Raw genomic sequence first — 447556 nt, forward strand, 5'->3', positions numbered from 1 at the left:
GCCCGATAGGCCATTTCCATCATCCGTTCCGACACCGGACGGCGAATGACAGCCTCCACCCCGTAGAACAAGAGGTGACCGCCGTCGAGGGGGGGAATCGGCAAAAGGTTCAGAATTCCGATGCCAACGGATAGCAGTGCAACCAGCTGCACGAGCCATTCGAATCCCAGTTTCGCAGCCCTGCCCGCCATGTCGGCGATCTTCACCGGACCGCCCAGCTGACATTTGTCTTCGCGCCCGACAACAAAGCGCTGCAGGAACTGGCCGGTGCGCTGGATGACGTGACCGGTTTCCTCGACCGCTGCCGCGACAGCTCCAACAGGCGTGTAGGTGATGAGCCGTGGCTGGCCGAGTTCCTTGTTGTTGACGACACCGATTACAGCGACCTTGACCTTGTTGCCGAGCGCGTCTTCCTGTTCCATCAGCCGCGGTGCCGCGGTCACAGTGACCTCCCGGCCGTCGCGCAGCATGACGAAAGTGATTGCGTCGTCCGCACGGCCCGAGACCAGGCGTTGGACGTCGCCAAAGGTTTCGACCTTGTTGCCGTCGACGCTGACGAATCGGTCGCCGGGAAGGATGCCGGCCTTCGCCGCCGGGCTGTCGGCGGTCACCTCGGCCACCATGGGCTCGGCGACATAGCGGCCATAGGCGGTGAACAGCACGGAAAAGACAACGATCGTCAGCAGGAAATTGAACAGCGGTCCGGCCACCACCGTTGCCGCGCGCTTCCAGATCGGCTGCGTGTGGAAGGCGACCTTGCGCTCTTCCGCGGTCAGCGTTTCAATTTCTTCCGACGTCGGCTGGCTCGATGTGGCGTTCATGTCGCCGACGAATTTGACATAGCCGCCAAGCGGTATCGCACACAGTTTCCAGCGCGTGCCGTGGCTGTCGTTGAAGCCGAAGAGTTCCGGGCCGAAGCCGATCGAGAAGGCCCTGACGCCGATGCCGCACCAGCGCCCGACAAGGTAATGGCCCATTTCGTGGACGAACACGACCACGGTCAGCACGAAGAGGAATGGCACCAGCGTGCCGAGGACAAAGCCTTGTGTGCTGAAAAGCGCGTGAAGAATCTCGTTCAAGACAAACCCTCAAATTCTTCCACGGCGCAGACTGCGCCGTGACTGTGACACCAATCCGGGCGAATCCAAGGCGCATCGCGCAAAGGACCTGAAATGACACCACTCAAACGGGAAACAGACCCTGCGCCGGATGATCGGCGTTCGCCGAAATCCAGCCGATGACGTATAGGGCGAATGCGGCTGCGACAAGCCCATCGACACGATCCATGACGCCGCCATGGCCCGGGATGAGCGCGCCTGAGTCCTTGCGGCCATGGCGGCGCTTGACCCAGGATTCAAACAGGTCGCCTGCCTGCGAGACAATCGACAGCACGAGCGCCACCAGGCCGAGCAATGCCAGATTGCCGACACCGGCAGCTACGGCGAGGACCAGCCCGGCGACGACGCCGCCGAGCGCACCGCCGAGCGCGCCGCTGCGCGTCTTGCCGGGCGAGATAGAGGGCGCCAGTTTCGGCCCCCCAACGGCACGGCCAACGAAATAGGCAAGGATATCGGTGGCCCAGACGACCGCAAACAGGAACAGGATGGCAATGAGGCCCGAACGATCGCCATCGCGCAGCAAGGCGAGCGACAGGCCTGAAACCGCGGCATAGGCGAGGCCGCTCGCATCCCATTGTCCGGTCTTGCGAAGCGAGGCGGCTATCGCCGTTGCGGCAACAATGGCCGCCACAAGCGGTAGCAGCCAGGAGGCGGCCAGGCCGCCGATCAAGGCGCCAACGAAGACGACCAGCAATGCTTCCGGCAGGAAGCCCAGGCCCGTGACCCCGGTCGGGCGCGACATGCGGGTCCATTCATAGAAGATCGCCGCCGATATCACGGCGCACAGCAGCCGGAACGGCAGACCGCCGATCCAGGTCAAACCGAGAGTGATGATGGCGAGCACGATCGCCGAAACGACACGCAGCTGGAGATTGCTCATCCCGCGGCCGGTCGCGAAGCGACGTCCTGGCCTCCAAGTCCGCCGAAACGGCGTTCGCGGCCAGCAAACTCACGCAAGGCCTCGGCAAGGTGCTCGCGGCTGAAGTCGGGCCAGTAGCAAGGCAGGAAGACGAGCTCGCTATAGGCGGCCTGCCACAGGAGGAAATTCGACAGCCGAAGCTCGCCGCTGGTGCGAATGACCAGTTCCGGGTCGGGAATGCCTTGCGTATCAAGCGCAACGGCAAAGCTTTCGGCAGATATCGCCTCGGCGTCGAGTTCGCCACGCGCCACGGCCAAAGCGAGCTTTTGCGCCGTGCGAACGATCTCGTCGCGTCCGCCATAGTTGAAGGCGATCACCAGCGTCAGCGATTCGTTTGCGGCCGTCAGCGTTTCGGCCTCGTCGAGCAGTCCCCTGATATCGGGCTGCAGCCCTGCCCGGTCGCCGATGATTCTAACCCGCACACCGCTCTGGTGCAGTTCGGCAAGGTCACGGCGGATGAACATTTTCAGAAGGCCCATCAGGTCGCTGACCTCGGATTTCGGCCGCGACCAGTTCTCCGACGAGAAAGCGTAGACGGTCAGGTAGGAGATGCCGAGCCCGGGTGCTGCGCGCACCGTCTTGCGCAGCGCCTCGACGCCGGCACGATGGCCCGCAAGACGAGGCAAGCCGCGCGCCTTGGCCCAGCGTCCGTTTCCGTCCATGATGATCGCGACATGCGCGGGCGTTGCCATGTTCTCGCTTTCGGGTCAGCCGGAGGCCAAGACCCTAAACCTGCATGATTTCAGCTTCCTTATCGGAAAGCAGGTGGTCGATGGTGCTGATCGTCTCGTCGGTAAGTTTCTGAACCTGGTCCGAGCGCTTGCGCTGATCGTCCTCGCTGATGTCGCCGTCCTTCTCCGCCTTCTTCAGGAAGTCCATGCCGTCGCGGCGCACATGGCGCGCGGCGACCCGGGCGTTCTCGGCGTAGGTGTGCGAGATCTTGACCAGTTCCTTGCGTCGCTGTTCGTTGAGTTCGGGAAGCGGAATCCTGAGGTTGGTGCCGTCCACGATCGGGTTGAAACCCAGATTGGATTCGCGGATCGCGCGGTCGACCGCGCCGACCATCGACTTGTCCCATACCGATACCGAGATCATGCGCGGCTCCGGCACCGAGACGTTGGCGACCTGGTTGATCGGCATGGTGGTGCCATAGGCCTGCACCTGGATCGCATCGAGCAGATTGCTGGAGGCGCGACCGGTCCGCAGCGAAGCCAGATCATGCTTGAACGCGGCGATGGCCCCATCCATGCGCCGCTTGAGATCGTCGTACTCACCACTCATCTTTATCTCCTCGACCCGTCTAATGCGGGCTCACTGCTTCGGGGCCGTCTTCGAATCGGACCTTCGAAAACCGGTTTCCCTTCGGGCCAGGCCGCCGATCAATCGTCCGCGACGACCGTGCAGCGGCCGCCGCCCCTCAGAATATCGCCGAAACCACCTTTTTCGTGGATCGAATAGACGATTATCGGAATGTTGTTTTCGCGCGCAAGTGCAATCGCTGCAGTATCCATGATGGAAAGGCCGCGATTTATGACTTCGCCATGGCTGATGCGCTCGAAACGCGTCGCATTCGGGTCCTTCTTCGGGTCCGCCGAGTAGACGCCGTCGACCTGAGTACCCTTGAACAGTGCGTCGGCGCCAATTTCAGCCGCGCGGAGGGCGGCGGCCGAATCAGTGGTGAAGAACGGATTGCCGGTGCCGCCGGCGAAGATCACCACCTTGCCCTGGTTCATGTAGGCAGTCGCCTGGCGCTGCGAAAAGCTCTCGCAAAGTTCGGGCATGGCGATCGCCGAAAGCACCACGGCGTCGACGCCGATCTTGTTCAACGACGTGCGCAGCGCCAGCGAGTTGATCACCGTGGCAAGCATGCCCATGTGGTCGCCGGTGACACGGTCGCCGCCCTTGGAGGCAACCGCCACGCCGCGAAAGATGTTGCCGCCGCCGATGACGACGCCGACCTCGATGCCCAATGCACGCGCCTCGGCGATGTCGCCGGCGATGCGATCCACCACTGAAACGTCGATGCCGAAATGCTGCTCGCCCATCAATGCTTCGCCCGACGCTTTCAACAAGACACGTCGGTAGAGGGGCTTCACCGTCATCTGGGCCTCTTCATTTGCATGTGGCGCGCTCCGGTGGCTACCCTCGCGCAGGCGCCGCCTCGAAACAATGGCGTTCCGATACACGAAGGGCGCCGCGATGTCACGCGGCGCCCAAACGGCAAATTCGCCGGTTTCCTGTCCCATCAATCAATTGGTGGACACGCTGGCCGACTCTCCTTCGATAAGCACCGGTGACACGTAGTTGGAGGGCTTGTCGCCGGTTGTCGCGCCGCCGGTGACGCGCGCCTGTATCTGCGCGCCGAAATAGGAATAGGGAAACGGCGCTGGAGTTCTGCTGACCCTCTCCAGCCGGTCGCGATGCGCTTTCGGAATCTCGAAATCCAGCGCGCCAAGATTGTCCTGCATTTGGCTGAGCGTCGTCGCACCGAGAATGACGGTCGCGATCCCCGGCTGCGTCGCTACCCAGTTGAGCGCGACCTGAGGCATGCTGCGGCCGATCTCGGATGCGACCTTCTCGAGTTCGGCCACGATAGCCCAGTTGCGTTGCGTGAACTTTTGGAACCCCGGATGCGTCGAGTTGCGAAATCCGTCGAGCCGGCCCGCGGTTCCGGCCTGAGCCGGCCGATACTTACCGCTCAGCAGTCCGCTGGCCAGCGGGCTCCACACCATGATGCCGGCGCCATGGCGCGTGCCGAATGGCACGAACTCATTCTCGATCGCGCGTTCGGCCAATGAATATTCGAGCTGTAGCGCCGAAACCGGCTCATATCCGCGCAATTCGGCGATCGCCTGTGCGCGGCCCGCATACCAGGCGGGCACATCCGAAAGACCGACATGGCGCACCTTGCCCATCCGAACCAGGTCGTCCAGCGTGCGCATGACCTCCTCGGCCGGGGTCAGCCTGTCCCAGACATGCATGAGATAGAGATCGATATAGTCGGTCCCCAACCGTTTCAGCGAAGCATCGACGGCCCGCATGATGTTCTTGCGGCCATTGCCGCCGGCATTCGGATTGCCGGGCTGCATGTTCATGGTGAACTTGCTGGCGATCACCGCCATGTCGCGCAAGCCGCGCTCGGCGATGAATTCGCCAAGCCAGGCTTCGGCCGTGCCGTCTGTGTAGAGATCCGCCGTGTCGAAGAAATTGCCGCCCGCCTCGACATAGGCGTCGAACATCGCCCGCGCCGTTTCCCTGTCGGCTCCCCAGCCCCATTCCGTGCCGAAAGTCATCGTGCCCAGCGCCAGCCGCTGACCCTGAGGCCGCTGTTGCCAAGAGTGTAGTAGGTCATGGTCATAATCGTCTTCCAATGCTTGGTGATAGATGCCCGAGCGTCACTGGCCCGGAGTGGTCTTGACCCAGGGATTGCCGCGCTCGTGTGTCATGCGGAACGCAAAGCCATCGACCTTCCAGCCATCCGCATAACGCGTCAGGTGATGCTCATAGGTGCCCCAGACCTCCCAAAGCGGGTCGCCATTGCCTTCCATCCGGTTCCAGGCATAGCCGTTCGACAGGACAGTCGCCGTGTCCCCTTCGAGAACGACCTGGTGATTGGTGCGCAGATGCAGGCTTGTCTTGCTGCCCTTGAGGTTGGCCGCCCAGGCGCCAATCAGGTCGTCGGAAGCGATGTTGGCCGCCGGCTGTCCGGAAAGGCTGCTGAAATCGGCAGTGGCCCGATCCGCGAAATAGCTGCGTGCAAGCTTCCAGTCCTGGGCGTCGACGGCCCGGTCGATTGCATCGGCAATGCGAATGACCGCGCGTTCGTCTGCGAGCGCCCGCCAGTCTGATGGCTCCGCCCCGCCGGCGTCCATCGGCGCCAACGCCATGCCTGCCGCGAAAGTTACGCGCTTCAACGCATTCATGTTCTTTCTCCTCGATGCCATCAGCCCATCGCCGACGTGCGGCCGGCAATGTGGACCGCTCGGCCGACATCGATAAGATTGCATTGTTCGCATGGACCATGCGATATCATGCATGAATGGACCGGGACCTGCTCACCCACTTGCCTGTGATCGTCGCCGTGGCCCGACGCGGCGGCTTTGCGCTTGCCGCCGCCGAACTCGGCATGAGCCCTTCGGCAGTCAGCCATGCGGTGCGCATTGTCGAAGAGCGGATCGGCCAGCCTTTGTTCGCACGGACGACGCGCAGCGTTTCGCTCACCGAGGCCGGCAAGGCGCTGGTGGAAACGGCGGCTCCGGCCCTCCAGGATATTGCCGAGCGGATGGACCGTATCCGCAGCGTCAAAGGCAGGCCGTCTGGCCTGCTCAGGATCAACGCCTCCAACATCGCCATACCATTGGCGGTGACGCCGGTGGTCGCCGCGATGGCCGAGCGCTATCCGGAGGTTACCGTCGAGGTCTTCGCTGACCAGGGTCTGGTTGATATCGTCGGCGAAGGCTTCGATGCCGGCATCCGGCTTGGCGAGATGATCGCCCAGGACATGGTCGCGGTCCGGCTGACGCCGCCGTTCTCCGTCGTCATCGTGGCCTCGCCCGCTTATGTCGGACGGCACGGCCGTCCCAGCAGCGTTGCCGATTTGGCGAACCACAATTGTATTGGCTACCGGCTCGTCCGCTCCGGTGCGCTCTATCGCTGGGATCTGATCGAGGATGGCAAGGACATCGCCATGGAGACGCGGGGCAGCGTTGTCGTGACGGATTCGCTCGCAGCAATCGATCTTGCGCTTGCAGGCGTCGGGCTTGCCTATGTCTTCGAGCCGCTGGCGCGCGCCGATCTTGCCGCGGGCCGCCTGGTCCAGGTGCTGCCGCAGACGGCGATCGAGGAACCGGGGCTATTCCTCTATTTCCCGCGCCGGGCGTCAATGGCGCCGAAGCTCAGGGCCTTTATCGACACCGCACAAGAAATCGGCCGGGCATCCTTGCGGACACCCGGCCGAGTTGCCTGAGCTGAGAAGCCCCTTCAGGGGCTATTTGTAAGGATTATTTCTTCACCGCAGCCGCGACTTCCGCCGCGAAATCGGTCTCTTCCTTTTCAATGCCTTCGCCGAGCGCAAAGCGCAGATAGGCGGAAATCTTGGCCGGAGCGCCGATTTCCTTCTCGGCATCCTTCAGTGCCTGCTCGACAGTGATGTCGGGATTGAGCACGAAGGCCTGCTTCAGGAGCACGACTTCCTCATAGAACTTGCGTAGGCGGCCTTCGACCATCTTTTCGATGATCGCTTCCGGCTTGCCGGACTGGCGCGCCTGATCGGCGAAGATCGCCTTCTCGCGCTCGACCGCAGCCGGATCGATCTGCTCGGCCGTCAGCGCCAGCGGGTTGGTGGCGGCGACATGCATGGCAACCTGGCGGCCAAAGGCATTGGCGGCATGCTCATTGCCCGTGGTCTCGATCGCGACCAGAACGCCGAGCTTGCCAAGACCATCGGCAACTGCGTTGTGGACGTAGGTGGCGACAGCACCGTGCGGGACGGTGAGCTTGGCCGAGCGGCGGAAGCCCATGTTTTCGCCGATGGTGCCGACAGCGTCCTTGATGGTGTCGGCAACCGACTTGTCGGAACCTGGATACTTTGCGGCGGCCACAGCTTCCGTCGTGCCGTAGGCCAGCGCAACCTTGGCAACATTGGCGACGATTTCCTGAAACGCGGCGTTGCGGGCAACGAAGTCGGTCTCGGAATTGACCTCGACGACGGCAGCCTCGCGCACGCCGTTGTCGACGCCGATCAGGCCCTCAGCCGCGGTGCGGCCAGCCTTCTTGTCAGCCTTGGAGATACCCTTCTTGCGCAGCCAGTCGACGGCCTCTTCCATGTTGCCGTTGGTCTCGGTCAACGCCGCCTTGCAATCCATCATGCCCGCGCCGGTCAAGTCGCGGAGTTCTTTGACCTGTGCAGCCGAAATGCTCATTGTCGCCTCTTTGTTTTAAATGCACCGACGCACCATCGGTATTCGATGGTGCGTCTGTTTAGCGTGCCAGAATATGAGAAAGATGAAGGCCGCAACCGGCCTTCGATTATCAAGCTTCCGGAGCGTCTGCAGCCGGGGCCGGAGCCGGGTCGAGCGCCGGTTCGACGGGAGCTTCGATCGAAGCGCCGATGTCGACGCCGAGCGCGCCCTGCTGACGGGCAATGCCGTCGATCGCAGCCTTGGCGATCAGATCGCAATAGAGCTGGATGGCGCGGGCCGCGTCGTCATTGCCGGGGATCGGGAAGTCGATCTTGTCCGGATCGCAGTTCGAATCGATGATGGCGACGACCGGAATGCCGAGGCGCTTGGCCTCGAGGATGGCGATCGCTTCCTTGTTGGTGTCGATCACGAACATCAGGTCGGGCGTCGAGCCCATGTCCTTGATGCCGCCCAGCGCCTTGTCGAGCTTCTCGCGCTCGCGGTCGAGGTTCAGGCGTTCCTTCTTGGTCAACCCTTGCGCCTCGCCGGCCAGCATCTCGTCGAGCTTGCGCAGGCGCTGGATCGAATTCGAGATCGTCTTCCAGTTGGTCAGCATGCCACCGAGCCAACGCGAGTTGACATAGTACTGGGCCGAACGCTGTGCCGCATCGGCGACGATGTCGGACGCCTGGCGCTTGGTGCCGACGAACAGCACGCGGCCGCCCTTGGCGACAGTGTCGGAAACCTGCTTCAGCGCCTGGTGCAGCAAAGGCACCGTCTGCGAGAGGTCGATGATGTGGATGTTGTTGCGGGCGCCATAGATGTAGGGCGCCATTTTCGGGTTCCAGCGATGGGTCTGGTGGCCGAAGTGAATGCCAGCTTCCAAAAGCTGGCGCATGCTGAAATCAGGCAGTGCCATTCAAAGTTCCTTTCCGGTTAGCCTCCACGGACACAGGCATTTTTGGACTTTGTCCTCGAACGCCACCGGAGGTTTCAGCCGGATTTCTCCCGGGCAGACACCAAAGTCCGTGTGTGGAATGAGCGCGCATATAGAGGGGATGCGCGATAAACGCAAGTGCCGCGGGACCTGTGTGCGGCGTGCGACGATCCGCGCGCTGCCGTCAGCGCTTTATCTTGCCGTTCGGCACCCGCACCCGCCGGAAGACCGCGACGATCTCCTCGCGGCTGCATTCGATGGCGCCGAGCCGCACCGCACGGTCACGCTCGAAGCCGGTTATGTCATAATGCGGCGCCGATGTCTTGGGCGGCCCCTGGTAGGATGAGCGCTTGACGCCAAGATGCGCGGCAAAGCGATGCAACTCGTCGGTGTCGTCGGCCAACAGATGGCACCAGCGATGGCCGGCCCAGTTCCAGATCGCTGCGTCGACATAGGCTGCCATAAAGCTTGCTGTCTGCCTTCCATCCGTCACGACAGTCGGCCACATGGCCCGGCTGATGTCAGTGACGATAGAATGGATTCGGATAGAAAATGAAGCCGCCATTGACTGCAAGCTCGGCGACGATGTTGGTGACTGTATCCTGCATGCGACGGTGCAGATCGGCAACCGCATCGTCGATCGAGCCCGTATGCTCATGCAAGCCCAGTGCCTCCGGCACCCGGATGTGGGCGCAACGCGGCCCGGCCGGCTGCGGAACGAACCGGTTCATCGTGTCGCGCAGCCCGCCCCGACAATAGTCGTTGCGGATCCGCTTCAGATGTTCGGCGATCTCCTCCTGGCTAATGCGCGGATTGGCGCAGGCCCAGGGTCCGACGCGTTGCAGCCTCTGAACCCTATCGACGAGCGCGCGGACCTGCCTTTGCCGTTCGGCATCGCCAGTGTTTTCGCGCTGCCAGCGACGCGCCCGCCGCAGAAGCTCGGTGATGTCGGCGACATCAATGTCGGCTGAGATGCTTTTGCCGAGCTGGCGGTTGAGCTCGGTGACCAAAACCCTCTGACGCTGGGCATAGGAAGCGCCTTGGTCGAACGGCATGCCGCTGGCAGCTTCATCGCGGGCCAGCAGTGTCGAATAGACATGGTGAATGCGCTGCGGCAGCGTGTCGGTCGCCTGGCGTTCTATTTTGAGGTTTTTCTCGACATAGGCGCATTCCCTCGCCAGTGCCGCTTCGACGTTGCCGGTGAAGGCAAGCTTCCAGACGACGGGCGCGATCCAGACCTTGAAATTGGGATCCGTGGCCCGACCGCGCTTGAGGGCTTCCCGTCCCATCTCGACGGCACCCGGCAGCAAAGGCGCAACGACATTGGCATGCCAGCCGACGCCGCCTTCGGGATGCAGCAGCACGCCATGGCCTTTCAGGGCCCAGGCGATCGAGTGTTCCTTCGCTGCCCCGCTGTTGCCGGGTATCTGGGCGATCAGATTGTTGGCAAGCCAGAACTTCTGCATCAGCCGGCCAAGGCCGTTGACGACACCATTGGTCGCCCATGAGGCCGTGAGCGGGCTGACCTGCGACACGATTTCCTTGTCGATCATCCAGTCGGTGAAGAACTCGGGATGATTGGGCGTGATGAAGGTCGCCTTCCCTGCCCCGCAACTGGCCTTCAGCCGCTCAAGATCGGCGTCGGGAAAGTCGATATGGCGGACATTTGAGACGCCGCGCAGACCGGCCAGGCGATTGAACGGCAACAGATCCCGAAACCGGGGAATGCCGCGCAGCATGACGATCCGGTTGACGGATGTCATGGCCCTGATCAGTGCCGGGTTGGGCCGCGGCGCGACGAACGTATCGATCCTGCTCAAGCTGATCCCCCTCGCGCCTGGACGCTGGGAAGCAGGTTGGGAGACGATTGCGGCACGTTCAAGTCGTTCGTTACGACCACGCCGTGCCGTGGCAAACGGGCACTATTTGGCGGGACAAGGTTTTGTCTGGTCGAACAGCGACAGGTTGACCAGCTTGCCGGTCATCGAGAAGTCGCCATAGTCCATGACGAGATCGCGGGTGATGCCGTTCTCATGCAGCTTGAAGCTGATACGGTATTCCGGAACCTCTTCGCCGGTCTTGTTGGTGTCGTCGAAATAGGCGATGTCGACCGGCCAGTATTTGTCGGTGGCGAGCTTTGCCAGTGCCGAAGCTTCCGGGTCGGCCTTGTCGGCATCGGTTTTCTTGCCGACAACGACGGTGGTGGTCATCACCTTGTTGGCGTCTTCGGAACCGTCGAACAGGTTGGTTTCGTAAAAATTCTCGCCTTTTTCGGCCTTGCCGATCAATTCGACCAAATGCTGGGTCGGGAATTGGGTTGTCGCGAGCTCGACGCTGTTCTTTTCAGGCTTGTCGATGTCGACCTTCAGGCCCTTGGTTTCTTTCGTGGCGATGCCCTTGACCTCCTTGTCGAGATTCTGGTCGACGAAGGACTTTGTCACGAACGAAAAGGTCTTGCCCTCGGCATCCTCGAAAGTGGTCGTCTGCTGGTCGGTCAACCTAGTGTTGTCGGCGGTGACGATCTGGGTGACGAAACGGAATTTCACCGTATAGCCTTCACAGGCCGAGCCATTGAACTCATAGACCATGCGGCCGGATATGCCCGTGATGCCGGACTGATCGGAAGCCTTTTTCAGGGTAAGATCGTAAACGGCGCGGTGGGCTTGCAGCGCCGGCGCCGCGAAGACAGGACCTATCGAGAATATCCCCGACAACAGGACGGCATGGAATGCGAGGCGCGTTGCGCGCATGAGGTACTCCGATCGTCGCGACTGATGGCAGGCCGCAGGGAAAGATGGTCCAGCTTAAAAAAAGTCGTGGCGGAAGCGAGGCAAAAATAGCAATTTCGGCCCGGCCGGCGCGGCGTCACCAAGCAATAGGGAAATACCATGAGTGAAACAATCGAAAAGCGGCTAAGCGATCTGGGCGTGACGCTTCCCGTCGCCGCCGCGCCCGCCGCCAACTACGTGCCCTATTGCAGGACCGGCAATTTGCTGTTCACTGCCGGGCAATTGCCGCTCAAGGACGGCAAGCTGCAGGCGAGCGGGCTGCTCGGCCGCGACGTCGACACGGCAGGCGGCAAGGACGCGGCAAAATACTGCGCGATCAACATCCTGGCGCAGGCCAAGGCAGCACTCGGCGACCTCGAGAAGATCAGCCGTCTGGTGAAGATCACCGTTTTCGTCGCCTCGTCACCCGAGTTCGTCGAGCAGCATCTGGTTGCCAACGGCGCCTCCGATTTCCTGGTCGCCGCCCTTGGCGAGCGCGGCAAGCATGCACGCTCCGCCGTCGGCACGGCCTGCCTGCCGCTTAATGCCGCAGTGGAAATCGAAGCCATCTTCGAAGTCGCATGAGCCAGGGTACAGATATGACCGACCTATCCTGGCTGACCGCCCGGCCCGTTGCCCACCGCGGCTTCCACGACATGAACAAGACGCGCTGGGAAAACACGCTGTCGGCCTTCGCCGCAGCCGCCGAACGCGGCTACGCCATCGAATGCGACGTGCACCTGTCGTCCGACCGCGTTCCCGTCATCATCCATGACGGCGATCTCAAGCGCCTGACCGGCCAGGATGGTTTCGTCTGGCAGCGTACCGCAGCTGAACTCGCGGCGCTCAGGGTCGGTGGCACGGCGGACCATGTGCCGACGCTGCAGGAAGCGCTCGACCTGGTCGATGGCCGCGTGCCACTGGTCGTCGAGCTGAAAGGCACGCCCGGCTATGACGAAGGCCTGGTGGCAAGCGTCGGCAAGATGCTCAAGCGCTACAAGGGCAAGGCGGCGATCATGTCGTTCGACCATTGGCTGGTCCGCGATTTTCCGAAGGACGCGCCGGGTATCCCAGGGGGTCTCACCGCCTACGGCAAGGACGTCGGGTTGATCGAGGCGCATTTCGCCATGCTGGCGCATGAGATCGCCTTCACCTCCTACGCCGCCGGCGACCTGCCAAACCCATTTGTCAGCTTCGTGCGTGAAAGGCTGAAAATGCCTGTTATCACCTGGACGGTGCATGACCAGCCGGCGGTCGACCTGACCTTCAGATATGCCGATCAGATGACGTTCGAAGGGTTCGAACCCGATCTGGTCAAAGTCGCCTGAGTGTCTGAAACGTGACTTGCACCAGGCCGGACGGAGCTTAAATAAGCCTCATGGATCAGGGCGACGAGGGTGACGGACAAACGGCCAATGCGGACTATTCGATCCGCGTCGCCGCCGGCATCGGCGCCTTCACCTGTGATGAATGGAATGGCTTTGCGGGAACTGCGCGCGGCGATTTAGAAACCAGCTACAATCCTTTGGTTTCATTCGCTTTCCTGAGCGCCCTTGAGGATTCCGGATGCGCCGTGCGCCGCACTGGTTGGCAGGGCCACCATCTCAGGCTGGAGGATGGGCGGGGCAGATTGCTGGGCGCGGTGCCCTGTTATCTCAAATCGCACAGCCAGGGCGAATATGTGTTCGACCATGGCTGGTCGGATGCGTTCGAACGCGCCGGTGGCCGCTACTATCCCAAACTGCAAAGTGCCGTGCCGTTCTCCCCGGTCACCGGCCCTCGCCTGCTGGTCACCAGGGGCGAGGACAGTGCCAAGGTGAAGGCCGGTCTCGCGGCGGGCCTGAAGGCGGTGACCCAAAAGCTCGGTGTCTCTTCCGCACATGTCACCTTCGCGCAAGAGAGCGATGTGGAGGTGCTGGAAGCAGCCGGTTTCCTGCACCGCACCGACCAGCAATTCCATTTCTTCAACGAAGGCTTTTCAACCTATGACGACTTCCTCGCCACCCTTGCCTCGCGCAAGCGAAAGGCGATGAAAAAGGAAAGGCGCGAAGCGCTTGCCCCAGGCATCTCAATCGACCGGCTGACCGGCAAGGACCTCACGGAGAAAGCCTGGGACGATTTCTTCGCCTTCTACATGGACACCGGCAGTCGCAAATGGGGCCGGCCCTATCTCAATCGTCAATTCTTCTCGATGATCGGCGAGCGCATGGCCGACGACATCCTCCTGGTGATGGCTAGGCGCAACGGGCGCTATATCGCCGGCGCGATCAATTTCATCGGTTCGGATGCACTTTATGGCCGCAACTGGGGCTGCATCGAGGACCATCCCTTCCTGCATTTCGAGGTCTGCTATCACCAGGCGATCGACTTCGCCATCGAGCGCAAGCTCAAGGTGGTCGAGGCGGGAGCGCAGGGCGAGCACAAGCTGGCGCGCGGCTACCGGCCGGTGACCATGCATTCCGCGCACTACATTGCGCACCCAGGCCTGCGCAACGCCGTCGCCGACTATCTTCGGCGCGAACGGCAGGAGGTGGAGCGGATGAGCGAATATCTGGAAGAGCATACCCCGTTCCGCAAGGATCTCGAGGAGTAGCCCCGGTTGGCCGGCTGGGGGGGCGACGATTATCTTGCCGAATTTCGACGCCTTCGCTACACGAAGGCACAATCCGGAGCGTTCGCCATGACCGAGGCCGCCTACGATACCGACAACATTTTCGCCAAGATCCTGCGCGGCGAAATTCCCTCGCACCGTGTCTACGAGGATGACGCGGTCATCGCCTTCATGGATGTGATGCCGCAGGGGCTCGGCCATACGCTGGTGGTGCCGAAAGCGCCGTCGCGCAACCTTCTCGATGCCGATCCGTCAATTTTCGGCCATCTCTTGAGCGCCGTTCAGAAAGTGGCGCTGGCGGTGAAAAAGGCCTTCGGCGCCGATGGCGTCACCGTCATGCAGTTCAATGAGCCGGCCTCGGGGCAGACCGTCTATCATCTGCATGTGCATGTCATTCCGCGCTTCGACGGCATCCCGCTGAAGCCGCACACGGGCGAGATGGAGAAGCCGGAGATTCTGGTCGGGAACGCCGAAAAGATACGGACTGCACTCAAAAATTGAGAGCGGGAGGTCCGCCAATGATGTGGTGGACCTGGTCGAGAATATCGGACTAACAAGCGCCGTTCAGTCCAGAAGCCGATTCTAATGCCCGGCCGTGCCCAGTGCCGACTCAACCGTTTGCAACTCTAATCGTCTGATTAGGAAATATCGAACCATCTCACGGTAAAATGCTAACGCGTGGCGAGCTGTGGGGCTTCAAAACCATGGAACATTCGGTTGCGGCATCGGCCCCACTGGCGGGGGCAATTGTCGAGCGTGCTTTTCTTGGCATCTTGGCGGATGCCTTTTGGCGACACCGGCTGCTGCACGCTATGGCTGCCGCTGCGCTGCTTCTGGCAAGCGCAGTCGGGTGGCACACTGGAAACATGCCGGATTTCGGCGTTCTGGAGGAATACGCTGAGTATCTTTTCATCGCCTTCTGGATTTGCGGCTCAGCCTTTGCACTTGGGACGCTTTTCCATCTTGCGCTGGTCCAGCGGGATACCGAACCGCTGCACACCTTCCTCAAGTCACTGGGTAGATTCTTTGGCGACGCCGAACGCATTGCCAACAGCCTGAATGGCCTGGGTGCGGGTCTTGCCTTCATATCCGCGATCGGTGTGTTGAAGGGAGCCATTGCAATCCTCTCTCCGTTTGCATGGGACAAGGCATTGGCTCAGGCCGACCGCATCCTGCATTTCGGTCGAGCCCCGCACGAATGGTTGTGGTTTATCGTCCAGTCGCCGCTTGCATTGAAGATCATCAACATCGCTTACAATTTCTGGTTCGTCGTGCTCATTACCGCGGCTTTCACCGTGTGCATCACACACAAGGATACGAAGCTGCGTCACCAGTTCCTGATGAGCTTCATGACGGTGTGGACCCTGGGTGGCTTCTTCCTCGCGATGGGCCTGTCGTCGGCTGGCCCTTGCTTTTACGAGCGATTGGGGTTCGGCAACGACTTTCACGCCCTCATGCAAGCACTCGCCACCGCCGATCGCATCTATCCAATCTGGGCGCTCAACACGCAGGATATGCTGTGGGGTGGCTACACCGGCGCAACTACCGGCAGCGTCGGTATATCCGCCTTCCCGTCCCTGCACGTTGCGATGGCGGTGCTGTTCGCTCTCTATGCAACGCGGCGGTCTCGGCTGACCGGTGTTGTGATGTGGTTATTCGCGGGCGTCATTATGGTCGGATCCGTCGTGCTTGGCTGGCACTATGCCGTGGATGGCTATGCGGGCGCATCCCTGATGGTCGCGATCTGGAAGGCGTGCGGATATTTGCTGACCCGTTTCGAGTCGGACAGCGCGGCCGCTGAAATCGAGAGCTCCACCATGCAATCGCCGGCCCTTTGCGGGATGTAAATTCGCCGATCTGGACGAACTCGCCTGCGGCGGCATGCCGGTCAAAACGACTCAAGGGCGGCGCTGGATGGGTTGGACAATTTCCGAAACGCTGTTGGATACGGTCCTTGCCGAAGCTGCTCTGCGAGCGTGTCCGCGCATTGCCCAGGGCTCAGGAGCGACGTGTCGACTTCCAGATCGTACACGCCGGGCCGGTGCACCTCTTCCTGCCACAGGCGCGCCACCGGGCCGCAATCCCATCTCGGGTCGATAGCGCGGCGGCATGGCCTGATCGCAAACGTCGACACCGAGATTGATCCAGACGCCATCGAAGCACTCCTGAACAGCCTTGGCGATGCTTGTTTTTCGATCGCGGCGCACCGTTCAGGATGATGATCTGGCCGATTATGCCTACCCTCGCTCCAATAAAAAAGCCCCGTCTCCGGGGCTTTCTTGACCTTCGTAAGGTTCAGTTCTTTCGGGGCAGTTGTGGCACCAGGCTGCGCTTGCCGCCGTCCTTGCCCTTGGCTTCGGGCTTCTGCGCCACCAGCTTCTTGGCCGCCGGCTTTTTCACCACGGCCTTTCTGGACTTCGGCGTTTCTTCCGGCTCTTCCTTCTTCGGCTTCACCGGCGCCTCGTCGGCCAGCGATTCGAGCTTCAGGCCGGTCTCGCCGGTTTCCTTCTTCTCGACGGTGACGCGCACCGTGCCGCCCTTCTTGAGCTTGCCGAACAGCACCTCGTCGGCCAATGGCTTCTTGATGTGCTCCTGGATCACACGACCGAGCGGCCGCGCCCCCATGCGCTCATCATAGCCCTTGTCGGCGAGCCAGGCGATCGCGTCCGCCGACAGGTCGAAGGTGACGCCACGCTCGGAAAGCTGGGCCTCGAGCTGCATGACGAACTTCTGCACCACCTGATGGATAACCGGCACCGGCAGCGAGCCGAACGGGATGATCGCATCGAGACGGTTACGGAACTCCGGCGTGAACAGCCGGTTGATCGCCTCGACATCGTCGCCTTCGCGCTTGGTCGAGCCGAAGCCGATCGCTGCGCGCTGCGCATCCGACGCACCCGCATTGGTGGTCATGATCAGGATCACATTGCGGAAGTCGATCTGCTTGCCGTTGTGGTCGGTCAGCTTGCCATGATCCATAACCTGCAACAGGATGTTGAACAGGTCCGGATGCGCCTTCTCGACCTCGTCCAGCAACAGCACGCAATGCGGATGCTGGTCGACGCCGTCCGTCAGAAGACCGCCCTGGTCGAAGCCGACATAGCCCGGAGGAGCACCGATCAGCCGCGACACGGTGTGGCGTTCCATATATTCCGACATGTCGAAGCGGATCAGCTCCACGCCGAGCGACGCGGCCAACTGCTTTGCCACTTCGGTCTTGCCGACGCCGGTCGGGCCGGAGAACAGATAGGAGCCGATCGGCTTCTCCGGTTCGCGCAGGCCGGCACGCGCCAGCTTGATCGCCGAGGTCAGTGCGGTGATCGCAGTGTCCTGGCCATAGACGACTCGCTTCAGCTCGATATCGAGGCCCTGCAGCACCTTCTCGTCGTCGGCCGAAACCGTCTTCGGCGGGATGCGGGCCATGGTGGCGATCGTCGCCTCGATCTCCTTGATGCCGATAGTCTTCTTGCGCTTGGCTTCCGGCACCAGCATCTGCGAGGCGCCGGTCTCGTCGATCACGTCGATCGCCTTGTCCGGCAGCTTGCGGTCGTTGATGTAGCGTGCCGACAGTTCCACCGAGGCCTTGATCGCCTCGTTGGTGAACTTCACCTTGTGGAACTCCTCATAATAGGGCTTGAGGCCCTTCATGATCTCGATCGCGTCCTCGATGGTCGGCTCGTTGACGTCGATCTTCTGGAAGCGCCGCACCAAGGCACGGTCCTTCTCGAAGAACTGGCGGAATTCCTTGTAAGTGGTCGAGCCGATGCAGCGGATCGCACCCGACGACAGCGCCGGCTTCAACAGGTTGGACGCATCCATGGCGCCGCCTGAAGTCGCCCCTGCCCCGATCACCGTGTGGATCTCGTCGATGAACAGCACGGCGCCAGGATAATCCTCGAGCTCCTTGACGACCTGCTTCAGCCGTTCCTCGAAATCACCGCGATAGCGCGTGCCGGCGAGCAGCGTGCCCATGTCGAGCGCGAAGATGGTGGCATTGTGCAGCACTTCGGGAACGTCGCCCTCGACGATGCGCTTGGCCAGGCCCTCGGCGATCGCCGTCTTGCCGACGCCGGGGTCACCGACGTAGAGCGGGTTGTTCTTGGAGCGGCGGCACAGCACCTGGATGGTGCGGTTGATCTCGGACTCGCGGCCGATCAGCGGGTCGATCTTGCCGGCCTTGGCCTTGTTGTTGAGGTTGACGCAATAAGCCGTCAGCGCGTCCTGCTGCTGCTTCTTCTTGCCGCCTTCCTCTTGCGGCTCGGCGCCGTTCTGGCCGCCCTGCTCGTCGTCGGCGCCGCGCGGCGAGCGTGTCTCCGACGCGCCCGGACGCTTGGCAATGCCGTGCGAGATGTAGTTGACCGCATCGTAGCGGGTCATCTGCTGTTCCTGCAGGAAATAAGCGGCATGGCTCTCGCGCTCGGCGAAGATGGCGACGAGCACGTTGGCGCCCGAAACCTCCTCGCGGCCAGAAGACTGCACATGGATCACCGCACGCTGGATGACGCGCTGGAAACCGGCCGTCGGCTTGGAGTCCTCGTCGTAGCCGGTGACGAGGTTGTCCAGCTCGGTGTCGATATAGGTGAGAACCGTATGCTTGAGCTCATCGAGATCGACATTGCAGGCGCGCATGACGGCGGCCGCCTCGGTGTCGTCGATGAGCGCGAGCAGCAGATGTTCTAGGGTTGCATATTCATGGTGCCGCTCATTGGCGAGCGTCAGCGCCTGGTGAAGCGCCTTTTCCAGGCCTTGGGAGAAAGCCGGCATGTTACCTCACTTCTTCTCCATCACGCATTGCAGCGGATGCTGATTCTGTCGGGCGAAATCCATGACCTGGGACACTTTGGTCTCGGCCACCTCGAATGTATAGACCCCGCACTCGCCCACTCCATGATTGTGAACATGAAGCATGATGCGTGTGGCGGCTTCGCGATCCTTCTGGAAAAAACGCTCCAGCACGTGAACCACGAACTCCATCGGAGTGTAGTCGTCGTTGAGGATGAGGACCCGATAAAGGCTGGGCTTCTTGGTCTTGGTTCTGGTGCGCGTGATGACGGCCGTCCCACGGCCGGCCCCATTGCCGTTACCGTCGCCGTCTTGCATTCGCACCACGCGTCTCGTGGCAGTCAAACCGATCGTCACGTATTCCTGCCTCTTTCGATTCCCCATGCGAGTTCGACATGTAGGTGTTCGATGTACGATTTTAAGCCCTTCTGGTTAGCTGACAATATGGCTAGGTCACCAAACTTGGACGATTTTCGCAATCGTGAAGGGGCGCGAGGCTCTGGAACGGAAATTGACACGAAAAAGCCCGGCCACGTTTCCACGGCCGGGCTTTTTCTCGGGTCAAAAGGCTGAACCTGGGTCACGTCAGGCGAAATCAGTTCGCCCGGGCGAAATTACTTCGCCTTGGCAACGATCGATTCGAATGGCTTGTAGGCTTCCTTGGCGAGTTCGGCATAGAGATCGCCAATCTTGGTGGCCTCGGCGACGAAAGCCTCATAGGACTGCTTGGCATAGTCCGACTGGATCTCGATGGCCTTTTCCAGCGACTTGGCTGAAAACAGCTTCTCCACAGTGGCGCTGCCGGTTTCAAAACTCTTCTTGGTGTATTCACCAGCCTCGGTGGCAATCGCCTGTGCGCCCTTGGAGAGCGACGCGAAGCTCTTCAATCCGGTGTCGGCGAACTCTTTGCCGTATTTGCTGAAGTCCTCATAGGTCTGGGTCATTTCACGATTCCCTTGACGGTTGAGGCGTCCTTCTTCGGGGGCGCCCTTGTGCAATGCAAGATAATATATTGTGCGCCGCACAAAAGTCAAGATTTCGCGGGCTCGCGGACCCGCCTGCGCAGCCAATGGCTAAAAATCGAATAAAGAGAGCTTCAAGCACGAAGAAAATGGTGAACGCGGCGGTTACCATAAACGGATTGGTAACGCTGCGCCGGTAGCTTGGCCGGAAGCGAGGCAGGACCCTTTGCCGCCTCCAACGCAACGAAGAAATCCAAGGGAAGTACCAGTGCGTAAGGCGTTGTTGGGCATCGTTTCCAAATCCACCTCCCCTCTCAAAACGATGATGATCATCGCCTTGGCGATGACATTCGTTTTTGGAGACGTTGCCTCGTCGCTGGCGGCCAAGCAGGCGGCCATCGTCGTGGATGCCAAGACTGGCAAGGTGCTTTACTCCGCAGATGCCAACGGCAGGCGCTATCCAGCTTCGCTGACCAAGATGATGACGCTGTACCTGACCTTCGAAGCGATGGCGAAGGGCAAGATCAGCAGGAATACGCCAGTGGTGTTTTCCGCCAAGGCCTCCGCCGAGGCGCCGACGAAACTTGGCGTGAAGCCGGGCGGTTCGGTCACGGTCGAGACCGCGATCCTGTCGATCGTCACCAAGTCGGCGAATGACTCGGCCACCGCGCTCGGCGAAATGCTCGGCGGCAATGAAACCACTTTTGCCCGCATGATGACCGCCAAGGCGCGTGCGCTGGGCATGAACGGCACCGTGTTCCGCAACGCCAATGGCCTGCCAGACCCTGGCCAGTTCACCACCGCGCGCGATATGGCGACGCTCGGCATCGCGCTGCGCGAGCATTTTCCGCAATATTACGGCTATTTCTCGCAGCGCTCCTTCCTCTACGGGCGTCAGCGCATCAACGGTCACAATCGCCTGCTCGGACGCATCAAGGGTGTCGACGGCATCAAGACGGGCTACACCCGCGCCTCCGGCTTCAACCTCGTCTCGTCGGTTTCCGACGGCAATCGCCGCATCGTCGGCGTGGTCATGGGCGGCAGTTCCGGCCGCAGCCGCGACAATCAGATGGCCAGCTTGATCAACACCTATCTGCCGAGGGCATCGACTCGCGGCGGTGGCGATCTGGTGGCCAAGGCCGGCGGCAACAACCCGGTCACCGCCCTCGCCCAGGTTCTCCTGCCCAAGCATGACGCTCCGACGCCCGATGACAAGCCTGTTGTGGCGCAGGACGACGCCACCGTCGCCGAGGACGCCACGGTCGCGGAAGACGATACCCCGCAGGCCGAAGAAGCAGCCCCCGTCGTCAAGACCAGAAAGGTCAAGACCGTCATCGTTTCAGCCCCCCAGGTCGCGACGGCCCAGGTCGTCGCTGCCTATGCCGAGCCAACGCCAGCGGCCGTCGACCCGGTCAACACGGCGTCGGTGCCGTCGGGCTGGGCCATTCAGGTCGCCTCGTCGCCAAAGCAGTCCGAGGCACAGGCCTTCCTCGACAAGACCACCAAGCAGGCGCCCAAGGTGCTGGCCGACGCCTCCGGCTTCACCGTCGCCTTCGACAAGGACGGCGTCACCTACTATCGCGCCCGCTTCGGCGGCTTCGGTTCGAAGACCGCCGCCTGGAAGGCCTGCACCGCTTTGAAGAAGAAGAACATCGAGTGCTACGCCGTCCAGCAGTAGGACGGCGTGGAAATCATCTCCCGGAAAAATTCTGCGTCGAAGGAGACTAGTTGTGATTGGAGAGCAAGACGTCCTTGGCTTCGTTAATCCGCGCCGCCAGGAAAGACGTGCCGCCGACATCGGGGTGCAGGCGCTGCATCAGGCGGCGGTGCGCCTTGCGGACATCCGCCGCGGCGGCCCCCGCTTCAAGACCAAGGACCTTGTAGGCCTCCTCCTTAGTCATGGCGCCCGGACCTGGCGCAACACCCAGCCCTTCGCCACCGTTCGTCTCAGTGTTTTTGCGCCAGACGGGAAATCTGCCGTCAAGATACGTCTCTAGCAACTGCCGGCTCTCCGGATCACCGGAGAGTTCGCGATAGAGGTGCTGCAATTCCACCAGCCCCATCGCGCCAAGCATCTTGCCTTCGTGGCGGCCAGCCAGGACCAGTCCTTCGAGGCCGCCGGTATCGTGATCGAGCTCCATTTCCAATGCCGCTGTGCGCACCGTCGAGCGTTTGCCCGGTGCAAGCACCGCCGGCTGGCGTTTCATTCGCATGGAACCATACCAGGCAATTGCCGCGGTGAGGATCATGCCGCCGACGCCTTCACGGCCGACCACCAGCACGGCGACGCCGACAACCGCCAGAAGAGCTGGCCCGAGCGTTCGCAGCGTGCCCGCCAGTTTCGCTGGCTCGGCACGCAGAAAGATCGTCACCGCGCCGAGCAGCAGCAAAAGCAACGCTACAAAAGCGATGATTGCGCCCATTATTTTCCGCCGCCCCGCAGATGCTCGATCATCAGCCGGTCTTCCGGCCTGCCTCTGGCTTCGAGCGCCTTCAACCCGCCGGTCGCGAACACGGCGACAGCCGAAAGCAGTCCGGCCAGGGTCGCGGCAGCCCGCCGATCAAACCGGAACCAGGCCCCCTTGGACAGCCGCGCAACCTCTTTGAACGCCTTTTCCGCGCTGGAATCATGGCCTTCCTGAAAGACGAAGACAGGAACGCCATGAAGGCCGAGGCTGCCGGCCTTTTCGGCCAGATCGCCGATATCCTCTTCCATCGCATCGCCGATATAGACCAGCGCATTGACCTTAGCGGTTGCCGTCTGTTTCAACGCATGCGCCAGCACCTTGCCGATCTGGGTATGACCGCTGCGGCACTCGATCCGCGTCATCAGCTGCTTCAAGGCATTGGTGTCGCTCACGAAAGCGGACGAACGGCACTCGCCAAGACCGCGAAAATAAACCAGTTGCACGCTGAGGGTTCCTGCCTTGCCGACGGCGTCGAACATCTGGCCCTGCAGCGTGCAGGCCAGATCCCATGTCGGCTGGCGGCTCATCGTCGCGTCGAGAGCAAGGATCAGCCTGCCCGAACCGGTCGCCGATGCGGCAAGTGTCCTCGCCTGGCGAATGAAGGCGTCGATCTCGCCGGCGTTGGATTGAGGCTTGATCGGCGCAGGATTGGTCCTCGCTGGCACAGGTTGCTTCTTATCGCTCATAAAAAACAAGATGTGGCGTTGCCAGATCGCTTGCAAGCCCCACATCGGGTGGCACAAAGGGCCAGACGGTGATGCCACCTCGGGTCAGAGCAGGCCGAGATCGGCAAGCTCGCGCCTGAGTTTCGGCGGCATCTCGATCAGTCCGGCCTTGCCCTTGCCCAGATCGAGCGGCGCGTCGGCCGGCTTCAGATAGCGCCAGCCCTGAAACGCCCGGCGCGGCTGCCAGTCGGTTCGAACAACCTTCGGGTCGAGAATCAGGTGGCAGCGGCCGATGCCTTCACTATCGGTGAACGGCCGGATCTCGGTGATCAGTTGGCGGCACTGCACATTTCCTTTGATCACCCAATAGAGCGAACCGCCATCGGTGACCTCGGCGCCGCGCGTCGGCATCATGCGCGTGGTGTGATATTGCTCGACCGGCTCACCGGCGCGCCGCCGCTCGCCGAGGCGAAAGGCGATCCACTCCTCGAGATCTTCGACACTGTCGCAGCCGACACAGAGTTTTATGAGATTGAGAGACATCGCTTAAGGTTAGTCCCGCATGCGGACGCGTCAACGACCGGATCGACTTCTCCACAGTGGCAGTTTAGGCCAGCCTTCAGCATTCCACGACATTGACGGCGAGCCCACCCAGGCTGGTTTCCTTGTACTTCTCGTTCATGTCGAGGCCGGTCTGGCGCATGGTCTCGATCGCTGCATCGAGAGGTACGAAATGGGTGCCGTCGCCCTTGATGGCCAGTGACGCTGCCGTCACCGCCTTGACCGCGCCCAGCGCATTGCGCTCGATGCACGGCACCTGCACCAGCCCGCCAACCGGATCGCAGGTCATGCCGAGATGGTGTTCGAGCGCGATCTCGGCGGCATTCTCGACCTGCTCGGGCGTACCGCCCATGACGGCGCACAGGCCGGCCGCCGCCATTGCCGATGCCGACCCGACCTCGCCCTGACAGCCGACTTCGGCGCCGGAGATCGAAGCATTGGTCTTGATGATGCCGCCGACGGCAGCAGCCGTCAGCAGGAAATCACGAATGCTCGGCTGGTCCGCCTCGGGATGGAAATGCAGCCAGTAGCGCAGCACCGCCGGCAGCGTGCCGGCCGCACCGTTGGTCGGCGCTGTGACGACCCGGCCGCCAGCGGCGTTTTCCTCGTTCACCGCCATGGCGTAGATCGACAGCCAGTCATTGGCGAGCAAGGGATTGGGCTTGTTCTGCTGCCATTGCTCCTGCAGCTTGTCATGCAGCATGCGGGCACGGCGGCGCACCTTCAACCCGCCCGGCATGATGCCGTCCTGCGACAGGCCACGGTCGATGCAGCCTTTCATGGCGCTCCAGATGCCGTCGAGGCCGGCGTCGAGCGCCTCGCGCGTCATCTGCGTCTCCTCGTTGACGCGTTTCATGTCGGCGATGGAAAGGCCGCTTTTGCCGGCCATGGCCAGCATCTCGACCGCATTCTTGAACGGATAAGGCACTTTCTTGCCTTCCGTCGTCACCGATCCCTTGGCCTTCATCCGCTGCAGTTCCTCTTCGGAAACCACGAAGCCGCCGCCGATCGAATAATAGATGCGCTTGAGCAGCAGGCGGCCGCCGGAATCATAGGCGTAGAACGCCATGCCGTTGGCGTGGCCGGTGAACGGCGTCTTGCGGTCCAGCACCAGATCGGTGGCCGGATCGAAGCGATAGGTGGGATGGCCGGGCGGCGAAATACGCTTTTCGGCGGCGATGCGACTGGCAATGCCATCAGCCTGGTCGGGATCGACCGTCTGCGGCGTCAGACCGGCAAGGCCGAGCATGACGGCGCGGTCACTGCCGTGGCCGATGCCGGTATAGGCGAGTGACCCGTGCAGGCTGGCACCAAGGCGGTCGACCTTCACACCCGCCGGGCGCGGCCAGTCATTTCCCGCGACCTCGTCGAGAAACCGCGCCGCGGCGGTCATCGGTCCCATCGTGTGCGAACTCGAGGGTCCTATGCCGATCTTGAACAGGTCGAAAACCGAAAGGAACACGCGGCGTTGTCTCCTGGAGTCAGGTCGAGGACTACATATAGGAATTCTCACGATGTTTCCGCTCTTTTGGAAATCGCGGCGCTGCACCCGCCGACGTTGTTTGCTCCGGCAGCGACATTGGCACAATCGCTGAATGCGGACATCGAAGCGATCGCCCTGAATGTGATAAATTCAGGCCATGGGCGATTCCCTCGATCTTTCGACAGCCGATCTCGCGGCGCTGGCCTTCTTCCTCGTCGCGTGGCTGCTGCACACGTTTGCCTCCGACGGCAAGCTTGTCAGCCGGGTGTCGCTGACGACGGCGATGAATGCACAGCGGCAAGCCTGGATGCGGACCATGGCCGAGCGCGAGATCCGCATCGTCGACACCGCCATCATGAGCGGGCTGCAGCAAGGCACCGCCTTCTTCGCCTCCAGCTCGCTGATCGCGATCGGCGGCTGCTTTGCCCTGCTCGGCGCGTCCGACCGGGTTCTTGAAGTGCTCAGCGACCTGCCTCTGGGTGGCGCGCCGTCGCGCGCGGCCTTCCAGATAAAGGTGTTTGGGCTGGTGCTGATCCTGGCGTTTTCGTTCTTCAAATTCGGCTGGGCGTACCGGCTGTTCAATTATTGCACGATCCTGATCGGCGCCGTACCGATCCCGCATGGCGAAGCCTCGCGCAATCCGGTCACCGAAACGGCGGTGTGGCGTGCGGCGCAAATGAACATGCTGGCCGGAAAGCACTTCAACTCCGGCCTGCGCGGCGTGTTCTTCTCGATCGGTTATCTCGGCTGGTTCGTCGACCCCATGGTGTTCGTGTTGTCGACGCTGTTGCTGCTGGCGGTGCTGGTGCGGCGCCAGTTCTTCTCGGCGGCCAGGCAGGCGGTGATCGGTCAGCCACCCGGAAAAGGCTGATCGATCCGGCCTGACAGCCAGTAGGCAAAAAGCCCGATCCATTCCCGGATGGCCATGGTGGTGGCCTGCAGCGAATCGGCTGGATTGTCGCGGAACAGGCCGACGCCTTCCCGTCCCGAGGTGCGATAGTCGACCGGCCATGGAACGGTTGCAAAGCCGGCCTTGTCGAACAGCGCCTTGGCGCGCGGCATATGGAAGGCCGAGGTCACCAGCAGCCAGGTCTCGCCGGGCTTCGGCGTTACCAACTCCTTGGTGAAGACCGCGTTCTCATAGGTGTTGCGGGACTTGTTCTCCAGGATCATACGGTCGGCGGCCACGCCAAGCGCGGTGAGCAGGCGCGGCGCGGTTGCGGCATCGCCCTCGCCATCGAGAAACAACGCGCCGGTGCCGCCGGAGACGACCACCTTGGCGGTGGGAAAGCGCCGGGCGAGAATCGCGGTCTCGACCATCCGATCGCCGCTGCTGTTCAGCTCATAGCCGCCGCGCGCCAGATTGATGGCGCCCTCGAAGCCGCCGCCGAGCACGACGATGCCGTCGACCTTTTCCGGCAGCGGCGGGCGTTGAAAGCGCTCTTCCAACGGATTGAGCATCATGGCGCCGAGCGACGTCCATGCTGACAGTGCAAGGATCAAAAATGCCAGCACGCTGCCGGCGGCCGCTAACCGTCGGCGCCCGGTCGTGACCGCGAGCAGTCCCGCCAACAGCAGGAAGATCGCCAGGTTGAGCGGCTGGATGAAGAACCAGAAGATCTTGGAAAGGTAGAAGAACATTGGCTGCCTATCGTCGGCTCGAATTCTCACGACCGATGAAGTGCTCGACGGCACTTGTCACAGCCTCGGCCTCGGGGCGGCTCAACTCCCTGCCGAAAACAAGGACGCCGTTGGTGTTGGTGAACCTGATGACTTCCGACAGCCCCGCTTCATCCGTTGGATAGGTATGGTCGAGGATTTCGGCCTCAAGGTGCCCTTTCAAAGGCAATGAGGAACGATTTCGCACAAAACCCCTGACGTCGCGCACGGCTGCCACGTCGGTTAGCCGCAGGGTTTCCTTGCGAACACCAGCCACATGAAATCCTTGCCGAGGAAGTAGGTGAAGAGGGCAATGATCGCAGTGAACGACAGCAGTCCGAGAGTGCCGCTGGCGACGTTTGCGGGCGACGTGTCGGTCAATCCCATGTAGCCGGTGTAGGCAACGATCGCGGCCCCAACCAGGACGAAGCCCATCCTGAAATCCGAGATGCGCGGTGGGTTGGTTATCAGCAGTTCGTCTTCCGTCTCGACGATGGAAATGCGAGACGGGGGCGGCATGCTACCACCATTTCTCCGGCTGGAATGTGCCGGCGGCTTGCTCGATGACGGCGGCGGTCTGGAACAGGGTTTCCTCGTCAAACGGCCGGCCGATCAACTGAAGCCCGAGCGGCAAACCCTTGGCGTCGAGCCCGGCGGGCACAGCGATGCCCGGCAGGCCGGCCATGTTCACCGTGACGGTGAAGATGTCGTTCAGGTACATCTTGACCGGATCGGCAGCCATGTCCTCGTCGGCGATGCCGAAGGCGGCGGATGGCGTTGCCGGGGTCAGGATGACATCGACGCCGGCGGCGAAGACAGTCTCGAAATCCCGCTTGATCAGATTGCGCACCTTCTGCGCCTGCAGATAATAGGCGTCGTAATAGCCGGCCGACAGCACATAGGTGCCGATCATGATACGGCGCTTGACCTCACGGCCGAAACCGGCGGCACGGGTCTTCTCATACATGTCGACGATATCCTTGCCCGGCACGCGCAAGCCGTAGCGGACGCCATCGTAGCGGGCGAGGTTGGACGAAGCCTCGGCGGGCGCCACGATGTAATAGGCAGGCAACGCATATTTGGTGTGCGGCAGGGAAATATCGACGATCTCGGCGCCGGCGTCCTTCAGCCAGGCAATGCCCTTCTGCCACAGCGCTTCGATCTCTTCGGGCATGCCGTCGACGCGGTACTCCCTGGGAATGCCGACCTTCATGCCCTTGATCGGCTTGCCGATCGCGGCCTCATAGTCCGGTACCGGCATGTCGACCGACGTCGTGTCCTTCGGATCGACGGAGGCCATCGACTTCAGCAGGATCGCGGCATCGCGCACGTCACGAGCGATCGGGCCGGCCTGGTCGAGCGACGAGGCGAAGGCGACGATGCCCCAGCGCGAGCAGCGGCCATAGGTCGGCTTGATGCCGACCGTGCCGGTGAAGGCGGCCGGCTGGCGGATCGAGCCGCCAGTATCCGTCGCGGTCGCGCCGGCACACAGGAAGGCCGACACTGCGGTTGCCGAACCGCCGGAAGAACCGCCCGGCACCAGCTGCGCATTGTCCAGGCTGCGCGCGGTCCTGGTGCCGCCGGCCGAGACGAAGCCGCCATCACCCTGATGCGTCGTCGGCATCACCACCGTGTCTAGGCGCGAGCGCCGCCACGGATTGATGACCGGGCCATAGTAGGACGTCTCGTTGGACGAGCCCATGGCGAACTCGTCCATGTTGAGTTTACCGAGCATGACGGCGCCGTCGGCCCACAGATTTGACGTAACGGTCGATTCGTAGCGCGGCTTGAACCCGTCCAGCACATGACTGCAGGCCTGCGTATGGACGCCTTCGGTGCCGAACAGGTCCTTGATTCCGAGCGGGATGCCTTCCAGCGCACCGCCCTCGCCCTTGACCAGCCTTGCGTCGGACGCCTTGGCCATGTCGCGCGCCTTGTCGCCTGTCACCGCGACATAGGCATTGAGCGCGGGATTGGCGCGATCGATGGCCGAGAGATAGGCCTCGGTGATCTCGGTCGCGGTGATTTCCTTGCCGTGCAGCTTGGCGCGGGCCTGTGAAATCGTCAGCTGGGTCAGGTCGCTCATCAAAGGCTCTTTTCGTAAAACACCGACCACTCGGAATCGGGATAATCCAGCACCGGGCCGCAACGCGAAAACCCGGCGCGTTCGTAGACGGTCCACGCCGCGGGGTGACGGTCGCCCGTCTCCAGCACCAGGCGCTTCAGCCCCTCGTTGCGCGCCAGCGCCTCGACATGCTCGACGATTTTCGCGCCGATCTTCTGCCCGCGATGCGAGGGCCGCGTGTACATGCGCTTGACCTCGCCGACAGCGCCGTCATGGCGTTTCAGCGCACCGCAGCCAATGGCCATGCCGTTGTCGCGGGCGATGAAGACAGTCGTGTCCTCACCAGCCATCTGCTCGACCGTCAGATGGTAGCAATGCTCCGGCGGCGTCAGTTCGAGCAAGGTCTGGTTGAGTTCCTCGACCAGGCCGCGCACGTCGTCCTGCAGTGGCGTTTCAATGGCGATGTCGATTGCCATCGGCCGGTTTACTCCACGACCTTCGGCACGAGGAAGAAATTCTCTTCGGTCGCCGGCGCGTTGGCGACGATGTCAGCTGCCTTGCCGCCGTCAGTAACAACGTCCTGACGCTTCTTCATGTCCATCGGCGTCACCGAGGTCATCGGTTCGATGCCGGAAACATCGACCTCATTCAGCTGTTCGACGAAGCCCAGAATGGCGTTCAGCTCGCCGGTCATCCGTTCGGCATCTTCCTCGCTCACTGCAATGCGGGCGAGATGCGCGACGCGCTTCACTGTCTGAAGATCTACGGACATGTTTTTGCCTCGGGGAAAACCAGTTCGGGCTATAGCGGCGCCGCGCGCGCTGCGCAACATGCATCGTGCGAGAGACCAGGCTGCGGCGGCGGCCTAGTCTTCGGCCATCGATCCACGCACAGGATGATGTCTACGGCAGGGCAACGCCCTCGCACAGATAGTAGCTGCCGCTGTTGCCGCTTGCTTCGCTTTCGTCGTTGACGGGCCGGACCGACACGAGATCGATCTGCTTGTCGTTCATTTGCGTCACCGAGAGGACATCCGGGAAGACGTAGCCCGGTTCCTGGCAGATGGCCGTCACCGCCCAGCTCGGCGAAGCGGTCGCCTTGCTGACCTGCAGAAACTCGCAATTGTATTCCACGCTCTGCAGGCCGTGCGCCGAAAGCACGATGTTGCCGGCGTCGATCAGCGTTTGCAGCGTGTCCTTTTTGGCCTGCGTGCAAAGCTCTTCGGACTGAAGGTAGACGCCTTCGATGAAATCATCCGCGGCCAGCGCGGGCGACGCCGCGACAAACATGGAAACGCAAAGAGATCGCCCCAACACCATGGATTTATTCCACTTTAGCTGTTTCTAGATCGTAATCGTCTCACCGATTTTCGGCAACGCCAGCCTTACACCGGATCCTTCCAGGCCGGCCTCGAACTTATCGGCGGTCGGGTCGATCATCGGAAACGTGCCGAAGTGGCAGGGAACCACGGTGTCGAATTTGAAGAAGCGCCGGCAGGCAAGTGCCGCCACCGCGCCGCCCATGGTGAAGCGGTCGCCGATCGGCACCAGGCCTATCTTCGGCTCATGCAACTCGTTGATCAGCGCCATGTCGGAGAAGATGTCGGTGTCGCCCATGTGATAGAGCGTTTTGTCTTCCGCGAAATGCAGGACGAGGCCGCCCGGATTGCCGAGATAGGTGTTCTGGCCGCCCTCGCCCGGGAACGAGGATGAGTGCAGCGCCTGGACAAAAGTGGTGGTGAAGCTGCCGCAATCGACGGTGCCGCCGATGTTGCCGGGATTGATCTTCTTGTCGCTGACGCCCTTGCCGACCAGATACATGCAGATCTCGAAATTGGCGACGAGCTGGGCGCCGCTTTTGCCGAGCACCTCCACCGCGCCGCTGATGTGGTCGCTGTGGCCATGCGTCAGCAGCACATGCGTGACACCCTCAGCCGGGCCCTCCCAGCCACCCGTCCATGACGGATTGCCTATCAGATAGGGGTCGATGAGGATCTTGACATCAGCGGTATCGATCCGAAAGGCCGAGTGGCCGTACCAGGTCAGTTTCATGAATGCATTCCTCGATTTTTGACTTGCCAAAGGATAGAACGCCAGTGGCCCCGAGATCAAAGGGTTACTTGTCCGCCACGCGTTTGACAAAACACCTGGTGGTGAAAGGCGAAGGACGGCCGGTGGGCATTATCACGATCGAAGAATTGCCGGCGCGGTTAGCCGACGGTAAGACGCTGGCGGGGCTTGACCTCGGCGACAAGACGATCGGCGTCGCGGTCTCGGACCAGAGGTTTTCCTTCGCCCATCCGCGTCCGGTCATCATGCGAAGGAAATTTTCGCTCGATGCGGCGGTGCTGCTCGCCTTGCTGCAGAAGGAGAATGCCGGCGCCGTGGTGATTGGGCTGCCGATCAACATGGACGGCTCGGAAGGTCCGCGTGCGCAGAAATCGCGCGCCTTCGTCCGTAACATGGCACAAATGAGCGACCTGCCCTTCGTGCTCTGGGACGAAAGGCTATCGACGGTCGCGGCCGAAAGGACGCTGATCGAGATGGATTTCTCGCGCCGCAAGCGCGCCGGTAAGATCGATTCGGCGGCAGCCGCGTTTATTCTGCAGGGAGTTTTGGACCGGCTTCAGTCGCTCCACGCATCCGCTCGAACGGAACCGGACCCGCCCAGCGCTGTCTGACCCAGCCGGCGATTTCGCGGCGACGGCGGAATGCCCAAAGCGCCATCAGCAGCAACCCGTCGAAGACGCACGTCTTCGCCACCATGCCGGGGATGATCGCCGGATCGATGCCGAGCATCTGACCGTAGAGCTGGAAGAAGAAGTCGTGCATCTGTCGGCTGAGCATCGCGTAGCCGAAATTGATGTCATTGGCCGACAGATAGAACCAGCCCCAGAAAATCGCCATCGGCGCCGCCCAGAATCCGAAGATGTAGCGCATCAGCGGCCTCCCCTGGGATTGGAGCCGGTTTTGGACACCGTTCGGCCTGATATGAGTGAAAGCAGCGAATTGTGGGCTGCGGCTTTCGCCATGCCGTGCGCGACGGCATGGATCTCGCCTTCGCCCGAAGCCGCTGCCGCAACCACGGACCGCCGTTCGGCAAGCATGGCGACATAGGATGCCAGAAGTGCTGCCAGCTGCACGGCAACGGCCATGAACAGCCCGTTTATGCCTTGCGCAGCACCCCCGATGACGATCAGCGACAACACGCCGGACGCGCAGATGAAGGCGATGCGGGCAACGCTGTCGGCGTCCGGGCTGGTCGCGTCGTTGACCAGGGCTTCGACAAAGGCCCAGAAAAACAGAACCGCGACGACCAGCAATGCGGTGGCAAGCGGCGCCACGACAACGAAATTGTCGAGGTTGACGAAGCGGGTACCCTCGATTGTGGCACCGATCACGCCGAGCGCCGCCGCCACACCACGGTTTCCGTCGATGCAGATGAGCGCAAGCAGGGCGAAAACAATCGTCCAGTGCAAGGTCAGAAAAGAGGTCAGTACCTGTCGCATCGGTGTTCCTGCTTCGCAAAGCAGGAGACGGCCAATCTGAACCATTGCCTGCTTGCGCCGGGACAGTGGGCCTTGCCGCTCGCCATCGCAACGGAAACCATTTGTTAAGGTTAACGGAAATTAGCCATATGCGAGAGGATACGGACCAACCCCTCAAACCAACGCCTCAAAACTGTGGATGGCGCCGGTTTTTGCGATGCTCGCGGCTCAGTTCACTGGCGGATAGAGCGTGTCGATGATCATGCGTGCATCGTGGCGCGAATCGATCATGCCATAGGTGTTGCGCCATTGGCCGGCCAATCGCGTCTCGACGAAAGCGTCGGCGATCCGCCCTGCCCCCAGACGGCGCAATTCCGCCGCCGCAGCCGACAGAGCCAGCTGCTCGGTGAGCAGCCGAGCCGAACCTTCGTCGGTTGAAGCGACCTGCATCGCCGCCTTCAGCACGCCGATCGTGCCGCGTCCGCCGGCGCCGAGATCGCGGTCGATGCCGGCCAGCACATCCTCGAACAGGCCGGGCGCACGGCCAAGCACGCGCAGCACGTCGAGCGCCATGACATTGCCCGAGCCCTCCCAGATCGCGTTGACCGGGGCCTCGCGATAATAGCGGGCGAGCGGCGCCTCCTCGACATAGCCATTGCCGCCGAGGCACTCCATCGCCTCATAGAGCAAAGGCGGCGCGATCTTGCAGACCCAGTATTTGACGACCGGCGTCATGGCGCGGGCAAACGCCGCTTCACCGCGGTCGCTGGCCGCCTCGTCGAAGGACCGCGCCAGCCGGAACGACAGTGCGGTGGCGGCGGCGACATCGAGTGCCATGTCGGCCAGCACGCGCTGCATCAACGGCTGCTCGATCAGGGTCGAACCGAACACCTGACGATGGCGGGCATGATGAACGGCCTCGGCGAGGCCCGCGCGCATGATCGCCGACGAGGCGATGGCACAATCGAGCCGGGTGAGCGTCACCATGTCCATGATCGTCTTCACACCGGCACCGGGTTCGCCGACCATCTCGCCGATGGCATTGACGAATTCGACTTCGGAGGATGCGTTGGAACGGTTGCCGAGCTTGTCCTTCAGCCGCTGGAAGCGGAAGCCGTTGCCCGAGCCGTCACCGAGAACGCGCGGTACGAGGAAGCACGACAGCCCCTCCGGCGCCTGCGCCAGCACCAGGAAGGCATCCGACATCGGCGCCGACATGAACCATTTGTGCCCGGTCAGACGATAAAAACCGCTGCCGGCGCGTTCCGCCCTCGTCACATTGGCGCGCACATCGGTGCCGCCCTGTTTCTCGGTCATGCCCATGCCGAGCGTCAGCCCGGTTTTCTCGACCGGCGGCTTTTGGCTCTGGTCATATTTGCGCGTCGTCACGCGCGGCGCCCATTCACGAAACAGTTTCGGGCTGGCCATCAAGGCCGCTAGCGAAGCGTTGGTCATGGTGATGGGGCACAGATGCCCGGTCTCGAGCTCCGCCGTCAGATAAAACCGGGCGGCACGGACCTGATGGCGGCGGCCGATCTCGGTGTCGCCGTTTTCCCACACCGAGGAATGCAGCCCATTGGCCACGGAGCGACGCATCAAGGCGTGATAGGCGGGATGGAACTCGACCACGTCGATGCGCCGTCCTTGGCGATCATGCGTCCTCAGCTTCGGCGTCTCGACATTGGCGAGGCGCGCCAGTTCCTGCGCCTCCTGCGTCAGCACGAAACGGCCGAGACCGTCGAGTTCCCGGCGCACCGGATCGGAAAAACGCTCCGCGAGCTGGATCAGCAACGGATCGCCCCGCCAGGCGTTGCCGCCCGTCAGCGGCGGCGGCTGGTTCGTCACGTCGTCGGTCACGCCCAATCCTTCTATCGTCAGAAAGCCACGAATCCGAGGCTGTCGGCTAGATATAGCCAAGCCATGCAGCGCGCGCGATGAAAATACCGGCCGATACAATCGGCCATCTACACGAAAAAAATGAGGAGAACGGCTCCAATGCAAAGCTGGCGCTTGCAGCCGCAAAGTCTCCACCCTATAGCAGCCCCTTGAGATGACCGACGCTTCGTCCCCCTATCCTCATCGCCATCTTCTGGGCATCCGCGACCTTTCCCCTGCCGACATCGAGCTGTTGCTCGACAGGGCGGACCGGGCGGTCGCGATCTCGCGGCAGTCCGAGAAGAAAACCTCGACGCTGCGCGGCCGCACACAGATCAACCTGTTCTATGAAGCCTCGACGCGCACGCAGTCGTCGTTCGAACTGGCCGGAAAGCGGCTTGGCGCCGATGTCATGAACATGTCGGTGGCAAGCTCTTCGGTGAAGAAGGGCGAAACGCTCATCGACACGGCGATGACGCTGAATGCCATGCGGCCCGACATATTGATCATCCGCCACCAGTCGGCCGGTGCGGCCGCGCTTCTCGCGCAGAAGGTCGGCTGCTCCGTCGTCAATGCCGGCGACGGCGCGCATGAGCACCCGACACAGGCGCTGCTCGACGCGCTGACCATCCGCCGCGCCAAAGGCCCGCTGTCGAAGCTGATCGTGGCGATCTGCGGCGACATCCTGCATTCGCGCGTGGCGCGCTCCAACATCATGCTGCTCAACGCGCTCGGCGCGCAGGTGCGCGTCGTTGCGCCGTCGACGCTGCTGCCCACTGGCATCGAGAAGATGGGCGTCATCGTCACCCGTTCGATGGCCGAAGGCCTCAAGGACGCCGATGTGGTGATGATGCTGCGCCTGCAGCGCGAGCGCATGGAAGGCGCCTTCGTGCCTTCGGTGCGCGAGTATTTCCGCTATTTCGGCCTCGATGCGGAAAAACTGAAGGCGGCCAAAGACGACGCGTTGGTGATGCACCCCGGACCGATGAACCGTGGCGTCGAGATCGCTTCGGAAATCGCCGACGGCCCGCAAAGCGTCATCCAGGAACAGGTCGAAATGGGCGTTGCTGTGCGCATGGCGGTCATGGAAGCGCTGCTCGATCCCCGTCGCAATCAAGAGGGCCGCGGCGCATGAGCATAACGGTCTTTGAGCGCGCCCGCATCGTCGACCCCTCGCGCGGCATCGACGAAGTCGGCGCCGTCATCGTCGATGGCCGCAAGATCGTTGCCGCCGGCAAGGTAGCGCTCAACCAGGGCGCGCCCGAGGGCGCCACCATAATCGACTGCGCCGGCAAGGCGATCATTCCAGGCCTGGTCGATGGCCGCGTCTTCATCGGCGAACCGGGCGGCGAGCATCGCGAAACCATTGCGTCGGCGAGTGTCGCGGCGGCGGCTGGCGGCGTCACCTCCATCGTCATGATGCCCGATACCGACCCGGTGATCGACAATGTGGCGCTGGTCGAGTTCGTGCTGCGCACCGCGAAAGACACGGCTATCGTCAACGTCTTTCCGGCTGCGGCGATCACCAAGGGCCTCGACGGGCGCGAGATGACCGAGTTCGGCCTGCTGCGCGAAGCCGGCGCGGTCGCCTTCACCGATGGCCGCCACACCATATCGAGTGCGCTGGTGATGCGCCGCGCGCTGACCTATGCGCGCGACTTCGGCGCCACCATCGTGCATGAGACGCAGGATGCGGACCTCGGTTCATCCGGCGTGATGAATGAAGGCCTCTACGCCAGCTGGCTCGGCCTTTCCGGCATTCCGCGCGAGGCCGAATCCATCCCGCTGGAACGCGACCTTGCGCTGGCGCGGCTGACGCGCGGTTCGTACCATGCGGCGAAGATCTCGACGGCGATGGCGGCAAACGCCGTGACGCGTGCCAAGGCCGACGGGGCGACGGTGACGTCGGGCGTGGCGATCCACAATCTGTCGCTCAATGAAAACGATGTCGGCGAATACCGCACCTTCTTTCGCCTGACGCCGCCATTGCGTGCCGAGGAAGACCGGCTGGCGATGATCGAGGCGGTCAGGGACGGTACGATCGACATCATCGTCTCCTCGCACGATCCGCAGGATGTCGACACCAAGCGCCTGCCCTTCGCCGATGCGGCGGCCGGCGCCATCGGGTTGGAGACGCTGCTGGGCGCGGCCTTGCGGCTCTACCACAATGGCGACGTGCCGTTGCTGAGGCTGATCGAGACCCTGTCCACGGCCCCGGCAAAACTGTTCGGACTGCCCGGTGGCACGCTGAAGCCCGGCGCTGTCGCCGATCTTGCGCTTGTCGACCTCGACGAACCCTGGATCGTCAGCGAAAGCGGCATTCGTTCGCGCTCAAAAAACACCTGTTTCGAAGGTGCGCGCCTGCAAGGCAAGGTCTTGCAAACGCTGGTTGCGGGCCGCACAGTGTTCTCCGTCTGAGCCGGACAACCCGCGCACCGCGCCTGATCCGGCCAAACTGGGGGAAATGCGGGGGAAACAATGACTTACAGCCTCATCCCAGCGCTTGTGTTCGGCTATCTCCTGGGCTCGATTCCGTTCGGGCTTCTGCTCACCCGCGCGGCCGGCCTTGGCGATGTGCGCCAGATCGGCTCGGGCAACATCGGCGCCACCAATGTTCTGCGCACCGGCAACAAGGGCCTAGCCGCGGCGACGCTGTTGCTCGACGTGCTGAAGGGCACGGCCGCCGTGCTGATTGCTGGCTATTTCGCGCCTGACCTGGCGATCTGGGCCGGTCTCGGCGCCTTTCTCGGTCATCTCTTCCCGGTATGGCTGGGCTTCAAGGGCGGCAAGGGCGTCGCCACCTATCTCGGCGTGCTGATCGGCCTTGCCTGGCAGGTAGCGCTGATCTTCGCCGTCGTCTGGCTGGTGATGGCATTCCTCTTCCGTTATTCCTCGCTTGCGGCGCTGACGGCGGCGGTCATCGTGCCGATCGCCCTCTATGTCCTGAGCACGCCGCAGATTGCCGGATTGTTCGTGGTGATGAGCGTCATCGTTTTCATCAAGCACCGGGAAAACATTTCTCGCCTGCTTGCCGGCACCGAGGGCAAGATCGGAGCCAAGGGATGAGCGAGCCGACCGCCGGGCCGCGCCTCAGCGACCGGCAGCGGCTGAGCTGGCTACGACTGATCCGCACCCAGAATGTCGGCCCTGCCTCCTTTCGCGACCTGATCAACCGCTTCGGCTCAGCCGAAGCGGCGCTTGAAATACTGCCGGAACTGATGATTTCGGGCGGCGCCATCCGCATCGCCCGCATCCCGTCCGTCGCCGAGGCCGAGGCCGAACTGGAAACAGCTGGAAAGGCCGGCGCCCGCTTTGTCGGCATCGGTGAAGCAGACTACCCACCCCTCTTGCGCAACATGGATCATCCGCCGCCCCTGCTGGCGGTAAAGGGCAACGCAGCTGTTTTCCGGCTGCCGGGTGTCGCCATAGTCGGGGCACGCAACGCGTCGCTGGCCGGCATTAAGATGGCGCGCATGCTGGCAGCCGACCTCGGCCGCGACGGCTACGCAATCGTCTCCGGCCTGGCGCGCGGCATCGACACAGCGGCGCATCAGGGCAGTCTTGCGACCGGCACGATCGGCGTGCTGGCCGGCGGCCTCGACCAGCCTTATCCGCCTGAAAATGCAGGCCTGTGCGAAGAGATTGCCGAGCGTGGCGCCATCATTTCGGAGATGCCCTTCGGCTGGCAGCCGCGCGCTCAGGATTTTCCGCGCCGCAACCGCCTTGTCGCGGGTGCGGTCCTTGGGCTGGTGGTGGTCGAGGCAGCGCAACGCTCTGGGTCCCTGATCAGCGCCAGGCTTGCCGGCGAAATGGGCCGACTGGTCTTCGCTGTACCGGGCTCACCGCTCGATCCACGCGCCGCCGGCGCCAATGGCCTGCTCAAGGATGGCGCCACCCTGGTCACCGAGGCATCGGATATTTCCAGGGCAATCGCGCCGCTGACCGGCATGCGAGCGCCCGACGTGCCGCCGTTCGAAGAGCCGCCCGACTTCTTGGCCGCACCACCGCCCGGCGAAAGCGACCGCGCCCGCGTCATCGAGGCACTCGGCCCGACGCCCGTCTCGGTCGACGAGATCATCCGCCACACTGGCCTGCACCCGGCCCAAGTGTTCATGGTGCTGCTGGAACTCGACCTCGCCGGCCGGCTAGAACGCCACGCCGGAGGACATGTTTCGCTGGTTTGACCCACAAACGGCTGCCGCGAATTTGGCGTCGGTTGCGGGCGTACAGTGAGATCGTGGAAGGTTAGGAAGCCGAAGCGATGGATGGCGCAGCCATTGCCCCAGCAAGGTATTCCTTTGCTGTAGCTCGCAAGCGATCGGCGTGGTCATAGATTTCGTCCAGCGAGTCGATCTTGACCTTCTCTTCCTTCTCTCCATCGAAAAGCCCGAGATATTTGACAGTCCGGTTGAACCATAGTCGGGCAAGTGGCTTGCGGTTGTTGTTATCAACGAGGATACCGCAATAGCTCTTCTGGTCGCGCATAATTACCCTTGCTGGCTTTAGAAGATCGCGGACAATAGCCCGGACGACCATGAAACCCTCGCGTTCGTCCTCCGTAGTCACAACCTCCTCTTCGGTCTCAACTCCATCCGCGCCAATCTCGGAAATCTCAGTTTCAGCCAACGCAGTGGATAAACGCGACTGAACAGATTCCCGAACAATCTCGCGAAAGGCTGCTTTGACCATCGGTGTGAACTGCTCCTTCACCTGACCGGTGAACCGGCCTTGGTAAAGTCCAACCGTCACCATCCGAACAAACTCCTCGGGCGGATTTTCCATCACGTTGCCAATCTCTTTTTTGATTGCCGAAGTGTATTTTAGGCGATGAGCGGACTGCAAGATTCCGTCTACGTTGAAATCAGCTTTTGCGAATTTCTTCAGTTCGGACGTCAGTTGACCCTGTAGGTCCGAAAGGTCAAATGTCAGGAACGGGCGATCATCGAGCTTATTCGGTGCAACCAGATCTGTATGGAAATGGAAGGCACGGCCGTTGGTAAGTATGGCAAATTTGGCGTTGGTGACGGAAAAATACCTGTAAAGCTGTGCAAGGTGAATCCGATCAAGAACTGTAGTGATTGGTTTGCATTCGACAAGAATCCTGATTTCTCCATCAATTTTGATCGCGTAATCTACCTTTTCTCCCTTCTTACCCACCGCGTCGGCACAGTACTCAGGTATTACTTCATCAGGATTGAAAACGTCATAATCTAGAGCCGCCAAGAATGGCAGAACTATCGCTGTCTTCAAGGCCTCTTCGGTAAGCATTGCGCTGGAATGCGTCTTGATTCTGTCAGCAAGTACGCGAAGTTTCTCTTCGACGCTCATAGTCCCCTCCCTCAAAATTTGAGATAGGATCGTGCAAAATATGTTTTTGCGCAAGTCGATCTGCACTTCAGAACTTATGATGCACCAAGATCTGTCAACGCAGTCGACCTCAACCGTCTGCCAGAAAGATAACGCCAGCCTCTCAGGCACAGAGAACCTCCGCTCCGAAATTCGGCAATTCTGGTGAAGTAGACGTGAGTAAGAAACCAGGAGCTCTACCGCGCTTCCTAGCTCGACAGGCCGATCGCGTCACAGGCAGCATGTAAGCGCCTCACCACAAAAATTCGCACCAACCAGATTTACAACTGACATGTTAGTAAGATATCACTGCCTTCGAACTTCTTTTCGGAGACCCCCGGTGACATCACGTTTTGGCCTTTCGGCCGCCCTCGCCACGCCTTTCGATGCCTCCGGGCAGATCGCCACCGCCCTCATGGTCGCCCAGGCCAAGCGTTGCCTGGCGGAGGGGTGCACCAGTGTTACGCTTTTTGGCACCACCGGCGAAGGCGCATCGGTTGGCACCGGGGAGCGGCGGTCGGTGACCGAAGCCATGCTGGCCGCCGGCATCCTGCCGCATCAGCTTGTTGCCGGCGTGCTGGTCGATGCGGCCGAAGACGCCGCTGAGCAGGCCCGGCATGCCTTGCAGCGCGGTGCCCGCAACATTCTGCTGGCGCCGCCGAGCTACTTCAAGAATGTCGGCGACGATGGTCTTTTCGGCTGGTTTTCCACTGTCTTTGCCGTGCTCGGTCCCCTCGCCCGTGGCGTTCTGCTCTACAACATTCCGTCGGTCACCATGGTGCAGCTCTCGCTTGACCTGATCGGCCGATTGCGTACGGCTTTTCCGGATGTCGTTGCCGGGGTCAAGGATTCCGGCGGGGATTGGGATTACAGCGAGGCGCTGCTCGGCGCCCATGGCGATCTGGTGATCTTGATCGGTGACGAGCGGCATCTGGCACGAGCCGTGCGAATTGGCGCTCAAGGCGCAATCTCCGGCATGGCCAATTTCGTTACCAGCGAAATCCGGGCCATGGCCGAGGACGGGCGCGACGACACACGCGTCGAGCGTTTCGTGCTCGAATTGCTCAAATATCCGGTCACGCCGGCGGTGAAGGTCATGGTGGCGCGCAAGACCAGCGACGACCGCTGGCTGGCGGTCCGTCCGCCGCTGGAGCCGATCGGTTCGCAGGGGAGACAACAGCTGGCTGACGCCTATGATGGGCTGTTTGCCAGGGAATCAGCCTGACCAGCAAAGAGATACGCGCTGAAATGGAAGACGGCAGCGAGCCGACCACGCTTAGGGAAAAAGCCTATGCCAGCTTCACGCGGCATTTGCTGGCCCGCGATCTGCTGCCGGGCCAGTTCGTATCGCAGCGCGAACTGGTTGCCTTCACCGGGCTGCCGCTCGGCGCCATTCGCGAAATCGTGCCGCGTCTCGAGGCCGAAGGGCTTCTGACGACGATCCCGCAGCGCGGCATGCAGATCGCCCATATCGACATCAGCCTGATCCGCGAGGCTTTTCAGTTCCGCCTGTTCATGGAACGCGAAGCGGTGGCGCTGTTCACCGCCAGCGCTTCCGATGACGAACTTGCCCGCCTGCGGCGCGAACACGAGGAGATGCTGGCTCAAGCCCTTTCGCAGGCGCCGACGCCGGAAATGGAAGCCAGGGCGCAGAGCATCGACTGGGCGATGCACGACACTTTCATCGATGCGCTGGGCAACGAGATCATCGCCAAGGCCTATCTGGTCAACTCGGTGAAGATCCGGCTGATCCATCAGGAGCGCTTCCGCATCGACGGGCGCGTCGTGCCGGTCATGCGTGAGCACCTTGCGGTCATCGAAGCCATGGAAAGCCGCGACCCGCAGAAGGCGGTCGAGGCGATCAGCCTGCACATCGACAAGGCGCGCCGGCTGGCGCTGCAAATCTGAGGAAGCATGAGCCGCGTCGCGGTCGCGACGCATTCGACAACGACAGCAACCGGGAGGAAGAAATGTCGTCCAATCTGTTCAACCCAACCAGGAGGCAACTCCTCCAGGGAACCGCGGCACTTGCCGCCGCCGGCCTTGTGGGTGTTCGCCCAGGCTTTGCCGCGGCCGTCGACTGGAAGCGCTTTGCCGGCACGACGCTCGACGTCAATCTGGTGAAAAGCCCGCGCAGCGACACCCTGATAAAATATCTCGTCGAGTTCGAGGAGTTGACCGGGATCAAGGTCAATGCCGAGGCAACGCCTGAGCAGCAGCAGCGCCAGAAGACGGTGATCGAATTGAGCTCCGGCAAGCCGAGCTTCGACGTCGTGCATCTGAGCTACCATGTGCAGAAGCGGCAGTTCGAAAAAGGCGGCTGGCTTGCCGACATATCAGGCTATCTCGCCGACCCCACCCTTACCGATCCGGGTCTGGTCGAAAACGATTTCGCCGACGCCGGCATGCTGTTCGCCAAGGACGGTCAGGGCGTGCTGCGCTCGCTGCCCTTCTCGGTCGACTACTGGATCGTTTACTGGAACAAGGAGTTGTTCGAGGCCAAGGGCCTCAAATATCCCGAAACCTTCGAGCAGCTGGTGGCCGCGGCCGAGGCGCTGACCGACCCGTCGACCAATACTTATGGTTTCGTCGCCCGCGGCATCAAGAACGCCAACACGCCGGTGTGGACATCGCTCATGCTCGGCTACGACATGACGCCACTCGACGCTCAGGGCAAGCTGCGCACGACGTCGCCCGAGGCGATCGAGGCCGCCGGGCTCTACCAGCGGCTGATGACCAAATCCGCGCCTCCAGGCGTCACTGGCTTCAACTGGGCCGAAGCGCAGTCCGCCTTCCTGCAAGGCAAGATCGGCATGTGGTTCGATGGCGTCGGCTTTGCCCCGCCGATGGAAAATCCGGAAAAATCGCGGGTGGTCGGCAAGGTCGGCTATGGCGTCATGCCCAAGGGTCCCAAGGCGCACGCGGCTGGCACCTTCGGCGACGGTATCGGCGTGACGGCCACCAGCGAGAAGAAGGAGGCCGCCTATCTGTTCTGCCAGTGGGCAGTGTCGCCGGTCATGGGCGCGCGCCTGCTGCAGGCAGGCGCCGGCGTACCGTTCCGCAAATCGGTGCTCGAAGATCCAAAGGTGCGCGAAGGCGTCACCATGCCGGCAAGCTGGCTCGATGCGGTGGTCGGCTCCGGCAATGTGAGCCGGCTGTCGCTGCCGGTCATCATCCCGGTCACAGAGTTCCGCGACATCTACGGCGTGGCGCTGACCAATTTGATCGCCGGCGCTGATCCCGCCGAGGAGTTGAAGAAGGCTACCGACCAATTCCAGCCGGTCCTCGACAGGAGCGAGCAAGGCTGATGTCCGCCACCACCCCAGAACGCACCGGGGTGACGACGCAAGCCATCGAAGGGAGCCAGACGATCCGGCTGGCTCCCAACTACTGGCCTTTCGTCGTTCCGGCGCTCGTCGTCGTCGGCGCCGTGATCGTCTTTCCCTGGGCCTTCACGCTGTGGATGAGCGTCAACCGCTGGACGCTCGGCCAGTCGCGAAGCTTTGCCGGGATGGAGAATTATCTGCGGCTGGCGTACGACCAACGCTTCTGGGAATCGCTTCTCCATACGTTGAGCTACACCTTCCTTTCGGTTGCCGCGCCGATGTTGCTCGGCACCATCGCCGCCCTGATCTTCGACGCCAGGTTTCCGCTGCGTGGCCTGCTGCGCGGCGTCTTCGTGATGCCTATGATGGCAACGCCCGTCGCCGTGGCGCTGGTCTGGACGATGATGTTCCACCCCCAGCTCGGCGTCCTCAACTATCTTCTGTCGCTGGTCGGCATTCCGGCGCAGGAATGGATCTTCAACGCCAACACGGTCATCCCGTCGCTGGTTGCGGTCGAGACCTGGCAGTGGACACCGCTGGTGATGCTGATCGTGCTCGGCGGCCTGGCGTCCGTGCCGCGCGAGCCGTTCGAAAGCGCCGAAATCGACGGCGCCAATGCCTGGCAGCAATTCCGCTATCTCACCTTGCCGATGATCGCGCCGTTCCTGATGATCGCGGTGATCATCCGCACCATCGACGCACTGAAGAGTTTCGACATCATCTACGCGATGACCCAGGGCGGGCCGGGCACGGCCTCGGAGACCATCAACATCTATCTCTACAACACCGCCTTCTCCTACTACGACATCGGCTATGGCTCGGCCATGGCCGTGGTGTTCTTCATCGTCATCGTCGCCCTGTCCTTCATCCTCCTGATGTTGCGCCAGCGCTCGCAGTGGATCGGCGTGGAGGGCAAATAGATGAGTTCACGACTGCTCAACCGGATCGGGCTGTTCTTCGCGGCCCTGGTCTTCGTCTCGCCGGCGATCCTGTTCTTCCTCTGGATGATCTCGCTGTCGCTGAAATTCGAGATCGACAACGGCGCCTATCCGCCGATCCTGATCCCCGAACATCTCGCCTGGTCGAACTATGCAAAAGTGTTTGAGGAGAACAATTTCCTGCTCTATCTCTGGAATTCGGTTCTGGTGACCGGCACGGCGACGCTTTTGGCACTGCTGATCGGCGTGCCGGCCGGCTATGGCATCGCGCGGCTCAAGGCCGAGCGATCGGCGGTGGTCATCATGATCGCCCGCATGACGCCGGGGCTTTCCTATCTCATCCCGCTGTTCCTGCTGTTCCAATGGGTCGGCATTCTCGGCACGCTGTGGCCGCAGATCATCATCCATCTGGTGGTGACCGTGCCGATCGTCGTCTGGGTGATGATCGGCTATTTCGAGACCACCCCGATGGAACTGGAAGAGGCCGCCAACATCGACGGCGCCAGTTCCTGGCAGGTGTTCCGGCTGGTCGCCTTGCCCATCGCCAAGCCGGGCATAGTGGTCGCTTTTATCCTGTCCGTCATCTTCTCATGGAACAATTTCGTCTTCGGCGTGGTGCTCGCCAGCCGTGAGACGCGCACGCTGCCGGTCGCCGTCTACAACATGCTCTCCTACGAGCAAGTGAGCTGGGGGCCGCTCGCCGCCGCGGCCCTGGTGGTGACACTGCCGGTACTGGTCCTGACCATGTTCGCACAAAGGCAGATCGTCGCCGGACTGACCGCGGGCGCCGTCAAGGGCGGCTGAAGGCACGCTACGGCATCGCACTCTTTTTCGAGGAAAACCCAATGGCATCGGTCACAATCAACAACGTGCAAAAGGCTTTCGGAACGGCCAGGATTATCCACGATGTCAGCGTCGATATCGCTGACGGCGAGTTCGTCATCCTGGTCGGCCCGTCGGGCTGCGGGAAGTCGACGCTGCTGCGCATGATTGCCGGACTTGAAACGATCTCGGGCGGCAGGATCGCCATTGGCGATCGCACCGTCAACAATCTGCGGGCGCGCGACCGGAACATCGCCATGGTGTTCCAGAACTACGCGCTCTATCCGCACATGACGGTGGCCGACAATATGGGCTTTGCCCTCAAGATCAAGAAAGCCGATCCGGCCGACACCGCAAGCCGCGTCGGCAGGGCCGCCAGCATCCTGGGCCTCGACAAGCTGCTCGACCGCTATCCGCGCCAGCTCTCCGGCGGCCAGCGCCAGCGCGTCGCCATGGGCCGCGCCATCGTGCGCGACCCGCAAGTCTTCCTGTTCGACGAGCCGCTCAGCAATCTCGACGCCAAATTGCGCGTCCAGATGCGCGGCGAGATCAAGGCGTTGCACCAGCGGCTGGGCACCACCACCATCTACGTCACGCATGATCAGATCGAGGCCATGACCATGGCCGACAAGATCGTCGTGCTGCATGACGGCCTTGTCGAGCAGATCGGTGCGCCGCTCGACCTCTATGACCGTCCGGCCAATCTGTTCGTTGCCGGCTTCATTGGCTCGCCGGCCATGAACTTCATTGCCGGCCGCGTCGAGGAAGGCGTTTTCCGCAGCGCCAGTGGGCTGACCCTACCGTTGCCGGAAGGCATCAACCTGGCAAAAATTCCCGCGGGTGAACTCATCTACGGCATCCGTCCCGAACATATCCGAGCAACGATTTCCCAGGGTATTGCCGGCACGATCGTGCTTCTGGAAGCCACGGGTTCGGAAATCTTCGCCAGGGTCGACTGCGCCGGCGAGGAAATCTCCTGCCTATTCCGGGAGCGGCTTGCGCTAAAGCAAGGCGCGCAGATGCGCATCGAGATCGACCGCGCCTGTGCTCATCTGTTCGACGCCAAGACCGGTCGGCGATTCTAGCGCAAAGGTCTGATATCCCCGCGCAAAGGTCTCAAGCCACGGTTCGCTCTTGCCACTCGCGTCGCTTGGCAGCAATCTCGGATCAAAGAGCCGCTCATCGGGTGGATGTGGGCGTTGTTGGATGCTGCCATGACACGCGACCAGATGCTCGCCCACCTTCGATCCGCCGGCGCGGTCGCGCGCGAGGCGGCGGCGCATGGGCATCATCCCTTTGGTTGCGTGCTGGTCGGGCCGGATGACCGCGTGCTGATGCGGCAGGGCAATCTCGACACGGTGCGCCATGCCGAGACGGAGCTCGCCCGGCGCGCCGCGGCTGCCTACGAGCCGGAGTTCCTGTGGCAATGCACGCTGGTCTCAACCTTCGAGCCGTGCGCGATGTGCGCCGGCACGATGTATTGGGCCAATATCGGGCGGCTGGTTTACGGGGTAGAGGAGACCGAGCTCCTGGCGCTCACCGGGGATCACGCGGAGAATCCTACGATGAGCCTCTCTTCGCGCACCGTCCTCGGCTCCGGCCAGAAAAAGATCGAGGTCTTTGGCCCCTTCCCCGAAATCGCCGACGAGATGCTCGCACCGCACCGCGATTTCTGGAAGCGCTGACGGCTTCGTCCCGGTTGGTAAGGTCGATCAATGGCAGCAGTGACTGTCGGATCGCGGTGGGAGTCGCCGCCGCCGTTCAACAAAATCAAAGACTTGTAGAATCAACGATCCGAAGTGGGACGATCTTGTCATGCGTTGCCCGTGGCGAGATCCTTGAGAAGGGCGTGCAGGCCGTGAAAACTCGCACAGTCGCTGCTTTTTTCAAAGACTTAAAGATCCTAAGTTGCTGATATTTAACGCTAAAACAATGGTGAGCGCGATGGGATTCGAACCCATGACCTACTGATTAAAAGTCAGTTGCTCTACCGGCTGAGCTACGCGCTCCCGCGGGCGAAAGGCGGCCCTCGAAATTGCGCGGAACATAGGGAGAGTGCCTCGACCGGTCAACCGGAAAAAGAGGTCTCGCAAACACGGGCGGCTTCGCCCTGTCGCGGCACTTGTCCCACGCGCTGTCGGGGGAGAACGGCCAAGGAACGCTGCCATTTATGCCTGACAGTGGCATCCAGTCTGGGGAACAATTGTATGCGCCGCTCGTTTTTCGGGCACAGGGACGTCCGCCAAACCATCGAGGAGAAGACCAATGAACAGAATCACAACGAGCCTGCTGGCGACCGCTCTCTCCGCCACATTCGTTGCGGCGGAGGCGGTGTCGGTTAATGCCCAACCGAACTATGTGCCGCAGTCCCAGGTCGCGGTGCCGGATGTACAGACAGTCCAGTACCGGGAGTGGCGCAAGGACCGCTACAATCGCAATTTTTCGCGTGACCGCAGTTTTTCGCGTGACCGCAATTTTTCCCGCAATCGCGGCGCGTATTGGAACGGCCATCGGGGCTATCGTGAATATCGCCCCGGCTACCGTCGTCACGGCGATTATTGGTTCCCGCTTGCGGCCTTCGCTACCGGCGCGCTGATTACCGGGGCAATCATCAACAACGAAAACAACCGCGTCTACGGGGGCAACGCCCACGTGCAGTGGTGCTACGACCACTATCGCAGCTACCGTGCTTCGGACAACACGTTCCAGCCGAATTACGGCCCTCGCAAGGAGTGCCGTTCGCCTTACTGATCCGAAGTGTGAGTACCGAGTAAAAATGGCCTGCGCCGGCAACAGCGCGGGCCATTTTTCGACGTGCCCAGGCGCGAGAGTGCTGGTCAGTTCGCCCAGCTGATACTTTTGAAAATCAAATAGAGCGCTCCACCCTCACCACGCGGTGAGCGATACGCACCGAGAGCATGGCAAATTCGAACCATTGTTCCCGTCAATTCCCAACCCAGCGCTTCCAGGTCATTGCCGGCGTTGGGCACATAGGCCTGGGCCAACTCATCTATGCTGTTCTTCTCGCCGAAGGAGCGAACCAGCTTGGCGTCGCTGAGAAGCTCGCTGGGCAAATTCGAATTTGCCCAAGCCCACAGCCAATTGCTGGCCTTGGCGCTCGTGGAGCCTGCAATCTGGATCTCAGTGACGATCTTGACGCCTCCTTCATCCGAGAACAGAAGCTTTCCGGCCGTGAGGTCATAGTCATAGCGTGACCAACTGCCGAGGCGAAAATCTCTATGCAAGCGGTCATTCTTGGCATGCAGTTGCTCAACGGCCGTCGCGCCAAGCAGGATACCAGTCTGGCTTCATTCTCCCCTCACCCTGATGGCTGCTCACTACACGCTCAGCGTCCGGCGCACAGCATCGCGCCAACCAGCAAGTTTGGCTGCGCGCGCGGAGCCATCCATGGCCGGCTGGAACCTCCGCTCCAGCGCCCAGCTCTTCGCGAATTTCTTGGCATCCGGCCACACGCCTGCCTTCGACCCGGCGAGCCACGCGGCACCCAGCGCCGTCGTCTCCAGGATGGTCGGACGGTCGACCGGCGCGTCGAGGATGTCGGCCAGCCTCTGCATGGTCCAGTCCGACGCAACCATGCCGCCGTCGACCCGCAGCACGGTCTTGGCCGAAGCTCCCTTCCAGTCCTTACGCATGGCGTCGAGCAGGTCGCGCGTCTGGTAGGCGACGGATTCGAGTGCGGCGCGGGCGAATTCCGCCGGCCCGGAATTGCGCGTCAGCCCGAAAATGGCGCCGCGTGCCTCGGCGTCCCAATGCGGCGCGCCGAGCCCGACGAAGGCCGGCACCAGGTAGACGTTTTGCGTTGGATCAGCCTCGGCAGCCAGCTTGCCGCTTTGCTCGGCCTTGCCGATCACCTTGATGCCGTCGCGCAGCCATTGGACCGCGGCGCCGGCAATGAAGATCGAGCCCTCCAGCGCATAAGTGGTCTTGCCGTTCAGCCTGTAGGCAATAGTGGTCAAGAGCCGGTTCTTCGAACGCACAAGGTCGCTGCCGGTGTTGAGCAGCGCAAAGCAGCCCGTGCCGTAGGTGGATTTCATCATGCCCGGCTCGAAACAGGCCTGGCCGATGGTCGCCGCGTGCTGGTCGCCGGCAACGCCAAGGATTCTTATCTCGGCGCCGAAGAGATTTTTCTCCGTGATTCCATAGTCATCGGCGCAGTCTTTTACCTCGGGTAGCATTTTTGCCGGGATGTTCAGTATCGACAGCAGTTCGTTGTCCCAGGCATTTTTCTCGATGTTGTAGACCAGCGTGCGCGAGGCGTTGGTTGCGTCCGTGGCGTGGACCTTGCCGCCGGTCAGCCGCCAGATCAGAAAGCTGTCGATGGTGCCGGCGAGCAACTCGCCCTTCTCGGCACGACGCCGCGCCCCTTTTACCTTGTCCAGCATCCAGGCGATCTTGGTACCGGAAAAATACGGATCAAGCAGCAGGCCGGTTTTTTTGGTGAACTTTTTCTCCAGTCCCTGCTTCTTCAGTTTCTGGCATAGCGGCGTGGTGCGCCGGTCCTGCCAGACAATGGCATTGTGGATCGGCTTGCCGGTCGCCTTGTCCCAGATGACGACGGTTTCGCGCTGATTGGTGATGCCGAGCGCGGCCACTTCGGATGCAGCCCGGCCGGCATTCTTCAGCGCCGCCTTCACGGTCGTCACCACGCTCGCCCAGATGTCTTCGGGATCGTGCTCGACCCAGCCGGAGGCCGGATAGTGCTGGGTGAATTCCTTCTGCCCGCTGCCGGCAACCTTCATATCGCCGTCGAACAGGATCGCCCGGGTCGAAGTCGTGCCCTGGTCGATGGCAAGGATGTATCCGGTCATTCTGCTTCCCCGCTTAATGCATGTCGCCCAAAGGTGACCTCGGTTTTGGGAGAACGACATGCACAAAAACAAAGACCTAAAGCGCGTTGCATGAATCCGTCTCAACGCGACGCGCTTTAGTCTTTTACACAAACAGGGGAGACGGCAAGATGCCGCCTCCCCTATTCTCATGATGCTGGCGCGAGCGCCGACACCAAGGCTACTTCTGCCAGCTCTTCACCAGTTCGTCGTAGTTGATGGTGATCGGCTTTTCCTTCTCGTTCTCGATCTTCAACTGAGGAGCGAGATTGCCCTTCTTGACCGCGTCGGCGTTCCAGTAGGCGAGGTCATGCTCTTCGGCCATCTTTGGGCCGATATCGCCCTGGACGCCCGACTTCTCGATGCGGCTCATGACCTTTTCCTGTTCGCCGCAGAGCGAGTCCATCGCTTCCTGCGCGGTCTTGGCGCCCGACGACGCATCGCCGATCGCCTGCCACCAGAGCTGTGCCAGCTTCGGATAGTCAGGCACGTTGGTGCCGGTCGGCGACCACTGAACGCGGGCCGGCGAACGGTAGAACTCGATCAGGCCACCGAGCTTCGGAGCCCGCTCGGTGAAGCTCTTGTCGTGGATCGTGCTCTCGCGGATGAAGGTCAAGCCGACATGGCTCTTCTTCACGTCGACTGTCTTCGAGGTGACGAACTGCGCGTAGAGCCAGGCGGCCTTGGCGCGGTCGGTCGGGGTCGACTTCATCAGCGTCCAGGAGCCGACGTCCTGATAGCCGAGCTTCATGCCGTCCTTCCAGTAGACGCCATGCGGCGACGGCGCCATGCGCCACTTCGGCGTACCGTCGTCGTTCAGCACCGCCTTGGCGCCGGCATCGACCATCGAAGCGGTGAAGGCGGTGTACCAAAAGATCTGCTGGGCAACCGCGCCCTGCGCCGGAACCGGGCCGGATTCGGAGAAGGTCATGCCCTGGGCTTCCGCCGGAGCGTAGGCCTTCAGCCAGTCGAGGTATTTCTGGATCGAGTAGACGGCGGCCGGGCCATTGGTGTCGCCGCCGCGCGCCGTGCAGGAGCCGACCGGACGCGAATTCTCGTCGACCTTAATGCCCCACTCATCGACCGGCAGACCGTTCGGCAGGCCCTTGTCGCCATTGCCGGCCATCGACAGCCAGGCGTCGGTGAACCGCCAGCCGAGCGACGGGTCCTTCTTGCCGTAGTCCATGTGGCCATAGACCTTCTTGCCGTCGATCTCGCGGCCGGTGAAGAACTCGGCGATGTCCTCATAGGCAGACCAGTTGACGGGAACGCCAAGGTCGTAGCCGTACTTGGCCTTGAAGTCCGCCTTGTTCTTCTCGTCGTTGAACCAGTCGTAACGGAACCAGTAGAGGTTCGCGAACTGCTGGTCGGGAAGCTGATAGAGCTTCTTGTCCGGAGCGGTCGTGAACGAGGTGCCGATAAAATCCTTCAGGTCGAGGTTCGGGTTGGTGACATCCTTGCCCTCGCCCGCCATCCAGTCGGTCAAATTGCGCACCTGCTGGTAGCGCCAGTGGGTGCCGATCAGGTCGGAATCGTTGACCCAGCCGTCATAAAGGTTCTGGCCCGTCTGCATCTGGGTCTGGATCTTCTCGACGACGTCGCCTTCCTGGATGACGTCATGCGTGATCTTGATGCCGGTGATGGCGGTAAAGGCCGGCGCCAGCACCTGCGATTCATACTGGTGCGTGGCGATGGTTTCCGAAACGACCTTGATGTCCATGCCGGCGAAAGGCTTCGCGGCATCGATGAACCACTGCATTTCGGCTTCCTGGCCAGCGCGGTCGAGCGTCGAGAGCGGGCCGATTTCCTTGTCCAGGAAAGCCTTTGCCTCGTCCATCCCGGCATAGGCATTGCCCACGCCCAGCAACAGGACAAGGGCCGTCGTTGATGTTAAAAATTGCCTTCGCATGTGTTTCCTCCACAGTTTTAAGGTTCAAGTGCGATCTGGAGCGGCCGCCGGCACGCGGTCGCTCCAACAGTTTCCCCCTCTATACGTAGCGGAACACGCCAATGGCGTAGACCACGGAGAGAGCGAGAGCCCACCACAGGTTGGATCCGACAAGACCCAACCAAGCGAGATGGATAAAGGCGCTGCCAAGCAGCGACAGGAAAAGACGGTCGCCGCGCGTTGTCTCGAAGCGCAGCACGCCGACGCGCGGATTGCCGCCCGGCGAGGCGCATTCCCACGCCGCCATGCCGCACAGCAGCAGAAGGATGGTCCCGAAAAAGGCCGCCGTCGGCCACGTCCACGCCATCCAGGTGAGGTCGAAATTCATCGTCAAACCCTCCCCAGGGCGAAGCCCTTGGCGATATAATTGCGCACAAACCAGATGACGAGCGCGCCGGGGATCAACGTCAGCACACCGGCGGCGGCGAGCAGGCCCCAGTCCATGCCAGCGGCCGAAACCGTGCGGGTCATGGTGGCGGCGATCGGCTTGGCGTCGGTGGTGGTCAGCGTACGGGCGATAAGCAGTTCCACCCACGAGAACATGAAGCAGAAGAAGCAGGCCACGCCGATGCCGCTGGCGATCAGGGGCATGAAGATTCTGACGAAGAAGCGCGGGAACGAATAGCCGTCGATATAGGCGGTTTCGTCGATTTCCTTCGGCACACCCGACATGAAGCCTTCGAGGATCCACACCGCCAGCGGCACGTTGAACAGGCAGTGCGCCAGCGCCACCGCAATGTGCGTGTCGATCAGGCCGAAGGCCGAATAGAGCTGGAAGAACGGCAGCGCGAACACCGCCGGCGGCGCCATGCGGTTGGTCAGCAGCCAGAAGAACAGGTGCTTGTCGCCGAGGAAGCGGTAGCGCGAGAAGGCGTAGGCTGCCGGCAGCGCGGCAGCCACCGAAATCACCATATTCATCACCACATAGGTGATCGAGTTGATGTAGCCCGAGTACCAGGAGGCGTCGGTGAAGATGGTGACGTAGTTGGCGAGCGTCGGCTGGTGCGGATAGAGCGTCAGCGAGGAGACGATCTCGGCATTGGTCTTGAAGCTCATGTTGATGAGCCAGTAGATCGGCAGCAAAAGCACGACGATGTAGATCGTCGGCACGATCCACCACCAGCGCGATTCCTCGCCGCGTTTGCGCATCAGCCGGGCGACCTGATCCTGCGACAGTGTGCTCGCCAGTTTGCCCGCTGCTGTGGTCTCGCTCACTCTATCGGCTCTTTCGTTGGCGCCGGTCATCTCAGCGCTCCGCGTCGTAGTTGGTCATCACGGTGTAGAAGACCCATGACAGCAGAAGGACGATGAGGAAGTAGACCAGCGACATGGCTGCGGCCGGACCGAGGTCGAACTGGCCGAGCGCGGTCTTGACGAGGTCGATCGACAGGAATGTCGTCGAGTTGCCGGGACCGCCGCCGGTCACCACGAAGGGTTCGGTATATATCATGAATGAGTCCATGAAGCGAAGCAGCACGGCGATCAGCAGCACCCTGTTCATCTTCGGCAGCTGGATGTAGCGGAACACCGCCCAGCGCGAGGCGCCATCGATCTTGGCCGCCTGATAGAAGGCATCCGGAATGGAGACCAGGCCGGCATAGCAGAGCAGCACGACGAGGCTGGTCCAGTGCCAGACATCCATGATGATGACGGTGACCCAGGCATCGAACGGGTCCTGCACATAGTTGTAGTCGATGCCGAGCGCGTTGACGTAGTAGCCGAGCAGGCCGATGTCGTTGCGGCCGAAGACCTGCCAGATGGTGCCGACGACGTTCCACGGAATCAGCAGCGGCAGCGCCATCAGGACCAGGCAGACCGGCACGCCCCAGCCCTTTTTCGGCATGTTGAGCGCAATGAAGATGCCGAGCGGCACTTCGATCGCCAGGATGATGAAGGAGAAGATCAGGTTGCGGACCATCGCTTCCCAGAAGCGGCTGGAAGACAGCAGTTCCTCGAACCACTCGGTGCCGGCCCAGAAGAAGACGTTGTTGCCGAACGTGTCCTGCACCGAATAGTTGACGACGGTCATCAGCGGGATGACCGCCGAGAACGCCACCAGCACCAGCACCGGCAGCACCAGGAACCAGGCCTTGTTGTTCCAGGTCTTTTCCATCTATGCCCCCATCTCGACGCGCCAGGAATCGGCATAGATGTTGATGCCGGCCGGCTCGAACCGCACCTTCGGATCGGCCGGCACGGTCTCGTCCTCGCCGATGACGGCCGCAATCTCGCGGCCTTCGAGCTTGGCGCGGACCACCTTGTGGCGGCCGAGATCCTCGACCTTGCTCACCTGCACGGCCATGCCGTCGCGGCCAAGCCGGACATATTCGGGACGGATGCCGAGTTCGATGGCGCCGCTGCCCGCTTTTGGCGCGCCCGGCAGTTCGATGCGCTGCGAGCCGAGCGTCGCCGTCTTGCCGTCGATGGCCACCGGCATGACGTTCATGCCGGGCGAGCCGATGAAATAACCGACAAAGGTATGGCGTGGCCGTTCGAACAGTTCGGCCGGCGTGCCGATCTGGACGATGCCGCCGTCATACATGACCACGACCTGGTCGGCGAAGGTCAGCGCCTCGGTCTGGTCGTGGGTCACATAGACCATGGTGTAGCCGAAGCGGCGGTGCAGCTGCTTCAGCTGCGAGCGCAGCACCCATTTCATATGCGGGTCGATGACGGTCAGCGGCTCGTCGAACAGGATGGCGTTGACGTCGGAGCGCACCAGCCCGCGGCCGAGCGAGATCTTCTGCTTCTGGTCGGCGGTCAGGCCCCTCGCCTTCTTCTTCGCCCAGGACGCCAGGTCGATCATCTCCAGCGTCTCGCGCACCTTGCGGTCGACATCGGCTTCCGGCACGCCGCGATTGCGCAGCGGGAAGGCCAGATTGTCGTAGACGGTCATGGTGTCGTAGATGACCGGGAACTGGAACACCTGCGCGATATTGCGCTCCTGCGTCGACAAATTGGTCACGTCCTTGCCGTTGAACAGCAACTGACCGTGCGACGGGTGCAGCAATCCCGAAATGATGTTGAGCAGCGTGGTCTTGCCGCAGCCCGATGGCCCGAGCAGCGCATAGGCGCCGCCGTCCTCGAAGGTGTGGTGCACTTCCCTGAGCGCGAAATCGGCATCCTTCCGAGGGTTCGGCAGATAGGAATGCCTGACATGGTTGACGTCTATGCGTGCCATATCTTTCCCCTCAAGCCGCCAGCTTCGGCGCGGCCACGGCACGGCCGTGCTCGTCGAAGACCATGATGTGGCGCGGATCGATGAACACCTCGATCTCGGCGTCGGGTTCGAAGTCGCGGATGCCGTGGCTCAGCATCACCCAGCGTGCATCCGCGAAATCGAGATGGATGAAGCTTTCCGAGCCGGTGATTTCGGTGATCGTCACCTTGGCGCGCACCGGCACAGCGGTGGCATTGGGCCGATCGAGCGACAGGTGATGCGGCTGAAAACCGACCGTGTACATGGCATCGGCAATGCCGGCGAGATCGGCGGGCACCGGCAGTTTGACCCCACCTTCGAGCAGGAAATCCCCACCTTTCTTGGCCAGCACGATGGTGTTGAGCGGCGGGTCGGCGAAAGTCTTGGCCGTCACCAGATCGACCGGTTTGCGGAACACGTCGATGGTCGGTCCGAACTGGGTGATGCGCCCTTCGGAAAGCGTCGCCGTGTTGCCGCCGAGCAGCAGCGCTTCGTGCGGCTCGGTCGTGGCGTAGACGAAGATGGTGCCGGCGGCGGCGAAGATCCTGGGCAATTCGGCGCGCAGTTCCTCGCGCAATTTGTAGTCGAGATTGGCGAGCGGTTCGTCGAGCAGCACCAGGCTGGCGTTCTTGACGATGGCGCGCGCCAGTGCGGTGCGCTGCTGCTGGCCACCGGACAGGCTCAGCGGCGTGCGGTCGAGATAGGGCGTCAGCTTGAGAAGTGCTGCGGCATGGCGCACTTCCTTGTCGATCTTCGCCTGATCGGTTCCCGCCACCCTGAGCGGCGAGGCGATGTTCTCGTAGACGGTCATCGCCGGATAGTTGATGAACTGCTGGTAGACCATGGCGATCTTGCGCTTCTGCACCGGCACGCCGGTGACATTCTGGCCGTCGAACCAGATCGAACCGGAGGTTGGCACGTCGAGGCCGGCCATCAGCCGCATCAGGCTGGTCTTGCCCGAAAGCGTCGGTCCGAGCAGGACATTGAGCGAGCCGTGCTGGAGCGTCAGCGACACATCGCTTATATGCGCGACAGCACCGACCGTCTTGGTGACGTTTCTCAGTTCCAGCATGACGCCTCCTCCCAGGCCTTCCGCATCAGCTCAAACCCCTCTTCATTCGGCAGCCGCGACATGGCGCCGGCTTATGCCGTGCATGAATTCATCGAGAGCCGCCACCTGCTCGCGGCTGAGATGCAGACCGCGCTTGGTACGGCGCCACAATACATCTTCCGATGTGACGGCCCATTCGTTTTGAACGAGATAGCGCACCTCGGCCTCGTAGAGATCGGCGCCGAAGTTGCGGCCGAGATCGACGTTCGATTTGGCCAGCCCCAGCAGCATCCTTGCGCGGGTGCCATAGAGCCGGGTCAGCCGGCGAGCCAGGCGCGCGTCGAGGAACGGATAGGCAGTCTTCAGTTTCGCCACTTCGGCATCGAAACCGGTGGCCGGGAAATCGCCGCCCGGCAACGGCGCGTTTGCCGTCCACGGCTTGCCGCGTTTACCCAGAAAACCCTCGATCTTTTCCAGCATCGATTCCGACAGCCGGCGATAGGTGGTGATCTTGCCGCCGAAGGCGTTGACGATCGGGGCGGCACCCTCGCCGCCATCGGCCTTGAGCACATAGTCGCGCGTCGCTTCCTGCGCCTTGGAGGCTCCGTCATCATAGAGCGGACGGACGGCCGAATAGGTCCAGACGATGTCCGAACGCTTGACGGCTTCAGCGAAATATTCGCTTGCCGCGGCGCAGAGGTAGTCGATCTCGGTGTCGCTGATCCTCACGTCATGCGGATCGCCGGGGTAATCCTGGTCCGTGGTGCCGATCAGGGTGAACTCTTCTTCGTAGGGAATGGCGAAGATGATGCGACCATCCCTGTTCTGGAAGAAATAGGCGCGCGGATCGTCGAACTTCCTGGCGATGACGATGTGGCTGCCCTGCACGAGGCGGACATTGTGCACATCGTTGAGGCCGACGACGCCGGAAAGCACATGATCGACCCAGGGGCCGGCGGCATTGACCAGCAGGCGCGCCTTGATCTCCTCGGTCTCGCCGGTCTGCAGATCCTCGACCTGGACCGTCCACAGACTGTTTTCGCGGCGCGCGCCGACCACTTTCGTACGGGTGCGGACCGTTGCGCCGCGGTCGGCCGCATCACGTGCATTCAGCGCCACCAGCCGCGCATCATTGACCCAGCCATCCGAATACTCGAAGGCCTTCTTGAATAGCGGCTTCAAAGGCTTGCCGGCCGGATCCCTGGCCATGTCCAGCGTCCGGGTCGCCGGCAGCAATTTGCGCCCGCCAATGTGGTCGTAGAGGAAGAGACCGAGCCTGATCAGCCAGGCCGGGCGCAGGCCCTTGGCATAGGGCAGCACGAAGCGCATCGGCCAGATGATGTGCGGCGCGTTCTTCCACAGAACCTCGCGCTCCATCAGCGCTTCGCGCACCAGGCGGAATTCGTAGAATTCGAGGTAGCGCAGGCCGCCATGAATCAATTTGGTCGAGCCCGAGGAGGTCCCGCTGGCGAGGTCGTTCATCTCGGCGAGAAAGACGGAAAAGCCACGCCCGACGGCGTCGCGGGCGATACCGCAGCCATTGATGCCGCCGCCTATGACGAAAATGTCACGGATCGGAGATGCGTCCACAAATTCCTCCAGCGATTTCGCATTGCACCATTTTTGGGCTTTTACGAAACCGTGTCGGAATTATTTCGAAATGATAACGAATGTCAAACGAAATATCACGGGCGCGTGATATCAGCTGAAAACCGCCTAGGCGAGCGACGTCTCGATCAGCTGAACCTCGGCCTCCTGGCAGATCTTGCGCACCGAGGGGATGTCGCAGCGGTCGGTGATGAAGGTGTTGACCTGCGACAGATGGCCGATGCGCACCGGTGCGGTTCGCTCGAATTTGGTCTGGTCGGAAACTAGGATGACATGCCTTGCATTGGCGATGATCGCCTGCGCCACCTTGACCTCGCGAAAATCGAAGTCGAGCAAGGCGCCGTCATGGTCGATGGCGGATGCGCCGATCACCGCGTAATCGACCTTGAACTGCCTGATGAAATCGACCGCCGCCTCGCCGACCACACCGCCATCGGAACCGCGCACGACACCACCGGCGATCACCACTTCGATCGACGGATATATCCGCATCCTATTGGCAACATTGATGTTATTGGTGATGACCATGAGACCGTTGTGATCGAGCAACGCCTTGCTGACCGACTCGGTCGTGGTGCCGATGTTGATGAACAGCGAGGCGTTGTCGGGGATCAGCCTGGCTGCCGCACGGCCGATCGCCTCCTTCTCGTCGGCGGCAATCTTGCGTCTCGCCTCATACTCCATGTTCTCGATGCCGGAGGGGTACAGCGCGCCGCCATGGATGCGCGAGAGCAGCCGCTGATCGCACAAATCGTTGAGGTCCTTGCGTATGGTCTGCGGCGTCACATTGAAGTGGTTGGCCAGATCATCGACCAGCACGCGGCCGTGATCCTTGGCCATCTGGATAATCTCGGCATGGCGCGGCGACAGATACATGGGCAACCTCCCGTTTTCGTTTTTCTTGTCTATAGTCGAAAACGAAACCGATGAAAAGGCATAAGCCGGCTAACGAAATCAGCGACCCAGGCCACGTGCGATTTCAGTAATCACCACAAAAGCCGTTTCGACATCGGCGGCGGTCGCCTCGAACTGTCCGACCTGGAACCGGATTGCGATCAGTCCATCAACCTTCGTCTGCGTCAGGTAGATGCGGCCATCGTCGTTGATCGCATTGACAAGGCGCAGATTGTGCTCGTCCCCGTCGGTTGCGGTCTTGTGCCGGAACGAGAACAACGACAGCATCGGTTCGCTGACGATCTCGAAATCCGGCTCCCTTGCCAGCCGCGCCGCCAGCCCTTCGCTCCACGCGACATGATTGCGGATCATCGCGCGCAGGCGTTCCAGGCCATGGGCGCGCAGCAGGAACCATAATTTCAACGCGCGAAATCGCCTCCCGAGCGGTACCGACCATTCGGAATAGTTGATGATGCCGTCATGACCGTGCGTCTTCAGATAATCCGGCTTGATGGCCAGCGTCCTGACATGGCTTTCAGGGTCGCGCAGGAACTGGATCGAGCAGTCGAACTGAGCGCCCAGCCATTTGTGCGGATTGAAAACGATCGAATCGGCGCCTTCGACGCCTGTCCAGAAATGCCGATATTCCGGACAGATCATCGCCGATCCCGCCCAGGCGGCATCGACATGGAGATAAAGCCCATGCCGCCGTGCCACCTCGGCAACCGCAGCAATGTCGTCGGTGCCGCCAGTGCTGGTGCCGCCGACGCAAGCGATGATGCCCGCCGGCAGCATGCCGGCTTCCCGGTCGGCGACGATTGCCGCCTCGAGCGCGGCCGTGTCCATGGCGCGAAAGCGGCCGCTGACGGGAATGCGCACGAGATTGTCCTCGCCGATGCCGGACACCCAGATCGCCCGGTCGATCGACGTGTGCACCTGGTCGGAGGAGTAGATGCGCAGCCGCGCCTGCCCTGCCAGGCCCTGTTTGTTGCCTTGCCAGTCGAGTGCCCGTTCGCGCATGGTCAGCACCGCGGCCAACGTCGCCGATGAGGCTGAATCCTGGATTACGCCCGAGAAACCTTCCGGCAGACCGAGCGCCTGGCGCATCCAGTCGACGGTGCGCGTTTCGAGTTCGGTCGCCGCCGGCGACGTCTGCCACAGCATGCATTGCGCGGCCATCGCCGAAACAAGATATTCCGCCACCACCGAAACCGGCGCCGCATTGGCCGGGAAATAGGCGAAGAAGCGCGGATGCTGCCAATGCGTCATTCCCGGCAGGATCTTCTCTTCGAAATCGGCGAAGATCCGGTCCATCGGTTCGGCGTCTTCGGGCGGCGAAACCTCGATGCTTCTGGAAACGGCGCCGGGTTCTACCAGTGGCCGCACGGGGCGGTCGCGCAGATTGTTGCGATAGTCAGCGCCCCAGTCGGCGGCGCGCCGCGACCATTGCCGGAAATCATCATTGTTCATCCTGTCCTCCCGACATGATCCATCGCTACCATCCGTCGCGGTTGGTCTCTTATTAATTAACGCGTGAAATATATGCAACCAGCAAGAGATGCCGCACGCCTCAGCCAGGGAAATCCGGCAGGCTGGCAAAAGCCGTCTTCAGCGCATTCGACCAGCCATCGGAGATCGTGCGGTAATACTGGTCGTCCTGGCCGATCCGCTTCTTCAATCCGACCTTGAAAGCGTCCTTCTCCAGGAAGAGCAGGTCGAGCGGCAAGCCGACGGACAGGTTCGACTTCAACGTCGAATCGAACGACACCAAAAGCAGCTTCACCGTCTCGGCGAGGCTCATCGTCTTTTCGTAGGCGCGGATGATGATCGGCTTGCCGTATTTGGTCTCGCCTATCTGGAAGAACGGCGTGTCATCGGTCGATTCGATGAAATTGCCTTCGGGATAGATCATGAACAGGCGCGGCTCGCTGCCCTTGATCTGACCGCCGAGGATGAAGGACGCATTGAAATAGGAATCCGCCTTCTCGCCAGCGGGTGACGAATTGGCGATGACCTCCTTGACCGTGTCGCCGACAATGCGGACCGTTTGGTACATCGACGGCGTTTCGAGCAGTGTGGAATGTCTTTCGGAGATTGCCTTGGTGCGCTCGTCAAGCAGGCTGACCACGGCCTGCGTCGTCGCCAGATTGCCCGCCGACATCAAAACGATGACGCGTTCGCCCGGCTCTTCCCAGACATGCATCTTGCGAAAGGTGGAGATGGAATCCATGCCTGCATTGGTGCGCGTGTCGGACATGAACACGAGCCCGCGATCGATCTTCAGGCCAACGCAATAGGTCATGGAATCTCTTCTAGAGCAATTCCAGGAAAAGTGTGAAGCGGTTTTCCGTCCGGAATTGCGTTAAAACAAAGGGATAGAGCGGTTCGGGGTTCCTTGAAACGATGAATCGCTCGGCAGCAATCTTGCGAGGATTACTGCTCCACCGTGACGGTGACCGCAAGCTGTTCTTCCGCCTGTCCCAGCCGAATTCCCGACACCGGCGTGGCGTCGCGGTAATCGCGGCCCGTCGCCACCTTTACATAACGCTCGTCGGGCGAGATGCCATTGGCGGCATCGAAGGCAACCCAGCCGAGACCCGAAACATGCGCTTCGGCCCAGGCATGGCTGGCCGCCTGCTCGACCGTCGCATCCAGCATCAGATAGCCGCTGACATAGCGGGCCGGAAAGCCCATGGCACGGGCGGCGGCGGCAAAGATATGGGTATGATCCTGGCAGACCCCGGTCTTGAGCGCCAAGGCTTCCTCCGCCGGCGTCGTCGCATTGGTCGTGCCGGGCGTGTAGGCGACGCGCTCTCCGATGACAGCCATCAGCCGGTGCAGCCGTTCGATGTCGCTGCCCTTGCCAACCGATGCGGCGAGTTCGCGGATACCGCTGCCGATCACCGTCAATGGTGTCTCATGGCTGTACAGCCAGAGCGGCGTGAAGCCCTGGTGTGGCCCCGAGACGCCCGCGGTGTCGCGCGTCACCACTTCGCCCGACGCCTCGACCGTGATGAAGTCGCGCTCGCCCTCGACGCTCAACAGCCTTGTGTCGTTGCCGAAATGGTCGACAAAGCGGACCTCTTCGCGCGCGCCTTCGATCGCCAGAGCCCAGGACAGAACGGTCTGCGTCGACCCGCTGACCGGAAGCAGCCGCAGCCGCTGCAACAGATAATGCACCGGCGTATCGTAACGGTACTCAGTTCGGTGGGTAATCTTCAGCCGCATGCTTCTATTCCGTTTGTGAGCGCGATCTCCGGACAAACGGTTTCCGTTTGTCTAAGAAAACCGGCTCCACCTTTCGGGACCATGCTCAATTGAACCGATAATCTTGTGCGATTTCGTCGCCCAGCTTGGTGTTGTCGCGAATGAAATTGGCCAGGAATTCATGCAGCCCGGTATCGAAGATATCCTTGATCGACCCGGCTCTCAGCATTGTCTGCGTCTTCTCGGCCGTTGCGTGGCAGGCATGGCGCTCGCCGTAATCGTCGCCGAGGAATTTCAGATGCTCCGACAGGAAGCGATAGCAGAACATCAGCGAACGCGGCATGCGGACATTGAGGATCAGATAGTCGGCAATGTTGGTCGGCTTGTAATCAGCATCGTAGACCCAGCGATAGGAGCGATGCGCCGAGACCGAACGCAGGATCGATTCCCACTGATAATTGTCGAGCGTCGAGCCAACCCAGGAGATCGACGGCAGCAGCACATAATATTTCACGTCGAGGATGCGCGCCGTGTTGTCGGCGCGCTCGACGTAAGTGCCGAGTTGCGAGAAGTCGAAGATCTCGTTGCGCAGCATGGTGCCGTAGAACGAGCCGCGGATCAGCGCCGTCTCGCGCTTGATGGCGTCGAGCACGCTTGGCAGGTCGCGCTCGTCGATCGGCTTGGCCAGCATCCGCTTCAGCGCCATCCAGGCTTCGTTGATGCTTTCCCAGGTCTCGCGCGTCAGCGCGGTGCGCACCATGCGGGCATTGTTGCGGGCTGTCTCGATGGACGACATCGTGCTCGATGGGTTCGACGTGTCGCGCAACAGGAAGTCGGCGACATTGGCGGCGGTATAGTCGGAATATTTCTGGCTGAAGGTGACGTCGGAACCAGCGCTGAGCAGCACCGAATTCCACTCTTCCGAGGCGCTTTGGGTGCGGGTCAGCGCCATGCGCAGGCCGGCATCGACCAAGCGCGCCATGTTTTCCGCCCGCTCGATATAGCGGTTCATCCAATAGAGCCCGTTTGCGGTGCGGCCTAAAAGCATGAAGTGGCCCTTCGGGCTAGTGAGTAGCGAATAGTGAGCAGTGAATATTAAGCAATTGAATCTCAATGAAATATGGCATTTCCTGTCCCTCTATTTCCGCTACTGACTACTGACTATTCCCTACTGACTATTCCCTATTCACTCGTCTCAATCATCCAACACCCAAGTATCTTTCGTCCCGCCGCCCTGCGACGAGTTCACAACCAGCGAACCTTCCTTCAACGCGACGCGTGTGAGGCCCCCAGGCACGATCTGGATGCGGTCGGAGACCAGCACATAGGGCCTGAGATCGACGTGGCGCGGCGCCAGCCCTTTTTCCGTCAGGATCGGGCATGTCGACAGCGCCAGCGTCGGCTGGGCAATATAATTCGATGGCTTGGCCGCCAACTTCTTGGCGAAGGTCTCGCATTCCTTCTTGGTTGCCGCAGGCCCGACCAGCATGCCGTAGCCGCCGGAACCGTGCACTTCCTTGATCACCAGCTCGTCGATGTGTTCGAGCACGTATTTCAGGCTGTCGGGCTCCGAGCAGCGCCAGGTCGGAATGTTGCCCAGGATTGCCTTGCGACCGGTGTAGAACTCGATGATCTCGGGCATGTAGGAATAGATCGCCTTGTCGTCGGCTATGCCGGTGCCCGGCGCATTGGCGATGGTGATGTTGCCGGCGCGATAGACATCCATGATGCCGGGTATGCCGAGAGCGGAATCCGGACGGAACGTCAGCGGGTCGAGGAAAGAATCATCGACGCGGCGGTAGAGCACATCGATCTGCTTGTAGCCTTCCGTCGTGCGCATGGCGACATGGCCGTCGACCACGCGCAGGTCCTGGCCTTCGACCAACTGCACGCCCATCTGGTCGGCAAGGAAGGCGTGTTCGAAATAGGCGGAATTGAAGCTGCCGGGCGTCAGCACCGCAATGGTCGGCGCACCTTTGGTGCTTTGCGGCCGCACCGCCGCCAGCGACTGGCGCAGAAGCTGCGGGTAGTTTTCCACCGGCCGCACCTTGATCTTCTGGAACAGCTCGGGGAACAGCTGCATCATCGTCTCGCGGTTCTCCAGCATGTAGGAGACGCCGGACGGCGTGCGCGCATTGTCCTCCAGCACGTAGAACTCGTCCTCCGAGATGCGGACGATGTCGACGCCGATGATGTGGGTATAGACGCCGGCCGGCGGCCTGACCCCGATCATCTCCGGCAGGAATGCCTCATTCCTGGCGATCAATTCCCTGGGGACGCGCCCTGCCCGCAGGATTTCCTGGCGATGATAGATGTCGTCGAGGAAGGCGTTCAGCGCCTGCACGCGCTGCTCGATGCCCTGCGTGAGGCGCCGCCATTCATTGCCTGAAATGATGCGGGGAACGATGTCGAACGGGATCAGCCGCTCGGAGGCTTCTTGCTCACCATAGACGGCGAAGGTGATGCCGGTCTTGCGGAAGACGCGCTCAGCGTCCTGCATCTTCTCGGTCAGCCTGGCTGGATCCTGCTCCTTCAGCCAGCGATCATACGCCGAATACGGTCTTCTCAATCCGGAGACTTCCGGAAGCATTTCATCGAACGCTGCCAATCGCATACTCCCCTGTGACGCCATTTCACTGGCGTCGCCGGAGAAAATCAAGCGCAATCGGTGATTTGGGAGATACGGGCGATCAGTATGTTGCGCCTGCCTAAAATTGAGGCAGCTGAAATATGACCTTGATCAGCCTTTGCCTCGTGCCCGGGCAAATGCGTTTACCGGCTAGAAAGCACGGAACGTGACGACGGTGAACGTGTCCTTGATGCCGGGGAGAATCTGCACCTTTTCGTTGACGAAATGGCCGACGTCTTCCTCGTCGTCGACATAGAATTTGGCGAGCAGATCGTAGTTGCCGGCGGTGGAGTAGATTTCCGAGGCGATCTCGGCATCGGCAAGCGCGCTGGCAACCTCATAGGATTTGCCGAGCTCGCATTTGATCTGCACGAAAAACGCCTTCATGGCTTCGTCCCGCTAAACGTCCAAGTCCAGCGGCCCTTCTGGCAGACTGGAGGCGGGCTTTCAAGCGCTGGAATCCGTACTCTGCCGGCCCAGGCCTGGGCTGCGACCTGCCGCAGCTCTCCGCCAGCATGCAACCTGCCGCCGAGCGCCAGCGATTATTCGCGATCGCTGAAACCGCGATGCGCTGCCAAGCGTATGTTATGATGCGTCTTCGGACAGCACCATTTCAAGGGAAGATGTTTCGCGGGACAACGGAGACAGGCCATGCGCCGCGCCTTTTTCGCATTCGCAGTCGTTCCATTCCTCTGCGTGTCGTCGGCATTGGCCGGCGATGCCGAGATCAAGGCAGGCCAGTCCGTCATCGACGGTCAGCTAAAGGCCCTCATCGCCAATGATGGCGCCACCGCCTACAGCTTCGCCGCCCCGAATGTGAAGCGGATCTTCCCGACCGTCGATGCCTTCATGAACATGGTGACCAACGGCTATCCGCCGGTGCGCAAGCCGCAGACTTATTCCTTCGGCAAGGTCGAGGAGACCGGTCCGGGTTCGATCGTCCAGCAGGTGCTGATCGTCGGCCCCGATGGCAAGGATTACGAGGCGGTCTATACGCTGCAGCAGCAGCCCGACGGCACGTTCCAGATCACCGGCTGCAGCCTGCGCGCCTCGAATTCGCTCAGCACTTGAGGCCTTACAGCAACGGGATATCGCCCCTCGCCCAGCCCTCGGTGATCTCGGCGCCGCGCGCCTCGAAGGTGCCAGCCTCGATCGCAGCGCGGATGTCCTGCATCAGTTTCTGGTAGTAGGACAGGTTGTTCCACGTCAAAAGCATGGCGCCGAGCGCTTCTTGCGAGCGCACCAGATGATGCAGATAGGCGCGTGAGTAGTCACGGGCGGCCGGGCAGTCGCTTTCCTCGTCGAGTGGGCGCGGATCGTCAGCATGGCGGGCGTTGCGCAGATTGACCTTGCCGCGCCTTGTATAAGCAAGGCCGTGGCGGCCGGCCCGTGTCGGCATCACGCAGTCGAACATGTCGATGCCGCGCGCCACCGACTTCAGGATATCGTCAGGCGTGCCGACGCCCATCAGATAGCGCGGCTTGTTATCAGGCAGCTCCGGACAGGTGATGTCGAGCATCTCGAGCATCACCGCTTGCGGTTCGCCGACGGCCAGGCCGCCGACCGCATAGCCCTTCAACTCCATCGCGCTCAGCGCCTGCGCCGATCGCACCCGCAGCGCTGCGTTGTCGCCGCCTTGCACGATGCCGAACATCGCCTTGCCCGGCTGGTCGCCGAACGCCGTCTTGCAGCGCTCGGCCCAGCGCAGCGACAGCTCCATGGCGCGCTCGATCTCCTTCATTTCGGCCGGCAGCGCCGTGCATTCGTCGAGCTGCATCTGGATATCGGAATCGAGCAGCCCCTGAATCTCGATGGACCGCTCCGGCGACATCTCGTAGGCGGCGCCATCGATATGCGAGCGGAAGGTGACGCCCTTTTCGGTCAGCTTTCTCAGCTTCGACAGCGACATTACCTGGAAACCGCCACTGTCGGTCAGGATCGGATGCGGCCAGCGGGCGAATTCATGCAAGCCGCCGAGCCGCGCCACACGCTCGGCGCCTGGCCGCAGCATCAGATGGTAGGTGTTGCCAAGGATGATGTCGGCGCCGACGCCGCGCACCTGGTCCATATACATCGTCTTGACGGTACCGCCGGTGCCGACCGGCATGAAGGCCGGCGTGCGGATTTCGCCGCGCGGCATGTCGATCACGCCGCGCCGCGCCTTGCCGTCGATTGCCAGAACCTTGAAGCTGAACTGCTTAGCCATTGAATTCCTTGTCGTGGACCGGGGCGTCCGGCGCCTGCTTGTCGAGCGACTGGCGGTAGTGGATGCAGCCGCGCATGAATTTTGGCCAGGGCGGCACGGCGATCGATGGTTCGGTTTTTTCCGGCAGCAGGTCCCACAGATCGGGGTGATGCCAGCACAATTCATGGCCGGTGGAATCGCGGTGCTGGCGAATGCCGGCGCGCAGTTTTTTCACTTCCGCGATCAGCGCATCGCGGTCAAAGGCTTGCAGATCATCGTCCATCGCTCGTCTCCGCTCGGAAAAGCAGGCTTGCGTCGCCATAGGAATAGAATCTGTAACGGTTCTCGATCGCATGGGCATAGGCCGCGCGCATCGTGTCGAGGCCGCTGAAGGCCGAAACCAGCATGAACAGAGTCGAGCGCGGCAGATGGAAATTGGTCATCAGCATGTCGGCGGTGCGAAAACGGTAGCCGGGCGTGATGAAGATATCGGTCGGGCCGGACCACGCAGCCAGAGTACCGTCCTCACGCGCCGCACTCTCCAGCAGACGCAGCGAGGTCGTGCCGACAGCAACGATGCGCCCGCCCCTTGCTCTTGCGGCATTCAGGGCGTCCGCAGTGGCTTCGCTGACCGACCCGGTCTCGGCATGCATCTTGTGGTCGGCGGTGTCGTCCGCCTTGACCGGCAGGAACGTACCGGCGCCGACATGCAAGGTGACGAAGCGGCGTTCGACGCCTTTGGCGTCAAGCGCTGCAAAAAGCTCCGGCGTGAAATGCAGGCCCGCTGTCGGAGCCGCGACGGCGCCCTCCTCGCTTGCATAGATGGTCTGGTAATCGGCCCGGTCGCGTTCGTCGTCGTCGCGTTTCGAGGCGATATAGGGCGGCAGCGGAATATGGCCTACCGCGTGCAGCGCCTCGTCGAGGAACGGCCCCGACAGATCGAAGCCAAGCAGCGCCTCGCCGCCCTCGCCTTTCTCGATCACCGTGGCGTCGAGCTGACCGAGGAAACAGGAATTGCCGTCATGGCCGAAATGGATGCGGTCGCCGGCGGCAATGCGCTTGCCCGGCCGCATGAAGGCCAGCCAGCGGTCCGGCGCCATGCGCATATGCAGCGTGGCTTCGACCTGCGCCGTCGCCTCGCCCCGCCGCCTTATGCCTTTGAGTTGCGCCGGAATGACCTTGGTGTCGTTGAACACCAGCACGTCGCCGGCACTGAGCAAGGACGGCAGGTCGCCAACCGTCCGGTCCTCGAGCCCTTCGCCGGGCTTGACCAGAAGCATCTTGGCGCTGTCACGCGGCTGCGCCGGGCGGAGCGCGATGCGCTCCTCCGGCAAGTCGAAGTCAAAGACATCGACGCGCATCAGTAGAGCCGGACGAGCAGCGCTCCGGCCAAGAGCAGCACCGCGCCGGCAACGCGTCCCAGCGAGATTTCACGCACCGCGACGCCGAGGAAGCCGACGCGGTCGATGAGCATGCCGGCCAGCAACTGGCCGGCGACCAGAAACGCCATCAGCGCGGCAGCACCTATGCGTGGCGTCAGGATCGTCGACAGCGTGACATAGAAACCGCCGAGCATGCCGCCGGCCACGAACAGCCAGGGCGCCGGCGCTTTCCAGTCGAGCGAGATGCCTTGCAGCTTCACCACCGTAACGGAGATAATGCCGAGCACGATCGCGCCCGACAGGAACGAAAACGCAGCCGCCGCGACCGGGAGACCCAGGCCGCGCGCCAGCTGCGAATTGATCGGCGCCTGAATGGCAATGAAGGCGCCGGATAGGATGCCGAGAAGCGACCAGACGACGCCCATCATTGTCGTTTGCCCTTACTTGACGTCGACCGCGACCTTCAGCGACACGATCTTGTCGGGATCCTGCACCGGCTCGCCGCGCTTGATCTTGTCGACATTGTCCATGCCTTCGATGACCTGGCCCCAGACCGTGTATTGGCGGTTGAGGAAGGCGGCGTCGTCGAAGCAGATGAAGAACTGCGAATTGGCCGAGTTCGGGTTCTGCGAACGGGCCATCGAGCAGGTGCCGCGGCCATGGTTGGCGTTGGAAAATTCGGCCTTCAGGTCCGGCTTCTCAGAGCCGCCCATGCCCGCACGGGACGGCGCGAAGGAAGGCTTGCTCGAATTGCCGAACTTGACGTCGCCGGTCTGGGCCATGAAGCCTTCGATGACGCGGTGGAAGACCACGCCGTCATAGGCGCCTTCCCTAGCCAGTTCCTTGATGCGGGAGACGTGGCCCGGCGCCAGGTCGGGGAAAAGTTCGATGACGACCGTGCCCTTGGTCGTTTCCATGATGAGCGCGTTCTCGCGGTCCTTGATTTCGGCCATGTCAGATATCCTTTTGAGAAAACAGAGTTATTTGACAATTTTACTTGTCTGCGGCGATGCGCACCTTGATCATCCGGTCGGGGTCGGAGACCGTGCCGTTATCCGCCTGGTCGCCCTTCTTGATGTGATCCACCAGTTCCATGCCGCTGACGACATTGCCGACGATGGTGTACTGGCCGTCGAGCGGCGGTGCCGGAGCGAACATGATGAAGAACTGCGAATTGGCCGAATTGGGGTCCTGCGAGCGGGCCATGCCGACCACGCCGCGCTTGTAATGTTCGGTCTGCGAGAATTCGGCGGGCAGGTCGGGCAGGTCGGAACCGCCGGTGCCGACGGCCTCGGCGCTGAAACCTTTTTTCATATTGCCGAACTTGACGTCGCCGGTCTGCGCCATGAAGCCGTCTATGACGCGGTGGAAGGCGACGTTGTCATAGGCGCCTTGGCGCACCAGCTTCTTGATCTGCTCGACATGCTTTGGCGCCAGATCGGGCCGAAGCGCAATGGTGACGTCTCCGTCCTTCAGCGTGATGATCATGGTGTTTTCCGGGTCGGCGGCGAAGGCCGAGACCGATGCGGTCACAAGGCCGGCAAGCACAACGAGGAACGAGGCGAGCTTTTTCAGCTGCATATCTATCTCCGGAATCTTATTTCGCGAATTTGGCAGTGAGCGCACCGGCAACCGCCGCCGGCACGAAGGGGCGGATGTTGCCTCCCATAGAGGCAATCTGGCGGACAAGTGTGGCGGTAATGGTGCGCACGGACGGGCTGGCGGGCAGAAAAACCGTCTGCAACTCAGGTGCCATAGTCTCGTTCATGCCGGCCATCTGCATCTCATAGTCGAGGTCGGTGCCGTCGCGCAGGCCGCGGATCATGATCGAGGCGCCGTGCTTCCTGGCGGCGTCGATGACCAGCCCGTCGAAGGCGACGACCTTGATACGGGCACCATCGCTGCCGAATTCCGCCTTCGCCGCCGTCTCGATCAGCTTCACCCGCTCCTCGAAGGAAAACAGCGGCTGCTTGCCCGGATGGATGCCGATCGCCGCATAGACGATGTCGGCCACGGCCAGCGAAGCCTTCAGCACATCGAGATGGCCGTTGGTCAGCGGGTCGAAGGAGCCGGCATAGAGGGCGATGCGTTCGGTCATGGCAGGTGCTTCTAATGCATGATCCCAAAAAGTGGAAACCGGTTTTTGCGGACAAACGGTTTTTCGTTTGTCCTAGAGATCATGCTCAAATGAAAGCTAGAGCCTGTTCCATCTTCCGTCCACCAAGATGGAACAGGCTCTAACGAGCCTCTCTCGCAAAGGCAAATCCGATCGGCGCGCCGGCCGTGAACCTTTTCCGGCACATGAACGACAGATGAACACGCTGATCACGAAGCCTTCACGCAGCGTTCACTAGGTTGCACCTTAATTAGATGAAACCAAAATCCCATCTATCCGTTGTTAGGCGCAGGAGAACACGCACATGCTGATCTACATGCTCGCCACCGCAATGACCGTCGCCATGCTGATCGCCACCGTATTTGGGCTGCATCAGGAGGCACAACGCATCCGCGTCAAGGCAAACACCAAGCGCTTCGAAGGCTTCGGCCCGCGTAAGCCATATCGCCACTACTGATAAAGCCTGGACTTGCTGCCGCGCCGGCCAGCTGGCCGGCGTTGCCATGTCAAAACCTGGGTGCCGGACTTAGTCCGCACCCTCCGGACCGGCGTCAGACGCCGCAGCGGCATCGGCACCGCCCTCGACGGTTTCTTCGCTTTCTTCGTCCGCTTGCGGTTCAGAGATCCGCTCGACCGAAACCACCTTTTCGCCTTCAGCCGTGTTGAAGATGGTCACACCCTTGGTGGCGCGGCTGGCGAAACGAATGCCGTTGACCGGCACCCGGATGACGGTGCCGCCGTCCGACACCAGCATGATCTGGTCGTCATTGCCGACCGGGAAGGTCGCCACCAGCCTGCCAATCTCGGCCGCCTTCGACACGTCGGTGGCGCGGATGCCCTTGCCGCCGCGTCCGGTCAGCCGGAAATCATAGGACGACGAACGCTTGCCGTAGCCGAATTCGGTCACCGTCAGCACGTACTGTTCGTGCGCCTTGAGTTCTTCGTATCGGCTGTCGGAAAGCTCTGTCTCCTCTCCGATCTCCTCATTGGTCAGCGCGATCTCTTCCTCTTCTCCGGCCGTTTCCGTGGCAAGCCGCCGCTCCGCCGCCGCGCGCTTCAGGTAAGCGGCGCGTTCCGCCGGCGAAGCATCGACATGCTCTATCACCGACATCGAGATGATGCGGTCGGTCTCGGCCATGGTTATGCCGCGCACACCGACCGAATTGCGGCTCTGGAAGACGCGCACGTCGCCGACGGAGAAGCGTATGCACTGGCCGGAACTGGCGGTCAGCAGCACGTCGTCCTTGTCGGTGCAGGTTTCGACGCCGAGGATCTCGTCGCCTTCTTCCTCCAGCTTCATGGCGATCTTGCCGTTGCGGTTGACCTGGACGAAGTCGGATAGATCGTTGCGGCGCACGGTGCCGCGTGTGGTGGCGAACATCACGTAGAGTTCGCCCCAACTGGCCTCGTCCTCCGGCAGCGGCATGATGGTGGTGATGCGCTCGCCCTGCTCCAGCGGCAGCATGTTGATCAGCGCCTTGCCGCGTGACTGCGGATTGCCGATCGGCAGCCGCCAGACCTTTTCCTTGTAGACGATGCCGCGCGAGGAGAAGAACAGCACCGGCGTATGGGTGTTGGCGACGAACAGCCGGGTGACGAAATCCTCTTCCTTGGTCGACATGCCGGAGCGGCCCTTGCCGCCGCGGCGCTGCGCCCGGTAGAGCGACAGCGGCACGCGCTTGATGTAGCCGGAATGGCTCACCGTCACGACCATGTCTTCGCGCTGGATCAGATCCTCGTCTTCCATGTCCGAACCGCCGTCGGTGAGCTCGGTGCGGCGCGGCGTGCCGAACTCGTCGCGCACGGCGGCAAGCTCGTCCTTGACGATCTGCTGGACGCGCGCGCGGGAAGACAAAATGTCCAGATAATCGATGATTTCGGCGCCGATCGTGTTCAACTCGTCGGCGATCTCGTCGCGGCCGAGCGCGGTCAGGCGCTGCAGGCGCAGCTCGAGGATGGCGCGCGCCTGCTCCTCGGACAGATTGTAGGTACCGTCCTCGTTGATCCGGTGGCGTGGATCATCGATCAGGAGGATCAGAGATTCCACATCGCCAGAGGGCCAGCGCCGCTCCATCAACTGCTCACGCGCCGTCTGCGGATCCGGCGCGGTGCGGATCAGCTTGATGACTTCGTCGATGTTGGCGACTGCGATAGCGAGACCGACCAGCACATGGGCGCGATCGCGCGCCTTGCGCAGCAGGAACTTCGTCCGCCTTGTGATCACCTCCTCGCGGAAGGCGACGAAAGCCTTCAGCATATCGGTCAGGTTCATCACTTCCGGCTTGCCGCCATTCAGCGCCACCATATTGGCGCCGAAAGAGGTCTGCAGTGGCGTGAAGCGGTAGAGCTGGTTGAGAATGACGTCGGCAACGGCGTCGCGCTTCAGCTCGATGACGACCCGGTAGCCCTGGCGGTCGCTCTCGTCGCGGATATCGGAAATGCCTTCGATGCGCTTGTCGCGCACCAGTTCAGCCATCTTCTCGATCATCGACGACTTGTTCACCTGGTAGGGAACTTCGGTGATGATGATGGACTCGCGGTCGTTGCCGCGCTGTTCGATGTTGACGCGCCCGCGCATGACGATGGAGCCGCGGCCGGTCGAATAGGCGCTGTAGATGCCCGAACGGCCAAGCACGATGCCACCGGTCGGAAAATCAGGGCCAGGAATGATCTCCATCAGCGCCGGCAGGTCGATCGCCGGATTGTCGATGATGGCGATGGCGCCATTGCAGACTTCACCGAGATTGTGCGGCGGGATGTTGGTCGCCATGCCGACGGCGATGCCGCCCGAGCCATTGACCAGAAGGTTGGGAAAACGTGCCGGCAGAACCTTGGGTTCGCTGCCGGAAGCATCATACGTGTCCTGGAAATCGACGGTATCCTTGTCGATATCCTCCAGGAGCTCGTGCGCGACCTTGGTCAGCCGCGCTTCCGTGTAGCGCATCGCCGCAGGCGGATCGCCGTCGATGGAGCCGAAATTGCCCTGCCCGTCGATCAACGGAACGCGCAACGACCAGTCCTGCGCCATGCGCACCAAGGCGTCATAGATGGAAGCATCGCCATGCGGATGGTATTTACCCATCACGTCGGCGACAGGACGCGCCGACTTCACATATTTGCGGTTCCAATGGTAGCCGCTCTCATGGGCGGCGAAGAGAATGCGGCGATGCACCGGCTTCAGGCCGTCGCGCACGTCCGGCAGCGCACGGCTGACGATCACGCTCATGGCGTAATCGAGATAGGAGCGCTGCATCTCCTCGACGATGGATATCGGCTCGATGCCGGTGGGGCCGCCGTCGGCGCCGCGCGGTGTCTTCTGGTCGGTCAAATCGGATCACAATCTAATCAGGAATCACTTGGTGCTTATATAGGAAGCAAGCCCGAAACTCCAACCTTCACGGCACTTTTCCAGTGTCATTTTTGATGGTAATTTCAAATGGATACCGATGATTGCGACGATATGGCCAAGGCGGTTTTCACCGCCCTGACGCAAAAGCCTGCGTGTCTGCCTTGCGGTGCACCGGGCCGATTCACCAAGCAGAAACGACCTATGCGCCAGGGCGGCTGCGATACTGGCCCGGCGTCTCCCCCATGATCCGTCGAAAACGACGATTGAAGGTCGACAGATCGTTGAAGCCGACCTCGAAGGCTATCGCAGAGACCGCATTGTCAGACATGCGCAGCCGCACCGCAGCCCTGTGCAATCGCGTCTTGAGCAGGAATTGGTAGGGCGTCATGCCCGCGACCTGTCGGAAGATGCGCAGGAAATGATACGGACTGGTCGCCGTCTCATCGGCAAGTGCTGAAAGCGAGATCGGCCCGTCTGCATCGAGTTCGATGCGCCGCACAGCTTCGGCAACCCGTTTTTGATCGCGGCGGCTCGGCGCGCGCCTGACATGCGTAGCGCCGGAGGCTGTAGCTACGGCAGCACCGGCCATGCGCAGGGAAAGTTCCTCGAAAGCGTCGATGTCGGCCATCTCGCGAGCGGTTTCCGCCTCGGCCAGGAGTGGCGCCAGGACCGGCAAAGGCAGCAGGCGCGCCGCCTCGAAGGCCAGCTTCCTGGCGCCCGGCACGCCAGCCGCGATCCGTTCCATGTAGGACGGCCGGAAATGGAACGAGAGGCAACGGTCGCCGCTGCCATGCTCGTGCCCGCATTCGTAACATGTGCCGGGATTGCCGAGCAGGAGCGCGCCAGGCGCCAGCATCGCCGTGCCTTGCTGGGCACGGTAGCGAAACGTGCCGCTAGTGACCGCGGCGACACAGAAATCCTGATGCGCTTCCTCGAACGGCCGGTCGCCGGCGCTAGCCGTGCAGATCACATCCGCCACATGCCAGCCGGGTCCGGATGCGAGCGTATGCGTGGTCGCTGTCATGACCGGAATATAGCAATTTTTCCCAAGCCCAGAACCTCGTAACCGCCTATTCCCTCCCAGTCTCCTGACAAGAAGAGGCCACAACCATGTTCGATCAATCTTCGTTTGCCGATGCCCTGCATAGCCCTGGACCGATCGAAGGCCTTGCCGAAAAACTGAGCCTTTACGGCCGCTTCGTCGGCGCCTGGACTTTCGACGCCTCGCGCCACCTCGAGGACGGCACGGTGCTGACAGGGCGTGGCGAGGTGCATTTCGGCTGGGTACTGGAAGGCCGGGCGATCCAGGACGTCTGGATCCTGCCCGCGCGGGACACTGGTTCCCAGCCCTCGCTCGGCAAATGGACTTTTTATGGCACGACGCTGCGCGTCTATGATCCCGGCGCGGATGCCTGGCACATCTTCTGGAGCGACCCGCCCAACCAGTATTTCAGCCGCCAGCTCGGCCGCGCCGAGGGTGACACGATCGTGCAAGTGGGCGCCGACGGCACCGGCAGCTCAGTACGCTGGGGCTTTTCACGCATCACCGAAAACTCTTTCCGATGGCTGGGCGAGCGCTCGCACGACAATGGCGCGACATGGCGGCTGGAGGTCGAGTTCCTGGCGCGCCGAGCGGTTTGATCGCCGAAGAATGCAGCAGCCCGGAATAAAGGCGTCGCGACCCTTTGCGCCCTCCGCTGTCCCGCCGGCATCAACCACTTTCTCACGAACAGTTCCCACCGAACGGGCTTTGCTCTACCAATTATCCTGGTACGGGCACGGCCCGGCGGGAGGGTCAGAGATGCCGAGTTTCGACAGCCTGTTCAACGCCTTCGTCACCATTCTCGTGACCATCGATCCGCCCGGCCTGGCGCCGCTGTTCCTCGCCGTGACGCGCGGCATGAATCGCGAGGAGCGTCAGCAGGTTTCCGTCCGCGCGTCGATCATCGGTTTCCTGGTGATGGCGCTGTTTGCGGTTGCAGGCGCCTCGATCCTGTCGGTGTTCGGCATCACGCTGCCGGCTTTCCGCGTCGCCGGCGGCTTCCTGCTGTTCTTCATCGCCTTCGAAATGGTGTTCGAGCGCCGGCAGGACCGCAAGGAGAAGATCGGCGACGTCGCCATCACCAAGGACATGATCCACAACATCGCCGCCTTCCCGCTGGCAATCCCGCTGATCGCGGGTCCCGGCGCCATTTCGGCAACTGTGCTGCTCTCAGGTTCCTTTCAAGGCTTTGCGGCGCAGGCGGCGCTGGTCGGCATCATCTTCGTCTGCCTTGCCATCACCTATCTGGTGTTCGTGCTGTCGGAACGCATAGACCGCATCCTCGGCCAGACCGGCCGCTCGATCCTGACCCGCCTGCTCGGCGTCATCCTGGCAGCACTGGCCGTGCAATTCGTCGCCGACGGCATCAAGGCGCTGATAGCGGGCTGACAGGCTGACGCGGCGAGAATCTCGAAGCCGGCTCTATCTCGCCGTCGTGTCGACGACCTCGAAATCGTGGGTAATCGTGGCGGTCTTGGCAAGCATCGCGGAGGCCGAGCAATATTTTTCGATCGAAAGGTCGATCGCGCGTTTCACCTTGTCGCTGGAGAGTTGCCTGCCCTTGACGACGAAATGCATATGAATGCGGGTGAACACTCTGGGTTCGGTTTCCGCCCGGTCGGCCTCGAGCTCGACGACGCAGTCCTCGACCGCCTCGCGCCCCTTTTCGAGGATGTGCACGACATCATAGGCCGAACAGCCGCCGGTGCCGATCAGCACCAGCTCCATCGGGCTCGGTCCCGGCGTCCTGCCTTCCGGTCCGGGCGCGGTTCCCAGCACCAGTTTGTGGCCGCTACCGGACTCGCCGACGAAGGTGCGTTCCTCGACCCATTTTACGCGTGCTTTCATCGAACTCGTCCTTCGCCATATTTCGTTGATCGCCATGTCGGCGTTCAGTTCGACAATGCAAAACCCCGAAAGTCCATGAGGGACTCTCGGGGCGCAATGTTTGACTTAAGCCAAAAACAACATCTGCTGTTGCGATCAGAACGGGATTTCGTCGTCCAGTTCGCGCGACGAACCGCCACCGCCGCCGCTCTTGGCACCGCCACCACCGCGATTGAAGCCTTCGCTCGGGCTGGACTGGCCGAAATCGGAACCACGGCTGCTGCCGCCACCGGCATAGCCGCCGACTTGGCCGCCTTCACCCTGCCCGCGCGCGTCGAGCATCTGCAGCTCACCGCGGAATTTCTGCAGCACGACTTCCGTCGTGTACTTGTCGGCGCCGGTCTGGTCCTGCCATTTGCGCGTCTGCAGCTGGCCCTCTACATAGACCTTCATGCCCTTCTTCAAATACTGCTCCGCCACCTTGGCGATGCCCTCATTGAAGATGACGACGTTGTGCCATTCGGTCTTTTCCTTGCGCTCGCCGGAATTCTTGTCACGCCAGCTTTCCGACGTCGCAATGCGAATGTTGACGACCGGCTCGCCCGAGTTGAGGCGACGGATTTCGGGATCCGCGCCGAGGTTGCCGACCAAAATGACCTTGTTGACGCTACCCGCCATGATATTTCTCCGCGCTCATCCGAGACAAATTTTTTTGTCGCAGCACCTTACAGGCTGCAGGCGTCAGCCGCTTGCCGTGGCTGCCTTTACCCACAAGGTTTTTGTTCCCTGTTCGTTCTATGGTGCAGATGACGTTCTGTCAATGTTTGTCAGCAAGATGTAGTGTCCCGGCCGGAAATTTCCATGAAATCGGATCTGACCGGGGGCGATCAAATGAAGTCTGTCGCACATGAGGACCAGCAGCGCGAGCAATGGCGAGCAGGTGTGGAAACACGCATGCATGTGTCGGCCAGCAATGGTGCATCGCAACTTTGCATATTCGAGCAATGGGTCAAGCCCACGGTCGGCGCCCCAACGCATTGGCATCCCGTGGAGGAAGTGCTGACCGTTATCGCCGGTAGGGCTGAGATGTGGATCGACGATGAGCATACAGTCGTGACATCGGGCCAGTCTCTCGTTGTCCCCGCGAACAGGAAACACGGGTTCAAGAACGCCGGCACTGGAACGCTTCACATCCACGCCGTCCTTGCGTCGCCGATTTTCGAGGCGACGTTCGATGGGCCTGCCGGAATGGTGAGACGCTGGCTTCCGACAATCTCGTAAAACAGTGCTTGCCAAATAAATAAGTATTCACTTATGCTTTTGACATGATCGAAGCAGAGATTTTTCGCGCACTGGCCGACCCGACGCGCCGCGCCGTCTTTGAGCGGCTAGCCGCAGGCGAGATGAGCGTGTCGGAATTGCGCACCGGTATGACGGTGTCGCAGCCCGCGGTGTCGCAGCATTTGGCCGTCCTGCGTGGCGCAGGCCTGGTGGTCGAGCGGCGAGCCGGCCGCAACGCCTATTACCGCGCCGATCCGCAGGGGCTCGCTCCCTTGCTCTCCTGGATCGAACGCTACCGGACTTTCTGGCCGGAACGCATCGAAAGGCTGAAGGCGGTTTTGAAGGACATGGATCAATGAACGACAGGGGATCAATGGCCGACGAAAGCCATCGCGAAGTCTCTCCGGATGCGCTCGAGTTCGAGTACGACCTTGCCGAGCCGCCGGAAAAGGTCTGGCGGGCCCTGACCGTACCGGAATTGCTCGCCGCCTGGATGATGCCCAACGACATGAGACCCGAGATCGGCAACCGTTTTGCCTTCGCCGGGACGGGCGCGCCGATCGAATGCGAAATCCTCGACGCCGAACCCGAGAAGTTGCTGCGCTATTCCTGGCGGGAGCAGCCGGGCGACGCAGCCAGGCAGGATCCGCTCGACAGTACCGTCACCTTCACACTTGCCCGGACCGTTTCCGGCGGCACGCATCTGCGTGTCGTCCATGACGGCTTTGCCCGCAAGGCCATGCCTGCCATCGCCATGGCAAGCGCCGGCTGCCGTCTTTCGCTCGGTTTGCGCGCAATTGGAAAGCCCATCGCCGCGAACGCCCCGCGCCTTCTGCGCGCGGCATAATAGAAAATCGGAGAAGAAAAATGAGCGGTGTTGCCAGTCTGGTGCCGATGGTCATCGAGCAATCGAGCCGCGGCGAACGCGCCTTCGACATCTTTTCGCGGCTGCTGCGCGAGCGCATCATCTTCATCAACGGCGAGATCAACGACGACATCTCGGCGCTGGTCTGCGCGCAGCTTTTGTCGCTGGAATCGGACAATCCGGACAAGGAGATCTCGCTCTACATCAACTCGCCGGGCGGCGTGGTGACCAGTGGTTTCGCCATCTACGACACGATGCAATATATCAGCTGTCCGGTGTCGACCGTATGCATGGGCTTTGCCGCTTCGATGGGCTCGTTCCTGCTGATGGCAGGCACACCGGGGCGCCGGATTTCCCTGCCGAACGCCACCATCCTGCTGCATCAGCCGCTGGGCGGGTTCCAGGGTCAGGCCTCCGACATCCAGCGACATGCCGAGCGCATCGGCAGGACGAAACGGCACATGACCGAGCTCTACGCGCAGCATTGCGGCCGTACCTATGAAGAGGTCGAGCGCACGCTGGACCGCGACCACTTCATGACCGCCCGCGAGGCGCAGGCATGGGGCATCGTCGACCATGTTTTCGACACGCGCAAAAAGGCGGCGTAAGCCAGGGCCGGAGCGGAGTCCGGCCGGCTGCCGAAGATTTGACGATGCCGGTCTGGTTCCATCGGCGGCGCGCCACTATAGTCCTGGGATGGCCGACACTCATCCTTCCAGACCACTGCGCCCCGTCATCGCCGTCGTGGTGCTCGCATTTGCCAGCCTCCTGAGCGGCGCGGCTCTTGCAGAGGACAGTTCGCCGTCGACGCAAAAAAGCGCCCTGCCCGGCGTGACCGGCGACTACCGCATCGCCAAGCCGGCTCGCGAGCCGGACGATGCGCTGCCGGCCGGCGAGAACGGCACATTCAAGATCGGCGATACGGATGTCAGGATTTCCGGCAGCATCACCGTCGATGTCGGCGCCGGCTCGATCGGGCCGCCGCGTCACTGAGTGCGCGCGGACGCGTCACTGAGTGCGCGCGGAAATGAGCGTTCCCCACATAAAACGGCCCCGCCGTGCCTTGGGCAAACGGACGGGGCCTTCTGGATCTCAAATCCAACTTTGCCGGGAGTGTACTGCCGGCGTTTGATTTCGGATGCACCGCGGCGTTCGGCCGACGATCCGACTAGCAGTCTCTGATTTTTAGGGGATATGGCAGGTCACGGTTTGCCGGGTGGCGCAGACGCTAAACCCTGGCACTTATGCCTGCCGCGGCTCCAGTGACAACTGGAACCCTAGGGGACGATCCGGTGGCGTCATAGCTCCGCTCCTCTGTCCGTTGCGATTGTTGTCAATTCGAAGCACAAATCGCAAATGCCTGCGGCGTCTCACAGGCCGCCTTTGGGCGGCGAGGCCATCGAAAGACGGCCGGCTTCGTTGACTTCCGGAGACTGCGCTCCTGGGTTGCCCGCGTCAACTATCAATAGCCGGTTACCGAAAAACGTGATCGTCGGGAGGTTACGTACAAGTCAGTTTTGCACAGCTTTGTCAGGAGCGTGTTCGGCCTTTGTTCTTTCCGCTTGCCCGTTCACGCGAAAGACGCTTAAACGCTTTTGTCGGGAATTGTGGCGTCTCTCGACGTGGCGGCAAAACTACCTACATAGGGGATGGCCGGGAAAACCCGCCATTCCAGGAAATTCCAGATTCTGAGGCGGCGACCGGCTATGGCCGACCATAAATATCTTTCCATTCGCGGGGCGCGCGAACACAATCTGAAGAATGTCGATCTCGACCTGCCGCGTGACAGCCTGATCGTCATGACCGGCCTGTCGGGGTCCGGCAAGTCATCGCTTGCCTTCGACACGATCTATGCCGAGGGCCAGCGCCGCTACGTCGAAAGCCTGTCGGCCTACGCGCGGCAATTCCTCGAAATGATGCAGAAGCCTGACGTCGACCAGATCGACGGCCTGTCGCCTGCCATTTCCATCGAGCAGAAGACCACATCGAAGAACCCGCGTTCGACGGTCGGCACCGTCACCGAGATCTACGACTATATGCGCCTGCTTTTTGCGCGCGTCGGCATCCCCTATTCGCCGGCCACCGGCCTGCCGATCGAGAGCCAGACGGTTTCGCAGATGGTCGACCGCGTGCTGGCGATCGAGGAAGGCACGCGCCTGTTCATCCTGGCGCCGATGGTGCGCGGCCGCAAAGGCGAGTACCGCAAGGAATTGCTGGAACTGCAGAAGAAGGGCTTTCAGCGCGTCAAGGTCGACGGCGTCTTCTATGAGATCGCCGACGTGCCGGCGCTGGACAAGAAGTACAAGCATGACCTCGATGTCGTCGTCGACCGCATCGTCGTGCGCGGCGATCTCGCGACTCGGCTTGCCGATTCCATCGAAACGGCGCTGAAGCTGGCCGATGGGCTGGCGGTCGCCGAATTCGCCGACAAGCCGCTCGATTCCAGCCAGACCGGCGAGGATTCGGTCAACAAGTCGAAGAACGAGACGCATGAGCGCATCCTGTTCTCGGAAAAGTTCGCTTGCCCGGTCTCCGGCTTCACCATTCCGGAAATCGAACCGCGGCTGTTTTCGTTCAACAATCCGTTCGGCGCCTGCCCGACCTGCGACGGTCTCGGCAGCCAGCGCGCCATCGACGGCAATCTGATCGTGCCGGATGAAAACATCTCGCTGCGCGACGGCGCCGTCAGCCCGTGGGCGAAGTCGACCTCGCCCTATTACGCGCAGACGCTGGAGGCATTGGGCAAGGCCTATGGCTTCAAGCTCGGCGACAAGTTCAAGGATCTAACCGAAGAGGCCAAGGAAGCCATCCTGCGCGGCACCGGCGAGCGCGAGATCACCTTCCAGTATGATGACGGCCTGCGCTCCTACAAGACGACGAAGACTTTCGAAGGCGTCATCCCCAATCTCGAGCGGCGCTGGAAAGAGACCGAATCCGCCTGGATGCGCGAGGAGATCGAGCGCTTCATGTCGGCCACACCCTGCCCGGTCTGCAAGGGCTATCGGCTGAAGCCCGAGTCGCTGGCGGTGAAGATCGCCGGCAGGCACATCGGCGAAGTCACCGAGCTTTCCATCCGCAAGGCCGACCAGTGGTTCACCGACCTGCCCGCGTCGCTCAACGACAAGCAGAACGAAATCGCGGTGCGTGTGCTCAAGGAAATCCGTGAACGGCTGCGCTTCCTCAACGATGTCGGGCTCGACTATCTGACGTTGTCGCGCAATTCCGGCACGCTGTCGGGCGGCGAGAGCCAGCGCATCCGGCTGGCATCGCAGATCGGCTCCGGCCTGACCGGCGTGCTCTATGTGCTGGACGAGCCGTCGATCGGCCTGCACCAGCGCGACAATGCGCGCCTGCTCGATACGCTGAAGCACCTGCGCGACATCGGCAACACGGTGATCGTCGTCGAGCATGACGAGGACGCCATCCTGCATGCCGACTATGTCGTCGACATGGGCCCGGCCGCCGGCATCCATGGCGGCGAGATCATCGCCCAGGGCACGCCGCAGCAGGTCATGGCCAATCCCAATTCGATCACCGGCAAATATCTGTCGGGCGCGCTCGAAGTGGCGACGCCCGGCGTGCGGCGTGAAGCGAAGAAGAACCGCCGCATAAAGATCGTCGGCGCGCGCGGCAACAATCTGAAGAACGTCACCGCCGAAATCCCGCTCGGCACCTTCACCGCCGTCACTGGCGTGTCCGGCGGCGGCAAGTCGACCTTCCTGATCGAGACGCTGTTCAAGGCCGCCTCGAGACGCATCATGGGCTCGCGCGAACATCCGGCCGACCACGACCGCATCGAGGGCCTCGAATTCCTCGACAAAGTCATCGACATCGACCAGTCGCCGATCGGCCGCACACCGCGTTCAAACCCGGCCACCTATACCGGCGCCTTCACGCCGATCCGCGACTGGTTCGCTGGCCTGCCGGAGGCCAAGGCGCGCGGCTATCAGCCGGGACGCTTCTCGTTCAACGTCAAGGGCGGCCGCTGCGAGGCCTGCCAGGGCGACGGCGTCATCAAGATCGAGATGCACTTCCTGCCCGACGTCTACGTCACCTGCGACGTCTGTCACGGCAAGCGTTATAACCGCGAGACGCTCGATGTCCTGTTCAAGGGCAAGTCGATCGCCGACGTGCTCGACATGACGGTCGAGGAAGGCGTCGATTTCTTCGCCGCCGTGCCCGGCGTGCGCGACAAGCTCGACACGCTGAAGCAGGTCGGCCTCGGCTACATCCATATCGGCCAGCAGGCGACAACGCTGTCCGGCGGCGAGGCGCAGCGCATCAAGCTCGCCAAGGAACTGTCGCGCAAGGCGACCGGCAAGACGCTCTACATCCTGGATGAGCCGACCACTGGCCTGCATTTCCACGACGTTGCCAAACTGCTGGAAGTGCTGCACGAACTGGTAGACCAGGGCAACACGGTGGTGGTCATCGAGCACAATCTCGAAGTGACAAAAACCGCGGACTGGGTGCTCGACCTCGGCCCCGAAGGCGGCGACGGCGGCGGCGAACTGGTCGCCTCCGGCACGCCGGAAGCCATCGTGCGCGAAAAACGCAGCTACACCGGCCAGTTCCTCAAGGAGCTTCTGGAGCGACGTCCCGGAGGCAAACGCGAAGCGGCGGAGTGATCGACCGGTTGGCGCCTGGAGAGCTCTGGAGAGCTTTTGAATGACAATCAGAAGAGCGCTTGCCGGTGATCTCCAAACCGTCGTCTCGCTGACGGAAGCGGCCTATGCACCTTACATCGCGCTGTTCGGCGCGCCGCCGATCCCGGTCACCGAGGACTATGCGCCGCGCATCGCGCGCGGCGAGGTCTGGTTGCTGGAAAGTGGCGGCGAGCTTGCCGGGCTGATCGCGCTGGAGCGACATGACGACCACGCGATGATCTTCTCCGTCGCGGTCTCCCCCGACTTTCAAGGCAAGGGCTTCGGCATTGCGCTGCTGAAACACGCGGATGAGCAGACCCATCTCTGGGGTCTGCCAGAAGTGCGGCTCTACACCAACGCCAGGATGGAGCGGAACATTGCGCTCTATCTTGCCTATGGTTTCCACGAAACGGGTCGCCGGCCCAATCCCTACCGGCCAGGATGGGTGCTCGTCGACATGATCAAAACCGTCGATGAGATTACCGCGGCCTGATCTTTTTCTGCATTGGGAGGATGACAATGAGCACATCGGGAACAATCCGCGCCGGCATGGGCGGCTGGACCTTCGAACCCTGGGATACGTCCTTCTATCCCGACAAGCTTTCCAAGGCCAAGCAGTTGAACTACGCCACTCGCCAGGTGCCGAGCATCGAGGTCAACGGCACCTACTATTCCAGCTTCAAGGAGCCGACCTTCGTCAAATGGGCCAGCGAAGCGCCGGACGGCTTTGTCTATTCGCTGAAGGGCAACCGCTTCGTTACCAACCGGCGCGTGCTGGGCGAGGCCGGCGAATCGATGATGCGCTTTCTTGGCTCCGGCGTGGCGGCGCTCGGCGAAAAGCTCGGGCCGATCCTGTGGCAGTTCGCGCCGACCAAGAAATTCGATCCGGACGATTTCGAAGCCTTCCTGAAGCTGCTACCGGAAAAGCAGGACGGCGTTGCGCTGCGCCATGCGCTCGAAGTCCGCAACGACAGTTTTGTCGTGCCGGAATTCGCAGCACTTGCCCGAAAATACAAGGCCGCGATCGTCTACGCCGACCATGCCAAATATCCTGATATCGCCGACATCACCGCCGATTTCGTCTACGCCCGACTGCAGACCGGCAGCGATGACAATCCCGACTGCTATACGCCGAAAGGCCTCGATGAATGGGCCGCGCGGGTAAAGACCTGGGCGCAAGGCAAGCAGCCGGCCGACCTGCGGCGCGCCGACCCCGCCACCGATGCGCCGGTCAAGCCGCGCGACGTGTTCGTTTACTTCATCACCGAGGGCAAGGTGCGCGCGCCGTTCGGCGCCATGGCACTGATGAAGCGAGTGGACCAGGGTCAACCGGTTCCCTGACGCAGCGGAATCATGGCATCTTCGCCACCGTCGTAACCTTATCGATACCTCCTTGCTGCATGAATTCAGCCAGACCAGTCGCAGATCTGGGCCGCCACGGGCAAGGACGAGGGGCATGTCGCTCGACTACACTTCACTTCTCCTGGCTGTCGGTTTTTCCGCGGCCTGCCTGAGCCTGACATTGTTCGGCATGTGGCTGACCGCTCGCTCGGAGAAATTCCTGCTGACATGGGCGATCAGCCTGGTGTTCGTGGTCGGCGATATTTTTGTCTATGACGCCTATATCGACATGCCCGGGCGCCTGCTGGGCATCGCCACGCTGGCTTTCCTCCTGCTCGGTTTCTCGACAATGCTAGGCGCGGCCTACCAGTTCAGAACCGGCGGCTCGCCAGTGCCCCGAACTGTACTTGGCAGCGCCATTTCGCTGGCCGTGACGTTGCCTCCCATGGCCCTAGGTTATGATGGGCTGGGCTTCATGTTCGAAAATGCCTTCGCCGCCTTGCTTCTGTTCGCAACGGCGGTCGAATACTGGAAGGGCCGCGACGAAGCCCCTGCCCTGACGATCGGTATCACCGCGCTCTATTCTGCCACGGCCGCATCCTTCGCTCTCTGCGCCATGGTTTTAGCCTTGGATGGAAAGCTGATCCTTGGACATGCGCCAAGCAACTGGGCCGAGGAACTGAGCCTCATCATCGTCATCGCCAGCATGACCGGGATTGGAGCGCTTTCCCTGGCCCTGAATCAGGGACGCTTGGCCCGGCATCACCGCCACAATGCCCTGACCGACCCGCTGACCGGCCTGCTCAACCGCCGCGCCCTGTTCGACCTGCACGGCGATGCGCCGGTCGGCGCCTTCACGGCGGTGGTCGTCTTCGATCTCGACAACTTCAAGGCCATCAACGACGAATTCGGCCACGCCGCCGGTGATGAAGTGCTGAGGGTGTTTGCACGGGAACTCGCCAGCAATCGCCGCCCGGCCGACGTCGCCGCGCGCATGGGCGGCGAGGAGTTCGCGCTGGTGCTGAAGCGGACCTTGCCCGAAACGGTGGAGGCCACCGCCGAGGCCATACGGGCAGCTTTCGCCGCGCACCGCATCGAAACCGAGACAGGCTCGCTGATATGCACCGTCAGTGCCGGATTTGCTTTCGGCACCAAGGAAGGCCTCGGCTTCGACAAGGTGCTCAACGCCGCCGACAAGGCGCTCTACGACGCCAAGCGCGGAGGCCGTAACCGCGTCACCGCGTCTCCGTTCAGGCGCGCAAGCTAATCGCGCAACACCGGCCTCTGATCGTGGGGAGACGAATGCGGCTCCTAGGCCGCCATGACAATCTCATTGAAGGTATCGAGATCGACATAGAAGACCTTGGTGATCTCCTCGATCAGATCGTCGTAGTCGCAGCCCTGTGATCTCAAGATATTGATGGCAGCGATGATGTCGACGCGTTCGGTAAGCCGCCGCTTCTGGTAATCCTCGACGTAACGTTCCATGGCTGTCCCTTAGCCTGTGTGCCCAAACGCGTTTGAACGACAGAGATCGCAGGAGGGAAGCTAGGCAGCCTTGCTTGCGTGAAACTTGCCCGGCATTGGCTGTGGTCCTCGATCTGCGATAACCAGACTGATACGGAAGCGGCCGACTCACAAAGCCATGGAAAAGACTAGCACGCGATATTGAGCGTGCCAGAGACGCAGGTGATCGGATGGAGAAATATTGGACTTGGCAAGAACTTCGGATCGCCAACTGAAGTTCACCGCCAATGCTAGACGGTAAGGAACTTCCGCACATCAGCCCGGTCTAAATCTTCAGCCGGGCCGGTATGGACGATCACGCCCCGGTCCATGATGTTGACCTCGTCGGCGAGCTCGCGGCAGAAATCGAGATATTGTTCGACCAAAAGCACGGCGATGCCCGCCTGGTCGCGTAGATAGCGGATGGCGCGGCCGATGTCCTTAATGATCGACGGCTGTATGCCCTCGGTCGGTTCATCGAGCACGAGCAGTTTCGGCCGCATCACCAGCGCCCGCCCGATGGCGAGCTGTTGCTGCTGGCCGCCGGAAAGATCGCCGCCGCGACGGCCGAGCATCTGCTTCAGCACAGGGAACAATTCGAAGACATGCGCCGGAATGTTGCGGTCGGCTCGCCTCAGCGGCGCAAAGCCTGATTCCAGGTTCTCCCGCACGGTGAGCAGCGGAAAGACCTCCCTGCCCTGCGGTACGAATGCGATGCCCGACCGGGCGCGGTCATACGCCGCGCTCCGGTCGAGCGCCTTCCCCTCGAAGGCAACGCTTCCGCTCGTCAGCCGGTGGTGGCCGACGATCGATCTCATCAAACTGGTCTTACCGACGCCGTTGCGGCCGAGCACGCAGGTGATCTTGCCGGCGCCCGCCTTCAGCGACACGCCGCGCAGCGCCTGGGCGGCGCCGTAGTGCAGCGTGGCATTGGAAACTTCGAGCATGTCAGCGCTTTCTCCAGAATTTGAGAAACGACAGATCGAAGTGATGGAATTGAACCCGCCAGACCACGCTCATCTCCCCAGATAGACTTCGACGACACGCTCGTCGGCCGACACGAAATCGAGTGTGCCTTCCGAGAGCACCGAGCCTTCATGCAGGCAGGTGACCTTGACGCCGAGCTCGCGCACGAAATGCATGTCGTGCTCGACGACGATGACCGAATGGTCGCGGGCGATATCCTTGAGCAGCCGCGCGGTTTCCTCGGTCTCGGCATCGGTCATGCCGGCGACCGGCTCGTCAACCAGAAGCAGTTTCGGGTCCTGCGCCAAGAGCATGCCGATCTCCAGCCACTGCTTTTGCCCATGGCTGAGATTGGCCGCCAGTTCGTCACGCTTGTCGCCAAGCCGGATGATGCCGAGGATGTCATCGATCTGCCGCGTCTCGGCGGCCGAGCGGCGGTGAAACAGCGCCGGGAAGATCGAGCGAGGACCCTTCAGCGCCAGCATCAGGTTTTCCTCGATCGTGTGGCTTTCGAAGACGGTCGGCTTCTGGAATTTACGGCCAATGCCCATCATGGCGATCTCGGCCTCGTCGTGCTTGGTGAGATCGACTTGGCCGTCGAAGAACACCTCGCCCTCGTCGGGCCGCGTCTTGCCGGTGACGATGTCCATCATCGTCGTCTTGCCGGCGCCGTTGGGGCCGATGATGGCGCGCATCTCGCCCTTGTCGAGCACCAGCGACAGATTGTTGATGGCGCGAAAGCCGTCGAAGGAGACCGAGACGCCGTCGAGATAAAGGATCGTGTTCGACTTTGACATGGTCGCTCACTCCGCCGGCTGTGGTTCGGGGTTGCTGGCGGACCAGTCACCTGGCTTTCTTGCTTCACTGCGAACGATTTTCGCCGGCGGCGAGACATCGGCATCGGTGCCGGCTTCCTCGGCAATCGAAGCAGCTCGCAACGCCTTGGCGTTGCCGCGCCAGGAATCCCACATGCCGATGATGCCCTTGGGCAGCAAAAGCGTGACGGCGACGAACAGCCCACCCAGTGCAAACAGCCAGAACTCCGGCAGTACGCCGGTGAACCAGGATTTTCCGGCATTGACCAGCAACGCACCGATGATCGGCCCGACAATGGTGCCGCGCCCGCCGACAGCCGCCCAGACGACGACTTCAATCGAATTGGCCGGCTCGAATTCACCCGGATTGATGATGCCGACCTGCGGCACGTAGAGCGCACCGGCTATGCCGGCCATGACGGCCGAGACGGTGAAGGCGAACAGTTTCACGTTCTCCGCCCGCCAGCCGAGAAAGCGCGTGCGGCTCTCGGCATCGCGTACCGCCATCAAGAGCTTGCCGTATTTTGAGCCGACGATCGCCCAGGTGACGAAGACGGCAAGTGCCAGCATCACCGCGCTGGCGGCAAACAGCGCCGAGCGCGTCGCGTCGGCCTGCACGTTGAAGCCCAGAATATCCTTGAAATCGGTCAGGCCGTTGTTGCCGCCGAACCCCATATCGTTGCGGAAAAAGGCAAGCAGCAGCGCATACGTCATCGCCTGGGTAATGATGGAGAGATAAACGCCGGTGACGCGGCTGCGGAAGGCGAACCAGCCGAAGACGAAAGCCAGCAGGCCAGGCACCGCGAGCACCATAAGGCCGGCGAACCAGAAATGGTCGAAGCCATACCAGAACCATGGCAGTTCCTTGTAGTTCAGGAACACCATGAAGTCGGGCAAGACGGGATTGCCATAGACGCCGCGCGAGCCGATCTGGCGCATCAGATACATGCCCATTGCATAGCCGCCGAGCGCGAAGAAGGCGCCGTGACCGAGCGAAAGAATGCCGCAATAGCCCCAGACCAGGTCGAGCGCCAAGGCAAGCAGCGCGTAGCAGAGATATTTGCCGGTCAGCGCGACGATGTAGGATGGGATGTAGAAGGCGCTGGCGGGAGACACCGCAAGGTTGAGCAACGGCACGATGACGGCCACCGCCAGCAGGATGAAGATCGTGATCGCGATGCGGCGGTCCGCGCCGGCGGCAAAGAAGCGTCCCGTGATCATGCTTCCACCGCCCTGCCCTTGAGCGCGAACAGGCCGCGCGGGCGCTTCTGGATGAACAGGATGATCAGCACCAGCACGACGATCTTGCCGAGCACCGCGCCCGCATAAGGCTCGAGGAACTTGTTGACGATGCCGAGCGAGAAGGCGCCGACCAGCGTGCCCCACAGATTGCCGACGCCGCCGAAGACAACGACCATGAAGCTGTCGATGATGTACCCGCGGCCGAGATTGGGCGAGACGTTGTCGATCTGGCTCAGCGCGACGCCGGCAATGCCGGCAATGCCGGAGCCGAGCGCGAAGGTCAGCGCGTCGACCCACGGCGTCCTGATGCCCATCGAGGCAGCCATGCGCCGGTTGGCGGTGACGGCGCGCATCTGCAGGCCCCAGGGCGTGCGCTTCATCACGTAGAGCAGGATGCCGAAGACAGCGAGCGCGAAAAACAGGATCCACAGGCGGTTCCGGGTGATCGCCAACTGTCCGACATTGAACGAGCCCGACATCCAGGATGGGTTGCCGACCTCCTGGTTGGTCGGCCCGAAGATTGAGCGCACGGCCTGTTGCAGGATCAGCGAGACGCCCCATGTCGCCAGCAGCGTTTCAAGCGGCCGGCCATAGAGGAAGCGGATGACACCGCGCTCGATGATCAGGCCAACCAGGGCCGCGACGAGAAACGCGAGCGGCAGTGCGATGACCAGCGACCAGTCGAACAGGTCCGGGAAGGATGTACGGATCACCTGCTGGACGACGAAGGTCGTGTAGGCGCCGAGCATGACCATCTCGCCATGCGCCATGTTGATGACGCCCATGACGCCGAACGTGATGGCGAGGCCGATTGCCGCCAGCAGCAGCACCGAGCCCAGCGAGATGCCGTACCAGACGTTCTGCCCGGCGTCCCAGAAGGCCAGCGTCGAATTGATGTTGGCGATCGCGGCTGTCGCCGCTTGCCTAACCGCGTCGGTGGAATTCGCCACGACCGAAGTGAGCAGCGAAACAGCATCGCGATCGCCCCGTGCCCCGATAAGCGCGATGGCGGCGAGCTTGTCGGCTTCGGGCCGATCCGAGACAAGAACTGACGCGGCACGGGCCTGTTCGAGCAGAGCCTTGACGCTGGCCACGGCCTCACCGGCGATCGCCGTATCGAGGGGGGCGATATTTGCGGCGTCAGGTGTCTTGAACATGGTGTCGGCGGCGGCGATGCGGACAGCCGGATCCTTGGCGCCGAGCGTCAGCGTGCCCAACGCATCGCGGATGACGCGACGCAGCGTGTTGTTGACCTTGATCTTGGTGATGCCGTCCTTGGCCGCCTCACCCGATGCCTCCCCGCTCAACGGGTCGGAAAGCTGGACGCTCTCGCCCGCTTCCTTGCCGACAAACACCAGGGAATCGGCCTTGCGGACATAGAGGTTGCCGTCGGCAAGTGCCGCAAGCGGCCGCTCCACCGCCGGGTCGCCAGCGGCTGCCAGTTCGTGGACGACGGCTCCGATCTCGGAAAAGCCCTTGGCCGTGGCGAATTTGGCGATCATGCCGCGCAGATCGGTTTCGCCAGCGCCCGATGACGACAGTGTCGCCAGCAGGAACAACAGCATCAAACCCGTGCGGATTAAGGTCATCGGTTTCTGGTAACCCCTGAAGGTTGAAGTGGGCGTCCGGACGGCGGAGGAAGCCGTCCGGACGCGCGCGGTCTGACTGGGTCAGCCCTGGGAGGGATCAGTTCGTGCCCTTGCCGCCGCACTTGCCGGTGGCAACATTAAAGTTGCCGCAGGACAGAGGCGCGCGCCAATCCGAGATCAGGTCCTTGGAATCAGGCAGATAGTCGGACCATTCGTCGCCCATCACCAGGCCCGGCGTGCGCGACACGGTCTCGAACTGGCCGTCGGCCTGGATTTCGCCGATCAGCACCGGCTTGGTGATGTGGTGGTTCGGCATCATCGTCGAATAGCCGCCGGTCAGGTTCGGCACCGACACGCCGATCATGGCGTCGATGACCTTGTCCGGATCGGTGGTGCCGGCCTTCTCGACCGCCTTCACCCACATGTTGAAGCCGATATAATGGGCCTCCATCGGGTCGTTGGTGGTGCGCTTGTCGTTCTTGATGAACTTGTGCCAGTCGGCGATGAACTTCTTGTTCTCGGGCGTATCGATGCTCTCGAAATAGTTCCAGGCGGCGAGATGGCCGACCAGCGGCGCGGTGTCGAGACCTGCAAGCTCTTCCTCGCCGACCGAGAAGGCCATGACCGGAATGTCCTCGGCCTTGATGCCCTGGTTGCCGAGTTCCTTGTAGAACGGCACGTTGGCGTCGCCGTTGACGGTGGAGACGACGGCGGTCTTCTTGCCGGCCGAACCGAACTTCTTGATCGCCGAAACCTCGGTCTGCCAGTCGGAGAAGCCGAACGGCGTGTAATTGACCATGATGTCTTCAGCCGCCACGCCCTTGGCCTTCAGATAGGCCTCGAGGATCTTGTTGGTGGTGCGCGGATAGACGTAGTCGGTGCCTTCCAGCACCCAGCGCTTAACCGAACCGCCGTCCTCGCTCATCAGATAGTCGACCGCCGGGATCGCCTGCTGGTTCGGCGCCGCACCCGTGTAGAACACGTTGCGCTCGCTCTCCTCGCCCTCATACTGGACCGGATAGAACAGGATGTTGTCGAGTTCGGAGAACACCGGCAGCACCGATTTGCGCGACACCGAGGTCCAGCAGCCGAACACCGCCGCGACCTTGTCCTTGGAGATCAGTTCGCGCGCCTTTTCGGCAAACAGCGGCCAGTTGGAAGCCGGATCGACGACCACCGCCTCGAGCTTCTTGCCGAGCAGGCCGCCCTTGGCGTTCTGCTCGTCGATGAGCATCAGCATGGCGTCCTTCAGTGTCGTCTCCGAAATCGCCATGGTCCCCGAGAGCGAATGGAGAATGCCGACCTTGATCGTGTCGTCGGCGGCCTTGGCCGGAGCCGACATCAACAGGCCGGCGGCGACCGCACCAGCCGAAAACATTTTTGTTATTGTCGAGAAATTACCCCTCATATTACGGACTCCCAAGCTAGTTGATTGCACCGCAACACTACAATGCAACCCCCATGCCAACCGCTCCAGCGATCCCGAAAGGGTACAAATAGTTCATAGATATCAGCGCCTTGGAACATAGGGCTTCCAAAACAAAGAGAGCCGGCCAGAAATCGATTGAGGGAAATTTGCGCAGCTTACACAGTTTTTGCCTAATTTTCGCTCATTCTCTGAGGCTGCCTAGATTTTGATCTCAATAGCGGCGCCTTGGGCGACCGATGTTGCGGCGCGGTGCAAAAATAGGGCAAGCTCGCTCTTCAAACGAGCGACGTCATGATTTCAAGGATTTCACGCTTTTTCATCGGCATACTGCTTCTGGCCGCAGCAACCGGAGCCGCGCGAGCCGATTTCAGCGATGGCAAGATGCCTGACGGCACCTATCATTGCGAAGTGTACCTGCTTGGCATGTTCCTCAGCCTCGGCGACATCACCATCAAGGGGAACGTCTACAGCGGCCCTGTCTACACCAGCCTCGGCGTCTTCGGCCCCGCTCAGCAAGGGTACAACTACCAAATGGATGCGAACGGCGTGATTTCCTGGCTGGGACCACTGGGCGGCTACACCGCCGGCGGCAACTCGCTGTCGCTGACCCAGGCGACGCTGGACGGCGAAACCGTGCCCTCCTTCGACATCATCATGAAGCAACCCGACGGCGCCTTCACCGCATCGACCTGCACCAAGCAATAAGGCGGCAAGAAAAAGGCGCGGAACCTTGCGGGTTCCGCGCCAGCAGTCCGTCGGGAGGATGTGACTAGATCGTCTTTGCCGACATCTGCGCGGCGATGTAGTCGGCCTGGCGGATCGCCAGCGACACGATCGTCAGGGTCGGGTTTTCGGCGGCCCCGGTGGTGAACTGGCTGCCGTCCGACACGAACAGGTTCTTGATGTCGTGCGCCTGGCCGTGCTTGTTGACGACCCCGTCTTCCGCTTTCTCGCTCATCCGGTTGGTGCCGAGATTGTGAGTCGACGGATAGGGTGGCGTCGGGAAGGTGCGGGTGGCGCCGACCGCATCGTAAAGTGCCGTAGCCTGTTTGTAGGCGTGGTTACGCATCGCCGTGTCGTTCGGATGGTCGTCGAAATGCACGTCGGCGATCGGCATGCCGTGCGCGTCCTTCTCGTCTGCATGCAGCGTGATGCGGTTCTCCGCGCGCGGCATGTCCTCACCGACGATCCACAGGCCGGCCATGTGGTCGTAGTGATCGAGTGCGGTGGTGAACGAGCGCCCCCAGGCGCCCGGATCGAGGAATGCGGCCATGAACGGCAGGCCGAGCGACAGCGTCTCGAACTCGTAGCCGCCCACGAACCCACGCGACGGATCATGCCGCGCCTCGTCGCGGATGATGCCGGCCATGGTGGTGCCGCGATACATATGCACCGGCCTGTCGAAGATGGCATAGACCGAGCCGGTGGTGTGGCGCATGTAGTTCTTGCCGACCTGGCCCGACGAGTTGGCAAGCCCATCGGGGAATTTTCCCGACGCCGAATTGAGCAGCAGCCTTGGGCTCTCGATCGAGTTGCCGGCAACCGCGACGATGCGCGCCTTCTGCTCCTGCAGCTTGCCGTCCTTGTCGGCGTAGACGACGCCGGTCACCTTTCCGCTGGCGTCGTGATTGATCTTGATCGCCATGGCATTCGGCCTGACTTCGAGATGGCCTGTCGCCTCGCCCTTGGGGATCTCGGTGTAGAGCGTCGACCATTTGGCGCCCCATTTACAGCCCTGGAAGCAGAAGCCGGTTTGCTGGCAGGAATTACGATCGTCGCGATCGACCGAGTTGATGGCCATGTTGCCGGTGTGGCATTCCTTGTAGCCGAGCTTGTCGGCGCCGGCCTTCAACACCTTGAAATTGTTGTTGCCCGGCAGCCGCGGCCAGTCATTGGTGCCGGTGACGCCCATCTTGGCCTCGGCCTTGGCGTAGTAGGGCTCCATCTCGGCCAGCGTGATCGGCCAATCGAGCAGGTTGGCGCCTTCCAGTTTGCCATAGGTCGAGAGCGTCTTGAACTCGTGCTCCTGGAAGCGCAGCGAGGCTCCCGCCCAATGCGTGGTCGAACCGCCGACCGACTTGACGATCCAGGCCGGCAGGTTCGGAAAATCCTTTGCCACGCGCCAGTCGCCGGACGTGGTGCGCTTGTCGGTCCAGGCGAGCTGGGCGAACGAACCCCACTCGTCATTGACGAAATCCTCGTATTCGTGGCGCGCGCCGGCTTCCAGGATGACGACGTCGACACCCTTCTGGGCAAGTTCGTTGCCGAGCGTGCCGCCGCCGGCGCCCGAACCGATGATGACGACCACGCCGTCGTTGTTCAGATCAAATGAAGCTGCCATGGTTTCCTCCCATGATTTCTGTTTGCGGGTTCAGGAACGACGGAGCTCAGAGCCACTCAATGTCGTCGAAACCGCGCGCGATGTAGCCGCCCTTGGAATAGGACTCGCCCTCGTAGCCGAAGATCGACCACACCTCTTTCTGGTTGTAGAGGCCGACCACAAGGCCGCCTCTGATGGCCTGGAAAAACGGCGTCGCCTCGATCTGCTTCAGCATCGCGACCCGCTGGTCCTCCCAGCCAAGGCCGCGATAGCCGCCGCCACCGGATTTCTTGTCGAGGTCGGCGATGCCATCCTCGAGCATCGCCTTGTAGGCGGCGTCCTTGCCGGCCTGCTCGTCATGACCTTTCACGGCAATGGCGTAGTATTTGTCCGGCACCTGATCGTGCGGATAGATGTCGCGCGCCATCTGGATCAGCGTCGCCATGGTTTCGGGCTTGAGTGCCGATGTCTCGAGCCCCCAGGCATGTTCAGGACTGATGACGGCGCTACCGGAGATGACGAGCAGCGCGCCGATGCCGCCGCGTTTGAGAAGCTCGCGACGTGAAAGCCCGGGCTTCGCGTCATAGATCGTGACCATTTTATTCCTCCCTGCTTGCTATGTGCACTGTTGAGAGTGCGTTTGCTGGCGCCGCACCTGCCGGCGCGACTGCTATGTCTCCTATTGGAAGCGACCTCCGCGCTGCAGAACCTCGATCTTGTAGCCGTCGGGGTCCTCGATGAAGAAAAAGCGGGCGATCAGCGATCCGTCGCGGTTGAACTCGACGATCTTCTTCGGATTCAGGCCAAGCGCACCGAGACGGTCATGTTCGCTGTCGAGGTCGGCGACGGAGACAGCGAAGTGACCGTAGCCGTCGCCGAGCCCGTAAGCTTCCTGCCGATCCTTGTTCACGGTCAGTTCGAGCTCGAACCCTGCCTCGGCATTGCTGAGGTAAAGGAGCGTGAACGTCTCGAAATCCAGCCTGTCGGCGACATTGAGCCCGAAGGCGTTTCTGTAGAAATCGACCGATCGGGTCTCGTCGAGAACCCGGATCATACTGTGGATCGCCTTGGCCAAATTAGTCTCCGCGCTGGTGTGGAGGCGATTATGCGCGGCACGGATAAAAGGTGGTGGCAGCCGGTTACCACGCCCGCAGCCGCGAACGGGACGAAAGTCCGATTGCCGGACCGGCAATTTTGCCCGAGAATACGTGTGGGGACAGGTCAAGCAGTATCAAACTGCACGCCCGTCCACCCAAGACCAACAATCATGGGAGGTTTGTCGGATGTGCAGGGTGTTTGCGGGCCAGGACCCCGAAGGCTATCGCCAGATCAACCGCTCGATTCGCATCGACGGTCACTCGACCAGCATCCAGCTCGAAGCGACGTTCTGGGCGTTGCTTGACGAGATCGCCGAAAACCAGAACCTGACGACGCCGAAATTCATCTCCAAGCTCTATGACGAAGCCATAGAGATCAACGGCGCCATCCCGAACTTTGCGTCGATGCTGCGCACCACCTGCGCGCTCTATCTGCGCGGCCATCGGCCGGGGATGGATGAGCAGATGGTGCCGAAGCGGCAGGCCGCTTAGCGCATTGCGCTCAGCTTAGTTCTTGCGCGAGCCCTATGAGAAGCCCTCCGGGCCCTCGAATGTAGCAGAGCCGATACACGTCTCTATACTGGACAACTTCGCCTTCGAGCCGCGCACCGCGATTGCGGAGCCTTTCAAGCGTCTCGTCAATGTCGTCCACGGCGAACATGACGCGGAGGTAGCCGAGGGCGTTAACCGGGGCATTGCGGTGATCCGAGACGACAGGCGGCGTGAGGAAGCGGGACAGTTCGAGCCGGCTGTGGCCGTCCGGCGTCCGCATCATGGCAATCTCGACGCGTTGATCGCCCAGTCCAGTGACACGTCCGGCCCATTCTCCTTCGATCGTGGCCCGCCCTTCGAGCTCAAGGCCGAGCTCGCCAAAGAAACCAATCGTCTCTTCGAGGTCATCGACGACGATTCCTATGTTGTCCATCCGTTTGAGCGCCATGTGTTCAGTCTACAAGGCGTCGTCCAGGTCGTAAACTCATTAGGCTGCTTGCCAGCTGAGCAGGTATGATCAAGGGGTCCGGAACGCCTCGTGATACGTCGCGGTGGCGCCCTGGTGTCGACCACTACCTCGAACGCCAGCCGGTCTGTGGCTGTCCCTCATTCATGCCTGATGGCACGATGCTGTTTCTATCGGTCCAGTATTCGGCCGCGTACGCCAGGACGCTCTGCAAGAGGCGACGCTGCAGCCCAAGTTCCGGGCGAAAACCGGCTTCCAACAGCACAAGCAGACCTGATCGACAGTAGACCAAACCCTCGCTAACGATTTTGTGATGTGGTTGACGAGGTCATTTTCATCTCGCAGTCTATCGGCATTCGATCTGCGGCTTAACCTAACTATCGTTGTCATGAATACTTGGGAATCACTTCCCAAGCGTGCTCTCTTATTTTTGAGATTCCTAATATGAACCGTCGCAACCCTGTCCGAATGAATCGGCGTCTTTTCCTGTCCTCGGTCGCAATGTTTACGGCAACCGCGACATCGGCCGGTTTTGCGCGATCGTTCTCGGGCACTTTGCCCTGGACGCCAATGGCATCCGATCCACCGACGCAGGTCGTGGCAGGCGGCTGGCACTTTTTCTCGGCCCAGGAAGCAGCTCTAGTCGAGGCGATCGTCGACCGCATCATTCCGGCCGACGAACTCAGCATGGGCGGCAAGGAAGCCGGTTGCGCCGTCTATATCGACAGGCAGTTGATGGGGGCGTTCGGTGCGTCGAGCCGGCTTTACACGCAAGGCCCGTTTCTGCCTGGACTGCCCACCCAGGGCTATCAGGGCGAGGCCAATCCGGCGCAGCGTTACCGCACCGGGCTTGCCGCCATCGACGCTTTCCTGAAACAGCGGGACGGCAAGACATTCGTCGAGCTCACACCGGCCGAACAGGATGCCTTCCTGACGGCTATGGAGGCCGGGAAGGTCGACCTGCCCAATGGCGTCAAGGGGCCGGGTTTCTTCGGGCTTCTGCTGCAGAACACCATGGAGGGGTTCTTTGCCGACCCCGTCTATGGCGGCAACAAGGACATGGTCTCGTGGCGCATGCTTGGTTTTCCAGGCGCCCGCTACGACTACCGCGACCATGTCAGCAAACACAATCAGCCATATCCGCAGCCGCCTGTCTCGATCATCGGGCGCCCCGAATGGCTCGGCAAAGGCGCCTGATCATGACCAAGATACTGCCTCGCAAAGACGTCGTGATCGTCGGCCTCGGCTGGACGGGATCCATTCTGGCCCACGAATTGACCGATCAGGGCCTGGACGTGGTGGCTATAGAACGCGGCCCCTGGCGCGATACGGCAACCGATTTCAACATCGGCTACGCGCAGGATGAGTTGCGCTACAGCATCCGGCGCGACCTCTTCCTGCAGCCCGCCGTGGAAACCATGACGGTGCGCAACGACCCGTCGCAGAAGGCGCTGCCGATGCGCGATTTCGGCTCCTTCCTCCCCGGCAACGGCGTCGGCGGCGCCGGCGTCCACTGGAACGGCCACACCTGGCGGTTCTGGGATTCAGACTTTCAGATAAAGACCAATCTGACGAAGAAATATGGTGCATCGAGAATCGCCGATCTCCAGGTCGAGGACTGGGGCGTGACCGGCGCGGAGATGGAGCCCTATTACGACCAGTTCGAGTATCTGGCGGGCATCTCGGGCAAGGCCGGCAATATCAAGGGGCAGTTGCAGGAAGGCGGCAATCCGTTCGAGGATCCAAGGTCGCGGGATTATCCGAACCCGCCGATGCAGATGACCTACGCGCCAACCCTGTTCGCCGAGGTCGGCCGGTCGATCGGCCTGCATCCCTTCCCGACCCCATCCGCCAACATGTCGCGGGCCTATGTCAACCCGCTCGGCATCGCCATGGGTCAATGCACCTATTGCGGATTCTGCGAACGCTTCGGCTGTGCCAACTATTCGAAGTCGAGCGCCCAGACCACCGTCCTTCCGGTGCTGATGAAGAAGTCCAATTTCGAAGTCCGCACCGACAGCGAGGTACTGCATGTCGATCTGGCTCCCGGAGGCAAGTCGGCGCGCGGCGTGACCTACGTCGATACCTCAGGCGAGGAGTACTTCCAGCCGGCCGATCTGGTGCTGCTGTGCGCCTACGGCCTGCACAATGCCCGGCTGATGATGCTGTCCGGCATCGGCAAGATCTACGACCCCGGCAGCGGCGAAGGAACGGTTGGGCGCAATTACTGCTACCAGACAAACGCCGGCGTGCAGGTGTTCTTCGACGACAAGAACTTCAACCCGTTCATCGCCGCAGGCGCGCTCGGCCAGACGATCGACGATTACAATGGTGACGCGTTCGACCACGGCGCGCTGGACTTCGTCGGCGGTGCGGGCATCAACTGCATTCCCACCAACGGGCGCCCGATCGGAACCAGGCCGACCCTGCCCGGCACGCCGAAATGGGGCAGCGCCTGGAAGAAGGCAACGGTCGAGGGCTACAAGAGCACGCTTGGCTACTCGTCCCAGGGAAGCAGCTACGCGACGCGCAACAACTACCTCGACCTCGACCCGACCTACAAGGACCGTTTCGGGCGGCCGCTGATGCGCATGACGTTCGATTTTCCCGACAACGACATCCGCATGTCGAACTATGTCTGCGACCGGATGGAGGAAATCGCCAAGGCGCTCGGCGGCAAGCAGTACGCCGTCAGCCGCCGCAAGAAAGGCTGGGACAGCGTCCCCTACCAGAGCACCCACAATACGGGCGGCGCCATCATGGGAACGGACCCGAAGAAGAGCGCGGTCAACACCTTCCTCCAGAGCTGGGACGTCCCCAATGTCTTTGTCATCGGTGCGTCGGCCTTCCCGCAGAATGCCGGCAAAAATCCGACAGGAACGGTCGGCGCGCTCGCTTTCCGCGCCGCCGATGCCATCCGCAATCAATATCTGCGCAATCCCGGTGCACCCCTGGTGCAGGCATGAACAAGCTCGTTCTCACGCTCGCCATCGGTGCTGCGGCCCTCACTGGCGGCCCGGCATGGAGTGCCGACCAGGCGGACCAGATCATACGTGGACAGTATCAGGCGGTGCTCGGCGACTGTGCAGGCTGTCATACGCGAGCCGAGGGCAAACCGCTGGCCGGCGGCCTGCCGCTCGAAACGCCGTTCGGCGCGCTTGTGCCGCCCAACATAACGCCTGACCGCGAGACGGGCATCGGCAGTTGGTCGGAAGCCGACTTCCGCAGCATGATGAAGTCAGGCATCGGCCACAATGGTGTGCGGCTCTACCCCGCAATGCCCTACCCCGCCTATACCAGGATGAACGATCGGGACATTTCCGACTTGTGGGCCTATCTGACGACGGTTCAACCGGTATCGAACAAGGTCGAAGCCAATCAGCTGCCGTTCCCGTTGAACATCCGGCTGGCGATGCTGGGCTGGAATGCCCTCAACTTCACCGAAGCAAGCTTTCAGCCGGATCCCTCCAAGTCGGCGGAGTGGAATCGCGGCGCTTATATCGTCCAGGGCGCGGGCCATTGCGGCACCTGCCACTCGCCCAAATCCTTCCTTGGCGCCGATAAGGACAGCGAGTTCCTGCAAGGTGCCTCCCTGCAGGGCTGGTTTGCCCCCGACATCACCAACAATGCGCAATCGGGCCTGGGCAAATGGTCGGAAGAGGATTTGGTGAAATACCTCAAGACCGGCGTCAATGCGCATTCGATTGCCTCCGGTCCGATGGCGGAGGCCATCGAGAACTCCACGTCGAAAATGACCGATCCCGATCTCAAGGCGGTTGCAGTCTACCTCAAGAGCCTGGGCTCGGATGTCGACAGCGCCCAACCGGCAAAGCCTGACGCAACACGGATGACCGCGGGCGAGGCAATCTATCGCGACAATTGCTCGGCCTGCCATGGTGGAGATGGTGCCGGGTCAGGCGCGCTTTTCCCTTCCCTTGCCGGCAATTCGATCGTCGCGCAGGGCAGTTCCGAAACACTGGCACGGCTCGTCCTTGCCGGCAGCCAGGCCGTGCACACGGCCGATGCACCGACGACGCCCGCCATGCCTTCCCTGGCCTGGCGCCTGAAAGACCAGGAGGTCGCCGACGTCTTGACCTATGTGCGCGCCAGTTGGGGCAACGCGGCTCCTGCAGTCTCGTCCGGCGATGTCGCCGCCGTACGCAAGGGATTGACCCAGTAGACCCGGACTCTAGCTCTCTGCTGCGACGGCCAGCGCCAGACGGCTCATGTCGGTGAAAAGCGCCTGGCGCTCGGAATAGTCGGTCTGTTCGCCGGTCTCGATGTTGTCCACCACGACACACATCGACAGCGCACGTGCTCCGAAATGCTCCGATATGCCATAGAGCGCGCTGGTTTCCATATCCACGGCCAGGGCTCCTTGCGCCCGTGCATCGGCAAAACGGGCACGCCCATCCGGGTGATAGAAGATGTCGCTGCAGACCGTCAGGCCGACATGATGGTCGATGCCAAATTCCACCGCCTTGGCCCGTGACGATGCGAGGAGCGCCGGGTCCGGGCCAGCCGGTCCATAAAGGCCGAAAACCTGGCCGCTCTGGGCGCTTTCCGCCTGTGCCGATTGCGAGATGACAAGGCTGCGCAGCTTTGCCTTTGCGGTCAGGCTGCCGCAGGTGCCGGTGCGGATCAGCGTCCGGGCGCCATAATGGTCCAGCAGTTCATGCGCATAGATCAGAAACGATGAAACGCCGATGCCCGTCGCCTGAATGCTGATGGACTTGCCACGAAACAAGCCGGTGAAGCCAAGCGTGCCGCGTCGGCGATTGATGCAGCGCGGCGCTTCCAGGAACGTTTGCGCCATCCATTCGGCGCGCTGCGGGTCGCCCGGCAACAACACCGTGTCGGCATAGTCGTCCTTGCCCGCTTCGTTGTGCGGCGTCACCGGTTGCTCCCCTAAGCCTTCCTGCCGTTCACCCTTCAATCATGGCGTTGTCACGGCGTTGCGCAAGGAGGAACATGGGGAAGGCTTTAGGACTCCAGCACGTCCTTGACAATCGTGGCCAGTTGCTTGAGCGAAAACGGCTTCGGCAGGAAGCCGAAATGCGCATCTGCCGGCAGGTTTCTGGCGAATGCGTCCTCGGCATAGCCGGACACGAAGACGAACTTGATGTCGGGCTGGCGCTTGCGCAATTCGCCGAGCAGCGTCGGCCCGTCCATTTCCGGCATCACCACGTCGGAAACGACGATATCGACCTTGCCGCCCAGCGCCTCGAACACTTCCAGCGCCTCGACGCCCGACGATGCCTCGTGCACGGTGTAGCCGCGCGAGGTCAGCGCCCGCATGCCGCCCATGCGCACGGCATCCTCGTCCTCGACGAGCAGCACCGTGGCCGAGCCCGACAGATCCTTGGCCGGATCGGCGACCTTTGCCGGCGCCGCCGGCGCATCGCCGGGCTCGCCTGCCTTTTTCGCTTCGGCGATGTGACGCGGCAGGAAAATGCGGAAAGTCGAGCCTTTGCCGACTTCGGAATCGCAAAAGATGAAGCCGCCGGTCTGCTTGATGATGCCGTAGACCATCGACAGGCCTAGGCCGGTGCCTTTGCCGACTTCCTTGGTGGTGAAAAAGGGCTCGAATATCTTCTTCAGCACGTCGGGCGCGATGCCGCTGCCGGTGTCCTCGACTTCGACCACGACATAGTCCGCCGGGGCGAGTTCGCGGTAGGAAAAGGCCTTGCACTCCTCGGCGGTTACATTGCGGGTGCGCACGGTCAGATCGCCGCCCGCCGGCATAGCATCGCGCGCGTTGACCGCAAGGTTGACCACCACCTGTTCGAACTGCCCGATATCGACCTTGACCGGCCACAGGTCGCGGCCATGGTCGACCTTCAGCTTGATGTCGTTGCCGACAAGGCGGGCCAGCAGCATCCTGAGATCGGCGAGCACGTCGGTCAGGTTGAGCACTTCCGGCCGCAATGTCTGCTTGCGCGAGAAGGCCAGCAACTGCCGCACCAGCGAAGCCGCCCGGTTGGCATTCTGCTTGATGTTCATGATGTCGGGGAAGGACGGGTCCGACGGGCGGTGATTGGTCAACAAAAGGTCGGACGCCATGATGATGGCGGTCAGCACATTGTTGAAATCATGCGCGATGCCGCCGGCAAGCTGGCCGACTGCCTGCATCTTCTGGCTTTGCGCCATCTGCCCTTCCAGCGCTTTCTGCTCCGTTGTCTCGACGGCGTAGACGATGGCCGACTCCTCGGCGCCCTCGCCGCCGGTGCCGTCGGCGACGGCGTTGACGTAGAAGCGGATGTGCCGTTCGTCGTTGCCGGGCAGAAGCGTGTCGATCGGCTCGATGTCGGCCTGCCGCTGCTGCGCTTTCTCGAAGGCAGCCGCGAAGGCCGGCCGGTCGCGTTCGTGGATTACCGTGTCGAGCCGCACGCGACGGTCGACGGCGTCGCGATCGACGACAGACGAAAACAACGACAAAAACGGCGCATTGGTGCGCAGGATGCGTCCGTTGTGGTCGACGCCGGCGATTGCCATCGGTGTCGAGTTGAAGAAGCGGGTGAAGCGCACTTCCGAAGCCCGCAAATCGGCAGAGGCATCCTCGCCTTGCGTGCGGTTGAGCACGATCGTGCGTGTCGGCCCATTCAATCCTTCGCGGCTGGCCGAAACGCGGTGCATGAAGCGCACCGGCAGCGCTTCGCCCGTCATGGTCGTCAAATCGAGATCGATCACCGCGTTGCGTGTGGTGCCGGGGTCGGCCTTGACCGAGCGGACCAGCGCCATGCCGTCACCGGCCACGATCTCCGACAGAGACACGGCGCCGGGCGTGAAGCTGGTGAGGTCGATGCCCAGCCATTCGGCGAGCGTGGCGTTTATGTAGGTGACGCGGCCCTCCTGGTCGGCCGAAAAGAAGCCGGCCGGCGCGTGGTCGAGGTGATCGATCGCCTTCTGCAGATCGAGGAAGAAGCGCTCCTGCTCGGCCCGCTCCTGCGAGATATCGGCAAGCTGCCAGGCCAGCATCGGCAGCCGCTGGCCCGGAACGCTGAAGGCGCGGGCGCGGGCGCGGTACCAGCGGGCGCCCGGCTCGGCACCGGGCCGAATGGACTGTGCGAGCCTAAACTCGCCGTCGCCCGGCTGGCCGTCGCGAAGGCCGGACGCCAGGCGATAGATCGTCACCGAGGCTTCGGGGACATCCGAGAGCAATCCCTCGACGGTCTTCAGGTCGGCAGCGGACGATGCTCCGGTCATATCCGCATAGGCGCGGTTGGCGTAGACGACGCGGCCCTTGGTGTCGGTGACGAGAAGCCCCTGCGACATCGAATCGACGAAGGATTTCGACAGTTCGTCGCCTGTCGAGCGTGGCGTGACCTGCACGAAGCCGATCGCCGTCGCGAACAGGAAGCCGACGCCGATCATCGCCAGCACGCCGAGCATGCCGAGCAGGAAAGGATCGCCGAGGCGCTCGCGGAAAAGACCGAAGACGATCGCGGCCCCCGTCAGAACGACGATGAAAATGATAAGCCGGGTAACCGCGCCCGGTCGCGTATTCTGGTCGACGATCGGTACCGGATAGAAATCGCCGCGCGCTTCCTTGGCCATGTGCCCCCTGCTCGTGAATTCCGGTGTTCCGACACCCGCCCCGTACCGGGTTGAATCACATTCTCCTAGTCCGGAAAAGGCCTGGGCGGCAAATGTCGGATAAAAATGATGTCTTCCGGCCTTCGGAGTTTTTCAAGCTGTTCAACAGCGTGAAACGCAACTTGCGGTGGCCCGCTGCAACGGTCTAGTGTCTTATCACTTCCAAGGGGCGATCAGGGGAAACCAATGCAATGGCTCGATAGCGTGGCAGGTCCCGGTTATGCCGCAGCATTGTTGTGGACGTTTGCAGCGCTCGTCCTGCTGGTCATCGTTCTCGTCATCGTCAAGCTGGTGCGCAACCTGACATTTGGAACCTTCGTCGCCGGCGGCCGCAACCGCAAGACGCGACTGGCCGTCATGGATGCCACCGCCGTCGACAGCCATCGCAGGTTGGTGCTGATACGCCGCGACGACATCGAACATCTGCTTCTGATCGGCGGTCCGACCGACGTCGTCGTCGAGCGCGATATCCGGCTTTCGGCGCCGCGCCGGCCGGCATTGACTGGAGATGGCGGCTTGCAGCCGGTTCCGGCCGCCGCTCCGACAAGGCCGCGTCCGCCGCAACCCGCTCCGCCGCCGCTGAGACAGGCACCCGCTCCACAGCCGGTGAATACGACGCCGCCCGCCCGCCCCCGTCCGACAGCGCCGCCGGCACCTGCACCGAAGCCGGCAACGCAAAGCTACCAGCCGACCAATGTCACGCCGTTGCCCGCCTACGGCTCCGCCAACGCCAACACCGCCCGGCACGCCCCGCCACCACCGCAGCCGGTGCAGGACAGCATCGACGACACGCTGATGAGAGAACTTGAAGTATCACTGGACCAGCCCCGTTCGGGCGGCCAGGTGGGCAAGCCGGCGGCGCCGCAGTCGCTCGACGACGAGATGACCAAGCTTCTCGGTGAACTCTCCAGCCAGAAGAAATGAGCGACCGCCGGGTCGCTATCCCCGCGAAACACCGTCGCCGGTCGGCTGCCGACCACCTCGTCCGAAGCGCCGAGGGTTTTCGATCTTCGCGCGCCCTGAGCGGTGGATGCCGCACCAATGAAAATGGCCGGAAAACCGGCCATTTTCAGAATCGAGTTCGTTCGAGACAGCCGGCCGTGAGCTTCAGTCGTCGCGATAGACTTTTTCGCGGCGCTCATGCCGCTCCTGCGCTTCGATCGACAATGTCGCGATCGGACGTGCATCGAGCCGCTTCAGCGCGATCGGCTCGCCGGTTTCTTCGCAATAGCCGTAGGTGCCTTCGTCGATGCGCTGCAGGGCGGAATCGATCTTTGCAATGAGCTTGCGCTGACGGTCGCGGGCCCTGAGTTCGATGGCACGGTCGGTTTCCGAAGAGGCGCGATCGGCCAGATCGGGATGGTTGGCGTTTTCTTGCTGCAGGATTTCCAGTGTTTCGCGCGCTTCGCGCAATATGTCATTCTTCCAGGTGACGAGCTTTGAGCGGAAGTAGGATTTCTGCCGCTCGTTCATGAACGGCTCGTCTTCGGAGGGTACGTAATCGGCGGTAACGATGTCGTTCATTCGACTCACCCAAACTGCCCCAAATTTGGCGCCTATATATTCGTCGTCCGACGCCTGCACAAGCGCAATCGGCCGCTGTTTCACGCAATTGTTAAAGTACCCGGGCACGCGTCTTTGCAGCCGCGTACGGTCGCTTTGGTACAAACTCCGCCGCGACACTTTGGATCCGGTGACGCATATTTTCCCTGATCGCGGTGACCCCGGGGCCGATATGCAAGCGCCTTTTGCAGCAGCCAGCGTTGGCTGATTCGCCGTGTTTGAAGAGCACGGGCCATTGTGCGCGACGCCGTTCTCGTGGCTAATCCCGGAAGGCTTCGGCATTCGGAGGTTGGGTGAGCAGGCTTTATCTGTTGCGACATGCCAAGGCAGGCTGGGCATTGCCCGGCATGCGCGATTTCGACCGTCCGCTCGATGCGTCCGGCCGCGCCGATGCCGAAATGATGGGCGCCGCCATGCGCTCCCGCCTCTATGTTCCGGACCGGACGCTGTGCTCCAACGCCAAACGCGCCAAAGAGACGCTGGAAGGCCTGGCCGGCCAGACCGACACCGGCCGGGTCCTGTTCTTCGACGGGCTCTACAGCGCGGACGCGGCCGGTTATCTCAACCTTATCAAGAACAATGGCGGATCGGGCTCGTTGCTGGTCATCGGCCACAACCCGATGATGGAAGACCTTGCCTTGGCAGTTTCGGGCGGCGGCGACGAGGCTGCGCGGGCCACACTGAACCATGGGTTCCCGACCGCGGGCCTGGCGGTCGTCCGCTTCGACGGCGATCTTGCCAGCGCCGCCCAAGGCACCGGCTATCTCGAAGTGTTCCTGACGCCGGCCGATCTCTGAAGCCATTTCAAAGCCTTGTTGCAGCGCCTATATCGGACGGACCGAAGTTCGAGAGAGCATATTTTGGCATCATCGCTGACCACCTTCACCGACGAGGCGAGGATTGCCCTCGACACGGTATCGGGCCGCGCCACCGGGCTTTTTTCCCCATCGCTGCGCCTCGGTGTGACCGGATTGTCCCGCGCCGGCAAAACGGTGTTCATATCGGCCCTTGTCCACAATTTGATCCATGGCGGGCGCCTGCCGCTGTTCGAGGCGCAGAAATCGGGGCGCATCGCGCGCGCCTTCCTCGAGCAGCAGCCCGACGACGCGGTGCCGCGTTTCCAGTACGAGGACCACATCGCAGCCTTGGTCAACGACCGCGTCTGGCCCGATTCTACGCGCGCCATTTCGGAGCTGCGGCTGACCATCGAATATGAATCGGCTTCCGGCTGGAGCCGCATGTTTTCCTCGGGCAGATTGTCCGTCGATATCGTCGACTATCCCGGCGAATGGCTGCTCGATCTGCCGCTGCTCGGCAAATCCTTCGCCGATTTTTCCCACGAAGCCTTTGAAATGGCTGTTCTGCCGGTGCGCGAGGACCTGTCGCAAGCCTGGCGGGCACTATCGGCCGGGATCGACCCGAACGCCGATGCCGACGAGATGACTGCGCGCCGCCTGGCCGAGAGTTTCGCCGCCTATCTGAAGGCCTGCAAGCTCGACGAGCGGGCGCTTTCGAGCTTGCCGCCCGGCCGCTTCCTGATGCCGGGCGATCTCGAAGGCTCGCCGGCCCTGACCTTCGCGCCACTGGCCGCGATCGGCGACAAGCGCCCGCGCGCAGGCTCGCTGCACGCGATGATGGACAGGCGCTATGAGGCCTACAAGACGCATGTCGTCAAACCCTTCTTCCGGGAACACATCACCCGCCTCGACCGCCAGATCGTCCTGATCGACGCTATGCAGGCGCTGAACGCCGGCCCGGGCGCCATGGCCGACCTGGAACGCGCGGTGACCGAGATCCTCAGCTGTTTTCGCCCCGGCCGGGGCAGCTTCCTCACCGATCTGTTCTCGCGGCGCATCGACCGCATCCTGGTTGCCGCGACCAAAGCCGACCATCTGCATCACGAAAGCCATGACCGGCTGCAGGCGATCGTGCGGCGGCTTGCCGACCGCGCCGTGGCACGGGCGAATTTCACCGGCGCCGATGTCGATGTGGTCGCCATGGCGGCGGTGCGCGCGACGCGCGAAGGCACCGTCAAGCAAGGCCGGGAGACGCTTCCCGTCATCATCGGCACGCCGATAGCCGGTGAGAAGATCAACGGCGAAACCTTCGATGGAAAAACTGAAACAGCCATATTTCCCGGTGACTTACCGGAGAATATTGATGCGGTTTTCGATGTTTCGGGAGCCGATCACAGGCAGGACTCCGCGGACCCTGCAATCCGCTTCGTCCGTTTCCGTCCCCCAAAGCTCGAACGCACGGCCGAAGGCGTCACGCTGTCGCTGCCGCATATCAGGCTCGACCGTGCCTTGCAGTTCCTGATCGGAGATCATCTGGCATGACCGCGCCCCGCAAGCCGGCGGCATTCCGCATCGAACCGGAAGCCCCACCGAGACAAGCGGCCCCTGAGCCGCGCAACATCCAGGCCGACACCCAACGCAAACCCCGCGCGATGAAAACCGATGTCGCGATGGTCATACCGGCGGAAGTCGATGTCTTCGACGAGCCCGACATCATTGCCGCGGAGCCGCTACCAGCCGTCGCCCCCAGGAAACGCTCGCTGCTCGGCAGCATCTTCTTCGGCGCCTTCGGCGTGCTGGTTTCGCTGGCGGTCGGCCTGTGGACCGACCAGCTCATACGCGACCTCTTTGCGCGCGCTAAGTGGCTGGGCTGGCTGGCGGCCGGCATGGCCGCCATCGCCGTGCTGGCGCTTGTGGTGATCCTGATTCGCGAATTCCTGGCGATCGCCCGCCTCGCCGAGGTCGAAAAGCTGCAGAAGCGGGCGCTCGATGCGATCGCCCGCGACGATCCCAAGGCGGCACGATCGGTCGTCGACGAACTATCGGCCTTTGTCTCGGCCAAACCCGAGACCGCGGCCGGCCGGCGCGCGCTGGCCGAATTGCGCGGCGAAATCATCGACGGCGGCAATCTCGTGCGTCTGGCGGAGGCTGAAATTCTCGGACCACTCGATGCCAGGGCGAAAGTGATGATTCTCGAAGCCGCCAAACGCGTTTCGCTGGTGACGGCGGTCAGTCCACGCGCACTGGTCGATGTTGCCTATGTCGTGTTCGAGGCCGGGCGGCTCATTCGGCGCCTGTCGGAACTCTATGGCGGACGGCCGGGGACGCTGGGTTTCTTCCGCCTGGCGCGCAGCGTTCTGGCGCATCTGGCGGTCACCGGTTCGATCGCGGTCGGCGACAGTTTCGTCCAGCAGATCGTTGGCCACGGCCTGGCCGCGCGCCTTTCGGCCAAGCTTGGCGAGGGCGTCGTCAACGGCATGATGACGGCGCGCATCGGCATCGCCGCGATGGAGACGGCTCGACCCCTGCCCTTCAGCGCCGCCAAACGTCCCGGATTGGGCGACTTCCTCTCGGCGCTGACATCGTTCGCAACCAGGAAAGACGGTGCAACGACCCCCTCCGGCAAGTGAGCCGGGCTGGAGTGTCCGGGCATTCGGAATCGTTACCGGACTGCTCTGCGGCGGCCCCGCGGTGACGAAGCATTAACCAATCTTGTTCATGGTCAGACCGGTTCCAAACAGCATCTTTGTTGCCGGGTGTCGTCGATGAAAAGCGTAATTCTATCCAGCGTCCTGTCCCTGGCAACGGTGATTACGACAGTCGTCGGCATTGCCGGAGTGGCCTCTGCGGCGGAGCCGGACAAGCAGTTCTTCCAGTCTGCCGAAGGCAAGTGGATCGGTCCCGGCGAAATCGTCGCCGGCAAGTACAAGGGCACCAAGTTCAACTGCAGCTTCACCGGCTCGACGCCCGACGGCAAGGTCGGCATGTCGCTCGACGGCGGCTGCCGGGTCGGTATGTTCACCCAGCCAATGTCGGCCAAGATCGAGCGCAAGGGCCGCGAGGGCTACAAGGGCAGCTTCATGGGTGGCGCGACCGGTTCCGGCCTCGACATCATCGGCGGCAACGTCGTCGATCCCCGCAAGGTGGTCTTCACCATCAACCGCAACCAGCTGCGCGGCGTCATGCAGGCTCGCATCCCTGACGACAATTCGATGACGGTGACTATCGCCGTGCGCGTCAACGACCAATTGGTGCCGGTGATCGGCATGAGCCTGAAGCGGGTCGACGCGGTCGAAGTCGGTTCCATCGCGCCGAACTGAAATCGCGCCGAACTGAAAAATCCGAAGAAAAAGGCGGCGACCCAACGGTCACCGCCCTCTCACTTGAGCCCATCGAATCAGGCGCTTAGGCCTTGATCTCAAATCAGGGTGTCAGCCCTTGATCGCGGCCGTCACTTCGTCATAGGCCTTGCAGGCGTCGGCCAACGTCGTGGTGCCCTGATACTTGGTTGTCACCGCCTGGACCTTGGCGGTCAGATCAGCCGCCTTGGCCGGGTCCTTGGTGATCGCCTCCTGAAGTGCTGCAGCCATGTCCTGCGCCTTCTTGGTTGCGATCTCCGCCGTGCACTCAGGCGCCTTCGAGCAAGCCGAACCGGCAAGCACCGCCAGGCCGACGGCAACAAACAAAAACTTCTTCATGTCAGTCATCTCCTCAAAAAGGGCGCGACTTGATCGTCGATCACCCTCCAATGGCCGAAGCCGAGCGTCCTTAGCCTTCGATTGCGGCAAGATGCAACGTGTTCCCGGCCTCAACTTGTGTATCGCGCCTACAACATCGCTGGCGGCAGGATTTGAGGCTACTGTGTCGGCGGCTGCAAAGTTCAGCTGCGAGGCTGCAGCAGCGCCAAGACGGCGGTCGATGCGGCAAGGATAGCAGTCAGAGTCAAGGGCCCAGTCGCGCCATAGGTGTCCACGACATAGCCGCCGACAACCGCGCCGATGGTGATGGCAATTTGGAAAGAGGTGACCATCAGGCTGCCCGCTGCCTCCAGCGCATCAGGCGCCGCGCGCGACATATTGGTCGGCAGCACCACCGGCGCCATGCCAAAGGCGAAACCCCACAGCGTAACGAAACCGAAGGCAACGCCGATATGCGAGCCCCAAAGCACCAAAGTAAGTGCCGCAACCGCCATCAACGCCGCGGTGACTGCGAGGGCCATGTGGATGTTGGTGTCGGCCATGCGGCCGCCGGCAACATTACCGATCACGGCAGCGACGCCAAACCCGAGCAGAGCCAAGGCAATCGGTCCGGTTGTAAGGAGTGTCACCTGTTCGAGGAAGGGACGCACATAGACCGAGCCGGCAAAATGCCCCGTCATCAGCAAAAGGATAGCCAGCATGCCGAGTTGGATGCCGCGCCGCCGGGTCAGCCGAAATACATCTGCAAGGCTGTTGCTTGCCGTTGCGGGCAAGGTCGGCAGGCTGAGAAACTGCAGCAGCATGGCAAGCGCGGCCAGCCCCGCCGTCATGGCCATGGCACTGCGCCACCCTATCCAGTCACTGATCAACGCGCCCATCGACGGTGCGGCAATGGTTGCGAGCGAGACGCCCAGGGTGACGATCGCCATGCCCCGCCCCGTCGCGCTGGCGCCAACCAGCCTCGCCACGACGGCGACCGAAAGTGCCCAGAAAGCACTGAGAGCGATGCCCAGCCCGGCCCGGCCCAACAACAACAGCCAGAAATCGGTCGCCAGCGCCGCCAGGACATTGGAACCGACCGCAAGAGCACTGAGACCAACCAGCACCGCCTTGCGGTTCAAGCGGCCGATGAGAACATTGCTCAACATGGCCGTCACGGCGCCGACGGAAGCGGTGGCGGTGACGACCTGTCCGGCCGTCCCCTCGCTGATGCCGAGATCACGTGCCATTGGCGTCAGCAGACCTGCGGGCAGGAATTCGGCCGACACCAAGGCAAAGCTGGTGGCCGCCAATGAAATGACCGCGAACCAGGTGGCTGCGCTCCACGCGGCTGGTGCATCGGCATCAAGGCCAGTCGCGGCGTCTTCAAGCTGTAATGTTGTGTCAGTCACGGAAAGATCTCCAAAGTTTGGAGGTCTTAAATAGGCGAGTCCGCTCGGATGATATGTATCTTAGAATCCGAAATTCATATCCATTCGTCCGGGAATTGTGCGACGCACAACGCCCGGCGAGACATTGGTGATGCGCTTGAACGCGCGCGCGAAGGATGCCTCCGAATCATAGCCCAAACGGGTAGCGACTTCGGCAACCGACAAGCCGTTTTGGCCCAGCAATTCGCGGGCAAGCTGCATGCGCAGGCGGGCGAGATAGTGTGCGGCACCCTCCCCCAATACCGCACTGAAACGCTCGGCGAAAATCGAGCGCGATTGGCCTGCCACGCCGGCCAGGCTTCCCAGCGTCCAGTTGTGGCCGGGGTCGCGGTGCATGGCCGCCAAAGCGCGGCCTATATGGGGGTCGCGGATGGCTGCGAGCCAACCGGTGGTCGAGGCTCCGTTGCAATTGACCCAGCAGCGTATGAGCCGGGCCGTCAGCAAGTCGGCCATACGCGACAGAATCGTGGCGCTGCCCATCTGCGGCTGCGAGGCCTCCACCGTCATGGCCGCCAGCAAAGGACCGACGACCGGGTCATTGCCGGCCACGTCGCAACCCTTGATGACAGGCGGCATCAACGTGATCAATGGGTTGAGCGCATAGGAGTCCAAGGCCATGGAGCCGCAGAAAAGGGTGCTCGTCGCGCCCGTTCCTTGCCGTACCACTTCGCAGACGTTGCCCCCCAACTTGATTACCTGGCAACCTTCGAGCGAGCCCCCTGCAACGTCCGGCGCGCTCGCCAGCCGATGGGCGATGCCTTGCGGCAGCAGCACCAGATCGCCATCGCGCAGCTCCTGCCAGCCTTGCGATTCAGTATGAATCCAGCATGGGCCCTGGCCGACAAAGTGAAACCGAAGCAGCTGTTGTTGCGGAAAGTCTATGCTCCATGGGTGCCGGAGTTCGCAGCGGCCATAGTTGACACCACTCAAGCGAAAGTCTTGCAGAACTTCGCTGAGCGCATCCATCGGGATATGTGGCGGCGAGGACGGCCGGGACGAATGGTCAAACATATACGCAATATAGATGCCGAACGTCCGGCAAGCAAGCGGGGACCGTTGTTCCACCAGGTCAATCACTGCAACGGCACCCTACCCTTCCCGGCAGATTTCTCGCCTTGCCTCCCGCTCCAACTGCATGCAAGGAGTGCTGCAAGACACAGGGACAAGAGGCATGGCGGCGGAAGCATCGGGCAGTGATCTGGTTCAGGTGGTGGCGCTGCTTGCTGCCGGTGTCGTCGCCGTTCCCATCTTCAAGCGCATGGGCCTCGGCTCGATCCTCGGCTATCTGGCTGCCGGCGTGGTGATCGGCCCGTTCGGCCTCGGCGTCTTTTCCGAATCGGAAGCCATTCTTCATGTCGCCGAACTCGGCGTGGTGATGTTCCTGTTCATCATCGGGCTGGAAATGCAGCCATCGCGGCTCTGGGGCCTGCGCCGCGAGATCTTTGGCCTCGGTGCGTTGCAGGTCGGCGTCTGCGCGCTCCTGCTGACCGGGGTCGGCATGGCTGGAGGGTTTCCAATCGCGCAATCCTTCGTCGCCGGCGCCGGCTTCGTGCTGACCTCGACAGCGATCGTCATGCAGCTTCTCGAGGAACGCGGCGAAATCGCCGCGCCGAAAGGCCAGCGCATCGTATCGGTCCTGCTGCTCGAGGATCTTGCCATCGTGCCGCTGCTGGCCCTGATCGCGTTTCTGGCGCCCGGCGGTGCCGACACCAGCCTATCGGAGCGGCTGACCGAGGTCGGCATCGGCCTCGCCGCGATCGTCGGCCTGGTTGTGGCCGGCCGTTATCTGCTCAATCCGTTCTTCCGCATCCTGGCGGATGCCCGTGCCCGCGAGGTGATGACGGCGGCGGCACTTCTGGTCGTTCTCGGATCCGCGCTCGCCATGCAGCTCAGCGGCCTGTCGATGGCGATGGGCGCCTTCCTGGCCGGTGTGCTTTTGTCCGAATCGACCTTCCGCCATCAGCTCGAAGCCGATATCGAACCGTTCCGCGGCATCCTGCTCGGTCTGTTCTTTCTCGCGGTGGGCATGTCGCTCGACCTGCATGTGGTCGCGGCGAACTGGCGGCTGATTGCCATCTATGTCGTCGCCTACATGGTGATGAAGGCATTCGGCATCTACATCGTCGCCCGTATCCTGAAAACCAGCCACCGCGAGGCGCTTGAGCGCGCGGTCTTCATGGCGCAAGGCGGTGAGTTCGCCTTTGTCCTTTATTCGGCGGCCGCGGCGGTCGGCATCATCGACGGCAACGCCAATGCGACGCTGACGGCGATCGTCATCATCTCCATGGTGCTGACGCCGCTGGCCATCATCGCCTTGCGCTATCTGACGCCGCGCGACGAGCAGTCGCTCGACGGCGTCGACGTCGCCGATGGCCTGACCGGCAGCGTGCTGATCATCGGCTTCGGCCGCTTCGGCCAGATCGCCAGCCAGCCGCTGTTGCTGCGCGGCATCGACGTCTCGATCATCGACAATGACGTCGAAATGATCCAGGCGGCGGCCGATTTCGGCTTCAAGGTCTACTATGGCGACGGCACGCGGCTGGACATCCTGCATGCCGCCGGTGCCGGCCGGGCGCGCGCCGTGCTGATCTGCGTCGACAAGGCCGATGTGGCTGTTCGCATCGCCCAGCTGATCAAGGCCGAATTCCCACTGCTCACCGTGCTGGCCCGCGCATTCGACCGTGGAACGGCGCTGCAGCTCATACGTGCCGGCGTCGACTACCAACTTCGCGAAACCTTCGAATCCGCACTTGTTTTCGGCGGCTCGGCCCTGGAATCTCTGGGCGTCGATCCCGAAGACGTGGCTGAAACGATCGAAGATGTCAGGCGCCGCGACACCGACCGCTTCGAAACCCAGCTCGCCGAAGGCATTCGCGCCGGACAGCGCTTCCTGAGAGGCAATATCGGCACGCCGATTCCGACACCGCTCTCGACGCCGCGCCGGCCTGGTCAGGCACTCAACGAAGAGACCGCGGGTGTGCTGCACAAGTCCGAACCCGCCGATTGAGCAAGGAATTAGGTATGGAATTGGACAGCAGAGCCCTGTCGGTCACCAAATTCTGGCGCGATGCCGGCGAGGATGCCTGGTTCGAGAAGAACGAAGCATTCGATGCCGAGTTCCGCGACCGCTTTCTCGACCTGCACTACGCCGCCGCGCGGCGTGAATGCGACGACTGGCTGGAACATACCGAAGGCGCGCTGGCGCTGATGATCCTGCTCGACCAGTTTCCGCGGAACTGCTTTCGCGGCACCGGCCATATGTACGCGACCGATCCGCTCGCCAGATATTTCGCAGAGAAGGCGATCGCGGCTGGTCATGACCTGGCACTCGAGGAAGAACTCCGCGTTTTCCTCTACCTGCCCTATGAGCATTCGGAGCTACTGGCCGACCAGGATATTTCGGTCGAGCTGACGCAGGCCAGGGCCGAGCCCTATCTGAAGTATGCTGTCGAACATCGTGATATCATTGAGCAATTCGGCCGTTTTCCGCATCGAAACAGGATGCTTGGGCGCGAAACCACCTCGCAGGAGCAGACGTTCCTGGATGGTGGCGGCTTCTCGGGCTAAAGTTCGGCCGTCGCTTTGCCCAGAAATCAGGCCAGCCACCAATCCCGGCCGGACGACAATCGCTCGATGCCTGAGGTATCGACGGCGACCAGGCGGTCGGTGATGCTGCGACCGCTGACAACCAGGCCGGGCGCGATCTCGGCCAGCGGCGCCAGCACGAAGGCGCGCTCCAGCATGCGCGGATGCGGCACCTCCAGCCCGGTCTCGTGGATGACGCGGTCGCCGAACACCAGAATGTCGATGTCGATCAGCCGCGGCCCCCACCGCTCCTCGCGCACCCGCTTCAGCTTGCGCTCCGCATCGAGGCAGAGGTCGAGCAAGGCACGCGGTGCAAGCACGGTGGAAATTTCGGCGGCCGCATTGAGAAAATCCGGCTGATCGAGCTTGCCCCAGGGCGGTGTGCGATAAAGCGAGGAGACGCCGGTGACACGCGTATCCGCGTCGGCATCCAGCATGCGCAGCGCCGCGCTCATGGATTTCGCCGGATCGCCAAGATTGCCGCCAAGGCTGAGATAAACGGTACTATTCGGGCCAGACAACGGTCACCTCGACATAATCGAGCACGCCGGGCACTGGTGCGTTCGGCTTGCGCACCGTGATCTCGGCTTTCTTTATCTGCGGAAAACGCGCCGTCAGCGCACGGGCCACTTCGAGCGCCAGCGACTCGATCAGAAAACGGCGCTGCCCGGTGATGATCTTTTCAATGACGCTGAATGCAACGCCGTAGTGGACTGTATCCTCGATCGAATCTTCGGCAAGCGCCCGGCCTGGATCAACGGTCAGAACGGCATCGACATAGAAGCGCTGGCCGAGCCGTTCCTCCTCGTCCAGCACGCCGTGCCGGGCAAAGAAAGCGCAGTTCTTCATGCGGATGACATACATCGATCAGTTTCTCGCCCGGTCGGTTTGACGCGCCAGCATAGCATCGGCGAGCGCCAATGCGTCCACGTTGAATGCGACATCGTGGACGCGAAACAGATCGGCGCCCTGGAGCCTCAAAATGACGCTGGTCGCCGCTGTTCCGACCCCTCTGTCGGCGGCATCACGGCCGGTGACCGTGCCGATGAAGCGTTTTCGCGACGTGCCGGCCATCAGCGGCAGGCCGAGTGCATGCAATTCCGAAAAGCGTGCCATCAGGTCGAGATTTTCCTCCGCCGTCTCCTTGGCGAATCCGAAACCGGGATCGAGCACGATGTGATCATCGGCGATGCCGTTCTGGCGGGCGATTTCCAGCGACCTTCGCAGGAATGCCAACTGATCGGCAATCGCGTCCGGCAGCTTCTGGCGATCCCGCCCGGTATGCATGATGACAAGCCCGGCGCCGGTATCGGCGGCGACACGAGCAATATCGGGCTCGCGCTGCAAACCCCAGACATCGTTGACGATATGCGCGCCGGCGGCGACCGCCAGCCGCGCCGTGTCGGCGCGATAGGTATCGACCGAAATCAGCACCTCGTTCACGCCCGCCAGCGCTTCGATCACCGGCAGGATGCGGGCCTGTTCCTGGCTGGCCGATACCGCGGCAGCACCTGGGCGCGTCGATTCTCCCCCGACATCGACAACCAGTGCCCCTTCCCCGATCATGCGGCGCGCCTGGGCCAGCGCCTTTTCAGGGGCGTCGAACTGGCCGCCGTCGGAAAAGCTGTCGGGCGTGACATTGAGGATGCCGACGACCACGGCCTTGCCGCCAAGGTCGAGATGGCGTCCATGCGCCAACTGCCATCGCCTGGCCGTCATTGCTCATCGACCATGGAGTTCATCAATCATGTGTGATCCCTGGCGGATCAATTTCATTGCGCCGGCAACGGCCGTAAAGCAAGGTGGTCGAAGAGGCAACATGATGAAACGATCCATGCTTGGCATGAAAAAACAGTCCTTGGGCGTGAAACAATCCTTGGCTTGCGCGCTGCTGCTCGCCATAACGCCGCACCCGGCGGCGGCGGCCAATCTCGTCAAAACATACAGCTATTTCGCCATTGGCGGCAGCACGCTCGACGACATCGAGGCACAACTCTCCAAACGCGGGCCGGAGGTGAAAAGCACCGGCACGCGGCACCCGGGCGCCACGCAAATGGCCTTCACCACCCGTATCAGCTATGCGCAGACACCGAGTTCCTGCCGGATTGCCGACGCGGTGGTGACCGTCAAGGTGAAGGTGATCCTTCCCGAGTGGCGCCGGCCGCGCAAGGCCGATGCCGATGTCAGGCTGTTCTGGGATACGCTGTCGGCCGACATCAAGCGCCATGAGGAGCGCCATGTCGAAATCGCCAAGAACCATGGCGGCGAACTCGAAGAGGCCTTGAAAGCCACCTACCCGCAAAAGAACTGCGACGCCGCCAAGGCCAAGGCGGCCGCGATCACCGCGGCTGTTCTGGCCAGGCACGACCGCGCCCAGCTTCAGTTCGACCGCGTCGAAAGCGTCAATTTCGAAAGCCGCATCTTGCGGCTGCTGCGCTACCGCATGGAGCGCATCGGCAACGGACGACTGCCGCCGGCCTGAACGCACCCGAACTGAAAGCCAAATTCACCGAAGCGTAGTGCCAGATTCGAAAAACTTTCGAGCCGCCGTCGAAACCGGCCTATATGGGACGACATATCAGGCTCGCCAGACGAGCTTAAAACACCAATGCGATCCAAACGGTCATGAAGCCGGAGCGGCTGAACAGCGCCGGTCAAATCGCAAGCTTATGGATGAACGATCATGGACCAGGCTGTCGATGAGAAAACGATGGCGGAAACCGGCACGCCGATAACAGAGCGCGAAAAGAACGCCATCATCGGCGGCGTGCTGTTGTCGATGCTGTTGGCGGCACTCGATCAGACCATTGTCGCGCCGGCCATGCCGACCATCGGGCATGCGCTCGGAAACGCACACTATCTGCCATGGATCGTCACCGGTTATCTCCTGACCGCTACAGCCGTGGCTCCGCTCTACGGCAAGATTTCCGACGTCTACGGCCGCCGGCCGACCGTCTACGCCGCGATCCTGATCTTTTTGGCGGGATCGGTGGTCAGTGCGATGGCTCCCAACATGTTTGTGCTGGTTGTCGGGCGGGCGATCCAGGGCGCCGGTGGCGGCGGCTTGTTCGCTTTGACGCAGACCGTCGTCGGGGATCTCGTGCCGCCGCGCGAGCGGGCACGCTATGCCGCCTGGTTCTCCGGCACATGGGCTGTCGCCAGCGTTGCCGGTCCGTTGCTCGGCGGCACTTTCGCAGAGCACCTGCACTGGTCACTGATCTTCTGGATCAACATTCCGCTTGGTTTTCTTGCAATGGCGATCATCAACAAGCCGCTCAAGAAACTGCCCATTGCCGCAAAGCGCCATCGCATCGACGGCCTGGGCGCGCTGCTTCTGATAATTGCCACGGCGCTGCTGCTGCTCGCCTTGAACTGGGGCGGCAGCGCCTATCCCTGGACTTCGCTTGAAGTCATCGGCGTTCTCTGCGGTTCGGCGATTTTCTGGAGCGCTTTTGCCTTGCGGCTCATGCGCGCCGCCGAGCCGCTCATCTCACTCGAAGTGCTTGGCAATCCAATCGTTCTGGCGGGCACGCTTTCGATGTTCCTGCTTCAGGCCGCAAGCGTCGGCATGGCTGTGTACCTGCCCGTCTATCTTCAGGCGGTGCTCGGCTTGTCGGCAGCGGAGTCGGGCATCGCGATGCTTGGGCTTCTGCTGGGGACCGTCGGCGGCGCGGCATTCAGCGGGCGTATGATCCCGCATTTCACCCACTACAAGCGCATTGCGATGGTGGGCGTCGTCTTCAGCATGCTGTGCCTCTGCCTGCTGGCCGTCGTCGCAGGATATGCAACGCTGCTGGAGGTCGAGGTCTTGACGATTTGCATCGGGTTTGGAACCGGAACGACGTTTCCGGTCACCACCGTGTCGGTCCAGAACGCCGTCGATCGCGTGCATCTCGGCGTCGCGACGGGCGTGCTGACATTCCTGCGTTCGCTTGGCAGTGCGCTTGGGGTCGCCATGCTCGGCGCGGTCGCTCTGGGCTACGGCTTGCCGCTTGCCGGTGAAGGCGTGCGGATCGCTGGCCATAGCGCGACGATCGAGCCGTTCGTGATGATCTTTGCCGTCGCCGCCGCTACATTGCTGCTCGGGCTGATCACGCTGACGCTGATGCCCGAAAAGGAGCTTCGCGGCTACGCCGACAATGCGGCGCCGATGCTGGCCGAGTAAAGTTCAGCCGGAGACGCCGAGCTTCTTCTGCAGGCTGGTCGATGAGGTCGTGTACTGGAAAACTATGCGCTCGCCGGGGCTGATGATGCGCTTGGCGGCCTGCGCCATCAGCGCCACTTCGTGGAAACCCGACAGGATCAGCTTCAGCTTGCCCGGATACCAGTTGATGTCGCCGACCGCGAAGATGCCGGGCACCGATGTCTGGAATTTTTCGGTATCGACCGGAATGAGGTTCTCGTGAAGGTTGAGACCCCACTCCGCGATCGGTCCGAGCTTCATGGTCAGGCCGAAGAACGGCAGCATGCGCGTGCAAGGCACCTCGACGTCGCCATCCGGTCCCTTGATGGTGGCCGATGACAACTGGCCGTCGGCACCGGTCAATCCGGTCACCTGGCCGACCTGGAATTCGAGCTGCTTCATCTCCTGCATGGCATACATCTTGTTGACGCTGTCGGGAGCGGCGCGGAACTCAGGCCGCCGGTGCACCAGCGTCACGCTCTTTGCCACCGGCTGCAGGTTCAGCGTCCAGTCGAGCGCCGAGTCGCCGCCGCCGACAATGACGAGGTCGTGGCCGCGAAAATCCTCCATCCGGCGCACCGAATAGAAGACGCTCTTGCCTTCATAGGGCTCGATGCCGGGGATCGGCGGACGCTTGGGCTGGAAGGAGCCGCCGCCGGCGGCAATCACCACCACCTTGGCCTCGAACACCTCGTTTTCGTCGGTGGTGACGCGAAAACTGCCGTCCTCCAGTTTTTCCAGGCTGGAAACCATTCGGTTGTAGCTGAAATCGGGCTTGAACGGCGCGATCTGCTCGAGCAATTTGTCGACCAGCCCCTGCGCCGAGATCGAAGGCCAGCCTGGAATGTCGTAGATCGGCTTTTCCGGATAGAGCTCCGCGCATTGGCCGCCCGGCCGATCGAGAATGTCGATCAGGTGGCACTTCATGTCGAACAGGCCGAGCTCGAACACGGCAAACAGGCCAACCGGCCCTGCCCCGACAATAAGCACGTCTGTCCTGGTGATGTCGGTCATGCCTGTGCCTCGCTGCGCATGACCCCGAAAATCGGATCGATTTTCGGAAAGGATCACGCGCAAATAAAAGTGCTACAGCGTCCTTTGCGCGTCCAAGAGGACACGCGGCGCTGTGGTGAAACAGCAGGACACTGCATGACCATCGCCCCGCTGCCAAGCCACAGCGGGAAAAATCAGTTGGCAAAAAGGTTGCGCTTATCCCTGGCGGGCAGGCACCCGCACGACCAAGCCGTCAAGCGCATCGCGGACCTTGATCTGGCATGACAGGCGCGAATTGGGCTGGACGTCGTAGGCGAAGTCCAGCATGTCCTCTTCCATCGCTTCCGGCTCGCCGACTTCAGCCGTCCAGGCTTCGTCGACATAGACGTGACAGGTGGCACAGGCGCAGGCACCGCCGCATTCGGCTTCGATCCCGGGCACGGCGTTGCGGATCGCGTTCTCCATGACCGTAGAGCCGTTCTCGGCGTCCATGTCGAAATGCGTGCCGTCATGGGCAATGAAAGTCAGCTTGGTCATTTGTCACCTGAAGGGAGTTGCAGCCGAGATAATCACTCCGGCTGACAAGTCAACTGCCGCATGAAAGCGCCGCCCGATGACGTTTTTCCGCAAATCGGATTCGGCGCGGATTCAGCGGTTGATGGCGGCGATGAAATCGCGCACTTCGTCGATCAGCGTACCAAGCCGCTTGAGCGTCTGGCCGTCTTCCGGCCGGTGCTCGATCTCGGTGGCGCAATCGGCGATGGCAAAGGCGCCCACGCCCCGTGCCGAACCCTTTAATCCATGGGCGAGCAGAAGCCGGTCCTTGATATCGGCGTCGACTATTCTGTCGCGCACGGACAGCGCCTGCTGTACAAATAGCGCCAGAACCTCTTGCTCAAGGCTGCGGTCACCCATCGTCTGGCGGGCAAGGTGTGCCAAATCGACCGGCCGTGACCGTCTTGGTCCGGATACATCTCCCCCGGGCATTGAGAAGGCGATGCCGCTTTCGCCACGCATGAACTCGAACTCCGTTTCTTCGACTCGCCCAAAAACCTAGGCGAATCCAATGGACAACGGGTTAATGAATGGCCCGGAAAAATGTTGCCAAAGCGGCGTCCAAATCACAGTTCCGTTAACCTTATATTTAAAGTTTTACGTATCCCGCGGAATGCATGTTTTCTTTACCCCCCTGTGTCATTACGATACGAGGGGTCCATTTTCAGCCTCCTGCGCGGGGCAAGACAAACAGAATTATAAGCCCGCGGCAGCTAGTACAGGGTAGCGAAGGCATGGCAAAGAAACCGACGACGAGAACTCTCGACAGCGAAGTGGCCAGGGAACTGGAAAAGGCACTCGATCTCGACCTCAGCAATGAGATCGGCAGCGGCGACCTCGATATCGCGGCTTCGATGGAGGATCTTGAAGCGCAGATATCCCAGGCGGCCGACGAGCTGGCGCGCGAGGGACGCAATCATAAGCCGGAACAGAACCCGGAGCCGGTGGTCAACCAAAACCAGGCCGCGAAACCCGCGCCCAAGGCCAAACCTGCCGAATTGCGCCCCGTGGAACCGCGCAATGGCGCCCAGCCCGCAGGTTTCGCGCCGGCCAATGACGATCGCCAGAAGGATTACAAGACGCTCCTGCACAGCCTCAACAGGCGTGCCTCGAACACCATTTACTGGGTCGTCGCCTTCGTTTCGCTCGCCTGGTTCGCCGGTGCCGGTGGTTTGGCCAATCTGCTTTTCGGACCGAGCATTTGGAGAATCCGCACGCTCGACCAGTTCCTCGCCCGTCCGGAACTGATCGGCCTCGCCGTCGCGGCCATCGTGCCTGTCATCCTGTTCTGGGCCTTCGCCGCCATGATTCGCCGCGCCCAGGAAATGCGCATCGCCGCACAGTCGATGACCGAAGTGGCCTTCCGCCTGACCGAGCCGGAAAACCTTGCCCAGGATCGCGTCATGATGATCGGCCAGGCCGTTCGTCGCGAGGTCGCGGCGATGGGCGAAGGCATCGAACGCACGCTTGCCCGCGCCGTCGAACTGGAAACGCTTGTCCACAGCGAAGTCAACCAGATCGAACGCTCCTATTCCGAGAATGAATCCCGCATCCGTTCGCTGGTCGACGGCCTCGGCAGCGAGCGCGAAGCCGTCGTCACCCATGCCGAGCGCGTCCGCGCCTCGATTACCGGCGCGCATGAGACGCTGAAGGACGAGATCGGCGCGGCTTCCGACATCATTCGCGACTCGATCCTCAATGCATCGACCAAATTGTCGATGACGATCACCAATTCCGGCGACACGCTGATCGACCGCATCAACGAAAGCTCGATGTCGATCTTCGATTCCGTCGAAGGCCGGCTCGATTCGATCACCGACCGTCTGTCGACCTCGGGCGAGGCCTTCGCCAGCCTTCTCGACACCCGCATTGCCAAGCTGACGGACACCACGGACGGACTGACGCGGTCGTTGACCGATCTGCTCGACGATCGCACCACCGGCATGGTGTCGCTGCTTGGCGGCGCCGCGCGCACCCTCAATTCCGAATTCGAGGCCAGCCTCAACGGCATCGAGCGGACGCTCGCCGAACGCGGCCAGGCGCTGATCAGCGAGTTCCAGACCCGCGCCGAGGCGCTCGACACCGGAACGCAGAAGCTCAATGCGGCACTCGAGGCCCGCGCCCGCCAGATCAATGAAACGCTGGTCGAGCGCGCCCGCGAAATCGCGCACACCTTCGCCGAGAGCAAGGACACGCTGTCGGCGATGATCGATCAGGGCAAGACCCAGATCGGCGCCGACATGGCCGACATCGTCACTTCGACCTCCTCTATGCTCGAAGCCCGCGCCAGCGACTTCGCCGGACGCATGGAAGCCGCCCGTCACGTCGTGTCGCGTTCGTTCGACAGTGACATCCAGCGGCTCGCCGACGCCCGCGTCGGCATCGAGGAAGCTGTTGAGAACCACAGCAGGAAACTGTCCGAAAGCCGCGAGCGCATGGCCGCGGCCATGGAGGCCGACCTGGCGAAGTTCGCCGAGGGCCGCGCCGGCATCGATGCGGCAGTAACCAACCAGGTGCAGAAGCTGGCCGAAGGCCGTAGCCTGATCTCGCGCGCTCTCGAAGAGGATCTGCGCAAGGTCAATGAATCGCGGGCGGCCATCGATGCATCGCTCGGCAGCCATCTCGAAAGGCTGGAAGAAGGTCGCAACAGGCTCTCTATTGCCTTGAATGAAGACTCCGGGAAGCTGGTGCAAGCTCGTACGATCATTGATGAAATGGTCGCCGGACATGTCGGAAAACTCGCCGAGGGCCGCAACATTCTGTCGCGCGCTTTGGAAGCCGATCTCGGAAAACTGTCCGACAGCCGCGCCGACATCGACGGTCTGGTCGCCGGTCAGGTGGAAAAAATCGCCGAAGGCCGCGCCGTGCTCGCCAAGGCGTTGGAAAACGACATCGTCGGCATCAAGAGCCTCATCGAAACCCATTCCGCCAAACTGGCGGAAGACCGCACGCAGCTTTCCCATTCGCTCGACAATGATCTGTCCGGCATACGCGGCCTGATCGAAAGCCATTCGGGACGGTTGGCCGAGGACCGCAGCCTGCTGTCGCAGACCCTTGAAGCCGACCTTGCCAAGCTGGCCGAAAGCCGTTCGAGCATCGACGGTCTGGTCGCCGGTCAGGTCGAGAAGCTGGCGGAAGGCCGCGACATTCTCAAGCGCGCGCTGGAATCCGACCTGAACACGATCAAGGGCGTTATCTCAAGCCAGTCGGAAAAGCTGGCCGAGGATCGCGGTCAGCTTTCCCGGGTCCTGGAAGCCGACCTGCAGAATGTGAACAGCGTCATCGCCGATCACATGAACAAGCTTGTCCAAGACCGCTCCGCCCTGTCCAGGGCCCTTGAGGACGACCTCGCCAAGCTGGCCGACAGCCGCTCCAGCATCGACGGGCTGGTTGCGGGTCAGGTCGAGAAGTTGTCCGAGGGCCGAGATATTCTGCGGCGCGCTCTGGAATCCGACCTCAACGCGATCAAGGGGACCATTGCCGACCAGTCGCAGAAACTGGTCGATGACCGGGCACAGTTCGCCCGGGCACTCGAGGCTGACCTCGAAAGCGTCAATGGCTTGGTCAACAGCCATTCCGAAAGGCTCGTCCAGGATCGTTCGACGCTGTCGAAAGCGCTTGAAGCCGACCTCGAAAACGTCGGTGGCCTCGTTAACAGCCACGCGGAAAGGCTTGTCCAGGAGCGCTCGACCCTGTCCAAGGCGCTCGAGGACGATCTTGCCAAACTGGCCGAGAGCCGCTCAAGCATCGACGGTCTGGTCGCCGGCCAGGTCGAGAAACTCGCCGAAGGTCGCGATGTTCTCAAGCGCGCGCTGGAAGCCGATCTCGCCAAGCTGGCCGAAAGCCGCTCCAGCATCGACGGTCTGGTTGCCGGCCAGGTCGAGAAGCTGGCCGAGGGCCGCGACATTCTCAAACGCGCCCTCGAAGCCGACCTGCAGAAGCTGACCGAAAGCCGCAGCGACATCGACGACGTCATCGCCGGACATGTCGGCAAGCTGTCCGAAGGCCGCAATATGTTGACCCGCGCGCTGGAAGACGATCTCGGCAAGCTCGCCGAGACCCGCAAGGACGTTGACCGCTCGCTGTCGGGCCATATCGACCAGATCGCTGCCAGAAGCACCGGCATTTCCGACGCGATCGCTGCCGATGTCGAGAAGATCGAGCAGGCGTTCAGTCGCCAGACCGGCATCATCGAGGAGCGCGCCGGCACCATGGAACGTGCGCTCTCGACAGGCGTCGACAACGTCCGCGCCGTGCTCGAGAAGAGCGCCGTGTTTGTCGCCGGCGCCCTGCGCGAAAAGGTGCTGGAAGTCACCAGCACCCTGCACGAGCAGGCCGGTGCCGCGTTCAGCGACGCCGACCGGAAGATCGCCGAGCGCGCCGAGCAGACCTCCGCCGCCCTGCTGGCGCGGGCCGAAGACATCGCCCGCACCTTCGAGGAGGCCGACCGTCGCCTGCACGCCCGTGCAGAAGATACGTCGAACGCCTTGCTTGCCCGCGCGGACGACACGTCCAGCTCGCTGCTGGCCCGTGCCCATGAAACCGCCGATCAGCTGGCCGCTCGCGCAAATCAGATCGCCGGCACCTTCGAAGCGGCAGACCAGAAGCTTGCCGCCCGCGCCCAGGAAACCGCAGATCAGCTGACCGCCCGGGCTCAGGACACCGCCGACCATCTGGCAGCTCGTGCAAGCGAAATTGCAGGCACGTTCGATGCCGCCGACCAGAAGCTGGTCGCCCGCGCCATCGAAACGGCCCAGTCGCTGGCCGCGCGCGCCGGCGACATCCTGCGCAACTTCGAAGGCGCCGACCAGCGGCTCGGCATGCGGATCGGCGAATCGGCCGAAGCGCTTGCCGCACGCGCATCGGACCTTGGCCGCATCTTCGATGCCGCCGACCAGCAGCTCGTCTCGCGCATCGCCGAGGGTTCGGAAGCGCTGTCGAGCCGCGCCTCGGAAATCGGCCGTATCTTCGACGACGCGGATCAGCGGCTGGTGTCGCGCATCGCCAGCAGCACCACCACGATCGGCGAGCATGCCGAGACGATCGTCGGCGCCTTTGCCGATACCGAGCAACGGGTTGCCGAACGCGCAAGGCGGACCGGCCAGGAAATGGCCGTGCATGCCCGCGAAATCGAGCAGGCGCTTGCCGGCGCCGACGAGCGTCTCGCCTCGAGCGCGGCGGCCGCGGCAGCCCGTGTCGAAGAGCAGATCTCGGGCGTCGAGAACCGCCTCGCCTTTACGGCCGAGACGATGGGCCAGAAGCTCAACGAGCAGGTGTCGAACGCCGAGGCGCAACTCGTCTCGCGCGCCAATGTGATCGCCGAGACCTTCACCGCGGTTGGCCAGCATATCGGCCAGAGCACCAACGATGCCGCCAAGACGATCGGCGCCAACACCCGCGAACTCAACACCATGCTCGCGGCGCGTTCGGCCGAAATGTCGAAGATCCTCGACGAAACCGCACGGCCTTTGGTCGAGCGCTTCGCCCAGGGCGGCTCGGAACTGCAAAAGAGCATGGAAGAGGTCACAGAACGCGCCACCGAGAAGCTGCGCAGCGAGAATGCCGCACTTGTCGACGCGCTCGCCAACCGCACCGCCGAAACCTTGTCGGCGGTCGAGGGTGCCCGCTCGTCGCTGTCCGACAGCGTCGCCGACCTCATCGGCCGGATGACCAAGTCCAGTTCGCAGCTCGGTCAGCTGATCGAGCAGGCCGCGGTCAATCTCGGCCAGGTCGATGAACGCCTGAGCGGCAGCACGCAAAGCTTCGCCGCCACCACCGAGAAGGCCGCGCAGACCTTTGCCAGCTCGGCACGTCTGGTCGATTCGAACACGACAAGGCTGACGGAACTGTCGTCGTCCACCTTGCGCGAGGTCGCGTCGATTGCCACCAAGTTCGACGAGCACAGCCGCCTGCTCTCCAGTGCTTCGGACCTGTTGAGCTCGGCCCAGAGCAACCTCGAGCACACGCTCGAACGGCAGTCGTCGCTCGAAGACCTCGCCGTCGGCCTGGTCAAGAAGTCGGAAGATCTCGAAAGGGTCATGCGCTCGTTCGAAAATCTCGTCGGCCAGACGCTGCAGAACGCCGAAGGCAAGACGATGGAGTCGGCCGACAAGATCCGCAACGCCATCACCGACGTCGTCGACTCGGCAACCAAGCGCTTTGCCGATGCGACCGAGGAGATGCGGCGCACCGCGGGTTCGATCAAGAGCGAGCTCGACCTGACCCGCGCCGAGCTCAAGAAGGGCGTCATCGAAATGCCGGAAGAGGCCAAGGAATCGACTTCGGCCATCCGCCGCGCCGTTTCCGAGCAGATCAACGCCCTGAAGGAGCTTTCGGACATCGTGGCCAAGTCCGGCCGCGGCGGTGAAGGGTCCGAACCACGCAACCTGCGTCCGGCGCCGCAAGCGCCGGCCGCACGCGCTGCCGAGCCGCCGCGCCGAGCACCGGCACCGCAGCCGGACCTGCGCACGCCTCAGGCGCCCTTGGGCGGCCCTGCATTGCGCGGCACGGTCGACCTTGACCGTCCGACCGAGGCGGCACCGCGTCCGCGCGGCGATGCCAACGCCCGCACGCCGCAGGGTGGCTGGGTGCGCGATCTGCTGACCGCGGCATCGAACGATGAGGACCTCAGGTCGGCAGCTCCCCCAGCGACTGCGGAAGCGCCCCGCGCTACGCCTGCCCAGCGCTCGCCCCTGCATGTCGTCGAATCGCTGAACTCGCTCTCCGTCGATATCGCGCGGGCCATCGACCACGATGCTTCGATCGAGCTGTGGAACCGCTACCGGCGCGGCGAGCGTGACGTGTTCACAAGGCGGCTCTACACGCTGAAGGGTCAGCAGACGTTCGACGAGATCCGTCGCAAGTATCAGGCCGAGGCCGAGTTCCGCGCCGCCGTCGACCGCTACTGCGACGATTTCGAGAAGCTGCTCAAGGATGTCTCGCGCAACGACCGCGACAACATCATGGCGCAGACCTACCTGACGTCGGACACCGGCAAGGTCTACACCATGCTGGCGCATGCGAGCGGCCGCCTGCACTAAGACAGGAATTGAACAGGCGGGCTATGGTCCCGCCTGTGCCTGCTCTAACGTCCGGCACGCGTTGAACCTGCCCGCAACAGGTCTTGCGAGACTATCGATGCCTTCGGAATCCGCCCTAAGTCGATCTCCCGACGGCGCTATAATTCATCCACAGTACCGCTGCCCTAACGCTCGCAGGGTGTGATCGTGAAGACGGCAATCATTTTCGACTGCGAGTTTCTTTGCCTGGAGGGCTCGCAACGCAGATTCTGGTGCGCGGCCCACGATCCCGACCCGGTGATCGCACAGATCGGCGCCGTCAGGCTTGGACTTGAAGGCGACTTCCCCCTGCTCGGAACACACAAGGCCTATATCAGACCGGTCGACCGGTTTGGTCAGAGCTACGCCCTGGACCCATTCTTCACCAAACTGACCGGCATCACCGAGGAAGATTTGGAGACAAAAGGGGTGGCACTAGGGGATGCCCTCGCCGACATCGATCGTTTTTCCGAAGGGGCGCGATTCTGGTCCTGGGGCAAGGACGAATTGAACATGATCGCCATCAGCTGCTATGTCGGGGGCATTCAGCCTTCGATCCCGGCCACCCGGTTTGACAACGCCGTCAAGCTGCTGATCGCAGCCGGAATGCCGATCGAGGATCTGGCGAGAACGCCGAGCAACAAGCTTGCGGATTACTACGGCGTCAAGCACCCGCCATTGCAGGGCACGATGCGCTCGATGACGCGCTGTCCGTGACCTACACCCTGCAGCACCTGATGAAGACCGGAAAGCTCCGGCCGGAGATCTTCGACCACTTGTAGGTAGAGAAGCCTGGTGGGATGAAGCCTGGTGGGATTCCGGCGCGCGTCGCGCTCAGATCACCGAATCCGTCCAGCGCACAATCTGCCCGGCGGCGTCGCCGAACGCCTTGTCGAGTGCGCTGACATAAGCAGGATTGCCGCTGCCCGAGACGGGTGCGGCTGCGGTGAAGCTCTTGGAAGCACGGACCTCGCCGTTGCGATCGTTCAGGATCCGCACGAACAGATCGACCTCGGCATGTTCGCCGCCGTCGACCCGAACCTCGAATGAGCGGATCTCGACGATCACCTGATAGTCGATCGCCAGGCCCTCGCCCGGCTTGCCGACGCCGGCAAAGCTGCCCGAGCGCTGGAAGGTCTCGGCCAGCCGCGCCTGCACGATCAGCGGCAGCCGGTCGGCCCATTGCGCCCCCTTGAGATACTGGATCGAACGATCCGACGGCTTGATGACGATGTTCTGGCTGTCCAGCGCCTTGAGCGCCGACGGCTGCGCGATCAGGATCTGGCGGCGGCTGTGGCCATGCGCGTCGACCGACGGCGCCGACAGCTCGAACGTATCGAGCGGCGCGGGCTTGCCGCCCAACGCCGCACAGCCTGCCAGCGTCAAGGCAAGCAGTGCCGCAGCCGATGTCAACCCGCCCGTTTTCACCCACACAGACTTCACGCGCGATCCCCGTTGTCCCCGGATCGTAAGATCGACCCGCTTTCGCGGCTCATGTTTCTGGGGCGCGCCGACGCCGAAGTCAACGCCGCGCCCTGCCATCGAATTGCCGAACCTCGCCGTCGCCACCCGACAGGATGCGCTGCGGATTGCGGCTGAGATCGGTTACCGCCTCCTCGATGCGGCTGATCGAACGGCGGCTGTCCTGCACCAGCGCTTCGACGTTCGAAAGCCCCTGGCCCGAGAATCGCGCCAGATTGTCGGTGATGACGCCAAGGCGGGCATTCAGCGTGTCGGCAACCTGCTTGAACGACTTCAGCGTCGCCCTCGCATCCGCCATCACGCCGTCGGCCTGCCCCGACCCGAGCAAGGTATCGACCTTGGCTAGAATGCCATCGACCCGCACCGAGGCATCGTTGAGCCGTTGCGCGAGCTGCTTTGCATCCTTGATCGTCTGGTCGATGTCGTCGGCCCGGTTGGCGAACTTGTGGGTCACCTCCGCGATGTCGGCGGCGGCCTTGTCGGCGCTCTCGCTGGCCTTTTGGATGTTGGCGAGCGCCGAGCGCACTTGTGCGGGATCGATACCGTCGAGCACGTTGTCGACCTTGGCCAGCGTGCCTTGCGTCCGTTTGGCGAAGTCGTTGACCGACCCCACGGCTGTATCGACGTTCTTGATCACGCCGTCGAGCTGCTTCGACGTCTGCTTGAGGTTACCGGTTACTGCGTCGACATTGGCGACGATGCTCTTGATCTTGTCCTTGTCGACCGCGTTGAGAAGGCCTTCGGCCGCCTTCAGCGTGCCGTCGAGTTTGCCGGAAACGCCTTTCAGCTCATCGGCCAGCGTGCTGGCCGCGGACAGGAACTTGTCGATGCCGTCCGAATTCTTGGCCAGCGCATCGGAGAAGGTCTGGACGTTCTGGACGGTCTGCGTCAGCGGCCCGCGAACGTCCTTAGTGAAGCCTTCGAGCTCGGTCAGCACCTTGTCGGCGCGGGTGAAGATATTCTGCGCCGTCTGCAAGAGGTTGGTCACCGCCGACGGGTTGGCGACGATCTCGGCGACCTTGCCTTCCTTTTCCGCTTGGTCGAGGAGCTTTACCTCCTTGGGATCGGCGCCCTTGAGCTCGATGTTGGCCTGCCCGGTCAGGCCGGCAAGCCCGATATCGGCTTGCGTCGATTTGGTGATCGGCGTCATGCGGTCGATCTCGGTATCGGCGATGGCAACCGTCGGATTGTCGACATCAATATAGACGCGCTTGACGTCGCCGACCTTGACGCCGTTGAACAGCACGAAACTTCCGCGGCCGAGCCCGGAGGCCGAGCCCGGAATGCGCACGCGCAGCAACGTCGTCTCGCCCTTGTCGCCGATCGCCGCCGTCCAGTAGACGAAGGCAAACGCCGCCAGGATCGCGGCCAGCGTGAAGATGCCGACAATGACGTAGTTGGCTCTGGTTTCCATTGTCCCACTTATGGCTATGCGCGCGCCGCAAGATCAAGTTGCCGGGCGCGTTTTCCGCGGAAATAGGATTTTACCCACGGTTCCTCGCTCTTCAGCATGTCGTCGATGGTGCCCTCGACCAGCACTTTCTTCTTGCCGAGCACGGCCACCCGGTCGCAAGCGGTGAACAGCGTGTCGAGATCATGCGTGACCATGTAGACGGTCAGATCCATCGTATCGCGCAGCTTGACCACCAGCTCGTCGAACTCCGCCGCGCTGATCGGATCGAGACCCGATGTCGGCTCGTCGAGGAAAACGATGTCGGGATCGAGCGCCAGCGCCCGCGCCAGCGCGGCGCGCTTGATCATGCCGCCGGACAGTTCGGATGGGAATTTTTGCGCCGCGTCGGGCGGCAGCCCGACCAGCTCGATCTTGAGCATCGCCAGTTCGTCCATCAGCTTTCGCGGCAGGTCGAGATATTCGCGCATCGGCACCTGGACGTTTTCCAGCACCGTCAGCGCCGAGAACAGGGCGCCGTGCTGGAACAGCACGCCAAGCCGCATGTCGATGCGCAGACGCTCGGCATCATCAGCTTTCTCGATATCGACGCCGAACAGCTTGATGGTGCCCGACTGCTTGCGTGTCAGGCCGAGAATGGTGCGCAGCAGAACGGATTTGCCAGCACCCGAGGCGCCGACAAATCCAAGGATTTCGCCGCGCCTTATGTCGAGCGACAGTCTGTCGAGGATAAGCTTGTCGGCAAAGGAAACGCTGATGTCGTGCGCGGAAAGCACGATATCGCCCTCGCCCGCGTCATCCGCCAATGCACCCGCCCTTTTCCTGTTTCGCAGCTTCATCTCAGAACTCGATCGCTGCGTAGAACATGGCAAAAAGCCCGTCGAGGATGATGACGACGAAGATCGACTTCACCACAGAGGCGGTGACGTGCTGGCCGAGCGATTCGGCGCTGCCGCCGACCTTCATGCCTTCGACCGAGGCAATCGTGCCGATGATCATGGCCATGAACGGCGCCTTGATCAGGCCGGCAAAGATGGTGCTGAGATCGATGGCGACACGCAGCCGGTCGATGAAGGCGGCGGGTGGAATGTCGGAATAGAGCCAGGCAGCCAGGATGCCGCCGCCGAGTGCGGCGAAATTGGCGATGATGGTCAGGCACGGCAAGGCGATGACCAGCGCCACGAGGCGCGGAAAGACCAGGACGCCGATCGGGTTAAGTCCGATGACCTTCAGCGCGTCGACCTCCTCGCGCATCTTCATCGAGCCGATCTCGGCGGTGATCGCGCTGCCGGAGCGGCCGGCGATCATGATCGCCGTCATCAGCACGCCCAGTTCGCGCAGGATCAGCACGCCGACGAGGTCGACGACGAAGATATCGGCGCCGAAATAGCTGAGCTGATAGGCGCCCTGCTGGGCAACGATGGCGCCGACGATCGCCGACATCAGCACCACCACCGGAATGGCGCCGACGCCCATACGGTCGATCTGGTTGAAAATCGCCGCCGGGTTGACGGCATGGCCACGGCCGAGCTTCATCTGCGCGCCACGGATGGTGGCGCCGAGGATGTTCATCGAGGCCAGAAAATCGTCGCGCATCTCGTAGACCCGGCGGCCAACCGCCTCCAGCGCGCGAATGACGATGTTGGGCGGTCGCACCGGGCCGGATTCGGGTTCGCGCCGCACGGCCTCGCCGACAGCTTCGAGCAGGATCGAAGCGATCTCGCTCTGGCCTTGCATCTGGATTTCGACACCCTTCTTTTCGAAAGCGCTGACCAGCCGGTCGATCAGCCAGGCGCCGGCAGTGTCCATCTTCTCGATCTTGGAAACATCGAGCGCCAAGATTTTGAAGCCGCTTCGCTTTTCGATCTTGCGCATGTCGGCGTCGACGAGTGCAACGGTCCGTGTCGTCCAGATTCCGGAGAAAGCGCAGCCAAGAACGCCGTCCTCCTCGCCGATCGCCACGCGCGGTTCGTGGTCAGCCTCCCCTGCGGTCGTGCCGCTTGCGTCGCGCTTGCCGATGGTCAACATGGCGTCCTGTTTAGCCTGACGGGTCTGACCTGTCGATTTGCCGACAACGCTTGTCGCACAGCAGGAGCAGAAAAATATGGCGCGTGTCATTTCGGTCGAGGCCGAGCGTTTTCCCATCGCCGGAACCTTCACCATTTCGCGCGGTTCCAAGACCGAAGCCGAAGTGATCTCCTGCACGATCAGCGACGGCGGCCATTTCGGCCGCGGCGAATGCGTCCCCTACAAGCGCTATGGCGAGACGATTGAGGGCGTGCGCGAGGCGATCGACGCCATGCGCGGCCGGATCGCCGATGGCATCAGCCGCAGCGCCTTGCTCGATGCCATGCCGGCCGGAGCCGCCCGCAACGCCATAGACTGCGCCCTATGGGATCTGGAGGCGAAGCTCAGCGGAACATCGGTGGCGGTTGCGATAGGTGCTGTTCCCTTGCAGGCGCTCGAAACCGCCTACACGCTGTCGCTGGGCGAGCCGGAGGCGATGGCGGCGCAGGCCCGCGCCAATGCGGCGCGGCCGCTGCTCAAGGTCAAGATCGGCGGCGACAACGACATTGCCCGCATCCGGGCGGTCAGGCAGGCAGCGCCAGACAGCCGCATCATCCTCGACGCCAATGAGGGCTGGAGCGACGACAACATCGTTGCGAACCTCGCCTTTGCCGCCGAACAAAGCATCGCGCTGATCGAACAGCCGCTGCCGGCCGGTCATGACGAGATCCTGCGCCATATCGCCCATCCGGTGCCGATCTGCGCCGATGAAAGCGTGCACGAGGCTAAGAATCTCGAAGCGCTTGTCGGTCTTTACGATGCCGTCAACATCAAGCTCGACAAGTCGGGCGGCCTGACGGCGGCACTGGTGCTGCGCGATCGCGCCCGCGAACTCGGTTTCGGCGTGATGGTCGGCTGCATGGTCGGCACCTCATTGGCGATGGCGCCAGCGGTGCTGCTTGCCCAGCATGCCGATTTCGTCGACCTCGACGGTCCGCTGCTGCTTGCCCGCGACCGGGTACCGGGCCTTGTCTACCAGGGATCGCTGGTGTCACCGCCCGATACGGCGCTCTGGGGCTGAGCGCGCCGCAAGGCCGATCAGCGCCAGTCCGATCAACGCAATCGGGATCATGGCAAAGAAGCCGTCGACACCGAGACGGTCGTAGAGCGGGCCGGACGCCAGCGTCACCACCGCCATGAAGAAGCCGTTGGAGAAATAGGCGATGCCTTGCGCGGCACCTGTCCGCTCCTCGGAGATCGTTTCGCCGATCATCTTCTGCAGCCCGATCAGCCCCAGCGCCACCGAGACCGAGTGCAGCGACTGGACAGCGAAGAAGCCGGGAATGCCGAGGCCGAGCGGCCAGACCAGCGGAAAGGCGATCCAGCGCACGATGGAGCCGATTCCGGCCATCACCATGACCGACACGACGGAGAACCGGTCGAAAAAGCGGGTGAACATCATGAACATGCAGACTTCCGACACCACGCCCCAAGCCCATAAGAGACCGACTACCGAATCACCGAGGCCGATCGACTTCCAGTAGATGGAGACGAAACCGTAGAGGAATGCGTGGCTGGCGGTGATGACGCCGACGCCCATGGAGAAATACAGGAAATACGGGTTGAGAAGCTTCGGCGCTGAATGCTGGATGTCGGTGGCCGACAGCGGCGAGGCGCGCCGCGGACGGCCAAGGCGCGGCGCCAGCAGGCCAGCGGCAAGGGCGGCGGCAAACGCCACCAGAATGATAACCGGAACGGCTTGTGAACCGGTTACCGACAGAATGAAGCCGCCGGCGATATTGGCGAACAAATAGGAAATCGAGCCCCATTTGCGCATGCTTGTGTAGTTCGAACCGAAGCGGCGGACACCCGAAAGAGCCAGCGAATCGGCGATCGGCGAATGCGGCGTCCAGACGATGGTCAGCGCCAGCGAGACCGCCAGCACCATCGCATAGGTGGGTGTCAGGAAATAACCTGCCGACAAAAGCAGCGACGCAGCCATCAGCGCGACATAGACATCGGCGCGGTCCCTGGCACGGTCGGCCAGCGCGGTCAGCAGCGGCGTCGTCACCACGCGCAGGAACATCGGCGCCGCCAGAATGACCGCGATCTGCTCGGCATGAAAACCCTTGGCCTGCAGCCACAGCGGAAAATACGGCAAGTGCGTTCCGAGCGGCACGAAAAGCGTCGCGAAGATCAGGCTCATGCGCAGTTCGAAATGGCGCGGCTTGACGAGTTGTTCGGGCGAGAGCTGCGGCAGGGACATGAATCGATCCAATCGCGCTGTATTCGGCCGGAGGGCAACGCGTATCGATCCCTTAACATGGACGAAAACCGGACGAAACCGGTTGGACTAATTGATTGATTCCGAAGCCGAAAGGACTTCGGACTAGGCCGCCTGCCCTACCCGGTCCTCGATAAGCAGCGGGATAAAGGGCTCGTCCGGCGCCTCGGGCAGCACCTGCGCCCAGGTCAGGATTTCCATGCGGCCGTCAAAATGCTCGACCACAGCCGTACAACTTTCCACCCAGTCGCCGGTGTTGATGTACTGGACATCGCCAAAATTTTCGATGACGGCATGATGGATGTGGCCGCAGATGACGCCATCGACATGCGAACGGCGCGCCTCGTCGGCAAGCATGGTCTGGAACGAGCCGATGAAGTTCACCGCCTTCTTGACGTTGTGCTTGGCCCAGGACGAAAACGACCAATAAGGCAGGCCGAGCAGTTGGCGCAGCCGCGTCACCACGCGGTTGACCAGCATGGCCGCGTCATAGGCGTGGTCACCGAGATAGGCGAGCCAGCGCGCATTGTGGACCACGGTGTCGAACTGGTCGCCATGGATGACGAGCAGCCGCTTGCCGTCGGCGGTCTCGTGAATGGCGCGATCGGCAACGACGATGCCGCCGAAATGCACGCCCTGGAACTGGCGGGCGAACTCGTCATGGTTGCCGGCGATGTAGGTGATGGTGGCGCCCTTGCGCGCCTTGCGCAGCAGTTTCTGCACGACGTCATTATGGCTTTGCGGCCAATGCCAGCTCCGTCGCAGCCGCCAGCCATCAACGATGTCACCCACCAGATAGATGATATCGGCATCGTGATATCGAAGGAAATCGATCAGGAACTCGGCCTTGGCCGCCTTCGAGCCCAGATGGACGTCGGAAATGAACATGCTGCGGAAAGTGCGGGGCTCTTGGCCGGACATCGCGATTTCACCCTTGCTTTCACGCAGGCTATGCCCCGATTCATGCAACAACCGTATGACGGTTGCGATTGGTCCAGCCGAAGGACTAGCTTGCCGGCCAAATCACAGGAGAAATCGTCATGGATCTCGGTATCCGCGGAAAGAAGGCCATCGTCTGCGCTTCGAGCAAGGGACTTGGGCGCGGTTGCGCCATGGCGCTGGCGGAAGCCGGCTGCGACATTGTCGTCAACGGACGCAATGCGGAGCTGGTGGCGAAAACCGCCGCTGAGTTGCGCGAGCGCTATGGCGTCACGGTGACGGAAGTCGTCGGCGACGTCTCGAAGCCGGAGGTCCAGAAGGCGCTGCTCGTGGCTTGCCCCGAGCCGGACATCCTGGTCAACAACAATGGCGGACCGCCGCTTCGCGACTTCCGCACGCTTGATCGCGAAAAGATCCTCGAAGGCGTTACCCAGAACATGGTGACTCCGATCGAGCTCGTGCAGGCCGTGCTGGACGGCATGGCGGCGCGCGGCTTCGGTCGCATCGTCAACATCACCTCGCTGTCGGTCTATGTGCCCATTCCCGGCCTCGACCTGTCGTCCGGCGCGCGTGCCGGCCTGACCTCGTTCCTTGCCGGCGTGGCCAGAACGGTTGTCGACCGCAACGTCACCATCAACAGCCTTCTGCCGGGCAAGCTCGACACCGACCGGCTGCGCGGCCCGCATGAGGCCGGCACAGTCGAAAGCCCTCAGGCCGCAGCCGCGCGCAAGACCCGCATCAGCGCCGATGTTCCGGCCAAGCGGCTCGGCACGCCGGAGGAATTCGGCCAGATCTGCGCCTTCCTGTGCTCGGTCCACGCCGGCTATCTGACCGGGCAGAACATACCGGTCGATGGTGGTCTTTACGTCAGCGCCTTTTGATCAACTTATCCGTGAAACGGTCGGAGCCGTCCGTCAGACAATCGTTATAAGTATTTGATTGTTCAAGGCTTTCTACGCGCCGCCGGGTATTGCCGCCGGCGCGTCAATTAGCGTCGCGAAAAACCACGGCTGCATGCTAAAAGGGAATCTCCAGGCAGATTTCGAGGGAGCGGCCGCATGGAAGGCGAGAGCAAAAAGACGGCACGTTCGGACCTCGACGAAGCCGCCCTCTACTTCCACAAGCACCCAAGGCCGGGAAAGCTCGAGATACAGGCGACCAAGCCGCTCGGCAATCAGCGCGACCTCGCGCTCGCCTATTCCCCCGGCGTCGCCGCCCCCTGCCTGGAAATCCGCGACGATCCGGCGACCGCCGCCGACTACACCGCACGCGCCAATCTGGTCGGTGTCGTCACAAACGGATCGGCCGTGCTCGGCCTCGGCAATATCGGCCCGCTGGCCTCCAAACCGGTCATGGAAGGCAAGGCCGTCCTGTTCAAGAAGTTCGCCGGCATCGATGTCTTCGACATAGAGATCGACGCGCCCGCTATCGAGCGCATGGTCGAGACGATCTCGGCCCTCGAGCCGACCTTCGGCGGCATCAATCTCGAGGACATCAAGGCGCCGGAATGCTTCGAGGTCGAGGAACAGCTGAAGGCCCGCATGGGCATACCGGTGTTCCACGACGACCAGCACGGCACCGCCATCATCGTCGCTGCCGCCGTGCTCAACGGGCTGGAGTTCGCCGGCAAGACCATATCGGACATCAAGATCGTCACCTCCGGCGCCGGGGCTGCCGCCCTTGCATGCCTCAACCTGCTGGTCTCGCTCGGCGCCAAGGTCGAAAACATCTGGGTCACCGACCGTTTCGGCGTCGCCTACAAGGGCCGCACCGATGAGATGGATCGTTGGAAAGACCCCTATGTGAAGGACACCGAGGCGCGCACGCTGGCCGACGTCATTTCGGGCGCCGACGTCTTTCTCGGCCTGTCGGCGGCAGGCGTACTGAACCCGGAACTGCTCCAGCACATGGCGCCGAAGCCGCTGATCCTGGCGCTGGCCAACCCCAATCCGGAGATCATGCCGGAAATAGCGCGTGCAGCGCGTCCGGATGCGATGATCTGCACCGGCCGGTCCGATTTTCCCAATCAGGTCAACAACGTACTGTGTTTTCCTTACATTTTTCGCGGTGCGCTCGACTGCGGCGCCAGCGCCATCAATGAGGAGATGAAGATGGCGGCAGTGCGGGCAATCGCGGCGCTCGCACGCGAGGAACCTTCGGACGTCGCTGCCCGCGCCTATTCCGGCGAGACGCCGATCTTCGGCCCTGAATTCCTGATCCCTTCGCCCTTCGATCCGCGCCTGATCCTGCGCATAGCGCCCGCGGTCGCCAAGGCAGCCTGCGACACCGGCGTCGCGACGCGGCCGATCACCGACTTTGCCGCCTATATCGACAAGCTGAACCGCTTCGTCTTCCGCTCCGGCCTGGTGATGAAGCCGGTGTTCTCGTCCGCCAAGGCATCGAGCGCCAAGCGCGTCATCTATGCCGACGGCGAGGATGAGCGCGTGCTGCGCGCTGCCCAGGTGGTGCTCGAAGAAGGCATCGCCGAGCCGATCCTGATCGGCCGCCCGCACGTCATCGAAGTGCGCCTGAAGCGCTACGGCCTGCGCATCAAGCCCGGCGTCGATTTCGGCCTCATCAACCCGGAAGACGATCCGCGCTACCGCCACTATGTCGACCTTTTGATCGAACACGCCGGCCGGCGTGGCGTGACGACGGAGGCCGCGCGCACCATGGTGCGCACCGACAACACGGTGATCGCAGCACTTGCGCTGAAACGCGGCGATGCCGACGCCATGGTCTGCGGCCTCGAAGGTCGGTTCGAGCGGCATCTGCGCAACGTCACCTTGATCATCGGCCCCCGCGCCGGCATCAAGGACCACGACCTGTCGACGCTTTCAATGCTGATCTCGCAGCGCGGCATCATCTTTCTGACCGACACCCACGTCTCCGTCGACCCGACGGCGGAAGAAATCGCCGAGATGACGGTGCTGGCGGCGGAAGAAATCCAGCGCTTCGGCATCGAGCCGAAGGCAGCACTCTTGTCGCATTCCGATTTCGGCTCGCGCGATTCGCCCAGCGCCCTGAAGATGCGGCAAGCAGCGGCGATCCTGGCGCGCATCGCGCCTGACCTTGAATGCGATGGCGAGATGCATGCGGACACTGCTCTGTCGGAGCACCTGCGCCAGCGCGTCTATCCCCATTCGAGACTGAAGGGCGAAGCCAATTTGCTGGTGTTCCCCAACCTCGATTCGGCCAACATCACGCTGACGGCGCTCAGAACCATGACGGATGCGCTGCATGTCGGGCCGATCCTGCTCGGCACCGACATGCCGGCGCATATATTGACGCCGTCTGTCACCTCGCGCGGCGTCGTCAACATGACGGCGCTTGCCGTGGTCGAAGCCGCCCACAAGGCACAAGCGGTCGTCAATCTGGGCTGAACACGGATTTCGCGGTAAACTGCAGTTAACCGCGAACACGGTAGCCTTGCGGGGCTAACAGTCGGATTTGGAAGGCGGAGTTTGGGCGGATGGCAACCGGAGGGTGGAAGCAGGCGCATGCTGCCGTGCTGCTTGGCCTGCTGTTGTCCGCAACCTGGGGAGTAGCCAAGCCACAGGCTGCTTCGCGGGTCTGCCGCCAGTTGGAAGCCGATCTTGCCGCGTCCTCGCGCGGCGGCGGTGGCGGTCCGGCGCTAGTCCGGAAATACGATTCCGCGATTGCCAGGCAGCATGAGCAGATTTCGAAGGCTCGCAGCCAGGCGAGCCAGGCCGGGTGCGGTTTTTCGCTGTTTGGCCGCAACCTCAATCAATGCGCCGGGCTCAACGCCACCATCGACCGCATGAATGCCAATCTCGACGCCTTGCAAAACAAGCGCGAGCGGCTGGCTGGCGGTGGCTCTCGCCGCGATCGCGGACGCGTCCTGGCGGCGCTCGACGCCAATGGCTGCCGCGACGACACCGTTGCGCCTCGGCGTGCGCCTTTGCAGGAAGCGAACCGCGACGGCGGCAGCGCAAACCTGTTCGATCAGCTCTTCGGCGGCAACAGCAAGCAGCTCAATATGCTTGATGAACCCAACCAGCCCGACGATCCCAGCGAGGAGCGCAATGTCCGCCGTGTGCTCAACCAGCCCGGCGTACCGGATTTTCCGAGCGTCGGTGGCGAATTCCACACGTCCTGTGTGCGCACCTGCGACGGCTACTTTTTCCCTATGTCGAACTCGGCCTCGGCAGGCGATTTCGAACGCGACCAGAAGAATTGCGAATCGAGCTGCCCCGGCACCGAGATGCAGGTTTTCTATTCGCGCGGCATGGACGACGATTCGGCGTCGATGACGTCATCTGTCACCGGCCGGCCTTACAGCGAATTGCCGACCGCCTATCTCTACAAGCAGCCCGGCGTGTCGCGGCCGCCGGCTTGCGGCTGCAACGCCGCTGCGCAGGGTTTCCAGATCATCGCCGGCAATCCGCCGAATCCGGTGCAATCGCAGCCAGAGACAGACGCGTCATCATTCATTCCAGTCCCGGTTGCAAAACCTGATCCGGGCGCCGATCCCGAAACGCTGGCCAATCTGGAAGGTGGGCTCGACCGCGAGGCGATCAAGCGGCTTTCCGCGAGGCCGGTGACGTCGCCCGTGTCCGCGCTGCCGCCGGAACAGCGCAAGGTCAGGGTCGTCGGGCCAACGTTCCTTCCCGACCCATCAGCGGCAATAGATCTGCAAGCTCCGGCCCCGAAGGCAGTCCGGTAAGGGCTGTCCTGAGTGGCATGAACAACGCCTTGCCCTTGCGGCCGGTCGCTTCCCTGATCTTGCCCGTCCAGTCCTTCCAGATCGTCGCGGTCCAGGGTTCCTCCGGCAGCAGGTCGAACGCCTGTCGAAGAAAGTCGCGGTCGTCATCGGAAAATTGCGGCTTCTCCTGCGGTCCTTCGCGCAGGATGCGCCACCAGTTGACCGCATCGGCCAGCCTGTCGAGATTGCCGCGCACCGCCAGCCAGAACGGTTCGGCCTGCTCGCCGGAGACGCCGAGCACGATGAGACGGTCTTGTGCCTCGGCGAACGGCATGTGGTGCAGCAGCGACCGGTTGAGCACGAACAGCTCGTCCGGATCGAACTTGGCCGCGGATTTCGATGTCGCCGCCGGATCGAAGCGTTCGGCGAGTTCGCCCATCGTCGGCATCGCCGCGACATTCTCCGAAGTGCCTACCAGGACGGCCAATGATGCGACGGCCATCGGCTCGATGCCGTCCTCGCGCAGGCTTTCGATGGAGAGCGCGCCGGTGCGCTTCGACAAGCCCTCGCCCGATGCGGTGGTCAGGAGATTGTGGTGGCCGAACACTGGCGGCGTGGCAGCCAGTGCCTGGAACAGGGCGATCTGCACGCCGGTGTTGGTGACATGGTCGTCGCCGCGGATGACATGGCTGACGCCCATCTCGATGTCGTCGACCACGGAAGGCAGCGTATAGAGATAGGTGCCGTCCTCGCGCACCAGGACCGGATCGGAAAGCGAGGCCAGATCGACGGTTTCCTCACCGCGCACCAAGTCGTTCCAGTGGATTTCAGTGCGTTCCGGCTGTTGTGGATCGCCTGAGAAATTGGGCAGGAGAAAACGCCAGTGCGGCCGGCGGCCATCGGTCTGGTATTCGGCGATCTGTTCGTGCGTCAGGGTCAACGCCTCGCGGCCATAGACCGGCGGCAGACCGCGCGTGCGGCGCACCTTGCGCCTGAGATCCAGCTCCTCCGGCGTTTCGTAGCAGGCATAGAGAACGCCTGCCGCCTTCAGCCTCTCGACCGCCGCGTCATAGACTTCGAAGCGCCGCGACTGGTACTCGGTGGCGTCGGGAAAAATGCCCAACCAATGCAGGTCGTAGAGGATGGCGTCGGAAAACTCCTGCTTCGAGCGCGCAATGTCGGTGTCGTCGAAGCGCTGGATGAAGCGACCCTTGTTGTTCACGGCGAACAGCCAGTTGAACAGAGCCGTGCGCGCATTGCCGATATGGATGCGGCCGGTCGGCGACGGGGCGAAACGAACGGTAACTGTCATGAGCGGGGCGTACCGGATGCTTTTACGATTGACAAGACGCGCCCCCGCGCTGCCCGGCAGACATAGAACATGGCGGCTGGAATGAAAAGACCGGGCGTTGGACGCCTCAGGAGGCACCCAGTCCGCAGGCGGCCTTTGTAACCGAGCGCTGCCAGCCGCTGGGGCCGACCACCGGTTGAAGGCGATCAGCGGCCGAAATCATCGGAACTGAGGCGGGTCCAGCGGTCGCCCACCAATCCACCGATAAAGATGTCGCCGGAGCGGACCGCTTCCGTGACCTCGGCGATCCGCGAGCGGACCATCGTTCCCCCGGCATAGCGGAAGAAGACATTCTTGTAGCCAAAGAGTTGGGATATGAATCTGGTCTGCGTCTGCCCGGTGATGCCCACGCAGCCCATCTCCCATGCGGCGGCGACAAGCGCATCCAGCGTCGCGCCCCAATGCGATCCGAATGCCTGGATTTGCAACAGGTTCGCCATGTCGCCGGCTTGACCATAGAAGGCATAACAACCGAGCATTTTGCCCGTTTCGTCGTAGATCCCACCGAAATGAAGGGGGCCGTCGGCCCGCTTCTCGGCCGCCAGCGCAAGCAGCCGTGGCAACTCCCCATCCTTCCAACTCGGCCGAAGAGCGTAACCAGACAGGAGGGTCGGCAGTTCCTCGGCAAATTGCACGGCATTGATCGGCTCACGGTGGGTGCGATGCGACGATGAATGCTGGACGGGGGGCTCGAACCTTCTTTTCGCAAGAGCATCGAATGCTCGCGCAAAGGGGTCGAGTACAAGGTGAGGCAGGCCGGGCCATTTACGGTGCAGTGCGGCGGCGGCCATTCCCGCCGGCCGGAAGACATATGTCCATCCCAGACAATGCACCGGCAGGAGTTGATACTTCATCGGGCGCGCGAAGGCCAAGGATGTCCGGTTGGCCGAATCGGTCAGCTGCAGATCGAATTCGCCTTGATGCAATGCCCGCAGCAATTGCGGTCCGGCCGAGCCGTCATCGGTGCCGGGGTCGGCCATGAGCGGCCCGATGATCGCCGCATTCAATGGCGCACCATTGAGCTCGTAGCGGGCTTTCAAAACGCCGAGGAACCCACCCAGGCGGCCCTGCCGGTTGATCTGGACAAGAGCGTTGCTTTCACCGGAGTGGCCGGCAGGGTCGAGATAAATCTCTCTCATATACGCGGCCGTTTCGGCGATAGCGCGATCGAGGAGGTGACGGTGCCGCCGGCGAAACTTCGTCAGGAAGAGTGCGGCGACGCGCTCGAGATCTTCGGCAGCAAGCGGCCGAACCGAGCCATGCTGAGATTCCAGCACTGACGGCGCAGCCAACTTTTCCTCGGCATTCGCAGAAAGATGCATCGTGAAGAACGTCCGTGGGTTGCCTCCATCGGATATATATCAACCAATGGTAGAAACAACGTATCTCGGTCAATATGATGAACAGAGGTCCCTAGACTTACTATCCGGACAGGACTTCACAGGCAAATCAAGTCGGCCAGCATCACGGCGCTGATCGACGGGTCGACTGCCTCCCTGCGATCGCATCTCCTGCTCCAGCCCGCTGGGCTGACCGTGCCTGACAGAGGCGGCCTCCGGCCGAAGCTGGAGGCCGCCTCAGGTCAGCTGACAAGTCCCTTGGTCAGTTCGAGCGCCTGGCGTTCGAACAGGCGACGGTAGATGCCGCCTTTCAGCCGGATCAGTTCGTCATGCGAGCCTTCCTCGACGATGTTGCCGCGATCGAAGACCAGCAGCCTGTCGAGCGCCCGCACTGTCGAAAGCCGGTGCGCGATGACCAGCGTGGTGCGGCCGACCATCAGCCGCTCCATCGCCTGCTGGATCAGCACCTCCGATTCCGAATCGAGGCTCGATGTCGCCTCGTCGAGGATCAGGATGCGCGCATCGGCAAGGAAGGCGCGCGCGATCGCCACGCGCTGACGCTCGCCACCCGACAGTTTCACGCCGCGTTCGCCGACCAGTGTACCGTAGCCCTTTGGCAGGTTGGTGATGAAGTCATGCGCACTCGCCAGCTTCGCGGCATGCTCGATCTCCTCCTGCGACGCACTCGGCCTGGCATAGGCGATGTTTTCGGCCAGGGACCGGTGGAACAGGATCGGCTCCTGCTGAACGATGGCGATCTGCCCGCGCAGCGAGGCTTGCGCCACCTGCGAGATGTCCTGACCGTCGACCAGGATTTTCCCCGCGTTCACGTCATAGAGCCGCTGGATAAGCTTGACGAAGGTCGTCTTGCCCGACCCCGAATGGCCGACCAGCCCGACGCGCTCACCCGGCGCGATATCGACCGAAAAGTCGCGGTAAAGCGCGGATCGGTGATGGCCATAGTGAAAGGTGACGTTGTCGAAGCTGATCCGTCCTTCGGTGATCCGGATCGGCTTGGCACTTGGCCGGTCCTCGATGCCGAGCGGTTCGGACTGGAAATCGACCAGCTCTTCCATATCGTTGATGGAGCGCTGCAGGTTGCGGATATGCGTGCCGATGTCCCTGAGATAGCCCTGCAGCACAAAGAGCGAGGTCAGCACGAACGCAACGTCGCCGGCGCTCGCCTGCCCCCAGGACCACAGCATCAGCGCCAGGCCGATCACCGCAGCGCGCATGACCAGCAGCAGCACTCCTTGCGTGGTGCCGTTGATGGTGCCGCGCACCCAGGTGCGCCGTGTACGCGCACGCCATTTGGCGACGACCTCGGCCAGGCGGCGTTCTTCGCGCTCCTCGGCGCCAAAGCCCTTGACCACGGCGTTGCAGCTGACCGCGTCGGCCAGCGAGCCGCCGAGGCGGGTATCCCAGGTGTTGGCGAGCCTTGCCGCCGGCGCGACATAGCCAAGTGACAGCAGCGCCGTCACCGTGATGAACAGCACCGAACCGGCAGCAACGACCGCACCCATCAACGGCCAGAACCAGCCAAGCAGCAACGTCGACCCGACCAGCATGACGATCGACGGCAGCAACGCGATGAGGATGGTGTCGTTGAGCAGGTCGAGCGCCCACATGCCGCGCGTCACCTTGCGGACGGTCGAGCCGGCAAAGCTGTTGGCATGCCAGTCGGTGGAAAAGCGCTGAACGCGATGGAAAGCATCGGCGGCGATGTCGGCCATCATCTTCAAGGTCAGCTCGATGATGCCCATGAACGCCAGGTTGCGCAACACGACGCCGGCCAGCGCCAGCGCCATCAACATCGAGAACGCCGTCAGCGCGGCATTCCAGGCAATCGCGTCGGCGCCGGCGCTGCTGGCGACGGCGTCGACCAGCCGGCCGGAATAGAGCGGCGTCAGCACATCAGCCAGTGTCGACAGCAGGAAGCTGGCCATGATGAGCGAAAGCCGCCACGGCTGGCGCCGCCAATGGGTAAGCGTGAAGCCGAGAACGCTGCGAAAGGCGCTCGCGCGCAAATCGATCTTGAAACGAGCCATGATGTCATTCGGGCACAAACGAGCCCGATCCCAGTAGGTCGAAAATTGAAGAAGCCGCGCAAGGGCCAATGATTGCCCGGAAAGCGGAGTGGCATATTTGGCGTATCGCCCATAACCGGGCGGCGATCGGCATCGGCATAAGCCTGTGCTCGATCCGGCATCGGCACGAAGGGCAAACCTTCGCGGAGCGCCAGATGAGACCTAGGCTTCGCGGCCTCGCATTACCATGTGAAATACTGCCATTCGGACCTCCCGCAAGACAATTGCGGAGCGGTTCTTATAGAGACGCTCCGATGCACCGCCAAGACGGGCTGACGCCAAAAGCGTATCTGGTCCAACCACTGCGATTATTTTGCAACAATGGCGGGCAAGCCGCGCCTCATTCAGGAACGCGATCCAAGCGCATGTAGCGGCCATCGGTCGATGGCTTGAACCCGAGCTTTTCATATATGCCATGGGCATCGCTGGTCGACAGGCTCCAATGGAAAACGGTCCTGACCTCCGGATGATCGATCAGGGCCTGGACGAGCCGGCTTCCTATGCCCTGCCCGCGATTCTCCGGCCAGATGATGAGATCGGCGAGATAGGCGAATACGGTGCGGTCGGTGATCGCCCGGCCGAAGCCGACTTGCCTGCCATCGACATAGGCGCCGACGCAAAGCGAATTTGCAAAGGCGCGGCGATGGACTTCGTCAGTGCGTCCGGCGCCCCAATAGCTTGCCATCAACAGGTCCGATGTCGCACGAAGATCGATCCGTGACATGTCGAAGCTGATCTCACAATCGGGCATGGTTGTCTCCGGCCGCGCCGCGTGCGCTTTCGGTACCTAGCTGCGATCCCTGAAACGATTGGTGATGGGGTAGCGGCGGTCGCGGCCAAAATTCTTTTTCGTGATCTTCACGCCCGGCGCCGCCTGCCGTCGCTTGTATTCTGCGATGTAGAGCAGGTGCTCGATGCGCGTCACCGTCGCCCGGTCATGGCCGCGCGCGACGATGTCGTCGACACCCATCTCATTCTCGACCAGGCATTCGAGGATATCGTCCAGCACCGGATAGGGCGGCAGCGAATCCTGGTCGGTCTGGTTCTCGCGCAATTCCGCCGATGGTGCCTTGTCGATGATGTTCTTCGGGATCACCTCGCCCGAGGGGCCCAGCGCACCCGGCGGCACGTGGCTGTTGCGCCAGCGCGACAGCGCGTAGACCTGCATCTTGTAGAGGTCCTTGATCGGATTGAAGCCGCCATTCATGTCGCCATAGAGCGTGGCATAACCGACCGACATCTCGCTCTTGTTGCCGGTGGTGACGACCATTGAGCCGAACTTGTTGGAGATCGCCATCAGGATGGTGCCGCGTGCGCGGCTCTGCAAATTCTCCTCGGTGATACCTTCCTTGGTGCCTTCGAACATCTGCGTCAGTGCGTGCAGGAAGCCCTCGACCGGCTCGAAGATGGGCACGATGTCATAGCGGCAGCCGAGAGCGCGGGCGCAATCCTCGGCATCTTTGAGCGAATCCTTCGAGGTATAGCGGTAGGGCATCATCACCGCGCGCAGCCGTTCCTCGCCGAGCGCATCGACGGCCAGCGCCGCGCAGATCGCCGAATCGATGCCGCCGGACAGACCAAGCACGACGTTCTTGAAGCCGTTCTTGTTGACGTAGTCGCGCAGGCCCAGCATGCAGGCGCGATAGTCGGCCTCCTCCCGGTCCGGGATTTTCGACATCGGCCCTTCCGAGCAGACCCAGTGATCGCCTTGTCTCTTCCAGGTGGTGACGTCGACCGCTTCCTCGAACTGGCTCATCTGGAAGGCAAGTGTCTTGTCGGCGCCAATGGCAAACGAAGCGCCGTCGAAGATCAGCTCGTCCTGGCCGCCAAGCTGGTTGGCATAGATCATCGGCAGCCCACATTCGATGACCTGGCGGATGACGACCTGGTGGCGGACATCGATCTTGGCGCGATAATAGGGCGAGCCGTTCGGCACCAGCAGGATTTCTGCCCCGCTTTCGGCCAGCGTCTCGCAGATATCGACATCGCCCCAGATGTCCTCGCAGATCGGAATTCCGATGCGCACGCCGCGGAAATTGACCGGCCCCTGGATCTCGGGTCCGGCCTGGAAGACGCGCTTCTCGTCGAACTCGCCGTAGTTCGGCAGATCGAGCTTGTAGCGTTCGGCGATGATCTTGCCGCCGTCGGCGAAGATGATCGAATTGTGCGTGCCGCTCTTGCGCTTCAACGGCGTGCCGATGATGACGCCGGGACCGCCATCCGCGGTGTCGGCGGCAAAGTCCTGTGCCGCCTTTTCGCAGGCTTTCAAAAAGGCCGGCTTCAGCACCAGATCCTCCGGCGGGTAGCCGGCGAGGAAAAGCTCGGTATAGAGCACGAGATCGGCGCCCTGACGTGCGGCATCCGCCCTCGCCTCGCGGGCCTTGGCGAGATTGCCTGATATGTCGCCGACAGTCGGATTGAGCTGGGCGACGGCGATGCGCAGGATGTCGAGCTTCTTGGTCATGCCTGCTGACTTAGCGCGGCAAAATTGCCCGGGCAATGGCGTTCGTTTGGACCAATTCGGAGCAAATGACGAATGTCATTTGTGTCCGGACCGATCGATTCGATCGTGTTTGACCGATCGACGAATGCCGATCGTGGCAAGCGACCACGTTTCAGTCGTCGCCCATATATTCGCGCAGCGCTTGCGGCGAATGGTTCTCGCCGATGGACATCGCCAGGATGCGTGAAATATGGCGGCGCGGCAAATGCGTCTCCGCTGCCCATTGATTGATTTGCCTCTGGATCTTGTCCAAATCCTTCTTCGAAGTCGGGCTTTCGGCGATGTCGAGGCCGGCGTCGCGCAACGCCGCGGCCATATCGCCCGAGATGACGAACGCATCCCACCCCAGCCAGCGCAGGAAATACTGGCCCGTATTGCCGCCCAGCCGGCTGCCATGCTTGCCGAGCCAGGCCATCAGCCCGACCTGGTCATCATCGGGCCATTCCGCAAGGAATTTGCCGAAACCGCCATATTCCTTCGACACACGCTCGACAAAGGCAGCATTGTCGCGAACGGATTTGATCTTCTGCGGGTTGCGTACGATGCGCTGGTCGGCCGTCAGATCGTGCCAGAAATCATCGGGCTGGAACAACAGCCGCTTCGGCTCGAAGCGCAGAAACGCCTCCTCGAAGCCAGGCCATTTCTGCTCGATGACGCGCCAGACGAAACCGGCGGCGAAGACGCGCTCAGCCATAATGGAGAGAATGCGGTCATCGGGGATGTCAGCCACGGCGGCATTGTCAGGCGCCGGACCAAGCAGCGACGTCAGTTCCTCTTCGCCGCCCTTACGTTTTGCGGCGCGAGCGCGAATTTTCTTGAAATCGGCCATTGGTCCCTCGGCAACTGGAATCAATCTAACACTTCCCGTGTGAGCCGACAGCCTCTACCTCTTACGGCAAGCCTAAGACCCTGGAGATGGCCATGAACAAGACGATCGACGATCTGGCGAACCGCTGGCTCAAGCGGCGGCCGGACGGCCTCAGCCAGCTCGAAAGCCGGGTGCTGCAATCGACGCTCGAACGCACCACCATCTCGCGCGACACCAACAAGGCCGTTGCCTTCCACCAGACCTTCGGCGACCGGCTTGCCGATACGATCGCCCGCATCGGCGGGTCATGGTCCTTCATCCTGACCTTCATCGCCTTTCTGGTTCTATGGACGGCGAGCAATGTCTGGCTCCTGTCGCGTGACGCCTTCGATCCCTACCCGTTCATCTTCCTCAATCTCGTTTTGTCGATGGTAGCCGCCTTGCAGGCGCCGGTGATCATGATGGCGCAGAACCGCCAGACCGAACGCGACCGCATCGACGCCGCCCACGATTACGAGGTCAACCTGAAAGCCGAGATCGAGATCATGGCGCTGCATGAAAAGCTGGATGAACTGCGCCACGGCCAGATTCTCGGCATGCGCGACGAGATCGTGCAACTGACCGAGATGATCAAGCGGATCGACGAAAGGCTGTCTTCGCAGCAGTCGGCTTCATGACCGACGCGATCCACCATTTCATCGAACAATACGGGCTGCTCGCGGTCTTTGTCGGTTGCATCGCGGAGGGCGAAAGTGCTGCCATTCTCGGCGGCTTCTTCGCCCACCAGCAGGTCTTCGTGCTGTGGCACGCCGTCCTTGCGGCCGGCCTCGGCGCCTTTGTCGGCGACACTTTCTTCTTCATCCTCGGACGAAGCTTTGCCGACCATCCCTATGTCGTCAGATTGCGCAAGCGGCCCGGCTTTCGCCGCGCCTTTCGCCTGCTCAACACCCATCCCGACATTTTCGTGCTGTCGAACCGCTATATCTACGGCATGCGTCTCGTCGGCGGCATTGCAGCCGGGCTCTCCAATATCACAGCGCCGCGCTTCGTCATCCTCAACGCGCTTTCATCGGCGGTCTGGGCGGTGCTGTTCGGTACGATCGGTTATGTCTTTGGACTTGGCGCAGAGCACTTCATCGGCCAGGCGCTGATGCATCACGAACGGTTGCTGATCGGTCTTGGCATCGGCCTGACCGTGGCCGTTCTGGCATGGCTCGTCGCCCGTCACATCGCCAGGAGGGAACGCGCCAGGGAAGGCTGATCGTCAATCCACCCCGAGCGCCCGATCCCCCCGATCGAGGATGAGCGGTATGATCAGGTCTTCCTCGTCGGCAAGATGTCTTGTCAGCATGGCGATCAGCCGGCTGTTTTCGTCGGCATAGGCGTCGGCTGCAAAGCGCTGTCTGTCTTCGCTCTCCTGCAGCGTCTTGATGAAGGCATTGGCCGCCTCGGCATTGCGCTCCAGCCCTTCATGGATGGTGTGGTGGTCGGCATCGAGAATCTCGAAGCCGCGCTTCAAACGGGGCTCGGCCTTGGCGAAGACCGGGAAATATTGATAATCCTCGACATTGTGGTGACCGTCGAGATGCCCAAGAAAATGATTGAGGCGCGGCGCGAACCAGCGCGCGAAATCAGGCGCCGTCAGCCGTCCCTCACGGAAGTCGTCAATGCCGTTGGCCAGCATGCCGCCAAGTTCGCGGAACATGTCGTGCCGCTGCAGCCACATATTGGCGATGCCGTGGACGTTGGCATGGTCCTGCCAGTTTTCACGCGGGTATTTTTCGACGAGCCAGCGCAGATCGTCTGGCAGGCCCACGCGTTCGAGAAGCAGAAAATTGGCGGCCCCGGCCATGACAGTCTCCTTTGGTGACTGGCATATAGGCATCGAAAGGCTAGATCGGTAGCCCAGTGATCCGCTCGATAATGGCGATGCCCCAGACACCGGCGACGATGAGCACCGAAATCAGCACCGCCAGCGAACCGCAATCCTTGGCCAACTGGATGTCGACATTGAACTCGCGGCTGAAAGCGTCGCATGCCGCCTCGATGCCGGTGTTAAGCACCTCGACCATGATCAAGAGCAGCACCGCGCCGATCAGCAAGGCATAACCGCGCCACGAGATCGAAACGAACCAGCCGAGCGGCAGTGCCAGCGCCAACAGCATCAGCTCCTGCTGGAAAGCCTTCTCGCTGGCGGCCAGCTTGCGAAACGCCCGCACCGAATTGAAATAAGCGTCGATCAGCCGCTGCATGCCAAACCCCTTTGCGAATCACCGGCACGGGATAATGCAATGGCTGGCCAGATCAATGGAATAAGGTGACTTGTCCAAGATTCATTCAGCAACCGGTATGGACGATGTCGACTTTTCAAACTGCGGCAGCCCGTCGTCGATCGAATAATAGTCGCCCTTGTCACCGACGAAGATATGGCATTCCCCCTCAAGACCTGTCGGCTTGTCGAACGATCCCGCCATGACTGAAACGTAGTCCTGGTCTCGCGGCTTCCAGAACAGCACCGACCCGCATGCCTTGCAGAACCCACGCCTGGCGAAGGTAGAGGCTTCGTACCAGGTGATACTTTCCACGCCTTCGATCACGATGTCGACATTGGCAACATTGGTCGCGGCATAGAAATGTCCGCTCTGCTTGCGGCATTGCGAGCAATGACAATAGACGACGCCACGCAACGCTCCGTTCGTTCTGAAGCGGACGGCTCCACACAGACACGATCCCTGGTGACCACCACTCACGTCGATCCTCCTTGAAAGAAAAGTGCCTGGCATCACCTTCAGGATTCCAGCTTTGCGGCGCACGCACGCAAGCAAATGCGACATGTACTGGCGTGGAGAATGGAGCCGCGGACCTGGCGCATCCGGCTTGGTGCGTTCGGCGTGCAGGCGATCTGCGAGTTTCCGGAAAAGCGCATCGAGTTTTCAAGGACGGCATTTGCTGACCCAGACTCGCCGGCCTGCGCTGGGAACGCGGGCACTGAACCAACCAAAAGAAAAGCGCCGGATTTCTCCAGCGCTTTTCCCGTCAGCCGTTCAGGCCGAAATCGAGCTTAACCGTTCGCAACCTGCTTGTGCTGCACCGGGTGGCTCTTCTTGAGCAGGTCTGACACCAGGAACGCCAGTTCGATCGCCTGGTCCGCGTTGAGGCGCGGGTCGCAATGGGTGTGGTAGCGGTCCTGCAACTCCTCGGCGGTGATGGCGCGCGCGCCACCGGTGCATTCGGTGACGTTCTTGCCGGTCATCTCGACATGAATGCCGCCCGGATGTGTGCCTTCGGCGCGGTGCACTTCGAAGAAGGTCTGAACCTCCTTCAGGATGCGGTCGAACGGCCGCGTCTTGTAGCCGGCGGCCTCGATCGTGTTGCCGTGCATCGGGTCCGACGACCACACCACCGAGCGGCCTTCCTTCTGCACCGCGCGAACCAGCTTCGGCAGATGGTCGGCGACCTTGTCGGAGCCGAAACGTGCAATCAGCGTCAGCCGGCCGGGTTCATTTTCGGGGTTGAGCAAGTCGATCAGCTCCAGCAAGCCGTCCGGCGTCAGCGACGGACCGCATTTCAGCCCCAGCGGGTTCTTGATCCCGCGGCAATATTCGACATGCGCATGGTCGGGCTGGCGGGTGCGGTCGCCGATCCAGATCATATGGCCCGAGGTAGCGTACCAGTCGCCGGAGGTCGAATCGACACGCGTCAGCGCCTCCTCGTAGCCGAGCAGCAGCGCCTCATGGCTGGTATAGAAATCGGTCTCGCGCAGCGCATAGTTGGTTTCCGAAGTGATGCCGACGGCCTTCATGAAGTCCATCGTCTCGGTGATGCGGTTGGCGAGCGACTCGTATTTCTCGCCCTGCGGGCTGTCGGACACGAAGCCGAGCATCCAGCGGTGCACATTCTCCAGGCTGGCATAGCCGCCTTGCGCGAAGGCGCGCAGAAGGTTGAGCGTCGCCGCCGACTGGCGGTACGCCATCTCCTGGCGAGCGGGATCCGGAATGCGCGACTTCGGGTCGAATTCGATGCCGTTGATGATGTCGCCGCGATAGCTGGGCAGCGTCACCTCGCCCTTGGTCTCGTTGTCGGACGAGCGCGGCTTGGCGAACTGGCCGGCAACGCGGCCGACCTTCACCACCGGCTGCGCGCCGGCGAAGGTCAGCACCACCGACATCTGCAGGAAGACGCGGAAAAAGTCGCGGATGTTGTCTGCGCCATGCTCGGCGAAGCTCTCGGCGCAATCGCCACCCTGAAGGAGGAATGCGTCACCAGCAGCGACCGAAGCGAGCTGCTTCTTGAGCTTGCGCGCCTCACCGGCAAAAACCAGCGGCGGAAAGGTTGCGAGCTGGGCTTCCGTGTTCTTCAGCGCTGCAAGGTCCGGATAAGCAGGAACCTGCTTGATCGGCTTTGCTCTCCACGAATTCGGCGACCATTTCGTCATCGCTGCACCCAACGCTCTTTCCAGCGGCCTATACTCCGCCATTCCCGCCCCAATTGGGGATCGCGGCTCCATACACGAAGCCGATTTCCTATTCTAGACCGGAATTTCAGCGCTGGCGAATGGTCCGAGGCTAGCTACGCCGCCTTCTCCACCAGCCGTGCCAACTGCGTCATGACGACCGCCGAGCCCGCCAGCCTCTTCTCGGCTGTCGGCCAGTCGCGCACGAAGACGACACTGTGGTCCGGCCGGATCTTGGCCAACGATCCCTGTTCGCCAATGAACTTGACCAGCCCGACCGGGTTGGAGAATTCGCGCTTGCGGAAATGGATGACGACGCCCTTCGGCCCGGCGTCGAGTTTTTCGACATTGGCCTTGCGGCAGAGCGCCTTGATGAAGACGATCTTCAACAGATGCTTCACCTCCTCCGGCAGCGGGCCGAAGCGGTCGATCAGCTCGGCGCCGAAAGCGTCGATTTCCTCGGTGTTTTCGAGATCGCCGAGACGGCGATAAAGCGCCAGCCGGAGCTGCAGGTCCGGAACATAGCTTTCCGGGATCATCACCGCCGTGCCGACGGCAATCTGCGGCGACCAGCCGCCATCCTGCACCTCGCCCGAATCCTTCACCTCGGCGACGGCTTCTTCCAGCATCTGCTGGTAGAGTTCGAAGCCGACCTCCTTGATGTGTCCGGACTGCTCCTCGCCGAGAAGATTGCCGGCGCCTCTGATATCGAGGTCGTGGCTGGCCAGTTGGAAGCCGGCGCCCAGAGTGTCGAGCGATTGCAGCACCTTGAGCCTCCGCTCGGCGGTGTCCGTCAGCTTGCGGTTGGCCGGCAGCGTGAACAGCGCGTAGGCCCGCACCTTCGAACGGCCGACGCGGCCGCGCAATTGGTAGAGCTGCGACAGGCCGAACATGTCGGCGCGGTGGATGATCAGCGTGTTGGCGGTCGGAATATCAAGGCCGGATTCGACGATGGTGGTCGACAACAGCACGTCGTACTGGCCGTCATAAAAGGCATTCATGATGTCGTCGAGTTCGCCCGGCGGCATCTGGCCATGAGCCACCGCCACCTTCAACTCCGGCACGGATTCCTTCAGGAAATCATGTATTTCCGAGAGATCGCTGATGCGCGGCACCACATAGAAGGAATGGCCACCGCGATAGCGTTCGCGCAGCAGCGTCTCGCGGATCACCAGCGGATCGAAGGGCGATATGAAGGTGCGCACCGCCATGCGATCGACCGGCGGCGTGGCGATCAGCGACAGCTCGCGCACCCCGGTCAACGCCAGTTGCAGCGTTCGCGGGATCGGCGTCGCCGACAGCGTCAGCACGTGCACGTCGGTCTTCAGGTCCTTCAGCCGTTCCTTGTGCTTGACGCCAAAATGCTGCTCTTCGTCGATGATCAGCAGACCAAGGTTCTTGAACGAGATCGCGGAACCGAGCAGCGCGTGCGTGCCGATGACGATGTCGACCTGGCCTTCGGCGATGCCTTTCTTGGTCTCGGCCAGTTCCTTGGCGCCGACCAGCCGCGACGCCTGGGCGACGCGGATCGGCAGGCCGGAAAACCGCTGCGAAAACGTCTTGAAATGCTGGCGTGACAGCAATGTCGTCGGCACCACCACCGCCACCTGAAAACCTTCCATCGCCGCGATGAAGGCGGCACGCAGCGCCACTTCGGTCTTGCCGAAACCGACATCGCCGCAGATCAGCCGGTCCATCGGCTTGCCGGCAGCAAGATCGTCGCGCACCGAATCGATGGCCGTCTGTTGGTCGTCGGTCTCTTCATAGGGAAAGCGGGCGGCGAACTCGCCATAGAGGCCTTCTGCCGGCACCAGTGGCGGCGCCGAGCGCATCTGCCGCTCGGCGGCGATGCGGATCAATTGACCGGCCATGTCGAGCAGGCGCTTCCTCAGCCGCGCTTTGCGCGACTGCCAGGCGCCGCCGCCAAGCTTGTCCAGCGTCGCCTCGGCCGTGTCAGAACCGTAGCGCGACAGGAGTTCGATGTTTTCCACCGGCAGGAACAGCCGGTCGTCGCCGGCATAGTGGATTTCCAGGCAGTCATGCGGTGCGCCGACCGCTTCGATGGTGCGCAGGCCAATGAAACGGCCAATGCCGTGGTCGGCATGGACGACAATGTCGCCGGCCGACAGCGCCGAGGCCTCGGCAATGAAATCCGAGGGACGCTTCTTGCGTTTCGAGCGCCGGATCAGCCGGTCGCCCAAAATGTCCTGTTCGGCGACGACGACCAGTTTTTCGGTCTCGAAGCCGGATTCGAGCGGCAGCACCGCCAGGGCCGCCTGCCCCGGCTCGAGCTTTTCGGCTTCCGCCAGCGTCACGACCTGCTTGAGGTTGCCGAGATGGTGTTCGGCGAGGATCTGGCCAAGCCGGTCGAGCGAGCCTTCGGTCCAGCCGGCGATGACGACGCGGCGGCGCGCCGCGCGCTCATCGGCGATGTGTTTGACGACGACATCGAACACGTTGGCGTTCGGATCGGCGCGCTCCTCGACGAAGCTGCGGCCGTGGCGCGAACCGGCGTGATAGACCTTCTTGGCGCCAATGTCGGGCGCGTCGAATGGCGTAAAGTCGATCGCTTCGCGCGGCCCGAGCGAGGTGATCAGGTTTTCCGGGGAGAGATAGAGCAGGTCCGGCGCGACTGGCTTATAGGGCACCGCATCCTTCAGCGCGCCGTCGGCCTGCTTCCTGCGCGCCTCGTAGTGATCGAGGATCAGCGTGTGGCGCTCGGCCAGCGCCTCATGCGCCAGATGGTCGAAGATGACAGGCGTGTCAGGCAGATAGTCGAACACCGTCTCCAGCCGTTCGTAGAAGAACGGCAGCCAGTGCTCCATGCCAGCGAAGCGACGCCCTTCGCTGACCGCCGCATAGAGCCCGTCGTCGCGCTGCGGTGCGCCGAAGGCTTCGATATAGGAGCGGCGGAAGCGACTGATGGTTTCCGGCGTCAGCGCCACCTCGCTCATCGCTTGCAGCGCCATCGACTTGCGTTGACCGGTGGTGCGCTGCGTGGCGGCGTCGAACACACGGATCGATTCCAGCGTGTCGCCGAAGAAATCGAGCCTGAGCGCCTCGGTCCAGCCGGGAGCGAACAGGTCGAGAATGCCGCCGCGCACCGCGAACTCGCCGATGCCGCGCACTGTCGGCACACGCTCGAAACCGGACGTTTCCAGCCGCGAGACCAGTGCGTTCATGTCGATCTGGTTGCCGGGCCTGGCATGAAAAGTCTGCGCCTCGACCAACTCGGACGGCGGAATGCGCTGCAGCAGCGCATTGGCGGTGGTGAGGATGACGGCGCGGTGCGGCTTCTTCGCCAGAGCGATCATGGCGGTCAGCGCATCGAGGCGCTTGGCGGCCGCATCGGAGCCGGGCGAGACGCGGTCGTAGGGCAAGCAATCCCAGGCCGGCAGTTCCAGCACCGGCAGGCCGGGGGCCGCGAAGGACAATGCCTCGATGATCGCCGGCAGGCGCTGACCGTCGCGCGCGACGAACAGAACCGGCTTGTCGGGCGCGATCTCGAGCGCCGCCTGCACCAGCGCAAAGGCTTCGTAGCCGTCGGCGACGCCATCGACGATGAACTGACCGGCGCGGCCTTTCGGCAGACCGATGGTGGGAATGAGGCTCATGAAATCACGGTCTTGTTTTATCGCAATTCCGAATGGAAAACCGCTTCGTACTTTTCCTGGAATTGCTTGTGTTCAGAATGTCAGAGAGCGGCGGAAAGCCAGGATCTTTCGCAGGACGGCACAATCGATATCGGCCGGAACCGGGCGTTCGCCGGTGACCATAGGCAGGAATTCGGTATCGGGAATGTCGAGGAGCCTCTCATATTGGTCGATTTCCTCGTTGGTCAAGACGCCGATCTCAGCGTCGGCGAAAGTGCCGAGGATCAGGTCCATCTCGCGCATGCCGCGATGCCAGGAGCGAAACAGAAGCTTGCGGCGGCGCACGTCCAGCCCCTCGCTTGATCTCGTCGTTCCGGTCATCGTACCGCATCCTTGCTTGCTGCGGCGCATATAGCGTGGATAGAAGGGGCTGTCAGCCTTGCGCTGCCGCCGTCGCAACATAAGCTGACATCATGCGCCCGACCATCCTCGATCCCTTGTTTGTCCCGATCACGTCGCTTGCAGGCGTCGGACCGAAAGTCGGCGCGCTGATCGAGAAGGTTGTTCCGGCCGATCTCGGCGACCGCGCGGCGCGTGCCGGCGATCTTCTGTTCGTGCTGCCGCACACCGTCATCGACCGGCGCAGTCGGCCTGGTATCGCGGGATCCGCGGAAGGCCAGATCGTCACGCTCGATGTGCGCATCGACCGCCACCAGCCGCCACCGCGTGGCAATAGGTCGGTGCCCTACCGGGTCTTCGCCCATGACGATACCGGAGAGATCGCGCTGACCTTCTTCCATGCTCACGCCTCCTATCTCGAAAAGACGATGCCCGAGGGCGAGCATGTCGTGGTCTCGGGCCGCATGGAATGGTTCAACGGCCGCCCGAGCATGGTCCACCCCGACCATATTGCGCTGGCCAGCGAGGCGGAAAACCTGCCGCTGGTCGAACCGGTCTATCCCCTGACAGCCGGGCTCTCGGGCAAGGTGCTGCGCCGGGCGATCGGCCAGGCGCTGACGCGCGTGCCTGAATTTCCCGAATGGCAGGACGGCGCCTTCATGCGGCGGCACACCTTTGCGGCCTTTGGCGATGCGCTTGCCCGCATCCACAATCCGGCCGACCCGATTGACGTCTCCATCGATGGTGCCGCCTGGCGGCGGCTCGCCTATGACGAGTTGCTGGCGGGCCAGGTCTCGCTGGCGCTGGTGCGAGCGAAAGTCCGCAGGCTGTCCGGGCGACCCCTGGTCGGCGACGGCCGCATCGTCGAAAAACTGCGGGCCGCACTGCCCTATTCGCTGACATCAAGCCAGGAGTTTGCGCTGGCCGAAATCAATGCCGACCTCGCCGACCCAGAGCGCATGCTGCGGCTTCTGCAGGGCGATGTCGGTTCCGGCAAGACCGTCGTCGCGCTGCTGGCCATGGCGCGTGCCGTCGAGGCCGGCGGCCAGGCAGCCTTGATGGCACCGACCGAAATCCTGGCGCGCCAGCATCTTGCGACCATCACGCCGCTTGCCGCCAAGGTAGGGCTTCGCATCGCCATCCTCACCGGTCGCGAGAAGGGCCGCGAACGCGCGGATACGCTGGCCGGCCTGGCAACCGGCGAGATCGACATCGTCGTCGGCACCCACGCGCTGTTCCAGGAGACCGTCACCTTCAAAGACCTCGTCTTCGCCGTCATCGACGAGCAGCATCGTTTCGGCGTCCATCAGCGGCTTGCCATCACCGCCAAGGGCGACGCGCCAGACATGCTGGTGATGACGGCCACTCCTATCCCGCGCACCCTGGTGCTGACCGCTTTCGGCGATATGGACGTGTCGAAACTGACGGAAAAACCGGCCGGCCGCCAGCCGATCCGTACCGTTACGCTGCCGCTCGAGCGGCTCGACGAACTGGTCGACCGCATGGTGGACGCCGTCGCCGGCGGCCAGAAGATCTACTGGATCTGTCCGCTGGTCGAGGAATCCGAAGAGATCAAACTGATGTCGGCCGAAGACCGCTTCGCCTCGCTGAAACCATTGTTCGGCGATCGCATCGGTCTCGTTCACGGCCGCATGAAGGGTGCCGAGAAGGACGAGGCGATGCGCGCCTTCAAGCAGGGCGAGACACGCATCCTGATCGCCACCACCGTCATCGAGGTCGGCGTCGACGTGCCGGACGCCACCGTCATGGTCATCGAGCATGCAGAGCGCTTCGGCCTGGCCCAGTTGCACCAGCTGCGCGGCCGGGTCGGACGCGGTGACAAGCCCTCCTCATGCGTGCTGCTCTACAAGGACCCGCTCGGCGAGACCGCAAAACGCCGGCTGTCGGTGATGCGCGAGACCGAGGATGGGTTCCTGATCGCCGAGGAGGACCTGAAGCTGCGCGGCGAAGGCGAATTGCTTGGCACCCGCCAGTCGGGCACGCCGGGCTTCCAGGTGGCTCGCATCGAGGCGCATGCCGACCTTCTGGAGGCCGCCCGCGACGATGCCAGGCTGATCCTGTCACGCGATCCGGAGCTGCAATCGCAGCGTGGTGAGGCGTTGCGCCTGCTGCTTTACTTGTTCGGTCGCGACGAAGCCGTGCGGCTTCTGCGCGCCGGCTGAGCCAGGGCGGCAACCGAAGGGTTGGCGAGCATCCCTTCGATCGGCTCGCCATTCACGACAACCATTTGCTTTACTTCGGGCGCCACCAGACCGGCGGAGACGATCAGCTTGGCGCCATCCTCGATCGTCATGTCGAGCAGCACGATGTCCGACTTCGGCACATACATCAGGAAGCCCGTGGTCGGGTTTGGCGTGCACGGCATGAATACGGCAATCAGCGGATCGCCTTCCTGGTCGAGCTTCTGGTTGATCTCGGTTTCCTTTTCAGTGGCGACGAACACCAGCGACCACACGCCCTTGCGCGGATATTCGACCAGCCCGACCTGGCGGAACATGTCACCCTTGTTCGACAGCACGGTCTCGAAAATCTGTTTCAGCGAGCCGTAGATGCCGCGCACCAGCGGCATGCGGCCAAGCAGGCGCTCGCCGAAATTGACGATGGCGCGGCCGACGATGTTTGCCGTCAGGAAACCGATCAGCGTGATCAGGATAAGCGCCACGATCAGTCCGAACCCCGGCACCGGAAACGACAGGTAGGTGTCAGGGCTGTAGCGGGCCGGAATATAAGGCTTCACCCAGGAATCGACCCAGCCGATGAACGACCAGGCAATGTAGGCGGTGATCGCCAAGGGCGCGCAGACGATGAAGCCCGTGAGGAAATAGTTCCTCAGCCGGGTCATGCCGGAGGTCTTGGGAGCGTCGGACATGGTTCACCGGAGCGCGGGTTGCAGCGCAACATTAGTGAACCGGACGAAGCTTTGGAACTGCGAAGTTTTTAAAGAGCCGATTATGCCGCTACTTCCAACGGCTCAATCTTCTCGAGCTCCGGCGCCAGCTTTCTGGCTTCGGTTTCAAGCTCATAGGCCTGTTGAAAATTCATCCAGAATTCGGGCGTGGTGTTGAAAAATCTGGCGAGGCGAAGAGCGGTATCGGGAGTCAGGCCGATCTCTTCCTTGGCAATGCGTTCGATACGGGTGCGCGGAAGGTTGAGCTTTTTCGCCAGCGCGCCTGCACTCATGCCGAGCGGGACGAGATATTCTTCACGCAGGAATTCTCCAGGATGAACTGGACGTGCGAACTTCGATGCCATTCGGCCCAACCTCCGGTCTGGAAGGCAAAACCTATTCCACCGTCACCGATTTCGCCAGATTGCGTGGCTGGTCGACGTCGGTGCCCATGAACACGGCGGTGAAATAGGCCAGCATCTGTATCGGCAGCGCATAGATGATCGGCGAGATGATTTCGGGCACATCCGGCAGCACGATTGTTTCCATCGTCTTCACGCTCACCTGCGCCGCGCCCTTGCTGTCGGTGATCAGGATGATCTTGCCGCCGCGCGCCGCCACTTCCTGCATGTTGGAAACGGTTTTCTCGAAGATCCGGTCATGCGGCGCGATGACGATGACCGGCATGTTCTCGTCGATCAGCGCGATCGGCCCATGCTTCAGTTCGCCGGCTGCATAGCCTTCGGCGTGGATGTAGGAGATTTCCTTGAGTTTCAACGCGCCTTCCATGGCCAGCGGGAAGTTGGTGTCGCGGCCGAGATAGAGCACGTCCTTGTAGCGCGAGAGTTCGCGCGCGATCCGCTCGATCTGCTCTTCAAGCTTGAGCACCTGGTTGGCGTAGCGCGGCGCTTCCGAAAGCGCGCGCACCAGGGTTTTCTCCTGTTCCTTCGAAATCATACCGCGCGCCACGCCGGCGCGCACCGCAAGCGCGGCCAGCACGGAAAGCTGGCAGGTGAAGGCCTTGGTCGAGGCGACGCCGATCTCGGGTCCGGCAAGCGTCGGCAGCACGACGTCGGATTCGCGCGCCATGGTCGATTCGCGCACATTGACGATCGCGCCGATCTTCATGCCGGCTTTGCGGCAATAACGCAGCGAGGCCAGCGTGTCGGCGGTCTCGCCCGATTGCGAGATGAAAAACGCCGCATCGTTCTTCGACAGCGGCATTTCGCGGTAACGGAATTCGGAGGCGACATCGATGTCGACGGGCAGGCGCGCGTAGCGTTCGAACCAGTACTTGCCGATCAGGCCGGCCAGATACGCCGTGCCGCAGGCCGAGATCGCCAGCCGACCAATTTTGGCGAAGTCGAACGGCAGGTCGAGCGGCTTCGACACTCCGGAGACGAAATCCACGTAATGCGCCAGCGTGTGCGAGATCACCTCGGGCTGCTCATGGATTTCCTTTTCCATGAAATGGCGTCGGTTGCCCTTGTCGACCATGAAGCTGGTCGACAGCGACTGCTGGCGTTTGCGCTCTACCTTTGTGCCGCCGATATCGAAGATCTCCACGCCGTCGCGGCGTACCACCGCCCAGTCGCCATCTTCCAGATAGGTGATCGAATTGGTGAACGGGGCGAGCGCGATGGCGTCGGAGCCCAGGAACATCTCGCCATCGCCATGGCCGACGGCCAAAGGCGGACCGTTGCGGGCGCCGACGATCAAATCCTCGTCGCCTTTGAACATGATCGCCAGCGCAAAGGCGCCTTCCAGCCGCTTCAGCGCCTGGTGCGCGGCTTCGACCGGATTCAGCCCCTTGGCGAGTTCGCGGGCCACCAGATGCGCCACGACCTCGGTGTCGGTCTGCGACGAAAAAGAATAGCCGTCGCGGACCAGTTCGTCGCGCAGTTCGGCGAAATTCTCGATGATGCCGTTGTGGACGATGGCGACGCCGTCGGAAAAATGCGGATGCGCATTGGTCTCGTTGGGCACGCCATGCGTCGCCCAGCGCGTGTGGCCGATGCCGATCGTGCCATCGAGCGGCTCGTCCTTGAGCCGGCGCTCCAGGTTGATCAGCTTGCCTTCGGCACGGCGGCGGGCGAGTTCGCCACGCTCGATGGTGGCGACGCCGGCCGAGTCATAGCCGCGGTACTCCAACCGCTTCAGCGCATCGACGATGAGCGGCGCAACCTGCGAGTGGCCGACGATTCCAACGATACCGCACATGCAGAAAGCCCCCGATTCCCCGGAAAACCAGCGCTATTTAGGGATGGCCGGCCTGCCGTGGAAAGTCACATTGCATTTCGTCCCGTATAACGGAACGCTCATTCTGTCGATGCACCATGACAGGCCGCTCTTGCAATCCGGTTACTGCAATCGTTCGGTTTGCGGGCTGGTCTTACTTTTTCTTCGCCGCCGCCGCCGAAGCAAAGCGCTCGCGCAACTCCTTGCCCTTGCCTGGAATGGTCTTCTGGCGGGCGCGGCCGAAGGCCAGCGCGTCGTCGGGCACGCTTTCGGTGATCACGCTGCCTGAGGCGATGTAGCCGCCCTTGCCGATGGTGACAGGCGCCACCAGCGACGAATTGGAGCCGACAAAAGCGCCCTCGCCGATGTCGGTGAAGAATTTCGAATAGCCGTCATAATTGCAGGTAATGGTGCCGGCGCCGATATTGGCCCCAGCACCGACACGGGCGTCGCCGATATAGGTCAAATGGTTGACTTTGGCGCCCTCTTCGATAACCGCCTGCTTGACCTCGCAGAAATTGCCGACCTTGGCCTTGTTCCTGAGATCGGCGCCCGGCCGCAGCCGCGCGTACGGCCCGACATCGCAATTGGACGCAATGGTGGCGCCCTCGATATGGCTGAAGGCATGGACCTTGGCGCCCGTGGCAATCTTCACGCCCGGACCGAACCAGACATGGGGCTCGACGATCGTGTCAGTGCCGATCTCGGTGTCGTGCGAGAAATACACGGTCTCCGGCGCGATCAGCGTCACGCCCGACAGCATCGCCTCATGCCGCCGGCGCGCCTGCCAGATGGCTTCGGCTTGCGCCAGTTCGGCGCGGTTGTTGATGCCGAGCGCGCTTTCGAAACTGGCTTCGGTGGCCACGACATCGAGGCCTCGCGCACTGGCGATCTCGACAATGTCGGTGAGATAATACTCGCCCTTGGCATTCTTGTTGCCGACCTGATCGAGCAGCGCCAGCGCATGGGCGCCGGCCACCGCCATCATGCCGGCATTGCAGAAGGTCATTTTCCTCTCCTCCTCGGAGCAGTCCTTCTCCTCGCGGATGGCGGTCAGCTTGCCGTCCTTTTCGATCAACCGGCCATAACCAGTCGGACTGGGCGGGCGGAAGCCGATCACGACGACGGCAGCGCCTTCAGCCAGTTTCAGCCGCGCCACGGTCAGCGCATCTGCATCGATCAGCGGCGTGTCCCCGAACATGACCAGGATATCGTCATAACCCTTTGATATTGCATCGCGCGCGGCAAGCACGGCGTGCGCGGTGCCAAGGCGCTTTTCCTGCACGAAAGTCTCGGCCTTGGGCGCGAACTTTGCCGCGGCCTTGCGCATCTCGTCGGCGCCATGGCCGATCACCAGCGCCTGGCTGCCGGCACCCGCCTCTTCCGCTGCCTTCACCACATGGGCGACCATCGGCAGCCCGGCAATCTGGTGCAGCACCTTCGGCAGCACGCTCTTCATGCGCGTGCCTTCGCCGGCGGCGAGGATGACGGACAGGCAGGATCTCTGGCTCATGGATGGGCAACCATATGAAAGGGTTGGGAATCAAGACAGGGTAGCAGTGGACCCATGCTTCACCAATGCGGTTAAATTCCGGTGAGATGGCGGAGCAGCTGACTCTTAATCAGCGGGTCTTAGGACAGAATTCGGCAGTCAGCACCCCTACAACAGGCCGTGTTTCCTGAATTCCGCCTGCTCGTCACCCGATATCCAGCCAAACACCTTCAGCTTGCCATCGCGCTTTTCGACGAGATAGTTGATCGCAAAGTCGATGGTCACGAGACTCCCATCCTTGCGTTCATAGTCACCGGACCAGTTTACCTCAGCCACGCAATGGTCCTGATCGATTGGCATCACCGAGACATCGACGCAGGTCATTCTCTTGCTGCCGAGGGCACGATAGGCCTCAAAACCCTTTGTCATAATGGCCTTCAACTGCTCGCCATTCTCGCCAACCATGACCGCCGCCGGCGTCACCGAGACAAAACCCGCCGAATACATGTCCGCGACGTCGTTGAGATCGACGGTGTCGGCGATCGCGTCATTGTAGATTTTCTCATAGGCCTTGAAGAATTTTCGCACATCCGCCTTGGCTACCATTCTCGCCTCCCGGCTCGAAAAAGTGTTGGTCAACGGCACTGCAAATGCGGGCTGGTGTGCATCGTTCCCGTGCGGGGGGAGACTACCCCAGCCGCCCCAGCACTGGAAAATTCTCCAGCAGCCAATACGACACGGTCTGCACGCCACCAGTCAGAAAAAACACGCCGGCGATCACCAGCAGCGCGCCGATGGCCTTTTCGACGCGGCCGAGATGGACGCGGAATTTGCCGAGGAAGCGCATGAAGGCGCCGGAAAACAGCGCGGCGATCAGGAACGGGATGCCCAGCCCGAGCGAATAGGCGGCGAGCAGCAGCGCGCCCTCGCCCACCGTTTCACGGCCGCCGGCCAGCGTCAGGATCGGTCCCAGAACCGGGCCGATGCACGGCGTCCAGCCGAAGGCGAAGGCCAGCCCCATGACATAAGCCGCGACCGCACTTGCCGGCTTTCCCTGTGACTGGAAGCGCGCCTCGCGTGACAGCAGCGGAATGCGCAGGACGCCGAGGAAATTCAGGCCCATCAGGATGATCAGCACGCCTGCGCCCATGGCAAGCGGCTCCTGCCAGACGCGTAGCAGCCGGCCGATGGTCGAGGCGCCGGCGCCGAGCGCGACAAAGACGGTCGAGAAGCCGAGCACGAAGGCGATCGAAGAATAAATCAGCGCGCCGCGTGCGCCTTCACGCGCTGTCGCACCCGCATTGCCACGGAAATCGTCGACCGAGACGCCGGCCATATAACAGAGATAAGGCGGCACCAGCGGCAGCACGCAAGGCGACAGGAACGAAATCGCCCCAGCCCCGACCGCGCTGACATAGCCGATGTCCAATGCCATTTCCAAGAACTCCAATGTCGTGACGCCGATATAGCGACGCGCAGCCTTGTCCACCAATCACCATTGTGTTGGCAAGATCATCCATTGCCCGACGCACTTGCCAGGAAGAAACGACAGCCCGCAGGCGTTGATGCTGTGAGGCCGCGATTTCCCGCGCGTCTCCAGATATCAGTCAGGAGATTTCCATGAAAACCATAACCGCAGGACTGGCAGCGCTTCTGCTCAGCACCGCCGCATCCTTCGCTGCCGACGCGTGGAAGGAAGCCGAGGTCAATGGCGCCAAGATCTACACCGACGCCAATGGCATGACGCTTTACACCTATGACAAGGACGAGAAGGGCAAGAGCAACTGCTACGACAAATGCGCCACCAACTGGCCGCCGCTGAAAGCCGAAGCCGGCGCCAAGGCGGATGACGAGTGGAGCGTCGTCGACCGCACCGACGGCACCAAGATGTGGGCCTATGACGGCAAGCCGGTCTACACCTTCATAAAGGACAAGAAGCCCGGCGATGTAACCGGCGACGGCGTCGGCGAAGTCTGGCATATCGTCAAGGCCGACTAAGCACGCCAGTCCCGCTGCTGGCGGGACAAGGGCTGGTCGCCGGGCATCTCCATGCCATCCGGCGGCCGGCATCGAACAGCCCGTTATAATGTCGCCCGTCCTGGTTTGGGCAGCATTTCAACGACTCGGCGGAAAAATGAATCGGGTCGTTTCCGCTGACTCAGGCCCACCATCTGCCTTTCCCAAATTCTGTGATTTTCTCCATACACTCTAAGAGTGTATTGCTGCGGACCGGCCCGCAATTTGGGCGCTTCCCCTTGACCGGATGCAAAAGCGCGGCCATGTGAGCGACAAATAGAACGAGATTTCGTCGCGCGCAGCGGAATTCTTCTGCCGCGCCACAGCTGATATGAGACCTCATGGACGTCGTCGTCGTCGAATCGCCGGCCAAGGCGAAGACAATCAACAAATACCTCGGCAAGAACTACAAGGTTCTGGCCTCGTTCGGCCATATCAGGGATTTGCCGGCCAAGGATGGCTCGGTGCGTCCGGATGAGGATTTCGCCATGTCCTGGGCGGTCGACACCGCCTCCGGCAAGCGCCTCGCCGACATCGCCAAGGCGGTCAAGGACGCCGACGGCCTGATCCTCGCCACCGATCCGGATCGCGAAGGCGAAGCGATTTCCTGGCATGTGCTGGAAGTTCTGAAGCAGAAGCGCGCGCTGAAGGACAAGCCGGTCAGCCGCGTCGTCTTCAACGCCATCACCAAATCGTCGGTGCTGGAAGCGATGGCCAATCCGCGCCAGATCGATGCGCCGCTGGTCGATGCCTATCTCGCCCGCCGGGCGCTGGATTATCTCGTCGGCTTCACGCTGTCGCCGGTGCTGTGGCGCAAACTGCCGGGCGCCCGTTCGGCCGGACGCGTCCAGTCGGTTGCGCTGCGTCTCGTCTGCGACCGCGAATCCGAGATCGAGCGCTTCATCCGCGAGGAATACTGGCAGATCGCTGCACTGCTGGGCACGCCGCGCAACGAGAATTTCGAAGCGCGGCTGACCGCCTTCGATCGCAAGAAGCTGCAAAAGCTCGACATTTCCAACAAGGCGCAGGCCGACGACATCAAGTCGATGCTCGAAGGCGCAACCTTCAAGGCGGTGTCGGTGGAAGCCAAGCCGACCAAGCGCAATCCCGGCCCACCCTTCACCACCTCGACGCTGCAGCAGGCCGCCTCGTCGGGCCTCGGCTTCTCGGCCAGCCGCACCATGCAGGTGGCGCAACGCCTCTATGAAGGCATGGAGATCGGCGGCGAGACCACCGGTCTGATCACCTATATGCGAACCGACGGCGTGCAGATGGCACCCGAGGCGATCGACGCCGCACGCGATGCCATTGCCAAGGAATTCGGTCCGAAATACCTGCCGGAAAAGCCGCGCCAATATACGGCCAAAGCCAAGAACGCCCAGGAAGCGCACGAAGCGATCCGCCCGACGGATTTCATGCGCACCCCGGCATCGGTCAGGCAATATCTCGATTCCGACCAGATGCGGCTCTATGAGCTGATCTGGAAGCGCGCCATCGCCAGCCAGATGCAGCCGGCCGAAATCGAGCGCACCACCGCCGAGATCGAGGCGGTCAATGGATCGCGCACCGCGGAGCTGCGTGCCATCGGTTCGGTCGTTCGGTTCGACGGTTTCATCGCCGCATACACCGACCAGAAGGACGACGATGCGGAAGACGAGGAAAATCGTCGCCTGCCCGAGATCCGTGCCGGCGAGCAGCTTGCCCGCCAGGCGATCAACGCCACCCAGCACACCACCGAGCCGCCGCCGCGTTACTCCGAAGCGTCGCTGATCAAGAAGCTGGAAGAGCTCGGCATCGGCCGGCCTTCTACCTATACGGCGATCCTGAAGACGCTCGAGGACCGCGACTATGTCACCATCGACAAGCGCCGGCTGGTGCCGCAGGCCAAGGGCCGGCTGCTGTCGGCTTTCCTCGAAAGCTTCTTCAAGCGCTATGTCGAGTACGACTTCACCGCGTCCCTCGAGGAAAAGCTCGACGAGATTTCCGACGGCAAGCTCGCCTGGAAGGACGTGCTGCGCGATTTCTGGAAGGATTTTTCCGGCGCAGTCGCCGACATCAAGGAACTGCGCGTCACCGACGTGCTGGATGCGCTGAATGAAGAGCTGGCGCCGCTGGTGTTCCCCGCGCGCGAGGACGGTTCGAACCCACGCATCTGTCCGAAATGCGGCACCGGCAATCTGTCGCTGAAGCTCGGCAAGTTCGGCGCCTTCGTCGGCTGCTCCAACTATCCCGAATGCTCCTTCACCCGCCAGCTCGGCGATGCCGCCAACCCCAATGGTGAGAATGGCGGCGGCGAAGACGGCACCAAGATTATCGGCAAGGATCCCTATACGTCAGAGGAAATCACGCTGCGCAGCGGCCGCTTCGGCCCCTATCTGCAACGCGGCGACGGCAAGGAAGCCAAGCGCTCCAGCCTGCCCAAGGGCTGGACGGCAGAGTCGATCGACCATGAAAAGGCGCTGGCGCTGCTGTCATTGCCGCGCGATGTCGGCCAGCATCCGGAAACGGCCAAGATGATCTCGGCCGGGCTCGGCCGTTACGGCCCGTTCGTGCTGCATGACGGCACCTATGCCAATCTTGAAAGCATCGAGGACGTGTTCTCGATCGGCCTCAACCGCGCCGTGTCGGTGATCGCCGAGAAGCAGCTGAAGGGCAAGGGTGGCCGCAATGGCGGCACGGCCGCTGCGCTCAAGGAGCTCGGCGACCACCCCGATGGCGGCGGCAAGATCGTCGTGCGCGACGGCAAATACGGGCCTTACGTGAATTTCGGCAAGGTCAATGCTACGCTGCCCAAGGGCAAGGATCCCCAGTCGGTGACGATGGAGGATGCGCTGGCGCTGATTGCCGAGAAGGAAGCCAAGGGCGGCGGCGGCAAAAAGCCGTTCCGCAAGGCGGCCGCGGCCAAAGCTCCGGCAACCAAGAAAGTTGCCGCCAAGAAGCCGGCTGCGAAGAAGCCGGCCGCGAAGAAAAAAGGGTAGGACAGCGTGGCGCGCAAGATCACCGGCAGAACCCACGGCGATCCGCGCACCGCCGACACCAGGGCCAAGGTCAAGGACGACTATCGGCCGTCGCGTGACGAAATCCTGCGCTACATTGCCGAAAATCCGGATCGCGCCGGCAAGCGCGACATCGCCAAGGCGTTCGCGCTGCGCGGCGATGACCGTATCTGGCTGAAGGACATTTTGCGCGACCTGCAGGACGAAGGCTTCCTCACCAAGGAGCGCAAGGGGCTGGCCCGCGTCGGCGCCCTGCCCCATGTCACGGTCCTCGATATTTTCGACCGCGATGCCGATGGCGTGCTTTTGGCGCGCCCAACCGAACACACAGCCAATGGGCCGCCGCCCATCGTTTCCATCCGCCTGTCGCGCAGTGGCAGTGGACCGGCGCCCGGCATTGGCGACCGCGTGCTGGCCAAGACCTTTCCGGCCGACGACACGAACGTCGCCCTGGGCGGCCCCGCCTACACCGGGCGGGTGGTGAAGATTTTCGAAAAACGTACCGATGCCGTGCTCGGTATCTTTCGCATCCTGCAGGACGGCACCTTCCGCATCGAACCGGTGGAACGGCGCCAGCCCGAACTGATCGTCGACAAGGAATTCCAGAACGGCGCCAAGAATGGCGACCTGGTCGAGGTCGAGCCGGCGCGAGCCTCCCGTTTCGGCTTGCCGAGAGCCAAGGTGCTCAACGTGCTGGGCTCTCTAACCAGCGAAAAGGCGGTCTCTATGATCGCCATCCATGCGCACGACATTCCGCATATTTTCCCGGCCGACGTCATCGCAGAATCCGAAGCGGTCAAGCCGGCGACGCTGGATCACCGCGAGGATTGGCGCGACCTGCCGCTGGTCACCATCGATCCGGCCGACGCCAAGGACCATGACGACGCCGTCTTCGCCGCGCCGGACCTCGACGAGAAGAACCCGGGCGGCGTGGTCGCCACCGTGGCGATCGCCGACGTCGCCGCCTATGTGCGCTATGGCACTGCATTCGACCGCGAAGCGCTGAAGCGCGGCAACTCGGTCTATTTCCCGGATCGTGTCGTGCCGATGCTGCCCGAGCGCATCTCCAACGATCTCTGCTCGCTGCGCGAGGGCCAGGACCGGCCGGCATTGGCGGTGCGCATGATCTTTTCGGCCGAGGGCCGCAAGCTCAGGCACACCTTCCATCGCGTCATGATGAAGTCGGCGGCAAAGCTCGCCTACCAACAGGCTCAGGCGGCGATCGACGGCGCGCCGGACGACAAGACAGGCCCGATCCTCGAAACCGTGCTGAAGCCACTGTGGGACGCCTATGCGATCCTGAAGCGCGGCCGCGATGGCCGCCAGCCGCTCGAACTCGATCTGCCGGAGCGCAAGATCGTACTCAAGCCGGACGGCACCGTCGACCGCGTCATCGTGCCGGAGCGGCTCGATGCCCACAAGCTCATCGAAGAATTCATGATCCAGGCCAATGTCGCCGCGGCCGAGACGCTGGAGGCGAAGAAGCAGGAGCTGGTCTATCGCGTCCACGACGCGCCGTCGCTCGCCAAGCAGGAATCGCTGCGCGAGTTCCTGCAGACATTGGGCCTGTCACTGGCGCGCGGCGCGCAGATGCAGCCAAGCCAGTTCAACGGCATTTTGGAGCGCGTGCGCGGCGCCGACAATGAAGGCCTTGTCAACGAAGTGGTGCTGCGCTCGCAGAGCCAGGCCGAATACTCGCCAAAGAACATCGGCCATTTCGGTCTCAACCTCCGCCGCTACGCCCATTTCACCTCGCCGATCCGCCGCTATGCCGATTTGATCGTGCATCGCGGACTTATTGCCGCACTCGGACTGGGTCCAGGCGGGCTGACGCAGGACGAAGCGGCACGGCTCGAAGATGTCGCGGTGCTGATCTCCGGCACGGAACGCCGCGCAATGGCGGCCGAGCGGGACACGGTCGACCGTCTGATCGCCGCCTATCTCGCCGAACGCGTCGATGACCGGTTCGATGCCCGCATCTCCGGCGTCACCAAATCAGGACTATTTGTCCAATTGCCGCAGTACGGCGCGGATGGTTTCATCCCGGTGTCAACTCTGGGCGGCGATTACTATATATACGATGAAACGGCTCGCTCCCTGTTCGGAGAACGCTCTGGCAAAGGCTACCAACTCGCGGACCGCGTCGAGGTCCGGCTTGTCGAGGTGGCGCCGATGGCCGGCGCAATGCGCTTCGAGATGTTGACCGACCCAAAGCCTCTGCCGGGCTCCAAGCGGTCGTTTCACAAGGCCAAGGGCCGCGCCCGCGCGTCGCAATCGCGACCGGGTTCGCGCGGCAGGAGACGATGATGACAACAGCCATGGAAGAACAGGTTTTCGGCGGAGAACATCACTCGGGCCGGGCCGCACGCCCGCTGTGGACGGCGATGAAGCGCGGCCTGCTCGGCCGCTGCCCGCATTGCGGCGAAGGCAAGCTGTTTCGCGCTTTTACCAAGACCGTCGACACATGCGGCGTCTGCGGCGAGGAATTGCATCACCACCGGGCCGACGACCTGCCGGCCTACCTCGTCATCGTCATCGTCGGCCACATCGTGCTGGGCGCCTTCATGGGCGTTGAGGCGACGTCGACTTTGTCCATATGGCAGCACATCGCCATCTGGGTGCCGCTGACCATCCTTTTGTCGGTTGCGCTGCTGCAGCCGGTCAAGGGTGCCGTCATCGGACTGCAATGGGCCTTCTATATGCACGGCTTCGGCGGCGAGCACGACGTGATCGAGCCGCATCCCGGAGCCTAGGCCGCAGCCAAGAATGCTGCCTGGCGCAACATACCGACCGTGAAAGGCCACTTTCGCTTGCCAGAAGTTTCCGCTAGGTCCTGCGCATGGACGGTATGACCAAGGCGGAAGTCGACAGGATCGAGCGGAGCATGATCGCTCATAGCGACCGGCCAATTCGCCCGCGCGACGCGGCAACCCTCATCCTGCTCGACCGCAAGGACGACGACGTACTGGTTCTGATGGGTCGCCGCCATGCCGGCCACGCCTTCATGCCGGGCAAGTTCGTCTTTCCCGGCGGCCGCACCGATCCGGCCGATAGCCGCATACCGGTCGTCGCCGCCCTGCACCCGAAGCAGGAAGCCAAGCTGATCGCCGGGCCGGGGCGCACAAGCGCCGCACGAGCCCGCGCCATCGCCCTGTCGGCCATCCGAGAGACCTATGAGGAAGCCGGGTTGCTGATCGGCCGCAAGGGTGCTTTCGCAACCCCCAGATCCGACTGGCAAGGCTTTGCCGAACACGGCGTGCAACCCTCTCTCGACATGCTGCGCTTTGTCGCGCGCGCCATCACGCCGCCCAACCGGGTGCGCCGCTTCGACACCCGCTTCTTCAGCGCCTGGCGTGACGACGTCGCGGTCGAGCTGCCCGGTGGCGGTCCGACCAACGAACTGGAAGAGCTGGTCTGGCTGCCGCTTGCCAAGGCCAGGGAAGCCGACATACCCGACATCACCCGAATGATCCTGGACGAGCTGGAAAAGCGCCTCGCCCATGATCCACTGTTGCGTCCAGGCGGTCCCGTGCCCTTCTACCGGCTTGTCCGCAGCCGCTTCATCCGCGAACTTCTCTAGAGCAATTCCAGGAAAGTGTGACGCGGTTTTCCGTCCGAATTGCGTAAGATCAAACAGACAGAGTATTCAGCATCCATGACGGTCGATACCCAACCAAAGGGCGACGAGCGCGTACACTGGCTGCCGATGGTGGCGGCGATCTCGTCGATCAGCGTCGTCGGCATCGCCATCGGCCTCGGCATGCCGCTGCTCAGCGTCATCCTTGAAACACGCGGCCACTCGGCTTCGATGATCGGCCTCAACACCGCCGTCGCCGGCCTCGCCTCGATCGCCGGCGCGCCGCTGGCGACCCCGCTCGCCATGCGCTTCGGCGTTGCCTGGACCATGATCGCCATGATCGCCGCCGGCGCGCTGGCCTTTGTCGGCTTCCATTTCGCACCCGATTTCTGGATGTGGTTTCCACTGCGCGTCGTGCTGCACATTGCGCTGACGGTGCTGTTCATCCTGTCTGAATTCTGGATCAGCACCTCGGCGCCGCCGCACCGGCGCGGCCTTGTCCTTGGCATCTACGCCACTGTCCTGTCGCTCGGCTTTGCCGCCGGACCGTGGCTGTTCGCTCATCTCGGCAGTTCCGGCTTCAGGCCGTTCGGCGTCATCATTGCGTTGGTGACGCTGGCGGCCATACCCGTGCTGGCAGCACGCAACGAGAGCCCGTCGATCGCCTCGGATGGCGAAACCAGCAATTTCCTGCGCTACATCTGGCTGGTGCCGTCGGCGACCGCTGCCGTGCTGGTGTTCGGCGCGGTGGAAACCGGCGGCTTTGCGCTGTTCCCGATCTACGGCAGCCGAATCGGCTATTCCGAGGCCGATGCGGCCCTTCTGCTGACCATGATCGGCCTCGGCAATGTGTTGTTGCAGATCCCGATCGGCATGATCAGCGACCGCGTCAGCGATCGCCGCTACCTGCTGATTGCCTGCGCGACGGTTGGTCTTATCGGCACCGTGTTCATGCCCTTCTTCGCCCAGAATTGGCATTTGATGGCCGCGCTTCTGTTCGTCTGGGGCGGCGTCGTCGCTGCCATGTACACGATCGGCCTTGCCCATCTCGGCTCGCAGCTTTCCGGCCATGAACTGGCGTCGGCCAATGCCGCCTTCGTGCTGTGCTACGGCGTCGGCATGGTGCTCGGCCCGCAGGCGATCGGCATCGGCATGGATGCGTTCGGCCCGTCCGGCTTCGGCTGGTCGCTCGGCCTGTTCTTCGCCGCCTATATCGCTTTGGTCGCCGTCAGGTTGGTTCGCAAGATCCTGCTGTAGCGCGACTGCGGCCTGCCATGCATTTGGCACGGCACGGTGACAGGCTGCTGACAGAACCGTGTCAGGAGCACAGGGCTAAAAAGGTGTCCCAAAACACTTGAGGACACTTCCATGATCGACAGCGGCTTTGAAACCACATCGCTACGAATGACACTGCTTCTGCTCGTGACCTTCCAGGCTCCGGCCGCCGACGTCGACCGCATCATGGATGCCGTGGTGGCGATCGCGCCGCTGGCCATGGGCAAATATGACCGCAATGCCTATCAGTCGGCGCACGGCATCGAACGCTACAGGCCGCTTGACGGTGCGGCCGCCGGCGCCGAAACCGAATTGCGGCGGCGCCCCGGCACGGTCGAGGTTTCCTTCGAACTGCCGGACGACCAGGCGCTGGCCGCCCGCGTCGTCGAGGCGATTTTCCAGGCGCACTCCTACCAGGAACCGGTGATCCGCATTCAGCCGATTCTCGCCAGCCGTTCCAAGGGGCTGGACGACCGCGCCAATCCGAATCGCTGGTGGAACACGACCGGAGACTGGAAGAAGGTTGCGGCATCGGCGACGGAAACCGCATGATTTCCGCTCCCGAGCCGGCTCTGGCGGGTCGCACAAGGCCTACCGGGCTTGACTTTCCGGGCGCGTTCTTTATGTGTCGCGCCAAGTTTCCCGCGTCCGGGTGTTTCCCCGTGCTCCAGCGGCCAAAACCCCACGAACAAACGGACTGATATCATGGCCAAAGCCGCAAACATCAAGATCAAGCTTCTGTCGACCGCCGACACCGGTTTCTTCTACGTGACCAGCAAGAACAGCCGCACCAAGACCGACAAGCTGTCGTTCCGCAAGTACGACCCGGTCGCCAAGAAGCACGTCGAGTTCAAGGAAACCAAGATCAAGTAATCCGGGTTTCCCGCCGCAATGCCGAAACGCCGCCCAATGGGCGGCGTTTTTCGTTTGTAACAGTTGATTTCGTTGCATCCGAGCAGAGACTCCAGCCAAAGGATTGACCCTTAGCCATGGTTGCGGCACCCTTGGCCGTGGGTTGGGTGTCACGAATAAGGCGCCTATGGATGTCGAAGAAGTTGAAAGCTGCAATCATTGCAGCCCTTGTCGCTCTGGCTGCTGGCTTTGCCGTCAGCAACGGGCTGATAAGCCAGCAGACGGCCGATGAGATCAAGGCCAGGACTGACCAGGTTCTGACTGAGGAAGAGGCCGCACCGCCTGCACCTCAGCCTGACAGCCCCGCCACGCCTTCCACGGAACCCGCACCGCAGGCTCCGACACCTCCCGCCGCGGCACCCCCGCAAGGATCACAACAGGGTCAATGAAGAAGCCTCGCCAGGATGGGCTCCTCTCGTGCGATCGCGCCATCTGAGTGTATCGTTTTAATACAATCGCCAATTGGTAGACTTGCACCACGGATAAGTAGTTAGTTTCAGCGTCAGGCAAAAAGGGGGGAAATGCCTCGCACTGGGAGAAAACGATGTCCGTACAAAAAGGCGACTTTCGAACCAACAGAGCCGACTACGTGATTGCCGCGATGCATGGCGGAGTGACCGCCGAAGACAGCGTTCGAGACGAGAACCTGGCAAGGAGAAAGAAGTCCCTGTGGCTGAAGGAGCGGCGATCGGCCAAATCGGCTGAAAACCCGTTGGACAGCTCGCCGCTGTCCAAAAGAACCCCTCGCGGTTAGCGGTCTACAATCGCCTTCCGCGATCACACCATATCCGCACACAACCCACTCGCCCATATTGCAGGTGCCACCGTCGGTGTTGACTAACTCCGACGGTGGCCTAGTTCGCGGCGAAATGACCTCCGTTCTTTTGAGAAGACGGCGGGACTAAGGTCTTGCGCCCTAGACGCAAAGGTCCGAGCGATCCTGTTAGGTTCCGGAAATGTCTCTTGGACGTTCCGCTATTTTATCCAATTGAAATGTAGCGTTACCGTGTATGTCCCGCTCGATAGCGGCGCCTGATCCGGCTGCCCGCATCCGACCCGGCTGCGTCCCCTCAGCCGATGCGCTCGCCGCTTTTCGCATCGAACAGATGCAGCTGGTCCGGTTCGGCCGCCAACCGCACCACGTCGCCGGACTTGACGCCGGCACGGCCCATGGCAAAGACGCACAGCTGCTGGCTGGCTAGCTTGACGTAGAACTGCGTCGAAAGGCCGAGCGGCTCGACCACACCCACCTCGCCCTTCAACGCACCCTCGTCCGCCAGCTTGATATGCTCGGGCCGCAAACCGACGGTGATGGCGTCACCGTGGGTCAGTGGCAAGCCTTCCGGCAGCCGCAGCGCCTGGCCGTCGGCCAGTACGGCCTCCAACGTAGCGCCCTTGCGAACCGTCGCCGGCAGAAAATTCATGCCAGGCGAACCGATGAAACCTGCAACGAACATGTTGGCCGGCCGGTCGTAGAGATCGAGCGGCGCGCCGACCTGCTGGATCAGCCCGTCATGCATGACGACGATCCGGTCGGCCATGGTCATCGCCTCGATCTGGTCGTGCGTGACATAGACCGATGTCGTCTTCAGTTGCTGGTGCAGCGCCTTGATCTCGGCGCGCATATGGACGCGCAGCTTGGCGTCGAGGTTCGACAGCGGCTCGTCGAACAGGAAGACCTTGGGGTCGCGCACGATCGCCCGGCCCATGGCGACGCGCTGGCGCTGGCCGCCGGACAATTGCCGCGGCAGGCGCTGCAGGAAGGTGTCGAGCCCGAGCCGCTTGGCGGCGCCGTCCACCCTGGCGTCGATCGTCGCCTTCTCCGCCTTCTTCAGGAGCAGGCTGAAGCCCATGTTCTTCGACACGTCCATATGCGGATAAAGCGCGTAGGACTGGAACACCATGGCGATGTCGCGGTCCTTGGGTGCTACGTCATTGACCAGCCGCTCGCCAATGCGGATCTCGCCGCCGGAAGCCTCCTCCAGCCCGGCGATCATGCGCAAAAGCGTGGACTTGCCGCAGCCCGACGGCCCAACCAGGACGACGAACTCGCCATCGGCGATTTCAAGGTCGACCGCGTGCAGGACGCGGACGGCGCCATAGTCCTTGCGGACCTTCTCGAGCGTAACAGAGGCCATCGATCTATCCTTTGACGGCGCCGGCGGTCAGGCCGGTGACGAGATAGCGTTGCAGGAAGGCGAAGAAGATGCAGACCGGGATCAGCGCCAGGATGGATGCCGCCATCATCTGTCCCCAATCGACGGCGAACTTGCCGATGAAGGTGAGCAAGCCGACGGCGAAGGTCTTCTGGTCGTCGCTGGAAATCAGCATTAGCGCGAACAGAAGCTCGCTCCAGGCGGCGGTGAAGACGAAACCGAGCGTGGCGCCCATACCGGGCAGCGTCAGCGGTACAATCACCTTGCGCATCGCCTGCGCACGCGTGCAGCCGTCGATCATCGCCGCTTCCTCCAGATCCTTGGGGATGCCGTCGAAAAAGGACTGCATGAGGAAGGTGGCAAAAGCCGTGTTGAAGGCGGTGTAGATGATGATCAGCCCGGTCAGGCTGTTGATCAGTCCGATCTGACCCATCACGCGGTAGATCGGCGGAATGACCATCACCAGCGGAAAGGTCTGGGTCAAAAGCAACATCAGCGCCAGTGCTGCCTTGCCGCGAAAGGTGAAGCGCGACATGGCATAACCGGCAAGCGTGGCGATGATTGTCACCAGTGCCGCCGTCGATACCGAGACGATGACGCTGTTGAGGAAATAGCGCGGGAAATCGGTGGCCTCGAGCACGGTGACGAAGTTCTGCAGCGTTATGTGCGACGGCCAGAAGGTGATGCCTTCGGAATAAAGCAGCCGCTCCGGCGTGACCGAGATCTTCAGCGTCCAGTAGATCGGGAACAAGGCAAAGAGCACGTAAGCCGCGATTGCCGCGTAGAGGCCGATGCCGCCGAAGAAGCGCTGCGAGGCTGTGCGTCCTGCGATCATCAGACGTGCCTCACCAGGGTGCGGCGGATACCGATCAGCGCAATCGCATAGGCAATGAGCAGGACCAATAGCAGCACGGCCACCGCCGAGGCATAGCCTTTGTCCAGCGATTTGAAGGCGCTGACATAGATGTAGACCGGCACCGTGTTGGTCGAGCCGGCCGGTCCGCCTTCGGTCATGACGAAGATCAGGTCGGCGAAGGTGGCGATCCAGATGGTGCGCAACATCACGGTGATGGCGATGGTCGGCGCCAGAAACGGCAGCGTCACCTTGGTGAAGCGCTGCCAGGGCGAAGCGCCGTCGATCGCCGCCGCCTCATGCAGTTCCGACGGGATCGACTTCAGCGCCGCCAAGAGCGTGATGGCAAAGAAAGGAATGCCGAACCAGATATTGGCGACGATCGGCCCCCACATGGCGGTTGACGGATCGGACAGCACATTGGTCGGCCCGGCCTTCAGCCCCAATGCAAACAGCCAGTGCGGCAGCGGGCCGATGATCGGATTGAACAGCCAGGCCCAGGTCAGGCCCGACAGGAAGGACGGCACCGCCCAGGGCAGGAACACCAGGGCTTGTACAGCCTTGCGGCCGCGAAACGGCTTGTCGAGCAGAAGCGCCAGGCCAAGGCCGAGGAAGAACTGGAAGAAAAGGCTGGCGACCGTCCACCACAACGTGTTGACCAGCGCCTGGCCCAGCACCTGATCCGACAGCATCGCCTGATACTGGCCGAGCCCGACATATTCGGACTTGAAGGCGGAGAACTTGCGGAAGGAGTAGCTGATGCCGATGACCAGCGGCACCAGAAGCACCACGACCAGCAGGATGATCGCCGGGCTGAGATAGAGCCATGGCTCGATAGCGGCATGGGATAGCCGCTTGCGACGCGGCTTGCCGACGGATCGTATTTCGGACACGGCGTAGGTCATTGGCTCGGGGGCGCTCCTGGAACGGCGTCGGGGACAGCGTCCTTCTCCCCGTTCACGGGGAGAAGATGCCGGTCCACCCTCCGCAGCTGCTGCGGAAGACGGGCAGGCAGATGAGGGGCAGCGCGAACCTATCGAGGCATAGCGCCGCCCCTCATCCGTCACTTCGTGACACCTTCTCCCCTTGAACGGCGAGAAGGGAAGAAAAACTACTTCTTGTTCTTCGCCAGCCAGTCCTGCTGTTCCTTGGTCAGGAAGGCAGCCCACTGGTCGGCGACGTCCTTGGCCGTCTTCTGGCCAAGCAGCACTTCCTGAAAATTCTTGATCGCCACCTGGTCGACGAAATTGCCGAGGTTCTCCAGATGCGTCGGCGGGGTGACCATTTCATATTTGGAGCTGTCGCTGAGCTCCGTGAACCAGCCCTTGAACTGCTCGGTCTTGAAATGGGGATCCTGGTCGGCACCGTTGTGGATCGGGACGACGCCGACTTCCTTGGCCCATTCCAGATTGTCCTTCGGCGACAAAAGGGTCGCCATCAGCTTCCAGGCGTCGTCCTTGTGCTGCGAGTTGGCGAACATGGCCCAACCGGCATAGCCGAGTGTCGGATAGGATTTGCCGCTCGGCCCGACCGGCAATGGCGCTACCGCGAAATCGTCGGCGCTCATCTTGTCGGCGATGCCGAGCAGCGCGTCCGGATCCTGGTTGAGCATGGCGCAGGTGCCGGAATAGAAGCCGGTGACCGTTTCGTTGAAACCCCAGCTCACCGCATCCTTCGGCGCCAGTCCGTCCTTGTACATGTCGGCCAGCATCTGCAGGCCCTTGACCGAGCCCTCCTCGTTGATCGTCGAAGTGCCGTCCTCGTTGAAGTAACCGCCCTTGCCGGCGGCGATGTTCATGAACATGTGCATGCCATTGAAGGCGCCCGGCCCGCCGCGCAGGCAGTAGCCGTACTTGCCCGGGAGCGCGGAAATCTTCTTGGAATCGGCGACGAAATCTTCAAGCGTCGCCGGCGGGCCATCGAGGCCGGCCTCCTTGAACAGTTTCTTGTTCCAGAACAGCGCGTTCACATAGTAGCCGTAGGGGATCATGAACTGGGTGTTGTTGACGGTCGAGCCGAACTGTTTGGCGCGGTCGCCAAGCGTCTTGGCGTCATCCCATTTGGCCATATACGGGCCGAGATCCTCGAGTTGGGCATTGTTGGCATAGAGGCCCATCCAGCGCTCCGGCATCTCGACCACGTCGGGCGTATCGCCGGCCTGCACCATGGTCAGGAATTTCTCGAACGCCTGCCCCCAGGGCAGCGAGATCAGCTCGACCTTGATGCCTGGATTGGCCGTTTCGAACTCGGCGATCTGCTTCTTCAGGAATTCGGTGCGTGGCGGGCTGGTGATGACTTCGACCATTTTCAGGGTCGAATCGGCCACAGCATTTCCGGCGGAAATCGCCAGTCCCGCAACGGTGGCAAGCATGACGGTCAGTTTTTTCATGTTCAAGACTCCCATTTTGAACCCGCTTGTTATTTTCTGGCTTTTTCGAAGGCTTGGGCGACATCCGCCCACAGGTCTTCGACACTCTCCAATCCGACATTGAAGCGGATGGTTCGGGGGCTGACGCCGAAGCGCGCCATCGAATTCAGGCCCGGCGTCTGCTCCAGCGACGCCTTGGCCGGCACGACCAGGCTTTCATGCCCGCCCCAACTGACGCCGATGCGGAAATATTTCAGCGCGTCGACGAAGACGGGGATGTCGATCTCGTCCGTAACCTCGAAAGAGAACAGCCCGGCATAGCCGGCCAGCGTCGCCTTGCCCGGGTGGTTCGAATAGACGGGATGGTTGACCCGCTCGACAGCGGCATGCGCCTTCAGGCGTTCGGCGATGGTCAGGCCGCTCTTCATGTGGTGCGGCAGGCGCAGCGGCAGCGTGCGCAGGCCGCGCAGCAAAAGCCACGCCTCGAACGGTGACAGCTTGCCGCCGAGATAGGAATAGGTCTGCTCGTTGATGTGCTTGATGTGGGCAGCCGAACCCGCCACGACGCCCGCGACCGTATCGCTGTGGCCGCCAAGGTATTTCGAGGCCGAATGCAGCACCAGGTCGACGCCATGCGTGATCGGCTTCTGGAACACCGGCGTCGCCCAGGAATTGTCGATCGTGGTGACGATGCCCTGTTCCTTGGCCAACCGTGTCAGATGCGCGATGTCCTGCAGCTCGAACATCATCGAGGTCGGGCTTTCCAGATAAAGCAGCTTGGCGCCGGGAAGTGCCGCCGCGACCGCATCCGGGTCGGAGCCGTCGACATAATCGACCTTGATGTTGAGCCGCGGCAATAGCCGCTCGAACAAACGGTAGGCATCGCCATAGCAATTGCGCACCGCCACGATGCGCTCGCCCGCACCGACGAACGCAAGCACCGTGGCGCTGATCGCCGCCATACCACTGGAAAAGCCGCGCGCGGCTTCTGCGCCCTCGAGCGCTGCCACGCGCGCCTCGAACTCCATCACCGTGGGATTGTCGCCGCGCGAGTAGATCGGCTGCCTTCGTTTGCCGGCAAAGGTATCGGCCATCTCGGCATAGTTGGCGAAGGTGAACAGCGAGGTCTGGTAGATCGGCGGCACCACCGCACCGCCGGGGAACGGTTCGTCATGCGCCAAAAGCGTCGCCGCTTCGGCGAGATAGTCGTAATCGAAACCTGATGGATGCTCGTTCATGTCTGGCTCGAGAGTTTGAGTTTGGCCGCGCCGCGCTTGAGGTCGTCCTCGACGGTGGCGATCAGCTTGAGCGCCTCGGCGCGAGCGCCCTGCGGATCGCGGGCAGCAATGCGTTCGTAGATGGTCCGGTGGTAGGGAAAGCTGGCGTGGCCGAAGTCACGCACGCCGAGCGGATGCTCCCAGAAGCGGTGAAACAGCTCATGCATGGCGGCGATGATCTGCTCGAACAGCGGATTGCCCGAGACCCGGTAGATCGCCTGGTGGAACTCCCAATCCTCTTCCGACGACATGCCCTCGCGCGTGCGGAACGCCTGTTCCATGATGTCGAGCTTGCGTGCGATCTCGGCAATATCGGCTTGGCTGGCGCGTTCGGCGCAAAGGGCTGCTGCCTCCGCCTCCAGCGCGCGGCGGATCTCCAGCGTCTGCATCAGGCTGGTGAAATCATTGCCGCCGGCCAGTGTCAGCGGCATGTGCAGCATATCAGGCGAAACAGCCGCCTTGAGATAGGTGCCGCTGCCTTGCCGGCGTTCGACGAGGCCGAGCCCTTCCCAGCGTGTCAGAGCCTCGCGCACGGTGTTGCGGCTGACCTTCAGCCGCTCGGCGAGAATGCGTTCGGTTGGGAGTCTGTCGCCCAGCTGCAGGGCTTCGGCGCGAACAAATCCCACCAACGCCTTCAACACGGCGTCGTCGCGCGCCGTGATTTGAATGGGTGGCAGGCTGTTCTGGTCCACATTTCCTCCGAGTGGTCCAATGGTCCAACCAATTCTGCACAGTTGAAAACTCCTGTCAACCAACTGTCAGGAGCACTGTCGGAGGAAGCGAAGCAATATTCTCAAGGCGGTCGCGCGATCGCGTCTGCTAACCTGCGGCAGCAGGCGGCCCGAACCAGGTGGTCAGCGCGTCCACAAGGCCCCGTTGGGTTCCCGCCCCGGCCCAAGCCGCATAACCATCGGGCCGGATCAAGACCGCGTCGGGCGCAACGACACTCCCGAGAGCCGGCAGGTCCCAGATACCGGCGTAACCGGCGTCGATCTGCCGAACCCGTTCTGCCCAGGGCGCGATGTCCAGTCTGCCGGGCTCACCGAGGTTGAGCAGCACGGGCCGCGCGTCGTGCAGCAAGGTGAAGACCCGCAACGGTCCGCCGGCGGTGGTCAGATCGAGATCGGGCATTCGCCGCCCAAGCAGCGGGTGCCCCTCGCCGAGGTCGTAGTGGACACACAGGCCGGACATCTCGGCTGCGATCTTTTTGCGGGGTTCATCCATGCCGAGCAACTCGGCAACGGTGTCGGCCAAGGCCTTGCTGCGGTCATCCGTGCGGCGAAGCGCGACCTGCGCCATCGTGTTACGCAACACGCGGGCGGCAACCGGATGGCGCTCGGCATGATAGCTGTCGAGAAGGCTTTCCGGCGATATCCCCTTGATGACCTGGGCAAGCTTCCATCCAAGGTTCACCGCATCCTGCACGCCGATGTTGAGGCCCTGTCCACCCATCGGCGGATGGACGTGGGCGGCATCGCCGGCCAGGAGCACGCGTCTGTCGCGATATGCGGCAGCCTGGCGCGTCATGTCGGTGAAGCGGGAGAGCCAGGTCGGGCTGTGGACCCCGAAATCGGTGCCATAGATGGCAGCCAGCGCCTCGCTGAGCTCGCGTAGCGTCGGTTCGCCGCGCGCCTCCAGGCGGGGCTCCGTCAGCACGACGCCAACCTTCTTGCCGTCCTCGATCTTACCCAGGGCATGAATTCCGGAGGCGTTGCTGCGGAAGCCCCATGCCGGTTCTTCCGACATTTCGACCTCGGCAATCATCCAGCTCATCGTCGGATCCCATCCGGCGAACTCGATACCGGCCGCCTTGCGAATGGTGCTGCGGCCTCCGTCGCAGCCGACCAGATATGCGGCCCTCAGGCGGTGACCGGTGGACAGTTCGACGTCGACGCCGCTGTCGTCCTGGATAAACCCCGCAACCTCGTGTTCACGATAGATCGGCACCTTCAACTCGCCGACCCAGTCGGCCAGGATGCGCTCGATGTGGTTCTGCCGCAGCGCCAACAGGTAATTGTGCCGGGTTGGGAAATCGCTGATGTCCAGGCGGATCATGTGAAAACCTACGGCCGGGCTCACTTGGCCCTGGGAGAAGAACCGATCGGCAATTCCGCGCTGGTCGAGCACCTCGATGGTGCGTGCATGGAGGCCGCCTGCGCGCAGGCCGGCAAGTTTCTGATCCGGCCGCCTTTCGACAATGGCAACGTCGACGCCTGCTAGCGCCAGTTCGCCCGCCAGCATCAATCCCGTCGGACCACCCCCGGCGATCACCACCGCATGATCTGAAACCATTATCATCACTCCCGTTTTCCGCACCTTGGTTCGGGTCGGTTTTACGGGAGGAGCCGGGTCTTGCCGCAAGCCCCTTGTGCGCCATATGAATGAAATGGAAGGGAACGGTATTGTTCCCCCTGTTGGTTGCCGCGGAACAAGCGCTCGGGGCAATTTCCCGTAACGATATCCAGATTTTCAGGCGCAAAAACCCAGAGTCTTCCGTGCTTTGGCACGGAGCTCTGATGTTCATTGGAAAGAAGGGGGCCGGTCGGCGTTTGGCAGCGGTACGAGGAGGCCACTATGTGCCAGCGCCGGCCGGCCGACCCCACGGACCCAGGAGATGCGGCGGACCTGAGCATCATGGGGTATTCCCAGGGACCGGAGCCGGCGGTCTATCCTCGTGCCGGCTTCGTCTTGGCCTGCACAGTCGCGCAAGAGCTTATGAAAATCAACAGTTTCTTAACCAAGGCTCGCGAATCGCTTGGATTAAGGTAAACGGGTAACCCTGTCGGGTTGACTGGATAATCGGGGCTGGATCACTACGCCGCCTTGGCGACGACCCGATTGCGGCCGCCGCTTTTGGCTTCGTAGAGCGCGAGATCGGCACGCTTCATCAGCGCCGCCACCGTGTCCACGCCCTTCAGCACCGACGACACGCCGACGCTGACCGTGACTTCGATCGCCTTGCCGTCCTGGCCGATGGCGAAAGCCGCCTGGGCGATTTCGGCGCGAATGCGCTCGGCCACCTTCTCGGCCACCGCGCCGTCGGTATCCGGCATCACCACGACGAACTCCTCGCCGCCAAAACGGCAGGCAAGGTCGATACCCCTGACATTCTTGCGCAGCCGCCGTGCGAATTCCCGCAGCACCTCGTCGCCGCCATCATGACCGTGCGCGTCGTTGATCGCCTTGAAGCGATCGAGGTCGGTGATCATCACCGACAGCGGCCGGCGCCGTGCCACGGCGCGATCGAACAGCGTCTGCAGATGGCTGTCCAGATAGCGGCGATTGTGCAGCCCGGTCAGACCGTCGGTCACCGCCATTTCGATTGTCTGGGTGACGCTGGCCCGTAGCTGGTCGTTGTAGCGCTTACGGCGCACCTGCGTGCGCAGCCGTGCCGTCAGTTCCTGCTGGTCGATCGGCCGCATGAGATAGTCGTTGATGCCGAGTTCCAGGCCGCGAATGATACGTTCCTCCTCGCCCTCCTCCGCCAGCAGGATAATCGGCACGAAGCGGGTGCGATCGAGCGAGCGCAACTGCGAACAGAGCCTCAGCGGATCGAAATCGGCGAACGCGGTCGAGATCATCACGCATTCATAGGATGTCTCGGCGGCCTGGAAGAAACCGGCATGCGGATCATGTGTGACGTCGAGGTCGGCCCGATCACGCAGCATCTTCTGGATGCGCTCGACGGATGTTTTGCGCTCGTCGATCAAAAGCACTTTCGGCGTCGTGTCCTCGGATGCGAAATTGCGGCTGAGCAACTCCTCGATGCCGATATTGCGCGTCGTCGAGGCGCGCAGCCGCAACTCGTCGGTCAGCGACTTCAGCCGAACCAGGCTCTTGACGCGCGTCATCAGCTGCAGGTCGTTGACCGGCTTGGTCAGGAAGTCGTCGGCGCCGGCCTCAAGCCCGCGGACGCGGTCGGAAACCTGGTCCAGCGCGGTGATCATCACCACCGGAATGTGCGATGTCGCCGGATCGCTCTTCAGCCGCCGACAGACCTCGAAGCCGTCCATATCAGGCATCATCACATCGAGCAGCACGACATCGACCTTGCCGTTCTCGCAGGTCTCGATCGCATCCGGCCCGTTGGTGGCGGTCAACACTTCGAAATATTCGGCCAGCAGCCGCACTTCCAGCAGCCGCACATTGGCAGGGATATCGTCGACGACGAGGATCCGCGCAGTCATTTCATAACGCTCCGACTCGGCTGAAGGGGCACATCACGCATCGCCCAGATAGGATTTGATGGTTTCGATGAAACGCGGCACCGAAATCGGCTTCGAGATATAAGCCTCGCAGCCACCCTGGCGGATACGTTCCTCGTCGCCTTTCATGGCGAAGGCGGTCACGGCGATGACGGGGATGACGTGCAGTTCGTCGTCCTCCTTCAGCCATTTGGTCACTTCAAGCCCCGACACCTCAGGCAACTGGATATCCATCAAGATGAGATCCGGCCGGTGCTGGCGTGCCAGATCGAGCGCTTCCAGACCGTTGCGGGTGCGCACGGTCTCGTAACCGCTTGCCTCGATGAGGTCCCGAAAGAGCTTCATGTTGAGCTCATTGTCCTCGACGATCATAACCTTCTTCGGCATCGATATCCCGTCCCGGCCGCCCTTCCGCTTCGAAGGCGACCGTCATGCGCCCATGTCTGAACGCACCAAACCCTGCTTCACTTTACGGCAATATGATTGACGAAACGGAAATCCGCGGCTGGAAAACAGCGCGAATTCCACCTCGTCGCCTACGCGTCCAAAGGGCGCGCCACGCTCTAATGGCTTGCCGCAAGCAACTCTTGCCATTACTGCGGGAGAGACTCATTCCACACACCGAAGGTAGTGATGGCAAACGCAGCGTCAATGCGCGAAGAAGCGGAATCGATTGCCGTGAAGGCCCTGGGCTTTGTCGCCTCCGATCCGGAGCTTTTGCCGCGCTTTCTGGCTATCACCGGCATAGAGGTCCATTCGATCCGCAAAGCCGCCAGTGAGCCAGGTTTCCTGGCTGGTGTCCTGCAATTCATCCTCGCCCACGAGCCGACGCTGATGCGCTTTGCCGAGGAAACAGGCACCCCGCCGGCTGCTGTCGGCAAGGCCCTGCGGTCGCTGCCGCTGGGCGATGACAATCACGAGCATTCCATATGAGCGATGATCCAGAAACAGCGCGCCAGATCGAAGAACTGGCAGCCGACAACCGGCCGTTGCTGGTGCTCGATGTCGACGATGTCGTGCTCGAATTCATCCGCCCGTTTCCGAATTTCCTCAAGACGCGTGGCTATGGCCTGACGCTGGCCTCGTTCCGGCTGACCGGCAACATCGCAGAGACGGCCAGCGGCCGCCTGATCGAACAGCCCGAAGTCACGGCACTGCTGGGCGATTTCTTTGACACGCAAGCCGATTGGCAAAACATTACGGACGGCGCGGCAGAGGCCCTGGCAGGACTTGGCGACCGCGCGGAAATCATCTTGCTGACGGCCATGCCGCACAAACACCGTGCCGTGCGTCGTGTCCATCTCGACGCGCTTGGACTGAGCTACCCGCTTCTGACCACTGAAATGGCCAAAGGACCGGCAGTGGCCAAGCTTCGCGGCAAGGCCGGCCGACCGGTGGTCTTCGTCGACGATCAGCCGCACAATCTGGCGTCGGTGCGGGAATCGGTCGCCGACGCCGAACTGTTCCACCTGATGGCCGATAATTCGCTGCGCGCATTCCTGCCCCCGGTGACGGACGATGTGGTCGTCGTCCAGGACTGGCACGAAGCCGCACCGAAGATCGCAAGCGCGCTGAGGCTCTAAACTCCAGCCTTCAGGGGTTCAGTTTCGCACCTGCGCCGCCGCTGTCGTCCCCGCTGTCATCGTCGCCGTCACCATCGTCCACGCTGTCGTCCACGGCCGGATCGGCAGGCTTCAGCATGACGCCATTGACGGTGACCGAACCGTCGGCCTTGGCGTTGACGATCCATTCCAGCCGGCCATCGGGCAGCGTCTTGCCGAAGCCCTTCGCCATGAGAGCGACTGGCACGTATTGGGCCACCTCCGGTTCCGACTTTGCCGCTTCCTGCAGGCTTTCGACAAGCTTGTCGAAGCCGGCGACATCGACGGTCACGCTACCTTCGGGCTTTTCGCCTGGGAATGTCATCTCGCCTTCCAGGGCGATCTCCGTATCCTTGTTCTTCACGGTGCTGTGGCCAAGCACGACCTTCGGCGTTTTGGCCATGAAGTCGGCCTTAAGCTGCTCGCCGAATTCGGCAGACAGCGGCGGATTCTTATTGAGATCAAAGGCTTCGATCGCCTTCTTCGCCATGCTGTCGAGATCGATATTGGCGCCGCCAAAGTTCAAATCGACATCGGTGGGCAACAACCCCACGCTCCAGCTCGGGAGAAGCTGGGTCGGCACGGTCAGTCCCGATGCCTTGATGCCGTAGGTGATCGTGCCATTTTGGGCGACGCCGTCGGAGCCGAACACGGTGCTGAGCTGGGTGGCGCCGAAATTGCCGACCGGGCTTTCCACCGCGAAATCCTTGAAACCATAGGTCCCGTCGATACGCTGCCAAAGCGGTAAGGCGGCGAACAAAAGCGATTTGAGCTGCGCCTGGTTGGCCTTCAGCGTCGCCTCGTCCTCGTTGGCCACAGCAAATGCCAGGAGATCGAGCAATGGCTTGGTCTGCACGCCCTTGCCGCTGGCTTCGACCGACAATTCCGGCGACCTGACGGTGACCGGGAATTTCAGCCCGCTCTCGGGGTCATCGAAATTGATCGCTTCGACAAAACTCGACACCTTCTGCGAGGTTGTGAAATCGACGCCCCCGGTCGCCGACTTGGTCGCGGCAACGGTCGCGATGCCAGCGCCGGCGCTGGCCTCCATGTGCTGCTTGGCATCCTTCGACGTCATCGTCATGCCGGCCATCGAACTGGTGCCGCTGGTGAAGGCCGCCAGATTTGGATCGTAGACGCCCGAGCCCTTGCCGTCCTTGATCGAAAACTGAGTGCTTTGCAGCCCTTCGGGTCCGTTGAACTCGAAGGAGGCGCTCTGGGAGAAATCCATCGAGACATCCCAGGATCCGTCGCTGCGCGGCTTGACCATCAGGGCATAGGGCGCAAAGTCGAACTTCAGCAGTTTCTGGTCCGGAAATGATGCGGCAAGTGCCTTGAAATCGAACAGGATCTTGTAGGCACCACCTTCCAGCGAAACCTTCAAAATGCCTTTGTCGATGGCCTGCTTGCCGACATAGCGGGACAAGTCGTCGGACAATTGCTTCGCACCCTGACTGTCGACGGTCTGACTGAGAGCAGGGGCACTCAACGCAAGAAGGAACACGAATGGCAGGGCACGGTTCACGCGAATTCTCCGTTTGACCGAGAAGAAAGGCTTTGTCCGTCTGGTATGAAATTACCGCTCCAACCGCAAGGTGAGATCGACAACGGCATCCGGGCAGGCAATCTCGATCAAAGCACCAGCCGCATCAGCGGCCGACCGGCCTTGCGTTCCAACAGCCTCTCGAAACCAGCCTTCTCGAAGACCCGCGACGAGCCGACGAACAGGCCGATCGAACGCGAATCGCGAGACAGATCTATCGGACAAGCCTCGAGCAGCCGTGCACCGTTCTGGCGGGCAAAATCGATGCCGCCTTCGACGAGGCGATGCGTGATGCCCCTGCCGCGCGCCTTGCCGCGGATGAAGAAGCAGGAGATCGCCCAGACGGCCGGATCCGTGGCGTCGGCAGGATCGACCGGTGCCGACCCCCTGCCCTGGTTGTTCCACTCGGGCACGTCGGCGCGCGGTCCGATCTGCATCCAGCCAACCGCCTGACCGTCCTCGAATGCCAGCAGGCCCGGCGGCGGGCCGGCCTCGATGCGTGCCTTGATGTGGTCCTTGTTGCGTTCCCGGCTGCTCTCGCGGCGCGTCGCCGGCGCCAGCCGGAAATGCGTGCACCAGCAGCCGTAGCAGGCACCTTGCTTGCCGAAGAGGTCCTCGAATTCAGCCAAAAGCTCGGGCGCAAGCGGCGCTATGGTCGTGCTCATGCGTTCTCCCCAGGCCAGCCTTGTCGCTGGCCTTGCACTGTCGTACCATTGCCTCTGTTCTCTTTATGTTCGCAGCGATGGCGGCCTCTGTCAACAATCCCGATCACGGTTTTTGCCGCGACTGCCTGACGTTTCAGCGCAGCCAGACGAGCCGCTGCGAGCGCTGCGGCAGCCCCCGGCTTGCGCGTCATCCCGAGCTTTACCGGCTGCATCTGGCCCATATCGATTGCGACGCCTTCTATGCGGCAATCGAAAAGCGCGACAATCCGGTGCTCAAGGACAAGCCGCTGATCATCGGCGGCGGCAAGCGCGGCGTGGTCTCCACCGCATGCTACATCGCCCGCATCCAGGGCGTCCGCTCGGCCATGCCGATGTTCAAGGCGCTCGAAGCCTGCCCGGAGGCGGTGGTCATCAGCCCCAACATGGAGAAATACGTCCGCGTCGGCCGCGAGGTGCGCGCCATGATGCAGGCGCTGACGCCGCTGGTCGAGCCGCTGTCGATCGACGAGGCGTTTCTCGACCTCGCCGGCACCGAACGGCTGCACGGCCTGCCACCCGCTGTGGTGCTGGCGCGCTTTGCGCTGGCGGTCGAGAAGGAGATCGGCATCACCGTTTCGGCCGGCCTGTCCTACTGCAAGTTCCTCGCCAAGATAGCGTCGGACTTCCGTAAACCGCGCGGCTTCTCGGTCATCGGCGAAGCCGAGGCGGTCGGCTTCCTGGCGGCGCAGCCGGTGACCATGATCTGGGGTGTCGGCAAGGCGTTCAACGCAACGCTGGAGCGTGACGGCATCCGCACCATCGGCCAGCTGCAGCAGATGGATCGCGGCGACCTCATGCGCCGCTATGGCACGATGGGCGACCGGCTCTACCACCTTTCGCGCGGCGAGGATGTCCGCCGCGTCGATCCCGATCAGGACGCCAAGAGCGTATCGGCCGAAACCACCTTCGACACCGACATCGCGTCGCTGGAGGAACTGATCGCGGTTCTCAGGGGGCTTTCGGAAAAGGTTTCGGCACGGCTGAAAAAGTCAGGCATTGCCGGGCGCACCGTGGTGCTGAAACTGAAGAGCCAGGATTTCAAGCTGCGCACGCGCAATCGCCAGCTCGGCGACCCGACCCGGCTCGCCGACCGCATCTTTCAGACTGGGGTGGAGCTTCTGCGCAAGGAAACCGACGGCACGAAGTATCGGCTGCTCGGCATCGGCGTCAGCGACCTCTCGGACGATGACAAGGCCGACCCGCCCGATCTGGTCGACATCCAGTCGCGCAAGCGCGCCATGGCTGAAGGCGCCATCGATGCCTTGCGCGACAAGTTCGGCCGCAAAGCGGTGGAAACCGGCTACACATTCGGCAAGGGCCGCGATGCCCATCCGCCGGAGCCGCTCGAAGATTGATTTTCGTCAGGTGCGCTGCAAGTCTATCCTGCTCGTCACCACGCTCTTGCCGGTTTTCGGGTCGGTGTCGATGACGGTCAGCCGCATGCCGTTCTCGCCGCGTTTCTCGACCTTCATCTGCGCCCTTCGGTCGCCATTGACCTCCTTGGCCCAGCGAATGCCCAGGTTGATCGCATTGCCCGAACGGCTGCCGTTGAGTTGCGCCGGTCCCGTGCGAGAGCCGACATAGGTGCCGCTGTATTTGGCACCTGTAACTTTCAGATTGGCGCTGATGGCCCGCGACACCACAATGAGACCGCGGCAATTTCCATCCAGCGATAGCGAGGTTGAGGTCGCATTCGACTTGAAGCTGCACGATACGCTGACGTTCGGAGCATCCGTGGTTACCTGGACAGTGCCCTTGCCGGCGAAATTGCCCTTGAACGACTGGAGAAATTGGGTCTCGTCGGCATGTGCTGCGCCTGCCGCAACCAATAGACCGCCGGTAAGCGCGAATTGCGCGAAGGATCTCATCGAAGCTCTCCTTGTCGTTTCGAAAAAAGGCGGGGCGATCCACGAGCACGGCTGACCATCGGGACTCAACGCCACCTACCGTTTCAGGTTCCGTCCGCCACATGACTGTTTTACAACATCGAGCCAGTCGCGACTGGCCCAGAAGAATGCCTTGGCTAGCGGTTGCGGCAGAGGTGCTGGCCTGCGACATAGCGCGAATGGCACCCACCCCCTCGATCCCCAAGGCCGCGTTCTGGATGGCGCTGTCTATCGCCTCGTTCCTTGGCATGACGGTCGCCGGCCGGGCCACGACAGCGGAGCTCAACGTCTTCCAAGTGCTGGAGTTGCGCTCCGTGATCGGCTTCTTCATCCTGCTGCCGCTGGTGATGATGAGTGGCGGCTTTCAAGCCATGCGCACGCAGCGCCCGGTTGCCCATATCGCCCGCAACGTCATCCATTACACGGGCCAGGCGGCATGGCTCTACGCCCTCACCTTGATTCCGCTGGCCGTGTTGATCTCGATCGAATTCACCACTCCGATCTGGACAGCTATCCTGGCGGTGATCTTTCTGGGCGAAAGGCTGAACCGGCCCAAGTTGGCAGCGATCGCGCTGGGGCTGATAGGCGTGGTGATCATCGTGCGCCCCGGTGTCGGCTCGGTCGATCCTGGACATCTGGTCGTGCTGGGCGCCGCGGCCTGCTTCGGCATCTCGGTGGTCACCGTCAAGTCGCTGACCCGGACGGACAGCGTCGTACGCATCATCTGCTGGATGCTGATTGTCCAGTCGGTGGTCGGTCTCATCCCGGCGCTCTATACGTGGCGCAACCCGCCACTGGAGCTATGGCCATGGATCGTGCTGATCGCCTTCACCGGCATGTCGTCGCATTTCTGTATGGCCCGAGCGCTTGGCTATGCCGACGCGACCATCGTCTCGCCGATGGATTTTCTACGCGTGCCGCTATCGGCACTGATCGGCTGGCTGCTCTATAGCGAGCAGATCGACGCCTTCACCGCCGGCGGCGCGCTGCTGATCCTGATGGGCAATCTGCTCAATCTGCAGCGCAGGCAGATAAAGCCGGCCGAAGTGGCGGCGTCGTAGTCCCGCCGGCCGTCAGTTCCCTTCGTCGGGTATGTTGAGAAGATGGCCGCAGGCCTTGCAATGCACGGCGTCCGGCTCGTGCCGCCGCAAGCCGCACTGCGGACAGGGAAACAACACCTTGGCTGGCCGGAAGATCGCCTGAGCCAGTCTGACAAACAGCGATATGCCGATGATCATGGTGACGATTGCCGTCAGCTTGCCGGCCATGCCCGGCAGCACGATGTCGCCGAAGCCGGTCGTCGTCACCGTGGCGACAGTGAAATAAAGCGCGTCGATATAGTTTTCCAGACCGGCGCCAGTGCGAAAGAAGAACGTGTAGACGAAGCCCGTGATGACGAACAGGAAGGTCAAAAGGTTGATGACCGCGTGGCTAGCCTCTCGCCACGGCCGCAGTCCTCGCATCTCGAAATGCCGCCAGAGCGAACCGCTGCGTGACAGCGACCACAGCCGCAGGATGCGCAGGAAGGCGAGATTGGCGAACGCCGTTGGCATCAGCAGCGTCAAGAGGATGAAGACATCGACCCACGAGGTCGGCTGCTTCATCAGCCGCAGCATGTTCTTGGAGGCAAGCAGGCGGGCAGCGAGGTCCGCGGCAACCAGCGCGGCCGCCGAATAGTCGAGCCAGAGGAATGACGGCTTGTCCTGGAGAACCGGCGTCGCGATGAAGAAGGCGACGATGGCGAGGTCGATGACGATGGCCACCAGTTGGAACCGGAAAGCGGCCGGCGTGCGCCCATGATAAAGCCTGCGCAGCCGGTCACGCAGCCGCGCCAAGACTGAAACCGCCTGCGACCCATTCCTCTGCGCCGGCTTCATGCTGACTGCGCCGGCGTTGGCGGCAGCGACCGCCCGGCTGATTGCCGCGCGCCGAAAAGAGCGGGGGTCACACCAATTCCACTTCGACCACGCCCGGCACCGCGCGCATCGCCGAGGCGATCTGCGGCGAGATACGGTAGCGGTTCGGCAGCTCTATCTCGATTTCACCCTCGCCTTCTTCCTTGATCAGCACGAAACTGACCTGGCCTTCGCCCCTGACGGTCAGTTGGCCGGCCAGCGTGTTGATCGGCGTGGCGTTGCGCACGAAGATACGCAGCGCCTTCTGGATGCGACTTGCCTCATCCTCCAGCGACTGCACCGAGTTGATGCGCAGATTGACGCCTTCCGGCCTGTCCTCGGCCGCAACGGTGATGACGACGGAGCGGCCGGCCTCGAGCAGGTCGCGATACTGTGCCAGTCCTTCCGAAAACAGCACGGCTTCGTACTGGCCTGACGTATCCGAAAAGGCGATGACGCCCATCTTGTTGCCGGTGCGCGTCTTGCGTTCCTGCTTGGATGTCACCGTGCCGGCCAGACGGCCGGCGGCGGCACCGCGTTTGACGGCCGCCGAGAACTCGGCCCACGTCTGCACCCGCATCTTCTGCAGGGCCGCCTTGTACTCGTCGAGCGGGTGGGCCGAGAGGTAGAAGCCGACCACCTGGAATTCACGATGCAGCCGGTCGGCGGCGAGCCACGGCTCTGTCGCCGGCAGATTGAGTGCCTGCGACTGGGCGCCGAGCGAGGCGCCGAAGATGTCGTGCTGTCCGGAAACCGCGTTCTGCTGCGCCAGCGACGCCAGTCCCATCATGCGTTCCACGCCCGCCATCATCGACGCGCGGTCGTGGCCGAAGCAGTCGAGCGCGCCGGCCATGATCAGGCTTTCGAAGACGCGCTTGCCGACGATCTTGGGATCGACCCGCTCGCAGAAATCGGCGAGGCTCTTGAACGGCTTTTCGCCACGCTGGGCAACGATGTGCTCGACCGCCGCGTCGCCGACGCCCTTGAGCGCTGCCAGCGAATAATAGATGCGGTTCTCACCGACCTCGAAGGGGCGAAAGCTCGATGTCACGGACGGCGCCAGCACCTCGATGCCGAGGCGCAGCGCGTCCTGGCGGAAATCGGCGAGCTTGTCGGTGTTGCCCATGTCGAGCGTCATCGACGCCGCCAGGAACTCGACCGGATAATGCGCCTTGAGATAGGCGGTCTGGTATGAAACCACCGCATAGGCGGCGGCGTGCGATTTGTTGAAACCATAGTCGGCGAACTTGGCCAGCAGGTCGAAAATGAAGTCGGCTTGCGGCTTGCCGACGCCACGCTCGACCGCGCCGGAGACGAAGCGCTCGCGCTGCTTGTCCATCTCGGCGCGAATCTTCTTGCCCATGGCGCGGCGCAGCAGATCGGCTTCGCCGAGCGAGTAGCCCGACAGCTCCTGCGCGATCTGCATCACCTGTTCCTGGTAGACGATGACGCCTTGCGTCTCCTTCACCAGATGGTCGATCTTGGGATGGATCGAGGCCATCTCCTCCTCGCCATGCTTGCGGGCGTTATAAGTCGGGATGTTTTCCATCGGGCCGGGTCGATACAGTGCGACCAGCGCGATGATGTCCTCGATGCAGTCGGGCCGCATGCCGATCAGCGCCTTGCGCATGCCGGCACTTTCCACCTGGAACACGCCGACCACTTCGCCGCGCGACAGCATGGCGTAGGTCTCGGGATCGTCGAGCGGGATGGTTGCCAGGTCGATCTCGATGCCGCGCCGGCGGATCAGCTTCACCGCCGTCTCCAGCACGGTCAGCGTCTTCAGGCCGAGGAAATCGAACTTCACCAACCCGGCCTGCTCGACATATTTCATGTTGAACTGGGTGACGGGCATGTCCGAGCGCGGATCGCGGTACATCGGCACCAGCTCCGAGAGCGGCCGGTCGCCGATGACGATGCCGGCGGCGTGCGTCGAGGCATGGCGGTAGAGGCCTTCCAGCTTCTGCGCCATGTCGAGCAGCGTCTGGACGATCGGCTCCCTCTCGGCCTCTTCGGCAAAGCGCGGCTCGTTGGCGATGGCGTCGGCGAGCTTGACCGGATTGGCCGGATTCTGCGGCACCATCTTGGAGAGCTTGTCGACCTGGCCATAGGGCATTTGCAGGACGCGGCCGACGTCGCGCAGCACGGCGCGCGCCTGCAGCGTACCGAAGGTGATGATCTGGCCGACCTGGTCGCGGCCGTATTTCTGCTGGACGTAGCGGATGACCTCCTCGCGCCGATCCTGACAGAAGTCGATGTCGAAGTCGGGCATCGACACGCGGTCGGGATTGAGAAAGCGCTCGAACAGCAGCGAGAAGCGCAGCGGATCAATGTCGGTGATGGTGGTCGAATAGGCGACCAGCGAGCCTGCGCCCGAACCGCGGCCAGGCCCGACCGGAATGCCTTGCGCCTTGGCCCATTTGATGAAGTCGGCAACGATCAGGAAGTAGCCGGGAAACTTCATCTTGGTGATAATGCCAAGCTCGAAGTTCAACCGCTCGCGGTATTGCTCGACCGTATAGCCCGCGGTCGGGCCATGCATGGCAAGGCGCGCGTCGAGCCCCTCATGGGCCTGGCGGGCCAGTTCGTCGGCTTCCGCCTGCACGGCGGCGTCATTGTCGGCGACATCGCCGCCGGTGAAGCGCGGCAGGATCGGATTGCGGTTCTTCGGGTAATAGGAGCAGCGCAGCGCGATCTCGACAGTGTTGTCGATCGCCTCCGGCAGGTCGGCAAAGAGCCTTGCCATATCGGCCTGGCTGCGCAGGAAATTGTCGGGCGACAGCCGGCGACGGTTGTCGGCGGCGACGACCGATCCCTCGGCAATGGCAATCAGCGCGTCATGTGCGTCATAGTCGTCGCGAGAGGAAAAGAACGCCTCGTTGGTGGCGACCAGCGGCAGTTCATGGGCATAGGCCAGATCGATCGAGGATTTTTCGATCAGGCGATCGTAGCCGGAAACCCGGTCAAGCTCGACATAGAGCCGGTCGCCGAACATCTCCTTGAGAGTCAAAAGCCGGGCTTCGGCCAGATCGCGGCGATCTTCCTTGAGCGCGGTGCCGATCGGTCCGCGCGGTCCGCCGCTGAGGCAGATCAACCCGTCACAATAGCTTTCCATCATTTCGGTGGTCAGGTGCACGGCTTCGCCCGGCGGCGTTTCGAGGTAGACGCGGCTGACCAGCCTGACCAGATTGGAATAGCCCGCCTCGGTCGCGGCAAGCAGGACGACCGGCCGCATATCGGGACCTTGCCGTCGGCGGTCGCGCTGGCCATCGCTGTTTTCGCCGGAAAAGGCGAGCGCCGTCTGGCAGCCGATGATCGGCTGGATGCCGTCCTTCACCGCCTTCTGCGCGAATTCGAGCGCGCCAAACAGGTTGTTGGTGTCGGTAACGGCGATGGCCGGGGCTTCGTCCTTGACCGCATGAGCCACCACCTTGCCGATCTGCAAGGCGCCTTCCAGCAGCGAATAGGCCGAATGCACGCGCAAATGGACGAAGGGCCGCGCCGGCGCCTCCGGCCGCGCCAAAGCAATCGCCGCTTCTCGCTTCAAGGGATCGCGGGGGAGTTTTTCGTCGGCCATGGTGCTGCGTGAAGGTCCTTGAGTCGATGGAGATGTATTGTCCGGGACCGCGCGATGCCAGTCCAGTACAAACCACTGCTGATCACAGGCTGCCTGCCCGGCTGGCCCTAAGCAAACTCCATGATCACAGCGTCGACAGCCAGGCTGTCGCCAGGCTTGGCGTTGAGTTTGGAGACGACAAGGTCGCGTTCGGCACGCAGCACGTTTTCCATCTTCATCGCTTCGACCACAGCCAATGTCTCGCCTGCCTTGACCTCCTGGCCTTCGGCAACGGCAATCGACACGACAAGGCCGGGCATCGGGCAAAGCAGCAGCTTCGACGTGTCCGGCGCCACCTTTTCGGGCATCAGCCTTTCCAGTTCGGCGGTGCGCGGCAGCATGGCGCGCGCGGTCACCGACATGCCTTTCCAGGCGATGCGAAAGCCATTGGCGACCGGCCTGACCTGAGCCGTAACCTTGCGCTTGCCGACCGTACCGCGCCAGACCAGATCGCCCGGCCGCCAGTCGGATGCAACGGTCAGCGCCTTGCCGCCCGCGATCGACAGATCGACTTCCATCGGAATGGAAATCATGCCCTCGATGATGGACGCCGACAGATAGTCATCATCGATCTTCACGACCCAGCCGCGCTTCAGCGCTCCCGAATGCGGCGCCAGGCGCCCGCCCAGCCGGTCAAGCCGATCACGTCGCAGCAGTTCCACTGCGGTCGCGATCGACGCCAGCACCGCTTTCTCGTCGTCGTTCGGCACGACCGGCGCGAAACCGTCGGGATATTCCTCCGATATGAAAGCGGTCGATATCCGCCCTTCCCGCCAACGCTGATGCTGCATCAAGGCAGCCAGGAACGGAATGTTGTGCTCGATTCCGTCGACGACGAAGCTGTCGAGCGCTTCCGACATGGCATCGATGGCTTCCAGACGCGTCGGCGCCCAGGTGCACAGCTTGGCGAGCATCGGATCGTAGAACATCGAGATTTCGGAGCCTTCGGTGACGCCGGTGTCGTTGCGGATGACGACATCGCCGAATTGTCCTTCCTCCGGCGGCCGGTAGCGCGTCAGCCGGCCGATCGAAGGCAGGAAATTGCGGTAAGGGTCTTCGGCATAGAGCCGGCTTTCCACCGCCCAGCCGTTCAGCTCGATGTCGCTTTGCTTCAGGCCAAGCTTTTCGCCGGCGGCGACGCGGATCATCTGCTCGACCAGATCGATGCCGGTGATGAGCTCCGTCACCGGGTGCTCGACCTGCAATCGTGTATTCATTTCAAGGAAATAGAAGTTCTTGTCATTGTCGACGATGAATTCGACCGTGCCGGCGCTCTGGTAGTCGACGGCCTTGGCCAGCGCCACAGACTGCTCGCCCATGGCCTTGCGTGTCGCTGCGTCCAGGAATGGCGACGGCGCCTCTTCGGCGACCTTCTGGTTGCGTCGCTGGATCGAGCATTCGCGCTCGCCGAGATAGAGCGCGTTGCCATGCGCGTCGGCCAGCACCTGGATTTCGATGTGGCGCGGATCGACGACGAATTTCTCGATGAAGAGACGATCGTCGCCGAACGAACTCTTGGCTTCCGAGCGCGCGCGGTCGAAGCCATCGCGCACTTCGGCTTCGCTCCAGGCGATGCGCATGCCCTTGCCGCCGCCGCCGGCCGAAGCCTTGATCATCACGGGATAACCGATTTCGCCGGCGATCTTTTCGGCATGATCGGCATTCTCGATGACGCCGAGCCAGCCGGGCACGGTGGAAACCTTGGCGGCGTTGGCGAACTTCTTCGATTCGATCTTGTCGCCCATCGCCTTGATCGCCTTGGGCTTCGGGCCGATGAAAATGATGCCTTCCGCTTCCAGCGCCTCACAGAAGGCCGCCCGCTCGGACAGGAATCCGTAGCCGGGGTGCACGGCCTGGGCTCCCGTCTCCTTGCACGCGGCGATGATCTTTTCAGGGACGAGATAGCTCAGCGCGGCTGGCGAAGGCCCGATATGCACCGCCTCGTCGGCCATCTCGACATGCACGGCGTCGCGATCGGCATCGGAATAGACCGCGACCGTGGCAATGCCCATCTTGCGCGCCGTCTTGATGACGCGGCAGGCAATTTCGCCGCGATTGGCGATCAGGATCTTGGTGAACATGCGAAATGTCATCCCTCGGGTCGGCCGTTCCTTTTATGGCCTGTGCTTGCAGGGTCAAGCCGACCATGCAATTCACTGCCTTTCAATCGACTTGCGATTCCAATTCATCGCTGTGGCCCAGTCGGGGAGCCAGCTGCCAGTTGATCGTGTCGGCAAAACCTGAAACCTTGGAAAAAAATTCGCATTGGAGGACGCCTGATGAAAACCCGCGCCGCTGTCGCTGTTGCCGCCGGAAAGCCGCTGGAGATCATGGAGGTCGACCTCGAGGGCCCGCGCGAGGGCGAAGTGCTGGTCGAGATCAAGGCGACAGGCATTTGCCACACCGATGAATTCACGCTGTCGGGCGCCGATCCGGAAGGTCTGTTTCCGGCCATCCTCGGCCATGAGGGCGCCGGCGTCGTCGTCGATGTCGGCAAGGGTGTCACCTCGCTCAAGAAGGGCGACCACGTCATCCCGCTCTATACGCCCGAATGCCGCCAGTGCCCGTCCTGCCTGTCGAGAAAGACGAACCTCTGCACGGCGATCCGCGCCACGCAGGGCCAGGGCCTGATGCCCGATGGTTCATCGCGCTTCTCGATCGGCAAGGACAAGATCTTTCACTATATGGGCTGCTCGACCTTCTCCAACTTCACCGTGCTGCCCGAGATCGCGCTGGCCAAGGTCAATCCGGACGCGCCCTTTGACAAGATCTGCTACATCGGCTGCGGCGTCACCACCGGCATCGGTGCCGTGATCAACACCGCCAAGGTCGAGATCGGCGCCACCGCGGTCGTCTTCGGCCTCGGCGGCATCGGCCTCAATGTCATCCAGGGCCTGAAACTTGCCGGCGCCGACATGATCATCGGCGTCGATTTGAACAACGACAAGAAGGAGTGGGGCGAGCGCTTCGGCATGACGCATTTCGTCAATCCGAAGGAGATCGACGGCGATGTCGTGCCCTACCTCGTCAACATGACCAAGCGTGGCGCCGACCAGATCGGCGGCGCCGACTACACATTCGACTGCACGGGCAGCACCAAGGTGATGCGTCAGGCGCTGGAAGCCTCGCATCGCGGCTGGGGCAAGTCGGTGGTCATCGGCGTTGCCGGCGCCGGCCAGGAGATCTCGACCAGGCCGTTCCAGCTGGTCACCGGCCGCACCTGGATGGGCACCGCCTTCGGCGGCGCGCGCGGCCGCACCGATGTGCCGAAGATCGTCGACTGGTACATGGACGGCAAGATCCAGATCGACCCGATGATCACCCACACGCTCAAGCTCGAGGACATCAACAAGGGTTTCGATCTCATGCATGAGGGCAAATCGATCAGAAGCGTCGTGGTTTACTGAGGAAGATCACAGGCCGCGGTCCAACCGGCGCGCGGCCTCCGTGGTTCACAATGGGAGGAGAAAAGAAACATGAGCGAACTCCCCGCCATTCTCGTCGATGCAGATGCCTGCCCGGTCAAGGCCGAGGTCGAAAAAGTGGCCGACCGGCATGGCGTCCTTGTCACCTACGTTTCCAATGGCGGCCTGCGGCCGTCGCGCGATCCGATGGTCCGCAATGTCGTGGTCTCCAAGGGCGCTGATGCCGCCGACGACTGGATCGTCGACAATGCACGCACCAACGACATTGTGATCACCGCCGACATTCCGCTGGCCGCCCGCGCGGTAGCGCTTGGCGCCCATGTGCTTGGGCCAACCGGACGTCCCTTCACGCCGGAAACGATCGGCATGGCGGTGGCGATGCGCGACCTGAAGCAGCATCTGCGCGAGACCGGCGAAAGCAAGGGCTACAATGCCAGCTTCGCGCCGCAAGACCGGTCGCGGTTTCTGGGCGAACTCGATCGCATCTTGCGGCGTGCCATGAAATCGGCCACACCGGATTAGCGCTATCCAGGGCTGGAACCACCATGGCCGCCGAAGCTCCGATAGACAAACCCATGCAGCGCCACATGCTGTTTGCTGTGTCTGCCTGCTTCGGCGTCTTTGCGCTTCTGGTGGCGTTGCTGCTGCACGCTCCGCTTGCCTATTCGATCGGCGCCAACGCGTTCTTTGCCGCCTATGTCATTCTCGTCGTCGCCCAGATGCCGAAGTTCACCGGCAGGTATCTGAGCAAGAATGCGCGCGCCACCGACCAGCCGGTGCTGGTCATCTTCGCCGTGACGCTTGTCGTCGTCGGCGTTGCCGTTGTCGCATTGTTCCTGCTGATCAATCAGAAGGACAGAAGCCATCCCATCGAGCTCTTCTTCGCGCTGCTGTCGATCCCGCTCGGCTGGTTCACCATCCATGCCATGGCAGCGCTCCATTATGCCCATGTCTACTGGATGGATGGCGATGCGATGGATGCCGAGACCAGGAAGAAAATCCCGGTCGGCGGACTGCTGTTTCCGGGCGACAAACGGCCGGAGGGTTGGGACTTCCTCTATTTCTCGACGGTGATCGGCATGACGGCGCAGACCGCCGACACCAACATCTCGACGACGCATATGCGTCGTGTCGTGCTTGTCCACTCGATCCTGTCGTTTTTCTTCAACACGGTCATCGTCGCCGCTGCCGTCAATCTCGCCGTCAGCCTGGGCGGTCCGTAATAAATCCGTGATCGGATGAAACATCGGTTTGGATCGCGACGTATCAGGAGGACAATGAGCGCGCAGGCCATGCCGCGAGGCCGGGAGACGAAACACGATGGAATCCGTTGCCAGAAGCCAATCCGCCGCCGATCCAGGCGCTTCGGCGTCGAACGACAAAACGCTGATTTACCGGCAGTCGCGCTGGACGCGGCTGACGCATTGGCTGTGGGCCATCTCCCTGTTCTTCATGCTGTTGTCCGGCCTGCAGATCTTCAATGCCCGTCCGCAGCTCTATATCGGCAAGCAATCGGGCTTCGATTACAACAACACCATCTTCGCCATCGGCGCCGAGAACTCCGATGCGGGTCCGCGCGGCTACACGGAGATCTTCGGCAAACGCTTCAACACCACTGGGGTGCTCGGCTGGTCGGGTCCGGCCGGCCAGGAGACGTCCCGCGCCTTCCCGTCCTGGGCGACCATCCCGTCCTACTATGATCTCGGCACTGCGCGCGTCATCCATTTCTTCTTTGCCTGGATACTCACCACGACGTTGATCGTCTGGTTTGTCGCCAGCACCGTGAACGGCCATTTGCGGCGCGATCTCGCGCCACGCCTCGACGATTTGAAGCGGTTGCCGCAAGACATCGTCGACCACGCCAAGCTCAAATTCCATCACACGCGCGAATACAACACGCTGCAGAAGATGGCCTATGGCGGGGTTCTGTTCGTGCTGCTGCCGCTGATGATCATCACCGGTCTGGCGATGTCGCCAAGCATGAACTCGGTGCTGCCTTTCCTCAACGATCTGCTCGGTGGCCGGCAGACGGCACGCACCATCCATTTCACCGTGATGGTGCTGCTGGTCGCCTTCTTCGTCGTCCATATCCTGATGATCCTGGCCGCCGGCCCGATCAACGAGCTGCGCTCGATCATCACCGGCTGGTACCGCACCGATCCTCCCGCACAGGACGACAATACAGCCGAGAGGAGTGCCTGATATGGCGAAGTTTGAGATCAGCCGCCGCAAATTCCTGACCGCTGCCGGCCTTGGCGCTTCCGGTATCATGCTGTCGGGCTGCGACGCCTTCGACAGCCAGCTAAGCGTCGGCAGCGGCCTGCGCAGTTTCCTCGAAAACGCCAATGGCCTGACCTACCGCGCACAGCGCCTGCTGGCCGGACGCGACGCGCTGGCGCCGGAATTCACCGAGGCCGATATCCGGCAGCCGCAGCGGCCGAACGGCGTCACCGCTCCCGATGACGACGTCTACAAGGGCCTGCTCGCCAACAATTTCGCCGACTGGCGTCTGGAAGTGACGGGTCTCGTCGAAAAGCCGCTGTCGCTCAGCCGCGAGCAGCTCCAGAACATGCCAAGCCGCACCCAGATCACCCGCCATGACTGCGTCGAAGGCTGGAGCTGCATAGCCAAATGGACCGGCACGCCGCTGTCGCTGGTGCTGGACCAGGCGGTGGTCAAACCGCAGGCGCGCTATGTCATGTTCCATTGCCTCGACACGATCGACCGCAGCCTGTCGGGCGACATCAAATATTACGGCACCATCGACCTCATCGATGCCCGTCACCCGCAGACGATCCTCGCCTACGGCCTGAACGGCAAGCCGCTGCCGGTCGAGAACGGCGCGCCGCTGCGGGTTCGCGTCGAGCGCCAGCTCGGCTACAAGATGCCGAAATATCTCTACAAGATCGAACTGGTCGACGGCTTTGCCGATGTCGGCGGTGGCAGGGGCGGCTATTGGGAAGACAATGGCTATGACTGGTACGGCGGGATCTGAGCTGCACACCGCAAATCCGGCGCTGAAGATGCTAGCCTAGCGAGCGGCGAAACAGCTCGCCTTTTCCGGCAATCTGCTCGCTAATACCGCCAAGCCGCAGCATATGCCAGGCAAGTGCATGGTTGCTGGAGGTGACCGGTTTCCCCAACTCCTTCTCGACCTCCTCGATGATGCGGGCAACGCGCATGCTGGTGCAGGAAACGAACACCGCATCACAGTCGCTCGACGCACCGATTTCCAAGATGGCCTGCTTGACCGATGCCGGCGTGATGCGTGCGACGACATTGTCGTCCGCCTCGTTGAAGGAGCCCATGACCGGAATATCCATCCCCCGCGCCATCAGCGATGCCCGCAGCGAATGATTGATTTTCGCCAAGTAAGGGGTGAGCAGCGCGATCCTCGAGACCCCCAGGGCCTTCAGCGCGGCGCGTGCCGCGGTCACCGGATTGGTCACCTGCACACCAGGCAGCACCTCGTGAACGCGCTCGGCAACCTTATCCTCGCCGATGACCAGCGCTCCCGACGTGCAGGCAAAGCCGATCACATCGAACTTGACGTCGGGCAAGAGTCCCACCGTTGCCGGGATTACCGCCGACATTTTCATCAAGTTTTCCGGTGTGATCTCGACATCGCTGTAGAGCCGCGCCTCGTACAGCGCGATGTCGCGCGCGGGCAGCGCATAGCGGAATTCATCCTCGATGGTCTGGTCGGTCCGCAGCACGAGCAGGCCGAGATTGGCGCGCGTGCCGATACCGTCATCGGTCGTGAAGGGAATGTGTTCCTTGTCGAGGACAAGCGTGTCGGCGGCGCGGCTAACCGGGGCGTCCATGGCGCAGTCCCCTTCCTGATGCCAATCAGAATTGTCGACAATAGAAACGGCGATATTGCCGAAACTGTCAAGGGCTCTGTGCAGATCCTGGGAACCGGTAAACGCCTCAATTTTGCGCTTGCGCGGATCGCTTGTCCGTCGCCGACCCATCCACCGTTGACAGGGATCGGCGTCTTCCTATTGAATTGTCGACAATAGGAACACAGCCCTTCGGGACAGCAATGCGCGTATTGATCTTGGGCGGCGGCGTGGTCGGGATCACCACCGCTTATCAGTTGCAAAAGGACGGCCACGCGGTCACTGTTCTCGAGCAGGCACCGCAGGTGGCCGAGGGCGCGAGCTGGGCAAATGCAGGCATGATCGCGCCCGGTCACTCCTTCGTCTGGTCATCGCCAGCCGCGCCAAAAATCCTGCTGAAGTCGCTGTTCCTGAAAGACCAGGCGCTTCGCTTCAAACTTTCCGCCGACCCGCATCTCTACAGCTGGTCGCTGCGCTTCCTCAGGGAATGCACGGCCGCCAAAGCGCGTCGCAATACCCTCCTCAAACATCGGCTTGCGGTCCATTCCCAATCGGTCCTGCAGGCGGTCGTCAGGGAGGAAGCGATCCAGTACGACAGGACCTCGGCCGGCATCCTTTACTTCCACCGCAGCCGTCAGGCGCTCGACAAGGGCGTCGCCAACATGCGCCTGCTGGAGGCCGACGGCCAGGAGATCCGCATTGTCGACGCACAGGAAATCGTTGACCGCGAGCCGGCGCTGGCTTCGTCGCGCGGCAGCATTGCCGGCGGCATAATGTGTCCAACCGATGAAACCGGCGACGCCGCCAAGTTCACGCGCGCGCTGGCGGCCATCGTCGAAACGAGGGGCGGCAAGATCCTGACAAGCACGAGGATCGTCGGGATCGAACGCAGGAATGACGCGATCATCCGGGTCGTCACCGACAAGGGAGAATTTCTGGCCGACGCCTACGTTCTGTGTCTCGGCGCCGAAAGCCCGATCCTCGCCCGCAAGATCGGCCTTGGTTTGCCGATCTATCCGGTCAAAGGATATTCCCTGACCATTCCCATCGTCGACCCGGCGCTGGCTCCAAAACTCCCCGTCATCGATGAGCACAATCTCGTTGCCATCACGCCGATGGGCGATCGCATCCGCGTCACCGCCACCGCGGAATTCGCGGGCTATGATCGCAGCCACAAGCCTTCGGATTTCGCCTTCATGAAGCGCGTCACGCAGGACCTGTTCCCGCGCGGTATCGCCTATGATCGCGCCGAAATGCGGGCCTGCCTGAGACCCATGACGCCCGACAATCTGCCGATCCTCGGCCTGCGCAACATCAAGAACCTCTGGCTGAACACCGGCCACGGCCATATTGGATGGACGATGGCGCATGGATCGGCCCGCATCGTCGCCGACCTGATCGCCGGCCGGGCTGCGCCGATCGCCCTCGACGGTATCCTTCCCACACAGGCGCGGTTCGCCGAACCAAGCGCCGCATCGGCCCGCATCGTCGCCGACCTGATCGCCGGCCGGGCTGCGCCGATCGCCCTCGACGGTATCCTTCCCACACAGGCGCGGTTCGCCGAACCAAGCGCCGCAAAGGCTTGACCGACGCCATGCTCCGACCCGCCAGGCACAGCAACCAGGACGACAATGCGGCGTTGGCATCCAAGCCGATCAAGACCGGCCCGCGCGTCTATGAAGAGATCCGTCGCATGGCGATGGACTATCGCTTCAAGCCGAACGAGCGCATCAACGAAGTGGCGCTTGCCGCGAGGCTGAATGTCAGCCGCAGCCCGATCCGGGAGGCCCTCCAGCGGCTGGTCACGGAGGAACTCATCACCTTTCAGACCAATCGCGGCTTCTTTTGCCGCGGCTTCGATGTCGACGAGGTCGTCAATCTTTCCGACGTGCGGGCGGTTCTCGAGGAGCGCTCCGTCAGGCTGGCGATCCAGCGCGCGACCAATGAAGAGCTCGCCGCGCTCGTCGACTGGTGGACGCTCACCATGGCGCGCGCCGACTCGTTTTCCAGCGCCGAGCTGACCGCCAGGGACGAGGAGTTTCACATCCGCATCGCCAGGCTGTCAGGCAATCCCGAACTGGCGCGCATGCTCGAAGGCATCAACACGCGCATCCATTTCGTTCGCAAGATCGAAGTGGAGAAGCACCGGCGACTGTCGACGACCTACACCGAACACAGCGAAATCGCCCGAGCCATGGTAGCCCGCGATGCCGACACGGCCGCAAGGCTCATGCATGACCACATCGACATCAGTGTCGCCGATGCCATGTCGACCGTCCGGGAAGGCCTGGCCCGGATATACGTCGACGTCGATCAGATCTGACCAGCATCCCGGATCCGATTAAGCAATCTCTGGCCGGTCAGGCAACCTTGTCGAGCAGCGGCCTGAGCGCCGGGTGAATTTCCGGCGAGGCGTGCTTGATCAGGGTCAGCAGCGCGCGTTCGTTCTCGTAAAGAGGCCTGTCGACGCCGATATGTTCGATCAGCCAGCCGGCTTCGCCGGCATCGATCGTCTCGGCACGGCGGGCCAGGGCCTCGGCCGCCCTGTTCTTGGCTTCCCATTCGGCTTCGATGTCGCCATGAGATCGGTAGGCCTCCATGATGCCGGCAAGCCCGCCGGAGATCATGCGGCTGAAGAAGCCGCCGATTTCCGGATCGGCATGTTCGAGGAAGGCGTCATGGCGCAGCGCCACGTCGCGCGTCGGTGCTTCGTAGCCGGCCGAGCACATGACGAAATTGGCGATCGCCTTGACGAACAGCTCGTTCCAGGACGGATCGTTTTGTCCTTGAGCAGTCCGCTCGTTGATCTTGAGCAGCACCTCGGCCTCGGCGCGCGTGATGGCGATGTTGCCGTCGCCGCCATGGGCATGGAGTATCCGGCGCAAAAGCTCGACCTCCGCCTGCGCGACGAGGCCCGAAGCCAGCGCGCCGCCGAGCATCAGCGGCCCCTTGCCGTCAATGACGGCATGCGCCACCTGCTCCAGCGCATACACACAAAGCTGGGCCGGCGACGATTTCGCCTGTTCCAGCACATGCACCAGCAATTCGAGTTCGGTCCGGCTGTCGACCATGCCGTCGCGCGAGATCGTGCGGATCAGCCAGTCGGCATTGTCCTGCGAGATATAGCCCGACGGCTTTTCCTGGTGGACGATATAGTCGGTGACCGCCTCAATGAAGAAGGGCGGCCATTCCTGGCATTTGTCCTTCGCCGTGGCATCGAGCGCGAACAGCGCCTCGGCCTCGCCACGCGTCACGACGCCGTCGCCGAACACTTCATGGCGCAACATCGCCACGTCCTCCGCGGCGATGCGGCTTTTCGAGGTCAGCCCGGCCACCGGCGCGCTCATGATCAATTCGCCCATTTGTCGTCCCCGTCCGCCGTCGCCAAGCGCCGGCCCGATAGCGTCATACAAGCCAACATATCAGCAGTGTCTTGAAAAACCGGCAAACGGCGTGGTTAGTGAAGACTTGTCGCCAACGCATGTCGCCTGACAGCGTGCCGCGGTTTGAAGAACGACATGCACGCGCTTTAGATGTTGCTGACAGGTGACAAGCCGTCGCGCGCAAGCTATGGATGGCGCGTCGAGGACTCAGGGTCTTGAGTCCTACCTGTTTGCGGGAGAGAACAGCGAGAGCTGTCGCCGAAGGGGAAATCGCCCGAAATCTCTCAGGCAAAAGAACCGTAGACGGGAAAGACACTCTGGAAAGTCGGGGCTTGCCCCCGCGCCGAAGGTGTAAGCGCCGCTGACAGAGTTCCGGCTGCGCGAGTCTCTCAGGCTTCAGACAGAGGGGCACGGACTGGTCGCCATTCGCGACCGATTGCGTGCGACTCTGGAGACGACATGACGGGCGACGACACAAAACACCTTCCCCTTGAAGATATCCATATGGCCGCCGGTGCGCGCTTCGGCGCCTTTGCCGGCTGGTCGATGCCGCTGACCTATCCGGCCGGCGTCATGAAGGAACACCTTCACACCCGCGAGCAGGCCGGCCTGTTCGACATCTCGCACATGAAGCTGTTCGAGGTCAGCGGACCGGAAGCGGCGGCACTGCTCAACCGTGCTTGCCCACTGGATGCCGGCGCGCTCGAAATCTCGCAATCCAAACTGTCCTTTTTCCTCAACGAAGCAGGCGGCATCCTCGACGACCTGATCGTCACCAGGCTTGGCGATGCCAGGTTCATGGTGGTCGCCAATGCCGGCAACGCCGTAGCCGACGAAAAACATTTGCGTGCACTTGCCGCGGATTTCGACGCCAGGATCGAGCCGCTCGACCGCGTCTTCCTGGCCATCCAGGGTCCTGAAGCCTGGGCCGCCCTTTCCCGCGCCGGCATCGAGACCGGCTCGCTGCTGTTCATGCATGGGGTCGAACCGCGCAAGAACTGGTTCATGAGCCGGTCGGGCTATACCGGCGAGGACGGGTTCGAGATCGGCTTGCCGGAGGCCGATGCACGCGACCTCGTCGCGAAGCTGCTCGGAGACGAGCGCGTGCTGTGGATCGGCCTGGCTGCGCGCGACAGCCTGCGCCTGGAGGCCGGTCTCTGCCTGCATGGCCAGGACATCACACCGGAAACCGACCCGGCCAGCGCCGCCTTGATGTGGGCAATTCCAAAGGACATCCGCGCTTCCGGCACTTTCATCGGCGCCGATGCGCTCCGCGCCGCAGTGGAACGAGGACCCGCGCAAAAGCGCGTCGGTTTGAAGCCGGAAGGCCGCCAGCCGGTGCGTGGCGGTGCCGCGCTCTTCGACGCCGACGGCAACCCGGCCGGCCATGTCACGTCGGGCGGCTTCGGCCCCTCGGCCGGCCATCCGGTCGCCATGGGCTATGTCTCGACACCTCTGGCAAAGCCCGGAACACGGGTTTTCGCCGATGTGCGCGGCACGAAAATCCCAGTCGATATCAGCTCCCTGCCCTTCACACCGCATCGCTACCGAAAAGGATGATCTCAATGGCAACGACCTATTTCACATCAGATCACGAGTGGCTCCGCGTCGAGGGCGGCATCGCCACGGTCGGCATCACTGACTACGCGCAGGAGCAGCTCGGCGACCTCGTCTTCGTCGAACTGCCGGAGACGGGAAAGAAATTGACCAAGGGCGACACCGCCGTCGTGGTCGAATCCGTCAAGGCGGCGTCCGATGTCTATGCACCAGTCGACGGCGAGATCACCGAGGCCAACGGCACGCTGTCGTCGGATCCGTCACTGGTCAATTCGGCCGCAACAGGGGCCGGCTGGCTGTGGAAGATGAAGCTTGCCGACGAAAGCCAGCTCGCCGGTCTCATGGATGAGGCCGCCTACAAAGCCCATATCGGTTGATATCAGGACTTATTGAGATGACCGCAGCACCCTACCCCTTCTCGGCCCGCCATATCGGTCCCGGCCTCAACGATACCAGAGCCATGCTGGCCGCCATCGGCGTGCCCTCGATCGAGACGCTGATCAGCCAGTCCGTCCCGAAGTCGATCCGGCTCGATCGGCCGCTTGCCCTGCCGGCACCAGCGAGCGAGGCGGAAGCGCTGGCTGAGCTTTCGGCTGTCATGGCCGGGAATACGGTGCTGAAGAGCTTCATCGGCGCCGGTTATCACGGCGTCCATGTGCCGCCGGTTATCCAGCGCAATCTGTTCGAGAACCCGGCCTGGTATACGGCCTACACGCCCTATCAGGCCGAGATCAGCCAGGGCCGGTTGGAAATGCTGTTCAACTTCCAGACCCTGGTCACCGAACTGACCGGCCTGCCGGTGGCATCGGCGTCGCTGCTGGATGAAGCAACCGCCGTGGCCGAGGCGGTCGGCATTGCGCTGCGCCATCACCGCGACAAGCGCACCAAGGTAGCACTTGCCGGCACGCCGCACCCGCAGACGCTGGACGTGGTGCGCACCCGCGCCGAGCCGCTCGGCATCGAGATCGATGGCGAGACGATCGACGACAACACCGCCGCCCTGCTTGTCTCCTGGCCGGATACATTTGGCGTCTATGGCGACCACAAGGCAGCGATCGACAAGGCACACGCGACCGGCGCCCTCGTCGTCTTCATCGCCGACCCGCTCGGCCTGACGCTGACCGACGCGCCGGCCAAGCTTGGCGCCGACATCGCCGTCGGCCCGATGCAGCGCTTTGGCGTGCCGATGGGCTTTGGCGGCCCGCACGCGGCCTATTGCGCCGTCTCCGACAGGCTGACGCGGCTGATGCCTGGCCGCCTGGTCGGCCAGTCCACCGACAGCAAGGGCCGGCCCGGATACCGGCTTGCCTTGCAGACGCGTGAACAGCATATCCGCCGCGACAAGGCGACCTCCAACATCTGCACCGCGCAGGCGCTGCTCGCCAATATGGCGACCGCCTATGCCATCTGGCACGGCCCCGCCGGGCTGCAGGCGATTGCCGGGCGCATCCACACGCTGGCCAATCGTCTTGCCGCCGGGCTCAAAGCAGCAAACATCTCCGTGCTCGGGTCAAGCCGCTTCGACACGGTGACGGCCGAGGTGAAGGGCAAGGCAGCTTCGATCGCCGCCGCCGCTGAAAAGGGCGGTAGATTGCTGCGTGCCGTCGATGCCGACCACATCGGCATCGCCTTCGACGAAACCTCCACCGAGGCCGATCTCGACGCAATCGCGGCCCTGTTCGGCGCCAAGGCTGGTGCCTCCGCCGACAGCACGGTGCCCGGCAAGCCGCGCGGCAAGGAGTTCCTGACCCAGCCTGTTTTCCACGAAAACAAGTCGGAAACCGAGATGATGCGCTTCCTGCGCCGGCTGGCCGACAAGGACCTGGCGCTCGACCGCGCCATGATCCCGCTGGGATCCTGCACCATGAAGCTCAACGCCGCCGCCGAGATGATGCCGGTGAGCTGGCCGAGCATTGCCAATCTGCACCCTTTCGCCCCGGCCGCGCACTCGGCAGGCTACCGCGCCATGATCGGGGAGCTGGAGAGCTGGCTGTCGGAGATCACCGGCTTCGACGCCGTCACGTTGCAGCCCAATGCCGGCAGCCAGGGCGAATATGCCGGACTGCTCGCCATCCGCGGCTATCACCGCTCTCGCGGCGACAACCACCGCACCGTCTGCCTGATCCCCTCCTCGGCGCATGGCACCAATCCCGCGAGCGCGGCGATGGCCGGCATGAACGTCGTCGTCGTGCGCTGCACCGAAGACGGCAACATCGACATGGACGACATGAAGGCCAAGGCGACTGAGCATGCGCAAAATCTCGCAGCGCTGATGTTCACCTATCCCTCGACGCATGGCGTGTTCGAGGAAGGCGCACGCGATCTCTGCGCGCTGATCCATGAGCATGGCGGCCAGGTCTATTTCGACGGTGCCAACCTCAACGCGCTGGTCGGGCTTGCCCGTCCCGGCGACATCGGCGCCGATGTCTGCCATATGAACCTGCACAAGACCTTCTGCATTCCGCATGGCGGCGGCGGACCCGGCATCGGGCCGATCGGCGTCAAGGCGCATTTGAAGCCGTATTTGCCCGGCCATGTCACCGAAGGCTCGGCGCACGCCGTCTCCGCCGCCCCCTTCGGCAGCGCCTCGATCCTGCCGATCACCTGGATGTATATCCGCATGATGGGCGCCTCGGGCCTGAAGCAGGCGACCGAAACGGCGATCCTGTCCGCCAATTACATCGCAACGCGGCTCGGTGCGCATTTCCCGGTGCTCTACAAGGGCAGGCAGGGACGCGTCGCGCATGAATGCATCCTCGACACCCGTGTGCTCAAGGAGAGTGCAGGCATCAGTGTCGACGATGTCGCCAAGCGGCTGATCGATTATGGTTTTCACGCGCCGACCATGTCCTTCCCGGTCGCCGGCACGCTGATGGTGGAGCCGACCGAGTCCGAGCCTAAGCGGGAAATCGACCGCTTCTGCGAGGCCATGATCGCGATATCGGCAGAGGCAGCAAAAGTCGCCAGGGGCGAATGGCCTTTGGCCGACAATCCGCTGGTCAACGCGCCGCACACCGCCGCCGAGGCGCTGGCCGGCCAGTGGAACCATCCCTACTCGCGCCTGGAAGCGGCCTATCCGGCCGGCGACGCCGACACGGCAGCCAAGTACTGGCCTCCGGTGTCACGCATCGACAATGTCGCCGGCGACCGCAACCTGGTCTGCTCGTGCCCGCCGCTGTCCGACTATCTGGGGGCCGCGGAGTAATTTACGCTGAGCGCAAGGCCGGCTTGATCGGCTCGGCCTTGCCCATCCTCTTGCGGCTGATGACGCAATTTCGTCCGGCGCGTTTGGCGGCATAGAGCGCCGCGTCTGCCTCGGTGAGCACGTTGTCGAGGCTGCTGCCGCTTGCCTCGCCAAAGCCGATGCCGCCGCTGACCGTGCTGCGCAATTTGCCAAGCTGGGTGGGGACGATTTCGGCGCCGAAAGCCACGCCGATCTTGCTGGCGAGATCGTAGGCTTTTTCATCCGTCATCCGCGACATGACGATTGCGAACTCCTCGCCGCCCAGGCGAAAGGCGTCGACGCCGGTCCTGGCATATCGCTTGATGACGGCGGCAAAGCGGCACAGGACCTGATCCCCTACCGGGTGACCATAGACATCGTTCGTCCGCTTGAAGTGGTCGAGGTCGAACATGACGATGGACATGAACGGACCGAAACTCCGTTCGCCGTAGAGCGACGTCAATGCCCGGCGGTTCAGCAACCCTGTCAGCGGGTCGGTCATGGTCTCGGCCTTGAGCTCGATCTGCGCCTGCAGATGATGGAGGGAGAGCGTCAATGCTCCGAGCCCGGTCATGCAGGCCACCGCCACGACGGAATTCAATCGTTCGGCCCAATTGTCGGGCGCAACCGCGAGCGTCCATTGCCCCTTGGTCAGCAGAACCACGCCGCAAAGCGCAAACGACATCGCGCAGGTGCCGCTCAGAAACGAAACCACCAGCAGGATGCGGCGATCGTGACTGCCGTTGATCCAGAACATGGCGCCGATCGCCGACAGCAGCGCCGTCACCGTGGTGTAGGTGATGATGAAACCAACGCCGTCAAAGCCCATAAAGGTCACGATGGCACAAATGGCCATGGCAGCAAGCGCCGGTGCAACGGCGCGCCTGTAGCCGGGCACGCCGAGATATTGCATGGCCGACAAGCAGAGGATCAGGAACCCCAGGCTGAGCAGCGCAAGCACGATCTGGCAAAGCAGCGGATCGGGATCCTTGGTGTACCGCCAGAACAGGATCACATGCGCGACGAGCACCAGAATTCCGCACGCCACCGTCAGCACGAAACCTGCCTTGGGTGCGGTGAACCAGATCGCAAACATGGTGACGCTGAGGCATATGCCCGACAGCGCGGCTGCGAGCAGGAGCGAACTGAAGTCCAGCATATCGGGCAAGGGCCTCTCGAGCGTCGGCGGTTGCGCTGCATTCTAGGTCAGCGGCTGCCCCAAATACGGATTTTCAGGCGATCCATCGATGCAACCTGCAGATAGGGTTTACAAAGCGTCGATGGCACGTGTCCCGAAACCGGACCATTGGACGCGAGATCAACCCTTGTTCAGGAGAGCGAGATTGGCGTTGACGACGGTGGGATCGGCCATGCCGGCCTTCGCTTCGAGCAGCAGCGCCTTGGCCTTCTTGCGATTGCCGCGCAACAGTTGCGAATAACCCATATTGTTGACGATCTGCGGCCTGCGACCGGCGACTTTCAGAAGCTGGCCGTAGGCACGGTCGGCGAAGTCGAAGCGGCCGAGTTCATCATAGGAAGCCGCGAGCCCCATCCAGGCCTCCGCATTGTCGGCCTTCAACTCGACGGCCTTGCGGAAGTGCTTTTCGGCGAGGCCGTAATTAGCGTCGCGAAACTGCGCCTTGCCTTGCGCCAGATCGGAGGTTTCGGTGTCTTTAGCCGCCGGTTGGATGGCGGTGGTCTTGGTGGTGTCGACGCCACTCGTCGAACAGCCAGACATCATCAAGACGGCCGCCATCATGGCCATTGCCGGGAAATTATTGTGACGCATGCCCCTGCCTCATCGCCCGATTTGCCGGGTCGTTCTTCAGGAAACACAATATATCAGCGGCGATTAAACTTCGGTGCCGAAACGCCGCCAAAATTCGGCTTCGGGCACACCAGCCATTAACCACCAGGCCGCGGTGCTTCAGTCGCAGCCAGCGGCGTCCTCACGGCTCCAGGGCTTTGAGCCCCGCAGGAGCCGTATACCGGCTGCCGTCATAGCGCAGCCGGTAGGTTTGGCTCACGGACTTGCCGGGATGGGACTGGCACTCGCCATCCTTGTCGGGCAACGGATTGTCGGTATCCATTCGCTCGACCACCGTTATGTCGTGGTAGCCATGATGTTTGGCCGGGCTCATCGCCAGGCTAACCCGACTGGTATGGAAGGATCCGGCGCAATTGGTATCACCCTCGCCGCCATTGCCGGCCACGACCAGGCCATCGAGCACCATCCTCAGGGAATCGCCATCGACGGCATAGAGCCGCAGGTCGGTTTCACTGAACGGATTAGGCAGCGAATTGTTTGCCATTTCGATGCGCAGGCCAAAGGCAGTAACATTGGGCGCCAGCGCATAGCGGCCGGTATCAAGCTCCACCTGGCGGATGGCGATGGCATCATCATTCATCAGCCCAGGCTGGAGCAGGCGCTGGCGCACCTGCCGGCTCTTCCTGTCGACAATCAAAAGCTCGATATCGCCGGCATGCGCGTAGTCGCTGGGTTGGGACCCGTCCATCAGCGGCACTGCGACCAACAGCAGGTCGTCATGGGCGGGCCAGATCTTGCAAACCAGCCCTGGCGGATCGCCATACGCGAATGTCAGGGCAATGCTGGTGTGGGGTTCGAGCGTGAACGAGGTGCCGTCGGCGCTCTTTCGAGCTTTGGGATAGGCCTGCTGCACCAAGGCGGCGGCATCGCCGCAATCGTCGGCCACGGCCCAGGCGGGCGACAGGCTGGCCGCGGCAAGGCCAAGGAAGAGGGTGCGCAGCAGCATGGACTTTCTCACCTGCAAAGCCGGGTTCGGTCAGAACAATGGTTTGTCAGCCCCTTGCTAGGGCTTTTGTGGAGCGCTCGCTAGTGCGCCGTCATTTTGACGATGACTGGAATGGCCGCGATCATCAGCACCACCGGCAGGATGCACACAACCACGGGCACCGACATCTTGGCAGGCAGAGCGTGCGCCTTTTCCTCGGCCAACGACATACGCTTATGGCGCATGTCGTCGGAGAAGACGCGCAGCGCCCCCGACAGGCTGGTGCCGAGTTCCTTGGACTGCTGCAGCAGCGTGGCGAAGGAACGCACCTCGTCCAGGCTGAGGCGATCGGCGAGCGCCTTCAGCGCATCGTCGAGGCTGCGCCCGGCCCTCAGTTCCAGCGACACCAGCTGCAGGTTCTGACTGAGCGCGGGATAAGTCTTGGCGAGTTCCTTGGAGACGCGCTCTATGCCTGCCTCCATGCTCATGCCGGCATCCGAGCAGACAATCATCAGGTCCATGAAATCGGGAAACCCGTTGCGGTACTCACGCCTGCGTTCCCGCACTTTCTGGCTCAGCACCAGGCCGGGCAGGAAATAACCGGCCGCACCCGACAGGATGACGAATGTCCAGCGGCTGGCCATCGTTGCGTCCGGACTGGCCATCCAGCGGTTGAGCACAAACACACCGATTGCCGTGCCGATCATCGCGGTGAACCGGATCAGGAAGAACGTACCGACAGCGCGCGGCTCCATGTAGCCCGCCTGGATAAGCTTCATGCGCAGCCGGGCGACATTTTCCGGATCGCTCCTGGCGTAGAATTCCTGCGCCCGCTTCACCGCCTTCTCGCGCACGATGCCGGTATTCTTCTTTTGCACCGGCTCCGGTTTGGCGGCCACGGGACCGTTGTCGACCCTGAGCCGGCGCATGACCTCGTTGCGATCGCCCTTCGCCATGACAACAGGCCAGGCAACAGCGGCAGCACCCACCGCCAGCAGCAGTATGGCCACCGGCATCAATGAGGTCGGCGCAAGCGAGGCGAGGAATCCGATGAAACCCTGCATGTCAGAACTTGAAATTCGACATCTTGAACATCATCAGATTGCCCAGCATCAGCCAGGTGATCGACGCGCCAAGCAGATACCAGGTCTTCGGCTCGCCCCAGACGTCGCTGTAGAAGCCCGGCATCAGTGCCATGATGGCGGCAAACAGCAACGCCGGCACGGCCGTCAGAATGTAGGCCGACATCCGGCCTTCTGTCGCAATGGCGCGCACCTTGCGGCGCAGCTTGCCGCGCTCGCGAATCGTCGTCGCCAGGCCGTCGAGGATCTCGCGCAGATTGCCGCCCGAACTGGTCTGGATCGAGACGGCGGTGACGAACAACGGCAGATCCTCCTGGCCGACCCGGTCGAACAGCGAGTTCAACGCCGAAACCAGATCGGATCCATAGGTCACTTCGTCGGCGATGACGCCGAACTCGCTGCCGATCGGGTCGGGCATCTCGCGCGCCACCATGGCGATCGCCACCGGCACCGGATGGCCGGCCTTCAGGCCACGCGTGATCAGTTCCAGCGCCTCCGGCAACTGCATGCCGAACCGCTTCAGCCGGCGCTTGCGCTTGAACCGCAGCGTCAGCACCGGCAATAGCGGCATGAGCACCACGAACAGGACGAACCCCATCAGCGGCGGCAAGCCGTACCAGATGGCGACCAAGGCCATCGCCATCGCCACGCCGCAGGTGATCATGAGGAATTTCGACAGCGGCATGATCATGCCCGACTGGGTTCGCAGCGCGCGAAACCGGTCCGCCGAAAACAGCGGCGTGCCCGCGTCAAGGCCGCGCTCCTTGCGCAGTTGGACAAGCACCTGCTCCTGGCTGATCTTGTTTTCCTGCAGCTTCATGCGCCGGTTGATGGCGGTGCGCTTGTCGCTGCGGCCGGCATAAAGCAGGTAGCAGGCCTCGGCGATCAGGATGCCGGTCAGCGCGGCCGCGGCATAGACGACATAGATCGCGCTCATTCCATCGAACACTTGGCTACTCCTGCGGCCGGCCGGGTTCGAAATATCGTCCGGGAAACTCGATGCCCATGGCGCGCAGGTCCTCGAGGAAGCGCGGCCGGATGCCGGTCGCCTCGTAGTGGCCCAGAATCTTGCCGTCGGCCTCCATGCCGGTGCGCACGAAGCGGAAGATCTCCTGCATCTGGATGACATCGCCTTCCATGCCGGTCACTTCGGCGACACTGGTCACCTTGCGCTTGCCGTCGGACAGGCGCGTCAGTTGGACGATCAGGTCGAGCGCGCTGGCGATCTGGCTGCGGATCGACTGCACCGTCATCGGCATGCCGGTCATGCCAAGCATCTGCTCGAGCCGCGAAATGGCGTCGCGCGGCGTGTTGGCATGGATGGTCGCCATCGACCCTTCGTGGCCGGTGTTCATTGCCTGCAGCATGTCGAAAGCCTCCTCGCCGCGGCACTCGCCGAGGATGACGCGGTCGGGGCGCATGCGCAGTGCGTTCTTGACCAGGTCGCGCTGCTTCAGCTCGCCATGGCCTTCGATGTTGGCCGGCCGCGTTTCCATGCGCGCGACATGCGGCTGCTGCAGCTGGAGCTCGGCCGCGTCCTCGATGGTGATCAGCCGCTCGTCTTCCGGAATGAAGGCCGACAGTGCATTGAGCATGGTCGTCTTGCCGGTGCCGGTGCCGCCCGAAATGATCGTCGTCTTGCGGGCATGCACGGCCGCCGCCAGCACTTCGGCCATGTTCTGGGTGATGGCGCCGAATTCGACCAGTTTATGCAGGCCGAGCTTGTTCTTGGAGAATTTGCGGATCGACACCAGCGGGCCGTCGACCGCAACCGGGCGGATGGCCGCGTTGAAGCGCGAGCCGTCCAGCATGCGGGCATCGACCATCGGCTGCGATTCGTCGACGCGGCGACCGACCGCGGCGACGATCTTGTTGACGATGCGCAGGAGATGCGCCTCGTCCTTGAACGGAATGTGGACCGGCTGCAGCTTGCCCTTCTTTTCGACAAAGCAGTTCATGTGGCCGTTGATCAGGATATCGTTGATGTCGGGATCCTTGAGCAGCGGCTCGAGCGGACCGAGGCCGACCATCTCGTCGACGATGTCGTCGACCAGCGCGTCAAGCTCGACGGTGTTGATCGCCATCCGCTCCTGCTTGGTCTTTTCCGAAACGAAGTCATGCACTTGCCGGCGCATCTCATCCTTCGGCAAACGCTCCAGCGCGACAAGATTGATCTCTTCGAGCAGCAGCCGGTGGATACGCACGCGCGCATCGAGCACCTTGTTGGCATTCTTTGCCAGCGCTGCTTCCGGCTTTGCCGGCAAAGCCTTTCGGCTGGTTGGTATGACGACGGCATGATGGGCGACCGGCGTCGTCTCAGGCGCGCGCTGCGGACGCGCATCGCGGTTCTGCAGGGTGGAGAAGCGGCTGGTCATCCGGCTTTCCTCTTCAGCAATCCACGGCCCATGCCAAACAGCGAGCGCGATTTCGCCCGGGTCGGGACCGCTTCTTCCGGCAGGATGATCTTCTTCAGATCGTTGACGACATTGGCGTTCGGATCGATCTCGTGCAGCGGTACGCCGCGATCGACTGCTTCGCGCACCAGCCGGTAGTTGTTGGCGATGCCGCCGACGAAATGCTCGCCAAGGATTTCCTGGACGTCCGCCTGCTTGATGCCGTTATCGAACATCTTCTGTTCGAAACGGTTGACGATGACGTTCGGCTTCACTTCCTTGCCGGCCGTCTCGTAGACCGCCTGGATCAGCCGCTGGGTGTGGCGCAGGCACGGCACCGTCATTTCCGCGACGATGTAGAGCTTGTTGGAACCGAGCAACACGGTCTCCGTCCATGGAAACCAGGTGCGGGGCATGTCGATGACGACATTGTCGAAATAGGCCGAAACGAGATCCAGCATGCGCACCACGACATCGGTCTTGAACGAGCGCATCTCGGCTGGATGCGCCGGCGCCGCCAGCACGCAAAGCCCGCTGGCATGCTTGGACAGCATCACGTCGAGCAGTTGGCGGTCGAGACGCTCGGGCTGGTTCTCGATCTCGGTGATGTCGAAACGCGGTTCGAGGTCGAGATATTCGGCACAGGCGCCCTGCTGGAAGTTGAGATCGACGACGCAGGTCGAGGCTCCGCGCGTCACCGAGTGATGCAGCTGGAAGGCGGTCTGCAGCGCCAGCGTCGTGGTGCCGACGCCGCCCGCCGCAGGCATGAAGGTATAGATTTGCGACTCGGTGTTTTCCTCGCGCCCGGGCCCTTGCAGCGCCCGTACCACGGAGCGCACCAGATCGGCCGTGGTGATCGGCTTGACCAGGAAATCCGCGACCTTGAGCTGCACGAGAATACGCACCGCGGCCGCGTTGAACTCCTGGGTGACGACGACGACCGGAACCTTGTCCTCCAGCCGACGCATGATGCGCTGCAGCGACTCGACCTCCTCCAGCCTTGCCGCATCCATGTCGATGATGATGGCGCCGAAGTCGGCTTCCTGGATCTCACCGCGCAACTCGGTAACGTTCTTCTCCACCGTCGAGAGCTGTATGATCTCGGAGGCGGAAAATGCGGTGCGCGTGTCCTGCGCAAACGTCCTGTCGGTCGATACGAGCAGGATCTTCCTGGTCTTGATGCCGTTTGCCATTCTGTCAGCCTGTCAGGTCGCCCGTTGACCAGTTGCCCGTTGAATCAGTTGCCTGTGGTCGACTGCGACGCCTTGGCACCGGCCGCCTGATCGGGTGTGACAGCCGCGGCACTGCCTCGTTGGGCCGGCACCAGGAGCCTGGTGTTCTGGACCCCGTATTTCCAGGGATCGACCATCTGCATGACGGTGTTGGCGGCCTGCGCATTGCCGGCGCCGGCCGTTGGCCCTTCGCTGCGCACATAGTCGTCGCTGGTGCAGCCGGCGGCAAAGCCGGCCAGCAGCAAGGCGACGCTCGATCCAAAGACCAGACGCATGGCTTCAATCCTTCGGCAGGTCGAGGAAATGCCCAGCCGAAGCGGCCGCTGCAGGTTGAGTGACGCGGCCGTCTGCCAGCGCCACGGTGCGACCGGCATCGGAATCCTTCACTTCCTCGGTGTTGTTGAGAAAATAGTCGGCATTGCTGGCCGGCTGCGTGCCATCTGTCGGCTCGACGAGCTTCTTCGACGGATCGACCGGCTTGACCAGATAGGGCGTTACGATGATGACGAGGTCGGTCTCGCGCCGCTGATAGGATTTCGACGAGAACAGCGCCCCAAGCACCGGCATCTTGCCGAGGCCGGGAATGCGCGACGTGGTGATGTCGTTTTGCGACTGCAGCAGTCCAGCGATCATGAAGCTCTGGCCGTTCTTCAGGTCGACCGACGTCCTGGCACGGCGCACGATGAAGCCAGGAACCGAGATCGTCCCGATATTGTAGGAGGCCGACGCGTCGATCGAGGAGACTTCCGGCGCGATATCAAGGCTGACCAGCCCGTCTTTCAGAACCGTAGGCGTGAAATCCAGGCTGACGCCGTATTTCTTGTAGCTGACCGAGATCTTGCCGTTGTCCTCCGAGACCGGGATCGGGAACTCGCCGCCGGCGAGGAAGCTCGCCGTCTGGCCGGACCGGGCGATCAGGTTCGGCTCGGCCAGTCGCCGCGCCAAGCCGCGCTCTTCCAGCGCCTTGATGGCGATATCGATCGATACGCCGTTCGATAGGAGACGACCGATGATCTCGCCAGTACCGGCCGTCGGCACTGTGCCCGGATCGATCGAGACGTCGCGGCCGCCAAGGCCATAGGCGAAATTGGCGGCGTATTTGGCACCCAGATCCTGGCCCGCCTGGCGGTTGATCTCGACAAAGCGGACGTTGAGCTGGACCTGTTGCGAAGATGAGATGTTGACCGAGTTGATCACCTCCTCGGCACCGGAAAAGCGCGTCGCGATCTTGTTTGCCTTTTCGGCGGCGACGGCATCGTCGGCCTCGCCCGACAGCACGACACGGCCATTGGCCGATCCGACCTTGATCCTGGCATCCGGCACGCTGGCGCGAATGGTGCTGGCCAGTTGGTCGGTGTCGAGCGTCACCTCGATGTCGACGGTGCCGACAAGCTGCTTTTTCTCATCGAACAGCGCAATCCCGGTGGTGCCGAGATTGTTGCCGAGCACATAGAAGGATTTGTCGGTCAGCGGATTGACGTTGGCGATCTCCGGATCGCCGATGACGATCTGGTAGAAGGCAGCACTGGTGATGATCGTCTTCGGCTTGCCCTTGGCAACCTTGATTGACGCATTCTTGGTCGACGACACGTAGACGACGTCGTTGTCAGCTCTCGCCGCCGAGGCGCCCAAGGCCAGCATCGCCGCAGCGGCCAGCGAAGACGCGACAGCCACGGCGCGCAAAACGCGCAACCGCGTCATGACCCGATATATGAACAGCCCGAACATTGTCCCGTCCCTCACCCAGTCCCCACTGGTTTATTTCTGGTCCCGCGAAGGAACCTGGTATTCCTCGGCCTTCGTGCCGCGCGTTACGATGACCGTCTTGAACTTCGGTTTCTCCGGCTCCTTGGTGACGGCGTCGAACACCGAGCCGGCCGCGGCCTGCACATTCGAGGCGACCGATCCGCCGAAGGAGGAGATGGTGGTGACGCCGTTCTTGCCGTCACCGCCTTCGCTGGCGGACCGAAGCGACAGCGAGAGCGTGCCGACGGTGCGGGCCAGCGCTACTTTCTGCGCGCCGTCCGTCGTCACCTCGATTGTCACCGAATTGGAGATCTGCGGCGTCGTCTGGCGCTCGTCGGCGCCCTGCCCGACGCTCAGCACCTTGGCATCGGCGACAACGATCTCGGAGGTGATGGTGGAACCGGCAGCGCCTTGCGCATTCTTGGCCACTTCCTGGATTTCGCCGGCATCGCGCGTCAGCACCACGTCAACGCGGTCACCGGGCGTGACGAAGCCGCCGACTCCGGCGATCTCGTCGGTGCGGATGGTGACCGCCCGCATTCCGGGCGTCATCATGTTGGAGAGCGTCGCGCGGCCATTCGGGCCGGACAGCTTGGTCAGCAGCACCGGTTCGTTGACCTCCATCGGCGACAGCACCACGCGAGTGCCGTCGGCGAGCAACGCATTGATGGTGGTGAAGGCGCCCTGCGGCACGGACTCTTGCGACCACGGGATTTCGCTGAGCTGCGCGCGGTCGAGCTCCATGCCGTAGCGCAACGGGGCATTCGCCACCACGATGGTCTTGAATTCGACCTTCGGCACGACAGGTGCCGGAATCGACGACGTCTTCTCTTCGGAATCGGCCTTGGCCTGGCTTTTGACCCAGAAATCCGCGGCAAAGATCGAGATCGCGCCGAAAACGGCGGCGATGCCGATCATCGATATGGCCTTGCCCCTCACGCCTAAACCCCTGATATCAGCAGTTTCTTATTTAGTTGGGCTCACGTTAGGCGGCATTGTTAAAGAATCAGGAATCCCGGGCGTTGGTATCGGATCTATTTCCGCCGGCTTGGTTATCGAATGGTTTTGGGGTAAGAGGGCCCAGATCCCCGAACGGAACAGGAACCTCGGTCGCTTGGCGCTGAAAAGCGTGGCAGTATCGCGAGGTGATTCGCAGCACCGGAACCTATGGCAGGCATGGACGACAGCAACGATCTCTTCGGCAATATGGACAAGCAGCCGCAGCCGGTGCGTACCGCTGCGCGCCCGGCGGATCCACTGGTGGTGCAAGCCACCAAGCGTCCTGCCTCGACCAAGGACGGCAGCGAGGGCTATAGCGCCGCCGACATCGAGGTGCTGGAAGGGCTGGAGCCGGTGCGCCGCCGGCCAGGCATGTATATCGGCGGTACCGACGACAAGGCGATGCACCATCTGTTCGCCGAGGTCATCGACAATTCGATGGACGAAGCGGTTGCCGGCCACGCCACCTTCATCGATGTCGAGCTTTCGGCCGACGGCTATCTCGCCGTGACGGACAATGGCCGCGGCATCCCGATCGATCCGCACCCGAAGTTCAAGAAGCCGGCGCTTGAAGTGATCATGACGACGCTGCATTCGGGCGGCAAGTTCGACTCCAAGGTTTACGAGACATCAGGCGGCCTGCATGGCGTCGGCGTGTCCGTGGTCAATGCGCTGTCGGACCATCTCGAGGTCGAGGTCGCGCGGGGACGGCAACTCTATCGGCAAAAATTCTCGCGCGGCGTTCCCGTGACCGGCCTGGAACAGTTGGGCGAGGTCCACAACCGGCGCGGCACAAAGATCCGCTTCCACCCCGACGAGCAGATTTTCGGCAAGGGCGCGGCGTTCGAACCGGCGCGGCTCTACCGTATGACGCGCTCGAAAGCCTATCTGTTCGGCGGCGTCGAAATCCGCTGGACCTGCGATCCGTCGCTGATCAAGGAAAAAGACCAGACACCGGCCAAGGCGGAATTCCATTTTCCCGGCGGCCTGAAGGACTATCTCAAGGCATCGCTCGGCGACGACTTCCAGGTGACGCGCGAGATTTTCGCCGGCAAGAGCGAGAAACAGGGCGGCCATGGCTCGCTCGAATGGGCGGTGACCTGGTTCGGCGGCGACGGCTTCATCAATTCCTACTGCAACACCATCCCGACCGGCGAAGGCGGCACCCACGAGGCCGGCTTCCGGAACGTTCTGACGCGGGGCCTGCGCGCCTATGCCGACCTCGTCGGCAACAAGCGCGCCTCGATCGTCACCTCGGAAGACGTCATGATCTCGGCAGCGGGCATGCTGTCGGTGTTCATCCGCGAGCCGGAATTCGTCGGCCAGACCAAGGACAGGCTGGCGACGATCGAGGCAATTCGAATTGTCGAGACCGCGATCCGCGATCCGTTCGACCATTGGCTGGCCGACAATCCGCAGGAAGCCTCGAAGCTGCTCGAATGGGTGATCACACGCGCCGACGAGCGGGTGCGCCGGCGCCAGGAAAAAGAGGTGTCGCGCAAAAGCGCGGTGCGCAAGCTGCGGCTGCCGGGCAAGCTCGCCGATTGCACGCAGAATGCCGCGGCCGGTGCAGAACTGTTCATCGTCGAAGGCGACTCGGCCGGCGGCTCGGCCAAGCAGGCGCGCGACCGCGCCAGCCAGGCCGTGCTGCCATTGCGCGGCAAAATCCTCAACGTCGCCAGCGCCGGCAACGATAAGCTGGCGGCCAACCAACAGATTTCGGACCTGATCCAGGCGCTCGGCTGCGGTACGCGTTCGAAGTACCGCGATGAGGATCTGCGCTACGACCGCGTGATCATCATGACCGACGCCGATGTCGACGGCGCCCATATCGCCTCGCTGCTGATCACCTTCTTCTACCAGGAGATGCCGGCGCTGGTGCGTGGCGGCCATCTCTATCTCGCCGTGCCGCCGCTTTACTCGATCAGGCAAGGCGGCAAGGTCGCCTATGCCCGAGACGACGCCCACAAGGACGAGCTCCTGCGCACCGAATTCACCGGGCGCGGCAAGGTGGAACTGGGCCGCTTCAAGGGTCTGGGCGAGATGATGGCCGCCCAGCTCAAGGAAACCACCATGGATCCGAGGAAGCGAACGCTGCTCAGGATCGATGTAATCGACGCCGAGACGGCGACCAAGGACGCCGTCGATGCGTTGATGGGCACGAAGCCGGAGGCCCGCTTCCGCTTCATCCAGGAACGCGCCGAATTCGCCGAGACGGAAGTGCTGGATATCTAGCCGCCAGCCGGTCCATAACAAGGCTCCAGTTGCGGAGACGAGCATGTGACCAGGACGCGGCTGAAAGGCCATTTCGAGACGAGTTTAGCCGGGTTGACGCAGCCGACGCGCTCCGACTGGATCTTTGCCTTGCGCACCGTTTCAGCCGGCTTGATCGCGCTGCTGGCAGCCTATGCGCTGAAGCTCGACCATCCGCAATGGGCCATGATGACGGTGTTCATCGTCGCCCAGCCGGTTGCCGGCATGGTGCTGGCGAAGGGCTTCTACCGGCTGCTCGGCACGCTGGTCGGCGGCATCGCCGCGATCGGCATCACCACCGTTTTCGGCACCAATCCCTGGGTGCTGGTGACTGTGCTTGCCGTCTGGATCGGCATCTGCACCTTCGTCTCGTCGCTGCTGCGCAATCCGGAAGCCTATGGCGCCGCCCTGGCCGGCTACACCGCAATGATCATCGGCCTGCCCGCTTTCGGACAGCCGCATCTCGTCGTCGACCTCGCTGTCGCGCGCTGTGCCGAGATCGTGCTCGGCATCGTCTGCGCCGGCCTGACCAGCCGGCTGATCCTGCCAAAACTGGCCAGCGACGCCATCGTCTCGCGCCTGAAACGCTGCATCCTCGATCTTGCCACCTATGCCGGCGGTGCGTTCTCCGGCGGCGACCCGGCAACGCTGTCCGCGCTGCACCGAAAGCTGGTCACGGATACCCAGACGCTCGGCGAGATGCGCGCCTATGCCAGGCTCGAGGCGCCGAGCTTCGCGCCGCGCGCGCATCCGGTCCGGCGCACGATCGGACAACTGCTCTCGGCGTTGTCGGCGGCACGTGCGTTGCATTCGCATGCCGCTCCGAAGAATGCGGCGCTCATTCCGGTGCGTTCGGAGTTGCAGGCCCTTGTCGGTGAAATGGCCGCGAAGCCCGGCGCGCTGGACGACACCACGCCTTGGGTGGCGCGGCTCGACACCATCTCGGCCAAGGCCCGGCAAATGCCCGATGCCTCGACCGACCAGGGCGACGACAGGGTCGGCACGATCACCCGCCTGACCATTGCCGCCGATTTCGCCGATGCGCTCAAGCAGGTGCTGCGCGGCCTTGATGCCCTGCGTGCGCCTGCCACGCGCCCGGCCAGGGGCAGCAGGCAGCCTGCGCTGGTGGTGCATCGCGATTACGCCGGCGCATCGCGCAACGCGGTGCGCGCTGCCCTTGCGACGCTGCTGGTCGCGGCCTTCTGGTTGACGACGAAATGGTCGGAAGCCGCCGGCACGGTCATTCTCGTCGCCGTCGTGTCGAGCCTGTTTGCTGCTCGCCCCGACCCTGTGCAGGTCGCCTGGGGTTTCTTCAAGGGAACGCTTCTGGCGCTGCCCTTTGCCTTTCTCGTCGGCCAGATCGCATTGCCTGCCCTGCCCGGCTTCGGCTGGTTCATGCTGTTTGTCGTGCCGATCCTGGTGCCGACGGCGCTGGCCATGGCCAATCCACGTTATGTCGGCGTGGCGACGGCTTTCGCCATCAACTTTCTCGCCTTCCTCAGTCCACACCAGGCGATGACCTACGATCCCGGACCCTTCTTCGCCGGTTCGGCGTCGATCCTGGTCGGCATCCTGCTGGCGATCGGTGTCTTCATCGTCGTGCTGCCGGCCGATCCTTGGCTCGCGGCCAACCGCATCGTGCGCGCCATGCGTGAGGATCTGGCGCGGCTTTGCCTGCATGAGCGGGTGCCGAGGCGGTCGGCCTTCGAGAGCCTCGCCTACGACCGCATCAACCAATTGATGCCGCTGGTGCAGAATGCCGGTCAGAAAGGCGATGCGGTTCTGGGCGGCGGCGTCGCCGCCGTCACCGTCGGCCTGGAGGTCCTTCGGCTGCGCGATGCGAGCCAAAGCCATGCCATCCCATCCGAGACCGCGCTTTCGATCGCCAACTTCCTGAGAGGGCTGGCGCGCGAACTGCTCTTCCGCGCCCCCGGCGATCCGCAGACATCAACCGTCACCGTCGCCCGGCGATATGCGGCGAGCATTGCGCAGCGAAACGGTACCGGGGAATTGCTGCAGATCGCGGCATCGCTGCGCATCATCGCCGCCGCGATGGAGGATTTTCCGGATTTTTTCGCCAGGGATAAAGGCTAGGCGGCCGCTATCGCCAGCGCGTGGCCGCGCGCGTTCTCGCGCAGCGCGTCGAGATGGATCGACTTGACCAAGGCGGCGAGATCACCCTCGGCGGATTGACCGCCCACTTCCTTGAGCATCAGCCAGCTTACCTCCTGCACACCGGCGACGCGCTTGCCGTTGGCGACCTCGCGCCAGATCTTCAGCGCACGCAGGATGATGGCGTGCGTGGCGCCGGCGAGCCCGGCGCTGCGGAACAATGCCTGCAAGGCCACGTCGTGCCCGCCGGCCAGCAGCGCCCTAACCCTTTGTTCGGACTGCTGGCTGAGCGCAACCAGTGCCGAGCCGAAGAAATCGACCTTGCCATGCGCGATGGTGCGGATGAGGAAGCTCGCGGTGAGGTCGCCACGCAGCCTGAGATGCTCGATCAGGGCCGCATGTTCTTCCGTGCGCGTGCCTTCGATCAGCGTCACCGAAGCCTTGACGCAGGCGTCGCGCATGACGCGGTCGGCTCGCGCCGCGCCCATCATCGCCATCACCAGTGGCGACGTTTTCAGCATTTCGCCAAGCTTGACGAGCAGCATATGCCGGCAGTCGGCCGGCAGCCTGACATCCGATATCAGCGCCTCGCGCACCAGCGGCAGGTGCCCATGCCGTTCGGCCATGCGGCGGAAGCTGAGCGAGGCGATGTCGGCGCCGCTGTTGGCGAGCAGCACGGCGCAGGCGTCCGCCTCGCCGATCTCGGCGATGGCCGCTGACAGCGCCATCGAGACGAGCGGCCGGTCTGCGATCAGTTTTTGCGTCGCCTTCGGACTCGAAGCCACGCGGTTGATCAGGTCGGCGTCGGTGAGCAGCGGCGAGCGCGCCAGCACCACGCCGGCGACTTCCGGCTGGTCGGAGGCCAGCACGCTGATGATCTGCATTGGCGCGTGTTGGCTCATCGACAGCGCCTCGGCCATCGCCAGCCGCACCTTCGACGAGGCATCGTCGAGCAACAGTGTCAGCGCCGCCTCTGCGGCGCAGCGGTCCTCGAAGGGCAATTCGGAATTGATGTAGGCTCGGGCCAGAGCGCTCGCCGCCGCGGCGCGCTCCGACACCTTGGCCGTGTAGATCCATTTCAGGAAATGCGAAACAACAACCATGCCCGCCTGCTTACGCCCCTTGCCGGAAGGTTCCGACCCCACTGACGACCGTAGGCAGAATTGGTTTACGAACCGTTCACCATGTTCATTAACTGGCTTGCGAGGCTGATTTGCAGCGCCTATCAACCGTCAAGCACCTGAGGAGAGAGAAATGGCCGGACTTTATCTCGAAGAGTTCGTCGTCGGCCATGTCTTCCAGCACACGCTGCGCAAGACCGTTACCGAAAGCGACAACATGCTGTTTTCGGTGATGACGCTGAACCCGCAGCCGCTGCACATCGACTTCGATTTCGCCACCAAGAGCGAATGGGGCAAGCCGCTGGTCAATTCGCTGTTCACGCTCGGGCTGATGATCGGCATTTCGGTCAATGACATCACCGTCGGCACCACGGTGGCCAATCTCGGCATGAAGGAAACCGTGTTTCCGCATCCGGTCTTCCATGGCGATACCGTTCGCGTCGAAACGACAGTCATCTCGGTGCGCGAGTCCAGGTCGAAGCCCGATCGCGGCATCGTCGAATTCGAGCATCGCGCCTACAACCAGCATGGCGATCTCGTCGCCAAATGCACCAGGCAAGCCATGATGCTGAAGAAGGCGGCCTGATCATGCGCTCGCTGCTGTTCGTCCCCGGTGACTCCGAGAGGAAGCTGGAAAGGGGTTTTGGTGCCGGCGCCGACGTGGTCATCGTCGACCTCGAGGATTCCGTGGCGCCGCACAACAAGGCGCTGGCGCGCGGCGTAGCGGCGCGCTTCATCCTGGAACGCAGGGCACAAACGACTTCCGCCATCTATGTCAGGGTCAATGACCTCGCGACCGGGCTGACGGATAACGATCTGGCGGCGCTGGTTCCGGCGAAACCCGACGGCATCATGCTGCCCAAGTCGAACGGCGGCCAGGATGTGCAGCACCTGTCGGCAAAACTCAGGGTGCGCGAGGCCGAAAACGGCCTGGCCGACGGCGCGATCAAGATCCTGCCGATCATCACCGAAACGCCGGCAGGCGTGCTGGCGGCGGCAACCTATGCCGGGACCAGCGCGCGGCTTGCCGGGCTCACCTGGGGCGCGGAAGACCTGTCGGCGGCGCTCGGCGCGCGCAGCGCCCGCGACGAGCATGGCCGCTACACGGACGTGTTCCGTCACGCTCGCACCATGACCATACTCGCCGCCGGTGCGGCGGAGGTCGCGGCGATCGACACCGTCTTCCCGAATTTTCGCGACATGGCGGCCTTCGCCGCGGAGTGCGCCGAGGCCGAACGCGATGGCTTCACCGGCAAGATGGCGATCCACCCCGATCAGGTGCCGGTCATCAACGCAGCCTTCACGCCGTCGGCCGAGGCGGTGAGACAATCGGCGGCAATCGTTGCTGCGTTCGCGGCAGCGGGAAGCCCCGGCGTCGTCGCTATCGACGGCAAGATGTTCGACCGCCCGCACCTGCGGCTGGCCGAGCGGCTTCTGGCGCGGGCAAAGGCGGCAGGTGTTTCCGCCTGAGCGCCTGCTACCAAACCAATGGAATCAGGCGGTAACGGACCCGGGCCACATAGTCGTCATAGCCGCGCAGACCGGCGCGAAGCGTTTTCTCTTCGATGAAGGTGCGGATGGCCAAGAGAACGACGAGCACGAGCACCGACGCCAGCCCCCACCAGGAACCAAGCAGAAGTGCCGTGCCGGCGAAGAAGAGGATGGCGCCGGCATACATCGGATGGCGGACGTAGCTGTAAGGCCCGGTGGAGATCACACGTTGTCCGCGTTCGTCCTGGATCTTGACCACGGGCGCCGCAAAACTGTTCTCCAGCATCGTCAGATAGCAGATCCAGATTCCGAGCAGCAGGACCAGTGCGCCGACCACCTGCACCCAGACGGGAACCGCCGACCAGCCGAAACGAACGTCGAATCCCATGAATATCTGAGAACCAAAGATGGCGAGCAGAAGTATGGACAGCAGCACCTTGTCGGCCGCGTCCTGATTCTTCTGGATGGGAGAGCTCAGCCGCTCATTCATCAGACCGGGATCGCGCCTTGCCAGCGCCACGCCCAAGGTGAGACTGAGGCCCACCATCCCCACCAGATAGACCCAGGCCCCCGGCCAATGCAGCGTGCCGGCCGACAGGAAGAGCAAGGCGCCCATAGCGACGAACCAGACGAATGTCTGAAGAACCAATTTCGCGATCATGATCGACCTGCCTTGATATCCGCTGATGATTGGTATTTTAGACCATTGGTCTACCATACAGACCACTGGTCTATAGTTCAAGCGAACCTTCGACCCGAGGCTCCGAACTCCAGCTTAACAAAAGGCTTGCAGCAGTCGGTTGTGTTGGCCGCTTTTGCCGGGCAGCCTCCGTGTTAGGAATTTTTTCTTGACTCGGTGATCTCAGCTATGGTACATTTTTGCCCATGGTGCTGATTTGCGCCAGTGGCCCGCCGCACAGGCGGGTTTTTCGTTTGATGCTCCGTCAGCCAACGCGCAGGCGGAGGCTCCGAAGGGACCCGTTAACCCGAAATTCGTTGCCCTGGCTGCCGACGTCGGGACTGGACGGGAGCAGCCATCACGTGCAGAAAGTTCGTCATGCCCCGTGTCATCAAGCATCCAGAACTCAGGCGAGAAGAACTTCTGGACCATGCCCAGGCCCTGTTCCTGACCCAGGGCTATGACAAAGCGAGCCTCAATGACGTGATTGCGTCCGCCGGCATCTCGAAGGGTGCTTTCTATCATTACTTCCCCTCCAAGGAGGCTCTCCTGGAGGCATTGGCCGATCGCTTTGCAAGACAGGCACTGGCTGGGGTCCAGGACATACTCCACGATCCCGGCCTCGACCCGCTTGGCCGCCTGAATGGCCTGCTCAGCCAGTCGCGGCGGGCCAAGATCGAAACCGCGCCGGAAGCTTGGGCTCTTTTCGAGACGATGTTCCGGCCTGAGAATCTGGTGCTTTTCCACCGTATCAATCTGGCCGCCAGCGCGTCGTTTTCACCGCTGCTGGTCAAGGTCATCAGGCAAGGAATCGAAGACGGCACTTTCAGGACCTTCGATCCGGAAGGTGTCGCCGACATCGTCATGCAATTCGGCATGGCCACGCGTGATGTCGTGGCCAAGGCCATTGCCGGCGGCAGCGACGCCGACATGGAGGCCGCGATCGAAGTCCTGGAGAAACGCGTCAGGCTCTACGAGATCGCCCTCGACCGCATACTGGGCCTGCCCGATGGAAGCATTCGGATCGGCGAGCCCGGCTATGTGCGCACCGTCATGACCGCCAGGCGGCGAACGAGTGCCGGCAAGGCGCGGTAGCTGGCCGAGCCTGATATCTAGTCCTTGTCCCAGCGCGGCCGGCGCATCGAAAACACCTCGTCGACGCTGGCATAGTCCATATAGCCGAGACGAGCGACATTGCCGGCCTTGGTGATGTCGAACAGGCCGTCCGTCAGGAAGGCGTCGTCGATATGCACGCCGACCACTTCACCGGCGACGATGACGGCACTTGTCGGCGACCCGTCCAGGGCCTTTGGCCGAAAAACTTCAGTCACCCGGCATTCGAGCGCGGCCGGCGCTGCCGCCACGCGCGGCGGGGCGACCAGGCGCGACGGCGCCATGGCAAGATCGGCATAGACGAACTCATTGACGCCGCGCGGAGCATTGACCGACGTGCGGTTCATCTTCTCCGCGAGATCGCGGCTGACCAGATTGGCGACGAACTCGCCGGTTTCCTGGGCGAAGGAGGCGCTGTCCTTCTCGCCTTCGGAGGAGAACCAGACGATGAAAGGCCGCGTCGAAACGGCATTGAAGAAGGAATATGGCGCGAGGTTGATCTCACCAGCCCTGTTCAGTGTCGAAATCCAGCCGATCGGACGCGGCGCCACGATCGCCTTCGAAGGGTCGTGCGGCAGGCCGTGGCCCTTTGAAGGCTCGTAGAACATTCAGCCGACCCACGGCCCCGAATAGTCACTGTACAGCTTTGCCGGATCGGGCCGGGGCCGCTCCGGCGCCGGGCCGGCATAGGAGCCGATATGGATGAAGCCGATGACCCGCTCCTGCGGCGCCAGCCCCAGCAGTGCCCTGCCCTCCGGCACATCCGAATACCAGTTGCTGATCATGTTGGTGCCAAAGCCCAGCGCGTTGGCTGATATCATCAGGTTCATCGCCGCCATGCCGCCCGACAGGAACATTTCCCATTGCGGGATTTTTGGATTCTCCCTGGGGACAGATACGACGCCGATCACCAGCGGTGCGCGCGAGAACCGCGCCAGTTCCTGATTGCGGCGGCCCTCCGTCAATGGGCCCTCCCGCTGCTCGGCAAGTGCTGCCAGTTGCCTGCCGATCTCGACGCGGGCGTCGCCACGGTAGAGGATGAAGCGCCAGGGCTCCAACCGGCCATGATCGGGCACCCGGGAGGCAGCAGTGATCATTGTCGCGATCTCCGCATCGCTCGGCGCCGGCTCCTTCAGATCTGGAATCGGTGCGGAGTTTCGGGTCAGCAGGAAGTCGATGATCGGCGACGCCATGGGCGCAAGTCTCCTGGACATTCTGTTTTGAGCTGAAGCGCACCATCGGGGATTCGGGCGGCTCGGGCATTGGCGCGGGATACGCCGGACGGAAGAGTCGTATCGGTCGGACTCTTAAGCCTTGAAATTGCCACCGCCATGGGCTTCAACGCAAGGCATGTTTGAGGGGACTGTCCGTCTTTTCCTGGTCTGGCTCGGCGCCCTGCTGTTCATGGCGCCGGTTTCGTTCGCCATGGCGCAGAATGTCGACGGAGTCAGCGACCTGAAGCTTCCGGGAATTTCGAGCTACGCGACGCCGAAAGGCGAGACGTCACTGGCGCTGAGCGGCGGCGGTGCCATCACACTCTCTGCCCAGTTGACCGACAAGGGTTCCGACATCACGCGCGGCATCGTCTGGCGGGTCTTCAAGCCGGAAGCCGTCAACGGCAAATTGCCGATGGTCGCCTCCTCGCATGGCGGCACCGCCGTCTTTCAACTCGAACCCGGCAGCTATCTGGTTCACGCCTCCTACGGCCGGGCCGGCGCCACCAAACGCATCACTGTCGGCAAGGACGCCAAGCGCGAAAGCCTCGTGCTCGATGCCGGCGGCCTCAAGCTCGACGCCGTGCTGTCCGGCGGCGTGCGCATTCCACCGAAGAAGCTGCGCTTTTCGATCTACGAGGGCACTGCCGAGGCCAATGGCGACCGCGCGCTGATCATTCCCGATGTCGAGCCCAACAGCGTCGTGCGGCTCAACGCCGGCATCTACCATGTCGTCTCGACCTATGGCGCGGTCAATGCAGTCATTCGCTCCGACATCCGCGTCGAGGCCGGCAAGCTGACCGAAGCCACCGTCGAGCATCACGCCGCCGAGATCACGATGAAGTTGGTGCGCGAAACCGGTGGCGAGGCGATCGCCGACACGTCCTGGTCGTTGCTCAACGAGTCCGGCGATCCGATCAAGGAAACCGTCGGCGCTTTCGCCTCGATGGTGCTGGCCGAGGGCGACTACACCATCATCGCCAAGAACCGCGACCGCATCTACCAGAAGGATTTTACGGTCGTGGCCGGGCAGAACCAGGAAATCGAGGTTCTGGCCACCGAGGCCGCGGCGATGGATCCTGAAGAAGGCGCGGATTAGTTCGCAATCCACCAGAAGAATCAGGTGTCTGCGTCATCCTCTGAACCAGCAGGATAATCCTGTCCGCCGTAGAGCACGCGCAGGATGACCACGGTGTCACCGTCGACCCGGAAAACGATCGACACGCGGCGTTCAAAGCCGACGATGCGGACGCCGGGGCCAACAGTGTCGCGCACGGTCCCGCGCTCCGGGAAGTTGGACAGCGCCATGCACGCGGCCTCTATGCGGTCGACATAGTCGTCGGCACGTCTGCTCCCGCTGTCGTTTTCGATGTAGTCGTAGATGGCGAAGAGGTCGGCTTGAGCCGCCGGTCTGAAGACGACCTTATGTGTCACGCTTGGAGGCCTTCATGCGGTCCGCATGATGGGCGCGCAGCGCTTTGAAGACGTCTTCTGCCGGGATGTCCGGACGCGGGTCGTCAAGGGCTTCCTGGACCTTGGCGCGCATAATCGCGGTGATGGTCTGCTCTTCGCGGTCGAGGGCGCGCAGCGCGGCGCGCATCACCTCGCTGGCGGAGTCGTAGGCACCCGACGCCAGGCGTACGTCAACGCTGGCCTGCTGGCGGCCGAGGGTCACGGTGATCGGTTTGCTGGTTCTCATGGCAAGCTCTTTCCTTGCCCAATATAGCGCATGACATTACAGTGTCATACTATTTTTCTCAACGGCCAGCCAAGACTCGGCCCTGTGAGCCGGACGTTTATTGTTCAAGCCGCCAGCTCGGTCCGCGCCGGCAGGAACGGGATCCGGCGGCGTGGCAAAGCTGGCGCCAGGTCGAACACGCCGCGATAGAGGCGGTCGAGCAAGGCCTTGCGGTCGCGCAACGGCTCCAGTTCGCTCCAGCTCAGCACATCGCCGACGCGCACGTCGATCGCCTTGCCCGACAGCCGCGCGAATTCGTAGATGAGCAGCGACGTGCGCAGCGTCAGCGAGGCCTTGCCGACGAACTTGGCCACCCGGCCGTCGCGCTCGGCCATGTTCATCGGCCCGCTGACAAGATGGAACAGCCTGCCGTTCTGCCCGGAAAAATGCATCGGGATGACCGACGCCCTGGCGTCCTGGACGAGGCGGGCCGGAAACATCTTCCACGGCAGATCGCGCGCCCGGCCAAAACCCTTTGGCGCGGTGGCGACACCGCCGGCCGGAAATACCACGATGGTGACGCCCTCTTTCAGCAGGCGCACCGCTTCATGGCGCACGGCCATGTTGTTCTTCAGCGCATCCTTGGTCTCCGAAAAGTCGATCGGCAGCGAATAAGGCTCCATCTCGCGGATCTTGAGCAGATCCTTGTGGATCATCACCCGGAACGGACGGCCGAGCTGCTCGGCCAGCGACAGCACGGCGATACCGTCACCGATGCCGAACGGATGATTGGCGACGATCACCAGCGGCGTCTCTGGCAATTGCGCGGGCGGCCACTGATCAGCGGTCCGCACCCGCACGTCGATCAGGTCGAGCATGCGGCTGAACACGCGTTCGCCGGTCGGCACGATCTGGCGGCGCCAGAAATCATAGAGGGCTGTGTAGCGGTCGCGGCCCGACAAGCCTTCGACCGAATGTATGAACCAGCGCGTCAGCGCCGGCTGGCGCGGATTGGCATAGGAAAGCTCGGGAAAGGGTCGTTCGCGCAATTTCAACTTGAGCATAGGGGCTCGTTACAAGGTCGGCGTGACAGGGATATGAAAATGGCGGTGGATCGCTCCACCGCCATTTGGTCGAAACTATGCCAATCAGGCCGCGCGTTTGCGCCGGCGATCGGGTGTGACGGCTTCCTCGGTCAGTTGCGCGATCGCCTGGTCAAGGCCAAGCGATTCCTGGTCGCGCGAGCCCAGTCGGCGCATGTTGACCGTCTGCTCTTCCGCTTCGCGCTTGCCGCAGACGAGGATGACCGGAACCTTGGCCAGGCTGTGCTCGCGGACCTTGTAGTTGATCTTCTCGTTGCGCAGATCCGCTTCCGCCAACAGCCCAGCGGCCTTCAGCTTTGCCACCACCTCGGTCGCATAGTCGTCGGCATCCGACGTGATCGTCGCCACCACCACCTGCAGCGGCGCGAACCACAGCGGGAAATGGCCGGAATAGTTCTCGATCAGGATGCCAAGGAAGCGCTCCATCGAGCCGCAGATGGCGCGGTGAACCATGACAGGCTGCTTCTTCTCGGAATCCGAGCCGATATAGAAGGCGCCAAACCGCTCCGGCAGGTTGAAATCGACCTGCGTCGTGCCGCACTGCCATTCGCGGCCGATGGCATCCTTCAGCACATATTCGAATTTCGGCCCGTAGAAGGCGCCCTCACCCGGATTGATCGAGGTCTTGATGCGATTGCCGGACCGTGTCCTGATCGTCTCCAGCACGCCGCCCATGATCGCCTCGGCGTGATCCCACGCCTCGTCGGTACCGACGCGTTTGTCCGGCCGCGTCGACAGCTTGACGCTGATTTCGTCGAAACCGAAATCAGCATAGGTCGACAGGATCAGATCGTTGATGCGCAGGCATTCCGCCGCCAATTGCTCCTCGGTGCAGAAGATGTGCGCATCGTCTTGCGTAAAACCGCGCACGCGCATCAGCCCGTGCAGCGCGCCGGATGGTTCGTAACGGTGGACGTTGCCGAATTCCGCAAGTTTGACAGGCAGATCGCGATAAGACTTCAACCCATGCTTGAAAATCTGCACATGGCCCGGGCAGTTCATCGGCTTCAGAGCGAAAACCCGGTCGTCATCGGTATCGTCGCCGGCCACCGTCACCTTGAACATGGCGTCGCGATACCATCCCCAATGGCCTGACGTCTCCCACAGGCTCTTGTCGAGAACCTGCGGCGCGTTGACCTCCTGATAGCCCTGCTCGTCGAGGCGGCGGCGCATGTAGTTGACCAGGTTCTGGAACATCTTCCAGCCCTTGGCGTGCCAGAAGACGACGCCAGGCCCCTCTTCCTGGAAATGGAACAGGTCCATCTCGCGGCCGATCTTCCTGTGGTCGCGCTTCTCGGCCTCCTCCAGCATCGTCTGATAGGCTTCGAGCTGCGCCTGATCAGCCCAGGCCGTGCCGTAGATGCGGGTCAGCATCGGATTGTTCGAATCGCCGCGCCAATAGGCGCCGGCCACCTTCATCAGTTTGAAGGCGTTGCCGATCTGCCCCGTCGAGGCCATGTGCGGGCCACGGCAAAGATCGAACCAGTCGCCCTGCGCGTAGATCTTGAGATCCTGATCCTCGGGAATGGCGTCGATCAGCTCCAGCTTGTAGCGTTCGCCCTTGTCGGCAAACACTTTCTTCGCCTTGTCGCGCGACCAGACTTCCTTGGTGAACGGCTTGTTGCGCGAAATGATCTCGCGCATCTTCTTCTCGATCACGGGAAAATCGTCAGGCGTGAACGGCTCGTTGCGGGCGAAGTCGTAGTAAAACCCGTTCTCGATCACCGGCCCGATGGTCACCTGCGTTCCCGGCCACAATTCCTGCACGGCTTCCGCCAACACATGTGCGGCGTCGTGACGGATCAGTTCGAGTGCGCGCGGGTCGTCGCGGGTGACGATCTCGACCTTGCCGGATTTGCCAAGCGGATCGCTGAGATCGCGGACGGTGCCGTCGATCGCATAGGCGACCGCCTTCTTGGCCAGCGACTTCGAGATCGATTCGGCGAGGCCCGCACCGGTCATCGCCGCGTCGTATTCGCGGACGGAGCCATCGGGAAATGTCAGGGAAACGGAATTCAGCATGTATATCTCCTATCCAGTCCCGCAAACGAGCGCGGGTGGTTGAAATGCATGTCGCCCAAAAATGTGTGGGCGGTTTTGGGGGTACGACATGCAAAGAGTAGGCCGGATGCGTCCGGCAGCGGCTGTCTTTTATGGACAGATTCCGCCGCCGTAAAGCCCGGCTCAAATGTCAGACTTCATTTGATGAGCAGCGGCAGGTCCTTCAGGAACGCGGCTCGGGTCTTGAGGCCTTTGGGCATATCGGTCCGATTGGTGTCGACGACAAGGCGCGCAAAGACGATCTGGCGGCCATCCTTGTTCGCCCAGCCGACGAACCACCCAAGCGAGCGCTTGTCCTGAACCTTATCGGCATCGTTGCGCAGCCTGGTGCTTCCGGTCTTGCCTTGCACCGTCCAGCCTCCGGCCTGGAAGGTCGGGATGATGGCTGATGTCATGTCGTAGGCCCTGGCCGAGACAGGCAGCTTGCGGGCCAGCAGCTTGCGCAGGAAATCGACCTGCTCGACCGGCGTGATCTTGAGCGAGGAGTTTATCCAGGATTGGGTCAAACCATCATTCTTGCCGGGATTGCCGGAAACATCGGCATTGCCGTAGCCGAATTTGGAGACATAGCCAGCCAATTTTTCCGGCCCGAGCCGACTGGTGATTTCACGGGAGAACCAGACGATCGAATCCCGTTCCCAGATCACCGGATCGACGGTCTTCTGGTCCCGCTTCACCGCCTTGAACTCCGGCTTGTAGTCCCACGCCGGCGTATGCTCGTCGCTCAGGATCCCGCTGTCATAGCCGATCAGCGACAGCGGCACCTTGAACGTCGAGGCCGGGCTGAACCGCTGGTCGCACACTCCGTCCTGGTAAAGCGTCTTGCCGCTCGCCGCATCGGCGATCACCGTGCACTGCAAATCCCCCAGCGGCGCCGATTGCGCGCGCAACGGAAATCCCAGCAGCCAGGCGAGCAGGAACAGGATCCCGGCAAAGATGAAGGGAAGACGGTCGAAATTGCGCATTTTCTGCTCGCTCCAGAAGGGGGTTCGCGAGCGGCTTAGCGGGGTCTCTTGTCTCGATTTTGTCTCAAATGCGCAGTCTTTGTGCAGGCTGTTGTTAACCCTACCGGATCGTAAACCTGCTCTCCCCCGGCCATCATTCCTGCGCTTTGCCGCGCTTGCTGCCGATCCGCCAGTACCGCCAGGGCATGAACCAGAGATAGCGATCCGCAAGCGCCTCCGGCACCAGGTCTATGCCATGCGTGCCGAATGGCCCGCAGCGCAGCACGCGGAAGAATCCCATCCAGCCGCCGGCCCACAGGCCATGGCGGGCGATCGCCTCATGCGCATATTCCGAACAGGTCGGCAGATGCCGGCAGGAATTGCCGACAAAGCCCGACAGCGTCAGCTGGTAGAGGCGCACGAGCGACGTGCCGAGGAGACGGCCTGGCGTCTTGCGCCAGGGGCCGGGCCAGTTGCGGCCGCGTTTTTGCGACCCGTCTATATGCGCATGCCCATGCTGGTCGCGCACCACAGTCTCCGTATCGCGTTTCCCAGGCGATAGATGTGGACTTCTGCCGGAGAACGCAATCCCCGCTCCTTGCGCGCCCCCGCCATCACGGACGGGAACGGCGAAACGGCTGCCTGTCAGCCGACGGCGCCCAGCGGTCACGACTGGCCGGCTCCTCGCGGCGCTTTGAATGCTGCTTTTCGTCACGCCATTGAAACGTCGCGATCCGCATGACATCGCCAAAAATGTTCAGCAACTGGATCATGGTCGGCCTCCTTCGACATGGATTAGACCGCCGCTGGCCTTCGCCTTCAAACGAGTATAATTTCCACTTCGGATAATCCTGGGCTATGCGAAATGAAGCGTGGGCGCCTGCCGCTGACGGCATTGAGGAGCTTCGAGGCGGCGGGCCGGCATCTGAGCTTCAGCCGGGCCGCCGAGGAGCTTTTCGTCTCGCAGGCGGCGATCAGCCGGCAGATCCGCGAGCTCGAAATCTTCCTGCATCGACCCTTGTTCGAACGTCACCATCGACGAGTCGAACTGACCGACACCGGCCGGCGTCTGCTGGATCAGCTTGTCAGAAGTTTCGACGCCATCGATACCTTGCTTGGCGATCTGGTGGCGACACCGGCACAGTCCGTGGTCCGCGTCAGTGTCGAGCCGTCGCTTGCCTCCGTGTGGCTGGTTCCCCGGCTCAACCGGTTTCGCCAATTGCGGCCCGACATCGACGTCTCCCTCGAAGTCGATCCAAGGCTGATCGAGTTCCGCAGCGATCAGCCGGAGCTTGCCTTGCGCTTCAGCGCGCATGCCGACTCGTGGCCGCGCAGCCAGGCCGAGCGGCTTGCCTCGACGGTCGATTCGCCGGTCCTGTCGCCGGCGCTGCTTGCTTCTGGCCCTGCCCTCAGGAAGCCAATCGATCTTGGCCGCTACACGCTTTTGCACGAGGAGAACCGCCAGGGCTGGGTGCGCTGGTTCGAAGCGGCCGGCGTGCCCGCCGACGCCGTGCCCGCGCGCGGGCCGATGCTGGCGGATGCGTCGCTTTCAAAGCAGGCCGCCTTGCTCGGACATGGCGTGGCATTGGGCGATCTGTTGCAGATCGGCGGGGAAATCGCATCCGGCGCGCTGGTCAAGCCGTTCGACATCGACGTCGCATCCGGCGCCTATTGGCTGGTGGCCAGAAACCTGCACGACCTCTCGGAGCCGGTCGCCGCGTTCGCCGACTGGCTCAGAAGCGAATTTGCCGAAAGCAGGCGGGCGCTGGAAGCGCAGGTTTAAACCCTTCTGGCCCGGTTCCTGTCCAGCCAAATGCCAAGCAGTGGCAGCAAAGATTTGGGCGCCTGCGCGAAGCCTGCGCACCGTGGACGGCCAAATCCCAAGGTCAGGCCGCTTCTTCGGCGCGCTTCTTCTCGATCTGGCCGATCGCGTCGACCACGGCATCGAAAGTCAGCATGGTCGAAGCGTGCCGCGCCTTGTAGTCGCGCACCGGCTCCAAATATCTGAGATCCGCAAAGCGGCCGTCCGGCGGGGCGCCATTTTCCTTGAGCATCTTCAGCATGGAGTCGCGCACCGCGCGCAATTCCTCGGCACTCGCGCCGACGACATGCTGCGCCATGATCGATGACGACGCCTGGCCGAGCGCGCAGGCCTTCACGTCATGGGCAAAGTCCGTGACGACGCCGTCCTGCATCTTGAGGTCGACGGTGACGGTCGAACCGCATAGCTTGGAGTGCGCCTTGGCGGTCGCGTCAGGATGATCGAGACGGCCGATGCGGGCGATGTTTCCGGCAAAACCGAGAATTTTCGCGTTGTAGACGTCGTTTATCATAATTTTCCAATCCGTCGCCGCCAAGCGAACAGCGATTGCCGCTGTCGTGTCTTCCTTTCGCTCGCTATGACCTTATATAATGCTGGCAGTCCGGTATCGACAAGAACGACGAAAGCCAATGTCCTTGCCGGGAAGTTCACGCCGCTTACGGGGCTGGAAACGGGGCGAGTTTCCGACACCGAAAGGTCGTGGTCCGTTCAACTCGTTCCTCCGCCGAGAGGGACTACGGGAGACGCCTTTATGGATGCCGTCATCAAGAAGCTCATGCCACAGTCAGCCTATATGGAAAAGCCGGTCACCGACCGGCCAAGCGAAGCCGAGGTCGAAGCCGCCGTGCGCACGCTTTTGCGCTGGACCGGCGACAATCCGGACCGCGAAGGGTTGGTCGACACGCCGAAGCGGGTGGCAAAGGCCTTTCGCGAAATGTTCGGTGGTTACGACATGTGCCCGGCCGACGAGCTCGGCCGCACCTTCGAGGAGGTCGCCGGCTACGATGACCTGGTCATCGTCAAGGACATCACATTCCATTCGCATTGCGAGCACCATATGGTGCCGATCATCGGCAAGGCGCATGTCGGGTATCTTCCGGACGGCAAGGTCGTCGGCCTGTCCAAGATCGCACGCGTCGTCGATATCTTCGCCCACCGCCTGCAAACCCAGGAGGCGCTGACGGCGCAGATCGCCGGCGTCATCCAGGACGTGCTCAATCCGCGCGGCGTCGCCGTCATGATCGAGGCCGAGCACATGTGCATGGCCATGCGCGGCATCCGCAAGCAGGGATCAACCACGCTGACCTCGACCTTCACCGGCGTTTTCAAGGACACGCCCGAAGAGCAGGTCCGTTTCGTCACCATGGTGCGCGGCGGCGGGGTCTGATCGGCCCTCGCCGGCCATCAAAATAAGGACCGGCGATGTCGGCACTGGAATTTCCAAAAGCTCCGTCGGACAAGAAGGCTCTCGAGGAAGGCGCGGTGTTTTCGCCGCGCTTCGATGCAGCCGGGCTGGTCACGGTCGTCGTGACAGACGCCGCGGACGGCATGCTGTTGATGGTTGCGCATATGAACGCGCAAGCACTGGCGCTGACGCTTGAGACCGGCATCGCCCACTACTGGTCGCGCTCGCGCAGCGCGCTTTGGAAAAAGGGCGAAACATCAGGCAATTTTCAGCATGTCGTCGAGATGCTCACGGATTGTGACCAGGATGCCATATGGTTGCGCGTCAAAGTGTTGGGCCACGACGCAACCTGTCACACTGGCCGGCGTTCATGCTTTTATCGGACGGTGGGGCTGGTCGACGGCAAAGGGACGCTTGCCATCGACGGCAGCAAGCCGCTGTTCGATGCGGAAAACACGTATCGGAAACCAACAGCTTGAACCTTCTGCCTGACACCAACGACACAGATTCATCATTTCGATACGCCCCGCTCGTATAGTAGCCGTGGGACAAGGGAGATTATGATGCTCGAGTGGGCGTCATTGCGTAACAGACCAGATGTCAGGGAGGCCAACGGCCTGTCCTCGTCAGGCGGCGCGTCCGAAACGAACTCCCAAAAGAAAACAGGCATTTCGCTCGCCTTGGGTGGCGGGTGCGCCCGCGGCTGGGCGCATATCGGCGTGCTGCGCGCGCTGGATGAAGCCGGCATCGAAGTATCGATGATCGCCGGCACCTCGATCGGCGCGCTGGTCGGCGGCTGCTATCTCGCCGGCAAACTGGACGAGCTCGAAGAATTCGCCCGCAGCCTGACCAAGCGCCGCATTTTCGGCCTGCTCGATCTCAATTTGCGCGGCAGCGGCCTGTTCGGCGGCATGAAACTCGATGCAAGGCTGCGCGAGCACATGGCCGGCATTCGTTTCGAGGACCTTGCCAAGCCGTTCGTCGCGGTCACTTCCGAAATCCGCACGGGCCACGAAATCTGGCTGTCGAGCGGCTCATTGATCACCGCCATGCGCGCCTCTTATGCGCTTCCCGGCGTGTTCGAGCCGGTGAATTGCAACGGCCGCGTGCTGGTCGACGGCGCTCTGGTCAACCCCGTACCGGTTTCGGTCTGCCGCGCCTACGAGCAGCCGCTCGTCGTGGCGGTCAACCTTCACTATGACCTGTTCGGCCGTGCCGCCGTCATCAAGCACAGCGCTGGCGAACTGGTCGTCGAAAAGGACGCGCCGCGGCCTGGCCAGATCGACGCCGAGCGCCAGTCGCATCAGACGCGGCTCGGCATCACCGGTGTCATGGTCGAGGCCTTCAACATCATTCAGGACCGCATTTCGCGCGCCAGGCTTGCCGGCGACCCGCCCGACATGTCGCTGCAGCCGAAGCTCAGCCATATCGGCCTGACCGAGTTCCACCGCGCCGACGAGGCGATCAAGCTCGGCTATCAGGCGACGATGGCGCAGATCGGCGAACTGACCCGGCTGCAGACAGTTCTCGCCTGATCAAAACCTACGCACGAGCCGCATCGGTGATACGAAACTGAACGGTGCGGTTGCCGTTCCAGTAATTTCCTGAGAGCGAACCGGCGACGTGGATTGTCTTGCCCCGGTTCTTGAACAGGAATTCGCCAAGCGCGGTATCGACGGCGCGAAAGGCGATCGCCTGGATGCGGCCGCCGCTTTCCGATTGCAGCTCGACGCGGATGTGATTGGTGCCGACCGGCCGCGCATCGGCCAACCGGTGGCGCGGCAACGCGAAAACAGGGGCCACGTGCCCGGCACCGAAAGGTCCGGCTTGTTCCAGCGCGTCGAGCAGGCTGAGTGTCGCGCCTTCAGCGGCAAGCGCACCGTCTATGGCCAGGCTTTCCTCGCCCTGCAGGCGAAACACGTCGGCTGCCGCCCGCTCTTCGAAAAACGCCCTGAGCTCACCAAGCCTCGCCCGCTCGACGGTGATGCCCGCCGCCATGCCATGCCCGCCACCCTTGACGATCAGACCGGCAATGGCCGCCTCGCGCACCAGCCGGCCGAGGTCGAAACCCGAGACCGAGCGGCCCGAGCCGGTGCCGATGCCGTTGGCGTTGAAGGCGATGGCGAAGGCCGGCCGGCGGGCATGATCCTTCAGCCGTGAGGCGAGCAAACCGACGATGCCCGGATGCCAGCTGTTGCTGGCGGTGACGACGATCGCCGGGCCATTGCCGCCGGCGAGCTCTGCATCGGCCTCGGCGCGCGCCGCCGCGAGCATCTCCTGCTCCATCAGCTGCCGTTCCTGGTTGAGCCGGTCGAGCGTCTCGGCAATGGTGCGCGCCTCGACCGGGTCGTCGGTCGCAAGCAACCGGCTGCCAAGTGCGGCATCGCCGATGCGTCCGCCGGCATTGATGCGCGGGCCGATCAGATAGGCCAGATGGAAGGTGCTGATCGGCTCGCCGATGCGCGACACCCGTGCCAGTGCCGCGAGCCCTTCGTTCTTCTGCTGGCGCGCCATCTGCAGCCCCTTGACCACGAAGGCACGGTTGACGCCGGTCAGCGGCACCACGTCACAAACGGTGGCCAATGCCACGATATCGAGCAGCGAAAGCAGGTCCGGCGGCGTAGCATCGGCCATGCGGCTACGCAGGATCCTGGCCGTCTGCACAAGGGCGAGGAAGACCACGCCGGCGGCACAGAGATGGCCCTGCCCGGAAAGGTCGTCGTCGCGATTGGGATTGACGACAGCGATTGCCGCCGGCAAGGCACCGCCGACCTGGTGGTGGTCGAGCACCACGACATCGGCCCCGGCCTCATTGGCGGCATCGATGGAGGCGGCGCTGTTGGTGCCGCAATCGACGGTGACGATCAGTGTCGCGCCACGCGAAACAAGTTCGCGCATGGCGTCGGGGTTGGGGCCATAGCCCTCGAAAATACGATCCGGGATGTAGATTTCCGACGGCACCGAGAAATGCGTGAGGAACCGCTTCAGCAAGGCCGACGAGGCGGCGCCGTCGACATCATAGTCGCCGAAGATCGCCACCTTTTCCCTGGCCATCACCGCGGCGGCGATCCGGGCCGCCGCCCTGTCCATGTCGGTCAGCGATGCCGGATCCGGCAGAAGATCGCGGATCGTCGGATCGAGAAACCGCTCGGTCTGCTCGGCGGTGACGCCGCGGCCGGCAAGCACCCGTGCTACGATATCGGGTACCCCGTAGCCTTGCGCGATGGCGAGCGCGATCATGTCCTGCCGCTCGGTCAGCCGGTGCTCCCAGGAAACCCCTGACACCGACTGCCTGACATCGAGGAAGAGGCGCTTTTCGCCGGTCATACGCTTTGCCAACTCATCGTTGGCCGCACGATAGTGCATGTCGCCCAAAAGTGCGCAGCGGTTTTGGGGCGACGACCTGTATTGGCAACGATTTAAAGCGTGTCACGTTCATGCGACGCTCTATAGGCCAAAGGCAGGCAAAGCCAAGCGATTCACGGGGTGCGCCGTCCGGGAAGTATCAAGAAAACTGCGCTTTCCGCTTTTCAGCCTGGCGCCGAAGCCATTCGTCGGCCGCATCGCCCATCGTCTTTTCCACACCGTCCTTCAGCCAGGCCATGAAAGACCGGTCGAAGCTGAATGCGTAGCTGCATTCCCGGATGAGAAAGCGACGCACATTCTGGGTGTTGCGATAAGACTGCGTGATGGCGGTGGCGCGCGAGATCGGATCCGCGTGCCAGTCGAACGGTTTCATCGTCAAATCCTTGCAGCCAATATCGGGTGCGCCCGAATGGCTAACAATTGCAAGGTGGCTTCGCAAGCAAGCGTCAGAACTTATCCAGGTCCTGATGGCGTGCCTTGATCTCGCGCACCGTCCGCGACGACGAGCGCAGCACGATCGTGTGGGTGGTGATGTAATTGTGGCCGAACTTGACGCCAGCCAGCATGTTGCCGTCGGTGACACCGGTGGCCGCAAACAGCACATCGCCGCGCGCCATGTCCTCCGTCCGATAGACCCGTTTCGGATTGGAAATACCCATCTTTGCCGCGCGAGCAACCTTTTCCGGTGTGTCGAGGATCAGCCTGCCCTGCATCTGGCCGCCGGTGCAGCGCAGCGCGGCGGCGGCCAGCACGCCCTCGGGTGCTCCGCCAGTACCGAGATAGATATCGATGCCGGTTTCTTCCGGATCCGTGGTGTGGATGACGCCGGCGACATCGCCGTCGCCGATCAGCCGGATCGCGGCACCCGTGGCGCGCACGGCATCGATCAGCTTGGCATGACGTGGCCGGTCGAGGATACAGGTGGTGATGTCCGAAATAGCCACGCCCTTGGCGCGGGCGAGGCTGGCGATGTTTTCGGCCGGTGAGGCATCGATATCGATGACGCCGTCCGCATAGCCCGGACCGATGGCGATCTTATCCATGTAGACATCGGGCGCAAACAGCAGGCTGCCCTTTTCGGCGATGGCGATGACGGCGAGCGCATTGGGCAGGTTCTTGGCGCAGATCGTCGTGCCTTCGAGCGGATCGAGCGCGATATCGACCGCCGGACCTTTGCCGGAGCCGACTTCTTCGCCGATATAGAGCATCGGCGCTTCATCGCGCTCGCCCTCGCCGATCACCACCGTGCCCCTGATGGAAAGCCGGTTGAGTTCCTGGCGCATGGCATCCACGGCGACCTGGTCGGCCGCCTTTTCGTCGCCGCGCCCACGCAGCCTGGCGGCCGCGACGGCGGCCCGTTCGGTGACGCGCACCAGTTCCATAGTGAGTATCCGGTCAAGGCCGGCGACGATGTTCTGGGCCACATTCATCTGGTGATTTCCTCGTTGGCAATGCGGCCTCCCGCCGGAGGCGGGCCTGTTTTGTCAAACGAGCATGACAACGGCAAGACCTGCCACAAATTTTATCGAATATCCAACAATATCAATCGATTAAACTACGTCTTGAAACACGACCGGCCCGATCGCCACGCGCCGGGCCAGTCTTAAAACGGTGAGAATGGCGGCCTTCGCGGCCTAAAAAACCGCGAGGTATTTGAGCAGCGAAATGATGCCGATGATGATGACGATGACCTGAACTATCTGTCTCATCCGGCCATCGAGCGGCAGGCGTTGAACCAGATAGAGAACGAGGATGATGACGAGGAATGTGATCAGGATGCCGATCAACGCTGATGAAGCCATGGTGTCCTCCTTAAAAGTGATTTGCTGAAAACAATAGAAAAGGCCGGAAGCCCGGCCCTGTTGCGCTGCGGTCAATACCAGCGGCGGGAGGTATCGTTCGTCGATTGAGCAATGGCGAAGCCGGCCAGAAAGCCGAGCAGGCCGATCACGCCGACCAAAGCTGTCGTCGTACCAGGATTCTCGCGCGCGACTTCCGAAACAGCCTGGGCCTGGCTGCGCAGTTGTTGCGCCGTACGCGAAGTGCGGTTCGCCGCGGTGTCGTACAACTCGGACGCCTGTTCGCTGGCGTCGTCGAGCATCTCCGCGCCCCGCGCCGAAATGCTCTTGTTGATCTTGGTGATCTCCCTGCGCAGCTCGGCAATCTGCTTTTCCAGCGTCTTTTGGACGTCGATATCGGGGGTGTCGGATTTGTTGGTATCAGCCATGAAGCGGTTCCTCTGGTTGGTGACCAAGAGAACGGCGTCGACGCGAATTCGTTCCGGTCTGTGGCGGCTGCCTGCCTCCAGACCGGACCTCAATGCCTGCGGAATTCTTGTCCCGCGCGGCTGTCGGACAAAGCTACCCTGCCCGTTCGATGCGGATGACCTGCGGTTTGTCGGTCAGATGTCCGTCCTTGGTGATGCCGTCTACCGCCTTGCGCACGGCGGCCTCCGTCGTCTCGTGGGTGACAAGGATCACCGTCTTCTGTGCCGCCGCCTCGCCGTTGACTGCGTGCTGGACGATCGATTCCAGCGAGATGTCATTGTCGGCCATGCGCTTGGCGATTGCCGCGAACACGCCGATGCGGTCGTGCACGGTCAGCCGGATGAAATAACCGCCGGCATGGCTGCGCATCTGCGCCTTCTTGTAGGGTTTCAGCTCCTTGGCCGGCCGGCCGAAGACCGGACCATGCTGGAAGCCTGGCCGGCTCTTGGCGATGTCGGCGATGTCGCCGATGACGGCCGATGCGGTGGCGTTGCCGCCCGCACCGGGGCCGGACAGCAGCAGCTCGCCCAGAATGTCGGTTTCGATCGCCACCGCATTGGTGACGCCATGCACCTGCGCGATGACCGATGCGGTCGGCACCATAGTAGGATGCACGCGCTGCTCGATGCCGCTCTCGGTGCGCTGGGCGACACCCAGCAGCTTGATCCGGTAGCCGAGAACGGCGGCCGCGCGGATGTCGGCCTGGGTGATGTTGGAAATGCCTTCCATGTAGATGTCGTTGGCGGCGATCCTGGTGCCAAAGGCAAGGCTGGTCAGGATCGACAGTTTGTGCGCCGTGTCGTGGCCCTCGATGTCGAAGGTCGGATCAGCCTCGGCATAGCCCAGCCGCTGCGCGTCCTTCAGGCAAGCATCGAACGAGATGCCCTCGGCCTCCATGCGGGTCAGGATGTAGTTACAGGTGCCGTTGAGGATGCCGAACACGCGGGTGACCGAATTGCCGGCCATCGCCTCACGCATCGTCTTGATGACGGGAATGCCGCCCGCCACCGCCGCCTCGTAGTTGAGAAGCACGCCCTTCTTCTCGGCGATCTCGGCCAGCGCCACGCCATGCTTGGCCAGCAGCGCCTTGTTGGCGGTGACGACGTGACGGCCGGCTTCGAGTGCCGTCTTCACCGATGAGCGCGCCGGGCCCTCGTCGCCGCCGATCAGTTCGACGAACACGTCGATTTCTGCGGTCTGGGCCATCTTGACCGGATCGTCGAACCACTTTGCAGAGCTCAGATCGACGCCCCGATCGCGCTTGTGGTCGCGCGCCGAGACGGCGGTGACGATCACGTCACGGCCGCACTGGCGGGTCAGTTCCACCGCTTTGTCGCGCAGCACGCGCGCCACCGATGCACCGACCGTGCCGAGGCCGGCAATTCCAACACGCAATGCTTCAGCCATGTCCGGCGACGTCCCTCAAAGTCAGATCGAATTTGCGTGCGGCAAGCTTACCGGTGAGCGGAGAGCGGCACGACATTGTTGGGCTGCTTGGCGCTGGTCGACAGGAAGCGCTTGATGTTGCGCGCCGCCTGCCGGATCCTGTGCTCGTTCTCGACCAGAGCAACGCGCACGAATTCGTCGCCATGCTCGCCGAAGCCGACACCGGGCGCCACGGCCACGTCGGCATGTTCGATGAGCAGCTTGGAGAATTCGAGCGAGCCGAGATGCTTGAACGGCTCCGGGATCGGCGCCCAGGCGAACATCGATGCCGCCGGTGCCGGAATGGTCCAGCCGGCGCGGCCGAAGGCGTCGACCATCACGTCGCGGCGCTTGTGGTAGATGTCGCGCACCTCGGCGATGTCGGCGCCGTCGCCGTTGAGCGCGTGTGCCGCCGCCACCTGGATCGGCGTGAAGGCGCCGTAATCGAGGTAGGACTTCACCCGCGTCAGCGCCGAGATCAGCCGCTCGTTGCCGACGGCAAAGCCCATGCGCCAACCGGGCATGGAGAAGGTCTTCGACATGGAGGTGAATTCGACGCAAACGTCGATCGCGCCAGGCACCTGCAGCACCGAAGGCGGCGGATTGCCGTCGAAATAGATCTCCGAATAGGCAAGGTCGGACAGGATGATGATGTCGTTCTTCTTGGCGAAGGCGACCACATCCTTGTAGAAATCGAGCGAGGCGACCAGCGCTGTCGGGTTCGACGGATAGTTGAGGATCAGCGCCAGCGGCTTCGGGATCGAATGCTTGACACCGCGCTCGAGCGCCGGGATGAAACCGTCGTCCGGCTCCACCTGCAGCGAGCGGATGACGCCGCCCGACATGATAAAGCCGAAGGCATGGATCGGATAGGTCGGGTTCGGGCACAGGATGACGTCGCCGGGCGCGGTGATCGCCTGCGCCATGTTGGCAAAGCCTTCCTTCGAGCCAAGCGTGGCCACCACTTGCGTGTCGGGATTGAGTTTCACGCCGAAGCGCCTGCCATAGTAGGCGGCCTGGGCGCGGCGCAGGCCCGGAATGCCGCGCGACGAGGAATAGCGATGCGTGCGCGGGTCGCGCACGACCTCGCACAATTTGTCGACGATAGCCTTGGGCGTCGGCAGGTCCGGATTGCCCATGCCGAGGTCGATGATGTCGGCGCCACGCGATCGGGCGCTGGCCTTGAGCCGGTTGACCTGCTCGAACACGTAAGGCGGAAGCCGGCGAACCTTGTGAAATTCTTCCATGGCAGTTCCAGACAGCGAAGGGGTGTTGGGCGCGCGCTATATACTTATTTGCAGGTAGGGTCGAGGGCGGGGTCGCATTTGGCTTCGATCTGCTTCAGCGTTTCGTCGCCATGCTTCTTGGCCAGATCCGTCAGCGCCGCCTGGTTGGCGACCTTGGGGCCGCCGCCCTTTGCCGCCTGCGCATTCTCATCCGCCTTCAATTGCGCGAGCTTGGCGTTCTTCTCGGCTTCGGTGAACTGCGGCGCCGCCACTTGCGGCTTGATGTTCAGGTTCGGGAAGGTGCCGGTATCCTTCGGTCCCGCACCCACAGCGACAGGCGTCGGGCCATTCGTGTTGGTGCTCGAGCACCCGGCAATGCCGATGAGGACGATCGCCGCGCCGATGCGGCAAAAACGTCCGGAACCGAAAAAAACAGTCTCGCCAATATTAATCGTCATATTGTTTCCTTGGCAGCCGAGGTAGAGCGAGATTGGCCCGGTCGGATGTCCCATGTTAATATGTCAAGAAAAGGCCTCGGGAGGAACCCCGCCAACCATGTCCAAAACACCCGATTCGGGCAAAGCGGAAGATGACCAGCCTTCGACCGTCGAGCAATATCTGGTGAAGGACCCGGAACGCTTCGCCCTGAACATGGCGCGCATGATCGAGCAGGCCGGCAAGGCCGCTTCCGCCTGGGCCGAGCCGCGTGAAAAAGGCGACGTGCGCGACCATGTGGCCGAACCCGTCGTCGATATGGTGAAGACCTTTTCCAAGCTCAGCGAATACTGGCTTGCCGATCCGCAGCGCGCGCTGGAAGCGCAGACGCGGCTGTTCTCCGGCTATATGACAGTCTGGGCCAACGCCATTCAGCGCACCAGCAACGCCGCGCAAGACACCGAAGACGCGGTCAAGCCGGAGCGCGGCGACAAACGCTTCCTCGACCCGGAATGGGGCCGCAACGCCTTCTTCGATTTCCTCAAGCAGGCCTATCTCGTCACCTCGCGCTGGGCGGCCGATCTGGTCGAGCACGCCGAAGGTCTTGACGAGCACACCCGCCACAAGGCCGGCTTTTACGTCAAGCAGGTGTCCAACGCCATCTCGCCGTCGAATTTCATCCTGACCAATCCGGAACTGTTCCGCGAAACCGTCGCCTCGAACGGCGAAAACCTGGTGCGCGGCATGAAGATGCTGGCCGAGGACATCGCCGCCGGCAAGGGCGACCTGAAGCTGCGGCAGGCCGACTACTCGCCCTTCGAGATCGGCAGGAACATCGCCACCACTCCCGGCAAGGTGGTCGGCCGCAGCGACGTCGCCGAAATCATCCAGTACGAACCGGCGACCGAGACGGTGCTCAAGCGGCCCCTGCTGATCTGCCCGCCATGGATCAATAAATTCTACATCCTCGATCTGAACCCGCAGAAATCCTTCATTCGCTGGGCGGTTGAACAGGGCCACACCGTGTTCGTCATCTCCTGGGTCAATCCGGACGAGCGCCACGGCACCAAGAGCTGGGAAGCCTATATCCGCGAGGGTCTGCAATACGGCCTCGACACGGTCGAGAAGGCCACCGGCGAACGCGACGTCAACGCGATCGGCTATTGCGTCGGCGGCACGCTCCTGGCGGCGGCCCTGGCGCTGATGGCGCAAGAGGGCGACGACCGCATCAAGTCGGCGACCTTCTTCACCACGCAGGTCGACTTCACCTATGCCGGCGACCTGAAGGTGTTCGTCGACGAAGAACAGGTCGCGGCAGTGGAAAAGTCGATGAGCGAAAAGGGCTATCTCGACGGCACCAAGATGGCGACCGCCTTCAACATGCTGCGCTCAGGCGACCTGATCTGGCCCTATGTCGTCAACAACTACATGCGCGGCAAGGATCCCCTGCCCTTCGACCTGCTCTACTGGAATGCCGATTCCACCCGCATGGCCGCAGCCAACCACTCTTTCTACCTGCGCAACTGCTATCTTGAGAACAACCTTTCGCAAGGCACGATGGAACTGGCGGGCCGCACGGTCTCGCTCGGCGACATCACGATCCCGGTCTACAACCTTGCCTCCAAGGAAGATCACATCGCGCCGGCGCTTTCGGTGTTCCTCGGCTCGAAATATTTCGGCGGCACGGTCGAGTATGTGATGGCCGGGTCGGGCCATATCGCCGGTGTCGTCAATCCGCCGGCATCCAACAAATACCAGTATTGGACCGGGGGTACGCCGACGGGCGACTTCAGCCAGTGGATAGCCAATGCCACCGACCATCCAGGATCCTGGTGGCCGCACTGGCAAGGCTGGATAGAGGCCAAGGACAACACCCGCGTGCCTGCCCGCAAACCGGGCAAGCATATGAAAACCTTGGGTGATGCTCCGGGCACCTATGTGAAGGTCCGTGTGTAACGGACTGTAATGTGTGGTGAGTTGACGGGCCGCCAAAAGCGGGCGAAATGGTGTCGTCAACCATCAAGCGGCCGTAATTCGGCAATCACTGCAAAAATACTTCCAGGCTTGCGGATTTGACACAGGTCTCGTTTCCGGATCGGAGACAAAGGTCACCTTGGCAGCGACGCATGCATGCCGCGCCAAGATATGCCGACCGGACATCGAGGGGGAATTTGACTTTGAAATCAGCAGGATGGAGCCTCGCAAAGGGAGAACGCCGCGCCATTGTGGCAGCGCTCTGCTCCTTGCTTCTGGCCTCCTGCACTTCGGCTGGCGACCCGGCAATGTCGGTCGGAATGCCCGGTTACAATGCCACCGCATCGGATGTAAACGCGGCCTCCAGCGGCAAGGCGATCGCCGCCTCCGATTCGTCTGATGTCACGACGGAGCAGACGACCGTGATGACGGCAAGCGACACGGCGCTGCCTGAAAAGGTCGCCTATGTGCCTGTGTCCAAACCGGGAGCTGCCTTTCCGCTGACCATGCCGGCGGGCGCCGAAACCATCGTTGGAAACACGCCGCAGTCGCTGACGCAGCAGGCACAGACCGCGCAGCAGACCGATGCGGTCGCCCAGCAGATTGCCGCGGCCGACGGCGACGTGGCGGCGCCGAAGCCCGCTGCCGCTCCGGCCATGAACAACCCGGTCTATGTGACGGCTGGCGAGATGCCGCAGGCCGAAGCACCAAAGAAGAAAGGCTTCCTCGCCTCGATGTTTGGCGCAACGCCAGCCTCGGCGACACCAGCCCCCCTCATCAGCAACGCCCGGACGGGCGAGCAGCCCCCGGCGCAGGCAAAAGCGGCGCCAGCAGCGGCAAAACCGATCATCACGCTTGCCTCGGCCAATTCCACGGCCAAGCCGGTACAACTGGCTTCGCTCGGTGGCGATAGCGGTCACATCACCGGCAGCGATGCCCTGCCCGGCGTGCGCCAGACGGCCCTGTTCGAGATCAAGCGCAAGTCCGGCCTCGATGACGAAAGCGACGTCGACCTCAACGAGGATGAGGGGCCAGTGGGCGGCTCCTATCAGGTTGCGTCCGCCGCCGGCATGGCCCGGCTGGCGCCCAACGGGCTGCTCAAGCAGAACGAGAGCGTCGATGTGGCCTGCCTGAAACCGTCGCTGGTGCGCGTGCTGAAGACGATCGAAGGCCACTACGGCCGCAAGATGACGGTGACGTCAGGCTATCGCGACCCGGCCCGCAACCGGCGCGCCAACGGCGCCAAGAATTCGCTGCACATGTATTGCGCCGCCGCAGACATCCAGGTTCCCGGCGTTTCGAAATGGGAACTGGCGAGCTACATCAGAAGCATGCCCGGTCGCGGCGGTGTCGGCACATACTGCCACACAGAATCGGTTCACGTCGACGTCGGCCCCGAGCGCGACTGGAACTGGCGCTGCCGCCGGCGCAGCGGCGGTGACGGCTAGCAGCGCTATTTGACGGCCTACGCCTGTCAGCCGCCAAGGCCGTTCCGGCAATATCGTTCCAGCCTCCTGAACATTCGAGATAGGCCGAAGCGTCCCCAACTTCGTCATCCTCGGGCGGAGCAGGTGCACAGCTCCGTCGCGAAGATCCGTGGATGACGAAACGATGGGTGTCGCCGCTAATCATCAAAGCCTGCCAACCCTCGGCAAACCGTTGATTTGGCAGGCCTGGAAAAAAGTTGTCCAAGGTGGCACCTGACGGGTTGCCGGTTGCGCACAACGCCAGTATAAGCCGCTTCGTCTGAGCGCGCCCATCGTCTAGCGGTTAGGACACCGCCCTTTCACGGCGGTAACAGGGGTTCGATTCCCCTTGGGCGTACCAGAAAAATTTGTGTTTGGCGCAAACCTCCCTCCCAATGTCGGCAATTTCGCTTGGCTCTCTGCTGCTCTCTTCAACTGACGCGCAGTCTTCCGCGATCACACCATAGGCCAACGCGGCCACACGGGTCATAATCCTGCTACAAAGTGGTCGATTCCTAAGGGATGTAGCCGCTCCAAGAGCCCGCCGCAGGTCGCCCCCGTGGCGGGCTTTTTATTGCACGGTCGAGTTGGGCTTTCACGGCATTGCGACAACGGGGCGAAGCCCGGAGTGGCAAGTCCGTATTTATTTGCCTGGTTTGCGTGCGGGAGCCTACCTGAGAACGGGTCGCGCGCCGCTCAAGACGACCCTCTTCAGCGCTTCAACCGGCATCCGACAGTGCAAAGTCAAAAGCCTGTTATGATCCACGGATTGGAGTCGTATCCGAGACGCGGCTCTGCCTTTGCGCCGCTGTCTTCCGATTTGGCGGTTCCGGTGAAACCGCAGTCCAGATTTGCAACGGGCTTCTTGGCCGACGGTTTCGTGGAACACAAGGCGGCAGCGTCACTGACCGCCGCCTTCTTTTCCTTGGCAACAGCGACACCGGTCGCAGCGAAAACAACAGCCGCGCACAATACAGCCACTCTCATTGGAACCCCCACATTGCACCCGACAGATGGTCGGACATGACGTAACGTAATCTTAATATTAGCACTAACGAATATATTAGCTAGCCCCGCGCCATAAAAAGCAGGCCGAGTGCCAAGCTTGCGCCACGACCGCCAAACCGGTGCATTGGCAGAGCCCCAGCGCGCGAGGTTATCAGGCCACAGCCTAGCCGCTGCCAAGCAGCGGCACGGTAACGGTTGTCGCGTAGTTGATCGGGAAGGAACTGAAGTAGGGGAAGTCGATGACGAAGGCATAGGCGGCGGTCAGATGCGCCATGCGGAAGCCGCCGCTCACCGGGTCGATGGCGATGGTGACGTTCACGTCCTTGAACCCCAAGGCCTGCAATTTCTGCGTGGCGATCGATTGAATGTCGGCTTGGGTCAGCGTGTTCTTAAGCTGCAGCGAGCGCGCTGACGTCTCCAGCGTGTAGCGAACACTGGAGACCGAGTGCATCGACCAGCCAAAGGCGAATATTCCGAACAGCAGCATGACAAGGAAGGGGGCGATCAGCGCGAACTCCAGCCCGGCCCCGCCCGATCGATCCCGCCGCAACGCGCTTACCCTAGCGGACACGGATCATCTCCTGGTGACCGATGACGGTGGGAGCGGCAAAGGCGCCGAAGGCAATTGGCGGCACCCAGGTGCCCGATGCCTGTATCTGGACATAGATCGACGGCACCTTGGGCCCACTGCACATGGTGGAAGCGTCGACCACGGTCGTCCCGCACATACGGATGTGGCTTAGCGTGACCTGGCCGTCTTCCGGCCGATTTTCCCAGCTCGCAATGGCAAGGGCCTGGGTCGCCGCATCATCGGTCGATCCGCTCATGACCAGGTTCGCGGCCGTCTTCACACCGGCGCGCATCGACAGTGAACTCGTTATGTAGGACCAGCCGTCCAGAATACCAAGCAGCACCAGGCACAGAATGGGCAGCACCATCGCGAACTCGACCGCCGCAACGCCCGAATCATCGCCAAGGATCGGCATCGACCGGCGCCCCACGGAGCTACTCGGACAGTGCCACGGACCGCGCGGCTGGAATGTTGGGCACTCCGAGGCTCGAGCAATCCTGATTGATGGTTGAATTACCGGACCATTGAATCGTATTTGCGACGACCCTGGTGCAGCCGCCATTGCCCGAGAAGTTGCCAAGATAGCTCACTTGCTGCTTGGGGAAATAGATGGCCCCGGTCAAAAGCGAGTCCGCTGTGCCGTTGAATGTGCTGGATGCACTCATGCCGGTCCTGTCGCCGTAGAACAGAACGCCTGAGTAGGTGCCCGAAGTCGCCGCGCTGAGCTTCACGGACGCATTGCCATTCATGCTGACGGTCGAGCTGCCGGACATGAAGATGGTCACCCCGGCGCCGGTGATGGCCGCGTTGGCGTTTATCTTGAGATTGCCCTGGACGACATAAACGCCGGGCGAAAGCGTGACGTTGCCCTTCAGGTTCATGCCGCTGCAATAGGTGCCTGGACCGAGCGTCGCCTTGTTGTCGTTCAGGCAGGGGGTCGCGGCCACCGGGGCCGGCAGGTCGACAAAGGGATCGCCGGCGGGCAGTGCCTGGGTGATCGGGGCCGCGCAGACGGTGGTGACGGGATTGCTGAGAGAGACACCGCCCGCCGATATCAGGCAATCGGCCTGCAGACCGGCCGCGCCCTGAAGCTTGATGGCGTCGGAGGCGATGGAATTGGACATGACCGAGCAGCCGGTGAGCTTAACGCTGGTGCTGCCGGAAAACAGCACCGCCTGCGACGCGGACGGATCGAGCGCGAGCATGCAAGCACTCGAGGCATCGGTAATGACGGCCACCGCCCTCGCCTGTTCGGGAACCTTTTCCTGTGTGAAGATCAGGGTGAACATCCGGTCGAGCTTCTGGCCGACGATCACCTCGACCGCTTTTTTCGCCGTATTCGGTCCGGACGCGGGCGGCGTATTGACGACGATCGTGCCCGAGCCCAGCCCGTTCGACGCCGCGGACTGGGTCGCAGCCGCGACGATCGTCGGCTTGTCGGAACCCGAAATCTGTTCGAGCGCTCCGGCATAGGCGGCTGCATCGGCCGTCGCCTGCAATCTCAGGCTGTTGTAGTACCAATAGGAGGTCTCGACGCCGAAGCCCGCAGCGCCGACAACGACCGGCAAGGTGAGGGCAAAAATGGTGGCGACATTTGCGCCCGTGCTCCGGCGCATGGCGTCCATTACAAGCCGAACACGGGTGAAGCTATTCAAGGCCATGGCTTAGATTAGAAAGCACGCATAAATGAACGAATGGCTAAAAAGTTCGGTGCATTTTTGAGCAGTGGTCCATTGGCTTCAAAAAAGAAGTGCTTCGCTGGCTGATCAACGCGCGAGCGCACTTCCTGGCAAGCGAGAAGGGCTAGGGCCAGCGGGAGGCGGCGAGAGAGAGCATCGATGTCCTAGAGCATCCGCCTGCGATAGGCAGCCATGGGTTCGCACCCGATCAGCGAACTTGCCGTCGAAGGCAGCAAACACCGATGTGTTGCTGCTCGCACTGTTGGAGAATGCAGTGGGAAGCCAAAGCTGTGCAGGATTTTCTTCAAGCGGAAAGAATCGGCATCGGCTCCGCAACCACCCCGGCCGACATCTCTCTTTGCACGGCTTGGAAAAACCTGCGCACTTCATCGCTGGCTGCTGTTCTGTCCCTGCCGGAGCCGACCACAAGATCGAGCAACTCCGACGCCTTGGCCCTCCAGAACGAGGTGGCGGTCTCGCCATGCAGGTTGCCGAGCTTGGCAGCAACCTCTCTGACCAAGAATACCTGACGGTCGATCGGGAATGCACGGATTTTTTCTGGGGACATCTTCCGAACCATGAGACTGACGCAACGAATCAACCATTGCCAACAAGCAATGGCGTAGCCGGGAAGGTGGAAACGGAAGCTTAACGGCGCTGACGTGGGTGCGGGGACGCAACGATACGCTCGCGACATCGCCTGTGCGTCAAACGCGCTTCATTGGTTGCAGTGGGGGGCAGGCGAAACGGCGGCGGCCCTTAGGCCTGGAGCGCCCTCGCCTCACCGCCGCGCTTGCGCGGCGTCATCATATCCCTGGCCATCAGTCCGCTGGCCCGGCAAAACGCCATGAACGCCCGGCAAGCATCCTCGGTCTTGACCACGTCTACCGTGGCCCCAAAGCAGGCGTTGAAGGCTTTCTGGTAGATCGGGCCCTGACGGCGCGCAGGCCAGTCCTGGAGAAAATCGAGCGCCTGTTCGACGCCGTAGATCTCCTCGACCGGCAGGCCGGGCGCGGGCGCTATGCGCACCGGCACCTCGAATTGCAGTCTGTCCATTTCCTGTCTCCCGAACTGGCGCCACCGCAGCAACGCCGTTCGTCGTCAAAAGTTGCTTTGACCGGCTTTTGGCCCAGAAATGTGTCGTCACTTGGGTCGCTGAACCGCCCATGCAAGGCGAATATCTCGAACTGTGCGGGTGCATCGGGCAGTTCTTCCTTGAACCTTTTGCCCTCAAGTGCCAAATCTGGGGAGATCTTCACGTCGGCTCTCTTGCAGGGCCCTACCCGCTACACGGACAAAATGGTCACCTATCTCGACGCTGCCACGGCCCCGCTCAGAAATACCGGCCAGATCCGCCTCTATGGCGAGGACGGCTTTGCCGGCATGCGCAAGGCATGCGATCTCACCGCGCGCTGCCTCGACGAGCTGGTGCCGATGGTCCAGCCCGGGGTCACCACCGAAGCAATAGACCGCTTCGTCTTCGAATTCGGCATGGACCACGGCGCGCTGCCGGCGACGCTCAACTATCGCGGCTACACGAAATCATCCTGCACCTCGATCAACCATGTCGTCTGCCATGGCATTCCCGACAACAAGCCGCTCAAGGATGGCGACATCGTCAACATCGACGTCACCTACATCCTCGACGGCTGGCACGGCGATTCTTCGCGCATGTATCCGGTCGGCACGATCAAGCGCGCCGCCGAGCGGCTGCTCGAAGTCACGCATGAATGCCTGATGCGCGGCATTGCGGCGGTCAGGCCGGGCGCCCGCACCGGCGCCATCGGCGCCGCCATCCAGACCTTTGCCGAAGGCGAGCGCTGCTCGGTGGTGCGCGACTTCTGCGGCCACGGCGTCGGCCAGTTGTTCCATGACGCGCCGAACATCCTGCATTACGGCAGCGCCAATGAAGGCGTCGAGATGCGGCCAGGCATGATCTTCACCATCGAGCCGATGATCAATCTGGGCAGGCCGCACGTGAAGGTTCTGTCGGATGGCTGGACCGCGGTAACGCGCGACCGCTCGCTGTCGGCGCAGTACGAGCACACGATCGGCGTGACCGACACAGGGTGCGAGATTTTCACGCTGTCGCCCAAAAAGCTCGATCGCCCCGGCCTGCCGGCTTAGAGCGCACCTTACCCGGCGGGAGGCCGTCTATGCCGACTGCACATCCGCGGCATTCGGCAGGTCGATGGTAACGACCAGTCCGCTGGGCTGGTTGTCCTCCAATTCGATCCTGCCGCCGTGCCCCTGGACGATGTCGGCAACGATCGAGAGGCCCAGACCGAAGCCATGCTTCGACGCAATGCCGCGCGACGCATCTTCCTTGAAGAATGGTTCGAAAACACGGGCACGTGCCGTCATCGGAATACCCGGCCCGTCGTCCCCTACCGTGATGCGCGCCGCCGTGCCGGTCGCCGTCAAGGCGACCGTGACATTGCCGGCGAATTTGACCCCGTTGTCGCAAAGATTGGCGATCGCACGCGCCAATGCATTGGGCTTGCACCAGCCCAGAAGCCGGTCCGGCCCGGAATATGAGACAGGAAATCCGACATCGGAGAATTCGGCGCAGACGGTTTGCAGAACGCTGGCAATATCGGCGCGCTGCAGCTTCTCCGTCGAAACATCGTTGCGCAGGTAGGTAAGGGTCTCGTCGATCAAGATTTCGATGTGCTGGACATCGGACAGGATTGCGGTTCGGATTGGGCCATCATCCATGCGCTCGGCGCGAAGCCGCAGCCGCGTCAAAGGCGTGCGCAGATCATGACTGACGCTGCGCAACATGCGCGTGCGGTTTTCGATCATCGTGCGGATACGCGTCCTCATCCTGTTCAGGGCGCGCGCCAACCCCACCATTTCAATGGAGCCGTGTTCGACGAAGAGCTGGTCGCCATTCTCGATCTCGGCCGAACCGACTGCCGCCGAGATGCGCTTCAACGGATCCGTCACGGCCCAAACCGCAAACAGCCAGATCAGCACGGGCAAGGCGACGAAAGCCATGAACCTGTAGAACGAGGCACGGACGAGGCCCGATGTCAGCCAGGAATCGGGCATGCCGAAATGGGCCAGGACGTCCTGCTGGTCGAGGTCGATGACAAACGCGTATCGGCCGCCGACCCTTATCCAGCGTCCCTCAACCGTCCCCCTGTCGATACGCAAAAGCCATTCGACACTTCGCCATTGCAGATAGGATTGGGCAATGCCGCGTATCTGGTCCTTGGGCAATATCTCGAAATCAAAGCCGGCCCGCTTTGCTGTCGCCAGAATTGCGCCACGCGCCTGCGCCGGGGTTTCTTGCAACAAGGCAGCAACAACGGCCGCACGCCCGGCGTTATCTTCCGCGGCGGGAAGATCGGCGTTCTCTATGAAACTCTCGACGACCGAACCGACGAACATGATCACGATCACCGCGATGAAAATGATTGCCACAAACTGCCCACGCACGGACTGTGGCAAGAAACGGCGGATGAAATCCCTCATGCTTCCTCCACCGTCGCGGTGAAGATGTAGCCACCCAACCGAACGGTCCTCAAAAGCACCGGATCGCGCGCATCCTTTTCGATCTTCCTGCGGATTCGACTGATATGGACATCGACGCTACGCTCGATCGGCCCCGCGAGCCCGGCATGGGTTACGCCCAGAAGTTCCTCACGGGAGAGAACCCGGCCTGCGTTGCGACAAAACGCAAGCAACAGGTCGAATTCATGCGTCGTGGTCGTCACCCGCGCATTGTTGGGGTCATGCAATTGCCGGCGTATGGGATCAAGGCGCCAGCCGTTGAAACGAAGCACCTTCGACCAGTCCCGCTCGTCGGGATCATAGGATGTACGGCGCAGCAGCGCCCGTATCCTGGCCGTCAGTTCACGCGCGCTGAACGGTTTCGTCACATAGTCGTCCGCGCCGATTTCCAGCCCGAAGATGCGGTCGATTTCCTCGCCGAGCGCGGTCAGCATCAGGATCGGAATGTTGGTTGCGGCACGAAGACGGCGGCAGATGTTGAGACCGTTTTCGCCCGGCAACATGACATCGAGCACGATGAGATCGAATTTCTGGGTGCGAAGCGCGGCATTCATCTGGACGCCGCTCTCGGCAATTTCCACAGTCATGCCGTTGTCGGTGAGCGTGTCGCCCAGCATGCGTGCGATCTCCAGATCGTCTTCGACAATGAGGATGCGCGAACCTTGCCTTGCCGACGTGGATTCGGCGCTCAAATCGCTTTGGTGCCGTTGCTGTGCCATTCCGGAGCTTGTCCAGCTTGCATTTGGTGCCCTGGGTAGGCGTCAGAACCGATATCCGACGAGAAGCATCCCTGAAGGCTGGATCTTTTCGACGACGACGGGGCTGTCGGCAGCGTCACCCAAGAGAACGCCGACCCCCGCTTCGCCGCGCACCATCCAGTTCTCGTCGAGCATATATGTGGCGGAAACCGAAAAATCGGCGCGCTTCAAACCGGCGCCGGCATCATAGCGCGCCAGCCCCGAGCGAGCCGATTGCTCGGGCGTGACACCAAAATAGGCCTGCATGTAATTTTCGTCGGCGAACACGGCGGACGCGCTGGCGCCGATCATCAACGATTGAGACAGAGGCCGGGTCACCTCGATCCCCACCCTGCCCTCCAGGCCATCGCTGCCGCCGATGGTCTTGTCCAGCTGCGCGGATATTTCGACCGGACCGAACTTCGCCGCTGCCTTCACGCCGACCGTCGCGCCCATGTCGACATCCCCCAAGCCGCGCAGATGGTCGGAGTCGTCTTCCTTGCGGCCCATCTCATAGCCAAGCCGCGCGCTGAAGGCGAACGGTCCTTGTTCATAAACGGCGATGTTGGCACCAGTCGGATCGATCGTCACCGTGTCGAGGAATGTCGCCGTGACGAAAGGCACCGGCATGATCTTGAATTCATTGCTGCCCTCGTATTTGGGGACGATGATGGCGCCGCCGCCGAGCACGACGTGCCAGTCGGACAGTTTCTGTTCGAAGCGCCCGAAACGGGAAGGCTCGGGCGGCAGGGTAAAATCATCGGAATTCACCGCAATGGCGTCTGCCGCCAGCGCGCCGTCCGAATGGGCTGAAAGCAGGATTGCCATGACCGCAAGAGATGCCCGGCCGGCAAATAGTCCAGAGTCAATTTTGGCGAACATGCGTGCTCCAGTATAGCGAGGCAAAGAGCCTCCGATGGCGTCACCATGTCAGGTGAAAGTGGCCGCATGCGTTAAGTGATGTTAAGTTTTGTTGCGCAATCGTGGTTTCATCTTGCCGTATAGGGAGGCCATAGGCTGACAGCGGGTTGCCACGATCTGCCGTGGATCGTCTCGCGATCGGAGAACGGAACTGTTTCAATCCAGGCCAGAACAGCTCTAATGTCTGTGCCGGAGCAATGTGGGCGGGGTATGGGGAACACAAGCGACGATGACGAGCGGAGTTTCTTCTCCGAAGCGCCGATGCGGCCTGCTGCGAAAGCCAAGGCGACGCTCGACGAAAAGCCGCATTACCTCGGCCATCGCGACCGCTTGCGCGAGCGCTTTGCCCTGGCGGGTCCAGATGCCCTGCCCGATTACGAACTTCTGGAACTTCTGCTCTTTCGCCTGATCCCTCGTGCCGACACCAAACCGGCGGCCAAGGCGCTGCTGGCACGCTTCGGCACGCTGGCCGAAGTGATTGGCGCCCCGGTGGGCCTGCTGCAGGAGGTCAAGGGCATCGGCCCTGCGGTAGCACTCGACCTGAAAATCGTCGCCGCAACGGCGCAGCGCATGGCCCGCGGCGAGGTCCACGGCCGCGAGATCCTCTCGTCCTGGCAGCAGCTCCTCGACTATTGCCGCTCAGCAATGGCCTTCGAGGCGCGCGAGCAGTTCCGCATCCTGTTCCTCGACAAAAAGAACGCGCTGATCGCCGACGAGGTGCAGCAGACGGGTACTGTCGACCACACGCCTGTCTACCCGCGAGAAGTGATCAAGCGGGCGCTCGAACTCTCGGCGACTGCCATTATCCTGGTCCACAATCACCCGTCAGGCGACCCGACGCCATCGCGCGCCGACATCGAGATGACGAAGGAGATCATCGACGCGGGCAAGCGGCTGGGCATCGCGGTGCACGACCACATCATCATCGGGCGGAAGGGATATGCCAGCATGAAGGGCCTGCTGCTGATCTGAGATGGCAGGGCCGGCGCCAACGCCGGCCGACCCCGACCACGCGATCCCAGAGATCGGGGCGGGCGAAGCCGGCTGGAACAAGCGACTGGCGGAATCAGGAGAGTATGATCATGGCGAATACAAAAGTCCTTCTTGTCGGCGAAAGCTGGGTGAGTTCGGCGACCCACTACAAGGGGTTCGACCAATTCGGCAGCGTCACCTTCCATCTCGGGGCAACGCCCCTGGTCGACGCCTTGAAGGACAGCGAATTCGATCTCGACTACATGCCCGCTCATGAGGCCGTCGAGAAGCTGCCTTTCACCATGGAAGGGCTGTCGCAATACAGGACGATCATCCTGTCCGACATTGGCGCAAACTCGCTGCTGCTTCATCCCGATGTCTGGCTGCACGGCAAGACAGTGCCGAACCGGCTCAAGCTCCTGCGCGACTGGACGCTGGCCGGCGGCGGCCTGATCATGATCGGCGGTTACTTCAGCTTCCAAGGCATTGACGGCAAGGCGCGCTGGCATCGCACGGCGGTCGAGGAGGCGCTGCCGGTGACCTGCCTTCCCAATGATGACCGTCTCGAAATTCCGGAGGGCTTTCGTCCCGAGATCACTGGCTCAAGAGACCATCCGCTTTTTGCCGGCATTGAGGGCGAATGGCCGCTGCTGCTCGGTGCCAACGAGGTCGTCGCCCGCGATCGCGACGATGTCGAGGTTCTGGCGCGGCTGCCGCAGGACCAGGGCGGCCATCCCCTGCTGGTCACCGGGCGTCACGGCGAAGGGCGCACGCTGGTCTGGACGTCGGACATCGGACCGCACTGGCTGCCGAACAGTTTTGTCGAATGGCCCGGCTATGCACGGCTTTGGACCAACGTGCTCCGCTGGGTCAGCAACGCCGTTTGAAGATGTCGCCCCAAAGTGCGTTTTTGGGGCAACGACATGTATGAGAACAAAGGTTTGAAGCCGATCAGCATCACCGGGAACCGCGAGCTCGGCCGTTGCCGCCTTCGCCTCACGGTCGTTCACGGCGGATCGGTGTTGCAGTTTCCGGCAACCTGGCTGACCGCTTCGCCGAACCCGGCGAGGTCGAAATCGGCCTCGCCGCGCCCCGCCAGCAGCCCGAACCGCCACGAAAGCTGGAGCCGGTTCGCGGCGACAAGGCGCCTGATGCCATCGGCGCCATCGCGCACCAGCATCCGGCCGCGCGGCCCGACCGACCAGCTTTCGTCGAACTTGCTCTCCTGATCGACCGTAATCGACATGGTGATCTTGCGGCTGGCCGAAACAGCGTCGTTCAGTTGCAGCCATTCAGTCCAATGCGGCTCGCCGTTTGCCCGGCAGGCAATCGTCAGGATCGGGCTGTAGCTCAAGGCACCGCCGCCGGTGATCAGTTTGTTGGTGGCGTAGAGCGAGGCCGTCACGAGGCCGTCTTCACTCGTGCCGAAGCGCCAGTTGTCAGGCACCGTGCCGGCCTGGGCAATGCCGCAGACCGAGATAAGGATCAGCGCGATTGCCGAAGCGTGTCCCAATTCGACGAACAGTCTCAACACGCCCTCCAACAACCAAGCGGCTTGCAATAGAAGCGCAGATAATGATCAAAGCTTGGTCGCCACAGGCCGTCGCTCGCGAAGCATGGCGGCTGTTGCAGTTTGGCAACGAAAAAGGCCGCCTCGAGGGCGGCCTTCCTGTTTCAGCGGAGCGCTGGTGTTATTCGGCGGCCTTCTTCTTCGGCGCGGCCTTCTTCTTGGGCTCTTCCGCGTCGTCGGCCGTCTTGGCGTCGGCCTTCTTGGCGGCGGCTTTCTTCGCCGGCTTCGCCTTGACGGCGGTCTCGTCCTCTTCGTCATCGGCCATCAGCTCTTCCTTGCTGACCTTGACGTCGGTGACCGAAATCTGACCGAGCAGATGGTCGACCACCTTTTCCTCGAACATCGGCGCCCGCAGCGTGTTCAACGCTTCCGGGTTGTTGCGGTAGAACTCGAAGACTTCCTGCTGCTGGTTTCCCGGATAGCGCCGCACCTGCTCGAACAGGCCGCGCTGCAGCTCTTCGTCCGATACGGTCACGCCGGCCTTCTCGCCGATTTCAGCCAGCACCAGCCCGAGGCGCACGCGGCGCTCGGCAAGCCGCAGATACTCGGCGCGCGCCTCTTCTTCCGTCGTCTCTTCGTCGGCGAAGGTGCGTCCGGCTGCTTCCAGATCACGATTGACCTGCGCCCAGATGTTGTTGAACTCGGCGTCGACGAGCTTCGACGGCGCCTCGAACGAATAAGCCGCATCGAGCTGGTCGAGCAGCTGGCGCTTGACCTTCTGGCGCGTCATGGCGCCGAACTGGTTCTCGATCTGGCCGCGCACGACGTCGCGCAGGCGCTCCAGCGACTCCAGGCCGAGGTTCTTGGCGGTCTCGTCGTTGATTTCCAGCGCGCCGGGCTGGGACACTTCCTTGACGGTGACATCGAAGGTCGCTTCCTTGCCGGCCAGATGCGCCGCCTGGTAGTTTTCCGGGAAAGTCACGGTGACCTGCTTTTCGTCGCCGGCCTTGGCGCCGACAAGCTGATCCTCGAAGCCGGGGATGAATTCCTTCGAGCCTAGCACCAGCGGCTGATCGGTGCCGGCGCCGCCATTGAAGGCCTCGCCGTCGATCTTGCCGACATAGTCGATGGTGACACGGTCGCCATTGGCGGCCTTGCCGGTCTTCGGCTCGTAGCTGCGCGCCGATTCGGCAACGCGCTGGACCTGCTCGTCGATCTCGGCATCAGGCACGTCGAACACCTGGCGCGTCACCTTGATGTCGGAAAAGTCCTTGATCTCGATCGCCGGGATGATCTCGTAGTTGAGGCGGAATTCGAAGTCGGCGCCACCGGCCAGGATCTTCTCGGCTTCCTTCTCGTCCTCGGTCATGATGACTTCAGGCTGCATGGCAGCCTTTTCACCACGCCCGGTAATGATCGAACGGGTCGAATCGTTGAGGATTTCGTTGACCACTTCGGCCATGAACGACTTGCCGTAGACCTTGCGCAGGTGCTGCACCGGCACCTTGCCTGGACGGAAGCCGTTGATGCGGACCTTGTTGCGGGCATCCGAAAGCCGCGCCATCAGCTTGGCTTCCATGTCACCGGCCGGCACGGTGATCTTGATCTCTCGCTTGAGACCGGAGTTGAGCGTTTCGGTGACCTGCATCGTAAAACCTTTGTTTTCACCAATGAGACTGCCACGGCCTCTGCCGTTCACAGCCTGCCGGTATATTCTTGCCGGGAATGGCTTTTGGTACGGAACCTGGCGATTTGACCGAAAACCCGGCTCAAACTCTCCCAAACTGCGTTCCAAAATGTGAATAAGTTCTTGTTTTTCCTACTTCTTATCACATTCTGCAGAAGCGGATCGTCGCGTCCCGTCACATTTGACACGCCTTTTGTCACAGGCGAGGCCAATTTTCAACAGTCTTCGCATCCCAGCCAATAACCAGCATTCGGGCCTGCCCCACATCTTGTCGCTGGGCCACATCTTGTCTCTGACATTGACAGAATGATGGCCACATGGGATTGCCGGTCCATGCGGATGTGGCGGAACTGGTAGACGCCCTGGATTTAGGTTCCAGTGCCGAAAGGCGTGGGGGTTCGAGTCCCTTCATCCGCACCACCCTTCGCCCTTCGAGCTTCGGGTGGCGGGCCACCCGAAAGCCCTGGCGAAGGAGGACCGGCGCCGTTCAGGCAGGCATCGGATTGAGCTTCAGATGCTGGATCAAGATGATGGTCTTGGCGTCGACGATACGGCCATCGGCGATGCCGGCCAGCGCCTCGTCGAGCGGCATTTCCAGAACCTCGATGTCCTCGCCCTCTTCTTGCGCGCCGCCGCCGGCCGAGATGCGGTCGGCGGGTGAATAGCGGCCGATGAAAAACCAGAGCCGTTCGGTGACGCTGCCGGGGCTCATATAGGGCGAAAACAGCCGCTCGATATCCTTCAAGCGATAACCCAGCTCTTCCTCGGCTTCCTTGCGGATGGCGGTCTCCGGATCGTTTTCGTCCAACAGGCCGGCACAGGCCTCGATCAGCGGCTCGCGGTGGCCGGTGACGTAAGCGGGATAGCGGAACTGGCGCACCAGAAGCACGGTCGAACGCAAGGGGTCGTAAGGCAGGATCACCGCACCATCGCCGCGATCATAGGTCTGGCGGATTTGCGTCTCCCACTGACCGTCGCGCCGGCGGTAGTCGAGGACGGTCTTCTTCAGGATGGCCCAGTCGTCGGAGAGGATTTCCTCCGAACGGACGCGAATACGATCTTCCATCCCGGTCTCCATGCTAAAGCGCGTCGCACTTCATGCTCCTGTTTATGCCTGTCGTTCTCCCAAAACCGGAGCCACTTTTGGGAGACATGCCTGGCCGAGGCCTAGCCGCGAACCGGCATTTCGGCAATCCCGCCCGTGATTGGTCCAGAAGCCCTTTCACCGCCTCGTGTCTGGCGCAGGCGCCATCGGTCGCCTAAATAGCTGCGAACCCTCCCGGAGTTTCTCATGGCAGCGTCGCTTTTCCAGTCGATCACTCTCGACGGCCTCACCTTCCCCAACCGCATCGCCGTCGCGCCGATGTGCCAGTATTCCGCCGAGGACGGCTCGGCCAGCGACTGGCATCTCCATCACTGGATGAACCTCGCAATGTCCGGCGCCGGCATGGTCACGGTCGAGATGACCGATGTCGAGCGGCGCGGGCGTATCACCCATGGCTGCCTCGGCCTTTACTCTGAAGACAATGAAGCGGCCGCCCGCCGCGCGCTGGACGCTGCACGACGCGTCGCCGCACCCGGCACGAAATTCGGCTCCCAACTGGCCCATGCCGGCCGCAAGGCTTCGAACCGCAAGCCGTGGGAGGGCGGCGGGCCACTGAAGCCAAACGAGGATCCCTGGCAGACCGTCTCCGCCTCGGCCATCCCCTACGACACCGGCTGGAACGTGCCGCACGCTCTGGAGGACGAGGAGATCCTACAGCTGATCGAGCGCTTCGCCGAGGCGGCAAGGCGAGCCGAACGCGCCGGCTTCGATTTCCTCGAACTGCACGCCGCGCATGGCTATTTGATCTTCCAGTTCCTGTCGCCCTTGTCCAACCAGCGCACGGACCGCTGGGGTGGCGCGCTGGAAAACCGCATGCGTTTTGCCGTCGAAATCACCAAGGCGGTGCGCAAGGCGGTGCCAAAGCTGATGCTCGGCGCAAGGCTGTCGGTGAAGGATTGGGTCGACGGCGGCTTCGACGTGGCGGACGCGATCGAAGTGGCCAAAGCGCTGAAGGACGAGGGCGTTGCCTATCTCTGCTGTTCGAGCGGCGGCAATTCGCCGTTGCAGAAATTGCCCACCGGCCCCGGCTATCAGGTGCATCTGGCGGAGGCGGTGCGCAAGGGCGCTGATATTCCGACCCGCGCCGTCGGCCTGATCGACGACCCCAAGCAGGCCGAAGCGATCGTCACCGAGGGCCGCGCCGACATGGTTGCGCTGGCGCGGGCCTTCCTGGCTGATCCGCGCTGGGGGTGGCGTGCGGCGGCGACATTCAGCGAGACAATCCACCCGGCGCCACAACTTGCCCGTTCGGTGACCACGATGCAGCATTGGATGAAGGCGGCGGGATGAACGGTTCGCGCTCCCGACACGGCGCTGTAGAGCCTTCAAACAGCCTCTGAGACGTTTGGGCGCAGGTTGACGGCCATGGTTGCAACCAAATTGGCTGCTTTGCGTTGCGGCCATGATGGACAACAAACCTTTTGAAGTGCCGGTCGTCGTCGAACTTGGCCACGTCGGCAAATATCGCCACATCCGCAGCGCCCAGGAGGCCGCGGAGTGCCTGATGACGGTGTGGCCGCTCAATCGCGGCCCGCGCCATCGTGATGCCCTCGACACTTGCCTCAAAGTGCTGGAAGGTTATCGTTCGACAGCAGATGCGCGCCGGGCGCTGATTGAAGCCGCCAAGGAATCGGAAGTGCTGGTGCCCGACGACAGACTGCCCGACGACCGACTGCATTGAGCAGACGGACCTTTCAACCGGAGGTTTTTCATGGCGAAGCTGACTTACAAGATCGTCGAACATGACGGCGGCTGGGCCTACAAGGTCGGAGCGACCTTTTCCGAGACGTTTCCGACGCATCAGGACGCGTTGCGCGCCGCCGAAATCGCCTCGGCCGAGCAGCAGGTCGCCGGAGCGACGGACGGCATCCAGTATGAGGACGCCGAGGGAAAATGGCATGAGGAACTGGCCGACGGCCGCGACCGGCCGCAGACAGAAGTCTCGGATTGATTCGGTATCGCGGTTGATGTGGAGCGGTCCGACAGAGCGCCGACCGCAGCGCCGTCCGGAGAGAGGACGCGCCAGCGGCCAGCGGCTGTCCTTGCGGACTAGCCCTCGAACATGGATTTCCAGAAAATCGGCGTGCGCTTTTCGGAAATCACGTTCTGGCTATTTGCCGCAATACTGATCGTTGACGTTTTGCCCTGCGTTAGCGTCCGGGCCTGGTGTGTTGTGGGCACATGGGCCTATTGCGCCGGTGTTGCCTTGGGTGTTCAACCCGGAGCCGTCACTGATGCTTCCCGTGGTATAGGGGTCGACAGTTGTCTGGTCGTTGTTACCGAACAGCCACCAGTCACGATTGTTGGAATACCTGTCGTCCAGTGACTGGGCCATCGCCGATGTTGCGAGACCGATCGTCAGGACGGATGCTGCGAGAATTTTTGTAACCATTGAATCACTCCATATCTTAGCCGCCTTGGTGCGACACTCATAAAACCCGGTTGTCAGCCGAATGGTTCCTTGAAATTGTCGTGAAGCTGAGGTGAGGCCCCGATCAGCAAAGCCCGGCCGGCGATGCGCTCGATGGATGCGGCGGTTCGCTCCGCGGCCACGAATTGCGGCATGTGCCCCTTGCCGTTGGGCCCCTCGATGCGGCCGAGATCTTGCTCGACCGCCACGTTATCGCAGAACATGGTGGGGAATGCGTTGGACTCAACCGAGCCATCCACCTCCGGCGGTCATGCAGTCGGGCAGGGAAGCCGGCGCCGCGGAGATGACATTGCGGCCACCGCCGCGCCGCGCTATCTCAGACCACTCGCCTTCCCTGGGCCACTCGCTTGCCGGAGCTTCCCATGCCTGAAATCGTGACCGCCGCCATGCTCGTCATCGGCGATGAGATTCTGTCCGGCCGCACCAAGGACAAGAACATCGGCCATCTCGCCGACATCATGACGGCGATCGGCATCGACCTGAAGGAAGTGCGCATCGTCCCGGACGAGGAAGACGAGATCATCGCGGCGGTGAACGCCGTGCGCGCGCGCTACACTTATGTGTTCACCACCGGCGGCATCGGGCCGACGCATGACGACATCACGGCCGATTCCATCTCCAAGGCCTTTGGCGTGCCTTGCGAATACGATGCCCGGGCCTATGCCATGCTGGAAGCAAGCTATGCCGCGCGCGGCATCGAATATACCGAGGCCCGCAAGCGCATGGCACGGATGCCGCGCGGCGCCGATCTCATCGACAATCCGGTGTCGGTCGCGCCTGGCTTCCGCATCGGCAACGTCCACGTCATGGCTGGCGTGCCGTCGATTTTCCAGGCCATGCTCGACAATGTCGTGCCGACGCTGAAGGCCGGCACGAAGATGCTGTCGGCGACCGTGCCCTGCCCGTTCGGCGAAGGCCTCATCGGGGGGCCGCTGGGTGATATCCAGAAAGCGCATCCCGATACGATCATCGGCTCCTATCCGAAATATGGCGATGGCAAGTTCTGGACCGAACTGGTCGTGCGTGCCCGCAACCAGGGGGCGCTGGACGCTGCCCGCGCCGATGTCGAGGCGATGGTCGCCGGCTTCGCCAGCAATCCCGGCTGATCTGGTCCAGACCGGAACAAAGCACGACGCTGCAACGTTTCCCCGGCACGAGTTCGCCAGCTCGTGAACTGAGGGATTGTCATGCGATTCAAAACCATCGTCGCCATTCTGCAGAACGAGCAGGACGCCGAGCGCGTGCTCGACTGCGCCATTCCGCTCGCCACCCGGTTCCAGAGCCATCTGGTCGGCATCCACGCCGAAACGCTTCCCGTGCCCTACACCTCTGCCACAGGCTTTCCCGACACCGAATTCCTGCAGGTTTCGGCAGACATGAACCGGGAACGGGCCGAGAAATTAAGGACGCTGTTTCTCAGGCATATCGAGGATTCCGGTCTTTCCTTCGAGTGGCGAAGCCTGGAGAGCTTTTCGGGTGACAGTGCGCTGACCGGGATTTCGAGCGTGCGGGCCGCCGACCTGATCATAGCAGCGCAGCGCGAAACGGGCGGCGATTCCAGCGCGGACGTTGACACGCTGGTCTACGATGCCGGCCGGCCGGTGCTGGTGGTGCCGCACGAGGGTCCGCTGATCACCACCTTCAAACGCGTCTTGCTCGCCTGGAACGGCAGCAAGGAAGCGGCGCGCGCCGCCTTCGACGCGCTGCCCTTCATCATCGAAGCCGAGAAGACCGACATATTGGTTATCGACCCTCCTGAAACGCTCGACGACAGCCCGGAGGCCGCCGGCGCCGAAATCGCGGCAGCGCTGTCGCGCCACGGCGCCACCGTCAGCGTCTCGGTGCAGCAGTCGGGCGGCAGTTCGGTCGATGACATCATCCAGACCAGGATCGCGGAGACCGGCGCCGATCTGCTGGTGCTCGGCGCCTACAGCCATTCATGGCTGCGCCAGCTTCTGTTCGGCGGCGTGACGCGCAGCGTTCTGCGCACCGCGCCGGTGGCAGCCTTCCTGTCGCGGTAAGCCCACGGCGATCGCTGGCCCTTGCCTTGCCAAGGCCCCTGCTCTTGCCAAGATGGGGGCTTTCCAGCTAATTCCGCGCGCATTCCCCTGTTTTCTTGCGCGCGATCCCCGCGTGCTGTGGAGTGCGCGACATGTCCCTTCCCGAAAAAGCCTTTCCGGTCTCCTGGGACCAGTTCCATCGCGACGCTCGCGCACTCGCCTGGCGGCTTGCCGGCGCCAACAAAGGGCAATGGAAAGCGATCGTCTGCATCACGCGAGGCGGGTTGGTGCCGGCGGCGATCATCTCGCGTGAACTTGGCATCCGCGTCATCGAAACCGTCTGCGTCGCCTCCTATCACGATTATACCAGCCAGGGGCAGCTGCAGGTCCTCAAGGAGATCACCCCTGCCCTGCTCGCCGAAGACGGCGCCGGCGTGCTGATCATCGACGACCTGACCGACACCGGCAAGACGGCGGGCATCGTGCGCGCGATGATGCCCAGGGCGCATTTCGCCACCGTCTATGCCAAGCCGAAAGGCAGGCCGCTGGTCGATACTTTCGTCACCGAAGTCAGCCAGGACACCTGGATCTATTTCCCGTGGGATATGGGCTTCACCTACCAGAAGCCGATCGCCGACGACCACGCCGGCTGATTCGCAACTACCCTGTTACAGACCAGCAGCTTGCACCGGGGATGGATTTGCTTTCGCAAACAGGTCCGGCAGAGCCGGATATTTCGCGAAATCGACGTCTATTGGCGGAAATTGGCCAGGCGAATGAAATTTTTTACTTTTATTGCCGACAATTAGCCGTAAGATTCGTGAGACGGCAAACGATTCCGGAGGCTGGGGCTAGCTTCTTCGATGTTGACGAGGCCAACGACACACAATCATCTGGCCGAAAGGGTCCGACGGCTCTTCGGCACCGCGCCGTGCCGCCTGCAGGTTGCCGCCCTGCCCTGGCGCGACACGGGAGACGGCGTCGAAATCATGCTGATCACCAGCCGCGATACCGGCCGTTGGGTTTTGCCCAAGGGTTGGCCAGAGGCCAGGGAGCCGCTCTGCGAGGCCGCGGCGCGCGAAGCCGGCGAGGAGGCCGGGCTACGCGGCCGTGTCTCTCATCTTGAAGCCGGCCGTTACTTCTACGCCAAGGCGCTGGCTTCCGGCGAAGAAGTCCCGTGCGAGGTCCTGGTGTTTCCGCTGCATGTCGACAAAGTCGCGGACCGCTGGAAGGAAAAACGCTCACGCACCCGCAAATGGGTCCGTGCAAGCGAAGCGGTGCGCATGGTCAACGAACCCGACCTTTGCCAGATCATCGCCTATTTCTGCGCCGACCCGCACAGCTTCTCCTGACGGGCGGCCACACCGCGCTCTTTGCAAAATGGGACTGGCTTGCAAAGGCTGGACACGCGTTGCCGCGCATCGACATGAATGCTTTGCTAAGGAATCAAAGGTAGGATTCGGCAGCTCTGGTATTTTTTGATCGATGGCGAATCCCGCAAATCCAATTCCAAACGAGTCCGACGAGCCTGAGCGCGAGCATCGTCCGCGCGTGCTCAAGGGCGGGTCGATCATCACCGGAATTTCGAATTCGGAAGTCGGCTGCACGCTGCGCAATCAACATGAAGGCGGAGCCGAACTGAAGATACCGCTGGAAGCCCGGGTTCCCGATCGCTTCCTTCTCTATGTGCCGCTCGACGGCATTGCCTATCGGTGTGAGGTCCGCTGGCGTCGCAATGACCGTATCGGGGTGCAGTTCACCGGCACCGAGCCAAAACCCAGGCTGCACTACGGCTGATCCATTCAGGCACGACGCTTTGGATCGTTGCCGCGTCCGGATTGCCTGGTGACGGCAAAATTGCGATCGCCGCACCGCATTCTATCCCCGTTATCCACATATGTGACACACAAGATGTTGGGGTCACAAAAGCTACGCAAACGAATCCTTGACGGCGCAAAACGAGTCGCCTTTTATAGGCCATGCGCTCCTGTTGAGAGTGCGACCGGAAAGTTCTGAGCCCGGTCTTTTTCCCGGATTATGTGCGTTTTGCTCGCATTTCCGCCTGGTTACGAGGCCGGCGGAAGCGTTGGAATTGTGGGGCGGTTGGGGTCGATAGGGACAATTGTCGGGCTTGAATAAATTGTCTGTTAATACTATATTTAGTGTTTGCAGGTAGGTTCGACGCTAGATAGTGTGAATTTCCCTCGACCGAGGGAATCGGAAAAAAATCAGTTTTGAGGGACCCGTGGGTTCGTCGGCACGTTGGACAGGCACTTCGCAAGGAGTTTGACCAGCAGGGCCGGCGGAGGCTGCGAAATGGAGAGCCGGCCGTTTTCGAACGCCGGCAGACGGCGGACATGCGCGTTTCGCATCGGGGGCAGAAATCCCTGGGGAAAAGCGCTACATATAGACAAAAGGGACCGGACCAATGCGCATCGAGCGTCGTTTCACCAAGCCAGGACAGTCCGCCTATGCGGAGATCGAATTCCGCAAGGCGCTTTCGGAGATCAAGAATCCGGATGGCTCGGTGGTGTTCCGCTTGGACAATATCGACGTGCCGGCGCAGTTCTCCCAGGTCGCAGCCGATATCCTGGCACAGAAATATTTCCGCAAGGCCGGTGTTCCGGCACGCCTGAAGAAGATCGAAGAGAACGACGTCCCCTCCTTCCTGTGGCGCTCCGTCGCCGATGAGGCGGAACTCGCCAAGCTGCCGGAAGCCGAGCGCTACGGTTCCGAGATCGACGCCCGCCAGGTCTTCGACCGCCTTGCCGGCACCTGGACCTATTGGGGCTGGAAGGGCGGCTACTTCAAGGCGTCGGAAGAAGACGCACGCGCCTTCCGTGACGAGCTTGCCTACATGCTGGCCACCCAGCGCGTGGCGCCGAACTCGCCGCAATGGTTCAACACCGGCCTGCACTGGGCCTATGGCATCGACGGCCCGAGCCAGGGCCACTTCTATGTCGACCCGTTCACCGGCAAGCTGACCAAGTCGAAATCCTCCTACGAGCATCCGCAGCCGCATGCCTGCTTCATCCAGGGCGTACAGGACGACCTCGTCAACGAGGGTGGCATCATGGATCTGTGGGTGCGTGAAGCGCGCCTGTTCAAATACGGCTCCGGTACCGGCTCCAACTTCTCGCTGCTGCGCGGCGAAGGCGAAAAACTGTCCGGTGGCGGCCGCTCGTCGGGCCTGATGAGCTTCCTCAAGATCGGCGACCGCGCGGCGGGCGCCATCAAGTCGGGCGGCACGACGCGCCGTGCCGCGAAAATGGTCATTGTCGACGCCGACCACCCCGATATCGAGGAATTCATCGACTGGAAGGTCAATGAAGAGCAGAAGGTCGCCTCGCTGGTGACCGGCTCCAAGATCGTCAAGAAGCATCTCGAAGCGATCATGAAGGCCTGCGTCAACTGCGAAGGCAATGGCGACGACTGCTTCGATCCGTCGATCAACTCCGCGCTGAAGCGCGAGATCAAGGCGGCCAAGAAGTCCGCCGTGCCGGAGAACTACATCTACCGCGTCATCCAGTTCGCCAAGCAGGGCTATAGCTCGATGTCGTTCAAGACCTACGACACAGACTGGGATTCGGACGCCTACCTCACGGTTTCGGGCCAGAATTCCAACAATTCGGTGTCGCTGAAGGACAATTTCCTGCGTGCCGTCGAGGACGATGCCGACTGGCACCTGACCGCCCGCAAGGACGGCAAGGTGCTGAAGACGCTGAAGGCCAGGGATCTCTGGGAAAAGATCGGTTACGCCGCCTGGGCGTCCGCGGATCCCGGCCTGCATTTCAACACGACGATGAACGACTGGCACACCTGCGCTTCCGCCGGTGCGATCCGGGCGTCCAACCCGTGCTCCGAATACATGTTCCTCGACGACACGGCCTGCAATCTCGCCTCGATCAATCTGCTGCCCTACCGCAACGCCGACGGCACGATCGACATCGCAGCCTACGAGCACACGGTGCGGCTGTGGACCATCGTGCTCGAAATCTCGGTCATGATGGCGCAGTTCCCGTCGAAGGAGATCGCCAAGCAGTCCTACGAATACCGCACGCTCGGCCTCGGCTATGCCAATATCGGCGGCCTGCTGATGACGTCGGGCATTCCCTACGACTCCGATGAAGGCCGCGCGATCTGCGCCGCACTCACCGCGATCATGACCGGCATGGCCTATGCCACCTCGGCCGAGATGGCCGGCGAACTCGGTGCCTTCGCCGACTACGACCGCAATGCCCAGAACATGCTGCGCGTCATGCGCAACCATCGCCGTGCCGCCTATGGCGAGAAGCAGGGCTACGAGAAGCTGGCCGTCAACCCGGTGCCGCTCGTCGCTTCCGACCTGAAGCAGCAGGACCTTGCAACCCACGCCAAGGCCGCCTGGGACCGCGCCATCGAACTCGGCGAGGAGCATGGCTACCGCAACGCGCAGGCGACCGTCATCGCGCCGACCGGCACGATCGGCCTGGTCATGGATTGCGACACCACCGGCATCGAGCCCGACTTCGCGCTGGTGAAGTTCAAGAAGCTGGCCGGCGGCGGCTATTTCAAGATCATCAACCGGGCCGTGCCGGAAGCGCTGCGCACGCTCGGCTATTCCGAAGCCCAGATCGCCGAGATGGAGGCCTATGCGGTCGGCCACGGCAACCTCAACCAGGCGCCGGCCATCAACCCCGGCGCGCTCAAGGCCAAGGGTTTCACCGACGACAAGATCGCGGCGCTCAACGCAGCCTTGAAGTCGGCCTTCGACATCAAGTTCGTCTTCAACCAGTGGACGCTCGGCGCCGACTGGGTGAAGGAGACGTTCGGCTTCACCGACGAGCAGCTCAACGACTTCTCGTTCGAGATGCTGCCGGCGCTCGGCTTCTCCCGCAAGGACATTGAGGCCGCCAACATCCATGTCTGCGGTGCGATGACGCTGGAAGGCGCGCCGTTCCTCAAGGCCGAACACCTCGCCGTGTTCGACTGCGCCAGCCCGTGCGGCAAGATCGGCAAGCGCTCGCTGTCTATCAACAGCCACATCCAGATGATGGCGGCGGCACAGCCCTTCATCTCCGGCGCCATCTCAAAGACCATCAACATGCCCAACGATGCGACGGTGGAAGACGCCAAGGGCGCCTACATGCTGTCGTGGAAGCTGGCGCTGAAGGCCAACGCGCTCTATCGCGACGGCTCGAAACTGTCGCAGCCGCTCAATTCCTCGCTGCTCGCCGATGGCGAGGACGACGAGGATGAAGCCGTCGAGCAGCTGCTCGCCGCACCTGCGGCAGCGCGTGCCGCACAGATCACCGAGCGGATCGTCGAGCGCATCATCGAGCGCGTGTCGCGCGAGCAGGAAAAGCTGCCCGGCCGCCGCAAGGGTTACACGCAGAAAGCCAAGATCGGTGGCAACACCATCTTCCTGCGCACCGGCGAATATGACGATGGCCGTCTCGGCGAGATCTTCATCGACATGAACAAGGAAGGCGCGACTTTGCGTGGCCTTCTCAACAACTTCGCCATCGCCATTTCGTTGGGCCTGCAATATGGCGTGCCGCTCGACGAATATGTGCACGCCTTCACCTTCACCAAGTTCGAGCCGGCCGGCATGGTGCAGGGCAATGACGCCATCAAGAGCGCGACGTCGATCCTCGACTACGTGTTCCGCGAGCTGGCGATCTCCTACCTCGGCCGCAACGATCTCGCTCATGTCGACCAGTCGGACTTTTCCAACACCGCACTTGGCCGTGGCATCAGCGAAGGCAAGACCGATGCGGTCTCCAAGGGCCTGACCCGTGGCGCCTCGCCGGTGAAGCTGGTGTCGCGCGTCAGCGGCAACGATCCGAAAGGCTTTGCGGCCCCATCGGGCGCCCCTGCCCGCTCGGCACCGACCGCCTTCTCCGGCTCCAACGTGCTGGCGCTGAAACCCGCCAGCGACGAAGCGGTCGCCTACAAGCGCGACTATGAGGAGCGGGCGAAGGAACTGGCCGAGGACATCGCCTTCGAGGAAGCGGCGGGTGCTGCCTCCGATGCCACGGCGGGATTGTTCACCGACGCGGCGGCCGTCGAGGCGGCCGAAGCAAAAAAACTCGCCAACGACCGCCGCGCCAAATCGCTGCTCCAGGGCTACACCGGCAATTCCTGCTCCGAGTGCCAGAATTTCACGATGGTGCGGAATGGGACCTGCGAGAAGTGCGATACGTGTGGCTCGACGAGCGGGTGCAGCTGAGATCTAGTGCCACCTCGGCTTACAGTTCGCGAGATCATTCGCCTGCTGGAGGCCGATGGCTGGTATCTGGTTGCAACCAAGGGCAGCCATCGCCAATATAAGCATGAAGTCAAAGCCGGCCGCGTCACCGTGGCTGGCAAGCCGTCTGAAGAGGTTGCGCCAGGAACACTGAACAGCATCCTCAAGCAGTCAGGTTTGAAGGAATGATGACATGCGTTACGCGGTGGTGATTGAAAAAGCAGGAAATAATTTCTCCGCCTATGTGCCGGACCTACCCGGCTGCATCGCGACAGGTGCCACTGTGGCTGAAGTGGAAACCGAGATTCGCGATGCAATACGCTTTCACATCGAAGGTTTGCGAGCCGATGGGCTGGATGTGCCCAAGGGTGTCAGCCTCGCGGAATACGTAGAGGCATAGAGGCAGGCCTCCACTCGATCCGGATCAGGCTCTGGTCCGGGCGTCTAACTCGCCGGCAACACCCTTAGCGTCTGCTTGTCAAACAACGGCTCGTCCTGGCCGATGCGGACGAACAGCAGCTTCCGACCCTCGCCCAAGGGCACTTCGAAATACTGGATGCCATCAGGCATTTCGCCCCAGCAGCCGCAGGGTGGGTCGGGAACCTCATCGGGGCGGGCCAGTGCTTTCAGTATTTTCGCAATCCAGGGATGTGTAGCGTTTGACGGCGGCAAGCGCGGCGCTCTCGGTGTAAGGCGTCGCAATAACTTGTTTGCATCTGGCCATGCGTTCGGCCTGCCCAGATCAAAGCCTCTCAGCATGCCATCTCAGATGGTCGTCCATGAAGCTGGAGATGAAAAGATACGAGTGATCGTATCCATCCTGCATCCGCAGTTTTAGCGGAATACCTGCTTTGGTGCAGGCCGCTTCAAGCAGCCAAGGCCTCAGCCCGTCGTCAAGAAATCCGTCCGACGTTCCCTGATCCACCAAAAATTCGGGGAAACGGTATCCGTCGTCGATGAGCGACGTCGCGTCGCAGCTTCGCCACGAGGCCTCATCCTTGCCGAGATACTTCTCAAAAGCCGGTCTCGACCAGCCGGCGGTGCTTGGCTGGGCGATCGGGGCGAACGCCGAGCAGCTCTTGAAACGCTGCGGATTCTTCAAGGCAATCGTCAGCGCGCCATGCCCGCCCATCGAATGGCCAAAGATTGCCTGGCGTGCCATATCGGCTGGAAATTCAGCCGCGATGAGGGCCGGCAACTCCTCGGCGACATAGGAATACATACGATAGTTCTTTGCATAAGGCTCTTGCGTCGCATCGAGATAGAAGCCGGCGCCGGAGCCGAACTGCCAGTTGTCTTTTTCATCCGGAATGTCGGCCCCGCGCGGGCTGGTGTCGGGACAAACGACGATCAGGCCGAGCTCGGCGGCCATGCGCCTGTACTCGCCCTTGTCCATTACATTGGCGTGGGTACACGTCAGGCCTGAGAGATACCACACAACGGGACAAGGCGCCTCCCGCGCCTGCGGAGGTATGAAAACGGCAAAAGTCATGTCGCAACGGCAACTCGTCGACAAATGGGAATAGACGCCCTGCACGCCGCCATGGGCTTTCGTTTGAGAGATGATTTTCATGTGTTCTCCACGTTGCAGGTCGAATGACGGTCGGTCCACCACTACCCCAGCGGCAAGCACTTGCGTCCTGCCGTCGTATGGTTCCTGTGTCGACGGATCTCAGCGCGGAAAAAGAACCTCGCCCATTCCGAGCACTGCGTTATCCCCGCCATATTTGCGCGGTGCGCTCCCCAGAAGCGGCCGTTTCAAAATGCCCTCGGCGATCAGATAACGATCGATGATGGCGGCGAAGACGCTTTCGGGTGCGCCGCATTCGACGAAGCTCGGCGACATGCGTGCCGGCGCGCGATCGAGAAGGATCGAACCGCGACGCATCAGATAGCCGGGCATCTCACCGGTGCCACCGGCCACCACCAGGGTGCCGGCGATCATACGGCTGCCTGCATGGTCGCCGGAGCCTTTCAGCACCGCGATCAGGCCGCGCCGCATGCGGTCCGCGGCGAAGGCGCCCGCTTTGCCCCTGACGATCAAAACACCGCCGTTCATGCCGGCCAGTTCCCCGACGAGCGGCGCACCGAGGTGGTCGCCGGCATTGCCCGTTATCTCAAGCCTGCCGCCGCGCATGCCGGAGCCGGCGTGTGGACCCGCATTGCCTTCGATCGTGAGCTTGCCACCGCGCATGGCGCGCCCGGCCTGGGCGCCGGCATTGCCAACGAGGCGAACCGACCCACCCCGCATGCCTTGCGCCACAAGGTCGAGGCGCGTGCTTCCGCCTTCGAACACGATGTATGTCGGATCGCTGCCGGCGACGCGAAAAATGTCGCCCACCTTCGATCCGTGCTTCGACATGCCGATCTGGATTCTTTCGACGTCGCGCCTTTCGATTCCGGCCAGCCGCTCCGGCGTCAGCGGCGACAGGTCAAGGCGCTCCGCCGGCTCGGCAACCAGGGTGAAGGTCAGCGCCTTCATGGCAGCATATCCTTCAGCGAGTAGATGAATTTTCCGAGCTTGCCGCCGTAATTGCCGGCGCTGATCCGAACCGCGCCTCTTTTCGGGCCGAGATCTATGACAGCCTTAATGCCGGCCTTCATCGCGGCGGCAACTGCATCATTGGTCTCACCATCGATGACGATTTCCAGGACGGCGTTGATGTCGGGACCGAGTTCACTCGCGACGACGCCGCGCAGTGTCGGCGCGTAGGCTTCGTTGGCCGAGGCGATCATGCCTTTGTATTTGCCACCAATCTTGGAACCCGAACGGGCAATGCCGCCCGGAAACGGCACGATGGCGCCAGGCACCATGCCGATCGCACCGACGGCGGCCTCGGCAGCGGCCAAAGCGTTGGCGCTGCTTTGCGCCATGACAAAGAAATTGCCGCCACCGACAGCTTCCTTCGTCAGTCCGGTCGTTGCTTCGCACAGGAACTCGCCATCCATGACGGGAATACGCCAGAAATGCCTGTCGCCGATCTTCTTGGAGATTTGCCAGCCGTCGCCGAAATAACGCAGTGCCGAACCGAGCTTGAGCTCGGCGCTGCCCTGCAGCCCGGCAAAGCAGGCGGAACCCGGCGAGGTCAAAACGCACTGGCCGACACGATTGAGCAGTTGTTTCTGCAATTCGTCCGTTCCCATCGCGAAAATCATGACGCGGCAGCCCGGCCGGCCATCCGGTGTGGCCGATGGCGGCAGGTCGAGATCGATTGCCGCTTCGCAGCCGCAACCGATCACCGAGGTGGCGAAGCCGGTCATTGTGATCGCCGCCTGGCGAGCCCATTTCCGGCTCGGCGCGGTGATGACGATGGCGGTTGCGCGCATGCCGAAGGCTTCCGCGAAGGTATCGTCGATCGTTACGCCATTGATGCTCATGTTCGGCATGGCACCTCGCCGAATGGCTGTTCGCGCGCAATCGCGGAATCCGGGAAATTAAACCAGTCCAGCGACAGGCCGTAGCGCTGCTGGTGATAGTCCTCGAGCCGTCGCACCATTGCCTTGTCGACAGGCGGCTTGAGCCTCAATGCCTTGCCCCAGCGGTAATGGATGATTTCCCCGTCTTGCACGACGAGATCGCCATCCTTGAAAACATACGCCGCCTCTCCGAGCGTTTTGGCGATACTGCGGTCCCTGCGATAGACAGCGACGTCGGCTGTTGCGCCGGCGCCGAGATGGCCTCGATCCGTCAAGCCGAGCAGCTTGGCCGGCGCCGCGCGCGTCATGATGGCGATTTCCTCGAACGTGTATTCGCGGTCGATTGCGGCCAGGGTAGAGAGCGCCAGGGCGGATAGGGAAAGTCCGGCGGCCATTTCGGTTCGCGCTTCCCGGCTCATCAGCAGTTCGAACAGCGCCGGATAGGCGGTAAAAGGTGCACCGTTGGGATGATCGGTGGTGAAGAACACACGCCAGGGATCGTCGATCAGGAGAAAAAGCTCGAGCCCGATCGCCCACTGCATCGTGCCGTAGAAGTCCTTGCCATAGCTGAAAGGCACGATGCCGCCGCCATTGCCGTCACCGTCATGAATGACGGTCTTTTTCGGATGCGCGCTGCCGCGCGCCGAAAACTGCCGCATGACGTCGGAGGAGACCGTGACCGTCTGGCCGAACATCACCTGGCCGATATCGATGGTGACTTCCGGCGTCGCGTTGACCAGTTCGGCAAGCCGTGCGGCGGCAGAGGAAAACCCGCGTTTTCCTTCCGTGCCATAGCCATAGAACTGGAGGTGGGCGAGATGCAGCGGCAGCCCATCCGCCGCTGCAATCGTCGCAGCCGCCGTATCCGCCGATCCGGGGCTGCCCAGATTGTTGCAATGGACATGCAAGGGATGCGGCAGGCCAAGATTGTCGACGGCGGCCTGCAGCGTCTTGACGATCTTGCGCGAACTGACGCCATAGGAAGGCACGACATCATCCAGCGAGAAGGTGCGGACGTTCTCCTTGAAGGCGGCCGCCGCACCGGCGTTGATCACCTTGACCCCAAGCGCTCGCGTCGAAGCGACCGTCCAGGCGACATAGTCCTCGATCATCGTCTGGGGGGCGTCGTCGCGGATCATCGACAACAGGAAATCGTCATTGCCGAGAATGGCAAGGGTCGCTTTGTCGATGATCGGGATGTCGGCCAGTTCGAGATGCGTGTGCAGGGCCGCTCCCGGCGACATCGCCGGCTCGACGACCGTCGTAAAGCCCATCTTTGCGTAGAGGCAGCCGGTCTGGAACGTCGACCAGCCGGCATTGGAGAGCGGCGTCATTGCTGGCCGCAGCTGATGGGCGGCATGCTGTTCGGGCAAGAGCAGCCGCGCGGTGTTCACATTGCCGCCACCGATGTGGGAGTGGATGTCGATGGCGCCAGCCATCACGATGCAGCCGCTGGCTTCGATGGTCCGGTCGGCCGCCCCTCCCGCCGGCGCCGGAACGATCTTGTCGTCCTTGATCCAGAGGTCGCCTTTGCCGAGACGGCCGTTGACGGGATCGATGATGTCGCCGCCGGCGATTTTCGTCAGCATGGCAGTGGCTCGGCGAAGGCGTGGGTAGCGATCAGGCGGATGATCGTCGCGGCGGAGGGCAATTGCGAGGCCGCTTGCGCATCGATCGACCTGAGCGAGCCCGTGCGGCTGGAGTAGACAACCGCATCGTGATCGACCCCAGCCTCGCCGATGGCCATGGTGACTGCGGCGCCGGCAACCGGCTCTTGCGTTTTCGTCAGCACAATCAGCGCCATGCGTGCCCTTTTTTTCTGCAGTTGGGCCGTTGCGGCGGAGATCCGCAGGTGCAGGTCGGCTTCGCCGGCAGCGATCATGCGCTCCACATCGCAGCGCCAGGGATCGAATTCAGGGAGGCCGCGCGCAAAGCCGGTGCGCAGCGGAAAACCTGTCATCCAGGCCGAGGCGAGCGCGCTTCCCCACCCGTTTTCGCTCGCCGGCAGATAAAGGCCGGATGCGCGCGATTTGCGATTGAGATCGGCGATCAGTCCTTGCAGCATCTCCAATGCCAAGCCTTCGGCGGCGTGGCCTGAAAACAGGAACACGGGAAAATGCGCGGCCGCCAGAGCTTTGGCAAAATCATTGAAATTCGACACCGGTTGCGATGTACGCCGCCCTTTGTACTGTGCCTTCAGTGCCGCCAGCGTGGCGGTGAGGCTAGCTTGGCCACAGGAAAGTTGCGTTGCCTTGCGTCCGCCGCTCAGCGGCGGCACAGACATCCCGTTTGGGCCTACCACGAAGAACGCGCGCTGGTTGCCGGTCGAGAGGTCGGGAACCGTCCCGGCAAGTTCGCCAACAAGACCATGATGGGTCCGCGGGAGCTCGCCCACGATCACCACGACATCGGCACGCCGGCGCGTCTCTCCGGGGGCGACGGTCATTGCCCCCTTGTCGGTAAAAAGCGCGGTCTCTCGGGCAAGTGCCGCACCATCGGCATGGTCGTATGCCGCGCCAGCCCGCTCAGCCAGCGCGATCGCCGCCCTCGTGCCATCTATATCCGTATCAAAGCTGAAAACCGGGCACCGACTTGACGACAATAGCGACGCGGCATGCGCAGCCGCGTGCTCAATCAGCGCTTCCCGGTTGCCGATCCAAGCAACCGCCATTCGCTAAACTACTTTCTGGTGCCGGCTCGATCCTAGACGAAACTGGATTGGCCGTGAACCCCACCCTGCAGCGGATCTGCGAATGTTTTCATACGCGTCAACAAATTCCGACCCTGCTAGTCATATTTGACGTAAGCGAAGCGTTGATCGGTCAGTGGAGTGCCCTCCAGTGCCCCGCCTTCCTTGGCCGGCTGCCACTGGACAACATCCTCGATCTTTTTCGCCAACTCGAAATCCTTGTCGGTAATGCCTTTCGCCGCGTGATTCGTCAGGCGCACCTCGACCCAGGCATAGGAGGCGGTGATATCAGGATGGTGCCACGCCGCCTCGGCGAGATGGCCAACCGTGTTGATGACCATGAGCGTCGATTTCCAGCTGTGGGTCTTGTATTTGCGCCGGATCCAGCCGTTTTCATAACGCCATTTCGGCAGCTCCTTCTCAAGCCGGTCGGCGATCTCGGCTTCCGAATAGACCTTTTCCTTGACTGTCTCGTTCATCTCGACCTCCGCGAATTGCTCGGTCTGTCACACGCCGGAGCCGGCAAACACGTATGCGTTCTCTTTGGCTTGCCCCATCGACGAAAACAGTTATCATGGTACCGGGCACCTAAACTTCCATGATGCATCCATGATGCACCCATCGGGGGGCAGATGTCGAATTCTGTTACCATACGAGTGCCCGCTCGCCTGCACCTTGGCTTCCTTGATCTCAATGGCGATGCTGGACGGCGGTTCGGCAGCGTCGGGCTTCCATTGAGCGAACCCGAAACCGTCGTCACCCTGTCGCGGTCCAGCGAGACCATCGTCGAAGGCTCCGAGAGCACCCGCGCCAGCGAGCATCTATCGACGCTCTGCAATCATCTCGGCATTCGCGGCCAGCACCATCTGGTGGTAGAGCAGTCGATCCCCAGTCATGCGGGTCTGGGCTCCGGCACGCAGATCGCCCTTGCCGTCGCCTCGGCGTTGCGCACGCTCCACAATCTGCCTCTGGACATCGCCGGCGACGCTAACCTGCTCGAGCGGGGCGGCCGATCCGGCATCGGCATCGCAAGTTTCGAAGACGGCGGCGTCATAGTCGACGCCGGCAAGAACGACCGCGGCGGAACGCCTCCGGTCGTCGCGCGGTTGCCATTTCCGGAAGAGTGGCGCGTCCTCCTCATCCTCGACCATTCCGGGCATGGACTGCATGGAGCAGCCGAGGTCGCGGCGTTTCGCTCGCTGCCGCCATTCCCGACGGCAGGCAGTGGGGAGATCTGCCGGAGGGTGCTGATGGGCATAATGCCGGCTTTGGTCGAGCGGAACCTTCCGGCATTCGGCGCCGCCGTCACCGCGATACAGATGCTGATCGGCAGCCACTTCGCCCCGGCCCAGGGCGGCGTGTTCACCTCGAAGCGGGTCGAGATGGTGGCCCACTGTCTCAATGAAGCAGGCGCCGTCGGCATCGGCCAGAGTTCCTGGGGGCCGACAGGCTTTGCCTTCGCGCCATCGCAGGACGCCGCACTCAAGTTCGTCGACGCGGTTCGGAAGACGACAGTTGAGGGCGGCCTTGAGGTCAAGATCGTCAAGGGCAGGAACTCCGGCGCGAAGATCAGTTCAACCAGGCTGGATCTCGTCGGCAGCTGACGCTTCAGTTTCAGGCAGAAAGGCAAGAAATGGCCCGCAAACACATCCTGCACATGCTGACACCGTTGAAGCAGATGAGCCCCTTCGACGTGAACATGGCGCTCGACGCAGGTTTCGACGCCGTCGTCCCCTATGTCGATGTGGGCCTGGCCGAAGTGACAGGACTGGTCCAGGACGCGATCTTTTCACGCCCGCCGGATGCGGGTGTCGACACCGGCATCTTCATCGCCGGGAAGGATGCCTCGTTGGCGCTCGACATGTTCGACGCCGCGAAGAAGGCGATGGTGCCGCCTTTCCAGGTTTCGGTATTTGCCGATCCAGCCGGCTCGTTCACCACAGCCGCGGCGATGGTGGCCAAGGTCGAAAAGGCGCTGGAGAAGAAATTCCAGCGTGCGCTCAGGGATACGAGGGTGGCTGTTTTCGGCGCCACCGGAGTCGTCGGCTTCTGCACCGCCGTCATCGCGGCAGGGGAAGGTGCCCGGGTCACACTTGTCGGCCATGACGGCATCGAACGGGTCAAGCAGATCGCGGCCGAGATCGAAAGCAGGTTCCACCTCACCGTCGATGCGGCTGACGGATCGAGCGACGCCCGCAAGACAAAGCTGGTCGAAGCCAACGAAATTATCCTGGCTTGCGCCAAAGCTGGCGTCCAGGTGGTCTCCAAAGCCCAATTGAAAGGCAATGACCTGCTTATTGCGGCCGACGTCAATGCCGTTCCCCCGGCCGGCATCGAAGGATTGGCCGTCAATGCCAATGGTGATCCACTCGATGCGGCAAAAGCTGTCGGCATTGGTCCGCTTGCCATCGGCAATGTCAAATATAAGGTCGAATTCGGTCTCTTCAAAAGAATGATCGAATCCGAAAAGACGATCACGCTCGGTTTTCAGGAAGCGTTTTCCCTTGCACGCGAGATTGCCAAGTAACGCCGGATCTCTTTTGATCGCGGCAATTTCAGGCCGGGCGCTGGCCGCCGCCGCGCGTCGCGCCGGCTATCGTCCGCTGGTCGCCGATTTCTTTTGCGATACGGACACCGTCGCGCTCGCAGAACGCGCGACAATGCTGCCAGGCGACCTGCAAGGAGGCATCGACGGCGAGCGCATCATCGACACGCTTCGGCGATTGGCTGGCGACGACCTGCCGGCCGCCATTGTCCTGGGCTCAGGGTTTGAGCGGATGCCTGAGACCGTGGACAAAATCGCGCGACACTTTCGGCTCGCCGGCAATGGCGGCGCCGCGATCCGCAGGATCAAGGATCCGCAGTTGCTGGCCGATGATTGCGCCGAACTCGGCATCCCGCATCCGCAACTGCGATGGGACCAGCCGCCTGACCCGGAGAACTGGGTGGTCAAGACCGCGGGCGGCGCCGGCGGCGGACACGTCAGACGAGCAGCCGGAGAAAGCCCGACCGCCGGCCGCTACTTCCAGCGCTTCGTTGCCGGTCGCAGCATCTCGGCCCTGTTCGTCGGCAATGGTCAAACCGCGCACCTCGTGGGTTTCAGCCACCAATGGACGTCTCCCGCCCCCACAGCGCCCTATCGCTACGGCGGCGCCGTACGGTTGAGACGCTTCGATCGCAGACAGGCGGCGGTCATCGGCGGCTGGCTCTCAAGTCTGACGCGGCGCGCCGGCCTGCTTGGATTGTGCAGCGCCGATCTGATCCGTGGACCAGATGGCTACACGTTCATCGAGATCAATCCGAGGCCGGGCGCCACCCTCGACATTTTCGACGATGTTGACGCGCCATTGATCGAAGCGCATCTGCGCGCCGCGACGGGTCAGGTCTTCCGCTTGCCGCGCTTCGTCGATTCGATGGCGTCGATGGTGACCTACGCCGCGACGCCAATCACTCACTTTCCGTCGATTGCCTGGCCTGAATGGACAGCGGACCAACAGTCGGCTGGCACCCGTCTGATTGCCGGCGACCCTGTCTGCACGGTCTTCGCGCGCGGTCCGAGCGCCCAATCGACCAAGCGGCTCATCAAGGGACAAGCCAGCCAATTGCAACTCCAATGGGAAGGAGACCGGACATGAAAGACGGTTCGGCATTCCTGAACGACAATGCACAGCGCATCGTTGAGGGCATGATCGGCGACGCCGAACGCCTGCGTATCGTCGTTTCCAGGGGACCATTGGGCGAGCGCCTGATCGATGCCGGCGCCAAGACCGTCGGCAGCGTCGAGGCCGGGATGCGCATGGCTGAGGCTGCGATGGGCGGTCTCGGCAGCGTTTCGGTGTTCATGGATCGCGCGTCACAGCAATGGCCGTTCACCGTCGAAGCGCGATCTTCGCAGCCGGTGCTGGCCTGCCTGGGCAGCCAGTATGCGGGCTGGAACCTGTCTGGCCAGGACTATTTCGCGATGGGATCTGGGCCGGCGCGGGCCCTCGCCCGGGTCGAACCGCTGTTCGAGACACTTTCCTATCGCGACATCGCATCTTCCGCGGTGCTTATCCTTGAGACGGCCGAACCGCCTCCCCGCGCGACCGTTGAGAAAGTGAGCAAGGCAACTGGACTGGCGACGGAAAAGCTCACCTTCCTCTACGCGCCGACACAAAGCCTTGCCGGCGGCGTGCAGATCGTGGCGCGCGCGCTTGAGGTTGCCCTGCACAAAATCAACGATCTCAAATTCCCGCTGGAGAACGTTGTCGACGGCATCGGAACGGCGCCGATCCCCGCCCCCCATCCGGATTTCCTGACCGCTATGGGCCGAACCAACGATGCCATCATCTATGGCGGCAGCGTCCAGCTCTTCGTCAAAGGATCGGCGAAGGAGGCTGGCAAACTCGCGGAAAAACTTCCCAGCAGCGCCTCACGGGACTACGGCCAACCCTTCGCCGAGATCTTCACGCGGTTCAAGGGCGATTTCTATGCCATCGACCCGCTGCTGTTCAGCCCGGCTGAAGTGATCGTGACAGCGATCGAAACCGGCGATACGTTTCGCGTAGGTCGGCGTGATCTGAAGATGCTCGAACGGAGTCTCGGCTAGAGCATGGCGGTGCAAAGGGATTCGTCTGTCATTCGCCCGCCCGGCGACTGCCTTCCGTGCAGCCCTGCCGCGGACGCTGCCATGAGGGCGTGGAATCGCTCGCGCCGCCGACATTCCCGCACCCGAGAGGCCACATGATCCCTCGCATCCTGATCGTCAGCGACAAAGTGGACACCGGCTCCAACGGCCTGGCGGCAGGACTTGGTCGGGGGGGCGCCGCCGTTACAGCCGTGCCGCTGGCGGCGATCGCATTCGATACCAGCAGCCCGAGCGGACTTACGATCCCCGGCTTCGGCGGCACGCTGCCCGACGCCGTGCTCGTCCGTTCGATCGCCGCCGGATCGTTTGAAGCGGTTACCCGGCGCCTCGGGGTGCTGCACGCGTTAAGCAGACTGTCGGTTCCCGTATGGAATTCCGCGCAGGCGATCGAGCGCTGCGTCGACAAGTCGATGACGACATTCCTCCTGAAAAATGCCGGCCTGCCTACGCCACGCACCTTTGCCGTAGAAGGACTTGCCGTCGCCGAGGAGGTCGCGGCGCAAGAGCTTCCGCGGGGACCGCTGGTGCTGAAACCATTGTTCGGGGCGCAAGGCCGCGGCATAAAGCTGATCCGCACGCTCTCGGATCTGCCGGCCGCAGAAGAGGTGAACAGCGTCTACTACCTTCAGCAATATGTGTCGCGTGCCGGTCCGCCTTTCCGGGATTTCCGCGTGTTTGTCTGCGCCGGAGAGACCGTGGCGATGATGAGCCGCATCAGCGACGACTGGATCACGAACGTCAACCGGGGTGGCGTGCCGGAACAGGTTTCCGAACATGGCAAGGCGGAACTGGCATCGCTGGCCGTCGCTGCGTCAGCCGCGGTCGGCGCGGATTTTGCCGGCGTGGACATCGTGCGGGCTGACGACGGCAATCTGTTCATACTCGAAGTGAACAGCATGCCCGCATGGTCGGGATTGCAGTCGGTGGTCGCCGTGAACATCGCCGAAGCAATCGCCGATGCCTTGCTGAAACTTCTGGCCGATCGCGCCGAGGCGGCCGCCGCACCGCGGCCCTACCGTTTTGCCGCGCCTGCGAATTCGTGAGGGCGGGCAAGTTGGCGCTTTCACGTGAACGCCTCCGGGCCAGCTATAAGAATGCCTGCAGGATGGAGATCGAAGCCCTAAAGCCGGGCAACGTCCATCTGTTCGCCGACGGACACGGCATGTCCGCCGCCCAGTTCATGACAAGTGCGGAGGTTTCCTCCGGGCCGCTGACCGATCCTCGTCTGCCGGTCGGGCAGCGGATGCTGGAGGCGGTGCGCGCGACACGACTGGCGGTCGCAACCAATACCAATCTCGGAATCATCCTTCTGGCAGGGCCTCTGATATGCGCCGCCGAAATGGGCGGTGACAGACTGCAGGACAATCTCGATTCGCTGCTTCGGGCTTTGAGCGTGCAGGATACCAAGGCGGTATTCGAGGCGATCGTCACGGCCGCGCCAGGCGGCCTCGGAGAAGCCGCCAACGATGTGCGGCAGGAGCCGAAGGTCCATTTGCTGGACGCGATGAGGGAGGCTGCCGACCGCGACATGATCGCTCGCCAGTACAGCAACTGTTTCGGCGACGTGTTCGGGGTCGGGCTCGCCGCGCTGGATGGAGCGTTGGCACGTGAAGAAGACGGCATGTGGCCGACGGTGTTCGTCTACATGGCGTTTCTCGCCGGCTTCCCCGACAGCCATGTGATGCGCAAGCACGGCGTTCACGTCGCAAATCAGGCGCGGCAGGAAGCCGTTGCCGTTCAGGCGGCGCTCCATGCCGAGGGCGACGAACCGTCGCGCATTCGTCTGCTCATGGAGTTCGACCGCCGGCTGAAGGCCGACAACATCAACCCCGGCACCTCGGCCGACCTCACCGTGGCTACTCTTTTAGTCCACACCCTCGCCCTCACCTTGCATAATCGCGGCGTTGGTGCTTGACTTCCAAAAGCGGAAGCTGTGCTTCCGCGGCTATCTAGCCAACCGGTCCGGGCAAATCCGGACGCTGCCAACAAGGATAGCTGTCCATCGAGCGCCTGCTCGGTTGCAGCGTCCGTGGACATCATAATTGTGTCTTGGAGGAAATTGGCATGGCAAAAATCTCAAAGGTTATGGTCGGTGAATCGCTGGTGGGAGACGGCAACGAAGTCGCGCATGTCGACCTGCTCATCGGCCCGCGGGGGAGCGCGGTCGAAACGGCATTTTGCAACGCGCTTACCAACAACAAGGACGGCTTTACTTCGCTTTTGGCGGTGATCGCGCCCAATCTTCAATGCAAACCCAACACCGTGATGTTCAACAAGGTCACGATCAAGGGTGCCAAACAGGCGGTCCAGATGTTCGGCCCGGCGCAGCACGCCGTGGCAAAGGCCGTGCAGGACAGCGTTGCGGACGGGACCATTCCGGCCAACGAAGCAGACGACGTGTTCATCTGCGTCGGGGTATTCATCCATTGGGACGCGGCGGACGACGCCAAGATCCAGAAATACAATTACGAGGCGACAAAGGAAGCCATCCAGCGCGCCGTTGCAGGAACCCCGACCGCCGCCGAAGCAACGGCCCAGCGCGACAAGGTCAAGCATCCGTTCGCAGCCTAGACAAGAGACAGCCCCGCACAGGAAAAACCCTCTTCTGAGACGGATGGTCTGTTGCGCCGGCTGAAAAAGGTTCTGGGCTTTTGAAACGTCAGCTCCCGAAGGGCGCACGCCCTTCGGGAGCTGACGAGCAACGATGATCAGGCGCCGAGTGACGCGAGGCGGCCGGGCGTGAGCGTAGCGTTGTGCAATGAGGTTGCGACCAGTGCCGCGGCGACGCCCATGGCGGACAAGGCCCTGATGTCGTTCTCGTCGCGGACACCGCCGGCCGCAATGACAGCGCGATTTCCGGCCTTGGCCTTGACCTCCTGCAACCGCCCGAAGTCGGGACCGGCGGCCGCACCGACCTTGGCCAGCGTCATGACAATCACCTTTTGCGGCCAAAGCTCGGGCTCATCGAGAAGAGAACGCGGCCCGCAAAAACTATCGCCGACGAAATCAAGGGACAGGATGAGATCGGGATGATCGCGAAAACGCCGCAGCAACATGTCGTCTCGCTGCGATTCAGAGCCCAGAACAGGAGACAGCGAGCGTTCGGCAAGCGCCGCCAAAAGTGTCTTTTCGTCGGCCACGCCGGCATCGACCCAAAGTTCCGGCGGCTCCGCCATCGTCCTCAGCCGGGCGAGTGCGTCGCTGTTTGGCGCTCCGCCTTCGATAGCGTCCAGATCTGCGATGTAGAAGGTGGAAAAAGGATAAAGCCCACGCAGTCCTTCAGCGACCGCGACCACATCAGGGCTTCGGCTGAGCGGCGTAACGATCGGCCTGTAGCGATCGCGTTTTCCCTGCTGGGCGCGAACCACCACGCCGTCTTTCAGGTCGAGAACCGGAATGATACGCAACGCTTTTTTCACCGACCAATTGCCACCGTCATGAAAGCTTGAAGCGTGGAAAAAAGAAAGGGCATCATTGCCGGTTTCGACATTGGCGGCGCGCATCTGAAGGTGACCCGCGCACAAGACGGTCGCGTCGTCGAGGCGGTAACGATCGCAACGCCGCTCTGGCAAGGGTTGGACAAGCTGGCTTCAGCCCTCGACGAAACGGCTCCGATCTACGCGGGTGCGGATCTCAACGCATTCACCATGACGGGCGAACTGTCGGACATCTTTCCGTCCCGCGATGCCGGCGTGGCGGCTCTGCTGGGTCAGATTTCCACCCATTTCCCCGCAGACAAAAAGCTGGTCTATGCCGGACCATCCGGTTTCGTCGGAGTCGAGCGGGCAGCGCAGCTGACCGCCGATGTGGCTTCCGCCAATTGGCACGCGACAGCCTTGTTGGTGGCAAAACTCGCCGGCGATGCCCTGTTCGTCGACATGGGCTCCACCACCACCGATATTATCGCCATCAAGAACGGCGCCGTGGCCAATGACGGCTACACCGATGCCGGACGGCTTCTAACCGGCGAATTGGTCTATACCGGCTTTACCAGGACATTCCTGTTCGGCGTAGCCTCGTCGGCTCCCGTCCATGGCAGGCTAACGCCGCTGATGAACGAATATTTCGCCTCGATCGCCGACGCTCACCGCATCCTGGGCGTGCTCGACGAGGACGACGACAGGCACCCTCCCGCCGACGGCAAGGAAAAGACTGTGGACGGCTCGATCGCGCGGCTGGCGCGCATGGTGGGGCGCGACGCCACCGACCTCACCCCGCCGGAATGGGGTGAAGTCGCGCGCTGGTTCAGCGAGCAGCAACTGCGCAAAGTGCACGATGCAGCGGCGCTGGTTGCCGGAACCCTGTCTCGGGATGTCCCGATCGTCGGCGCCGGAAGCGGTCGCTGGCAGATCAGGCGGCTGGCCGAACGCATGGAACGCAGTTACGTCGATTTCGCCGACATCATCCCCGCCGATGACACTGTTCGCGGGCAAGCGAGCAGCGCGGCACCCGCGTCCGCAGTGGCGCTTTTGGCGGGATATCCTTCGTAAGCAGGTTGCGGCGCTCGCGCCTATGCTCGCGAGTCCTCGCTATCCGAACCTTTGGCGGTCAAGTGATCGCTGACACGCTGCATCAGCCAGCCCCAGGCTTCCTTTTCACCGTCGCCTGCCGTCTTTTCGATGGCGATCGAAAGGTAGGCGATTTCCGCCTCGATCTTGTTGCGCGGCAGCATGCCGAGCCGGCTGACCAGGATGGCCAGCTCAAGCACCGCCGCCTTGGCTCGGTTGAGGCCGGTGAACGGCGCGAGCGTTTCCTCCCGCACCACGCGGCAGAAATGGCGGGGACGCACACCATTGTCATCGACCGCCTGGACTTCGAGGCCCGAATACGCCAGCGCCGCCTCGAGCCTCGGCACCGGGAACCCGTCAACCGGAACGGTTGGCCAATGCTTGCGGCCTGTCAGGCAGCCGGCAAAGACACGCACGTCGTCAGTATAATTGGCGATGGCGAACGGCACTTCGGCGAGATTGTCGAGCGTGACCGACGGCCGGAACGGCGCGATAACCCAACCGTCATTCTCGGCAATGATGCCGATCGGCGCGATGTGGACGTTGCCTGCCTTGTTGACCGTCGTGATGATGGATTCGCGAATATAGGGCATGGTCCTAGCGCTCTTTCCTTGCGCGGAGCGTCTTGCCCGGCTCGGCAAGACGGGTACGGTCGGTTTCGGGTGCCGGCGCGGCAACGCCCCATGCGAGCGGCTCGTCCTGCACATAACGCTTGCCGAGGCGCCACGCGATCTCCGCCTTCATCAGTTCCGCGCCGAGGTAAAAAGCGTGTGCGCCATCGGCGTTGACGTCCAGCCCGGCAAAAAGTTCGAACGCATCCGTGGCAACCGCATGCCCTTTGCTATTGAAAACATGGATGCCGTCCTCGGCTACCGCGATCCGGAAGTTGGCGTCGCGCACCTGGGCCGCCAATGCCTCGATATCGTCGGGGGAGGCTGTGAAAGGCTTGCGATCGTGGATCTGCAACAACCCTGGGTGATAGCCGCGCGGCAACGCGCCGTCCGTGCAAGCAGCCAACATGACGCGGCGGGCGATATCGTGCTCCTCGATCGTGCGCACCGTGTGTGGGCTGACATGCACCGCCAGCACGTTCCGGATCCGGAGTTCCGAGCAGAGCCCCGCTAGAACGGCTGTAACGCCGGAACTGTCGGCGTCGGTCAATTCGGTGAGATTGCCGGTGCCCATCAGCAATTCGATGTCCGGCCAACGGCGCCGCGCCTCGATGAAGCGCCCGAGTGAAACGGCGAAGCCGAAATGGATCGGGTCGAGCACGGGATCGGCAATGAAGGCGACGCCGGCCTTTTGTGCCGCGGTAATCGCCCGGCCGAGCGAATCCAGATCGCCGGGGATGGAGGGTATCAACACTGCCGTAGCCCGATGGTCGAAGATCAACGGCAGCGTGTTCTCATCGAGGCTGAGAAGATAGTCCGCGCCGGCGTGCGCACCGATCGACAGTTCGTCTGCGCTGGCCGAATCGACGCTGACCACAAACCCCTGTGCCTTGAGTGCCCGCACTGCCTCAGCCAGCAACGGAAACGGCGTCTCCGGCAGGCAGCCCAGATCGATGACATCCGCGCCGGCCGCAGCCAGCATCGAGGCCCTCGCCATCAGGGCCTCGACCGACAGCATCGGCGCATCGACGATCTCGGCGAAGATGCGCATATCGTGACGCGTCAGATCCGGCGGTTTGCCCGCCCGGCCAAGGAAGGCCGGAAGGTCGGCGATCTCGTCGGGGCCGCGCACAAAGGGCACGCCGAAATGCTCCGACAGGTGTTCGATGTTTCCCCGATAGCGTCCGGGCAGGATGACGCGGTCGACGTCTCCTGTCAGAGTGAGCCGACGCTTCACGATGTCCTCGCTCATCAGCGCGGCGACCTTGACGCCGACGTCGACGATTTCCCACGCGAATTCGGTTCTGCCCAGCCCGGTCAGCAGCCGTTCCAGCCGCGCCTTGGCCAGATGGCCGGTAAGAAAAACCAGCCGCTCAGCCATCGCTTGCGAGTTCGGCCTGGCGCCGTGTGAGCGAGGCTTCGAGATCAGCGAGCGACTCGACCACCAGGGTCCGCTCGAAACTCTTCAACTGTTTGGTATTTTCCAGGTCGATCCTGCGCGGATAGACCTTGACCAGCCCGTGCGGTGCCTGGGTTTCGAGTTCCGGCGCGGTGTCGCAAGCAAAGACGATGGCTGGCACACGGCACTTTCCCGCTTGGGCAAAGACATTGGTGGCGAGCGTGTCGGAAATGCCATGCACGCATTTGGCGACCGTGTTGGACGTAGCCGGCGCCACCACGACCGTGTGATAGACACCGTGGTAGAATTCGCCGACCGGGATCGCGCTCGCGGTCTTGTCGTGCAGCACGCGCGTCGTCTCCGGGAAATCAAGTTTAAGCTTGTACATGCGCAGCACTTCGTTGGCGGCCTTAGACACGAAGACATCGCAATGTTCGAGCTGGCGAACAAGTGCGAAGCTCTCCGTAAAAAAATGCCCGGAACCCGTCAAAACCCACGCCCAGCGCGGCACATGCAGCTTCACCATCGGCTATCCCGCCTTCTTTGCCGACGACCCTGTTGAAGCCACTATCCGGATGCCGGGCAGCTTGCCCGACGCGAGCATCGCGCCGGCCCCGGCAGCATCCTTCGGACCGGAGAGATGGAAATCGATGCCGTCGGGCAGCATGGCGGCAAAGCCTGGGTCGACAATGCCTCGGGCCCTCAGGCTGTCAGCGGTATCGCTGTCGAAGAATGCACCGGTCTGCTTGACAAGCAACAGCGCGTTTGCGCCAAGCTTGCCGGCAAGCCAGGCGGCCAGAGAATCGGAGGTAATGTCCCAGGAGGCCGGAACATCCAGCGCCGCCAGTGCCAGTGATGACGGCAGCCACACCGGAACCTTCCCCGCCTCCAACACTCGCCCGATCTCGTCCAGCGACCGTGCCGGCGCCAGCCTTTCGTCCCGGTCGAGGATGACATGGCCGAACTGCTCCATGGCCAGGATCGCCATGGCATGAGCGGCGGTATCGGAAAAATCCATGCTGGTCTGCGTCTCGCGCACATGATCGGCAAAGAGCCCGCCGCCGGGCACGATGACGATCGGCAGCCTGGAACCCGCCAGCGCTGCGATCCAGCTCTTCATCTCCGCCGCATGGGCCGTGCTGCCGCCAAGCTTGACGATGGCCCGTCGAAGCATTTCGGGGCGCTCCTGGCGCGGCCGGAAAACAACGCTTCGGTCTTTTCGGCCAGCAATGCCGGAGGCAGCACCGCGTCCCGCCGATTGGCGCTTGCGTTCGATCTCAACGCCGACGCCGCCAGGGCCGAGCTCGAGCTTTTCCACCCTAACCGTGACGCGCACGACACGCTGGTTCTCCAGCACGTGCGCTGCCACCTGCTCGGCCAAAGCCTCGCTGAGCTGGATATGGCCCCGCGCGATGATGGTGCGAATGCCGTCCATGATGATGTCGTAGGAGAACACATGGCGCATGTCCTCGGGATGGTCGGTGATTTGCAGCACGTCGGCGATCACATCAAAGCGCACTTTTTGAGTATGGCCATGCTCGAAGCTGTAGGCACCGATCTGGACCGGCAGAACAAAATCCCGCACAAAAATCCTGTCCGTGCCCAGTGTCGGGTCGGTGTCCGGCGAATAGCCTCTCGCTGCCAACAGGCGATAGTCGATACTCGATTGATCGCCGGTCCCGGATTCCGCTGGAATCAACTCGCGAATCTGCGAGACCGCCTCGGCGCTGATCGAACTCGTGCGACCGGAATGGCCACACAGCGCCCCCCGAAAGCCGAGAAAATCGGGAGCGAAAGGCAATAGGCGCGGAATGTCCGGAGCTTCCAGCGATCCACTCAGGCCGACCATCAGACCGAGCGATTTCGTTCGATCGACGAATCCCGGAATACGCTCCGGCGGCAGATGATCGAGCAGCCGGCCCTTCCCCTTTTGCGCGGTATCAACCATCACGCCGTGGAAGCGATGCCTGGCGAACATCGGCAGAAGCTCGAAGTCCGGCGCCAGATCGGCAAACAGCACGGCAATCAGCTTCGTTCGTGCGGCGAGCGGTTCAAGCGCCTGTGCGCAGGCAGAGATATTTGCCGAAGGAAAAAATCCGATCTTCACATAGTCGACGCCGGTCGCCGCGATCTCTTCGGCCTTGATGCGGATCGTTTCGGGTTCCATCGGCAGGTCGCCGCAGACAGCGCTGACCGGAGCCCGACCCGCGATGAAAGAGATCGTTCGGAGCATGGTTTCCATGGACACCGCGCCCAGGGCTCCCGCCTTCGGGTCCTTCAGGTCGACGATATCGACACCTCCAGAAAGAGCGATCTCCGCCTCTTCGATGCCGGTGACGCTTGCCAGCATTCTGGTCATTTGAACAGTTTCTCCAGTTTGGAGGACAAGACGCTTTTATAGAGGCGGTCGATCCCCCTGCGCCACGTCTCGCCGGTGTTGCCATGCGAATCGACGCTGGCGACCTTCCGCACCGTTCTGGCAGGCGCGAAAAGTCGTCCTATAGGGTTTGATAAATTTTGCGGGTCGGCTAAGTTGATCATGGGCACCTTGACTTGGCGCGGGTCCGGCAACCGTCGAACCTCTGCGCAAGAATGGGTAATTACTATCGATGACGAGCGCGGTGCCAGGCACTCTCGCTGCCTTTTTGTGCTTTTTTTCCCTGACCGTCAACGTTTCCGACGCGACAGGCCAGGAAACGGTGGCGAAGCCGGAAAAAAAGATAACTGAAATCAAGATAGGCTATTTGCGGGCCTACGCACCGCAATTGACGCTTTCCATGCTCGACCTGCCGCCACGTGACGAAGGTGTCGCCGGTGCCGAGGTGGCGATCGGCGACAACAACACGACGGGAAAGTTCACCAACCAGAAATTCAGCCTCGACGTGACCGAGGTCAAGCCCGACGGCGACGCGGTTCAGGCATTCGAAGGCATGATCGCCAAGGGCGACCGCTATGTGGTCGCCGATCTTTCAGCCAAACAATTGCTGTCGATCGCCGACATCGCCCGCGACAAAGGCGTGCTGATCTTCAACGTCGGCGCCACCGACGACAGCCTTCGCGAGGAGGACTGCCGCATCAACGTTTTCCATATCGCGCCGACGCGCAGCATGCTGGCCGACGCGCTGGCGCAGTATCTCATGGTGAAGAAGTGGCCGAATTGGGTGCTGCTCTATGGATCGCATGAGCAGGACCATCTCTACGCCGATGCGCTGCGCCGCGCGGCAACCCGCTTCGGCGGCCAGATCGTCGCCGAGAAGGAATTCAAGGATACCGGGACAGCCAGGCGCACCGACACCGGCGCCACGCAGATACAGCAGCAGATTTCCGTGTTCACGCAAGACCTCCCGGAGCACGACGTGGTGCTTGTCGCCGACGAAAGCGAGGTTTTCGGCACCTACGTGCCCTACCGCACCTGGACGCCGCGGCTGGTCGCCGGCACGGCCGGTCTGGTTGCATCGTCATGGCATCCCGCCAGCGAACAATGGGGCGGCATCCAGATGCAGAGCCGCTTCCTGAAGACGACGAGCCGGCGGATGCTCTCCAAAGACATGTCGGCCTGGACCGCGGTGCGTGCGGTCGGCGAGGCCACCACGCGCACCAAGGGCGACGATGCGAAAAAGATCAGCGACTATATACGCTCTGACGATTTTTCGGTTGCTGCTTTCAAGGGGCAGAAGCTGACCTTCCGCAAATGGAACCTCCAGCTTCGCCAGCCGATCTTGCTTGGCGATACCAAGTCGGTCGTCTCGACATCGCCACAGGAGGGCTATCTTCACCAGGTCTCCGAACTCGACACTCTCGGTGTCGATCAGCCGGAAACGAAATGCGCTCTCAAGTAGAGTCAATCGGGAGGAATTTGCGTGCAGAAACGAGCTTGCGCATTCGCCATTCTCGCGGCCGGCTTCACGGCCAGCCCGGCATCGGCCTATACGGCTTACGTGTCCAACGAGAAGGACAACACGATGACCGTCGTCGACACGGCGACGATGCAGGTGGTGAAGACCGTCGAAGTCGGCCAGAGACCTCGCGGCATCACCATCTCGCATGACGGCAAATTCGTCTATCTATGCGCCAGCGATGACGACACGATCCAAATCATCGACACCGCGACACTTGAAATTGTCGGTACGCTGCCATCCGGCCCCGATCCCGAATTGTTCGTCCTCTCGCCCGACGGCAAGACGCTTTATGTCGCCAATGAGGACGACAATCTCGTCACCGCCATCGACGTCGAAAGCAAGCAGGTCCTGGCCGAGATACCAGTCGGCGTGGAGCCGGAAGGCATGGGTGTCAGCCCCGACGGCAAGACCATGGTCAACACCTCGGAAACCACCAGCATGGCGCATTTCATCGACACCGGCACGCATGAGGTGACGGACAATGTGCTGGTCGACACGCGTCCTCGCTTCGCCGAATTCAAGCCCGACGGCTCGCAGGTCTGGGTCAGCGCCGAGGTCGGCGGCACCGTCAGCGTCATCGACAACGCCAAACGCGAAGTGGTGAAGAAGATCCAGTTCGCGATTCAGGGACTGCGGGCCGAAACCATCCAGCCGGTAGGCATCGCCATCAGCGCCGATGGCAAGAAAGCCTATGTCGCGCTCGGCCCGGCGAACCATGTCGCGGTGATCAATACCGACACTTATGAGGTGGAAAAATACATCCTCGTCGGCCAGCGCGTCTGGCATCTGGCCTTCACGCCCGACCAGAAAACGCTGATCACCACGAATGGCAATTCCAACGATATCACCTTCATCGACACGGCCACCGACGAGCCGGTCCAATCGCTCACTGTGGGCCAGCAGCCCTGGGGTGTGGTCATTTCGCCCAAATAGCAGACATTGATCATCGGGAGGCTCAAGACATGAAACTTTGCCGTAGGTTTTTCTTCGCCGCGCTCGCCGGATTTGTCCTTGCTCCGATCGTAGCAAACGCCGACGATGCGACGTCAAAACCGTCGCGTGCCAGCAAGAACCTGCCGGAATTGATTATCGGTTCGGCCGATTCCACCTATGCGGTCAATCAGAAGGACTTCGAGCTGATCGCCGGCCAGGGCTATCGCTGGAAGATCACGTCCAAGGGCGGTTTCGAGTACAAGTTCGTGACCGATCTATTCCGCAATGTCTGGATGGACCAGATCGTCATCAACGATTTGGAAGTGCATATGGACGGCGGACCGGCCTGGCTGGAATTCGACGACGCGGGAACGATCCAGGTGCAGTTCCATACCGTTCGCCCGGGCGAATATACCTGGTCGGTTCCCGACCTTGCCGACAAGGGACTGAAGGGCAAGATTACGATCAAGTAAGACAAAAGGCGATCAGGGGCGCCAATAGGCCAACGCGTCCTGAAGGAGCGATCCGGTATGCAGCATATGAGGACAAGCGGACCGGGAGACGAGGTGGTGGCGCTCGATGTCCGAGCCGTCAGCCATTCCTATGGCCAGAAGCGGGCGCTCAACGACGTCTCCTTCTCGATCGCGCCGGCGACTTTCACCGTTCTGCTCGGCCTCAACGGGGCCGGCAAGACGACGCTGTTCTCACTGATAAGCCACCTCTACGACACGCGTCACGGATCGATCCGCATCTTCAGCCATGACATTCGCCGCGCGTCCGGCGAAGCACTCAGGCGGGTCGGCATCGTGTTCCAGGCACGCACGCTCGATCTCGACCTCAGCGTCTACCAGAATCTCTCCTACCATGCCTCGTTGCATGGCATTGGCGGACGCGAAGCTCGCCAGCGCATTGCCGCGCTGCTGGAAACGGTCGACATGCAGGGCCGCCAGCATGACAAGACACGCAGCCTCTCCGGCGGTCAGATGCGGCGCATCGAAATCGCCAGGGCGCTGCTGCACCGACCTTCCCTGCTCCTGCTTGACGAGGCGACCGTCGGCCTGGATATCGAATCTCGTGCGGGCATCCTCGCCACCATCCGCAAGCTCGTCCAAGCAGAGGGCATCGGCGTGCTCTGGGCCACGCATCTGATCGACGAAGTCGAAGACGCCGACCATGTCGTCATACTGCGGCGGGGTGACCTGGTCGCCAGCGGCAAGGTGTCGGATGTGATCCGTGCGAACGGCGGAAGTTCGATTCGCGAAACCTTTTCGAAGCTCAGCCGCGTCGATGCGGCGGGCATGACGGAGACGTCGCCATGAGCGCCCCTTCGATGCCCGGAAAGGTCGCCGGCATCATGCCGGTGCGGTCCGAGCCATTCGGCCTGCGCCACTATCTCATTTGCCTGAAAGGCGTCGTCCTGCGTGAGTGCCTGCGCTTCCTGCACCAGCGCGAACGCTTCATTTCCTCGCTGGTCCGGCCGCTGGTCTGGCTGTTCATCTTCGCGGCCGGCTTTCGCCAGGTGCTTGGCGTGTCGATCATCCCGCCCTACAAGACCTATGTGCTCTACGAGGTCTATATCACGCCGGGCCTTTGCGGCATGATCCTGCTGTTTTCCGGCATGCAGTCTTCACTGTCGATGGTCTACGACCGCGAGATGGGCAACATGCGCATCCTGCTGGTCAGCCCGTTTCCGCGCTGGTTCCTGCTGGTGTCGAAGATGCTGGCCGGTGTGGCCGTATCGATCGTGCAGGTCTACGCGTTCCTGATCGTTGCCTGGTTGTGGGGCGTCAAAGCGCCGCCACTCGGCTATCTCTATGTTCTGCCGGCATTGTTCCTGTCGGGCATGATGCTTTGCGCGCTCGGCATGCTCTTGTCTTCGCTGATCAAGCAGCTTGAAAACTTCGCCGGCATCATGAACTTCGTCATCTTTCCCGGCTATTTCGCGTCTCCGGCGCTGTATCCCTTGTGGCGCATCCAGGAGGCGAGCCCCCTGCTCTACAAGATCTGCCTCTGCAACCCGTTCACCTATGCCGTCGAACTGATCCGTTTTGCCTTCTACGGGCAGATCGAATGGCTGTCGCTGGGCGTCGTCGCCGGCTGCACGCTGCTGTTCCTGGGCGGCGCCATCATCGCATACGACCCTTCGCGCGGTTTGGTGATCCGCAAACAGGACATGGGAGGAAACGCCTGATGGCGCGAATGAGACTTGTTCACACTCTGGTTCTGGTCACCACGCTTGCGTCGATGGGGGGCGCCGGCGCGGCAAACACCGATCCCGACTGGCCCTGCATGCAGCGTAAGGTGCCACAGCTCTCGCTTGGCCAGATCTGGAATGGGCCGGAGCTTCCGGCGACCGCGAAGGATTGGGCGAAGGATCCAGGCGTGTCAGCGCTTGTCGATGCTGTGGCGGCCCGGCGGACGCCGATTGCACAAGCCCAGAAAGAGATCAAGGATTTCGCGACTTCCCTACCGCCCGAGCAGGTCGCAACCAAAATGACGATGCTGGTGCAGGGAATGTTCGATCACATGGACGCCGAGCGTTCGCACGTGATCTCCGGCATCTCCCGCTATGCCCACAAACAGCTGGAAATGGCGGCACAGTTGCGCAAGGAAGCATCCGAAGTGGACGCGCTGCGCGCCAAGGCCGATGCGGATCCGGACGAAGTAGAACGGCGAACCGATCAACTGAATTTCGCGACGCGAATTTTCAACGAACGCGTCCAGTCGCTGACTTATGTCTGCGATGTGCCGACGATAATCGAGCAGCGGCTTTACCAGTTGTCGAAGACTGTCTCGGAAACGCTCATCGTGAAGAAATAGACCTTGGCCGCCTGTCTCACGACTCTCTTCCGGGGAGCACACGCCAGCGCTGCACGAAATAACCGGGATGCGTCTCGATCCACCTTGCCACCAGCGGCTGCGCCTGCATGAAGGCAGTCCCGGGATTCATCGCCAGACCGTCTACCATTTCCTCGCGTTGTTCGCAGGTCCGCGGTCCATCCGTCAGGCAGACCATCATAACGAGTGTGTAAAGCATTACCCCTTTTCCCCATCGAATTCCCGAACCCATACCTGGGAGAGTTCCGAACAGTCTGCAGGGGTTGCACATACAGATCGCTTACGGTGTGAAAGGACGTGGCCCCCGCTCTTTCGCACTGCAACATAACATACCGCTTATATAATACCAACGATCGTGGGCGTTCTCCACCGGACTTTCATCCGTTGCGCTCGTGCAGTGTCATCCAGCCTTGTCTGGATACAGCTTTCCGAAAAGGGGCAGGTACATTGCGCCCTTGCGCATCAGGAAATCGTTGAATGTGGCCATCGCCGGCGAGATTGCGTGATCGGTTCGCATCACCGAGAACCATTGTCGGCGGATCGGCATGCCGACAACGTCGAGGATGACAAGCCGGCCTGCCTCGGTTTCCGCAGCGATGGTGTGAGCAGAGATGAAGGCGATACCCAGACCAGCCATCACCGCCTGCTTGATCGTTTCGTTCGAGGCCATCTCGACACCGAGGTCGTCGATGCGCCCAGGCACGTCGCTCAGGAATATTTCCAACGAGATACGGGTTCCGGAGCCGGGCTCGCGAATAAGGAAATGCTCCTCGGCAATCCGCTCCTTGGAGATATCGCGCGCCGCCACCAAGGGATGGTCGGGCGGCGCGATGATGACCAGCGGATGATCACCGAAGACCGAAGCACGCACCGGAACCTCTTTCGCCGGACGCCCCATCAGCGCGATATCGATGTCGTGGTTCCTGAGGTTGTCGATCGTCTGGGCACGATTGCCGATGGCAAGCCGCATGTCGATGTCGGGATGGTCCTTCATGAACGCAGCCATCAGCCGCGGCGCGAAATATTTGGCTGTGGAAACGACGCCGAGCCTCAAGCTGCCGGTGCGTACGCCCTTGATGGCATCCATCTTGTCTTCGAGCAAACCGAGATGCTCCTCGATAGCCTGCGCTGTCTCGACGAAAGCCAGACCTGCGGCAGTGGGACGCATGCCGTCCGACGTTCGGTCGAACAGAGCCAGCTGGAATTCTTCCTCCACTTGTCGCAGTTGGATTGTCAGCGCTGGAGGAGACAGGCCTAACATCTTGGCTGCGCTGACAATTTTACCGCACTTGATGATTGCCTGGACGGTCTTGAAATGCTTGAGCGTGAGGTTTCTCATGTCGCATACTAAGTTATTTTTACTGACCAGGTAAAGTTATTGAATTTTACTTATCATGCGACGTTTGTTTCCATTCCTCCAGTCCAGCCGCTCCGAGGAGATGCGGCGGGAGGGGAGGTTACGATGCCAGCGGCAACGCTCGACGCTTTTCTGAACTCCTATCTCGGCCAGCCAGACGAATTCCGCTCGGCCGTTGTGACGACCGTTCGTCAGTTGACACAGGCCGCCATCAAGGTCCGCAACACCATCAACCAAGGGGTGCTCGGCGCCGCCTTTGCCGAGACCCGTGGCGCCAATGCCGACGGCGACGTCCAGAAGGATCTCGACGTCTTCTCCGATGACATCTTCCTCGACGCCATGCGCCGTGCGCCGGTGGCGCTTTACGCCTCCGAGGAGCTGGAGCAGCCAGTCCTGCTCGACAGGCAAGCGCCACTCGCCATTGCGATCGACCCGCTCGACGGCTCTTCCAACATCGACACCAACGTGTCGATCGGAACGATCTTCTCGCTCCTGACCGCAACTGGCGCGCCGGACGCTGATCCGGCCGCCTCTTTCTTGCAGGCGGGCGTGAACCAGCTAGGCGCCGGTTTCTTCATCTATGGGCCGCAGCTGGCACTCGTCCTGTCGCTCGGCAGCGGCACGCATGTCTTCGTCTTCTCGACAAGGCTCGGCACCTTCGTCCAGGCCTATGAAAGCCGGATCATTCCGCAACGCACTCAGGAGTTCGCCATCAACGCCGCCAACTACCGGCACTGGGACGAGGCTGTGCGGCTCTATGTCGACGACTGCCTGGAGGGCACCGAAGGACCGCGCGAGAAGGATTTCAACATGCGCTGGATCGCCTCTCTGGTCGCCGACTGTTACCGCATATTGATGCGCGGCGGCGTTTTTCTCTACCCCGGCGATCGGCGCAAGGGCTATGGTCAGGGACGGCTGCGCCTCGTCTACGAGGCCAACCCGATCGCCTATCTCATAGAGCAGGCTGGCGGTGCCGCCACCGACGCGATCACCCGCATCCTGGAAATCGAGCCCGAGAGCCTGCATCAGCGCGTGCCGATGATCTTCGGGTCGGCGCGGGAAGTCGCGCGCATCACGCGCTACCACACAGAGCCGAGCAACATCGGTGAGCGTGCGCCGCTGTTCAGCCGCCGCGGCCTGTTCAGAGCCTGAGCAGCACCATGTCAGCCAAGCACCCCATCATCACCATCACCGGGTCGTCGGGCGCCGGCACGACCTCGGTCAAGCGCATCTTCGAGCTGATTTTCCGGCGCGAGAACATCGAGGCCGCTTTCATCGAAGGCGACGCATTTCACCGCTACGACCGCGCGGCGATGAAGGCAAAGGTGGCCGAGGAGGAAAAGGCCGGCAACCCGAACTTCACCCATTTCAATGCCGCGGCCAACGAACTCGGAATTCTCGAAGAGGTGTTCGCGGAATATGGCCGCCGCGGAACCGGCAAGACCCGCACCTACATTCATGATGAGGAAGAGGAAAAGCAGCACGGCACGCCACCGGGAACCTTTACCGAATGGCGCGAATTCGCTCCCAGCGACCTGCTCTTCTACGAGGGGCTGCACGGCTGTGTCGTCACCGACACGATCAATCTGGCCAAGCATGCGGATCTCAAGATCGGCGTCGTGCCGGTCATCAATCTCGAATGGATCCAGAAGATCCATCGCGACCGTTCGACACGCGGCTATTCCACCGAGGCGGTGATGGACGTGATCCTGCGCCGGATGCCCGACTATGTCCGCTACATTGTCCCGCAATTCTCGCAGACCGCCATCAACTTCCAGCGCGTGCCGATCGTCGATACGTCCAACCCGTTCATCGCGCGCTGGATTCCGACACCCGACGAATCGATGCTGGTTATCCGCTTCGCCAATCCGCGCGGCATCGATTTTCCGTATCTGCTGTCGATGATCCACGACTCGTTCATGTCGCGGCCAAATTCCATCGTGGTGCCAGGCAACAAGCTCGATCTTGCCATGCAGCTGATCCTGACGCCGCTCATCCTGCAATTGGTTGAACGCAAGAGCCGTGTGTCGTGAGGAGGATGCAATGACCAGCCAAACAGCACTGAAGCCCGTCACCACAACCGCTCCCGTCTCGGAGCGCGACATGGCGAACGCCATTCGCGCGCTGGCGATGGACAGCGTCCAAAAGGCGAATTCGGGTCACCCTGGCATGCCGATGGGCATGGCCGATGTCGCAACGGTGCTGTTCAACCGCTTCATCAATATCGATCCGTCGAGACCGGACTGGCCCGACCGTGACCGTTTCGTGCTTTCAGCCGGGCACGGCTCGATGCTGCAATACGCGCTGCATCATCTGCTCGGCTACGAAGACATGCAGGTCGAGGAATTGCAGCGATTTCGGCAGTTGGGCCGCCGCACCGCCGGACATCCGGAATACGGCCATGCGCTTGGCGTGGAGACCACCACCGGACCGCTCGGACAGGGCATTTCCACGGCGGTCGGCATGGCGCTGGCGGAACGCATGCTTGCCGCCCGCTACGGTGCCGATCTGGTCGATCATCATACCTATGTGATTGCGGGCGACGGCTGCCTTCAGGAGGGAATCAGTCACGAGGCGATAGACCTCGCTGGTCACCTGAAGCTTTCCCGCCTGATCGTCTTCTGGGACGACAATGCGATTTCCATTGACGGGCCGACCTCCCTCTCCACGTCGATGGACCAGCCGGCGCGCTTCAAGGCCGCCGGCTGGGATGTCCAAAGTGTCGCCGGGCACGACATGGCAGCAGTCGCCGCGGCAATCGAGGCGGCGCGGCGGTCGGATCGGCCATCGCTGATTGCCTGCCGCACAGTGATCGGCATGGGTGCCCCCAATCTCGGCGGTTCGGAAAAGACGCACGGCGCACCGCTGGGTGAAGCAGAGATCGCCGCGACACGCGAAAACATCGGCTGGGCCCACGCGCCGTTCGAGGTGCCGGATGATATCCTTTTCGCCTGGCGCGAGATTGCCGGTCGCGGCGAAGCGATGCGGCGCGCCTGGGAGCAGCGGCTTGCCGCCTCGCCGCGGCGCGAGGCTTTTGAAAACGCCGTCGCCGCCGAACTGGCCGACACGGTCTTCGACGCGCTCGAAGCCTTTCGTCGCGAACATGTCGAGAAGGCAACCAAGGTGGCGACGCGAAAAGCCTCCGAAATGGCGCTGGAGGCCATCAACGGCGCAACGGAATTGACCGTCGGCGGCTCGGCCGATCTGACGCACTCGAATCTGACGATCACCAAGGGCATGAACCGCATTGCGCCGAGTGACTATGCCGGCCGCTACATTCACTACGGCATTCGTGAACACGGCATGGCGGCCGCCATGAACGGCATCGCGCTGCATGGAGGGTTCGTGCCCTATGGCGGTACGTTCCTGTGCTTCGCCGATTATGCGCGCGGCGCGATGCGGCTCTCGGCGCTCATGGGCCAGCGCGTCATCTATGTGATGACACACGATTCCATCGGCCTCGGCGAGGACGGCCCGACGCACCAGCCGGTCGAGCACCTGGCGATGCTGCGTGCCACGCCCAATCTCAACGTCTTCCGTCCGGCGGATGTCATCGAAACGGCGGAGTGCTGGGAACTCGCGCTGAAGAGCAAGGATCGGCCGAGCGTCCTGGTGCTGTCGCGCCAGAACCTGCCGATGCTGCGTCGGTCGCACAGTGACGAGAACCGCTCCCGCCAGGGTGCCTACGTCCTGCGCGAACCAGCCGAGCACCGTGCCGTCACCCTGATCGCCACCGGCTCGGAGGTCGAGATCGCGGTTGCTGCCGCCGAAAGGCTGGAGACCGGGCATGGTGTCGCCGCCGCCGTCGTGTCGATGCCGTGCTGGGAGCTTTTCGAGGAGCAGGAAAGCGCCACCCGCAAGGCTGTCCTGGGCTCGGCGCCGCGCGTCGCGGTCGAAGCGGCAGCCCGGCTGGGCTGGGACCGCTGGATCGGCGAGACCGGCGCTTTCGTCGGCATGACCGGCTTCGGCGCCAGCGCCCCTGCCCCCGACCTCTACCGGCATTTCAACATCACGTCCGAAGCGGTTGCTGCAGCGGCGCTGAAGCTCATCATCTAGGAGGATTCACAATGGCTCGCATCACCCTTCGCCAGCTTCTCGACCATGCCGCCGAGCACGGCTACGGCGTACCGGCATTCAACATCAACAACATGGAACAGGGCCTCGCCATCATGGAAGCGGCCAAGGCCTGCGACGCGCCTGTCATCATCCAGGCTTCGCGTGGCGCCCGGTCCTATGCCAACGACATCATGCTGGCCAAGATGATGGAGGCGCTGACCGAAATCCACCCAACCATCCCGCTATGCATCCATCAAGACCACGGCAACAGCGAGGCCACCTGCCTTTCCGCGATCCGCCACGGCTTCACCTCGGTGATGATGGACGGATCCTTGATGGCGGACGCCAAGACGCCGGCAAGCTACGACTACAACGTCGCCATAACCGAACGCGTCGCACGTATGGCGCATTGGGTCGGCGCTTCCGTCGAAGGCGAACTGGGCGTGCTCGGCTCGCTGGAAACCGGCCAAGGCGAGGCCGAGGATGGCCACGGCGCCGAGGGCGCGCTCTCCCACGACCAACTCTTGACCGATCCCGATCAGGCGGTCGACTTCGTGACCGCAACCCAGGTCGACGCGCTGGCGATTGCCTGCGGCACCTCGCACGGTGCCTACAAATTCACCCGCAAGCCGGACGGCGACATCCTGGCCATGCAGGTGATCGAGGCGATCCACGAGAAGCTGCCCAACACGCATCTGGTCATGCACGGCTCTTCCTCTGTGCCGCAGGAGTTGCAGGACATCATCAACAGATACGGCGGCGAGATGCCCCAGACTTTTGGCGTCCCGGTCGAGGAGATCGAGCGCGGCATCCGCTACGGCGTGCGCAAGGTCAATATCGACACCGATTGCCGCATGGCCATGGCCGGGCAGTTCCGCCGCGTCGCGACGGAAGACCCGCGCGAGTTCGATCCCCGCAAATTCCTGAAGCCCGCCATGGATGCCTTGCGCGACCTTTGCCGGGACCGCTTCGAGCGTTTCGGTACGGCGTCCAACGCCTCGAAGATCAAGGTCATCGCCATGGACGAGATGGCGAAACGTTACGCCGCGGGAAAACTCGAACCCCAAATCGCAACCGCGAAAGCCGCCTGAGCAACAAACAGGAGACCTGTCATGAACAAGATCGACATACTGCCAGCGGGGACGCTCAAGGAAGGCAAGGAGCGCTACAAGTCAGGGGTCATCCCCTACAAGAAGATGGGCTACTGGGAGCCTGACTACAGGCCCAAGGAAACCGATCTGATCGCCATGTTCCGGATCACGCCGCAACCCGGTGTCGACCACGAGGAGGCGGCAGCCGCCATCGCCGGTGAATCCTCCACCGCGACGTGGACCGTGGTGTGGACCGACCGGCTGACAGCTTGCGAGCTCTATCGCGCCAAGGCGTTCAGATCCGAGCCGGTGCCGAACACCGGTCCCGGAACCAAGACCGAGCAACAGTACTTCGCCTACATCGCCTACGACCTCGACCTGTTCGAGCCGGGCTCGATCGCCAACCTGACCGCATCGATCATCGGCAATGTGTTCGGCTTCAAGGCAGTCAAGGCTTTGCGGCTGGAAGACATGCGTATCCCGGTGGCGTATCTCAAAACCTTCCAGGGGCCGGCGACCGGCATCGTGGTGGAGCGTGAGCGGCTCGACAAGTTCGGCCGGCCGCTGCTCGGCGCGACGACGAAGCCGAAGCTTGGCCTGTCGGGACGCAATTACGGGCGCGTCGTTTATGAAGCGCTGAAGGGCGGCCTCGACTTCGTCAAGGACGACGAGAACATCAACTCGCAGCCCTTCATGCATTGGCGCGACCGCTTCCTCTACTGCATGGAGGCCGTGAACAAGGCGTCGGCCGCCACCGGCGAGGTCAAAGGCCATTATCTCAACGTCACCGCCGGCACGATGGAGGAGATGTACGAGCGCGCCGAATTCGCCAAGCAACTTGGCTCCTGCATTGTGATGATCGATCTGGTCATCGGCTACACGGCGATCCAGTCGATGGCCAAGTGGGCACGCCGCAACGACATGATCCTGCACCTGCACCGTGCCGGCAACTCGACCTATTCGCGCCAGAAGAACCACGGCATGAATTTCCGCGTCATCTGCAAATGGATGCGCATGGCCGGCGTCGACCACATCCATGCCGGCACGGTGGTCGGCAAGCTGGAAGGCGACCCGCTCATGATCAAGGGATTTTATGACACGCTGCGCGAGGAGCGCACGCCTCAGAACCTCGAAACCGGGCTGTTCTTCGATCAGGAATGGGCCTCGCTCAACAAGGTGATGCCCGTTGCCTCGGGCGGCATCCATGCCGGCCAGATGCACCAGTTGATCCACTATCTCGGCGAGGACGTCATCCTGCAGTTCGGCGGCGGCACGATCGGCCATCCGGACGGTATCCAGGCAGGCGCGACGGCCAATCGCGTCGCCTTGGAAGCGATGATCCTGGCCCGCAACGAGGGGCGCGATTATTTGCGCGAAGGGACCAAGATCCTCGAACAGGCGGCCAGATGGTGCACGCCGCTGAAGGCTGCCCTGGAGACCTGGAAGGACGTCACCTTCAACTACGAATCGACCGACACGGCCGACTTCGTGCCAACCGCAACGCCCAGCTTCTAGACGAAAGGAACCGTCGTCATGATGACCAATCCGGGAAACAAGGTCACACAGGGGCAGTTCTCGTTCCTGCCCGACCTGACCGACGAGCAGATTTCGGCGCAGATCAAATACGCGCTGAAGAACCATTGGGCGGTCAGCGTCGAGTACACCGACGATCCGCATCCGCGAAACACCTATTGGGAAATGTACGGCAACCCGATGTTCGACTTGAAAGATCCGGCGGGCATACTGCTCGAGGTCAATGCTTGCCGGAAAGCCTGTCCGAACATGTATGTGCGGGTAACCGCCTTCGATTCGACCAAGGGCTGGGAAGCGCCGCGCATGTCGTTCATTGTTAACCGGCCGCCCAGCGAACCCGGGTTCCGGCTGCTGCGCCAGGAGCGTGACGGCCGCAGCCAGGGTTATTCGATCGTGCCTTATGCGACCGACAGGCCCGAGGGCGAGCGGAGCTAGCCGAACCATGCTGAACGCGATGACAAAGGACGCTGCCGCACAGGACGCGACGGTTGATCTGCAGGCCGAGTTCGAGGCGTCCAACATCGACGAGGTGATGGACAAGCTCGACCGAGAACTCGTTGGCCTGAAGCCGGTCAAGACCCGCATCCGCGAGATCGCCGCCCTCCTCCTGGTCGACCGGCTTCGCCGCAGGTTCGGACTGACATCGGGCGCGCCGACGCTGCACATGAATTTCACGGGAAATCCTGGCACCGGAAAGACCACGGTGGCGCTGAGGATGGCCGAAATCCTGCATCGTCTGGGTTATGTCCGCGAAGGCCACATGGTCGCCGTGACTCGCGACGATCTCGTCGGCCAGTATGTGGGCCACACCGCGCCCAAGACCCGCGAGGTGATCAAGCGTGCCATGGGCGGCGTGCTTTTCATCGACGAGGCCTACTATCTCTACAAGCCAGAGAACGAACGCGACTACGGCCAGGAATCGATCGAAATCCTGCTGCAGTGCATGGAGAACAACCGTGACGATCTGGTTGTGATCCTTGCCGGCTACAAGAACAAGATGGACCGCTTCTTCGACAGCAATCCCGGCATGCGTTCGCGCATCGCCCACCACCTCGACTTCCCCGACTATGGCGTCAGCGAACTGAAATCGATCGCCGAGATTATGCTCGCGGAGCAGAATTATCGCCTCAGCGAGGCGGCGTCCCAGGCGCTCGAAGAGTATCTTCCGATCCGCATGAGGCTGCCGCATTTCTCCAACGCGCGTTCGGTTCGCAATGGGCTTGACCGGGCGCGGCTGCGGCAGGCTAACCGGCTTTTCGCATCGCGCAGCCGGGTGTTGACCAAGGCCGATCTTATCACCATCGAGGAATCCGACATTCGCGGCAGCCGCGTGTTCGCGGAAGGGAAACTGGAAGGCGAACCGGAGACGAAGATGCGCTGACAGGACGAAGCGGCCGGCGCAGCGACCAACACCGCAGACAGAATTGGAGACGACGACCATGGTCACCGGGACAATCATCGCACCCTCCGTGCTTTCCGCGGATTTCTCGCGGCTCGGCGACGAGGTCGAAGCTGTCGTGCGGGCGGGTGCCGACTGGATCCATCTCGACGTGATGGACGGCCACTTCGTGCCCAACATCACCTTCGGTCCGCCGGTGATCAAGGCGATCCGCGACCGAACGGACAAAATCTTCGACTGCCATCTGATGATCGCGCCGGCCGACCCCTATCTGGCCGCCTTCGCCGACGCCGGTTGCGACATCATCACGGTGCATGCAGAGGCCGGGCCGCATCTCGATCGTTCCCTGCAGGCGATCAAAAATCTCGGCAAGAAGGCCGGCGTATCGCTGAATCCTTCGACGCCGGAGAGCGTCATCGAGTATGTGCTCGACAGGCTCGATCTGGTGCTTCTGATGACGGTCAATCCAGGCTTCGGCGGCCAGGCCTTCATTTCCGCGGTCATCGAGAAGATCAGGCGAATCAAGGCATTGGTTGGCCACCGTCCGATTGACATCGAAATCGATGGCGGCGTCACGGCCGAAACCGCCCCGCTGGTCGCCGCGGCCGGCGCTAATGTGCTGGTCGCCGGGTCGGCCGTGTTCAAGGGAGGCGCCGAGGCGGCCTACCGCACCAACATTGGAACCATCCGACAGGCGGCCGACGGCGCGATCCGGAAAGCCGCGTAAACCATTCCATCGGAGGCAAGCATGGCGGCCGTCCCCCCTGTCTGCGATTTCGGCTGGCGCGCGATCGATGCCGTTTTGCCCGGCGTCGACGGCAGGTCGCATTCGATCCTCAGCCAGGCCGGCCCGAACGGCCTGGTCGTGGCCTTCATCTGCAATCACTGCCCTTATGTGAAGGCGGTGATTTCACGTATCGTGCGCGATGCCAACGACCTCAAGGCCGAAGGTATCGGCTTCGTTGCGATCAACTCGAACGATGCCGACACCTACCCCGAGGATTCCTTCGACCAAATGAAGCTCTTCGCCACGACGAACGGCTTCAGCTTCCCCTACCTGCACGACCAGCGCCAAACTGTAGCGCGCGATTACGTGGCGGTGTGCACTCCCGATTTCTTCGGGTTCAACAGCGAGTTGGGATTGCAATATCGCGGTCGGCTGGACGCCTCGCGACGAGAAGCCGGAGCGCCCGGGCTGAGACGCGATCTGTTCGAGGCGATGAAGCAGGTTGCCCGAACCGGCGACGGGCCGCTGAACCAGGTCGCCTCGATCGGCTGCTCGATCAAGTGGAAGGATGACGCATGAACGTCGGCGCAGGTAGGCCGCTTCGATCGCCGAAGGCGATCCTGTTCGACCTCGACGGCACGCTGGTCGACTCGGCACCGGACATAGCGGCCGCCGTCAACGAATTGCTGGCCAGCCGCGATCTGCCGCCGCTGCGCCTGGACCGGGTCAAGGCCATGATCGGCGGCGGTGTCAGGAAACTGATCGAGCGAGCCTTCGCGGCATCGGGAGCGCCACTGCTCGGCAACGCTCTCGATGAGGCAAACCGCGTCATGGCGCCTATCTACCGCCGGCACCTGACCGGCCTGACAAGGCTGATGCCTGGCGTCAGGGAGGCCCTCACCCACTTTCATTTGGGCGGAGTAAGCATGGGGGTGGCAACCAACAAACCGCAGTTGGCGACCCGCGAAATCCTGCTTCATTTCGGATTGACGGAATATTTCGGTGCGATCGTCGGCGGAGACGCGGTGACATACCTGAAACCGGCGCCCGATGCCCTGCTGCTGGCGTTGGCACAGCTAGGCGTCGACCCGGGTGACGCGCTGCTGGTCGGAGACAGTGGCGCTGACCTGGGCGCCGCACGCGCCGCCGGCATGCCCGTCATTCTGCTGCGTGGCGGCTACAGCCACATTCCGGTGGAAGAGCTTGGCGCCGATCTTGTTTGCGATAGCCTTTTCGATCTGCCTTCGGCAATGCAGGGGCTGCAAGCCGATGCGTGATCGAGGCGAACGCCGGCCGAACGCAAGTTCGAACGGCCGGCGGCGCGCTATTTCGAGAATTGCTTCAGATAGGCGATGACATTGGCGATGTCTTCGTCCTGTTTGAGGCCGACAAACGCCATCTTTGTTCCTTTGACCATGGCCTTGGGATCGTGAAGGTAAGTCTTCAGCGTGGGTTCATCCCATTTGACGCCGGACTTGCCTGCCGCGACCATCGCCTGAGAATAGCTGAACCCCGGGTGCGTGCCGGCTGTTCGGCCGATGACGCCGTTCAACGACGGGCCGACCTTGTTCTTGTCCTGGTCGGCGACATGGCAGACCTTGCATTTGGCGAAGACCTTCTCACCCGCCGCCGCATCCTGTGCCTGGGATTGGCTCGCGATGAAGGGCACAACGGACATGACTGCGAAAAATGCGATTGCGCGCATGGTATTTCCTCATTGATCGTCTGGGTGCCCTGGACGATTTGCGCATGCCGATCCTTTGATCCGTCGGCATGCGCCTTACGCGGTGGCGTGGAAATTCCGCTTCTCCCGTGGAGCCGCGCCGCGTCACCTGGAAGCTAATCGGCATGTTGTGAAAGTCAATCGTACAAAGGTTTAGAGGCCTTGGTGCTCAAGGATCCTGTCCATTCGTCTTTGTTGACGGCTATTGGGCGAGCGCGTAGCTTGACCTCATTCCGGTTTCTCCATTGGCACCTTGAGAAATCCGGCAAGTGGCGGTTTTGTCCTGGCTCCTGGTTGGGCTGGACTCGCCGAGACGGGCGTTTGGGAACGCGCAAGAGGTGCTGAATGGACATGGTCGATCTCATATTGACGGTTTGCCTCAGCGCTAATCCGAGCAATTGCCGAGACGAACATCTCTATTTCGAGAGCCGCGGCACCCTGTTCCAATGCATGTTCCTTGCCCCCAGCGAAATCGCGAAATGGTCTCAAGAACACCCGACCCTCAAGGTCATGCGCTGGAAATGCGCATTTCCGAGCAAGGAACGAGCCATCTGATTTGGCAGCGCGGAACCCTGGGGAGGAGGTGTCATGAAGGTTTCACGGCGCATGACGTTGCGTCTGGCGGTTCTCGGGACAGCCGCTGTTCTTGCTACCAGGCCAGCCGTTGCGGCAGCCAGGATTCGCCTCGGTGTGCTGAAGTTTGGAACCGTGAGTTGGGAACTCGATACGCTACGGCAGCACAAGTTCGATGCCGCGAACGGGATCGATCTGGAGATCATCGACTTCGCCGGCGAGGATGCAACCAACGTCGCGATGCAGGCTGGCGCGATCGACATGATCGTCTCCGACTGGCTGTGGGTCTCGCGCCAGCGCTCCGAAGGCGGCGACCTCACATTGTTCCCCTATTCCACCGCCGTGGGCGCGATCATGGTGAAGGAGGGTTCACCGATCCGGACGGTCGCCGATCTCAAGGACAAGAAGATCGGCGTCGCCGGCGGCCCACTCGACAAGAGTTGGCTGCTGATACAAGCGCTGACCAGACGCGATCTCGGCGTCGACCTGTCGGCAACCAGCGACATCGTCTTTGGCGCGCCGCCGCTGATTTCGGAAAAGGCGATACAGGGCGAACTCGATGCAGTGCTGAATTTCTGGCATTTTTGCGCCCGTCTCGAGGCCAATGGCTTCCGTCGATTGATCGGCGTGAATGACGCGGCAAAGACGCTTGGGGCTCTGGGACCCGTGTCGGCGCTCGGTTACGTCTTCCATGACCAATGGGCGAACGAGAACCCCGATGCCGTCAGGGGGTTCGTGAGAGCGTCCGCGCAAGCCAAGGACTTGCTGGCCAGATCCGATGACGAATGGCTGCGCCTGGCGCCGATCATTCGCGCGGAAGGCAAGGAACTGGAAAAACTGCGCGATCGCTATCGTCAGGGCATTCCCAGACGGTCGGTCGCCGAGGAAGCGGCTGACGCCGGCAGGCTATACCATGTGCTGGCGGCGATCGGCGGCGCGAAGCTGGTCGGCAGCGCGCCGGAGATGGCGCCCGGCACATTCTGGCAGGAACCCTGGAAATGACCGCATCGGAAACCGACGGCACGCGTGATGCCCCGCCGAGCATGTCCGGCCGACGCAGCCTGGCGACGGCACTGGCGCCCGCGCTGACGGTAGCGGTTTCCCTGCTCGGGCTTTGCCTGCTGTGGAACCTTGCGGCAGGCGTCTGGCCAAGCCGTGCCTTTCCAGGACCTGGGCAGGTCTGGCAGGTGCTTCTCAGGGAGGCTGCGAGCGGCGACCTCTTTTACCATCTCGGCGTGACCCTCGGCCGGGTCGCCGCGGCGTATATCGTCGCAATGATCATCGGATCCGTCATCGGCGTTTTGCTCGGCAGCTATCGTCGCGTCGACCGTTTTTTCAACCCGTGGGTGATCCTGTTCCTCAACATCCCGGCGCTGGTGGTCATCGTCCTCGGCTACATCTGGTTCGGCCTCAACGAGGCGGCGGCGATCGGCGCGGTGGCGGTGAACAAGATCCCGAATGTCGTGGTGACGATGCGTGAAGGCGCCAGGACGCTTGACCCAAGCTACGCCGAAATGGCCACCGTCTATCGCTTCGGCCGCCTTGATCGCATCCGCCATATCCTGCTGCCGCAACTGCAGCCCTATCTTGCCGCCGCGTCGCGATCCGGCATCGCCCTCATCTGGAAGATCGTCCTGGTCGTCGAACTGCTCGGCCGCTCGAACGGTGTCGGCTTCCAGATCCATCTCTATTTCCAGCTTTTCGATGTCGCCGCCATTCTTGCCTACACGCTGGCTTTCGTGGCGGTGATGCTTGTCATTGAACTTCTCCTGGTGCAGCCCGTTGAACGACATGCAACCCGTTGGCGCCGTCGTCCCGCTTAAGGTCGACATCGCCGAAAAGACCTTCAGGTCCGCGCGAGGCGTCTCGATCACGGCGCTTCAGGATCTTTCCTTCGAGGTCCGGCAAGGCGAATTCGCCTGCTTGCTTGGACCGTCGGGCTGCGGCAAGACCACGACGCTGCGTATCCTGCTTGGCTTGGACAAAGACTTTTCCGGCTCCTTCCAGTTGCCGCAAGGAGGTTCGAACCGCATCGCCGCCGTATTCCAGGAACCGACCCTGCTGCCGTGGCGAACGGTGGAGCAGAATGTCAGGCTGGCGTTGCCGAAAAGCTTGAGGGCGAAAGATCTCGACGGGCTGTTCGACACGCTCGGCCTCGCGGCCATGCGCTCGCTCTATCCTGCCGAACTGTCGCTCGGCCTTGCGCGCCGGGCAGCACTTGCCAGGGCTTTCGCCACGGAGCCGGCGGTGCTTTTCCTGGACGAACCCTTTGTCTCGCTCGACGAACAGACCGCCGAGCGGCTTCGGCATCTGCTTTTGACCGTGTGGTCGGCACGGCCCACGACCGCCTTGATGGTGACGCACAATCTACGCGAGGCACTGATGCTGTCGGACCGCATCATCGTGCTCGCGCCGCGGCCAACCCATGTGCTCGGCGTGTTCGACGTACGGTTGCCACGGCAACATCGCAATTCGCAGGTGATGAGCGACCTTCTGCGGTCGTTCCATCATAGATTTCCGGACGTCACCTGATCGCCTGCAGGTGAAATGCATATCGGAGGCCTTCATGTCGATCGATCGGCTAAGACGCAGGCTTGTGCGTGGCTTCGCCTGTACCGCCGCCAGCGCCGCCTTGCTGCCGTGCTGCCTCGGACGAGCCGCGGCTGGCAACCTGGGATTCTCGCTCAGGCAGATCGCCGACGGCGTCTTCGCCTTCCAGGGCACGGATGAATTGATGACCGCCGCCAACGACGGTGCGATCTGCAATCTGGGCGCCGTCATCGGTACCGATGCGGTTGCCGTCATCGACAGCGGTGGCAGCCTGATCGAGGCGCACGCCTTTCTCGCCGCGATCGGAAAGGTAACCGCAAAGCCGGTTCGCTTCCTGGTCAACACCCACATGCACCCCGACCACATCTTCGGCAATGCGGCATTCCGGGAGATCGGCGCGACCATCGTCGGTCACCGCAATCTGCCGCGCGCCCTCGACGCGCGTGGCGCGTTCTATCTGCACAACTATCGCGAACAGCTTGGCGAGGCGCTGATGGAGGGGGTCGAGATCGTGTCGCCGACCAGGCTGGTCGACGATCACCTGCAACTCGACCTCGGCGGGCGCACGATCGAACTGCGGGCATGGAAGGCGGCGCACACCGACAACGACCTGACCGTATTCGATACCGCGACCAGAACGCTCTTTGCCGGCGATCTGGTGTTCATGGGCTCCTTGCCGACGCTCGACGGATCACTGCTTGGATGGCTCCGCCAGATGGATGCACTCACCGCGATCGACGCCGCGCGCGTCGTTCCAGGTCATGGTCCTGTAACGGCCGACTGGCCACAGGCACTGGCGGGGGAGCGACGCTATTTCGAGGTTCTGGCGCGCGATATCCGCAAGGCGATCGCCGACGGAACGCCGCTGCGCGAAGCAGTCAAAACCGCAGGCGGAAGCGAACGGGACAATTGGCACCTGTTCGACGATTACAACGAGCGCAACGCAACGGCCGCATTTGCCGAACTCGAATGGGAATAGACGACGCCGACATGCGCCAGGCGGCCGTAAAGCACGGCGATTTGCCAAGGCGTCGCCAAAGGCTTATCCTCAACGCCAGCCTGGGCACCACCTGTCTTGCATTGGTGGAGGCATCGAAATGCAAAATCAAGCTTACTCGAGCCGGCAGCTCGCCTTGCCGCTCGCATCCGTTTTCGCCGCGATCATCTTGACCATCGGCACGTTGCTCGGCTCCTCGGGAGCCGCCAACGCACAGCAAACAACCGCGTCCTCGGATAGAATCTGGCATGACTTGAAGGGCGACGTGTTCGGCGATCGGGCAATTCTGGTCGATACCGGCGTCGTCAGGATCGAAGCACCAAAGCGGGCGCAGGATGCCGCCATCGTGCCCGTCGACATCTATCTCGATCCAGCCAAGGCGCCAGACGGCATCAAATCCGTTACCTTGATCATCGACGCGAACCCTGCACCGGTGGCGGCAACGTTCCAGCTCGGCAAGGATGCCGGCGTGACGCATCTGTCGACGCGCGTGCGCGTCAACGACTATTCCTATCTGCGTGCCATCGCTGAGACGCAGGGTGGTCAACTCCATATGGTACAGACCTTCGTCAAGGCGTCAGGTGGCTGCTCCGCCCCTGCGGTCAAGAACCAGGACGAGGCCAACGCGACAATGGGTCAGATGAAGCTGCGCCAGTTCCCGCCCAAAGAGACGATGACCAAGACCGAGGAACTGCAGTTGATGATCCGGCACCCTAACAATTCGGGGCTGCAGCGGGATCCGCTGACCCAATATTTCATACCGGCGCATTTTGTCCAGAAACTGTCGATCTCCCAAGCCGGCCGGCCGATCCTCTCCATGGAAGGTGGAATATCGATTTCGGAAGATCCCAACTTCCGATTCGATTTCACCGTGCACGGCAAGGGCGAAATCCAGGTTGAAGCGATCGATACGGACGGCAAAACATTTCGCAATCAGTGGCCGCTCGAGACAGCGGGACTCTGAAGTCTCGATATCTTGCGCTGGACTGCCGGTGCTTGCCACTTGATCCCGAAAATGGAGCTCGTTCGGGAAGATCACGCCCAGGCAGAGGACGAAGCTCCATCCGGCTTCCGGATGGAGCAGGCTCTAAAAGCAGCGCACGTCGGCTTCCGACTGCGCGCGCTTCAATTCGGTACGGGCTGCCTTCGCCGGTGCGCTTTCGCGAAACAGCCCCGCGCTTTCGCCTGTGGTCAAAGACATGCTCTTGAAAGTCTCGGCTCTCTCATAGTGGTCGTAGGGAAGGATCGAGGCGATGACGTCGATCGAGCAGGAACAGCTTTCCAGCGCCTGACGTGTCTGGCCGTTCGTCTGCATGCAGCCGAGCACGTAGTCGGCGATCGTTGCTGTCGGGTAATCACCCGCGGCGCCCGCCGGGTTTGCGAAGGCCAGCGGCCCGGCAAGGAGCAGCGGCAAAGTCGAAAATCCAACATATCTGATCACGGGAAAACCTCCGGTTAGCCTAGGCGCGATGCGCCCAGTCGGGATCACCGTGGCAGTTGGCAACGTGCAGCAGAGTCAGTCAAGCGCCCATGGCTTCCGTATGCGACCAAAGGAGGAATGCGGGGCTTGTCGACCGTGGTTCCGCATGGCGGCTCCGTGGCCTGCTCCACGCCCCGACTCCAACGATCATCTCATGCTTGGCCCACTATCGATTCCCAATGGAGCACGCGCATGACCATGCCGAGACATCGAAGCGAATACCTCCAAATAAAATCAAAGCTTAGGCGAAATGTAAAAATCAACAAATAACTAAATTTTATGTGCCCCATCGTTATTTCGCGGTCATAAATACTTTATCTAACAAATACCGTCCTGCTTATTTTCTTATATTGCACCGCATCATTTACGATATTGCAGTGCAAAAACACCAGCAGGCTTTTTTGCTTGCCTAGCCTTTTACGATGACATAGCCTCACCCTGTTTCCGGCTTCAAGGGCGTCACCGTCATTAGGGAGCGGCGACAGTCTTTCGTAGGCCAAGGTGAGGTGGGCAGTAACGGTGCCCTCTGCACATCTGGCTTAGGTCGTGACACGCTGCCGGAAATATTTCCCCCCCGTGAATCGCTTGGGCAAGCCCTTGTGGGCTCAGCAAATGATTCATCACTATGAACCTCGGGAGGAATTCGGATGCGTGTACTTACGAAAGCTACCTATATTCTAACCACTGCGGCGTTTCTGTCGCTCGGCGCGGCCTATACGGCGTCGGCTAACGAGGACCTTGCAAAGCTGGCTTCGGATTCGAAGAACTGGGCAATGCAGACGGGTGACTACGCCAACACCCGCTATTCCAAACTCAACCAGATTACTGCGGACAATGTGAAGAACCTGCAGGTCAAGTGGACCTTTTCCACCGGCGTGCTACGAGGCCACGAGGGTGGACCGCTTATCATCGGCGATGTGATGTATGTCCACACGCCTTTCCCGAACAATGTCTTTGCGCTCGATCTCAAGAATGACGGGAAGATCCTTTGGAAGTACGAACCCAAGCAGGATCCCAACGTCATTCCGATCATGTGTTGCGATACGGTCAACCGTGGCGTTGCCTATGGTGACGGCAAGATCATTCTCAATCAGGCCGACACCACAGTCGTCGCCCTCGACGCGAAGACTGGCAAGGTCGTCTGGTCGGTCAAGAACGGCGACCAGACCGATGGCGGCAAAGGCGAATCTGGTACGGCTGCCCCCGTCGTCGTCAAGGACAAGGTGCTCATCGGCGTCTCCGGCGCCGAATTCGGCGTTCGCGGCTGGCTGGCCGCCTACAATCTGAAAGATGGCAAACTCGCCTGGAAAGCCTATTCGGAAGGTCCGGACGCAGACACCCTGATCGATCCCGAGAAGACCACGCAACTCGGCAAGCCGGTTGGCAAGGATTCCGGCACGAACACCTGGGAAGGCGAGCAGTGGAAGACCGGCGGCGGCACGACATGGGGATGGTATTCCTATGATCCCAAGCTGAACCTGGTCTATTATGGCACCGGCAATCCCTCGACGTGGAACCCGGTCCAACGCCCCGGCGACAATCGCTGGTCGATGACGATCATGGCCCGCGATGCGGATACTGGTGTTGCCAAATGGCTCTACCAGATGACCCCGCATGACGAATGGGACTATGACGGCATCAACGAGATGATCCTCGTCGATGGCATGGAGGTCAACGGCGCCAAGCACGACGTGCTGGTGCATTTCGATCGCAATGGTTTTGCCTACACTATGGATCGCGCCACCGGCGACCTTCTCGTCGCCAAGAAATACGATCCGGCCGTGAACTGGGCGACCGAAGTCGTCATGGACCCCAAGAGCGAGCAGTATGGTCGCCCGCAGGTCGTGGCGAAATATTCGACCCAGCAGAACGGCGAAGACACCAACTCGACGGGCATCTGCCCGGCGGCGCTTGGAACGAAGGACCAGCAGCCGGCGGCCTATTCGCCGAAGACCGGGCTGTTCTATGTCCCGACCAACCATGTCTGCATGGACTATGAGCCTTACAAGGTGAGCTACACCGCCGGTCAGCCTTATGTTGGCGCCACCGTGTCGATGTATCCCGCACCTGGCGGCGACGGCAACATGGGCAACTTCATTGCCTGGGATGCGGCCAAGGGCGAGATCGTCTGGTCGAAGCCCGAGCAGTTCTCGGTGTGGTCGGGCGCGTTGGCGACAGATGGCGACGTCGTCTTCTACGGTACACTCGAAGGCTACATCAAGGCGGTCGATAAGGACGGCAAGGAACTCTACAAGTTCAAGACCCCGTCCGGCATCATCGGCAACATCACGACCTACGAGCAGGGCGGCAAGCAGTATATCGCCGTTCTGTCGGGCGTCGGTGGATGGGCTGGTATCGGCCTGGCAGGCGGCCTGCTTTCGCCTGACAACGCCGCTGCCTGGCATGGCGCCGTCGATCAGGGCCGCGCGCAAGGCGACCAAGCCGCTGTCGTTGGTACAGCTGGCCTGGGTGCCGTCGGCGGCTACGCGGCACTTGCCGACTACACGACGCTGGGCGGTCAGCTCACCGTCTTCGGTCTCCCGGATTGATGCGCTGGGAACCTTGAGCATGCCTCAGGTCTTGTGAGACCAAAGGCTTGAAGAACGAGAGCCCGGACATCCGGAAGCCATGGCCGGGCTCTCGATTCGGTTACGCACCCAAAAACACCGATCAATGCCGGTCGCGACAGCAAAACCGTGTCCATTGGCAAATGAAGGAAGCGTTTGAATGTCCGTTCGCATTGTAATTTCGGCTTTCGTGCTGGCTCTGCTGCCTCTGGCAAGCTCGAGCCTCGCCCGGGCCGACGACAGCATGGAAAAAGCCAAGGCGGTAAAGGAAGAAGGCGGCAAGTATTTGGATGCGGATGGAAATCCGACCTACAAGATCGAAAACGGAACCGTCGATTGGTACACGTTCAGCGGCTACCGCCGGTATCATTCCGATTGCCATGTCTGCCACGGACAGGACGCGACAGGTTCGAGCTATGCGCCGGCTTTGGTCAACAGCCTGAAAACCATGGATTACGCCACATTCCTCTCGATCGTCGCCGAAGGCCGCAAGAATGTCGGCGGCGGCAAGGAAAACGTCATGCCTGCCTTTGGCGACAACAAGAACGTCTATTGCTACCTGGACGATCTCTACGTCTATCTGCGCGCGCGCGCGGATGGCGCGGCGCCCCGCGGAAGGCCGCCCAAGCACGAAGACAAGGCCCAGGCGGCGAAGGATGCCGAAGCATCCTGCATGGGTGGATGACATGATCGGCCGCGATGCATTGAAGCTGCGCGTCGTTCTGCCGATCCTCGGCACGCTCGCCTTGCTGCCGTCGAACGCGCATGCGCAAAGCGCCGGCCTTGGCGCGGCGGGAGAACTGGTCGACCCTGACATTCTGCGCGTCTGCGCCGATCCCTCGAATATGCCCTTCACCGACAAGAGCGGCGAAGGCTTCGAAAACAAGCTGGCCGAACTGGTTGCCGCGAAAACCGGGCGCAAGTCCGTCTCCTACACCTGGTTTCCCACGATCACCGGCTTCGTGCGCAATACGTTGGGGGCCAACCGATGCGACATCATCATGGGCTATGCCCAAGGCGATGAGCTGGTGCAGAACACCAACGCCTACTATCGCTCCGCCTATGTGCTGGTGCATCCGAAAAGCCACGATATGGAAGGCGTGGAAACGATCGAGGATCCCAGACTCACAGGCAAAACGATCGGCGTCGTTGAAAGCACGCCGCCAACCGCCAACATGGCCGCCAACAAGCTTCTGCGGACCGCCAAGATCTATCCGCTTGCGGTGGATACGCGCGTCACCCCATCAATGGGGGAGGTCATGATCAAGGACATGCTGGCACACAAGATCGATGCGGCGGTGCTGTGGGGACCGATGGCAGGTTACTACGCCAAGGAACTCGGAGCTGATGTGACGATCGTTCCACTGGTGAAGGAAAAAACCGGCTCGCGCATGTCTTACCGCATCACCATGGGCGTACGTCCGTCGGACCAGGAATGGAAGCGGACGCTCAACCGGGTGATCAGGGAAAACCAGGCGGAGATCACCAGGATCCTGCTGAGCTACAACGTGCCGCTGATCGACGAACACGACAACCTGATTACCCAATGAATGGAAGGGAGACTATTTTCGTGCTGGTCGCCGCGAGCCTTCTGGGTCTGGCCGAGCCGACATGGGCTGGCGACATCGCCGAACCCAGCGGTTTCCGGATGGACGACTATCGGGCGCCGGTGCCGCGGACGCTGCAAGGCGCGAGGGTGGTGACGACGATGGAAGCGGAAGCGCTGTGGCGAGCGAAAAAGGCGATCTTCTTCGACGTGATGCCGGACACGCCCAAACCGGCCAATTTGCCGGCAGGGACGATATGGAGAGACAAGGTCAGAAAGGACATTCCAGGCAGCATATGGCTGGCCAATGTGGGATACGGCGCTATTTCGCAGGAGACCGCCAGCTATTTTCGCCAAGGCCTCGCGGCCAAGGCCGGGACGGACAAGTCGCGCACGGTTCTGTTCTACTGCATGACGAATTGCTGGATGTCGTGGAATGCGGCGAAACGGGCCGTCCAGTGGGGCTACAGTTCAGTGATCTGGTATCCGCTCGGCGCCGATGGATGGGAAGATGCAAACCTTCCACTGGAGGAGAAAAAACCCTACGCAACGAACAATTGAAGGAAGGACTGCAATTATTCTCGATAGTTTGTTTTCAATTTTTCAAAACCTATTGTTTCATTTGTCCATTTTGAAACTTGATGGACGAGCCATTGCGTCGGTGCCCTGCAATGGTTGGCTAACGACAGGATCGGTCCCTTCGGGCTGGTATAACAGGAGAAATGTCATGAAGAAGAACTGGAAAAAACCGACCATGTGTCAGGTTGCCGCTGGCTTCGAAATTTCACGGTATCTGCCTGCTGAAATTACTCCCAAGAAGTAGGCCGCAGAGGTGCGCGTCCCTGGCGACAGGGGCGCGCATCCCCTCCCCGCATGGGATTTTCGTGAAAGATTTTGACGCACGCAAAGCGCGCGGAGTGTTGTTTGTGACAGCAAATTGCCTGCAGGTCAGAGAAGCCGGCGCGCGGGCATTTTCATGCATTTGAGGATAATCGGATCGGCGGCGGGCGGCGGCTTTCCGCAATGGAACTGCAACTACCGTCTCAGTCGTGCGGCTCGCAACGGCATGGCAAGCGTGCATCCACGAACCCAGTCAAGTGTCGCCGCCTCGGCGGACGGGTTGGGCTGGGTTCTTTTCAATGCCTCGCCCGACATTCGCCAGCAAATCGCTGCAACACCTGAATTGCAACCTGCGGGCGATGCGCCGCTGCGCTCGACACCTATTCGCGCTGTGGTGCTGACCAATGCCGACGTCGATCATATCGCCGGACTGCTCAGCCTGCGCGAGCGGCAGCCTTTCGCCATCTATGCAACGGCGCAGGTTCTGGCGACGCTGGAGGCGAATTCGATTTTCAACGTTCTCGATCCAGCGCTTGTGCCGCGGCGCATCCTGCCGCCGGCGAAAGAGTTGGCCATCTGCGACGCAGAAGGCCGCGATACCGGCGTAATGATCGAGCCCTTTGCCGTGCCCGGGAAGATAGCACTCTATCTGGAGGATAGAGACCATCCGGATGCCAATTTCAGCTCCGACGCAGGTGACACGATCGGAGTCCGAATTGCCGGCATCGGCAGCCGCGGCTCCGTCTTCTATATCCCAGGCTGCGCGCGCATCGATGCGCGGCTACGCGCGCGTCTCACCGATGCCGCCTGTCTTTTGTTCGACGGCACGGTCTACACCGACGACGAGATGATCGTCGCCGGCGTCGGTCAGAAAACCGGCGCGCGCATGGGGCATCTGGCGATCTCGGGAGAATTGGGTTCGATTGCAGGCTTGGCCGATGTGAAGGTCGGCCGTCGCGTCTTCGTCCACATCAACAACACCAACCCCATCCTAGACGAGAATTCCGCCGAGCACGCGGCGGTCAAGGCGGCAGGCTGGGAAATCGCAAACGACGGTATGGAGATGGAATTTTGAGCGACTTCCGCGATGCAGCCAAAGGCGGACTCTCCACGAGCGCTCTCGAAGCCGTATTGAGGCAGGTTGGCGCCGAGCGCTATCACAATCGTCATCCCTTTCACCACAGGATGACCAGCGGCGCGTTGTCGAAGGCCGAGATGAAGGCTTGGGCGCTGAACCGCTATTGCTATCAGGCTGTCATCCCACGCAAGGATGCCATGATACTCGTACATGCCGAGGATCCAGCGTTTCGTGCCGCGTGGCGCAAGCGGATCGAGGATCATGACGGCGAGGACGGCTGGAGCGGCGGCATCGCGCGCTGGCTGCATCTGGCAACTTCGCTCGGCCTGGACGCCGAGGCCGTGAAGAGCGAAAGGCTGGCACTGCCGGCGACACGCTTCGCGGTGGGCGCTTACCTTTCCTTTTGCACAAACCGGACGCTGTTCGAGGCGGTCGCGTCCTCGCTGACCGAGATGTTCTCGCCACTCATCATCGGCGAGCGAGTGCCGGCAATGCTGGCCAAATACGACTACATCACCGAGGATACGCTTGCCTATTTCAAGCAACGGCCCGAACAGGCCTCGCGTGACGCCGACTTCGCCCTTGCCTACGTGCTCAGCCACGCCGATACGGCGGAGCGCCAGCAGCAGGCAATCGATGCACTGGTGTTCAAATGCGATATACTCTGGGCCATGCTTGACGCGCTTCAACACGCCTATGGCGAGCGGGGAAACATACCGCCCGGCGCCTTCCAGCCCGAGGCAGCCCTATGACGGCGCTGCGCGAAAGAGCTGTGGTGTCGTTGCGATCGGTACCTTCGCTGCCGAAGCACGTGCGCATACAATACGATCCCTTGCGGCAGGCATTCGCCGTGCTTTCACCGGAAAAGATATTCTGGCCGAACGATGTCAGTCTCGACATATTGCGACGCTGCGATGGACGGTCCACGGTCGGCGACATCATTGCCGGCCTTGCCGCCGATTATGAGGCCGAACAGGAGGCCGTGGCGACCGACGTCATCGCCTTCCTGCAGGAATGGTCGGACAAGCTGCTGGTGAGGCTATGAGCACGCCCCTCCTCCCTCCAATCGGCATGCTGGCGGAACTGACGCATCGCTGCCCGCTGCAATGCCCTTATTGCTCCAATCCGCTCGAACTGCTCAAGGCCAATCGCGAACTCGACACAGAGACCTGGCTCGCCCTGTTCTCGGAGGCCGCCGATCTCGGAGTGCTCCAGGTGCATCTGTCCGGTGGCGAGCCGACACTGCGCCGCGACCTCGAGCAATTGATCGCCGGGCTTGCGGGGCGCGGCGTCTACACCAATCTGATTACCGCGGGCGTTGGCATCGTCGAGGGCCGTGTCGAGGCATTTGCCGAAGCCGGTCTAGACCATCTGCAACTGAGCTTTCAGGGCGCGCGGCCGGCGACCACGGATCGCATCGGCAACCACAAGGGCGCCCACGAAAAGAAGCTGGAGACGGCACGCCGCGCGCGCGCGGCCGGTCTGCCTCTTACCATCAACGCGCCGATCCATCGCCATAACATCGAGGAGGTGCCGGAATTCATCGATCTCGCCCTTTCGTTGGGCGCGGAGAGGCTCGAGATCGCCAATGTGCAATATGCCGGCTGGGCGTTGACCAATCGCGATCAACTGATGCCGGAGCGTGAAGCGGTCGATAGGCAGGCGGAGATCGTCGCGGAGGCACAGGAGCGGTTGGCCGGCATCATCAACATCGATTTTGTGACGCCGGACTATTTCGCGATCTATCCCAAGCCGTGCATGGGCGGCTGGGCGCGGGACGCCTTCATGGTGACGCCTGACGGCACCGTACTGCCCTGCCATGCCGCACAGACGATCCCGTCGCTCAGCTTCGAGCGTTTCGAACCACGCAGGCTGTCCTCGATCTGGGCCGATTCGCCGGCGTTCAATGCTTTTCGCGGTACGGACTGGATGCAGGAGCCATGCCGCGGCTGTGAGCGGCGCGAGATCGACTGGGGCGGCTGCCGCTGCCAGGCGATGGCGATCGCCGGCGATGCCGCTGCAACGGACCCGGCTTGCGCGAAATCGCCGATCCATGCTCGCATGGCAATGCTGATCGACGAAGCCAGGCGCATTGCCACAGTTCCTTCGAGAGAAGAAGCATTCGTCTACCGGCGGATCGGTGCGGTGACCGAATCCGCCTGACCTGGCGAGAAAGCGCTTCTCACCCCCTCGGCAAGCCGCGTAGCGTCTGCTCGTCAAACAATGGCTCGTCCTGGCCGATGCGCACAAAAAGCAGGCTGTGCCCCTCACCCGCGGGCACCTCGAAATACTGCATGCCGTCAGGCATTTCACCCCAGTCGCCGCAGGGCGGTTCGGGAATCTCGTCGGAGCTGGCAAGTGCTTTCAGCTCTTTCGCATAGGCGGCGTCGGGGCTGAATGTGTAGCGTTTGACGCCGGCGGGTACCGTGCCCTCGGTGTAAGGCGCCAGCACACAGCGGGCGTTGACGGCCTTGTCGGTCTTTTCCAGGAACAGGCGCTGCAACGCAGCCTCGGCGGTTTCGCCAGGCTTGATGTCAAAGACCTCGACAAGAGGGTCAGCCGCGCCGCCGTCGCTGTATTTGATGACGAGCGCTTTGCCGGCGAATTCGAAATGGATCTGGCGGAAGCCGAAATCGCAGCGCTGCGTCCAGGCGGCCAGCCCGACAGTTTTGTCAGACAATTTTTCCCAGGCGCATTTGTCGATGGGCGGGCGCGACGGCGCCGGCTCGTCCGCCATGGCTGGTATCGTCGCGGATGCAAGCAGGGCACTGGCCCAGATGGTCGATCGCACGCTATTCATCGCTGCATCCTGTTAAAATGAAGGCGTCCCAGGCCGAACCGCCTGGATTGGCATTGGCGAAATCGGCTCCTTCGGTGAAAGCAACGCCGAAACCGGGCAAGAGCAGCCCTCTCGGCGCCGGTGTCGCTTCGCGCGAATTCAACTGCTCGGCGCCGCCGCCGGTCAAGGCATAGACCTGGCCCTCCCATAGCCTGCACAATCCGCTACCGTCCTGCAGGCCGCCTTCCCGGTCGTCGTCGGTGCAGGCGTGGCGAATGGTGCCGAGCGGGAAGGAATTCTTGCCGTTGGTCCAGGTGATGTCGGCGGGCAGGCTCGTGCCGGTGTTGGGCACGGCCAGCGAAAACACTTCGGCCGTCAGCGCCGCCGGCTCGTTGGCGAGCGGCCGGAATTGCACGACGGCACCCGAGCGCGGCTCCTGATAGGTGGCGTGGCTCAGGAGGCATTCTTTTGCCAAGGCCGCCTGCATCGGGCCGAGCAGGCCCAGGAGGAAGAAGGCCAGTATGCGGGTGATCATCCAATGTCTCTGGGAAAGCGTTGAGTCGGCCCGCACAGTCGCATCATCCGCGCAAAAGCATAGCAAAATCCGGAACGGCGGCGTTTGTCCGCTCCTGGACAAAACTTGTCCTCGCAAAACCGCACCAGCCTGTATGGTCGAGCGCACTGATCGAAGGAGTGGTGATGCGGCGTTTGGTGATGACGACGGCAATATCCGCATTCGCCGGTGGCTCCGCGCTGGCGGCGCCGCCTTATGTTGGGACATGGTCTAGCGACAGGCTGAACTGCCACGCGGCTCCCGACATCCAACGCGAGACTGTGTTCACAGTGGACCAGGCGTCGCTGTCGTTCCCCGATCTCGGCTGCGAGCAGGCGACATTTCGCAAAAGCTCGACCGGCTGGGTGGTGCATGCCAGCCAATGCTACGGTTCCGACCCGTCGATCGAGGAGCCGTTCGCGCGTGTCATCCATATCGTCAGGCATGGGGCCACGCTGCGGTTCACCTGGCCTGGCTTCAACAGCGGACCGCTCGTCCGCTGTTGAAGGCGTCCGGCGCCTCAGACCAGGCCGACCAGAAAGGCGGCGCCACCGAGAAAGCCTGCCGAGCAGATCCATAACAGCCAGAGCCCCCGTACCCGGCATTCCAGCACCGCCGAGCCGGGGTTGGCGGGGTCATAGTGGACGTCGACCTTGCTGCCTTCGACATACTGCCGTGCCTGGCCGCCGACGAGGCCGGACAACGAAGCCGTCACGGTTCCGCCGAAGGTCACACGATCGGCGCTGTAGCGCTGGCCGGCGACGTCATAGGAGTAGATGATGCGGGATTTGAAGACGGTGCGCCAGCGACCATAGCCTGAATGGTTTCGGAGCGCCTGCAGGCCCGAGGCATCGATGCGGCCGGCAGCGACCGGCCATTTTGCCGCCTGCGCGGCCATCGATTTCTGGACGAAGCCCATGCGCAAGGCAAACAGGCCCATGAACAGCAGCAGCGCCGCCGCGCCGAGGTTTTGCGGCTTGGGCAAATGCGGCCTGATCGCCTCCAGGACGCCGCCGACGGAAAACACCAGCACCAGCGCGCCGACCACCAGCCCGGCCGAGAGCTGGATCATGAACTTGAAGGCGCCTTCGGGCATGGTGCGCTCGATCACGGCTTTGCTCGGATCGGCCGGATTGTAGAAGACAGTCACCTCCGCGCCGCGGGGAAACTGGGCAAGGGTTTCGGTGACTTCGAAATTCCCCAAATTCTCCTTCACGCTGTAGCGCGAGCTTTGAAATTTCTTGCCGCCGACCTTGTATTCGAAGGTGATCGCCGGAAAATTGCGCATTTCGGTGGTATCAGTGCTGTCCGAACCAACGCCCGAGCTTCTGACCTCGCGTGCCTCGACGCGCGACGAGATGATCTTTCCCGGCGTCGGCAGCCAGCGGCTGAGTGCCTCCACCTCTCGCCATTTCATGAAGGTGATGAACGACAGCGCGCCCGCGACCACGCAGGCAAAGCCGACAAGCATGATCTTGAGTTCCAACTCGTCTCCCCCCAGGAGTGCAGGAACCCGCACATAGACAGCATGGCGGCGGCAATGTCTTGTATTTTCGCAAATCTGAAAAGGCTGAGCAGCGCAAACGGCAACAGCCCACGCCGCGTTATGCAGGCTTCACGGCCAGGAACGTGTTCCATTCTTCGCTATTGCGGCCGACGTTGAAATCGTCCCTGATGAGGACCAGCCCGGCGCCTTCGAGACGGGCGGCGAAGTCGTCCCTGCGCCAGTAGACCATGTGATATTCGCCTGATGTCTCGCCGTCGCCATTGCGCATCGAGACGAGGAAGGCGCCGCCCGGGCGCAGCGACCCGGCTATCTTGGCAAGCACCTGGTCGGTCTGGTCGCGAGGCACGTGGATCAGAACGCATAGGGCAAGGACCGCGTCGTAGGGGCCGCCGAGATCATCGGTGATGAGATCGAGCAACTCGCCATGCTTACCACGCGCGGCCTGCAGCTCGAGAAACCGCTTGGTCGCGTCGGTGCGCCGAACCTTGACGCCCAAATTTTCCAGAAAATCCGCATCGTATCCGGCTCCGGACCCGACTTCCAAAATCCGACCGCCTGTGCCGGCGATAGCCACCAGGCGCTTGAGCGATGCCTGCTCCCTCTCGTTGGGAACATGGCGCACGATGGCATCATATTGTTCCGCATAATCCTCGTAAGCGCTGATCGTTTGACGGCTCTGTGCCAGAGCCTCCGATGACACACCCATCTTTTCCTCCCATGCGTCCTTGTTGGTCAAAGAGCCAGACACTTTCCTCAGCGAATGCTGCCGGCGGAAGCGTGTCCATCGAGCAGTCCGATATCGCGCTTGAAATGGTCCGACAGCGCACGCTGGTCAAGCAGGCCGCGTGAGCGGGTCCTGAAGGGAGCGGCGAAGAGGTCGAGGATCGGCGGACACCCGAGAAAGCGAACGACGCCAAGCCTGATAGCTTGTCTCAGTTGGCGTCGGCTACCGTCTGCCGGCCGCCGGCCCAGGCGCGCCATTGCCGTTCGTCGCCATGGAAGACATTGAGGTCTATACGGCCAGTGACGCCGTGCGACAGGCCGGAGCCGGAATACTGCCAGAACAGCCATTTGCGGCCGGGATAGACCTTTGACGGATGCTGGGCGACCGCACGCAGCCAAAACGGATAGTCGAGGAATTCGCCCCTGAGATTGTCGCGGTAGAAATCGGGCGCGGTGTAGATGATGGGCCGCTGGCCGTAATAGCGCTCCAGCTTGTCCATGAACACCTGCATCTTTTCCAGCACCTTTTCGCGCGACGGCCGCCGCTTGCAGCTGGACTCGCCGTTCCACTCGACGTCGATCACCGGCGGCAGCGCGCCTTCGACCCTGGGCACGTTGCGGATGAACCAGTCCGCCTGCTCGCCCGCCGTGCGGCACCAGTAGAAGAAATGGTAGGCGCCGCGCTTCAAGCCGGCGGCGTCGGCGTTGCGCCAGTTTTTCATGAACATCGGATCGAGGTGGTCGCCACCGTCGGTCGCCTTGATGTAGGCGAAGTTGGCGCCCTGCGCCCGCAGCTTGTCCCAGTTGACGTTGCCTTGCCAACGCGAGACGTCGACGCCGTGCACTGCAAGGCGGCGAGGCGAACCCTTGCCGAAATTGATCGGCTTGGCGTCGCGAAAACCGTAACGGGTGAGCGGCCCGGCAAGCATGGCCGGTGCCGCGCGGGTCAATAGCTTGGGCGGCGACACCAAGGCTGCCGGCTCGACCGGCAGCCCGCCGATATCAGGCACTTGGGGATCAGGCGCATCAGGTGCGGCAAACACCCCCGTCTCTTCCTCCTCCGCCAAGCCGAACGGGCGCGTTTTTTCCCCCGGACCGTTGTCAGACATGGGAGCCAGTCCGGCCCTTGCCGCCCTGTTGCCCCTTGCCGCCGGAGCAGCGGCGATCGGTGCCGGCGGCCGGATCACGGAACTGGTGGTCTCGTTGGAGGGTTTCTGCAAATCCAGCGCATCGACGCCGGCCGTTGACGAGCAGCCGGCAAGGCATAGCGATGCTATCAAAAAACTGACGACGCCCGGAATCCGCATCTGGACCTGTACTCAAAACACAACAGACCGAGGGCGAAACGACAGCCGACGGACAAACCGGATCAGTTATGAATGAGAAATTACCAATAAAGTTTGAATCAAGTTTTTTTCGCCATACCGCATGCGGGTAAGCGCGGTGGAAACTGGCTCAGGATTTCCTGAAGACGCCGATCATCGGCCCGAGATTCCAGTAGTCGTCTTTGCGGCCGATGGCAGGCGCAAACAGGCTGGATATCGTGCCGTCGAGGAACAGCGCGTTATCGCAACCGAGCGCGTCGCGGAAAAGCCGGGCGAAGGCATGGAAGGTCACCGTGCCATTCGAAATCGCAAAGACCGCGACGCCATCCTTTCGCACCCCGACACCGTCGCGGGTTTTCCGCGAAGTGCCGTCGGCCTGGAATTTCGGATGCAGCTTGCCGTCGATCACCAGCATCGGCCCCGATTGCGTCGCATAGTCGACGGTCGGGCGCCTCTTCACGAAGTCCCTGGTGGCGCGGACCGCGGCCCTGCCGTCGCGTATGTAGAAAATGCCGTTTGGCTGCAGGGAAAAGTTGCCGCTTCCCGAACCCGTTTTCACCGACGCCATCTCCTGGCCGCGCTCGACATAGAGACCGACCGGCGCGAGGTTCGGGTGATACATGCCGGCATTGATGCCGAACAGCATCGTGCGCCCGATCGCCTGTTGCGCGGCATGCAGATTGTGCAGCGACTGAAACGGCTTGCCCGCCGCATCCTTCCAGAACAGCTCGAGCTGATATCGTTTCGGATCGACCTCGCAAACGAGATAGCTGGTCGCCTCGAAGGTGAAGTCCCGGCATGGCGGCAGCGAGACAACCCACTGGCCGAACGACGCGCCAAGCGCCGCCACCGACGGCAGCGCCCCCTTGGCCATCGCCAGCAACAGTGGCACCGATTGCAGGAGGGTCAAAAAATCCATGCGCGTACCGGAATCGAAGTTCGAGGTCCGGTAGGGATATAGCCCGTTTCAAGCGATACTGTGGAACTGCCTTAGACGAGCCATCCCATGGCGACGCTCGACAACAAGACGATGCCGAGCAGGCCGCGATAGATGACGAACGGCCAAGCCGAGAAACGCTCCAGCACGCGCATCAGCCCCCATATGGCGAAGAAGGCGGAGATCGACGCGACGACCAGCCCGACAGCAAGCACCGACCAGCCATGGGCGTCGAGATGGACCTTGTGCAGTTCCCAGAGTTCCTTGAGGCCGGCGAGCGCGATGGCAGGCAGCCCGAGCAGGAATGAGAAGCGCGCCGCTTCGGCCCGCTTGAAGCCGAGCCCCAGTGCCGCTGTCAGGGTCGAGCCCGAGCGCGAGACGCCGGGGACAAGCGCGCCGATCTGGGCGATACCGACGAGCAGCGCATCGGTCAGCGACGCATCGCCCATGCTGCGCCGGTGACGGGCAAAGATCTCGGCCAGCGCCAGCAGGATAGCCATGGCGATGCAGGCCCAGCCGATCACCGTCAGGCTACGCAGCGGCGAATTGCAGGCGTTAAGCAGGCCCGACAGCGCAACGCCGGCAATGACGATGGGGATCGTCGCCAGCACGATCCAGAGCGCCAGCTTGAAATGCCGGTCGGCGAAATCGCGTCGCGCCAGAGCGTCGAGCGATCCAAACAGGATATCCCTGACGTCGCTCCAGAAATAGCTGACCACCGCGGCAAGGGCCGCAAGCTGCATGGCAGCGGAGAAGGCGGAGCCAGGATCCTGCCAGCCGAGCACGGCCGGCACGATGCGCATATGGGCAGTCGAGGAAATTGGCAGCAGTTCCGTGATGCCTTGCACCACGCCGAGGAACGCCACCTTGGCGAACCCCAGGCCGACGAAGCCCGTGTCGAGGCCTTGGGTGCAGATATCGGCCAAAATCGAATTCCGTGCATGAGAGATCGGAGTTGCGTGGACCAACCATCGGTCAATCCCGGGCAAGCCTTATCGTCATGGGCCGGATAATCAATTTACGGATTTGTAAGCTGGCACGCCGAGGTGCACGCCGTTCGAAAACCGGCCCACCTTGGGGCCGGCTTGAGGTACACAGGGAAAATCGCAAAGCGACTACGGGCAGAGCCAGAGTTTCTGGCATGTCCTGGCGATCACATGCGCCGGCGGCACTTCGGGCTCATCGGTCGAAGGCCGGCGAGCCCGTTCGAGCAGCATGCGCACCTGTTCGGGACGCACACGATCGCGCTCCATCACAAGCAGGACCATCGGATCGCTCAAAAGCTCGTCCAGGGTGCTGATGCTGTCGTTCATCCGTCGTCTCCTCGAATGCCGTACCCGCGACCCTTAAATAGGACGACAAAGATGGCTCGCCAATGACGCTTTGCCGGCTATCTCGTGTCGATTTGGATTAAATTTTGGCCATGCTTGCGCTCTTCCCTTCCCCTGGCGCTGCGCGTCGATCCACCTTCTTCCACAACAAGGGGAGAAGGGAAAAATTAGCCTGGCGGAGGGGCGCCTTCGTATTTCGGCAGGCCGTCATCAAGCACCAGCCAAGGCTGCTTCGAGGCCGTGAAAATATGCATTTGCGGCTTGAAAGCCGTGGGATCGTCGAGCGAACCGGTGGTGATGCCGATAATGCCTGCGGAATCACGTCGGGAGAACAGCGTTGTGCCGCAGCTCGGGCAAAAGCCGCGCTTGAGATCCGGTGAAGAGCCTATAGTCGCCAGCGGCCCATCGATCGTCACGTCCTCGATGCGAAACAGCACGCGTGCGTTGAAGGCGGCGCCGATCGCCTTCTGGCAAAGCCGGCAGTGGCAGACGCGTTCGTTGATGGGAGCCGCGTCCGCGCGGTAGCGCACCGCCTTGCACAGGCATCCGCCCTCATATCTTGCCATTGTCTGGATCCACTGGTGGGAGAGAATAGGCGCGCAACGTATCGGCGGGGCCGATTGGGTCAATTGAAAAGCTTTGATGCAATGTCATCGCTTGTGCTGATGCGAGTTGGGATGAAGCCATGACGCCGAAAGCCGTCATGGAGCCACGGAATGCCGGCTGCCCGCCAACAGCCGGCGGTTTTGGCGTTCACTCCATTTCGCCGACGACCTCGTCCCAGGTCTTGACCTTGGTCTGGCCGTTTAGGAACGGCAGCGCGGCGGCCGTCAGCTCCGGGGCGAAGAAGACATCGTAGTGGGTGCGGTTGGGCAGGATCGCCAGGCGGTTCTGCGACAGGTTCTCGCGCATCCAGCCGGCGTCCTTCAGTCCGCCGCCGAGCATCTGATAGAACTTGATCTCGTGTTCGGGCTTATACATATCGCTGTCGCCATAGACCAGCATGACAGGCATCTTCAGCTTGGCGACGTCGGCCGAGTAATCGCGGTTCTGACGCATGAAGCCGCCCAGCGCATCGAGGAGCTTCGGGAACTCCTCCGGATGCGGCGCCACCGCGACGTAGGATTTGTACATCGGCGTGTCCTTCATGAACTCAGCCGCGGCTGCGCTCACCTGTGCCTGCTGCGGACGCATCTCGTCATAGAAGCCGTCCGTGGCGTAGCCGGTCGATACCAGGACGAGGCGGCGCACCGCTTCGGGATGCTGGACGGCCATGCGGAAGGCGACGCCGCCGCCTAGCGAATAGCCCATGACATCGACCTGGCTGTAACCGAGCGCCTTGACGATGGCGGCCATGTCGTCGCCCATCGCCTCCACGGTGAATGGTCGGTCACCCAGCGCGGTGCGGCCGTGACCCTGCAGGTCGACGCCGATGACGGTGCGGTTTTCGGCAAGTTTCGGCAGGATCGGCGCGAACATATCCGTGGTGCCAAGACCACCATGCAGCAGAAGCAGCGGCTCGCCCTTGCCATAGATTGCATAGTAGTAGTTCAGGCCGTTGATCGTCAGAAGGCCGGACTTTTCCGGCTTCGGCAGTGCATTCGTTTCAGTCGTCATGGCAGGTTTTGTCTCCTCTGCATTGGTGATGCCCGGGCAGGCAAGCAGTGCTGCGGCCGAAGCAAAAATGGCGAAAAACAGGGTTTTGAACATATCGATCTCCTCTCCTGTCGATATCAAGGCGTTATGCGGATCAAAGCGTTTTGGCGAGTTCTTCGAGCTGGTCGGCGCACTGTCCCCAGCCCTCGTGGAACCCCATCTTCTCATGCTGTTCGCGGTCGGCGACGCTCCAGTGCCTGACCCGAGCGATGTAGCGGGTCTTGCCGTTGCCCTCGTCCTCGAAGGTCAGCGCGACGGTCATGAACGGCTTTTCCGAAGGCTGCCAAGCCTCAGTGTAGGCGTCGGTGAGGACGATCTTCCTGCCGGCAACGACTTCGAGGAAGACACCTGGGTTGGGGAACTCGTTGCCGTCCGGGCTGGCCATGACGACAAGGCTCGAGCCACCGGCGCGCACATCCATCTCCGCGCGCGGCGTCGTCCACGGTTTTGGCGAGAACCAGCGCGTGATCAGTTTCGGATCGGTCCAGCAGCGATAGACGTTCTCGCGCGGCGCATCGATGATGCGGGCGAGAACCAGTTCGCGGTCGTTGGTGGGGGCGATGTCGAGCTTGATGGTCATGATGGCGTCCTGCGTTTGATCTGGCTTCCGTCCCAAGGACGAGCCGATGAACCGCAAGCCGACATCGGCCAGCGAAAATTTTGCGACGCCGTCTCGATTGACCCGAGGCGTCACCCACCTTCGTCATCCACGGGCGGAGCAGGAGCGCAGCTCCGCCCGTGGATGACGAAGTGATCGATGGGCCGAAGCCTCAGTGGCGTTTGGCTTGCACCAGATAGGCCTCGATCTCGGTCTCGCCGAGCCACTTTGCCGCTTCCAGCCGGTGCAGGCCTTCGACGAGGATGTGGCGCTTGCCGTCATGGCGGACCTGGATCGGCGTCTTCATGCCGTTTTCCAGAATGTCCTCGGCGAGATGGCGGACGGTCTCGGGATGCAGCGTCTTCTTGCGCGCTGTCGGCACGTAGATCTCGTCGACCTTGACCTTTTGCACTCTGAGCATGCCGACCCCCGTGGCGGAAACGCCGCCACCCCTGAGATAGTCCGTTTGATGGAGGTGGCCAAGGGTGCGGCTAACGAATACGAAGTCCGAAGGCCATTCTCGGTTCGAAGATGCCAGGGACAGCAGATCGTTTGCCTGTCGTCGCGCGTTTCGATATTGCGTCTGCGCGATCGTCGAGGGCCACGGAGCAAATCCCCATGAGCAAATCTCTCGTCACCTTTGTCGGCGTCGCTCATCCCTGGATGTGCGACGTGATGGGGCACGTGAATGTGCGTCACTATGCGGCGATGTTCGATGATGCCAGCTTCCAGCTTCTCGGCCATATCGCCGGACAGGACGACAACCAGGCGTCGCAGATCGGATGGGCCGACGTGCGCACCGAAATCGACTATCGGCATGAAACGAAAGCCGGTGCGCTCATCACCATCCGCTCGCATGTCGTGAAGATCGGCCGCACCTCCATCACCTTCGAACAGGTGATGTTGGGCTCGCTCGACGGCATTGTCCGCGCATCGAGCCGGACGACAAGCGTGCGCTTCGACCTTGCCGCGCGCGCCTCGGTCGCTCTGGACGAGCCGATGCGCGACCGCTCTTCGGCCTTCCTGATCGAATAAGCCTGTCTCCGCCCGTCAGCCTATGTAGATGCGGTCCTCGAGGGGTGTGTCGGCAATCAGCGTCTGCAGCCCTGACAGCAGCGCCTTCTCGGCGCGGTTCATCACCTTGTCCGGATTGACCAGCAGGAAGATGTCGATGGCCGGCGGCGCGTCATAGGGCGGCAGCCGCCACAGCATTCCATCCGCCACATCCCGCCGCGCGACGTGCAGCGGCAGCGGCCCAATGCCCAACCCGGCGACGATCATGCGCCGCACCTCTTCCAGGCTCGAGGACACGCCGACGACATCGGCGTTGAGCCGGGCCTCGCTGCGCAACAGCGCGACCGGCCGCAACGCATCCGAGATATGGTCGGTCTGGAACGATACCGAGGGCTCGCCCCGGAGATCGGTCAGCGTCAGCCCGGTTTGCCCGTAAAGCCTGTGCTGCGGCCCACAGAAGAAGCCGAAGAACTCGCGGTAGACCATCGCATATTCCAGCGCCGGATCGCGCTGGCTGACCAGGCAGATGCCGAAGGAAGCACGCCGGTCCCTCACCTGCTTGGCGACTTCGGTGCTTGCTGCGACTGAAATGGTGATGCTGGCGTGCGGGTAGTTGCTGTGGAACTCGGACAGCGCCTGATCAAAGAGCGGCGAGACGACATGGCTTGCCGTCGCGATCATCACATGGCCGGTAACATCGTCGCTGATGCCGCGCATCAGCAGCGGCAACTGCGATATGGTGCCGAACACCTCGACGCTCTGCTCGTAGAGAAGCCGCCCGACCTCGGTCAGTTCGAAGCGCGTCGCGTCGCGCTCGACCAGACGCCGGCCCACCCGGTCCTCCAGCCGCCGCAGAGCATTGCTGACGCTGGGTTGCTTGAGGTTCAGTCGCTCCGCAGCTCGCGTGATGCCCTTCACCTCCGCGATGACGACGAATGTCCTCAGAAGGTTCCAGTCGAGATCCCAGACCAGCCGTTCGGGGCGTGGAAGTGCCATTCCTGATATCTATGCTCTCTATTCCCATTATCTATTTGCGCAATGATGCCGCAAAGGCAATCATTGATGACAGGAAAGCGTCTGCACGCCTCCCAAGAACAAACCTTGCGCGTCATCCAGAGGAGAGGAAATCAGATGAACAGAGTATTTTCCGGCATCGCCGTTGCGGCCCTGCTGCTTGCGTCGACCTTCACCGCCGTTTCGGCCAGGGCCGACGACCTCGAAAAGATCAAGGCGGCGGGCGAGCTGAAGATTTCCATGAGCGGTCAGTATCCGCCCTTCAACTTCGTCAACGACCAGAATGAAGTCGTCGGTTTCGACGCCGATATCGGCAAGGCCATCGCCGAGCGCATCGGTGTCAAGGGCACCATCATCACCACGGCCTGGGACGGCATCATTGCCGGCCTGCTCGCCAACAAATACGACACCGTCGTTGGCTCGATGACGATCACGCCTGAGCGTGAAAAGGTGGTCGATTTCGTCGGGCCTTACTACCACGCCGGCCGCGCCGTTTTCGTCAGCGAGCAGTCGAAAGTGCAGAGCCTCGACGACCTCAAGGGCAAGACCATTGGCGTGACGCTGGGCGAGACGCATGAGAAATGGGCGCGCGAAAAGGGCGGCTGGGATATCCGTACCTACAAGGGCCTGCCGGAACTGCTGCTGGAGCTGAGGGCCGGCCGCGTCGACGCGATAGTCGTCGACAACATTCCGGTCATGGTTGCCGTCAAGGAGACGGGCGAGAAGGTCCGCAAGCTCAACACGCCCGATATCGAAGGCGGCGCTGTTGCCATCGGCATCGCCATCCGCAAGGACAATCCGGAGCTCAAGGCTGCGATGCAGAAGGCGCTGGACGACATGCTGGCGGACGGCAGCTACGAAAAGATCTCGATGAAGTGGGTCGGCAGCGACATCCGCTGATCTCTCCTGGCTTCAGGCGACCAAAGCCGCCTGAAGCCGAGCGTTACTCCTGCTGGACCCTTTCATGGATTTCTCCTTGATGCAGCGCGTCTTCCCGTTCTTCGTGGAGGCCGCCTTGGTGACGATCGAGATCACGGTGTTGGCCCTGATCCTGGGCCTCGCGGCTGCTTCATTGGCCGCGGCCGCCAAGATGTCGAAATCGGCAATCCTGCGGACCATCGGCACGCTCTATGTCAGCCTGTTTCGCGGCACGCCGTGCCTGATCCAGCTCTTCGTGCTCTATTTCGGCGGCCCGCAGATCGGCATCAATCTGGAGCCGTTCGCCGCCGGCGTTATCGGCCTCGGTCTCAACATCGGCGCCTATATGGCGGAATCGATCCGTGGTGCGCTGGTCGCGGTCGACAGGGGCCAGACGGAGGCCGCCCGCACAATAGGCTTCAGCCGTTTCCAGACCTTGCGCAAGGTCGTGCTGCCGCAGGCCGCACGGCTGATGATCCGGCCGCTCGGGGTCAATACGGTTGCTTTGTTGAAGGGATCAGCACTTGTGTCGACCATTTCAGTCGTCGAACTGACCTACACCGCCCAGCGCTTCATCGGCTCCACCTACAAGCCGTTCGAGATATTCGGCGTTGCAGCCCTGCTCTACATGATCATGGTCTACGCGGTTGCGCGGGTCGTCGACCTGCTCGACAAACGCTTCGCCATCGTCTGACCGGAGAGCACGATGCAAGGTTTGGATTTCACCGTCGTCGCGCCCTACTGGGACCTTCTGTTGATTGGTGCCTGGTGGACGGGGGTGCTGACGGTCTCGGCGGGCGCACTCAGCTTCGTCGGCGGCATCCTGTTCGCGGTCATCGTGCTCTACGCTCCGAAGATCGTTGCCTATCCCGTGCGCGCGCTCATGTGGGTGTTCATGGGCACGCCGCTGCTGTTGCAGCTGTTCCTGATCTATTTCGGCCTGGTGCAGATCGGCATCGACATTCCTGCCCTTGCCGCCGGCATTGTTGGGCTCGGCCTGCACTTTGCCGTCTACAATGCCGACATCATCCGCGCCGGCATCGTGGCCGTCGATGTCGGCCAGACGGAGGGTGCGCGCAGCATCGGCTTCGGCAAGTGGCAGACGCTGCGCCATGTCGTGATACCGCAAGCCATCCGCAACACGGCACCACCGATCGGCGGTAATCTGATCGCGCTGTTGAAGGAATCCTCGATCGTCTCGGTCATCGGCATCGCCGAGTTGGTCCATTCGGCCCAGCTGGCGATCAGCGAAACGTTCCGCCCATTCGAGTTCTACATCACCGCAGCGGCGCTTTATTACATTCTCAATCTTGTGCTCGAGGCGGCTTTGCGTCGGTTTGAAAGACATGTGGAGGTTTCCCGATGAGCACGCAGCGGCCAATGGTCGAGGTTCGCGGCGCGCGCAAATCGTTTGGCGCCGTCGAGGTCCTCAAAGGCATAGGCCTGTCGGTCGATCGCGGGCAGATCGTCGCCATCATCGGCCCGAGTGGCTCCGGCAAGAGCACGCTGCTGCGCTCCATCAACCATTTGGAATCCCTGGACTCCGGTGAAGTCTGGCTCGACGGCGTGCAGGTCAACCAGAAGCTGCACGGCCATGCCTTCGAGCGGCACATCAACAAGGTGCGCCAGCAGATGGGCATGGTGTTTCAGCACTTCAATCTGTTCCCGCATCTGACCGTGATCGAGAACATTTCCATGGGACCGATCATCCTAAAAGGCATGACCAAAAGTGACGCGCATGCGCTGGCGCATAGCCTTTTGTCCAAGGTCGGGCTCGCCGACAAGATCGACGCCTACCCCTCGCGGCTTTCGGGCGGCCAGAAGCAGCGTGTGGCCATTGCCCGTGCGCTGGCGATGCAGCCCAAGGTGATGCTGTTCGACGAAGCCACCTCGGCGCTCGATCCGGAACTGGTCGACGAGGTCAATGCGGTGATGAAACAGCTTGCCGCCGAACACATGACCATGCTCATCGTAACGCATGAGATGCGCTTTGCCGGCGAAGTGGCCGACAGGGTGCTGTTCATGGATGGCGGCGTGATCGTCGAGGAAGGCCCGCCCGGCGACATGTTCCGCGCGCCGCAGAAGGACCGCACGCGCAGCTTCCTCAAGAAATATCTTTCCGCCTGAGGATGACCATGACCAGCCCAAACACGGAATTCCCCGATTTCGGACTGACGCCGGAGCAGCGCCGCCACGCGGTGCGCGGCCACTATTACGAGTGGCCAGGCATGGATGGCGAGCGCGGCGAGATCTGGTGCTACAGCGACCGGTTTTCCTATCGCGCCGGCGAAACGGTGGCTTTGCATGTCAGTTCGACAGCTGCGACGTTCGGCATCACAATCACCCGAGATGGCGGCAGCGAAAACAAAGTATTCGAGAAATCGGGCATCGCGGCACGCTGGCAGGACACACCCGACCAGTGTTCGGCTGAAGGCTGCGGTTGGGACCCATCCTTCGAATTTCGCGTCGGAGCGGGCTGGCCGTCCGGCGCCTATCGGGTCACGCTGACCGCCGACGGGCTCGACGGCAAGCCGATCCAATGCCACCATATTTTCATCGTCTGCCCGCAGCCGGGCCGCAAACCTGGCCGCGTGCTCCAGGTGGCGGCGACAGGCACATGGCTGGCCTACAACACCTGGGGCGGCTCCAACCACTATCAGGGCATCACCGGGCCGGATCGCAACCAGTATTCGCCCATCGTCTCGACGCAGCGCCCCTGGTGCCGTGGCTTCGTCGTGCTGCCCAAGGATGCGCCGCGTGTGCCGCTGGAGGTCGCTGTGCCGCCGAAGACCGTGCCGCGCTATCCGCACATGGAGTGGGCGCTCGCCACCGGCCATTCGAAGAAATACGCTTCGTCCGGCTGGGCCAGCTACGACAGCCATTTTTTCCGCTTCGCCGAGCGGGCCGGCTATCAAGTCGATCTCGCCAGCCAGCATGATCTGCATTTTTCGCCGGAAATTCTCGACGGCTATGACTGCGCCGTGTTCGTCGGCCATGACGAATACTGGACCTGGGAAATGCGCGATGCCGTCGACGCCTATGTGACCCGCGGCGGCCATGCGGCGCGCTTTGCCGGCAATTTCATGTGGCAGACGCGGTTCGAAGACGAGGGCCGCCGGCAGGTCTGCTACAAATATCGCTCGCGTGCCGAAGATCCGGCCTATCTCCCAGACGGCGACGTCACCCGTGCCACCAATTCCTGGGAGGCGCCGGAAATCGGCCGGCCGGGTTCGGCGACCTTCGGGCTCAACGCGACGCGCGGTGTCTATGCCGGCTGGGGCGGCTGTGCACCGCGCGGCGTGCGTGGTTTCCCGGTCTACCGGCCCGAGCATTGGGCCTTCGCCGGCACCGGCATCTACTATGGCGACCTGCTGGGCGCGGACAGCCATGTCTATGGCTATGAGGTCGACGGGCTCGACTTCGAGATACGCGGCGGCCTGCCCTACCCGACTGCGACCAGCGGCGCGCCAGATGGCCTGCAGGTTCTCGCCGTCGGCATGGCCTCCCAGGTCGAGGAAAGCGCCGATATCCCGATCGAGGACCAGTTCCTCACCGACGAAGACGGCCGCTTCACCGCCGAAACGCTGTTTGGCGAGGCGAGCGACGCCAATCTGGAAAAGGTCAAACGCGGCAACGGCATGATCGTCAATTTCCCGCGCGGCAAGGGCGAGGTATTCCATGCCGGAAGCTGCGAATGGGTCGCCGGCCTGCTAAGACAGGACCCGATGGTCGAACGCGTCACGAAAAATGTCCTCGATCGTTACCTCGGAAAGCCCTGACATGTCGAAAGTCCAATCCGCCGTTCAAGAAACCGAAGCCCGGCGAGACTCGCATCTGTTCTATCTGTCCAGCCTGCGCCGGCCGCTGATCGACCGCGCCGAAGGCATCTACATGTGGACGCAGGACGGCCGCCGCTTCATCGATGGCTCGAGCGGCCCGATGGTGGCCAATATCGGCCATTCCAATCGCAATGTGCTCGACGCCATGAAGCGGCAGATGGACCGCGCCACCTTCGCCTATCGGCTGCATTTCGAGAACGAGCCGGCGGAGGAGTTGGCGCGGGAGTTGGCCGGCAAGCTGCCGGAGGGCATGGACCGCATCTTCTTCGTCTCCGGTGGCTCGGAGGCGACGGAATCCTGCATCAAGCTGGCGCGGCAATGGGCGGTCGCCACCGGCCAGGCCAGCCGCTGGAAGGTGATCACGCGTTTCCCCTCCTATCATGGCGGCACGTTGGGTTCGCTCTCGATCACCGGCGACGATGCGCTGGCCGAAACGTTCGAGCCGATGATGCGGGTGATGCCAACCGTGCCGGCGCCGAATGCCTGGCGCGACCGCGACAATCTCTCGATTGAGCAGCGCGGCATCCGCTATGCCGACATGCTGGAGGAGAAGATTCTTGCGGAAGGCCCGGACAGCGTGGTTGCCTTCATCATGGAGCCGATCGGCGGCGCTGCGACCTCAGCCCTGGTTGCGCCCGACAGCTACTATCCGCGCATCCGCGAGATCTGCGACCGCTACGGCATCCTGCTCATCCATGACGAAGTCATGAGCGGTGCCGGCCGCACCGGCAAATTCCTCGGCGGCGATCACTGGAACTGCAAGCCAGACATCGTCGCCTTGTCGAAGGGGCTGGGCTCCGGATATGCGCCGCTTGGCGCACTCGCCGCACCGATGCGGCTGGTGCAGCCGTTGCTCGCCTCCGGCGGCTTCCAGCACGGCCACACCTATGCCGGCAATCCGCTGGCCTGTGCCGCCGGCCTGGCTGTGCTCGGCGAAATGGACCGGCTCGACCTGATCGCCAATGCGGCAGCCATGGGCGACGTGCTGATGGACGGGCTTAAAGGCCTGGCGAAGCGGTTTCCGTTCCTTGCCGACGTGCGTGGCAAGGGCCTGCTCACCGGCGCCCAGATGGTCGCCGATCCCGAGACCCTAAAACCGATCGACCAGAACAAGAAAGCCACGCAGCGGCTGCTCGACCTCGCCTATGAACGCGGGCTGATCATCTATGGCCGCAGGGTCAAGGGCGGCGTCGACGGCGACAATTTCATGGTCGCGCCACCGATGATCGTCACGGCCGAGCAGGTCGGCGAGATCATCTCCATCATCGGTGACTCGCTGGAGGTTCTGGCCGCCGAGCTCGACCTGCCGGTCGGAGGCCAGGGGTAAGAAATGGCACCGCGAAAAGTCATCATCACCTGCGCCGTCACCGGCTCGGTGCACACGCCGTCCATGTCGCCCTATCTGCCGGTGACGCCGGACCAGATCGCCGCAGACGCGATCGCGGCGGCGGAAGCCGGCGCCTCGATCCTGCATCTGCACGCCCGCGACCCCAGAGATGGCCGCCCGACCGCCGATCCGGACGTCTACATGCAGTTCCTGCCGCGCATCAAGCAGGCGACCGATGCAGTGATCAACATCACCACCGGCGGCTCGTCGCTGATGACGCTGGACCAGCGGCTGGCAGCCCCTTTGCGGGCCGAACCCGAAATGTGCTCGCTCAACATGGGTTCGATGAATTTCGCGCTGTTCCCGATGCTCGACAAGCCGAGGGAATGGCAGCACGAATGGGAACCCAAGCTGCTGGAAGCGACGCGGGACACGATCTTCAAGAACACCTTCGCCGATATGGAAGGGGTGCTGGAAAGACTGGGAAAGGGCTGCGGCACGCGCTTCGAATTCGAATGCTATGATGTCGGCCATCTCTATTCGCTGGCGCATTTCCGCGATCGCGGGCTGGTGTCTGGCCCGCTGTTCATCCAGTTCGTGCTGGGCATTCTCGGCGGCATTGGCGCCGACCCGGACAATCTCGTCCACATGAAGCGGATCGCCGACAAATTGTTCGGCGACAGCTACCAGTTCTCGGTGCTCGCCGCCGGCCGCCAGCAGATGCCGCTGATCTCAATTGCAGCAGCCATGGGCGGCAATGTCCGTGTCGGGCTGGAGGACAGTCTCTATGACGGCCGCCAGCTGGCGAAATCCAATGCCGATCAGGTGCGCCGTATCCGTGGCATTCTCGACGGGCTGTCGCTGGAGGTTGCAACGCCCACCGAAGCGCGCGACATGCTGGCGCTCAAGGGCGGCGACCGGGTGGCGTTTTGAGATGCTGATCTGAGATGAACCTGAAATGATTGCCTCGCCCAAAATCCGCCTCCGCCCCGGCCGAGTGGAAGACGTCGAAACCATCCACGCCGCGATCCTGAAACTCGGCACGCATATCGGTGCGCCGGAGGAGATCATTTCGACAGCAGATGATTTGCGCACCTACGGCTTTGGTGAAAAGCCCGCTTTCTCCACCCTGATCGCCGAAGTGGGCGGCGAGTTTGCCGGCCTTTGCCTGCATTTCCCGATCTTTTCGACCTGGATGGGGCGGCCCGGCGTCTATGTGCAGGATCTCTATGTCGAAGACCGGTTTCGCGGCCGCAAGATCGGCGAGCGGCTGCTGCGGCACGTTGCGGCGCAGTGCCGGAAGGAAGGCGGCGTCTATCTCCGGCTGTCCGTCGACACCGACAATGAAGGGGCCAAGGCCTTCTACGAGAGGCTGGGCATCGCCTGGTCGAGCTACGAACAGACCCAGAAAATCATCGGCGAGGCCTTCTTTGCTTTCGCCGACGCGCCGGAAAACGGGGATCAGGAATGAAAGCCTTCTATGCCGAGGAACAGAAGCGCCACGACCCCAAGGCCTTTCTTTCGAGCGGCGCGGCACAGCCCAATCCGGAAAAGCCGGAGCGCATCGAGAGATTGTTAGCCGGCGCACTATCTGCGGGTTGCACGATCGAGCGACCTCGGGATCATGGGCTCGGCCCGGCCGCGGCGGTGCACACGCCGGAATATCTGGATTTCCTCGAGCATATCTACGCGCGCTGGCAGCGCATCGAGGGCGCTTCGGCCGAAGTGATCCCCAACATCCATCCGATCGCGCGCAATGGCTCCTATCCGGCCTCGGCGGTCGGCCAGGCCGGCTATCACATGGCCGACACGGCCTGCCCGATCTCGGGCGAGACATGGCAGAGCGCGCTATGGAGCGCCTGGAGCGCGGTCGATGCGGCCGAGGCGGTGATATCAGGCGCACCGGCCGCCTACGCGCTGTGCCGCCCGCCCGGCCACCATGCCTTTGCCGATGTCGCCGGCGGCTTCTGTTTCATCAACAACTCGGCCGTCGCCGCGCAGGTTCTGCGCAAACAGGCCGCACGGGTGGCGATCCTCGATGTCGACCTGCATCACGGCAACGGCACGCAAGGCATCTTCTATGCACGGCCGGATGTGCTGACCGTCTCGCTGCACGCCGATCCGGTGCGCTTCTATCCGTTCTTCTGGGGCCATGCCGACGAGCGCGGCGAAGGGCCCGGCCTCGGCTACAATTTCAACCTGCCGCTGCCGCGCAAATCCGCCGACGCGGCGTTTCTCGAAGCGCTCGAGGTGGCCTTCCAGCGTATCCGTGCCTTTTCGCCCGACGCGCTCGTTGTGGCGCTCGGCCTCGACGCGTTCGAGGGCGATCCGTTCGGCGGACTTTCGGTGACGACGCTTGGCTTCTCGCGCATCGGCGAGGCCATCGCAAAGCTCGGCTTACCGACGGTCATCGTCCAGGAGGGCGGCTACCTCTGCGACGAACTCGGCGACAATCTCACGGCGTTCCTCACTGGTTTCGGCGGCAAGATGCGGTGAATGCTCAAGCCAGCGTCAGGAGCGCTGCTGCCTGAGCATGGCGATGACCCGATGCACACTTTCCAGCGTTTCGTCGATTTCGGCTGCCGTGTTGTAGTGAGCAATGCCGATGCGCACGACGCCATGCTCGGCTGGAATGCCGAGCTGGTGGACGATCTCCCAGGCGTAGTTGTGACCGGACCACAGGAAGATGTTTTCGGCGTTCATCTGCCGCACGATTGTCTCCGGCACGATGCGCTCGACCGTGAAGGAAACCGTCGGCACGCGATCGCCGAGCCGCTTCGGGTCAGTGATGCCGTGGACGGTCAAGCCCTCGATATCGGACAGGCCGTCGATCAGTTGTTGCGCCAACGGGTTTTCGTATGCGATCGAAGCCGCGAACGCTTTGGCGATCTTCTGCCTTCTTGAACCGCCCTCGCCAAGGTCGGCAAAGTAGTCGACCGCGGCGGTGAGGCCGGCCATCAGCTCGATCTGCGGCGTGCCGAGTTCGAACCGCTCCGGCAGACCGTTGGAAGAGCAGCGGCATTTGTAGGGCTCCAGCGTCTCGATGACATCACGCCGGCCCCACAATATGCCCATATGCGGTCCGAAGAATTTGTAGGCCGAGCAGATCAAAAAATCGCAGCCGAGCTCCTGCACGTCGATCAGGCCGTGCGGCGCGAATTGGACGGCATCGACATAGACCAGCGCACCGGCATTCCTGGCTATCGCAGTCAGCGCCTTCACCCGGTTGATCGAACCGGTCAAATTGCTGGCGTAGTTCAACGCGACCAGCCGTGTCTTCTCCGAAAGCAAGCCAGCCAGCGTCGCCTCCTCGACCTGCCAGCTGGTTTCGTCGAACGGCAGCCAGCGCACGACGAGGCCGTGATCCTCGGCCAGTTGCAGCCAGGGCGAGACGTTGCCCTCATGGTCCATGCGGGTGAGGATGATCTCGTCACCGGGCTGCATCGTGCGGCCGAGCGTGCGCGAGATGTGGTAGGTCAGCGTCGTCATGTTGGCGCCGATGACGATTTCCTCAGGGCTTGCGGCGCCGAGGAAATCGGCCATGGCCTCATGTGCCTCATCGACGACGGCCTGCGCGGCAATCGTCGTTTCGAAGTAGCCGCCAAGGTTCGCATTGGTGGTCAAGAGACAGCGCGATACCGCATCCGCCACTGCCTGTGGCACCTGCGTGCCGGCAGGGTTGTCGAGATAGATGCGGCGGCGGCCCTTGTCGGTCAGAGAGAGAGCGGGAAATCTCCCCCGGATAGCCTCGATCGGAAAATTCATTGCCGCCCTTCTCCCATTGTAATCGTTGGATATTCGGCCAGCAATCCCCGTTCAAGGACAGGGATTGCCGACCCGCTGGTGGATCGCATCCACCGCCTTCTGCATTTCGTCGGTCCAGACGACGTCGACGGAAGACAGCGCCATATCGAGCTGCGCAACGGTCGTCGCGCCGACGATGTTCGAGGTTACGAACGGCCGGCTCGAGACAAAGGCGTTGGCAAACAGTGCCGGCTCCAGGCCAAAGGAGCGCGCCAGCTCATTGTATTCGAGTTGTGCCTCGGCGGCACCTGGCGTCTCGTAGCGCTGGCCGCGATTGAACAGCTGAGTGCGCGAGCCCTGAGGCCGCGCGCCGTGGTCGTACTTGCCGGTGAGATAGCCCTGCGCCAGCGGCGAATAGGGCAGCAGCGACACCTGCTCGCGCTCGCAGACCTCGGCGAGATTCACCTCGAAGGTGCGGTTGACGAGATTGTAGGCGTTCTGGATCGACGCGACGCGCGGGCCGATACCCTTGTCGGCTTCGGCAAGGAACCGCATCACGCCCCAGGAACTCTCGTTCGACAGGCCGAAATGCCGGATCTTTCCTGCCTTCACCAATTCGTCAAACACCGCAAGCGTCTCGGCGATCGGCGTTTCGCCGGCCGGTGCGCCGACGGAATCGGCGCGCGGCGACACGGCGCCGACGCGCGTCGGGTTGGCGCCCCAGGGGATATCCCGCTCCGGCCAGTGGATCTGATAGAGGTCGATGTAGTCGGTGCCGAGCTTGGCTAGCGACTTGTCGATGGCGTCAAAGATATCGGCGCGCACCAGTTGCGACGGCCTGTCGCCGCGAAACCAGCTGTTGGCCGTGCGGCCGACGACCTTCGAGGCCAAGATCACCTTGTCGCGGTTGCCCTTGGCTTTCATCCAGTTGCCGATGATTTTTTCGGTCCGTCCCTGTGTCTCCGCCTTGGGCGGGATCGGATAGAGCTCGGCAGTGTCGATGAAATTGACGCCGCGCGAGAAAGCCAGGTCCATCTGGGCGTGGCCTTCGGCCTCGGTGTTCTGCTGGCCCCAGGTCATGGAGCCCAGGCAGATCTGGGTAACAAGAAGATCGGTCCGACCGAGACGGCGTTTGTGCATGGATTCGGCTCCGGAGGAAGGCTGGCGCGACTGCGCGGAGGAGCCGCATCTATAGGCAAAGCAGACCCGCTCTCCAAGCCTCGCCAGGCCGACTTTTGCGTGAACCAGCCGGGTTAGCGGCGAGCACCGGCCAGTGCACGACGCTTGGCCTCGTCGATCAGCATGTTGGCCACTTGCATGCGGATCATGGCGCGCTGGCGCAAATGCGGGGCGACGCGGTCGGGATGGTTGGCAAAGGCAAAGCTGCGGCGCATACGGCCGAAATCGGCGACCTGCTTGGGCTGATTGAGGCCGAGTTCGACGGCGATGGCTTCGGGATCGATCGGCGGCAGTTTTTCCTCGGGCTTTGGCTCTTCGCCGGCGAGAACCAGCTTGGCATGATCGAGCAAAGCGGCGAATTCGGTCGCCAGATCCGCGCCCGCCTCGCGATATTCGGCAGCGGAAACCTTGATGCGGCCGGAATGGAGTTCATCGGCCACCGAAAGATAGTCGAACGGGATGGATGGACGAGCGCCGGCCTCTTCGCCCTCGCCATTCTTGTCGGGGGCGATGAAGAGGTCGTCGAGCAACGAAGCGAAATCCCGCTTGGCGCCAGTAGCGATGTCAGCCTCCCCCTCGCCCGACCATTCGGGTATCGAAGCATAGAACCGGCTCGTTAAAAATGCATGGCACCGATCTCAATGAATTTAGCCGTCGCCTCGTGGCAGCCATGCAGCTAGCATTCGAGGCTACGATGCGCGTCAGCAAAAGTTTCACCCGGTTGCGGAAAATGGCGAAAAAAATCGCCAAGACATGGCAGGTATGCAAATGCTGCACTGCACAATTGTCACGATTCACCTATATTGGCAGCCGTGGAGGACCAATTTGGGGCTTGAATCATGGGTTTCTTCACTGAAATGTTCGCCCGGCCTCGGCCACAGGAACATCTGAGATACCGCTCGGCGCTCGCGCTGCTTCATTCGATGAGCAATGCCGACCGCGCCGACATAGGGATCAAGCCGGCCGACTTCCCCCGCATCGCCCGCGAAATGTCCGTTCGCTAGCTGCATCCGGTGTTCAGGATGTCCCGGATCGGTCCGGGACACCTCCAAAAAACTCAATTCCTTAGCGCGATCCCAGGAATGTCGCCTTGCCCAACGGTACGCCATTGTGGCGAAGGATGTCGTAAGCCGTGGTGAGATGGAAATAGAAGTTGGGCATGGCCACATGCAGCAGATACTGCAGGCCGGGCATCGAGCTTTCGCGTCCACCAAGCTTCAGCTCGATGATCTTGTCATCGGAGCCGTCGAATTCGGCAGCCGAAAATGTCGCGAGAAGGTCGAGCGTCTTCGTGATGCGAGCCTGGACATCGGCAAAACTCGCCTCATTGTCCTCGTATTTCGGCACTTCGCGGCCGGCGAGCCGTGACGGCGCGCCCTTGGCATGATCGGTGGCGATCTGCACCTGCCTGGTCAAGGCGAACATGTCCGGCGCCAGCCGCGCCGTCAGAAAAACCTGCGGGTCTATCTTGCGGTCCAGCGCATTCTGTTCGGCGGTCGCAAGAACATTGGAAAGCGCTTTCAGCCTCGCCGAAAACACCGGCACGGATGCCTCATACATCGATATCGTCACGTCAAATCTCCTGCCCGGCCCAGCGCCGGCGGACGCGACGTAGCGCCTTCGTGCAGGATTTTTCAAGGCCGCCGACGCCGCGTCACCACGTTGCCGCAATCGCCGTCGTAGAATCCTCTTATCGAGCGGAGGTTCCCGATGAGATGCGCCCTTTTCGCAGCGACTGCCTTTCTCTCCCTTGCCCCGATCGGTCAAACGACCTTGGCAGCCGAAGATGCCCGCGAAACGCCCTATGTCGACGACCGGTCGAGCGCCGATGCTGTTGTGCGTTCGCTCTACAGCGCCATCAGCCGGCACGAATTCGCCCGCGCCTGGGGGTATTTCGGCGATACAAAACCGGCAAAGGATTTCGACAGTTTCGTCAAAGGCTATGACGGCACCGACAAGGTCGAGGTCTTGACCGGGGCGGTTTCCGACGAAGGTGCGGCCGGCAGCATTTTCTACAACGTGCCCGTCGCCATTCGCGCCACCGACAAGAGCGGCGGCGAAAAGGTTTTTGCCGGCTGCTACACGCTGCGCCAGGTGAATGCCCAGATCCAGGCGGAGCCACCCTTCGATCCGATCCACATCGAGAAGGGGGCACTGAAACCCTCCACCGCCGATTTCGAGGAGGCGCTGCCGCCAAGCTGCGGCGACGGGCCGCCGCCACCGAAGAAGGACACTGCGCTGGAGCAGGCAAAAAAGGCGTTTCTGGCAACCTATGGCGACCAGTGCGACAAGCAGTTCCTGGCCGACGAGCCGACGGTCTTTTCAATCAAATACAAGGACAAGGATGCGCAGCCCGGCGACCCCGACAAGGAGACGCGGCTGTTCCATTTTTCCTGCTCGGCCGCCGCCTACAATGAAAGCTCGGTCTATTATATGACCGACGAGACATCGGCCGTGCAGCAATTGCAATTCGCCGAACCCAAGATGGACATCCGCTACGAGAACAATGACAGCAACGGCAAATTGCTGGGCATGAGCATCGTCGGTTTCCAGACGTCCGGCTGGGCGGTCAATTCCGACTACGACGAGGCCACCCAGACGATCACCACGTTCAACAAGTGGCGCGGGGTCGGCGATGCTTCCGACGCCGGCACGTATCTGTTCCGCAACGGCAATTTCTCGCTGGTCCAGTACGACGTCGATGCATCCTATGACGGCGAGCAAAATCCCGAGACTGTCGTCGACTACAACACTGCGCCTTGAGCATCACACGAGCTTGTAGGCTGTGTCGATCAGGGCGCCTTCGACAGCATCCAGTTGAGCGTGCCGCGCCAGTCGGTCATGCGGATCGGGGTGCCATGGGTGCCGGTCTCGAAACGAACGAAACGGGTCGGGTAAGTCTTCGATTTGGCCAGGATCGAGCGAAAGAATGCCTCCTGATTTGCCACTGGGAAGACCACGTCGTGACTGCCCTGGCCGAAAAAGACCGGCACACGGCGCTTGAATGCTGGGCTCGCGAAAAAGCTGTCGTCCCAGAGTGAGCCGAGCAGCAGCAGGCCGTTGATGCGGCCGCCCATGTCCTTGCGCGCGGCAAGCTTCCAGCACAGCGCACCACCCATCGATCCGCAGGCAACGAAGATCTTCGCGCCTGGCGACCGGTCGGCATAGTGACCGATCAGCGCTGCCACCTGCGCTGCTCCCTTGTCGCCGAAATCGGTAAAATCCGGGCTAAGGTAGAGGCCGCCATTGCCGGCCATCAGGTTCTTGAGCCGGTTGAAATTGCCGCCGAAGGTGAAGTCGTCGACGCCTTGCTTGCGGCTGCCGCCCTGCCCGTGCAGGTAAAGCACGATGATGCCGGCGCCCTCGGTCTTGCCCACAGCGACATGCCTGATATCGCCGGCGTCGGTTTTCAGCAACAGATCCTGCTGCACCTTGCGCACGCTGGCGTCGGTATATTGGGCGTTCACCCGCCGCTCGGGCACCTGGTCACGCTGGTTGATGTCGCGCATCTCGCGGTAGTCGATGACCGTGTAGGCGCCGTTGCTGTCGGACGACAGCGTGGGCGGATAGGCGAAGAGATCGTCCTTGAAGGGTTTTAGGGACAGCGTCTGACTTTGCGCGGCCGAAGACAGCAACGCGGTCGTGACTGCAAAGGCACAGAAAATTTGGCGGCGAAAAGACATACCCAAGGCATGCGTAATTCGGCTTGGGTTTGTCAATCCTGCAGCACGCCGCCGGCGCCTTCCAGCGCCTCGCGCGTGTCGACATCGACAGACGCCGCCGCGCCGATCTCGACATCGATGACATCGAGCCCTTCGGTCTCGACCAGATGGCGTGCACCGGTGTCGCCCTCCAGATGGGCGATCGCCGGAAACAGCGAACGCGGCAACAGCACCGGATTGCCGCGCTTGCCGTCATGCGAAGCGCGGACCACCGCATTGCCGCCGCCCTTGCGGAACGCATCGATCAAGTTGTCGAGATCGTCGGACGTGATATCGGGCATGTCGCCGAGCGCGATCATCACACCGGCGGAGTCCTCCGGCAGATAGGCAATGCCGGCCTTCAGCGACGTGGACAAGCCGTCGGCAAAATCAGGATTATCGGCGAAAATCACGTCGAGGCCCGCCAGCGCAGCGCGCACCCGCTCGCGCTGGTGGCCGGTGACGACGACAGTTCTGGACGCCTTCGAGCCAAGCGCCCGCTCGGCGGTGCGGTACACCAGCGGCTTGCCATCGAACAGCGCCAGCAGCTTGTTGGGTCCACCCATGCGGCTCGACCGGCCGGCCGCCAGCAGCACGATGCCGACCTTCAGTTGAGATTTGGCCGGCAGCGGTTCGCGGGGCTGCGGCCGTGTGGGGATTTCCATCAACAGCCCGCCGACCCCCATGCCGGCAACATCCCTGGCGGTCACGTCGAGACCGGCGATCAATCGGTCCAGCACCCAATCGAACCCGTTCTCCTTGGGACTGCGGGCGCAGCCGGGCGCGCCGATGACGTGCTTGCCGCCGAGCGTACCGAGCACCAGCAGATTGCCGGGATCGACCGGCATACCGGCGCGGACGACGGTACCGCCCGCTTTCTCGATCGCCGCGGGAATGACATCGGCGAAATCGCTCATCGCCGAGGCGCCGAAGATCACCACCATGTCATTGTCGCGCACCAGGGAAGCCGTGGCCTCCGCCACCGGCGCGATCTCATGCGCCGTGCGGCGCTCGGCCGTCAGCCTGCCGCCGGTACGCGCCAGCCGTGCTTCGGTGACGCGCAGCGTCTTGTCGAGCACGGAAGGCTTGATGCCCGGCAGAACCGTCTGGATGACGCCGACACGCACGGGCCGGTAGGCATTGACGGCAAAGATCTCGCCTGCGGCGCAGATTTCTGTCGCAGCGTCGACTAGCGCTGAACCGACCGCGAAGGGAATGATCTTCACCGTCGCGACCATCTGGCCTTTTTCGACCGGCGCATGCTGCGCCAGCGTGGCGATGGTGATGGCGGGATCGATGGCATTGATGGCGTCGATGGCAGCGGCATCGACCGTGAAGATGCCCGGCGCCTTGGCGTGGAGGTTGACCCGCCCGGTCGCGGCAGGCTTGGCTTCGATGCCGCGAAAGGCCATGCTCCCGGCAATCGTTTGCGCGGCCGCATCCTCGCCGAGGTCGTCCTCAGCCAGAACAGCCGCAACGACCTCGGAAACACCGGCAGTCCGTAGCAGCGCCACATCTTCGGCGCTCAGCCTATGCGCCTTGCGGAAGCGGCGTTCACCAGCGGTGGTGGAGTGTGCCAGCACCGCGCCTTCCGCCGTCTCGATCGGGATCGGTCCGAATTTCACGCCGCCGCACCTTTTGCGTCCAGCCCGCGCGAGCGGAAGGCATGGATCGCCTGGGCCAACACCGCAACAGCAATCTCTCCCGGGCTGGCAGCACCAATATCGAGCCCGATCGGCGCATGGATACGGGCGATCTGGTCGGCGCTCGCGCCCAGCGCCAGCAAACGTTCGACACGCTTGGCATGCGTCTTCCTGCTGCCGAGCGCGCCGACATAGAAGCAGTTGGCGTCTAGTGCTGCCTTCAGGGCGAAATCATCGACCTTCGGATCATGGGTGACGGCGGCAAGTGCGGTGTAGCTGTCGAGCGGCTGACGCTTCAGCACATCCTCCGGCCATTCGGCATGAAGCGCCACATCGGGAAAGCGGTCCGGCGTGGCGAAAGCGGTGCGGGGGTCGATGATCTCCACGGGATAGCCGGCGATCTTCGCCATCGGCGCCAGCGCCTGGCTGATATGGACAGCGCCAATCACGACCAGACGCGGCTGCGGCAGATGCGCGTTGAGAAAGAAAGTCCGCCCCTCGGCTTCGACCGAACCGGAATTACCGGTGCGAAACGCCCTGGCGATCGCGGTTCCGAGATCGCCGGCGACGTGATCGCCCTCGCGCACGATCCGGTCGCGGCCGTCACCGAGATCGGTGACAAGGATCGCCGCACGGCGGGCGCGTCGTTCGGCGTTCAAAGTTTTTAAGGCGTAGGGATCCATCAGGAAATCTCTTGTCCGAGCATCATCTTGTCCAAAAACCGGGTCCCACTTTTTGGGATCATGCTCTAGCCCAGTCTTTCCACGTACACCTTGATGCGGCCGCCACAGGACAAGCCCACTTGCCATGCGGTTTCATCGGCAACACCGAACTCCAGCATCCTGGCCTTGCCGCTGTCGATGACGTCGATGGCCTCGCTGACCACAGCGCCTTCGACGCAGCCGCCCGAGACGGAGCCGTGGAAATTGCCGTCTGCGTCGATGACCAGATGGCTGCCTACAGGTCGGGGCGCCGAACCCCAGGTCTCGACCACTGTCGCGATGGCCACGTCCTTGCCGTCCTTCATCCAGCCCTCCGCAATGATCAGCGGGTCGCGGGCCTCATCCAGATAAATGCTGTTTTCCATGACCGTTTCTCCAGAAGTCTGTTTTTCTCGGGATCTGTTTTCCGGATGGGAAGGATATGGTTATGCGGCGCGCCTCGCGCCAGCTTCCAGCCATCGGCGCGGATCGACGGATTGTGCCGACTTCTTGTCCAATGACGCGCAGAGATCGGCGAGCGCATCGAGATTGTGCACCGAGCGGAACTCGTCGACATGCGGCAGCATCGCCTTGACGCCACGGGCGCGCGCCTGGAAGCCGTCGAAGCGCAGCAACGGGTTCAGCCAGATCAGCCGCCGGCAGGATTTGTGCAGGCGCTCCATCTCCTCCGACAGGCCGGCGACATCGTCGCGCTCCAGCCCATCTGTGATCAGAAGCACGACCGCCCCCTGCCCCAGCACGCGACGCGACCATATCAGGTTGAACTCGGCCAGCGTGTCGCCGATGCGGGTGCCACCCGACCAGTCCATGACCGCCGCCGAACAGTCGGCAAGGGCTGCATCCGGGTCGCGATGGCGCATCTGCCGCGTCAGATTGGTCAGCCGGGTACCGAAGACGAAGGTGTGCACGCGACGCCTTTTTTCCGTCAGCGCATGCAGGAAATGCAGGAAAATCCGCGTGTACTGGCTCATCGAGCCGGAAATGTCGGCCAACACGACCAGTGGCGGATGAACCTCGCGGGCTGAGCGGAATTTCTGCAGGATCAGTTCGCCGCCGGTGCGCGCGGCCGAACGCATCATGGCGCGCGGATCGATGCGGCGGCCATGCGCATCGGCCTTGAAGCGCCGCGTCCGCACCATGTCGAAAGGCAACCGCAACTGCGCGATCGCCTTCTTGGCGTCGGCCATCTCGGCGGCGTTCATCTGGGCAAAATCCTTGGCCCGCAGCACCTCGTTGCCGGAAAAGGTGAAGCGGGCGTCGACCTCGATCTCGGGAATTTCCTGTGGCGGCTGGTTCTTCTGGTGTCCCTCGAACATCGCCTGGCTGACCCGGTTTTCAGCGGCGCGTGGCTTCTGCTTTTCCCTGGTGTCGGGCGCCACCGGCGAAAACATCGCCAGCATCTTTTCGATCAGTTCGCGCGACTTCCAGAACAGCCGGAAGGCCTCGTCGAAAATGGCGTGATCCTCATGCCGCGACACCAGCACGGCGTGCAGCGTCCAGTAGAAATCGTCGCGCGAACCGATGCCCGCGGCGAGCACCGCCTCGATGGCGTCCTTGACCGAGGCCGGCCCCACCCGCATGCCAGCCTTGCGCAAGGTGCGGGCAAAATAGACGATGTTGTCGGCGATCCGCCCGTGCGGCATGGCCTCTTTTGGCTCGGGGCGCGGCATCGCCTACTCCGCCGCCGAAAGCTCGGCCTTCACCTCGTTGAGGATGCGCCGGCCTTCGCCCTGCTCGATGCGGGCAATATCGTCCTGGTATTTCAACAGCACACCGATCGTATCGGAGACGGTTTCCGGATCGAGCGCCACCTTGTCGAGCTCGGTCAGCGCGCCGGCCCAGTCGATGGTTTCGGCGACACCCGGCACCTTGAACAGCTCGATCTGGCGCAGCTTCTGGATGAAGGAGACAACTTCGGCCGAAAGGCGCTGGTTGGCCTGCGGCACCTTGCGGCGCACGATCTCCAACTCGCGCTCGGCATTGGGATAGTCGACCCAGTGATAGAGGCAGCGCCGCTTCAGCGCGTCGTGGATCTCACGGGTGCGGTTGGTGGTGATGATGACGATCGGCGGCTCTTCCGCCTTGATGGTGCCGAGCTCGGGCACCGTCACCTGGAAGTCGGACAGGATTTCGAGCAGGAAGGCCTCGAACGCCTCGTCGGTGCGGTCGAGCTCATCGATCAGGAAAACCGGGGCAGCCCCCGCCTTGCCGGTCAGCGCATCGAGCACCGGGCGGCGGATCAGGTATTTTTCGGAGAAGACGTTGCGCTCCATGGCGGAGCGCTCGACCTTGCCGGCCGCCTCCTCCATGCGGATCTCGATCATCTGCGCGGCGTAGTTCCACTCGTAGACGGCGGACGAGACGTCAAGGCCTTCATAGCATTGCAGGCGGATCAGCCGGCGGCCGAGCGCCTGTGCCAACACCTTGGCGATCTCGGTCTTGCCGACGCCGGCCTCGCCCTCAAGGAAAAGCGGCCGCTTCATACGCAACGACAGGAACAGTACGGTCGCCAGCGACCGGTCCGCCACATAGTCCGCGCCGGTCAGGAGATCGAGCGTCTCGTCGATCGTCCGTGGCGCGGCGCGCGGTTTCAGCTCGGTCATTCTTTCTCCGTGAACGCCGCCGCTCCGCTTTCCAGTACGTGGTAGCCGCGGGCGTGATAGATCAGCGGCCGCAAATTATCGCCCATCCGCAGGCCTGTCACCTTGCCAAAAAGCACACGATGGGTGGCCAGGTCCTTGGTATCGATCAATTCGCAGTCGAACACGGCGAGCGCACCCTTCAGCGTCGGCGCGCCGGTGGAGATCACGTCCCATTCGCCGAGCGCGAAGCGCTCCTCGACCGGCAAGCCGGTGATTCCGGAAAAGCCGACTGACAGCGGCTCCTGGTGGGAAGCCAGGGTGTTCAAGGCAAACCTGCCGTTTTTCACGAACGGTTCGTTCTTGGGATTTTCGCGATTGAGACAGACCAGAATGGTCGGCGGGGTGTCCGAAACCGAGCAGGCCGCGATCACCGTCGCGCCGCGCTTGCCGGCCGGCCCGTCGGTGGTGACCACATGGACGTGGCCGGCAAAGTGGCTCATCGCGTCGCGATAGGCCTGCGGCCCAATGTCGTTCTTCTTCAGCACCGTATTTTTTCCATTGTCAGGATCCTATCGACATATATGGCCAGACATAGCCCGCCACAAGCGAAGTGCCTGAGCCATATCCCGAAATTCGCGTGTTGCACCAAGGCCGGGCAGCCTTTAGGTCTTGGCGGCAACAGTGCCGGGAGCATAGGACCGGCCCGGAGGATCCCATCGCTCGAATGCGACCCAGGACAAGAACAATAGCGGCGCTGTTCTGGCTGTTCCTGGCCAGTGGTGCGGATGCCCGGACGCTGCTGGTCGGCGTCTCGGCGCCCCTGTCGGGACCATCGGCCATTCTCGGCAAGCAGATCGAGGCCGGTACCGGTATGGCCGCCGAAGCGGACGGCATCGAACTCAAGACCGTGGATGATGCCTGCACCGCCGATGGCGGCGCTGCCGCGGCCAGGGAATTCGCAGCCGTCAAGGTCAATATCGTGGTCGGCTTTCTCTGCACCGAGGCGATCGAGGCGGCGATGCCGATCCTGAAGGACGCCAACATTCCGGTCATCACCATTGGCGTGCGAACCGAAAGCCTGACCGACCGCCGCGCCAAGACCGGCTGGCCGGTCTATCGCCTCGGACCACGCGGCGACGATGAGCGCAATGCGGTCGCGTCAGCCCTCACCCGCCTGTGGCAAAACGAATTGTTCGCCATTATCGACGACGGCACCATCTACGGCCGTGAAATCGCCGAGACGTTGCGGGCAGCGGCCGAACAGGCAGCGCTGAAACCTGTGTTCGTCGACACGTTCCGGCCCCAGCTCGACAATCAGATCGGCATGATCGGTCGGCTGAAGAAGGCCGGCGCGTCGCATGTCTTTGCCGGCGGCGATGGCGACGACATCGCCATCATGGGCCGCGATGCCGCACAGCTTCAGGCGGGCATCGTCTTTGCCGGCGGTGAGAATCTGCGCACGCCGCCCGGCGACGTGCCCTATTCCTTGGGCACACTGATGATCGCACCGCCGGAATGGGCCGATGTCGCCGATCCAAAAGTGCTGGCGGCCTTTGCCGCGCAGAAGGTGGTGCCCGACGGCTATACGCTGCCGGCCTTTGCGGCGGTCGAAATCGCCAAGGCAGCGTCGGGCTTGTCAGAAAGCTCGGGCAAACCACTGACCGAAGCTCTGACCGGACAGGATTTCACCACGGCGATCGGGCCGATCCGGTTTGATGCGAAAGGCGATCTCAGCCGGAGCCCCTACCGCGTCTTCCGCTTCGATGGCACGCGCTTTGCGCCCTTGGAAAGCAACTGATGTTTCGCACCGGCCCACGCAACCTGATCACCGACGTTGCCGGCCTGCGCGTCGGCAATGCGTCCGACGCCAGGCTGAAATCCGGGGTAACGACCGTGCTTTGCGATGCGTCCACGGTGGCCGGCGTTCAGATCCTGGGCGGTGCGCCGGGCACCCGCGAGACCGACCTGCTCGAACCGCACAATTCCGTCGATGTGGTGCACGCCGTGGTGCTTTCGGGCGGCTCGGCTTTCGGCCTCGACGCAGCTTCCGGCGTGCAGGCGGCGTTGCGTGAACGCGGCATCGGCCTCGAGGTCGGCGGTTTTCGCGTTCCGATCGTGCCGTCGGCGATCCTGTTCGACCTGCGCAATGGCGGCGACAAGGATTGGGGCCGTTATCCGCCCTACCGCGAGCTTGGCTATGAAGCCGCGCAAACCGCCACCGCCGATTTCCAACTCGGCACCATCGGCGCCGGCACCGGCGCGCTCACTTCGGGGCTGAAAGGCGGCCTCGGCTCCGCCTCGACGCTGCTCGACAATGGCGTCACCATCGGCGCGCTGGCCGCCGTCAATCCGACCGGTTCGGTGACCACAGGCCGAACCCGCCATTTCTGGGCGGCACCGTTCGAAATCGGCGACGAATTCGGTGGGCTTGGCTATCCCTCGCCGATGCCTGACGAGGCGAAACGGATTCTTTTGAAGTACCGCGACAAACATTTTGGCCGGCAGACGGAGACCGGCGGCAACACCACCATCGCCGTCATTGCCACCGATGCAGTGCTCACAAAGGCTGCCGCCAAGCGCCTGGCGATGTCGGCGCATGATGGATTCGTGCGCGCCATCTGGCCGACGCACACGCCGGCCGATGGCGACCTTGTGTTCGCGCTGGCGACCGGCACGAGCGGTATCGAACTCTCCGCCGATGCAGCAATCGATCTCTACGCCGCCGCCGGCGCCACCATGGCGCGCGCCATCAGCCGAGGCGTCTATGCCGCGACGCCTGCCGAAAACGATCTGTTTCCGGTCTGGTCGTCACGCATGAAGTGAAGCGATCAATCAGACCGGATCGGACTTTTCTTCCTCGAACGTCACCGCGACATCAGAATTCGCCGACAGCCAGACCTTCTTGCCGTCGACTTCGGCAATCAGGCTCAGGGGAATGTAGTGGTGATGGCCCTTGTGGGCGCCCTCGCCGCTATCGGCCTTGGTCAGCTTGATGCGCTGGCCATCGACCTTGTCGACAGTGCCGACATGGACGCCATCGGCGCCGACGACTTCCATATGCTCACGAATTTTGCTGGTGTCGGTCATGGTGGTTCTCCATTGGGACTGCCGACAATAACAAATGACGGGCCGATTGGATGCATCGGCTTTCGCACCGCACGACGTTTTGATTCCGTCGTGCTAGGGGATTGAAACGATCACGGGGTGAAGACCGATGCGAATGCTCTTTCTGTTTGCCGTTGGCCTGCTTGCACAGCTTGCGACCTCGATCGCGGCTCATGCCGGCGATGTCGCTGAACTTGAGATCCTCGGCTTCACCAAGGACGGCAGCGTCTTCGCTTTCGAGGAATATGGCGTGCAGGATGGATCGGGCTTTCCCTATGCCAACCGCTACTACATCGACACCAGCACCGACAGCTTTCTGAAGGGCACGCCGATCCGGGTCCGGCTTGAGGACGAGAATGCCAAACTGGATGCGGTGCGCCTTCAGGCCCGGCAAAAAGGCGAATCCATTGTCAGCCAGGCCGAGTTGGACGCCAACCGCGGCATCACCGCAGGTTTCAACCCGGTGACCGAGCTTTCGGCGGATCCGCACCGGATGGCGGTCAATCCGCGCCCGATCTTCACTCCGGTCGACCCACCGCTCGAGTTCCGGCTCGACGAGTTGGGCATGAACAACGCCGATGGCTGCGAGAGCCAGGGCGAAATCAACGGCTTCCGGCTGCTGCGCATCGAGGCGCAGGATGGCGGCACGACCAAGCTGCTGCACGAGGACAAGGCGATACCGAAAAGCCGGGGTTGCCCGAACGGCTATCGCATCGGCGCCGTGCAGACCTTTTCCATGGACAGCCTCAGCGCCTATGCCGTGCTGATCGCGGTGCGCCAATACGGCTTTGAAGGCCCGGACTTTCGCTGGATCGCGGTGACCGGCCGCCTGTGACACCCCCTGCTCAACCCGCCGCGCGCGATCGTGCGCTGAACCGCCTTCGCCGCGCGATACCGACGCCGCGCACAGCACTTGTCGGCGCCTTGTTGTGGGCTGTGACAATGGGCGCCAGCGCGCTCCTCACCTTGTTTTTGGGCGACTGGGAGACGCCGGCGAAAATCCTCATTGTCACCATGCTGTTTGCGGCGGGAGCTGCGCTGGCCTTCCCCATCGGCCTGTTTGCGGCGCGGCTGGTCTCGCAGGGAAGACGCTGGGAAGTCGCTTTCGCCGCGGCCTTCGTGTGCCTAGCAGCGGCGACGATCGGCCTGACCGGCGGGCTGTTTGCCCTGCAGTACCGCTCCTACTACGCCGAGTGGCATGCGCCTGCTTTCACCCGCACCTGGGTCCTCCAGTTCGTCTTCACGACGTTGATTGCGCTCTATCAATTCGTGGTGCTGGGCATCCGGCTCTATTTTCCAGTTGGTTTCATCGCTCTGTTTACCGCGGGCGTCTGGTTTGCGCGCCAGCGGCGTTGAGCATTTTGCTCGCCTCTGTTAGGACGCGGGCAAACTTCTCGATATGTCAGGACTGACCGATGATCCCTCGCTATTCCCGGCCGGAAATGGTAGCCATCTGGTCGCCAGAAACCCGGTTCCGCATCTGGTTCGAGATCGAAGCCTATGCCTGCGACGCACTGGCCGAACTCGGCGTCATCCCCAGGGAAGCGGCAAAAACCGTCTGGGAAAAGGGCAGTGCCGCAAAATTCGACGTCGAGGCGATCGACGAGATCGAACGCGTCACCAAGCATGACGTCATCGCCTTCCTGACCCATCTTGCCGAATTCGTCGGACCGGACGCCCGCTTCATCCACCAGGGCATGACCTCGTCCGACGTTCTCGACACCTGCTTCGCCGTACAGCTGACCCGCGCCAGCGACATCCTGCTCGCCGACATCGACGGTCTGCTTGCAGCGCTCAAGCGCCGCGCCTTCGAGCACAAGAACACCGTCACCATTGGCCGCAGCCACGGCATCCATGCCGAGCCGACGACCTTCGGCGTCAAGCTGGCGCAAGCCTATGCCGAGTTCTCGCGCTGCCGCGAGCGGTTGGTGCACGCGCGAGAGGATATCGCCACCTGTGCGATCTCCGGGGCGGTCGGCACCTTCGCCAACATCGACCCCTATGTCGAGGAACATGTGGCGGCGAAGCTCGGCCTGAAGCCCGAGCCGGTGTCGACGCAGGTGATCCCGCGCGACCGCCACGCGATGTTCTTTGCCACGCTCGGCGTCATCGCCTCGTCGGTCGAGCGGCTGTCGATCGAGATAAGGCATTTGCAGCGCACCGAAGTGCTCGAAGCGGAAGAGTATTTTTCGCCGGGCCAAAAGGGCTCCTCGGCCATGCCGCACAAGCGCAACCCGGTGCTGACCGAAAACCTCACCGGCCTTGCCCGCATGGTTCGCTCCATGGCGATGCCGGCGATGGAGAATGTGGCGCTCTGGCATGAGCGCGACATTTCCCACTCCTCGGTCGAGCGCATGATCGGCCCTGACGCCACCGTGACGCTCGATTTCGCACTGTCACGGCTGACCGGCGTCATCGACAAGCTGCTCGTCTATCCCGACAACATGCTGAAGAACATGAACAAGTTCCGCGGCCTCGTGCATTCGCAGCGTGTCATGCTGGCGCTGACGCAGGCTGGGTTGTCTCGCGAAGACTCCTACCGTCTGGTCCAGCGCAACGCCATGAGGGTGTGGGAGCAAGGCGCTGATTTTCTTGAAGAATTACTGGCCGACAAGGACGTGACCGCTGCCCTGCCCGAGGCCGAAATCCGCGAGAAATTCGACCTGGGCTATCACACCAAGCATGTCGACACGATCTTCAAGCGGGTGTTTGGCAAAGCCTGAGGCAAAGCGCTATACCGTCGCTGGCCGCGAGCGGCAGGCTTCACCTTCTCCCCTGTGGGAGAAGGTGGATCGGCGCGCAACGCCGCGACGGTTGAGGGGTGCTCCAGCTTGGCGCAGCCCTCAAATCAAGCCTTGCCGGGAACAGTCCTGATCACCGTGCCCCATGGATCTTCGCGGGTCACCGGGCTGGTCACATTGTCCGAACGCATCTCCACCCAGGCCAGACCCGACCGGCTGGGATCGCGGCGGCCGGCGCCCGAACTCTGCCAGGCGTTGGCGCCGATGTGGTGGTGATAGCCGCCTGACGACAGGAACACCGCCTGGCCGCCATATTTGGCCACCGTGTCGAAGCCGAATTCCTGGTTCCACCAGGCTTCGGCGTCTTCCGGCCTGCCGACGCGCAGGTGGACATGGCCGACGACGCTGTTTTCCGGCGCGCCCTGCCAGCCGGCGTCACCCGCAGGCACTTCGGCAACGACGGACGGAATGTTCATCCGCTCGGTCGCCATCGCCACCTTGTCGCCATTCCACTTCCAGTCCTGCGGACGGCGGTCGGCATAGATCTCGATGCCGTTGCCTTCGGGATCGGTCAGGTACAGTGCTTCGCTGACCAGATGGTCGGAAGCGCCCTCGATGGCGATCTTGTTTGATATGGCGTGGTTGATCCAGCGGCCGAGATCGGCACGGCTGGGCAGCAGGAAGGCAGTATGGAACAGGCCTGCGCTGCGAGGATCATCCGGCTTGGCCGAAGGATCGGCCTCGATGACCAGCAACGGACGGTTGGCGGCGCCCAGCGTGATCGCCCCATCGGCGCGGCTCAGTTCCTGCAGACCGACGATGCTGCGATAATATGCGGCAAGGCTTTCCGCGTCGCGCGCCTTCAGCCCGACGCGGGCAACGCTGACCGGGGTGGTGGCGGCAAAAGGCAACTCGCTCATCAAATGCTCCGTTCGACCGGCCTGCGATGAAGCTCCCAAAGCGAGAAACCCCACTCCGCCGATCATTGTACGTCGTGTCAGTTCCAAAGTCAGGGTTCCCGCGCACGGCTGTTTCTTTTCCTGACCACAGATTGTCCATCCGCATCGTTCACACAAGACGCGAAGAAGCGAACATGGTGTTCACTATTGTGATCAAACGTGGCGTTTCTGCCGGTTGCACGAAGCGATGCCGCTCGCTATCTCAGCGCCATGAAGGTCAGAGACGCAGATATTCTCATCGTGCCGGGCTACACCAATTCCGGCCCCGACCATTGGCAGAGCCGCTGGCAGTCGAAGCTGTCGACGGCGCGCCGCGTCGAACAGGCGGAGTGGTCGAAGCCGGTGCGCGAGGACTGGACGGCGAGCGTCGCCAAGGCGGTCAACGAGGCCGAGCGGCCGGTCGTCCTGGTCGCGCACTCACTTGGCGTCGCCGCGGCAGTGCAAGCCATTCCGCAATTCCGCAAGCCGGTCGCCGGGGCCTTCTTCGTGGCGCCGCCCGATGTCGCTAACCCCGAGATCAGGCCCAGGCACCTGATGACCTTCGGCCCCTACCCGCGTGAGCCGCTGCCCTTTCCCTCGATCGTGATTGCCAGCCGCAACGATCCGTTCTGCGCCTTCGATGTCGCCGAAGACATTGCCGGTGCCTGGGGCTCGCTGTTCATCGATGCCGGCGAAACCGGTCATCTCAACGCGGATTCGGGCTTCGGACCGTGGCCCGAAGGCTCGATGACCTTCGCCAAGTTCCTGACGGACCTGTAATATATACGGTCAAAGCCTGAACACGAAGCTGCTCGGCAGGCCATCCGGCTTGCGTGAACAATAATTTAATGCAGATCGCGATAATCTCTCCAGCAACGGCGAACTCTGTTCGCCGAACGATTATATTCGCGCGTACTAAATAGCAATTATTCAAAGAAAGCCCCTACTTGGCCAAGGATGCTTCACTCGAATTGTTAAGAGGTGTCGCCGCGCTCGTAGTTCTGAATGGGCATTGTTTGCGTGCTTTTGCGCCATTGATGGAAGGCGAGGGAGACTTGGCCGGGCAATCGCTCAAAACAAGCCTGGCTTTCGTCGCGTTCAATGGCGGCTCCGCCGTCTACCTGTTTTTCGTCCTGTCTTCCTACGTGCTCGTGAAGCGTTATTTTCAGACCAGCAAGGCACAAGATCTGCGGTTGGGTGCGATCAAGCGCCTGCCACGACTGGCCGGCCCGGTACTCGTTACGACGCTGGCATCCTGCATCATCTTCAAGCTCGACCTGTATTTCTTCAAGGATGCGGCCGCCGTCACCCAATCCGACTGGCTGAGAAGTTTCGGCAATGCTTCAAAGGTGCTATCGTCGGAGACTGCGAGTTTCGCCGACGCGTTTCTGCAAGGGGCGTGGCGGACGTTCATCTACGGCGACGAATATTATGACAGCAGCCTGTGGACCATGACGGTCGAGTTCTGGGGGAGCATGCTGACCTTCGCCCTCGCCCCGATCGTCTTTTTCCTTCAAGGCCGCTGGACGTTATCCTTCTGGGTCTGCATAGCAGCAGTCGTGTTCCTGGCGCTGCAAGTCAGTTACTTTCTTTGTGCCTTTCCGGCCAGCCTCTTGCTCTATCCGCTTCTCGCCATGGATTTTCGCCCGAATCGGTGGGTGAGAGGCGCCATGGTGATGGTTTCCCTGGCGCTGCTGGGTTATGCGGGGAGTGCCGTGGGCATATATCGCCCGTTAGCCGTGCTTGACGTGGCTTCCGATGTGGGCCTGCGGCAAGCCTGCGTGGCCATCCCGGCAAGCGTCATGTTGGTCTACGCGGTGCTGAGTGTGGATGAGCCTCTATCATGGCTCTCGGGTAAGGTGGCACGTTTTCTGGGCGACCTGTCCTTCCCACTCTACCTCGTGCATGTACCCGTTATCTGCTCATTGGGGTCATGGGTTTTGTTGACAAGCGGTTCCACCGCACTCGGCGCCGCCGCCGCCATACTGGGTTCGATCCTCGCGGCGTTGCCGCTCATGACCTTCAACAACTGGTGGGTCCAGATGGTCGGCGCCCTGTTCAACAGGTTCAGGCGCGGCGGACCTATCGCCGCGGCGCCTGCGGCGTCGAGCGCCTAACCGCCCGGCGCTGTGACGGCAGTGCGTCCGGTTCGGGTTCAGGATCCGATCGAATCCTTGATGCCCTTGAGCAGGGTCTTTGCGCCCAGTGAAATCAGCGCATGCTCCGAGCCCATGGCCAGCAGGCGATAGCCCATCGACACGACCCGGCCGGCAATTGCCGGCTCGACGACGTAGATCGCCGCATGTTTGCCGGCCTTGCGGGTGCGCTCGGCCACCGACGCCACCGTCTCCATCATGCTTTCCAGCGTCGAATTGACCGTGGCGCCATTGCTCCAGGCGATCGAGAAATCCGACGGGCCCAGGAAGATGCCGTCGATGCCGGGCGTATCGAGGATGCCATCGAGCGCATCGAGGGCTGCACGCGTCTCGACCATGGCGAAGGCCATGGTGCGCTGGTTGGTGTCGCGCAGCCAGTCGGCCTGGTCGCCTTGGCCGTGGCGGGGAAAAGCGTAGGTCGGGCCCCAGGAGCGCTCGCCGACCGGGGGGTATTTCATGGCGGCGGCGAACAGTTTTGCGTCGGCAACCGAGTTCACCATCGGCGCGATGACCGCCTCGGCGCCGAAATCGAGCGCGCGGCTTGCCATGTCGAAACGGCCAACGGGAATTCGCACCAGCGCCGGCTTGCCGGTAGCGAGCACCGGCACCAGGCCACGCAGCACGCTGTCTTCGTGATGGCCGCCATGCTGCATGTCGAGCGTGACGGCATCGAAACCCTGCTTGGCGACGATCTCGACCGTCAAGGCATCCGGCACACCGGACCATGCGGTGAACAACGTTTCATCGGCCGCGAGGCGGGACTTCAGGGACATGAACTCTTTCCTTGTTAGCGACCGCAGTTTCAGCCGGAAACGGCGGCAAAGGCAAAGAAAAACCGCCCGGATAGGCCGGGCGGTCGATTGGTCCAGCGTATGGCCGCGGGATCAGCGCATGGCCCGGATCAGGTGTTCTTGATCTGCTCGATCGCCTGCGCCATCAGTTCGTCCATGGTGCGGCGGATCTGGTGGTCCGACTGCTCGACGCCGGCCGCGTCGAAATCCCCGCGGATCTTGCGGAACACGTCGTGGTCGCCGGCCTCCTCGATGTCGGAGATAACCACTTCCTTGGCATAGGCGTCGGCATCGGCGCCGGACTTTCCGAGCTTTTCGGCGGCCCACAGGCCGAGCGCCTTGTTGCGGCGCGCCGAGGCCTTGAACCGAAGCTCCTCGTCGAATGCGAATTTACGCTCAAAGCCCTCTTCACGGTCTTTCATGCTGCTCATGGCGTCCCTCCGGGTCAAATTCGATTCGTTGGCGGTGAATATGTGCGTTGTCAAAGCACAAACCAAAAGGTCGCGGGCCGGTCAATATGCTTCATCGCATGCTGCGCTGCGGCATTTCAGTCCCGAAAGCGGTTGATTGGAAGGATTTGCCGATTGAGCAAACGATGTGATTGGGATAGACCCGGCATTGAACCCTACCGTAGCCGCACTATTTCAGGCAGACGGACAGGAAATGGTCTGATACCGCCTGTCCGGAACCCCAGAGAAAAATCAGATGAAAAATCGCCGCCGCATTTATGAAGGCAAGGCCAAGATACTCTATGAGGGACCCGAACCGGGCACGCTTATCCAGTTCTTCAAGGATGATGCAACCGCGTTCAACAAGAAGAAGCACGAGGTCATCGACGGCAAGGGCGTCCTCAACAACCGCATTTCCGAGTATATTTTCAACCATTTGAACCGCATGGGCATTCCGACCCATTTCATCCGCCGTCTGAACATGCGCGAGCAGCTGATCAAGGAGGTCGAGATCATTCCGCTCGAAGTGGTGGTGCGCAATGTCGCCGCCGGTTCGCTGTCCAAGCGGCTCGGCATCGAGGAAGGCACCGTTCTGCCGCGCTCGATCATCGAATTCTATTACAAGGCCGACGCGCTCGACGATCCGATGGTGTCGGAAGAGCACATCACCGCGTTCGGCTGGGCGAGCCCGCAGGAGATCGACGACGTCATGGCGCTGGCGATCCGCGTCAACGACTTCCTCTCCGGCCTGTTCATGGGCGTCGGCATCCAGCTCGTCGACTTCAAGATCGAATGCGGCCGCCTGTTCGAAGGCGACATGATGCGCATCGTCGTCGCCGACGAGATCTCGCCGGACTCCTGCCGCCTGTGGGACGTGGCGACGCAGGACAAGCTCGACAAGGACCGTTTCCGCCGCGACATGGGCGGCCTCGTCGAGGCCTACCAGGAAGTTGCCCGCCGCCTCGGCATCATGAACGAGAACGAGCCGCCGCGCCCGACCGGCCCGGTGCTCGTCGCCTCGACCGACGGCCTCAAAGGCAAGCCGCACTGATCGCGGTTTGCGACCCGATAATCAGAACAGGAGCATGTCCAGCGTGATCAAGGCCCGCATTACCGTCACCCTCAAGAACGGCGTGCTCGACCCGCAGGGCAAGGCGATCGAACACGCATTGTCCGGCCTGGGCTTCGGCGGCGTCGGCACGGTGCGGCAGGGCAAGGTGTTCGACGTCGAGCTGGCGGAAAGCGACAAGGCCAAGGCCGAAGCCGACCTCAAGGCCATGTGCGACAAGCTGCTGGCGAATACGGTGATCGAGAATTATAGTGTGACGCTTACCTAAGGCTGTGCCGGAGGCACGGATGCCTGAAGTCACGAATGAACCGATGTACGAGCTTCTCAAGAAAATCCATTCACGAACGGATCGACTTGAGAGTGGCCTGGGCGAAGTCAAGCACGAGATTGTAGCGATCAGGCTTGCAGGCGTTGAGCACGCAAACGGACGTCAACAATATCTACGCGATAGCAGGCCGTATCGATCAACATCTTGAACGGATTGAGCAGCGCTTCGAGTTGCGCGAACTCGCCGAAGCACAAAGGCCTTACGAACGAAATGAAATCAGCCGTCGTCCTCCTGCCTGGCCTCAATCGCGACCGCGAGATGATCGCGGCGCTGACCAAGATTTCGGGAACACCGCCGGTCACCGTCTGGCAAACCGACACCGAAATCCCCGATGTCGATCTGATCGCCATTCCGGGCGGTTTTTCCTTCGGCGACTATCTGCGCTGCGGCGCGATCGCCGCGCGCATGCCGGTCATGCGGGCAGTGGCCGAAAAAGCGGCCGCGGGCGTGACGGTCATCGGCGTCTGCAACGGTTTCCAGATCCTGGTCGAGGCCGGCTTGTTGCCGGGTGCCTTGATGCGCAACACCTCGCTGAAATTCGTCTGCCGGCAGGTGAAGCTCGAGATCACCAATGCCAACACCATGTTCACCCGCCGCTATCAGCCGGGCCAGATCATCCGCTCGCCGGTCGCGCATCATGACGGCAATTATTTCGCCGACGCCGACACGCTTGCCCGTCTCGAAGGCGAAGGCCAGGTGGTGTTCCGCTATGCAGAGGGCACCAACCCCAACGGCTCGATCAACGACATTGCCGGCATCGTCAACAGCCAAGGCAATGTGCTCGGGCTGATGCCGCATCCGGAAAACCTGATCGAAGCAGCTCATGGCGGTACCGACGGCCGCGGACTGTTCGAGAGCGCCCTCGGCATCGCTGCCTGACGATATCGAAGCGAACAGCTTGAAAACAGCCGGACATTCCTGTCTCTTTGGAGCAAGTCTGGTTCATTGGGGAGAGAGACGGTCATGAAACTCTATTCGCGGCCGTTGTCGCCCTACTCGTCGATCGTGCGGGCATTGGCCTACATCAAGGACGTGCCACTCAAGATCATCGCGCCGCCGCCCGGTTTTCCCATCCCGGAAGAGTTTCGCGCCATCTCGCCGATGAACCGGATTCCGGTGCTGATCACCGGCTCGGGCGAGACGATCGTCGAATCGGTGGTCATCGCCGAATATCTCGAGGAACGGTTTCCGGAACCGGCGCTGCTGCCGCCCGATTCCAAGGACCGTGCGCTGGTGCGCATGTTCGCCCGCATCACCGATCTCGATGTGCTGACCCCGTTGATGAAGCTTTTCGAGCTTCATTCCGTGCCGAAGCGCAACAATGCCGAGATCGACGCTCAGTTCGCCCGCCTGCATCATGGACTGGCGGCAATCGAGGCCCGTATGGCGCAAGGGCCCTTCGCACTCGGCGACGACATCAGCTTCGCCGATGCCTGGCTGACGCCGACGCGGTTCATCTTCAACAATTTCCGCGCCATGACAGGACGCCACGACCTGCTCGACGCCTATCCCAAATTCGACGCCTACCAGCAGATCGCCTCGCAACACCCGGCATTGTCGCGTGTGTGGGGCGAGATGACCGACGGCTTGAAAATCTTCCTGTCCGAGCTTGAGATGGGTGCCGCTTGATCAAGTCGAGGACGATCGCGCTGGTCGCCGCGGCGGGCTTTGTGCTGGCATCCTGCCAGTCGACGCCAAAGAGCACGCCTGTTCCCTCGGGCAAAAGTGCTGCGCTGCTGGCCATGGAACAAGTGGCGATCGCCGCCCACAAATGCTGGATCGCCAGCAAGGACCCGGCCTTCAAACCGTACCAGATGGCCAATGAGCTGAATTCGTTCAGCGGCACGCCGCGTTTCCTGCTGGTTCCGGCCAAGCACTATGGCGGCAAACCTTTGCTGGTCGTGCAGGCGCAAGGCAATTCTAGCCGTGTCGACGTCTTCGGACCGCTGATGAACGATCCGCTCGGCGCCCGCATCGGCTCCGACATTGCGCGCTGGCAGGCCGGCAATCCGGCCTGCGCCGCGACGGCCTAGCCCATGGGCCGGTTCCTGCAGATTGTGGGGCTGGTCATCGGTCTGGCCGGGCTCATCCTGCAGTTCTGCATCAGCATTCCTGCATCGATGGAAGCAGGCCGCAGCCTGCTTGGCTCCGTCATTTTCGTCTTCAGCTTCTTCACCATCCTGACCAACATCGGCGCGGTGCTGGTGTACACGTCGCTGCTGTCACCCACCTTCTATGCCTGGCTGCCGGCCTTTGCAGGGGCGCGGATGCGCACCGGCGTTGCGGTTTCGATCGCACTGGTCTTCATCATCTATGCAACGGTTCTGGCACGACTCTGGCAGCCGCAGGGACTGTTCCTGCTCTGCGATGTTCTCCTGCACTACGTCACGCCGGTGCTGTTCGTGCTGTGGTGGCTGATATCGGGCGCCGACGGCCGGACACGCTGGAGCGACATTTCGTGGTGGGTGATCTATCCCATCGCTTATCTGGTCTATGCGCTGGTGCGGGCGCCGCTTGCCGGCGAGGTGCCCTACCCTTTCCTGAACATCGCCAAGAACGGCGCGACCAGCGTCGTCATCTCAACTGCAGCCATCACCGGACTTTTCCTCGTGCTGTGCGTGGTCGCCGTCCTTACGGACCATGCCGTTGCACGCACAAGGGCGTCGAGGGTCCGTTAGAACTGTGCGGACCTTCTGTCCGGATTTCCCGGGACCATCATCTTTCCCAAACCGGTTCCCACTTTTGGGATCACGGTCAGTCCCAGAACGGCCTGATGCCCTCGCGGTGGGCGTCGCAGCGCGTGACGCCGATATCCTTGAGCTGGTCGTCGGTCATCTCCAGCAGAGCCAACCGGCTGCGGCGGCGATCCAGCAGGTTGTCGATCCATCTTGCCAGCGACCTCAGCACGCGCACAAGGCGGCTGACAAAGCCGCGCTGAGCCGACGGGCGTGTCGATTGGGCCGATAATGCAGCGCTCGAATGACGTATTGTCGCGATTGTATTCATTTTCTTTCTGCCAAAGTCCTAAATTGTACCCTTTTGGCACGCGACTGATATGTATTGACTCATCTATCGGTGCAATATAGAAAATTGTCACCATGACAAATTGGCTTCCAGATCTCACTGCCGGCTCCGGCCCGCTGTATCAGCGGCTGGCGGATTCCATCGAGACGGACATCGATCGGGGCGTGATCGATGCCGGCGCAAAGTTGCCGCCGCAGCGCGACCTCGCCTACGACATCGGCACCACCGTCGGCACTGTCGGCCGGGCCTATCAATTGCTGCGCGAGCGTGGGCTGGTGAGCGGCGAGGTCGGGCGTGGAACCTATGTGCTCGGCCAGCGCGCGAAGCCGGATTTTCCGGCTCCGGACGTCGGCGGCGAAGGCACGCGCTATATCGATGCGCCTAAAGGCAAGCTGCGTTTCGACAGCACCGCAGCACCTGATATCGGCCAGGGCGACATTGTCGCCGGTGTCCTGTCGCGCACGGCGCAGGACCATCCGCATGAGATTTCGAGCTACACCAGGGATTTCCCCGAACGATGGTACGAAGCCGGCGCCCGCTGGTTGGCGCGCAATTCCTTTCGCCCGGATGCCGACACCATCGTTCCCACGCTCGGCACCCATGCGGCGGTGATGGCGGCGATCGCGGCGCTCACCATGCCTGGCGACTATGTTGCCTTCGAGCACCTCACCTACTCGCAGGTTTCCCGCAGTGCCGGCTTGATCGGCAGGCGCACCGCGTTGGTGGCATCGGACGATGAAGGCATTGATCCGCAGGATTTCGAGCGCGTCTGCGCGCAAAAGCATCCCAAAATGATCTTCCTGATGCCGACGGCGCAGAATCCGACGCTGGCCACCTTGTCGGCGGCGCGCCGCGAAGCGATCGCCCATGTCGCACGCGAATACAATGTCGTCCTCATCGAGGACGACCTCTATGGCAATCTGACCGATGATCCGACGCCGTTGCTGGCCGAATATGCTCCTGAGAGGACCATTGTCGCGGGCGGCCTGTCGAAGTCGGTCGCAGCCGGTGTGCGCGGCGGCTGGCTTTCCTGCCCGCCCGCCTACCGCCACCGCATCCGCGTCGCCCACAAGATGATGACCGGCGGCATGCCCTTCCTGCTGGCGGAGGTGAATACAAGGCTGGTGCTGTCCGGTCAGGCGGATGAGATACGAAAGCGCAGCATCGCCGAAATCAGCGCCCGCATCGCCATCGTACGCGAGACTTTGGCCGGCTTCGCCTTCAAGTCGCATGACAGGGTGCCCTTTGTCTGGCTGACCCTGCCCGACCCCTGGCTTTCCGGCACCTTCAAGAACGCTTGCCTGGAGCACGGCGTGCTGATCGACGACGAGGACGAATTCAAGGCCGGCCGTTCCGAGCAGGTTTTCCATGGCGTCCGCTTCGGCGTTTCGCAGCCGAGACAGCGCGGGGATATCGCTGAAGGCGTTGCGGTGATCCGGCGACTTCTCGATGAAGGCCGCGCCGGCTACGACAGCTTCTCCTGACACTGCGTGGCTTTGTCCGGTTTTCCGTCGTTTTTCGTCAATCCATGGGTGTATCGGCCGCAAGGCTTGCGATAAGACGGGACTCAAAATCCCAACGTCCCGGATAAAAATCGCCGCCCATGACCATTTCCAATTCCGTGCCGATCACCCCCGAGCTCATTGCCTCACACGGGCTCAAGCCCGACGAGTACCAGCGCATTCTCGACCTCGTCGGGCGCGAGCCGAGCTTCACCGAACTCGGCATCTTCTCGGCGATGTGGAATGAGCACTGCTCCTACAAATCCTCGAAGAAATGGCTGCGCACGCTGCCGACCACCGGACCTCAGGTCATCCAAGGGCCGGGCGAGAATGCTGGCGTGGTCGACATCGGCGATGGCGACTGCGTCGTCTTCAAGATGGAGAGTCACAACCACCCATCCTACATCGAGCCCTACCAGGGTGCGGCGACCGGCGTCGGCGGCATATTGCGCGACGTCTTCACCATGGGCGCGCGGCCGATCGCGGCGATGAATGCGCTGCGTTTTGGTGCGCCCGACCATCCCAAGACCAGGCACCTCGTTTCAGGCGTGGTTTCCGGCGTCGGCGGCTATGGCAACGCGTTCGGCGTGCCGACGGTCGGCGGCGAGGTCAATTTCGATGCCCGCTACAATGGCAACATCCTGGTCAACGCCTTTGCAGCGGGCCTTGCCAAGACCGATGCGATCTTCCTGTCCGAAGCCAAGGGAGTCGGCCTGCCGGTCGTCTATCTCGGCGCCAAGACCGGCCGCGACGGCGTCGGCGGCGCCACCATGGCTTCGGCCGAATTCGACGATAAGATCGATGAGAAGCGTCCGACAGTGCAGGTCGGCGATCCCTTCACCGAAAAGTGCCTGCTGGAAGCCAGCCTCGAACTGATGGCCTCGGGCGCCGTCATCGCCATCCAGGACATGGGTGCGGCCGGCCTCACCTGCTCGGCGGTCGAAATGGGCGCCAAGGGCGACCTCGGCATCGAGCTCGATCTCGACAAGGTGCCGGTGCGCGAAGAGCGCATGAGCGCCTACGAAATGATGCTTTCGGAAAGCCAGGAGCGCATGCTGATGGTGCTGCGTCCGGAAAAGGAAAAGGAAGCCGAGGCGATCTTCCACAAATGGGGGCTCGACTTCGCCATCGTCGGCAAGACCACCGACGATCTGCGCTTCCGCGTGCTGCACCAGGGCGACGAGGTTGCCAACCTGCCGATCAAGGATCTTGGCGACAAGGCTCCGGAATATGACCGGCCGTGGATCGAACCGAAGAAGCCGGCGCCGCTGGCCGCCAATGATGTTCCGCAAGCCGATGTTGCAGACGCGCTGCTGAAGCTGCTCGGCGGTCCCGACCTGTCTTCGCGCCGCTGGGTCTGGGAGCAGTATGACACGCTGATCCAGGGCAATTCGCTGCAGCTTCCAGGCGGCGATGCCGGCGTGGTGCGGGTCGAAGGCCATGCGACCAAGGCGCTCGCCTTCTCGTCCGACGTGACGCCGCGCTATTGCGAGGCCGACCCTTACGAGGGCGGCAAGCAGGCGGTGGCCGAATGCTGGCGCAACTTGACCGCCACCGGCGCTCTGCCGCTGGCCGCAACCGACAACCTCAATTTCGGCAACCCGGAACGGCCCGAGATCATGGGCCAGCTGGTCGGTGCTGTGAAAGGCATAGGCGACGCCTGTCGTGCGCTCGAATTCCCGATCGTCTCCGGCAATGTCTCGCTCTACAATGAGACCAACGGCCAGGGCATCCTGCCAACCCCGACCATCGGCGGCGTCGGCCTGATCGCCGATTGGTCGAAGATGGTGCGGGCCGGCTTTGCGGCCGAGGGCCAAATGATCCTGCTGGTCGGCGCGCCGGCGTCCTGGGGAACGCATCTCGGGCAATCGGTTTATTTCAGGGACATACACGGCCGCACGGATGGCCCGCCGCCGCCGGTCGACCTCGATCACGAAAAACGCGTCGGCGACCATGTGCGCGCGCTCATCGCCTCCGGCATCGTCACGGCGGCGCATGACGTTTCCGATGGCGGTATCGCGGTGGCTTTAGCCGAAATGGTGATGGCGTCCGGCATCGGCGCTACGGTCCCCGGCCTTGTCGGCACCGACCCGATCCCGGTCTGGTTCGGCGAGGATCAGGGCCGTTATCTGCTGACGCTGTCGATCGATCCGCATGGTGACGAATGGGACGCCATTCGCAAGCAGCAGGGCGAGCTTGGCATCTTCGCGCCGTGGATCGGCTCCACAGGCGGCAGCGCGCTGAAGCTTGGCGACGCCAGGGCAATCCCGGTCAGCGAACTCTCCTCGGCTCACGAAGGCTGGTTCCCGCGCTTCATGGATCAGGCTAGTTGACCACACTGGCCGCCCGGGCGCTGCTTGCAGTCGTTTTCTGGCCGTCGCTGTTCTTCTTCTGGTTCCTGGGACCGTTCGTCTTTTTCCTGCTGTCGACGACCTCGAGCGAGGTTTGTATGCGGCTGGAAACACGTGCGGAGTTCCTTGCCGCGGCGAACGGCGCCATCCCGATGCTGGCGCTGCAGAACCTCCTCTACGCGGTCCCGATCATCTGCCTGGTGCTCTGGGGCCGCCTTTTCCCGGATCCGGCACGGGCAAGGCACATTGTCACCTGCGTCAAGCTTTTCGCCGGCACGGTGGTCGTGGGCGCGTTTTGGGAGTACGGCTCGTCGCTCATCTGCGACGGCTATGGTCAGGGGTTCTTCTCGCAGGCTTGGCAAATGACGAGCTATCTCCCCATTGTCAGCCTGCTGCTCAACGCGCCGCTCTATGTGCTTGCCTTCAGCCTTGGCCGCGCTTTCTCGACACGCGAGGATGTTGCCGAGGATGAAGCAAGCCCACCGGCCTAGTCTTTCTCTGAAGCCGTGTGGCCGTTGGCGGGACAGAACGGCTTCAATCCGGACCGGAAAGGCTTTAGGCTCACCCGACTCTCATCTTATGGCCGGCTACCGGCCGCTCGAAACAGGATTTTGCCATGGCAATGGATGCCCACGACATCGAAAAACTGATCAAGGACGGCATTCCGGACGCCAAGGTGACGATTCGCGATCTCGCCGGCGACGGCGACCACTATGCGGCCGAGGTGGTGGCCGAGAGCTTTCGCGGCAAGAGCCGCGTCCAGCAGCACCAGATGGTCTATGACGCGCTGAAGGGCAATATGGGCGGCGTGTTGCACGCATTGGCGCTGCAGACCAGCGTTCCCGACTGACCCTTAGCGCTTGGCCCAACACGGCTCATCCTTTGCGCCATTTCAGCCACGGCGCGGCTAACGTCTTGTTTCGAGCAATCGTTGGGTTTATTTGAAGGGTATGTTTCGAGCCTGACTCCCACAGGCGGGAAAGGATATTCCATGAGCGGCATCAACGACTACATTGACAATGAAGTGAAGGGCAACGACGTCGTCCTTTTCATGAAGGGCACACCTGGTTTCCCGCAATGCGGATTTTCCGGCCAGGTCGTCCAGATCCTCGACTATATCGGCGCCGACTACAAAGGCGTGAACGTCCTGGACTCGGCTGAACTGCGCCAGGGCATCAAGGAATACTCCAACTGGCCGACGATCCCTCAGCTCTACGTCAAGGGAGAATTCGTCGGCGGTTGCGACATCGTGCGCGAGATGTTCCAGGCGGGCGAGCTGCAGACGTTCCTCGTCGAGAAGGGCGTCAGCGTCAAAGGCGCCGCCTGATTTCTGTTTTGTGCATGCCCGAAATCGACGTTGATTTTCGGGCATCGAGCACCAGGCACCGGGGCAACCTCACCTCGGCAATTTTCATGTCCTGACCCCAGGACCAGGACGAGCCAATGCGCCGGCCCGCCGGCGCATTTTCGTTTGAAAGATCGGACTTGCCGTGGACCAGCCAAGACCAGCGCCGCAATCGGCAAGCAAACTGCCCATTCCGCGCTGGGAGTTCATCGCTCTGTGCGCGGCACTGATGGCGCTGAACTCGCTGGCCATCGATATCATGCTGCCGGCTCTGCAGCAGATCGGCGCCTCGCTCGGCGTCGAAAATGAAAACCACCGGCAGTACGTCATAACGGCCTACATTCTGGGCTTCGGTGGCGGGCAGCTGTTCTTCGGGCCGATCTCGGATCGCTTCGGACGTCGCGCACCACTGGTCGCAGGGCTGGTGATTTATGTCGCCGCGGCTGCGGCCGCCGCCGTTGCACCAAGCTTTGAAACACTTCTGCTGTGCCGGGCCGTGCAAGGCATCGGTGCAGCCGCCACTCGTGTCATCGCGGTCTCGATCGTGCGCGATACGTTCGACGGCCGGCGCATGGCCGAGGTGATGTCGCTGATCTTCATGGTGTTCATGGCGATACCGGTCATTGCTCCCGGCATCGGCCAATTTATCATGCTGTTTGCGACCTGGCATTGGATCTTCGTCACCATGGCCGTCGGTGCGCTGCTCGTCTCGGCCTGGTCGCTGCTGCGCCTTCCTGAAACGCTGCATCCCGAACATCGCCGGCCGCTGACGCTCAACTCCATTGTCGGCGGGTTTCGTATCGTTCTCACCAACCGCATTGCGATCTGCTATGCCTTCGCCAGCACCTTCATTTTCGGCGCCATGTTTGGCTTCATCGCTTCGGCGCAGCAGATCTATGTCGACATTTTCAAAGTCGGCGAGATGTTCCCGGTCATCTTTGCTGGGGTTGCGGGCGTGCTCGCCTTCTCCAACTTTCTGAACTCGCGCCTTGTCGGCCGCATCGGCATGCGCCGCCTGTCGCAGAGTGCGTTGCTGCTGTTCCTGGTCATCAGCCTTGCCTGGCTGGTGATTTCGCTGGAGATGAAGATGCCGCTCTGGCTGTTCATCACCTTCTTTGCCTGCGCCATGCTTCCATTCGGTGCGCTCGGCGCGAACTTCAACGCGCTGGCCATGGAGCCGCTCGGCCAACTGGCCGGCACGGCTTCGTCGATCCTCGGTTTCATGCAGACGTTTCTCGGCGGCATTCTCGGCACGCTGATCGGCCAGGCCTTCAACGGCACGGTGACGCCGCTGGCCGCCGGCTTCTGCAGCGTCTCGGTCGCCGCGCTGCTGATGATCTTCATCGCCGAGCGCGGCAAGATGTTCCAGCCACAGAACCCGCCCGTTTCAGGGCACATCACCGACTTGCATTAGGACGCACCTTCAAGGGCTGCCGTGAACCGAGGGGCAAGCATGCGCCCCGCAATTGCTTCGCCCATGCTGTCCGAAAAGTGCAATGGCAGAGCGTCATCGAGTGCCCTGAGGATGGATGCCACGAAGGCCCGGCTGCGCTGGGCATCGGTTCCCAGATCGGAATATGTGGCGCGAGGTTTGCCGATCAGCGTGCCGTTGCGGCGAAGCGAGAACCGCAGCGTGAGGGACATGCCCGCGGTTCCGGGTGGCGGCTTCCAGCAGGCATAGATCGCGTCCGACATCTCCTTTATCGTGTCGACGGGATCGGTACTGCGACAGCTGCGCTCTTGCGACCTTGCTTCCAGGGAACTGGCGAACAGACCGGCGGCAAGAGCCACCGCGACAAATGCAAACCGAGGTTTCATTCGAGAGCCTCCGGATTTGCGCGAGATTGTACTGCTTTCGGCTAACGCAGCAATCGATCCTACTGCGCCCAGAGCTCGCGGCGCAATTCGTGCCAGCTTTCCTTGTCTGGCGCGACAAGCAGGCCGCCGCCGAGATGCGAGGGCAGATAGGCGCTGCCGTCGAAGCGCGCCGCATGGCCGCCGGCCTCGGCATGGATCAGCACGCCGGCCAGGTGGTCCCACGGCATCAGCTTGTTGTAGACGACGAAGTGGGCATGGCCGCTCGCCAGCAGGCGATATTCGTGCGCGGCGCAGCGATAGGCGAACTGCGACAGGATCTTGGTCTGGTTGCGCGCCAGCCGTGTCCGTTCCGGCTCGGCCATATATTGCCAGGAGACAGAGCCGGTCATCTCCGAGATCGGCGCGGGTACCGCTACATGCACCTTCTCGATGCTGCCATGCGCATGCCGGATATGGCTGCCGGCACCCCTGGCGCCAATCAGCCAGTCCTTGCCGACGGGATCGTGGATGATGCCGGCGACGGTCTCGCCCTTGACCACGACCGCCAGCATGACGCCGAACAGCGGCACGCCGGAGGCGAAATTGAAAGTACCGTCGACCGGGTCGATGACGAAGGCCAGATCGGCATCGCCCAACCCGTTTAAAAGCGCTGGATTGTCGGAACAGGCCTCCTCGCCGACGACCATCGCTGAGGGATACCGCTCGCGCAGCCGCGCGGTGATCAGCCGCTCGGCATTGACGTCGGCTTCGGTCACCAGGTCGGCGGCCGACGTCTTCTGCCTGACATCGCCATCGCCCAACCGGCGAAAGCGCGGCATGATCTCGGCAAGTGCCGCCTCGGCCAGAATGCCGGCCAGCCAGTCGATCGCGGTGTCGTCAAATGTCATCGGCTTGCCTTGTGGTGAGGGTCTCGTTGAGGGCAGCGAAATCGAACAGCTTTCTGTCGAGCAGATGCGATGGCCTGCTGTTCGACAGCGCGCGCAGCATCGTATCCTTGCGGCCCGGCATGCGCTTTTCCAGGTCCTCGAGCATCGCCTTCATGGCGTTGCGCTGAAGACCTTCCTGGCTGCCGCAGAGATCGCAGGGAATGATCGGGAATCGCATGGCGGCAGCGAATTTTTCCAGATCAACCTCGGCGCAATAGCTCAAGGGCCGCAGCACCATGACGTCGCCTTCGTCATTGAGCAGTTTTGGCGGCATGGCGGCGAGACGCCCGCCATGGAAGAGGTTCATGAAGAAGGTCTCGAGAATGTCCTCGCGATGGTGGCCGAGCACCAGCGCCGAGCACCCCTCCTCGCGTGCAATGCGGTAGAGATGGCCGCGCCTGAGACGCGAGCAGAGCGAGCAATAGGTGCTGCCCGCCGGCAGCTTGTCGGTGACGACGGAATAGGTGTCCTGATATTCGATCCGGTGCGCAATGCCGTGGCTGTCGAGATAGTCCGGCAGGATATGTTTGGGGAAATTCGGTTGGCCCTGGTCGAGATTGCAGGCCAGAAGATCGACCGGCAAGAGCCCGCGCCATTTGAGGTCGAGCAGCACCGCGAGCAGGCCGTAGGAATCCTTGCCGCCCGACAGCGCTACGAGCCAGCGCTGGCCGGGCTTGACCATCGAGAAATCCTCGATCGCCTGCCGGGTCAGCCGCAGCAGCCGCTTGCGCAGTTTGTTGAACTCGACCGAGGACGGCACGTCGGCGAACAGCGGATGGAAACCGCCTTCGCTGTCGGCGACCGGTTCGAGCGTTTCAATGTCTGGAAGCATGTTCATGGCATGTCGCTTTCAATGGCCCAGAGCGCCGGATTAGCGGACATGACCGACAAAGAAAAGGCCGCCTCGACGGGCGGCCTTCGCAGGATGTCGCAGAACGCGCTCGTTTAGCGCGAATAGAATTCGACGACCAGGTTCGGTTCCATCTGCACGGCGAACGGAACGTCCGCCAGGCCGGGGATGCGCGAGAAGGTCGCGACCATCTTGTTGTGATCGGCTTCGATGTAGTCCGGCACGTCGCGCTCGGCGAGACCGACCGCTTCCAGAACGATGACCAGCTGCTTGGACTTTTCGCGGATTTCGACGACATCGCCCGGCTTGCAGCGGTACGAGCCGATGTTGACGCGCTTGCCGTTGACGTTGACGTGACCGTGGTTGACGAACTGACGGGCGGCGAAAATGGTCGGCACGAACTTGGCGCGGTAGACGACCGCGTCGAGACGCGACTCGAGCAGGCCGATCAGGTTCTCCGAGGTGTCGCCCTTGCGGCGGTCAGCCTCTTCATAAACCTTGCGGAACTGCTTTTCCGAAACGTCGCCATAGTGCCCCTTCAGCTTCTGCTTGGCGCGCAGCTGCAGGCCGAAATCGGAAAGCTTGCCCTTGCGGCGCTGGCCATGCTGGCCGGGGCCGTATTCACGCTTGTTGACCGGGGACTTCGGGCGGCCCCAGATGTTTTCGCCGAGACGGCGGTCGATCTTGTACTTTGCGGATTCGCGCTTGCTCATCGCATTCCCTTTTCAAAACAAACACACCCGGAACCTCATGGTCCGGGTGAAGGAAACGCGCCCTCCTCTGGCCTCCGTTTTCGAGACCTGACAGGGTTTTCCCACGCAACGCGGCGGAAAACCCACGGGACACGTCAGTTAAAACAAGATAGTAGAATTGGATTTCCACGCATCTTGCGCACATAAAGAAAACCACCGGGCATTGCGGCCCGGTGTTGGCGCGCTGATTAAACGGAGATTTAACCGGTGTCAAGCTTGTGGCTGGCGTAGGCCATGGCGACGATATAGCGTCTCTGGGTTGAGTACAGTGCCGGATGTGGCGGGAGGTTGCGCCAGCGGCATCAGGAAGGGACCGAGCAGAGGAGCTACATTCGCATGAAGAAATTCTTCCTTACCCTGACAGGAGCCGCTGTGTTGGCGGGATCCATGGCGGTCATGACACCGGAGCCGGCTGAGGCCAGGCATTGGCAAGGGCACCGGCACCACCAGGCTTGCCGCATCGTGATCAAGAAGAAAATTATCTGGCGGCACGGCCACAAGAAGGTCATCCGCTACAAGATCAAGCAGTGCAGAGGGCGCTGGTAGGCTCCAATCCGGTCTCAGGCGGCCGACATCACTTCAAAGCCCGCGGTTTGGCCGCGGGCTTTCGATTCCGGCTCGTGTTCTTCGGCGTTTCCCTTGAACGGCGGACCGCACTCTAGCCTTTCGACTTCTTCTCCGGCAGGCCCTTGCGCTTCGTCTCGGCGAATTCCTCGAGCTGCTTTTCGCTCATCGATTCGTACATTCCCTTGGAAGCGCCCTGGAGTTCGCTCTTCTTGGTCTCGCCGCGCTTGGCCGACAGAGCCGCGCCGGCGGCTTTCTGCTGGGCTTTCGAGGTGGCTGGCATGGCTCTTTCTCCCGTTGGCATCAGGAGAAAAACGCAACGACTGCCGTGATGTTCCGCTTCGCAATCACGACATCGCCAACCCGAACCCCTGCATCAGGCGGCGGGTGGGGAAATCGGCTCTTTTCGATGTGAAGACGGCAAGGTCGGGCCCTTCAGGCAGCATCTCGCCACGACCGCTCGGATCGATGTCGGCGAGAAGCGACAGCGCCCGGCGCGCGATCGCTTCGGCGGGGTCGAGCCAGTCGACCGGCCAAGGCGCCGTCTTGCGCATACGATTGGCCAGAAAGGGGTAGTGTGTGCAGGCGAGCACGACGATATCCGTACGCAGCGCATCACGTTCGACGAAGCATGGCGTGATCTCGGCGCGCACGGCCTCCTCATCGACGAAGCCCTCACGCATGTAGATCTCAGCCAGTCCCGCCAGCCTGTCGCTACCGACCAGGCGGACATGGCATTTCTGCGCCCATTTGCTGATCAGGTCGCGCGTGTACTGGCGCTTGACGGTGCCAGGCGTCGCCAGCACCGAAACCAGCCCTGAGCGCGTGCGTTCCGCCGCCGGCTTGATCGCAGGCACCATGCCGACAAAAGGATGCTCGGGAAATCTGTCGCGCAGCGCGTCGATCACCAACGTCGAGGCGGTGTTGCAGGCGATGACCGAAATGGCCGGCGCAAACCGCTCAAGCAGTTTGCCGAACAATTCAAGGATATGCACCCTCAGCGCCGGCTCTTCCCAGGCGCCATAGGGAAACGCAGCGTCGTCGGCGACATAGATGAAGCGGCGGTCGGGCATCAGCACGCGCGCCTCGCGCAGTACGGTGAGCCCGCCGATGCCCGAATCGAACATCAGGATCGGCCGCTCAGTCATTGTCGGTTCCTTTTCCGCCAAGCGGCGGTATGTCATCGTCCTTGCCGGCGCCGGCAAGGCGCGCCGCTTCCGCCTTGCGGGCCCGCGCGGCGGCCGCGGGCAAGCGTCGTGGATCATCGCCAGGGGACCCGTCGCCGCGCGGCATCGCCGGCGAAAACCTGTCGAGCGACGAGATGATGCCGCGCAGCACCTTCAGCTCCGGTTCGGCAAAACCGGCGCGCGTCAGCACCGCACGCAGATTGTCGATCATTTTCGGCTTCTTCGGTGCCGGCCGGAAATAGCCGCGTGCTTCCAGTGCGCCTTCGAGATAGGCGAACAGGCCGTGCAATTCCTCCTTGCTTGCCGGCTTCATGTCCGGGCCGGAAAAATTGGTCTTGGTCTCGTCTTCCAGGCCGGACTTCATCCATTCGTAGGACATCAGAAGCGCGGCCTGGGCGATGTTGAGCGACGAGAAATCGGGATCGACCGGGAACGTGACGATCTCGTCGGCAAGGCCGACCTCGTCATTGTAGAGGCCGAAGCGCTCGCGGCCGAACAGGATGCCGGTGCGCTGGCCCATTGCGTGACGGGTCCGAAGCATCCTGCCCGCCTCCACCGGCCCGCGCACGGATTTGAAGCCGTCGCGCTGCCTGGCCGTGGTGGCGAGGACGAAGTTCAGGTCGGCGAGCGCCGAGGCCAGATCGTCAAAGACGGTGACGGCGTCGATGACATGATCGGCGCGGCTCGCCGCCGCACGTGCCTTCTCGCTCGGCCAACCGTCACGCGGATTGACGAGGCGCAGCTCCGACAGACCGAAATTGGCCATGGCGCGCGCGACCATGCCGATGTTCTCGCCAAGCTGAGGCTCGACGAGGATGATCGCCGGGCCGGCGACTGCAATGCTATCAGGATCTTTGGTGACGGGCATGATTGTCAATGAACTGCTGTTTACGGCATTTCAGCGTCCCCTGCCATATTCGGCCGGGAAAATGAAGCATTCGCAAATGACGACGGCTCTGGCCTCCAATTCGTGACCGATCGCCGTTTGCGTGGCCAAAAGCGCTTTGATATACGGGCGACATCTCCCGGCCCAACGCCACGCGGGCAAGGCCGTCCCACATCCCAGCAACGAGGCATTCTTTCCATGGCGAAGATCAAGGTGGCGAACCCGGTCGTCGAACTCGACGGCGACGAGATGACCCGCATCATCTGGCAGTTCATCAAGGACAAGCTGATCCACCCTTATCTCGACCTCAAGCTGGAATATTACGACCTCGGCATCGAGCATCGCGACGCCACCAACGACCAGGTGACGATCGATTCGGCCAACGCCATCAAGAAATGGGGAGTCGGCGTGAAATGCGCGACGATCACGCCTGACGAGCAGCGCGTCGAGGAATTCAAGCTGAAGAAGATGTGGAAGTCGCCGAACGGCACCATCCGCAACATCCTCGGCGGCACCATCTTCCGCGAGCCGATCATCATGAAGAACGTGCCGCGCCTGGTGCCCGGCTGGACCAAGCCAATCATCGTCGGCCGTCATGCTTTCGGCGACCAGTACCGCGCCACCGATTTCCGCTTCCCCGGCAAGGGCAAGCTGACCATCAAGTTCGTCGGCGAGGACGGCCAGGTGATCGAGCACGATGTATACGACGCGCCCGGCGCCGGTGTCGCCATGGCCATGTACAATCTCGACGAGTCCATCCGCGAGTTCGCCCGCGCCTCGCTGAACTACGGCCTGCTGCGCAACTACCCGGTCTATCTGTCGACCAAGAACACCATCCTCAAGGCCTATGACGGCCGCTTCAAGGACATCTTCCAGGAGGTCTACGAGGCTGAATTCGAGGCCGAGTTCAAGTCGAAGAAGCTGTGGTACGAGCACCGCCTGATCGACGACATGGTGGCCTCCGCCCTGAAATGGTCGGGCGGCTATGTCTGGGCCTGCAAGAACTATGATGGTGACGTGCAGTCCGACACGGTCGCGCAAGGTTTCGGCTCACTCGGCCTGATGACCTCGGTGCTGATGACGCCGGACGGCAAGACCGTGGAAGCGGAAGCCGCGCACGGCACCGTCACCCGCCACTACCGCCAGCATCAGAAGGGCGAGGAAACCTCGACCAATTCGATCGCCTCGATCTTCGCCTGGACGCGTGGCCTCACCCATCGCGCCAAGCTCGACGACAATGCCGAGTTGAAGCGCTTTGCCGAGACGCTGGAAAAAGTCTGCATCCAGACGGTCGAGTCCGGCTTCATGACCAAGGACCTGTCGCTGCTGATCGGCCCCGACCAGCCCTGGCTGTCGACCACCGGTTTCCTCGACAAGATCGACGAGAACCTGCAGAAGGCGATGGCGTAGGCATGTCGTCCAAAGGCTTCGCTCGATATTGATCTCGTGCGCGACAGCACTAAAGTTAACGATAAAGACTTGAGGGTGTCGAAGTGCAAATCTGTCTTCCGTGGATGAGCTGGATTTGCGAAAATAGGTAGATGTAAATGGCTATGTGGTTCGATCAGCAAGAACGGCTAAAGAGTACCAAGGGCAAAGAGCTCTTGGACTCCATGCCGAAGTTTGAGGTGCAAGCTGCCAATGTCGCTCCCGCTCCGGCGGAGCTTGGAGGCAAGATCACGCTCGTCATCGAAGATGGCAAGCCCGTTGTGAAGATAAAAGAATAGAGCGTCGCCCGCATCGATCATAGCGTCAACACCACATCGTCGAGCAAGCCCATCGTCTACGGGGCGGACTATAGCGTCTATGTGCGCATCGTCCGCCTCGTGCTTGAGGAAAAAGGCATCGACTACGAGCTTGTGCCAGTCGATGTCTTTGCCGCCGAGGGGATTCCCGCCTGGTATTTCGAACATCATCCGTTCGGCCGCATCCCGGCCTTCGAGCATGACGGATTCCGGCTGTTCGAGACGAGCGCTATTACCAGATATGTCGACGAGGCGTTCGACGGGCCTGCCCTACAGCCATCGGATCCGCGCACCCGCGCAACCATGAACCTGATCATCGGCTTGCTCGATGCCTACGCCTACAGGTCGATGGTCTGGGATGTCGCCGTCGAGCGGCTGGAGAAGGCTCAGCCGGATGAGGCGTTGATCGCCGGCGGCCTTGCTCAGGCGAGCAAAGCGCTTCGGACGCTGTCCGCGCTGAAAGCGCCGGGACCGTGGCTGCTGGGCGACCAGCTGACGCTGGCCGACCTGCATGCCGCACCGATCATCGGTTATTTCGTCAAGGTCGCCGAGGGGCGAAATCTGCTGGCCGAGTTCCCTGATATCCGGGACTGGTATGCGCGCATTGCGGCTCGGCCGAGCTTCGTGCGGACTGAAAAAATCGGCTGATAAGTGACGTCCGCTGTCCCTCCAACCGTTGCTTTAAATTCAGTCCACTCGCCTACGCCGCTTCGAGTGCCGCCCTTACCGCAGCAATCGCATCATCGGCCTTGGAAGCGTCGGGGCCGCCGGCCTGGGCCATGTCGGGCCGTCCGCCGCCGCCCTGCCCGCCGAGTGCTGCGGAGGCCACACGGACAAGGTCGACGGCGCTGAAGCGGCCGACGAGGTCGTCGGTGACGGCGACGACGACGCTGGCCTTGTTGTCCTCACCGGAGCCGACGAAGACGACGACGCCGGAGCCGAGCGACGTCTTGCCGGCATCGGCCAGCGGCTTCAGGTCCTTCGGTGAGACACCTGAGACCGTCTTGCCGAGGAAGCCGACACCGGCCACCGTCTCATTGGCGGCTGGAGCATCGGCAGACGATCCGCCGCCCAATGCCAGCTTCTTGCGCGCTTCGGTCAGTTCCTTTTCGAGCTTCTTGCGCTCTTCGAGCAGCGTCTCGACGCGCGCCGGTACATCGGCCGGCGAAATCTTCAACACGGCTGCCGTCGCCTTCAAACGCCTGTCCTGCTCGTCGAGATGTTTGCGCGCGGCTTCGCCCGTCAATGCCTCGATGCGGCGCACGCCGGCGGCGACCGCGCTGTCCGATACGACACGCACGAGGCCGATATCGCCGGTCGCGCGGACATGGGTGCCACCGCAGAGCTCGACCGAATAGGGCCGGTTCGCCTTGGCGCCGTGCAGGCCGGTGCCCATCGACACGACGCGCACTTCGTCGCCGTACTTTTCGCCAAACAGCGCCATGGCGCCCTCGGCGATGGCATCGTCGACCGACATCAGGCGCGTGGTCACCGGGCCGTTCTGGACGACGATCTCGTTGGCCATGCGCTCGACCTCTTCGAGGTCTTCGGCCGAAATCGGCTTGTTGTGCGAGATGTCAAAGCGCAGGCGCTCGGGCGCGACCAGCGAGCCCTTCTGCGCGACATGGCTGCCCAGCACTTCGCGCAGCGCCTCATGGATCAGATGCGTCGCGGAATGGTTGGCGCGCAGCCTCGAGCGCCTTGCATGATCGACCTTCAGCTCGACAGCCGCGCCCGTCTTGACGGTGCCGCTGGCCACCTTGCCGATATGCACGAACAGCCCGTCGGCCTTCTTCTGCGTATCCGAAACCTCGATCGAGAACCCCTCGCCGGAGATGACGCCGGTGTCGCCCATCTGGCCGCCGGACTCGGCATAGAACGGCGTCTGGTTGACGACGATCGCCACCGCGTCGCCCTTGCCGGCGCCGTCGACAGCCTTGCCGTCCCGGACAAGCGCCTGGATGATGCCTTCCGCAGCTTCAGTCTCATAGCCGAGGAACTCGGTGGCGCCGGCCTTCTCGCGCACCGAGAACCAGATGGTCTCGGTGGCGGCGTCGCCGGACCCGGCCCAATGCTTGCGCGCCTCGGCCTTCTGCTGCTCCATCGCGTTGGTGAAGCCGGCAATATCGACCGAGATGCTGCGCTGGCGCAGTGCGTCCTGCGTCAGGTCGAGCGGGAAGCCATAGGTGTCGTAGAGCTTGAAGGCCGTCTCGCCATCCAGCATGTCGCCGGCATGCAGCGTTTCGGTCGCCTCGGAAAGCAGGCCGAGGCCGCGCACCAGCGTCTTGCGAAACCTGGTCTCCTCGAGCTTCAGCGTCTCGGTGATCAATTGTTCGCCGCGCAGCAGTTCCGGATAGGCCTGGCCCATTTCGCGCACCAGCGCCGGCACCAGCTTCCACATCAGCGGTTCGTTGGCACCGAGCAGCTGTGCATGGCGCATGGCGCGGCGCATGATGCGGCGCAGGACGTAGCCCCTGCCTTCGTTCGAGGGCAGCACGCCATCGGCGACCAGGAAGGAGGACGAGCGCAGATGATCGGCAATGACCCGGTAGGAGGCGACCGTCTCCTTGTCGGGACCATGCCCGATCGCGGACGAGGCCGCGTCGATCAGGTGACGGAACAGATCGGTCTCGAAGACGCTTTCCACCCCTTGCAGGATGGACGCCATGCGCTCCAGGCCCATGCCGGTGTCGATCGAGGGGCGCGGCAGGTCGATGCGCTCCTCCTTCGTCACCTGTTCATACTGCATGAACACGAGGTTCCAGAATTCCAGGAAACGGTCGCCATCCTCCTCCGGGCTGCCGGGAGGGCCGCCCCAGATGTGCTCGCCGCGGTCGATGAAGATCTCCGAGCACGGCCCGCAGGGTCCGGTGTCGCCCATCGCCCAGAAATTGTCCGAGGTCGCGATGCGAATGATGCGGTCGTCGGAAAAACCGGCGATCTTCTTCCAGAAGCCGGCCGCCTCGTCATCCGTGTGATAGACGGTGACCAGCAGCTTGTCCTTGCTCAGCCCGAATTCCCTGGTGATCAAGTTCCAGGCAAGCTCGATGGCGCGCTCCTTGAAATAGTCGCCGAAGGAGAAGTTGCCGAGCATCTCGAAGAAGGTCAGATGACGCGCGGTGTAGCCGACATTGTCGAGATCGTTGTGCTTGCCGCCGGCGCGAACGCTCTTCTGGGCGGTCGAGGCGCGCGAATAGGGCCGCTTCTCCAGGCCGGTGAAGACGTTCTTGAACTGTACCATGCCGGCGTTGGTGAACATCAGCGTCGGGTCGTTGCGCGGCACCAGCGGACTCGACGCGACGATCTCGTGACCCTCCTTGCGGAAGTAGTCGAGAAATGTCGACCGGATTTCGTTCACGCCACTCATGAATGCTGCCTTTTCGGAAGGGCCGCCGGCAAACCGGCGGAAATGGGCTCTGCGTTTTAGAAGATTAGGACTTGGCCTTTTAGCCGCCGCGCTTCACCCTGTCCAGAAACACGGAATTGGTCCAATCCACGGCCTTTGCCGGCCGTTCGAACCGGCCTGTTTTCGCCGCCGAAACGCAAAACCGCCGGCACTGGGCCGGCGGTTTCAAAACGCATTAACGCGGAACTCGATTACTTAAGCCCGAGATAATAGAATGCGATTATGGCCGAACTCCGGCCGACCTCGCGAGTTGTCACATCGCGCCGGATTCCTCCTCGAACCCGTCGTCGCCACCTTCGGAGCCGCCATTCTCAAGGAACTTTTCGGCGATCAGCCCGGCATTCTGTCGGAGCGCCAGCTCGATCTCGCGTGCGGTGTCGGGATTGTCGCGCAGGAACAGTTTGGCATTCTCGCGGCCTTGGCCGAGACGCTGCGAATTGTAGGAGAACCAGGCGCCCGACTTCTCGACCACGCCGGCCTTGACGCCGAGATCGACCAGTTCGCCGGTCTTGGACACGCCTTCACCATACATGATGTCGAACTCGACCACCTTGAAGGGCGGCGCCAGCTTGTTCTTGACCACCTTGACGCGGGTCTGGTTGCCGACGACTTCGTCGCGGTCCTTGACCGAGCCGATGCGGCGGATGTCGAGGCGCACCGATGCGTAGAATTTCAGCGCGTTGCCGCCGGTCGTCGTCTCGGGCGAACCGAACATGACGCCGATCTTCATGCGGATCTGGTTGATGAAGATGACCATGGTGTTGGAGCGCGAGATCGAGGCGGTCAGCTTGCGCAGCGCCTGGCTCATCAGGCGGGCCTGCAGGCCGGGCAGCGAATCACCCATCTCGCCTTCGATTTCGGCACGTGGCGTCAGCGCCGCGACCGAATCGACCACCAGCACGTCGATGGCGCCGGAGCGCACCAGCGTGTCGCAGATTTCCAGCGCCTGCTCACCGGTGTCGGGCTGCGAAATCAGCAGGTTTTCGAGATCGACGCCAAGCTTGCGGGCATAGACCGGGTCAAGCGCGTGCTCGGCATCGACGAAGGCGCAGATGCCGCCCTTCTTCTGGGCTTCGGCCACGGTGTGCAGGGCCAGCGTCGTCTTGCCCGAGCTTTCCGGCCCGTAGATCTCGATGATGCGGCCGCGCGGCAGGCCACCGACGCCAAGCGCGATGTCGAGGCCAAGCGAGCCGGTCGGCACCGTTTCGATCTCGACGACCTGCTCGTTGGCGCCGAGCCGCATGATCGAGCCCTTGCCGAAAGCCCGCTCGATCTGCGACAGCGCCGCATCCAGAGCCTTTGATTTGTCCACTGCCTTGTCCTCTACCAGCCGCAAAGAATTCTGAGCCATGATACATCACCCCTTGGTCGTCAATGAAGGCCGGACAATCCGTAATCCCTGCCTATTTGTACCTTTTTTGTTCTCATTTGGCAAGAGGGATCAAATATCTGAAAAACAAGCATTATCCGGATTTGTTCTTTTTTTGTCCAAGGATTCGATCAGGAATGCACCGCACGTTGGGCCAGACGGCTCGGTTGTTTCGACCTGCCGAATCGCCGCCTTGCATGCGAAGCTCGGTCGCACAGCCTAGCGCTTGTGCGGCTGGAATAACAAAGGTCATATCGCCGGCATGCTGAAATCCGCGAAAATACTGGCCGTAGGCGGCGCCCATATCGACCGGCGCGGCCAGGTGTCCGGCGCCTACGTGCCCGCCGCCTCCAATCCGGGCACAATGCGCGAGGATGTCGGCGGCGGCGTCTTCAACGCTTTGCGCAGCGCCGTGCGGCGCGGCGTCTCCGCGTCGCTCATGTCGGTTCGCGGCGGCGATCCCGCTGCCGACACCGTTTCGCGAGCCATTGCCGGGGCAGGCATTACCGACCTGTCGGCGGTCTTCCTCGACCGCACGACGCCGAGCTACACGGCACTGATCGACAGCGAGGGCGAGTTGATCGTCGGCTTTGCCGACATGGCGCTCTATGATTTGGCGTTTCCCAAGCAGATCAGGCGCTCCAGGGTCCGGGAGGTGATCGCCGCCGCAGATGCCGTCTTCTGCGATGCCAATCTGCCGACGACGGCGCTGGAACGGCTGGTCGCGCTCGCCGCGGGCAAGCCGGTTTTCGCGATTGCCATTTCGCCGGCCAAGGTGGTGCGGTTGCTACCGGTGCTGAAGGAGCTTTCGCTGGTCTTCATGAACCGGCGCGAGGCCATGGCGCTGGCCGGCGTCGCCGCGAATGCCACGGAGCGCGAGGTGGTCGACGGGTTGCGATGCAGCGGCCTCGTCAGCGGCGTGGTGACGGCAGGCGGCGGGCCCATGCTGGGCTTCGATGGAGCCGGCGCCTTCTCTATCCTGCCGCCGCCACCAAGAAAGGTCGCCGACGTCACCGGCGCCGGCGATGCGCTGGCGGGCGCAACGGTCGCTGCCTTGCTGCGAGGACTGCCGCTGCGGGTAGCTCTGCGCGAAGGCATTGCCGGGGCGACGCTTGCCATCGAAAGCGCCGCCGCCGTTCCGGAGTTCACCGCCGCGAGCTTCGCGGAAGCGTTGGCTCTTGTGCCGGATGCCAGGGAAATGGCATGAGACCGGCGAATTCATAGTGCCGCGATGTTGCCGAGCGTCCGACGGACGCGCCGCATTCCGGATAGGAGACCTTGATGACCCCTGAGACCGCCCGCCCCTTCATCGACATCCACGCGCCGGTGGCGCAGGCCCTGGCCGACGGCCGGCCGGTGGTGGCGCTGGAAAGCACCATCATCACCCATGGCATGCCCTACCCCGACAATGGCGCCATGGCGGCCGATGTCGAAAAGATCATCAGCGATGGCGGCGCCGTGCCGGCGACGATCGCCGTGGTTGGCGGCCGCATCAAGATCGGGCTTTCGGACGGCGAGCGCGAATCGCTGGCGATGACGGGCGACGCGATGAAGCTGTCGCGCGCCGATCTCGGTTTTGCCGTGGCGCAAGGGCGCACCGGTGGCACCACGGTCGCCGCCACCATGATCGCGGCGCATATGGTCGGCATAAAAGTGTTCGCCACCGGCGGTATCGGCGGCGTGCACAAGGGCGCCGAAAAGAGCTTTGACATTTCCGCCGATCTCGACGAGCTGGCGCGCACCCCGGTGATTGTCGTCTCGGCCGGCGCCAAGGCCATCCTCGACATCGAAAAGACGCTGGAAGTGCTGGAGACGCGCGGCGTGCCGGTGATCGGCCATGGCTGCGAGACGATGCCGGCCTTCTGGTCCAGGCAATCGCCGTTCCGCGCGCCACTGACCTTGCACGAGCCGGAAGAGATCGCGCATTTCTACCAGACGAGGGCGGCACTAGGACTCGCCGGCGGCATGCTGATTGCCAATCCTGTGCCGGAAAACCAGGAAATCCCGGCTGAAGAGATGGCGGGCTATATCGACGCCGCGCAGAAGGCCGCCGAGGCACAACATGTCACCGGCAAGGCGGTGACGCCGTTTCTGCTGGGAAAGATCCTCGAACTGACCGGCGGCAGGAGCCTGAAGACCAACATCGCGCTGGTGGAAAACAATGCAAGGTTGGCGGCAAGGATTGCGAAGGTGTTGTAGGGCACGGCCTCCAAGGTCGTCGGGACAGAGGGGGGTGCTGTCCCTCCGCTGTGCCAAGGTTGGCATTCACTTCCCCGCCCTTCGCCCCGCCTCATAGGCCCGGCGTGCCCAGGCCGTCATCTCGTCGGGATCATCGAAAGCGCTGTCGGGAACGCTCCAGTAGGGCATGGCGACCAGCTTGCCGTGGCGCGAGCCGGTATAGGTCCATTGCGTGCAGCCGGCGGCCTCGAACTCGGGGGCGCTTTGCTCGTCGGCTTTCAACAGCAATTCGCCGCGCAGCACGATGGCGACGATGACGCCGTCGAAATAGATGCCCTTGCCGCCGAACAGTTTGCGGATGCTGACAGGGCCGAGACCCTCGAACAGTTCGGCGATGCGTTCATTGTCCATGCCGCGATCATGTCACCGGCATCTGGCCTTGTCATCGCCGCAACCAAAATCATGCTGACAGGTTGAGAGAGGTATCGGAGTTTTCCCGCCATGCCGCTTCTGCTGAAAGGGTCCTGTCGCTGCAATGCCGTGCGTTTCGAGGTGGAAAGCCACACGCCGGCGCCATTCATGCTGTGCTACTGTTCGATCTGCCGCAAGCAGCAGGGCGGCGGCGGGTTTGCCATCAATCTCGGTGCCGACAACGAGACACTGAACATCAGGGGCAAGCGCAGCCTCGGCGTCTTTCGGGCGGAGATCGAGGACGACGAGCATCCGCATTGCGAAATCTCAACCGGCGAGCGCAATTTCTGCAAGAAATGCGGCTCAGCCCTTTGGCTCTACGATCCGACATGGCCGGAACTGGTGCACCCCTTCGCCTCAGCGATCGACAGCGATTTACCCATTCCGCCGAGCCGAGTGCACCTGATGCTGAAATACAAAGCGAACTGGGTGGAGCCGGTGGTTGGCAAGCGCGACAAGGTCTTCGACGTCTATCCCGAGGAATCGATCGCCGATTGGCACAAGCGGACGGGCATGTGGGTGGAGTGAGTTTCTTCGCCCCGTTTACGGGGAGGTGAGGAGTGATCCGCAGCGAACGAAAAGCCAATTGCTTGGATTTTCTAACGACGTACGCCGGCAGGCTGGGCGGAGCTAACTCTGGAGAGGCTGGCGCTGCCCCTCATCCGTCACTTCGTGACACTTTCTCCGGGGGCGAAGGAAAAAATCAGGCCGAAGCGCGTGCCTCTGCCAGTGCCTTCAGGTCGGCCGGCTTCAGTTCGACGGATTCGCCGCAGCCGCAGGCCGAACTCTGGTTCGGGTTGTGGAAGGTGAAGCCGGTGCGCAGCGTCGTCTGCTCGAAATCCATCTCGGTGCCGAACAGGAAAAGGGCTGCTTCCGGCGCGACATAGACATGGGCGCCGTCGCGCTCGATATGGTCGTCCTTGGTGTTGGGCTCGGTCACCAGATCGACCGTATATTCCATGCCGGCGCAGCCGCCCTTCTTGATGCCGAGGCGGATGCCATGCGCGTTGTCGCGGGTGGCGACGATCTCGCGCACCCGGTCGGCGGCCTTTTCGGTCATGGTGATGACGGCGAAGCGTCCCATTCTTTTTCCTTCCATTCCATGCAGGTTCAAGGCCTGCCGAATGATTCCTCACCTAAAATGGTGAAGTTTTATCCCTGGCGCAAGTGTGCCAGGCTTGACGCTAGTACCAGCCCACCGCCACCTGCGCCTCTTCCGACATGCGGTCGGCCGACCAGGGCGGGTCGAAGGTCATGTTGACCTCGACGCCGGACACGCCTTCGACGGCGCCGACGGCATTTTCGACCCAGCCGGGCATTTCGCCGGCGACAGGGCAGCCGGGAGCGGTCAGCGTCATGTCGATCTTGACCGAGCGATTGTCCTCGATGTCGATCTTGTAGATGAGGCCGAGCTCGTAGATATCGGCCGGGATTTCCGGATCGTAGACCGTCTTCAGCGCCGATACGATGTCGTCGGTCAACCGCGCCAGTTCGTCGGCTGGGATGGCCGATCCCGAAACCAGCGCATTGGGCGCGGTTTCCGGAGTGGTCTCGGCAGCTATGCTTGCATCATCCATGGTCGTCACCCAAAAAAATCGTCATCCGAAGAATTTGCGCGCTTTTTCAAGCGCCTCGGCCAAAGCGTCGACTTCGGCCCTGGTATTATACATGCCGAACGATGCCCTGCATGTGGAGGTTACGCCGAAACGTTTCAACAGCGGCTGGGCGCAATGGGTGCCCGCGCGGACTGCAACGCCCTGCCTGTCTATCACCATCGACACGTCGTGCGCATGAATGCCTTGCAGTTCGAACGAGATGATGGCTCCCTTGCCGGGCGCATCGCCGAAGATGCGCAGCGAATTGATGGCGCGCAGCCGCTCATGCGCATAGTTCTTAAGGTCTTCCTCATGCGCGGCGATGCGCTCGCGGCCGATCGTTTCCATATAGTCGAGCGCGGCACCCAGTCCGATCGCCTGCACGATCGGCGGCGTGCCGGCTTCGAAACGATGCGGCGGCTCGTTGTAGGTGACGATGTCTTCCGTCACCTCCTCGATCATCTCGCCACCGCCCATGAAGGGGCGCATGCCCTGGAGAATGTCCTTCTTGCCGTAGAGCACGCCGATGCCCGAAGGGCCATAAACCTTGTGCCCGGTGAAGACGAAGAAGTCGCAGTCGAGATCCTGCACATCGATCGGCATATGCACGGCGCTCTGGCTGCCGTCGACGAGGACGGGAATTCCACGCGCATGCGCGATGCGCACGATTTCCTTGATCGGCGTCACCGTGCCCAGCGCATTCGACATCTGCGTGACGGCGACCAGTTTGGTGCGGTCGGTCAGCCGTTTTTCGAATTCCTCGATGTGGAAGACGCCGAGATCGTCGACCGGCACCCAGACCAGCTTGGCGCCCTGCCGCTCGCGGATAAAATGCCAAGGAACGATGTTGGAGTGGTGCTCCATGATCGACAGCACGATCTCGTCGCCCTCGCCGATGTTGGGCATGCCATAGCCATAGGCCACGGTGTTGATGGCCGAGGTCGTGTTCGAGGTGAAGATGATGTTGTCGGTGCTTGGCGCGTTGAGGAAACGGCGTACCGTTTCGCGCGCCTTTTCGTAGGCGTCGGTCGCGGCATTGGACAGGAAATGCAGGCCACGATGGACGTTGGCATATTCCTGGCTGTAGGCGTGCTGGACGGCGTCGAGCACCACCTGCGGCTTCTGTGCCGAGGCGCCATTGTCGAGATAGACCAGCTTCTTGCCATAGACTTCCCGCGACAGGATCGGGAAATCGCGGCGGATCGCTTCGACGTCGTAGGGAATGTTTTCGAGTTTCTGGTCCATTTCAAAGTCCTTGCCGGCCAAGGCCGAGATCCTTCCAACACCCCTCATCCGACCGAGCTTCGCTCGGCCACCTTCTCCCACAAGGGGAGAAGGTCTAGCGCTTTACCTTCTCCCCTTGTGGGAGAAGGTGGATTGGCGCGTAGCGCCAAGACGGATGAGGGGTGGCTTTGCCGGACCCCATCCAATTAGCCGTGTGCCACGAACCAGCCGTCGAGCCGCGCTTCCAGCGCTTCGACGATCGCCTCGTCGTCCAGTTCCTCGATCACCTCGGCGACGAAGGCCTTCACGAGCAGCCCCCGCGCGCTTTTCTCGTCGACGCCGCGCGCCATCAGGTAGAACAGATGATCGTGGTCGATCTCGGTGACCGTCGCGCCATGGCCGCAAATCACGTCGTCGGCGAAGATTTCAAGCTCCGGCTTGATCGAGAACTCGCCGTCGTCCGACAGCAACAGCGTGTTGCATGCCATCTTGGCGTTGGTCTTCTGCGCATATTGATGGACGTTGATGCGACCCTGGAAGACGCCGCGCGCCTTGCCCGTCACCACGTTGCGGATGATCTCCGTCGAGGTCGTGTGCGGCACGGCGTGGTCGAGAACCATGGTCACGTCGGTGTGGGTGTCGCCGGCCAGGAGGTTGATGCCGCGCAGCTTGAAATCGGCGCCTTCGCCAGTCGTCCTGACCATGATCTCCTGGCGCACCAGTCTGCCGCCGGCGTTCATGACGAACAGCGTCAGCTTGGCATTTTTGCCGATATGGGCCTTGAACTGCGCCAGATGCGTCGCCGTTTCCGGCTGTTCCTGGACGATCAGCCACGTCACCTCGGCGCCTTCGCCGAGCACGAGCTGGCTGACCGAGCTGCCCAGGGCAGCGCCGTCACCCGTCTGCCGTTCGACGATGACGGCCTTGGCGCCGGCGCCGACACGCACTGGCAGGCGCACATGGGTCTGGCCGCCGGCCTGCAGGTTCTGCAGCTCGACCGGCTTTTCGAGTTCCACGCCATCGGCGATGTCGACAAAATATCCGTCGGCGACGAAAGCCGTGTTCAGCGCGCCGATGGCGTCGTCGCTGCCATAGGGGTCGAGCCCAGGTGCTGCGCTGCCGTCGACCAGCTTTTCCGACAGGCGCTGGAAAGAGACGCCTTCAAGAACCGGCGCTTTGGCGTCGGACTTGCCGTTCAGGATCGACACCACGGTGGAACCGTCGACGATCGGCGCAATGACTTTGGCCAAGGCGGCCGGGTCGAAGTCCGGCACGGTATTCAGCAACCGGCGCAGGTCGGTATAGTGCCAGGATTCGACGCGCCGCGTCGGCAGGCCGTGCTTGATCGTCTCGATGGCGTCGTCGCGCTTCAGCATCACCGCGCCGTCACCCGGCAGCAGCGACAGCCGGTCGCCGAACGCGTCGATCAACGCTGTCTCGGCCGGTGTCCGCTGCGGTTGTGCGTGCATGTTCATCAAACTGCCCTCTGGCATCTCACGCTGCTTCGCCGATCACGCCGGCGTAGCCGTTGGCTTCCAGGTCGAGCGCCAGCGACTTGTCGCCCGACTTGATGACCTGCCCCTTGTAGAGCACATGCACGGTGTCGGGCACGATGTGCTCAAGCAGGCGCTGGTAATGGGTGATGACCAGGAACGCCCGGTCCGGCGCGCGCAGCGCGTTGACGCCATCGGAAACGATCTTCAGCGCATCGATGTCGAGCCCGGAATCGGTTTCGTCGAGCACGCACAATTTCGGCTCCAGCAGCTTCATCTGCAGGATCTCTGCCCGCTTCTTCTCGCCACCGGAGAAGCCGACATTGAGCGGCCGCTTGAGCATCGCCATGTCCATGCTGAGCGAGGCGGCGGCTTCCTTCACGCGCTTCAAAAATTCCGGGATCTTCAGCGGCTCCTCGCCACGCGCCTTGCGTTGCTCGTTCATCGCCACCTTCAGGAATTCCATGGTGGCGACGCCCGGTATCTCCATCGGATACTGGAAGGCGAGGAAAATGCCTGACGTGGCGCGCTCGGCCGGATCCATTTCGAGGATCGACTGGCCGTTGTAGAGGATGTCGCCTTCGGTCACCTCATAGTCCTCGCGGCCGGCGAGGATGTAGGACAGCGTCGATTTGCCCGAGCCGTTCGGCCCCATGATCGCGGCGACCTCGCCGGCTTTCACCGTCAGGTTCAGACCGCGGATGATTTCGGTGCCGTCATCGACGATGCGGGCGTGCAGGTTTCTGATTTCAAGCATTTTTTCGTTTCCTGAATATCTGTCCGGTCAGCCGACCGAGCCCTCAAGCGAGATACCGATCAGCTTCTGCGCCTCGACGGCGAATTCCATCGGCAGTTGCTGGATGACGTCCTTGACGAAGCCGTTGACGATCAGCGCGATCGCTTCCTCTTCAGGGATACCGCGCTGCATGACGTAGAACTTCTGGTCCTCGGAAATCTTCGACGTGGTCGCTTCGTGCTCGAACTGCGCCGTCGAATTCTTGGCTTCCATGTAGGGCACGGTGTGCGCGCCGCACTGGTCGCCGATCAGCAGGGAATCGCAGTTGGTGAAGTTGCGGGCGTTGGTCGCCTTGCGGTGCGCCGAGACCTGGCCGCGATAGGTGTTCTGCGAGAAGCCGGCGGCGATGCCCTTGGAGATGATGCGGCTCGACGTGTTCTTGCCGAGGTGGATCATCTTGGTGCCGCTGTCGACCTGCTGATAACCGTTCGAGACAGCGATCGAATAGAACTCGCCCGAGGAATCGTCGCCGCGCAGGATGCAGCTCGGATATTTCCAGGTGATCGCCGAGCCGGTCTCGACCTGCGTCCACGAGATCTTCGAGCGATCGCCACGGCAGTCGCCGCGCTTGGTGACGAAATTGTAGATACCGCCCTTGCCCTCGGCGTCGCCGGGATACCAGTTCTGCACCGTCGAATATTTGATCTCGGCATCGTCGAGCGCCACCAGTTCGACGACGGCAGCATGCAGCTGGTTCTCATCGCGCTGCGGCGCCGTGCAGCCTTCGAGATAGGAGACGTAAGCCCCCTCCTCGGCGATGATCAGCGTGCGCTCGAACTGGCCGGTGTTCTTCTCGTTCATGCGGAAATAGGTCGACAGCTCCATCGGGCAGCGCACGCCCTTGGGCACGAAGACGAACGAGCCGTCGGTGAACACGGCCGAATTCAGCGTGGCGTAATAATTATCGGAGGTCGGCACAACCGAGCCGAGATACTTCTTCACCAGTTCGGGATGCTCGCGGATGGCTTCCGAGATCGAGCAGAAGATGACGCCGGCCTGCGCCAGCTCCTTCTTGAAGGTGGTGACGACGGAAACGGAATCGAACACGGCGTCGACGGCGACGCGGCCCGATTTGTAGACATTGTCGCTGACTTCCTCGAGTTCCGAGGCGTCGGTCTTCTGCACGCCGGCGAGGATTTCCTGCTCGCGCAGCGGAATACCCAGCTTCTCGTAGACCTTCAAGAGTTCGGGATCGACATCGCTGAGCGAGGTCGGGCCGGGCGTGCTCTTGGGCGCCGCGTAGAAGTAGATGTCCTGGAAATCGATCTTGGGATAGTGGACGCGCGCCCAGGTCGGCTCGTCAAGCGTCAGCCAACGGCGATAGGCTTCCAGACGCCATTCCAGCATCCAGGACGGTTCGTCCTTCTTGGCCGAAATGAAACGGATAATGTCTTCGCTGAGGCCTTTGGGGGCCTTATCCATCGCGATTTCGGTCTGGAATCCATATTTGTATTGGTCGACGTCGATCTTTCGGACCCGATCGATCGTGTCCTGCACAGCAGGCATATGCGTTCTCCATCCACGCCGGGGTCAAGGCCCGACAGTTTTCAAACTATGGCACCGCCAAAACGAACCCCAAAAAGGCGCTTGCGGCAGCGTAAGTTTCATATAGTGCGCTTCGACCGGAAATTCACCCGGCCAGCATGAAACGCACGGCTCTACCAGGCCGAATGGCCCAAATCATTTTCGTCAAGCATCGGATTTTCCCGAAAATCGCTACGTGCTTTTCGGTCCGATGCCCCAACCGCTCACGCGGCTTTTTCTCTATCCGCCCGACGCGCGGCGATTCCCGTCAGCGCAACGCGAAACAACTCGATGTCTTCCGCGCCCGTCGCCGGACCGATCGACACGCGCAAGGCGCCAAGGCTGTCACCGTATCCCATGGCTTTCAGCACATGGCTCGGTCCGACCTTGCCCGACGAACAGGCAGAGCCGGCCGACAGCGCTACACCGGCCAGGTCGAAGGCGATCTGCGCGGTTTCGGCTTTGACGCCCGCAATAGCGAAGAATGCCGTATTGGCAAGCCTTGGCGCACCGGTTCCGAAGATTTCCGCGTCCGGCACCAGCGTTTTCACGATGGCCTCGATCTCGTCGCGGCGCCGGCGCACCGCATCTATGGCCGGCAACCCGGCCAGGGCTTCGCGTGCGGCGGCGCCAAAGCCGGCAATGGCCGCGAGGTTTTCGGTGCCGCCGCGATGGCCCTTTTCCTGGCCACCGCCATTGATCAGAGGCTTCGGCATCATCAGGTCGGAAGCGGCGACGATGGCGCCAACGCCCTTGGGGCCGCCGATCTTATGCGAGGACAGAATCAGGTAATCGGCGTAACCCGCTGACATATCGATCGAAACACGCCCGGCGGCCTGCACGGCGTCGACCATGAGGATGCCGCCCGCCGCCTTGACGATCCCGGCGATGCGATCGATCGGCTGGATGACGCCGGTCTCGTTGTTGGCGGCGTGGATGGCAACCAGCGGCAGGCCTTCGCTCTTGTCATGACCACTGAGCGCTGCCGCCAAAGCGTCGAGATCGGCGATACCGTTGGCGTCGACGCCGATCCGGTTTACCTGCGCTGACGGGAAATGTCCGCCGTTCAACAGGCAGGGATGATCGGCCTCCGACACGTAAAGCCGGCTCATGCGCACCGTGCCGCGCCCCATCTGCCAGTCGGGTGACAGCAGCGTCGAGGCTGCTTCCGTGGCACCGGAGGTGAACACGACGTGCTCGGGCTTGGCGTTGACGAGCGCCGCCACGTCACGCCTTGCGGTCTCGATCAGACGGCGGGCCGCCCGCCCCTCGGCGTGAACCGATGACGGATTGGCGGCGACATCGAGCGCCGCGACCATAGCTTCGCGGGCCGCGGCAAGCAGCGGCGCACTGGCATTGTAGTCGAGATAGGCGCGTTTTGCGGCCATTTTCGTCCGTCAAGTCCCGTCAGAAGCCATTCCGCCGTCGTATGGCGTTATTTCCTTGAAATTCCAAGGCGAGCCGTCCTATTTACGCGGCTTGCGGCGCGGGTGGCCGGGCTCGATGTCTTGCCACTCAGTTTTGAACAATTCTAAACTAGCTTCTAAGAAGACGCTCGCCCTGCGTCAAGGCCAGAGGAAACGTTCCAGGCACCGCGCATTCGTATTACCTAGTGGAGTATTTTATGCCTGAGGTCATTTTCACCGGTCCTGCCGGCCGCCTGGAAGGTCGCTACCAGCCTTCCAAGGAAAAGAGCGCGCCGATTGCCATCGTCCTGCACCCGCACCCGCAATTCGGCGGCACGATGAACAACAAGATCGTCTACGACCTCTTCTACATGTTCCAGAAGCGGGATTTCACCACGCTTCGCTTCAATTTCCGCGGCATCGGCCGCAGTCAGGGCGAATTCGACCACGGCACCGGCGAGTTGTCGGATGCCGCTGCGGCGCTGGATTGGGTGCAGTCGCTGCATCCCGATTCCAAGAGCTGCTGGGTCGCCGGCTACTCGTTCGGATCCTGGATCGGCATGCAGCTTCTGATGCGCCGGCCCGAGATCGAAGGCTTCATCTCGATCGCGCCGCAGCCCAACACCTATGATTTCTCGTTCCTGGCGCCCTGCCCGTCATCGGGCCTGATCATCCATGGCGATGCCGACAAGGTGGCGCCGCCGAAGGATGTGCAGGGCCTGGTCGACAAGCTGCACACGCAGAAGGGCATCACCATCACCCAAAAGACGTTGCCCGGCGCCAACCATTTCTTCTCCAACGATGCCGACCTGCTGCTCGAGGAATGCGCCGACTATCTCGACCGCCGGCTGGCCGGCGAATTGTCGGATCCGCGGCCGAAGCGGCTGAGATAAGCAAAGAAAGCAGGGACGGCGATGTACGAACCTCCTCATTTCAGGGAAACGCGGCCGGAAATCCTGCACGGGCTGATCCGGACGCATCCGCTGGGCCTGTTGATTTCCAACGGGCCCGATGGGCCGGTCGCCAACGCCATCCCGTTCCTGCTCGACGCGGAAATCGGGCCGAACGGCAGGCTGCGCGCCCATCTGGCGCGGGCCAACCCGCAATGGCGCCTGTTGGCCGACAATCCGGCGTCAACCGTACTGATCGTCTTCCAGGGCAGCGATGCCTATGTGACGCCGTCCTGGTACGAGACCAAGCGCGAGACCGGCAAGGTGGTGCCGACCTGGAATTATGCCATCGTGCAGGTTCGCGGCACCGTCAAGGTGATGGATGATCAGGACTGGCTGGCGCAGCAGATCGCCGATCTGACCGTCTCCCAGGAAGGCGCCCGCGCCGCGCCCTGGGCGGTGACCGATGCGCCGGAGCCCTTCATCCAGTCGCAGATCAAGGGCATTATCGGGCTGGAAATCGAGATCAGCGAAATCCACGGCAAGTGGAAGGTCAGCCAGAACCGGCCGGTCGCCGATCGCGTCGGCGTTGCACAGGGGCTCGAAAGCGAAGACCACCAATCGCCCGGCATGGCCGACCTGGTCAGATCCTATGGCGGACTGGACGGCAACTGAACTTCGAATGCTCAGGCAGCCTTCCTTGTCGGTCCGATCAGCCGAAACGTTCTCTTGCGGACCGGCAGTCCCGACGGCGTCGGCCGGAAGATGAAGCCGAGCCGGGCAAAGACCAGCCCGCAGGCAAGCGCGAAACCGCAGCCAAGGCCGAAGCCGGCGACGGTGTCGCTGGGATAGTGCGCGCCAACGAAGATACGGGTCGAGGCGATGCAGGCGGTGATCGCCAGGGCGATGTACCATCGCCGCGGAAACAACAGCAAAGCGACCCCGAAAACCGCGCCCATTGTCGTACCATGGCCGGACGGAAAGCCGGCGAAGCGCGCATCGAAAGCGAAGGGGTGCAGGGTCAGCACGCCAAAGTCCTCGTAATACAGCGGGCGAGCCCGGCCAATGGCATATTTCAGCACATTGACGGCGATCCCCGACAGGCCGGTGGCGCACAGCACCAGAAAAGCCAGGCAGGTCCAGTTGTAGAGCAGCATCAGCGAGCGCCGCGACAGGCTTCGCCAATCCGTCAGGTTCGCGGCGACAAGCAGAAGCACTGAGGGAATGATATACCAGCCTCCCAGGCCGAACTGGGTGAAAAAGTCGGCAGTCCGGGCAAATCCCGCCGACCACTTGCCGTGAAGCATTCCGGCCGGAGTGTCGAGACGAACAAATGCCGCCGCGGTCAGCAAGACCCAGACCAGCACCCAGACCGACCACAAAATATTCGGGTATCTGGCCGGCCGGGTGGCAAGGCGGCTTTTGGCGATCTGCATCGTATCGCGAAAGTTGTCGAGCGACCGGCGCCCTATGCCAAGGAGCAGGCTCGAAACGGGCGGGCGTGATTTCACCAGCATAGGAAATTCGACCCCATTGTTGCCGTCATGGGCATCGGCGAGCCGTCACTGGGTTACACGATAGAGGCCGAGCGACAGTTTGTCTCCCGACGAATAGTTGAGGCCGTCGACCTCGGCAACGCGGCTCGCCGACTTGCCTTGCGCCTCCAACAGGCCATTCAGCTTCTGCTCGTCGCCGATTTGTGCCAGCGCCAGCGCGCAGGCCGGATCGCCGAGCAGATGCTTGGCGACGCCATCGACATCGGTCAGGACCGTCTTGGTGCCGACCAGGAACACCAGGCTCGGCTCGTGATATTCCGCTGAGGCGAGCACCGTGGTGTCGCAAGGCCTGTTGGCCTGGACTGCCGCCTCGATCGCCGGGCTCAGCCAGATCGGCTTCAGCGAAGGCGCGATGACGCCGAACAACAGCCCATAGGTGATGCCGGCGCAGACCGCGATGGCGCCGATGCGGGAGAGCGGCACTTGCAGCTGTCGCGAAAAAGCGAAATACCCTGCCGCCAGCGCCGCCGCGGCGGCGGGGATGCTCCACCAGGAAAAGGAGCCGGTGAGATAGATCGGCGCTCCGACGCAGACCGCCGCCAGGCCAAGGCTGACCACGGCAAGACCGAATGCGGTCGACCACCACAACCAGTCCTGCCAGCGCCTGAGCGGCGCATTGGCCTCCTGCGGCGACAATGTCAGCAGCCAGCCGATCAGCAGCGCCATGCCGGGATAGGCCGGCAGGACATAGTGCGGCAGCTTGGTCGGGATCAGCTCGAACACCAGCCAGAACGGAATGTACCAGGCGAGGCAGAAACGCAGCCGGGGATCGTCGCGCAGACGGTTGAGGGCCTGCAGCCCGGCGCCGACCGCGATCAGGCCGAACGGCCACATGAACAAGGAATAGGTCAGCATGTAGAAACCGGGCGGCAGGCCGTGCGATTCCTCGCCCGAGGCCACCTTGGCCATCATGTCCTTGCCGACGGCATCGTTGAGAAAGGCGCCGCCGCTCTTCCAGGTGATGAGGGCGACCCAGGGCAACACGATGAGCACCACCAGAGCGACACCGCGCACCAGCTTCAGCTTCAGGAGCCAGCGCCAGTCGCGCTCGAAGGCAAACAGGGCGGCGACCGTGAGCACCGACAGGAGCGGAGCCACCGGCCCCTTGATAAGGATTCCAAGTCCTTGAGCGGCCCAGAATATCCACGGCAGATGGGCGGCTACCGGTTTGTTGCGGCGCGATGCCAGATAGATCTGGGCGAGCGCGCCTTGCGCCGCCACGCAGCAGGCCAGCAGCATGGCGTCGGTCTTGGCGTCACGGCCCTCGAAGGCGGTGGCGAAGATCGCCGCCATCATCAGGCCGGCGGCGAGACCGGCATTGGCCCCGAACAGCTTGGTGCCCGTCCAGGCGATGCCGACGACGGCCAAGGCAATGCCAAGCATGGAGACGAGGCGGTAGACCCAGATCGGCGCCGCCGCCCCCTCGCCGCTCAGCGCCACGGCCGCCGATTGCAGCCAGTAGATGCCGATCGGCTTCTTGTAGCGCGAGGCATCCTGAAAACGGATGTCGACATAGTCGGAGGTTTCGACCATCTGCTTGGTAGCCTGGACAAAACGGGATTCGTCGCGGTCGATGGGTGGAAGGCTCGCCAGTCCGCTGAACGTCATCAGCACGCTGAACAGAAAGAGAAAAAGATAGTTCCTGTTCATCGCGGAGCTTTCCGGATCTGATCTGCGGGATGGCCCCGTCGCGGCGCCTCAGGCCCTGCCCTGCGCGGCGCCTCAATACGCCAGCCCAAACGACGAAGCAAGGATTCGCAACGCCATCCGCGCGGGCTGCAAACCGGAAACCACTTTTGCTGATCGCTGGACCTTTGTCTGGCGCGATCAGTCGCAAAACCGGAAACCACTTTTGCTGATCGCTGGACCTTTGTCTGGCGCGCGATCATCGCAAAACCGGAAACCACTTTTGCTGATCGCGCTTGGATGCTAAACGCCCGCGTTCATGCACGCCTGAGCCACAGCGGCCGGACGCTTTCGGGAATAGAAAAAATGCCTGTCTTCAAATCGGATTTCCTGCGCACGATGAGCGAGCGCGGTTTCATCCACCAGACTTCGGATGATGCCGGTCTCGACAATATCTTCGCCAAGGAGACGGTGACAGCCTATATCGGCTTCGACGCGACCGCCAAGAGCCTGCACGCCGGCTCGCTGATCCAGATCATGATGCTGCACTGGCTGCAGCAGACCGGTCATCGGCCGATCGCGCTGATGGGCGGCGGCACCTCGATGATCGGCGACCCGTCGTTCAAGGACGAGGCGCGCAAGCTTTTGACCCCGCAGGACATCGAAGACAATCTTGCAGGTATCCGCCGCAACTTCATGCCCTACCTCAAATTCGGCAGCGGTCCCAACGACGCCATCATGGTCAACAACGCCGATTGGCTGATGGAGATCAACTACGTCAATTTCCTGCGCGATGTCGGTCGTCACTTTTCCGTCAACCGCATGCTGGCGTTCGATTCCGTCAAGCTGCGGCTCGATCGCGAGCAGTCGCTGTCGTTCCTCGAATTCAACTACATGATCCTGCAGGCCTATGATTTCGTCGAGCTCTACAAGCGTCTCGGCTGCCGCCTGCAGATGGGCGGCTCCGACCAGTGGGGCAACATCATCAACGGCATCGACCTCGGCCGCCGCATGGAGGACGCGCAGCTCTATGCACTGACCACGCCGCTGCTCACCACCTCGTCGGGCGCCAAGATGGGCAAGTCCGCGTCGGGCGCGGTCTGGCTCGACGCGGAGATGCTGAGCCCCTACGAATTCTGGCAGTACTGGCGCAACACCGAGGATGCCGACGTCGCCCGCTTCCTGAAGCTCTACACGACGCTGCCGCTGGACGAGGTGGCGCGGCTCGAGCGGCTCGGCGGATCCGAGATCAATGAGGCCAAGAAGATCCTCGCCACCGAGATCACCGCCCTGCTGCACGGCCGCGCGGCCGCCGAGCAAGCCAGCGATACGGCGCGCAAGACGTTCGAGGAAGGCGCGCTCGCGGAGTCGCTGCCGACCGTCGAGGTCGACAGGACAGCGCTCGAAACCGGCGTCGGCATCCTGTCGCTGCTGGTTACCGCCGGACTGGCGGCGTCGAACGGCGAAGCGCGGCGGCATGTGCAGGGCGGCGCCGTGCGCCTGAACGACGAGCCGGTGAGCGACGAGCGCCGGCTGGTGACCCCTCAGGATTTGAGTCCGGAAAACGTCGTAAAGCTTTCCTTGGGAAAGAAAAAACACATTCTGATACGGCCGATTTGAACTTGGTCACCGATACTCAAAAATCGACCTGAATATTCCGGGCGCGATCACCGACAGCGGATTGATGTCCAGCAACGGCTTGTTGGCGTTGCCTTTGAGCCGGTAGGTGACGCCGATCAGGCCACGGTCGCGGCCATTGCCGAGCAGCGCGCCAACGATGGGCAATTCGCCGAAGATGCGATTGAGGCCATAGACCGGCATGAACGTGCCGGTCATGTCCATGTTGTTGTTCTGGTCGTAGAGCGTCCCCTGGAACGTGGTGCCGATGCGCGGTCCGCGCAGCACGCCATTGGCCAGTTTCAGATAGCCGCTGCCCTTGTCGATCTCGGCGTAGCCGCGTTCGAACTTCACCCGTGACGTGTCCAGCTTGCCCTTGACTGCCTGATTGAGGCTGCGGTTGTCGCCGGCCGGCGTGGTCGAGACGATGGAGGCGAGCTTCGGTTCGTTGACGACGAAAAAGTTGCTGGTGTCGACCTTGCCCTTCAGCGATCCGTCGCTCGGCCCGGCCAGTGCGAGCGTGATCACGCCGCCTTCCATATGCTCGTAGATGTTGAGGAATCTCAGGATGGCGCCGGCGTCCGCGGACTGCATGTTGAGCGTGCGCCGGCCGGCGCCGGTCGTGTTGCTGATCGATATGGCCGCACCTGAACTGGCCGTGGCGCTGACCTTCAGCCCGTTCACCCGCGAGCCGGCCGCGCTGTAGTCGAGCTTCAGATTGGACAATTGCTCGTCGTGGAAACCGGTCAGCCGGTCGACATCGGCGCTGACGGAAATGGCATCGGACCCGGTGGTCTTGGTAGCCGTGTCGACGTCGGAGGTGAACTGCTTGATGAGCGAGCGGGCGTCGAGCGCATTGCCCGATATGTCGACCGCATAGCCCTTGCCGGACCGCTTCACCGACACGGCAACGTCGTCGCCTCTGTTCAAGGTGACCTTGCTGAACCGCGCCGACGACAAGGCGCCATTGACCAGCACGATGCTGCCGTCGACGGAGAACGTCTTTCCGTCGAGATTGAAATCGGACAGCGTCGTGGTGTCGCCGGACTTGGTCATGACGAAGGTGACGTTGGCGGGCACCCCCGCCCCCTTGCTCCAGCCCGCCCAGGGAATGTCCAGCCTGGCGTTGGTCAGGTCGGCCGAGACGTTCTGGTCGCCGCTGCCGTTCTTGTCGATCGCCACCTTCACCGTTCCGGCAAGCAGCGGCTTCAGGCCGGGCATGGCGGTGGCGCGGATCTTGTCGTCGAGCACCAGGGCCACCTTGCGGCTGCGCGCCGGCCCCTCATCCCTGAGCGGCTCGATCAGATCGAGTTCGGCCGGAATGCCGTTCAGCAACGCCTTGGCGGAGATCACCGCCTTCTCGGGGTCGACCGTGATCGAACCGTCGGCATCTGTCACGACCTGTCCTTCGAAGGGCTTGGCCAGGGACATGCCGGTGTAGTCGAGCGACACCAGCCAATCGAGCTTCGAGGAGTCGACGCCGGACTGCAGCGGAATATCCGCCTTGACGTGACCGGTGACGCTGCCCGACAGGTCCTCCGGCAGAATGCCGACATGGCGCATGGCGTTGATCGGCTCGTAGGATGCGAGTTCGGCAACGGCGGATGCGTCGCCGTCGACATCGATGTCGAGCGCGCCGACGACCGGCGGGCGGTTCGCCGCCTTGACCGTCAGCGTGCCGTTGCTGGCCGCCACGGTGCGGCCGCTGGGCATGTAGACGGTGCCCGAGGAGAGCGAGATATCGACATCGTTGCCGTGGAAACCGACGACGCCGACCGCGTCGCGTATCGGCGGGATGCGGCCGGCGGTGTCGAATCGCGATCCCTCGATCTGGAAGCGGCCGAACACCTCATCGGCCGAAAGCGGCACGCCGTTGCCGAGCCGGCCCGGCACCACCTGGAACTGAAGGTTGGCGTCGACGACACGGCCGCCGAACAGATTTGCCAGCACCCACAGCCGGGCATTGCGCGCCGAAAACCACGGCCATAGCTGCTTGACGTGAGAGACCTGCATATCGTGGATGTTGAACGCCAGATTGATCCCCGGCACTTTGCCGTCGACGAACGCCACGGCGGCGGTGCCAAGCACCTCGCCGGAGCCGGCGGACCGAAGCGCGATCTGCTCTGCGACCAGTTTGTGGCTCACCGTGTTGTAGACACCGGCGATCCGGGCGAGGAAGGTGAGCGCCGGCTCGGGCGACTCCGAAGGCGCAAGCGACGATCCGTCGCTGGTCAGGTCGTAGCGATAGGAGGGCTCTTCACCCACCGCTCCGCTTGCCGGCTTCGGCCCGATCGAACCGGCGAAATCGAATGTCGAGCGGCCGGTCTTCAGCAGCAATCTGTCGACCTGGACCTTGTTGCTGCCAGCAACCAGCGTCGCATTGATATCGACGTCCGCCGCCAGCAATCCTCGCGTGCCGAGATCGAGGACAGAGCCCGTCGATGACAAAGCGGCCGTCAGCCGCGATGCGTTCACGCCGAATCCTTCCGATCCCGTCAGCTTCAACGCGACGGGTCCCAACTTGCCGGCAGCGGCCGCGCCGGTGTCGGCCAGATCGACGCTCGCATCCAGCGCCGTGACCCGGTGCGCCGCGATATCACGGGTGGCGGTAGCGGCAACCGTAAGCGTCCTGCCGTCGATGTCTGCCTTCGAGGAAAACTGCATGCCGCCCGGTCCCGACTGCACGACGGTGGCGTCGGTGATCTTGACGAGCTTGATCGCTCCGGTTTCGGGCAGCACGAATTCGACATTGCGAAGATCGATGCGACGCAGCGAATCCTCCCGTACGGCATCGAGTGCGTGGTTGATGTTTCCGAACACCGCGGCGGACAGCTTCTCCGGATCGATGAGGCCGTCCGCATTGCGCAGGCCGGCGGTCCAGTCGCCGCCTGACGGCATCGCCGCCACGACGATGCGGGCATCCGAGATCCTGGCGCTGGTCAGCCGCACATCTCCCCACAGCAGCGGGAATAGACGCACGCCGAAGCGCACGCGGCCGGCATCGGCCATCGGCTTGCCGTCTGATGTCTTCAAGCTGACGTCGCTGACCTGAAGCGCGATGAAACTCGAACCGTCGAGCGTGATGCGGGCAGGCCCGACCGCGACATTGACATCGACGCCCGCCAGTTTCTCAAGCGCCGTTTCCGCCTCGGCGCGAAGCCGGTCGGCTCCGATGCCGGAGGCGCCAACCAGATAAACGAGCACGGCGGCCAGCAGCACGAAAGCGACCAGACCGGCGAACAGTCGCGACAGGATGCGAAAACCGCGTCCGATCGACGCCTGACCAAGCGGCGGCACACGGCAGGCGGACGGAAAGGTCCCCAGGTCGGTGATCTCATCACGCCTGAACCGGATCTTCTCGTGCTGCGGTCGCTCCTGATCCACGCAATTTTCCGTTGTACGAACTCGATCGTGGACGAATCCCCGTCCGACACTATATCGGTGTGGCTTCGCGCGTAACCTCAAACAAGGGCATCGGTATGGCTGACCTCGACGTAGGCGATCTTGCGCCGCAATTTGACCTGCCGCGGGACGGCGGCGGATCGGTCAGCCTTGCCGCATCGTCCGGCAAGCCCATCGTGCTCTATTTCTATCCGCAGGACGACACAACAAGCTGCACGCAGGAGGCGATCAGCTTCTCGCAGTTGAAGCCGGAGTTCGAGAAGGCCGGCGCCGTGGTGATCGGCCTGTCGCCCGACCCCGTCAAGAAGCACGACAAGTTCAAGTCGAAATACAATCTCACCATCGACCTCGCCGCCGACGAGGAGCGCAAGGTAATCGAGGCCTACCATCTGTGGGTCGAGAAATCGATGTATGGCCGCAAGTATATGGGCGTCGAGCGCGCGACGTTCCTGATCGGCCGCGACCGGCGGATCGCCAGGATCTGGCGCAAGGTCCGCGTCAAGGGTCATGCCGAAGAGGTGCTCGAGGCCGTTCGAGCGCTTTGAGGTTTGCCGGCGAGGCTGGCCCAGGTTCCCTTGCCACCTTACGCACGCCTGGCGGGCAATCGCTGTGAGCAAGCTATCGCTGCAAGCCTTTGTTAACCCTAATAATGTGTAATCAAGCTGTCGTGGTGTCGTAAACGAAAGCTTGGTCCCGTGAACGCAACCGGTCAGTCCGCAGTCTTCGGCAAGCGTAAGGAGCCCCATACGGTCATCATCGCCCGGGGCAACGAGATCAGGCATTTTACGATCCGACCGTGGCTGGCGGCCTTTATCGGCTCGGCGCTGGCCGCCATTGCCGTCGGCTACCTCATGGCCACCTCCTATCTCGTGCTGCGCGACGATTTGATCGGCGCCACAACGGCGCGTCAGGCGCGCATGCAGCAAGCCTATGAAGATCGCATTTCGGCGCTTCGCGCCCAGGTCGACCGCATCACCAGCCGGCAGTTGCTCGACCAGCAGCTGATGGAAACCAAGGTCAGCGAACTGCTTGAACGCCAGAGCCAGCTGAGCCAGCGTCATGGCCGCCTTGGTCCGCTGCTCGAACGCGCCGAGAGCGAAGTCGGCGCAGCGCCGGCCGAAGATCCGGCAGCGGCTGCGAAGCCGGACAAACGCGCCGAAGTGACCGGCAGCATCAAGGAGCCCGCGCGGAATTATGCGGTCGCCAGCCTGAGCGCCGATCTCGGCGCCGGCGACACAAGGCCGTTCTCGCTGTGGTCAACCCGCTCCGATCCGCTGCCCAATGATTCAGCCGCCGATCGCGCCGACAAGCTCTTCGTCTCCATCAACCAGTCGTTGAAATCCATCGAGAGCGATCAACTGACCCGCATCAGCACGCTTGCCGACAATGCCTATAAGAGCGCCGATGCCATCACCCAGGCGCTGGAGGCGGCCGGACTGCCCGTCGACAGCGACTTCGGCAAGGGCGACAGCGACGTCGGCGGACCGCTGATCCCGCTCGACAGTTCGATGATGTTCGACAGCAAGGTCAAGGAATTGGACGAAGCGCTGGACGCGCTCGACCATCTCAAGAAAGAAGCGCGCCAGCTGCCGCTGACCAACCCCGCGCCGGGCCACTCCGTCACCAGCCCGTTCGGCGTGCGCACCGACCCTCTCCTTGGCACCGCCGCCCTGCATTCCGGCATGGATTTCAGGGCGCCGATCGGCATGGCCGCAAAAGTCACGGCGCCTGGCACCGTCACCAAGGCCGGCTGGAACGGCGGCTATGGCCGCATGGTTGAAGTCGACCACGGCAATGGTTTTGCGACACGTTACGGGCATCTCAGCGAGATCGACGTGACCGTCGGCGAGAAACTGGACGCCGGCGCCGTCATCGGCAAGACCGGTAGCAGCGGCCGCTCGACCGGCCCGCATCTGCACTACGAAGTCCGCCACAATGGCGAAGCGATCGATCCCTTGCGCTTCCTCACGGTCGGCAAGAAGGTCGCCCAGTATCTGTAAGCGATCCCAGGCTCCTGCCCCATGCGCCGATGACCATCATGATGGCTGACTAAGGCGCTCCCGTCGACAGAAACGCCGTCGCTGCCGCAACCAAGGTGGTCGCGCCGACCTTCAACGCGGCCTCGTCGACACGAAACCGGGCGTGATGGAGCGGAAAGACCGATCCGATCTCCTCGTTCCGGATTCCCAGCCGAAAATAGACCGAAGGACGTTTCTCGCTGTAGTAGCCAAAGTCGTCCGCGATCGTCCATCCGGGCGTGTTGAGGACGCTGTCGGCACCGATGCAGGCCTTGGCGCTGGCGGCAATCAGCTCTGTCATCTCGACATCGTTGACGACGCCGGGTTCGCCCTTGTGGATGTCGACCTCGACACGCGCGCCGTGGCTCGTCGCCATACCCTCGGCTATCGTACGAACGCGGTGCCAGGCCCGCTCGCGGGTTGCATCGCTGCCGCTGCGGATGGTGCCTTTCAACGTGACCCTGCCGGCGGTGACATTATATGCGTTGCCGCCATTGATGGCCGTGACGGAAATCACCAGCGGATCGTACGGATCGGTCTCGCGCGAAACGATCTTCTGCAATTCGCTCACCAGGGAGCAAGCCACGGCCAACGCATCGACACCTTCATGCGGTTTTGCCGCGTGCGCGGCCGAGCCGATGACGACCACATCGAACGTGTCACAGGCCAGAGTGTAGGGACCGGAGCCGACGGCGATCTTGCCGCTCGGTGTGTACGGATCGACGTGGACGCAGATGGCGGCGTCGATGTCGTCGAGAAGCCCCTCTTCCACCACCCGCTTGCCGCCCGACGGTTCGTCCTCCTCCGCCGGCTGGAAGATCAGGCGAACGGTACCGCCAAAACTGTCCCGCGACTGGTGAAGATGCGCGGCCACCGCGAAAGCCATCGATGCATGGGCGTCGTGACCGCAGGCATGCATCACACCAGGATTCGTCGATGCATAATCGACACCGGACTCCTCCTCGATCGGCAAGGCATCGATGTCGGCGCGAATGGCGATCTTTCGATTTGACGGCCTGCCGGCGCCGACAATATCGACGGCAAGGCCAAAGCCGGCGACGTCGCGAATGTCGACGATTCCCTGATCCACCAGCATCTGCCTGAGGTAACGCTGCGTGCCGGCCTCCTGGTTCGAAAGCTCGGGATTGCGGTGCAGATGGCGACGGACCTCCATCATCCGGTCGAGAATTCCGGCGTCGATATCGGTCGTCACGGTTTTCACAACACCACCCGCCGTGGCCGAACCCTCAGGATTTGACATGGATCTCTCGCGGGAACTTCGTCAGGGTCTCGTGGCCGGTTTCGGTGACCAGGATGGTCTCGCTGACCTCGATGCCCCAGCCGTCCATCCACATGCCAAGGATGGAATGAACGACGTTGCCCGGTTCAAGCACCGTCTTGTCGCCCGGCCTGAGGCTGATCGTGTGTTCGCCCCAATCCGGCGGATAGGCGACGCCGATGGAGTAGCCGATGCGCGATTCCTTCTTCAGTCCATAACGCTGGATGACCTTGCGCCAGGCAGCTTCGACCGCTTCGGCAGTCGTTCCCGGCCTGACCGCGTTGAGCACCGCGTCCATGCCCTCGATCACCGCTTTGGCGGTATCCGAGACATTTGTCGGCGTCTTGCCAAGCTGCATGGTCCTGGCGAGGCCGGCGGCATAGCGGCGGCAAACGCCGGCAAGTTCCAGCGCAATCGTCTCGTTTTCTCCGAACCGCCTGTCGCTCCACATGATGTGCGGCGCCGAGGCATTCTCGCCACCGAGGATTGTCGGCGGAAGTGCTGTGATGTCGCCGGCAAAGTCCGGGCTGCCCGCGATCTGCGCCGCCTGGATGGCGGCGATGGCGTCGCATTCGCGAACGCCCGGCGCGATCACCTCGAAGGCTCGCGTGACGGCAGCTTCGGCGAGCGTCGATGCCTTGCGCAAATAGGCGATCTCCGGCGCCGATTTGACCGCCCGGATCCAGTTCACCAGCAGGTCGGCATCGTGCCATTTTGCATTGGGAAGTCCGGCGACAAGCCGGGCGTGCGCCTTGGGGGAGAAATAATAGGCTTCGAGTTCGATGCCGATACGGCGACTCCCCCAGCTCTTGGCGACAATCCAGTTCGCAATCCAGTCCATGGGATGGCGATCGCCTCGCTGGACATGGTCTTCCGGAAAGCCGACCACGTTTTCCGGTTTCATCCAGGCTGTCAGAAGACCGCCGGCCGCATCCATGGCGCGCCCGATCCAGACCGGCTCGACCTCCTCGATTGGAACCAGCACCATTTGCGGCGTGTAGAACGACCAGCCGTCATAGCCGGTGATGTAATGCTGGTTGGCAACGTCGTTGACGACAAGGAGCTCGAGACCGCGCTTGGCCATCTCGGTGCGGATCTTGCGAAGCCGTTGTTGGTACTCGTCGCGGGCAAACGGCAATTCGATCATCTTTGCTCCATGCTTTGTCAGATCAACGGTCGCGGGGTTCGCTCACCATTGAAGAGGTTTCACCATGGCGGCAATCGGCCAGGGCGGCGTGTGGGCAGGTCCTGAACCGGGTACGTCCATACCCGGCCTTCCCAAGATTTGTGTTTCACTATCATTTATTTTTGAATTCCATTTGACTGAATAAATAAGCGGTGCCAAGCTATCCTCTCCTAAGGGGCGCAAGGCATGGCACTGCGGGGGACCAATCAGGAGTTCGGGCGGCCATACAACCGGCGCATCGTGCTTGAGTCCATCCGCCTGCACGGGCCGATCGCGCGCGGCGAGATCGCCCGGCGCGTCGGCCTCACCGTCCAGACGGTATCGACCATCGTTCGCGAACTGGAAGATCAGGACTACATCCTGTCGCTGCGCGAAGAGCCGAGGGGGCGCGGCCTGCCGCCGGCGACGCTCCGGATCAACCCCGAGGGCGGCTATGCCGTGGGTATCCACATCACTCCGCTTGGTATCAGCGCCGCCTTAATCAATCTGAGCGGCGACGTGATCGAGAGCATCTACCGCGAAGCGCCGAACGCGACGCCGGACCGCGCCTTCGAGTTGATCGGGGCGATGGTGGTGGAATTGACCAGACTGCGGGCTGGCGGACGGGTGCTGGGCGTCGGCATGGCCCTGCCCGGCCCCTTCGACGTGGAGTCCATGAGTTTCGTGGGGCCGACCACCATGACCGGCTGGAAGGATGTGGCGCTGCGCGAACGGCTGGCGGCCTCCACCGGATTGCCGGCCTTCTTTGAAACCGATATGGCCGCGGCCGCCATGGGCGAGCGCCTCTATGGCCTCGGCGCCCAGTTTTCCGAATACTACTATCTCTATTTCGGCGTCGGCCTTGGCGGCGTCATGGTTCATGACGGCAGCGCCTTGCGCGGCGCCTGGGGAAATGCCGGCGAGATCGGACACATTCCCGTCATTCCCGGCGGCGAAGCCTGCCCTTGCGGCAACAGCGGCTGCCTCGAAAGATATTTGTCGCTCGAGGCGCTCCGGCGCTGGAACGGCAGCGAGGCCGAATGGGTGGCCGAAGTCGCACCGATCTTTCACAACGCCGTCGCCGTCATCGAGAACCTGTTCGACCCGGAGACGGTCATCCTCGGCGGGCTGGCATCCACCGACCTGCTCGAAATGCTGGCTGGTTCGGCCGCGGGCCTGCACAACTCCGTCTCGGCCCGCAAGGACCGCACGACGCCCAGGGTCGTGGTCGCGCGCGGCGGACAGCATTCCGTGCTGCGCGGCGCCGCCGCCCTGGCGGTTTCCGGGGTTCTGTCACCTCGCTTCGGGCAGATGTTCGCGGCCGAACGCGAACGCGAGCGCGACCTTCTCAAAGGCAGGGAGATTGCGGCATGAGTGAACCCCTGCTGGTGCTCGACAACGTCACCAAGAACTATGGCGCGATCGAAGCGCTCAAGGGGATCAGCTTCTCGATCGGCAAGGGCGAGGTCGTGGCGCTGCTGGGCGACAACGGCGCCGGCAAATCGACACTGGTGAAGATCATATCAGGCGGACTGGAGCCGACATCGGGCCGCATGCTGTTCGAGGGCAAGGAATTCCTCGCCAAATCACCGGCCGAGGCCAAGGCGGCCGGCATCGAGACCGTCTACCAGGATCTCTCGCTGTGCACCAACGTCGACGTGGTCGCCAATTTCTTCATGGGCCGCGAGATCACCCGCAAGTTTCTCGGCATTCCCGTGCTTGACGAGCGCGCCATGGAAGCCGTCGTCGGAAAGGCGCTGGCCAATGCCGGCACCCGCATTCCCTCGCTGCGCGCCAATGTCGAGCACCTTTCGGGCGGCCAGCGGCAAGCCATCGAACTCAACCGCTTCGTGCACTGGGGCGGCAAGCTGGTGCTGCTCGACGAACCATTCGCCGCCCTCGGTGTCGAACAGACGCGGCGCGGTCTCGACATGATCCGCCAGGTGGCCAATCAGGGCATCGGCGTCATCATCATCACCCATATCATGCAGCAGGCTTTTCAGGTCGCCGACCGGATCGTGGTGATCCGCCAGGGCGTCGTGGCCGGCGATGTCGCACGCAATAAAACAAGTCCCGACGCGGTGATCAACATGATCACCGGTGAGACGCTTGCCGGTGCCGGACCGACAGGCTGAGGGACAAAAGAGGGGTCCGGCTTAAGAGGAGCGAACGACATGAAGCGAATACTTCTTGCTGTCTTCGGTATCCTTGCACTGGCCTTTGCCACGCTCACGCCGGCATTCGCCCAGTCCAAGGGTATCGTCTACTATATGGTGCCGACCCTGCTGGACGAGTTCCAGACCGGCTCGGTGAGCGCGCTGGAACTGTTCCTGAAGCAGACCGGCTACGAGATGAAGACGCTGAACGCCGACAACAAGACCGACGCCCAGCAATCGCAGATGAACGACGTCATCGCGCTGAAGCCGGCGGCCATCATCCTGGCTGCAGTCGACTTCAATGCGCTGAAACCGTCCATCGAAGCCGCGCGCGCCGCCGGCATCCCGGTGGTCGAGTTCGACCGCCAGATCACCTCAACCCCGTCCGACTTCACCTCTGTCGCCGGAACGGTCGAGATCGGCTACGTCGCCGCGGATCAGGCCGAGAAGCTGCTGAAAGCCAAGAACGGCTCGGTGAAGGGCAAGGTTCTGCAGGTGCTCGGCGACCCCGGCGATCCCTACACGCTCGACATCCAGAAGGGTTTTGAGGAGAAGATGAAGGCATTTCCGGACGTCAAGATCATCTCGCTTCCGGCCATGCAATGGGAAGCCAGCAATGCCGGCACAATCGTTGCCGACCAGATGCTGGCCAACCCCGACATCGACCTGATCTTCAGCCATGCCGCGCACCTATCGGTCGCCGCCGTCGCCTCGCTCGAGGCGGCCGGCAAGAAGCCGGGCGACGTCATGCTGATGAGCTCGAACGGCGCTCCGGTCGGCCTCGACCTGATCCGCAAGGGCTGGCTCAACGCCGAAATCGAGCAGCCGCTTTACGCGCAGGCCGCGGCTGTCGCCATGTTCATGGACAAGATCGTCAAGAAGCAGGAAATCAAGCCCGGCGAATACGACGTGCTCGGCCTGAAATCGACCGTAACCAAGGAATCCTGGGGTCCGAACATCAAGATCCCCGGTGCCGCGATCACCAAGGAAAACGTCGATAATCCGGCCTTCTGGGGCAACCAGAAGCCGCCGACGGACACCGTCAAGTCGGTCGAATAGTCATCTGAAAGCGCTCCGGGCCGTAGCGGCCCGGAGCCTGCCTTTTCACAACGCCGCGTCCGAAAGGATGCCGTGGCGAATCTGAATCCGCGCCTGAACCCGACGAAATCGAGTTGATTTCGCGGGGGCGCCAACCGGATCAACCCATGAACCCGCGCACACGCAAAGCCCTGGAGTTCGTACTCGACAACCTCGTCTGGTTCATGCTGCTGTTCGTGCTGGTGGTCTTCTCCATCTTCGTCCCGAACTACTTTCAGCTCGGCATCTTCGCCAACATCATCGAGGCTTCGAGCGTGCTCGGCGTCATGTCGATCGGCCTGGCGCTGGTGATCATCGCCGGTCACATGGATCTGTCGGTCGAATCCGTCGCAGCGCTCAGCGCCATGGCGGTCGGCATCCTGTTTTGCTCGTCGGGCATCGGCATGGGCGTGCAGCTGCATCCCGAGTGGCTGATGGTTCCGGTTTCGCTGCTGCTGGCGCTGGCCGTTGGCGGCCTCATCGGCGCCTTCAACGGCTATCTGGTGGTCAAGGTGAAGATGAGCGCCTTCATCATCACGCTGGCGTCCTACATCTGGGTGCGCGGCCTCGTGTTGGTCGTGTCGGGCGGCCGCTCGGCGCAGGACCTGGCGCCGGCCATCCGCTGGTTCGGCATCCAGCGCCTTGTCGGCCTGCCGCTCACCGCCTGGATCGCGGTTGGCTGTTTCGTGGTCTTTTCGCTGATCATGGCCAAGACGCCGTTCGGCCGGCATCTGGTGATGATCGGCGGCAACGAGACGGCGACCTTCCGCGCCGGCATCCGGGTGAACCGCAATCTCATCATCGCCTTCGTGCTCGCCGGCGCCATCGCCGGCCTCGCTGGCTGGCTGCTGGCGATCCGCACGTCGGGCGCCACCGCCAATCTCGGCGTCGGCTTGCTGTTCAACGCCTTCGCCGCGGTCGTCATCGGCGGCGTCAGCCTCAAAGGCGGCGTCGGCACCCTCCCCGGCGTCTATGCCGGCGTGCTTTTGCTCTCGGCCATCAACACGGCGATCAATTTGATGGGCCTGCCGGCCAATTTCACCCAGGTGATTCATGGCCTGCTGGTGCTGGCCGCGGTGCTGCTCGACGCCTTCAAGCAAACCATTCGCCAAAGACTCGCATGACAGGACGGCTCGCATGACAGGACGGCTAAAAGACAAGGTGGCGCTCATCGTCGGCGCCGCCCGCGGCATCGGCAAGGGCATTGCGCTCCGCTTTGCCGAAGAGGGAGCGCGGCTGGTGCTCGCCGACACCGAAGTCGAGGCCGGGCAAGCGACCGCTGGCGAGTTGGGCGTCCCCTTCATCCGCACCGACATCTCGCAAATGAGCGACGCCGAGGCCGCCGTGGCGCTGGCGCTGAAGCAGCATGGCCGTCTCGACATCATCGTGCAGAATGCCGGCATCTATCCCTGGCAGCTGATCGAGAACACCAGCGCCAACGACTGGGACCGCGTCATGGCGGTCAATCTGCGCGGCACCTTCAATGCCAGCCGCGCGGCCCTGGTGCCGATGAAGGCGCAACGCTTCGGCCGCATGCTCTACACCTCCTCCATCACCGGTCCGCATGTCACCAGCCCGGGCCATGGCCACTATTCGGCCAGCAAGGCCGGCATCAACGGCTTCATCCGCGCCGCGGCACTGGAATTCTCCGGCTACGGCATCACCGTCAACGGCGTCGAGCCCGGCAACATCCTGACCGAAGCGATCGAGCTGCATCGCGGCGAGGCGTTCATCAAGAACATGGAGGATTCCATCCCGCTTGGCCGCCTCGGCAGCCCGCGCGACGTCGCCAATGCCTTCCTGTTCCTCGCCTCGGACGATGCCAGTTACATCACCGGCACGACCATCGTCGTCGATGGCGGGCAGTTGCTGCCCGAAGGCAGCGATTTCCGGCTCGTTCCGCCATGATCATCGATTTCGGCGATGGCTTCTTCCTGCGCCAGGCGACCGAGGCCGACCATCCAGCACTTGCCATGATCTGCCTCAAGACCGGTGATGCCGGCCAGGATGCAACCGGTCGCGAAGACGCTCCGGATCTGTTGGGCCAGATCTACACCATCCCCTACCAGGTGCTGGAGCCCGACCTCGCCTTCATCGTCGATGGGCCAACGGGCGCCGCGGGCTATCTGCTGGGTGCAAAAGACACAAAGGCTTTCAATGCCGGCTTGGCCGCAAAGTGGTATCCGCGCCTTCGCGCGCAGGTGACCGATCCCGGACCCGACCGCGCACGCTGGAGCGGCAGCGACTGGGCTCGCCACCAGATCCATCATCGCGACTTCACCATTCCGCCGGCATTGGCTGCCTACCCTTCGCACGGTCATATCGACCTGTTGCCGCAAGCGCGTGGAAAAGGCATCGGCCGGCGGGCGATGGCTTTTCTCGAGCAAAGGCTCGCCGCGCTCGGATCTCGCGGGCTTTGCCTCGAAGTGATGCCGGACAATCACAACGCGCTGCGCTTCTACAGGGCCATCGGATTCGCAGTGTTGCGGGAGCCGGGATTGCCGGACCACAGCATCTATGTCGCCAAACGGCTGACAACCGCACCGGAGATCGTGCGCACCGGAGATCGTGTGAATGGTGGGCGATGACGGGCTCGAACCGCCGACATCTTCGGTGTAAACGAAGCGCTCTACCAACTGAGCTAATCGCCCGCTCCGGGCCGGACCTTTAAGCTGTCAGGGTCCGCTTCGCAAGGCCAAATGAGCGCAGGACGCCCTGGTTGGATGCCGGTTTTGCCAACAAAACGCCGGCTGTCAAAAAACCTTCTCCTGTTTGCTGTTATGATGGTTTGGTGCGCTTGACACCCGGTGGCGAACCCCTTATCCAGCGCCCCAACGACGAACACGGCTGACACGTGTTCGCCATGCGCGGGTGTAGCTCAGTTGGTTAGAGTGCCGGCCTGTCACGCCGGAGGTCGCGGGTTCGAGCCCCGTCACTCGCGCCATTTCTCTCAAGGGTATCAAGCCCTTGGCTTTGGAGAAATGTCGACATTGATTGTCAAAAATGTTGTCTTGCAAGAGACCTGAGGTAACTCAGGTTCTTTTGGCCCGCGCCTAGGTCTGGCCCCGCAAGATCATCCTCTCGCCAGCAGCGCCTCGACCTCCTGCAGCGTCGGCATGGATGGCGCAGTCCCTGGCCGGGTCACCGAGATTCCGGCGACGGCGCAAGCGAAGCGCACCGCCTGCAGCGGTTCCACGCCCCTCGAAAGTGCTGCCGCAAGCCCGCCATTGAAGGCATCGCCTGCCCCCGCGGTTTCGACCACCGGGCCGGCGCTGACGGCTGGAACGTGGTCGGAGCGATCTTTCGAGTGCAAAAGCGCGCCCTTGTCGCCGAGCGTGACGATGACTGTGCCGACCCCCTTTTTGAGCAGACTGTCGGCGGCGGCTCGCGCCTCGTCGACCGAGGACACCTTCATCCCGGTCAGTTCCTCCGTCTCGGTCTCGTTGGGTGTGAAGTAGTCGCAGAGCGTGTAGATGCGGTCGGGAAGCTTTGCCGCAGGGGCCGGATTGAGGATCGTCGTCACCCCTGCCCTACGCGCGATCTCCAGCGCCCGCATGGCTGCTTCGATCGGCTGTTCGAGCTGCGTGACAAAGACGCCGGCATTGCTGATCAATGCGGCATTGGCTTCGATATCGGCTGGAGAGATCAGCATGGCAGCACCGGGGCTGACGATGATGGCGTTGTTGCCGGTCGTCTCCTCGACGAAGATGTAGGCCGCGCCGGTGTAGCTTTCCGGCGTATCGATGACGGCATCCTTGACGCCCGCCTGCGCCCAGGTCTGCCTGGCCATGTCGGCGAAGGGATCGACGCCGAGGCGGGTGAGGAAGGTGACGTCGGCGCCGAGCTTGCCGGCGGCCACCGCCTGGTTCGAGCCCTTGCCGCCGGGACCCAGCGCGAAGGATGTGCCGAGGATCGTTTCGCCCATGCGCGGCTGCCGCTGCGCCCTGTAGGCGGTGTCGGCGACGAACACACCCAATATGACGACCGGCTTGCCCGAAGCCATGCCGCTACTCCGCATCCGGCGGCACGACGCCCTTGCGGAAGGCGAAGCAGCCATAGAAGCGGCGTTCGCCGGTCTGGATGACACAATAGGCTTGTTTGGCGCGCTCGTAGAAGGCGTAGCGCTCGACCGCGATCATCGGCCACGACTTGCCCTCGGCCTTATCGACTTCCTTCTGCACTTCCTTCTGCACTGCAGGAATCTCGTCCGGCTTGCCGACGATTTCCATGCGCGCGGCCGAATCGTCGACGAACGTGTCGAGCGGGTAGAGCGACAGCACCGCCTTGACCACTTGCGCGGCCGAGGCATCGATGCGCAGCACGCGGCCGAGCGCCGTCTGGCGCGCCACCGAATCGGACGGAAAATTGGTGTCGGCGATGATCAGATCATCGCCATGCCCCATTGCCCGCAATGCCTGCAGCACGTCGGCATTGAGCAGCGGGTTGATGCCTTTGAGCATGGTATTCCTCGTGAGTTGGGATCAGAGACGCTTGCCGGTCTCGGCGTCGAAAAGATGGATCTGGTCAAGCCTTGGCTTCAGCTTCAGCGTGTCGCCCGGCTTGAAATCGTGGCGCTCGCGAAACAGCGCCACCATCTCGCCTTCGCCGAAGCGCAGGAACACCAGCGTTTCCGAGCCGGTCGGCTCGACCACCGAAATCTTCGCCGGCACGCCGTCGGGATGGATCTCGAGGTGCTCCGGTCGCACGCCATAGACGACCGCTTGACCGTCCTGCGCGGCATTGCCCGATCCGATCGGGAACAGCGTGCCCGCGATGTCGACACCGGGCTTATCGCCCTTGCGCATGGTGCCCTTGAGCAGGTTCATCGAAGGCGAACCGATGAAGCCGGCGACAAACAGGTTGGCCGGGCGGTCGAACAGTTCCAGCGGCGCGCCGACCTGCTCGATGCGGCCGTCGCGCATGACGACGATCTTGTCGGCCATGGTCATGGCCTCGATCTGGTCGTGGGTGACGTAGATGGTGGTGGTCTTCAGCCTCTGGTGCAGTTCCTTGATCTCGGTGCGCATCTGCACGCGCAGCTTGGCGTCGAGATTGGACAGCGGCTCGTCGAACAGGAACACCTGCGGATTGCGCACGATGGCGCGGCCCATGGCCACGCGCTGGCGCTGGCCGCCGGAAAGCTGGCGGGGATAGCGCTTCAGATAGGGGTTGAGGTCGAGGATGTCGGCGGCGCGCTTGACCCGCTCGGCGACCACGGCCGGATCGGTTTTCCTGAGCTTGAGCGCGAAGGCCATGTTCTGCTCGACCGTCTTGTGCGGATAGAGCGCATAGTTCTGGAACACCATGGCGATGTCGCGCTTGGCCGGCGGCAGATGATTGACGACGCGGTCGCCGATGGCGATCGTGCCGGCGGAGACGGTCTCCAGCCCGGCCACCATCCTGAGCAGCGTGGACTTGCCGCAACCCGAGGGGCCAACCAGCACCACGAACTGTCCGTCTGCGATGTCGACGCTGACTTCGTGCAGAACCTTGACCGTTCCAAAGGCCTTGGCCACCTTGCTGATCGCGACTTGCGCCATGTCTCCCCCATCGGCTCCATTAGCCGTAGGCGCAGAAGCTAACCAACGCGACCTGCCAGGGCAAGTCGGTCCCTTATAGATAAAAACCCGCTCTCGTTGACACGGCGTTGGGTTGTGAGAATAGTGGCAGGCGCTGGTCAAAATGTCGGTGCCCGATCCGCAATCGGAACTTCAATCGACGCAGGGTGGGGTCCTGCCTAATTCGTTTCCGAAACGGGAGCATCGTTGGCGCTCCGGCGTCCGACAGTTGGCCGATTTATTCACACTGATGTTCTGGGAGGAATAGGCGATGAGAACGGGTCTTTACGACAAACTGGTTCGAGCCGGCGCCACAAGGCGCGACATATTGAAGGGTGCGGCAAGCATGGCCGCGATCGCAGCCGCATCCGGCGCCGGACTTGGCGCCTTGACGCGCCCGGCCTCCGCGGCAAGCGAATTGCGCACAAAAATCCTGCAGATCCCCGGCGTCGGCAAAGGCCAGCCGACGGACGCCGATTTCCAGAAGGTCGGTGAACTCTGCCTCGAAGCCACCAAGGCCAATGTCAAGGAAGGCGAATTCGCCGGCGTCGAGCTGACCTTCATGGGTCTCAACAACCAGAACCTGCACAATGTGCTGTTCCGCGGCTTCCTGAAGCCATGGGAGACCTATACCGGCGCCAAGATCAACTGGATCGACCTGGCGCAGGCCGACTACAACGCCCGCCTGCAGCAGTCGATCGCGACCGGGACCGTCGACTTCGACATCATCGAAATGGGCGCGCCGTTCGAAGGCGATGTCTGCGGCAAGGGCCTGACGTCGGAAATGCCCGACTGGGTCAAGACCCAGATCGATTTCGACGATCTGGTCAGCTATCTGAAGCCGCCGGTCGGCACCTGGGACGGCAAGCAATACCGCGTGACCGTCGACGGCGACGCGCACAACTTCAACTACCGCACCGACGTGTTCGCCGATGCCGACCTCGCCAAGGCCTGGAAGGACGGCGGCGGCGAAGGTGAATGGGGCGTGCCGAAGACCTGGCAGCAGGTTCAGGCGGTGACCAAGTTCCTGAAGGGCAAGAAGCTCAAGGACCAGGACGTCTATGGCTATCTCGACGCGCCGAAGCCCTGGGGCGGCTTCGGCTTCTATTTCCTTGGCAGCCGCGCCACCGCCTATGCCAAGCACCCCGACGACAAGGCCTGGCTGTTCGACGCCGACACGATGAAGCCGCGCGTCAACAATCCGGCCTGGGTGCGCGCCATCCAGGACGTCATCGACGCGCTGCCCTCCGAACCCGCCGACCAGATCAACGCCGATCCGAACACGACCGCCTTCCAGCAGTTCCTGGCCGGCACCGGCTCGATGGTCACCTGGTGGGGCGACGTCGGCTCCAACGTCAAGACCAACGACTCTTCCGTCGTCGGCGACGTCACCGGCTTCTCGATCCTGCCGGGCTCGGACGATGTCTACAATGCGAAGACCGGCGCCTGGGACAAGCTCGCCAGCGGCCCGAACTATGCGCCCAACTGCGCCTATCTCGGTTGGGGCGTCTATGTCATGGCCCGCGTCAATGCCGACGAAAAGAAGAAGAAGGCGGCATGGTCCGCTGCAGCCCATCTCGGCGGCAAGGACCTGTCGATCTGGACGGCGATGTATCCGTCGGGCTTCCAGCCTTACCGCAACTCGCATTTCGACATTCCCGAATGGGTGGCGGCCGGCTACGACGAGGCCTTCATCACCTCCTACCTCAAATCGGAATCCGACAGCTACAACCATCCGAACGCGGCGATCGAGCCACGCATCCCCGGCATCTTCCAGTACTACAGCGCCGCCGAGGACATCCTGGCCAACACTTTCGCGGGCAAGATGAAGGCGCAGGAAGGCGCCGACGCCATCGCGGCGGCATGGGAGAAGCTGACCGACCAGATCGGCCGCGACAACCAGATCAAGCTCTACAAAGCTTCGCTCGGCATGTAGGCTGGCCTATGAACCGTGGTCCGGCGGCAACGCCGGACCACTTTAGACAGGCTCCGGCTCCTCGAGAGCCTTCAAACGGGCGAGATTTGTGGCTGACCAGACATCGACCGCGAACCCGTGGCCGGCAGATGCCGGCACTTCCGATCTGATCTCTCCAGGCCGTAAACGCCTTGGCTGGGCGCTGATGGCCGTTGCGACGCTTGGCCTGCTGGCGACGATCGTGCTGGAGATCCTCTACAAGGGCAGCCCCGATACGATCGGCTTCGAGACCTGGCGCCCCGTCGTCTATGCCTATGTGCTGTGGGGCGTGGCGATCGGTGTCGGCCAGGTGCTGACGCGCGGCGAAGACGGCCAGCGTGCCCTGTTTCTGCTGCCGGCGCTGCTGTTCACCATCGCCATGGTGATCTTCCCGACGCTGTTCGGTTTCTACATCGCGCTCACCGACTGGAACCTCAGTTCCTTCAGCGGCCGCCGGTTCAACGGGCTCGACAATTTCTGGCAGATGCTGGGCGATCCCTACTACCGCAACGCGCTGTTCAACATGGTGCTCTACGTGCTGGCGGTGGCGGTCGAATATGTCATTGCCTTCGGCTTGGCGCTGCTCCTCAATGCCCAGATCCGGGCGCGAAAATTCTTCCGCGTCGTCTTCCTGATGCCGCTGATGCTGTCGCCGGTCGCGGTGTCGTGGATGATCGGAAAATCGCTGATGGAATACAGGTTCGGACCGGCCGCAACGCTGGCGCGCCATCTCGGCTGGGAAAATCCCGCCTTCTTCTCCGATCCGATCATCGCGCGCATATCGATCATGATACTGGATGCCTGGACCTTCATTCCGTTCATGATGATCATGCTGCTGGCCGGGCTGCAGGCGATGTCGCGCGAGGTGCTCGAAGCCGCACGCGTCGACGGCGCCAATGCGTGGCAGACCTTCTGGCAGGTCACCTTCCCGCTGATGCTGCCGGTGTCGGTGACGGCGGTGGTCCTGCGCATCATCTTCAAGCTGAAGCTTGCCGACATCATCATCACCGTGACGTCCGGCGGCCCCGGCGGCGCCACCGATTCCGTGTCGAGCTTCATCTACCGCGAATACCGCGACCGCTCGAATGTCGGCTACGGAACCATGCTGGCGATGGCCTATCTGGTGATCATCGTCGTGTTCGTCACGTGGTTGTTGAAATTTGCCAACCGTTTTGTCCGCAATGTCAATTAAAGCAAGATGGGGGTGAATTGAGCCCGATGAGCGTTCAGACCACCGAATATGTCGCCTCGGAGATCCGCTCGCCGGCGAGCTTCCTCGCCAGCCGCGTCTTCATCTATGGCGCGCTGGCCTTCTGGGCGTTCATCTGCCTGTTCCCGATCTATTGGACGATCACGACCTCGTTCAAGACCGCAGTCGACGTCACGCAAGGCCATCTCATCCCCTTCGTCGACTTCCAGCCGGACTGGAAGGGCTGGCGTTCGCTCGGCCTGTCGCCGGACTCGATCTTCCAGACCTCGACCGTGCGCGAGGAGTTCCTCAAGCGCTTCATGAATTCGGTGATCACCTCGGTCGGCGCGTCGAGCCTCGCCATCATCATCGGCAGCCTCGCCGCCTACGGGCTCACCCGCTATCGCTACCATTTCGCCTGGTTCAAGAACGAGGACATCTCGTTCTTCTTCCTGTCGCAGCTGATCCTGCCGCCGGTGGTGCTGGCGCTGCCCTTCCTGGTGCTCTACCGCGAGGTCGGCCTGCTCGACACGCGCATCGGGCTGATCCTGCTCTACACGCTGATGGTGCTGCCGATCGTCATCTGGATCATGCGCGACCAGTTCAACTCGATCCCGGTCGAGCTCGAGGAAGCCGCCCTTGTCGACGGGCTGTCGATCTGGGGCGCGTTCTTCCGCATCGTCATGCCGATCGCGCTGCCGGGCATGGTCGCCGCCTTCATCCTGGCGATGGTGCTGTGCTGGAACGAGTATTTCTTCGCCGCCCTTTTGACCTCGACCGACGCCAAGACAATTCCCGTCATGGTGGCGAGCCAGACCGGCTCGCAAGGCATCAACTGGTGGTCGATGGCGGCACTAGCGACGGCGGCCATCGCGCCGCTCGCCGTCATTGGCATCGCGTTGGAGCGCTATCTGATCATGGGCATGACCGCGGGCGCGGTGAAGTAGCATGGCGCCCTCTTACCTTGGGAGAAGGAAGAACCGCGCTAGGGCCTTAGAATCATCCGCAGATGATCCATGATCATGGCCACGCCCTTCTGCCCGAGCTCGGCCGAGGCGTCCTTGGCACTCGCCGTATACCAGCCGGTATTGTCGGCGAAGTGATTGGCATCGACAGCCTCCGGGCATAGCGCCAGCATCAGCGAGGTCTCGCCGATGCCGGCATGGTCGAACGGGTACTTGCCGTTCATGTCAGCCGACATCAGCGGATGCACCTGCACCCAGTTGAAGAAATTTTCACCCGCCGCGTGTCCTGAATAATAGTCCGCCATCGCCTGCGACCCCCACCAGCCCTCGCCGCGCTCCTTTTCGAGGAAGCGGAAGATCGCCTGGCGGCCGGCGGCCTTGAACGCCAGATCGGTCGGCATGCCGGCGACAAAGTTCTCGGTCTGGTGGTGGATAATGGCGTGGATGTTGCGGAAGCCGATGCGCAGCAGGCTGTAGAACAGTTCCTCGCCGAACGGCGCCAGCGCATTGCCGCCGACCTGCACCGAGCCGCTGCCTTCCGGCGGCGCCACCGCATAGCTTGCCGCACCGTAGTAGAAGGGCGGCAGGATGACGACGTCCTTCTCCTTTTCGAACAGCTCCAGCGTCTTGATGACGGCCAGCGTGTCCATGCCGACGGCCATGTGCTCGCCATGGTATTCCAGCACGCCGAGCGGCAGAGCGACCGGCCAATTCTCGGCGATCGCCCTGCGGATCTGGTGTGGCAGCATCAGTTCATAGCGCATGATCTATTCCATGTTGGTGTGGCGGGCGCGCATGGCTTCGGGCGACACGCCGGTCAATTCCCTAAGCTTCAGCACCATCACCTCAAACAGCAGGAACAGCGCGCCTTCGAACACCGAGCCCATCGGCAGGACCGATGTTTTTTGCGCCCCCTGATCGTTGGCCATGGTCTGCGCGGGAATGAGCAGCGTGAAGTCGGCAAGCCTTGCCGCGCTGCCTTCGGCCTGGGCGGTCAGCAGGAGATTGGTTGCACCTGCTTGGCGCGCGACCTGCATCAGGGTCAGCACGGTCGAGGTTTCTCCCGGCCCGGAACTGACCAGGAAGACATCGCCCTGCCCCAGAGGCGGCGTGTTCATGTCGCCGACCACGGAAACCGGCAGGCCCAAATGGTAGAGCCGCATGGCAAAACCCTTGACCTGCAAGGCCTCGCGGCCGCAGCCATAGACGACGATCTGTCGCGCGCCGGCTAGCGTTTTGCAGGCGGCGTCGATCCGGCTTTCGTCGATGCGTGCCAGCACGCCACCCAGCTCCTCAAGTGAGGTCTCGAACAGGCTTTTGCTCTTGTCGCTCACCGCAAACCCGCCATTGAAAAATCACCCTGGTATTTGCCGCTCTTGCTGCCACGAACAGCTTGATTTCGTTATGCTAGCAACCGTGAAAATGCGTGTCCAACGCGCAGCTATGCTTTTGCCTGATCACAGGCGTGATAGTGTCATGTCAGACAAATCAGGCGAGGCAAACAGCAGGATATGAAGACACGGCATTTCGACCGCATCGGCAATGGCGGCATCAGTTTCACCGAGCTCGGCTTCGGCGCGGCGCCGCTCGGCAATCTCTACCGTGCCGTCTCCGACGAGGACGCCAACGCCACGCTGGAGGCCGCCTGGGCGACCGGCTGCCGCTACTACGACACCGCGCCGCTCTATGGGCTCGGCCTCTCGGAAACGCGGCTCAACCCGTTCCTGCGCGGCAAGAAGCGCGACGACTATGTGCTGTCGAGCAAGGTCGGCCGCATCATGCGTGCCTGCCCGCCCGAAGAGCGCACCGGCATCGGCAAGTTCTTCGACACGCCATCACGCCGCGAGGTGTACGACTACAGCTATGACGGCGTCATGCGCTCGTTCGAAGCCTCGCTTGAGCGCCTCGGCGTCGATCGGATCGACATACTCTTCGTGCACGATGTCGACATCTTCACGCATGGCAGCAAGGAAGCCTCCGACCGGCGCATCGAGGAGTTCATGCGCTCGGGCTATTACGGCCTGCTGTCGCTGCGCGACCAGGGCGTGATCAAGGCGTTCGGCGGCGGCATCAATGAGTGGCAGGTCGCGCAGACGCTGGCTGAGCGCGGCGACTTCGACCTGTTCCTGCTGGCGGGGCGCTATACGCTCTTGGAACAGGAGGCGCTGACGTCCTTCCTGCCGCTCTGCCAGGCACGCGGCATCGGCATCGTTCTCGGCGGACCCTACAACTCCGGCATCCTCGCAACAGGGCCGAAGCCCGGAGCCTACTACAACTACTCCGAAGCGCCGAAGGACATACTCGACCGGGTCGCCGGGATCGAGAACGTCTGCAAGCGTCATGGTGTCAGGCTGATCGAGGCCGCCCTGCAATTCCCGCTGCTGCATCCTTCAGTCGTTTCGGTGATCCCCGGTGGCCAACGGCCGAGCGAGGTCGAGAGCAATCGCTCGCTGCTCGATGCGAAACTGCCCGCAGCACTTTGGGCGGATCTCAAGGAGGAAGGTCTTATGCGCACTGATGCGCCGACCGCATAAGCCGGCCGCGTCGCGTCAGCGTCGGGCACCAAAATGAAAAGCCGGGCAAGCCCGGCTTTTCTGGTCGCATGAACCGACGTAGGGCACCAAAATGAAAAGCCGGGCAAGCCCGGCTTTTCTGGTCGCATGAACCAACGTAGGGCACCAAAATGAAAAGCCGGGCAAGCCCGGCTTTTCTGAGGTCTCTGAAAAGAAAAAACGCTTAGTTGACTGCGTCCTTGAGGCCTTTGCCGGCCGAGAACTTCGGCACGGTACGCGCCGGGATCTTCACTTCGGCGCCGGTCTGAGGATTGCGGCCGGTCGAGGCGGCACGCTTTGACACGGTGAAATTGCCAAAGCCGACAAGCCGGACATCGCCGCCCTTCTTCAGTTCGCCGGTGATCACGGAAAATACCGCATCGACCGCCGACTGCGCGTCACCCTTCGAAATGCTCGCGGCGTCGGCGACAGCGGACACCAGTTCGTTCTTGTTCATAAAAATTCCCTTCCATGAGAACACCGGAACTATCGACTCATCCGGCAGGAAACGGACTTTAGAAAGAAGCGCTCCCGCAACCAAGTCGAAAAGGCAGGAAAAAAGCGGAAAAAGCCCGGAATTCCGGGGTTTTTCACATGAAAAAGCCGGGCGTCAGGCCCGGCTCTCCGTTTGTGCGCTGCAACCTCGACGAAAACCAACGCATGGCCCCGAAAACCGTAGCCGGTTTGCGGCAAGGGCCATGCGCAAGTCTGGGCGTTAGAGCGTCCTTTGTGCGTCCAGATGGACGCCCGGCGCTCTAATGCGCCAGGGACTTTCCAGCGTCGTCGGCACTGTCTGTCGCAGCCGGCGGATTGACCGGCTCGACCCATTCGATCGGCTCCGGCATACGCACCAGCGCGTGGCGCAACACCTCGCCGACACGTGAGACCGGAATGATCTCCATGCCGTTCTTCACATTGTCCGGAATCTCCGCCAGATCCTTGGCATTGTCTTCCGGGATCAGCACCTTCTTGATGCCGCCGCGCAGTGCGGCGAGCAGCTTCTCCTTGAGCCCGCCGATCGGCAGGATGCGGCCGCGAAGCGTTATCTCGCCGGTCATCGCCACATCCGCCCGGACCGGAATACCCGTCAGTACCGATACAATGGCTGTCGCCATGGCAGCACCTGCAGACGGGCCGTCCTTCGGCGTGGCGCCTTCCGGCAAGTGCACGTGGATGTCGCGCTTGTCGAACAGCGGCGGCTCGATGCCGAAATCGACGGCGCGCGAGCGGACATAGGAGGCCGCCGCCGAAATCGATTCCTTCATCACGTCGCGCAAATTGCCGGTCACCGTCATGCGGCCCTTGCCGGGCATCATGACGCCTTCGACCGTCAGCAACTCGCCGCCGACTTCCGTCCAGGCGAGTCCGGTAACGACACCGACCTGATCGTCAGCCTCGACCTGACCGAAGCGGAAGCGTTCAACACCGAGGTAATCGGCGAGGTTCGCCGCCGTGATGTTCACCGTCTTCTTCTTCGTCTTCAGGATCTCGGTCACCGCCTTGCGCCCGAGCTTCATTAGCTCGCGCTCCAGGCTTCTGACGCCCGCTTCACGGGTGTAGGTCTGGACGATGGCGCGGATCGCGTCCTCACCGACGGAAAACTCCTTCGGCTGCAGCGCGTGATCGCGGATCACCTTAGGCATCAGGTGCCGCTTGGCGATCTCGATCTTCTCGTCCTCGGTGTAGCCGGCGATACGGATGATCTCCATGCGGTCCATCAAGGGCGCCGGGATGTTCAGCGTGTTCGCCGTCGTCACGAACATGACGCTCGACAGATCGTATTCGACCTCGAGGTAGTGGTCCATGAACGTCGAGTTCTGTTCCGGATCGAGGACCTCGAGCAACGCCGATGACGGATCGCCACGGAAGTCCTGGCCCATCTTGTCGATCTCGTCGAGCAGGAAGAGCGGGTTGGACTTCTTGGCCTTCTTCATCGACTGGATGACCTTGCCGGGCATCGAGCCGATATAGGTGCGCCGGTGGCCACGGATCTCGGCCTCGTCACGCACGCCGCCCAGCGCCATGCGGATGAACTCGCGTCCAGTCGCCTTGGCGATCGACTTGCCGAGCGAGGTCTTGCCGACACCGGGAGGGCCGACGAGGCACAGGATCGGCCCCTTCAGCTTCTTCTGGCGGCTTTGCACGGCGAGATACTCGACGATGCGCTCCTTGACCTTGTCGAGGCCGAAATGGTCGGTATCGAGCACGTTCTGCGCGAAAGCCAGGTCCTGCTTGACCTTGGAGTTCTTGCCCCACGGGATCGACAGGATCCAGTCGAGATAGTTGCGCACGACCGTCGATTCAGCCGACATCGGCGACATCGTCCGGAGCTTCTTCAACTCGGCTTCCGCCTTTTCGCGGGCCTCCTTGGAGAGCTTGGTCTTCTTGATGCGCGCCTCGATCTCGGCGGCCTCGTCGCGGCCGTCCTCGCCTTCGCCGAGTTCCTTCTGGATCGCCTTCATCTGCTCGTTCAGGTAGTACTCGCGCTGCGTCTTCTCCATCTGGCGCTTGACGCGCGAGCGGATGCGCTTCTCCACCTGCAGGACGGAGATTTCGGCTTCCATGAAGCCCATCGCCTTTTCCAGCCGCTCCTTGACCGACAGCGTGGCCAGCATCTCCTGCTTCTCAGGGATCTTGATGGCGAGATGCGAGGCAACCGTGTCGGCGAGCTTGGAGTAGTCGTCGATCTGGCTGGCAGCACCCACCACTTCGGGCGAGATCTTCTTGTTCAGCTTGACGTAATTCTCGAAGTCGGTGACGACCGAACGCGCCAGCGCCTCAACCTCGACCTCTTCCTCTTCCGGCTCGACCAGCGCCGCGGCGCGGGCCTCGTGGAAATCGGGACGGTCGGTGAACGAGACGATTTTCGCACGCGAGGCGCCCTCGACCAGAACCTTGACGGTGCCGTCGGGCAGCTTGAGCAATTGCAGCACATTGGCGAGCGTGCCGATGTCGAAAATGGCATCGGGCTCGGGATCGTCATCGGCGGCATTCATCTGGGTGGCAAGCAGGATCTGCTTTTCCTGACCCATCACCTCTTCCAGCGCCTTGATCGACTTCTCACGCCCGACGAAGAGCGGAACGATCATGTGCGGGAACACCACGATGTCGCGCAGTGGGAGAACTGCGAAGACGCCGTCGCTGGGTGCCTTGGATACTTTGGCCATTGTCCAACCTTTCATGTCGCGGCCGCTAATTGAGCCAACCGCGAATCTTATATTAACGACCGGGGATCGTTCCGCCTACCACCGTTTGTGACGGGAGTTTTACAGCACAGAAATCGGGCACCTCGGCCTTCTCCAGTTAGTTGGATGCACGACCCCCAAAGATCAAGGGGCGTGTCCAAATCCGCACTCCCAACCCGTCCGCGAGTGACACATTTGCGACGCCAGCCCGTACGCCGCGCAAAACCGCTGTGCGACAGCAAAACGGCGCCTTGCGGCGCCGTTTCAGAATTTCGCTGCGGGCTCATGTCAGGCGCTGACATTGCCCTTCTTTTCCTTCTGCTCGGAGTAGATGTAGAGCGGCCGGGCACTGCCGGTCACCACCTCCTCCGAAATCACCACTTCGCGCACGCCTTCGAGTGCGGGAAGCTCGAACATCGTGTCGAGCAGGATCGCCTCCATGATCGAACGCAGGCCGCGCGCGCCGGTCTTGCGCTCAATGGCGCGCTTGGCGATCGCCGAAAGAGCGTTCTCATGGAAGGTCAGGTCGACATTTTCCATCTCGAACAGCCGCTGATACTGCTTGACCAGCGCGTTCTTCGGCTCGGTCAGGATCTGGATCAGCGCCGGTTCGTCGAGATCTTCCAGCGTCGCCAGGACCGGCAGACGGCCGACAAACTCAGGGATGAGACCGAACTTCAACAGATCCTCGGGCTCGACCAGGCGGAAAACATCGCCAGTGCGGCGATCCTCCGGCGAAGCGACGACCGCGCCGAAGCCGATCGACGTCTTGCGGCCGCGATCCGAGATGATCTTGTCCAGCCCGGCGAAGGCGCCGCCGCAGATGAACAGGATGTTGGCTGTGTCGACCTGCAGGAATTCCTGCTGCGGGTGCTTCCTGCCGCCCTGTGGCGGCACGGAGGCGACGGTGCCTTCCATGATCTTCAAGAGCGCCTGCTGCACGCCCTCGCCCGACACGTCGCGGGTGATCGAGGGATTGTCCGACTTGCGCGAAATCTTGTCGATTTCGTCGATGTAGACGATGCCGCGCTGGGCGCGCTCGACATTGTAGTCGGCCGACTGCAACAGCTTCAGGATGATGTTTTCGACGTCCTCGCCGACATAGCCGGCTTCGGTCAGCGTCGTCGCGTCAGCCATGGTGAACGGCACGTCGATGATGCGGGCCAGCGTCTGCGCGAGCAGCGTCTTGCCGCAACCGGTCGGGCCGATCAAAAGGATGTTGGACTTCGCCAGTTCGACATCGTTGTTCTTGCCGGCATGCGCGAGGCGCTTGTAGTGATTGTGGACCGCCACCGACAGCACGCGCTTGGCGTAGGGCTGACCGATGACATAGTCGTCGAGAACCTTGAGGATCTCCTGCGGTGTCGGCACGCCTTCGCGCGACTTCACCATCGAGGTCTTGTTCTCTTCACGGATGATGTCCATGCAGAGTTCGACGCACTCGTCGCAGATGAAGACCGTCGGACCGGCGATCAGCTTGCGCACTTCGTGCTGGCTTTTGCCGCAAAACGAGCAGTAAAGCGTGTTCTTGGAATCGCCGCTGTTGTTGCCGACCTTGCTCATTTTCATGTCCTTTCATGGCCGCCCGCCGATGGTCTGGCTGAAAGGGCGCATACTCTATCTATCGCGGGAATCCGCCGCCGCCAGTGTGTCCCGGCTCCCGCAACGCATTCCGTACGAAACACAAATCAGAAAACGTGGCAATGATTCGCGACAACCCCGCATAAAGCTAAGCCGCCGAAACTCAACATAGCCTTAACGTAGGCAATCCTGTCCCCCGAGGGAACAGCCAATTGTGGCCGAAATGCCGCAAGACGCGCCAAAAGCGCGTGATGGTGCCATCCAACTGCCAACTTGCCTTTATGCCAGCGCCCCTTCGGCCGCCTCGCGCGACGAAATGACCTTGTCGATGAGGCCGAAATCCTTGGCTTCGTCGGCGGTCATGAAATGGTCGCGGTCGAGCGTTTTCTCGATCTCTTCATAGCTCTTGCCGGTGTGCTTGACGTAGACCTCGTTGAGGCGACGCTTCAGCTTGATGATATCCAGGGCATGGCGCTCGATGTCGGACGCCTGGCCCTGAAAGCCGCCGGAAGGCTGGTGAACCATGATGCGGGCGTTCGGCGTGGCAAAGCGCATGTCCTTGTGACCGGCAGTCAGGAGCAGCGAACCCATCGAAGCCGCCTGGCCGATGCAGAGCGTCGACACGGCCGGCTTGATGAACTGCATGGTGTCGTAGATCGCCATGCCCGAGGTGACGACGCCGCCCGGCGAATTGATGTAGAGGTTGATTTCCTTCTTAGGATTCTCGGCTTCGAGGAACAAAAGCTGCGCGCAGACCAGCGTCGCCATGCCGTCCTCGACCGGACCGGTGATGAAAATGATGCGCTCCTTGAGGAGGCGCGAGAAAATGTCGTAGGCCCGCTCGCCGCGATTGGTCTGTTCGACCACCATCGGAACGAGGTTCATGTAGGTTTCGACGGGGTTCTTCATCAGGTATCTCTTATCTCGCGGTGGGATTCCGGCGCCGGGAATGCCGGCAGATCGGGCAGAATCGGTTCTGGATCGTTATTCCGTAAATAGGATGCCGGCTCGTCCTTGTGCAAGGCCGACCCCTCCTAGCCATCTGGGTAAGTCGAATCAAGCTTTCTGACCAAGGATTCGCGGCGGCGGATGCTTCCGCGGGTCCGGAGCCGCATCGCCGGCCCCGCAACGTAGCAGTTTCTTAACCGCGTCACTTAACGAAATGCGCCGAAACCGCTTTTTTCCGAGACGGCTTCCTCTACAATTCAACGTTGAACTTATGCATAGAGTTCAACAGGGGGAGTGTCATGCCCGGGAAAACCGCATGCTTCACCATTGCCGGGCTGACCGTGCTCGGCACGATTTCGCAGACGGCGGCCGGCGGCCGCGCCGTCGAATGTTATGAGCCGGTCCGCAGTCCGGCCGTCTATGACACGGTCTATGAAGACGTGATGATCAGTCCGCCCGGTCAGCAGGTCGACTATATCGCCCCTATCTATGGCACGCGCGAGCGCGTCGTGATGACCGTTCCGGCGCAAGTGACCTACCAGATCGTACCGGCCGTCACCCGCACCGTCTACCGTACGGTCCGGGTCGATGGCGGCGGCTATTCCTGGGAATGGCGCGTCATCCATGGCCGCAAGGTGCTGTGCAAGGTATGGCACAAGGCGCGCTACGAACGCGTCGCAGAGACCATCGTGATCCAGCCCGAACGCACGCGGCGCGTCGTCATTCCCGCACAATATGACAGCATCGCCGAGGAGGTGCTGGTGCGGCCGGAACAAAGGCGCGTCATCGATGTCCCCGCCTCCTACCAGGCCGTCGCGCGTCGTGTGTTGGTCCGCGAAGGTTCATCGGGCTGGCGGCGGGTGCATATTCCCAGGCATTGCCAGGATTAGCGCGCATGGCGTACCCTGCGTCGCAGCGGATCTCCGTTGGGCTGAGGGCATGCGCGACCTGGAAATTTCCAATCAGGAATTGTCAGACCTTGCCGAAGAAGCCTTGGCGCTTGCCAAAGGCTATTGGGCCTCCCTCGAGGAACGTCGGACGTATCCCACGACCAGCGGCAAACAGACGACGGAACTCTTCTCGCGGCCTTGGCAGGAGAGCGGTCGTGGTCGGGAAGTCTTGCAGGATTTCAAGTCGATAGCGGAGCATGTGCGGCCTTCAACCGGCAGGTTCTTCGGTTATGTCGTCGGCTCCGGCGAACCGATCGGCGCGCTGGGGGAATTGCTGGCTGCGGTGCTCAATCAGAATGTGACGTCGTGGCGCTCGGCACCGGCTGCGACATCGATCGAACGCGCCGTCGTCGAATGGTTGGCGGAGGCTGTCGGTTGCCCCGGATTTACAGGCAGCCTGTGCGGCGGCGGCTCGACGGCGAACCTCATGGCCCTGGCGATGGCGCGGGAAGCGAAGCTGCCAGCCAACGAAACAGGCGTGCGACCGTGCGTGATCTATGCTTCCGAGCAAGTGCACATGTCCATTCCCAAGGCCGTGGCGCTGTTGGGGATCGGTAGAAAAAATCTCCGTTTGATCCCTGTCGACGACAAATTCAGGATGCGGACGGATGCCCTCCAGGCAGCTATTGCCGCCGACCGCGCCATCGGCAACATGCCCATCGCCATCGTGGCCACGGTCGGCACCATCATCTCCGGTGCGATCGATCCCCTTCCCGAAATCGCAGACATTGCCCGTAGGGAAGCGTTGTGGATGCATGTCGATGGGGCCTATGGGGGACTGGCGGCGCTGGCCGTCCCGGAAAAGTTCCAGGGACTGTCTTTGGCGGATTCGCTGTCGCTCGATGCGCACAAGTGGCTCTATCAGCCACTCGATTGCGGCTGCCTGCTCAATCGTCACCCAGACATTGCGCGCACGACTTTCTCGCACAGCGACGACTACGTCAGGATATTGAGCGAAGACCCAACGGAAGCATTTGCATTCTTTGAAGAGTCGATCGAACTGTCTCGGCGCTTCCGTGCGCTGAAGCTCTGGATGTCGCTGCAGTATCACGGGCGCCGTGCCTATCGCGAAGCCATCGCGCGCGATCTCTACCATGCCCAGATGCTGGCACAGGCAATCGCTTCACAGCCGGAGCTTGAGCAGCTTGCGCCGGTATCGCTAAGCGCGGTCTGTTTCCGTCACCGCTCTAAGGACAACGAAGCGATCCTGCGCCGCGTGATCGCGCGCGGCCGCGTGTATCTGTCGAATGCAACGATCAACGGTCAGTTCGCGCTGCGGGCGTGTTTCGTCAATCACAGGACGACCTTGGATGACGTGCGGGCGATTGTGTCCGAAGTCATTGCCGCCGCAGACGAACTCAATCATTGAACCGCTGCGGATTTGGCCTCGTGTTTCAGGCGACCTCCGCCCGCAGCCATGCCTTCAGACCGGCGATATCCCCATCGCCGACAGCAGCGGCAACGCGCCTGCCGACCGCAGCGCCGAACTTGTAGCCGTGGCCGGAGCATGCCGAGACAACAAGGCATTTGCCCTTTTCATGCGCCATGAATTTTTCGTCTGATGTGAAAGTGTAGGCGCAGGTGACGACTTCGGTCACCTGATACTCTTCGATGCGGGCGATCGGCGGCGAAAACAGGTTGCGGATCGCCTCGCCCTCGCCCGCCACCGGCTCGCGGTTCCAATCGGCGTCGCTGGTCGGCACCTTGTGCAGCCCGGACCCGAACTTCATGCCGGCGCCGCCGGAGGGCGGGATCACATAGCCGTCGATCGCGCCGCCGACATCGAGCACGACCGGTGCCGCCTGCCAGGCCGCCTTGAGGTCGGCCGGCGGTTCGACATAGGCAAGTGCGGTTCGATAGGTCTTCAATTCTCCATCCAGTTCTGGAAACAGTTTTAGCACCCAGGCGCCGGCGGCGACGACGATGCGGTCGGCCTGCATCGTCGAGCCGCTTTCGAGCACGATGTGGCCGGCTTCGGCGTCGACCTCGACCACCTTGCTGTTTTCGTAGACATTGGCGCCGTTGGCGCGCAGCCACTTTGCCAGGCCGGACGCGATCTTGCGGCAATGCAGGGCGCCGCCTTCGGTCGAGAAATAGGCGTAGCGAAACGACCCGGCTTCCAGAAACGGCCAGCGTTTCACGGCTGCATCGGGCTCCAGCAGTTCGAACGGAAAATTGCCTTCTTCCAGGCCCTCGCGATATTCCTCGGCCTCGTCGCCGGGCTCGCGCGAAATGCAGACAAATCCTCTGGGATCGAGGTGGCTTTCGCCGAGATCGGCCCACATCTCGTCCCAGGCCTGGTAGGCTTCGGTGATCAGCCGGCCGTAGCCGGTCCCCGCGCGATAGGCGCGGCGGATGATGCGATGATGGTCGCCCGACGCGGCCAGCGGGTTCGGGATCGGCCCCTGCTCGATGACCGAAACGCTGTGACCCGCCTTGACCAGCGACCACGCCGTCGAGAGGCCGGCAATACCCGCACCGACAACGATCACCTTCATCAAATCAGACTTTCCGCAGCCTTGTCGGCTGGCTCAACGCATTGGGTTGCGGGCGCCAACATACGGTCTGGAACCGGACTGGCAAGCCGCGCTATTGGTCTGGCATGAGCAAATTGACGCCACCCGGCCTGGTCTTTGATCCAGCCACGCGACACCTGCGGCTCGATCCGCACGAGCCTGCCTTTTTTCAGAACCCGTACGAGGCCTATGCATTTCTGCACGGCGCATCGAATGCCTTCTTCTGGGAAGAATTCGGCTTCTGGTGCTTTGGCGGCTTCGACGACGTCAACCGGCTGCTGCGCGACCGCCGTTTCGGCCGCCAGAATCCGGCCGGCATTCCAGACAGTCGCGGTATCGGACAGGACCGTAGCCATCTCAGGGCTTTCGACGGCATCGAAGCCAATTCGATGCTGGAACTGGAGCCACCCGTCCACACGCGGCTCAGAACACTGGTGAACCGTGCTTTCGTCTCACGTCAGGTCGAACGGCTGCGGCCGCGCGTCGAAGCGCTCGCCAACGAACTGATCGACCGTTTCGAACCGGGCAAGACGGTCGACCTGCTGCCCGCCTTCGCGGCGCCCTTGCCGATCACCATCATTGCCGAAATGCTCGGTGTGCCGGTCGACATGGGGCCGCAACTGCTCGACTGGTCGCACCAGATGGTTGCCATGTACATGCATGGCCGCACGCGCGCGATCGAAGAGACGGCCAACCGTGCCGCCAGCGAATTTGCGGATTTCCTGCGTAGCTACGTCATCGAGCGACGCAGGAATCCCGGCGACGACCTGTTGTCGCTGCTGATCTCGGCTCAGGAGGACGGCCAAAAACTGTCGGAGGACGAGATGGTGTCCTCGGCGATCCTGCTGCTCAATGCCGGTCATGAAGCGACAGTGCATCAGACCGGCAACGCTGTCCGTTCGATCCTTATGCAAGGCGGCGATGTCAGCCGCTTCTTCGGCTCACCCGAAGCGACCGCGGCAACGGTCGAGGAATGCCTGCGCTTCGACGCGCCGCTGCACGTGTTCACGCGCTATGCCTATCAGGAGACCGAAGTCGCACCTAGCATTGTCGTGCAGCCGGGCCAGACGATCGGGCTGCTGCTGGGCATGGCCAATCACGATCCGCGCGCCTTTGCAGAACCGCAAGCCTTCCGGCCCGATCGTGCGGATCAAAAGAACGTCTCCTTCGGCGCCGGCATCCATTTCTGTATCGGTGCGCCGCTGGCCCGGCTCGAATTGCAGGTGTCGCTGCAAACCTTGTTCGAACGCCACCCAAGGCTGCATCTTGCCGAAAGACCAAGCTTCCGCGACACTTACCACTTCCATGGGCTGGAAACGCTCGCCGTCGGTTTTTGAGGACCGCGGGGCCGCCGGCCTATTTCACCATGGCGCCAGCCGCAACCACAAGGTCGGCTCACCGGACCGCCCACGATGCCCTTCCACGACAAGGCACCGGAAGCTGTCTCAGCCAGTTCCAGCGAAATAGTCATACGCAGGCAGCACAAGCTTGGGGGAGAGCCTGAAGGCCGTTGCTGGCAGCCCCTGTCGATCCATGCCAAATCGCAAGATCGGTCGAGCGCGATATATCCGGAAAGGCCTAACTGGTGTCGTCACGGAGAAAGAGACGTTGAAGGCCGCACTTGAAAACTACCAAGCCCGAATGCAGCGGGTGCTAGACCATATAGACCAGAATCTGGATGACGATCTGGGGCTGGAGGCGTTGAGCGGTGTCGCGGCGTTCTCGAAATATCATTTCCACCGGCAGTTCACGTCCACCTTCGGGGTGTCCGTGCATCGCTATGTCCAGCTCGCCCGCATGAAGCGTGCTTCGTACAGACTTGCCGAAAGTGACGCCCAAAGCGTCACCGACATAGCCATGGATGCCGGTTACGACGCGCCGGATGCCTTCGCCCGCGCCTTTCGGCAACGGTTCGGACAATCGCCGTCGTCGTTCCGGAAGTCTCCCGACTGGGGGTCGTGGCTCATGGCCTTCGGGCCCCTCGAAAAAGCAAGGAACACGCTTATGCAGATAATCTTTGAACACGACGACGTGACGATCCGCGATGTGCCCCCGACGCCGGTGGCGATCATGGAGCACCGCGGAGACCGGGCGACGCTCCAGGACACCATCCAGCGGTTCATCGCCTGGCGTAAGGCGGCGGGCTTGTCGCCCGAGACAAGCCCGACCTTCAACGTCTTCCGTTCCGAAAGGGAGCCCGCGGTCCCGGCTGACTACAGCATGGACATTTGTGCCGGGACAGACCGGCCGATCGAGGCGAATGACGGGCAGATGAAGGCTGGCGTGATCCCCGGCGGGCGCTGCGCGGTGCTGCGCTACCCTGGCAATACCAACAATCTCGAACCCGCAGCACTTTATCTTTATCGTGAATGGCTTCCGGCCAGCGGCGAGGAAGCACGCGACTTTCCGATCTATTGCCAACGACATCTGTCCCACTTCCCGGAGGGCCCGCTACGCGAAGTGGTCGTTGAACTCTTTCTGCCTCTGAAATAGCTCGGCAGGACAGCGGTTTGTCCCCCCGATCGCGAGCATCATGGCGACGCGAGATCAAAGCTTGATCACATACTCCTTGCGAGTCGTTTCAAGCACTTCCCAGCTGCCCTTGAAGCCGGGCTTCAGCACAAAGCTGTCGCCGGTCTTGACGGTGCGCGCTTGCCCACCGTCCTCCGCGATCACCGAAACGCCGGACAGGATGTGGCAGAACTCCCACTCGTCATAGACGATGCGCCATTTGCCCGGGGTCGATTCCCATATGCCGGCATAGAGGCCGCCGTCGCGCTCCTCGACATTCCAGGTGCGGAATTTGGGATCGCCCGAGATCAGCCGGTCGGGCGCCGGTGCACCCTGTTCGGCGTCGACAGCGTCGACGCCGATGGAAAGAAATTTCGACTCGCTCATGATCGGTCAGACCTTGGCTAGCGCCTGTTCGAGGTCGGCGACGATGTCGTTGACGTCCTCGATGCCGATCGAAAGCCGCACCGTGTCCGGTCCTGCGCCGGCCTTGACCTTCTGCTCGTCGGAAAGCTGGCGGTGCGTGGTCGAAGCTGGGTGGATGACCAGCGACTTGGTATCGCCGACATTGGCGAGGTGCGAGAACAGCTCGAGCGCCTCGACGAATTTGACGCCCGCGTCATAGCCGCCCTTCAGCGCGAAGGTGAATACGGCGCCGGCGCCAAGCGGTGAGTACTTCTTCTGCAGCGCGTTGTTCTTGTCTGAGGGCAGGCCGGGGTAATTCACCGATGCGACCTTGGGGTGGTTGGACAGCCAGGCGGCAACCGTCACGGCATTGTCGCAGTGGCGCTGCATGCGCAGCGGCAGGGTTTCCAGGCCGGTCAGGATGAGGAAGGCGTTGAACGGGGAGATCGCCGGGCCGAGATCGCGCAGGCCGAGCACGCGCGCGGCAATGGCGAAGGCGAAATTGCCGAAGGTTTCGTGTAGGACAAGACCACCATATTCGGGGCGCGGTTCCGACAGCATCGGGTATTTGCCCGATTTCGACCAGTCGAAGGTGCCGCCGTCGACGATGGCGCCGCCGATCGAATTGCCGTGACCGCCGATGAATTTGGTCAGCGAATGGACGACGATGTCGGCGCCATGCTCGATCGGCCGGATGAGGTAGGGCGAGGCCAGTGTGTTGTCGACGATCAGCGGCAGGCCGTGCTTGCGCGCGATGTCGCCGATCTTCTCGATGTCGACGAAGGTGCCGCCCGGATTGGCGAGGCTTTCGATGAAGATCGCCTTGGTCCTGTCGTCGATCTGGCTTTCGAAGGTCGAGATATCGTTGGTGTCGGCCCATCGCACCTCCCAGCCATAATTCTTGAAGGCATGGCCGAATTGGTTGATCGAACCGCCGTAAAGCTTGTTGGCCGCGACGAAATTGTCGCCCGGCTGCATCAGATTGTGGAACACGATCACCTGCGCCGCATGGCCGGAGGCGACCGCGAGTGCCGCCGTGCCGCCTTCAAGGGCCGCCATGCGCTCTTCCAGCACCGCCTGCGTCGGGTTCATGATGCGGGTGTAGATGTTGCCGAAGGCCTTCAGCCCGAACAGCGACGCGGCATGGTCTGCATCGTCGAAGACGAAGGAGGTCGTCTGGTAGATCGGCGTGGCGCGCGCGCCGGTCGCCGGATCGGGCTTGGCACCGGCATGGACGGCGAGCGTGTTGAAACCTGGCGTGCGGGTCACTGAAAACCTCCCTTTTGAAACTCTTGAAATCGCCGGGCATTCTTGGCGAAGCATGAGCGCGAATGCAAAGAAGAAAATACCCTTCGGCTAGCGATCTGCGGCCGAGGCCCGAGAAAATGCGCTGGCCTAAGGAATAATTTTGCGCCTAAGGCGCATCGCGCGTCAGGCCTTGCTTTTGGTGCACGTCGTTATCCCAAAACCGCTGCGCACTTTTGAGCGACGTGCACTACTTCTGCCGCACGCCAAAACTCTGGAATCCCGACCGCATCAGCGGCTTCTTCGACGACAGCACGCCGGAATTGACGCCGGTCCAACCGATCTCGCCGGACAGCTTGCCATATTCGATCTTGGGGCAGCGGTTCATCACCACCTTGATGCCGGCGGCCTCGGCGCGCGCGGCTGCTTCGTCATGGCGCACGCCAAGCTGCATCCAGATCACTTTCGGCAAGGGATCGAGCCGCAACGCCTCGTCGACGATGCCGGGCACCGCCGCCGGCGCGCGAAAGATGTCGACCATGTCGATCGGCTCCGGAATATCGGCGAGCCTGGCATAGGTCATCCGGCCGAGGATCTCCTTGCCGGCCTGGCCAGGATTGATCGGAAACACCGAAAATCCCTTGGCCAGCAGATATTTCAGCACGAAATAGCTTGGCCGCACATCATTGGCGGACGCGCCGACCATGGCGATGGTCTTCACCGAATTGAGGATGCCGGCAATGTAAGTGTTGTCGTAGCTATCGTGGTTCATGCGGCTTCCTGCGGTAGTGGTATCGGTAAAGTTCACGGCTGAACCCAAGCGAGGCATAGAGAGCGCGGGCCGGTGTGTTGTCGGCCACCACCTGCAAGCATGCGGCGTGAGCCCCTGCCCGCCGCGCCCAGCCGATGAGGCCGCCGACGGTCTTGCGGCCCAGGCCTTGCTGCCTGAAACGGCCATCGGTTTCAACCGATTCCACCACAAGCAGGCCATTGCGGATGACACCATAGGCCAGGGCGGCAATTTGGCTGTCGCGTTCATAGGACACAAACGCCCGGTCGCCGACGATCAGCCCGGTCATCTCGCGAAAGATGCGGCGCTCGGCGTCGTCAAAGGCTCCCATGCGGAACCGCGCCGCGAGCCAGTCCTCGCCCGGCACCTTCAAAACGGTGACCTGCTCATCGCGAAATTCAGCCAGGTCGCCGATCCCGGCATGGAGATGGATCGTGCCGCCTTCCGGCTGGTAGCCGCGATGGTCGAGAGCGGCTTCGAGCTCGCCGGCGATGCCGGGAACCCGAAACAAGGGCGTCTGGCCGTGGCCGATGTAGAAGGACTCGGCGGCGTCGATGACTGCATCAGGCGCGCCACGCTCGCCGCGCAAGGGATTGGCCGAATTGGTACGCCGGATCCGTCCGCCCGATCGCCGCAGAAGCCAGCCATCAACCAACGTCTCGGTCGCCGCCGGCCAGCCTTCGCGGCACGCCTGCTCGACGCGCCAGTTGAGGTCATCATCGCCGGCGCTCACGCGTCATCCTCCCGCAGCGCTTCCTCCATAAAGGCCTGCGGATCGGTGCAGAAGTCGCGCATCATGCGAAAATGATCGGTATCGCTGAAATCCGTGGGATCGAGCCCGAACCGGCTGATGCGGAACAGCCGCGCGCCAGGACAAGCCATCAGCAGCGGCGAATGCGTCGCCATGATCACTTGCGCGGTGCCCGACTGGTCCATGCGCCGCAGCATCTTGAGCAGCTCGATCTGTCGCGTCGGCGACAGTGCGCTTTCGGGTTCGTCGAGGATGTAGATGCCTTGCCTGCGGCAGCGCTCCTCGAAAAAACGGATAAAGCCCTCGCCATGCGACCAGGACAGGAAGTCCGGCGGCGGGGGCCTGAAAGGGTCTTCCAGTGCCGCCTGATCGAGATATCGGGCCACGGAGTAGAAGGATTCGGCGCGAAAAAACCAGCCGGCGGTGACTTTCGGCAGCCAGTGACCGCGGAATGCGTTGGCCAGCGCGGCACCACTCTTGTCGATGGCGCTGGAATGGTCGACCGGCCTATATCCCTTGCCGCCACCGGCTTCGTCATAGCCGGCCAGCGCACCGATCGCCTCGAGCAGCGTCGATTTGCCGGTGCCGTTCTCGCCGACGATGATGGTGATCGGCGTGGTGAATTCGAGTTCGAAGTCGTGGCCGCGAAACAGCGGCAGGTT

At 62.3% G+C, this 447556-nt stretch carries 445 protein-coding genes, 5 tRNA genes, 3 pseudogenes and 1 riboswitch (2 of these 454 only partly in view); of the genes and pseudogenes, 204 read left to right on the plus strand and 249 right to left on the minus strand.

The genetic code is table 11. The features are described from left to right. The 7 genes and pseudogenes from rseP to AC0NIL_RS20130 all read right to left on the minus strand — a co-directional run. A protein-coding gene (gene rseP, locus AC0NIL_RS20100; RefSeq protein WP_024503348.1) for an RIP metalloprotease RseP crosses the window boundary here: on the minus strand, positions 1-1079 show its 5' portion. Its footprint begins 64 nt before the window's first position; 1079 of the gene's 1143 nt are visible here — the first part of the coding sequence; it begins with the start codon at positions 1077-1079; the stop codon falls past the left edge of the window. A gap of 103 nt (positions 1080-1182) precedes the next feature. Then, positions 1183-1998 carry a phosphatidate cytidylyltransferase gene (locus AC0NIL_RS20105; RefSeq protein WP_013531757.1) on the minus strand — a complete coding sequence of 272 codons (816 nt, stop codon included), beginning with the start codon at positions 1996-1998 and terminating at the stop codon, positions 1183-1185. Next, positions 1995-2729, minus strand: a complete 735-nt coding sequence (locus AC0NIL_RS20110; RefSeq protein WP_013531758.1) for an isoprenyl transferase — start codon at positions 2727-2729, stop codon at positions 1995-1997. The genes AC0NIL_RS20105 and AC0NIL_RS20110 overlap by 4 nt, the downstream gene beginning before the upstream one ends. A gap of 34 nt (positions 2730-2763) precedes the next feature. After that, a complete protein-coding gene (gene frr, locus AC0NIL_RS20115; protein WP_013531759.1) occupies positions 2764-3318 on the minus strand; it encodes a ribosome recycling factor in 555 nt (184 codons plus the stop codon). Between the two features lie 98 nt (positions 3319-3416). Beyond that, positions 3417-4139 carry a UMP kinase gene (pyrH, locus tag AC0NIL_RS20120; protein WP_013531760.1) on the minus strand — a complete coding sequence of 241 codons (723 nt, stop codon included), beginning with the start codon at positions 4137-4139 and terminating at the stop codon, positions 3417-3419. A 147-nt stretch (positions 4140-4286) separates the two neighbouring features. Then, positions 4287-5395: pseudogene (locus AC0NIL_RS20125) on the minus strand (aldo/keto reductase). A 37-nt stretch (positions 5396-5432) separates the two neighbouring features. Continuing rightward, the gene (locus AC0NIL_RS20130; RefSeq protein WP_224672827.1) at positions 5433-5960 is read right to left on the minus strand and encodes a nuclear transport factor 2 family protein; all 528 of its coding nucleotides are present in this window, start codon (positions 5958-5960) and stop codon (positions 5433-5435) included. Positions 5961-6076: 116 nt separating this feature from the next. Here AC0NIL_RS20130 and AC0NIL_RS20135 point away from each other — a divergent pair, with 116 nt between their 5' ends. Beyond that, positions 6077-7003, plus strand: a complete 927-nt coding sequence (locus tag AC0NIL_RS20135) for a LysR family transcriptional regulator (protein ID WP_224619222.1) — start codon at positions 6077-6079, stop codon at positions 7001-7003. Positions 7004-7037: 34 nt separating this feature from the next. Here the strand turns inward: AC0NIL_RS20135 and tsf are convergent, their stop codons facing one another. The 5 genes from tsf to AC0NIL_RS20160 all read right to left on the minus strand — a co-directional run bounded on the left by tsf (position 7038) and on the right by AC0NIL_RS20160 (position 11624). Further along, positions 7038-7958, minus strand: coding sequence for a translation elongation factor Ts (gene tsf / locus AC0NIL_RS20140; RefSeq protein WP_013531764.1), 921 nt, complete (start codon positions 7956-7958; stop codon positions 7038-7040). Between the two features lie 109 nt (positions 7959-8067). Then, a complete protein-coding gene (gene rpsB / locus AC0NIL_RS20145) occupies positions 8068-8856 on the minus strand; it encodes a 30S ribosomal protein S2 (RefSeq protein ID WP_013531765.1) in 789 nt (262 codons plus the stop codon). Between the two features lie 202 nt (positions 8857-9058). Further along, a complete protein-coding gene (locus tag AC0NIL_RS20150; protein WP_013531766.1) occupies positions 9059-9337 on the minus strand; it encodes a DUF4031 domain-containing protein in 279 nt (92 codons plus the stop codon). Between the two features lie 58 nt (positions 9338-9395). Then, the gene (locus AC0NIL_RS20155; protein ID WP_473573350.1) at positions 9396-10694 is read right to left on the minus strand and encodes a lysophospholipid acyltransferase family protein; all 1299 of its coding nucleotides are present in this window, start codon (positions 10692-10694) and stop codon (positions 9396-9398) included. A gap of 102 nt (positions 10695-10796) precedes the next feature. Beyond that, positions 10797-11624, minus strand: a complete 828-nt coding sequence (locus AC0NIL_RS20160; protein ID WP_013531768.1) for a cell envelope integrity EipB family protein — start codon at positions 11622-11624, stop codon at positions 10797-10799. 138 nt (positions 11625-11762) lie between these two features. Here AC0NIL_RS20160 and AC0NIL_RS20165 point away from each other — a divergent pair, with 138 nt between their 5' ends. The 5 genes from AC0NIL_RS20165 (at position 11763) to AC0NIL_RS20185 (ending at position 16100) form a co-directional block, all read left to right on the plus strand. Further along, a complete protein-coding gene (locus AC0NIL_RS20165; protein ID WP_024503354.1) occupies positions 11763-12227 on the plus strand; it encodes a RidA family protein in 465 nt (154 codons plus the stop codon). 14 nt (positions 12228-12241) lie between these two features. Next, entirely contained in the window at positions 12242-12970 is a 729-nt protein-coding gene (locus AC0NIL_RS20170; RefSeq protein WP_024503355.1) for a glycerophosphodiester phosphodiesterase, read from the plus strand. 50 nt (positions 12971-13020) lie between these two features. Further along, positions 13021-14235, plus strand: a complete 1215-nt coding sequence (locus AC0NIL_RS20175) for a GNAT family N-acetyltransferase (protein WP_013531771.1) — start codon at positions 13021-13023, stop codon at positions 14233-14235. A gap of 87 nt (positions 14236-14322) precedes the next feature. Continuing rightward, a complete protein-coding gene (locus tag AC0NIL_RS20180) occupies positions 14323-14754 on the plus strand; it encodes an HIT family protein (RefSeq protein ID WP_027161550.1) in 432 nt (143 codons plus the stop codon). Positions 14755-14957: 203 nt separating this feature from the next. Continuing rightward, complete coding sequence (locus AC0NIL_RS20185) at positions 14958-16100, plus strand: phosphatase PAP2 family protein (RefSeq protein WP_275953075.1); 1143 nt, start codon at positions 14958-14960, stop codon at positions 16098-16100. Between the two features lie 41 nt (positions 16101-16141). Here the strand turns inward: AC0NIL_RS20185 and AC0NIL_RS20190 are convergent, their stop codons facing one another. The 5 genes and pseudogenes from AC0NIL_RS20190 to AC0NIL_RS20210 all read right to left on the minus strand — a co-directional run bounded on the left by AC0NIL_RS20190 (position 16142) and on the right by AC0NIL_RS20210 (position 19979). Beyond that, entirely contained in the window at positions 16142-16387 is a 246-nt protein-coding gene (locus AC0NIL_RS20190; RefSeq protein WP_474048023.1) for a phosphotransferase-like protein, read from the minus strand. Further along, positions 16320-16488, minus strand: a pseudogene (locus AC0NIL_RS20195) (phosphotransferase-like protein); the annotation flags it as partial. The pseudogene AC0NIL_RS20195 and the gene AC0NIL_RS20190, both read right to left, overlap by 68 nt. Before the next feature lie 60 nt (positions 16489-16548). Beyond that, entirely contained in the window at positions 16549-19017 is a 2469-nt protein-coding gene (gene clpA, locus AC0NIL_RS20200) for an ATP-dependent Clp protease ATP-binding subunit ClpA (protein ID WP_013531774.1), read from the minus strand. A 6-nt stretch (positions 19018-19023) separates the two neighbouring features. Beyond that, positions 19024-19353, minus strand: coding sequence for an ATP-dependent Clp protease adapter ClpS (gene clpS / locus AC0NIL_RS20205; protein WP_275953076.1), 330 nt, complete (start codon positions 19351-19353; stop codon positions 19024-19026). A gap of 296 nt (positions 19354-19649) precedes the next feature. Then, positions 19650-19979: a phasin family protein gene (locus AC0NIL_RS20210; protein WP_013531776.1), complete on the minus strand. Its 330-nt coding sequence runs from the start codon at positions 19977-19979 to the stop codon at positions 19650-19652. A 286-nt stretch (positions 19980-20265) separates the two neighbouring features. Here AC0NIL_RS20210 and AC0NIL_RS20215 point away from each other — a divergent pair, with 286 nt between their 5' ends. Continuing rightward, the gene (locus AC0NIL_RS20215; protein WP_013531777.1) at positions 20266-21675 is read left to right on the plus strand and encodes a D-alanyl-D-alanine carboxypeptidase; all 1410 of its coding nucleotides are present in this window, start codon (positions 20266-20268) and stop codon (positions 21673-21675) included. A gap of 46 nt (positions 21676-21721) precedes the next feature. On the opposite strand, the gene AC0NIL_RS20220 is transcribed toward AC0NIL_RS20215, so the two are convergent. From AC0NIL_RS20220 to AC0NIL_RS20235, 4 genes are all read right to left on the minus strand, one after another. Next, positions 21722-22420 (minus strand): DnaJ domain-containing protein, encoded by a 699-nt coding sequence (locus tag AC0NIL_RS20220; protein ID WP_275953077.1) that lies wholly within the window; start codon positions 22418-22420, stop codon positions 21722-21724. Next, a complete protein-coding gene (locus AC0NIL_RS20225) occupies positions 22420-23151 on the minus strand; it encodes a VWA domain-containing protein (protein ID WP_275953078.1) in 732 nt (243 codons plus the stop codon). Before AC0NIL_RS20225 ends, AC0NIL_RS20220 begins: the two co-directional genes overlap by 1 nt. Before the next feature lie 84 nt (positions 23152-23235). After that, entirely contained in the window at positions 23236-23673 is a 438-nt protein-coding gene (locus AC0NIL_RS20230; protein ID WP_275953079.1) for a DUF1489 family protein, read from the minus strand. A 76-nt stretch (positions 23674-23749) separates the two neighbouring features. Then, positions 23750-25153, minus strand: a complete 1404-nt coding sequence (locus AC0NIL_RS20235) for an L-serine ammonia-lyase (protein ID WP_275953080.1) — start codon at positions 25151-25153, stop codon at positions 23750-23752. 178 nt (positions 25154-25331) lie between these two features. Between AC0NIL_RS20235 and AC0NIL_RS20240 the strand changes: the two genes are divergently transcribed. Further along, entirely contained in the window at positions 25332-26045 is a 714-nt protein-coding gene (locus AC0NIL_RS20240) for a DUF599 domain-containing protein (RefSeq protein WP_013531782.1), read from the plus strand. On the opposite strand, the gene AC0NIL_RS20245 is transcribed toward AC0NIL_RS20240, so the two are convergent. From AC0NIL_RS20245 to AC0NIL_RS20280, 8 genes are all read right to left on the minus strand, one after another. Further along, positions 26024-26815 (minus strand): YdcF family protein, encoded by a 792-nt coding sequence (locus tag AC0NIL_RS20245; RefSeq protein ID WP_275953081.1) that lies wholly within the window; start codon positions 26813-26815, stop codon positions 26024-26026. The genes AC0NIL_RS20240 and AC0NIL_RS20245 overlap by 22 nt on opposite strands. 7 nt (positions 26816-26822) lie before the next feature. Next, positions 26823-27110, minus strand: coding sequence for a hypothetical protein (locus tag AC0NIL_RS20250; RefSeq protein ID WP_473573352.1), 288 nt, complete (start codon positions 27108-27110; stop codon positions 26823-26825). After that, a complete protein-coding gene (locus AC0NIL_RS20255) occupies positions 27077-27352 on the minus strand; it encodes a hypothetical protein (protein ID WP_473573354.1) in 276 nt (91 codons plus the stop codon). The genes AC0NIL_RS20250 and AC0NIL_RS20255 overlap by 34 nt, the downstream gene beginning before the upstream one ends. A gap of 1 nt (position 27353) precedes the next feature. Next, positions 27354-28919: an amidase gene (locus AC0NIL_RS20260; RefSeq protein WP_027161542.1), complete on the minus strand. Its 1566-nt coding sequence runs from the start codon at positions 28917-28919 to the stop codon at positions 27354-27356. Continuing rightward, positions 28919-29374: a GNAT family N-acetyltransferase gene (locus AC0NIL_RS20265; protein ID WP_063172097.1), complete on the minus strand. Its 456-nt coding sequence runs from the start codon at positions 29372-29374 to the stop codon at positions 28919-28921. The genes AC0NIL_RS20260 and AC0NIL_RS20265 overlap by 1 nt, the downstream gene beginning before the upstream one ends. 8 nt (positions 29375-29382) lie before the next feature. Next, on the minus strand, positions 29383-29670 hold the full coding sequence (gene gatC, locus AC0NIL_RS20270; RefSeq protein WP_013531787.1) for an Asp-tRNA(Asn)/Glu-tRNA(Gln) amidotransferase subunit GatC: 288 nt from the start codon (positions 29668-29670) through the stop codon (positions 29383-29385). A gap of 130 nt (positions 29671-29800) precedes the next feature. After that, positions 29801-30187: a hypothetical protein gene (locus AC0NIL_RS20275; protein WP_411970019.1), complete on the minus strand. Its 387-nt coding sequence runs from the start codon at positions 30185-30187 to the stop codon at positions 29801-29803. Between the two features lie 54 nt (positions 30188-30241). Then, positions 30242-30949, minus strand: a complete 708-nt coding sequence (locus AC0NIL_RS20280; RefSeq protein WP_275953083.1) for a metal-dependent hydrolase — start codon at positions 30947-30949, stop codon at positions 30242-30244. A gap of 122 nt (positions 30950-31071) precedes the next feature. Here AC0NIL_RS20280 and ruvX point away from each other — a divergent pair, with 122 nt between their 5' ends. Beyond that, the gene (gene ruvX / locus AC0NIL_RS20285) at positions 31072-31578 is read left to right on the plus strand and encodes a Holliday junction resolvase RuvX (RefSeq protein WP_275953084.1); all 507 of its coding nucleotides are present in this window, start codon (positions 31072-31074) and stop codon (positions 31576-31578) included. Here the strand turns inward: ruvX and AC0NIL_RS20290 are convergent. From AC0NIL_RS20290 to AC0NIL_RS20300, 3 genes are all read right to left on the minus strand, one after another. Then, positions 31496-31837 (minus strand): DUF6105 family protein, encoded by a 342-nt coding sequence (locus AC0NIL_RS20290; protein ID WP_013531791.1) that lies wholly within the window; start codon positions 31835-31837, stop codon positions 31496-31498. The genes ruvX and AC0NIL_RS20290 overlap by 83 nt on opposite strands. Further along, a complete protein-coding gene (locus AC0NIL_RS20295) occupies positions 31837-32406 on the minus strand; it encodes a hypothetical protein (protein WP_013531792.1) in 570 nt (189 codons plus the stop codon). Before AC0NIL_RS20295 ends, AC0NIL_RS20290 begins: the two co-directional genes overlap by 1 nt. A gap of 207 nt (positions 32407-32613) precedes the next feature. Further along, positions 32614-34242: a DNA alkylation response protein gene (locus AC0NIL_RS20300; RefSeq protein WP_013531793.1), complete on the minus strand. Its 1629-nt coding sequence runs from the start codon at positions 34240-34242 to the stop codon at positions 32614-32616. Positions 34243-34435: 193 nt separating this feature from the next. Between AC0NIL_RS20300 and AC0NIL_RS20305 the strand changes: the two genes are divergently transcribed. The 4 genes from AC0NIL_RS20305 to dprA are packed head-to-tail and all read left to right on the plus strand — an operon-like array spanning position 34436 to position 38444. Continuing rightward, entirely contained in the window at positions 34436-35395 is a 960-nt protein-coding gene (locus tag AC0NIL_RS20305) for an aspartate carbamoyltransferase catalytic subunit (protein WP_013531794.1), read from the plus strand. Next, entirely contained in the window at positions 35392-36678 is a 1287-nt protein-coding gene (locus AC0NIL_RS20310) for a dihydroorotase (protein WP_275953085.1), read from the plus strand. The genes AC0NIL_RS20305 and AC0NIL_RS20310 overlap by 4 nt, the downstream gene beginning before the upstream one ends. 60 nt (positions 36679-36738) lie before the next feature. Further along, positions 36739-37326 carry a glycerol-3-phosphate 1-O-acyltransferase PlsY gene (gene plsY / locus AC0NIL_RS20315; RefSeq protein WP_024503489.1) on the plus strand — a complete coding sequence of 196 codons (588 nt, stop codon included), beginning with the start codon at positions 36739-36741 and terminating at the stop codon, positions 37324-37326. Next, positions 37323-38444 (plus strand): DNA-processing protein DprA, encoded by a 1122-nt coding sequence (gene dprA, locus AC0NIL_RS20320; RefSeq protein WP_127366085.1) that lies wholly within the window; start codon positions 37323-37325, stop codon positions 38442-38444. The genes plsY and dprA overlap by 4 nt, the downstream gene beginning before the upstream one ends. Before the next feature lie 61 nt (positions 38445-38505). On the opposite strand, the gene AC0NIL_RS20325 is transcribed toward dprA, so the two are convergent. Next, a complete protein-coding gene (locus AC0NIL_RS20325) occupies positions 38506-39588 on the minus strand; it encodes a type I restriction enzyme HsdR N-terminal domain-containing protein (RefSeq protein WP_275953086.1) in 1083 nt (360 codons plus the stop codon). Between the two features lie 358 nt (positions 39589-39946). On the opposite strand from AC0NIL_RS20325, the gene AC0NIL_RS20330 reads away from it, so the two are divergent. The 7 genes from AC0NIL_RS20330 to AC0NIL_RS20360 all read left to right on the plus strand — a co-directional run bounded on the left by AC0NIL_RS20330 (position 39947) and on the right by AC0NIL_RS20360 (position 46377). After that, the gene (locus AC0NIL_RS20330; RefSeq protein WP_473573357.1) at positions 39947-40831 is read left to right on the plus strand and encodes a dihydrodipicolinate synthase family protein; all 885 of its coding nucleotides are present in this window, start codon (positions 39947-39949) and stop codon (positions 40829-40831) included. 23 nt (positions 40832-40854) lie between these two features. Next, entirely contained in the window at positions 40855-41514 is a 660-nt protein-coding gene (locus AC0NIL_RS20335) for a GntR family transcriptional regulator (RefSeq protein WP_064995846.1), read from the plus strand. A gap of 62 nt (positions 41515-41576) precedes the next feature. Beyond that, complete coding sequence (locus tag AC0NIL_RS20340) at positions 41577-42914, plus strand: ABC transporter substrate-binding protein (RefSeq protein ID WP_275953088.1); 1338 nt, start codon at positions 41577-41579, stop codon at positions 42912-42914. Further along, a complete protein-coding gene (locus AC0NIL_RS20345) occupies positions 42914-43852 on the plus strand; it encodes a carbohydrate ABC transporter permease (protein WP_013531801.1) in 939 nt (312 codons plus the stop codon). Before AC0NIL_RS20340 ends, AC0NIL_RS20345 begins: the two co-directional genes overlap by 1 nt. Then, a complete protein-coding gene (locus AC0NIL_RS20350; RefSeq protein WP_013531802.1) occupies positions 43853-44674 on the plus strand; it encodes a carbohydrate ABC transporter permease in 822 nt (273 codons plus the stop codon). Between the two features lie 41 nt (positions 44675-44715). Continuing rightward, positions 44716-45777 (plus strand): ABC transporter ATP-binding protein, encoded by a 1062-nt coding sequence (locus AC0NIL_RS20355; protein ID WP_275953089.1) that lies wholly within the window; start codon positions 44716-44718, stop codon positions 45775-45777. 129 nt (positions 45778-45906) lie between these two features. Continuing rightward, positions 45907-46377: a nucleoside deaminase gene (locus AC0NIL_RS20360; RefSeq protein WP_275953090.1), complete on the plus strand. Its 471-nt coding sequence runs from the start codon at positions 45907-45909 to the stop codon at positions 46375-46377. Between the two features lie 248 nt (positions 46378-46625). Here AC0NIL_RS20360 and AC0NIL_RS20365 read toward each other — a convergent pair. Beyond that, a tRNA-Lys gene (locus AC0NIL_RS20365) sits at positions 46626-46701 on the minus strand. Between the two features lie 256 nt (positions 46702-46957). Here AC0NIL_RS20365 and AC0NIL_RS20370 point away from each other — a divergent pair. Continuing rightward, positions 46958-47443: a BA14K family protein gene (locus tag AC0NIL_RS20370; protein WP_013531805.1), complete on the plus strand. Its 486-nt coding sequence runs from the start codon at positions 46958-46960 to the stop codon at positions 47441-47443. An 86-nt stretch (positions 47444-47529) separates the two neighbouring features. Here AC0NIL_RS20370 and AC0NIL_RS20375 read toward each other — a convergent pair whose 3' ends face one another. The 16 genes from AC0NIL_RS20375 to AC0NIL_RS20450 all read right to left on the minus strand — a co-directional run bounded on the left by AC0NIL_RS20375 (position 47530) and on the right by AC0NIL_RS20450 (position 64462). Beyond that, a complete protein-coding gene (locus AC0NIL_RS20375; RefSeq protein ID WP_224672845.1) occupies positions 47530-47937 on the minus strand; it encodes a DUF6882 domain-containing protein in 408 nt (135 codons plus the stop codon). Between the two features lie 93 nt (positions 47938-48030). Then, positions 48031-49521: a glycerol kinase GlpK gene (glpK, locus tag AC0NIL_RS20380; RefSeq protein ID WP_013531806.1), complete on the minus strand. Its 1491-nt coding sequence runs from the start codon at positions 49519-49521 to the stop codon at positions 48031-48033. Positions 49522-49720: 199 nt separating this feature from the next. Further along, complete coding sequence (locus tag AC0NIL_RS20385; RefSeq protein ID WP_013531807.1) at positions 49721-51448, minus strand: ABC transporter substrate-binding protein; 1728 nt, start codon at positions 51446-51448, stop codon at positions 49721-49723. A 79-nt stretch (positions 51449-51527) separates the two neighbouring features. Further along, entirely contained in the window at positions 51528-51815 is a 288-nt protein-coding gene (locus tag AC0NIL_RS20390; RefSeq protein ID WP_275953091.1) for a DUF2160 domain-containing protein, read from the minus strand. 2 nt (positions 51816-51817) lie between these two features. Next, positions 51818-52732 (minus strand): carbohydrate ABC transporter permease, encoded by a 915-nt coding sequence (locus AC0NIL_RS20395; RefSeq protein WP_013531809.1) that lies wholly within the window; start codon positions 52730-52732, stop codon positions 51818-51820. A gap of 1 nt (position 52733) precedes the next feature. Further along, the gene (locus AC0NIL_RS20400) at positions 52734-53600 is read right to left on the minus strand and encodes a carbohydrate ABC transporter permease (RefSeq protein ID WP_013531810.1); all 867 of its coding nucleotides are present in this window, start codon (positions 53598-53600) and stop codon (positions 52734-52736) included. Further along, positions 53601-54668 carry an ABC transporter ATP-binding protein gene (locus tag AC0NIL_RS20405; RefSeq protein WP_013531811.1) on the minus strand — a complete coding sequence of 356 codons (1068 nt, stop codon included), beginning with the start codon at positions 54666-54668 and terminating at the stop codon, positions 53601-53603. It abuts the gene before it with no gap. Positions 54669-54678: 10 nt separating this feature from the next. Beyond that, positions 54679-55758, minus strand: a complete 1080-nt coding sequence (locus tag AC0NIL_RS20410; protein ID WP_064995842.1) for an ABC transporter ATP-binding protein — start codon at positions 55756-55758, stop codon at positions 54679-54681. A gap of 42 nt (positions 55759-55800) precedes the next feature. Beyond that, positions 55801-57327 carry a glycerol-3-phosphate dehydrogenase gene (gene glpD / locus AC0NIL_RS20415; protein ID WP_063172087.1) on the minus strand — a complete coding sequence of 509 codons (1527 nt, stop codon included), beginning with the start codon at positions 57325-57327 and terminating at the stop codon, positions 55801-55803. Positions 57328-57453: 126 nt separating this feature from the next. Then, entirely contained in the window at positions 57454-58221 is a 768-nt protein-coding gene (locus tag AC0NIL_RS20420; RefSeq protein ID WP_013531814.1) for a DeoR/GlpR family DNA-binding transcription regulator, read from the minus strand. Between the two features lie 78 nt (positions 58222-58299). Beyond that, a complete protein-coding gene (locus AC0NIL_RS20425) occupies positions 58300-59709 on the minus strand; it encodes a pyridoxal phosphate-dependent decarboxylase family protein (RefSeq protein WP_127369308.1) in 1410 nt (469 codons plus the stop codon). A gap of 100 nt (positions 59710-59809) precedes the next feature. After that, positions 59810-60541 carry a proteasome-type protease gene (locus AC0NIL_RS20430; protein WP_013531816.1) on the minus strand — a complete coding sequence of 244 codons (732 nt, stop codon included), beginning with the start codon at positions 60539-60541 and terminating at the stop codon, positions 59810-59812. 131 nt (positions 60542-60672) lie between these two features. Then, complete coding sequence (locus tag AC0NIL_RS20435; protein WP_063172085.1) at positions 60673-61467, minus strand: transglutaminase family protein; 795 nt, start codon at positions 61465-61467, stop codon at positions 60673-60675. 85 nt (positions 61468-61552) lie between these two features. Beyond that, positions 61553-62494 carry an alpha-E domain-containing protein gene (locus AC0NIL_RS20440; RefSeq protein ID WP_024503501.1) on the minus strand — a complete coding sequence of 314 codons (942 nt, stop codon included), beginning with the start codon at positions 62492-62494 and terminating at the stop codon, positions 61553-61555. A gap of 147 nt (positions 62495-62641) precedes the next feature. Next, the gene (locus tag AC0NIL_RS20445; protein WP_024503502.1) at positions 62642-64054 is read right to left on the minus strand and encodes a circularly permuted type 2 ATP-grasp protein; all 1413 of its coding nucleotides are present in this window, start codon (positions 64052-64054) and stop codon (positions 62642-62644) included. A gap of 171 nt (positions 64055-64225) precedes the next feature. Then, on the minus strand, positions 64226-64462 hold the full coding sequence (locus AC0NIL_RS20450) for an Lrp/AsnC family transcriptional regulator (protein WP_010909609.1): 237 nt from the start codon (positions 64460-64462) through the stop codon (positions 64226-64228). A gap of 264 nt (positions 64463-64726) precedes the next feature. Between AC0NIL_RS20450 and AC0NIL_RS20455 the strand changes: the two genes are divergently transcribed. After that, complete coding sequence (locus AC0NIL_RS20455) at positions 64727-65146, plus strand: DUF4864 domain-containing protein (protein ID WP_063167942.1); 420 nt, start codon at positions 64727-64729, stop codon at positions 65144-65146. A 4-nt stretch (positions 65147-65150) separates the two neighbouring features. Here AC0NIL_RS20455 and tgt read toward each other — a convergent pair whose 3' ends face one another. From tgt to coaD, 7 genes are all read right to left on the minus strand, one after another. Then, positions 65151-66281 carry a tRNA guanosine(34) transglycosylase Tgt gene (gene tgt / locus AC0NIL_RS20460; protein WP_013531821.1) on the minus strand — a complete coding sequence of 377 codons (1131 nt, stop codon included), beginning with the start codon at positions 66279-66281 and terminating at the stop codon, positions 65151-65153. Further along, positions 66274-66543, minus strand: a complete 270-nt coding sequence (locus AC0NIL_RS20465; RefSeq protein WP_013531822.1) for a hypothetical protein — start codon at positions 66541-66543, stop codon at positions 66274-66276. The genes tgt and AC0NIL_RS20465 overlap by 8 nt, the downstream gene beginning before the upstream one ends. After that, positions 66533-67621 (minus strand): tRNA preQ1(34) S-adenosylmethionine ribosyltransferase-isomerase QueA, encoded by a 1089-nt coding sequence (gene queA / locus AC0NIL_RS20470; protein ID WP_063172082.1) that lies wholly within the window; start codon positions 67619-67621, stop codon positions 66533-66535. The genes AC0NIL_RS20465 and queA overlap by 11 nt, the downstream gene beginning before the upstream one ends. After that, the gene (locus tag AC0NIL_RS20475) at positions 67621-68070 is read right to left on the minus strand and encodes a DMT family transporter (protein ID WP_013531824.1); all 450 of its coding nucleotides are present in this window, start codon (positions 68068-68070) and stop codon (positions 67621-67623) included. Before AC0NIL_RS20475 ends, queA begins: the two co-directional genes overlap by 1 nt. A 12-nt stretch (positions 68071-68082) precedes the next feature. After that, entirely contained in the window at positions 68083-68595 is a 513-nt protein-coding gene (locus AC0NIL_RS20480; RefSeq protein ID WP_473573363.1) for a peptidylprolyl isomerase, read from the minus strand. 40 nt (positions 68596-68635) lie between these two features. Further along, positions 68636-69130 carry a peptidylprolyl isomerase gene (locus AC0NIL_RS20485; RefSeq protein ID WP_244506973.1) on the minus strand — a complete coding sequence of 165 codons (495 nt, stop codon included), beginning with the start codon at positions 69128-69130 and terminating at the stop codon, positions 68636-68638. Between the two features lie 109 nt (positions 69131-69239). After that, positions 69240-69740, minus strand: coding sequence for a pantetheine-phosphate adenylyltransferase (gene coaD, locus AC0NIL_RS20490; protein WP_013531827.1), 501 nt, complete (start codon positions 69738-69740; stop codon positions 69240-69242). Positions 69741-70062: 322 nt separating this feature from the next. Between coaD and AC0NIL_RS20495 the strand changes: the two genes are divergently transcribed. Further along, a complete protein-coding gene (locus tag AC0NIL_RS20495; protein ID WP_081714296.1) occupies positions 70063-70215 on the plus strand; it encodes a hypothetical protein in 153 nt (50 codons plus the stop codon). 69 nt (positions 70216-70284) lie between these two features. On the opposite strand, the gene gyrA is transcribed toward AC0NIL_RS20495, so the two are convergent. Beyond that, positions 70285-73086, minus strand: coding sequence for a DNA gyrase subunit A (gene gyrA / locus AC0NIL_RS20500; protein WP_013531829.1), 2802 nt, complete (start codon positions 73084-73086; stop codon positions 70285-70287). 220 nt (positions 73087-73306) lie between these two features. Continuing rightward, positions 73307-74131, minus strand: a complete 825-nt coding sequence (locus AC0NIL_RS20505) for a helix-turn-helix transcriptional regulator (RefSeq protein ID WP_473573365.1) — start codon at positions 74129-74131, stop codon at positions 73307-73309. An 86-nt stretch (positions 74132-74217) separates the two neighbouring features. Between AC0NIL_RS20505 and AC0NIL_RS20510 the strand changes: the two genes are divergently transcribed. Next, on the plus strand, positions 74218-74748 hold the full coding sequence (locus AC0NIL_RS20510; RefSeq protein ID WP_275953098.1) for a hypothetical protein: 531 nt from the start codon (positions 74218-74220) through the stop codon (positions 74746-74748). A gap of 160 nt (positions 74749-74908) precedes the next feature. Beyond that, complete coding sequence (locus tag AC0NIL_RS20515) at positions 74909-75538, plus strand: MarC family protein (RefSeq protein WP_013531832.1); 630 nt, start codon at positions 74909-74911, stop codon at positions 75536-75538. Between the two features lie 33 nt (positions 75539-75571). Here the strand turns inward: AC0NIL_RS20515 and AC0NIL_RS20520 are convergent, their stop codons facing one another. Together AC0NIL_RS20520 and AC0NIL_RS20525 are read right to left on the minus strand one after the other, a co-directional pair. After that, a complete protein-coding gene (locus AC0NIL_RS20520) occupies positions 75572-75997 on the minus strand; it encodes an OsmC family protein (protein ID WP_127367750.1) in 426 nt (141 codons plus the stop codon). A 135-nt stretch (positions 75998-76132) separates the two neighbouring features. Then, a complete protein-coding gene (locus AC0NIL_RS20525) occupies positions 76133-76654 on the minus strand; it encodes a single-stranded DNA-binding protein (RefSeq protein WP_024503512.1) in 522 nt (173 codons plus the stop codon). Positions 76655-76837: 183 nt separating this feature from the next. Here AC0NIL_RS20525 and AC0NIL_RS20530 point away from each other — a divergent pair, with 183 nt between their 5' ends. The 9 genes from AC0NIL_RS20530 (at position 76838) to AC0NIL_RS20570 (ending at position 85376) form a co-directional block, all read left to right on the plus strand. Beyond that, the gene (locus AC0NIL_RS20530) at positions 76838-77257 is read left to right on the plus strand and encodes a cupin domain-containing protein (protein WP_346016433.1); all 420 of its coding nucleotides are present in this window, start codon (positions 76838-76840) and stop codon (positions 77255-77257) included. 44 nt (positions 77258-77301) lie between these two features. Continuing rightward, on the plus strand, positions 77302-77616 hold the full coding sequence (locus AC0NIL_RS20535) for an ArsR/SmtB family transcription factor (RefSeq protein ID WP_013531836.1): 315 nt from the start codon (positions 77302-77304) through the stop codon (positions 77614-77616). Further along, positions 77613-78104, plus strand: coding sequence for an SRPBCC family protein (locus AC0NIL_RS20540; RefSeq protein ID WP_275953100.1), 492 nt, complete (start codon positions 77613-77615; stop codon positions 78102-78104). The genes AC0NIL_RS20535 and AC0NIL_RS20540 overlap by 4 nt, the downstream gene beginning before the upstream one ends. Positions 78105-78124: 20 nt before the next feature. Beyond that, complete coding sequence (locus tag AC0NIL_RS20545) at positions 78125-78730, plus strand: ATP-dependent Clp protease proteolytic subunit (protein ID WP_013531838.1); 606 nt, start codon at positions 78125-78127, stop codon at positions 78728-78730. 88 nt (positions 78731-78818) lie between these two features. Beyond that, the gene (locus AC0NIL_RS20550) at positions 78819-79115 is read left to right on the plus strand and encodes a hypothetical protein (protein ID WP_275953101.1); all 297 of its coding nucleotides are present in this window, start codon (positions 78819-78821) and stop codon (positions 79113-79115) included. A gap of 713 nt (positions 79116-79828) precedes the next feature. Then, positions 79829-82750, plus strand: a complete 2922-nt coding sequence (uvrA, locus tag AC0NIL_RS20555; RefSeq protein ID WP_473573367.1) for an excinuclease ABC subunit UvrA — start codon at positions 79829-79831, stop codon at positions 82748-82750. Between the two features lie 40 nt (positions 82751-82790). Continuing rightward, positions 82791-83261 carry a GNAT family N-acetyltransferase gene (locus AC0NIL_RS20560; protein ID WP_224672857.1) on the plus strand — a complete coding sequence of 157 codons (471 nt, stop codon included), beginning with the start codon at positions 82791-82793 and terminating at the stop codon, positions 83259-83261. Positions 83262-83287: 26 nt separating this feature from the next. After that, a complete protein-coding gene (locus tag AC0NIL_RS20565; protein ID WP_127385406.1) occupies positions 83288-84109 on the plus strand; it encodes a DUF72 domain-containing protein in 822 nt (273 codons plus the stop codon). A 115-nt stretch (positions 84110-84224) separates the two neighbouring features. Then, entirely contained in the window at positions 84225-85376 is a 1152-nt protein-coding gene (locus AC0NIL_RS20570; RefSeq protein ID WP_275953102.1) for a GGDEF domain-containing protein, read from the plus strand. Between the two features lie 44 nt (positions 85377-85420). On the opposite strand, the gene AC0NIL_RS20575 is transcribed toward AC0NIL_RS20570, so the two are convergent. From AC0NIL_RS20575 to urtA, 6 genes are all read right to left on the minus strand, one after another. Next, positions 85421-85597 carry a hypothetical protein gene (locus AC0NIL_RS20575; RefSeq protein WP_013531844.1) on the minus strand — a complete coding sequence of 59 codons (177 nt, stop codon included), beginning with the start codon at positions 85595-85597 and terminating at the stop codon, positions 85421-85423. A gap of 269 nt (positions 85598-85866) precedes the next feature. After that, the gene (urtE, locus tag AC0NIL_RS20580; RefSeq protein ID WP_013531845.1) at positions 85867-86562 is read right to left on the minus strand and encodes an urea ABC transporter ATP-binding subunit UrtE; all 696 of its coding nucleotides are present in this window, start codon (positions 86560-86562) and stop codon (positions 85867-85869) included. A 69-nt stretch (positions 86563-86631) separates the two neighbouring features. Beyond that, complete coding sequence (gene urtD / locus AC0NIL_RS20585) at positions 86632-87378, minus strand: urea ABC transporter ATP-binding protein UrtD (RefSeq protein ID WP_013531846.1); 747 nt, start codon at positions 87376-87378, stop codon at positions 86632-86634. A gap of 6 nt (positions 87379-87384) precedes the next feature. Next, positions 87385-88617 carry an urea ABC transporter permease subunit UrtC gene (gene urtC / locus AC0NIL_RS20590; RefSeq protein ID WP_473573370.1) on the minus strand — a complete coding sequence of 411 codons (1233 nt, stop codon included), beginning with the start codon at positions 88615-88617 and terminating at the stop codon, positions 87385-87387. Then, a complete protein-coding gene (gene urtB / locus AC0NIL_RS20595; protein WP_473573372.1) occupies positions 88614-90227 on the minus strand; it encodes an urea ABC transporter permease subunit UrtB in 1614 nt (537 codons plus the stop codon). Before urtB ends, urtC begins: the two co-directional genes overlap by 4 nt. A gap of 97 nt (positions 90228-90324) precedes the next feature. Next, positions 90325-91635, minus strand: a complete 1311-nt coding sequence (urtA, locus tag AC0NIL_RS20600; protein WP_013531849.1) for an urea ABC transporter substrate-binding protein — start codon at positions 91633-91635, stop codon at positions 90325-90327. A 312-nt stretch (positions 91636-91947) separates the two neighbouring features. Between urtA and AC0NIL_RS20605 the strand changes: the two genes are divergently transcribed. Beyond that, a complete protein-coding gene (locus AC0NIL_RS20605; RefSeq protein ID WP_337122261.1) occupies positions 91948-92361 on the plus strand; it encodes a hypothetical protein in 414 nt (137 codons plus the stop codon). A gap of 64 nt (positions 92362-92425) precedes the next feature. Here the strand turns inward: AC0NIL_RS20605 and AC0NIL_RS20610 are convergent, their stop codons facing one another. From AC0NIL_RS20610 to AC0NIL_RS20620, 3 genes are all read right to left on the minus strand, one after another. Then, on the minus strand, positions 92426-93997 hold the full coding sequence (locus AC0NIL_RS20610; protein WP_013531851.1) for a GMC family oxidoreductase: 1572 nt from the start codon (positions 93995-93997) through the stop codon (positions 92426-92428). A gap of 46 nt (positions 93998-94043) precedes the next feature. Further along, positions 94044-94574 (minus strand): gluconate 2-dehydrogenase subunit 3 family protein, encoded by a 531-nt coding sequence (locus AC0NIL_RS20615; RefSeq protein WP_473573374.1) that lies wholly within the window; start codon positions 94572-94574, stop codon positions 94044-94046. Positions 94575-94655: 81 nt separating this feature from the next. Continuing rightward, a complete protein-coding gene (locus AC0NIL_RS20620; RefSeq protein WP_027161507.1) occupies positions 94656-95051 on the minus strand; it encodes a VOC family protein in 396 nt (131 codons plus the stop codon). A gap of 208 nt (positions 95052-95259) precedes the next feature. Here AC0NIL_RS20620 and AC0NIL_RS20625 point away from each other — a divergent pair, with 208 nt between their 5' ends. After that, on the plus strand, positions 95260-95565 hold the full coding sequence (locus AC0NIL_RS20625) for a ribbon-helix-helix domain-containing protein (RefSeq protein ID WP_063167926.1): 306 nt from the start codon (positions 95260-95262) through the stop codon (positions 95563-95565). A 10-nt stretch (positions 95566-95575) separates the two neighbouring features. On the opposite strand, the gene AC0NIL_RS20630 is transcribed toward AC0NIL_RS20625, so the two are convergent. Next, positions 95576-96013: a VOC family protein gene (locus AC0NIL_RS20630; protein ID WP_473573375.1), complete on the minus strand. Its 438-nt coding sequence runs from the start codon at positions 96011-96013 to the stop codon at positions 95576-95578. A 588-nt stretch (positions 96014-96601) separates the two neighbouring features. On the opposite strand from AC0NIL_RS20630, the gene AC0NIL_RS20635 reads away from it, so the two are divergent. The 3 genes from AC0NIL_RS20635 to AC0NIL_RS20645 are packed head-to-tail and all read left to right on the plus strand — an operon-like array spanning position 96602 to position 100211. Beyond that, positions 96602-97228 carry a gluconate 2-dehydrogenase subunit 3 family protein gene (locus tag AC0NIL_RS20635; RefSeq protein WP_473573376.1) on the plus strand — a complete coding sequence of 209 codons (627 nt, stop codon included), beginning with the start codon at positions 96602-96604 and terminating at the stop codon, positions 97226-97228. A gap of 2 nt (positions 97229-97230) precedes the next feature. Beyond that, a complete protein-coding gene (locus AC0NIL_RS20640) occupies positions 97231-98997 on the plus strand; it encodes a GMC family oxidoreductase (protein WP_024503527.1) in 1767 nt (588 codons plus the stop codon). Further along, positions 98994-100211 carry a c-type cytochrome gene (locus AC0NIL_RS20645; RefSeq protein WP_127367115.1) on the plus strand — a complete coding sequence of 406 codons (1218 nt, stop codon included), beginning with the start codon at positions 98994-98996 and terminating at the stop codon, positions 100209-100211. Before AC0NIL_RS20640 ends, AC0NIL_RS20645 begins: the two co-directional genes overlap by 4 nt. Before the next feature lie 9 nt (positions 100212-100220). Here the strand turns inward: AC0NIL_RS20645 and AC0NIL_RS20650 are convergent, their stop codons facing one another. Next, complete coding sequence (locus AC0NIL_RS20650) at positions 100221-100928, minus strand: purine-nucleoside phosphorylase (RefSeq protein ID WP_224619295.1); 708 nt, start codon at positions 100926-100928, stop codon at positions 100221-100223. Between the two features lie 86 nt (positions 100929-101014). Then, complete coding sequence (gene cckA / locus AC0NIL_RS20655; RefSeq protein WP_024503530.1) at positions 101015-103588, minus strand: cell cycle histidine kinase CckA; 2574 nt, start codon at positions 103586-103588, stop codon at positions 101015-101017. A gap of 225 nt (positions 103589-103813) precedes the next feature. On the opposite strand from cckA, the gene AC0NIL_RS20660 reads away from it, so the two are divergent. Continuing rightward, the gene (locus tag AC0NIL_RS20660; protein WP_024503531.1) at positions 103814-104551 is read left to right on the plus strand and encodes a flagellar biosynthetic protein FliO; all 738 of its coding nucleotides are present in this window, start codon (positions 103814-103816) and stop codon (positions 104549-104551) included. A 183-nt stretch (positions 104552-104734) separates the two neighbouring features. On the opposite strand, the gene dksA is transcribed toward AC0NIL_RS20660, so the two are convergent. Further along, a complete protein-coding gene (dksA, locus tag AC0NIL_RS20665) occupies positions 104735-105151 on the minus strand; it encodes an RNA polymerase-binding protein DksA (protein WP_013531862.1) in 417 nt (138 codons plus the stop codon). A 332-nt stretch (positions 105152-105483) separates the two neighbouring features. Between dksA and AC0NIL_RS20670 the strand changes: the two genes are divergently transcribed. The 4 genes from AC0NIL_RS20670 (at position 105484) to AC0NIL_RS20685 (ending at position 109307) form a co-directional block, all read left to right on the plus strand. Then, positions 105484-105987 (plus strand): SixA phosphatase family protein, encoded by a 504-nt coding sequence (locus AC0NIL_RS20670; RefSeq protein ID WP_024503532.1) that lies wholly within the window; start codon positions 105484-105486, stop codon positions 105985-105987. 63 nt (positions 105988-106050) lie between these two features. After that, positions 106051-107529 (plus strand): YcjX family GTP-binding protein, encoded by a 1479-nt coding sequence (locus tag AC0NIL_RS20675; protein ID WP_473573379.1) that lies wholly within the window; start codon positions 106051-106053, stop codon positions 107527-107529. Beyond that, positions 107526-108617, plus strand: a complete 1092-nt coding sequence (locus tag AC0NIL_RS20680) for a YcjF family protein (RefSeq protein WP_473573380.1) — start codon at positions 107526-107528, stop codon at positions 108615-108617. Before AC0NIL_RS20675 ends, AC0NIL_RS20680 begins: the two co-directional genes overlap by 4 nt. Positions 108618-108752: 135 nt before the next feature. Beyond that, on the plus strand, positions 108753-109307 hold the full coding sequence (locus AC0NIL_RS20685; protein ID WP_024503535.1) for a hypothetical protein: 555 nt from the start codon (positions 108753-108755) through the stop codon (positions 109305-109307). Positions 109308-109418: 111 nt separating this feature from the next. On the opposite strand, the gene AC0NIL_RS20690 is transcribed toward AC0NIL_RS20685, so the two are convergent. From AC0NIL_RS20690 to AC0NIL_RS20700, 3 genes are all read right to left on the minus strand, one after another. After that, on the minus strand, positions 109419-109685 hold the full coding sequence (locus AC0NIL_RS20690; protein ID WP_024503536.1) for a hypothetical protein: 267 nt from the start codon (positions 109683-109685) through the stop codon (positions 109419-109421). Positions 109686-109867: 182 nt separating this feature from the next. Then, complete coding sequence (locus AC0NIL_RS20695; RefSeq protein ID WP_063172065.1) at positions 109868-111076, minus strand: MFS transporter; 1209 nt, start codon at positions 111074-111076, stop codon at positions 109868-109870. Positions 111077-111136: 60 nt separating this feature from the next. Continuing rightward, positions 111137-112126 carry an AraC family transcriptional regulator gene (locus AC0NIL_RS20700; protein ID WP_063170228.1) on the minus strand — a complete coding sequence of 330 codons (990 nt, stop codon included), beginning with the start codon at positions 112124-112126 and terminating at the stop codon, positions 111137-111139. Positions 112127-112286: 160 nt separating this feature from the next. Here AC0NIL_RS20700 and AC0NIL_RS20705 point away from each other — a divergent pair, with 160 nt between their 5' ends. Both AC0NIL_RS20705 and AC0NIL_RS20710 read left to right on the plus strand, forming a co-directional pair. Continuing rightward, the gene (locus tag AC0NIL_RS20705) at positions 112287-114122 is read left to right on the plus strand and encodes a monovalent cation:proton antiporter-2 (CPA2) family protein (protein WP_013531870.1); all 1836 of its coding nucleotides are present in this window, start codon (positions 112287-112289) and stop codon (positions 114120-114122) included. 14 nt (positions 114123-114136) lie between these two features. After that, positions 114137-114682, plus strand: a complete 546-nt coding sequence (locus tag AC0NIL_RS20710) for a DUF924 family protein (RefSeq protein WP_063167919.1) — start codon at positions 114137-114139, stop codon at positions 114680-114682. 26 nt (positions 114683-114708) lie between these two features. On the opposite strand, the gene folK is transcribed toward AC0NIL_RS20710, so the two are convergent. From folK to folP, 3 genes are read right to left on the minus strand one after another with little or no spacing between them, the layout of a single operon-like run. Further along, positions 114709-115221 carry a 2-amino-4-hydroxy-6-hydroxymethyldihydropteridine diphosphokinase gene (folK, locus tag AC0NIL_RS20715; protein ID WP_013531872.1) on the minus strand — a complete coding sequence of 171 codons (513 nt, stop codon included), beginning with the start codon at positions 115219-115221 and terminating at the stop codon, positions 114709-114711. Beyond that, positions 115205-115564, minus strand: a complete 360-nt coding sequence (gene folB / locus AC0NIL_RS20720) for a dihydroneopterin aldolase (protein WP_013531873.1) — start codon at positions 115562-115564, stop codon at positions 115205-115207. The genes folK and folB overlap by 17 nt, the downstream gene beginning before the upstream one ends. 3 nt (positions 115565-115567) lie before the next feature. Beyond that, a complete protein-coding gene (gene folP, locus AC0NIL_RS20725) occupies positions 115568-116419 on the minus strand; it encodes a dihydropteroate synthase (RefSeq protein ID WP_063167918.1) in 852 nt (283 codons plus the stop codon). Between the two features lie 103 nt (positions 116420-116522). Here folP and AC0NIL_RS20730 point away from each other — a divergent pair, with 103 nt between their 5' ends. Further along, complete coding sequence (locus AC0NIL_RS20730) at positions 116523-117182, plus strand: DUF922 domain-containing Zn-dependent protease (RefSeq protein WP_013531875.1); 660 nt, start codon at positions 116523-116525, stop codon at positions 117180-117182. A gap of 201 nt (positions 117183-117383) precedes the next feature. Next, a complete protein-coding gene (locus tag AC0NIL_RS20735) occupies positions 117384-118865 on the plus strand; it encodes an MDR family MFS transporter (protein WP_473573384.1) in 1482 nt (493 codons plus the stop codon). Positions 118866-118868: 3 nt separating this feature from the next. Here AC0NIL_RS20735 and AC0NIL_RS20740 read toward each other — a convergent pair whose 3' ends face one another. The 3 genes from AC0NIL_RS20740 to AC0NIL_RS20750 form a co-directional block, all read right to left on the minus strand. Next, complete coding sequence (locus tag AC0NIL_RS20740; protein ID WP_013531877.1) at positions 118869-119897, minus strand: NAD(P)/FAD-dependent oxidoreductase; 1029 nt, start codon at positions 119895-119897, stop codon at positions 118869-118871. Between the two features lie 195 nt (positions 119898-120092). Beyond that, entirely contained in the window at positions 120093-120413 is a 321-nt protein-coding gene (locus AC0NIL_RS20745; protein ID WP_013531878.1) for a 2Fe-2S iron-sulfur cluster-binding protein, read from the minus strand. A 111-nt stretch (positions 120414-120524) separates the two neighbouring features. Then, a complete protein-coding gene (locus tag AC0NIL_RS20750) occupies positions 120525-120893 on the minus strand; it encodes an Hpt domain-containing protein (RefSeq protein ID WP_023813039.1) in 369 nt (122 codons plus the stop codon). A 272-nt stretch (positions 120894-121165) separates the two neighbouring features. On the opposite strand from AC0NIL_RS20750, the gene AC0NIL_RS20755 reads away from it, so the two are divergent. Then, positions 121166-127471: a coiled-coil domain-containing protein gene (locus AC0NIL_RS20755; protein WP_473573385.1), complete on the plus strand. Its 6306-nt coding sequence runs from the start codon at positions 121166-121168 to the stop codon at positions 127469-127471. 186 nt (positions 127472-127657) lie between these two features. Continuing rightward, positions 127658-128271, plus strand: a pseudogene (locus AC0NIL_RS20760) (3'-5' exonuclease). 52 nt (positions 128272-128323) lie between these two features. On the opposite strand, the gene AC0NIL_RS20765 reads toward AC0NIL_RS20760, so the two are convergent. The 4 genes from AC0NIL_RS20765 to AC0NIL_RS20780 form a co-directional block, all read right to left on the minus strand. Next, positions 128324-128932, minus strand: coding sequence for an ABC-type transport auxiliary lipoprotein family protein (locus AC0NIL_RS20765; protein WP_407067818.1), 609 nt, complete (start codon positions 128930-128932; stop codon positions 128324-128326). Between the two features lie 79 nt (positions 128933-129011). Continuing rightward, positions 129012-130385 (minus strand): MlaD family protein, encoded by a 1374-nt coding sequence (locus AC0NIL_RS20770; RefSeq protein ID WP_024503545.1) that lies wholly within the window; start codon positions 130383-130385, stop codon positions 129012-129014. Positions 130386-130399: 14 nt separating this feature from the next. Beyond that, positions 130400-131221, minus strand: a complete 822-nt coding sequence (locus AC0NIL_RS20775; protein ID WP_013531884.1) for an ABC transporter ATP-binding protein — start codon at positions 131219-131221, stop codon at positions 130400-130402. Between the two features lies 1 nt (position 131222). Then, positions 131223-132410: an MlaE family ABC transporter permease gene (locus AC0NIL_RS20780; protein WP_063167913.1), complete on the minus strand. Its 1188-nt coding sequence runs from the start codon at positions 132408-132410 to the stop codon at positions 131223-131225. A gap of 76 nt (positions 132411-132486) precedes the next feature. On the opposite strand from AC0NIL_RS20780, the gene dgcA reads away from it, so the two are divergent. Continuing rightward, the gene (gene dgcA / locus AC0NIL_RS20785; RefSeq protein WP_027161492.1) at positions 132487-133470 is read left to right on the plus strand and encodes an N-acetyl-D-Glu racemase DgcA; all 984 of its coding nucleotides are present in this window, start codon (positions 132487-132489) and stop codon (positions 133468-133470) included. Here dgcA and AC0NIL_RS20790 read toward each other — a convergent pair. Beyond that, positions 133441-134655 (minus strand): MFS transporter, encoded by a 1215-nt coding sequence (locus AC0NIL_RS20790; RefSeq protein WP_027161491.1) that lies wholly within the window; start codon positions 134653-134655, stop codon positions 133441-133443. The genes dgcA and AC0NIL_RS20790 overlap by 30 nt on opposite strands. A gap of 123 nt (positions 134656-134778) precedes the next feature. Then, positions 134779-135594: a UDP-2,3-diacylglucosamine diphosphatase gene (locus tag AC0NIL_RS20795; RefSeq protein ID WP_027161490.1), complete on the minus strand. Its 816-nt coding sequence runs from the start codon at positions 135592-135594 to the stop codon at positions 134779-134781. Positions 135595-135713: 119 nt separating this feature from the next. Here AC0NIL_RS20795 and AC0NIL_RS20800 point away from each other — a divergent pair, with 119 nt between their 5' ends. The 3 genes from AC0NIL_RS20800 to AC0NIL_RS20810 all read left to right on the plus strand — a co-directional run bounded on the left by AC0NIL_RS20800 (position 135714) and on the right by AC0NIL_RS20810 (position 140299). Next, entirely contained in the window at positions 135714-136493 is a 780-nt protein-coding gene (locus AC0NIL_RS20800) for an SDR family oxidoreductase (RefSeq protein WP_224672870.1), read from the plus strand. 177 nt (positions 136494-136670) lie between these two features. Further along, complete coding sequence (locus AC0NIL_RS20805) at positions 136671-138995, plus strand: NADP-dependent malic enzyme (RefSeq protein ID WP_127371457.1); 2325 nt, start codon at positions 136671-136673, stop codon at positions 138993-138995. A gap of 89 nt (positions 138996-139084) precedes the next feature. Next, on the plus strand, positions 139085-140299 hold the full coding sequence (locus AC0NIL_RS20810) for a DUF2865 domain-containing protein (RefSeq protein ID WP_473573390.1): 1215 nt from the start codon (positions 139085-139087) through the stop codon (positions 140297-140299). On the opposite strand, the gene gltX is transcribed toward AC0NIL_RS20810, so the two are convergent. From gltX to AC0NIL_RS20840, 6 genes are all read right to left on the minus strand, one after another. Beyond that, positions 140217-141590, minus strand: coding sequence for a glutamate--tRNA ligase (gene gltX / locus AC0NIL_RS20815; RefSeq protein WP_063167908.1), 1374 nt, complete (start codon positions 141588-141590; stop codon positions 140217-140219). The two genes, AC0NIL_RS20810 and gltX, sit on opposite strands and share 83 nt — an antisense overlap. Positions 141591-141775: 185 nt before the next feature. Next, the gene (locus tag AC0NIL_RS20820; protein WP_275953114.1) at positions 141776-142951 is read right to left on the minus strand and encodes a hypothetical protein; all 1176 of its coding nucleotides are present in this window, start codon (positions 142949-142951) and stop codon (positions 141776-141778) included. Positions 142952-143211: 260 nt separating this feature from the next. After that, entirely contained in the window at positions 143212-145017 is a 1806-nt protein-coding gene (locus tag AC0NIL_RS20825) for an ABC transporter ATP-binding protein (protein ID WP_473573391.1), read from the minus strand. A gap of 379 nt (positions 145018-145396) precedes the next feature. Continuing rightward, entirely contained in the window at positions 145397-145807 is a 411-nt protein-coding gene (locus tag AC0NIL_RS20830) for a GNAT family N-acetyltransferase (RefSeq protein ID WP_473573393.1), read from the minus strand. A gap of 36 nt (positions 145808-145843) precedes the next feature. After that, positions 145844-147520, minus strand: a complete 1677-nt coding sequence (locus tag AC0NIL_RS20835; protein WP_013531895.1) for an NAD+ synthase — start codon at positions 147518-147520, stop codon at positions 145844-145846. A gap of 151 nt (positions 147521-147671) precedes the next feature. Then, the gene (locus AC0NIL_RS20840) at positions 147672-148388 is read right to left on the minus strand and encodes a DNA-3-methyladenine glycosylase I (protein WP_024503558.1); all 717 of its coding nucleotides are present in this window, start codon (positions 148386-148388) and stop codon (positions 147672-147674) included. A 92-nt stretch (positions 148389-148480) separates the two neighbouring features. Between AC0NIL_RS20840 and AC0NIL_RS20845 the strand changes: the two genes are divergently transcribed. Next, positions 148481-149044 (plus strand): DUF1003 domain-containing protein, encoded by a 564-nt coding sequence (locus AC0NIL_RS20845; RefSeq protein WP_013531897.1) that lies wholly within the window; start codon positions 148481-148483, stop codon positions 149042-149044. Then, complete coding sequence (locus tag AC0NIL_RS20850) at positions 149041-149628, plus strand: DedA family protein (RefSeq protein WP_013531898.1); 588 nt, start codon at positions 149041-149043, stop codon at positions 149626-149628. The genes AC0NIL_RS20845 and AC0NIL_RS20850 overlap by 4 nt, the downstream gene beginning before the upstream one ends. A 3-nt stretch (positions 149629-149631) precedes the next feature. Here the strand turns inward: AC0NIL_RS20850 and AC0NIL_RS20855 are convergent, their stop codons facing one another. The 6 genes from AC0NIL_RS20855 to AC0NIL_RS20880 all read right to left on the minus strand — a co-directional run bounded on the left by AC0NIL_RS20855 (position 149632) and on the right by AC0NIL_RS20880 (position 156794). Further along, complete coding sequence (locus AC0NIL_RS20855) at positions 149632-150219, minus strand: hemerythrin domain-containing protein (protein ID WP_013531899.1); 588 nt, start codon at positions 150217-150219, stop codon at positions 149632-149634. A gap of 40 nt (positions 150220-150259) precedes the next feature. Next, positions 150260-150619 carry a diacylglycerol kinase gene (locus tag AC0NIL_RS20860; RefSeq protein WP_024503562.1) on the minus strand — a complete coding sequence of 120 codons (360 nt, stop codon included), beginning with the start codon at positions 150617-150619 and terminating at the stop codon, positions 150260-150262. An 81-nt stretch (positions 150620-150700) separates the two neighbouring features. Then, complete coding sequence (locus AC0NIL_RS20865) at positions 150701-151117, minus strand: GFA family protein (protein WP_127369360.1); 417 nt, start codon at positions 151115-151117, stop codon at positions 150701-150703. A gap of 311 nt (positions 151118-151428) precedes the next feature. Next, a complete protein-coding gene (locus tag AC0NIL_RS20870) occupies positions 151429-152802 on the minus strand; it encodes a class II 3-deoxy-7-phosphoheptulonate synthase (RefSeq protein WP_013531905.1) in 1374 nt (457 codons plus the stop codon). A 134-nt stretch (positions 152803-152936) separates the two neighbouring features. Beyond that, entirely contained in the window at positions 152937-156434 is a 3498-nt protein-coding gene (mfd, locus tag AC0NIL_RS20875) for a transcription-repair coupling factor (RefSeq protein WP_013531906.1), read from the minus strand. Positions 156435-156506: 72 nt separating this feature from the next. Beyond that, positions 156507-156794, minus strand: a complete 288-nt coding sequence (locus AC0NIL_RS20880) for a succinate dehydrogenase assembly factor 2 (RefSeq protein WP_013531907.1) — start codon at positions 156792-156794, stop codon at positions 156507-156509. A gap of 92 nt (positions 156795-156886) precedes the next feature. Between AC0NIL_RS20880 and recG the strand changes: the two genes are divergently transcribed. Beyond that, the gene (gene recG, locus AC0NIL_RS20885) at positions 156887-158995 is read left to right on the plus strand and encodes an ATP-dependent DNA helicase RecG (RefSeq protein WP_473573396.1); all 2109 of its coding nucleotides are present in this window, start codon (positions 156887-156889) and stop codon (positions 158993-158995) included. Here the strand turns inward: recG and AC0NIL_RS20890 are convergent. The 6 genes from AC0NIL_RS20890 to AC0NIL_RS20915 all read right to left on the minus strand — a co-directional run bounded on the left by AC0NIL_RS20890 (position 158947) and on the right by AC0NIL_RS20915 (position 164885). After that, a complete protein-coding gene (locus AC0NIL_RS20890) occupies positions 158947-159702 on the minus strand; it encodes a DUF502 domain-containing protein (RefSeq protein ID WP_473573398.1) in 756 nt (251 codons plus the stop codon). The two genes, recG and AC0NIL_RS20890, sit on opposite strands and share 49 nt — an antisense overlap. An 80-nt stretch (positions 159703-159782) precedes the next feature. Continuing rightward, positions 159783-160085 carry a HigA family addiction module antitoxin gene (locus AC0NIL_RS20895; protein ID WP_027161478.1) on the minus strand — a complete coding sequence of 101 codons (303 nt, stop codon included), beginning with the start codon at positions 160083-160085 and terminating at the stop codon, positions 159783-159785. A gap of 31 nt (positions 160086-160116) precedes the next feature. Continuing rightward, complete coding sequence (glmS, locus tag AC0NIL_RS20900) at positions 160117-161940, minus strand: glutamine--fructose-6-phosphate transaminase (isomerizing) (RefSeq protein ID WP_027161477.1); 1824 nt, start codon at positions 161938-161940, stop codon at positions 160117-160119. Between the two features lie 172 nt (positions 161941-162112). Further along, a complete protein-coding gene (gene glmU / locus AC0NIL_RS20905; protein WP_473573400.1) occupies positions 162113-163471 on the minus strand; it encodes a bifunctional UDP-N-acetylglucosamine diphosphorylase/glucosamine-1-phosphate N-acetyltransferase GlmU in 1359 nt (452 codons plus the stop codon). 147 nt (positions 163472-163618) lie between these two features. Next, complete coding sequence (locus AC0NIL_RS20910; RefSeq protein WP_013531913.1) at positions 163619-164056, minus strand: hypothetical protein; 438 nt, start codon at positions 164054-164056, stop codon at positions 163619-163621. Positions 164057-164138: 82 nt separating this feature from the next. Next, entirely contained in the window at positions 164139-164885 is a 747-nt protein-coding gene (locus AC0NIL_RS20915) for a cytochrome c biogenesis CcdA family protein (RefSeq protein WP_013531914.1), read from the minus strand. Between the two features lie 185 nt (positions 164886-165070). Between AC0NIL_RS20915 and AC0NIL_RS20920 the strand changes: the two genes are divergently transcribed. The 8 genes from AC0NIL_RS20920 to rpmG all read left to right on the plus strand — a co-directional run bounded on the left by AC0NIL_RS20920 (position 165071) and on the right by rpmG (position 174187). Continuing rightward, positions 165071-165448: a COG4315 family predicted lipoprotein gene (locus tag AC0NIL_RS20920; RefSeq protein WP_024503571.1), complete on the plus strand. Its 378-nt coding sequence runs from the start codon at positions 165071-165073 to the stop codon at positions 165446-165448. Positions 165449-165807: 359 nt separating this feature from the next. After that, a complete protein-coding gene (topA, locus tag AC0NIL_RS20925) occupies positions 165808-168444 on the plus strand; it encodes a type I DNA topoisomerase (protein WP_473573402.1) in 2637 nt (878 codons plus the stop codon). 6 nt (positions 168445-168450) lie between these two features. Then, entirely contained in the window at positions 168451-170769 is a 2319-nt protein-coding gene (gene rnr, locus AC0NIL_RS20930) for a ribonuclease R (protein WP_473573404.1), read from the plus strand. Positions 170770-170780: 11 nt separating this feature from the next. After that, on the plus strand, positions 170781-171215 hold the full coding sequence (locus AC0NIL_RS20935; RefSeq protein ID WP_024503574.1) for a DUF983 domain-containing protein: 435 nt from the start codon (positions 170781-170783) through the stop codon (positions 171213-171215). Between the two features lie 86 nt (positions 171216-171301). Beyond that, positions 171302-172042 (plus strand): NUDIX hydrolase, encoded by a 741-nt coding sequence (locus tag AC0NIL_RS20940; RefSeq protein ID WP_013531919.1) that lies wholly within the window; start codon positions 171302-171304, stop codon positions 172040-172042. A gap of 75 nt (positions 172043-172117) precedes the next feature. Then, complete coding sequence (locus AC0NIL_RS20945) at positions 172118-173296, plus strand: MFS transporter (protein WP_275953135.1); 1179 nt, start codon at positions 172118-172120, stop codon at positions 173294-173296. Between the two features lie 111 nt (positions 173297-173407). After that, positions 173408-173866 carry a YqfO family protein gene (locus AC0NIL_RS20950; protein WP_024503577.1) on the plus strand — a complete coding sequence of 153 codons (459 nt, stop codon included), beginning with the start codon at positions 173408-173410 and terminating at the stop codon, positions 173864-173866. A gap of 153 nt (positions 173867-174019) precedes the next feature. Continuing rightward, the gene (gene rpmG, locus AC0NIL_RS20955; protein WP_006201775.1) at positions 174020-174187 is read left to right on the plus strand and encodes a 50S ribosomal protein L33; all 168 of its coding nucleotides are present in this window, start codon (positions 174020-174022) and stop codon (positions 174185-174187) included. Positions 174188-175296: 1109 nt separating this feature from the next. Here the strand turns inward: rpmG and AC0NIL_RS20960 are convergent. The 9 genes from AC0NIL_RS20960 to AC0NIL_RS21000 all read right to left on the minus strand — a co-directional run bounded on the left by AC0NIL_RS20960 (position 175297) and on the right by AC0NIL_RS21000 (position 185472). Then, on the minus strand, positions 175297-176364 hold the full coding sequence (locus AC0NIL_RS20960) for an ABC transporter ATP-binding protein (RefSeq protein WP_024503579.1): 1068 nt from the start codon (positions 176362-176364) through the stop codon (positions 175297-175299). 4 nt (positions 176365-176368) lie between these two features. Continuing rightward, positions 176369-177217 (minus strand): carbohydrate ABC transporter permease, encoded by an 849-nt coding sequence (locus AC0NIL_RS20965; protein ID WP_473573406.1) that lies wholly within the window; start codon positions 177215-177217, stop codon positions 176369-176371. Continuing rightward, positions 177217-178140, minus strand: a complete 924-nt coding sequence (locus tag AC0NIL_RS20970; RefSeq protein WP_064995801.1) for a carbohydrate ABC transporter permease — start codon at positions 178138-178140, stop codon at positions 177217-177219. The genes AC0NIL_RS20965 and AC0NIL_RS20970 overlap by 1 nt, the downstream gene beginning before the upstream one ends. Before the next feature lie 206 nt (positions 178141-178346). After that, on the minus strand, positions 178347-179624 hold the full coding sequence (locus tag AC0NIL_RS20975) for an ABC transporter substrate-binding protein (protein WP_013531926.1): 1278 nt from the start codon (positions 179622-179624) through the stop codon (positions 178347-178349). Between the two features lie 29 nt (positions 179625-179653). Further along, a complete protein-coding gene (locus AC0NIL_RS20980; RefSeq protein ID WP_224619355.1) occupies positions 179654-180841 on the minus strand; it encodes a PLP-dependent transferase in 1188 nt (395 codons plus the stop codon). Further along, the gene (locus AC0NIL_RS20985; protein WP_013531928.1) at positions 180838-181572 is read right to left on the minus strand and encodes a FadR/GntR family transcriptional regulator; all 735 of its coding nucleotides are present in this window, start codon (positions 181570-181572) and stop codon (positions 180838-180840) included. Before AC0NIL_RS20985 ends, AC0NIL_RS20980 begins: the two co-directional genes overlap by 4 nt. A 127-nt stretch (positions 181573-181699) precedes the next feature. Continuing rightward, positions 181700-183172, minus strand: coding sequence for an FAD-dependent monooxygenase (locus AC0NIL_RS20990; RefSeq protein WP_275953139.1), 1473 nt, complete (start codon positions 183170-183172; stop codon positions 181700-181702). 521 nt (positions 183173-183693) lie between these two features. After that, positions 183694-185067 (minus strand): PleD family two-component system response regulator, encoded by a 1374-nt coding sequence (locus tag AC0NIL_RS20995; protein ID WP_064995799.1) that lies wholly within the window; start codon positions 185065-185067, stop codon positions 183694-183696. Between the two features lie 33 nt (positions 185068-185100). Continuing rightward, the gene (locus AC0NIL_RS21000) at positions 185101-185472 is read right to left on the minus strand and encodes a response regulator (protein ID WP_013531932.1); all 372 of its coding nucleotides are present in this window, start codon (positions 185470-185472) and stop codon (positions 185101-185103) included. A 246-nt stretch (positions 185473-185718) separates the two neighbouring features. On the opposite strand from AC0NIL_RS21000, the gene AC0NIL_RS21005 reads away from it, so the two are divergent. Further along, positions 185719-186018 carry a DUF3572 domain-containing protein gene (locus AC0NIL_RS21005; RefSeq protein ID WP_024503583.1) on the plus strand — a complete coding sequence of 100 codons (300 nt, stop codon included), beginning with the start codon at positions 185719-185721 and terminating at the stop codon, positions 186016-186018. Continuing rightward, on the plus strand, positions 186015-186668 hold the full coding sequence (locus AC0NIL_RS21010; RefSeq protein ID WP_064995798.1) for a hypothetical protein: 654 nt from the start codon (positions 186015-186017) through the stop codon (positions 186666-186668). Before AC0NIL_RS21005 ends, AC0NIL_RS21010 begins: the two co-directional genes overlap by 4 nt. A 10-nt stretch (positions 186669-186678) precedes the next feature. On the opposite strand, the gene AC0NIL_RS21015 is transcribed toward AC0NIL_RS21010, so the two are convergent. Both AC0NIL_RS21015 and AC0NIL_RS21020 read right to left on the minus strand, forming a co-directional pair. Continuing rightward, positions 186679-188211: a hypothetical protein gene (locus tag AC0NIL_RS21015; protein ID WP_275953141.1), complete on the minus strand. Its 1533-nt coding sequence runs from the start codon at positions 188209-188211 to the stop codon at positions 186679-186681. 107 nt (positions 188212-188318) lie between these two features. Next, complete coding sequence (locus AC0NIL_RS21020; protein ID WP_473573409.1) at positions 188319-188894, minus strand: GNAT family N-acetyltransferase; 576 nt, start codon at positions 188892-188894, stop codon at positions 188319-188321. A 65-nt stretch (positions 188895-188959) separates the two neighbouring features. Here AC0NIL_RS21020 and AC0NIL_RS21025 point away from each other — a divergent pair, with 65 nt between their 5' ends. Continuing rightward, complete coding sequence (locus AC0NIL_RS21025) at positions 188960-190288, plus strand: DNA polymerase IV (RefSeq protein ID WP_473573411.1); 1329 nt, start codon at positions 188960-188962, stop codon at positions 190286-190288. A gap of 6 nt (positions 190289-190294) precedes the next feature. Here the strand turns inward: AC0NIL_RS21025 and AC0NIL_RS21030 are convergent, their stop codons facing one another. Beyond that, on the minus strand, positions 190295-190801 hold the full coding sequence (locus tag AC0NIL_RS21030) for a hypothetical protein (RefSeq protein ID WP_024503586.1): 507 nt from the start codon (positions 190799-190801) through the stop codon (positions 190295-190297). A 197-nt stretch (positions 190802-190998) separates the two neighbouring features. Between AC0NIL_RS21030 and AC0NIL_RS21035 the strand changes: the two genes are divergently transcribed. Further along, positions 190999-191880 carry a DMT family transporter gene (locus AC0NIL_RS21035; RefSeq protein WP_013531939.1) on the plus strand — a complete coding sequence of 294 codons (882 nt, stop codon included), beginning with the start codon at positions 190999-191001 and terminating at the stop codon, positions 191878-191880. A 12-nt stretch (positions 191881-191892) separates the two neighbouring features. Here AC0NIL_RS21035 and AC0NIL_RS21040 read toward each other — a convergent pair whose 3' ends face one another. The 3 genes from AC0NIL_RS21040 to AC0NIL_RS21050 all read right to left on the minus strand — a co-directional run bounded on the left by AC0NIL_RS21040 (position 191893) and on the right by AC0NIL_RS21050 (position 198411). Next, positions 191893-192696 carry a potassium channel family protein gene (locus tag AC0NIL_RS21040; protein WP_473573413.1) on the minus strand — a complete coding sequence of 268 codons (804 nt, stop codon included), beginning with the start codon at positions 192694-192696 and terminating at the stop codon, positions 191893-191895. Between the two features lie 67 nt (positions 192697-192763). Beyond that, positions 192764-196291 carry a DNA polymerase III subunit alpha gene (dnaE, locus tag AC0NIL_RS21045; protein WP_275953147.1) on the minus strand — a complete coding sequence of 1176 codons (3528 nt, stop codon included), beginning with the start codon at positions 196289-196291 and terminating at the stop codon, positions 192764-192766. Positions 196292-196398: 107 nt separating this feature from the next. Next, complete coding sequence (locus AC0NIL_RS21050) at positions 196399-198411, minus strand: acetyl-CoA carboxylase biotin carboxylase subunit (RefSeq protein WP_275953148.1); 2013 nt, start codon at positions 198409-198411, stop codon at positions 196399-196401. A 198-nt stretch (positions 198412-198609) separates the two neighbouring features. Between AC0NIL_RS21050 and AC0NIL_RS21055 the strand changes: the two genes are divergently transcribed. The 5 genes from AC0NIL_RS21055 to AC0NIL_RS21075 all read left to right on the plus strand — a co-directional run bounded on the left by AC0NIL_RS21055 (position 198610) and on the right by AC0NIL_RS21075 (position 202750). Then, positions 198610-199737: an S-(hydroxymethyl)glutathione dehydrogenase/class III alcohol dehydrogenase gene (locus AC0NIL_RS21055; protein WP_063172038.1), complete on the plus strand. Its 1128-nt coding sequence runs from the start codon at positions 198610-198612 to the stop codon at positions 199735-199737. Between the two features lie 69 nt (positions 199738-199806). Next, positions 199807-200277: a YaiI/YqxD family protein gene (locus AC0NIL_RS21060; protein WP_024505334.1), complete on the plus strand. Its 471-nt coding sequence runs from the start codon at positions 199807-199809 to the stop codon at positions 200275-200277. A gap of 23 nt (positions 200278-200300) precedes the next feature. Continuing rightward, entirely contained in the window at positions 200301-200978 is a 678-nt protein-coding gene (locus AC0NIL_RS21065; protein WP_013531945.1) for a DUF1345 domain-containing protein, read from the plus strand. A gap of 97 nt (positions 200979-201075) precedes the next feature. Further along, on the plus strand, positions 201076-201957 hold the full coding sequence (locus AC0NIL_RS21070) for a cytochrome b/b6 domain-containing protein (protein ID WP_064995323.1): 882 nt from the start codon (positions 201076-201078) through the stop codon (positions 201955-201957). Position 201958: 1 nt separating this feature from the next. Beyond that, positions 201959-202750: a molybdopterin-binding protein gene (locus tag AC0NIL_RS21075; protein ID WP_024505336.1), complete on the plus strand. Its 792-nt coding sequence runs from the start codon at positions 201959-201961 to the stop codon at positions 202748-202750. A 31-nt stretch (positions 202751-202781) separates the two neighbouring features. On the opposite strand, the gene AC0NIL_RS21080 is transcribed toward AC0NIL_RS21075, so the two are convergent. Continuing rightward, on the minus strand, positions 202782-203579 hold the full coding sequence (locus AC0NIL_RS21080; protein ID WP_275954591.1) for a maleate cis-trans isomerase family protein: 798 nt from the start codon (positions 203577-203579) through the stop codon (positions 202782-202784). Between the two features lie 221 nt (positions 203580-203800). Between AC0NIL_RS21080 and AC0NIL_RS21085 the strand changes: the two genes are divergently transcribed. Both AC0NIL_RS21085 and AC0NIL_RS21090 read left to right on the plus strand, forming a co-directional pair. Further along, positions 203801-205183: a D-amino acid dehydrogenase gene (locus AC0NIL_RS21085; protein ID WP_275954592.1), complete on the plus strand. Its 1383-nt coding sequence runs from the start codon at positions 203801-203803 to the stop codon at positions 205181-205183. 8 nt (positions 205184-205191) lie between these two features. Then, positions 205192-205920 carry a GntR family transcriptional regulator gene (locus AC0NIL_RS21090; RefSeq protein ID WP_027162561.1) on the plus strand — a complete coding sequence of 243 codons (729 nt, stop codon included), beginning with the start codon at positions 205192-205194 and terminating at the stop codon, positions 205918-205920. A 37-nt stretch (positions 205921-205957) separates the two neighbouring features. Here the strand turns inward: AC0NIL_RS21090 and AC0NIL_RS21095 are convergent, their stop codons facing one another. Then, a complete protein-coding gene (locus tag AC0NIL_RS21095; protein ID WP_275954593.1) occupies positions 205958-206959 on the minus strand; it encodes a hypothetical protein in 1002 nt (333 codons plus the stop codon). Positions 206960-207203: 244 nt separating this feature from the next. Continuing rightward, a riboswitch (glycine riboswitch) is annotated at positions 207204-207290 on the plus strand. A 149-nt stretch (positions 207291-207439) separates the two neighbouring features. On the opposite strand from AC0NIL_RS21095, the gene gcvT reads away from it, so the two are divergent. From gcvT to gcvP, 3 genes are read left to right on the plus strand one after another with little or no spacing between them, the layout of a single operon-like run. After that, positions 207440-208540: a glycine cleavage system aminomethyltransferase GcvT gene (gcvT, locus tag AC0NIL_RS21100; protein WP_063172036.1), complete on the plus strand. Its 1101-nt coding sequence runs from the start codon at positions 207440-207442 to the stop codon at positions 208538-208540. Between the two features lie 5 nt (positions 208541-208545). Continuing rightward, positions 208546-208914 carry a glycine cleavage system protein GcvH gene (gene gcvH, locus AC0NIL_RS21105; protein ID WP_013531953.1) on the plus strand — a complete coding sequence of 123 codons (369 nt, stop codon included), beginning with the start codon at positions 208546-208548 and terminating at the stop codon, positions 208912-208914. Between the two features lie 17 nt (positions 208915-208931). Next, complete coding sequence (gene gcvP, locus AC0NIL_RS21110) at positions 208932-211742, plus strand: aminomethyl-transferring glycine dehydrogenase (protein ID WP_473573784.1); 2811 nt, start codon at positions 208932-208934, stop codon at positions 211740-211742. Between the two features lies 1 nt (position 211743). On the opposite strand, the gene AC0NIL_RS21115 is transcribed toward gcvP, so the two are convergent. The 10 genes from AC0NIL_RS21115 to cpaB form a co-directional block, all read right to left on the minus strand. Next, positions 211744-212919 (minus strand): GGDEF domain-containing protein, encoded by a 1176-nt coding sequence (locus AC0NIL_RS21115; RefSeq protein ID WP_027162566.1) that lies wholly within the window; start codon positions 212917-212919, stop codon positions 211744-211746. Positions 212920-213078: 159 nt separating this feature from the next. After that, complete coding sequence (locus AC0NIL_RS21120) at positions 213079-213549, minus strand: hypothetical protein (RefSeq protein WP_027162567.1); 471 nt, start codon at positions 213547-213549, stop codon at positions 213079-213081. Between the two features lie 160 nt (positions 213550-213709). Next, the gene (locus AC0NIL_RS21125; RefSeq protein ID WP_027162568.1) at positions 213710-214534 is read right to left on the minus strand and encodes a PA3715 family protein; all 825 of its coding nucleotides are present in this window, start codon (positions 214532-214534) and stop codon (positions 213710-213712) included. A gap of 80 nt (positions 214535-214614) precedes the next feature. Further along, positions 214615-215577 (minus strand): type II secretion system F family protein, encoded by a 963-nt coding sequence (locus AC0NIL_RS21130; protein WP_224619381.1) that lies wholly within the window; start codon positions 215575-215577, stop codon positions 214615-214617. 1 nt (position 215578) lies between these two features. Further along, complete coding sequence (locus tag AC0NIL_RS21135; protein WP_013531959.1) at positions 215579-216544, minus strand: type II secretion system F family protein; 966 nt, start codon at positions 216542-216544, stop codon at positions 215579-215581. Positions 216545-216548: 4 nt separating this feature from the next. Continuing rightward, positions 216549-217970 (minus strand): CpaF family protein, encoded by a 1422-nt coding sequence (locus tag AC0NIL_RS21140; RefSeq protein ID WP_013531960.1) that lies wholly within the window; start codon positions 217968-217970, stop codon positions 216549-216551. Beyond that, the gene (locus AC0NIL_RS21145; protein WP_473573785.1) at positions 217967-219181 is read right to left on the minus strand and encodes a CpaE/TadZ family protein; all 1215 of its coding nucleotides are present in this window, start codon (positions 219179-219181) and stop codon (positions 217967-217969) included. Before AC0NIL_RS21145 ends, AC0NIL_RS21140 begins: the two co-directional genes overlap by 4 nt. Positions 219182-219225: 44 nt before the next feature. Next, positions 219226-219495 carry a hypothetical protein gene (locus AC0NIL_RS21150; RefSeq protein WP_013531962.1) on the minus strand — a complete coding sequence of 90 codons (270 nt, stop codon included), beginning with the start codon at positions 219493-219495 and terminating at the stop codon, positions 219226-219228. 4 nt (positions 219496-219499) lie between these two features. Next, on the minus strand, positions 219500-220948 hold the full coding sequence (locus tag AC0NIL_RS21155) for a type II and III secretion system protein family protein (protein WP_013531963.1): 1449 nt from the start codon (positions 220946-220948) through the stop codon (positions 219500-219502). Between the two features lie 30 nt (positions 220949-220978). Next, complete coding sequence (gene cpaB / locus AC0NIL_RS21160; protein ID WP_473573786.1) at positions 220979-221905, minus strand: Flp pilus assembly protein CpaB; 927 nt, start codon at positions 221903-221905, stop codon at positions 220979-220981. 237 nt (positions 221906-222142) lie between these two features. On the opposite strand from cpaB, the gene parE reads away from it, so the two are divergent. Both parE and AC0NIL_RS21170 read left to right on the plus strand, forming a co-directional pair. Further along, positions 222143-224200, plus strand: coding sequence for a DNA topoisomerase IV subunit B (gene parE / locus AC0NIL_RS21165; RefSeq protein ID WP_473573787.1), 2058 nt, complete (start codon positions 222143-222145; stop codon positions 224198-224200). A gap of 45 nt (positions 224201-224245) precedes the next feature. Then, on the plus strand, positions 224246-226312 hold the full coding sequence (locus tag AC0NIL_RS21170) for an FUSC family protein (protein ID WP_473573788.1): 2067 nt from the start codon (positions 224246-224248) through the stop codon (positions 226310-226312). On the opposite strand, the gene AC0NIL_RS21175 is transcribed toward AC0NIL_RS21170, so the two are convergent. Continuing rightward, on the minus strand, positions 226309-227433 hold the full coding sequence (locus AC0NIL_RS21175) for a DUF2336 domain-containing protein (protein ID WP_063167881.1): 1125 nt from the start codon (positions 227431-227433) through the stop codon (positions 226309-226311). The genes AC0NIL_RS21170 and AC0NIL_RS21175 overlap by 4 nt on opposite strands. Before the next feature lie 151 nt (positions 227434-227584). On the opposite strand from AC0NIL_RS21175, the gene AC0NIL_RS21180 reads away from it, so the two are divergent. Further along, positions 227585-228037 (plus strand): MaoC family dehydratase, encoded by a 453-nt coding sequence (locus tag AC0NIL_RS21180; RefSeq protein ID WP_013531968.1) that lies wholly within the window; start codon positions 227585-227587, stop codon positions 228035-228037. A gap of 2 nt (positions 228038-228039) precedes the next feature. Then, positions 228040-228921, plus strand: coding sequence for an HpcH/HpaI aldolase/citrate lyase family protein (locus AC0NIL_RS21185; RefSeq protein WP_224619662.1), 882 nt, complete (start codon positions 228040-228042; stop codon positions 228919-228921). A gap of 7 nt (positions 228922-228928) precedes the next feature. On the opposite strand, the gene AC0NIL_RS21190 is transcribed toward AC0NIL_RS21185, so the two are convergent. Continuing rightward, positions 228929-229603, minus strand: coding sequence for a methyltransferase family protein (locus tag AC0NIL_RS21190; RefSeq protein ID WP_013531970.1), 675 nt, complete (start codon positions 229601-229603; stop codon positions 228929-228931). Positions 229604-229999: 396 nt separating this feature from the next. On the opposite strand from AC0NIL_RS21190, the gene AC0NIL_RS21195 reads away from it, so the two are divergent. Further along, on the plus strand, positions 230000-230716 hold the full coding sequence (locus AC0NIL_RS21195; protein WP_024505353.1) for a TetR/AcrR family transcriptional regulator: 717 nt from the start codon (positions 230000-230002) through the stop codon (positions 230714-230716). A 17-nt stretch (positions 230717-230733) separates the two neighbouring features. Here AC0NIL_RS21195 and AC0NIL_RS21200 read toward each other — a convergent pair whose 3' ends face one another. Next, positions 230734-231342 carry a flavin reductase family protein gene (locus tag AC0NIL_RS21200; protein ID WP_024505354.1) on the minus strand — a complete coding sequence of 203 codons (609 nt, stop codon included), beginning with the start codon at positions 231340-231342 and terminating at the stop codon, positions 230734-230736. Continuing rightward, complete coding sequence (locus AC0NIL_RS21205; protein ID WP_024505355.1) at positions 231343-231927, minus strand: nitroreductase family protein; 585 nt, start codon at positions 231925-231927, stop codon at positions 231343-231345. A 157-nt stretch (positions 231928-232084) separates the two neighbouring features. Between AC0NIL_RS21205 and AC0NIL_RS21210 the strand changes: the two genes are divergently transcribed. After that, the gene (locus tag AC0NIL_RS21210) at positions 232085-233047 is read left to right on the plus strand and encodes a hypothetical protein (protein WP_013531974.1); all 963 of its coding nucleotides are present in this window, start codon (positions 232085-232087) and stop codon (positions 233045-233047) included. Between the two features lie 20 nt (positions 233048-233067). Here AC0NIL_RS21210 and AC0NIL_RS21215 read toward each other — a convergent pair whose 3' ends face one another. The 7 genes from AC0NIL_RS21215 to AC0NIL_RS21245 all read right to left on the minus strand — a co-directional run bounded on the left by AC0NIL_RS21215 (position 233068) and on the right by AC0NIL_RS21245 (position 238507). Further along, positions 233068-233382 (minus strand): type II toxin-antitoxin system RelE/ParE family toxin, encoded by a 315-nt coding sequence (locus AC0NIL_RS21215; protein ID WP_063167878.1) that lies wholly within the window; start codon positions 233380-233382, stop codon positions 233068-233070. Next, positions 233372-233647, minus strand: a complete 276-nt coding sequence (locus tag AC0NIL_RS21220) for a type II toxin-antitoxin system ParD family antitoxin (RefSeq protein WP_127366467.1) — start codon at positions 233645-233647, stop codon at positions 233372-233374. Before AC0NIL_RS21220 ends, AC0NIL_RS21215 begins: the two co-directional genes overlap by 11 nt. A gap of 104 nt (positions 233648-233751) precedes the next feature. Next, complete coding sequence (locus tag AC0NIL_RS21225) at positions 233752-234690, minus strand: lysophospholipid acyltransferase family protein (protein ID WP_275954599.1); 939 nt, start codon at positions 234688-234690, stop codon at positions 233752-233754. Positions 234691-234774: 84 nt separating this feature from the next. After that, positions 234775-236751, minus strand: a complete 1977-nt coding sequence (gene thrS, locus AC0NIL_RS21230; protein ID WP_063172025.1) for a threonine--tRNA ligase — start codon at positions 236749-236751, stop codon at positions 234775-234777. A gap of 176 nt (positions 236752-236927) precedes the next feature. Then, positions 236928-237755, minus strand: a complete 828-nt coding sequence (gene blaOXA / locus AC0NIL_RS21235) for a class D beta-lactamase (protein WP_275954600.1) — start codon at positions 237753-237755, stop codon at positions 236928-236930. A gap of 133 nt (positions 237756-237888) precedes the next feature. Beyond that, positions 237889-238263, minus strand: coding sequence for a membrane protein insertion efficiency factor YidD (gene yidD, locus AC0NIL_RS21240; RefSeq protein WP_027162584.1), 375 nt, complete (start codon positions 238261-238263; stop codon positions 237889-237891). An 85-nt stretch (positions 238264-238348) separates the two neighbouring features. Next, positions 238349-238507, minus strand: coding sequence for a hypothetical protein (locus AC0NIL_RS21245; RefSeq protein ID WP_275954601.1), 159 nt, complete (start codon positions 238505-238507; stop codon positions 238349-238351). A gap of 92 nt (positions 238508-238599) precedes the next feature. Between AC0NIL_RS21245 and AC0NIL_RS21250 the strand changes: the two genes are divergently transcribed. Then, positions 238600-239517 (plus strand): LysR substrate-binding domain-containing protein, encoded by a 918-nt coding sequence (locus AC0NIL_RS21250; RefSeq protein ID WP_275954602.1) that lies wholly within the window; start codon positions 238600-238602, stop codon positions 239515-239517. A 103-nt stretch (positions 239518-239620) separates the two neighbouring features. Here the strand turns inward: AC0NIL_RS21250 and AC0NIL_RS21255 are convergent, their stop codons facing one another. Further along, the gene (locus AC0NIL_RS21255; RefSeq protein WP_063167874.1) at positions 239621-240067 is read right to left on the minus strand and encodes an iron-sulfur cluster assembly scaffold protein; all 447 of its coding nucleotides are present in this window, start codon (positions 240065-240067) and stop codon (positions 239621-239623) included. A 240-nt stretch (positions 240068-240307) separates the two neighbouring features. Here AC0NIL_RS21255 and folE point away from each other — a divergent pair, with 240 nt between their 5' ends. The 3 genes from folE to AC0NIL_RS21270 all read left to right on the plus strand — a co-directional run bounded on the left by folE (position 240308) and on the right by AC0NIL_RS21270 (position 242496). Further along, a complete protein-coding gene (gene folE, locus AC0NIL_RS21260) occupies positions 240308-240943 on the plus strand; it encodes a GTP cyclohydrolase I FolE (RefSeq protein WP_013531982.1) in 636 nt (211 codons plus the stop codon). Positions 240944-240978: 35 nt separating this feature from the next. Then, positions 240979-241440 (plus strand): phosphoribosyl-AMP cyclohydrolase, encoded by a 462-nt coding sequence (hisI, locus tag AC0NIL_RS21265; protein ID WP_013531983.1) that lies wholly within the window; start codon positions 240979-240981, stop codon positions 241438-241440. Between the two features lie 84 nt (positions 241441-241524). Beyond that, positions 241525-242496 (plus strand): patatin family protein, encoded by a 972-nt coding sequence (locus AC0NIL_RS21270; RefSeq protein ID WP_063173662.1) that lies wholly within the window; start codon positions 241525-241527, stop codon positions 242494-242496. Between the two features lie 7 nt (positions 242497-242503). On the opposite strand, the gene recJ is transcribed toward AC0NIL_RS21270, so the two are convergent. The 8 genes from recJ to AC0NIL_RS21310 form a co-directional block, all read right to left on the minus strand. Then, positions 242504-244288, minus strand: coding sequence for a single-stranded-DNA-specific exonuclease RecJ (gene recJ, locus AC0NIL_RS21275; RefSeq protein ID WP_013531985.1), 1785 nt, complete (start codon positions 244286-244288; stop codon positions 242504-242506). A gap of 178 nt (positions 244289-244466) precedes the next feature. Next, on the minus strand, positions 244467-244700 hold the full coding sequence (locus AC0NIL_RS21280; RefSeq protein ID WP_473573789.1) for a DUF6434 domain-containing protein: 234 nt from the start codon (positions 244698-244700) through the stop codon (positions 244467-244469). Positions 244701-244773: 73 nt separating this feature from the next. Continuing rightward, positions 244774-245757, minus strand: coding sequence for a class II fructose-bisphosphatase (gene glpX / locus AC0NIL_RS21285; protein WP_013531987.1), 984 nt, complete (start codon positions 245755-245757; stop codon positions 244774-244776). A 204-nt stretch (positions 245758-245961) separates the two neighbouring features. Continuing rightward, the gene (locus tag AC0NIL_RS21290) at positions 245962-246129 is read right to left on the minus strand and encodes a Thivi_2564 family membrane protein (RefSeq protein ID WP_013531988.1); all 168 of its coding nucleotides are present in this window, start codon (positions 246127-246129) and stop codon (positions 245962-245964) included. A 71-nt stretch (positions 246130-246200) separates the two neighbouring features. Next, entirely contained in the window at positions 246201-246554 is a 354-nt protein-coding gene (locus AC0NIL_RS21295) for a hypothetical protein (RefSeq protein ID WP_473573790.1), read from the minus strand. 133 nt (positions 246555-246687) lie between these two features. Then, positions 246688-248001, minus strand: a complete 1314-nt coding sequence (locus AC0NIL_RS21300; RefSeq protein WP_473573791.1) for a homoserine dehydrogenase — start codon at positions 247999-248001, stop codon at positions 246688-246690. A gap of 47 nt (positions 248002-248048) precedes the next feature. Further along, positions 248049-249266 carry an LL-diaminopimelate aminotransferase gene (locus AC0NIL_RS21305; RefSeq protein WP_013531991.1) on the minus strand — a complete coding sequence of 406 codons (1218 nt, stop codon included), beginning with the start codon at positions 249264-249266 and terminating at the stop codon, positions 248049-248051. 44 nt (positions 249267-249310) lie between these two features. Continuing rightward, entirely contained in the window at positions 249311-249703 is a 393-nt protein-coding gene (locus tag AC0NIL_RS21310; RefSeq protein WP_013531992.1) for a hypothetical protein, read from the minus strand. Positions 249704-249800: 97 nt separating this feature from the next. On the opposite strand from AC0NIL_RS21310, the gene phaC reads away from it, so the two are divergent. The 3 genes from phaC (at position 249801) to AC0NIL_RS21325 (ending at position 253481) form a co-directional block, all read left to right on the plus strand. Beyond that, the gene (phaC, locus tag AC0NIL_RS21315; RefSeq protein ID WP_013531993.1) at positions 249801-251636 is read left to right on the plus strand and encodes a class I poly(R)-hydroxyalkanoic acid synthase; all 1836 of its coding nucleotides are present in this window, start codon (positions 249801-249803) and stop codon (positions 251634-251636) included. Positions 251637-251851: 215 nt separating this feature from the next. After that, positions 251852-253102 carry a YcbK family protein gene (locus AC0NIL_RS21320; RefSeq protein ID WP_275954604.1) on the plus strand — a complete coding sequence of 417 codons (1251 nt, stop codon included), beginning with the start codon at positions 251852-251854 and terminating at the stop codon, positions 253100-253102. 304 nt (positions 253103-253406) lie between these two features. Then, positions 253407-253481: transfer RNA gene (locus AC0NIL_RS21325), tRNA-Glu, on the plus strand. Positions 253482-254291: 810 nt separating this feature from the next. Here the strand turns inward: AC0NIL_RS21325 and AC0NIL_RS21330 are convergent. From AC0NIL_RS21330 to AC0NIL_RS21350, 5 genes are all read right to left on the minus strand, one after another. Further along, positions 254292-254699 (minus strand): TadE/TadG family type IV pilus assembly protein, encoded by a 408-nt coding sequence (locus AC0NIL_RS21330; RefSeq protein ID WP_013531997.1) that lies wholly within the window; start codon positions 254697-254699, stop codon positions 254292-254294. Continuing rightward, positions 254689-255114, minus strand: coding sequence for a TadE/TadG family type IV pilus assembly protein (locus AC0NIL_RS21335; protein WP_064995340.1), 426 nt, complete (start codon positions 255112-255114; stop codon positions 254689-254691). The genes AC0NIL_RS21330 and AC0NIL_RS21335 overlap by 11 nt, the downstream gene beginning before the upstream one ends. A 19-nt stretch (positions 255115-255133) precedes the next feature. After that, entirely contained in the window at positions 255134-256360 is a 1227-nt protein-coding gene (locus tag AC0NIL_RS21340; protein ID WP_063167868.1) for a pilus assembly protein TadG-related protein, read from the minus strand. Positions 256361-256682: 322 nt separating this feature from the next. Beyond that, the gene (locus tag AC0NIL_RS21345) at positions 256683-256946 is read right to left on the minus strand and encodes a DUF6074 family protein (protein WP_013532000.1); all 264 of its coding nucleotides are present in this window, start codon (positions 256944-256946) and stop codon (positions 256683-256685) included. Positions 256947-257137: 191 nt separating this feature from the next. Beyond that, positions 257138-257434 carry a DUF982 domain-containing protein gene (locus tag AC0NIL_RS21350; protein ID WP_013532001.1) on the minus strand — a complete coding sequence of 99 codons (297 nt, stop codon included), beginning with the start codon at positions 257432-257434 and terminating at the stop codon, positions 257138-257140. A gap of 243 nt (positions 257435-257677) precedes the next feature. Here AC0NIL_RS21350 and map point away from each other — a divergent pair, with 243 nt between their 5' ends. Further along, complete coding sequence (gene map / locus AC0NIL_RS21355) at positions 257678-258505, plus strand: type I methionyl aminopeptidase (RefSeq protein WP_013532002.1); 828 nt, start codon at positions 257678-257680, stop codon at positions 258503-258505. Between the two features lie 27 nt (positions 258506-258532). Here map and AC0NIL_RS21360 read toward each other — a convergent pair whose 3' ends face one another. Genes AC0NIL_RS21360 through AC0NIL_RS21370 form a run of 3 tightly spaced genes read right to left on the minus strand, consistent with a single transcriptional unit; the run spans position 258533 to position 261516 of the window. Further along, positions 258533-259858, minus strand: a complete 1326-nt coding sequence (locus AC0NIL_RS21360; protein ID WP_063172020.1) for a HAMP domain-containing sensor histidine kinase — start codon at positions 259856-259858, stop codon at positions 258533-258535. Further along, entirely contained in the window at positions 259855-260616 is a 762-nt protein-coding gene (locus AC0NIL_RS21365) for a response regulator (protein WP_063172019.1), read from the minus strand. Before AC0NIL_RS21365 ends, AC0NIL_RS21360 begins: the two co-directional genes overlap by 4 nt. A 42-nt stretch (positions 260617-260658) precedes the next feature. Next, on the minus strand, positions 260659-261516 hold the full coding sequence (locus AC0NIL_RS21370; protein ID WP_063172018.1) for a MipA/OmpV family protein: 858 nt from the start codon (positions 261514-261516) through the stop codon (positions 260659-260661). A 249-nt stretch (positions 261517-261765) separates the two neighbouring features. Between AC0NIL_RS21370 and radC the strand changes: the two genes are divergently transcribed. Together radC and AC0NIL_RS21380 are read left to right on the plus strand one after the other, a co-directional pair. Further along, complete coding sequence (gene radC, locus AC0NIL_RS21375) at positions 261766-262527, plus strand: RadC family protein (protein ID WP_063172017.1); 762 nt, start codon at positions 261766-261768, stop codon at positions 262525-262527. A 110-nt stretch (positions 262528-262637) separates the two neighbouring features. After that, positions 262638-263414: a glutamine amidotransferase gene (locus AC0NIL_RS21380; protein ID WP_063173660.1), complete on the plus strand. Its 777-nt coding sequence runs from the start codon at positions 262638-262640 to the stop codon at positions 263412-263414. Between the two features lie 119 nt (positions 263415-263533). On the opposite strand, the gene AC0NIL_RS21385 is transcribed toward AC0NIL_RS21380, so the two are convergent. Together AC0NIL_RS21385 and tig are read right to left on the minus strand one after the other, a co-directional pair. Further along, on the minus strand, positions 263534-264058 hold the full coding sequence (locus AC0NIL_RS21385) for a hypothetical protein (RefSeq protein ID WP_013532008.1): 525 nt from the start codon (positions 264056-264058) through the stop codon (positions 263534-263536). Positions 264059-264218: 160 nt separating this feature from the next. Further along, complete coding sequence (gene tig, locus AC0NIL_RS21390; protein ID WP_013532009.1) at positions 264219-265685, minus strand: trigger factor; 1467 nt, start codon at positions 265683-265685, stop codon at positions 264219-264221. Positions 265686-266059: 374 nt separating this feature from the next. On the opposite strand from tig, the gene AC0NIL_RS21395 reads away from it, so the two are divergent. Then, positions 266060-266144 (plus strand) — tRNA-Leu (locus tag AC0NIL_RS21395). A gap of 67 nt (positions 266145-266211) precedes the next feature. On the opposite strand, the gene AC0NIL_RS21400 is transcribed toward AC0NIL_RS21395, so the two are convergent. After that, positions 266212-266790 (minus strand): NUDIX domain-containing protein, encoded by a 579-nt coding sequence (locus tag AC0NIL_RS21400; protein ID WP_024504405.1) that lies wholly within the window; start codon positions 266788-266790, stop codon positions 266212-266214. A gap of 225 nt (positions 266791-267015) precedes the next feature. On the opposite strand from AC0NIL_RS21400, the gene AC0NIL_RS21405 reads away from it, so the two are divergent. From AC0NIL_RS21405 to AC0NIL_RS21415, 3 genes are all read left to right on the plus strand, one after another. After that, positions 267016-268119 carry an NADH:flavin oxidoreductase/NADH oxidase gene (locus AC0NIL_RS21405; protein WP_473573792.1) on the plus strand — a complete coding sequence of 368 codons (1104 nt, stop codon included), beginning with the start codon at positions 267016-267018 and terminating at the stop codon, positions 268117-268119. 112 nt (positions 268120-268231) lie between these two features. Further along, on the plus strand, positions 268232-268510 hold the full coding sequence (locus AC0NIL_RS21410) for a DUF982 domain-containing protein (protein WP_013532012.1): 279 nt from the start codon (positions 268232-268234) through the stop codon (positions 268508-268510). Positions 268511-268540: 30 nt separating this feature from the next. Further along, positions 268541-268780, plus strand: coding sequence for a DUF2188 domain-containing protein (locus AC0NIL_RS21415; protein ID WP_013532013.1), 240 nt, complete (start codon positions 268541-268543; stop codon positions 268778-268780). 159 nt (positions 268781-268939) lie between these two features. On the opposite strand, the gene AC0NIL_RS21420 is transcribed toward AC0NIL_RS21415, so the two are convergent. Next, positions 268940-269221, minus strand: coding sequence for a hypothetical protein (locus AC0NIL_RS21420; protein WP_084016230.1), 282 nt, complete (start codon positions 269219-269221; stop codon positions 268940-268942). Positions 269222-269274: 53 nt separating this feature from the next. Then, positions 269275-269499 carry a hypothetical protein gene (locus AC0NIL_RS21425; protein ID WP_157678554.1) on the minus strand — a complete coding sequence of 75 codons (225 nt, stop codon included), beginning with the start codon at positions 269497-269499 and terminating at the stop codon, positions 269275-269277. A gap of 123 nt (positions 269500-269622) precedes the next feature. Between AC0NIL_RS21425 and AC0NIL_RS21430 the strand changes: the two genes are divergently transcribed. From AC0NIL_RS21430 to AC0NIL_RS21465, 8 genes are all read left to right on the plus strand, one after another. Then, positions 269623-270366, plus strand: a complete 744-nt coding sequence (locus AC0NIL_RS21430; protein WP_473573793.1) for a competence/damage-inducible protein A — start codon at positions 269623-269625, stop codon at positions 270364-270366. Between the two features lie 81 nt (positions 270367-270447). Then, positions 270448-271281, plus strand: coding sequence for a universal stress protein (locus AC0NIL_RS21435; protein WP_024504401.1), 834 nt, complete (start codon positions 270448-270450; stop codon positions 271279-271281). A gap of 131 nt (positions 271282-271412) precedes the next feature. Then, entirely contained in the window at positions 271413-271913 is a 501-nt protein-coding gene (gene gpt, locus AC0NIL_RS21440) for a xanthine phosphoribosyltransferase (RefSeq protein WP_013532017.1), read from the plus strand. Positions 271914-272123: 210 nt separating this feature from the next. Beyond that, the gene (locus tag AC0NIL_RS21445) at positions 272124-272612 is read left to right on the plus strand and encodes an NUDIX hydrolase (RefSeq protein ID WP_013532018.1); all 489 of its coding nucleotides are present in this window, start codon (positions 272124-272126) and stop codon (positions 272610-272612) included. 133 nt (positions 272613-272745) lie between these two features. Then, positions 272746-273057: a PilZ domain-containing protein gene (locus AC0NIL_RS21450; RefSeq protein WP_013532019.1), complete on the plus strand. Its 312-nt coding sequence runs from the start codon at positions 272746-272748 to the stop codon at positions 273055-273057. A 631-nt stretch (positions 273058-273688) separates the two neighbouring features. After that, entirely contained in the window at positions 273689-277471 is a 3783-nt protein-coding gene (locus tag AC0NIL_RS21455; RefSeq protein WP_027162598.1) for a vitamin B12-dependent ribonucleotide reductase, read from the plus strand. Positions 277472-277477: 6 nt separating this feature from the next. Then, a complete protein-coding gene (locus AC0NIL_RS21460; RefSeq protein ID WP_013532021.1) occupies positions 277478-277678 on the plus strand; it encodes a type II toxin-antitoxin system HicA family toxin in 201 nt (66 codons plus the stop codon). A gap of 4 nt (positions 277679-277682) precedes the next feature. Beyond that, entirely contained in the window at positions 277683-277889 is a 207-nt protein-coding gene (locus AC0NIL_RS21465; RefSeq protein WP_013532022.1) for a type II toxin-antitoxin system HicB family antitoxin, read from the plus strand. Between the two features lie 342 nt (positions 277890-278231). Here AC0NIL_RS21465 and fghA read toward each other — a convergent pair whose 3' ends face one another. The 6 genes from fghA to AC0NIL_RS21495 all read right to left on the minus strand — a co-directional run bounded on the left by fghA (position 278232) and on the right by AC0NIL_RS21495 (position 284074). After that, positions 278232-279062, minus strand: a complete 831-nt coding sequence (gene fghA, locus AC0NIL_RS21470; RefSeq protein WP_473573794.1) for an S-formylglutathione hydrolase — start codon at positions 279060-279062, stop codon at positions 278232-278234. A 99-nt stretch (positions 279063-279161) separates the two neighbouring features. Then, on the minus strand, positions 279162-279971 hold the full coding sequence (locus AC0NIL_RS21475) for a formylmethanofuran dehydrogenase subunit C (RefSeq protein WP_473573795.1): 810 nt from the start codon (positions 279969-279971) through the stop codon (positions 279162-279164). Further along, on the minus strand, positions 279968-280876 hold the full coding sequence (gene fhcD / locus AC0NIL_RS21480; RefSeq protein WP_024504396.1) for a formylmethanofuran--tetrahydromethanopterin N-formyltransferase: 909 nt from the start codon (positions 280874-280876) through the stop codon (positions 279968-279970). The genes AC0NIL_RS21475 and fhcD overlap by 4 nt, the downstream gene beginning before the upstream one ends. After that, complete coding sequence (locus AC0NIL_RS21485; RefSeq protein ID WP_473573796.1) at positions 280864-282495, minus strand: formylmethanofuran dehydrogenase subunit A; 1632 nt, start codon at positions 282493-282495, stop codon at positions 280864-280866. Before AC0NIL_RS21485 ends, fhcD begins: the two co-directional genes overlap by 13 nt. Next, on the minus strand, positions 282489-283577 hold the full coding sequence (locus AC0NIL_RS21490; protein ID WP_473573797.1) for a tungsten formylmethanofuran dehydrogenase: 1089 nt from the start codon (positions 283575-283577) through the stop codon (positions 282489-282491). Before AC0NIL_RS21490 ends, AC0NIL_RS21485 begins: the two co-directional genes overlap by 7 nt. Before the next feature lie 116 nt (positions 283578-283693). Further along, positions 283694-284074 carry a 4a-hydroxytetrahydrobiopterin dehydratase gene (locus tag AC0NIL_RS21495; protein ID WP_013532029.1) on the minus strand — a complete coding sequence of 127 codons (381 nt, stop codon included), beginning with the start codon at positions 284072-284074 and terminating at the stop codon, positions 283694-283696. 153 nt (positions 284075-284227) lie between these two features. Here AC0NIL_RS21495 and AC0NIL_RS21500 point away from each other — a divergent pair, with 153 nt between their 5' ends. The 7 genes from AC0NIL_RS21500 (at position 284228) to fae (ending at position 290793) form a co-directional block, all read left to right on the plus strand. Next, positions 284228-285199 (plus strand): beta-ribofuranosylaminobenzene 5'-phosphate synthase family protein, encoded by a 972-nt coding sequence (locus tag AC0NIL_RS21500; RefSeq protein ID WP_473573798.1) that lies wholly within the window; start codon positions 284228-284230, stop codon positions 285197-285199. 29 nt (positions 285200-285228) lie between these two features. Beyond that, positions 285229-286122 (plus strand): NAD(P)-dependent methylenetetrahydromethanopterin dehydrogenase, encoded by an 894-nt coding sequence (locus AC0NIL_RS21505; protein ID WP_013532031.1) that lies wholly within the window; start codon positions 285229-285231, stop codon positions 286120-286122. 13 nt (positions 286123-286135) lie between these two features. After that, positions 286136-287230, plus strand: coding sequence for an ATP-grasp domain-containing protein (locus AC0NIL_RS21510; RefSeq protein WP_127388255.1), 1095 nt, complete (start codon positions 286136-286138; stop codon positions 287228-287230). Then, complete coding sequence (mch, locus tag AC0NIL_RS21515) at positions 287227-288183, plus strand: methenyltetrahydromethanopterin cyclohydrolase (protein WP_473573799.1); 957 nt, start codon at positions 287227-287229, stop codon at positions 288181-288183. The genes AC0NIL_RS21510 and mch overlap by 4 nt, the downstream gene beginning before the upstream one ends. 134 nt (positions 288184-288317) lie before the next feature. Then, positions 288318-289265 (plus strand): ATP-grasp domain-containing protein, encoded by a 948-nt coding sequence (locus AC0NIL_RS21520; protein WP_473573800.1) that lies wholly within the window; start codon positions 288318-288320, stop codon positions 289263-289265. Positions 289266-289327: 62 nt separating this feature from the next. After that, the gene (locus AC0NIL_RS21525) at positions 289328-290137 is read left to right on the plus strand and encodes a triphosphoribosyl-dephospho-CoA synthase (protein ID WP_474048135.1); all 810 of its coding nucleotides are present in this window, start codon (positions 289328-289330) and stop codon (positions 290135-290137) included. Positions 290138-290286: 149 nt separating this feature from the next. After that, the gene (fae, locus tag AC0NIL_RS21530; protein ID WP_013532036.1) at positions 290287-290793 is read left to right on the plus strand and encodes a formaldehyde-activating enzyme; all 507 of its coding nucleotides are present in this window, start codon (positions 290287-290289) and stop codon (positions 290791-290793) included. A 137-nt stretch (positions 290794-290930) separates the two neighbouring features. Here fae and AC0NIL_RS21535 read toward each other — a convergent pair whose 3' ends face one another. Further along, positions 290931-291641, minus strand: coding sequence for a HisA/HisF-related TIM barrel protein (locus tag AC0NIL_RS21535; protein ID WP_027162610.1), 711 nt, complete (start codon positions 291639-291641; stop codon positions 290931-290933). Between the two features lie 33 nt (positions 291642-291674). Here AC0NIL_RS21535 and AC0NIL_RS21540 point away from each other — a divergent pair, with 33 nt between their 5' ends. Then, entirely contained in the window at positions 291675-292712 is a 1038-nt protein-coding gene (locus AC0NIL_RS21540) for a hydantoinase/oxoprolinase family protein (RefSeq protein ID WP_275954621.1), read from the plus strand. Positions 292713-292732: 20 nt separating this feature from the next. Here the strand turns inward: AC0NIL_RS21540 and AC0NIL_RS21545 are convergent, their stop codons facing one another. The 4 genes from AC0NIL_RS21545 to AC0NIL_RS21560 are packed head-to-tail and all read right to left on the minus strand — an operon-like array spanning position 292733 to position 297099. Next, positions 292733-293323, minus strand: coding sequence for a DUF447 domain-containing protein (locus AC0NIL_RS21545; RefSeq protein ID WP_275954622.1), 591 nt, complete (start codon positions 293321-293323; stop codon positions 292733-292735). A 4-nt stretch (positions 293324-293327) separates the two neighbouring features. Then, on the minus strand, positions 293328-294722 hold the full coding sequence (locus AC0NIL_RS21550) for a DUF6513 domain-containing protein (RefSeq protein ID WP_473573801.1): 1395 nt from the start codon (positions 294720-294722) through the stop codon (positions 293328-293330). Then, positions 294715-295266 carry a flavoprotein gene (locus AC0NIL_RS21555; protein WP_013532041.1) on the minus strand — a complete coding sequence of 184 codons (552 nt, stop codon included), beginning with the start codon at positions 295264-295266 and terminating at the stop codon, positions 294715-294717. The genes AC0NIL_RS21550 and AC0NIL_RS21555 overlap by 8 nt, the downstream gene beginning before the upstream one ends. 3 nt (positions 295267-295269) lie before the next feature. After that, positions 295270-297099: a (5-formylfuran-3-yl)methyl phosphate synthase gene (locus AC0NIL_RS21560; RefSeq protein ID WP_473573802.1), complete on the minus strand. Its 1830-nt coding sequence runs from the start codon at positions 297097-297099 to the stop codon at positions 295270-295272. Between the two features lie 250 nt (positions 297100-297349). On the opposite strand from AC0NIL_RS21560, the gene AC0NIL_RS21565 reads away from it, so the two are divergent. The 6 genes from AC0NIL_RS21565 (at position 297350) to AC0NIL_RS21590 (ending at position 302392) form a co-directional block, all read left to right on the plus strand. After that, on the plus strand, positions 297350-298579 hold the full coding sequence (locus AC0NIL_RS21565; protein ID WP_027162614.1) for an ABC transporter substrate-binding protein: 1230 nt from the start codon (positions 297350-297352) through the stop codon (positions 298577-298579). A gap of 21 nt (positions 298580-298600) precedes the next feature. Next, positions 298601-299572 carry a YVTN family beta-propeller repeat protein gene (locus AC0NIL_RS21570; protein WP_013532045.1) on the plus strand — a complete coding sequence of 324 codons (972 nt, stop codon included), beginning with the start codon at positions 298601-298603 and terminating at the stop codon, positions 299570-299572. Between the two features lie 29 nt (positions 299573-299601). Then, a complete protein-coding gene (locus AC0NIL_RS21575) occupies positions 299602-300045 on the plus strand; it encodes a hypothetical protein (RefSeq protein WP_013532046.1) in 444 nt (147 codons plus the stop codon). Positions 300046-300102: 57 nt separating this feature from the next. Next, positions 300103-300891, plus strand: coding sequence for an ATP-binding cassette domain-containing protein (locus AC0NIL_RS21580; RefSeq protein ID WP_275954624.1), 789 nt, complete (start codon positions 300103-300105; stop codon positions 300889-300891). A gap of 35 nt (positions 300892-300926) precedes the next feature. Further along, a complete protein-coding gene (locus AC0NIL_RS21585; RefSeq protein ID WP_050580490.1) occupies positions 300927-301763 on the plus strand; it encodes an ABC transporter permease in 837 nt (278 codons plus the stop codon). 98 nt (positions 301764-301861) lie between these two features. Next, the gene (locus AC0NIL_RS21590) at positions 301862-302392 is read left to right on the plus strand and encodes a hypothetical protein (protein ID WP_164919954.1); all 531 of its coding nucleotides are present in this window, start codon (positions 301862-301864) and stop codon (positions 302390-302392) included. Positions 302393-302408: 16 nt separating this feature from the next. On the opposite strand, the gene AC0NIL_RS21595 is transcribed toward AC0NIL_RS21590, so the two are convergent. Further along, positions 302409-302609: a hypothetical protein gene (locus tag AC0NIL_RS21595; RefSeq protein ID WP_013532050.1), complete on the minus strand. Its 201-nt coding sequence runs from the start codon at positions 302607-302609 to the stop codon at positions 302409-302411. Positions 302610-302810: 201 nt separating this feature from the next. After that, on the minus strand, positions 302811-303749 hold the full coding sequence (locus tag AC0NIL_RS21600) for a LysR family transcriptional regulator (protein WP_063172003.1): 939 nt from the start codon (positions 303747-303749) through the stop codon (positions 302811-302813). Between the two features lie 123 nt (positions 303750-303872). On the opposite strand from AC0NIL_RS21600, the gene AC0NIL_RS21605 reads away from it, so the two are divergent. The 10 genes from AC0NIL_RS21605 to gph are packed head-to-tail and all read left to right on the plus strand — an operon-like array spanning position 303873 to position 313850. Next, positions 303873-304919 (plus strand): class 1 fructose-bisphosphatase, encoded by a 1047-nt coding sequence (locus tag AC0NIL_RS21605; protein ID WP_013532052.1) that lies wholly within the window; start codon positions 303873-303875, stop codon positions 304917-304919. Between the two features lie 8 nt (positions 304920-304927). Further along, positions 304928-305800 (plus strand): phosphoribulokinase, encoded by an 873-nt coding sequence (locus AC0NIL_RS21610; protein WP_013532053.1) that lies wholly within the window; start codon positions 304928-304930, stop codon positions 305798-305800. A gap of 10 nt (positions 305801-305810) precedes the next feature. Beyond that, the gene (gene tkt, locus AC0NIL_RS21615; protein ID WP_473573803.1) at positions 305811-307823 is read left to right on the plus strand and encodes a transketolase; all 2013 of its coding nucleotides are present in this window, start codon (positions 305811-305813) and stop codon (positions 307821-307823) included. A gap of 11 nt (positions 307824-307834) precedes the next feature. Beyond that, entirely contained in the window at positions 307835-308914 is a 1080-nt protein-coding gene (fba, locus tag AC0NIL_RS21620) for a class II fructose-bisphosphate aldolase (RefSeq protein WP_473573804.1), read from the plus strand. A gap of 21 nt (positions 308915-308935) precedes the next feature. After that, positions 308936-310429, plus strand: coding sequence for a ribulose-bisphosphate carboxylase large subunit (locus AC0NIL_RS21625; protein WP_013532056.1), 1494 nt, complete (start codon positions 308936-308938; stop codon positions 310427-310429). 18 nt (positions 310430-310447) lie between these two features. Further along, the gene (locus tag AC0NIL_RS21630) at positions 310448-310882 is read left to right on the plus strand and encodes a ribulose bisphosphate carboxylase small subunit (RefSeq protein WP_013532057.1); all 435 of its coding nucleotides are present in this window, start codon (positions 310448-310450) and stop codon (positions 310880-310882) included. 7 nt (positions 310883-310889) lie between these two features. Then, positions 310890-311828, plus strand: a complete 939-nt coding sequence (gene cbbX, locus AC0NIL_RS21635; RefSeq protein WP_013532058.1) for a CbbX protein — start codon at positions 310890-310892, stop codon at positions 311826-311828. A gap of 58 nt (positions 311829-311886) precedes the next feature. Beyond that, positions 311887-312573 carry a ribulose-phosphate 3-epimerase gene (rpe, locus tag AC0NIL_RS21640; protein WP_224672918.1) on the plus strand — a complete coding sequence of 229 codons (687 nt, stop codon included), beginning with the start codon at positions 311887-311889 and terminating at the stop codon, positions 312571-312573. A 21-nt stretch (positions 312574-312594) separates the two neighbouring features. Beyond that, positions 312595-313152, plus strand: a complete 558-nt coding sequence (locus AC0NIL_RS21645; RefSeq protein ID WP_027162618.1) for a thioredoxin family protein — start codon at positions 312595-312597, stop codon at positions 313150-313152. Then, on the plus strand, positions 313149-313850 hold the full coding sequence (gene gph, locus AC0NIL_RS21650; protein ID WP_013532061.1) for a phosphoglycolate phosphatase: 702 nt from the start codon (positions 313149-313151) through the stop codon (positions 313848-313850). Before AC0NIL_RS21645 ends, gph begins: the two co-directional genes overlap by 4 nt. A gap of 47 nt (positions 313851-313897) precedes the next feature. Here gph and AC0NIL_RS21655 read toward each other — a convergent pair whose 3' ends face one another. Then, positions 313898-314278 carry a c-type cytochrome gene (locus tag AC0NIL_RS21655; protein ID WP_024504374.1) on the minus strand — a complete coding sequence of 127 codons (381 nt, stop codon included), beginning with the start codon at positions 314276-314278 and terminating at the stop codon, positions 313898-313900. A gap of 363 nt (positions 314279-314641) precedes the next feature. Between AC0NIL_RS21655 and AC0NIL_RS21660 the strand changes: the two genes are divergently transcribed. The 6 genes from AC0NIL_RS21660 (at position 314642) to AC0NIL_RS21685 (ending at position 319380) form a co-directional block, all read left to right on the plus strand. Continuing rightward, on the plus strand, positions 314642-314851 hold the full coding sequence (locus AC0NIL_RS21660; protein ID WP_013532063.1) for a hypothetical protein: 210 nt from the start codon (positions 314642-314644) through the stop codon (positions 314849-314851). A 33-nt stretch (positions 314852-314884) separates the two neighbouring features. Next, positions 314885-315871 carry an ABC transporter substrate-binding protein gene (locus tag AC0NIL_RS21665; protein WP_473573805.1) on the plus strand — a complete coding sequence of 329 codons (987 nt, stop codon included), beginning with the start codon at positions 314885-314887 and terminating at the stop codon, positions 315869-315871. After that, the gene (locus AC0NIL_RS21670; protein WP_027162619.1) at positions 315868-316692 is read left to right on the plus strand and encodes an ABC transporter permease; all 825 of its coding nucleotides are present in this window, start codon (positions 315868-315870) and stop codon (positions 316690-316692) included. Before AC0NIL_RS21665 ends, AC0NIL_RS21670 begins: the two co-directional genes overlap by 4 nt. Then, positions 316661-317401, plus strand: coding sequence for an ABC transporter ATP-binding protein (locus AC0NIL_RS21675; protein ID WP_024504371.1), 741 nt, complete (start codon positions 316661-316663; stop codon positions 317399-317401). The genes AC0NIL_RS21670 and AC0NIL_RS21675 overlap by 32 nt, the downstream gene beginning before the upstream one ends. Positions 317402-317435: 34 nt before the next feature. Then, complete coding sequence (locus tag AC0NIL_RS21680) at positions 317436-318398, plus strand: quinoprotein relay system zinc metallohydrolase 2 (protein WP_024504370.1); 963 nt, start codon at positions 317436-317438, stop codon at positions 318396-318398. Between the two features lie 118 nt (positions 318399-318516). Next, complete coding sequence (locus AC0NIL_RS21685) at positions 318517-319380, plus strand: quinoprotein dehydrogenase-associated SoxYZ-like carrier (RefSeq protein WP_013532068.1); 864 nt, start codon at positions 318517-318519, stop codon at positions 319378-319380. 123 nt (positions 319381-319503) lie between these two features. On the opposite strand, the gene AC0NIL_RS21690 is transcribed toward AC0NIL_RS21685, so the two are convergent. Next, a complete protein-coding gene (locus AC0NIL_RS21690; RefSeq protein WP_127368065.1) occupies positions 319504-319857 on the minus strand; it encodes a hypothetical protein in 354 nt (117 codons plus the stop codon). An 812-nt stretch (positions 319858-320669) separates the two neighbouring features. Between AC0NIL_RS21690 and AC0NIL_RS21695 the strand changes: the two genes are divergently transcribed. From AC0NIL_RS21695 to pqqE, 8 genes are all read left to right on the plus strand, one after another. Beyond that, positions 320670-322445: a methanol/ethanol family PQQ-dependent dehydrogenase gene (locus tag AC0NIL_RS21695; protein ID WP_128278335.1), complete on the plus strand. Its 1776-nt coding sequence runs from the start codon at positions 320670-320672 to the stop codon at positions 322443-322445. Positions 322446-322623: 178 nt separating this feature from the next. Beyond that, on the plus strand, positions 322624-323148 hold the full coding sequence (locus tag AC0NIL_RS21700; protein WP_013532071.1) for a c-type cytochrome, methanol metabolism-related: 525 nt from the start codon (positions 322624-322626) through the stop codon (positions 323146-323148). After that, positions 323120-324013 (plus strand): quinoprotein dehydrogenase-associated putative ABC transporter substrate-binding protein, encoded by an 894-nt coding sequence (locus AC0NIL_RS21705; protein ID WP_013532072.1) that lies wholly within the window; start codon positions 323120-323122, stop codon positions 324011-324013. The genes AC0NIL_RS21700 and AC0NIL_RS21705 overlap by 29 nt, the downstream gene beginning before the upstream one ends. Continuing rightward, entirely contained in the window at positions 324010-324570 is a 561-nt protein-coding gene (locus AC0NIL_RS21710) for a PQQ-dependent catabolism-associated CXXCW motif protein (protein WP_473573806.1), read from the plus strand. Before AC0NIL_RS21705 ends, AC0NIL_RS21710 begins: the two co-directional genes overlap by 4 nt. A 415-nt stretch (positions 324571-324985) precedes the next feature. Beyond that, positions 324986-325924 carry a pyrroloquinoline quinone biosynthesis protein PqqB gene (gene pqqB, locus AC0NIL_RS21715; protein WP_473573807.1) on the plus strand — a complete coding sequence of 313 codons (939 nt, stop codon included), beginning with the start codon at positions 324986-324988 and terminating at the stop codon, positions 325922-325924. After that, on the plus strand, positions 325921-326679 hold the full coding sequence (gene pqqC, locus AC0NIL_RS21720; RefSeq protein ID WP_473573808.1) for a pyrroloquinoline-quinone synthase PqqC: 759 nt from the start codon (positions 325921-325923) through the stop codon (positions 326677-326679). The genes pqqB and pqqC overlap by 4 nt, the downstream gene beginning before the upstream one ends. Continuing rightward, a complete protein-coding gene (gene pqqD, locus AC0NIL_RS21725; RefSeq protein WP_024504366.1) occupies positions 326676-326972 on the plus strand; it encodes a pyrroloquinoline quinone biosynthesis peptide chaperone PqqD in 297 nt (98 codons plus the stop codon). Before pqqC ends, pqqD begins: the two co-directional genes overlap by 4 nt. Next, positions 326969-328090, plus strand: coding sequence for a pyrroloquinoline quinone biosynthesis protein PqqE (gene pqqE, locus AC0NIL_RS21730; RefSeq protein WP_024504365.1), 1122 nt, complete (start codon positions 326969-326971; stop codon positions 328088-328090). The genes pqqD and pqqE overlap by 4 nt, the downstream gene beginning before the upstream one ends. A 19-nt stretch (positions 328091-328109) precedes the next feature. On the opposite strand, the gene AC0NIL_RS21735 is transcribed toward pqqE, so the two are convergent. Together AC0NIL_RS21735 and AC0NIL_RS21740 are read right to left on the minus strand one after the other, a co-directional pair. Further along, the gene (locus tag AC0NIL_RS21735) at positions 328110-328727 is read right to left on the minus strand and encodes a hypothetical protein (protein WP_473573809.1); all 618 of its coding nucleotides are present in this window, start codon (positions 328725-328727) and stop codon (positions 328110-328112) included. Then, positions 328720-329241, minus strand: coding sequence for a hypothetical protein (locus AC0NIL_RS21740; RefSeq protein WP_064995371.1), 522 nt, complete (start codon positions 329239-329241; stop codon positions 328720-328722). Before AC0NIL_RS21740 ends, AC0NIL_RS21735 begins: the two co-directional genes overlap by 8 nt. Positions 329242-329405: 164 nt before the next feature. On the opposite strand from AC0NIL_RS21740, the gene AC0NIL_RS21745 reads away from it, so the two are divergent. Next, positions 329406-329765, plus strand: a complete 360-nt coding sequence (locus AC0NIL_RS21745; RefSeq protein ID WP_064995372.1) for a hypothetical protein — start codon at positions 329406-329408, stop codon at positions 329763-329765. Between the two features lie 14 nt (positions 329766-329779). Here the strand turns inward: AC0NIL_RS21745 and AC0NIL_RS21750 are convergent, their stop codons facing one another. The 10 genes from AC0NIL_RS21750 to AC0NIL_RS21795 all read right to left on the minus strand — a co-directional run bounded on the left by AC0NIL_RS21750 (position 329780) and on the right by AC0NIL_RS21795 (position 337757). Then, entirely contained in the window at positions 329780-330745 is a 966-nt protein-coding gene (locus AC0NIL_RS21750; RefSeq protein WP_473573810.1) for a DUF3592 domain-containing protein, read from the minus strand. A gap of 118 nt (positions 330746-330863) precedes the next feature. Beyond that, complete coding sequence (locus AC0NIL_RS21755) at positions 330864-331472, minus strand: class I SAM-dependent DNA methyltransferase (protein WP_013532083.1); 609 nt, start codon at positions 331470-331472, stop codon at positions 330864-330866. 226 nt (positions 331473-331698) lie between these two features. Next, positions 331699-332796 (minus strand): glycoside hydrolase family 25 protein, encoded by a 1098-nt coding sequence (locus tag AC0NIL_RS21760; RefSeq protein WP_063167840.1) that lies wholly within the window; start codon positions 332794-332796, stop codon positions 331699-331701. 148 nt (positions 332797-332944) lie between these two features. Next, positions 332945-333733 carry a phosphodiester glycosidase family protein gene (locus AC0NIL_RS21765; RefSeq protein ID WP_013532085.1) on the minus strand — a complete coding sequence of 263 codons (789 nt, stop codon included), beginning with the start codon at positions 333731-333733 and terminating at the stop codon, positions 332945-332947. 71 nt (positions 333734-333804) lie between these two features. Further along, complete coding sequence (locus AC0NIL_RS21770; RefSeq protein ID WP_013532086.1) at positions 333805-334677, minus strand: undecaprenyl-diphosphate phosphatase; 873 nt, start codon at positions 334675-334677, stop codon at positions 333805-333807. 189 nt (positions 334678-334866) lie between these two features. Further along, positions 334867-335064, minus strand: a complete 198-nt coding sequence (locus tag AC0NIL_RS21775; protein ID WP_013532087.1) for a hypothetical protein — start codon at positions 335062-335064, stop codon at positions 334867-334869. A 185-nt stretch (positions 335065-335249) separates the two neighbouring features. Then, positions 335250-335648 carry a GFA family protein gene (locus AC0NIL_RS21780; protein WP_473573811.1) on the minus strand — a complete coding sequence of 133 codons (399 nt, stop codon included), beginning with the start codon at positions 335646-335648 and terminating at the stop codon, positions 335250-335252. 187 nt (positions 335649-335835) lie between these two features. Then, the gene (locus tag AC0NIL_RS21785) at positions 335836-336792 is read right to left on the minus strand and encodes an alpha/beta fold hydrolase (protein WP_127384924.1); all 957 of its coding nucleotides are present in this window, start codon (positions 336790-336792) and stop codon (positions 335836-335838) included. 40 nt (positions 336793-336832) lie between these two features. After that, positions 336833-337318 carry an SRPBCC family protein gene (locus AC0NIL_RS21790; protein WP_473573812.1) on the minus strand — a complete coding sequence of 162 codons (486 nt, stop codon included), beginning with the start codon at positions 337316-337318 and terminating at the stop codon, positions 336833-336835. 190 nt (positions 337319-337508) lie between these two features. Then, positions 337509-337757 (minus strand): ParB N-terminal domain-containing protein, encoded by a 249-nt coding sequence (locus tag AC0NIL_RS21795; protein ID WP_013532091.1) that lies wholly within the window; start codon positions 337755-337757, stop codon positions 337509-337511. Positions 337758-337954: 197 nt separating this feature from the next. On the opposite strand from AC0NIL_RS21795, the gene AC0NIL_RS21800 reads away from it, so the two are divergent. Beyond that, the gene (locus AC0NIL_RS21800; protein WP_024504355.1) at positions 337955-338371 is read left to right on the plus strand and encodes an acyl-CoA thioesterase; all 417 of its coding nucleotides are present in this window, start codon (positions 337955-337957) and stop codon (positions 338369-338371) included. Between the two features lie 15 nt (positions 338372-338386). Here the strand turns inward: AC0NIL_RS21800 and AC0NIL_RS21805 are convergent, their stop codons facing one another. Then, positions 338387-339346, minus strand: a complete 960-nt coding sequence (locus tag AC0NIL_RS21805; protein ID WP_064995376.1) for a LysR family transcriptional regulator — start codon at positions 339344-339346, stop codon at positions 338387-338389. 135 nt (positions 339347-339481) lie between these two features. Between AC0NIL_RS21805 and AC0NIL_RS21810 the strand changes: the two genes are divergently transcribed. The 9 genes from AC0NIL_RS21810 (at position 339482) to AC0NIL_RS21850 (ending at position 347944) form a co-directional block, all read left to right on the plus strand. Then, positions 339482-340264 (plus strand): ABC transporter substrate-binding protein, encoded by a 783-nt coding sequence (locus AC0NIL_RS21810; protein WP_024504354.1) that lies wholly within the window; start codon positions 339482-339484, stop codon positions 340262-340264. Between the two features lie 64 nt (positions 340265-340328). After that, positions 340329-340976, plus strand: a complete 648-nt coding sequence (locus tag AC0NIL_RS21815; protein ID WP_063171988.1) for an amino acid ABC transporter permease — start codon at positions 340329-340331, stop codon at positions 340974-340976. A gap of 12 nt (positions 340977-340988) precedes the next feature. Beyond that, the gene (locus AC0NIL_RS21820) at positions 340989-341648 is read left to right on the plus strand and encodes an amino acid ABC transporter permease (protein ID WP_224672929.1); all 660 of its coding nucleotides are present in this window, start codon (positions 340989-340991) and stop codon (positions 341646-341648) included. Next, complete coding sequence (locus AC0NIL_RS21825) at positions 341645-342409, plus strand: amino acid ABC transporter ATP-binding protein (RefSeq protein ID WP_013532097.1); 765 nt, start codon at positions 341645-341647, stop codon at positions 342407-342409. The genes AC0NIL_RS21820 and AC0NIL_RS21825 overlap by 4 nt, the downstream gene beginning before the upstream one ends. A gap of 8 nt (positions 342410-342417) precedes the next feature. Next, positions 342418-344061, plus strand: coding sequence for a N,N-dimethylformamidase beta subunit family domain-containing protein (locus AC0NIL_RS21830; protein ID WP_063170215.1), 1644 nt, complete (start codon positions 342418-342420; stop codon positions 344059-344061). A gap of 1 nt (position 344062) precedes the next feature. Then, a complete protein-coding gene (locus tag AC0NIL_RS21835) occupies positions 344063-345448 on the plus strand; it encodes an aminotransferase family protein (protein WP_224672931.1) in 1386 nt (461 codons plus the stop codon). A gap of 3 nt (positions 345449-345451) precedes the next feature. Next, entirely contained in the window at positions 345452-346381 is a 930-nt protein-coding gene (gene kce, locus AC0NIL_RS21840; protein WP_126069292.1) for a 3,5-dioxohexanoate:acetyl-CoA acetone transferase, read from the plus strand. 25 nt (positions 346382-346406) lie between these two features. Continuing rightward, entirely contained in the window at positions 346407-346919 is a 513-nt protein-coding gene (locus AC0NIL_RS21845) for a GNAT family N-acetyltransferase (protein WP_064995381.1), read from the plus strand. Then, positions 346916-347944, plus strand: coding sequence for a histone deacetylase family protein (locus AC0NIL_RS21850; protein ID WP_473573813.1), 1029 nt, complete (start codon positions 346916-346918; stop codon positions 347942-347944). Before AC0NIL_RS21845 ends, AC0NIL_RS21850 begins: the two co-directional genes overlap by 4 nt. A 15-nt stretch (positions 347945-347959) precedes the next feature. On the opposite strand, the gene AC0NIL_RS21855 is transcribed toward AC0NIL_RS21850, so the two are convergent. The 3 genes from AC0NIL_RS21855 to AC0NIL_RS21865 all read right to left on the minus strand — a co-directional run bounded on the left by AC0NIL_RS21855 (position 347960) and on the right by AC0NIL_RS21865 (position 350901). Then, positions 347960-349213, minus strand: coding sequence for a cysteine desulfurase-like protein (locus tag AC0NIL_RS21855; protein ID WP_473573814.1), 1254 nt, complete (start codon positions 349211-349213; stop codon positions 347960-347962). 51 nt (positions 349214-349264) lie between these two features. After that, entirely contained in the window at positions 349265-350332 is a 1068-nt protein-coding gene (locus AC0NIL_RS21860) for an aldo/keto reductase (protein ID WP_473573815.1), read from the minus strand. A 113-nt stretch (positions 350333-350445) separates the two neighbouring features. Next, positions 350446-350901 carry a hypothetical protein gene (locus AC0NIL_RS21865; RefSeq protein ID WP_081714352.1) on the minus strand — a complete coding sequence of 152 codons (456 nt, stop codon included), beginning with the start codon at positions 350899-350901 and terminating at the stop codon, positions 350446-350448. A gap of 309 nt (positions 350902-351210) precedes the next feature. Here AC0NIL_RS21865 and AC0NIL_RS21870 point away from each other — a divergent pair, with 309 nt between their 5' ends. Beyond that, positions 351211-351375, plus strand: a complete 165-nt coding sequence (locus AC0NIL_RS21870) for a hypothetical protein (protein WP_023706483.1) — start codon at positions 351211-351213, stop codon at positions 351373-351375. 61 nt (positions 351376-351436) lie between these two features. On the opposite strand, the gene AC0NIL_RS21875 is transcribed toward AC0NIL_RS21870, so the two are convergent. Continuing rightward, entirely contained in the window at positions 351437-351943 is a 507-nt protein-coding gene (locus AC0NIL_RS21875; protein WP_063167831.1) for a DUF1993 domain-containing protein, read from the minus strand. A gap of 138 nt (positions 351944-352081) precedes the next feature. On the opposite strand from AC0NIL_RS21875, the gene AC0NIL_RS21880 reads away from it, so the two are divergent. Then, positions 352082-353134, plus strand: a complete 1053-nt coding sequence (locus tag AC0NIL_RS21880) for a DUF1176 domain-containing protein (RefSeq protein ID WP_473573816.1) — start codon at positions 352082-352084, stop codon at positions 353132-353134. Between the two features lie 29 nt (positions 353135-353163). Here the strand turns inward: AC0NIL_RS21880 and AC0NIL_RS21885 are convergent, their stop codons facing one another. The 7 genes from AC0NIL_RS21885 to AC0NIL_RS21915 form a co-directional block, all read right to left on the minus strand. Further along, positions 353164-354054: an alpha/beta hydrolase family protein gene (locus AC0NIL_RS21885; RefSeq protein ID WP_473573817.1), complete on the minus strand. Its 891-nt coding sequence runs from the start codon at positions 354052-354054 to the stop codon at positions 353164-353166. A 32-nt stretch (positions 354055-354086) separates the two neighbouring features. Further along, a complete protein-coding gene (locus tag AC0NIL_RS21890; protein WP_473573818.1) occupies positions 354087-355697 on the minus strand; it encodes an NTP transferase domain-containing protein in 1611 nt (536 codons plus the stop codon). Continuing rightward, complete coding sequence (locus tag AC0NIL_RS21895) at positions 355694-356398, minus strand: XdhC family protein (RefSeq protein ID WP_013532111.1); 705 nt, start codon at positions 356396-356398, stop codon at positions 355694-355696. The genes AC0NIL_RS21890 and AC0NIL_RS21895 overlap by 4 nt, the downstream gene beginning before the upstream one ends. A gap of 65 nt (positions 356399-356463) precedes the next feature. Continuing rightward, complete coding sequence (locus AC0NIL_RS21900; protein WP_013532112.1) at positions 356464-356802, minus strand: XdhC family protein; 339 nt, start codon at positions 356800-356802, stop codon at positions 356464-356466. 60 nt (positions 356803-356862) lie between these two features. Then, positions 356863-358107 carry a vWA domain-containing protein gene (locus tag AC0NIL_RS21905; RefSeq protein WP_473573819.1) on the minus strand — a complete coding sequence of 415 codons (1245 nt, stop codon included), beginning with the start codon at positions 358105-358107 and terminating at the stop codon, positions 356863-356865. 3 nt (positions 358108-358110) lie between these two features. Beyond that, positions 358111-359040, minus strand: coding sequence for an AAA family ATPase (locus AC0NIL_RS21910; RefSeq protein WP_013532114.1), 930 nt, complete (start codon positions 359038-359040; stop codon positions 358111-358113). Next, positions 359037-359564 (minus strand): flavin reductase, encoded by a 528-nt coding sequence (locus AC0NIL_RS21915; RefSeq protein WP_013532115.1) that lies wholly within the window; start codon positions 359562-359564, stop codon positions 359037-359039. The genes AC0NIL_RS21910 and AC0NIL_RS21915 overlap by 4 nt, the downstream gene beginning before the upstream one ends. Before the next feature lie 179 nt (positions 359565-359743). Between AC0NIL_RS21915 and AC0NIL_RS21920 the strand changes: the two genes are divergently transcribed. Then, positions 359744-360817: a branched-chain amino acid ABC transporter substrate-binding protein gene (locus AC0NIL_RS21920; RefSeq protein ID WP_473573820.1), complete on the plus strand. Its 1074-nt coding sequence runs from the start codon at positions 359744-359746 to the stop codon at positions 360815-360817. Then, positions 360817-361842, plus strand: a complete 1026-nt coding sequence (locus tag AC0NIL_RS21925; RefSeq protein ID WP_473541386.1) for a P1 family peptidase — start codon at positions 360817-360819, stop codon at positions 361840-361842. Before AC0NIL_RS21920 ends, AC0NIL_RS21925 begins: the two co-directional genes overlap by 1 nt. A gap of 9 nt (positions 361843-361851) precedes the next feature. On the opposite strand, the gene AC0NIL_RS21930 is transcribed toward AC0NIL_RS21925, so the two are convergent. Beyond that, a complete protein-coding gene (locus AC0NIL_RS21930; protein WP_013532118.1) occupies positions 361852-362106 on the minus strand; it encodes a DUF2171 domain-containing protein in 255 nt (84 codons plus the stop codon). A 127-nt stretch (positions 362107-362233) separates the two neighbouring features. Between AC0NIL_RS21930 and AC0NIL_RS21935 the strand changes: the two genes are divergently transcribed. From AC0NIL_RS21935 to purB, 3 genes are all read left to right on the plus strand, one after another. Next, a complete protein-coding gene (locus AC0NIL_RS21935; RefSeq protein WP_013532119.1) occupies positions 362234-362959 on the plus strand; it encodes a DUF2259 domain-containing protein in 726 nt (241 codons plus the stop codon). Positions 362960-363066: 107 nt separating this feature from the next. Then, positions 363067-363480: a hypothetical protein gene (locus AC0NIL_RS21940; RefSeq protein WP_275954651.1), complete on the plus strand. Its 414-nt coding sequence runs from the start codon at positions 363067-363069 to the stop codon at positions 363478-363480. A gap of 59 nt (positions 363481-363539) precedes the next feature. Continuing rightward, positions 363540-364847 (plus strand): adenylosuccinate lyase, encoded by a 1308-nt coding sequence (purB, locus tag AC0NIL_RS21945; protein ID WP_275954652.1) that lies wholly within the window; start codon positions 363540-363542, stop codon positions 364845-364847. A 125-nt stretch (positions 364848-364972) separates the two neighbouring features. On the opposite strand, the gene AC0NIL_RS21950 is transcribed toward purB, so the two are convergent. Then, the gene (locus AC0NIL_RS21950; protein ID WP_013532122.1) at positions 364973-365785 is read right to left on the minus strand and encodes a VOC family protein; all 813 of its coding nucleotides are present in this window, start codon (positions 365783-365785) and stop codon (positions 364973-364975) included. Positions 365786-366034: 249 nt separating this feature from the next. Here AC0NIL_RS21950 and AC0NIL_RS21955 point away from each other — a divergent pair, with 249 nt between their 5' ends. Further along, on the plus strand, positions 366035-366583 hold the full coding sequence (locus AC0NIL_RS21955; protein WP_064995489.1) for an RBBP9/YdeN family alpha/beta hydrolase: 549 nt from the start codon (positions 366035-366037) through the stop codon (positions 366581-366583). A 167-nt stretch (positions 366584-366750) separates the two neighbouring features. After that, complete coding sequence (locus AC0NIL_RS21960) at positions 366751-367920, plus strand: acyltransferase family protein (protein ID WP_275954653.1); 1170 nt, start codon at positions 366751-366753, stop codon at positions 367918-367920. A gap of 38 nt (positions 367921-367958) precedes the next feature. Here AC0NIL_RS21960 and AC0NIL_RS21965 read toward each other — a convergent pair whose 3' ends face one another. Together AC0NIL_RS21965 and AC0NIL_RS21970 are read right to left on the minus strand one after the other, a co-directional pair. Then, complete coding sequence (locus tag AC0NIL_RS21965) at positions 367959-368732, minus strand: HpcH/HpaI aldolase family protein (protein WP_013532125.1); 774 nt, start codon at positions 368730-368732, stop codon at positions 367959-367961. A gap of 128 nt (positions 368733-368860) precedes the next feature. Further along, positions 368861-369181, minus strand: coding sequence for a DUF1476 domain-containing protein (locus AC0NIL_RS21970; protein WP_013532126.1), 321 nt, complete (start codon positions 369179-369181; stop codon positions 368861-368863). Positions 369182-369455: 274 nt separating this feature from the next. Between AC0NIL_RS21970 and purC the strand changes: the two genes are divergently transcribed. The 6 genes from purC (at position 369456) to AC0NIL_RS22000 (ending at position 373274) form a co-directional block, all read left to right on the plus strand. Then, positions 369456-370250, plus strand: a complete 795-nt coding sequence (purC, locus tag AC0NIL_RS21975; protein ID WP_013532127.1) for a phosphoribosylaminoimidazolesuccinocarboxamide synthase — start codon at positions 369456-369458, stop codon at positions 370248-370250. 43 nt (positions 370251-370293) lie between these two features. After that, positions 370294-370536, plus strand: coding sequence for a phosphoribosylformylglycinamidine synthase subunit PurS (gene purS, locus AC0NIL_RS21980; RefSeq protein ID WP_013532128.1), 243 nt, complete (start codon positions 370294-370296; stop codon positions 370534-370536). A 270-nt stretch (positions 370537-370806) separates the two neighbouring features. Next, positions 370807-371475 (plus strand): phosphoribosylformylglycinamidine synthase subunit PurQ, encoded by a 669-nt coding sequence (gene purQ, locus AC0NIL_RS21985; RefSeq protein ID WP_275954654.1) that lies wholly within the window; start codon positions 370807-370809, stop codon positions 371473-371475. An 84-nt stretch (positions 371476-371559) separates the two neighbouring features. Continuing rightward, positions 371560-372225: a glutathione S-transferase family protein gene (locus tag AC0NIL_RS21990; RefSeq protein WP_013532130.1), complete on the plus strand. Its 666-nt coding sequence runs from the start codon at positions 371560-371562 to the stop codon at positions 372223-372225. Beyond that, positions 372222-372629, plus strand: a complete 408-nt coding sequence (locus AC0NIL_RS21995) for a hypothetical protein (RefSeq protein ID WP_064995398.1) — start codon at positions 372222-372224, stop codon at positions 372627-372629. Before AC0NIL_RS21990 ends, AC0NIL_RS21995 begins: the two co-directional genes overlap by 4 nt. A 3-nt stretch (positions 372630-372632) precedes the next feature. Continuing rightward, positions 372633-373274: a Pr6Pr family membrane protein gene (locus AC0NIL_RS22000; protein ID WP_275954655.1), complete on the plus strand. Its 642-nt coding sequence runs from the start codon at positions 372633-372635 to the stop codon at positions 373272-373274. Positions 373275-373350: 76 nt separating this feature from the next. Here the strand turns inward: AC0NIL_RS22000 and AC0NIL_RS22005 are convergent, their stop codons facing one another. Further along, complete coding sequence (locus AC0NIL_RS22005) at positions 373351-373602, minus strand: DUF1127 domain-containing protein (protein WP_013532133.1); 252 nt, start codon at positions 373600-373602, stop codon at positions 373351-373353. A gap of 92 nt (positions 373603-373694) precedes the next feature. Here AC0NIL_RS22005 and AC0NIL_RS22010 point away from each other — a divergent pair, with 92 nt between their 5' ends. The 6 genes from AC0NIL_RS22010 to AC0NIL_RS22035 all read left to right on the plus strand — a co-directional run bounded on the left by AC0NIL_RS22010 (position 373695) and on the right by AC0NIL_RS22035 (position 380232). Further along, positions 373695-375104 carry an aminotransferase-like domain-containing protein gene (locus AC0NIL_RS22010; RefSeq protein WP_013532134.1) on the plus strand — a complete coding sequence of 470 codons (1410 nt, stop codon included), beginning with the start codon at positions 373695-373697 and terminating at the stop codon, positions 375102-375104. Positions 375105-375223: 119 nt separating this feature from the next. After that, entirely contained in the window at positions 375224-377455 is a 2232-nt protein-coding gene (gene purL / locus AC0NIL_RS22015) for a phosphoribosylformylglycinamidine synthase subunit PurL (RefSeq protein WP_275954656.1), read from the plus strand. Next, positions 377452-377964 carry a hypothetical protein gene (locus AC0NIL_RS22020; RefSeq protein WP_275954657.1) on the plus strand — a complete coding sequence of 171 codons (513 nt, stop codon included), beginning with the start codon at positions 377452-377454 and terminating at the stop codon, positions 377962-377964. Before purL ends, AC0NIL_RS22020 begins: the two co-directional genes overlap by 4 nt. 125 nt (positions 377965-378089) lie before the next feature. After that, positions 378090-378323, plus strand: coding sequence for a BolA/IbaG family iron-sulfur metabolism protein (locus AC0NIL_RS22025; RefSeq protein WP_010909092.1), 234 nt, complete (start codon positions 378090-378092; stop codon positions 378321-378323). A gap of 141 nt (positions 378324-378464) precedes the next feature. Further along, the gene (gene grxD / locus AC0NIL_RS22030) at positions 378465-378800 is read left to right on the plus strand and encodes a Grx4 family monothiol glutaredoxin (protein ID WP_013532137.1); all 336 of its coding nucleotides are present in this window, start codon (positions 378465-378467) and stop codon (positions 378798-378800) included. 163 nt (positions 378801-378963) lie between these two features. Further along, positions 378964-380232 carry a multidrug effflux MFS transporter gene (locus AC0NIL_RS22035; protein WP_013532138.1) on the plus strand — a complete coding sequence of 423 codons (1269 nt, stop codon included), beginning with the start codon at positions 378964-378966 and terminating at the stop codon, positions 380230-380232. On the opposite strand, the gene AC0NIL_RS22040 is transcribed toward AC0NIL_RS22035, so the two are convergent. From AC0NIL_RS22040 to rpsD, 4 genes are all read right to left on the minus strand, one after another. Continuing rightward, positions 380229-380636: a hypothetical protein gene (locus AC0NIL_RS22040; RefSeq protein ID WP_013532139.1), complete on the minus strand. Its 408-nt coding sequence runs from the start codon at positions 380634-380636 to the stop codon at positions 380229-380231. The genes AC0NIL_RS22035 and AC0NIL_RS22040 overlap by 4 nt on opposite strands. A 59-nt stretch (positions 380637-380695) precedes the next feature. Further along, the gene (locus AC0NIL_RS22045; protein WP_013532140.1) at positions 380696-381523 is read right to left on the minus strand and encodes an inositol monophosphatase family protein; all 828 of its coding nucleotides are present in this window, start codon (positions 381521-381523) and stop codon (positions 380696-380698) included. Continuing rightward, positions 381513-382400 (minus strand): tRNA 2-thiocytidine(32) synthetase TtcA, encoded by an 888-nt coding sequence (ttcA, locus tag AC0NIL_RS22050; RefSeq protein WP_013532141.1) that lies wholly within the window; start codon positions 382398-382400, stop codon positions 381513-381515. The genes AC0NIL_RS22045 and ttcA overlap by 11 nt, the downstream gene beginning before the upstream one ends. A 107-nt stretch (positions 382401-382507) precedes the next feature. Then, positions 382508-383125 carry a 30S ribosomal protein S4 gene (rpsD, locus tag AC0NIL_RS22055; protein WP_013532142.1) on the minus strand — a complete coding sequence of 206 codons (618 nt, stop codon included), beginning with the start codon at positions 383123-383125 and terminating at the stop codon, positions 382508-382510. Between the two features lie 375 nt (positions 383126-383500). Between rpsD and AC0NIL_RS22060 the strand changes: the two genes are divergently transcribed. Then, positions 383501-383710 (plus strand): hypothetical protein, encoded by a 210-nt coding sequence (locus AC0NIL_RS22060; RefSeq protein ID WP_013532143.1) that lies wholly within the window; start codon positions 383501-383503, stop codon positions 383708-383710. Between the two features lie 112 nt (positions 383711-383822). Here the strand turns inward: AC0NIL_RS22060 and AC0NIL_RS22065 are convergent, their stop codons facing one another. From AC0NIL_RS22065 to AC0NIL_RS22075, 3 genes are all read right to left on the minus strand, one after another. Next, on the minus strand, positions 383823-384011 hold the full coding sequence (locus AC0NIL_RS22065; protein WP_013532144.1) for a DUF3008 family protein: 189 nt from the start codon (positions 384009-384011) through the stop codon (positions 383823-383825). Positions 384012-384075: 64 nt separating this feature from the next. After that, positions 384076-384876, minus strand: a complete 801-nt coding sequence (gene murI / locus AC0NIL_RS22070) for a glutamate racemase (RefSeq protein ID WP_013532145.1) — start codon at positions 384874-384876, stop codon at positions 384076-384078. Next, positions 384869-385783: an RNA methyltransferase gene (locus AC0NIL_RS22075; RefSeq protein ID WP_473574125.1), complete on the minus strand. Its 915-nt coding sequence runs from the start codon at positions 385781-385783 to the stop codon at positions 384869-384871. Before AC0NIL_RS22075 ends, murI begins: the two co-directional genes overlap by 8 nt. 216 nt (positions 385784-385999) lie before the next feature. Between AC0NIL_RS22075 and AC0NIL_RS22080 the strand changes: the two genes are divergently transcribed. From AC0NIL_RS22080 to AC0NIL_RS22090, 3 genes are all read left to right on the plus strand, one after another. Then, positions 386000-387211, plus strand: a complete 1212-nt coding sequence (locus AC0NIL_RS22080) for an NADP-dependent isocitrate dehydrogenase (RefSeq protein WP_064995405.1) — start codon at positions 386000-386002, stop codon at positions 387209-387211. A gap of 137 nt (positions 387212-387348) precedes the next feature. Next, positions 387349-387528, plus strand: coding sequence for a hypothetical protein (locus AC0NIL_RS22085; protein ID WP_027162373.1), 180 nt, complete (start codon positions 387349-387351; stop codon positions 387526-387528). Between the two features lie 81 nt (positions 387529-387609). Next, positions 387610-388194 carry a glutathione S-transferase family protein gene (locus AC0NIL_RS22090; RefSeq protein WP_474048147.1) on the plus strand — a complete coding sequence of 195 codons (585 nt, stop codon included), beginning with the start codon at positions 387610-387612 and terminating at the stop codon, positions 388192-388194. A gap of 52 nt (positions 388195-388246) precedes the next feature. On the opposite strand, the gene alaS is transcribed toward AC0NIL_RS22090, so the two are convergent. Continuing rightward, positions 388247-390913, minus strand: coding sequence for an alanine--tRNA ligase (gene alaS, locus AC0NIL_RS22095; protein WP_024504567.1), 2667 nt, complete (start codon positions 390911-390913; stop codon positions 388247-388249). 292 nt (positions 390914-391205) lie between these two features. Beyond that, on the minus strand, positions 391206-392303 hold the full coding sequence (gene recA / locus AC0NIL_RS22100) for a recombinase RecA (RefSeq protein ID WP_013532151.1): 1098 nt from the start codon (positions 392301-392303) through the stop codon (positions 391206-391208). A gap of 280 nt (positions 392304-392583) precedes the next feature. On the opposite strand from recA, the gene AC0NIL_RS22105 reads away from it, so the two are divergent. Together AC0NIL_RS22105 and AC0NIL_RS22110 are read left to right on the plus strand one after the other, a co-directional pair. Then, positions 392584-393528 carry a carbohydrate kinase family protein gene (locus tag AC0NIL_RS22105; RefSeq protein WP_473574126.1) on the plus strand — a complete coding sequence of 315 codons (945 nt, stop codon included), beginning with the start codon at positions 392584-392586 and terminating at the stop codon, positions 393526-393528. 74 nt (positions 393529-393602) lie between these two features. Continuing rightward, positions 393603-394520: a pseudouridine-5'-phosphate glycosidase gene (locus AC0NIL_RS22110; RefSeq protein WP_337122423.1), complete on the plus strand. Its 918-nt coding sequence runs from the start codon at positions 393603-393605 to the stop codon at positions 394518-394520. Between the two features lie 66 nt (positions 394521-394586). Here AC0NIL_RS22110 and AC0NIL_RS22115 read toward each other — a convergent pair whose 3' ends face one another. Further along, positions 394587-394910 (minus strand): TfoX/Sxy family protein, encoded by a 324-nt coding sequence (locus AC0NIL_RS22115; protein ID WP_224695791.1) that lies wholly within the window; start codon positions 394908-394910, stop codon positions 394587-394589. Between the two features lie 90 nt (positions 394911-395000). Here AC0NIL_RS22115 and AC0NIL_RS22120 point away from each other — a divergent pair, with 90 nt between their 5' ends. Further along, the gene (locus tag AC0NIL_RS22120) at positions 395001-395498 is read left to right on the plus strand and encodes a GFA family protein (protein ID WP_337122424.1); all 498 of its coding nucleotides are present in this window, start codon (positions 395001-395003) and stop codon (positions 395496-395498) included. 175 nt (positions 395499-395673) lie between these two features. Here AC0NIL_RS22120 and sufA read toward each other — a convergent pair whose 3' ends face one another. The 7 genes from sufA to AC0NIL_RS22155 all read right to left on the minus strand — a co-directional run bounded on the left by sufA (position 395674) and on the right by AC0NIL_RS22155 (position 402990). Then, complete coding sequence (gene sufA, locus AC0NIL_RS22125) at positions 395674-396054, minus strand: Fe-S cluster assembly scaffold SufA (RefSeq protein WP_013532156.1); 381 nt, start codon at positions 396052-396054, stop codon at positions 395674-395676. Between the two features lie 100 nt (positions 396055-396154). Beyond that, complete coding sequence (locus AC0NIL_RS22130) at positions 396155-396547, minus strand: SUF system Fe-S cluster assembly protein (protein WP_013532157.1); 393 nt, start codon at positions 396545-396547, stop codon at positions 396155-396157. 21 nt (positions 396548-396568) lie between these two features. Next, positions 396569-397810: a cysteine desulfurase gene (locus AC0NIL_RS22135; RefSeq protein ID WP_064995408.1), complete on the minus strand. Its 1242-nt coding sequence runs from the start codon at positions 397808-397810 to the stop codon at positions 396569-396571. A 185-nt stretch (positions 397811-397995) separates the two neighbouring features. Beyond that, entirely contained in the window at positions 397996-399264 is a 1269-nt protein-coding gene (sufD, locus tag AC0NIL_RS22140) for a Fe-S cluster assembly protein SufD (protein WP_275954662.1), read from the minus strand. A 19-nt stretch (positions 399265-399283) separates the two neighbouring features. Then, the gene (sufC, locus tag AC0NIL_RS22145; protein WP_023810312.1) at positions 399284-400039 is read right to left on the minus strand and encodes a Fe-S cluster assembly ATPase SufC; all 756 of its coding nucleotides are present in this window, start codon (positions 400037-400039) and stop codon (positions 399284-399286) included. 27 nt (positions 400040-400066) lie between these two features. Further along, a complete protein-coding gene (gene sufB, locus AC0NIL_RS22150; RefSeq protein WP_013532161.1) occupies positions 400067-401584 on the minus strand; it encodes a Fe-S cluster assembly protein SufB in 1518 nt (505 codons plus the stop codon). 242 nt (positions 401585-401826) lie between these two features. After that, entirely contained in the window at positions 401827-402990 is a 1164-nt protein-coding gene (locus tag AC0NIL_RS22155) for a cysteine desulfurase family protein (RefSeq protein ID WP_063171957.1), read from the minus strand. A gap of 236 nt (positions 402991-403226) precedes the next feature. On the opposite strand from AC0NIL_RS22155, the gene AC0NIL_RS22160 reads away from it, so the two are divergent. Both AC0NIL_RS22160 and AC0NIL_RS22165 read left to right on the plus strand, forming a co-directional pair. Beyond that, positions 403227-403901, plus strand: coding sequence for an alpha/beta hydrolase (locus AC0NIL_RS22160; RefSeq protein ID WP_013532163.1), 675 nt, complete (start codon positions 403227-403229; stop codon positions 403899-403901). A 21-nt stretch (positions 403902-403922) separates the two neighbouring features. Further along, on the plus strand, positions 403923-404573 hold the full coding sequence (locus AC0NIL_RS22165) for an FMN-binding negative transcriptional regulator (RefSeq protein WP_013532164.1): 651 nt from the start codon (positions 403923-403925) through the stop codon (positions 404571-404573). 11 nt (positions 404574-404584) lie between these two features. Here the strand turns inward: AC0NIL_RS22165 and AC0NIL_RS22170 are convergent, their stop codons facing one another. Further along, a complete protein-coding gene (locus tag AC0NIL_RS22170) occupies positions 404585-405415 on the minus strand; it encodes a phosphatase PAP2 family protein (protein WP_063171956.1) in 831 nt (276 codons plus the stop codon). A 45-nt stretch (positions 405416-405460) separates the two neighbouring features. Beyond that, on the minus strand, positions 405461-407104 hold the full coding sequence (locus AC0NIL_RS22175; RefSeq protein WP_275954664.1) for an ArnT family glycosyltransferase: 1644 nt from the start codon (positions 407102-407104) through the stop codon (positions 405461-405463). A gap of 342 nt (positions 407105-407446) precedes the next feature. Here AC0NIL_RS22175 and tyrS point away from each other — a divergent pair, with 342 nt between their 5' ends. Further along, on the plus strand, positions 407447-408700 hold the full coding sequence (gene tyrS, locus AC0NIL_RS22180) for a tyrosine--tRNA ligase (RefSeq protein WP_275954665.1): 1254 nt from the start codon (positions 407447-407449) through the stop codon (positions 408698-408700). A gap of 6 nt (positions 408701-408706) precedes the next feature. On the opposite strand, the gene AC0NIL_RS22185 is transcribed toward tyrS, so the two are convergent. Further along, on the minus strand, positions 408707-412081 hold the full coding sequence (locus AC0NIL_RS22185) for a hypothetical protein (RefSeq protein WP_473573419.1): 3375 nt from the start codon (positions 412079-412081) through the stop codon (positions 408707-408709). 95 nt (positions 412082-412176) lie between these two features. On the opposite strand from AC0NIL_RS22185, the gene AC0NIL_RS22190 reads away from it, so the two are divergent. Both AC0NIL_RS22190 and AC0NIL_RS22195 read left to right on the plus strand, forming a co-directional pair. Next, entirely contained in the window at positions 412177-412644 is a 468-nt protein-coding gene (locus AC0NIL_RS22190; RefSeq protein WP_013532169.1) for a peroxiredoxin, read from the plus strand. Positions 412645-412794: 150 nt separating this feature from the next. Continuing rightward, entirely contained in the window at positions 412795-414099 is a 1305-nt protein-coding gene (locus AC0NIL_RS22195; RefSeq protein WP_024504580.1) for a M23 family metallopeptidase, read from the plus strand. A gap of 49 nt (positions 414100-414148) precedes the next feature. On the opposite strand, the gene AC0NIL_RS22200 is transcribed toward AC0NIL_RS22195, so the two are convergent. Further along, on the minus strand, positions 414149-415378 hold the full coding sequence (locus AC0NIL_RS22200; RefSeq protein WP_275954667.1) for a M20 metallopeptidase family protein: 1230 nt from the start codon (positions 415376-415378) through the stop codon (positions 414149-414151). Further along, positions 415365-416543: a M24 family metallopeptidase gene (locus AC0NIL_RS22205; protein ID WP_275954668.1), complete on the minus strand. Its 1179-nt coding sequence runs from the start codon at positions 416541-416543 to the stop codon at positions 415365-415367. Before AC0NIL_RS22205 ends, AC0NIL_RS22200 begins: the two co-directional genes overlap by 14 nt. A 225-nt stretch (positions 416544-416768) precedes the next feature. Here AC0NIL_RS22205 and AC0NIL_RS22210 point away from each other — a divergent pair, with 225 nt between their 5' ends. The 6 genes from AC0NIL_RS22210 (at position 416769) to AC0NIL_RS22235 (ending at position 422382) form a co-directional block, all read left to right on the plus strand. Beyond that, positions 416769-417935 carry an ROK family transcriptional regulator gene (locus AC0NIL_RS22210; RefSeq protein WP_275954669.1) on the plus strand — a complete coding sequence of 389 codons (1167 nt, stop codon included), beginning with the start codon at positions 416769-416771 and terminating at the stop codon, positions 417933-417935. Then, a complete protein-coding gene (locus AC0NIL_RS22215) occupies positions 417932-418696 on the plus strand; it encodes an ATP-binding cassette domain-containing protein (RefSeq protein WP_473573422.1) in 765 nt (254 codons plus the stop codon). Before AC0NIL_RS22210 ends, AC0NIL_RS22215 begins: the two co-directional genes overlap by 4 nt. Before the next feature lie 39 nt (positions 418697-418735). Then, complete coding sequence (locus AC0NIL_RS22220; protein ID WP_027162389.1) at positions 418736-419776, plus strand: sugar ABC transporter substrate-binding protein; 1041 nt, start codon at positions 418736-418738, stop codon at positions 419774-419776. A gap of 146 nt (positions 419777-419922) precedes the next feature. Then, a complete protein-coding gene (locus tag AC0NIL_RS22225; RefSeq protein ID WP_013532177.1) occupies positions 419923-420918 on the plus strand; it encodes an ABC transporter permease in 996 nt (331 codons plus the stop codon). A gap of 13 nt (positions 420919-420931) precedes the next feature. Further along, positions 420932-421702 (plus strand): SDR family NAD(P)-dependent oxidoreductase, encoded by a 771-nt coding sequence (locus tag AC0NIL_RS22230; RefSeq protein ID WP_473573423.1) that lies wholly within the window; start codon positions 420932-420934, stop codon positions 421700-421702. Next, entirely contained in the window at positions 421699-422382 is a 684-nt protein-coding gene (locus AC0NIL_RS22235; protein WP_024504585.1) for a GNAT family N-acetyltransferase, read from the plus strand. Before AC0NIL_RS22230 ends, AC0NIL_RS22235 begins: the two co-directional genes overlap by 4 nt. On the opposite strand, the gene AC0NIL_RS22240 is transcribed toward AC0NIL_RS22235, so the two are convergent. Beyond that, positions 422370-422445: transfer RNA gene (locus AC0NIL_RS22240), tRNA-Val, on the minus strand. The genes AC0NIL_RS22235 and AC0NIL_RS22240 overlap by 13 nt on opposite strands. Positions 422446-422661: 216 nt before the next feature. Between AC0NIL_RS22240 and AC0NIL_RS22245 the strand changes: the two genes are divergently transcribed. Next, a tRNA-Asp gene (locus tag AC0NIL_RS22245) sits at positions 422662-422738 on the plus strand. A gap of 129 nt (positions 422739-422867) precedes the next feature. Here the strand turns inward: AC0NIL_RS22245 and rbsK are convergent. The 3 genes from rbsK to AC0NIL_RS22260 are packed head-to-tail and all read right to left on the minus strand — an operon-like array spanning position 422868 to position 425334. Next, entirely contained in the window at positions 422868-423797 is a 930-nt protein-coding gene (gene rbsK, locus AC0NIL_RS22250; RefSeq protein WP_275954670.1) for a ribokinase, read from the minus strand. Between the two features lie 4 nt (positions 423798-423801). After that, on the minus strand, positions 423802-424254 hold the full coding sequence (locus AC0NIL_RS22255) for an RbsD/FucU family protein (protein WP_027162392.1): 453 nt from the start codon (positions 424252-424254) through the stop codon (positions 423802-423804). A gap of 21 nt (positions 424255-424275) precedes the next feature. Continuing rightward, positions 424276-425334 carry an ABC transporter ATP-binding protein gene (locus AC0NIL_RS22260; protein WP_024504587.1) on the minus strand — a complete coding sequence of 353 codons (1059 nt, stop codon included), beginning with the start codon at positions 425332-425334 and terminating at the stop codon, positions 424276-424278. Positions 425335-425623: 289 nt separating this feature from the next. Here AC0NIL_RS22260 and AC0NIL_RS22265 point away from each other — a divergent pair, with 289 nt between their 5' ends. The 3 genes from AC0NIL_RS22265 to AC0NIL_RS22275 all read left to right on the plus strand — a co-directional run bounded on the left by AC0NIL_RS22265 (position 425624) and on the right by AC0NIL_RS22275 (position 429442). Beyond that, positions 425624-427288: an ABC transporter substrate-binding protein gene (locus tag AC0NIL_RS22265; protein WP_473573426.1), complete on the plus strand. Its 1665-nt coding sequence runs from the start codon at positions 425624-425626 to the stop codon at positions 427286-427288. An 88-nt stretch (positions 427289-427376) separates the two neighbouring features. Then, a complete protein-coding gene (locus AC0NIL_RS22270; RefSeq protein ID WP_024504588.1) occupies positions 427377-428498 on the plus strand; it encodes a carbohydrate ABC transporter permease in 1122 nt (373 codons plus the stop codon). 26 nt (positions 428499-428524) lie between these two features. Next, positions 428525-429442 (plus strand): carbohydrate ABC transporter permease, encoded by a 918-nt coding sequence (locus tag AC0NIL_RS22275; protein ID WP_013532185.1) that lies wholly within the window; start codon positions 428525-428527, stop codon positions 429440-429442. 38 nt (positions 429443-429480) lie between these two features. On the opposite strand, the gene AC0NIL_RS22280 is transcribed toward AC0NIL_RS22275, so the two are convergent. Continuing rightward, the gene (locus AC0NIL_RS22280; protein ID WP_024504590.1) at positions 429481-430224 is read right to left on the minus strand and encodes a creatininase family protein; all 744 of its coding nucleotides are present in this window, start codon (positions 430222-430224) and stop codon (positions 429481-429483) included. A 3-nt stretch (positions 430225-430227) separates the two neighbouring features. Further along, positions 430228-430794, minus strand: coding sequence for an SIS domain-containing protein (locus tag AC0NIL_RS22285; protein WP_027162393.1), 567 nt, complete (start codon positions 430792-430794; stop codon positions 430228-430230). 177 nt (positions 430795-430971) lie between these two features. Here AC0NIL_RS22285 and AC0NIL_RS22290 point away from each other — a divergent pair, with 177 nt between their 5' ends. Continuing rightward, a complete protein-coding gene (locus AC0NIL_RS22290; protein WP_063167791.1) occupies positions 430972-431994 on the plus strand; it encodes an aldo/keto reductase in 1023 nt (340 codons plus the stop codon). Positions 431995-432196: 202 nt separating this feature from the next. Here AC0NIL_RS22290 and AC0NIL_RS22295 read toward each other — a convergent pair whose 3' ends face one another. The 4 genes from AC0NIL_RS22295 to clpP all read right to left on the minus strand — a co-directional run bounded on the left by AC0NIL_RS22295 (position 432197) and on the right by clpP (position 437687). Continuing rightward, a complete protein-coding gene (locus AC0NIL_RS22295; protein ID WP_006201846.1) occupies positions 432197-432469 on the minus strand; it encodes an HU family DNA-binding protein in 273 nt (90 codons plus the stop codon). 298 nt (positions 432470-432767) lie between these two features. After that, positions 432768-435179 (minus strand): endopeptidase La, encoded by a 2412-nt coding sequence (gene lon / locus AC0NIL_RS22300; RefSeq protein ID WP_013532189.1) that lies wholly within the window; start codon positions 435177-435179, stop codon positions 432768-432770. Positions 435180-435485: 306 nt separating this feature from the next. Continuing rightward, entirely contained in the window at positions 435486-436760 is a 1275-nt protein-coding gene (clpX, locus tag AC0NIL_RS22305) for an ATP-dependent Clp protease ATP-binding subunit ClpX (protein ID WP_013532190.1), read from the minus strand. 297 nt (positions 436761-437057) lie between these two features. After that, positions 437058-437687 (minus strand): ATP-dependent Clp endopeptidase proteolytic subunit ClpP, encoded by a 630-nt coding sequence (clpP, locus tag AC0NIL_RS22310; RefSeq protein WP_013532191.1) that lies wholly within the window; start codon positions 437685-437687, stop codon positions 437058-437060. A 338-nt stretch (positions 437688-438025) separates the two neighbouring features. Between clpP and AC0NIL_RS22315 the strand changes: the two genes are divergently transcribed. Together AC0NIL_RS22315 and AC0NIL_RS22320 are read left to right on the plus strand one after the other, a co-directional pair. Then, entirely contained in the window at positions 438026-438616 is a 591-nt protein-coding gene (locus AC0NIL_RS22315) for a hypothetical protein (RefSeq protein ID WP_473573429.1), read from the plus strand. Positions 438617-438665: 49 nt separating this feature from the next. Further along, positions 438666-440045, plus strand: coding sequence for a pyridoxal phosphate-dependent decarboxylase family protein (locus AC0NIL_RS22320; RefSeq protein ID WP_063171945.1), 1380 nt, complete (start codon positions 438666-438668; stop codon positions 440043-440045). Between the two features lie 25 nt (positions 440046-440070). On the opposite strand, the gene AC0NIL_RS22325 is transcribed toward AC0NIL_RS22320, so the two are convergent. Continuing rightward, positions 440071-441174, minus strand: coding sequence for an NAD(P)/FAD-dependent oxidoreductase (locus AC0NIL_RS22325; protein WP_473573431.1), 1104 nt, complete (start codon positions 441172-441174; stop codon positions 440071-440073). A 104-nt stretch (positions 441175-441278) separates the two neighbouring features. Between AC0NIL_RS22325 and AC0NIL_RS22330 the strand changes: the two genes are divergently transcribed. Together AC0NIL_RS22330 and AC0NIL_RS22335 are read left to right on the plus strand one after the other, a co-directional pair. After that, positions 441279-442529, plus strand: coding sequence for a cytochrome P450 (locus AC0NIL_RS22330; protein WP_275954679.1), 1251 nt, complete (start codon positions 441279-441281; stop codon positions 442527-442529). Between the two features lie 271 nt (positions 442530-442800). Then, positions 442801-443685, plus strand: a complete 885-nt coding sequence (locus AC0NIL_RS22335; RefSeq protein ID WP_024504597.1) for an AraC family transcriptional regulator — start codon at positions 442801-442803, stop codon at positions 443683-443685. A 54-nt stretch (positions 443686-443739) separates the two neighbouring features. On the opposite strand, the gene AC0NIL_RS22340 is transcribed toward AC0NIL_RS22335, so the two are convergent. The 5 genes from AC0NIL_RS22340 to AC0NIL_RS22360 all read right to left on the minus strand — a co-directional run. Continuing rightward, complete coding sequence (locus tag AC0NIL_RS22340; RefSeq protein WP_013532197.1) at positions 443740-444090, minus strand: cupin domain-containing protein; 351 nt, start codon at positions 444088-444090, stop codon at positions 443740-443742. Between the two features lie 6 nt (positions 444091-444096). Then, complete coding sequence (locus AC0NIL_RS22345; protein ID WP_024504598.1) at positions 444097-445377, minus strand: O-acetylhomoserine aminocarboxypropyltransferase; 1281 nt, start codon at positions 445375-445377, stop codon at positions 444097-444099. 226 nt (positions 445378-445603) lie between these two features. Next, positions 445604-446125 carry a CoA-binding protein gene (locus AC0NIL_RS22350; protein ID WP_024504599.1) on the minus strand — a complete coding sequence of 174 codons (522 nt, stop codon included), beginning with the start codon at positions 446123-446125 and terminating at the stop codon, positions 445604-445606. Next, positions 446112-446876, minus strand: coding sequence for a GNAT family N-acetyltransferase (locus tag AC0NIL_RS22355; protein WP_024504600.1), 765 nt, complete (start codon positions 446874-446876; stop codon positions 446112-446114). The genes AC0NIL_RS22350 and AC0NIL_RS22355 overlap by 14 nt, the downstream gene beginning before the upstream one ends. After that, on the minus strand, positions 446873-447556 hold the 3' portion of the coding sequence (locus AC0NIL_RS22360; protein WP_063167785.1) for an AAA family ATPase. 99 nt of this gene lie beyond the right edge of the window; 684 of the gene's 783 nt are visible here — the last part of the coding sequence; the start codon falls outside the window, past its right edge — the gene reads right to left on this strand; it ends in the stop codon at positions 446873-446875. Before AC0NIL_RS22360 ends, AC0NIL_RS22355 begins: the two co-directional genes overlap by 4 nt.

This window comes from Mesorhizobium sp. WSM1343, from assembly GCF_055901535.1.

Bases quoted from the DNA above. Each gene is read 5' to 3' on its own strand.
- AC0NIL_RS20105 (WP_013531757.1), bottom strand. From the start codon at position 1,998: ATGAGCAATCTCCAGCTGCGTGTCGTTTCGGCGATCGTGCTCGCCATC.
- AC0NIL_RS20110 (WP_013531758.1), bottom strand. From the start codon at position 2,729: ATGGCAACGCCCGCGCATGTCGCGATCATCATGGACGGAAACGGACGC.
- frr (WP_013531759.1), bottom strand. From the start codon at position 3,318: ATGAGTGGTGAGTACGACGATCTCAAGCGGCGCATGGATGGGGCCATC.
- pyrH (WP_013531760.1), bottom strand. From the start codon at position 4,139: ATGACGGTGAAGCCCCTCTACCGACGTGTCTTGTTGAAAGCGTCGGGC.
- AC0NIL_RS20130 (WP_224672827.1), bottom strand. From the start codon at position 5,960: ATGAATGCGTTGAAGCGCGTAACTTTCGCGGCAGGCATGGCGTTGGCG.
- AC0NIL_RS20135 (WP_224619222.1), top strand. From the start codon at position 6,077: ATGGACCGGGACCTGCTCACCCACTTGCCTGTGATCGTCGCCGTGGCC.
- tsf (WP_013531764.1), bottom strand. From the start codon at position 7,958: ATGAGCATTTCGGCTGCACAGGTCAAAGAACTCCGCGACTTGACCGGC.
- rpsB (WP_013531765.1), bottom strand. From the start codon at position 8,856: ATGGCACTGCCTGATTTCAGCATGCGCCAGCTTTTGGAAGCTGGCATT.
- AC0NIL_RS20150 (WP_013531766.1), bottom strand. From the start codon at position 9,337: ATGGCAGCCTATGTCGACGCAGCGATCTGGAACTGGGCCGGCCATCGC.
- AC0NIL_RS20160 (WP_013531768.1), bottom strand. From the start codon at position 11,624: ATGCGCGCAACGCGCCTCGCATTCCATGCCGTCCTGTTGTCGGGGATA.
- AC0NIL_RS20165 (WP_024503354.1), top strand. From the start codon at position 11,763: ATGAGTGAAACAATCGAAAAGCGGCTAAGCGATCTGGGCGTGACGCTT.
- AC0NIL_RS20170 (WP_024503355.1), top strand. From the start codon at position 12,242: ATGACCGACCTATCCTGGCTGACCGCCCGGCCCGTTGCCCACCGCGGC.
- AC0NIL_RS20175 (WP_013531771.1), top strand. From the start codon at position 13,021: ATGGATCAGGGCGACGAGGGTGACGGACAAACGGCCAATGCGGACTAT.
- AC0NIL_RS20180 (WP_027161550.1), top strand. From the start codon at position 14,323: ATGACCGAGGCCGCCTACGATACCGACAACATTTTCGCCAAGATCCTG.
- AC0NIL_RS20185 (WP_275953075.1), top strand. From the start codon at position 14,958: ATGGAACATTCGGTTGCGGCATCGGCCCCACTGGCGGGGGCAATTGTC.
- clpA (WP_013531774.1), bottom strand. From the start codon at position 19,017: ATGCCGGCTTTCTCCCAAGGCCTGGAAAAGGCGCTTCACCAGGCGCTG.
- clpS (WP_275953076.1), bottom strand. From the start codon at position 19,353: ATGCAAGACGGCGACGGTAACGGCAATGGGGCCGGCCGTGGGACGGCC.
- AC0NIL_RS20210 (WP_013531776.1), bottom strand. From the start codon at position 19,979: ATGACCCAGACCTATGAGGACTTCAGCAAATACGGCAAAGAGTTCGCC.
- AC0NIL_RS20220 (WP_275953077.1), bottom strand. From the start codon at position 22,420: ATGGGCGCAATCATCGCTTTTGTAGCGTTGCTTTTGCTGCTGCTCGGC.
- AC0NIL_RS20225 (WP_275953078.1), bottom strand. From the start codon at position 23,151: ATGAGCGATAAGAAGCAACCTGTGCCAGCGAGGACCAATCCTGCGCCG.
- AC0NIL_RS20230 (WP_275953079.1), bottom strand. From the start codon at position 23,673: ATGTCTCTCAATCTCATAAAACTCTGTGTCGGCTGCGACAGTGTCGAA.
- AC0NIL_RS20240 (WP_013531782.1), top strand. From the start codon at position 25,332: ATGGGCGATTCCCTCGATCTTTCGACAGCCGATCTCGCGGCGCTGGCC.
- AC0NIL_RS20245 (WP_275953081.1), bottom strand. From the start codon at position 26,815: ATGTTCTTCTACCTTTCCAAGATCTTCTGGTTCTTCATCCAGCCGCTC.
- AC0NIL_RS20255 (WP_473573354.1), bottom strand. From the start codon at position 27,352: ATGCCGCCCCCGTCTCGCATTTCCATCGTCGAGACGGAAGACGAACTG.
- AC0NIL_RS20260 (WP_027161542.1), bottom strand. From the start codon at position 28,919: ATGAGCGACCTGACCCAGCTGACGATTTCACAGGCCCGCGCCAAGCTG.
- AC0NIL_RS20265 (WP_063172097.1), bottom strand. From the start codon at position 29,374: ATGGCAATCGACATCGCCATTGAAACGCCACTGCAGGACGACGTGCGC.
- gatC (WP_013531787.1), bottom strand. From the start codon at position 29,670: ATGTCCGTAGATCTTCAGACAGTGAAGCGCGTCGCGCATCTCGCCCGC.
- AC0NIL_RS20275 (WP_411970019.1), bottom strand. From the start codon at position 30,187: ATGTTTGTCGCGGCGTCGCCCGCGCTGGCCGCGGATGATTTCATCGAA.
- AC0NIL_RS20280 (WP_275953083.1), bottom strand. From the start codon at position 30,949: ATGAAACTGACCTGGTACGGCCACTCGGCCTTTCGGATCGATACCGCT.
- AC0NIL_RS20290 (WP_013531791.1), bottom strand. From the start codon at position 31,837: ATGCGCTACATCTTCGGATTCTGGGCGGCGCCGATGGCGATTTTCTGG.
- AC0NIL_RS20295 (WP_013531792.1), bottom strand. From the start codon at position 32,406: ATGCGACAGGTACTGACCTCTTTTCTGACCTTGCACTGGACGATTGTT.
- AC0NIL_RS20305 (WP_013531794.1), top strand. From the start codon at position 34,436: ATGACCGACGCTTCGTCCCCCTATCCTCATCGCCATCTTCTGGGCATC.
- AC0NIL_RS20310 (WP_275953085.1), top strand. From the start codon at position 35,392: ATGAGCATAACGGTCTTTGAGCGCGCCCGCATCGTCGACCCCTCGCGC.
- plsY (WP_024503489.1), top strand. From the start codon at position 36,739: ATGACTTACAGCCTCATCCCAGCGCTTGTGTTCGGCTATCTCCTGGGC.
- dprA (WP_127366085.1), top strand. From the start codon at position 37,323: ATGAGCGAGCCGACCGCCGGGCCGCGCCTCAGCGACCGGCAGCGGCTG.
- AC0NIL_RS20325 (WP_275953086.1), bottom strand. From the start codon at position 39,588: ATGAGCGTCGAAGAGAAACTTCGCGTACTTGCTGACAGAATCAAGACG.
- AC0NIL_RS20335 (WP_064995846.1), top strand. From the start codon at position 40,855: ATGGAAGACGGCAGCGAGCCGACCACGCTTAGGGAAAAAGCCTATGCC.
- AC0NIL_RS20340 (WP_275953088.1), top strand. From the start codon at position 41,577: ATGTCGTCCAATCTGTTCAACCCAACCAGGAGGCAACTCCTCCAGGGA.
- AC0NIL_RS20345 (WP_013531801.1), top strand. From the start codon at position 42,914: ATGTCCGCCACCACCCCAGAACGCACCGGGGTGACGACGCAAGCCATC.
- AC0NIL_RS20350 (WP_013531802.1), top strand. From the start codon at position 43,853: ATGAGTTCACGACTGCTCAACCGGATCGGGCTGTTCTTCGCGGCCCTG.
- AC0NIL_RS20355 (WP_275953089.1), top strand. From the start codon at position 44,716: ATGGCATCGGTCACAATCAACAACGTGCAAAAGGCTTTCGGAACGGCC.
- AC0NIL_RS20360 (WP_275953090.1), top strand. From the start codon at position 45,907: ATGACACGCGACCAGATGCTCGCCCACCTTCGATCCGCCGGCGCGGTC.
- AC0NIL_RS20370 (WP_013531805.1), top strand. From the start codon at position 46,958: ATGAACAGAATCACAACGAGCCTGCTGGCGACCGCTCTCTCCGCCACA.
- glpK (WP_013531806.1), bottom strand. From the start codon at position 49,521: ATGACCGGATACATCCTTGCCATCGACCAGGGCACGACTTCGACCCGG.
- AC0NIL_RS20385 (WP_013531807.1), bottom strand. From the start codon at position 51,448: ATGCGAAGGCAATTTTTAACATCAACGACGGCCCTTGTCCTGTTGCTG.
- AC0NIL_RS20390 (WP_275953091.1), bottom strand. From the start codon at position 51,815: ATGAATTTCGACCTCACCTGGATGGCGTGGACGTGGCCGACGGCGGCC.
- AC0NIL_RS20395 (WP_013531809.1), bottom strand. From the start codon at position 52,732: ATGACCGGCGCCAACGAAAGAGCCGATAGAGTGAGCGAGACCACAGCA.
- AC0NIL_RS20400 (WP_013531810.1), bottom strand. From the start codon at position 53,600: ATGGAAAAGACCTGGAACAACAAGGCCTGGTTCCTGGTGCTGCCGGTG.
- AC0NIL_RS20405 (WP_013531811.1), bottom strand. From the start codon at position 54,668: ATGGCACGCATAGACGTCAACCATGTCAGGCATTCCTATCTGCCGAAC.
- AC0NIL_RS20410 (WP_064995842.1), bottom strand. From the start codon at position 55,758: ATGCTGGAACTGAGAAACGTCACCAAGACGGTCGGTGCTGTCGCGCAT.
- AC0NIL_RS20420 (WP_013531814.1), bottom strand. From the start codon at position 58,221: ATGTATCTGTCGCCGCGCCATGCCGAGATTATCCAGATGGCCAAGGAT.
- AC0NIL_RS20425 (WP_127369308.1), bottom strand. From the start codon at position 59,709: ATGAACAATGATGATTTCCGGCAATGGTCGCGGCGCGCCGCCGACTGG.
- AC0NIL_RS20430 (WP_013531816.1), bottom strand. From the start codon at position 60,541: ATGACCTATTGCGTTGGCCTGAAGATCGATCGCGGGCTCGTGTTCATG.
- AC0NIL_RS20435 (WP_063172085.1), bottom strand. From the start codon at position 61,467: ATGCGGCTGAAGATTACCCACCGAACTGAGTACCGTTACGATACGCCG.
- AC0NIL_RS20440 (WP_024503501.1), bottom strand. From the start codon at position 62,494: ATGCTTTTAGGCCGCACCGCAAACGGGCTCTATTGGATGAACCGCTAT.
- AC0NIL_RS20450 (WP_010909609.1), bottom strand. From the start codon at position 64,462: ATGAAGGCGTTTTTCGTGCAGATCAAATGCGAGCTCGGCAAATCCTAT.
- AC0NIL_RS20455 (WP_063167942.1), top strand. From the start codon at position 64,727: ATGCGCCGCGCCTTTTTCGCATTCGCAGTCGTTCCATTCCTCTGCGTG.
- tgt (WP_013531821.1), bottom strand. From the start codon at position 66,281: ATGGCTAAGCAGTTCAGCTTCAAGGTTCTGGCAATCGACGGCAAGGCG.
- AC0NIL_RS20465 (WP_013531822.1), bottom strand. From the start codon at position 66,543: ATGGACGATGATCTGCAAGCCTTTGACCGCGATGCGCTGATCGCGGAA.
- queA (WP_063172082.1), bottom strand. From the start codon at position 67,621: ATGCGCGTCGATGTCTTTGACTTCGACTTGCCGGAGGAGCGCATCGCG.
- AC0NIL_RS20475 (WP_013531824.1), bottom strand. From the start codon at position 68,070: ATGATGGGCGTCGTCTGGTCGCTTCTCGGCATCCTATCCGGCGCCTTC.
- AC0NIL_RS20480 (WP_473573363.1), bottom strand. From the start codon at position 68,595: ATGGCCGAAATCAAGGACCGCGAGAACGCGCTCATCATGGAAACGACC.
- AC0NIL_RS20485 (WP_244506973.1), bottom strand. From the start codon at position 69,130: ATGATCATCACGCTGAAGGACGGAGACGTCACCATTGCGCTTCGGCCC.
- coaD (WP_013531827.1), bottom strand. From the start codon at position 69,740: ATGACCGAACGCATCGCCCTCTATGCCGGCTCCTTCGACCCGCTGACC.
- AC0NIL_RS20495 (WP_081714296.1), top strand. From the start codon at position 70,063: ATGCTGATCTACATGCTCGCCACCGCAATGACCGTCGCCATGCTGATC.
- AC0NIL_RS20505 (WP_473573365.1), bottom strand. From the start codon at position 74,131: ATGACAGCGACCACGCATACGCTCGCATCCGGACCCGGCTGGCATGTG.
- AC0NIL_RS20510 (WP_275953098.1), top strand. From the start codon at position 74,218: ATGTTCGATCAATCTTCGTTTGCCGATGCCCTGCATAGCCCTGGACCG.
- AC0NIL_RS20515 (WP_013531832.1), top strand. From the start codon at position 74,909: ATGCCGAGTTTCGACAGCCTGTTCAACGCCTTCGTCACCATTCTCGTG.
- AC0NIL_RS20520 (WP_127367750.1), bottom strand. From the start codon at position 75,997: ATGAAAGCACGCGTAAAATGGGTCGAGGAACGCACCTTCGTCGGCGAG.
- AC0NIL_RS20525 (WP_024503512.1), bottom strand. From the start codon at position 76,654: ATGGCGGGTAGCGTCAACAAGGTCATTTTGGTCGGCAACCTCGGCGCG.
- AC0NIL_RS20530 (WP_346016433.1), top strand. From the start codon at position 76,838: ATGAAATCGGATCTGACCGGGGGCGATCAAATGAAGTCTGTCGCACAT.
- AC0NIL_RS20535 (WP_013531836.1), top strand. From the start codon at position 77,302: ATGATCGAAGCAGAGATTTTTCGCGCACTGGCCGACCCGACGCGCCGC.
- AC0NIL_RS20540 (WP_275953100.1), top strand. From the start codon at position 77,613: ATGAACGACAGGGGATCAATGGCCGACGAAAGCCATCGCGAAGTCTCT.
- AC0NIL_RS20545 (WP_013531838.1), top strand. From the start codon at position 78,125: ATGAGCGGTGTTGCCAGTCTGGTGCCGATGGTCATCGAGCAATCGAGC.
- AC0NIL_RS20550 (WP_275953101.1), top strand. From the start codon at position 78,819: ATGGCCGACACTCATCCTTCCAGACCACTGCGCCCCGTCATCGCCGTC.
- uvrA (WP_473573367.1), top strand. From the start codon at position 79,829: ATGGCCGACCATAAATATCTTTCCATTCGCGGGGCGCGCGAACACAAT.
- AC0NIL_RS20560 (WP_224672857.1), top strand. From the start codon at position 82,791: ATGACAATCAGAAGAGCGCTTGCCGGTGATCTCCAAACCGTCGTCTCG.
- AC0NIL_RS20565 (WP_127385406.1), top strand. From the start codon at position 83,288: ATGAGCACATCGGGAACAATCCGCGCCGGCATGGGCGGCTGGACCTTC.
- AC0NIL_RS20570 (WP_275953102.1), top strand. From the start codon at position 84,225: ATGTCGCTCGACTACACTTCACTTCTCCTGGCTGTCGGTTTTTCCGCG.
- AC0NIL_RS20575 (WP_013531844.1), bottom strand. From the start codon at position 85,597: ATGGAACGTTACGTCGAGGATTACCAGAAGCGGCGGCTTACCGAACGC.
- urtE (WP_013531845.1), bottom strand. From the start codon at position 86,562: ATGCTCGAAGTTTCCAATGCCACGCTGCACTACGGCGCCGCCCAGGCG.
- urtD (WP_013531846.1), bottom strand. From the start codon at position 87,378: ATGTCAAAGTCGAACACGATCCTTTATCTCGACGGCGTCTCGGTCTCC.
- urtC (WP_473573370.1), bottom strand. From the start codon at position 88,617: ATGATCACGGGACGCTTCTTTGCCGCCGGCGCGGACCGCCGCATCGCG.
- urtB (WP_473573372.1), bottom strand. From the start codon at position 90,227: ATGACCTTAATCCGCACGGGTTTGATGCTGTTGTTCCTGCTGGCGACA.
- urtA (WP_013531849.1), bottom strand. From the start codon at position 91,635: ATGAGGGGTAATTTCTCGACAATAACAAAAATGTTTTCGGCTGGTGCG.
- AC0NIL_RS20605 (WP_337122261.1), top strand. From the start codon at position 91,948: ATGATTTCAAGGATTTCACGCTTTTTCATCGGCATACTGCTTCTGGCC.
- AC0NIL_RS20610 (WP_013531851.1), bottom strand. From the start codon at position 93,997: ATGGCAGCTTCATTTGATCTGAACAACGACGGCGTGGTCGTCATCATC.
- AC0NIL_RS20615 (WP_473573374.1), bottom strand. From the start codon at position 94,574: ATGGTCACGATCTATGACGCGAAGCCCGGGCTTTCACGTCGCGAGCTT.
- AC0NIL_RS20625 (WP_063167926.1), top strand. From the start codon at position 95,260: ATGTGCAGGGTGTTTGCGGGCCAGGACCCCGAAGGCTATCGCCAGATC.
- AC0NIL_RS20630 (WP_473573375.1), bottom strand. From the start codon at position 96,013: ATGGCGCTCAAACGGATGGACAACATAGGAATCGTCGTCGATGACCTC.
- AC0NIL_RS20635 (WP_473573376.1), top strand. From the start codon at position 96,602: ATGGCATCCGATCCACCGACGCAGGTCGTGGCAGGCGGCTGGCACTTT.
- AC0NIL_RS20640 (WP_024503527.1), top strand. From the start codon at position 97,231: ATGACCAAGATACTGCCTCGCAAAGACGTCGTGATCGTCGGCCTCGGC.
- AC0NIL_RS20645 (WP_127367115.1), top strand. From the start codon at position 98,994: ATGAACAAGCTCGTTCTCACGCTCGCCATCGGTGCTGCGGCCCTCACT.
- cckA (WP_024503530.1), bottom strand. From the start codon at position 103,588: ATGGCCAAGGAAGCGCGCGGCGATTTCTATCCGGTACCGATCGTCGAC.
- AC0NIL_RS20660 (WP_024503531.1), top strand. From the start codon at position 103,814: ATGCAATGGCTCGATAGCGTGGCAGGTCCCGGTTATGCCGCAGCATTG.
- dksA (WP_013531862.1), bottom strand. From the start codon at position 105,151: ATGAACGACATCGTTACCGCCGATTACGTACCCTCCGAAGACGAGCCG.
- AC0NIL_RS20680 (WP_473573380.1), top strand. From the start codon at position 107,526: ATGACCGCGCCCCGCAAGCCGGCGGCATTCCGCATCGAACCGGAAGCC.
- AC0NIL_RS20685 (WP_024503535.1), top strand. From the start codon at position 108,753: ATGAAAAGCGTAATTCTATCCAGCGTCCTGTCCCTGGCAACGGTGATT.
- AC0NIL_RS20690 (WP_024503536.1), bottom strand. From the start codon at position 109,685: ATGAAGAAGTTTTTGTTTGTTGCCGTCGGCCTGGCGGTGCTTGCCGGT.
- AC0NIL_RS20700 (WP_063170228.1), bottom strand. From the start codon at position 112,126: ATGTTTGACCATTCGTCCCGGCCGTCCTCGCCGCCACATATCCCGATG.
- AC0NIL_RS20705 (WP_013531870.1), top strand. From the start codon at position 112,287: ATGGCGGCGGAAGCATCGGGCAGTGATCTGGTTCAGGTGGTGGCGCTG.
- AC0NIL_RS20710 (WP_063167919.1), top strand. From the start codon at position 114,137: ATGGAATTGGACAGCAGAGCCCTGTCGGTCACCAAATTCTGGCGCGAT.
- folB (WP_013531873.1), bottom strand. From the start codon at position 115,564: ATGTATGTCATCCGCATGAAGAACTGCGCTTTCTTTGCCCGGCACGGC.
- folP (WP_063167918.1), bottom strand. From the start codon at position 116,419: ATGACGGCCAGGCGATGGCAGTTGGCGCATGGACGCCATCTCGACCTT.
- AC0NIL_RS20730 (WP_013531875.1), top strand. From the start codon at position 116,523: ATGAAACGATCCATGCTTGGCATGAAAAAACAGTCCTTGGGCGTGAAA.
- AC0NIL_RS20735 (WP_473573384.1), top strand. From the start codon at position 117,384: ATGGACCAGGCTGTCGATGAGAAAACGATGGCGGAAACCGGCACGCCG.
- AC0NIL_RS20740 (WP_013531877.1), bottom strand. From the start codon at position 119,897: ATGACCGACATCACCAGGACAGACGTGCTTATTGTCGGGGCAGGGCCG.
- AC0NIL_RS20745 (WP_013531878.1), bottom strand. From the start codon at position 120,413: ATGACCAAGCTGACTTTCATTGCCCATGACGGCACGCATTTCGACATG.
- AC0NIL_RS20750 (WP_023813039.1), bottom strand. From the start codon at position 120,893: ATGCGTGGCGAAAGCGGCATCGCCTTCTCAATGCCCGGGGGAGATGTA.
- AC0NIL_RS20755 (WP_473573385.1), top strand. From the start codon at position 121,166: ATGGCAAAGAAACCGACGACGAGAACTCTCGACAGCGAAGTGGCCAGG.
- AC0NIL_RS20770 (WP_024503545.1), bottom strand. From the start codon at position 130,385: ATGGAAACCAGAGCCAACTACGTCATTGTCGGCATCTTCACGCTGGCC.
- AC0NIL_RS20775 (WP_013531884.1), bottom strand. From the start codon at position 131,221: ATGAAGCTGCGAAACAGGAAAAGGGCGGGTGCATTGGCGGATGACGCG.
- AC0NIL_RS20780 (WP_063167913.1), bottom strand. From the start codon at position 132,410: ATGTTGACCATCGGCAAGCGCGACGCAAGCGGCACGACCGCAGGGGAG.
- dgcA (WP_027161492.1), top strand. From the start codon at position 132,487: ATGGCGCGTGTCATTTCGGTCGAGGCCGAGCGTTTTCCCATCGCCGGA.
- AC0NIL_RS20790 (WP_027161491.1), bottom strand. From the start codon at position 134,655: ATGTCCCTGCCGCAGCTCTCGCCCGAACAACTCGTCAAGCCGCGCCAT.
- AC0NIL_RS20795 (WP_027161490.1), bottom strand. From the start codon at position 135,594: ATGTCCGGCCAAGAGCCCCGCACTTTCCGCAGCATGTTCATTTCCGAC.
- AC0NIL_RS20800 (WP_224672870.1), top strand. From the start codon at position 135,714: ATGGATCTCGGTATCCGCGGAAAGAAGGCCATCGTCTGCGCTTCGAGC.
- AC0NIL_RS20805 (WP_127371457.1), top strand. From the start codon at position 136,671: ATGGAAGGCGAGAGCAAAAAGACGGCACGTTCGGACCTCGACGAAGCC.
- AC0NIL_RS20810 (WP_473573390.1), top strand. From the start codon at position 139,085: ATGGCAACCGGAGGGTGGAAGCAGGCGCATGCTGCCGTGCTGCTTGGC.
- gltX (WP_063167908.1), bottom strand. From the start codon at position 141,590: ATGACAGTTACCGTTCGTTTCGCCCCGTCGCCGACCGGCCGCATCCAT.
- AC0NIL_RS20820 (WP_275953114.1), bottom strand. From the start codon at position 142,951: ATGCATCTTTCTGCGAATGCCGAGGAAAAGTTGGCTGCGCCGTCAGTG.
- AC0NIL_RS20825 (WP_473573391.1), bottom strand. From the start codon at position 145,017: ATGGCTCGTTTCAAGATCGATTTGCGCGCGAGCGCCTTTCGCAGCGTT.
- AC0NIL_RS20830 (WP_473573393.1), bottom strand. From the start codon at position 145,807: ATGCCCGATTGTGAGATCAGCTTCGACATGTCACGGATCGATCTTCGT.
- AC0NIL_RS20835 (WP_013531895.1), bottom strand. From the start codon at position 147,520: ATGACCAAGAAGCTCGACATCCTGCGCATCGCCGTCGCCCAGCTCAAT.
- AC0NIL_RS20840 (WP_024503558.1), bottom strand. From the start codon at position 148,388: ATGGCCGATTTCAAGAAAATTCGCGCTCGCGCCGCAAAACGTAAGGGC.
- AC0NIL_RS20845 (WP_013531897.1), top strand. From the start codon at position 148,481: ATGAACAAGACGATCGACGATCTGGCGAACCGCTGGCTCAAGCGGCGG.
- AC0NIL_RS20850 (WP_013531898.1), top strand. From the start codon at position 149,041: ATGACCGACGCGATCCACCATTTCATCGAACAATACGGGCTGCTCGCG.
- AC0NIL_RS20855 (WP_013531899.1), bottom strand. From the start codon at position 150,219: ATGGCCGGGGCCGCCAATTTTCTGCTTCTCGAACGCGTGGGCCTGCCA.
- AC0NIL_RS20860 (WP_024503562.1), bottom strand. From the start codon at position 150,619: ATGCAGCGGCTGATCGACGCTTATTTCAATTCGGTGCGGGCGTTTCGC.
- AC0NIL_RS20870 (WP_013531905.1), bottom strand. From the start codon at position 152,802: ATGACGAAATGGTCGCCGAATTCGTGGAGAGCAAAGCCGATCAAGCAG.
- mfd (WP_013531906.1), bottom strand. From the start codon at position 156,434: ATGAGCCTCATTCCCACCATCGGTCTGCCGAAAGGCCGCGCCGGTCAG.
- AC0NIL_RS20880 (WP_013531907.1), bottom strand. From the start codon at position 156,794: ATGACCGGAACGACGAGATCAAGCGAGGGGCTGGACGTGCGCCGCCGC.
- recG (WP_473573396.1), top strand. From the start codon at position 156,887: ATGCGCCCGACCATCCTCGATCCCTTGTTTGTCCCGATCACGTCGCTT.
- AC0NIL_RS20890 (WP_473573398.1), bottom strand. From the start codon at position 159,702: ATGTCCGACGCTCCCAAGACCTCCGGCATGACCCGGCTGAGGAACTAT.
- AC0NIL_RS20895 (WP_027161478.1), bottom strand. From the start codon at position 160,085: ATGGCATCGAAGTTCGCACGTCCAGTTCATCCTGGAGAATTCCTGCGT.
- glmS (WP_027161477.1), bottom strand. From the start codon at position 161,940: ATGTGCGGTATCGTTGGAATCGTCGGCCACTCGCAGGTTGCGCCGCTC.
- glmU (WP_473573400.1), bottom strand. From the start codon at position 163,471: ATGAGCCAGAGATCCTGCCTGTCCGTCATCCTCGCCGCCGGCGAAGGC.
- AC0NIL_RS20910 (WP_013531913.1), bottom strand. From the start codon at position 164,056: ATGGTAGCCAAGGCGGATGTGCGAAAATTCTTCAAGGCCTATGAGAAA.
- AC0NIL_RS20915 (WP_013531914.1), bottom strand. From the start codon at position 164,885: ATGGCATTGGACATCGGCTATGTCAGCGCGGTCGGGGCTGGGGCGATT.
- AC0NIL_RS20920 (WP_024503571.1), top strand. From the start codon at position 165,071: ATGAAAACCATAACCGCAGGACTGGCAGCGCTTCTGCTCAGCACCGCC.
- topA (WP_473573402.1), top strand. From the start codon at position 165,808: ATGGACGTCGTCGTCGTCGAATCGCCGGCCAAGGCGAAGACAATCAAC.
- AC0NIL_RS20935 (WP_024503574.1), top strand. From the start codon at position 170,781: ATGGAAGAACAGGTTTTCGGCGGAGAACATCACTCGGGCCGGGCCGCA.
- AC0NIL_RS20940 (WP_013531919.1), top strand. From the start codon at position 171,302: ATGGACGGTATGACCAAGGCGGAAGTCGACAGGATCGAGCGGAGCATG.
- AC0NIL_RS20945 (WP_275953135.1), top strand. From the start codon at position 172,118: ATGACGGTCGATACCCAACCAAAGGGCGACGAGCGCGTACACTGGCTG.
- AC0NIL_RS20950 (WP_024503577.1), top strand. From the start codon at position 173,408: ATGATCGACAGCGGCTTTGAAACCACATCGCTACGAATGACACTGCTT.
- rpmG (WP_006201775.1), top strand. From the start codon at position 174,020: ATGGCCAAAGCCGCAAACATCAAGATCAAGCTTCTGTCGACCGCCGAC.
- AC0NIL_RS20960 (WP_024503579.1), bottom strand. From the start codon at position 176,364: ATGGCCTCTGTTACGCTCGAGAAGGTCCGCAAGGACTATGGCGCCGTC.
- AC0NIL_RS20965 (WP_473573406.1), bottom strand. From the start codon at position 177,217: ATGATCGCAGGACGCACAGCCTCGCAGCGCTTCTTCGGCGGCATCGGC.
- AC0NIL_RS20970 (WP_064995801.1), bottom strand. From the start codon at position 178,140: ATGACCTACGCCGTGTCCGAAATACGATCCGTCGGCAAGCCGCGTCGC.
- AC0NIL_RS20975 (WP_013531926.1), bottom strand. From the start codon at position 179,624: ATGAAAAAACTGACCGTCATGCTTGCCACCGTTGCGGGACTGGCGATT.
- AC0NIL_RS20980 (WP_224619355.1), bottom strand. From the start codon at position 180,841: ATGAACGAGCATCCATCAGGTTTCGATTACGACTATCTCGCCGAAGCG.
- AC0NIL_RS20990 (WP_275953139.1), bottom strand. From the start codon at position 183,172: ATGGTTTCAGATCATGCGGTGGTGATCGCCGGGGGTGGTCCGACGGGA.
- AC0NIL_RS20995 (WP_064995799.1), bottom strand. From the start codon at position 185,067: ATGACTGCGCGGATCCTCGTCGTCGACGATATCCCTGCCAATGTGCGG.
- AC0NIL_RS21000 (WP_013531932.1), bottom strand. From the start codon at position 185,472: ATGCCGAAGAAGGTTATGATCGTCGAGGACAATGAGCTCAACATGAAG.
- AC0NIL_RS21005 (WP_024503583.1), top strand. From the start codon at position 185,719: ATGGCAAACGCAGCGTCAATGCGCGAAGAAGCGGAATCGATTGCCGTG.
- AC0NIL_RS21010 (WP_064995798.1), top strand. From the start codon at position 186,015: ATGAGCGATGATCCAGAAACAGCGCGCCAGATCGAAGAACTGGCAGCC.
- AC0NIL_RS21020 (WP_473573409.1), bottom strand. From the start codon at position 188,894: ATGAGCACGACCATAGCGCCGCTTGCGCCCGAGCTTTTGGCTGAATTC.
- AC0NIL_RS21025 (WP_473573411.1), top strand. From the start codon at position 188,960: ATGTTCGCAGCGATGGCGGCCTCTGTCAACAATCCCGATCACGGTTTT.
- AC0NIL_RS21030 (WP_024503586.1), bottom strand. From the start codon at position 190,801: ATGAGATCCTTCGCGCAATTCGCGCTTACCGGCGGTCTATTGGTTGCG.
- AC0NIL_RS21035 (WP_013531939.1), top strand. From the start codon at position 190,999: ATGGCACCCACCCCCTCGATCCCCAAGGCCGCGTTCTGGATGGCGCTG.
- AC0NIL_RS21040 (WP_473573413.1), bottom strand. From the start codon at position 192,696: ATGAAGCCGGCGCAGAGGAATGGGTCGCAGGCGGTTTCAGTCTTGGCG.
- dnaE (WP_275953147.1), bottom strand. From the start codon at position 196,291: ATGGCCGACGAAAAACTCCCCCGCGATCCCTTGAAGCGAGAAGCGGCG.
- AC0NIL_RS21050 (WP_275953148.1), bottom strand. From the start codon at position 198,411: ATGTTCACCAAGATCCTGATCGCCAATCGCGGCGAAATTGCCTGCCGC.
- AC0NIL_RS21055 (WP_063172038.1), top strand. From the start codon at position 198,610: ATGAAAACCCGCGCCGCTGTCGCTGTTGCCGCCGGAAAGCCGCTGGAG.
- AC0NIL_RS21060 (WP_024505334.1), top strand. From the start codon at position 199,807: ATGAGCGAACTCCCCGCCATTCTCGTCGATGCAGATGCCTGCCCGGTC.
- AC0NIL_RS21065 (WP_013531945.1), top strand. From the start codon at position 200,301: ATGGCCGCCGAAGCTCCGATAGACAAACCCATGCAGCGCCACATGCTG.
- AC0NIL_RS21070 (WP_064995323.1), top strand. From the start codon at position 201,076: ATGGAATCCGTTGCCAGAAGCCAATCCGCCGCCGATCCAGGCGCTTCG.
- AC0NIL_RS21075 (WP_024505336.1), top strand. From the start codon at position 201,959: ATGGCGAAGTTTGAGATCAGCCGCCGCAAATTCCTGACCGCTGCCGGC.
- AC0NIL_RS21080 (WP_275954591.1), bottom strand. From the start codon at position 203,579: ATGGACGCCCCGGTTAGCCGCGCCGCCGACACGCTTGTCCTCGACAAG.
- AC0NIL_RS21085 (WP_275954592.1), top strand. From the start codon at position 203,801: ATGCGCGTATTGATCTTGGGCGGCGGCGTGGTCGGGATCACCACCGCT.
- AC0NIL_RS21090 (WP_027162561.1), top strand. From the start codon at position 205,192: ATGCTCCGACCCGCCAGGCACAGCAACCAGGACGACAATGCGGCGTTG.
- AC0NIL_RS21095 (WP_275954593.1), bottom strand. From the start codon at position 206,959: ATGGGCGAATTGATCATGAGCGCGCCGGTGGCCGGGCTGACCTCGAAA.
- gcvT (WP_063172036.1), top strand. From the start codon at position 207,440: ATGACGGGCGACGACACAAAACACCTTCCCCTTGAAGATATCCATATG.
- gcvH (WP_013531953.1), top strand. From the start codon at position 208,546: ATGGCAACGACCTATTTCACATCAGATCACGAGTGGCTCCGCGTCGAG.
- gcvP (WP_473573784.1), top strand. From the start codon at position 208,932: ATGACCGCAGCACCCTACCCCTTCTCGGCCCGCCATATCGGTCCCGGC.
- AC0NIL_RS21115 (WP_027162566.1), bottom strand. From the start codon at position 212,919: ATGCTGGACTTCAGTTCGCTCCTGCTCGCAGCCGCGCTGTCGGGCATA.
- AC0NIL_RS21120 (WP_027162567.1), bottom strand. From the start codon at position 213,549: ATGCGTCACAATAATTTCCCGGCAATGGCCATGATGGCGGCCGTCTTG.
- AC0NIL_RS21125 (WP_027162568.1), bottom strand. From the start codon at position 214,534: ATGCTGCTGCGCACCCTCTTCCTTGGCCTTGCCGCGGCCAGCCTGTCG.
- AC0NIL_RS21130 (WP_224619381.1), bottom strand. From the start codon at position 215,577: ATGCAGGGTTTCATCGGATTCCTCGCCTCGCTTGCGCCGACCTCATTG.
- AC0NIL_RS21140 (WP_013531960.1), bottom strand. From the start codon at position 217,970: ATGACCAGCCGCTTCTCCACCCTGCAGAACCGCGATGCGCGTCCGCAG.
- AC0NIL_RS21145 (WP_473573785.1), bottom strand. From the start codon at position 219,181: ATGGCAAACGGCATCAAGACCAGGAAGATCCTGCTCGTATCGACCGAC.
- AC0NIL_RS21150 (WP_013531962.1), bottom strand. From the start codon at position 219,495: ATGCGTCTGGTCTTTGGATCGAGCGTCGCCTTGCTGCTGGCCGGCTTT.
- AC0NIL_RS21155 (WP_013531963.1), bottom strand. From the start codon at position 220,948: ATGTTCGGGCTGTTCATATATCGGGTCATGACGCGGTTGCGCGTTTTG.
- parE (WP_473573787.1), top strand. From the start codon at position 222,143: ATGGACGACAGCAACGATCTCTTCGGCAATATGGACAAGCAGCCGCAG.
- AC0NIL_RS21175 (WP_063167881.1), bottom strand. From the start codon at position 227,433: ATGGTTGTTGTTTCGCATTTCCTGAAATGGATCTACACGGCCAAGGTG.
- AC0NIL_RS21180 (WP_013531968.1), top strand. From the start codon at position 227,585: ATGGCCGGACTTTATCTCGAAGAGTTCGTCGTCGGCCATGTCTTCCAG.
- AC0NIL_RS21185 (WP_224619662.1), top strand. From the start codon at position 228,040: ATGCGCTCGCTGCTGTTCGTCCCCGGTGACTCCGAGAGGAAGCTGGAA.
- AC0NIL_RS21190 (WP_013531970.1), bottom strand. From the start codon at position 229,603: ATGATCGCGAAATTGGTTCTTCAGACATTCGTCTGGTTCGTCGCTATG.
- AC0NIL_RS21195 (WP_024505353.1), top strand. From the start codon at position 230,000: ATGCCCCGTGTCATCAAGCATCCAGAACTCAGGCGAGAAGAACTTCTG.
- AC0NIL_RS21200 (WP_024505354.1), bottom strand. From the start codon at position 231,342: ATGTTCTACGAGCCTTCAAAGGGCCACGGCCTGCCGCACGACCCTTCG.
- AC0NIL_RS21205 (WP_024505355.1), bottom strand. From the start codon at position 231,927: ATGGCGTCGCCGATCATCGACTTCCTGCTGACCCGAAACTCCGCACCG.
- AC0NIL_RS21210 (WP_013531974.1), top strand. From the start codon at position 232,085: ATGTTTGAGGGGACTGTCCGTCTTTTCCTGGTCTGGCTCGGCGCCCTG.
- AC0NIL_RS21220 (WP_127366467.1), bottom strand. From the start codon at position 233,647: ATGAGAACCAGCAAACCGATCACCGTGACCCTCGGCCGCCAGCAGGCC.
- AC0NIL_RS21225 (WP_275954599.1), bottom strand. From the start codon at position 234,690: ATGCTCAAGTTGAAATTGCGCGAACGACCCTTTCCCGAGCTTTCCTAT.
- thrS (WP_063172025.1), bottom strand. From the start codon at position 236,751: ATGCTGAATTCCGTTTCCCTGACATTTCCCGATGGCTCCGTCCGCGAA.
- blaOXA (WP_275954600.1), bottom strand. From the start codon at position 237,755: ATGCGCAATTTCGACCGTCTTCCCTTCATCTTTGCCGGGATCCTGTTC.
- AC0NIL_RS21245 (WP_275954601.1), bottom strand. From the start codon at position 238,507: ATGATCCAGTTGCTGAACATTTTTGGCGATGTCATGCGGATCGCGACG.
- AC0NIL_RS21250 (WP_275954602.1), top strand. From the start codon at position 238,600: ATGAAGCGTGGGCGCCTGCCGCTGACGGCATTGAGGAGCTTCGAGGCG.
- AC0NIL_RS21255 (WP_063167874.1), bottom strand. From the start codon at position 240,067: ATGATAAACGACGTCTACAACGCGAAAATTCTCGGTTTTGCCGGAAAC.
- folE (WP_013531982.1), top strand. From the start codon at position 240,308: ATGGATGCCGTCATCAAGAAGCTCATGCCACAGTCAGCCTATATGGAA.
- hisI (WP_013531983.1), top strand. From the start codon at position 240,979: ATGTCGGCACTGGAATTTCCAAAAGCTCCGTCGGACAAGAAGGCTCTC.
- AC0NIL_RS21270 (WP_063173662.1), top strand. From the start codon at position 241,525: ATGCTCGAGTGGGCGTCATTGCGTAACAGACCAGATGTCAGGGAGGCC.
- recJ (WP_013531985.1), bottom strand. From the start codon at position 244,288: ATGACCGGCGAAAAGCGCCTCTTCCTCGATGTCAGGCAGTCGGTGTCA.
- AC0NIL_RS21280 (WP_473573789.1), bottom strand. From the start codon at position 244,700: ATGAAACCGTTCGACTGGCACGCGGATCCGATCTCGCGCGCCACCGCC.
- glpX (WP_013531987.1), bottom strand. From the start codon at position 245,757: ATGAATGTGGCCCAGAACATCGTCGCCGGCCTTGACCGGATACTCACT.
- AC0NIL_RS21290 (WP_013531988.1), bottom strand. From the start codon at position 246,129: ATGGCTTCATCAGCGTTGATCGGCATCCTGATCACATTCCTCGTCATC.
- AC0NIL_RS21295 (WP_473573790.1), bottom strand. From the start codon at position 246,554: ATGGCTGATACCAACAAATCCGACACCCCCGATATCGACGTCCAAAAG.
- AC0NIL_RS21300 (WP_473573791.1), bottom strand. From the start codon at position 248,001: ATGGCTGAAGCATTGCGTGTTGGAATTGCCGGCCTCGGCACGGTCGGT.
- AC0NIL_RS21305 (WP_013531991.1), bottom strand. From the start codon at position 249,266: ATGGAAGAATTTCACAAGGTTCGCCGGCTTCCGCCTTACGTGTTCGAG.
- AC0NIL_RS21310 (WP_013531992.1), bottom strand. From the start codon at position 249,703: ATGACGATTAATATTGGCGAGACTGTTTTTTTCGGTTCCGGACGTTTT.
- phaC (WP_013531993.1), top strand. From the start codon at position 249,801: ATGTCCAAAACACCCGATTCGGGCAAAGCGGAAGATGACCAGCCTTCG.
- AC0NIL_RS21335 (WP_064995340.1), bottom strand. From the start codon at position 255,114: ATGCCGATCCTTGGCGATGATTCGGGCGTTGCGGCGGTCGAGTTCGCG.
- AC0NIL_RS21340 (WP_063167868.1), bottom strand. From the start codon at position 256,360: ATGGCCTTGAATAGCTTCACCCGTGTTCGGCTTGTAATGGACGCCATG.
- AC0NIL_RS21345 (WP_013532000.1), bottom strand. From the start codon at position 256,946: ATGTCCCCAGAAAAAATCCGTGCATTCCCGATCGACCGTCAGGTATTC.
- AC0NIL_RS21350 (WP_013532001.1), bottom strand. From the start codon at position 257,434: ATGGACAGACTGCAATTCGAGGTGCCGGTGCGCATAGCGCCCGCGCCC.
- map (WP_013532002.1), top strand. From the start codon at position 257,678: ATGGTCACCTATCTCGACGCTGCCACGGCCCCGCTCAGAAATACCGGC.
- AC0NIL_RS21360 (WP_063172020.1), bottom strand. From the start codon at position 259,858: ATGAGGGATTTCATCCGCCGTTTCTTGCCACAGTCCGTGCGTGGGCAG.
- AC0NIL_RS21365 (WP_063172019.1), bottom strand. From the start codon at position 260,616: ATGGCACAGCAACGGCACCAAAGCGATTTGAGCGCCGAATCCACGTCG.
- AC0NIL_RS21370 (WP_063172018.1), bottom strand. From the start codon at position 261,516: ATGTTCGCCAAAATTGACTCTGGACTATTTGCCGGCCGGGCATCTCTT.
- radC (WP_063172017.1), top strand. From the start codon at position 261,766: ATGGGGAACACAAGCGACGATGACGAGCGGAGTTTCTTCTCCGAAGCG.
- AC0NIL_RS21380 (WP_063173660.1), top strand. From the start codon at position 262,638: ATGGCGAATACAAAAGTCCTTCTTGTCGGCGAAAGCTGGGTGAGTTCG.
- tig (WP_013532009.1), bottom strand. From the start codon at position 265,685: ATGCAGGTCACCGAAACGCTCAACTCCGGTCTCAAGCGAGAGATCAAG.
- AC0NIL_RS21400 (WP_024504405.1), bottom strand. From the start codon at position 266,790: ATGGAAGATCGTATTCGCGTCCGTTCGGAGGAAATCCTCTCCGACGAC.
- AC0NIL_RS21405 (WP_473573792.1), top strand. From the start codon at position 267,016: ATGGCAGCGTCGCTTTTCCAGTCGATCACTCTCGACGGCCTCACCTTC.
- AC0NIL_RS21410 (WP_013532012.1), top strand. From the start codon at position 268,232: ATGATGGACAACAAACCTTTTGAAGTGCCGGTCGTCGTCGAACTTGGC.
- AC0NIL_RS21415 (WP_013532013.1), top strand. From the start codon at position 268,541: ATGGCGAAGCTGACTTACAAGATCGTCGAACATGACGGCGGCTGGGCC.
- AC0NIL_RS21420 (WP_084016230.1), bottom strand. From the start codon at position 269,221: ATGGTTACAAAAATTCTCGCAGCATCCGTCCTGACGATCGGTCTCGCA.
- AC0NIL_RS21430 (WP_473573793.1), top strand. From the start codon at position 269,623: ATGCCTGAAATCGTGACCGCCGCCATGCTCGTCATCGGCGATGAGATT.
- AC0NIL_RS21435 (WP_024504401.1), top strand. From the start codon at position 270,448: ATGCGATTCAAAACCATCGTCGCCATTCTGCAGAACGAGCAGGACGCC.
- gpt (WP_013532017.1), top strand. From the start codon at position 271,413: ATGTCCCTTCCCGAAAAAGCCTTTCCGGTCTCCTGGGACCAGTTCCAT.
- AC0NIL_RS21445 (WP_013532018.1), top strand. From the start codon at position 272,124: ATGTTGACGAGGCCAACGACACACAATCATCTGGCCGAAAGGGTCCGA.
- AC0NIL_RS21450 (WP_013532019.1), top strand. From the start codon at position 272,746: ATGGCGAATCCCGCAAATCCAATTCCAAACGAGTCCGACGAGCCTGAG.
- AC0NIL_RS21455 (WP_027162598.1), top strand. From the start codon at position 273,689: ATGCGCATCGAGCGTCGTTTCACCAAGCCAGGACAGTCCGCCTATGCG.
- AC0NIL_RS21465 (WP_013532022.1), top strand. From the start codon at position 277,683: ATGCGTTACGCGGTGGTGATTGAAAAAGCAGGAAATAATTTCTCCGCC.
- fghA (WP_473573794.1), bottom strand. From the start codon at position 279,062: ATGAAAATCATCTCTCAAACGAAAGCCCATGGCGGCGTGCAGGGCGTC.
- AC0NIL_RS21475 (WP_473573795.1), bottom strand. From the start codon at position 279,971: ATGAAGGCGCTGACCTTCACCCTGGTTGCCGAGCCGGCGGAGCGCCTT.
- fhcD (WP_024504396.1), bottom strand. From the start codon at position 280,876: ATGCCGAACATGAGCATCAATGGCGTAACGATCGACGATACCTTCGCG.
- AC0NIL_RS21485 (WP_473573796.1), bottom strand. From the start codon at position 282,495: ATGCTGACGAAAATCGCCGGCGGCGACATCATCGATCCCGTCAACGGC.
- AC0NIL_RS21490 (WP_473573797.1), bottom strand. From the start codon at position 283,577: ATGGCGGTTGCTTGGATCGGCAACCGGGAAGCGCTGATTGAGCACGCG.
- AC0NIL_RS21495 (WP_013532029.1), bottom strand. From the start codon at position 284,074: ATGAACGAGACAGTCAAGGAAAAGGTCTATTCGGAAGCCGAGATCGCC.
- AC0NIL_RS21500 (WP_473573798.1), top strand. From the start codon at position 284,228: ATGTCGAATTCTGTTACCATACGAGTGCCCGCTCGCCTGCACCTTGGC.
- AC0NIL_RS21505 (WP_013532031.1), top strand. From the start codon at position 285,229: ATGGCCCGCAAACACATCCTGCACATGCTGACACCGTTGAAGCAGATG.
- mch (WP_473573799.1), top strand. From the start codon at position 287,227: ATGAAAGACGGTTCGGCATTCCTGAACGACAATGCACAGCGCATCGTT.
- AC0NIL_RS21520 (WP_473573800.1), top strand. From the start codon at position 288,318: ATGATCCCTCGCATCCTGATCGTCAGCGACAAAGTGGACACCGGCTCC.
- AC0NIL_RS21525 (WP_474048135.1), top strand. From the start codon at position 289,328: ATGGAGATCGAAGCCCTAAAGCCGGGCAACGTCCATCTGTTCGCCGAC.
- fae (WP_013532036.1), top strand. From the start codon at position 290,287: ATGGCAAAAATCTCAAAGGTTATGGTCGGTGAATCGCTGGTGGGAGAC.
- AC0NIL_RS21545 (WP_275954622.1), bottom strand. From the start codon at position 293,323: ATGCCCTATATTCGCGAATCCATCATCACGACGGTCAACAAGGCAGGC.
- AC0NIL_RS21550 (WP_473573801.1), bottom strand. From the start codon at position 294,722: ATGGCTGAGCGGCTGGTTTTTCTTACCGGCCATCTGGCCAAGGCGCGG.
- AC0NIL_RS21555 (WP_013532041.1), bottom strand. From the start codon at position 295,266: ATGGTGAAGCTGCATGTGCCGCGCTGGGCGTGGGTTTTGACGGGTTCC.
- AC0NIL_RS21560 (WP_473573802.1), bottom strand. From the start codon at position 297,099: ATGACCAGAATGCTGGCAAGCGTCACCGGCATCGAAGAGGCGGAGATC.
- AC0NIL_RS21565 (WP_027162614.1), top strand. From the start codon at position 297,350: ATGACGAGCGCGGTGCCAGGCACTCTCGCTGCCTTTTTGTGCTTTTTT.
- AC0NIL_RS21575 (WP_013532046.1), top strand. From the start codon at position 299,602: ATGAAACTTTGCCGTAGGTTTTTCTTCGCCGCGCTCGCCGGATTTGTC.
- AC0NIL_RS21580 (WP_275954624.1), top strand. From the start codon at position 300,103: ATGCAGCATATGAGGACAAGCGGACCGGGAGACGAGGTGGTGGCGCTC.
- AC0NIL_RS21585 (WP_050580490.1), top strand. From the start codon at position 300,927: ATGCCGGTGCGGTCCGAGCCATTCGGCCTGCGCCACTATCTCATTTGC.
- AC0NIL_RS21590 (WP_164919954.1), top strand. From the start codon at position 301,862: ATGCAGCGTAAGGTGCCACAGCTCTCGCTTGGCCAGATCTGGAATGGG.
- AC0NIL_RS21595 (WP_013532050.1), bottom strand. From the start codon at position 302,609: ATGCTTTACACACTCGTTATGATGGTCTGCCTGACGGATGGACCGCGG.
- AC0NIL_RS21600 (WP_063172003.1), bottom strand. From the start codon at position 303,749: ATGAGAAACCTCACGCTCAAGCATTTCAAGACCGTCCAGGCAATCATC.
- AC0NIL_RS21605 (WP_013532052.1), top strand. From the start codon at position 303,873: ATGCCAGCGGCAACGCTCGACGCTTTTCTGAACTCCTATCTCGGCCAG.
- AC0NIL_RS21610 (WP_013532053.1), top strand. From the start codon at position 304,928: ATGTCAGCCAAGCACCCCATCATCACCATCACCGGGTCGTCGGGCGCC.
- tkt (WP_473573803.1), top strand. From the start codon at position 305,811: ATGACCAGCCAAACAGCACTGAAGCCCGTCACCACAACCGCTCCCGTC.
- fba (WP_473573804.1), top strand. From the start codon at position 307,835: ATGGCTCGCATCACCCTTCGCCAGCTTCTCGACCATGCCGCCGAGCAC.
- AC0NIL_RS21625 (WP_013532056.1), top strand. From the start codon at position 308,936: ATGAACAAGATCGACATACTGCCAGCGGGGACGCTCAAGGAAGGCAAG.
- AC0NIL_RS21630 (WP_013532057.1), top strand. From the start codon at position 310,448: ATGATGACCAATCCGGGAAACAAGGTCACACAGGGGCAGTTCTCGTTC.
- cbbX (WP_013532058.1), top strand. From the start codon at position 310,890: ATGCTGAACGCGATGACAAAGGACGCTGCCGCACAGGACGCGACGGTT.
- rpe (WP_224672918.1), top strand. From the start codon at position 311,887: ATGGTCACCGGGACAATCATCGCACCCTCCGTGCTTTCCGCGGATTTC.
- AC0NIL_RS21645 (WP_027162618.1), top strand. From the start codon at position 312,595: ATGGCGGCCGTCCCCCCTGTCTGCGATTTCGGCTGGCGCGCGATCGAT.
- gph (WP_013532061.1), top strand. From the start codon at position 313,149: ATGAACGTCGGCGCAGGTAGGCCGCTTCGATCGCCGAAGGCGATCCTG.
- AC0NIL_RS21655 (WP_024504374.1), bottom strand. From the start codon at position 314,278: ATGCGCGCAATCGCATTTTTCGCAGTCATGTCCGTTGTGCCCTTCATC.
- AC0NIL_RS21660 (WP_013532063.1), top strand. From the start codon at position 314,642: ATGGACATGGTCGATCTCATATTGACGGTTTGCCTCAGCGCTAATCCG.
- AC0NIL_RS21665 (WP_473573805.1), top strand. From the start codon at position 314,885: ATGAAGGTTTCACGGCGCATGACGTTGCGTCTGGCGGTTCTCGGGACA.
- AC0NIL_RS21670 (WP_027162619.1), top strand. From the start codon at position 315,868: ATGACCGCATCGGAAACCGACGGCACGCGTGATGCCCCGCCGAGCATG.
- AC0NIL_RS21675 (WP_024504371.1), top strand. From the start codon at position 316,661: ATGCAACCCGTTGGCGCCGTCGTCCCGCTTAAGGTCGACATCGCCGAA.
- AC0NIL_RS21680 (WP_024504370.1), top strand. From the start codon at position 317,436: ATGTCGATCGATCGGCTAAGACGCAGGCTTGTGCGTGGCTTCGCCTGT.
- AC0NIL_RS21685 (WP_013532068.1), top strand. From the start codon at position 318,517: ATGCAAAATCAAGCTTACTCGAGCCGGCAGCTCGCCTTGCCGCTCGCA.
- AC0NIL_RS21695 (WP_128278335.1), top strand. From the start codon at position 320,670: ATGCAGACGGGTGACTACGCCAACACCCGCTATTCCAAACTCAACCAG.
- AC0NIL_RS21700 (WP_013532071.1), top strand. From the start codon at position 322,624: ATGTCCGTTCGCATTGTAATTTCGGCTTTCGTGCTGGCTCTGCTGCCT.
- AC0NIL_RS21705 (WP_013532072.1), top strand. From the start codon at position 323,120: ATGCCGAAGCATCCTGCATGGGTGGATGACATGATCGGCCGCGATGCA.
- AC0NIL_RS21710 (WP_473573806.1), top strand. From the start codon at position 324,010: ATGAATGGAAGGGAGACTATTTTCGTGCTGGTCGCCGCGAGCCTTCTG.
- pqqB (WP_473573807.1), top strand. From the start codon at position 324,986: ATGCATTTGAGGATAATCGGATCGGCGGCGGGCGGCGGCTTTCCGCAA.
- pqqD (WP_024504366.1), top strand. From the start codon at position 326,676: ATGACGGCGCTGCGCGAAAGAGCTGTGGTGTCGTTGCGATCGGTACCT.
- pqqE (WP_024504365.1), top strand. From the start codon at position 326,969: ATGAGCACGCCCCTCCTCCCTCCAATCGGCATGCTGGCGGAACTGACG.
- AC0NIL_RS21735 (WP_473573809.1), bottom strand. From the start codon at position 328,727: ATGAATAGCGTGCGATCGACCATCTGGGCCAGTGCCCTGCTTGCATCC.
- AC0NIL_RS21740 (WP_064995371.1), bottom strand. From the start codon at position 329,241: ATGATCACCCGCATACTGGCCTTCTTCCTCCTGGGCCTGCTCGGCCCG.
- AC0NIL_RS21745 (WP_064995372.1), top strand. From the start codon at position 329,406: ATGCGGCGTTTGGTGATGACGACGGCAATATCCGCATTCGCCGGTGGC.
- AC0NIL_RS21755 (WP_013532083.1), bottom strand. From the start codon at position 331,472: ATGGGTGTGTCATCGGAGGCTCTGGCACAGAGCCGTCAAACGATCAGC.
- AC0NIL_RS21760 (WP_063167840.1), bottom strand. From the start codon at position 332,796: ATGCGGATTCCGGGCGTCGTCAGTTTTTTGATAGCATCGCTATGCCTT.
- AC0NIL_RS21765 (WP_013532085.1), bottom strand. From the start codon at position 333,733: ATGGATTTTTTGACCCTCCTGCAATCGGTGCCACTGTTGCTGGCGATG.
- AC0NIL_RS21775 (WP_013532087.1), bottom strand. From the start codon at position 335,064: ATGAACGACAGCATCAGCACCCTGGACGAGCTTTTGAGCGATCCGATG.
- AC0NIL_RS21780 (WP_473573811.1), bottom strand. From the start codon at position 335,648: ATGGCAAGATATGAGGGCGGATGCCTGTGCAAGGCGGTGCGCTACCGC.
- AC0NIL_RS21785 (WP_127384924.1), bottom strand. From the start codon at position 336,792: ATGTTCAAAACCCTGTTTTTCGCCATTTTTGCTTCGGCCGCAGCACTG.
- AC0NIL_RS21790 (WP_473573812.1), bottom strand. From the start codon at position 337,318: ATGACCATCAAGCTCGACATCGCCCCCACCAACGACCGCGAACTGGTT.
- AC0NIL_RS21795 (WP_013532091.1), bottom strand. From the start codon at position 337,757: ATGCTCAGAGTGCAAAAGGTCAAGGTCGACGAGATCTACGTGCCGACA.
- AC0NIL_RS21800 (WP_024504355.1), top strand. From the start codon at position 337,955: ATGAGCAAATCTCTCGTCACCTTTGTCGGCGTCGCTCATCCCTGGATG.
- AC0NIL_RS21805 (WP_064995376.1), bottom strand. From the start codon at position 339,346: ATGGCACTTCCACGCCCCGAACGGCTGGTCTGGGATCTCGACTGGAAC.
- AC0NIL_RS21810 (WP_024504354.1), top strand. From the start codon at position 339,482: ATGAACAGAGTATTTTCCGGCATCGCCGTTGCGGCCCTGCTGCTTGCG.
- AC0NIL_RS21815 (WP_063171988.1), top strand. From the start codon at position 340,329: ATGGATTTCTCCTTGATGCAGCGCGTCTTCCCGTTCTTCGTGGAGGCC.
- AC0NIL_RS21820 (WP_224672929.1), top strand. From the start codon at position 340,989: ATGCAAGGTTTGGATTTCACCGTCGTCGCGCCCTACTGGGACCTTCTG.
- AC0NIL_RS21825 (WP_013532097.1), top strand. From the start codon at position 341,645: ATGAGCACGCAGCGGCCAATGGTCGAGGTTCGCGGCGCGCGCAAATCG.
- AC0NIL_RS21830 (WP_063170215.1), top strand. From the start codon at position 342,418: ATGACCAGCCCAAACACGGAATTCCCCGATTTCGGACTGACGCCGGAG.
- AC0NIL_RS21835 (WP_224672931.1), top strand. From the start codon at position 344,063: ATGTCGAAAGTCCAATCCGCCGTTCAAGAAACCGAAGCCCGGCGAGAC.
- kce (WP_126069292.1), top strand. From the start codon at position 345,452: ATGGCACCGCGAAAAGTCATCATCACCTGCGCCGTCACCGGCTCGGTG.
- AC0NIL_RS21845 (WP_064995381.1), top strand. From the start codon at position 346,407: ATGATTGCCTCGCCCAAAATCCGCCTCCGCCCCGGCCGAGTGGAAGAC.
- AC0NIL_RS21850 (WP_473573813.1), top strand. From the start codon at position 346,916: ATGAAAGCCTTCTATGCCGAGGAACAGAAGCGCCACGACCCCAAGGCC.
- AC0NIL_RS21855 (WP_473573814.1), bottom strand. From the start codon at position 349,213: ATGAATTTTCCGATCGAGGCTATCCGGGGGAGATTTCCCGCTCTCTCT.
- AC0NIL_RS21860 (WP_473573815.1), bottom strand. From the start codon at position 350,332: ATGCACAAACGCCGTCTCGGTCGGACCGATCTTCTTGTTACCCAGATC.
- AC0NIL_RS21870 (WP_023706483.1), top strand. From the start codon at position 351,211: ATGGGTTTCTTCACTGAAATGTTCGCCCGGCCTCGGCCACAGGAACAT.
- AC0NIL_RS21880 (WP_473573816.1), top strand. From the start codon at position 352,082: ATGAGATGCGCCCTTTTCGCAGCGACTGCCTTTCTCTCCCTTGCCCCG.
- AC0NIL_RS21885 (WP_473573817.1), bottom strand. From the start codon at position 354,054: ATGTCTTTTCGCCGCCAAATTTTCTGTGCCTTTGCAGTCACGACCGCG.
- AC0NIL_RS21895 (WP_013532111.1), bottom strand. From the start codon at position 356,398: ATGGATCCCTACGCCTTAAAAACTTTGAACGCCGAACGACGCGCCCGC.
- AC0NIL_RS21900 (WP_013532112.1), bottom strand. From the start codon at position 356,802: ATGGAAAACAGCATTTATCTGGATGAGGCCCGCGACCCGCTGATCATT.
- AC0NIL_RS21905 (WP_473573819.1), bottom strand. From the start codon at position 358,107: ATGCCGCGCCCCGAGCCAAAAGAGGCCATGCCGCACGGGCGGATCGCC.
- AC0NIL_RS21910 (WP_013532114.1), bottom strand. From the start codon at position 359,040: ATGACCGAGCTGAAACCGCGCGCCGCGCCACGGACGATCGACGAGACG.
- AC0NIL_RS21920 (WP_473573820.1), top strand. From the start codon at position 359,744: ATGCGACCCAGGACAAGAACAATAGCGGCGCTGTTCTGGCTGTTCCTG.
- AC0NIL_RS21925 (WP_473541386.1), top strand. From the start codon at position 360,817: ATGTTTCGCACCGGCCCACGCAACCTGATCACCGACGTTGCCGGCCTG.
- AC0NIL_RS21930 (WP_013532118.1), bottom strand. From the start codon at position 362,106: ATGACCGACACCAGCAAAATTCGTGAGCATATGGAAGTCGTCGGCGCC.
- AC0NIL_RS21935 (WP_013532119.1), top strand. From the start codon at position 362,234: ATGCGAATGCTCTTTCTGTTTGCCGTTGGCCTGCTTGCACAGCTTGCG.
- AC0NIL_RS21940 (WP_275954651.1), top strand. From the start codon at position 363,067: ATGGGCGCCAGCGCGCTCCTCACCTTGTTTTTGGGCGACTGGGAGACG.
- purB (WP_275954652.1), top strand. From the start codon at position 363,540: ATGATCCCTCGCTATTCCCGGCCGGAAATGGTAGCCATCTGGTCGCCA.
- AC0NIL_RS21950 (WP_013532122.1), bottom strand. From the start codon at position 365,785: ATGAGCGAGTTGCCTTTTGCCGCCACCACCCCGGTCAGCGTTGCCCGC.
- AC0NIL_RS21955 (WP_064995489.1), top strand. From the start codon at position 366,035: ATGAAGGTCAGAGACGCAGATATTCTCATCGTGCCGGGCTACACCAAT.
- AC0NIL_RS21965 (WP_013532125.1), bottom strand. From the start codon at position 368,732: ATGTCCCTGAAGTCCCGCCTCGCGGCCGATGAAACGTTGTTCACCGCA.
- AC0NIL_RS21970 (WP_013532126.1), bottom strand. From the start codon at position 369,181: ATGAGCAGCATGAAAGACCGTGAAGAGGGCTTTGAGCGTAAATTCGCA.
- purC (WP_013532127.1), top strand. From the start codon at position 369,456: ATGAAAAATCGCCGCCGCATTTATGAAGGCAAGGCCAAGATACTCTAT.
- purQ (WP_275954654.1), top strand. From the start codon at position 370,807: ATGAAATCAGCCGTCGTCCTCCTGCCTGGCCTCAATCGCGACCGCGAG.
- AC0NIL_RS21990 (WP_013532130.1), top strand. From the start codon at position 371,560: ATGAAACTCTATTCGCGGCCGTTGTCGCCCTACTCGTCGATCGTGCGG.
- AC0NIL_RS22000 (WP_275954655.1), top strand. From the start codon at position 372,633: ATGGGCCGGTTCCTGCAGATTGTGGGGCTGGTCATCGGTCTGGCCGGG.
- AC0NIL_RS22005 (WP_013532133.1), bottom strand. From the start codon at position 373,602: ATGAATACAATCGCGACAATACGTCATTCGAGCGCTGCATTATCGGCC.
- AC0NIL_RS22010 (WP_013532134.1), top strand. From the start codon at position 373,695: ATGACAAATTGGCTTCCAGATCTCACTGCCGGCTCCGGCCCGCTGTAT.
- purL (WP_275954656.1), top strand. From the start codon at position 375,224: ATGACCATTTCCAATTCCGTGCCGATCACCCCCGAGCTCATTGCCTCA.
- AC0NIL_RS22025 (WP_010909092.1), top strand. From the start codon at position 378,090: ATGGCAATGGATGCCCACGACATCGAAAAACTGATCAAGGACGGCATT.
- grxD (WP_013532137.1), top strand. From the start codon at position 378,465: ATGAGCGGCATCAACGACTACATTGACAATGAAGTGAAGGGCAACGAC.
- AC0NIL_RS22040 (WP_013532139.1), bottom strand. From the start codon at position 380,636: ATGAAACCTCGGTTTGCATTTGTCGCGGTGGCTCTTGCCGCCGGTCTG.
- AC0NIL_RS22045 (WP_013532140.1), bottom strand. From the start codon at position 381,523: ATGACATTTGACGACACCGCGATCGACTGGCTGGCCGGCATTCTGGCC.
- ttcA (WP_013532141.1), bottom strand. From the start codon at position 382,400: ATGAACATGCTTCCAGACATTGAAACGCTCGAACCGGTCGCCGACAGC.
- rpsD (WP_013532142.1), bottom strand. From the start codon at position 383,125: ATGAGCAAGCGCGAATCCGCAAAGTACAAGATCGACCGCCGTCTCGGC.
- AC0NIL_RS22060 (WP_013532143.1), top strand. From the start codon at position 383,501: ATGAAGAAATTCTTCCTTACCCTGACAGGAGCCGCTGTGTTGGCGGGA.
- AC0NIL_RS22065 (WP_013532144.1), bottom strand. From the start codon at position 384,011: ATGCCAGCCACCTCGAAAGCCCAGCAGAAAGCCGCCGGCGCGGCTCTG.
- murI (WP_013532145.1), bottom strand. From the start codon at position 384,876: ATGACTGAGCGGCCGATCCTGATGTTCGATTCGGGCATCGGCGGGCTC.
- AC0NIL_RS22075 (WP_473574125.1), bottom strand. From the start codon at position 385,783: ATGCCCGTCACCAAAGATCCTGATAGCATTGCAGTCGCCGGCCCGGCG.
- AC0NIL_RS22080 (WP_064995405.1), top strand. From the start codon at position 386,000: ATGGCGAAGATCAAGGTGGCGAACCCGGTCGTCGAACTCGACGGCGAC.
- AC0NIL_RS22085 (WP_027162373.1), top strand. From the start codon at position 387,349: ATGGCTATGTGGTTCGATCAGCAAGAACGGCTAAAGAGTACCAAGGGC.
- alaS (WP_024504567.1), bottom strand. From the start codon at position 390,913: ATGAGTGGCGTGAACGAAATCCGGTCGACATTTCTCGACTACTTCCGC.
- recA (WP_013532151.1), bottom strand. From the start codon at position 392,303: ATGGCTCAGAATTCTTTGCGGCTGGTAGAGGACAAGGCAGTGGACAAA.
- AC0NIL_RS22105 (WP_473574126.1), top strand. From the start codon at position 392,584: ATGCTGAAATCCGCGAAAATACTGGCCGTAGGCGGCGCCCATATCGAC.
- AC0NIL_RS22110 (WP_337122423.1), top strand. From the start codon at position 393,603: ATGACCCCTGAGACCGCCCGCCCCTTCATCGACATCCACGCGCCGGTG.
- AC0NIL_RS22115 (WP_224695791.1), bottom strand. From the start codon at position 394,910: ATGGACAATGAACGCATCGCCGAACTGTTCGAGGGTCTCGGCCCTGTC.
- AC0NIL_RS22120 (WP_337122424.1), top strand. From the start codon at position 395,001: ATGCCGCTTCTGCTGAAAGGGTCCTGTCGCTGCAATGCCGTGCGTTTC.
- sufA (WP_013532156.1), bottom strand. From the start codon at position 396,054: ATGGGACGCTTCGCCGTCATCACCATGACCGAAAAGGCCGCCGACCGG.
- AC0NIL_RS22130 (WP_013532157.1), bottom strand. From the start codon at position 396,547: ATGGATGATGCAAGCATAGCTGCCGAGACCACTCCGGAAACCGCGCCC.
- AC0NIL_RS22135 (WP_064995408.1), bottom strand. From the start codon at position 397,810: ATGGACCAGAAACTCGAAAACATTCCCTACGACGTCGAAGCGATCCGC.
- sufD (WP_275954662.1), bottom strand. From the start codon at position 399,264: ATGAACATGCACGCACAACCGCAGCGGACACCGGCCGAGACAGCGTTG.
- sufC (WP_023810312.1), bottom strand. From the start codon at position 400,039: ATGCTTGAAATCAGAAACCTGCACGCCCGCATCGTCGATGACGGCACC.
- sufB (WP_013532161.1), bottom strand. From the start codon at position 401,584: ATGCCTGCTGTGCAGGACACGATCGATCGGGTCCGAAAGATCGACGTC.
- AC0NIL_RS22155 (WP_063171957.1), bottom strand. From the start codon at position 402,990: ATGGCCGCAAAACGCGCCTATCTCGACTACAATGCCAGTGCGCCGCTG.
- AC0NIL_RS22160 (WP_013532163.1), top strand. From the start codon at position 403,227: ATGCCTGAGGTCATTTTCACCGGTCCTGCCGGCCGCCTGGAAGGTCGC.
- AC0NIL_RS22165 (WP_013532164.1), top strand. From the start codon at position 403,923: ATGTACGAACCTCCTCATTTCAGGGAAACGCGGCCGGAAATCCTGCAC.
- AC0NIL_RS22170 (WP_063171956.1), bottom strand. From the start codon at position 405,415: ATGCTGGTGAAATCACGCCCGCCCGTTTCGAGCCTGCTCCTTGGCATA.
- AC0NIL_RS22175 (WP_275954664.1), bottom strand. From the start codon at position 407,104: ATGAACAGGAACTATCTTTTTCTCTTTCTGTTCAGCGTGCTGATGACG.
- tyrS (WP_275954665.1), top strand. From the start codon at position 407,447: ATGCCTGTCTTCAAATCGGATTTCCTGCGCACGATGAGCGAGCGCGGT.
- AC0NIL_RS22190 (WP_013532169.1), top strand. From the start codon at position 412,177: ATGGCTGACCTCGACGTAGGCGATCTTGCGCCGCAATTTGACCTGCCG.
- AC0NIL_RS22200 (WP_275954667.1), bottom strand. From the start codon at position 415,378: ATGTCAAATCCTGAGGGTTCGGCCACGGCGGGTGGTGTTGTGAAAACC.
- AC0NIL_RS22205 (WP_275954668.1), bottom strand. From the start codon at position 416,543: ATGATCGAATTGCCGTTTGCCCGCGACGAGTACCAACAACGGCTTCGC.
- AC0NIL_RS22210 (WP_275954669.1), top strand. From the start codon at position 416,769: ATGGCACTGCGGGGGACCAATCAGGAGTTCGGGCGGCCATACAACCGG.
- AC0NIL_RS22215 (WP_473573422.1), top strand. From the start codon at position 417,932: ATGAGTGAACCCCTGCTGGTGCTCGACAACGTCACCAAGAACTATGGC.
- AC0NIL_RS22220 (WP_027162389.1), top strand. From the start codon at position 418,736: ATGAAGCGAATACTTCTTGCTGTCTTCGGTATCCTTGCACTGGCCTTT.
- AC0NIL_RS22225 (WP_013532177.1), top strand. From the start codon at position 419,923: ATGAACCCGCGCACACGCAAAGCCCTGGAGTTCGTACTCGACAACCTC.
- AC0NIL_RS22230 (WP_473573423.1), top strand. From the start codon at position 420,932: ATGACAGGACGGCTAAAAGACAAGGTGGCGCTCATCGTCGGCGCCGCC.
- AC0NIL_RS22235 (WP_024504585.1), top strand. From the start codon at position 421,699: ATGATCATCGATTTCGGCGATGGCTTCTTCCTGCGCCAGGCGACCGAG.
- rbsK (WP_275954670.1), bottom strand. From the start codon at position 423,797: ATGGCTTCGGGCAAGCCGGTCGTCATATTGGGTGTGTTCGTCGCCGAC.
- AC0NIL_RS22255 (WP_027162392.1), bottom strand. From the start codon at position 424,254: ATGCTCAAAGGCATCAACCCGCTGCTCAATGCCGACGTGCTGCAGGCA.
- AC0NIL_RS22260 (WP_024504587.1), bottom strand. From the start codon at position 425,334: ATGGCGCAAGTCGCGATCAGCAAGGTGGCCAAGGCCTTTGGAACGGTC.
- AC0NIL_RS22265 (WP_473573426.1), top strand. From the start codon at position 425,624: ATGAGAACGGGTCTTTACGACAAACTGGTTCGAGCCGGCGCCACAAGG.
- AC0NIL_RS22275 (WP_013532185.1), top strand. From the start codon at position 428,525: ATGAGCGTTCAGACCACCGAATATGTCGCCTCGGAGATCCGCTCGCCG.
- AC0NIL_RS22280 (WP_024504590.1), bottom strand. From the start codon at position 430,224: ATGCGCTATGAACTGATGCTGCCACACCAGATCCGCAGGGCGATCGCC.
- AC0NIL_RS22290 (WP_063167791.1), top strand. From the start codon at position 430,972: ATGAAGACACGGCATTTCGACCGCATCGGCAATGGCGGCATCAGTTTC.
- AC0NIL_RS22295 (WP_006201846.1), bottom strand. From the start codon at position 432,469: ATGAACAAGAACGAACTGGTGTCCGCTGTCGCCGACGCCGCGAGCATT.
- lon (WP_013532189.1), bottom strand. From the start codon at position 435,179: ATGGCCAAAGTATCCAAGGCACCCAGCGACGGCGTCTTCGCAGTTCTC.
- clpX (WP_013532190.1), bottom strand. From the start codon at position 436,760: ATGAGCAAGGTCGGCAACAACAGCGGCGATTCCAAGAACACGCTTTAC.
- clpP (WP_013532191.1), bottom strand. From the start codon at position 437,687: ATGAAGAACCCCGTCGAAACCTACATGAACCTCGTTCCGATGGTGGTC.
- AC0NIL_RS22315 (WP_473573429.1), top strand. From the start codon at position 438,026: ATGCCCGGGAAAACCGCATGCTTCACCATTGCCGGGCTGACCGTGCTC.
- AC0NIL_RS22320 (WP_063171945.1), top strand. From the start codon at position 438,666: ATGCGCGACCTGGAAATTTCCAATCAGGAATTGTCAGACCTTGCCGAA.
- AC0NIL_RS22325 (WP_473573431.1), bottom strand. From the start codon at position 441,174: ATGAAGGTGATCGTTGTCGGTGCGGGTATTGCCGGCCTCTCGACGGCG.
- AC0NIL_RS22330 (WP_275954679.1), top strand. From the start codon at position 441,279: ATGAGCAAATTGACGCCACCCGGCCTGGTCTTTGATCCAGCCACGCGA.
- AC0NIL_RS22340 (WP_013532197.1), bottom strand. From the start codon at position 444,090: ATGAGCGAGTCGAAATTTCTTTCCATCGGCGTCGACGCTGTCGACGCC.
- AC0NIL_RS22350 (WP_024504599.1), bottom strand. From the start codon at position 446,125: ATGAACCACGATAGCTACGACAACACTTACATTGCCGGCATCCTCAAT.